347 protein-coding genes, 16 tRNA genes, 5 rRNA genes, 2 other RNA genes and 8 pseudogenes (2 of these 378 cut by a window edge) are annotated in these 461,373 nt (G+C 28.7%); 235 read left to right on the forward strand and 143 right to left on the reverse strand.

All coding sequences use genetic code 4. The features are described 5' to 3' along the window. Positions 1-984, reverse strand: partial view of a BMP family ABC transporter substrate-binding protein gene (locus EXC51_RS01985; RefSeq protein ID WP_129620277.1) — the 5' portion only. It extends 306 nt beyond the left edge of the window; 984 of the gene's 1,290 nt are visible here — the first part of the coding sequence; it begins with the start codon at positions 982-984; the stop codon falls past the left edge of the window. Between the two features lie 415 nt (positions 985-1,399). Here EXC51_RS01985 and EXC51_RS01990 point away from each other — a divergent pair, with 415 nt between their 5' ends. Together EXC51_RS01990 and EXC51_RS01995 are read left to right on the forward strand one after the other, a co-directional pair. Next, a complete protein-coding gene (locus EXC51_RS01990) occupies positions 1,400-13,288 on the forward strand; it encodes a lipoprotein 17-related variable surface protein (RefSeq protein ID WP_129620278.1) in 11,889 nt (3,962 codons plus the stop codon). A gap of 99 nt (positions 13,289-13,387) precedes the next feature. Further along, positions 13,388-13,894: pseudogene (locus EXC51_RS01995) on the forward strand (IS1634 family transposase); the annotation flags it as partial. Between the two features lie 175 nt (positions 13,895-14,069). Here EXC51_RS01995 and EXC51_RS02000 read toward each other — a convergent pair. From EXC51_RS02000 to plsY, 6 genes are read right to left on the reverse strand one after another with little or no spacing between them, the layout of a single operon-like run. Then, on the reverse strand, positions 14,070-15,005 hold the full coding sequence (locus EXC51_RS02000; RefSeq protein WP_129620280.1) for an NAD(P)/FAD-dependent oxidoreductase: 936 nt from the start codon (positions 15,003-15,005) through the stop codon (positions 14,070-14,072). A 41-nt stretch (positions 15,006-15,046) separates the two neighbouring features. Further along, positions 15,047-16,030: a prolipoprotein diacylglyceryl transferase gene (gene lgt / locus EXC51_RS02005; RefSeq protein ID WP_129620281.1), complete on the reverse strand. Its 984-nt coding sequence runs from the start codon at positions 16,028-16,030 to the stop codon at positions 15,047-15,049. Beyond that, positions 16,030-16,959, reverse strand: coding sequence for an HPr(Ser) kinase/phosphatase (gene hprK, locus EXC51_RS02010; protein WP_129620282.1), 930 nt, complete (start codon positions 16,957-16,959; stop codon positions 16,030-16,032). Before hprK ends, lgt begins: the two co-directional genes overlap by 1 nt. A gap of 39 nt (positions 16,960-16,998) precedes the next feature. Continuing rightward, positions 16,999-19,842: an excinuclease ABC subunit UvrA gene (gene uvrA, locus EXC51_RS02015; protein WP_129620283.1), complete on the reverse strand. Its 2,844-nt coding sequence runs from the start codon at positions 19,840-19,842 to the stop codon at positions 16,999-17,001. Positions 19,843-19,890: 48 nt separating this feature from the next. Beyond that, positions 19,891-20,379, reverse strand: coding sequence for a hypothetical protein (locus EXC51_RS02020; protein WP_129620284.1), 489 nt, complete (start codon positions 20,377-20,379; stop codon positions 19,891-19,893). Then, complete coding sequence (plsY, locus tag EXC51_RS02025) at positions 20,379-21,050, reverse strand: glycerol-3-phosphate 1-O-acyltransferase PlsY (RefSeq protein ID WP_129620285.1); 672 nt, start codon at positions 21,048-21,050, stop codon at positions 20,379-20,381. The genes EXC51_RS02020 and plsY overlap by 1 nt, the downstream gene beginning before the upstream one ends. A 64-nt stretch (positions 21,051-21,114) precedes the next feature. On the opposite strand from plsY, the gene def reads away from it, so the two are divergent. The 4 genes from def to EXC51_RS02045 are packed head-to-tail and all read left to right on the forward strand — an operon-like array spanning position 21,115 to position 24,516. After that, positions 21,115-21,678 carry a peptide deformylase gene (gene def / locus EXC51_RS02030; RefSeq protein WP_129620286.1) on the forward strand — a complete coding sequence of 188 codons (564 nt, stop codon included), beginning with the start codon at positions 21,115-21,117 and terminating at the stop codon, positions 21,676-21,678. A gap of 23 nt (positions 21,679-21,701) precedes the next feature. Beyond that, positions 21,702-23,090 (forward strand): hypothetical protein, encoded by a 1,389-nt coding sequence (locus tag EXC51_RS02035; protein ID WP_129620287.1) that lies wholly within the window; start codon positions 21,702-21,704, stop codon positions 23,088-23,090. Positions 23,091-23,093: 3 nt separating this feature from the next. Next, positions 23,094-23,960: an MSC_0882 family membrane protein gene (locus EXC51_RS02040; RefSeq protein WP_129620288.1), complete on the forward strand. Its 867-nt coding sequence runs from the start codon at positions 23,094-23,096 to the stop codon at positions 23,958-23,960. A 1-nt stretch (position 23,961) separates the two neighbouring features. Continuing rightward, the gene (locus EXC51_RS02045) at positions 23,962-24,516 is read left to right on the forward strand and encodes a DJ-1/PfpI family protein (RefSeq protein WP_129620289.1); all 555 of its coding nucleotides are present in this window, start codon (positions 23,962-23,964) and stop codon (positions 24,514-24,516) included. A gap of 192 nt (positions 24,517-24,708) precedes the next feature. Here the strand turns inward: EXC51_RS02045 and EXC51_RS02050 are convergent, their stop codons facing one another. Both EXC51_RS02050 and EXC51_RS02055 read right to left on the reverse strand, forming a co-directional pair. After that, positions 24,709-29,076, reverse strand: a complete 4,368-nt coding sequence (locus EXC51_RS02050) for a PolC-type DNA polymerase III (RefSeq protein WP_129620290.1) — start codon at positions 29,074-29,076, stop codon at positions 24,709-24,711. A 9-nt stretch (positions 29,077-29,085) separates the two neighbouring features. After that, on the reverse strand, positions 29,086-30,117 hold the full coding sequence (locus tag EXC51_RS02055; protein WP_129620662.1) for a phosphatidate cytidylyltransferase: 1,032 nt from the start codon (positions 30,115-30,117) through the stop codon (positions 29,086-29,088). A gap of 155 nt (positions 30,118-30,272) precedes the next feature. Here EXC51_RS02055 and EXC51_RS02060 point away from each other — a divergent pair, with 155 nt between their 5' ends. The 24 genes from EXC51_RS02060 to EXC51_RS02170 all read left to right on the forward strand — a co-directional run bounded on the left by EXC51_RS02060 (position 30,273) and on the right by EXC51_RS02170 (position 63,281). Next, on the forward strand, positions 30,273-31,469 hold the full coding sequence (locus EXC51_RS02060) for a hypothetical protein (protein ID WP_129620291.1): 1,197 nt from the start codon (positions 30,273-30,275) through the stop codon (positions 31,467-31,469). A gap of 229 nt (positions 31,470-31,698) precedes the next feature. Continuing rightward, on the forward strand, positions 31,699-33,063 hold the full coding sequence (ffh, locus tag EXC51_RS02065; protein WP_129620292.1) for a signal recognition particle protein: 1,365 nt from the start codon (positions 31,699-31,701) through the stop codon (positions 33,061-33,063). 333 nt (positions 33,064-33,396) lie between these two features. After that, complete coding sequence (locus EXC51_RS02070; protein ID WP_223211650.1) at positions 33,397-35,229, forward strand: alpha-amylase family glycosyl hydrolase; 1,833 nt, start codon at positions 33,397-33,399, stop codon at positions 35,227-35,229. 108 nt (positions 35,230-35,337) lie between these two features. Then, positions 35,338-35,763, forward strand: coding sequence for a hypothetical protein (locus tag EXC51_RS02075; RefSeq protein ID WP_129620293.1), 426 nt, complete (start codon positions 35,338-35,340; stop codon positions 35,761-35,763). 35 nt (positions 35,764-35,798) lie between these two features. Next, positions 35,799-38,261, forward strand: a complete 2,463-nt coding sequence (locus tag EXC51_RS02080) for a hypothetical protein (RefSeq protein WP_129620294.1) — start codon at positions 35,799-35,801, stop codon at positions 38,259-38,261. Between the two features lie 5 nt (positions 38,262-38,266). Further along, positions 38,267-38,782, forward strand: coding sequence for a hypothetical protein (locus tag EXC51_RS02085; RefSeq protein ID WP_129620295.1), 516 nt, complete (start codon positions 38,267-38,269; stop codon positions 38,780-38,782). Further along, on the forward strand, positions 38,782-41,814 hold the full coding sequence (locus tag EXC51_RS02090) for an ABC transporter permease subunit (RefSeq protein WP_129620296.1): 3,033 nt from the start codon (positions 38,782-38,784) through the stop codon (positions 41,812-41,814). The genes EXC51_RS02085 and EXC51_RS02090 overlap by 1 nt, the downstream gene beginning before the upstream one ends. Then, positions 41,814-42,770 (forward strand): sugar ABC transporter permease, encoded by a 957-nt coding sequence (locus EXC51_RS02095; RefSeq protein ID WP_129620297.1) that lies wholly within the window; start codon positions 41,814-41,816, stop codon positions 42,768-42,770. Before EXC51_RS02090 ends, EXC51_RS02095 begins: the two co-directional genes overlap by 1 nt. Positions 42,771-42,773: 3 nt before the next feature. Next, positions 42,774-43,982, forward strand: a complete 1,209-nt coding sequence (locus EXC51_RS02100) for an ABC transporter ATP-binding protein (protein ID WP_129620298.1) — start codon at positions 42,774-42,776, stop codon at positions 43,980-43,982. Next, positions 43,972-44,667, forward strand: coding sequence for a hypothetical protein (locus EXC51_RS02105; protein WP_129620299.1), 696 nt, complete (start codon positions 43,972-43,974; stop codon positions 44,665-44,667). The genes EXC51_RS02100 and EXC51_RS02105 overlap by 11 nt, the downstream gene beginning before the upstream one ends. A 115-nt stretch (positions 44,668-44,782) precedes the next feature. Continuing rightward, complete coding sequence (locus EXC51_RS02110; protein ID WP_129620300.1) at positions 44,783-46,525, forward strand: alpha-amylase family glycosyl hydrolase; 1,743 nt, start codon at positions 44,783-44,785, stop codon at positions 46,523-46,525. A 1-nt stretch (position 46,526) separates the two neighbouring features. Then, complete coding sequence (locus tag EXC51_RS02115) at positions 46,527-47,405, forward strand: ROK family protein (protein ID WP_129620301.1); 879 nt, start codon at positions 46,527-46,529, stop codon at positions 47,403-47,405. Between the two features lie 37 nt (positions 47,406-47,442). After that, positions 47,443-48,138 (forward strand): winged helix-turn-helix domain-containing protein, encoded by a 696-nt coding sequence (locus EXC51_RS02120; protein ID WP_129620302.1) that lies wholly within the window; start codon positions 47,443-47,445, stop codon positions 48,136-48,138. A 195-nt stretch (positions 48,139-48,333) separates the two neighbouring features. After that, on the forward strand, positions 48,334-50,433 hold the full coding sequence (locus EXC51_RS02125) for an alpha-amylase family glycosyl hydrolase (RefSeq protein ID WP_129620303.1): 2,100 nt from the start codon (positions 48,334-48,336) through the stop codon (positions 50,431-50,433). A 13-nt stretch (positions 50,434-50,446) separates the two neighbouring features. Further along, positions 50,447-52,096 carry an alpha-amylase family glycosyl hydrolase gene (locus tag EXC51_RS02130; protein WP_129620304.1) on the forward strand — a complete coding sequence of 550 codons (1,650 nt, stop codon included), beginning with the start codon at positions 50,447-50,449 and terminating at the stop codon, positions 52,094-52,096. Continuing rightward, the gene (locus EXC51_RS02135; RefSeq protein WP_129620305.1) at positions 52,096-54,465 is read left to right on the forward strand and encodes a glycosyl hydrolase family 65 protein; all 2,370 of its coding nucleotides are present in this window, start codon (positions 52,096-52,098) and stop codon (positions 54,463-54,465) included. The genes EXC51_RS02130 and EXC51_RS02135 overlap by 1 nt, the downstream gene beginning before the upstream one ends. Beyond that, entirely contained in the window at positions 54,458-55,138 is a 681-nt protein-coding gene (pgmB, locus tag EXC51_RS02140) for a beta-phosphoglucomutase (protein ID WP_129620306.1), read from the forward strand. Before EXC51_RS02135 ends, pgmB begins: the two co-directional genes overlap by 8 nt. Before the next feature lie 200 nt (positions 55,139-55,338). Then, positions 55,339-55,461 (forward strand): hypothetical protein, encoded by a 123-nt coding sequence (locus EXC51_RS04275; protein WP_268896787.1) that lies wholly within the window; start codon positions 55,339-55,341, stop codon positions 55,459-55,461. Positions 55,462-55,967: 506 nt separating this feature from the next. Continuing rightward, positions 55,968-57,602, forward strand: coding sequence for an IS1634 family transposase (locus EXC51_RS02145; protein WP_129619974.1), 1,635 nt, complete (start codon positions 55,968-55,970; stop codon positions 57,600-57,602). A gap of 643 nt (positions 57,603-58,245) precedes the next feature. Continuing rightward, entirely contained in the window at positions 58,246-59,874 is a 1,629-nt protein-coding gene (locus EXC51_RS02150) for an ABC transporter permease (protein ID WP_129620307.1), read from the forward strand. Next, on the forward strand, positions 59,874-60,575 hold the full coding sequence (locus EXC51_RS02155) for an ABC transporter ATP-binding protein (RefSeq protein ID WP_129620308.1): 702 nt from the start codon (positions 59,874-59,876) through the stop codon (positions 60,573-60,575). Before EXC51_RS02150 ends, EXC51_RS02155 begins: the two co-directional genes overlap by 1 nt. Continuing rightward, positions 60,553-61,509: an aromatic motif membrane protein gene (locus EXC51_RS02160; protein ID WP_129620309.1), complete on the forward strand. Its 957-nt coding sequence runs from the start codon at positions 60,553-60,555 to the stop codon at positions 61,507-61,509. The genes EXC51_RS02155 and EXC51_RS02160 overlap by 23 nt, the downstream gene beginning before the upstream one ends. After that, the gene (locus EXC51_RS02165) at positions 61,496-62,413 is read left to right on the forward strand and encodes an aromatic motif membrane protein (RefSeq protein WP_129620310.1); all 918 of its coding nucleotides are present in this window, start codon (positions 61,496-61,498) and stop codon (positions 62,411-62,413) included. The genes EXC51_RS02160 and EXC51_RS02165 overlap by 14 nt, the downstream gene beginning before the upstream one ends. After that, positions 62,403-63,281, forward strand: coding sequence for an aromatic motif membrane protein (locus EXC51_RS02170; protein WP_129620311.1), 879 nt, complete (start codon positions 62,403-62,405; stop codon positions 63,279-63,281). Before EXC51_RS02165 ends, EXC51_RS02170 begins: the two co-directional genes overlap by 11 nt. A gap of 37 nt (positions 63,282-63,318) precedes the next feature. Here the strand turns inward: EXC51_RS02170 and EXC51_RS02175 are convergent, their stop codons facing one another. Together EXC51_RS02175 and rrf (EXC51_RS02180) are read right to left on the reverse strand one after the other, a co-directional pair. Then, positions 63,319-63,882: an ECF transporter S component gene (locus tag EXC51_RS02175; RefSeq protein ID WP_129620312.1), complete on the reverse strand. Its 564-nt coding sequence runs from the start codon at positions 63,880-63,882 to the stop codon at positions 63,319-63,321. A 74-nt stretch (positions 63,883-63,956) separates the two neighbouring features. Continuing rightward, a 5S ribosomal RNA gene (gene rrf, locus EXC51_RS02180) occupies positions 63,957-64,062 on the reverse strand. 176 nt (positions 64,063-64,238) lie between these two features. Between rrf (EXC51_RS02180) and coaBC the strand changes: the two genes are divergently transcribed. The 4 genes from coaBC to EXC51_RS02200 all read left to right on the forward strand — a co-directional run bounded on the left by coaBC (position 64,239) and on the right by EXC51_RS02200 (position 68,852). Continuing rightward, positions 64,239-65,396 (forward strand): bifunctional phosphopantothenoylcysteine decarboxylase/phosphopantothenate--cysteine ligase CoaBC, encoded by a 1,158-nt coding sequence (gene coaBC, locus EXC51_RS02185; protein WP_129620313.1) that lies wholly within the window; start codon positions 64,239-64,241, stop codon positions 65,394-65,396. Next, the gene (locus EXC51_RS02190) at positions 65,378-66,124 is read left to right on the forward strand and encodes a type III pantothenate kinase (protein ID WP_129620314.1); all 747 of its coding nucleotides are present in this window, start codon (positions 65,378-65,380) and stop codon (positions 66,122-66,124) included. Before coaBC ends, EXC51_RS02190 begins: the two co-directional genes overlap by 19 nt. A gap of 48 nt (positions 66,125-66,172) precedes the next feature. Further along, entirely contained in the window at positions 66,173-67,009 is an 837-nt protein-coding gene (locus EXC51_RS02195; RefSeq protein WP_129620315.1) for an HAD family hydrolase, read from the forward strand. Positions 67,010-67,223: 214 nt separating this feature from the next. Then, on the forward strand, positions 67,224-68,852 hold the full coding sequence (locus EXC51_RS02200; protein WP_129620316.1) for an IS1634 family transposase: 1,629 nt from the start codon (positions 67,224-67,226) through the stop codon (positions 68,850-68,852). Between the two features lie 165 nt (positions 68,853-69,017). On the opposite strand, the gene EXC51_RS02205 is transcribed toward EXC51_RS02200, so the two are convergent. Continuing rightward, complete coding sequence (locus EXC51_RS02205) at positions 69,018-70,112, reverse strand: IS30 family transposase (protein WP_223211651.1); 1,095 nt, start codon at positions 70,110-70,112, stop codon at positions 69,018-69,020. Positions 70,113-70,228: 116 nt separating this feature from the next. On the opposite strand from EXC51_RS02205, the gene EXC51_RS02210 reads away from it, so the two are divergent. Then, positions 70,229-77,182, forward strand: coding sequence for a hypothetical protein (locus EXC51_RS02210; RefSeq protein ID WP_129620317.1), 6,954 nt, complete (start codon positions 70,229-70,231; stop codon positions 77,180-77,182). Positions 77,183-77,227: 45 nt separating this feature from the next. On the opposite strand, the gene tyrS is transcribed toward EXC51_RS02210, so the two are convergent. Both tyrS and tapR read right to left on the reverse strand, forming a co-directional pair. Beyond that, entirely contained in the window at positions 77,228-78,463 is a 1,236-nt protein-coding gene (gene tyrS, locus EXC51_RS02215; RefSeq protein WP_129620318.1) for a tyrosine--tRNA ligase, read from the reverse strand. Further along, entirely contained in the window at positions 78,463-79,041 is a 579-nt protein-coding gene (gene tapR / locus EXC51_RS02220; RefSeq protein WP_223211652.1) for a TyrS-associated PheT N-terminal domain-related protein TapR, read from the reverse strand. Before tapR ends, tyrS begins: the two co-directional genes overlap by 1 nt. 37 nt (positions 79,042-79,078) lie before the next feature. On the opposite strand from tapR, the gene EXC51_RS02225 reads away from it, so the two are divergent. The 4 genes from EXC51_RS02225 to tsaD are packed head-to-tail and all read left to right on the forward strand — an operon-like array spanning position 79,079 to position 81,838. Further along, positions 79,079-79,939, forward strand: a complete 861-nt coding sequence (locus EXC51_RS02225) for a DegV family protein (RefSeq protein ID WP_129620319.1) — start codon at positions 79,079-79,081, stop codon at positions 79,937-79,939. Continuing rightward, entirely contained in the window at positions 79,939-80,340 is a 402-nt protein-coding gene (gene tsaE, locus EXC51_RS02230; RefSeq protein ID WP_129620320.1) for a tRNA (adenosine(37)-N6)-threonylcarbamoyltransferase complex ATPase subunit type 1 TsaE, read from the forward strand. Before EXC51_RS02225 ends, tsaE begins: the two co-directional genes overlap by 1 nt. After that, the gene (gene tsaB, locus EXC51_RS02235; RefSeq protein ID WP_129620321.1) at positions 80,340-80,900 is read left to right on the forward strand and encodes a tRNA (adenosine(37)-N6)-threonylcarbamoyltransferase complex dimerization subunit type 1 TsaB; all 561 of its coding nucleotides are present in this window, start codon (positions 80,340-80,342) and stop codon (positions 80,898-80,900) included. Before tsaE ends, tsaB begins: the two co-directional genes overlap by 1 nt. Then, complete coding sequence (tsaD, locus tag EXC51_RS02240; protein ID WP_129620322.1) at positions 80,900-81,838, forward strand: tRNA (adenosine(37)-N6)-threonylcarbamoyltransferase complex transferase subunit TsaD; 939 nt, start codon at positions 80,900-80,902, stop codon at positions 81,836-81,838. Before tsaB ends, tsaD begins: the two co-directional genes overlap by 1 nt. Before the next feature lie 231 nt (positions 81,839-82,069). Here the strand turns inward: tsaD and EXC51_RS02245 are convergent, their stop codons facing one another. The 7 genes from EXC51_RS02245 to mnmE form a co-directional block, all read right to left on the reverse strand. Beyond that, positions 82,070-83,098 carry an ABC transporter ATP-binding protein gene (locus EXC51_RS02245; RefSeq protein WP_129620323.1) on the reverse strand — a complete coding sequence of 343 codons (1,029 nt, stop codon included), beginning with the start codon at positions 83,096-83,098 and terminating at the stop codon, positions 82,070-82,072. A 61-nt stretch (positions 83,099-83,159) separates the two neighbouring features. Further along, the gene (gene frr, locus EXC51_RS02250) at positions 83,160-83,711 is read right to left on the reverse strand and encodes a ribosome recycling factor (RefSeq protein ID WP_129620324.1); all 552 of its coding nucleotides are present in this window, start codon (positions 83,709-83,711) and stop codon (positions 83,160-83,162) included. 1 nt (position 83,712) lies between these two features. Then, positions 83,713-84,432 carry a UMP kinase gene (pyrH, locus tag EXC51_RS02255; RefSeq protein WP_129620325.1) on the reverse strand — a complete coding sequence of 240 codons (720 nt, stop codon included), beginning with the start codon at positions 84,430-84,432 and terminating at the stop codon, positions 83,713-83,715. A 161-nt stretch (positions 84,433-84,593) separates the two neighbouring features. Continuing rightward, positions 84,594-85,781, reverse strand: coding sequence for an elongation factor Tu (gene tuf / locus EXC51_RS02260; protein ID WP_129620326.1), 1,188 nt, complete (start codon positions 85,779-85,781; stop codon positions 84,594-84,596). A 242-nt stretch (positions 85,782-86,023) separates the two neighbouring features. Then, entirely contained in the window at positions 86,024-86,797 is a 774-nt protein-coding gene (gene rsmA, locus EXC51_RS02265; RefSeq protein ID WP_129620327.1) for a 16S rRNA (adenine(1518)-N(6)/adenine(1519)-N(6))-dimethyltransferase RsmA, read from the reverse strand. Next, on the reverse strand, positions 86,797-87,591 hold the full coding sequence (locus tag EXC51_RS02270) for a TatD family hydrolase (RefSeq protein WP_129620328.1): 795 nt from the start codon (positions 87,589-87,591) through the stop codon (positions 86,797-86,799). The genes rsmA and EXC51_RS02270 overlap by 1 nt, the downstream gene beginning before the upstream one ends. A 1-nt stretch (position 87,592) precedes the next feature. Continuing rightward, a complete protein-coding gene (mnmE, locus tag EXC51_RS02275; protein ID WP_129620329.1) occupies positions 87,593-88,951 on the reverse strand; it encodes a tRNA uridine-5-carboxymethylaminomethyl(34) synthesis GTPase MnmE in 1,359 nt (452 codons plus the stop codon). 48 nt (positions 88,952-88,999) lie between these two features. Here mnmE and EXC51_RS02280 point away from each other — a divergent pair, with 48 nt between their 5' ends. Next, positions 89,000-89,695 (forward strand): PQ-loop domain-containing transporter, encoded by a 696-nt coding sequence (locus EXC51_RS02280; RefSeq protein ID WP_129620330.1) that lies wholly within the window; start codon positions 89,000-89,002, stop codon positions 89,693-89,695. A gap of 68 nt (positions 89,696-89,763) precedes the next feature. Here EXC51_RS02280 and EXC51_RS02285 read toward each other — a convergent pair whose 3' ends face one another. The 3 genes from EXC51_RS02285 to EXC51_RS02295 form a co-directional block, all read right to left on the reverse strand. Beyond that, positions 89,764-89,976 (reverse strand): RNA-binding S4 domain-containing protein, encoded by a 213-nt coding sequence (locus EXC51_RS02285; protein WP_129620331.1) that lies wholly within the window; start codon positions 89,974-89,976, stop codon positions 89,764-89,766. A 5-nt stretch (positions 89,977-89,981) separates the two neighbouring features. Then, on the reverse strand, positions 89,982-91,100 hold the full coding sequence (gene dnaN, locus EXC51_RS02290; protein ID WP_129620332.1) for a DNA polymerase III subunit beta: 1,119 nt from the start codon (positions 91,098-91,100) through the stop codon (positions 89,982-89,984). A gap of 147 nt (positions 91,101-91,247) precedes the next feature. Next, positions 91,248-92,603: a DnaA ATPase domain-containing protein gene (locus tag EXC51_RS02295; RefSeq protein WP_129620333.1), complete on the reverse strand. Its 1,356-nt coding sequence runs from the start codon at positions 92,601-92,603 to the stop codon at positions 91,248-91,250. Positions 92,604-92,836: 233 nt separating this feature from the next. On the opposite strand from EXC51_RS02295, the gene EXC51_RS02300 reads away from it, so the two are divergent. The 9 genes from EXC51_RS02300 (at position 92,837) to EXC51_RS04225 (ending at position 109,645) form a co-directional block, all read left to right on the forward strand. Continuing rightward, positions 92,837-95,041, forward strand: a complete 2,205-nt coding sequence (locus EXC51_RS02300; protein ID WP_129620334.1) for an ATP-dependent DNA helicase — start codon at positions 92,837-92,839, stop codon at positions 95,039-95,041. Beyond that, positions 95,032-95,586, forward strand: coding sequence for an aminoacyl-tRNA hydrolase (gene pth / locus EXC51_RS02305; protein ID WP_129620335.1), 555 nt, complete (start codon positions 95,032-95,034; stop codon positions 95,584-95,586). The genes EXC51_RS02300 and pth overlap by 10 nt, the downstream gene beginning before the upstream one ends. Then, a complete protein-coding gene (tilS, locus tag EXC51_RS02310; RefSeq protein ID WP_129620336.1) occupies positions 95,573-96,451 on the forward strand; it encodes a tRNA lysidine(34) synthetase TilS in 879 nt (292 codons plus the stop codon). Before pth ends, tilS begins: the two co-directional genes overlap by 14 nt. 30 nt (positions 96,452-96,481) lie before the next feature. Beyond that, positions 96,482-98,548, forward strand: a complete 2,067-nt coding sequence (gene ftsH / locus EXC51_RS02315) for an ATP-dependent zinc metalloprotease FtsH (RefSeq protein WP_129620337.1) — start codon at positions 96,482-96,484, stop codon at positions 98,546-98,548. A gap of 164 nt (positions 98,549-98,712) precedes the next feature. Next, positions 98,713-106,782, forward strand: coding sequence for an ABC transporter permease (locus tag EXC51_RS02320; RefSeq protein WP_129620338.1), 8,070 nt, complete (start codon positions 98,713-98,715; stop codon positions 106,780-106,782). Next, entirely contained in the window at positions 106,782-107,744 is a 963-nt protein-coding gene (locus tag EXC51_RS02325) for an ABC transporter ATP-binding protein (protein WP_129620339.1), read from the forward strand. Before EXC51_RS02320 ends, EXC51_RS02325 begins: the two co-directional genes overlap by 1 nt. Before the next feature lie 211 nt (positions 107,745-107,955). Further along, entirely contained in the window at positions 107,956-108,207 is a 252-nt protein-coding gene (locus EXC51_RS04170) for a hypothetical protein (protein ID WP_165001816.1), read from the forward strand. A gap of 482 nt (positions 108,208-108,689) precedes the next feature. Next, on the forward strand, positions 108,690-109,112 hold the full coding sequence (locus EXC51_RS04220) for a hypothetical protein (RefSeq protein WP_223211653.1): 423 nt from the start codon (positions 108,690-108,692) through the stop codon (positions 109,110-109,112). Further along, the gene (locus tag EXC51_RS04225; protein ID WP_223211654.1) at positions 109,085-109,645 is read left to right on the forward strand and encodes an ATP-binding protein; all 561 of its coding nucleotides are present in this window, start codon (positions 109,085-109,087) and stop codon (positions 109,643-109,645) included. The genes EXC51_RS04220 and EXC51_RS04225 overlap by 28 nt, the downstream gene beginning before the upstream one ends. Before the next feature lie 98 nt (positions 109,646-109,743). Here EXC51_RS04225 and hinT read toward each other — a convergent pair whose 3' ends face one another. Genes hinT through EXC51_RS02350 form a run of 3 tightly spaced genes read right to left on the reverse strand, consistent with a single transcriptional unit; the run spans position 109,744 to position 113,400 of the window. Further along, complete coding sequence (gene hinT, locus EXC51_RS02340) at positions 109,744-110,061, reverse strand: histidine triad protein HinT (protein WP_129620340.1); 318 nt, start codon at positions 110,059-110,061, stop codon at positions 109,744-109,746. Positions 110,062-110,071: 10 nt separating this feature from the next. After that, positions 110,072-111,277, reverse strand: a complete 1,206-nt coding sequence (locus tag EXC51_RS02345; protein ID WP_129620341.1) for a HinT-interacting membrane complex lipoprotein P60 — start codon at positions 111,275-111,277, stop codon at positions 110,072-110,074. After that, on the reverse strand, positions 111,277-113,400 hold the full coding sequence (locus EXC51_RS02350; protein WP_129620342.1) for a HinT-interacting membrane complex protein P80: 2,124 nt from the start codon (positions 113,398-113,400) through the stop codon (positions 111,277-111,279). Before EXC51_RS02350 ends, EXC51_RS02345 begins: the two co-directional genes overlap by 1 nt. A gap of 105 nt (positions 113,401-113,505) precedes the next feature. Between EXC51_RS02350 and EXC51_RS02355 the strand changes: the two genes are divergently transcribed. Next, entirely contained in the window at positions 113,506-114,048 is a 543-nt protein-coding gene (locus tag EXC51_RS02355) for a hypothetical protein (RefSeq protein ID WP_129620343.1), read from the forward strand. Between the two features lies 1 nt (position 114,049). Here the strand turns inward: EXC51_RS02355 and rrf (EXC51_RS02360) are convergent. Together rrf (EXC51_RS02360) and rrf (EXC51_RS02365) are read right to left on the reverse strand one after the other, a co-directional pair. After that, positions 114,050-114,155: ribosomal RNA gene (rrf, locus tag EXC51_RS02360) — 5S ribosomal RNA — on the reverse strand. A 222-nt stretch (positions 114,156-114,377) separates the two neighbouring features. Beyond that, positions 114,378-114,483: ribosomal RNA gene (rrf, locus tag EXC51_RS02365) — 5S ribosomal RNA — on the reverse strand. Positions 114,484-114,540: 57 nt separating this feature from the next. Between rrf (EXC51_RS02365) and rsmG the strand changes: the two genes are divergently transcribed. From rsmG to EXC51_RS02380, 3 genes are read left to right on the forward strand one after another with little or no spacing between them, the layout of a single operon-like run. Continuing rightward, a complete protein-coding gene (gene rsmG, locus EXC51_RS02370) occupies positions 114,541-115,236 on the forward strand; it encodes a 16S rRNA (guanine(527)-N(7))-methyltransferase RsmG (RefSeq protein ID WP_129620344.1) in 696 nt (231 codons plus the stop codon). Between the two features lie 2 nt (positions 115,237-115,238). Continuing rightward, positions 115,239-116,165, forward strand: coding sequence for an RluA family pseudouridine synthase (locus EXC51_RS02375; RefSeq protein WP_129620345.1), 927 nt, complete (start codon positions 115,239-115,241; stop codon positions 116,163-116,165). 32 nt (positions 116,166-116,197) lie between these two features. Then, entirely contained in the window at positions 116,198-117,082 is an 885-nt protein-coding gene (locus tag EXC51_RS02380) for a hypothetical protein (protein ID WP_129620346.1), read from the forward strand. A gap of 321 nt (positions 117,083-117,403) precedes the next feature. Here EXC51_RS02380 and EXC51_RS02385 read toward each other — a convergent pair whose 3' ends face one another. Further along, on the reverse strand, positions 117,404-118,780 hold the full coding sequence (locus tag EXC51_RS02385; RefSeq protein ID WP_129620347.1) for a leucyl aminopeptidase family protein: 1,377 nt from the start codon (positions 118,778-118,780) through the stop codon (positions 117,404-117,406). Between the two features lie 111 nt (positions 118,781-118,891). Then, entirely contained in the window at positions 118,892-120,400 is a 1,509-nt protein-coding gene (gene lysS, locus EXC51_RS02390) for a lysine--tRNA ligase (RefSeq protein WP_223211655.1), read from the reverse strand. 232 nt (positions 120,401-120,632) lie between these two features. Between lysS and EXC51_RS02395 the strand changes: the two genes are divergently transcribed. Beyond that, complete coding sequence (locus EXC51_RS02395; RefSeq protein ID WP_129620348.1) at positions 120,633-121,733, forward strand: UvrD family DEAD/DEAH box helicase; 1,101 nt, start codon at positions 120,633-120,635, stop codon at positions 121,731-121,733. Further along, entirely contained in the window at positions 121,633-123,462 is a 1,830-nt protein-coding gene (locus EXC51_RS02400; protein WP_129620349.1) for an exonuclease domain-containing protein, read from the forward strand. Before EXC51_RS02395 ends, EXC51_RS02400 begins: the two co-directional genes overlap by 101 nt. Before the next feature lie 18 nt (positions 123,463-123,480). Here EXC51_RS02400 and EXC51_RS02405 read toward each other — a convergent pair whose 3' ends face one another. After that, positions 123,481-123,714 (reverse strand): hypothetical protein, encoded by a 234-nt coding sequence (locus EXC51_RS02405; RefSeq protein ID WP_129620350.1) that lies wholly within the window; start codon positions 123,712-123,714, stop codon positions 123,481-123,483. 94 nt (positions 123,715-123,808) lie between these two features. Between EXC51_RS02405 and EXC51_RS02410 the strand changes: the two genes are divergently transcribed. The 5 genes from EXC51_RS02410 to parE all read left to right on the forward strand — a co-directional run bounded on the left by EXC51_RS02410 (position 123,809) and on the right by parE (position 129,969). Next, positions 123,809-124,789: a lipoate--protein ligase gene (locus tag EXC51_RS02410; RefSeq protein ID WP_129620351.1), complete on the forward strand. Its 981-nt coding sequence runs from the start codon at positions 123,809-123,811 to the stop codon at positions 124,787-124,789. Between the two features lie 2 nt (positions 124,790-124,791). After that, positions 124,792-125,580 (forward strand): alpha/beta fold hydrolase, encoded by a 789-nt coding sequence (locus tag EXC51_RS02415; RefSeq protein WP_129620352.1) that lies wholly within the window; start codon positions 124,792-124,794, stop codon positions 125,578-125,580. A gap of 316 nt (positions 125,581-125,896) precedes the next feature. Then, the gene (locus EXC51_RS02420; RefSeq protein WP_129620353.1) at positions 125,897-126,970 is read left to right on the forward strand and encodes a YwaF family protein; all 1,074 of its coding nucleotides are present in this window, start codon (positions 125,897-125,899) and stop codon (positions 126,968-126,970) included. A 90-nt stretch (positions 126,971-127,060) separates the two neighbouring features. Continuing rightward, a complete protein-coding gene (locus tag EXC51_RS02425) occupies positions 127,061-127,987 on the forward strand; it encodes an SPFH domain-containing protein (RefSeq protein ID WP_129620354.1) in 927 nt (308 codons plus the stop codon). Positions 127,988-128,034: 47 nt separating this feature from the next. Continuing rightward, entirely contained in the window at positions 128,035-129,969 is a 1,935-nt protein-coding gene (parE, locus tag EXC51_RS02430) for a DNA topoisomerase IV subunit B (protein WP_129620355.1), read from the forward strand. Between the two features lie 105 nt (positions 129,970-130,074). Here the strand turns inward: parE and der are convergent, their stop codons facing one another. From der to EXC51_RS02445, 3 genes are read right to left on the reverse strand one after another with little or no spacing between them, the layout of a single operon-like run. Continuing rightward, positions 130,075-131,382, reverse strand: coding sequence for a ribosome biogenesis GTPase Der (gene der, locus EXC51_RS02435; RefSeq protein ID WP_129620356.1), 1,308 nt, complete (start codon positions 131,380-131,382; stop codon positions 130,075-130,077). Beyond that, positions 131,375-132,049, reverse strand: a complete 675-nt coding sequence (gene cmk, locus EXC51_RS02440) for a (d)CMP kinase (RefSeq protein ID WP_129620357.1) — start codon at positions 132,047-132,049, stop codon at positions 131,375-131,377. Before cmk ends, der begins: the two co-directional genes overlap by 8 nt. 42 nt (positions 132,050-132,091) lie before the next feature. Beyond that, positions 132,092-132,514: a hypothetical protein gene (locus EXC51_RS02445; RefSeq protein ID WP_129620358.1), complete on the reverse strand. Its 423-nt coding sequence runs from the start codon at positions 132,512-132,514 to the stop codon at positions 132,092-132,094. Positions 132,515-132,685: 171 nt separating this feature from the next. Here EXC51_RS02445 and EXC51_RS02450 point away from each other — a divergent pair, with 171 nt between their 5' ends. Next, positions 132,686-135,619, forward strand: a complete 2,934-nt coding sequence (locus EXC51_RS02450; RefSeq protein ID WP_129620359.1) for a hypothetical protein — start codon at positions 132,686-132,688, stop codon at positions 135,617-135,619. A gap of 295 nt (positions 135,620-135,914) precedes the next feature. Here EXC51_RS02450 and EXC51_RS02455 read toward each other — a convergent pair whose 3' ends face one another. Together EXC51_RS02455 and EXC51_RS02460 are read right to left on the reverse strand one after the other, a co-directional pair. Next, entirely contained in the window at positions 135,915-136,682 is a 768-nt protein-coding gene (locus tag EXC51_RS02455; protein ID WP_318024514.1) for a M13 family metallopeptidase, read from the reverse strand. After that, positions 136,680-137,822 (reverse strand): annotated as a pseudogene (locus tag EXC51_RS02460) (hypothetical protein); the annotation flags it as partial. The gene EXC51_RS02455 and the pseudogene EXC51_RS02460, both read right to left, overlap by 3 nt. Positions 137,823-137,968: 146 nt before the next feature. Here EXC51_RS02460 and ftsY point away from each other — a divergent pair. The 5 genes from ftsY to EXC51_RS02485 all read left to right on the forward strand — a co-directional run bounded on the left by ftsY (position 137,969) and on the right by EXC51_RS02485 (position 141,182). Next, positions 137,969-139,018 (forward strand): signal recognition particle-docking protein FtsY, encoded by a 1,050-nt coding sequence (gene ftsY, locus EXC51_RS02465; protein WP_129620362.1) that lies wholly within the window; start codon positions 137,969-137,971, stop codon positions 139,016-139,018. Further along, positions 139,008-139,238, forward strand: a complete 231-nt coding sequence (locus EXC51_RS02470; protein WP_129620363.1) for a sigma factor-like helix-turn-helix DNA-binding protein — start codon at positions 139,008-139,010, stop codon at positions 139,236-139,238. Before ftsY ends, EXC51_RS02470 begins: the two co-directional genes overlap by 11 nt. Positions 139,239-139,270: 32 nt before the next feature. After that, entirely contained in the window at positions 139,271-139,852 is a 582-nt protein-coding gene (locus tag EXC51_RS02475; protein ID WP_129620364.1) for a hypothetical protein, read from the forward strand. A gap of 156 nt (positions 139,853-140,008) precedes the next feature. Continuing rightward, a complete protein-coding gene (locus EXC51_RS02480; protein ID WP_129620365.1) occupies positions 140,009-140,599 on the forward strand; it encodes a hypothetical protein in 591 nt (196 codons plus the stop codon). 103 nt (positions 140,600-140,702) lie between these two features. Continuing rightward, on the forward strand, positions 140,703-141,182 hold the full coding sequence (locus EXC51_RS02485) for a hypothetical protein (RefSeq protein ID WP_129620366.1): 480 nt from the start codon (positions 140,703-140,705) through the stop codon (positions 141,180-141,182). Positions 141,183-141,236: 54 nt separating this feature from the next. Here the strand turns inward: EXC51_RS02485 and EXC51_RS02490 are convergent, their stop codons facing one another. Together EXC51_RS02490 and EXC51_RS02495 are read right to left on the reverse strand one after the other, a co-directional pair. Then, positions 141,237-141,806 (reverse strand): NUDIX hydrolase, encoded by a 570-nt coding sequence (locus tag EXC51_RS02490; protein WP_129620367.1) that lies wholly within the window; start codon positions 141,804-141,806, stop codon positions 141,237-141,239. A gap of 31 nt (positions 141,807-141,837) precedes the next feature. Then, the gene (locus EXC51_RS02495; RefSeq protein ID WP_129620368.1) at positions 141,838-142,812 is read right to left on the reverse strand and encodes a ribose-phosphate pyrophosphokinase; all 975 of its coding nucleotides are present in this window, start codon (positions 142,810-142,812) and stop codon (positions 141,838-141,840) included. Positions 142,813-143,051: 239 nt separating this feature from the next. On the opposite strand from EXC51_RS02495, the pseudogene EXC51_RS04335 reads away from it, so the two are divergent. Next, positions 143,052-145,435, forward strand: a pseudogene (locus EXC51_RS04335) (phosphoketolase family protein). 174 nt (positions 145,436-145,609) lie between these two features. Here the strand turns inward: EXC51_RS04335 and EXC51_RS02505 are convergent. The 3 genes from EXC51_RS02505 to EXC51_RS02515 all read right to left on the reverse strand — a co-directional run bounded on the left by EXC51_RS02505 (position 145,610) and on the right by EXC51_RS02515 (position 147,394). After that, positions 145,610-145,933, reverse strand: coding sequence for a TM2 domain-containing protein (locus EXC51_RS02505; protein ID WP_129620369.1), 324 nt, complete (start codon positions 145,931-145,933; stop codon positions 145,610-145,612). A gap of 91 nt (positions 145,934-146,024) precedes the next feature. Then, entirely contained in the window at positions 146,025-146,852 is an 828-nt protein-coding gene (locus tag EXC51_RS02510) for a Cof-type HAD-IIB family hydrolase (RefSeq protein WP_129620370.1), read from the reverse strand. A gap of 68 nt (positions 146,853-146,920) precedes the next feature. Further along, positions 146,921-147,394, reverse strand: a complete 474-nt coding sequence (locus tag EXC51_RS02515; RefSeq protein WP_129620371.1) for a hypothetical protein — start codon at positions 147,392-147,394, stop codon at positions 146,921-146,923. Between the two features lie 97 nt (positions 147,395-147,491). Between EXC51_RS02515 and EXC51_RS02520 the strand changes: the two genes are divergently transcribed. The 4 genes from EXC51_RS02520 to EXC51_RS02535 are packed head-to-tail and all read left to right on the forward strand — an operon-like array spanning position 147,492 to position 150,901. After that, positions 147,492-148,106: a ribonuclease HII gene (locus EXC51_RS02520; RefSeq protein ID WP_129620372.1), complete on the forward strand. Its 615-nt coding sequence runs from the start codon at positions 147,492-147,494 to the stop codon at positions 148,104-148,106. A gap of 46 nt (positions 148,107-148,152) precedes the next feature. Continuing rightward, positions 148,153-148,953, forward strand: a complete 801-nt coding sequence (locus EXC51_RS02525; RefSeq protein ID WP_129620373.1) for an energy-coupling factor transporter ATPase — start codon at positions 148,153-148,155, stop codon at positions 148,951-148,953. After that, on the forward strand, positions 148,944-149,930 hold the full coding sequence (locus tag EXC51_RS02530; RefSeq protein WP_129620374.1) for an energy-coupling factor transporter ATPase: 987 nt from the start codon (positions 148,944-148,946) through the stop codon (positions 149,928-149,930). The genes EXC51_RS02525 and EXC51_RS02530 overlap by 10 nt, the downstream gene beginning before the upstream one ends. Then, positions 149,930-150,901 (forward strand): energy-coupling factor transporter transmembrane component T family protein, encoded by a 972-nt coding sequence (locus EXC51_RS02535; protein WP_129620375.1) that lies wholly within the window; start codon positions 149,930-149,932, stop codon positions 150,899-150,901. Before EXC51_RS02530 ends, EXC51_RS02535 begins: the two co-directional genes overlap by 1 nt. Before the next feature lie 27 nt (positions 150,902-150,928). Here EXC51_RS02535 and EXC51_RS02540 read toward each other — a convergent pair whose 3' ends face one another. Genes EXC51_RS02540 through EXC51_RS02560 form a run of 5 tightly spaced genes read right to left on the reverse strand, consistent with a single transcriptional unit; the run spans position 150,929 to position 157,493 of the window. Continuing rightward, the gene (locus EXC51_RS02540) at positions 150,929-153,856 is read right to left on the reverse strand and encodes an AAA family ATPase (RefSeq protein WP_129620376.1); all 2,928 of its coding nucleotides are present in this window, start codon (positions 153,854-153,856) and stop codon (positions 150,929-150,931) included. Positions 153,857-153,868: 12 nt separating this feature from the next. Next, complete coding sequence (gene rnc, locus EXC51_RS02545; protein WP_129620377.1) at positions 153,869-154,564, reverse strand: ribonuclease III; 696 nt, start codon at positions 154,562-154,564, stop codon at positions 153,869-153,871. After that, positions 154,557-155,543: a phosphate acyltransferase PlsX gene (plsX, locus tag EXC51_RS02550; RefSeq protein ID WP_129620378.1), complete on the reverse strand. Its 987-nt coding sequence runs from the start codon at positions 155,541-155,543 to the stop codon at positions 154,557-154,559. Before plsX ends, rnc begins: the two co-directional genes overlap by 8 nt. Then, positions 155,543-157,171, reverse strand: coding sequence for a DAK2 domain-containing protein (locus EXC51_RS02555; protein ID WP_129620379.1), 1,629 nt, complete (start codon positions 157,169-157,171; stop codon positions 155,543-155,545). Before EXC51_RS02555 ends, plsX begins: the two co-directional genes overlap by 1 nt. Then, positions 157,164-157,493: a hypothetical protein gene (locus EXC51_RS02560; protein WP_129620380.1), complete on the reverse strand. Its 330-nt coding sequence runs from the start codon at positions 157,491-157,493 to the stop codon at positions 157,164-157,166. The genes EXC51_RS02555 and EXC51_RS02560 overlap by 8 nt, the downstream gene beginning before the upstream one ends. Before the next feature lie 107 nt (positions 157,494-157,600). On the opposite strand from EXC51_RS02560, the gene recO reads away from it, so the two are divergent. The 3 genes from recO (at position 157,601) to EXC51_RS02575 (ending at position 163,105) form a co-directional block, all read left to right on the forward strand. Next, positions 157,601-158,272: a DNA repair protein RecO gene (gene recO, locus EXC51_RS02565; RefSeq protein ID WP_129620381.1), complete on the forward strand. Its 672-nt coding sequence runs from the start codon at positions 157,601-157,603 to the stop codon at positions 158,270-158,272. A 151-nt stretch (positions 158,273-158,423) separates the two neighbouring features. Continuing rightward, a 16S ribosomal RNA gene (locus EXC51_RS02570) occupies positions 158,424-159,933 on the forward strand. A 286-nt stretch (positions 159,934-160,219) separates the two neighbouring features. After that, positions 160,220-163,105 (forward strand): 23S ribosomal RNA (locus EXC51_RS02575). Positions 163,106-163,302: 197 nt separating this feature from the next. Here EXC51_RS02575 and EXC51_RS02580 read toward each other — a convergent pair. Beyond that, positions 163,303-163,620 (reverse strand): hypothetical protein, encoded by a 318-nt coding sequence (locus EXC51_RS02580; RefSeq protein ID WP_129620382.1) that lies wholly within the window; start codon positions 163,618-163,620, stop codon positions 163,303-163,305. 80 nt (positions 163,621-163,700) lie between these two features. Between EXC51_RS02580 and EXC51_RS02585 the strand changes: the two genes are divergently transcribed. Continuing rightward, the gene (locus EXC51_RS02585) at positions 163,701-164,459 is read left to right on the forward strand and encodes a MurR/RpiR family transcriptional regulator (protein ID WP_129620383.1); all 759 of its coding nucleotides are present in this window, start codon (positions 163,701-163,703) and stop codon (positions 164,457-164,459) included. A 173-nt stretch (positions 164,460-164,632) separates the two neighbouring features. Here EXC51_RS02585 and EXC51_RS02590 read toward each other — a convergent pair. From EXC51_RS02590 to EXC51_RS02600, 3 genes are all read right to left on the reverse strand, one after another. Beyond that, positions 164,633-164,709, reverse strand: a tRNA-Arg gene (locus EXC51_RS02590). Between the two features lie 6 nt (positions 164,710-164,715). Further along, positions 164,716-164,790: transfer RNA gene (locus EXC51_RS02595), tRNA-Cys, on the reverse strand. A 439-nt stretch (positions 164,791-165,229) separates the two neighbouring features. Next, the gene (locus tag EXC51_RS02600) at positions 165,230-166,861 is read right to left on the reverse strand and encodes a hypothetical protein (protein WP_129620239.1); all 1,632 of its coding nucleotides are present in this window, start codon (positions 166,859-166,861) and stop codon (positions 165,230-165,232) included. A gap of 103 nt (positions 166,862-166,964) precedes the next feature. Here EXC51_RS02600 and EXC51_RS02605 point away from each other — a divergent pair, with 103 nt between their 5' ends. Beyond that, entirely contained in the window at positions 166,965-168,902 is a 1,938-nt protein-coding gene (locus EXC51_RS02605) for a hypothetical protein (RefSeq protein WP_129620384.1), read from the forward strand. A 92-nt stretch (positions 168,903-168,994) separates the two neighbouring features. Here the strand turns inward: EXC51_RS02605 and ptsP are convergent, their stop codons facing one another. The 3 genes from ptsP to nagA form a co-directional block, all read right to left on the reverse strand. Then, positions 168,995-170,692, reverse strand: a complete 1,698-nt coding sequence (gene ptsP, locus EXC51_RS02610) for a phosphoenolpyruvate--protein phosphotransferase (RefSeq protein ID WP_129620385.1) — start codon at positions 170,690-170,692, stop codon at positions 168,995-168,997. Positions 170,693-170,816: 124 nt separating this feature from the next. Then, a complete protein-coding gene (gene nagB / locus EXC51_RS02615; protein ID WP_223211656.1) occupies positions 170,817-171,551 on the reverse strand; it encodes a glucosamine-6-phosphate deaminase in 735 nt (244 codons plus the stop codon). 9 nt (positions 171,552-171,560) lie between these two features. Next, on the reverse strand, positions 171,561-172,661 hold the full coding sequence (gene nagA, locus EXC51_RS02620; protein ID WP_318024500.1) for an N-acetylglucosamine-6-phosphate deacetylase: 1,101 nt from the start codon (positions 172,659-172,661) through the stop codon (positions 171,561-171,563). Between the two features lie 265 nt (positions 172,662-172,926). On the opposite strand from nagA, the gene EXC51_RS02625 reads away from it, so the two are divergent. From EXC51_RS02625 to EXC51_RS02700, 16 genes are all read left to right on the forward strand, one after another. Beyond that, positions 172,927-173,001: transfer RNA gene (locus EXC51_RS02625), tRNA-Asn, on the forward strand. 6 nt (positions 173,002-173,007) lie between these two features. Then, a tRNA-Glu gene (locus tag EXC51_RS02630) sits at positions 173,008-173,083 on the forward strand. A gap of 5 nt (positions 173,084-173,088) precedes the next feature. Next, positions 173,089-173,164: transfer RNA gene (locus tag EXC51_RS02635), tRNA-Val, on the forward strand. Between the two features lies 1 nt (position 173,165). After that, a tRNA-Thr gene (locus tag EXC51_RS02640) sits at positions 173,166-173,241 on the forward strand. Between the two features lie 34 nt (positions 173,242-173,275). Continuing rightward, positions 173,276-173,359 (forward strand) — tRNA-Leu (locus tag EXC51_RS02645). Between the two features lie 313 nt (positions 173,360-173,672). Continuing rightward, positions 173,673-174,758, forward strand: coding sequence for a ribonuclease III domain-containing protein (locus EXC51_RS02650; protein ID WP_129620387.1), 1,086 nt, complete (start codon positions 173,673-173,675; stop codon positions 174,756-174,758). A gap of 232 nt (positions 174,759-174,990) precedes the next feature. Then, positions 174,991-176,544, forward strand: coding sequence for an MAG3240 family lipoprotein (locus tag EXC51_RS02655; protein WP_129620388.1), 1,554 nt, complete (start codon positions 174,991-174,993; stop codon positions 176,542-176,544). A gap of 81 nt (positions 176,545-176,625) precedes the next feature. Then, complete coding sequence (locus EXC51_RS02660) at positions 176,626-176,934, forward strand: holo-ACP synthase (protein WP_129620389.1); 309 nt, start codon at positions 176,626-176,628, stop codon at positions 176,932-176,934. Between the two features lie 15 nt (positions 176,935-176,949). Then, positions 176,950-177,711 carry a lysophospholipid acyltransferase family protein gene (locus EXC51_RS02665; RefSeq protein WP_129620390.1) on the forward strand — a complete coding sequence of 254 codons (762 nt, stop codon included), beginning with the start codon at positions 176,950-176,952 and terminating at the stop codon, positions 177,709-177,711. Further along, entirely contained in the window at positions 177,704-178,471 is a 768-nt protein-coding gene (locus EXC51_RS02670) for a segregation/condensation protein A (protein WP_129620391.1), read from the forward strand. The genes EXC51_RS02665 and EXC51_RS02670 overlap by 8 nt, the downstream gene beginning before the upstream one ends. Beyond that, positions 178,461-179,033: an SMC-Scp complex subunit ScpB gene (scpB, locus tag EXC51_RS02675; RefSeq protein WP_129620392.1), complete on the forward strand. Its 573-nt coding sequence runs from the start codon at positions 178,461-178,463 to the stop codon at positions 179,031-179,033. Before EXC51_RS02670 ends, scpB begins: the two co-directional genes overlap by 11 nt. Before the next feature lie 45 nt (positions 179,034-179,078). Continuing rightward, positions 179,079-179,927: a pseudouridine synthase family protein gene (locus EXC51_RS02680; protein ID WP_318024501.1), complete on the forward strand. Its 849-nt coding sequence runs from the start codon at positions 179,079-179,081 to the stop codon at positions 179,925-179,927. 11 nt (positions 179,928-179,938) lie between these two features. Next, positions 179,939-180,241, forward strand: a complete 303-nt coding sequence (locus EXC51_RS02685; RefSeq protein WP_129620393.1) for an Asp-tRNA(Asn)/Glu-tRNA(Gln) amidotransferase subunit GatC — start codon at positions 179,939-179,941, stop codon at positions 180,239-180,241. 2 nt (positions 180,242-180,243) lie between these two features. Beyond that, the gene (locus EXC51_RS02690; protein WP_129620394.1) at positions 180,244-181,563 is read left to right on the forward strand and encodes an amidase family protein; all 1,320 of its coding nucleotides are present in this window, start codon (positions 180,244-180,246) and stop codon (positions 181,561-181,563) included. Beyond that, positions 181,563-182,987 carry an Asp-tRNA(Asn)/Glu-tRNA(Gln) amidotransferase subunit GatB gene (gene gatB / locus EXC51_RS02695; RefSeq protein ID WP_129620395.1) on the forward strand — a complete coding sequence of 475 codons (1,425 nt, stop codon included), beginning with the start codon at positions 181,563-181,565 and terminating at the stop codon, positions 182,985-182,987. The genes EXC51_RS02690 and gatB overlap by 1 nt, the downstream gene beginning before the upstream one ends. A gap of 5 nt (positions 182,988-182,992) precedes the next feature. Further along, positions 182,993-184,093: a YihY/virulence factor BrkB family protein gene (locus EXC51_RS02700; protein ID WP_129620396.1), complete on the forward strand. Its 1,101-nt coding sequence runs from the start codon at positions 182,993-182,995 to the stop codon at positions 184,091-184,093. Between the two features lie 148 nt (positions 184,094-184,241). On the opposite strand, the gene EXC51_RS02705 is transcribed toward EXC51_RS02700, so the two are convergent. Continuing rightward, a complete protein-coding gene (locus tag EXC51_RS02705) occupies positions 184,242-185,906 on the reverse strand; it encodes a DUF2130 domain-containing protein (protein ID WP_129620397.1) in 1,665 nt (554 codons plus the stop codon). A 474-nt stretch (positions 185,907-186,380) separates the two neighbouring features. Here EXC51_RS02705 and rpmB point away from each other — a divergent pair, with 474 nt between their 5' ends. Next, the gene (rpmB, locus tag EXC51_RS02710) at positions 186,381-186,572 is read left to right on the forward strand and encodes a 50S ribosomal protein L28 (RefSeq protein ID WP_129620398.1); all 192 of its coding nucleotides are present in this window, start codon (positions 186,381-186,383) and stop codon (positions 186,570-186,572) included. Between the two features lie 593 nt (positions 186,573-187,165). Here the strand turns inward: rpmB and tig are convergent. The 11 genes from tig to EXC51_RS02765 form a co-directional block, all read right to left on the reverse strand. Then, positions 187,166-188,488 carry a trigger factor gene (gene tig, locus EXC51_RS02715; protein WP_129620399.1) on the reverse strand — a complete coding sequence of 441 codons (1,323 nt, stop codon included), beginning with the start codon at positions 188,486-188,488 and terminating at the stop codon, positions 187,166-187,168. A gap of 63 nt (positions 188,489-188,551) precedes the next feature. Then, a complete protein-coding gene (locus EXC51_RS02720) occupies positions 188,552-189,541 on the reverse strand; it encodes an NAD(P)H-dependent glycerol-3-phosphate dehydrogenase (protein WP_129620400.1) in 990 nt (329 codons plus the stop codon). A gap of 43 nt (positions 189,542-189,584) precedes the next feature. Beyond that, positions 189,585-189,659: transfer RNA gene (locus tag EXC51_RS02725), tRNA-Trp, on the reverse strand. A gap of 18 nt (positions 189,660-189,677) precedes the next feature. Next, positions 189,678-189,896 carry a phosphopantetheine-binding protein gene (locus EXC51_RS02730; protein ID WP_129620401.1) on the reverse strand — a complete coding sequence of 73 codons (219 nt, stop codon included), beginning with the start codon at positions 189,894-189,896 and terminating at the stop codon, positions 189,678-189,680. Positions 189,897-189,918: 22 nt separating this feature from the next. After that, entirely contained in the window at positions 189,919-190,308 is a 390-nt protein-coding gene (locus EXC51_RS02735; RefSeq protein WP_129620402.1) for an MHO_1590 family protein, read from the reverse strand. Further along, positions 190,301-191,431 carry a hypothetical protein gene (locus tag EXC51_RS02740; protein WP_129620403.1) on the reverse strand — a complete coding sequence of 377 codons (1,131 nt, stop codon included), beginning with the start codon at positions 191,429-191,431 and terminating at the stop codon, positions 190,301-190,303. Before EXC51_RS02740 ends, EXC51_RS02735 begins: the two co-directional genes overlap by 8 nt. Before the next feature lie 2 nt (positions 191,432-191,433). Beyond that, entirely contained in the window at positions 191,434-191,820 is a 387-nt protein-coding gene (locus EXC51_RS02745) for an MG284/MPN403 family protein (RefSeq protein ID WP_129620404.1), read from the reverse strand. A gap of 158 nt (positions 191,821-191,978) precedes the next feature. Then, positions 191,979-193,418: a proline--tRNA ligase gene (gene proS, locus EXC51_RS02750; protein ID WP_129620405.1), complete on the reverse strand. Its 1,440-nt coding sequence runs from the start codon at positions 193,416-193,418 to the stop codon at positions 191,979-191,981. Between the two features lie 606 nt (positions 193,419-194,024). Beyond that, a complete protein-coding gene (locus EXC51_RS02755) occupies positions 194,025-195,203 on the reverse strand; it encodes an IS30 family transposase (protein WP_129620037.1) in 1,179 nt (392 codons plus the stop codon). A gap of 123 nt (positions 195,204-195,326) precedes the next feature. Then, positions 195,327-195,401, reverse strand: a tRNA-Gln gene (locus EXC51_RS02760). A gap of 3 nt (positions 195,402-195,404) precedes the next feature. Continuing rightward, positions 195,405-195,488: transfer RNA gene (locus EXC51_RS02765), tRNA-Tyr, on the reverse strand. A 217-nt stretch (positions 195,489-195,705) separates the two neighbouring features. Here EXC51_RS02765 and ffs point away from each other — a divergent pair. The 3 genes from ffs to EXC51_RS02780 all read left to right on the forward strand — a co-directional run bounded on the left by ffs (position 195,706) and on the right by EXC51_RS02780 (position 196,297). Next, positions 195,706-195,802, forward strand: an RNA gene (ffs, locus tag EXC51_RS02770) — signal recognition particle sRNA small type. 68 nt (positions 195,803-195,870) lie between these two features. Beyond that, positions 195,871-195,947, forward strand: a tRNA-Arg gene (locus tag EXC51_RS02775). A 44-nt stretch (positions 195,948-195,991) separates the two neighbouring features. Continuing rightward, positions 195,992-196,297 (forward strand): hypothetical protein, encoded by a 306-nt coding sequence (locus EXC51_RS02780; protein WP_129620406.1) that lies wholly within the window; start codon positions 195,992-195,994, stop codon positions 196,295-196,297. Between the two features lie 74 nt (positions 196,298-196,371). On the opposite strand, the gene EXC51_RS02785 is transcribed toward EXC51_RS02780, so the two are convergent. Further along, the gene (locus EXC51_RS02785; protein ID WP_129620407.1) at positions 196,372-197,796 is read right to left on the reverse strand and encodes a hypothetical protein; all 1,425 of its coding nucleotides are present in this window, start codon (positions 197,794-197,796) and stop codon (positions 196,372-196,374) included. A gap of 53 nt (positions 197,797-197,849) precedes the next feature. Continuing rightward, complete coding sequence (tpiA, locus tag EXC51_RS02790) at positions 197,850-198,584, reverse strand: triose-phosphate isomerase (protein ID WP_129620408.1); 735 nt, start codon at positions 198,582-198,584, stop codon at positions 197,850-197,852. A 303-nt stretch (positions 198,585-198,887) separates the two neighbouring features. On the opposite strand from tpiA, the gene recU reads away from it, so the two are divergent. After that, entirely contained in the window at positions 198,888-199,367 is a 480-nt protein-coding gene (gene recU, locus EXC51_RS02795; RefSeq protein WP_129620409.1) for a Holliday junction resolvase RecU, read from the forward strand. 64 nt (positions 199,368-199,431) lie between these two features. Here the strand turns inward: recU and EXC51_RS02800 are convergent. Further along, a pseudogene (locus tag EXC51_RS02800) lies at positions 199,432-199,725 on the reverse strand (HU family DNA-binding protein); the annotation flags it as partial. Between the two features lie 196 nt (positions 199,726-199,921). Here EXC51_RS02800 and EXC51_RS02805 point away from each other — a divergent pair. The 23 genes from EXC51_RS02805 to rplO all read left to right on the forward strand — a co-directional run bounded on the left by EXC51_RS02805 (position 199,922) and on the right by rplO (position 212,467). Beyond that, positions 199,922-201,574 carry a ribonuclease J gene (locus EXC51_RS02805; RefSeq protein ID WP_129620411.1) on the forward strand — a complete coding sequence of 551 codons (1,653 nt, stop codon included), beginning with the start codon at positions 199,922-199,924 and terminating at the stop codon, positions 201,572-201,574. A gap of 2 nt (positions 201,575-201,576) precedes the next feature. Then, complete coding sequence (locus tag EXC51_RS02810; protein WP_129620412.1) at positions 201,577-202,638, forward strand: hypothetical protein; 1,062 nt, start codon at positions 201,577-201,579, stop codon at positions 202,636-202,638. A gap of 2 nt (positions 202,639-202,640) precedes the next feature. Further along, on the forward strand, positions 202,641-202,979 hold the full coding sequence (locus EXC51_RS02815) for a thioredoxin family protein (RefSeq protein WP_129620413.1): 339 nt from the start codon (positions 202,641-202,643) through the stop codon (positions 202,977-202,979). Between the two features lie 198 nt (positions 202,980-203,177). Next, positions 203,178-203,489: a 30S ribosomal protein S10 gene (gene rpsJ / locus EXC51_RS02820; RefSeq protein WP_129620414.1), complete on the forward strand. Its 312-nt coding sequence runs from the start codon at positions 203,178-203,180 to the stop codon at positions 203,487-203,489. 49 nt (positions 203,490-203,538) lie between these two features. Next, positions 203,539-204,333 carry a 50S ribosomal protein L3 gene (gene rplC, locus EXC51_RS02825; protein ID WP_129620415.1) on the forward strand — a complete coding sequence of 265 codons (795 nt, stop codon included), beginning with the start codon at positions 203,539-203,541 and terminating at the stop codon, positions 204,331-204,333. A gap of 2 nt (positions 204,334-204,335) precedes the next feature. After that, complete coding sequence (gene rplD / locus EXC51_RS02830) at positions 204,336-205,052, forward strand: 50S ribosomal protein L4 (RefSeq protein WP_129620416.1); 717 nt, start codon at positions 204,336-204,338, stop codon at positions 205,050-205,052. Further along, on the forward strand, positions 205,052-205,510 hold the full coding sequence (gene rplW, locus EXC51_RS02835; protein ID WP_129620417.1) for a 50S ribosomal protein L23: 459 nt from the start codon (positions 205,052-205,054) through the stop codon (positions 205,508-205,510). Before rplD ends, rplW begins: the two co-directional genes overlap by 1 nt. Positions 205,511-205,617: 107 nt before the next feature. After that, positions 205,618-206,463 (forward strand): 50S ribosomal protein L2, encoded by an 846-nt coding sequence (gene rplB / locus EXC51_RS02840; RefSeq protein ID WP_129620418.1) that lies wholly within the window; start codon positions 205,618-205,620, stop codon positions 206,461-206,463. Beyond that, entirely contained in the window at positions 206,463-206,741 is a 279-nt protein-coding gene (gene rpsS / locus EXC51_RS02845; protein WP_129620419.1) for a 30S ribosomal protein S19, read from the forward strand. The genes rplB and rpsS overlap by 1 nt, the downstream gene beginning before the upstream one ends. Further along, positions 206,741-207,082 carry a 50S ribosomal protein L22 gene (gene rplV / locus EXC51_RS02850; RefSeq protein WP_318024502.1) on the forward strand — a complete coding sequence of 114 codons (342 nt, stop codon included), beginning with the start codon at positions 206,741-206,743 and terminating at the stop codon, positions 207,080-207,082. The genes rpsS and rplV overlap by 1 nt, the downstream gene beginning before the upstream one ends. Position 207,083: 1 nt before the next feature. Next, positions 207,084-207,758, forward strand: a complete 675-nt coding sequence (gene rpsC, locus EXC51_RS02855) for a 30S ribosomal protein S3 (protein ID WP_129620421.1) — start codon at positions 207,084-207,086, stop codon at positions 207,756-207,758. Next, positions 207,736-208,161, forward strand: a complete 426-nt coding sequence (gene rplP / locus EXC51_RS02860) for a 50S ribosomal protein L16 (RefSeq protein WP_129620422.1) — start codon at positions 207,736-207,738, stop codon at positions 208,159-208,161. Before rpsC ends, rplP begins: the two co-directional genes overlap by 23 nt. Next, positions 208,161-208,352 (forward strand): 50S ribosomal protein L29, encoded by a 192-nt coding sequence (rpmC, locus tag EXC51_RS02865; protein WP_129620423.1) that lies wholly within the window; start codon positions 208,161-208,163, stop codon positions 208,350-208,352. Before rplP ends, rpmC begins: the two co-directional genes overlap by 1 nt. 2 nt (positions 208,353-208,354) lie before the next feature. After that, positions 208,355-208,621 carry a 30S ribosomal protein S17 gene (gene rpsQ, locus EXC51_RS02870; RefSeq protein WP_129620424.1) on the forward strand — a complete coding sequence of 89 codons (267 nt, stop codon included), beginning with the start codon at positions 208,355-208,357 and terminating at the stop codon, positions 208,619-208,621. A 2-nt stretch (positions 208,622-208,623) separates the two neighbouring features. Beyond that, the gene (rplN, locus tag EXC51_RS02875) at positions 208,624-208,989 is read left to right on the forward strand and encodes a 50S ribosomal protein L14 (RefSeq protein ID WP_129620425.1); all 366 of its coding nucleotides are present in this window, start codon (positions 208,624-208,626) and stop codon (positions 208,987-208,989) included. Between the two features lie 13 nt (positions 208,990-209,002). Next, on the forward strand, positions 209,003-209,332 hold the full coding sequence (gene rplX / locus EXC51_RS02880) for a 50S ribosomal protein L24 (RefSeq protein ID WP_187468999.1): 330 nt from the start codon (positions 209,003-209,005) through the stop codon (positions 209,330-209,332). 2 nt (positions 209,333-209,334) lie between these two features. Then, entirely contained in the window at positions 209,335-209,880 is a 546-nt protein-coding gene (gene rplE, locus EXC51_RS02885; RefSeq protein ID WP_129620427.1) for a 50S ribosomal protein L5, read from the forward strand. Continuing rightward, entirely contained in the window at positions 209,880-210,065 is a 186-nt protein-coding gene (locus EXC51_RS02890; RefSeq protein ID WP_129620428.1) for a type Z 30S ribosomal protein S14, read from the forward strand. Before rplE ends, EXC51_RS02890 begins: the two co-directional genes overlap by 1 nt. Before the next feature lie 2 nt (positions 210,066-210,067). Then, positions 210,068-210,463: a 30S ribosomal protein S8 gene (rpsH, locus tag EXC51_RS02895; protein ID WP_129620429.1), complete on the forward strand. Its 396-nt coding sequence runs from the start codon at positions 210,068-210,070 to the stop codon at positions 210,461-210,463. An 8-nt stretch (positions 210,464-210,471) separates the two neighbouring features. Further along, complete coding sequence (gene rplF / locus EXC51_RS02900) at positions 210,472-211,011, forward strand: 50S ribosomal protein L6 (protein WP_129620430.1); 540 nt, start codon at positions 210,472-210,474, stop codon at positions 211,009-211,011. Positions 211,012-211,032: 21 nt separating this feature from the next. Beyond that, positions 211,033-211,383: a 50S ribosomal protein L18 gene (gene rplR / locus EXC51_RS02905; RefSeq protein WP_129620431.1), complete on the forward strand. Its 351-nt coding sequence runs from the start codon at positions 211,033-211,035 to the stop codon at positions 211,381-211,383. Next, positions 211,383-212,024 (forward strand): 30S ribosomal protein S5, encoded by a 642-nt coding sequence (gene rpsE / locus EXC51_RS02910; RefSeq protein WP_129620432.1) that lies wholly within the window; start codon positions 211,383-211,385, stop codon positions 212,022-212,024. Before rplR ends, rpsE begins: the two co-directional genes overlap by 1 nt. Positions 212,025-212,026: 2 nt before the next feature. After that, positions 212,027-212,467, forward strand: coding sequence for a 50S ribosomal protein L15 (gene rplO, locus EXC51_RS02915; protein WP_220096534.1), 441 nt, complete (start codon positions 212,027-212,029; stop codon positions 212,465-212,467). A gap of 41 nt (positions 212,468-212,508) precedes the next feature. Here rplO and pip read toward each other — a convergent pair whose 3' ends face one another. The 4 genes from pip to EXC51_RS02935 all read right to left on the reverse strand — a co-directional run bounded on the left by pip (position 212,509) and on the right by EXC51_RS02935 (position 215,849). Continuing rightward, positions 212,509-213,453 carry a prolyl aminopeptidase gene (pip, locus tag EXC51_RS02920; protein ID WP_129620433.1) on the reverse strand — a complete coding sequence of 315 codons (945 nt, stop codon included), beginning with the start codon at positions 213,451-213,453 and terminating at the stop codon, positions 212,509-212,511. Beyond that, positions 213,446-214,492 carry an aminopeptidase P family protein gene (locus EXC51_RS02925; protein ID WP_129620434.1) on the reverse strand — a complete coding sequence of 349 codons (1,047 nt, stop codon included), beginning with the start codon at positions 214,490-214,492 and terminating at the stop codon, positions 213,446-213,448. Before EXC51_RS02925 ends, pip begins: the two co-directional genes overlap by 8 nt. A gap of 116 nt (positions 214,493-214,608) precedes the next feature. Then, positions 214,609-214,929 (reverse strand): hypothetical protein, encoded by a 321-nt coding sequence (locus tag EXC51_RS02930; protein ID WP_129620435.1) that lies wholly within the window; start codon positions 214,927-214,929, stop codon positions 214,609-214,611. 113 nt (positions 214,930-215,042) lie between these two features. Next, complete coding sequence (locus EXC51_RS02935) at positions 215,043-215,849, reverse strand: hypothetical protein (protein ID WP_129620436.1); 807 nt, start codon at positions 215,847-215,849, stop codon at positions 215,043-215,045. 444 nt (positions 215,850-216,293) lie between these two features. On the opposite strand from EXC51_RS02935, the gene EXC51_RS02940 reads away from it, so the two are divergent. From EXC51_RS02940 to EXC51_RS02950, 3 genes are all read left to right on the forward strand, one after another. Next, complete coding sequence (locus EXC51_RS02940; protein WP_129620437.1) at positions 216,294-217,238, forward strand: LacI family DNA-binding transcriptional regulator; 945 nt, start codon at positions 216,294-216,296, stop codon at positions 217,236-217,238. A gap of 62 nt (positions 217,239-217,300) precedes the next feature. Beyond that, positions 217,301-218,377: a potassium channel family protein gene (locus EXC51_RS02945; RefSeq protein WP_129620438.1), complete on the forward strand. Its 1,077-nt coding sequence runs from the start codon at positions 217,301-217,303 to the stop codon at positions 218,375-218,377. Further along, complete coding sequence (locus EXC51_RS02950; protein ID WP_129620439.1) at positions 218,370-219,197, forward strand: deoxyribonuclease IV; 828 nt, start codon at positions 218,370-218,372, stop codon at positions 219,195-219,197. Before EXC51_RS02945 ends, EXC51_RS02950 begins: the two co-directional genes overlap by 8 nt. Positions 219,198-219,489: 292 nt before the next feature. Here EXC51_RS02950 and EXC51_RS02955 read toward each other — a convergent pair whose 3' ends face one another. After that, entirely contained in the window at positions 219,490-221,121 is a 1,632-nt protein-coding gene (locus tag EXC51_RS02955) for a hypothetical protein (RefSeq protein WP_129620239.1), read from the reverse strand. A 125-nt stretch (positions 221,122-221,246) separates the two neighbouring features. Between EXC51_RS02955 and rpmG (EXC51_RS02960) the strand changes: the two genes are divergently transcribed. Then, positions 221,247-221,399 carry a 50S ribosomal protein L33 gene (gene rpmG / locus EXC51_RS02960; RefSeq protein ID WP_129620440.1) on the forward strand — a complete coding sequence of 51 codons (153 nt, stop codon included), beginning with the start codon at positions 221,247-221,249 and terminating at the stop codon, positions 221,397-221,399. Between the two features lie 69 nt (positions 221,400-221,468). Here rpmG (EXC51_RS02960) and EXC51_RS02965 read toward each other — a convergent pair whose 3' ends face one another. Continuing rightward, positions 221,469-221,885 (reverse strand): COG3415 family protein, encoded by a 417-nt coding sequence (locus EXC51_RS02965; protein ID WP_129620441.1) that lies wholly within the window; start codon positions 221,883-221,885, stop codon positions 221,469-221,471. Between the two features lie 454 nt (positions 221,886-222,339). Between EXC51_RS02965 and EXC51_RS02970 the strand changes: the two genes are divergently transcribed. Continuing rightward, positions 222,340-222,413, forward strand: a tRNA-Gly gene (locus tag EXC51_RS02970). 96 nt (positions 222,414-222,509) lie between these two features. Here EXC51_RS02970 and rbfA read toward each other — a convergent pair. Continuing rightward, on the reverse strand, positions 222,510-222,848 hold the full coding sequence (rbfA, locus tag EXC51_RS02975) for a 30S ribosome-binding factor RbfA (RefSeq protein ID WP_129620442.1): 339 nt from the start codon (positions 222,846-222,848) through the stop codon (positions 222,510-222,512). A gap of 62 nt (positions 222,849-222,910) precedes the next feature. Continuing rightward, a complete protein-coding gene (locus tag EXC51_RS02980; RefSeq protein ID WP_129620443.1) occupies positions 222,911-224,098 on the reverse strand; it encodes a phosphopentomutase in 1,188 nt (395 codons plus the stop codon). 148 nt (positions 224,099-224,246) lie between these two features. On the opposite strand from EXC51_RS02980, the gene EXC51_RS02985 reads away from it, so the two are divergent. Next, a complete protein-coding gene (locus EXC51_RS02985; RefSeq protein WP_129620444.1) occupies positions 224,247-224,843 on the forward strand; it encodes an FMN-dependent NADH-azoreductase in 597 nt (198 codons plus the stop codon). Between the two features lie 2 nt (positions 224,844-224,845). Further along, positions 224,846-225,442, forward strand: coding sequence for an NAD(P)H-dependent oxidoreductase (locus EXC51_RS02990; RefSeq protein WP_129620445.1), 597 nt, complete (start codon positions 224,846-224,848; stop codon positions 225,440-225,442). A 120-nt stretch (positions 225,443-225,562) separates the two neighbouring features. Here EXC51_RS02990 and EXC51_RS02995 read toward each other — a convergent pair whose 3' ends face one another. The 7 genes from EXC51_RS02995 to EXC51_RS03025 form a co-directional block, all read right to left on the reverse strand. Next, positions 225,563-226,714, reverse strand: coding sequence for a low temperature requirement protein A (locus tag EXC51_RS02995; RefSeq protein WP_129620446.1), 1,152 nt, complete (start codon positions 226,712-226,714; stop codon positions 225,563-225,565). Positions 226,715-226,901: 187 nt separating this feature from the next. Then, complete coding sequence (obgE, locus tag EXC51_RS03000; RefSeq protein ID WP_129620447.1) at positions 226,902-228,167, reverse strand: GTPase ObgE; 1,266 nt, start codon at positions 228,165-228,167, stop codon at positions 226,902-226,904. Between the two features lie 79 nt (positions 228,168-228,246). Next, complete coding sequence (gene secDF, locus EXC51_RS03005; RefSeq protein WP_129620448.1) at positions 228,247-230,850, reverse strand: protein translocase subunit SecDF; 2,604 nt, start codon at positions 230,848-230,850, stop codon at positions 228,247-228,249. Positions 230,851-230,912: 62 nt separating this feature from the next. Further along, positions 230,913-231,866 (reverse strand): Holliday junction branch migration DNA helicase RuvB, encoded by a 954-nt coding sequence (ruvB, locus tag EXC51_RS03010; protein WP_129620449.1) that lies wholly within the window; start codon positions 231,864-231,866, stop codon positions 230,913-230,915. Continuing rightward, positions 231,841-232,443 carry a Holliday junction branch migration protein RuvA gene (gene ruvA / locus EXC51_RS03015; protein WP_129620450.1) on the reverse strand — a complete coding sequence of 201 codons (603 nt, stop codon included), beginning with the start codon at positions 232,441-232,443 and terminating at the stop codon, positions 231,841-231,843. Before ruvA ends, ruvB begins: the two co-directional genes overlap by 26 nt. 104 nt (positions 232,444-232,547) lie before the next feature. Continuing rightward, complete coding sequence (gene rpmF, locus EXC51_RS03020) at positions 232,548-232,751, reverse strand: 50S ribosomal protein L32 (protein ID WP_129620451.1); 204 nt, start codon at positions 232,749-232,751, stop codon at positions 232,548-232,550. Between the two features lie 129 nt (positions 232,752-232,880). After that, positions 232,881-234,083 carry an MnuA family membrane nuclease gene (locus tag EXC51_RS03025; RefSeq protein WP_129620452.1) on the reverse strand — a complete coding sequence of 401 codons (1,203 nt, stop codon included), beginning with the start codon at positions 234,081-234,083 and terminating at the stop codon, positions 232,881-232,883. A 53-nt stretch (positions 234,084-234,136) separates the two neighbouring features. Between EXC51_RS03025 and EXC51_RS03030 the strand changes: the two genes are divergently transcribed. The 3 genes from EXC51_RS03030 (at position 234,137) to EXC51_RS03040 (ending at position 238,883) form a co-directional block, all read left to right on the forward strand. Then, positions 234,137-235,060 carry a nucleotidyltransferase gene (locus tag EXC51_RS03030; RefSeq protein ID WP_129620453.1) on the forward strand — a complete coding sequence of 308 codons (924 nt, stop codon included), beginning with the start codon at positions 234,137-234,139 and terminating at the stop codon, positions 235,058-235,060. A gap of 150 nt (positions 235,061-235,210) precedes the next feature. Further along, a complete protein-coding gene (locus EXC51_RS03035; protein ID WP_129620454.1) occupies positions 235,211-236,983 on the forward strand; it encodes an ABC transporter ATP-binding protein in 1,773 nt (590 codons plus the stop codon). Continuing rightward, positions 236,976-238,883, forward strand: coding sequence for an ABC transporter ATP-binding protein (locus tag EXC51_RS03040; RefSeq protein WP_129620455.1), 1,908 nt, complete (start codon positions 236,976-236,978; stop codon positions 238,881-238,883). The genes EXC51_RS03035 and EXC51_RS03040 overlap by 8 nt, the downstream gene beginning before the upstream one ends. 101 nt (positions 238,884-238,984) lie before the next feature. On the opposite strand, the gene EXC51_RS03045 is transcribed toward EXC51_RS03040, so the two are convergent. Then, positions 238,985-240,613: an IS1634 family transposase gene (locus tag EXC51_RS03045; protein ID WP_129619975.1), complete on the reverse strand. Its 1,629-nt coding sequence runs from the start codon at positions 240,611-240,613 to the stop codon at positions 238,985-238,987. 188 nt (positions 240,614-240,801) lie between these two features. After that, positions 240,802-241,410, reverse strand: a complete 609-nt coding sequence (gene trmB / locus EXC51_RS03050; RefSeq protein WP_129620456.1) for a tRNA (guanosine(46)-N7)-methyltransferase TrmB — start codon at positions 241,408-241,410, stop codon at positions 240,802-240,804. A gap of 74 nt (positions 241,411-241,484) precedes the next feature. Between trmB and rsmD the strand changes: the two genes are divergently transcribed. The 3 genes from rsmD (at position 241,485) to EXC51_RS03065 (ending at position 244,513) form a co-directional block, all read left to right on the forward strand. Then, positions 241,485-242,027: a 16S rRNA (guanine(966)-N(2))-methyltransferase RsmD gene (gene rsmD / locus EXC51_RS03055; protein ID WP_129620457.1), complete on the forward strand. Its 543-nt coding sequence runs from the start codon at positions 241,485-241,487 to the stop codon at positions 242,025-242,027. Next, positions 242,020-243,336 (forward strand): class I SAM-dependent RNA methyltransferase, encoded by a 1,317-nt coding sequence (locus tag EXC51_RS03060; protein ID WP_129620458.1) that lies wholly within the window; start codon positions 242,020-242,022, stop codon positions 243,334-243,336. The genes rsmD and EXC51_RS03060 overlap by 8 nt, the downstream gene beginning before the upstream one ends. A gap of 130 nt (positions 243,337-243,466) precedes the next feature. Then, positions 243,467-244,513 carry a Fic family protein gene (locus EXC51_RS03065; RefSeq protein WP_129620459.1) on the forward strand — a complete coding sequence of 349 codons (1,047 nt, stop codon included), beginning with the start codon at positions 243,467-243,469 and terminating at the stop codon, positions 244,511-244,513. A gap of 276 nt (positions 244,514-244,789) precedes the next feature. Here EXC51_RS03065 and EXC51_RS04175 read toward each other — a convergent pair whose 3' ends face one another. Beyond that, a complete protein-coding gene (locus EXC51_RS04175; protein ID WP_165001817.1) occupies positions 244,790-244,945 on the reverse strand; it encodes a hypothetical protein in 156 nt (51 codons plus the stop codon). A gap of 309 nt (positions 244,946-245,254) precedes the next feature. Between EXC51_RS04175 and EXC51_RS03070 the strand changes: the two genes are divergently transcribed. Continuing rightward, entirely contained in the window at positions 245,255-247,213 is a 1,959-nt protein-coding gene (locus EXC51_RS03070) for an MFS transporter (RefSeq protein ID WP_129620460.1), read from the forward strand. A 115-nt stretch (positions 247,214-247,328) separates the two neighbouring features. On the opposite strand, the gene EXC51_RS03075 is transcribed toward EXC51_RS03070, so the two are convergent. Together EXC51_RS03075 and EXC51_RS03080 are read right to left on the reverse strand one after the other, a co-directional pair. After that, entirely contained in the window at positions 247,329-249,233 is a 1,905-nt protein-coding gene (locus tag EXC51_RS03075; RefSeq protein WP_129620461.1) for a M13 family metallopeptidase, read from the reverse strand. Positions 249,234-249,346: 113 nt separating this feature from the next. Next, a complete protein-coding gene (locus tag EXC51_RS03080; RefSeq protein ID WP_129620462.1) occupies positions 249,347-251,455 on the reverse strand; it encodes an ATP-dependent Clp protease ATP-binding subunit in 2,109 nt (702 codons plus the stop codon). A 591-nt stretch (positions 251,456-252,046) separates the two neighbouring features. Between EXC51_RS03080 and EXC51_RS03085 the strand changes: the two genes are divergently transcribed. From EXC51_RS03085 to EXC51_RS03100, 5 genes are all read left to right on the forward strand, one after another. Continuing rightward, a tRNA-Leu gene (locus tag EXC51_RS03085) sits at positions 252,047-252,133 on the forward strand. Positions 252,134-252,139: 6 nt separating this feature from the next. Continuing rightward, positions 252,140-252,215: transfer RNA gene (locus tag EXC51_RS03090), tRNA-Lys, on the forward strand. Between the two features lie 171 nt (positions 252,216-252,386). Beyond that, positions 252,387-253,094 (forward strand): AEC family transporter, encoded by a 708-nt coding sequence (locus EXC51_RS04230; RefSeq protein WP_223211657.1) that lies wholly within the window; start codon positions 252,387-252,389, stop codon positions 253,092-253,094. 74 nt (positions 253,095-253,168) lie between these two features. Continuing rightward, a complete protein-coding gene (locus EXC51_RS04235) occupies positions 253,169-253,489 on the forward strand; it encodes an AEC family transporter (protein WP_223211658.1) in 321 nt (106 codons plus the stop codon). 14 nt (positions 253,490-253,503) lie between these two features. After that, positions 253,504-254,490 (forward strand): 2-hydroxyacid dehydrogenase, encoded by a 987-nt coding sequence (locus tag EXC51_RS03100; protein WP_129620463.1) that lies wholly within the window; start codon positions 253,504-253,506, stop codon positions 254,488-254,490. Positions 254,491-254,785: 295 nt separating this feature from the next. Here EXC51_RS03100 and lepA read toward each other — a convergent pair whose 3' ends face one another. The 3 genes from lepA to EXC51_RS03115 form a co-directional block, all read right to left on the reverse strand. Next, positions 254,786-256,591 carry a translation elongation factor 4 gene (lepA, locus tag EXC51_RS03105; RefSeq protein WP_129620464.1) on the reverse strand — a complete coding sequence of 602 codons (1,806 nt, stop codon included), beginning with the start codon at positions 256,589-256,591 and terminating at the stop codon, positions 254,786-254,788. A gap of 112 nt (positions 256,592-256,703) precedes the next feature. Then, a complete protein-coding gene (locus EXC51_RS03110; protein WP_129620465.1) occupies positions 256,704-257,474 on the reverse strand; it encodes an MAG0110 family membrane protein in 771 nt (256 codons plus the stop codon). A gap of 36 nt (positions 257,475-257,510) precedes the next feature. Next, positions 257,511-258,062 carry a thymidine kinase gene (locus tag EXC51_RS03115; protein WP_129620466.1) on the reverse strand — a complete coding sequence of 184 codons (552 nt, stop codon included), beginning with the start codon at positions 258,060-258,062 and terminating at the stop codon, positions 257,511-257,513. 60 nt (positions 258,063-258,122) lie between these two features. On the opposite strand from EXC51_RS03115, the gene whiA reads away from it, so the two are divergent. The 5 genes from whiA to EXC51_RS03140 all read left to right on the forward strand — a co-directional run bounded on the left by whiA (position 258,123) and on the right by EXC51_RS03140 (position 261,072). Next, a complete protein-coding gene (gene whiA / locus EXC51_RS03120) occupies positions 258,123-259,013 on the forward strand; it encodes a DNA-binding protein WhiA (protein ID WP_129620467.1) in 891 nt (296 codons plus the stop codon). Positions 259,014-259,349: 336 nt separating this feature from the next. Continuing rightward, positions 259,350-259,886, forward strand: a complete 537-nt coding sequence (infC, locus tag EXC51_RS03125; RefSeq protein WP_235666051.1) for a translation initiation factor IF-3 — start codon at positions 259,350-259,352, stop codon at positions 259,884-259,886. Next, the gene (gene rpmI, locus EXC51_RS03130) at positions 259,886-260,074 is read left to right on the forward strand and encodes a 50S ribosomal protein L35 (RefSeq protein WP_129620469.1); all 189 of its coding nucleotides are present in this window, start codon (positions 259,886-259,888) and stop codon (positions 260,072-260,074) included. Before infC ends, rpmI begins: the two co-directional genes overlap by 1 nt. 72 nt (positions 260,075-260,146) lie before the next feature. Further along, on the forward strand, positions 260,147-260,497 hold the full coding sequence (gene rplT, locus EXC51_RS03135) for a 50S ribosomal protein L20 (RefSeq protein ID WP_129620470.1): 351 nt from the start codon (positions 260,147-260,149) through the stop codon (positions 260,495-260,497). 125 nt (positions 260,498-260,622) lie between these two features. Further along, entirely contained in the window at positions 260,623-261,072 is a 450-nt protein-coding gene (locus EXC51_RS03140) for a GAF domain-containing protein (protein ID WP_129620471.1), read from the forward strand. A 74-nt stretch (positions 261,073-261,146) separates the two neighbouring features. On the opposite strand, the gene EXC51_RS03145 is transcribed toward EXC51_RS03140, so the two are convergent. The 3 genes from EXC51_RS03145 to EXC51_RS03155 all read right to left on the reverse strand — a co-directional run bounded on the left by EXC51_RS03145 (position 261,147) and on the right by EXC51_RS03155 (position 263,439). Next, positions 261,147-261,791, reverse strand: a complete 645-nt coding sequence (locus tag EXC51_RS03145) for a YgjP-like metallopeptidase domain-containing protein (RefSeq protein WP_129620472.1) — start codon at positions 261,789-261,791, stop codon at positions 261,147-261,149. A 544-nt stretch (positions 261,792-262,335) separates the two neighbouring features. Beyond that, positions 262,336-263,151: a MurR/RpiR family transcriptional regulator gene (locus tag EXC51_RS03150; RefSeq protein ID WP_129620473.1), complete on the reverse strand. Its 816-nt coding sequence runs from the start codon at positions 263,149-263,151 to the stop codon at positions 262,336-262,338. A gap of 15 nt (positions 263,152-263,166) precedes the next feature. Continuing rightward, the gene (locus tag EXC51_RS03155) at positions 263,167-263,439 is read right to left on the reverse strand and encodes an MAG4270 family putative restriction endonuclease (protein WP_408634094.1); all 273 of its coding nucleotides are present in this window, start codon (positions 263,437-263,439) and stop codon (positions 263,167-263,169) included. Positions 263,440-263,465: 26 nt separating this feature from the next. Between EXC51_RS03155 and secA the strand changes: the two genes are divergently transcribed. The 10 genes from secA to EXC51_RS03205 all read left to right on the forward strand — a co-directional run bounded on the left by secA (position 263,466) and on the right by EXC51_RS03205 (position 278,098). Next, positions 263,466-266,024: a preprotein translocase subunit SecA gene (secA, locus tag EXC51_RS03160; protein ID WP_129620475.1), complete on the forward strand. Its 2,559-nt coding sequence runs from the start codon at positions 263,466-263,468 to the stop codon at positions 266,022-266,024. Positions 266,025-266,234: 210 nt separating this feature from the next. Then, positions 266,235-267,272, forward strand: coding sequence for an alcohol dehydrogenase AdhP (gene adhP / locus EXC51_RS03165; RefSeq protein WP_129620670.1), 1,038 nt, complete (start codon positions 266,235-266,237; stop codon positions 267,270-267,272). Between the two features lie 197 nt (positions 267,273-267,469). Continuing rightward, on the forward strand, positions 267,470-269,086 hold the full coding sequence (locus EXC51_RS03170) for an ABC-F family ATP-binding cassette domain-containing protein (protein WP_129620476.1): 1,617 nt from the start codon (positions 267,470-267,472) through the stop codon (positions 269,084-269,086). Beyond that, positions 269,086-269,769, forward strand: coding sequence for a 16S rRNA (uracil(1498)-N(3))-methyltransferase (locus EXC51_RS03175; RefSeq protein WP_129620477.1), 684 nt, complete (start codon positions 269,086-269,088; stop codon positions 269,767-269,769). The genes EXC51_RS03170 and EXC51_RS03175 overlap by 1 nt, the downstream gene beginning before the upstream one ends. Positions 269,770-269,950: 181 nt before the next feature. Beyond that, positions 269,951-270,385 carry a 50S ribosomal protein L13 gene (gene rplM, locus EXC51_RS03180; protein WP_129620478.1) on the forward strand — a complete coding sequence of 145 codons (435 nt, stop codon included), beginning with the start codon at positions 269,951-269,953 and terminating at the stop codon, positions 270,383-270,385. A 2-nt stretch (positions 270,386-270,387) separates the two neighbouring features. Next, positions 270,388-270,783: a 30S ribosomal protein S9 gene (gene rpsI, locus EXC51_RS03185; RefSeq protein ID WP_129620479.1), complete on the forward strand. Its 396-nt coding sequence runs from the start codon at positions 270,388-270,390 to the stop codon at positions 270,781-270,783. Between the two features lie 56 nt (positions 270,784-270,839). Then, positions 270,840-270,916 (forward strand) — tRNA-Ile (locus EXC51_RS03190). A 79-nt stretch (positions 270,917-270,995) separates the two neighbouring features. Further along, positions 270,996-271,397 carry a hypothetical protein gene (locus EXC51_RS03195; RefSeq protein ID WP_129620480.1) on the forward strand — a complete coding sequence of 134 codons (402 nt, stop codon included), beginning with the start codon at positions 270,996-270,998 and terminating at the stop codon, positions 271,395-271,397. A gap of 112 nt (positions 271,398-271,509) precedes the next feature. Further along, on the forward strand, positions 271,510-276,102 hold the full coding sequence (locus tag EXC51_RS03200; RefSeq protein ID WP_129620481.1) for a DUF4011 domain-containing protein: 4,593 nt from the start codon (positions 271,510-271,512) through the stop codon (positions 276,100-276,102). Between the two features lie 367 nt (positions 276,103-276,469). Then, positions 276,470-278,098 carry an IS1634 family transposase gene (locus EXC51_RS03205; RefSeq protein ID WP_129619975.1) on the forward strand — a complete coding sequence of 543 codons (1,629 nt, stop codon included), beginning with the start codon at positions 276,470-276,472 and terminating at the stop codon, positions 278,096-278,098. 41 nt (positions 278,099-278,139) lie between these two features. Here EXC51_RS03205 and EXC51_RS03210 read toward each other — a convergent pair whose 3' ends face one another. Together EXC51_RS03210 and EXC51_RS03215 are read right to left on the reverse strand one after the other, a co-directional pair. After that, complete coding sequence (locus EXC51_RS03210) at positions 278,140-278,673, reverse strand: chromate transporter (protein WP_129620482.1); 534 nt, start codon at positions 278,671-278,673, stop codon at positions 278,140-278,142. Then, a complete protein-coding gene (locus EXC51_RS03215; protein ID WP_129620483.1) occupies positions 278,673-279,254 on the reverse strand; it encodes a chromate transporter in 582 nt (193 codons plus the stop codon). The genes EXC51_RS03210 and EXC51_RS03215 overlap by 1 nt, the downstream gene beginning before the upstream one ends. Positions 279,255-279,322: 68 nt before the next feature. Here EXC51_RS03215 and EXC51_RS03220 point away from each other — a divergent pair. From EXC51_RS03220 to EXC51_RS03290, 15 genes are all read left to right on the forward strand, one after another. Further along, positions 279,323-279,398: transfer RNA gene (locus EXC51_RS03220), tRNA-His, on the forward strand. 147 nt (positions 279,399-279,545) lie between these two features. Next, entirely contained in the window at positions 279,546-280,130 is a 585-nt protein-coding gene (gene rplK / locus EXC51_RS03225) for a 50S ribosomal protein L11 (protein WP_129620484.1), read from the forward strand. A 2-nt stretch (positions 280,131-280,132) separates the two neighbouring features. Continuing rightward, positions 280,133-280,828 carry a 50S ribosomal protein L1 gene (gene rplA / locus EXC51_RS03230; protein ID WP_129620485.1) on the forward strand — a complete coding sequence of 232 codons (696 nt, stop codon included), beginning with the start codon at positions 280,133-280,135 and terminating at the stop codon, positions 280,826-280,828. A 108-nt stretch (positions 280,829-280,936) separates the two neighbouring features. After that, positions 280,937-283,675, forward strand: a complete 2,739-nt coding sequence (locus EXC51_RS03235) for a cation-translocating P-type ATPase (RefSeq protein WP_129620486.1) — start codon at positions 280,937-280,939, stop codon at positions 283,673-283,675. Between the two features lie 94 nt (positions 283,676-283,769). Continuing rightward, complete coding sequence (locus EXC51_RS03240; RefSeq protein ID WP_129620487.1) at positions 283,770-285,716, forward strand: transketolase-like TK C-terminal-containing protein; 1,947 nt, start codon at positions 283,770-283,772, stop codon at positions 285,714-285,716. 101 nt (positions 285,717-285,817) lie between these two features. Beyond that, complete coding sequence (gene gpmI, locus EXC51_RS03245) at positions 285,818-287,335, forward strand: 2,3-bisphosphoglycerate-independent phosphoglycerate mutase (protein ID WP_129620488.1); 1,518 nt, start codon at positions 285,818-285,820, stop codon at positions 287,333-287,335. Positions 287,336-287,518: 183 nt separating this feature from the next. Next, a complete protein-coding gene (locus EXC51_RS03250; RefSeq protein ID WP_129620489.1) occupies positions 287,519-288,700 on the forward strand; it encodes a hypothetical protein in 1,182 nt (393 codons plus the stop codon). Positions 288,701-288,840: 140 nt separating this feature from the next. Next, complete coding sequence (locus EXC51_RS03255) at positions 288,841-290,481, forward strand: hypothetical protein (protein ID WP_129620490.1); 1,641 nt, start codon at positions 288,841-288,843, stop codon at positions 290,479-290,481. A gap of 210 nt (positions 290,482-290,691) precedes the next feature. Further along, the gene (locus EXC51_RS03260; protein WP_129620491.1) at positions 290,692-292,902 is read left to right on the forward strand and encodes a P68 family surface lipoprotein; all 2,211 of its coding nucleotides are present in this window, start codon (positions 290,692-290,694) and stop codon (positions 292,900-292,902) included. Between the two features lie 73 nt (positions 292,903-292,975). Beyond that, positions 292,976-294,247, forward strand: a complete 1,272-nt coding sequence (locus tag EXC51_RS03265; protein WP_129620492.1) for a thermonuclease family protein — start codon at positions 292,976-292,978, stop codon at positions 294,245-294,247. Positions 294,248-294,259: 12 nt separating this feature from the next. Continuing rightward, a complete protein-coding gene (locus tag EXC51_RS03270) occupies positions 294,260-296,323 on the forward strand; it encodes an ATP-binding cassette domain-containing protein (RefSeq protein ID WP_129620493.1) in 2,064 nt (687 codons plus the stop codon). Further along, positions 296,313-297,350: a carbohydrate ABC transporter permease gene (locus EXC51_RS03275; RefSeq protein ID WP_129620494.1), complete on the forward strand. Its 1,038-nt coding sequence runs from the start codon at positions 296,313-296,315 to the stop codon at positions 297,348-297,350. Before EXC51_RS03270 ends, EXC51_RS03275 begins: the two co-directional genes overlap by 11 nt. Next, positions 297,310-298,332 (forward strand): carbohydrate ABC transporter permease, encoded by a 1,023-nt coding sequence (locus EXC51_RS03280; protein WP_129620495.1) that lies wholly within the window; start codon positions 297,310-297,312, stop codon positions 298,330-298,332. The genes EXC51_RS03275 and EXC51_RS03280 overlap by 41 nt, the downstream gene beginning before the upstream one ends. An 8-nt stretch (positions 298,333-298,340) precedes the next feature. Next, complete coding sequence (locus tag EXC51_RS03285; protein ID WP_223211659.1) at positions 298,341-298,619, forward strand: hypothetical protein; 279 nt, start codon at positions 298,341-298,343, stop codon at positions 298,617-298,619. A gap of 1 nt (position 298,620) precedes the next feature. Then, the gene (locus EXC51_RS03290; RefSeq protein WP_129620496.1) at positions 298,621-300,201 is read left to right on the forward strand and encodes a hypothetical protein; all 1,581 of its coding nucleotides are present in this window, start codon (positions 298,621-298,623) and stop codon (positions 300,199-300,201) included. A gap of 46 nt (positions 300,202-300,247) precedes the next feature. Here the strand turns inward: EXC51_RS03290 and EXC51_RS03295 are convergent, their stop codons facing one another. The 4 genes from EXC51_RS03295 to rnpB form a co-directional block, all read right to left on the reverse strand. After that, complete coding sequence (locus tag EXC51_RS03295; protein WP_129620497.1) at positions 300,248-300,577, reverse strand: ArsR/SmtB family transcription factor; 330 nt, start codon at positions 300,575-300,577, stop codon at positions 300,248-300,250. Between the two features lie 12 nt (positions 300,578-300,589). After that, positions 300,590-303,739, reverse strand: a complete 3,150-nt coding sequence (locus tag EXC51_RS03300) for a DEAD/DEAH box helicase (protein ID WP_129620498.1) — start codon at positions 303,737-303,739, stop codon at positions 300,590-300,592. A 1-nt stretch (position 303,740) separates the two neighbouring features. Continuing rightward, positions 303,741-304,091 carry a PTS sugar transporter subunit IIABC gene (locus EXC51_RS03305; protein ID WP_129620499.1) on the reverse strand — a complete coding sequence of 117 codons (351 nt, stop codon included), beginning with the start codon at positions 304,089-304,091 and terminating at the stop codon, positions 303,741-303,743. Positions 304,092-304,155: 64 nt separating this feature from the next. Beyond that, positions 304,156-304,430: RNase P RNA component class B (rnpB, locus tag EXC51_RS03310), an RNA gene on the reverse strand. A gap of 224 nt (positions 304,431-304,654) precedes the next feature. Here rnpB and rpsB point away from each other — a divergent pair. The 4 genes from rpsB (at position 304,655) to EXC51_RS03330 (ending at position 309,383) form a co-directional block, all read left to right on the forward strand. Further along, a complete protein-coding gene (rpsB, locus tag EXC51_RS03315; protein WP_129620500.1) occupies positions 304,655-305,476 on the forward strand; it encodes a 30S ribosomal protein S2 in 822 nt (273 codons plus the stop codon). 24 nt (positions 305,477-305,500) lie between these two features. Continuing rightward, a complete protein-coding gene (tsf, locus tag EXC51_RS03320) occupies positions 305,501-306,406 on the forward strand; it encodes a translation elongation factor Ts (RefSeq protein WP_129620501.1) in 906 nt (301 codons plus the stop codon). Positions 306,407-306,493: 87 nt separating this feature from the next. After that, a complete protein-coding gene (locus EXC51_RS03325) occupies positions 306,494-307,432 on the forward strand; it encodes a hypothetical protein (RefSeq protein WP_129620502.1) in 939 nt (312 codons plus the stop codon). Further along, positions 307,380-309,383, forward strand: a complete 2,004-nt coding sequence (locus tag EXC51_RS03330) for a hypothetical protein (RefSeq protein WP_129620503.1) — start codon at positions 307,380-307,382, stop codon at positions 309,381-309,383. Before EXC51_RS03325 ends, EXC51_RS03330 begins: the two co-directional genes overlap by 53 nt. A gap of 16 nt (positions 309,384-309,399) precedes the next feature. Here the strand turns inward: EXC51_RS03330 and EXC51_RS03335 are convergent, their stop codons facing one another. Beyond that, the gene (locus tag EXC51_RS03335) at positions 309,400-311,715 is read right to left on the reverse strand and encodes a hypothetical protein (protein ID WP_129620504.1); all 2,316 of its coding nucleotides are present in this window, start codon (positions 311,713-311,715) and stop codon (positions 309,400-309,402) included. 174 nt (positions 311,716-311,889) lie between these two features. Here EXC51_RS03335 and EXC51_RS03340 point away from each other — a divergent pair, with 174 nt between their 5' ends. The 7 genes from EXC51_RS03340 to EXC51_RS03370 are packed head-to-tail and all read left to right on the forward strand — an operon-like array spanning position 311,890 to position 326,970. After that, positions 311,890-317,610, forward strand: coding sequence for a PDxFFG protein (locus tag EXC51_RS03340; RefSeq protein ID WP_129620505.1), 5,721 nt, complete (start codon positions 311,890-311,892; stop codon positions 317,608-317,610). Between the two features lie 9 nt (positions 317,611-317,619). Next, positions 317,620-320,730: an ABC transporter substrate-binding protein gene (locus EXC51_RS03345; RefSeq protein WP_187468997.1), complete on the forward strand. Its 3,111-nt coding sequence runs from the start codon at positions 317,620-317,622 to the stop codon at positions 320,728-320,730. Between the two features lie 3 nt (positions 320,731-320,733). Beyond that, complete coding sequence (locus tag EXC51_RS03350) at positions 320,734-321,789, forward strand: ABC transporter permease (RefSeq protein ID WP_129620506.1); 1,056 nt, start codon at positions 320,734-320,736, stop codon at positions 321,787-321,789. Continuing rightward, positions 321,789-322,850 carry an ABC transporter permease gene (locus tag EXC51_RS03355; protein WP_129620507.1) on the forward strand — a complete coding sequence of 354 codons (1,062 nt, stop codon included), beginning with the start codon at positions 321,789-321,791 and terminating at the stop codon, positions 322,848-322,850. The genes EXC51_RS03350 and EXC51_RS03355 overlap by 1 nt, the downstream gene beginning before the upstream one ends. An 11-nt stretch (positions 322,851-322,861) precedes the next feature. Beyond that, positions 322,862-324,169 carry an ABC transporter ATP-binding protein gene (locus EXC51_RS03360; RefSeq protein ID WP_129620508.1) on the forward strand — a complete coding sequence of 436 codons (1,308 nt, stop codon included), beginning with the start codon at positions 322,862-322,864 and terminating at the stop codon, positions 324,167-324,169. Continuing rightward, a complete protein-coding gene (locus EXC51_RS03365; protein WP_129620509.1) occupies positions 324,144-325,505 on the forward strand; it encodes an ABC transporter ATP-binding protein in 1,362 nt (453 codons plus the stop codon). The genes EXC51_RS03360 and EXC51_RS03365 overlap by 26 nt, the downstream gene beginning before the upstream one ends. A 1-nt stretch (position 325,506) precedes the next feature. Next, positions 325,507-326,970 (forward strand): ICP22 family protein, encoded by a 1,464-nt coding sequence (locus EXC51_RS03370; protein WP_129620510.1) that lies wholly within the window; start codon positions 325,507-325,509, stop codon positions 326,968-326,970. Between the two features lie 126 nt (positions 326,971-327,096). Here the strand turns inward: EXC51_RS03370 and nusG are convergent, their stop codons facing one another. Genes nusG through EXC51_RS03400 form a run of 6 tightly spaced genes read right to left on the reverse strand, consistent with a single transcriptional unit; the run spans position 327,097 to position 330,678 of the window. Further along, a complete protein-coding gene (gene nusG / locus EXC51_RS03375; RefSeq protein ID WP_129620511.1) occupies positions 327,097-327,696 on the reverse strand; it encodes a transcription termination/antitermination protein NusG in 600 nt (199 codons plus the stop codon). A gap of 13 nt (positions 327,697-327,709) precedes the next feature. Next, the gene (secE, locus tag EXC51_RS03380) at positions 327,710-327,931 is read right to left on the reverse strand and encodes a preprotein translocase subunit SecE (protein WP_129620512.1); all 222 of its coding nucleotides are present in this window, start codon (positions 327,929-327,931) and stop codon (positions 327,710-327,712) included. Next, a complete protein-coding gene (gene rpmG / locus EXC51_RS03385) occupies positions 327,931-328,083 on the reverse strand; it encodes a 50S ribosomal protein L33 (RefSeq protein WP_129620513.1) in 153 nt (50 codons plus the stop codon). The genes secE and rpmG (EXC51_RS03385) overlap by 1 nt, the downstream gene beginning before the upstream one ends. A 53-nt stretch (positions 328,084-328,136) precedes the next feature. Next, positions 328,137-328,730 (reverse strand): hypothetical protein, encoded by a 594-nt coding sequence (locus EXC51_RS03390; RefSeq protein ID WP_129620514.1) that lies wholly within the window; start codon positions 328,728-328,730, stop codon positions 328,137-328,139. After that, a complete protein-coding gene (gene rlmB, locus EXC51_RS03395; RefSeq protein WP_129620515.1) occupies positions 328,720-329,424 on the reverse strand; it encodes a 23S rRNA (guanosine(2251)-2'-O)-methyltransferase RlmB in 705 nt (234 codons plus the stop codon). Before rlmB ends, EXC51_RS03390 begins: the two co-directional genes overlap by 11 nt. Positions 329,425-329,460: 36 nt before the next feature. Next, a complete protein-coding gene (locus EXC51_RS03400; RefSeq protein WP_129620516.1) occupies positions 329,461-330,678 on the reverse strand; it encodes a class I tRNA ligase family protein in 1,218 nt (405 codons plus the stop codon). A gap of 141 nt (positions 330,679-330,819) precedes the next feature. Here EXC51_RS03400 and argS point away from each other — a divergent pair, with 141 nt between their 5' ends. The 3 genes from argS to fba all read left to right on the forward strand — a co-directional run bounded on the left by argS (position 330,820) and on the right by fba (position 333,701). Next, positions 330,820-332,478, forward strand: a complete 1,659-nt coding sequence (argS, locus tag EXC51_RS03405) for an arginine--tRNA ligase (protein WP_129620517.1) — start codon at positions 330,820-330,822, stop codon at positions 332,476-332,478. Between the two features lie 68 nt (positions 332,479-332,546). Then, positions 332,547-332,798 (forward strand): DNA-directed RNA polymerase subunit delta, encoded by a 252-nt coding sequence (gene rpoE, locus EXC51_RS03410; RefSeq protein WP_129620518.1) that lies wholly within the window; start codon positions 332,547-332,549, stop codon positions 332,796-332,798. Between the two features lie 36 nt (positions 332,799-332,834). Further along, positions 332,835-333,701, forward strand: a complete 867-nt coding sequence (gene fba / locus EXC51_RS03415; RefSeq protein WP_129620519.1) for a class II fructose-1,6-bisphosphate aldolase — start codon at positions 332,835-332,837, stop codon at positions 333,699-333,701. 126 nt (positions 333,702-333,827) lie between these two features. Here the strand turns inward: fba and EXC51_RS03420 are convergent, their stop codons facing one another. From EXC51_RS03420 to EXC51_RS03455, 8 genes are all read right to left on the reverse strand, one after another. Continuing rightward, positions 333,828-334,451 carry a restriction endonuclease subunit S gene (locus EXC51_RS03420; protein ID WP_197722255.1) on the reverse strand — a complete coding sequence of 208 codons (624 nt, stop codon included), beginning with the start codon at positions 334,449-334,451 and terminating at the stop codon, positions 333,828-333,830. Then, positions 334,420-336,438, reverse strand: coding sequence for a restriction endonuclease subunit S (locus EXC51_RS03425; RefSeq protein ID WP_129620520.1), 2,019 nt, complete (start codon positions 336,436-336,438; stop codon positions 334,420-334,422). The genes EXC51_RS03420 and EXC51_RS03425 overlap by 32 nt, the downstream gene beginning before the upstream one ends. 30 nt (positions 336,439-336,468) lie before the next feature. Then, positions 336,469-337,071, reverse strand: coding sequence for a restriction endonuclease subunit S (locus EXC51_RS03430; RefSeq protein WP_220096535.1), 603 nt, complete (start codon positions 337,069-337,071; stop codon positions 336,469-336,471). After that, complete coding sequence (locus EXC51_RS03435; protein ID WP_129620522.1) at positions 337,040-337,633, reverse strand: restriction endonuclease subunit S; 594 nt, start codon at positions 337,631-337,633, stop codon at positions 337,040-337,042. The genes EXC51_RS03430 and EXC51_RS03435 overlap by 32 nt, the downstream gene beginning before the upstream one ends. 74 nt (positions 337,634-337,707) lie before the next feature. Further along, on the reverse strand, positions 337,708-338,889 hold the full coding sequence (locus EXC51_RS03440) for a restriction endonuclease subunit S (protein WP_129620523.1): 1,182 nt from the start codon (positions 338,887-338,889) through the stop codon (positions 337,708-337,710). Next, a complete protein-coding gene (locus EXC51_RS03445) occupies positions 338,889-340,451 on the reverse strand; it encodes a type I restriction-modification system subunit M (RefSeq protein ID WP_165001818.1) in 1,563 nt (520 codons plus the stop codon). The genes EXC51_RS03440 and EXC51_RS03445 overlap by 1 nt, the downstream gene beginning before the upstream one ends. Positions 340,452-340,975: 524 nt before the next feature. Further along, on the reverse strand, positions 340,976-342,034 hold the full coding sequence (locus tag EXC51_RS03450) for an LLM class flavin-dependent oxidoreductase (protein WP_129620524.1): 1,059 nt from the start codon (positions 342,032-342,034) through the stop codon (positions 340,976-340,978). A gap of 3 nt (positions 342,035-342,037) precedes the next feature. Continuing rightward, positions 342,038-342,640: an FMN-dependent NADH-azoreductase gene (locus EXC51_RS03455; protein WP_129620525.1), complete on the reverse strand. Its 603-nt coding sequence runs from the start codon at positions 342,638-342,640 to the stop codon at positions 342,038-342,040. Between the two features lie 444 nt (positions 342,641-343,084). Here EXC51_RS03455 and EXC51_RS03460 point away from each other — a divergent pair, with 444 nt between their 5' ends. The 22 genes and pseudogenes from EXC51_RS03460 to glyA all read left to right on the forward strand — a co-directional run bounded on the left by EXC51_RS03460 (position 343,085) and on the right by glyA (position 375,927). After that, complete coding sequence (locus EXC51_RS03460) at positions 343,085-346,198, forward strand: putative immunoglobulin-blocking virulence protein (protein ID WP_129620526.1); 3,114 nt, start codon at positions 343,085-343,087, stop codon at positions 346,196-346,198. Continuing rightward, positions 346,191-347,672 carry an MSC_0624 family F1-like ATPase-associated membrane protein gene (locus EXC51_RS03465; protein WP_129620527.1) on the forward strand — a complete coding sequence of 494 codons (1,482 nt, stop codon included), beginning with the start codon at positions 346,191-346,193 and terminating at the stop codon, positions 347,670-347,672. Before EXC51_RS03460 ends, EXC51_RS03465 begins: the two co-directional genes overlap by 8 nt. Before the next feature lie 11 nt (positions 347,673-347,683). After that, positions 347,684-348,205 carry an MSC_0623 family F1-like ATPase-associated protein gene (locus EXC51_RS03470; protein ID WP_129620528.1) on the forward strand — a complete coding sequence of 174 codons (522 nt, stop codon included), beginning with the start codon at positions 347,684-347,686 and terminating at the stop codon, positions 348,203-348,205. Continuing rightward, positions 348,186-349,100, forward strand: a complete 915-nt coding sequence (locus EXC51_RS03475; RefSeq protein WP_129620529.1) for an MSC_0622 family F1-like ATPase gamma subunit — start codon at positions 348,186-348,188, stop codon at positions 349,098-349,100. Before EXC51_RS03470 ends, EXC51_RS03475 begins: the two co-directional genes overlap by 20 nt. Then, a complete protein-coding gene (locus EXC51_RS03480; RefSeq protein WP_129620530.1) occupies positions 349,093-349,566 on the forward strand; it encodes an MSC_0621 family F1-like ATPase epsilon subunit in 474 nt (157 codons plus the stop codon). Before EXC51_RS03475 ends, EXC51_RS03480 begins: the two co-directional genes overlap by 8 nt. After that, positions 349,566-351,773 carry an MSC_0620 family F1-like ATPase-associated subunit gene (locus EXC51_RS03485; protein ID WP_129620531.1) on the forward strand — a complete coding sequence of 736 codons (2,208 nt, stop codon included), beginning with the start codon at positions 349,566-349,568 and terminating at the stop codon, positions 351,771-351,773. The genes EXC51_RS03480 and EXC51_RS03485 overlap by 1 nt, the downstream gene beginning before the upstream one ends. Beyond that, positions 351,773-353,302 (forward strand): MSC_0619 family F1-like ATPase alpha subunit, encoded by a 1,530-nt coding sequence (locus EXC51_RS03490; protein ID WP_129620532.1) that lies wholly within the window; start codon positions 351,773-351,775, stop codon positions 353,300-353,302. Before EXC51_RS03485 ends, EXC51_RS03490 begins: the two co-directional genes overlap by 1 nt. After that, entirely contained in the window at positions 353,302-354,669 is a 1,368-nt protein-coding gene (locus EXC51_RS03495) for an MSC_0618 family F1-like ATPase beta subunit (protein ID WP_129620533.1), read from the forward strand. Before EXC51_RS03490 ends, EXC51_RS03495 begins: the two co-directional genes overlap by 1 nt. Before the next feature lie 3 nt (positions 354,670-354,672). After that, positions 354,673-356,982: an Ig-specific serine endopeptidase MIP gene (gene mip / locus EXC51_RS03500; RefSeq protein ID WP_129620534.1), complete on the forward strand. Its 2,310-nt coding sequence runs from the start codon at positions 354,673-354,675 to the stop codon at positions 356,980-356,982. Between the two features lie 7 nt (positions 356,983-356,989). Then, a complete protein-coding gene (locus EXC51_RS03505) occupies positions 356,990-359,359 on the forward strand; it encodes an MIP family Ig-specific serine endopeptidase (protein ID WP_129620535.1) in 2,370 nt (789 codons plus the stop codon). A gap of 258 nt (positions 359,360-359,617) precedes the next feature. Next, positions 359,618-360,862, forward strand: a complete 1,245-nt coding sequence (locus EXC51_RS03510; protein WP_129620536.1) for an ATP-binding protein — start codon at positions 359,618-359,620, stop codon at positions 360,860-360,862. Positions 360,863-361,098: 236 nt separating this feature from the next. Continuing rightward, a complete protein-coding gene (locus tag EXC51_RS03515) occupies positions 361,099-362,166 on the forward strand; it encodes an NAD(P)-dependent alcohol dehydrogenase (RefSeq protein WP_129620537.1) in 1,068 nt (355 codons plus the stop codon). 87 nt (positions 362,167-362,253) lie between these two features. Further along, entirely contained in the window at positions 362,254-363,993 is a 1,740-nt protein-coding gene (gene uvrC, locus EXC51_RS03520; protein ID WP_129620538.1) for an excinuclease ABC subunit UvrC, read from the forward strand. A gap of 182 nt (positions 363,994-364,175) precedes the next feature. Further along, positions 364,176-365,320 (forward strand): annotated as a pseudogene (gene pdhA, locus EXC51_RS04340) (pyruvate dehydrogenase (acetyl-transferring) E1 component subunit alpha). Between the two features lie 12 nt (positions 365,321-365,332). Then, positions 365,333-366,334, forward strand: coding sequence for an alpha-ketoacid dehydrogenase subunit beta (locus EXC51_RS03530; protein ID WP_129620539.1), 1,002 nt, complete (start codon positions 365,333-365,335; stop codon positions 366,332-366,334). Positions 366,335-366,345: 11 nt separating this feature from the next. After that, positions 366,346-367,254, forward strand: a complete 909-nt coding sequence (locus tag EXC51_RS03535) for a 2-oxo acid dehydrogenase subunit E2 (RefSeq protein WP_129620540.1) — start codon at positions 366,346-366,348, stop codon at positions 367,252-367,254. A 3-nt stretch (positions 367,255-367,257) separates the two neighbouring features. Then, entirely contained in the window at positions 367,258-369,432 is a 2,175-nt protein-coding gene (gene lpdA, locus EXC51_RS03540; RefSeq protein WP_129620541.1) for a dihydrolipoyl dehydrogenase, read from the forward strand. Between the two features lie 237 nt (positions 369,433-369,669). After that, positions 369,670-370,875, forward strand: coding sequence for a replication-associated recombination protein A (locus tag EXC51_RS03545; RefSeq protein WP_129620542.1), 1,206 nt, complete (start codon positions 369,670-369,672; stop codon positions 370,873-370,875). A gap of 10 nt (positions 370,876-370,885) precedes the next feature. Next, complete coding sequence (gene pheS / locus EXC51_RS03550) at positions 370,886-371,839, forward strand: phenylalanine--tRNA ligase subunit alpha (protein WP_129620543.1); 954 nt, start codon at positions 370,886-370,888, stop codon at positions 371,837-371,839. After that, complete coding sequence (locus tag EXC51_RS03555) at positions 371,829-372,497, forward strand: uracil-DNA glycosylase (protein ID WP_129620544.1); 669 nt, start codon at positions 371,829-371,831, stop codon at positions 372,495-372,497. The genes pheS and EXC51_RS03555 overlap by 11 nt, the downstream gene beginning before the upstream one ends. Further along, complete coding sequence (locus tag EXC51_RS03560) at positions 372,497-374,650, forward strand: phenylalanine--tRNA ligase subunit beta (protein WP_129620545.1); 2,154 nt, start codon at positions 372,497-372,499, stop codon at positions 374,648-374,650. The genes EXC51_RS03555 and EXC51_RS03560 overlap by 1 nt, the downstream gene beginning before the upstream one ends. 8 nt (positions 374,651-374,658) lie before the next feature. Continuing rightward, a complete protein-coding gene (glyA, locus tag EXC51_RS03565; RefSeq protein ID WP_129620546.1) occupies positions 374,659-375,927 on the forward strand; it encodes a serine hydroxymethyltransferase in 1,269 nt (422 codons plus the stop codon). Between the two features lie 12 nt (positions 375,928-375,939). On the opposite strand, the gene EXC51_RS03570 is transcribed toward glyA, so the two are convergent. The 5 genes and pseudogenes from EXC51_RS03570 to EXC51_RS03595 all read right to left on the reverse strand — a co-directional run bounded on the left by EXC51_RS03570 (position 375,940) and on the right by EXC51_RS03595 (position 380,917). Further along, complete coding sequence (locus EXC51_RS03570; RefSeq protein WP_165001819.1) at positions 375,940-377,280, reverse strand: NYN domain-containing protein; 1,341 nt, start codon at positions 377,278-377,280, stop codon at positions 375,940-375,942. Positions 377,281-377,488: 208 nt separating this feature from the next. After that, positions 377,489-378,423 (reverse strand): annotated as a pseudogene (locus EXC51_RS04345) (DpnII family type II restriction endonuclease). Positions 378,424-378,485: 62 nt separating this feature from the next. Beyond that, complete coding sequence (locus tag EXC51_RS03585; protein ID WP_197722256.1) at positions 378,486-379,313, reverse strand: DNA adenine methylase; 828 nt, start codon at positions 379,311-379,313, stop codon at positions 378,486-378,488. Positions 379,314-379,442: 129 nt separating this feature from the next. Further along, positions 379,443-380,270 (reverse strand): MAGa7180 family putative nuclease, encoded by an 828-nt coding sequence (locus EXC51_RS03590; RefSeq protein WP_129620551.1) that lies wholly within the window; start codon positions 380,268-380,270, stop codon positions 379,443-379,445. Then, positions 380,270-380,917: a hypothetical protein gene (locus EXC51_RS03595; protein ID WP_129620552.1), complete on the reverse strand. Its 648-nt coding sequence runs from the start codon at positions 380,915-380,917 to the stop codon at positions 380,270-380,272. The genes EXC51_RS03590 and EXC51_RS03595 overlap by 1 nt, the downstream gene beginning before the upstream one ends. A gap of 351 nt (positions 380,918-381,268) precedes the next feature. On the opposite strand from EXC51_RS03595, the gene dnaE reads away from it, so the two are divergent. The 7 genes from dnaE (at position 381,269) to gap (ending at position 389,683) form a co-directional block, all read left to right on the forward strand. Continuing rightward, positions 381,269-384,208 (forward strand): DNA polymerase III subunit alpha, encoded by a 2,940-nt coding sequence (gene dnaE / locus EXC51_RS03600; RefSeq protein ID WP_129620553.1) that lies wholly within the window; start codon positions 381,269-381,271, stop codon positions 384,206-384,208. Then, entirely contained in the window at positions 384,198-385,094 is an 897-nt protein-coding gene (locus EXC51_RS03605; protein ID WP_129620554.1) for a 5'-3' exonuclease, read from the forward strand. Before dnaE ends, EXC51_RS03605 begins: the two co-directional genes overlap by 11 nt. Beyond that, positions 385,070-385,651 (forward strand): dephospho-CoA kinase, encoded by a 582-nt coding sequence (locus EXC51_RS03610; protein ID WP_129620555.1) that lies wholly within the window; start codon positions 385,070-385,072, stop codon positions 385,649-385,651. The genes EXC51_RS03605 and EXC51_RS03610 overlap by 25 nt, the downstream gene beginning before the upstream one ends. Before the next feature lie 37 nt (positions 385,652-385,688). Further along, positions 385,689-386,729: a replication initiation and membrane attachment family protein gene (locus tag EXC51_RS03615; protein WP_129620556.1), complete on the forward strand. Its 1,041-nt coding sequence runs from the start codon at positions 385,689-385,691 to the stop codon at positions 386,727-386,729. A 31-nt stretch (positions 386,730-386,760) separates the two neighbouring features. Next, positions 386,761-387,699: a hypothetical protein gene (locus EXC51_RS03620; RefSeq protein ID WP_129620557.1), complete on the forward strand. Its 939-nt coding sequence runs from the start codon at positions 386,761-386,763 to the stop codon at positions 387,697-387,699. Continuing rightward, positions 387,699-388,532 carry a methionyl-tRNA formyltransferase gene (gene fmt, locus EXC51_RS03625; RefSeq protein WP_129620558.1) on the forward strand — a complete coding sequence of 278 codons (834 nt, stop codon included), beginning with the start codon at positions 387,699-387,701 and terminating at the stop codon, positions 388,530-388,532. The genes EXC51_RS03620 and fmt overlap by 1 nt, the downstream gene beginning before the upstream one ends. A gap of 146 nt (positions 388,533-388,678) precedes the next feature. After that, positions 388,679-389,683 (forward strand): type I glyceraldehyde-3-phosphate dehydrogenase, encoded by a 1,005-nt coding sequence (gap, locus tag EXC51_RS03630; RefSeq protein WP_129620559.1) that lies wholly within the window; start codon positions 388,679-388,681, stop codon positions 389,681-389,683. 159 nt (positions 389,684-389,842) lie between these two features. Here the strand turns inward: gap and EXC51_RS03635 are convergent, their stop codons facing one another. From EXC51_RS03635 to EXC51_RS03645, 3 genes are read right to left on the reverse strand one after another with little or no spacing between them, the layout of a single operon-like run. Then, a complete protein-coding gene (locus EXC51_RS03635; RefSeq protein WP_129620560.1) occupies positions 389,843-390,337 on the reverse strand; it encodes a redoxin domain-containing protein in 495 nt (164 codons plus the stop codon). Further along, complete coding sequence (locus EXC51_RS03640; protein WP_129620561.1) at positions 390,337-390,867, reverse strand: hypothetical protein; 531 nt, start codon at positions 390,865-390,867, stop codon at positions 390,337-390,339. Before EXC51_RS03640 ends, EXC51_RS03635 begins: the two co-directional genes overlap by 1 nt. 2 nt (positions 390,868-390,869) lie before the next feature. After that, positions 390,870-391,706, reverse strand: coding sequence for a GNAT family N-acetyltransferase (locus EXC51_RS03645; RefSeq protein WP_129620562.1), 837 nt, complete (start codon positions 391,704-391,706; stop codon positions 390,870-390,872). Between the two features lie 1,028 nt (positions 391,707-392,734). On the opposite strand from EXC51_RS03645, the gene EXC51_RS03650 reads away from it, so the two are divergent. Then, on the forward strand, positions 392,735-394,270 hold the full coding sequence (locus EXC51_RS03650) for an MATE family efflux transporter (protein ID WP_129620563.1): 1,536 nt from the start codon (positions 392,735-392,737) through the stop codon (positions 394,268-394,270). Between the two features lie 47 nt (positions 394,271-394,317). Here EXC51_RS03650 and EXC51_RS03655 read toward each other — a convergent pair whose 3' ends face one another. The 9 genes from EXC51_RS03655 to nadE form a co-directional block, all read right to left on the reverse strand. Further along, a complete protein-coding gene (locus tag EXC51_RS03655) occupies positions 394,318-397,152 on the reverse strand; it encodes an MGA_1079 family surface serine endopeptidase (RefSeq protein WP_129620564.1) in 2,835 nt (944 codons plus the stop codon). Then, positions 397,092-401,675 (reverse strand): lipoprotein 17-related variable surface protein, encoded by a 4,584-nt coding sequence (locus EXC51_RS03660; RefSeq protein WP_129620565.1) that lies wholly within the window; start codon positions 401,673-401,675, stop codon positions 397,092-397,094. The genes EXC51_RS03655 and EXC51_RS03660 overlap by 61 nt, the downstream gene beginning before the upstream one ends. A 79-nt stretch (positions 401,676-401,754) precedes the next feature. After that, positions 401,755-402,408 (reverse strand): LemA family protein, encoded by a 654-nt coding sequence (locus EXC51_RS03665; RefSeq protein ID WP_129620566.1) that lies wholly within the window; start codon positions 402,406-402,408, stop codon positions 401,755-401,757. A 58-nt stretch (positions 402,409-402,466) separates the two neighbouring features. Further along, positions 402,467-403,543 carry a hypothetical protein gene (locus EXC51_RS03670; protein ID WP_129620567.1) on the reverse strand — a complete coding sequence of 359 codons (1,077 nt, stop codon included), beginning with the start codon at positions 403,541-403,543 and terminating at the stop codon, positions 402,467-402,469. Positions 403,544-403,554: 11 nt separating this feature from the next. Further along, on the reverse strand, positions 403,555-404,865 hold the full coding sequence (locus tag EXC51_RS03675) for an aldehyde dehydrogenase family protein (protein WP_129620568.1): 1,311 nt from the start codon (positions 404,863-404,865) through the stop codon (positions 403,555-403,557). A 311-nt stretch (positions 404,866-405,176) separates the two neighbouring features. Beyond that, positions 405,177-406,487 (reverse strand): RNA-binding domain-containing protein, encoded by a 1,311-nt coding sequence (locus EXC51_RS03680; RefSeq protein ID WP_129620569.1) that lies wholly within the window; start codon positions 406,485-406,487, stop codon positions 405,177-405,179. 606 nt (positions 406,488-407,093) lie between these two features. Next, on the reverse strand, positions 407,094-408,107 hold the full coding sequence (locus tag EXC51_RS03685; RefSeq protein WP_165001821.1) for a ZIP family metal transporter: 1,014 nt from the start codon (positions 408,105-408,107) through the stop codon (positions 407,094-407,096). A gap of 9 nt (positions 408,108-408,116) precedes the next feature. Next, the gene (locus EXC51_RS03690) at positions 408,117-408,863 is read right to left on the reverse strand and encodes a YebC/PmpR family DNA-binding transcriptional regulator (protein WP_129620570.1); all 747 of its coding nucleotides are present in this window, start codon (positions 408,861-408,863) and stop codon (positions 408,117-408,119) included. A gap of 23 nt (positions 408,864-408,886) precedes the next feature. Then, positions 408,887-409,681, reverse strand: a complete 795-nt coding sequence (gene nadE, locus EXC51_RS03695) for an NAD(+) synthase (protein ID WP_129620571.1) — start codon at positions 409,679-409,681, stop codon at positions 408,887-408,889. Between the two features lie 137 nt (positions 409,682-409,818). On the opposite strand from nadE, the gene efp reads away from it, so the two are divergent. From efp to EXC51_RS03720, 5 genes are all read left to right on the forward strand, one after another. Next, on the forward strand, positions 409,819-410,382 hold the full coding sequence (gene efp / locus EXC51_RS03700) for an elongation factor P (RefSeq protein ID WP_129620572.1): 564 nt from the start codon (positions 409,819-409,821) through the stop codon (positions 410,380-410,382). Next, the gene (locus EXC51_RS03705; protein WP_129620573.1) at positions 410,382-410,693 is read left to right on the forward strand and encodes an MMB_0454 family protein; all 312 of its coding nucleotides are present in this window, start codon (positions 410,382-410,384) and stop codon (positions 410,691-410,693) included. The genes efp and EXC51_RS03705 overlap by 1 nt, the downstream gene beginning before the upstream one ends. 41 nt (positions 410,694-410,734) lie before the next feature. Next, positions 410,735-411,082 carry a hypothetical protein gene (locus EXC51_RS03710; RefSeq protein ID WP_129620574.1) on the forward strand — a complete coding sequence of 116 codons (348 nt, stop codon included), beginning with the start codon at positions 410,735-410,737 and terminating at the stop codon, positions 411,080-411,082. A 90-nt stretch (positions 411,083-411,172) separates the two neighbouring features. After that, positions 411,173-412,231, forward strand: a complete 1,059-nt coding sequence (locus tag EXC51_RS03715) for a nicotinate phosphoribosyltransferase (protein WP_223211669.1) — start codon at positions 411,173-411,175, stop codon at positions 412,229-412,231. Next, positions 412,232-412,945, forward strand: coding sequence for a pseudouridine synthase (locus EXC51_RS03720; RefSeq protein ID WP_129620576.1), 714 nt, complete (start codon positions 412,232-412,234; stop codon positions 412,943-412,945). 62 nt (positions 412,946-413,007) lie between these two features. On the opposite strand, the gene EXC51_RS03725 is transcribed toward EXC51_RS03720, so the two are convergent. The 3 genes from EXC51_RS03725 to EXC51_RS03735 are packed head-to-tail and all read right to left on the reverse strand — an operon-like array spanning position 413,008 to position 416,979. Beyond that, positions 413,008-413,613, reverse strand: coding sequence for a restriction endonuclease subunit S (locus tag EXC51_RS03725; protein ID WP_165001822.1), 606 nt, complete (start codon positions 413,611-413,613; stop codon positions 413,008-413,010). Beyond that, the gene (locus tag EXC51_RS03730) at positions 413,582-415,417 is read right to left on the reverse strand and encodes a restriction endonuclease subunit S (protein WP_129620578.1); all 1,836 of its coding nucleotides are present in this window, start codon (positions 415,415-415,417) and stop codon (positions 413,582-413,584) included. Before EXC51_RS03730 ends, EXC51_RS03725 begins: the two co-directional genes overlap by 32 nt. Beyond that, positions 415,417-416,979: a type I restriction-modification system subunit M gene (locus EXC51_RS03735; protein WP_165001823.1), complete on the reverse strand. Its 1,563-nt coding sequence runs from the start codon at positions 416,977-416,979 to the stop codon at positions 415,417-415,419. Before EXC51_RS03735 ends, EXC51_RS03730 begins: the two co-directional genes overlap by 1 nt. Positions 416,980-417,256: 277 nt before the next feature. Between EXC51_RS03735 and EXC51_RS03740 the strand changes: the two genes are divergently transcribed. The 5 genes from EXC51_RS03740 to dnaK all read left to right on the forward strand — a co-directional run bounded on the left by EXC51_RS03740 (position 417,257) and on the right by dnaK (position 423,226). Next, a complete protein-coding gene (locus tag EXC51_RS03740) occupies positions 417,257-418,228 on the forward strand; it encodes a DHH family phosphoesterase (RefSeq protein ID WP_129620580.1) in 972 nt (323 codons plus the stop codon). Next, entirely contained in the window at positions 418,228-419,199 is a 972-nt protein-coding gene (locus EXC51_RS03745; RefSeq protein ID WP_129620581.1) for a DHH family phosphoesterase, read from the forward strand. Before EXC51_RS03740 ends, EXC51_RS03745 begins: the two co-directional genes overlap by 1 nt. Positions 419,200-419,382: 183 nt before the next feature. Next, positions 419,383-420,465, forward strand: a complete 1,083-nt coding sequence (locus EXC51_RS03750; protein WP_129620582.1) for a heat-inducible transcriptional repressor HrcA — start codon at positions 419,383-419,385, stop codon at positions 420,463-420,465. Between the two features lie 14 nt (positions 420,466-420,479). After that, complete coding sequence (grpE, locus tag EXC51_RS03755) at positions 420,480-421,340, forward strand: nucleotide exchange factor GrpE (RefSeq protein WP_129620583.1); 861 nt, start codon at positions 420,480-420,482, stop codon at positions 421,338-421,340. A gap of 92 nt (positions 421,341-421,432) precedes the next feature. After that, complete coding sequence (gene dnaK, locus EXC51_RS03760; RefSeq protein ID WP_129620584.1) at positions 421,433-423,226, forward strand: molecular chaperone DnaK; 1,794 nt, start codon at positions 421,433-421,435, stop codon at positions 423,224-423,226. 45 nt (positions 423,227-423,271) lie between these two features. Here the strand turns inward: dnaK and EXC51_RS03765 are convergent, their stop codons facing one another. Together EXC51_RS03765 and EXC51_RS03770 are read right to left on the reverse strand one after the other, a co-directional pair. After that, the gene (locus tag EXC51_RS03765) at positions 423,272-424,135 is read right to left on the reverse strand and encodes a hypothetical protein (RefSeq protein ID WP_129620585.1); all 864 of its coding nucleotides are present in this window, start codon (positions 424,133-424,135) and stop codon (positions 423,272-423,274) included. A gap of 143 nt (positions 424,136-424,278) precedes the next feature. Continuing rightward, complete coding sequence (locus EXC51_RS03770) at positions 424,279-425,463, reverse strand: phosphoglycerate kinase (protein ID WP_129620586.1); 1,185 nt, start codon at positions 425,461-425,463, stop codon at positions 424,279-424,281. Positions 425,464-425,652: 189 nt separating this feature from the next. Here EXC51_RS03770 and pfkA point away from each other — a divergent pair, with 189 nt between their 5' ends. The 8 genes from pfkA (at position 425,653) to EXC51_RS03810 (ending at position 442,674) form a co-directional block, all read left to right on the forward strand. Beyond that, positions 425,653-426,627, forward strand: coding sequence for a 6-phosphofructokinase (gene pfkA, locus EXC51_RS03775; RefSeq protein ID WP_129620587.1), 975 nt, complete (start codon positions 425,653-425,655; stop codon positions 426,625-426,627). 129 nt (positions 426,628-426,756) lie between these two features. Then, positions 426,757-426,990 carry a preprotein translocase subunit SecG gene (gene secG / locus EXC51_RS03780; protein ID WP_129620588.1) on the forward strand — a complete coding sequence of 78 codons (234 nt, stop codon included), beginning with the start codon at positions 426,757-426,759 and terminating at the stop codon, positions 426,988-426,990. 1 nt (position 426,991) lies between these two features. Then, positions 426,992-429,226, forward strand: coding sequence for a ribonuclease R (gene rnr / locus EXC51_RS03785; RefSeq protein WP_129620589.1), 2,235 nt, complete (start codon positions 426,992-426,994; stop codon positions 429,224-429,226). Further along, positions 429,201-429,974: a tRNA1(Val) (adenine(37)-N6)-methyltransferase gene (locus tag EXC51_RS03790; RefSeq protein ID WP_223211660.1), complete on the forward strand. Its 774-nt coding sequence runs from the start codon at positions 429,201-429,203 to the stop codon at positions 429,972-429,974. The genes rnr and EXC51_RS03790 overlap by 26 nt, the downstream gene beginning before the upstream one ends. Before the next feature lie 10 nt (positions 429,975-429,984). Then, positions 429,985-431,535 carry a methionine--tRNA ligase gene (gene metG / locus EXC51_RS03795; RefSeq protein ID WP_129620590.1) on the forward strand — a complete coding sequence of 517 codons (1,551 nt, stop codon included), beginning with the start codon at positions 429,985-429,987 and terminating at the stop codon, positions 431,533-431,535. Positions 431,536-431,543: 8 nt separating this feature from the next. After that, the gene (locus EXC51_RS03800; RefSeq protein ID WP_129620591.1) at positions 431,544-431,828 is read left to right on the forward strand and encodes an antibiotic biosynthesis monooxygenase; all 285 of its coding nucleotides are present in this window, start codon (positions 431,544-431,546) and stop codon (positions 431,826-431,828) included. Between the two features lie 414 nt (positions 431,829-432,242). After that, the gene (locus EXC51_RS03805) at positions 432,243-436,652 is read left to right on the forward strand and encodes a GA module-containing protein (protein ID WP_129620592.1); all 4,410 of its coding nucleotides are present in this window, start codon (positions 432,243-432,245) and stop codon (positions 436,650-436,652) included. Between the two features lie 433 nt (positions 436,653-437,085). Further along, positions 437,086-442,674 carry a lipoprotein 17-related variable surface protein gene (locus EXC51_RS03810; protein ID WP_129620593.1) on the forward strand — a complete coding sequence of 1,863 codons (5,589 nt, stop codon included), beginning with the start codon at positions 437,086-437,088 and terminating at the stop codon, positions 442,672-442,674. Positions 442,675-442,676: 2 nt separating this feature from the next. Here EXC51_RS03810 and EXC51_RS03815 read toward each other — a convergent pair whose 3' ends face one another. Then, positions 442,677-442,862, reverse strand: a complete 186-nt coding sequence (locus tag EXC51_RS03815; RefSeq protein WP_129620594.1) for a hypothetical protein — start codon at positions 442,860-442,862, stop codon at positions 442,677-442,679. 67 nt (positions 442,863-442,929) lie between these two features. Between EXC51_RS03815 and EXC51_RS03820 the strand changes: the two genes are divergently transcribed. Then, a complete protein-coding gene (locus EXC51_RS03820; protein ID WP_129620595.1) occupies positions 442,930-447,801 on the forward strand; it encodes a GA module-containing protein in 4,872 nt (1,623 codons plus the stop codon). A gap of 64 nt (positions 447,802-447,865) precedes the next feature. Here EXC51_RS03820 and EXC51_RS03825 read toward each other — a convergent pair whose 3' ends face one another. After that, on the reverse strand, positions 447,866-449,095 hold the full coding sequence (locus tag EXC51_RS03825; RefSeq protein WP_165001809.1) for an IS3 family transposase: 1,230 nt from the start codon (positions 449,093-449,095) through the stop codon (positions 447,866-447,868). Between the two features lie 669 nt (positions 449,096-449,764). Continuing rightward, positions 449,765-451,396 carry a hypothetical protein gene (locus EXC51_RS03830; RefSeq protein ID WP_129620239.1) on the reverse strand — a complete coding sequence of 544 codons (1,632 nt, stop codon included), beginning with the start codon at positions 451,394-451,396 and terminating at the stop codon, positions 449,765-449,767. A 114-nt stretch (positions 451,397-451,510) separates the two neighbouring features. Here EXC51_RS03830 and EXC51_RS03835 point away from each other — a divergent pair, with 114 nt between their 5' ends. Beyond that, a complete protein-coding gene (locus tag EXC51_RS03835) occupies positions 451,511-454,132 on the forward strand; it encodes a GA module-containing protein (protein ID WP_165001824.1) in 2,622 nt (873 codons plus the stop codon). Positions 454,133-454,258: 126 nt separating this feature from the next. Further along, positions 454,259-458,890 (forward strand): lipoprotein 17-related variable surface protein, encoded by a 4,632-nt coding sequence (locus EXC51_RS03840; RefSeq protein ID WP_129620598.1) that lies wholly within the window; start codon positions 454,259-454,261, stop codon positions 458,888-458,890. Positions 458,891-459,023: 133 nt separating this feature from the next. Here EXC51_RS03840 and EXC51_RS04365 read toward each other — a convergent pair. Both EXC51_RS04365 and EXC51_RS04370 read right to left on the reverse strand, forming a co-directional pair. Next, a pseudogene (locus tag EXC51_RS04365) lies at positions 459,024-459,290 on the reverse strand (IS1634 family transposase); the annotation flags it as partial. A 637-nt stretch (positions 459,291-459,927) separates the two neighbouring features. Then, positions 459,928-460,194, reverse strand: a pseudogene (locus EXC51_RS04370) (IS1634 family transposase); the annotation flags it as partial. A gap of 357 nt (positions 460,195-460,551) precedes the next feature. Between EXC51_RS04370 and EXC51_RS03850 the strand changes: the two are divergent. Further along, positions 460,552-461,373 carry the 5' end (the start) of a GA module-containing protein gene (locus EXC51_RS03850; RefSeq protein WP_129620600.1) on the forward strand. It continues 7,272 nt past the right edge of the window, so the window shows 822 of its 8,094 coding nt (coding positions 1-822); it begins with the start codon at positions 460,552-460,554; its stop codon lies off the right edge, out of view.

The raw sequence follows: 461,373 nt of genomic DNA on the forward strand, positions 1-461,373 counted from the left end.
AATAACATCATATACAGCTTGTCCTATTCCTTTAGTAATAGAAGTTAAGAATCTTCCTGCATTTTCTGGTGATGATACAGCTTGATCAACATCTACACCAATGATGCTCATTGTTTTGTTGTTTTTAATAACTTCAAATGTTCCTGGTCCTGCTACAGGTAAAATAACTTCCGCATTTGTAGAGATATGTTTTGTAACAACTGTTGCCATTGCATCATCAAGTGTAAATCCTGAATTTAAACTAAGTTCATCTGTATGTATTACTTTTTTGCTTGGGTTTTCTTTAGCAAAAGATAAAAGACCTTTTAAGAATCCTTCATTAAATGTAGTAACTCCTGGGAATTCTCCACCACCAAATGATGTAACAAGTCTTTTCGCTGCATCAGTAGGGTATTTATCTGCTAAAAATTTAGCTGTTGCATAACCAACTATTCAAGCTGATTCTTTAATTTTAAAGTTAAGTCCATAAAATTCGCTGAAACCATTTAATTGTGAAGGATCAAGTGAAAAATCTACTCCAATAATCTTTACACCTTCTTTTTGTAATGCATCTTTATTTTGTACAATGTATTTTTGTATTGGACTTTGGTGTTTAAATCCTGAAAGAATTCAAATTTTGTTATGCGGAGCAAGTGCAGCATTATATGCATTTTGATAATTTGAAGGTTTAACGAAACTTACTGGAATTTTTGTTTTGTCATATACAATTAAAAGTGCTTCTCATGAAGATTGGTTAAATGATTTATCATCAATATTTCCTTCATCTGTAATTAAAACTGGTTTTAATTTTTTAATAGCATCTGTTACATCAGAGTTACTAAAGTTCTCACCTGAAGTAGAAATACTTGTTACACGATCTTTTTGAGCAATATATTGTGTTATGTCATCTTGTGTATCATCATTACATGAAATAACTGATACCATTGGTAAAATACTTACCAATGGTAACCCTCCTAAAAGTAAAGTTTTTTTAAATTTAGCCATTGTTAATCTCCTAATAATAAATTTTTATTTATATAAAAATCTTATTATCATTTAAGATTTTTTATTTATGTTTAAGTTTCTTTGGCAAATATTATTTTTATTTTCATGTTTTTATAAGTTTTTATTTCACAAAATGGACGAAAAATTAAAAATTTGTTATTATGATATGAACACACAAAATAAATGTGAAAAATTTCCAAATTATCTTTATAAATTAGAAAAATCACGCGCAAGTTTTAAACGCGTGATTTTTCTAATTTATATTTATTTTTAAAACTCTAGGGTGTGACATTTCGTTTGATATTTAATTCAAATTTTAATTGAACTTTTTTACAAAAAAGTTCTCGTATATATATATATATATATATAATAAGGTAAAGTTTAATTATAAATTTTTCAATTTGGAGATATAAATATGAGAAAAAATAAAAAATTGATTTTGCTTTTATCATCTTCATTATCTGTTTCAAGTTTAATTTTGACTCTTTCAGCAAATTATTCAAAACAAGATGTGAATATTGCAATTAATGATGTTGATTATGTGTTTGATAAAGTTAACTCTAATATTTCAGATGATATTTGAACAGGTTATAATAATTATAGCGATGGCACACTTCATAGGTGATACAACTCTTTAGATTCAAAAGGAGTAACTAATTTAAGTCAAACTGGAAATAATAAGCTTAAATGAAGTGCAACTGGTGATGCATGATATAGATTATTCGATGCTTCAACCCCAGGTTTACCAGCAAATATTAATCAAACCAATTGAAATGGTGGTGGTTTTGCTAATGAAATTGGTCATATGTATTCTTGAGAAAGAGATGGTGCCTCATCTTCATTACCTGATGGTACCGGTTCTTGATGAAATGGAAATGGATTTAATCCATTAACTAATAGTAAAAAAATTAAAGTTGGTATTAACTTAACTAATGCCGATACAAATAATGACTTTTTTACTGCTGGAATTTACTTTTCGGACGATATTAGATTAGTTGGTAATATCAAAATTCACTTATTTGTTAAACAAGATAGTAGCAGTGTTAATATTGATCAAACTGAAGGTAAATTAACTACATATACTATAAATATCAATGATGATCCAAAAGCTAATATTGGCACAATGGAAATAAGCCCATGAATAGGTAAAACGCAACAAGTAACTAGCACAGGGAAATCAGTTAGTACAACTATAAACGGTAAGTCAAAAATGGCTTACATTAGTGACTATGCCTATTTACCATACTACGATCATATTCCTGATGAATACGAAAATAATATGTCAGATACAAATAGAAATCAAAGAAACTGATGACAAAACACTAGACAACAAGGAAGTAATGAACTTTATGATGTTTTAATTAGAGGTTATACTCCACAATCAGTAAGAAATTCTAATTTTTCTTTCACAACCAATAAATATAATCAAGTTGCTTTTGGTTTATTTCAACACTCAATAATTAGAAATAGTACTCCTATTATTACTAAAAATAATATAACTCAAAATCAAGGGGGATTATTTGTTTTTAGAGTTAATACAAGTACATCACATAATGAAATTGTTGCAGGGGCTGTAGTTGAATTAGAAATGAAACCATTTAATAATTCAACTGAACCTTTTAATCAATTATATGCTGGTAATACTGGTTCTACCACTGGAAGTAAAACATATTTTGGAGTTTCAGAATATAGAAATTTAAATAGTAGAGATGATTACAAGGTTATTGGTGGATTTATGAAAATGGCTGATCGGAAACAGTCATATTTAAAGAAATTTAATACTGAAGAAAAAGTACAAGATAATCTTGAATTTTACAATCAAGCAACTGATGGAATTCCACAAGCTAATTTATCTATTTCTGAAATCGGAAATAGTTCTTTTGCATACAATATAGACAAAAATGGTGTTTCTAATGACAACAAAAATGTAATTAGAACAAGAAATATTTATCAAGATTATAAAAGTTATAATAACTTATCTAATTTACGTTTAAACGCTTCTTTTGCTAATGGTGTTGATAGACAAAAATGAAGAATGATTACTAAATCTACGACAGTTTCTGCTTCAACCACTTTTGGAAGAGAATATCTTGATTTTGCACCAATTGAATACACCTTTACAGATTTAGAATATCTTAAAAGATATATTCAATCTAAAAAATGATTAACTAAAGGTGAAAAAGACGCTTTAACTAGATATGTTGAAGCCGATACTTCTTTTAATATAGGTAATGAATTTACAGATGCTACAGCTAAAAATAGTTGAAAAACCAAAATTGATACAATCGATGATTTACAAAAATCAATAGAAGAAAAATATAAAGACATTCGTGAATTCGCACTTGGTGCTGAAATTTATGATAAAAATTGAAATCCGATTGCCACAAATAAAATGATTTATGCTTTAGCCGATCTTTCAGTTAAAAATAGTTTAAAAGATTTTACCAATACGAATTCTGACATTATTAAACTTAAATCTAGTGAATATAATGACGATACCAATGCTCAAGATAGAAGCACTTCAACTAAATATGACACTGCAGAATCTTTCGATTATTTAACTAAAATTCTTCAAACAATTAAAAAAGTTTTAACTGATAAATTTGATGCAATTAAAACTTCGGGTAAAAATAATTTGGATTCGATTTATGCTAAATTAAATGATTTTTCAATCACGCAAGCCAATTCACAAACTTATCCAAATAACAATTCAAAAGCAGCTAATTTACTAACTAATAATTTGATTCAAAATGTAATTAATCCTTTAACAAATTATGAACAAGTTCAGGCTTTTGATTCAGCAAATTCAGAATCTTATAAATCTAAGATTAAAAATGTTCTAGATAGCATTAAAAATTTAAATGATTTGGAAGCAGAAAAAGATAATTTAAAAACCCAAATTATTAAAGAACAAAAAGCACAAAACGATTTTAATCATTATGGCGTATTTACTAGATCAACCAACAGTATTAATTTAAATTCTTTTGATACTTTTGATGCTAATCTTAAGGATGCGGCCAATAAAACTATTGATAATATTTTTGATTCAACTCAAACTTTAAACACTTTTTATACTAATGGCAATAACACTTTACAACAAAATTGAATCAACAAATTAACTGGTGATGAAATTAATGGAGCCTTACAAGAATTCAAAAAAGAAATTAATAATTTTAGTTTTTTAAATGGCGATGAGACTAGTGGGGAAAAATTTAATATTATTAATAATTTAGAAGTTCAATTGGGTTGAAATGGACCTTTTACATATAACACTAAAACCAAAACTTTAGCCATTAATACAAGCTATTATTCAACCATTGATCAAGCAATGCAATCAGCTTTTAGTACTGCTAAAAATAATGCTAAAACTAAAATTAACAATCTTTCATTTTTAAGCCAAGCAGAAAAAAATAATGTTAATCAATTAATTGATCAAGCACAACTATATAAAGACACTTATGTACCAAACGAGGACTATTCAAATAAAGTATTAATAGGTTCAGATAAAAACATTAAAACCATTGCTGATAAATGAACTGATATTAATACAGAACGTGAAAAAATTAAAGACTACACTGCTACTTTTGACTATCCAGATAAAAGTATTAATCCAACCACAGCAGATCAAAATTTAATTACTACTCAAAGCGTTAGACCAAATGACCAAGGTGTTGAAACGAAGATTATTAACATTCAAGGTAATGATGATGCTGGTACTTTAGTAGTTACATACAAAATCCTTAAGTCTAGCGATAAAGATAATATTTATACAGAAAATAAAACCTACACAATTACAGGTTTTAGTGACGAACAAACTAGAATTGCTGATTTAAGTGCAACTCCTGAATATAAGGATAAAGCTCAAAAAGTTAATATTCAAGCTTCAACAGTTGTCAAAGCAAATAATTCAAGTGTTGACATTGTATGGGAATTACCAACTAATACTAAAATTTATGCAAATAGTGTTAGATATCTTGGTTATAACGATATAACTGGCAAAATTAAAATTACTTATAAATTACAATCAACTAAAAATACAAATGCTATTTCTGATGAAAAGACTGCAGAAATAACTGGCTTTCAAAATGAAATAACTAGATTAAATAATTTAGTAAATCAAGATTCTAATACAAATAAAATTACTAATATTACAATCGTTTCTAATCCAATTAAACGTGCTTCGGATTCAATATTAAATACTGATTATAATGTTAATTTAATTGATTCAAATTTTGCTAATACTAATCAAATTAGTTTAACAAATGTCAATCAAACTGCAACTGATGATGTTTCTGGTTCAGTGACTTATACATATAAATTTAAAACTACAAGATCAGCAAGTGATCTTGTAACAATTGAAGGACAAACTGTAAATAATAACAATATTTATAGTAATGTAACTAATCCTCAAACTAGAACTGGTTTCTTAACTCAAGCGCAATATGAACAAAATCAAAGAGATGCGGCAAAAAAAGCAATTGATAATTATCAATATTTAAATAATGCACAAAAAAATGCTATTAAAGAAGCAATCCAAAATGCTCCAATTGATCAATTAGACCAAAAAGTTGCTGATGCAAATGATTTAAATAATGCAATGAAAGCTTACATTGAGTCAACTAATAACATTGATACAATTAAACAAGGAATTGATTATACTCAAGCAGATAATCAAAGTGCTTTAGATAATGCTGTAAATCAACAAAAAACTGATGTTAATAAAACACAAGGATCTAATTTATCATTAACAGAAGTAAAACAAAGAACTAAAACAATTCAAGATGCAATTACTAATTTAAATGGTGAAGAAAGATTACAAAAAGCTAAAGATGATGCCATAGCTAAAATTAATTCAGATTATTCATCACTAACTGAAAAACAAAAGGCAAAAGCAATTGAATTAATTAAGTCACAAAATACTATTGCTGGTGTTAATACTCAAGATGCTAATAACAGTGCTTTAAATGCATCAATGAAAACTTTGCGTGACTTTATAACAAATCAAAATAATATTGTTACAGGAAATAATTACCTTTATACAACAGATGCTTTAAGATCTGCTTATGACGGCAATCCTGCTAAAAATAATAACCAAAAAGGTGGGGTAATTAAGGAAGCAGAAGATTTATTAACTAATTTAAATACTGATAACAATAATGATTTAATGAATAAAACTAATGTTGATTCATTAAATACTAAAATTCAAAATGCAATTAATAACTTAAATGGTCAACAACGTTATGATGCTGAATTAGCTAGATTAAATTCATTGCAAAGTGCTAGTGCAAAAGTCAAGGATAGTGCACAAAGCTCAAAAACTGCAAGTGAGATTGTTAAAGATGATATTGAATTTAATACCTCTACAATTCCTGCAGATGTAAAACCAGTTAATTTAGATATTTCAAATCAAAATGAAGTAACAGGTAAATTAGACTTAAGCTATAAATATCAATCAACTAAAGAGAATATGGAAACTCTTCAATCTAATACTACTTATACATTAAGTGGAAATAATGCTTTAAGCACTTTAACAGAAGAAGCAAGATTAAATCAATTAATAGATGATAATAATATTGCAAAAACTATTAATTTTAACGGAACTAAAAATCAAAATGCTATTGAAGACTTAGCTAAAACACAATTCAATGGTACATTAGCTAATAGTGAAAACAATAAAGCTCAAATTGTAATTGATTCTATTGCACCTGATCCAACTGATGAGCATGCTGTAATTGTAACTTACAAATTGCAATCAACTAAAGATAATTTAAATAATCAAACTATTGTTTCAAAAACTGCTCAAACTAAAATAACTGGGTTTATGAGCGATAAAGAAAAAGAACAAAATACCATTAATAGCTATAATGATGCTAATTTTGTAGGTACACCAAATAGCACAAAATTAGCTTCATCATTTGTCGCATTACCGAAAAATGTAAATATTACTTTTGCAACAAATGATAATGCAAATCATGCAAATGAAACTATTGAAATTCAATCAGTTAAATCATGAGATGATGTTAATGGTACATTAACTGCTGTTTTTGTAGTTAAAAGCAACAAACATGGTGAAGAATTAACTTCTACAGAAAAAGAAATTACTATTACTGGTTATTTCACAGAAGAACAAAGATTAAATAATTTAATTGACAATAAAGACAAAGAATTTAACTTTAGTGGCACAAAAGCTAAAGATAAAACTACTGTTGATGAAGTTACTAAAGATAATCTTTCAGGTTATTTAGCAGAACAATTAAATGGTCAATTAACTAATATTAATAATCAAAATAATGTTGAATTAGTAATTGATTCTATTTCAGAAACAAACCCTGATGGTAGCGTTAAATTTACTTATCACTTAAAATCAACTAGAACTGATATTGCCAATAATACTGTAGTTTCTAAAACTTTAAGTACTACAATGTCTGGATTCCAAAGCAATATAAGTCGTGAAAAAGCTAATTTAGATGCCAAAACTGATGCTGATTTAGATGTAGTTATTGATAAAACTCAAATGGCTTCAAGTTTCAAACCAAATCAAATTCAATTAAATCCTAAAGATAATACTATTAGTGTTGTTAATAAAACAATTACAGGTTACAATGATGTAATTGGAGCAATTAAACTTACTTATAAACTAAAAAGTAATAAAAATGGTCAAGATGTTTATTCTGAACCAAAAGAAATTATTATTACTGGACTTAAAACTGAAGCACAAAGATTAAATGAAATTTTAAATAACTTAGTTGAAGGTGATATTACTTTCAGCGGAACTAAAAATAATCAATTACCTTCAGTTAATCCAGCTAATGACAAAGCTAACTATTCATATGATGCAACTAAACAAAAGACAAATAAAGCTAGTGCATTTATTAATTCAATTACACCAGATGATTCAACTGGTCAAAATACATTAAACTTAAAATTAGTAACAAGTAAAACTCAAAATGAATTAATTTCAAATTGAAATGTAACTAATTATGAAGCACCAGAAAGTCAAAACAAAGACTTAGTAATTACTGGTTTTAGAACACAAGCTCAACAAAACAAAATTGATCAAGATGCTGAAAAAGCAAGATTAACCAATTTAGTTGCTAATACAGAAATTACTTATCCAAATAGTAAACAAATTTTAGCTTCAAGTTCAGCAGTTAGTGGAATACATAAAGTTATCAATTCAACCGATAATAACGCAGAAATTATTATTCAAAATATTACTGATAAAAATGATTTAGATGGTGCAATTACAGTAGCTTATGTAATTCATAGTACTAAAGGTGGAATTTACAAAAATGTAAACACTAATGTACAAACTGTTGTTTTAAATAACTTTAAAACTGAACAACAAAGATTGGATGCTTTATTTACCAATAATCAAGCGGATGCTTCATTAACCGGAATTGCTAGCGCTGATTATTCTAAATATTTACCACAAGAAGCATTAGATCATTTAACTTTAACTTTGAATAACTTAGAAAATGCCAGAGTAGAAATTGTTTCCAAAGTAGCTAATAATCAAACTAATAGCATTGATTATAAATATCGTTTAGTTTCAACTAGAGGAGTGGTTAGTGGCCATGATCTAAATACTGTTACATCCACAGAAACTAAATCAGGATCATTAAAAGGTTTCAAAACTTTAGTACAAGCTGAAAAAGAAAGATTAGATAATATCAATCCTGATGATAAAAATGATGGTTATACTCATACAATAAATTATTCTAATAGGGATCAAATTTTATCTTCAAAAGTTAAGATTAGTGACTCTAATTGAACTTGAGAAATTTCTCCCACTAGTGACCATACTTTTAGTGATCAAAAAATCATTGCTTATGATGATATCACTGGTAAATTAAGAGTAAGATACAAATTACAATCAACTAAAGAAGGTTTAACAGATGTTAAATCAGACTATAAATATGTAACTTTAACAGGTTTTAAAACTGAATTAGATAGATTAAATGATTTAGTAGTTCAACAAAATCAACCCGTTTCAATTGCTGCTAAAGAAGATAGAAAAAATGAAGGAGCTAATGAGAAAAAAGCTTCACAATTAACTTCAGATGACTTTAATGTTGAATTAACTCAATATGGTCAGGGGCAAAATGTACAAATAGAAACTATTTTAGATACACAAAATGCTAATGATGAAACCGGAACAATTGACTTAGGATATAAATTAATTTCAACTCGTCCATTAGAAGGACAAAATGGTTTAATTGCTGGTGATTGAACAGATGCTCCATCTACAGCACCTGTAATTAAATCGAACACTTCAAATCCATTATTAAGTTTTACAGGTTATGTAACTAATGATGAGGAAGAAGAAAATAGAATTGAAAGATTAATTCCAGACTTGGTAATCGACTATCCAAACAAACAAAATTATTTACCTGACTTTAATATAACCGATGTTGTATCAAACAATGTTCAAGTCAAATTAAGTGATAACCGTGAATTGAATGAAGCGCAAATAGCACTTAAAACTGGTTCAATGCAAATTCTTAGTCGTGATGATAGAAAAGGTGAAATTACTGTTAGCTATACTTTAGTATCTCAATCAAGAAACAATGTTGAAATTGTAATTAATCAAACCAGAAGTAAAAATGCTAATACTATTAAAGGCTTTAAAACTGAATTACAAAGATTACAAACTTTAAATTATGATTGAGCCAATACAATTGCAAATAAAGCTAATATTAGTCCTTCTGATGTTATTTTAAATAACATCACACCTTATGCAACTGATAACGATCAAGCAAAAGATATAACAATTACTGGTTTTGATGATAGAAATGGTACATTGGATATTCAATATAATATTTATTCAAAACGTACTGATTTAACTGATATTTATGTAGTTAATAAAACTGCGCAAATTACTGGTTTACAAACTGAATTACAAAGATTAAATGCTTTAGTTGATAATGATCAAGTATCTAAAACAATTAATTATGTAGCAAATGATAAAGCACAAATCAAAGCAAGTTCATTAGTTAATAAAAAAGCTGAAGTACTTGCAAACAATGATAATTCATACTTTACAACCTTAATTCAAGATCCAGCTACTTCAAAAGCGAAAATTATTATTAAAGATATTACTGCTGATGATGAAACAGGTCAATTAACTGTTAAATATGTATTGCAGTCAACCAAAGATAATTTAACCGATATTAATTCAGATACTGAAAATACAGTTACAATTTCTGGATTCTTAACTAATTTACAAGAAGCTAAAAATAATTTAAAAGCTGAAATTGATGAATTAGTACAAAATAATAAATTAACTAGCGAACAAGCACAAGCACTTAAAGATAAAATTAATAGTACCGATACTGATTCTATTGATAAAGTTAACAAAATCAAATTAGAAGTAGATAAGCAAGTTTTAGTTAATGAAGTAGAAAAAGATTTTGTTCACTTAAACAAAGCACAATTAACTGATGTAATTAATAAAATTAAAACTGCTGAAAACTTAGATAAGGCAAATGAAGCTAAAAATGATGGTCAAACATTAGATGATAAAATGGCTAAATTAGATGAAATAGTTAAAAACTATGAAGCTAAAAAACCATTAGATAAATATACCCATGCTTCAGAAACACCTAAAAATACTTTTGACAAAGTAATTGAAGATGCTAAAAAATTATTAGATAAAACTAATACTACCGATTTAGGTACAGATAATTTAGATAATTGAATTGGTAATGAGGAAACTAACACTAAAGGTGAAATTCAAACCAAATATGAAGCTTTAGATGGTGATATTCAAAAAACTATTCAAGAAGTAACTAATAATGAATACTTATCTCCAAAACAAAAAGAAGATTTAATTAATAAACTTAATTCATTAGATCCTAATACTTTAGAAAAAGCTAATGATGATGGTACTAAATTAACTTTAAATGATATTAAAGATGAAATTGCTCAAATTGAAGCTCTTAAAAAAGAAGCAATTAATCGAATTAAAGCATATGAAAACTTGAATCAACAACAAAAAGATGCATATATTAATCAAATTAAATCAAGCGATAACGATCAATTAGAAACCATTGAAAATAATGCAACTGCTTTAGATAACAAAATGCTTGAGTTAAAACAAGCAATTGAAAATGTTAAAGATGTACCTAATTCAAGTGCATATCAAAACGCAGATCAAAATAATAAAGATGCTTTTGATAATGCATTAAATGTTGCAAACAAAATTAAAAACGGTAAAGAAAACACTTATCCAAGTGATACATTTAATTACAATGCAAATTTAGATGCAGTACAAAAAGCAATTGATGGTCTTAAATTAGCTAATACCAATATTAATCGTGATGAAGCTCTTAAATATGTTGATAATGCACCATATTTAAGTGCAGACGAGAAAGCAACATTTAAAGAACAACTTAACCAAAATCCAATCACAGATGAAACTATCGCGAAATTAAAAGAGCAAGCACAAATTATTAATAATGCTAAAAAAGTTTATGTAGATCAAATTAAAGCAATTGATAATAATGATTTAGATCAAAATAATAAAGATGAATATATTAATCAAATCATTAATAAAGAAATGACATTGGATGAAAATAATGTAATTACTAATCCAGAGGAATTTAGCAAAATTGTTTTTGATGCACAAAAAGAAGCTTTAATTAATAAATTAGAAAATAATGTAAATCAGCCTGATTTACCAAATATTCTTAATCCAAAACAATTAACTGAAGCTAAAGAAGCAATTAATAATGCAACTGATTTAGCAGAAGCACAAAAAGCTTATGAAGATGCAATTAATTTAAGTAAAAAAATGGCAGCTTTAGATGAATTAGTAAAAAACTATGAAAAATCAATTGCTGATCCAAATAACACAAAATACAATAAAGCTGATAATAAAGAACAATTTGATAATAAATTAACTGAAGCTAAAAAATTATTAACATCAGATTCAGATAATGGAGTTGATAATAAGTTATTGGAAGATTTATTATCAAATAATGACAAATCATTACAGCACTCATATGAAGAGTTAAATGGTTTAGAAAATGATTTAATTGAACAAATTAATAATTCAGAAGTTTTATCACCAAATGAAAAAACTGATTTAATAACCCAAGTAAATAACATTGATAAACATAATGATGAAGCAGGCCAAGTAGAAACATTGCAAGATAAACTTAATAAATTAATTGCTGATAAAAACAATAATATTAAAGCTATTCAAAACCTTGAAAATCTTAATCAAAGTCAAAAAGATGATTTAATTAACAGAATTAAAAATAATGACTTGGCTGATAACCCATCAATTTTAGACGAAGCTCAAAATCTTGATAATAAGATGAAAGAGTTAAAAGATGAAATTGCAAAAGAAAACATAATTAAAGGTTTAAGCCACTATAACAAAGCATCTGAAGAAAAACGTAATAACTACGAAAATGCTTTAAATAATGCTAAAAAATTAGTTAATAATGAAACTCCAAATGGTTATAATAGTGCAAATACTTCAATTGCTGAAACTCAAGAAATTTTAGATAAACTTAAACAAGCTTTCAAAGCAATTGATGATGAAGCTAAGAAAATTAATGATTTATATGATAAGTTAAATGCCAAAATTATTGAATATCAAAAAGATGTTGATAATAAAGAATTGCCAAAAGAAATTCAAGACATTTTAGATGAATTGGTTAATTATGGCGAAGATGTTAATGGCATTAATAAATTGATCGAATTAATTAAGCAAGGTAAATTGCTTAAATCATTACACGAACAATGAAATAATTCAGATTTTAAAAATCCTGATACTGAAAAAGCAATTCAAGACTTAAATGATAAAATCAATTCAATTACTGAATTAATTAATTCAGTTGAATCAAGCAATTTAAATAGTAAATTAGATACAAGCAAAGATTTTGTTCTAAATCACAATCAATATAATCTAAACTTTGCAGAAGCTGAAATAAGTTATTTTGATGCTCTTAAAAATGTTGATAAAACTAAATTTATTGATGCAACTAATAAGTTAGAACAATTAGAACAAGCTAAGTTTGTTGAATTTGCTAATAGCATTTTAAATACTTCATATTTTGATACTTATAAACCAGAAAGTAATTTAAATAAAAAATTAATTAAAGAATTATTAAAACTTAATTATGATCCATTAAATAAAATTGAAAAATCATTATTCGAAACACTATTAAAAGAAAAAGCAGGTGTTGAAGAAAAATTAAGTTGACTTTGATATTTAGCTTTAGGTTTAAGCACAACTCTTGCAGCTATAATGATTGGCGTTTTAGTTAAAAAAGTAAAAAATAATTCTTAATTTTAAATTAAAAAATATGGAATTTGTGTTCCATATTTTTATTTATTTTAAAAATGTTTAAAATCTTGAGTTTCGAAGTCGAGAGCAATTTTGCAATAAACTTTAGATAAAGTAAAAAGAAAAAACCTTATAGATAGAATTAATAAAAAATCAATTGGTAGAACAATATACTTAAGCTATTTAGTTCCAGAATACAAAAGGAAATATATCGATGTAGATGTTGTCACATTTGGAAGATTAAACTATGACAAAATAAAGAAAATAGCTGATCAAGATGTATTTTATATGATAGAAACAAATATCCTTGATTTATCAGCAGAAAAAGCAAATGAAATTTATAGACAACAAAGAAAAATAGAAGAGGGTTTTCGTGTTTTAAAATCATCACTTGAAATTGGACCTATTTTCGTTCATAAAGAAGAACATATTCTAACGCATGTATTTTTATGTTTCTTATCTCTTGTTGTTCTAAAATATTCAATCTTTAAACTGAAAAAATTATATGAAACAAATGGAGAAATTCAGAAAATTTCAATTAACAAATTTATAGATGGTTTAAAACTTATAACTGTTACTCAAAAAATAGTAAATGATGAAGTAGTATCGTAAATTACAAATAATTTAGATCCATCACACAAAGAGTTAAACAAAATATATAGTGATTTTTACAACATACTAGAGAAATAGCTCTAGTAATTTTTAAGACAAAAAACGAATACAACTATATGGTAGATGTATTCGTTTTTTATAAAGTTCTAACTTGGAAACTCAGGAATAAATATTAATTATCCATTGAATTGATTAAATCTGAAATTTTCTTTGCCGCAATGGCACCATCATTTGCAGCTGTTACAATTTGACGAATTTCTTTGACTCTTATATCGCCAGCTGCAAAAATACCTTCTATTTTAGTTTGCATCTCTTCATCAGTAATTATAAATCCTTTTTCGTTTGTAATGCCAAGGTCTTTAATAAAATCAGCATTAGGGATCATTCCAATGTAACTAAAGAATGAAGCAATGTCAATAGTGTGCTCATTACCATCTTTATCAACAATAATCGCTTTTTCTAATTGCTCTGCACCTTGTAATTCTTTTACTGTTGATTCATAATATACTTTAACATTTGGTAATTTTAATAAATCATTTACAAGTCTTTTTTCAGCTGTAAATTCAGGTTCTTTAGTTACAATATGTACTTCTGATGCTATTTTAGAAAGGTAGATAGATTCTTCAACTGCTGAATTTCCACCTCCTAAAACAAGAGTTGGATTGTGTCCAAAAAGTGGTCCATCACAAATAGCGCAAAAACTCACACCCTTTGATAAGTAATTATTAAAGTTGTTAATAAAGCTTGGCACTCTATTTTGCATTCCTGAAGCAATAATGACTGTTTTTGCTTCTACAACTTCACCGTTTTGTAAAATTACTTGTTTGTGAAATTTGCTAAGGTTTTTAAGTTCTACTACATTTCCATATTTGTATTCTGCACCATATTTTTTAGAATGTTCAAAAAAGTTTAAAGCAAGTTGTCAACCTTCGATTGTTTCAGTTCCAATTCAGTTATCTACTTTGCTTGTTGAAGAAAGTTTCCCACCAGGAGCTCCTTTTTCAATAAAAACTACATTCAAATTAGCTCTTGATGCATATAAAGCGGCATTTAACCCTGCAGGTCCACCACCAATTATTGCTATATCATATAATTTACTCATTTTTATTCTCCTTAATTTTAATAAAAAGAAATTAACAAATTTAAATGTTAATTTCTTTTGAATTTTGCAAAAACTGAACTAAATACATTGCTGATTTGAGTTTTATTGACTCATTTTTCATATTTAGCTGGATTTTGATATTCATAGTGGAAGTAGTATTTTGTTCAAGTTTTAATGTAATTTACTCTTGAGAAGAACTCAAAGTAAACAATAATTAAAAGACCTAAGATAATAAATCCAATTGCCACATTTGAATAAAGTGAATATGATTCTTGACGAAGCGGTTCCATTGCTAAACGTAAAAGACCATATCATGTAAAGTACATCCCTGAAGTAGTTCCAGGTCTAAAAATTCCAAATAAATTAAACACTCACACTATTATTAAGTAAGCAACTAAGTTTCCAAGTCCTTCATATAAGAAAAGAGGGTATCTATAAGCCCCTTCAAGTCCTAATGAAGTTGTATATGAATCGGAAATATACATATTTGAGGCAAATGATTGACCAAAGACTAAAACACTATTTCCGCTTCAATCAATTTTTCCATAAACCTCGTGGTTAGCATAGTTTCCTCAACGACCTACAAATTGTCCAATTAAAATTGTTGGGATAATAAACGAAATAACTTTTCTAAAATCAATTTCATTTCTTTGAGAATAAGCATACATAATATCAAAGAAAGCAGCTACTAAAACTCCTCCTTGGATACTAAGTCCACCTTCTCAAATTTTTCATCAAGCTGAGCCAGCGAAAGGATTATCGCTATAAATTAATTCCTCGACAACATATCCCAAACGAGCACCAATAATTGAGGTAGGGATAGTAATGATTATAAAAGTCATCAAGATTTCATTTTTATACTTTTCACGATTTCAAAAGAAAACAATCGATAAAATTGAACATAAAATCCCAAGCATAATCATTAATGAATATAGTTGAAATGAGAATGAACCAATAGTAAAAAGTGGTTTCGCTTGACCAGCATTAAAAGCAACTTCTGGCACTCACGAAGGTACTGCTTGTGTGTTCATTAATTATCTCCTTCCATTCTTCTACGTTCCATTTCTTCAAGCACATTAAGTCCATCATGTCTTGATAAGTAGGTACTTACAGCCGCTTCAATTAATGAAGCAACTGATCCACCTTCTTTGATTGGAACCATAATTTTTTTAATACTACGATTAAGCACAGGATATTTTAAAATCTCAATGCCAAGACGATCTAGATCATTTTGACGATCTTTTTTAACAAGTTCAACTACTAAGTTAATTTGACATGATGAAGCAACCGATCTAATTCCGTAGGTATATTTAACATCAATAATTCCAATCCCTCTAACTTCAAGCATATTACGAGTAATTTTTGGAGATCTACCAATAAACATATTTCCCACGTTTTTAATGATAACTGAATCATCACTGATTAAAATATGACCTTTTTGGACAAGCTCAAGAGCTGCTTCACTTTTTCCAACTCCACTATCACCAACAATCATAACTCCAACCCCACCAACAAGAACAAGGCAACCATGCACTTGTGCTTCTTCTGAGAAGAAATTATTTAAAAATAAACTAAAATCAACCGAAATTTGAGATGTTGACGAATTCATATGTGCTACTGGTACTTTATACATATCAGCTACTTCAATAATTCATTCAAGCACCTCTTCATCCACTCCTTTTGATAAAAGTAAAAGTGGTGGTTGGTGTTGAAGTACGTGATGAATTGAAGCTTGAGCTTGTGTTTTACCTAAATTTTTAAATCAGTAGTTTTCACTAGTTCCTCAAACAATAACGTTCATGTTGATTCTACCATTTGAGATTTTTTCAGCAAGCTCAAGACCTGCCCGTTTAATAGTAGGAACCAAAATGTCATTATAATTAAGTTCTTTAGTAGTGTTGACTAATTTGAGTTCAAAGAAATTAATAACTTCTTTTACATTAACTTTTGTTTTAATCATTCTAACCTCTATATTTTCTTTTATCAATTATAAACTTTTTTAAGCCATAATTTTTTTAAGAAACATACCTGTGTAACTACCTTCAATATTAGATACTTGCTCTGGTGTTCCGCTAGCTACAATTAACCCACCATTAACACCACCATCAGGTCCTAGATCAATTAAATAATCACAAGATTTAATCACATCTAAATTATGCTCAATTACTAAAACAGTATCTCCATTATCAACAATCCGGTTAAGAATTTTTAAAAGTTTCTTAACATCGTGAGTATGAAGTCCAGTGGTTGGCTCATCAAGCACATAAATTATTTTACCAGTAGGTTTTTTCTGTAAGAAAGTGGCAAGCTTAATTCTTTGTGCTTCTCCACCACTAAGTGTTGTAGACATTTGACCTAATTTAATATATCCAAGTCCTACATCTGCAAGGATTTGTAATTTTTCAATAATTTTTACTCTGTTTTGGAAAAACTCTAAAGCTTCATCAACTGTCATTTCTAAAACATCTGAAATATTTTTACCATGATACTTAATTTCAAGTGTTTCACGATTATATCTTGCTCCATCACATTGGTCGCAAGCTACAAAAACATCTGGCAGGAAGTGCATTTCGATTTTTATAAACCCATCACCACTACATTTTTCACATCTACCACCAGGGACATTAAAGCTAAATCTACTTTTGGTATATCCACGCACTCTAGATTCTTCAACTGCCGAGAAAATATCTCTAATATCATCAAATACACCTGTATAAGTAGCTGGATTACTTCTTGGGGTTCTTCCAATTGGAGATTGGCTTACCGGAACAACCTTATCAATTGCTTCAAGCCCTTGAATCGAATCAAAAGCAGCTCTTTTACTATTAAGCCCATCAGCGAGTCCAAGCATTTGTTGAATTCCTTTAACTAAAATTTCATTGACAAGTGTACTTTTACCACTTCCTGAAACTCCAGTTACCCCGACAAATTTACCAAGCGGGATTTTTGCGTCAATTCCTTTAAGGTTGTTTTCTTTAGCATTTTTAATTGTAATTACTTTGCCATTTCCACTTCTACGAGTTTGTGGAACCGGGATAGTTCATTCATGAGATAAGTATTTTCCAGTAATTGAGTTTTCGTTTTTTACAATTTCTTCTAAGCTTCCGCTAGCAACTACTTGTCCACCATCAACTCCAGCTTTAGGACCAATATCAACGATTCAATCAGCTTCATACATTGTATCTTCATCATGTTCAACAACAATTAAAGTATTTCCTAAATCAACCATTTTTCTAAGGGTATGAATTAGTTTTAAGTTATCTTTTTGATGAAGACCAATTGAAGGTTCGTCAAGCACATATAAAACACCAGTTAAATTTGAACCAATTTGAGTTGCAAGTCTAATTCTTTGTGCTTCTCCACCACTAAGAGTTTCAGCGTTTCTTTCTAAAGTTAAATAATCAAGACCTACATTTTTTAAAAATGTTAGCCGATCAGTTAATTCTTTAGTAATTAAAGATGAAATTTGTTTTTCTTGCTCGCTAAAGTTATTGAAAATTGTTTCAAAATTAATAAGAAGATCATTAACAGATAATTTAGTGAATTCATGAATATTTTTGTGATCAATTTTTACTGCAAGTGCATTTTGATTAAGTCTTGCACCCTTGCAAATATGACAAGTGAATGAACCCATATATTTTTTGATTCAGTCCCTAATTCTTTCAGAAGAAGTTTCATAATACATACGTTCAATTTTGGTTAAAATCCCCTCAATTGGTTTGTAACGACGAATAACATTTCCGCTTGAACTAGTCATTTCGTATTCGATATCATCTTTAGAACCGTATTTAATGATTTCAAGCTCATTTTTAGTCATTTCATCAATTGGAGTATGAATTGAAATATTGTAGTGATTTAAAAGAGCTTGGAATTCTTGTCATTCAAGGTTTTGAGTATTAACTGTATTTTCAAAATACTTAATAGCACCTTGTTCAATTGTTCTTCATTTATCTTGGACAACTGCATCAAAATCGGCTTTAAATTCTACACCAAGACCCTTACAGTTTTCACACATTCCAAATGGAGCATTGAAGCTAAAAAGTCTAGTTTCAATTTTTGGAATTGTGAAATCTTTATAAATACATGCATGAGTTTTTGAATAAATTTCAGTTTTTTGCTCATCTAAATTTTCTACTTTTACAAGCCCATTTGCTTTATCAGAAGCAATATCAATAGCTTCAGCAATCCGGTTGTAATTTTCTTCATTTAAAACAACACGGTCAATAACTAAATCAATTGTGTGCTTAATATTTTTTTCAAGGCGAATTGGTTCATCTAAAAGCATAATCTCGCCATCAATTTTGACTCTCAAGTAACCTTCGCTTTTGATTTTATCTAAGAGTTTTTGGTGAGTTCCTTTTTCACCTTCAACAATTGGTGAATAAATAATTAACTTTGAACCTTCTTTAGCTTTGTAAATGCTATTTAAAATATCTTTTGAAGTTTGTGAAGTAATTTCGATGTTGTGATTTGGACAATAAGCTTTCCCAATCCGTGCAAAAAGCAAACGTAAATAATCATAAATTTCAGTTACAGTACCAACTGTTGAACGCGGGTTATTATGCACTGTTTTTTGCTCAATTGAAATAGCTGGTGAAAGTCCTTCAATTGAATCAACATCAGGTTTTTTAGTCCCACCTAAAAACATACGTGCATAACTCGAAAGAGAATCAACATATCTTCTTCTTCCTTCTTCATAAATGGTGTTAAAAGCTAGGGAGCTTTTACCACTTCCGCTTAATCCAGTAAAGACAATTAACTTGTTTTTAGGCAAAGTTAAAGATACATTTTTAAGATTATTTTCTCTTGCCCCTTTAATAATAAGTAAATCTTCTTTTTTCATAAATTCCCTTTATTGTAATTTCAATTAAATAAATTTTAAAATTATACACTATAAAGATAATTCGCATCCATTAAAAGATTCAAGTTTAAAGTCAATATTTTCTAAAAAACTTCATTTTTGGACTAAATTAAAGTCATAAATTAAACTTTTGATATCTTTAGCGGTCCCATCAAGTTTTAAAAAGCTAAAAATTTTGCATCCGTTTTGATAAATAATTTCTTTGTTTGCTTCTTGATTTTTAGCTAACTCTAATTTAATCGCTTCAAATGATGCTTTGTGCTCTTTATTATCAGTTTCTAGTTTTCCATTTTCATTTAAAAATTGAAAAAGCGGAATGCTAAACTCTTTAAGAACCAAATCAAAATTATTGTAAGTTTCAAATTTTGAAACAAGAAGCTTGCTATCAATTTCTAAATTCGTTTTTGAGCTAATTTGCTTAAAAACTTTGATGAAACTTTCATAAATAGAAGCTGGGTTAATAGTTAAAAACAAAATTAAATCTTTGTTTTCTTGAATTTCTGCTGCTGTATAAAACATTAGATACTTGTTTTGCTTTCCTTTCCGTTAATTAATCTTTGTATGTTGGTTCTATGCATAAACACAATTAAAAACGCAACTACTAAGTAAATAAGTAATGAGCTATATCAAGGTGAATATCAATTTGTAAATTGAGTTCCAAAATCAGTTAAAAGATAAGCAAAAGCTCCTACATATAAAATCATAAAAATCCCGCTTACAATACTTGCAAGTGAAACATACTTAGTTTTAAAGTAAATTCCTAAGAAAATAAGTGCTCCAATTGGAAGCAGTAAAATATCAATTGCGATAATAAAACCAATGGTGCAAGCTACCCCCTTGCCCCCTTTGAATTTGAAAAATACTGGTCAAATGTGACCTAAAATGCAACCTAAACCTGCAAGAAGCGGAAGAAAAGTGTAAGTATTTTTTCAAGGAATTAATGCTGAAATTAAAAAGCATAAATAAACTGATGAAAAGGTCTTAGCAACATCAATTAAAAGCACGATTAGAGCAAATTTTTTCCCAAAAACCCTAAGTGAATTAGTTGCTCCACCATTTTGCGAAAAATGGTCTCTAACATCGTTTTTCTTTCAGTATTTTGACAAAATAACTGATGTATTTGCAGAGCCAAATAGGTATCCAAAAAGAAGAAAACTCAGGTTGATTAGAACTACGTAAAAAATTATCATATTTCACCTTTCTTTTACGCTTTTGTGATTAGCATAATATATATTATTTTATATAATTAATTATATGAAAAAAGAATTTAATATTAGATTGGTTGAGCTACCAGATACAGTTTTAAGAAAGAAATCATTGCCAGTAGGATGACCTCTTTCCGAAGAAGATGTTGATCTTGCTGAAAAGATGATTTATCACATTGATGATTCACAAAAGGAGGATACTAAATTTAGACCTGGGGTTGGAGTTGCAGCTGTGCAATATGGAACTTTAAAAAGAGCATTTTACATTTATCTTCAAGACGAAAATGGAAATGAATATTTTAAAGATGTTCTATTTAATCCAATTGTTGTATCAAAAAGTGATCGTTTAGTTGCTCTTAGTGAAGGAGAAGGTTGTTTAAGTGTAAGTGAAGAATGACCAGATCAAGAAGGGCTTGTACCTAGAAGTCAAAGAATTATTGTTGAGGCTTTTAGCTACACAACTAAAAAATGATCAAGATACGATGTTCAAGATTACCTTGCTATTGTATTCCAACATGAACTAGATCACTTAGATGGTAAATTGTTTATTGATCGGATTAACAAAAAAGACCCTTGATATAAGCACAAGAAAAGAAAAATTAAGTTAATCTAATGGAAAATTAAGAAAGGAAAGTTATGCAACGAGATTCACAAATCATTGAAACTGTCAGCAAATGACAAAGTACTGCTGTAACTATTGCGGTAGTGTTATTCTTTGCTACTTTAATTTTAACTGTACTTATTTCTTTATGGTTAAAAACAAAATTCGTAATTACTAAAGCTATTGCTTGAATAATTGCTGGAATTGTCTCTGTTCTTATTTATAAACTTGCACCCGGAATTTTAAATGAAGTATTTAAAAGATATGTAGAGGATCAGCAATTAGTAATTGATAAAGATACGCAAGCAATGGTGATCGCGTATGGAATAGTTCCTGTTGCTCTTGTTATAGAGATTATTATCTCTATAATCGGGTTCTTTGTGTGCCTTATTATCCACGCAGTTACTTCTTCAACAAGAAGAATGAAAGGTAGAGGTGCTAGAGTAAGATCAACAGTTATTTCACTTATTCTTAGTCCAGTTGTGGCACTTCCTGCATCACTTGCGTGAGTATCATTTGCACCAGCAAAACCTGGATCATCATTATCAAAATTTAACAATATAACTCCTAAATTATTAACTTTCTTCTCAGGTAAAGCGTCAGGGGCTACAGCTGCAGCAATGCTTCCAATTTCAGAATTTATTCCTAAAAAAGATGAATATAAAACAATTTTCAACAAACCTGAAGATCAAAGAAGCAAAGAAGAGCAAAACAAAATTAGCGAACTTGCTAACTCATTATCATTTATCGTTAACGATGATTTAATTAGAAAAGCTGCTCTTAATAACTCAAAAAGATTTGTTGACTTAGAAAAAATAAAAACATACAGCAAGCAAGCATTAAAAGGTGCTGAAGCTACAATTAGACTTAAATACCCTGACTTTGATACATATGAACCTGAAAAACAAAAAGAAGTTATGGCACAGTTCATGGCTGTTAATGCACATGTAATCTTAAGAAACAAAACAGATGAAAATAGAGAAAAAGAATTCAAAGTTTACTTTGATTTAGCTAGAGTTGTTGTGCCTTCATTTAGCACAAAAGCAGTTGATGATATTTCAAATTGAGTAGCATCAATTCTTAACGAAAGTGAAGAATTTAAAGAAAAAGTAAATGCAAAAGTATTTGGTGAACAACTTCTTGAGTTAGCTAAATTAACTGATGAACAAGTTGAAGAACAAGCATTTAAATTAGAACCTACTGATTTTAAAAATGCAGTTCAAAACCTTTCAAATGTACAAGTAAATAAAATTATTTCAAAAGCAAGTGAATTCTTATCACCTGCTCAACAAACACAAGTAAGAAACATTTATAACAGAATTAAAAACGGTGAAATTACAGATGCTCAAATTGAGGAACAAATTAACAAATATAAAGATCAAATTAATTCAGAGTTATTAAGTAACTTTAACTTTCAAGGATAAATTATGAGTGAATTTAACTTTAAATTAGATACCGAAACCCAAAAGCCTCAAAACTCTGAAGCCAACACAACTGTTTATAAAGATCCAAAAGGCCAACTTTCTCCTGCTGCTTTTGCAGTAATTAAAAAAGAATCAAGAATTAGAATTTACTCAATTATTTTTTGAGCAATTCTTTTCTTAGGAGCTGCAGTTGGTCTTCTCCTTAATTACCTTCTTAATACTAGAAAAGATCCTAATTCAGGAATCTTATTGTATGTAGCATTTGCTGCTCTTGGTTTCTTTACTTTTTGATTCTTTGTAAAAAACATCATTAAATTAAAAAGCTGAAAAAACGTTGAACGTAACTATCGTGAAAGTTACAACATTGGAGATTCTTCATCTTCAACAACATTTGCAGAAGCATACAGAACATTAAATCTTAAAAGTTTAAGACTTAAATGATTCTATGGTTTCTATGTGACATATATGGGTCTTTTCATCTTAATTGTTGCTCTTTTAAAAAATCAAGTATGACAAATTGATCCACAATATTCTTGATTAACAATTAAAGGTGAACTTAACTTCCCAAAGCTTTTCGAAATTTGATTCGGAAATACAAATGCTTTACTTATTATTTTAGGTATTGTATCAGCTGCAATTACTGCTTTATTTGTACTTGCATTGTTATATGACAAAAAAAGAATTGTTGAAATCCAAAGCTTTTTAGGTGATAAATCAATTGATGTAGTTAATGCAGTTAATAACGATTTAAAAAGTGAAAATAAAGCTTGAAGAAGACTTTACATTATTGTATTTATCTTATTAGTTCTTCTTCCGCTTGCGATTATTATTTACTTAATTTATAGAAAAGTTCTTTCAAGAAGAAAATAAAATGAAACTTTTAGTTTTTATCGAAAACCAATTTAATGACATTGAATTAACTACTCCATTAAGCTATTTAAAAAGAGCAGATAAAAACTTAGAAATTACCTATTATCACCCTCATTTATCTAGTGCACATGGACAATACAATATCTCTTATATCCAAAACATTTCAAATCAAGTTGATGATTTAGATTTATATGATGCTTTCTTTATTCCTGGCGGTAAAGGAGCACAAACACTTAGACAAAACGAAAATTCACTAAAAATCATTAGCTCACTTATTGCTCAAAATAAGCTAGTTTTTGCAATTTGTGACGCACCAAATGTTTTACTTGAAAACAATTTAATTCCTGAAAAATACGCTTATTCTTCATTCCCTAGCGATTGAAGCACTGCTTACCAAAATAGTTTCAGAAGCGAAGGTATGGTCTCTAGAGCTAACAATTTAATTACAGGTAGATGTGCTTTTGCAAGCAATGAATTAGGGCTTACAATGGTTGAAATTCTCTATGGAAAAGAAACTGCTAACCTTGTTTCTTTTGGAATGACAGGAAATAAATAATCAAAAATGAGTATCCTTTTATTCAAGGATACTCATTTTTTACTAAGTTTTGTGCTCTAGAAATTCGCAATGATGAATAGCTCTATATTATAGTGTTATTCATCATTTTAATTTCAAAAGTGTCATCCTTAATAAACTATTTCCTTATGCGTAGGAAACAATTTTATTAATGATAGCATTAAAGAGAAATAACTAAAACAATGTCATTTGGTCTGTATCTTGCAGTTCGTCTAAAACTCCCATTTCTTTTACAATTCCAAATAAAGTAGAGTTAATTCCAGATCTTTTTGCAAAGTCTTCTTTAGTTCGATATGGTTTTTCTTCTCTGGCTATAATAATTTTTTCAGCCATAGCTCCACCTAAACCTTTAATTGCTGAAAATGGAGGAATTAAAGCTTTGTTTTGATAATCTATAACTCACTCTTTATCAAGTGACTTAGTTAATTGGATGTTTGTAATCGTAAACCCTCTAGCATAAAGTTCTCTAGCACATTCAAGCGAAACAATAAGTTCTTCATCTTTAACTTTCTTAGCACTAAGAGAGCTAAGTTCTTTTAATTTAGCATTAATTTTCTTAGCACCTGGGTCATTTGCCATTACAGTTACGCCAAATTCTTCTACCCTAGTAGTTAAAAATGTTGCATAGTAAGCAAGTGGGTGATAAAGCTTGAATCACGCAATTCTTCAAGCCATTAAAACATACGCAGTAGCATGGGCTTTAGGGAACATATAAGCGATTTTCTTCATACTTTCAATGTATCAATCAGGTACATTATGTTTTTTAAGTTCTACTTCTTGTTCACTTGAGATACCTTTTCCTTTACGCACTTGCTCCATCACTTTAAATGAATAAAGTGGATCTACACCTTTATTAATTAAATAAACCATAATATCATCACGACAAGAAATAACATCTTTAATGGTCATATTTTTTTCTTTAATAAGGGTTTGTGCATTGTTAGTTCACACATCAGTTCCATGTGAAAGCCCTGAAAGCGAAATTAAATCAGCAAAGCTAGTTGGAGCAGCTTCATTAAGCATTCTTCGTACGAAGTTAGTACCAAATTCAGGAATTCCAAGCGCACCTGTTTTCTCATCACCAATTTGACTTGGCGATATTCCAAGTTCTTTTGTAGAGCTAAATAACGACATAACTCTTGGATCTTTTTTCGGTATATCTTTTTTAACATCAATGCCAGTTAATCTTTCAAGCATTCTAATTGCAGTTGGATCTAAGTGACCTAAAATATCTAATTTTAAGACATTATCATGAATTGCATGGAAATCAAAGTGAGTAGTTTTTCAATCTAAAGCAATATCATCAGCTGGGTAATTTGATGGGGTAAAATCTTCAACATCATATTCTTTTGGAATAATGATAATTCCCCCTGGGTGTTGCCCTGTTGTTCTTTTAACCCCTTCAATTTTAGTTGAAAGAAAATCAATGTAAGCTGTAGAATAAGGCAATCCATATTCTTCAACAGCTTTTTTAATATAGCCATAAGCAGTCTTGTTTTTAATTGTTGAAATTGTACCAGCTCTAAAAGTATGTGATTCACCAAAAAGTCTTTTAATTTCGTTGTGAATTTCACCTTGGTATTCTCCTGAGAAGTTTAAATCGATATCAGGCACCTTATCCGCATTAAACCCAAGGAAGGTCTCGAATGGAATAGTGTGGCCATCTTTATCCATTTTGGTTCCACATTTATCACAATCTTTATCATCTAAGTCAAAACCACTAGTTACAGTTGTATTTTCCACAAGTTCGAAATTCTTACAGTTGCTACAAATGTAATGCGGTGGAAGTGGATTAACTTCAGTAATCCCTGATAAAGTAGCTACAAGTGATGAACCAACACTACCACGACTACCTACTAAATAACCATTATCAAGACTCTTTTTAACTAAAATGTGTGAAATTCAGTAAATAACGTCAAAACCATATTTTAAAATTGGTTCAATTTCTTTTTTGATTCTTTCTTCTACAATTTTAGGTAATTTTTCACCATATTTTTCGTGCGCTGTTTTGTAAACTAAATCAGGTAATTTAGACTTAGAATTATCAAAAATAGGTGTATACAAATCTTTTTTGATAACTTCAATGTTATCATCAATCATCTGATTAATTTTATGAGTGTTTTCAATAACAACTTCATTTATATCATCCACATTACCTAAGAAAGTAAAAGCTTGCTTCATTTCTTTAGTAGTTAAAAAATGAAGTTGTGGAATTTTTAAAGCTCCTTCTGCAGCCTTTTGGTAATTAAATAAAAAGTGTGGTACATTACCAATTCCTTTAGCATACACAAGTGGTTTAAAAAATTCTCTATGTTCTTTTCTTTCATATCTTGCATCACTAATAGCTACAGGGATTTTACCAAGCGATTTAGCCTTTTTGTATAGTTTTTTTAGGCTTATTTCAATTTGCTCACGACTAAATCCATCATCAGTAATTAAATGTTCCAAGCTATTTGGTTGTGGGATTTCAACATAATCAAACTTGCTAATAATGCGATCCACATTATCTTCGCTTGAATATAAAATTGCATCAATTAATGGGCTTCTAATTCCTCCTGAACCAATTAAAATACCTTCAACACCGATTAAATCTTGATAGAAAAGTTTAGGCCCTTTGAAATATCTTTGAGTCAGTGACAAAGTAACTAATTTGAATAAGTTTTTCAGTCCAATTTGATTTTTTACAAGCACGGTAATTTGATCTGGTCTTGTTTTTTCATAAACTGCTTTAGCTTTGTAATTGTAGAGCTGATCTAAATCATTAATGTCCATTTCTTTGAATTTATTAATAGACTTAATTCATGCTTGAGCAAGAACGTCCGCGTCATAATCAGCACGGTGAGCTACATTTGAATCATATAAAACACCTAAGTTAGAACAAAAATCACCAAGTGAGTGTTTTGATTTTTCTTGGAATAAAATCCTACTTACCATAAGCGAGTCAATATAGACTGTATTTGGATAAGGAATATTATTTTGCTTAAACTTTTCTAAAATGAAGTTCATATCGAATTTAGCATTGTGGGCAATTGCGATCCGATTATTTAAAATTTCATAAATTTTTTGTAAACCTTCTTGAAGTTCAAGCCCTTCTTTTTCAAGCATTTGGTCAGTAATTTTAGTAAGTCCAATAGTAAAAGCAGAAAGTTTCTCGCTTGCTTTAATGAAAAATTGGAATTTTTCAGCTACCATTCCATTTCTTACAATTGAACCCCCGAATTCAATAATTTCACCAAAAGTTGCTGAAAGATTAGTGGTTTCAATATCGAAAGCGATATATTCATTAGCTTCTAAAAGAGAATTTTGATATTCATTTAAAATAGCTCTATGGTTCTCGTCAATGACACTAAAACTTACCCCGTAAATAGGTTTGATTCCTTCTTTTTTAGCACTTGCAAAGAATTTAGGGAAAGATTGCACACTGTTTGAATCCACAATTGCTACTGATTTATGTCCGTATTTTTTAGCAAGCTCAACAATTTCATTAGCTTCCATAATTCCGTCCATAACATTCATTTTACTTTTAGTATTTAATTCAATTCTTTTTACTTCTTCTTCATCATCACCAATTTCTGAAATGATATCATCATAAGGTTTTAAGAAGCTAACTTTAATGGTTTTTACACTTGTATCATAGCTCCGATTATCAACCATTCCGTAAACATCAACACTTTGGCCTACTTTAAAAGTTTCCTCATCTTTGAGTGGTTCATTTCTAAAATAAGTTAAAGAAATAGCATCTTTATAATCGGTGACGCTATATTTGTAGATAAAAAAGGTTCCTCGATCAATGAGCTCATATTTATAAATTAACCCTTGAAAATTTACATAATAATTGTCAGGAATATCTTCAAGTTTATTAATCTCACTAATTGCAACAGGGATATAGTTTTGATTTTTAAGCCTTGCATTGTAGTTTGAAAATCTTTTGGTTCTTGCAACTTTAGATTCAAAAGAATCTTCTTCAAATTTATTGTTTTGCTCCATTTCTTTAATTAATGAAGAAAGGTTTTTATGTTCAAGTTCTCTAGCTGGAGTTTCAAAATAAACAATTTCTAAATCGAATTTGTTTATTCCATAAAAATACATTTTGTCTTTAATTAACTCTTCAATATCGTGTAGAAAAAGCGGGTCATTAATAAAACTTTGTTTAATTACTCATTTTTGAGCTCCTGATTTAAATTCTCAAGAATTAAGGTTAATAATGCTCTTTGTAAAATCTTTAAAACAATTAGTTTCACGAATAATTTCTTTTAAATAATTCTTAATTTCAGGCTCTTCAATTGAATAATTAAGAATTTCAAAATGAGGCTGCATTAAAAACCCTCTTGTTTCGCCATAGTAGCTCATTTTAGCTAATAAAATCGAAAAATCATTGATTTTTGGTAAATATGGCATTGTAAAAGTGATGTCCATTTTTTTATCTTTTTCATAAAGAATAACATCTTTAATTCTTGTTTCTTTAAGTGACTCAAGTGTATTTAAACTAATTTCTTGAGCAAAGCTAGAGAAATTTTTATGTGTATAAAAAGCTTTGTACATAAATCCCTCCTAAATAGTTGTAAAAATCATAATTAAACTTCAAAAACAAAACACAGTAGCTATGCTATCTAATCGATCAAGCAATCCTCCATGCCCTTTTAATATAGAAGAAAAGTCCTTAATTTCACATCATCTTTTAACAATTGAGAAATATAAATCACCAAAAAGCGCAATCAAAGGCGCAAACACTAAAAATGAATTAAAGGTAATTACATATTTAGTTCCTGAAGTAAAGAATAATGAATATGGGTTTTCTTCACCTTTGAAAATTTCTTTTGTTGCAAAAATAAGCACAAGTGCACCTACAAAAGAAAGTACATATCCGACAATAGCTCCTTCTCAAGTTTTTTTAGGGCTAACTGCAGGTGCTAATTTTTTCTCAAAGAATTTGTGTCCAAGGAGCAATCCTCCAAAAAATCCACCCATGTCATAAAATGTAGAAATAAGAATAAAAAGAATAATAAAAATCATTCCTGTTTTAGTGCTTAAAAGAGCAAATAATGTTTTAATAAAGGCAAATAAAATAAATAATGAAAGCATAAATGAAATCGATTTATTTAATAAATTTCCTAAAATTGCTTGTTTTCTAAGCATTGCATATCTAATTATAGAAAATGATAATCCACCTAAAAGAGGAATTAAAAAGATGGTAAAGTCTTTGTTAATAATCTCTGTAAAAATAGATGTAATTTGATGTTTTTCAAGTCCAATAAGAATATCTTTAGTCCTACCAAATCATAGTTTGTTTGTGTAATCTGGACTAACAAAAAGTAGCCCTAGTAAAATTACTGCAAAAATAATGCTCACATATAGATTTTCAAGGTATGCTCTTGTGAGTTCAAAAAAGATTCATCCAATTAAAATTGATGAAATAATAATTGCAGGAATTCTTAATGCTAAAAATCCGTTTCCTACTAAATCATAGTGATAAAAGGAAATTCTTAAGAAGGTAAATAAACCAATAAAAACAGCTACCATTACAATTGAAGGAATAAGTCTACCCATTAAAAATTCTTTATTTTTTAACTTGCTAAAATTCATATAATGATTATATGATATTTGAATAAAAAAGTTTGAAATTAGCTCATTTGCTATTGTTTTGCTTTTTAAATGTTAATTTATAACTATTCGATAATATAAAAGTGCAAATTATATATAATTTGAGTAGTTAAAAATTAAGATAAAGAGGGGGTGAAATGAGAAAAAAGATAAGCGAAAAAGGTAAAGCTTTTAAAAAGTTAGTTAAAAATGTTTTTAAACCTGTTGCTACAGCAATTCCTGTTATTGTTATTATTGCAATTATAGGTTTTATTGTATGAGGCGCATATAATGCTGATTGAAACTTTTCAAAAGTCAATTATGTACCAATAGTTGCTGGTTGATTAGGTGGAGGATTAATCGGAGGTTATGTTCTTCTTGCTACCGCTTATTTCGGATTAAGATACACAGTGTATAAAGGTAACTTCATTATAGAAGTAGAAAAATCAGTAAATCAATTTGTTTTAGAGCCTTTAACTGAATTCTTTGATAGTAGAGAAAGCAAATTTAGAGAATTCTGTGTCAAAGATGAAAAAGTAAGGGTAAGCAATAAATTAACTGAAGAAAAAATTCACACTGCTTCTAATACTGTCAAAAACTCGCAAGAAACAGTTGCAGCACAAGGAAAAGGGGATTTTAATAGGCTAAGACTTGGTTTTGCTCAAGAAAATCCTATTGGGGTCGAAGATGCAAATAACAGCCTTATTGTTCAAAAAGACGCTAATTCTACTATTGCTGCAAAAGAAAAATCTAGTGGTGCAGCTTCAGGCGCAAGCAATACAGTTGTAAAAAATAATGACTTTGACCAAAAAAATGAAGTAAAAAATACTGAGAAAATTGAATATGAATTAGTAGAAATGAATCTTGAGCTAGAAGATGTAAGAGATAAATTGATTCAAGTTGTATTCAATAAAATTAAAGATCGTTATAGTGAGTCAGCACTTATTAAACATTATGAAGGTTTCTTAGTTCTTAAAGATAAATATTTTAATGTAAAAGATGAGGAAAATGATAATCCTAACTTTAAAAATAAAAATATCATGAGGTTTCCAAAAAGAAATATTCAACCTGTAAAAGTAGAAGGTCTTGTTTCTGTTTATTCTTCAGATCTAGAACCTATTGTAAGAAACAAAGATAAAGAGCAAGATGAAAAAACAATGGATAAAGCTTTAATTAATTTATTAAGCAAGTATATTGTTTCATTAATGAAAAATCTATATACTCTTAATGATGTTTTAGGCAATAAAGGAAATAAAAATTATAAAAACGAAAACGATCAAGGTAGAATTACTCCAGCTGATTGACAAACACTTCAAAATGTATCTAGAGCTTTATTAGATATTCACGATAAATAGCAAATTATTGACTTTATAATCCATTTCTTTATGAAATGGGTTTTTATTACAAGCTCGAATGTTTTAAAACTTAAAAATACAAAAATAACTATTCATGTTTTTAATACACTAATTGATATATTCCGTCTTATTAAAAATTTCACATTTTTGCTATTCTTTTCAAATAAAAAACAAAATATTAGTTTATAAAATATGCTTTATTTAATTTTTATTATTTATAATTTTAAATATGATTAATTTTTTAGAAAAAAGAATGCAAAAAGCCTTAGCAAAAATGGCTAAAAAAACTGTCCTTAAAGAGGAAGATATAATTGAAATTACAAGAGAAGTAAGAATGGCTCTTTTAGAAGCTGACGTTAACTTGAAAGTTGTTAAAGAATTTATTGCTAACGTTAAAGAAAAAGCTCTTTCTACTGAAATTATTGGTAAATTAAACCCTTCACAACAAATGATTAAAATTTTCCATGAAGAACTTGTAAGAATTCTTGGTGGAGAAGTTAAAGAAATTAAAATTGACAAAAAACCTTATATTATTATGATGTGTGGGCTTCAAGGGTCAGGAAAAACTACAACAGTAGCAAAATTAGCTTACTACCTTAAAAAGAAAAAACAAGTAGAAAAGCCCCTTTTAGTTGCTGGTGATATTTATCGTCCAGCTGCTGTAGATCAGCTTGTTACTTTGGCTAAAAGCATCCAAATGGATTATTTTGAAAAAGGAACTAGCGTTCCTGTGGATCAAATTATCCAAGAAGCTTTAAAATATGCTAAAGAAAATGGAAATGACTTGATTTTAATTGATACTGCAGGGCGTTTGTCAATTGATGAAAAACTTATGCAAGAGTTAAAAGATGCTAAGAAAGTAGCTCATCCAGATGAAATTTTCTTTGTTGCCGACTCTCTTTCAGGTCAAGATATCATCAATGTTGCTTCAACTTTCAACGAAAATCTTAAATTAACAGGGACAATTATTATAAAACTTGATTCAGATGCTCGTGGTGGAGCTGCATTCAGTTTAAGAAGTGTTTTAAACTTGCCAATTCGTTTCATCGGGACTGGAGAAAAAGTCTCTAACTTAGATCTTTTCTACCCAGATAGAATGGCAGATAGAATTTTAGGTATGGGCGATGTAATGGGTCTTATTGAAAAAGCTCAAGACGTTATTGATGCTTCAAAAGCTGAAAAAATGATGATGAAAATGTTCAGTGGAGAATTTACTCTAGATGATTTAATGGAACAAATTTCTCAAATTAAAAACTTAGGTAAATTTTCTAAGATCTTAAAAATGCTTCCAGGAAATCTTAGTTCAAAAATATCTGAATCACAAATGGAAAAAGCTGAAGAAAAATTTGCTCTTTATCAAATTTTAATTTCTTCAATGACTAAAAAAGAAAGACAAAATCCTAAATTATTGAAACAAGCTTCTCGTAAAGAAAGAATCTTAAAAGGAAGCGGAAGAACTGCTCAAGAATACAATAAATTATTAAATGATTTTGATGCTATGTCAAAGAGAATGCAAGATATGGCTAAAAACATTAAAAACGGTAATTTTGGCGGATTCGGTGGTTTAGGTGGCTTAGGCGGTGGAATGTTTTAGTACCTGCTAAGCTCTCAAATTTGTATAAAAAACTTCCTTTGGGAGGTTTTTATTTTGCAAATTTGGAGGACTTGGCTTAAGGATGCTCCATAAATTCTTTTTTAGTTTGACACTTTTAAGAACTATAAATATGAAGCTCGATTGTAATTTGCATTGCAACGCCGGGGTTAAAAAACACAAGAAAAAAGCATGGTTATATAAACTAGGATGCGAAATATTGACACAACCATATTTCGCGTCCTAGTTTACCTAGTTTAATTAGAAGATTTTTTTGCTACCTTGATGTATCAAATATGAACATCCTTTTAATGCATTAAAATTTATAATATTAATATGAAAATAAAATTATTTTTGAATGCATTTGCTTTATCCATGCCACTTATTAGTGTAATAAGTTGCAAACCGCAAGAAAATAAACAATTAAAACTTTGAGGTGATGATAAATTTAATGCCAAAATCAATTTAAATAAATTAAGTTATGTTTCAGATTTGGAAAATGTTAATTTTATCGCACCTTTTAACCATCAAATCGAAAAATCAAATACTATGTACCAATTAACAGTGTATAGTTTTGCAGATGGTAATAATGATGGAATTGGTGATTTTATAGGACTTGCGAATAATTTAGATTATTTTGTAAATTTAGGAATTGACACTCTTTATTTATCACCAATACATCCAGCTAGTTCTTATCATGGATATGACGTTATTGATTATTGTGATGTAGCACCTGAACTTGGTGGAATGGAAGCTTTTGATAATTTCTTAATAAAAGCACATCAAAAAGGTATAAGAGTTGTTTTAGACATGGTTATCAATCACACATCTTATGAGCATCCTTGATTTCAAAAAGCCTTATCAGGTGATGCTAAATACCAAAAATATTATCGCTTTTATGAAAAAGGAACTCAGCCTAATGATGATAAAAAATATGGAATCGATGATTCTTGACTTAGAAATTTATTTTTTAACGTAGATAAAAACATTCCTGCTACTGATAAAACATATGTTGCAACATTTTGAGCTGGAATGCCTGATTTAAATTTAGATAATCCTGATTTATATCAAGAAATTATGAATATACATCAATTTTGAATCAAAAAAGGTGTGGATGGATTTAGATATGATGCTTTTTATCATATTTGAGATGGTGAAAACCCAAATGAACCATCCGATTCTAATGGGCAAAAAACTGCAAAATTATTTGCTGATATAAGAGATTCTATTACACCTATTTACTTAGAAAATAATTTAGGTTTTTCATCACCACTTTTATTTGGTGAGTGATGAGAAGAACCAGAAAAAGCATCTAAATATTTTAAACATAACAACAAAGATGCATTAAGTACAGTTATAGATGGAGCAAGATTTAAAAACTCTAGAACAATTTCATTCAAGTCAGCAGATGAAATTGATTTAAAAAACTTTTTAAATAATATTGATGAAAATTATGAAGTTTCTTCAAGATACTGAATTCCGTTTTTAGATAACCATGATGTCAATAGATGAATTTTAAATGGAGCTAGCGATATTGAATATAAAATTGATCCAAATAATCCTAAAATTTCAAAAGATTTGATTAATTATCAAAAGTATGGATTAATTGCTTTATTATCAAGAGGAGGACTGCCAACTCTTTATAATGGAAACGAATTAGGTATGTTTGGTGGCCCAAAAAGTAAAGGTGATAACTATGTTAGAGAAGCATTTCCGTGAAATGATTCTAAAAAACAAGTTAATTTTTATGAAAGACGAAGTGGAAAAGATTCATCAATTATAAAAGTTGGTAACTCAAAAGGGATTGAATCAATTGAGGCACAAATAAACAACCCTCATTCAATTTATAATTTCACAGCTAATATACTCAAAATAAGAAAAGAATATGATTCAATTAAAAAACAGGATACTAAATATATTGCACCTTTTGCTGAGGTAATTAACGCAAATTATATTGTTAATAACTTAAATAACATCACGCTAAGAAAAAATGAAAATGGTAGTTATATTTTATTTGCTTACAACCCTAAAAGACAATTTAAATTTGCAATAAAAGAGAATTTTAAAATTAAAAAAATCTTGCTAAACGAAAACATAGAAATAGAGGGTAATTTAATAAATGGAAAACAAGAAGGTGCTTTTGGAATTTTTGAAATAAGCGAAAAGTAAACTTGTATATACAAGTGCTTTTTAATACTGTAAGTATAAGAAAAAATTCTTGTATAAATAAATATCGATAGAAAAGAATAAAATTATAGATATGGAAACATTACTATTATGATAAAAAGAGAAAAACTAAACTGAAAAACGCGATTTAGATACTTTTGATTAGGAAAAAGACCAAGAGAAAGAAAGTCTTTACCTAAAATAGTTGAATATTTATATATGATTTTTGCAAATATCATCTTACTTATCTTTACAATTTTAGTAATTTGAGAAATTTTTGCTTTTAAATCATCTGAAAATGAAAGTTTAGCTGAAAATTTTAATTTATATGGTTGAAGAATTCTAATAAGCTTAGCTTCTTTTGGATATATAACTATAATTTTGTGTTCAATTCATATTTTCTATATTTTAAGCAAAACTGAATTTTATAAATGAAGTGGAATTTTAGGCGTTGTTTTTTCTTTACTAGGACTTTCTCCTATTGCATTATTTTTCTTAATGGTATCTTATTCCAAAAATGAAATTGCTTTTTATTAAATTGTAAAGTAATAAAGTAATGAAGGGATATAAATATGAGTAAAAAAACTAAATTTATGAAACTTGCAGCAAGTGCAGCAGCAATCGGAATGCCTTTATTTGGTTTTGCTGTTTCTTGTGGGAATAAAGCAAGTGAAACTAATAAAGAAATAGTTATTGCGGTTGACGGGGTGCAAAAGGATTTTTATAATGAAGTTAAAGCTATTTTTGATAAATCTCAATCAGCAGCAAAAGGATTTAAAATCAGATTTATCGAAAAAGACGTTTTTGGTGCTTTAGATTTTGATGTTGCAGGTGCAACAGATACTAAAGTTGTTTCTGACATTTTCTGCGCTCCACAAGATAGAGTTACAACTCTTGTACAAAAAGGTTCTGTTGTTCCATTAGACGAATTTGATTCAGAGCTTTTTACTGAAGTTGCTAAACAACTTGGAGCAACTCCTCAAGAAGTAAAACAAATGAGATCATTCGGTCAAATTGATGGAATTAAAAAAGTTAAGAATATGATTACTCCAATTACCAAACTTTATGCTATTAGACATAATACAGAGGGAATTGTTCTTGCTTCTAATAAAACAGAATCAGAAACAAGAGCTGAACTTAAAAATCCAAATACCAATACTCTTGCTGAACTTGTAAAAGAAGGAAAAGCTATTTTTAGAATCCAAGACTTCTGATATGGAAATGGTGTTTTAGCTGGTGCTTTTAAACAAATTCAAGAAAAATACGCTAGCGAACTTACAGATGATTCAACAAACACTCCAGTTGATTTAATGAAGAAAATTCTTTATAACTCAGATGAACTTGCTAAAGCTTCATCAGGATTTATTCAAGCTTCGACAGCTGAAGGAGCACAAATTCCTGCAGATAAATATAATAAATATTTTAAAGAAGCACTTGGAATTGTATCTAAAATTTATTACCCATTATGAGAGGCTGCTTACAAATTAAATGAAGCACAATTTGCTGAATCAGTTTGAGCTAAAAAAGGAATTTCTCAAGGTGATCTTAAAGCGGTATTAAGTAATGATATGGGTTCAGTTCAAAATAAAATATTTGAACTTATGAAAAATAACAAAATTAATTACGCTATTGTTGGTACTTGAGATATTCAAAACGCTCAACAAAGTGGTAATGCTCAATCATTTTTCAATGTTATAAATGTAACTGAAGAAAGTTCATATTTACAAGCAGCAGGTTCATGATCATACCTTATTAACATTAGAAATGCTAATGCATCAAAAGATAGAAGACAAGCTTTTAAAGAACTTATTAAAGCTATTTTCACTGTAGATGCGTATAAAAAATACTTCAAAAAAGATTCAAAAGTTCCATTTGTTAGAAACATTCAAGCAGAACTTAAAAAATCTATTTTAAGAGACAATGCTGAATTAGATAATGAAATACAATCATTAATGACAGAACTTGGATACACAAATATTGATGAATATAGAGTTGCTTTTGAAAAAGAACTTAAAACAGCACAGCAATATTCAAATATTTCTCTTTCTGATTGATCAACAGAAAATGATCACAATGATCCTCTTGCTGAAAGCAATCTTAAAAAAGCATCTTCAATTACTGAAACAATTACAGCATCAGGAATCATTACTCAAGATAATGTTAATGAAATATCAGCAAAAATTAAAGATCAAGTCGCTTTAAGAAACGCAGAAGCTGCTATTTTAGGTCTTAGTGACGTTGATAGGCTTACTGGTGATGGTCAAACATGACAACTTGGTAAAGAAATTGTTAAATTAGAATATATGAAATCACACCCAGAACTTGTACAAAATAGTAATGAAGACACAATGACACTTCACGTAAGAAAAGTAGAAAAAGCAATTTTTGGAGCCAATGGTGATAATTCTGATGAAAAAGATGCTTTATATGACAAAATCGCACAAGCAAACTTAGATGGTACACTTAATAATTTAATTCAAGAAGTTCAAAATAAAGCACTTGAATTTGCTAAACAAGCATCAACTAATTCAAACGTAGATGAAGAAAAAGTGAAAAAAGCAGCTGAGTTATATTTCAATTCATATGTAAATACTGCTTTAATTAGACAATGATCAAAATCTCTTATTGAAAATAATATGGCTCTTAAAAAGGACCAAACACCTTCAAATATTAAAGTTTCACAAGTTATTGAAAAAATCGCTAAATATGATAAATCATTATCAGTTAATGTTGTTTTAAATGTTCTTACATCAACAAAATCTCTTCAAGACAACGGTATCGGAATTTTAGAATCTCAAAGTGGTCGTATTGATGGGTCAAATCCACAATATGGTGTTGTTTGAGGAAACTGAAACGATCAAACATTTGGAAACAAAGTATGATTAGAATCACTTGCAAACCTTAACGGGGATAAAGAAATTAATTCAATTGATAAATTCACAGATGCAGTTGCTTCAAAATTAAGTGATTTATTCTCTCAATCAGCAAATGCAATTAATGAATCTAATTCATCAACAAATGTTGTCATTAATTAATTTAAATGCCTAAATTTAAAACTAAAATAAAAAAACCAGAGTTTTATACTTTATTATTCTTAATATTTTTATTTGTATTGTTGCTTTTAATATGGGTTTTAATTCCTTTTACAATTGGTTATAAAAAACCAGAATACGTCCCTTCTAAAACAGATTTATCAGAAGAAGAATTTTATTCAAAGTTAGGAAGCGAAATTGCTACTATTAAATTGCTTACATATATAGGAAACTCACTTATTCTAATCTTTTTTGTTGTGTACATTATTTTAGCAAGACACAAAATAAAATTAGGATATGGTTTTTTTATAACTTGAATAATAATTTTTATTATTTTATCAACAATGCCTTTTATCAGAGGTATTTCGCAAATGCATGTTATTGAACTTTGAGTTGGTTCATTAATTACTGTTGTTAACATTTTATTAATTATTACTTTAAGTTATTTAACTTTTAAATTACATGTTGATCGTAAAATTCATAATTATCAATGATATAAAATACATAAAGGAAAGGGAACATAATGGATAAACTGAAGTTATACAATTGATATGGCGAAGAATTTGATTTGATTGTTCCTGAAAATGGAGAAACTCTCAAAGCATATAAACATCAAGTTAATAATCTTTTTGATAGGCTTATAGATAATGTTAAAAATCGTGAAAAAATTGATAAAGACTTGTTTTTAAGAGCCAAAGCAAAAATTAACGATAATTTAAAGCGTGAATTAAATAGTCATAAAATTGCATATCAAAACAAAATTAAAGTTTTAAAAGACTCAATAAGCAATTTAAACTTTGCTAAGAGCATGACCAAAATGCTTAAGAAAGAATTATCTAAGCTTAGAAAAAGTAAAAATCAGTTACTTAAATATGCTAAAGATTTTGAATATTCACTTACTAAAACAACTGATGAACTCGAAATCAAAAAAGATAAAATAAAAAACTTAATTAATAAAACTGCTCTTGATGAACATGAGTTATTTAAAAAATATGCTATTTTTTCAATTATTTTAATTTATATTCAAAAAAATGAAGATCGAGAATTCAAAATCGATAAAATCAAACAATATTTAGTTGATGCTGAAGTTAACTTTATAAATAAATTAAATAATCCGGATCAATTTTTCAAAGATATTTATTTACAATTGGAACAAAAAAGATCTTATTTCTTAGAAAATCAATCACTTTTAAAAGAAAAATATTTAAAAAGTTACAAATTGCAAAAACAACTTTACGAAAACGAAAAATACAACATAAAACTTTCAGCAAGACAGAAAATTTTAGAACTTGAATTTGAGTATAATGAAAAATTCGCTTCAAGCAGAAAAAAAGTCTATGAATATAGAGATGCAGCAAAAGAAAAAATTGCGAAGCATAAACAAGAAATTTTAAATGTTGAAAATAAAAATATTTCTCATCTAAAACAACTTAAAAGCAATGGAAAAGCCAATATAAAAACTCTTAAAATTGCTTATAAAAACAATTTGAAAAATATAAGTGCTAAAGCAATTGAACATATACAAAATAATTTTGCAGAATTTTTAAATAATAAATTCGAAGGTGAAAATTATGCTTCTTTATTTTTGGAAAATAAGAATCTTAACCTGGTTCAAAAATCCGCTTCAAGTGAAGATTTAATTTTAATTAATATTGCTTATAAATATTATTTCAGCAAAACCAACTTATATGCTGTTAAAAAAGAGTATAAAAATCTTTTTAAAGCTAAATTTCTACAAAAACAGTCTGCAATACTTTCTAAATATACTTATGAAGGAAAATTCAAAAAAGAAGTTTCTGTCGCTTTAAATGAATATGTAATTGATAGTGATTCAACTAGATTAAAATTTTTAAACGAAAAAATTGAAGCTATATATGAGCTTGAAAAACTCAAAATTACTAATGCATTTGAAACTGAAAAACAAAATTATAAAAATAAAAAACAGATTCTTAAAAAAGAATATAAAAATCAATTAAAAGAATTAATAACCAAAAAGAAAAATAAAGAAATTTCTGAGCAAGCTGTTAAAAACAAAAAAACAGAATATAAAATTTTATATAAAGAAGCTCTTTATTCTTTAAAACTTGAATCAAATGTTTCTAAAAATAAAGAAATTTTAAAAACAAGTTTTTGAAGAAAACTTGCTGAAAATAAGGTTAATCGAAAAATAAAAGAAAGTAAAATTAACGAAGCTCAAAAATCTATCCCAACAGAATGTATTAAAACAATTAAGTTTTGAGCCTTTATTTTAGGATTTATTTTACCTGGGCTTCCTGAAATTATCTTCTTTAAGCAATATTTAAAAGGTGCTATTTTACTTATTGTTTCTACTTTAATTTATTCACTAATAATTCCATTTACATTTGGTGCTTATTGAGACAAAATGGGTGGAATTCCTGGTCTTAGCGACCTTGGTGCTAGTGTGCACCATTTAACAAAAAATAACTATAATTTTGCCGATGCTCGTTATTATCTTTTTGGTGGTGTTATTTCAGTTATTTTATTTGTAATGAGTTTTATTTACTTACTAGTCAGTGCAATTAGTGCTTATAGAGTTGCTAAATATATGCAACAAGGTTCAAGACCAAGTTTATGAAGTCATACTAAATATTGATTAAATACTAGTGGTTTTCCTTGAATGATTTCTCTTGTTGGGTGAATTTTAATGATTTTTATCGTCGCAACTCCCGTTATCACTTCTGTTCTTATTTCATTTACAAATTACGGATTTAATCATGAAGCTCCTACAAAAATTGTGGAATGAGTTGGACTTAAACAATGAGGAAGTTGATGAACTTATCGTAAACTTGATTTAATTACATCTATTTCTCACGTAATTACATGAACATTAATTTGAACATTGTTTTCAACTCTTATTCCAATTGGACTAGGAATTATAATTGCTATTTTAAATAATAATAGTCGAATCAAAGGTAAAAAAATATTTAGATTAATCTTCATTTTACCATGAGCTATACCAGCTTTCGTTACTCTTACATTTTTAAGAAACTCTTTCCAAGCTGGTGATACAAGTTATATTAACTTAATTCTTCTAAAATTAGGAATTATTAGTAAATCAGTTGACTGACTAAATAAAATCACTACAGCAAGAATTTTGGTTATTTTAGTTCAAACATGAATTGGTTATGCTTGAATATTTATGTTAGTAACTGGTAATTTACAATCAATTTCTAAAGATATTTACGAAGCAGGTTCAGTTGATGGTGGAAAAAATAGACAATTATTCTGATATTTAACTCTTCCATCTCTTTTAGCTTCTATTGCCCCAATGTTGATAGGTCAATTTGTTGGTGCATTTAACAACTTCACCACAATTTCTCTTTTCACAGGTGGTGGACCACTTTACGAAAATTCAACTTTCTTTAAAGAAGGTGCTACTGATATTATTATTTCATGAGTATATAAATTCACAACTGGTGCAATCCAACTTGATGGAAACCAAGCTTTTGCAGCAGCGCTTGTAACACTTGCATCATTATTTAGCATTGCTCTTGCTGCTCGTGGATTTATTAAATCAATGTCAAGGAGGGATTAATGTTTAATTTATTTAGAAATTCTTTTTATAAAAGCAACACAAACAAAATTAGAATTAATGAACGAAAATTAGCGCCTAAAAGAATTAATTTTAATGAATCAGACTATAAACCTCCTACAACAATGGAAATAATTTGATTATTTTTCAATTATTTAATTTTAATTTTTTGAGCTTTAATTATTTTATTCCCTATTATTTCACTTGTTATTGCTGCCTTCAATACCAATAATCCAAGGTATATTGCAATTACACCTTTTAAATTTGGTTTTGATAATTTCCGTTATCTTTTTAATTCTGAACGTAGTTTATTTTTAAGATGATATGGAAATACTTTATATATCTCGGTTCTTACAATGCTTATTTCTACATCTGTAGTTGCACTTAATGCTTATGCATATTCTAGATTTAAATTTGCTGGTTCTAAGCACTCTCTTACAATCATTATGTTCTTACAAATGATTCCCGCAACTTCATCATTAATTACTTTGTTTATGCTTGTAAAATTAGGAGATTCAGTTGGCATCTCTCCTGTTTCTATGTTAGTTATTATTTATTCTGGTGGTGCAATTTCAGCTAATACATTTATGCTTAAAAGTTACCTTGATACAGTAAGTAAAGAACTTGATGATTCAGGAAAAATCGATGGATGTAATAACTGAGGATTGTTTTTCAGAATTTTACTCCCAGTTATTAGACCTGCTCTTATAATGGTGGCTCTTTGATCATTTTTAACACCATTTACAGATGTTATCTTGCCTAAATTTGTTCTTATTGAAAACTCAGATAAAACACTACCTATTGGTTTAGATACATTTCTTAATGCTGAACCAAAACATATTAATGCAGGTGCTTATGCAGCAGGTTCTCTTCTTGCATCACTCCCAGCGTTTTGCTTATTTATGTATCTTCAAAAATATATTGTTGGTGGTCTTAGTGATGGAGCCGTGAAAGGATAAAAAATGTGATTTAAAAAACAAAATAAAAATGTTGATTCTAATTTAGACCTTGATATTTCTAGTGGTTTTGAAACAATAGATTTAGACAAATTAGTTAGTGAAGTAGGACAAGTTTATAAAGAAAGTAATGGTGCTCATATTAATTTAGTAAATATTTCTAAAAAATATGAAGGTAATGAAAAATACACACTTGAAAATATTAATTTAGAAATCAAACCAGGTACATTTTGTATCTTTTTAGGTCCATCTGGTTGTGGAAAAACAACACTTCTTAGAATGATTGCAGGTCTTAATTCAATTACCAAAGGAGATCTTCTTTTTAACAACAAAAGATACAACAATTTAGCTCCTAGTGAAAGAAATATAGCAATGGTTTTCCAATCTTATGCTCTTTATCCACATATGAATGTATATAACAACATTTCATTTGGATTAAAAATGGCAAAAGAAAGAAAAGATATTATTGATCGAAGAGTTAAAGATGTTGCTAAAATTTTAAAAATTGAAGATTATCTTTATCGTAAACCAAAAGATCTTAGTGGTGGACAACGTCAAAGGGTAGCAATTGGTAGAGCTATTGCTCGTAAACCTCTTGTGTTCTTAATGGATGAGCCACTTTCAAATCTTGATGCAAAACTACGTGAAAGTATGCGTAGAGAAATAGTTAATATTCATAGAATGCTTAATACAACAAGTATTTATGTTACACACGATCAACTTGAAGCAATGACTATGGGGGATCAAATAGTTGTGTTTAATGATGGAAAAATTCAACAAAGTGGATCAGGAAGAGACTTATATTTCAAACCTGCTAACCTATTTGTTGCCAAATTCATCGGTTCTCCAACAATGAATACTTTTGATGCAATTTATGAAGATGGACTTATTAAATACAAAAATTTATTTGCTTTTAATGTTGATAAAGAAGTTGCTGATAAATTAAATGAAAATCAAAAATTAGAGATTGGTTTTAGAAGTGAAGACATTAAAATTTCTAACCAATTCTCTGAAAATAGTATTAAAGGAAAAATTAACAATATTGAACTTATTGGTAAAGATCAACTTATTGCCGTAACTATTGATTCAGATACTGAATTTATAATTAATGCGCCAAATGATGTTTTCTTTAATTTATATCAAGAAGTTTATATTGAGTTTGTAAATTCGAGAATTCATATCTTTGACAAAGAAAGTGAAAATCGTGTTAACTAAACATTTAAATAAAACTCGTGATTTCTTTTTAAATAATTCATATTTAAAAAGAAAAATATTGTTGTTATTAGTAAGTATTTTTTCTTTAATATCTCTTATCTTATTATCTATTTTATATATTAAATTTAAACAAAGAATTGATGAAGAATTCGCTTTTTTGTCTGGTTCATTTTTTAGTGAAGCTGAGAAAAAATCTTATGAATCAAATCCAGAAAAGTTTCTTTTATTTAAGGAAAATAACTCACGAAGTTTTCAACTTCTTAAAATTTTTTCAGGCTTGAATTTTTCACTTATAACATTATTTAGTTTAAATGTTATTATTACTGCAATAATGATTGTTTATTTATTGAAAAATAAAGACAATGGAGATTATTTATTTAAATATATTATTTTAATTTCTTCATTAACTTTTATTTTAACTTTCTTCTTAATTTCTCTTCAACCAAGCGAAACATCAAGGATAGAACAAATTGTAGTAGGTAATAATAAAATGAGAATAACCGTAACTATGCAAACAATGAGTTATATGCTTGCTTGAATTACTTTGTTGCTCTCTTTCTGTTGCCTTACATTTTCAATTATGGCAAAACGTAGATATGGATTCTTAACAAAAGATATAACATTAAATAAAAAAGAAATAGAAACTCAGCAATTAAAAGAACAAATTAATGAAATTTTAAATTAAACAATTTTAATAACAGCAAGAAGTTTCTTGTTGTTATTTTTAATATATAAAATTTTTATTTATCATATCAAGAATTTTAATTATGACTTATTTATAAGTTATAAAATTTCAAATTATGAAATTCCTTAATTTAGTAAAACAATTTTTATGAGAATGACAATATAAGAAAATAGTTAAAAAACAAAAGCGAAATTTTTTCGCAAATTGAGATAATCCGAAATATTTCGATAAAAAATGAAATTTAGATTATAAAAATATCGATATTAAAGATAGAACCATTCAAAATAATGTTAAAACAATAGGTAGTAATGTTGTTTATCAGGTTTTAGTCTATAATTTTGCAGACGGAAACAATGATGGAATTGGTGATTTTATCGGTTTAAAAAACAAAATTCCTTATTTTGTTAATTTAAAAGTTGATCAACTTTGATTAAGTCCGATCCATCCTTCAACTAGTTATCACGGTTATTCTGTTATTGATTTTTGTGATGTTGCCGAGCAATTAGGTGGAATGAATGCTTTCTTAGACTTTTTAGATGAAGCGCATAAAAACGGAATCAAAGTTTATTTAGATATGGTTTTTAATCACACTTCATATGAACATCCTTGATTTCAAAAAGCATTGTTAGGTGATAAAAAATACGAAAATTTTTATCGCTTTACAGAAAATCTTTACGATGAAGACATAAAAATAGACACAAATACACATCGTAAAAGATATCCAAATTTAAATCAAAATATTTTTGGAACTAACAAAAAATTTCTTGGTCGCTTTTGAGCAGGTATGCCTGATTTAAATTTAGATAATCCTGACGTTATTGATCAACTTATTGCAATTCAAAAATTCTGAGTTTCACTTGGTGTAGATGGCTTTAGATATGATGCATATGCTGAGTATTTTTCAAGTGAGATAGAGACAAAAAATAATTTTAATGAAAGTAAAATTTTTGCACTTTTAAGAAAAGAAAGTGAAAAAATAAATCCAAATATTTTTATGTTTGGAGAATGACTTGAAGATGGAACAAAAGCATTAGAATATTCAAAATTTAATGATGAAAAAGCTCTTGATACAAGTTATGATGGAATGCATTGAAAAGAAAAAATAGATGTAAGAATAAACTATGAAAATTTATTAAACTTAGTTAATAAATATAGTCAAAATAGTAGCGATTGAATGCCTTTTTTATCAAATCACGATGTTATGAGATGACTTGATAATTACCGACAAAAATTTTTAAAAATTAAAGAGAATAAGTTATTAAAGAAAAAACCAAGCGCTAATGAAATTGATGCATTAAAAATAGCAATTTTTGTTCTCTTAGCAATGCCAGCAAGACCTATTTTGTATTACGGAGATGAACTGGGTTATTTTGGAACAAGAGCATATGGCGATCCGGCATTAAGAGAGCCAATGATTTGAGATAATAAAAATGAAATTTGTCAAATACAAGAAACAAAAATAGATTCATTGAAATCAAAAGTTCTTGCTACAAGCGCTCTAACTTTACCTTGCGTTGAGGAAAATATTTCTAAAAATGATTCTATTTATGAATTAATTAAATTTTTGAATGAATTAAGAATAAAATATCCATTTTTATCTCTTACTGATCCTACAACAATTGATGATCCAAAAGAATATGTAGATTGTGAAGACTATTCAAGCGTAATTATTAGAAAACATAAAAATACAATTTTGATGTTTGTTTATAAAAATGATTTTTCAGAAAATCATATTGTTAGAAAAATTTCTAGAAAATATAATTTCAAGTTAATTTATAGTTACAAATGTATAAACAGAACTTGAGGAATTGAGATGAATAAAAATAGTATGGCTATTTTTGAATTAAAAAGGAAGTAAAATGAAAAAAGCAACAATTGATATAGGTGGAACAAATACTCGTTTTGCTATTTTTGAAGATAACAAAATTATCTTTAAAGAAAAATTTTTAACCAATAAAAACAATTACAAAGAAACATTAGATAAACTTATTGAATTAATAAATTTTCATAACATAGAAAATTTAGCACTTTGTATCCCTGGGCCTGCTAATTATAAAGATGGTGTTGTTTATGAAACACCAAATTTACCAAGTTGAACCAATTTAGACGTTAAAAATTACCTTCTTTCGAAGGCAAAAATTAATAAAATAATTTTTCAAAACGATGCAAATGCAATGGCTTATGCAGCTCATAAAAAATATAACGATGCAGTAAATGGGTACACTCAATTTTTTACTATAAGCACAGGATTTGGTGCTGGTTTAGTTATTGAAGATAAAATAATTAATGGTTTTAATTTTCAAGCTCAAGAAATAGCTAAAATGCCTACAGGAAATAAGTTGGATAATTATTATCATCTTTCTCCTTATGCTGCTGAATTATATGTATCTGGTACAGGTTTTGAACTGCAAGCAAAATCACAAGGACTGCAAAAAAAAGCGAAAGAAGTACTTGATGATTATCATTTAGGTATAAACTATGCTGTGAAAATAATTGAAAACGCAATTGAAACATTAGCAAAAACAATGGCTTGTAGTTGTGCATTAATTAATCCAAATTTAATTGTAATTGGTGGAACTGTTGCTCAAAATGCACCTTTTATAATTCAAAAAGCTTTTGTTAAATTGAAAGAATATGTGTGAAAAACACAATATGACAATTTAAAATTAATTATTGATGATAGCGGTGATGATTTAGCTTTAATTGGTCTTGATTTATTATTAGAAAATTATTTGTAGCTCGTAAAACGTATAAAATTTATTATAATACATAATTATGAGTGATATTAAAGAAGAAAATAAAACAAAAGTTAATAAAACGGATATAGTTGCTGGGTATTTAATTGATTTAATTCAAAGCGGGAAAGTACCTGTTAATAAAATAATGCCATCAGAACATCAACTCATGTATCGTTTCGGATGCTCTAGAAGTGTTGTTATTGCTGCATATTCAAAATTACAAACCTTGGGAGCTGTTTATTCAATTTCAAAAAGAGGTTATTTTGTTGCTGAAAATTTCCATAATTTAGTTAAACCTCTAAGTTATTTGATAGGTTCAGATAAATGTAAAGGGAAGGAAGTTGTTGAAGGAAAAAAACTTCCTGAATGAATCTTTGACAAAAGAATTATTTTTGTGGAAGATTTTAGAGAATTTGATAAAAAATATTTTAAAAATAACAATTTAATTGGTGTTTCTAAATATTACATTTCAACAAAAAATTTAAAAGAAAATGAAGTTATCGATCTAGAAAACTCGCTAATTGATTTGCTAATCGATCGTAATGCAATAAGTAATATTATTTATGATTTAAAATATGAAGATGATCCTTACTTTGGGTTTAAAAAAATTGTTGTTGTTTATTTTTTCGGATATGATGATGACTCAATTAGTTTATCTGGAAAATTTTGAATCCACCCCGATCATTTTAAATTTAATCATCAGGAATTTTCTTTAAAAAAAATAGTTAAATAAGACTTTTTAAAAGTCTTATTTTTATTTGCCCGTTTTTTAGGAATAAAAGTTTTGGAAATAGTTTAAAAATTGCATTATAAATTAAGACATTTTTGTAAAAATTCATGTAATTATATTAATTTTTACATCTTGATATATTAAGAAAATAGCTCTATTTTACTGATAAAAAAATAATAGTTTTAAAATTTAATTAATATGAATAATCAAAAAGAACAAATCCAAAAATTAGAAGAAAAATTGAAATTAAATATAAACAATATTACAAATCTTGGTGCATATTTTGAAAGTAATTGCATAAGAGTAAGAGCATTAAATTTACATTCTTACTTATTTGAACTCATTATTTATGATAAAAAAGATACAGAAAAAATTGTCAAAGAAATTGCTATGAGTCAAATCAATGAATTTGTTTCTGAAGCAATAATTTCAAATAAATATGAAGGGCATCCATATCAATTTAGAGTTACTTTTTTAGAAAAAAATGGTGATTCTGTTCAAAAATTAGCACTAGATCCATATGCAAAATCGATGGTTCCGTTCAATTGAGATGGTAAAGAAGAAAAAGTTGGTAAAGGTGTTTTTGTAAATTTAAAAAGCCCTGAAAGTGGCTATGAATTAATAGAAAAAAATTATAAAGCAGACAATTTTATACCTAAAGGATACCCAAGTTCTTCTGTATATGAATTACACATTAGAGACTTTACTTCAAATATAAAAAATGATTCATTAGAAGAAAAAGAAATTGGAACTTTTAAAGGTGCAATAAAATCAAATATTTTTAACTATTTAGATGATTTAAAGTTTAATGTAATTCAATTGCTTCCAATTCAAGCAACCTATACAGTAAATGATAATGATAAGAAAATTCTAGAAAAAGGACAAGGGAAAGGGTGAACAACTAATTATAACTGAGGATACGATCCACATAATTATTTTTCCATAAATGGTGTTTATTCTACAAACCCTAATGATCCATATGCAAGAATCAGAGAATTCAGAGAATTTGTTCAAAAAGCTCATGAAAAAGGAATAGCTGTTATTTTAGATGTAGTTTTTAACCATACTATGATTAATGAAATTTTTAATAATTTAGATCCAATTACAAATTATTATTATAGAAATGAAGCAGAAACTAAACCAGTTAATTTACCACCACTTGCATCTAATAGAATTTTGGTAAGAAAGTTTATTATAGACTGTCTTGAATATTGAGTTAATGAATTCCAAGTTGATGGTTTCAGATTTGATTTATCAAGCTTTTTAGATGAAACAACTTTAATTCAAGCAAAAGAAATTTTTACTAAAAATTCTTATAAGGCTCATAATGGGATTTTACACGGAGAGGCTTGAAATTTTACCGATTTAACAGCAGAAACATCCTGAATAAAGGGGGAAAGTGATAATGAATATCAATTTGGATATTTTAATGATTCTATAAGAAACGCAATCAAAGGAAGCGATCATTCAAATGATAAAGGTCTTGTTATTAAAAATGATCTAGATAAGTTTAAATCATATGTTTCACAAGTTGTAGGTGGAATTAAAAATTATGAATTTAATAACACAATTTTTAGCAACGATCCATATGATTTATTTACTGATTACCCAAAAGTATCACTTAGTTACAACGCTTGTCATGATGGTGCTACTTTATGAGATAAAATAAATAGCTCTTCTAATAATTTAAGTTTTTTAGAGAGAGTCAATAGATATTTACAAGCATTAATATTAACTTATTCAGTTCAAGGAAATGTTTTAAATTTAGCAGGAACTGAATTATTGCAATCTAAACCCAACGATAATTCGGGGATGGACGCAGAAAGATCAAATAAAAGTAATTATCCAGATGAACTTGATGATAATCCTGATGATAATAGTTATGCAACCAATAGCTACAAAACAACAGATTTTGTAAATTGCATAAAATGACATCATGTTAATAAATTAAAAACAATAGATAAAAAATATAACATTGCAGACATTTTAAATAGTTTTATTAAAACATTAAATTATTTAAAAATCGAAAAGGCAAACTTTTTCAATAAAGAAAATGTTTTAGATATTAAACAAAACATTAAATTCATTATTTCAGATTTTGAAAAAGGGATTTTGATTTATGAATTTAAATCTAATGGAACTAATGGAAAATATTTAATTATGCATAATTTCGGTGAAAATGATTTTGCATTTAAACACGATGATTATGAACTAATATTAAATTCTAAAATAGACACACAAAACAATTTGGAAATTTTGGAAGCACATAGTTCTAAAATATTATTTAAAAACAACTAATTTAGGAGAAAATATGAAAAATTTAAAATTGTTAAATGATAAAATCATATACCAAATTTTTCCTCGTTCTTTCAAAGATTCGAATAATGACGGAGATGGAGATATCCAAGGGATTGTTTCGAAATTAGATTATCTTCAAAACTTGGGAATTGATGCTATTTGACTTTGTCCTGTTTATGATACAAATTTTGTTGACGCTGGTTATGATGTTCTTGATTATAAATCAATTTGAAAACAATTTGGAACATTAGATGATTTTAAAAAATTAGTTGACGAAGCTAGAAAAAGAAATATTGATATCATTATGGACATTGTTTTAAATCACGTTTCAAATGAACATGAATGATTTAAAAAAGCATGTGAATCAAGAGAAAATAAAGAGCACAATTACTTTATCTGAAGAGATGAACTTAGTGAGCAAGAAAAAGAAGCAATGAGCATTTTCGGCGGAAGCGCTTGAGAATATGTACCAAGTGTTAATAGATATTATTTTCATTTATTCGCAAAAGAGCAAGTTGATTTAAATTGAGAGCACCCTGATACCTTAAAAGCTATGGCTTCCGTAATTGATTTTTGATATCGAATCGGGGTTAGAGGATTTAGATTAGATGCAATTAAACATATTTCAAAAAATTTTGAAGAAACAAAAAACAACCCTGCTTTTGCTTGATGTAAAGGAGCAGTTGAATATCTTAAAAAATTTAATGAAATTGCTTTTAAAGGAAAAGAAGATGCTTATACATTTGGCGAATCTAGCGGGATAAGCGCAAGTGAACTTATAAAATATGGTAGCGGAAATGATAAAGTAGCTGACAATTATTACAATTTTGCCTGATGATGAATTGGTTGAGGTAAAACAACTGGTAGAAATGGTTATGATGCTAATTGAGACTATAAAAATTTTGTTTATATGCAAAAACCATTTCAAGAAAATGAAAATATAAAACCTTATATGTTCACTAATTTTTTATCAAATCACGATACTTCTAGAAGCATTTCTCGTTGAGGAAGCGAAAATTTCTTCTGAAAAGAAAGTGCAAAAACACATGCTTTATTTTTAATGACTTTAAAAGGTGTTCCTTGTGTTTATTACGGTGAAGAAATTGGGCTTTTAAATAACAATTTTAATAAAAGAGAAGATTTTAAAGATGTAGATATTTATAACGCTTTTTCTAACCTTGTGGATAAAGAAAAAGTTTATTCAGAATCTGAATTACTTAAATATTGCAACATAAACTCTAGAGATAGCGGTAGAGCAATTATGCAATGAGATAATTCTGTTAATTATGGTTTTAACACAGGAAAACAAACTTGAATTAAAACAAATGACAATGGAACTTCAATTAATGTTGCAAGTCAAGAAAATGATGATAAATCAATTCTAAGTTTTTATAAGGAAATTATAAAGCTTAGAAAATTTGATTTAAAAAATGTTCTTGTTGAAGGAAATTCAAAAATTGATATTCTTGAAAGCGGTTTAATACAACTAGAAAGAGAATTAAACAAAGAAAAAATTATTGTTTTAATCAATATGACTGATAAAGAAATTACTAATGAAATTCCAAATAAATACAAGCAAATTATTTCTACATACGATGATCAAAAACAAGTCAAAAATATCTTTAGACCATATGAGTCAATTTTGCTTAGAAAGGAAGATTAATGAAATATTTAAAATACGATCTTGAAAACAAGACAATTTCACAAATTAAATTTGATAAAAATGTAGTTGCTAAAACAGAAAGTATTTTTGCTTTAGGAAATGGATATTTAGGAATAAGAAGTGCTGATGAAGAAATTACTGCATATAACAAAGAAGATTTTTTTGTTAATGGTATTTTTAATAAAGATGCACCAGATGAAGTTCCTGAACTAGCTAACTTAGCAGATTTAATGAGCACTAACATTTATTTTAATGGAGAAATTTTTGAAGTTTCTAATAATGATAAATATTTAAAAACATTGCATATTAAAGATGCTTTTTTATCAAGAGAAGTAGAAGTTTCTAGAGGAGAAAATAAATTTTTACTTAAATTTGAAAGATTTGTATCTCAAGATAACTTAAACGTTTATGCCCAAAAAATAAGTGTAAAAGTGTTAAAGGCTGCTTCAGATGTTTCTTTTACTATCGAACCTCAAATCAACGGCCAAGTAACAAACACAGGAACCCAACATTTTAAAGAAGGGATTAAAAAACGTCCTACTCTTGAATCGCTTACAATGCATCAAGAAACCACTCTTAGCAAAAAATATGTAGTTCATAATTTAATAACAAAAGCGTTTTTAAATGGGACACAAATTCAGGGTGGAAATGATGATTATGTAATTGACATTAAAAGAAGATTGATTAAATTTAAAATCAAGCAAAAATTAAAAGAAGGTGATGAATTCACACTTGAAAAACTTATGTCTGTTCATACAAGTGTAGATGATAAAAAGTCTATTCTTAAAAAAGAAAAAGTAATCCAAAATGCAGAATTAATGCATAATGAACTTTTAAATGAAAGATACGATAATTTAAAAAACAAATCTATTTTAGCAGCTAAAGATAAAATTTGAAATCAATTTGACGTTCAAATTAATGGTGATAATGAAGCTAAATATGATCAACTTGCATTAGAATTTGGTATTTTTCACTTAAATTCTTTTGTCCCTAAACATTCGACTAATTTAAATGTAGGTGCAAAAGGTCTTTCAGGGGAAGGATACCAAGGACATACATATTGAGATACTGAATTTTTCATTAATCCTAACTATCTTTTCACTAATCCTAAAGTTGTTAAAAACTTATTAACATATAGATATAAAGGGATTAAAGGTGCTCGTGCAAAAGCGAAAGAGATAAAGGAAAGAAAAGAAGAAAGTAATCTTGAAGGAGCACAATTTCCATGAGAAATGGCTTGACCAACTGATGGTGAAGTATGTCCATATTGAGGACAAGCAGATGTAACAACAGGAATTCAAGTTCCAATTGCATCTAGAAGACAAGAAATTCATGTTTCAGCAGATGTAGCATATGCTATCGATCAGTATTTCAATATAACTGGTGATTTAAAATTTATGGAATCTATGGGTTATGAAATGATAATTGATACCGCTTGATTCTACACAAATAGAGCCGAAAAACAAATTGATGGAACTTATCAAATTAAAGATGTAATGGGGCCTAATGAGTATAAGGGGAACATAGATAATAATGCATACATAAATAGAATGGCTAAATATAACATTGATTTAGCTATTCATTATATTAGAGATTTAAAACAGAACAATTCGAATTTATGAAAAAAAATAATTTCAAAAATCCCTTATAAAATTAATGTTTTAAAAATGCAAACTGTTTCTAAAGGATTGGTTCAACAAGATCCTAATGAAAATTTAGTAATTGCAGAAAATGATCAATTTTTAAAATTACCAAAAGTGGATGTTTCTCCATTTCAGATGCTTGGTGATGCTGGGAAAAAACTTTTCAGCACAAAAGAAGGACACAAAAGACTTTGTTCACAACTTGTTAAACAAGCTGATGTTGTTCTTTTAACAATGCTTCTTCCACAATTTTATTCTAAAGAAATTAGAAAAGCAAATTTTGATTATTATGAACCATTAACAACTCACGATTCATCACTTAGTGCTGCAACATACGCAATTGAAGCAGCTAGACTTAAAATGATTCAAAAATCATATGAATTATTCAAATATGGAATTAATATTGATCTTGGAACCAATATGCATTCATCTGATGCTGGAATTCATGCAGGATCACTTGCAGCAATTTGACAAATGATAGTTTTTGGTTTTGGTGGAATTGATTGACATGATGGAAAATTATTCATTGATCCTTTATTGCCAAAAAATTATGAATCTTTAAGTTTTAAAATTCAATTTAAAAAAGTTTGATTAAATATTAATGTTTATCAAGATCATTTTACAATTAACACAATTAAACCTAAAACAATGGTAGAGGTTTATATAAATAACAATAGAGAAAGAATTACAAATACAACAAAGAAATTCGGAGTTAATCGTGATTAAAGGATTTATTTTTGATTTAGATGGCGTTATTACTGATACTGCTATTTTACATTTTCTAGCTTGACAAAAAGTATTAAAAGATAATGGTATTGAATATACAGAAAGTGAAAACGAACAATTTAGAGGTTTACCTAGACTTGATACTTTGGAAGCTATTTTAAAATACAAGAACAAAGAAAATGATTTTAACTATGAGCAAAAACAAAAAATTTGTGATTTAAAAAATGATTATTATTTGTCTCTTTTATCAACTCAAGTAAATGAAAACTCAATTCTCCCAGGTATTAAAGAGTTTTTAACAGAAGCCAAAAAAGAAAAAATTAAGTTAGCAATTGCTTCAAGTAGTTATAATGCACCTTTAATTTTGGAGAAATTAGGGATTATTAATTATTTTGATTTTATAGTTAACCCTGCAACTATAAAAAATGGGAAACCAGCACCTGATATTTTTATTTCTGCTGCTAATGGACTGAATTTAAAAACAAATGAATGTATCGGATTTGAAGATGCTTCTGTTGGTGTTCAAGGTATTAAAAAAGCAAATATTTTAGCTGTTGCAATTACTGCTGAAAACGAAAAATTATTTGCAAATGCAGATTTAATTTTAAATTCAACTAAAGAATTATCATTGCAATTAATCAAAAGCACTTTTAAAAAAGAATTTTCGGAGTAATAAAACAAAACTTTTTTAATAAAAATGATTAATCTTTACATAAAAAACCTTCCGCTGGAAGGTTTTTTAATTTAAAAAGTGCTTGTGCAAAAAATATTATTTTAGGCCCAAAAAATGCACATTATTTTTGTATCTGGTAAAACAAATACACAAAATTATATAATTATTATGGGTAATAAAATTACCATTTAGGGGGGAATATGAAACATAAACTTGGATTTAAATCACTTATTTTAGGCGCATTTGCAACTTCATTACTTGCTTTAAATAGTTTTAATATAAGTTCTCAATCTAACTTAGAATATAAAAAGGGGAACTTTTAGTTTCGAAAATCAGGTAATTTCTTATGATGAATTTAAGTCAAAATACTAATAAAAGATTAATTATCCATTCTTGTGCTTTACAGTCAATAATTTTTCTTTTATTAACATATGGTCTATCAATCCGTCTCTTTGATTGAATGATAGTATATGATAGTTATTATAGTGGGTGATTCTGATTTTTTATCGAAATTGAAATTTGTTTATATGTTTTCGTTGTTTTAACAATGATTATTTCTAAAATACCGCTAATAAACTCTTTTAATTCTTGAAAAACTAAATTATTATATCTTTTCACGTTCGGTATCTTCTTGTTAAAAGTAAAAGATGAAAATATTGCTAATTTTAAACTGCTAAGAAAAACGAATTTAATTATCCTGAGTTTCCAAGTTAAGAGCAACTTTGCAATCAGGAAAAATTTATACTCATATACTAAAGTATATGAGTATTTTTTAATAAAAAATATCTTTTTTACTAAAACTACTCAAACTATATGATATAATTTAATTATGAGTAATTACATTTTATGCAAAACAAAAAAGTCAAAAGGAACTTATCTTGGTTTAGCAGTTTCTAATGGTTATGGTAAAGGTATTAGTCAAATGGTTGGTGTAGGATACTGAGAAGAAATTAAAGAAAAATATTCTCTTTCTAGTTTGGAAGATATAAAACCACTAGCCAAACTTATAGAAGTGAGTTCAGATAAAAAAGCTGTAAAATCTAAATTTTTTGAACTATTGGAACCAATGTCAGTACGAACCAATGTTAAAAACATTGGTATCGATTTAATTTATAAAGTTATAAAAGAATTAGAATTGTTTAGTTTTTTACCAAATTCAAAACACAAATCTCTTCAAGAAGTGCTCGAATTTATAATAGGAACAAGAATAATTTTCCCTAGAAGTTATATTTGTCAATACAAAAATAAAAATGACTTTATCCAAGGTTTAAACATTAAAAAGTCATCTATTTATAATTACTTAGATATTTTTTTAGAAAACAAAAACACTATACTATTAAATCTTTATGATAAATTGAAAAAGTTAACTGATAGAAATGAAAAAGTTATACATTTTGATAATACAACAGTTTATTTTGAGAGCTTTTCAAGAAGCGGAATAAGAAATAAAGGTTTTTCAAAAGATGGAAAACACAATGAAGATCAAATCGTAATAGCAATGGCCACAGATAACAATGGAATTCCCTTTCACTACAAAGTTTTTCCAGGAAACACAGCTGATTCGCAAACTTTAATAACATTTTTAGTTGAAATGAAGAAAATTTATAACATAAAAGATGTTGTTGTAATTGCTGATAGAGGGTTAAGTCAAAGTGCAAACATTAGATTTTTAGAACAAAAAGGTTATAAATTTATATTTCAAAAACGAATTGATAATTTAAATGCTGAATCAAGAAACTTTATAGTTCAAGATAAAGATTATATGTGCATAAATAATATATTTTCTAAAGAAAGAATTATTGAATCTTCTTGAAATAAGAAAAGATTTAATGGTAATTACAGAAAACAAATTGTTTATTTTAGTCCTTCAAAAGAAACATTAGATAAAGTAAAAAGAAAAAACCTTATAGATAGAATTAATAAAAAATCAATTGGCGGAACAATATGCTTAAGCGATTTGGTTCCAGAATACAAAAGAAAATATATGGATGTAGATGGTGTCACAGTTGGAAGATTAAACTATGACAAAATAAAGAAAATAGCTGATCAAGATGGATTTTATATGATAGAAACAAATATCCTTGATTTATCAGCAGAAAAAGCAAATGAAATTTATAGACAACAATGAAAAATAGAAGAAGGTTTTCGTATTTTAAAATCATCACTTGAAATTAGACCTATTTTTGTTCATAAAGAAGAGCATATTCTAGCGCATGTATTTTTATGTTTCTTATCTCTTGTTGTTCTAAAATATTCAATCTTTAAACTGAAAAAATTCTATGAAACAAATGGAGAAATTCAGAAAATTACAATTAACAAATTTATAGATGCTTTAAAACTTATAACTATAACTCAAAAAATAGTAAATGATGAAGTAGTATCGGAAATTACAAATAATTTAGATCCATCACACAAAGAGTTAAACAAAATATATAGTGATTTTTACAACATACTAGATAAATAGTTCTAGTAATTTTTAAGACAAAAAAACGAATACGTCTATATAGTAGATGTATTCGTTTTTTTACAGGTTGTAACTTGGAAACTCAGGAAAATATTGCTAATTTTAAACTGCTAAGAAAAACGAATTTAATTATGATTTTTGTGTGAAGTTTTATATTCTTAGGTTTTTTGCTTTTTTTCATTATTGGTTCTTTAGTAACAAATAATGCTATATCTCCAGGGATATGAGGTATTATATTTTATGAATCTATTATTGTTTTACCGCCTTTAATACCATTAGTTTTTAATTTATTTTTATATAAAAAATCTTTATCCTTAGCTAAATAATAACTTAATAATGAAACACAAATACAGAGTAAAAAGTTTATAACTCTTGATTTGTGTTTTTTATATTCTTTTATTGATAACTTAATATTATTGTTATATAATAATCATATTACTAAATAGTAATATAGAAAGGAAACTATGAGTTTTAAACTTTTTCAATATATAAAATTCCTATCACAAATAATTTTGAAGAAAAAGACCACTATAATTTTGCCTATTATTTTTTAGCGCTGGCGATTGCGTCGTCAATAACAATTGCTTCATTGAACCTTCAGCAAAATTATTATTTAATTTCAAAATATTTTTATGGGTTTTTAATGTTGATTTTTACAGTGCTTTTTGGTTCTTTAAAAGCACTAAATATTTATAAAGACCTTGAAAACGAAGGGATTGATTTAATAACTTTATCAAAACCAATCTCGAGAAAGTCAATTTTTTTAGGTAAATTAATTACTTTTTACTTATTTAATTTACTTTGATCACTTTTAATTTTTGTTTGTTCTGCTATCTTTTTAGCTAGCTTGAATAAAAGTGATTTTGATATAACTTATTTATTTTTATCATTTTTAATCTCTTTCTTTTCATTTGCAATTTTTGGTTTAATCACTTCCTTGATTGCTTTTAAATTCAATTCAAAAATTGCAATGACAGCACCATTGGCTATCATTGCCCCACTAACCTTATCAGGTAGCTTTATTTCATCTAATTCAACACCAAGCAACAACAATATTGCTTATTATCTCAATTCAAAATACCAATATCACAAATCAGGTAATGAAAGTGATACTGAGAAATTTTATTTAAAAAATGGAAAGGATGCTTTCTTTATAATTCCAAACGGTTATCAAAATGCCGGATTTAGCAATAATCAAAAAAGTTATATTGAAAAAAGCGTTGCGTTATCTAAAAACTCAGCTAAAGAATGACAAATATTCTCTTGATTATCACTTCCTTATCAACTAGTAGATATTTTGAATACTGAAAATAAAGATGTTTTTGGTTCATTAAATACGCTTAAAGAATCAAATTTAGATCAGTACATTAATTACTCAAATTTAGAAAGTAATATCTATTCTTATAAATTAAATAAAAAACCTGAAATTATTAAATTAGAAACACTTGCAGTATTAAAAGGTGCAAAAGAGCAAAGTTATATTGTGCCAGGAATGTTAAAAAATGAGAGTCAAATTGAGAATTTAGTAAATACAGATATCATTTTCGCTAGAGAAAATGCTGATAATTTTGACATTTCTTTCCCAGAAGATGAATTTGTTTATGCTTCACCAAATGATTTAGTTGGTTCATTAAAATGAACATTTATGAAGGAAATTCTAAATGATGCAGTTTTTGTTTCTGAAGCAACAAAATTAATTGAAAAAACAGTTAAGGAGACTCACTCAATAACTGATGAGCTTCAAATCAAATCTAAATTTATTACAAATATTCAAAACTACATAAATAATGAAAACTCACTTTTAAATTTATACGAAAATAAAGAGATTGCTATCTTTGATCCATTTGCTTTAAAAGAAAGAAAAATTAGTAGTTTAACTGAAAAGAAAGTTTATCTTGCAAGTGCATTTTTATACTACTTATATTTTTCTAATAATGATTCTAAATTGCTAAGAGCAACACTTAAAAATGAAAGAATAAGAGATGCTTATGAACCATCAATTTTCAAAATTCAAATTGGTGAATTTAACTATCAAATAGGTGGATATGCATCATATGAGAAAATTCAAAAAGTTCAAGATCAAAAAGTTGTTATCAGATATAACTTAAAACCAAGCAATAATTTCTTATTTCAAAAAGTTAAAGAGGTTTATTCAATCCAAAGAGATACTAAAGTTGTAAATAAAAATCTTTATGTGCTTTTATGAATTACGCTTGCCCTTATTTTAACAATCACTAACACTTACATTTACACAAGAAAGGACTATAAATAATGAATAACATTTTGGAAATTAAAAATTTATCAAAGATTTATAAAGGTTCTTCACGCGGTGTAAATGATATTTCATTTAATGTAAAAGAAGGTGATTTTCACGCTTTTATTGGACAAAACGGAGCGGGGAAAACTACAACAATTAAGTCAATCATTGGTTCATACCTGAATTATAAAGGAGAAATTCTTATTAATGGAATTTCTTCTAAAGAACCTCAAAGTAAAGCTTTTCTTGGGTATGTGCCTGAAAATGCTATTTTCCCACCAGAACTCACTACCGAAAAATACTTGTTATATTTAGCTTCTCTTTCAGGAGTTTCAAATCAAAAAGCAAAAGAAAGGATTCTCGCCTTTCTTGAAAAATTTAAGATTGCAGATTTAAAAAATGAAAAACCAATAAACTTTTCATCTGGACAAAAGAAAAAGGTTTTATTAATTCAAGCACTCTTACACGATCCTAAAATTATTATTTTAGACGAACCTGCTGCTAATTTAGACCCATTAGCTAGATACGAATTATTTAGCACACTTTTAGAGCTTAAAAAAGAGGGTAAAACTATTTTTATTAGCTCACACGTATTAAGCGAGATTGATAAATTTGCAGATTCACTAACATTAATTGATTCTGGAAAGATCTTATATTCAGGTATAAAAGAAAAATCGCTCGAGGATATATTTTATGAAAAAGTGATTGCTAAATAGTCTTGGTACTTCAATCGTTTTACCTGCTTTTCTTGCTTTTTCTTGCCAAAAAAATGTAACAAATACTAAAAAATCAATAACTCTTAAAAAAGTAGATACATTCCAAAATAACAAATCAATTAATTTTTTATTAAACAAATTTTTCTCTAATAATGAAAAAGAAATTTCTACCTTCTTAAATAATCAAAATAATATTAATAACTCTAAATTTGATGAATTAAAATACGCTTTATTATGGTTTGAACCTTTTAGATCTATTTCTAATGAGAAAGCCGGTGGCTTTGCTTCCTTAGTGGATGAATCCAGAAAAATACTTGTTAATAACTTAGATAAAAATTGGTTTTGATTTTTAAAAAACATCAAAAACTCTTCCTTTATTTTTAACCCTTATGGTAGTTATTACTCAGCTTTTTCTAATGAACAAAATGATTTTGAATATATTCAAGAAAAATTCCCCTCACTTTCACTTAATCTTGAATCTAATGAGATCATAGATCATTTAGTGGTTGACATTCCGGAAAGCGCATATGACGTTTATGACCAAAAACAAGCCATATACTTAATTTACTCAAGCAATTTTGCAATTAAATTTTATAACTGAAATAATACTGAAAAATTATTAATTCCTGATGTATATTATCTTCCTGATGCTCAAAACATTGAAGAAACTAAAGAAATTTTAACCACTTTTGAAAATCGAATTTGATCTGAATATAACCAATGAATAATAGATGAAATTGAATATCAAAAGGGTTATAATGACCCAAGCTATGATCCTGAAAATACAAAGCAAAAATTTAATGACAAACATTTATTAACTCAGTTTAATCGAGTTGCTTATTCATATATGAGCAAAATTGCTATAAATAATTTAAACGCTAATCAAAAACAAATTTATAAATTTACTTGAAAGGATATTAATGAAAATTCATAAATTATTACCTTTAGTTTCATTTTTAGCACCTTTAAGTTTATTTTCTTGTGGAAATTATCAAAAAAGCACAGAGCTATCTAATTTAATTGATAGTTCTTCAAATGTACTTCAAAACGACCAAAGCGAAAAAGAGAAAATGACTAAATTTGTTTTAGATTCAATTTTAAATAAACAATTTAAAAATAGCCAAGTTAATAGAGTTGCTTTTATAAATTCACAAAATAATGAAGCTAACATAACTGCCTTTTTAGAAAAATCACAGCAATATAGTCAAATAATTTTAAATTCAAACGAGAGCGATCAAATAGAGGAAGCTAAAATAAACTTAAAAAACTTATATAACAAAAATTGATTAATTTTGTTAAATCACCTTAATAAACTTCACATTCATTTTGATAATTGATACTACTTTCAAGACTATAATTCAGATTTAAAAAATTCAGCTCACTCACAAGAATTCAAAGATAAAATTGAGCACTCTCTTAACTTCCCTAGACCTTGAACTGAAGAATATAAAACCGAGCTTTTCCTAAATCCTGATGCTAAACCTAAATTTGAAGTTTTTTATGATACAAAAATTAAAAACCTCTTTTTAGACGAAATTATCGAAGGTGAAGAGTCAGCTGAAATGCCTAATACTACTATTTTTTATGTTTTAAAAGATAAATTGCTCTTTAGAATAAAAGTAAATAATGAAAATGTGGAAATTCAAAATATCATCTACTTTGACAAAAGTAAAAGCAAGATTTCATTAAATCTTATTTCAAATATTGTTCATAGCGGATTTGTGCATAATGATCAAGAAGGATATGATCGTTTAGAAGAAGATATTGTGAATAAATATCGTTATAATATGCCTTCAGAAGTTTTATTAGTTAATAAAGGAGAGAAAAATGAAAATTAAAAAGTTAATTCCGTTTTTTCTAATTGCTCCTGTTTCTTTATTTTCTACCTCTCCAATTAATGTACAAAATTCAAATAATATCTCTACTAAAAATGAATCAATAACTGAAGATAAATGAAACATCTTTATTGAACAAAAATACGTTCAATCAATCCTAAATAGAATTTATAAAAGTGATGACACAAAGAAAAATGAATATATTCAATCTCAAAAAGATTTAGGACAAGAATATAGCAAAGAAATTAAAAAATGACTATATTTTGGAAACAATGTTGCTAAAACTTTTGATTATGATGGAAAAAGTTTTTGAAACTCTAATACCATGCCTTACGCACTAAAACAAGCTCAGAATAAACTCAATGAACTTTACAAAAAGAATTGGTTATGATTTTTATTTAACTTAGAAAACTTAGAATTTGCTTATTATCCACAATTTGACCAGTTCCAAGGTTCATCTGCAAATATTGGGTTAGAAACTCAAGAAAATGCATTGAAACTTAGTTCATTTTATACACCAAAAAGTAATCAAATTTTAGACTATGCTGTTCAAATCCAAGATTATCACGAGTCTCAAAATATCAACTACTTTCTTTTAACTAATGAAGGTTTTATTATTGATATCGAAATTAACGATTACAATGATCCTGAATATGATGATGATATTACAATTTCCGCTTATCTATCAATTTATAGCGCTGTAATAAACAAGAAAAATATCAAAGATATCTTTAATATAAACAAATATGTTTTAGACTCTAAAGATTTTTATGAAGTCGAATCTGATAAAAGCCGAGAAATATTATTTAAAGAACATTATGGTGGTTCTATTCTAAGGTTCACACTTTATGATATTAAAATTGATAATTAAAAAACAAATATCTCTTAAAAATAGAGATATTTGTTTTTTAATACATTAAATGATTCTTGCTTATAAATGGTTTTTGACTATATAAATAAACCAAAAATGGATGAAGCAATAAAGTCGCAATGGTAATAAAAATAAACTCAGCAGTTGCATTAATTCAAATCAAAGTTAGTCAACCTTTAACAGTAAGTCCAATGTTTAAATCTGAAATTTCATTATGAATAAGGATAAACGCACTCACTAAAAGAGTATTTAATAAAGGTGTTGCCATTCCTATTATTGCTGTTTTTCAAAGCTTTGGCTTACCTAAAAATTTAATAATTAGGTAGACAATTATTCCCAATAATAAACGTGGAATGATTGAAATATCAGGAAAGACAAATAAAATTCTCCCAAACACTAGAGCAGCTATAAATGAACCTAGTCCAATCATAAAACCGATAGAAGAACCTAGTTTTTCTAAGTGATAAGACCCAATAATGATGATTATTGGTACAAAAGTAATTGAAATATCACCAAGACTAATATAGCCTAGGTTAGGAACTAATGACAAAAGCAACACTATTGCAAAATAAATACTTAAATAAGTAATTTTTCTTACCATTTTAAATCTCCAAGTTTCTATAATTATATAAAAAAGCTTGTTTTTATCTAAAAAACAAGCTTAAAGGAAATAAAAAAAAGCAGCTCCCTATTTTCACCTTTCGGCTATCGTCGGCACTAAGAGGCTTAACTACTGAGTTCGGAATGGTATCAGGTGATCCCTCTTGCTATCGCTACTAGTGAAAATATTATAGCACCATTTTTTTAAAAAGCAAAATATTTTTTTAAAAATTTTTCTGGTTTTTTTGAAAACCACTTATTTTTCTAATTAAACTCCTGAAATTAAGTGGTAAAAATCTTTTGTTTATTTTAATCAACAAAAATTATTTTTTACCATAATTTATTAAAATTGTATATATGAAAATATTAATAATTGCTTCTTCTAGTGTTGCTATCAAAAAATTAGAATCTCTTATAAGCAATTTAGAAGAACTTGATTGAGAAATTAAAATTCTTTTTACTAATAAAGCTGGTGAAATTTTTACTTTTTCAACAGAAAGATATAATGATTATATTTTGAACCAAAATAAAGATATGGAAGATTTTGTGCATAATCCTTCATTTCACGTTGAACTAGCTAAAGAATTTAATCACATCATTATTTATCCAGCTACATTTAACACAATTAATAAATATGCTAATGGAATTGCTGATAGCCTTGCTACCACTATTTTAGCTATGGGATTTCATAATAAAACAATCATTGCTCCTGCAATGAATTTCAATATGTATCAAAACCCAATCTTGCAGGCAAGCATTGAAAAACTTAAAAAACTAGGAGTAACTTTTATTGGCCCAAATTACGGAATTCTGCAATGTGGAGATATTGGAATCGGAAGAGTTATTGAACCTTATGAAGTTATAAATTTTTTAACTAACAAAAACAAACCTAAACTTTTAATTTCAATTGGTTATACCAATGTTTATTTAGATGATGTTAGAACTGTGAGTGTTAAATCAAGCGGACAAATGGGTATCTTTTTAGCTAAAGAACTATCTAAATACTTTGATTTAACGATTATTAATGCCAATATTTCACAACTTAATAATTATTTCGATTCACGCACTAAAATCATTAATGTAGATTCTGTTTTTGAGTACCAAGAAGCAGTATTTAAGTACATCAAAAAAAATGATGTCTTTGTCTCAGTTGCTGCTGTAAGTGACTTTATTTTTGAAAAACATGAAGCTAAAATTAAAAAATCAGACAATGTAAGTTTTAATTACAAAATCGGAATAGATGTTTTAAAAGAAGTTTCTATTCTTTATCCGGATAAAATTAAAATTGGTTTTGCTCTTGAGAGTCAAAACCTTCTAGAAAACGGGACTAAAAAGCTTAAAACTAAAAACTTAGACTTAATTGTGGTTAATAATAAAAACACATTAAAAAGTCAATTTTCAACTGGTTTTTTAATTGAAAAAGATGGATTTAATGAATTTACTGAAATTTCAAAACATAACTTAGCTCAATTAATTAGCGAAAAGGTTTATCGAATATGAAAAGAAAAACAATAGTTTATGATGTAGGTAACACCTATGTAAAATGCGGGCTTTTTGAAAATAAAAAACTTGTCAAAGTTGAGCAAATTCGCACTGAAGCTTTTAACGATGATTCAGTTGCATATTTAAATTCCGTTTTTGAAATTATGCCTAAAGATAATATTGTTTATGGAAGCGTTGTAAAAAGAGTTACTAAAATTTTGAAGGATTTTTATAGCCTAAATTTCAAGAATTTATTTGAAATTAATTCATCTTTAAAATTTAATTTTTCATTTGGTAAAATAGATAAGCAAAAGGTAGGGGCCGACATCCTTGGAGCTTCATATTATTCTTGCAAAGAACAAAAAGATAGTATGATTTTTCTTTTTGGTACAGCTGCCGTTGCTATAAAAATTAAAGATTACAAAATAAAGGGAGTTTCAATTGCTCCTGGTATTGGTTTTGCTTTTAATAAACTGCTTGAGCAAGCAGATGGTTTAAAACACTTGCAATTTAGCTACACTAAGCAAATAGCGATGGGGACAAATACCATTGATGCGCTAAAAATGGGGTTTAATATGCTCCGTAGAGGTTTTATTCAAGCACACTTAGATATTTTAAAAACCAGTGAAAAAGAAAGCTATGCAAGGCCATATGTTAGTGGTGGTGATATTAAAAACATTTGCAAAACTAAACACAAAGTAGTAGATAATATTGTTTTAAAAGGTTATTATCAAATTTTTGAAGATAACTTTAATCTTTAATTTTTAATTTTTACAAATTATAATTCAAACTTAGAAAGTGGGTTTATCATGAAATATGTATTTGCTTATGATTTAGATGGAACATTATTAAGAAAAGATAATTCAGTGCATCCTTTTACATTAGAAGCGCTTAAAAAAGTAGAAAAAAATGGGCACATTAATGTTATAGCTACTGGTAGAGGTGTTTTAAAAGTAATTCCGCTTATCAAAAATAAAATTCTTGAAGGGATTGATTACATTGTTTGTTCAAATGGTTCATTAATTTATGATGTGCTCAATGACAAAATTACAGTTCTTGCTTCACTTCATCCTTCAGCTTTTGAAGTTGTTAAAAGATATGCAATTGAAAAGGAGCTTATTTTAACAATTGATACTGATAAATACAATGGTTCATTTATTTCTCAAAATGATCAATTCCCAAGTTGATTAAGTCAAAAGCAAATTATGGATTTAAATTTACTTCATAGAGCAACTCTTGAAGAAATGGAAAAAGTTGTTTATGATCCAAATTCAAAAATTACTCAAATGGCGCTTAGAAACCCAATTGAAACAGCCTTGGAGACCACAAAACAAGTTGAATCTGAATTAGATCCTGATCTTTATGAAGTATATTTAACTAATGAAGTTTACACTGATGTTAATCCACGAGGAGTTTCAAAAATTACTGGTTTATACAAACTTTTAGAAAACTTAAACTTATCAAAAGACTCTCTTGTAACTTTTGGTGATTCAGGAAATGATGTTCATATGCTTGAAGGAGCAGCTATTGGTGTTTCAATGGGAAATGAAACTGATGAAGCTAAAGCGGCTGCAAATATAGTTATTGGTGATCACGAAAGCGGAACAATTGGTGAGTACATTTTGTCATTAACAAATTTAAACTAAATTAACCAATAAATTGGTTAATGCTTGAGTGTAATCTCCAGTGCAACAAAAACACCACCCCAACGCAACATAAGGGATGGTGTTTTTTTCCTGAGTTTCCAAGTTGAGCCTATTTTTTAGGCTCATTTTTTTATACATATATCAAAGATATATGAGCTAAAGAAAAAAATATTTTTTTACTTACATTACATACATAAAATGATATAATAAGAGCATGAGTTACAGTTTATGCAAGAAAAAACAAAATGGAAAATATTATTTAGTTTTAGCTATTTCTAAAGGTTTTAAAAAAGGTTATGGAAATCAGATTGGTCTAGGATACTGAGAAGATATCAAAGAAAAGTATGGATTATCTTCAATTGAAGATATGAAAGAAATAGCAAAAAAAGTAGATACATCTTTAGATAAAGCTGTTGCAAAAGAAGAATTTTTTAAATTATTAAAACCCACTTCTGTAAAAACAAGTATCCAAAATATTGGAGTTGATTTAATTTATAAAGTTATTAAAGAATTAAATTTATTTTCAGCATTACCAAAAAGTAAACATAAATCGTTAGAAGAGGTTTTGGAATTTTTCATAGCAACTAGAATTATCCTTCCAAGAAGCTATATGTCACAATATAAAAATAAAAGTGATTTTATAAATGATATTAATGTTAAAAAATCATCAATATATAACTATCTTGATGTTATTTTCGAAAATAAGAATTCTGTTTTAGTCAATTTATTTCAAAAAATAAATGAATTTACAAATCGTAACAATAAAGTTTTTCACTTCGATAACACAACAGTTTATTTTGAAAGCTTTACAAGAGAAGGAATAAGAAAAAACGGTTTTTCAAAAGACGGAAAACACAATGAAGATCAAGTAGTCATAGCAATGGCTGTAGATGAAAACGGAATACCAATACACTATAAAGTTTTTCCAGGTAACACAGCTGATGGTAAAACAATGTTATCCTTCGTTTTAGAACTTCAATCAATCTATAAAATAAAGGATATTACAATAGTTGCAGATCGTGGAATAAATAACAACGCAAACTTACGTTTCCTAGAACAAAAAGGAATTAAATATATATTTCAAAAAAGATTAGATACATTAAGTATTGGGATGAAAAAATTCATTCTTGAAGACAAATATTATGTTTTTAGAGATGAAATGTTTTGAAAAGAACAAATTGTTGAATCTATTTGAAATAAAAATAGATTTAACGGTAAATACAGAAAATGATGTGTGTTTTTCAGTCCTGGAAAAAATACTTTAGATAAATTAAGAAGAAATAATTTTATTGATAAATTGAATAAGAAAACTGTAAATGGAGAACTACCACTTAGTTCTTTAGTTCCAGAATATAAAAAGAAATACATGGACATTGATGGCAAAACAGTGGGTAAATTAAATTGAGAGAAAATTAAGAAAAAAGAATCTGAAGATGGTTTTTACATTATTGAAACCAATATTCTAGATTTAACACCAGAAAAAGCTAATGAAATTTACAGAAAACAATGAAAAGTAGAAGAAAATTTCAGAACATTAAAATCTTCTTTACAAGTTAGACCTGTTTTTGTTCATAATGAACAGCATATACTTGCGCATCTTTTGTTATGTTTCATTGCTCTTGTTGTTTTAAAATACTGTCTTTACAAATTAAAGAAATATTATGAAATCAATGGAGAAGTACAAAAAGTGACGTTAGATTTATTTGTGGATTCATTAAGAATGATGACTATAACAAAAAAAGAAGTAAATGGAAAAGTGGTACAAGAAATAATTAATGATTTGGATGAAAACCATAAAGAAAATATAAAAATTTATAAAGATTTTATCGCATGTATGAGTTAATTCTATGTGTGTAATTTTAAATATAAAAAACGAATACACCTTATTTATAGATGTATTCGTTTTTTATAGTGTATCAACTTGGAAACTCAGGGTGCAACAAAAACACCACCCCAACGCAACATAAGGGATGGTGTTTTTTTGTGGTGTTTCTTTAAATCTTATGAATTATTTTTTATATCATTTGAAGAATTTGTTTCTTTCGGTATTTGACTTTCTTTTTCTAAAAGGACGATCATATAATTGGATTTCTTGTATTTTTGAATCTCAAGGTTTTTTATGATAATTCAGATCGAAAAACAACTCATCAGCTGAAAAATAATCAAGAATTTCTCTTGGCATATTGTTTATTTGTTTTTCTGTTTCCATAATTTCTTCATCCGATATTTTGATAAAATTAGTTTTCTTTGGATATTTTCTTCTTATTAAACCATTAAAGTTTTCAATTGATCCTTTTTGAAAAGAAGCGTATGAATCAGCTTTATAAATTTTAATTTGCAACCTATAACCAATCATGAAAAACGACTTAAATTCCAGTCCGTTATCAATAGTTATAGATTTAACATTTAGTCTTTTTTCTTTAATTAATTCAAACAACACTTTTGCTACATTTCATGGATTTTTATCTGGTACTTTTCTTATCAATCCGTAACGAGTTTGTCTTTCTTCAAAGGTTAGTAAATGTGCAGTAGTTTTTCCTTTTTTACCGACAATTAAATCAGCTTCTCAGTGTCCAAATTCAGATCTATCATTAACATTTTTAGGTCTAAAAGTTATTGGTATAACATATCTATTACCTACAAGTCTTGTTATTGTATCACCAGTTCTTTTTCCACCTTTTTTATAACGTGGACGTAGCTTGTTTTTTATTGTCAATGCTCATAAGCCACTATTCATTCAATTGTAAATTGTTTTGATTGTAGGTATTGGAAAATCATAATGATTCTTGATTTTGAATCAGGTAATTTTTACCCCTGAATAAGTATTGTCAAAGTTTTCTAAAAATACTTTTGTGAAGTCTTTGAAATAATAAAAATCAGATTCCAATTTAAATTGATATTTTCATTTTTCTCTTATTTTAGATTTGTTTTCAGCTTCTTCAGCTATATACCCATTTTCGGTCGAATTATTTTTTATTTCTCTTCATATTGTAGATTTTGAAAAACCAAGAATTTTTGCAATTCTTCCTAAAGAAATCGAATAATCTTTTAAAAAAAGTTCTAGTTGTACCCTATTTTTGAAACAAATTCTTTTATAATTCATTTATGTGGATCCTTTGCAAAAACACCACAAAAAAATTTTAATAAATTTAAAAGAAACAAAAACACAAGAAAAAAAGAATAAAATAAAAAAATAAATAGAAAAAGAGGAAAATTATTATGAAATGAAAAAATAAAATCAATTTTATATCCACAGCTGCAGTTGCAACTACACTTTTTTCACTTTCCTCTTACCGAATGTCAAATCAAAACTATGACAAAAATCAAATTAGTTCAGTTGATATAGCTCAGACAAGATTAAACTTCAATGATTGAATGAAATATGTGGACGGTAGAAAACCGCTTAGTCACCTTTCTATTCCTGGAACACACGATTCAGCTATGTTTAGTGGAAGTGGTTTTAAGTGATTTTTTGGACAAGCTTGAGCAAAAACTCAAAGTCGTGACTTTACACAACAACTTAAAGAAGGGATAAGGTTTTTTGACATTAGAATTTCTTCTGATATGTGAATAAATCATGGTGGAGCCTATTCAACTTCAACTTTTGAACAATATATCAGTCAAATGGCTAGTTTTTTATCTAACTATCCATCAGAAACTATAATCATTAGAGTTAAAGATGAAAATGAAAATATATCTAGAATGTCTGAAAAGAATCGAAAAGAATGAGCAAATAAAATAGAAAATGTTTGAAATAGATTTAATAGATTTTTATTTAAAAACGAAACAGGAAACCCCTCAATAAACCCTACACTAGATCAACTGCGTGGAAAAATGTTTATTATAAACAATATGCATCACTTAGTTGTTGATAAAGATAAGCGTTATGGTACATATTGAAGAGCTCCAAATATGATTATTCAAGATGAATATGACACTGAAGAAAATATCAAACTTAATCTTATTAATATAGTTATGGACGAAAGTAATGGTGGGGATTATAAAAATTGATTGCACATTAACTTTACAAGTCGTTCTAAAAACGCCAGCAAACCTTACTTAACAGCTCCACCTATTAATCAAAAAGTTTATGAAAAATTAAATAGAGAAACCAATTTATTAAGAACTGGTATTTCCGTTTTTGATCATGCAGGTGATGCTCTTATTGAAAAAATTATTAAGACTAATTACACCTACACTCAAGCTGAGCTGGAAAACACTGAATGATTCCCTGTTAGAACTCTTTCGTTTTTAAATAACATAAACGAAGGTGAAGAATTCCTTATTTACAATGGTGATTCTAATGGTTTTCAAGGTGAGGCTACAGTTATAACTGAAGGTTCTAACCAAGAAACTAAATACAATTTAGTTTTTGATCATACAAATCATAAAGTGTCTTTAGATGGTTATGTATTCCGCAAAAATGATCAAATTACTTTAAATTACTATATGAAAACTGAAGATAATATTTACTACAAAGGTCTTCAATATAATAAAGGATCATTTAGTTTTAGAGTAAGAGAAAATGAAGCATTTACAAGACTCGTTAAAGCAACCGAAAGCGGAACAGATGAATTAATTTCTAAATTAAGAGAAAAAGGTTTTGGAGATTCTTCAGTTGAAATTAAATTTTTAAAAACTAAATTTTTAGATTCAATTAATTCAATAAAAGCCGACAGATTGCCAATTAGAGAAAATGCTTTAAAACTCAAATCTCTTTCTGATTTTATAGTAAATAATAAAGATAAATGATTAGAAATAATTGACAAGAAAAAAGATGCAAAAACTAAACTTGATCAAACTAGTTCTTTATTAATTTCTGGCGATTATTTAGATTCAAATCCTGTTCAAACTTTATCAGATCAAATTTCAAGATTTGAAAATGAATATAATGAAATTTTTGGAAACAGTGTTTATAACAACAATTTCTTTGATTCAATTTATGATGCAGTAAATCTTTTAACTAAAAAAGTAGAAGCTTACAACGAAGTTGTATTTGATAATCTTTCAACTACAAAAACAGAAATAGAATCTTCTTGAAATTCACAAAGTCAATATCAATGAGGAAAAGAACAATATTTAAAATTTGTTAATGATAAAAAAACTTTAATTAAAGAGCAAATCAGTAACATTATTAATAATATTTCTTTAAGCTCGATTGATCCATACAAAGAAAGCGCGATTTCGTTTAATAATGAAATTAAGGCATATCGCGAATTTTGAAAAGCAGACAGAAGGTTAATTGAACAAAAATTAAATGAGGCAACCAATTTAGCTCAAACTCAGAAAAATAAACTTGAAAACCAATATATTTCCGCTTTAAATTCAATGGATCAATTTTTAGTCGATAATTTAATTAATGAAATTGACCAACTTAACATCTATACTAAAAAAGCTCAAGATTTAATTTCTCAAAATAATGCTTTTATTAATTCTGACAATTTTAGGCGCTCACAAGAAAGTAAACGAAATAGATATAATGAATTAATATCAATATTAGTTAATAATTTTAGTTCTCAAAATGCACAATATTTAGATTTAAACATCACAAATTTAATTAGTACAGTTAATGAAATAGAATCAATTAAAACCGACATTAATACTCACTGAGCAAATATTCAAGAGTATAAAAATCACCAAAAAACTTACATCCTTAACAACTTACCTAATTTGCCTAAATTTAAGTTAAATAGTTATGCATCTCAAATAGAAAACAGTTGCGATAACTCTTCAATTGATCAAATCGTAAATAATGCAAAAACTGAAAACAATCTTAATGCAATTGAAACTTTACTCAACTCTAAACAATATTTAAATAGTGCTCAAAAAGAAAGTTACAAAGCTTTATTACTTGCGTCTGAATCTCAAGAAAGTTACAACACTACTTCGCTTGAACTTGAACAACTTGAATCATTAATGAATCAGGCTTCATCTTTATGAGAACAAAACATTAACTACAAACAAAATCCTAATTACACAGAAGCAAGTTCATCACTTCAATCTAATTTTTCACTTGTTTATAATGCTTTAAAAAATATTTTTGTGGATAACAAAAATGCTAATCATATAGCAAAAAGCATTTCAGGAGTTATTGAGAACTTTGAAAAAGCAAAAAGAGAATTAAATGGACAAGAAGTTTTAAATAATAAAAAAGCGGAAGTGTCTAGTTTCCTAGAAAGATCAATTTTATTTAACGAAACTAAAGCTTTATTTAAACAATTTATAAATTCTTCCAATAGTGTTAATAGTTTAAATAATATTGATAATCAAATTAACGAATTCTTGTTAAGTTATCAAAAACTTCAAAACATTTCTTCTTCAAATTCACACATATACAATGTTCTTACAAGCTCATTTAAAAATTTAAATGCTGATAACTTTGATAAATATAAAGTGTTGTTCAAAAACATAAATGACACTTCTGATTTTATAAATAAATTTAAAGAAATTTTAGTTTCGCTTAAAAAAGCTCAAAACAATTTCTCACAAATTTCAAATCATAGTGAGTTAAAAAATGAATTCTTTAATTTTGTAAATCAAATCGATTCACTTCTTGCATCTTCGCATAAAATTGACCAAGATTTAATTAATTCAACGACACAGCAAATTAGTACTTTTGTGACTAATTTAGAGATCAAAGAAGCTAGAATGAATTTTGTAACTAAGTTAAATTCACTTAATGAATTTAAAAATCAATTAATTAATTCTAAAGGTGACTCAGATCCAGTTGTTATTAAAATCAATAATAAAATAAGTGAATTTAATAACTCTGTTGCTTCAAATACAAAAGAAGCTTATGAAAACCAGACACCAATGATTGAAAACTTTTTAACTCAAATGCAGCTTGAAAATAGTTTAAATGAGCTTAATAAAACAATAACTAAAGCTCAAGAATTTATTGATAACAACCAAAACGAAACAAACGAATCAATTGACAATTTAAAGGCTTTAATTGCTGAAATTCAGTCTCAAAAATCTTCATATAACTCTTTTAAAGTAGTTGAACAAAAAAATGAATACCTAAAAAGTGGCATTGAGCAAACAAGAAGAAATGTTGCTCTTACAAAGTATCAAAATTTAAAAGCAAAAGTTGATGTTTCACTTTTAAATTTTAAAGAGAAATATGCTAATAATTCTGAAGCAACTTTTGTCACTGAACTAGAACAATTTTTAGTTGATACAGACTCAAAAATTCAAAACAACCATTCAATTGAGCAAATTGTTTCTAATACCAATTTACTTAGCCAAAAGTATAATTGAGCATTAGAACAAAACATTTTGCTTACTAAAAAAGGCGATGAAAAAAACAAAAACTTATCGATTTTAAATCTTTTAATTAGCAAAAGCGAAGAGCTTCTTGCTCAAATGAAAACCTTTAATAACTTAAGTTCAAATTCTTCTACATACGAATCAAACATTAATAATATTAAAAACAATTTATCTAGTGCATCTAACCAAGATCTTAAGCAATACATAAATGATTTAAATGCTCAGTATACTTCAAATGAAGTATTAATTTTAGTTCAAAGGATTGACCAATTAATCCAAAAATTAAATGATAAAAAAATAAGCATTACTTCTAAATTCACAAAAGAAGATGCTATTGTTAAAAAAATAAGTTCAAAAATTACTAACTTAAATAATTTAAAAGCAAATTCAAATAAAGAAGAACTTTCAAACGCTTTAGAAGATCTTCCAGCATTTGAGACTGAAATTAATAATTTGGAAAACGATAAAGATCAAGCTTTAAGCAACTTTAATCAAGAACTTTTAGTAATTGAAAAACTAGCAGAACAAATTACTCCAAATAACAATTTTATCAGCGAGCAATTAGTTTCTCTTCATGGAAAATTCACTGATCTTAAAAATAAAACAAAAGTTAAAGATGAATTGGAAATTACAAGAGAAATTTCTAATTTACAAAACTTAAAAGCTAATGTATCGCTTCTTATAAAACAATCTAACTTACAGAAAACTATAAACAAAGTAAATGAAAAATTACACTTAATTTTGTCGCAATACACAAATATTGAAATGTTTGTCTCTGAAATTAGAGAAAAATTAGAACAAATTGCATCTATTTCATTTGTTATCAATGTAAAAGAAAACTTAATTGATGAGAATAATTTAAAAGCAGTAAATTTAATTAATGAAATTGAAAACAAAAGATTGCATCTTGAAGTTCAAAGAATTAAAAATGAAGCTTTAAATAGATTTCAAGTTGAGCAAGAAAAAACTCTTGAACTTCTTGAACAATATAGAGTTAAATTCCCTTATTTTAATAATTACCAAAATCAACTTTCAGAGTTTCTTTCACAAATTAATGCAGAGCTTCCTGGATATTCAGGTGAAGCGCTTCTTGCAAAAGTGCAAGAATTAAAAAATGAAAATGATAAACACAATGAAATTCAAATTAAAGAAGCTTTTAAAATTCAAAAAGAAAGAGCTAATGTAATTTTAGACAAACTTAAAACAGTTTCATATAATGCTTCTGATTTAAAAGATATTTATAACCAAAGCGTAAATACTCCTAATTTATCATTAACTAAAACTAAAGAATTAATTAATTCACTCGATAATTTAAGCACTAAATATGAATCTTTTTATAAAGAATTAATTGCGAATAACGCTAAAAAACAAAGACAATTAAAAGTTGATGAAATTAAGCAAAAGATGCAAGAATTAGATCAAGTTATCTCAAGTAATGAGATATATAACTCACTTGTAAATGATGCTCGATCACAAAATACTCAACTTCAAAATTGAAATTATGAATCTTTAAATGATTCAACTTTTGAAGAAGAATATAGAAATTGGCAAAGCGCTTTTGAACAATTAGAAAACAATAAATCTCAAATAGATGCTGAGCACCAAAAACAAGTTCAAAAAGCAAAAGAAAGATTAAATGCTGTTTTAAATGATTTTCAAGATATATTTACTTCTCACAACACAAGTGTTGAAGATGAAATTAAAAAACCTTTTATTGTTTACTTTAAACAAGTAAATCTAATTAAAGATCAAATGTCTCTAAATAAATTAGAAACAGAAATTGAGACTGCAAAAGAAAAATTAAATGAACTTAAAGATAAAATCGAATCTAGAAAAGTTTTAGAAAAAGAAGTTTCTGCATTAATTAATAAAATTAATCAACAATGATTTAGTAACAATAACTTTGTTGATTTAGATCAATATAAACAAAATTTCCGTGGTTTTGCAACTCTAAATTACCAAAATATGCAAAAAGAAAAACTTCAAGAAATCAAAACTGCTTTAATTTCATTTGAAAATTCTAATAGCAATAAAATAAATTCAATTATTACGTTTAGAAAAAAAATCGATGCTGATTTTAAATTGAATTTAAGTGAAGTAGATACTCTTTTAGAACATCTTTTAGGGTTTGAAAACTCACCATTAATTGATAGTTTTAAAAAGTATTCAAATGATTTAAAAACAATTGATGTATCTAAATTAACAAACCAACAATTTAATGAATTAAATGTAATGGTTAAAAAAGAAATTGACAAAATTTACAATAACTTTGTTGATAATAACGAATCTGATAAACTGAAATTAATTAGCTCAAATAAAGAGTTAATTAAAAATGATAATTTATCTGAGTTTCAAAAAGAAAAATTCTCAGAAATTAACTCACCACAAAATGAGTTTATAAATATCCAAAAATTAAACAGTGATATAAATGCTGTAAATCAAGCGATTAGCAACTTACAAACTGGTTCGTTAAATGATAAACAAATTGAATCCGAGAAAGAAAAAGCATCTCAAATTATTGATGCTGAAAAAGCTCAACAATTTACCCAAGAAAACAAGGATTTAAATAATTCAATGAAACAATTAAGAGAAGAATTAATACTTCTTGATCAAAAAGTCCAAAATGGTAATTTAAATTCAACTGATCTTAAAAAATACCAATCCCTTAAAGATGAAATCAACCTTGAGCAAAATATGGATAACGATCAAGACCAAGAAAAAATTAAAAAAATTAACCTATTTAAAGAGCAATTAGGAATTGTTTCTCAAAATAGCTCTTCTAGTTCAAAAAGTAATGCACTAGCAATAACATTGGCTGTTGTTTTCAGTTTATTTATTCCTTTTACTGGAGTTGGCCTTTTCTTCCTTAATAAAAAATTCGGATGAATTAAATTTAAAAAATAGTAATTAAAAAACGAATACACTTGAAAATAAGTGATATTCGTTTTTTTAATTCCCTTTAATAAGATAAAAGTTCTTTTTCCCCACATTTAAAAATGCATATTTATTTTGGTATTCTGGAGAGTTTAAAATAAATTCTTCATTAATTGCTTCTCCGTTGATTTTAATAGCTTTATTTTGGAGAAACTCTCTAGCTTCTCTTTTTGAGGACACAATTTTTTCAGCAACTAATTGCTCAAATAAACTTTGCCCAAAGTGCAAATTAACTACTTTTAAATTATCTTCAAGCTCACTTAATTGATCAAGTGAAAGCGATTTTAAATCAATGTTTTTATTAAATAACACCTCACTTGTTAATTGAGCTTTTTGAGCTTCTTTTTCACCATGTAAATCTTTAATAATTTCAAATGCCAATACTTTTTGAGCACTTCTTTGTGCTGGATTTTCTTTATGTTTTGTAATAACTTCTTCAATTTCTTCAATTGAAAGAAATGTTAATCATTTGAGTAATTTATCAACTTCTGAATCAGGTTGATTTAATAAAAATTGGTACATATCATATGGTTTTGTAGCTTGTTTATCAATTCACAAGTTTCCACCACCAGTTGATTTTCCAAATTTAACACCATTTGAGTCAGTTAATAAATTAATTGTAAGTCCTACAGCTTGATGTTCATCGCTAGTTTGTTTTGAAATAATTTCAAGTCCTGTTGTAATATTACCTCATTGATCTGAGCCACCAAATTGAACTTTAACATTGTTATTTTTGTAAAGTTGGTAAAAGTCTCATCCTTGGATTAATTGGTAAGTAAATTCAGTAAAGCTAAGTCCATTTTCAATTCTAGAAGCTACTGAATCTTTGTTAATCATATAGCTAATATTTACAAGTTTTCCTATATCTCTTAAAAAGCGCAGAATGTTCATTTCTTTGTAAAATTCATAATTATCAACTACAGTAAGGCCAAATCTCTCAAGTTGCTCACGGATTTTGTTTTTGTTTCTTTGAAGTGTTTCTTCATCTAAAAGTGAACGTTCTGAGTTTCTAAACGAAGGATCTCCAATCATTCCAGTTGCTCCACCGAGAACAGCTACTGCATTTCAACCAAGTTTTTTAAAACGTAATAAGTTGGCAATTTGAATGTAATTTCCAAGGTGAAGGCTTTCTGCTGTTGGATCAAATCCGCAGTAAACTCCGTCATTTTCTTTTAAATTTTTAAATTTGTCTTCATTAGAGATTTGTTTTAAAATACCTCTATTTCTTAATTCATTTAAAATTTCTTGCATTAGATTACAAAATCCTTTCCAATTTGTTCATTAGTCCCGAAAATGAGCCCTTCCTCTTCAAGACCTAATGTTTTATAACCTGTAAGCATTCCTTCACTTTCAACATCCATAAGTTTACCGAGCACAACTGAATCACCTTTAAAAGTAAATGAACCAGGTTTTGCCATTACTAAAACTTTACCTTCAGTTGACTCTAAGGTGTTAGTTACAATTTGAATATCTCTAACTCCATCAAAAACTGTAAGAACAAAAAGTTTTTCACTTTTTGGATGAACTTCTCTTTTTTTGATTTGAACATATACAAACTTTGGATCATTACTAATTTTTAATCCATTTTCAGTTGCGCATTGTTGTAAAAAACTTACTTCTTCATCATTTAAAGAGAAAAGGAAATGATTTTTTGGATTAGCAAAATGTTTGTTAAAAACATTGATTGAATTAACATTATTTTCTTCATCAACAAAGAAAACCATATTGTTTTTTTGATCGATATTTTTTTTAGTATTTTTCACTCTAGAATCAACAAAAACAACGCTATATTCTTGTGAATTTATCATTAAATTATTGGCTATTAACATAGTTTAATTTTATCAAATTTCAAATATAATAAGAGATATGAAAAATACTATAATAATTCTTGATTCATCATCTGGGTTTGATGCTCAAAAAGCTAAAGAAATTGGATTTGAATTCTTACCATTACAAATAGATATTGATGGTACAACGTATAAAGATGGTATAGATATTAAATCTGATAATCTTTTTGATATTTTTACACTTGATTCAAAGGTTGCAAAAACTAGCTCAACACCACTAGGATACATTCAAAGCTTATTTGAAAAACTTAGCAACGAGTATGAAAATGTAGTTTATTTCCCAATTTCTACACATCTTTCTAGCCAATATAAAATTGCTAAGAATTTAGAAAGCGGAATTAAAAACTTGCACGTTATTGAATCTCAAGACATTGCTCATTTAATTATAATTAAAGCGTTTCGTTTAAAAATGCTTCTTGAGCAAGGGATAAGCATAGAGCAAGCTATTGCGGAAGTTCAAAAATGAGATGAAAACTTTGATGTTACTTTAATCCCTAAATATAACGATTATTTAGTTAAAGGCGGGAGATTACACCCAGCTGCTGCTGCTCTTGCTAAGCTTTTTAAAATTGTTCCACTTATCAAGTTCGAAAAAGGACAGCTTCTTAAAGAGGGTAAGGGAAGAGTATTTTTAAAAGCAGTTTTCAATTCAATTGATGATAAAGCTTCAAAAGTAAATAATCTTAAAGATTATGATTTTATTTTACTTCATTCAAATAACCCAGAAATAAGTAAAGTAAAACAGTACATTCAAGAAAAATATAATTTAAATGTTTATACAGGAAATATCCCTTCTGTTGTTTCAATCCACACTGGCCCAGAAGCTATCGTTGTAATTTTAACTAAAAAGATTGCTCCTGAAGTTAAAGCAGTTTTATAATGAAATTCGAAAAAACTTACACAATTAACAGAATTGAACAATGAGAAGGAATTTTAAACGAAATTTTTCCTTTGATTCAGAAAACTCAAACTATTTTATTAGATGGTAATTTAGGAGCTGGAAAAACAACTTTTGTAAAAATGCTTGGTAAAAAAATCGGCATTAAACAAAACATTACTTCTCCTTCATTTTCATATATGAAAGATTATCCAGGATTAATCCATATTGATTTATATAACTACAAAGGTGATCTAGAAGAATTTGAGGATTACTTTGAAGGAAATATTGTTGCAATTGAATGGGCTTCTTTAAAAAAGATTGATAGCTACTTTGATAGCTATATTCAAATACTTATAAATAATGATAATAATGTTCGTCAAGTAATAGTTAAGGAGAAATAATGAATCTTTTTTTAGATACAGCAACTGAAGATTTTTGCTTGATTTTATTTGATGATAATTTCAATGTAATTGATAATGTTTTTATAGCTGCTCAAAAGAAAAAAGTGGACTTAATTATTTCTTCAACTGAACAAATATTAGCTAAAAACAGTCTCAAAATTCAGGATATAAAGGGTTTATATACAAATATTGGCCCTGGTTTTTTTACTGGAATTAGAAGTTCATTTATTTACTTTAGAACTGTTGCTTTAATGCTTAAAACTCACTTTTTTGTTACAAACTCATTTGCTTTGTTACAGAAACAATTTTCTCATGCTTCAGAGTTATATTTAGATGCTCAAGGTAAAAAAATGTACTTTTTAACACCAAGCAAAAACATTAATTCTATAGATGTTTTTGACTCAATTAAGGTATTGGATTTAGATTTAAGCAAGCTTCAAAAAATTGATTTTGGAAAACTTACTCAAAACTTTGCTTCTTACAAAGATTGCTTTAAAGAAGCTGATCCAATGTCAGTAGAACCTCAATATGTTAAAAAACCTCAAATAGGAGGTAATTAATGAGAATTATCGCTATCGAAACTTCACACGATGATACTTCAATTGCAATTTTAGAAGATGGTCAAATCATCGATATGTGAAGCATTTCACAAATTGATATTTTTAAAGAATTTGGTGGAACTATTCCGGAAATTTCTTCAAGAGAGCATGTTAAAAATATCTCACTTATTCAGCAAGCTATTTTAACTAAATACCCCAATTTACAAATAGATTATGTTGCTTACACTAAAGAACCAGGATTAATTGGTACCCTTCAAATTGGTAAATTATTTGCTTCTGCATTAGCGCTTTGTTTAAATGTTCCTTTATTACCCATAAACCACTTACATGGACATTTATTATCAGGTTCAATTAACCAAGAAATCACTTTCCCTGCTCTTTGCCTTCTTGTCTCTGGCGGGCATACTCAACTTATTTGAGCTAATGATGTAGACAATTTCAAAATCATCGGAGAAACTTTAGATGATGCTGTTGGTGAAGCTTTTGATAAAGTAGCTGTTAAATGCGGTTTAGGTTTTCCTGGTGGTCCAATTATTGATCAAATATCCGCTAATTATAGTGGTGAATATATTAATTTCACAAAACCTAAGACAGATAATCAATTTGACTTTTCATTTAGTGGATTAAAGGCGCAAGTTCTTCAATATATTAATACTCACAATATGAAAAATATTAATATTGATCCAATTCAAATTGCTGCTAGCTTCCAAAAAACTGCAGTAGATTATTTAATTGAAAAAACAACTTTAGCTATTGAAAATCTTAAGCCTGCTTCCATTATTTTAGGTGGTGGAGTAAGCGCTAACAAAGAATTAAGAAAAAGGTTTTTAGAGCTTCATCCAAAAGCAATCATTCCAGAAATGAAATATGCAACTGATAATGGAGCTATGATTGCACAAGCTGCATACTTACAATTAAAAAGAAGTAAAAACGACTAAAAAGTAGCTGATATCGCTTCCAATTTCGGTCTTGCTTTTATGTTATTTCTGGATTTTTTACACAAATTTAATTGTCTTTTTTATAATTTTTAAACTAATTTTAAATAGATAATTATGAATTTGCTATATAGGAATAGTAATGCAAAAAAACAACTAATAGATCTAAAATATAGATTTATTAGTTGTTTTTCATTTTTAAAAGTGTCAAAGTAAATAGTAAAATTTTACTAATTATTTTTGGTTAAATATTATCTCATTTAGATTTATATTTATTTTTTGAAGTTCATAAATATGAATTTTGTTTTCTAATAGGAAATCATTAAATACTGCCTCTTGATATTCATTTAGTTTATAAAAAACAAAATTATCTTTTAAACGAAACGTAACGTTATTTAAAGTAAGAAAATCGACAATTAATGAGTTGTTATTTGTGTTTATTTTTCTATCATAAGAAAGGTTATTGATTTTCTCTTCTATTGAAGTAGTTTCAACAATTTTCCCACCTTTTATAAAAGTGTAACTATCAATATGAAGTTGAAGTTCTGAAATAATGTGGCTTGAAATCAAAATAGTTTTACCTTCTTTATTTAATTGTTCCAAAATAGAAAAGAATTCATTTCTAGCACTAGGATCTAAATTAGCAGCTGGTTCATCTAAAATAAGCAGTTCTGGATCATGAATAAGTGCTTGAATAAGCATTATTTTCTTTTTTTGACCAGAAGACATATAGTATGGGCTTTTATCTAATTCTTTAAGATCAAATTCAAGTTTATTACAAATGTTTGTAATTCTTGCTTTCATATCTTTTTTAGGCAATTTCTTATTTGAAATTTGTCCCATTGAGGTAAGAAAATCTCATGAATTAATGTTTTTAGGGAAAATTGCAACTTCCGGAATATACCCAATAAACTTTTTAGATTCTTTATTTTTTGAGTCGATTCCGTTGATAGTGATTTTTCCACCATATGAATTATAAAAACCTAAAATTGAACGAAATGTAGTGGTTTTTCCTGCACCATTATCACCTATAAAACCGTGAAATTGACCTTTTTTGAGTTTGAAATTAATTTTATCTAATACTTTTTTATATTCACCTTGTGAATTAATAAAAAACTTAGTTAAATTATTAATCGAAAGAACTATATCTTGATTATCATTAATAATTGTTTCTTCATTAATTTTTTTGATTTCTTTGCGAATAAAGATTAATGATTGAACGTGTTTAAAAAGTTTGAATTTATTGAAAATTTTTGATTTCATGATTAAGTTTATTATACTAAAAAGATAAGTAAAATCACAACCGTAAAGGTTGTGAAGTTAATTAATTATTCATTAAGTCTTGTTCTTTAGCTTTTGCAATTTCGTTAATTTTATCAATGTATTTGTCAACTTCAGCTTGAACTTTATCTAAGTATGTTTTTTGAACATCTTCAGATAATTCTTCATCAGCTTTGATTGCTTTATTAACGTTTTGACGAGCATTTCTAACGCCCACTTTTGCAGCTTCAGTAAATTTAGAAATACTTTTTGCAAGTTCTCTTCTTCTTTCTGTTGTTAAAGTAGGGAAAGTCATTCTAACTTGGTTCCCTTCATCAACAGGATTAATACCTAAATTTGCATTTAAAAGAGCTTTTGCTATATCTTTAACAGAAGAAATGTCATATGGTTTAATTAACAATTGTTGTGGTTCTGGGACACTAATATTAGCCAACTCTTCAAGAGATGTCATAATTCCATAATAATCAACTTTAATACCTTTAACAATTTGAGGGTTAGCTCTACCAGTTGAGATTTTAGAAAGTTCAAATTTGTAGTGACTAATTGCTTTATCACTGTGTTCATCAAGTTCTAATAAATAAAGATCTAATTCCATGTTATTTTGTTACCTCCGTATGCTCAATTTCACCTTTTAAAGCTCTTACAATTGATTCATCTTCTAAGATGTTAAAAACAATTAAGTTAATGTTATTTTCGCTAGCCATACTTGTGGCTGTAAGATCCATAACTTGTAATTTACGCTCTAAAATTTGATCATATGTAATTGTGTCAAATTTGGTTGCATTAGGGTTTGTTTTAGGATCTGAATCATAAATGCCATCGATGTTATTTTTACCCATTAAAATTACTTCTGCACCAATTTCAGCTGCATATAAAGTAGCTGCAGTGTCAGTTGTAAAGTATGGTCTACCTGTTCCACCACCGAAAATAACGATTTCACCATCACCAAGATATTTCATTGCTTTTTCTTTAACATAATATTCAGCAACACGCGGATCAATGTCAAATGAACTTAAAACTCTAGCTTTCAAGCCCATATTTTCAAAACCACTTCTAAGAGCTATTGCATTCATCATTGTAGCCATCATACCAATGTAATCGGCTCTGCTTCTAGGTATTCCATTTTTAGCAGCTGATGCACCTCTTCAGAAGTTACCACCACCAATAACGATTGAAACTTGAACACCTAAATCTATGATTTGTTTTAGTTGTAATGCTATATTGTTAACTAAATCATAATCAATTGCAAGGTGTTTTGATTTATTTGCAAATCCTTCACCTGACAATTTTATTAATATCTTTTTGTATTTAAGCATTTTACCTCTTTTATATTACTTTAAAATAGTATTTAAATTATAAAACAAAAATTACAGATAAATAATGATTTTTTAAAATAAAAAATAACTTTTAGACCTAAAAAACAAGCTTAAAAATATAAAAAAGAGGTTTATAGAAAACCTCTTTTTGTTTTTGGTTATTATTTAAGGATTTTTGTAACTGATCCAGCACCAACTGTACGTCCACCTTCACGGATAGAGAATTTTGTTCCCTCTTCAACAGCGATAGGTGCGATAAGTTTAACTTTAAGGTTAACGTTTTCACCTGGCATAACCATTTCACGTCCAGCTTCGAATTCAACTCCACCTGTTACGTCTGTTGTACGGAAGTAGAATTGAGGTTTGTAGTTTTTGAAGAATGGTGTGTGACGTCCACCTTCTTCTTTTTTAAGTACATAGATAGCAGCTTCGAATTCTGTGTGAGGAACGATTGAACCTGGTTTAGCTAAAACTTGTCCACGTTCGATGTCTTCACGGTTTACTCCACGAAGTAATAATCCAGCATTATCTCCAGCTTGTGCTTCTTTAAGGTTTTTACGGAACATTTCGATTCCTGTAACAACTGTTTTTTTAGTAGGTTTTAATCCAACGATTTCAACTTCATCGTTTAATTTTAATGTTCCACGTTCTACACGACCTGTAGCAACTGTTCCACGTCCTGTAATTGTGAATACGTCTTCAACAGCCATTAAGAATGGTTTGTCAAATTCTTTAACTGGAGTTTCAATGTATGAATCAACAGCGTTCATAAGTTCCATAACTGCTTCTTCATATTTAGGGTTTCCAGCAAGAGCTTCTGTTGCAGATCCACGGATAATTGGAGCGTTATCTCCGTCAAATCCATATTCTGAAAGAAGTGAACGAACTTCCATTTCAACAAGTTCAATCATTTCTTCTTCACCTTCTAACATATCACATTTGTTTAAGAAAACAACGATACGAGGCACACCAACTTGTTTTGAAAGAAGGATGTGTTCACGTGTTTGAGGCATAGGTCCATCTGTTGCAGCAACAACTAAGATAGCTCCATCCATTTGAGCAGCCCCTGTAATCATGTTTTTAACGTAGTCAGCGTGACCTGGACAGTCTACGTGAGCGTAGTGACGAGCTTCTGTTTGGTATTCGATGTGAGCTGTGTTAATTGTAATTCCACGTGCTCTTTCTTCTGGTGCATTATCGATAGAAGCGTAATCACGAGCTTCTGATAATCCTTTTTTAGATAAAACTGTAGCAATAGCAGCTGTTAAAGTTGTTTTACCGTGGTCAACGTGACCGATTGTACCAACGTTAACGTGTTCTTTACTACGATCAAAATCTAATTTTGCCATTTTGAATCCTTTCTAGTAAAAATATTATTTTTATTATTTTAATTTTTGAATGTTTTAGCGCTAAAACCACCTAAGTCTAGTCTTTCAGCTAGAACCTGTCCGTAAACATTAATAGATTTAGCAAATATATTTTACCATAAAAAATAATTTATATAATCAAGCATTAAAATTGTTAACCTAATTTTTAATATTTATTTATAAATATTAAATTTATATTTTTTAATTAATGAAGTAATTTATATTTACTTTTTAAGTAAATCATAGAGCTGTATAATTTGTTCTACGGTGAGTTCTTGAATTCTCAAGTTATCGTTTTTACCTATTTTTTCGAACGATTCATTTATAAGTGAACTATTAAAAACCGTTTTTAATGAATAAGACAATTTTTTTCTACGATTTTGGAAACATAATTTGAAAAATTCAAGTTTATCTTTAATGTTTTCTTCTTTTAAATCTTTAAATTTAAAAGAAATAATTGCAGAATCAACTTTTGGGGCTGGTGAAAAACAACTAGCAGGAACCACAAATTCTAATTTAGTTTCAGCTAAAAACTGTGATGTGACTGATAATTTAGAATAATTTTTAGTTCTTTCTTTTGCTACTATTCTTTCTGCAACTTCTTTTTGAACCATTAAAACAACACCTTTAAAGTTTCTAAATTGCTCAAAAATTTTAAAAAGAATATCAGTTGTAATATAGTAGGGGATATTTGCAACAATGTAATAATCTTTGTAATTTGAAATATCGATCTTTAAAAAATCTTCATTAACTAAAACAAAGTTGTTTTTTTGATCAAATTCTTTATTAAGAACTTCAATCATATCTTTATCAATTTCAAAAGCGATAACACTTTTTGCAACTTCTAAAAGTTCTCTAGTTAAAGCTCCTCTACCAGGTCCAATTTCAATTATATTTTGTTTGTTTAAATCAAAAACTTTTACTATTTTTTTAATAATGTTTTTATCTTGTAAAAAGTTTTGACCAAACTGTTTTTTTGCATATATTTCTTTTTTCATTATTTTAAATTAAACAACTTTCTTAAATTTGAATTTATTTTTGTTACAAATTTTTCAACCCCTACTTTTTTAAGACCTGCAGCATAATAAGTTGTAAAAAGAACTTGGTTAGGTTCATTTAAAATATTTTTAAATGGATGTGGTCTTAAGTAAGGTGCATCAGTTTCAATTAATAGATTATCTAGCGGGATAAATTCTAAAACTTTTCTTGTTTTATCGCTAGAACCAAATGTAATAACGCCGCTAAATGAAAAATAACATCCTAGCTCTAAAAATAATTTTGCTCATTCAATGTTACCCGCATATGTGTGTAACATAATTTTTAAATTCTTATACTTTTTAAGAATTTCATAAGCATCTTTATAAGCTAGATCTTGTTCTTCTTTATCTCTTATATGAATAACAACAGGTAATTTAAGTTCAGAAGCTAATTTAACTTGGTTTTCAAAACTTTTAATTTGGTTTTCTCTGCTTGGAGCAGCTTCATAATAATAATCTAAACCTATTTCGCCAATTGCCACAACATCTTCATTAATTAAATGTTTATAAAGCAGTACATCATTTTCACCTTCACCATCTTCAGGGTGAATCCCAATTGCGGGTTTGATAATTGGATATTTTTTTGCAAGTTCTAAAACTTCGATATTTTCACTTCTATGCCCACCGTTTACAATCATAAATTCAATATCGTTTTCAATTGCTTTGTCCATTATTTTTTTAATTTGCTCTTCAGAATAAAACTTAGTAGTTATATGATTGTGAGCATCAATAAAATTACTTCTTTTTTTACCCATATTATTTTCCTAAACAAAAGTTTGCAAACATAACATCTAATAAATCTTCACGATTTACATTACCTTTAATATTTTGAAGATTATCTCAAGCTGCATATAAATCAATAATAATAACATCAAATGTTTGGTAATTTTCTAAACTGTTTTTAGCATCTAAAAGGTTTTCGCAAGCTTTTTTAATTAATGATAATTGTCTGGTATTAGATAATATTTTTTCATCAAAAATATCAATATGTTGGAATAATTCAACCATTTTATTTTCAAGTTCTTCAATATCTTTATTTAGAGCTGAAACATATATCAAATCTTTTTGTTTTTCAGTGTTTAAGAGATCTGATTTATTAACAACTTTCACATACATTTTTTGTTCTTTTAATGCTTGTTCTTCAATATATTTATCAAATTCATTATCATTTTTAGTTGGTTCAACAACATGGATAATTAAATCTGATTTTTCGATTTGTTCTAAAGATTTTTGAATTCCAATTGATTCAATTTTTTCATCTGTTTTTCTAATACCTGCTGTATCAACAAGTTTAAAAAGCATTCCGTTAATTTGATAACTTGCTTCAACTAAATCTCTTGTAGTTCCTGCAATATCTGTAACAATTGCTTTATCTTCAGAAAGAAGAGAGTTTAAAATACTGCTTTTACCAACATTCGGTTTTCCTAAAATAGCAACATTTACTCCTTCGAAGATGTATTTAGCATCTTCAGAAACTTTAATAACATTATTTAATTCATCAATTAATTTGTTTACTTTTGCAAGCATTTTAGTTGTATCAAGTTGTTCGATATCGTCATATTCAGGGTAGTCAATATTAACTTCGGCCATCCCGATTAAAAGTGAAATTTCTTTTAAAAAGTTATCAATTAATTCACTAGTTTTTCCATGAAATTTATTTACTGATGCAAGTGATTGCATACTTGTTTTCGACATTATTAAATCATGAATAGCTTCTGCTTTAACTAAGTCCATTTTTCCATTTAAAAAAGCTCTTCTTGTAAATTCACCAGGTTCAGCTAATCTAGCACCATTTTTAAGTAAAAGTTCTAAAACTTTGTTTGTAACTACAATCCCTCCGTGACAATTAATTTCAATAATAGGTTCTCCTACGTAGTTATTAAAAATCAAGTTTCCATTACTGTCTTTTTTACCTAAAAATCACATAATTAAAACTTCGTCGATTAATTGATCATTATCATAAATGTGACCATAAGTAATTTCATGATCATTTCCGAGTTTACCTTTAAATATTTTTTTAATTATTTCTAACGTATCTGGTCCTGCTAATCTAACAATTGAAATTGGTTGGTTAGTTCTTAAACCAGAAGAAATTGCAGCTATATTGTCATACATGTAAATTATTTTACTTTATATTTGATATTTGTATAAAATTTATTATATATGCAATTACAAACACTTGATACAGTACTAGGTTGAATTTGTTCTATTTTAGTTATTTCACTTAGTATTCCACAATTATTAAAATTGTTAAAAGATAAAAAAACAGGTAATATAAGTTTTACATCATTTTGAGTATTTCACATCGGTATTTTACTTTGAGTAATGTACGGAGCACTTCACCCAAGTAATTTATGAACTGTTGTTCTAGCTGATGGGATTTCACTTTTTGTTAATGGTTTAATGACTATTTTACTTTATCATTACAAAACAGAATTTTCTAAAAAACAAAAAATGTATGGTTATTTAGGAGTTATAGTAACATTTGTAATCGGAATTATTTTTATTGTTATTTGTTTAGCAGCTAAAAATGTTAGAATTCCTGATTCAGGTGCAAGCATCTTTTCAGCAATAGCACCTGGTCTTACAACTCTTGCTTTTACACCTCAATTATGAATGTCATTAAAAACAAATAATTGAAAAGGAATTTCAATTTACATGTTTTTACTTTACGTAATCAACAATATATTCTGAATTGTTTTATGAATTGTAAAAATTAAAATCGATCTATTTGAATCAAAATCAATTGTAAATTTAATTATTTCACTTACTTGACAATCAATATCACTCACACTATTTTCTATTCAGTTCGGATTTACTCTTAATGATAAACTTAAATCTAAAAAACAAAGTATATAAGTACCTTCTTCAGGTACTTTTTTTAATTAAAAAATCTACAACTAACGTTGTAGAAATTCATATTAATATTATTCTTCTGATTCAACTTTAATTAAAGTATCATTAACTCAAATTATATCACCAGGCTTAATTTTACTACTTCTACCTTTTGGTGCTTCTCCATTAATTTTCATAGTGTTATTATCAAAAAAAGATTTTGATTGACCACCAGTGGAAATTTCACCAATTTTTTTAAGGAACTGACTAACTTTAATTGAATCACCTTTGATTTTTACTATCATAAATTTTAATACCTTCTCATAGGAGTTATCAATTGTTTGTTTTTATCATTTTCAAGGGAAGTAAATAACAATTGATCTTCTTTATCTGAAATTTGTATTTTAATTTTACCATTATCTAAAATTGAAACAGCATCTTCTATGAAATTATAATTTACGTCAATATCAAATTCTTCACCTTTATATTCAAAGTTTGTTGTTTCTGCGTCAGCATAACCAATTTCTGGAACTTCATATGATGTTTTAATTTTTTCTTTTGATATGTTAAATGATAATCTTTTTATTTTATCTGAAACATAAAAGATTGTTTTATTAATTAAATTTAATAATTCTTGCTTATCAATAATGATTTCTTTTGAATAATTTCTTTCAAAAACATTACTAATATCTAGATATTTTAAATCAACTAAGTTAGCTTGAATAATTGTATTTTCGTATGAGATACCTAATTTGTAGTCTTTGAAGAATAAATTGACTTTTTTAGGTGCATCTTTAGTAACTAATTTTTTAAGGATTTTTGAATCAACATTAATATCTATTTCAACTTGTGAATCAATTTCTATTTCTGCTTTAGAAAGCCTAAATCCATCTGTTGAAACCATAGTTAATAATTTGTCGTTGTTTGATTTAATATTAATAACTTTATAAATTAAGTTATTAATTTTATCTACACTTGAATTTGTTGAAACTAAAGCTTCATTAATAACATTTTCTAATTTCTTAGACGAAATTTCAATTTTATTTGAAGGTTCATTAAAATCAACTAATTGCATTTGGTTTTCGTTATCTAATTTGGCAATTGTAAATTTTGTTTTACCTTCGTATATATCAATAATATTGTTATTTACATTAATAGTTACTTCGTTTTCAAATTTCTTGATTATATTTCTAAAAATATTTGCATTAATAAATACTTTTCCTGACGAATCAAGTTTTAAATTTGACTCATCAACAAAGATTGTTTTCTTAGCAGATACAGCAGGGTTATTAGAAGAAATATTTAAAGCTTCAGAGTTTATTTCAAAAAATAAACACCTATTTAAAACAGAAGCATCATTTGAATCAACATAGTTGTTTAAAAAGTCAACAGTGTTTTCAATAATATTTTTTTTAATTGTGAATTTCATAAATTCTCCTAAATTTTAAAAATGATAAATATGAGCTGTTAATATGTTAATAAGTTTTAAAAAGTGTATTTTTAATATAATTTTGGACCTAAAAAATAACTTTTTGGGTTTATTAACATATTAATAAAACATTAAAAATTGTTTATTTTAGTTGTATAACTTTGCGATAATTAAATCTTTAACTTGTTTAATTGAAGAGTTATTAACATCTGTTTTTCCTAAGACATTAACAATTGTTGAATGGTCACGATTAAAGATTTTTCCTATTTCAGTTGTCGATAGTTGCAAGTAACTTCTTATAACAATAATTGCCATTTGCCTAGCAACCACAATTTCCTTACGCCTTGACTTACCTAGCAAATCTTTTCGATTAAGTTTGTAGTAATTACATACAACATTAATTATTTCTTCTGGTTTTACTTCTTTTCTATTTTTTATAGTATCTTCAAAAATTTCTTTAATGTATTCAAGTGTATCATCAACAGTAAGAATTTTATCTTTATAAAACTGCATCCTTTTTACAGAACCGATTAAATTTCTAATTGAACCGCTTGAATTATAAATAATAAAATCTCTTGATTGTTTATCTAATAATAAACTATCGAAAACTTCTTTTTTCATAAAGTAATCAAAGAGTTTTTCTAAATCTTCATAGCTTGGTTTTTTAATACTTGTGGTAAATCCTGAAGTTAAACGAGTAATGATTCTTGTGTCGAATTTTGATTTAATTTCATCAATACTGCATTCAGAAGAAATTACGGTTTTCTTTTTAGCTGACATTCTTCCGTCTATAATTTGGAATAAAAAGTTTTTTGTTGACTTTTTCTCACCTTCAGAATAGATCTGAAAATCATCTAATAATAAAACATCTACATTTGTAAAGTGTTTTAAAACAGCAGAGATTTTTGATTGATCATTTTCTTGTAATAAAGCTGCTATATCTCTAGTGAAATTAGTAGGATTAATATAACTTGCAGTTTTATTATTACTTAAATAAGTATTTGCAATTGCATATAAAAGGTGTGTTTTGCCAAATCCTGATTTACTATGAATATAAACGGTTAAAAAATCTTTGTTTAATAAATTTTTACAAATATTAACTGCTTCTTTGTTGAAATTACCAACAATGTAATTACTAAAAGTTAAATTTGGATCAACACTAGAATCGTAACCAAACTTTTTAAATTCTTCATATTGAATTTCATTATTTTTTTCAATTTCTTTAATTTGTTCTTGATCGTAATTAACTATTTTATAAACAATATTTGGTCCAAAAATTTCTTTTACAGTTTTTTGTATATTTTTTTGGTAATAAGTTTTAATAATATTAATTATTGAATCAGTAAATTGCGGAAACGAAAAAACTACTTCATTTCTTTCATAAGAAAGTACATTAATGCTTCTAAAAAAGTTTTGATAAACCATATTATCAAACTCATTTTTTAAGTAATCTCGAACTTGAGAAGTATAAACTTTAAGCGCTGTTTTATCTGCTGAAATCATATAAACCTTTCTGGTTTTTAAGTTGTGAATAACTGTTGTTTATAAACTAAATTACAAAACACTTATTCACAACTTTTAATACTATTTTTTAGCTACTTAAGTAAATTATACACAATTTTAAAAATCTCGTTATTAACAACCTAAAAAAGATTGTGAATAACTGTAGTTATCAACATCAAAAAAACTCTAATATTTGTAAGGTAAATTAATATAATCTATATAATTAAAATAATATGGTTCAAAAAGTTATAGGTAGTTTTTTTAAAATAATAAAAAGTGGAAATAATTGAGCACTTTTTAATTTTGTTTCACAAGATAAAAAGTTCAAAGCAGTTGTTTTCGCAGGAACTAACATTCCGTCTCTTTATCAAGAATATGAAGTAGAGTTAACTGAAAATGAAGGTTATAGAACTTATAAACTTCTTTCTTTTGTTCCAAGTATCAAAGAAAAAGAAATTGATTGAGTTGACTATATTTCTAAAAACGTTAAAGGTATTGGACTAGTAACAGCAAAAAAAATAGTCCAAGCTCAAGGTGAAAAAATTTGACAAAACATTTCAAACTTTATCAAAGATGAAAAACCTAACGAACTTCATCTTTTTTTAACTGATGCTCAAATTGAACATTTAAAACAACATTATATTGATAAGCAAAGTGAAATTGAATCACTTTTATCAATTAGTGAAGAAGAAAAAAGTAACATTAAATTTTTCTATCTTAATAACTTGCAAAAACTTTATGAATTTCTTAAAGAAAAACATAAAGGCAATAATATAAATTACGAAGAATACTACAAACAAAACAATGTATATGATTTATATATGAAAGATTTTATTCCTTTTGAACTAGTTGATAAATTCGCTTTATTAATTGGTTATCAAGAAACTTGTCTTTTCCGTTTTGAAGCTTTTGTTTTTAACGTTATTTCAGAAGAAGAAATGAACAATTCAACTTTAATTCCTTATGATTTAGTTGAAAAAAATGTACGTTCTAAACTAAATATTTCACATGATTTTTTCACAGATTCATGTAACTTACTACTAAATCATGACAATATTATTGTTCAAAAAGTTAATGACAAATTTTACTTTTCTAAAAAAGTTACTCTCGAAAAAGAGTTTTATATTTTAAAACGTTTACATCAAATTAATAATGCTAAAAAACTTGACTACACTACAAGTTCAAAAATTGAAGGTTCATCAATGTCAGATGAGCAAAAAAATGCATATTTTGGATCCTTAGAAAATAATGTTTCAATAATAAGTGGTGGACCTGGAGTTGGAAAAAGCTACATTATTAAATACCTAAATTTAACCCTTAAAGAAAATGGTTTAAAAAATGAAAAGGATTATTACATTTTAACCCCTACCGGTAGAGCTTCAACAAACGTTTCATTAAAAATTGATGATAAAGTTAGAACGATTCACAGCTTATTAAAAATTAAAGATGAAAATGAAGAAGTTGATATTTCAAGTGATGAATATGACAAAATTAAAGTTTTAATTATTGATGAGTTTTCAATGGTTAATATCAATGTTTTTGAAAAGTTACTTAAGGCTTGTTCAAATTTAGAGCACTTAATTATACTTGGTGATGTAAATCAATTACCAGCTATTGGGCCAGGAAATTTACTTGAACAAATGATTCAAATAAGTTTTGTTAAAACATATTATTTAACTAAGTTTTTCAGAAGTGATTCAATTGACATTTTTAATTTCTTTGAGAGTGTTAAAAAGAGCCAGTTACCTAAGTTTAAAAAAGGAATTGTTAATTTATACGAATGAGACAAAAGTGTTTTAGTTCAAAACATTACAAAATTATTCAAAAAGTTAATTCAAGAAGACGGGATAGAAAATACGATTGTTTTAGCTCCAACTTATCGTGGTGATTATGGGCTTATTGAACTTAATAACCAAATCCAAAATGCTATAAATAAAGAGTCACAAGAAGTTCTTAAAACACAAAAACAAGGTAAAGAAATAATTTTTAAACTCAAAGATAGAGTTATTCAATTAGAAAATAGAACTCAAGATAATGTTTATAACGGTGATATAGGGGAAATTGTTGATTTTACAAAAAACAAAAACACCACTGAAACAATAACTGTTAAATTTTCAAACAATGGCACAGATCGTTTTTTAGAATACACCGCTTCAGAATTTAGAAATGAAGTTAGTTTAGCTTATGGAATTACAGTTCATAAATTTCAAGGTAGCGAAATTGATCATGTTATTTTCTTAGTTCTTGACTCGCATAGTTTTATGCTTAATAAAAAACTTATTTATACAGGTGCTTCGCGTGCTAAAAAAACCTTAAATATCGTTACATCAATAAATGTACCAATAGAAGAAACTTTATACACAAGTTATCTAAAGAAAAATGAAATTTTAACTAATTTCCAATTACTCATTTTAGAAAAGGAGAAAGAATGAAATTAATTGTTGGTCTTGGTAACCCTGGTTCTCAATACAAATTCACTAGACATAATGCTGGTTTTTTAGCAGTAGACGAAATTGCTAAAAAATTAAATGTTAACTTTAAATCATCAAAATTTAATGGTGAAATAGCTAAAAGCGATGACATTATTTTAGGTAAGCCTTCGACATTTATGAATAAATCAGGACTTTTTGTTTCTCAAGTGGCTAACTTTTACAAAATTCATCCTGATGATATTATGATTATTCACGACGAAAAAGACCTAGATTTAGGTAAAAGTGTCATTAAAGTTGGTGGAAGTGGTGGAAGCCACAATGGTGTAATTGATGTAATTACTCAACTTGGTTCAAGAGATTTTAAAAGATTAAAAATCGGAATCAATTCACCTGAAAGAAAAGGTGAATTAAAAAACTTTGTTTTAGGAAACTTTACTGCAACTGAATTTACAATTCTTCAAGAAGTAATTCAAAAAGCAGCCGAGGCTTCAGTTTTATTCGGATTTACTGATATTCTCACAATAATGAATAAATATAATGTTAAAAAATAAAAAATATTTACTTGCAGTTAGTGGTGGTCCTGATAGTATTTTTCTTCTTTATAAATATCGAAACAAAGATGTTGTTGTAGCTCATGTAAATTATCACCAAAGAGAAGATAGTAATAACGATGAAGTAATTGTTAAAAGGTATTGCACTTTGTGAAAAATACCTTTTTACTCATTACAATTAAGTAAAAACGACCACGTCAAAAATAACTTTCAAAACTGAGCAAGAATTAAACGTTATGAATTTTTTAAAACTATTTGCAAGCAACAAAAGTGCGATTTAGTTTTAACAGGACATCATAAAGATGATTTTATAGAAACTGCTCAGATGCAACTAGATAAAAAAACATTCCGTTTTTTTTATGGAATTAAAAAAGAAAGCAAGGCTTTTGATTCAAACATCAATAGACCTTTTTTATTTAAATATTGAAAAAGGTCTATTGAAGCAAAAGTTAAAAAATTAGGACTAGATTACGCAATTGATTATTCAAATGCTTTAAACAAATATACAAGGAATGCAATAAGACTTAAAAATAAAAGTATTTGAAGTAAAACCTTATTTTATTTAAAGATTAAACTACTTAATTTTTGAAATAGTTTTAAAGAAAGAAAGATTGCTAAAGCATTTGAAAAATGACAAAAAAGCAACTTTAATCAAGATGTTTTTGCTTCATTGAAACATAAAAATCACCTTATTTATGATTTTGTAAATTCACAAACACAAAACATTAATTTATCAAACGGAAAAATACAAAGCATTAAAGATTTCATACTTTCTAAAAAAAGGACAAACAGCTATAAATTATCAAAAAGCACTTTTTTGGTGAAAAATAAAGGATTTTGCTTTTTTTTAGTAAAAAGTTTATAATATTTTATATTTAAAATAGAAAGGAAAAGAATGAAATTTAAATTAAATTGAATTAGGGTGTTAATGATCATTCTTATTCTAACTTTCGTTGGAATAATGATTTATATGATTGTTAACAAACTGTTCACAACTACACCAGAAAAAATTAGTATTTCAGCTTTAGTAGAATACATTACTAACGCTGCAAAACAACCAAACGACAGTATGTATTTTGAAAAAATAGAAGTAGATCCATTTACTAATAAGTTTACCGGTGTGTTTGTTGATGGCCAAAAAACCATTAATTTTCTAGCATATGGTAACTATAGAGATTTAGGTGTTGCTGGATATGAAAGTATACCTTCAGCTGCTTTTTCATACTTAAAAAATAATGAAGTAATTCAATCAGCAGGACTTTCATCAGTTGGTGTTACCGAAGAAAACTGATTTGTTTCTTTCTTTGTAAGAGGTTTATTACCACAAATTATTGTTTTATTATTATTCTACTTTATCATAAGATGATCATTAAGAGGGATGAGTGGTGGAGCTTCTGGATTTGGCGGACAAGACAAACCACCTGCACAATTAATTAAATCAGATAAAAAATTCAGTGATATTGCAGGTAATAAAGAACCAATTGAAGAAATTAGAGAAATAGTAGATTACTTAAAAAATCCTAAAAAATATGAAGCTAGTGGTGCGAGAATGCCTAGAGGTATCCTTTTAGGTGGTCCTCCAGGAACTGGTAAAACACTTCTTGCAAAAGCTACAGCTGGTGAAGCAAATGTACCATTTTTCTTCGTGTCAGCTTCTAACTTCGTTGAGCTTTTTGTTGGTATGGGAGCCAAAAGAGTTAGACAAGTAATTGCTGAAGCTAGAAAAAACGCTCCTGCTATTGTTTTCATCGATGAGCTTGATGCTATTGGTAGAACAAGAGGTGGTGGAATTGGTGGTGGAAACGACGAACGTGAACAAACACTTAACCAACTTCTTGTTGAAATGGACGGAATTAAAGAAAACTCAGGATTATTATTTATTGCCGCAACAAACAGAACAGACGTTTTAGATCCTGCTTTAATTAGACCCGGACGTTTCGATAGAACAATTACCGTTGGACTTCCTGATGTTAAAGAACGTGAAGAGATCTTAAAATTACACGCAAAAGGAAAAAGATTTGAAAGCGATGTTCACTTTAATAATGTTGCTAGAAGAACTCCTGGATTCTCAGGTGCTCAACTTGAAAATGTTATTAATGAAGCTGTACTTCTTTCTATTAGAGAAAAAACCAACTTAATTAGTCTTGCACAAATTGACGAAGCTATTGATAGAGTTATGTCTGGACCTGCTAAAAAATCTAGAACAATAACTAAAGAAGAATTAACACTTGTTGCTTATCATGAAGCTGGTCATGCTGTTGTTGGAATTAGAACACCAGGTGGAAACAAAGTTCAAAAAATTACAATTATTCCTCGTGGACAAGCAGGTGGATATAACTTAATGATGCCTGAAAATGAAAAATACAACTACACCAAACAAGAACTTTTAGCTTCTATAGCAAGTTTTATGGGTGGTAGAGCAGCTGAAGAAATCATTTATGGTGAAAAACACATCACAACAGGTGCTTCAGATGATATTAAAAAAGCTACAAATATAGCAAGAAGAATGGTTACTGAATTTGGTATGAGTGATCTTGGGCCAATTAAATATATGGAAGAAGAAGGTAGTCCATTCCTTGGTAAAACATTAGCTCAAAACTCAGGTATTTCAAACCAAATTACCCACGAAATAGATATGGAAGTAAGAAAAATTATTTTCCAAGCTAAAGAAATTGCAACCAAAACAATTAATGAAAATAGAGAACTTTTAGAATTAATCAAAACTCTTTTACTAGAACAAGAAACAATTATTGCTGAAGAAATTGATTACATTGCTAAAAACCTTAAATTACCACCTAAAAAAGAAGAGCAAATTAAAGTAGCTGAAGAACCATTTGATTTAGACGATTTATTAAATGAAAATAATTCTGAATCTAAAGAATTTCAAAACGCAGATGTTGCTGAGCAATTAAGCGAAGCAAATGAAGAACTTGCTCAAGAAGAAAAAAGTGAATCTAATTAGTCAAAAAACAAATATGTCTTAGCGGCATATTTGTTTTTTTCAAAATCGAACTAAGGAAACAAAATTAAATACAATTAGAGAGATTTTATGACTTTTTACATCTTCTAAAAATACTATATAATTAATAAATTAATTATAAAAACACTTAAACTTAGGAGTGTAATATGTGAAGATTATTCAAAGAAGTTTTCAAATCGCTTATAAAGAATAAAGCAACAGTTGCAGGGCTTACTATTTTAGTTTTCCTTTCATCTGCTATTTTTACTCTTTTACACGATATGTCCAAATCAATGAAACAACAATACAAAAAGTATGATGAAATTTCAAATGGACACGAATTCACAGTAGATTTAAACTTACCATTTAGTGGAAACATCTATAACAATGGATATTTCGTTAACGGTCTTACTCAAATTGAAGGAGGACCATTTTTTGGTAAAGGTTTAAATTATGTTGAGCCAAATTATCGTAAGATTTATGACTCAATCGATATAGAAGCGATTGAAACTCCATATGTTAAGATGGATAATTTCTTTCAAAATGACAACTTCTTAAAAGATAAATATATTAAAAAATCAACTTTAACAGAACTTGTTGAAAAAAATAATGTTGATCAATTTGTTATTTACAATTTTGAAAACCCAGAAAAAACCTTTAGATTAACTAAAGATTTTGAAACAGACCTTTTTGTTAAAAATGGTGAAGAATTTGTAAAATACGAAAAAAGATACACTTTAAAAAGAAGTGATGTTTTCCATCTTGATAAAGCATATAAATTACAGGATATTGCATCTATTAGTTCTGAAAATGAAAGAACACCAATTCTTTCTCAAATGTCAACGCTTTTTATTAACGTTAAAACCAAACAAGCTACATTTGATTATAACGTTGGTAAAAAATGAGATATAGAAGATAATGCTGTTAAAGTCAGTCCAGTTGATTATGTTGAAAAATTAGGTTTTTCAAAATATAATGACTCCAACTTCATTTTCAAGTTAGACAATACAAAATCACCTATTCTTATTTCGATAAATGGAAATGAAAGCATTTCTAATTTTTATGAAAAAGAAATTAAACTTAATATCCCTTATTCAGATATTTTCAAAGAATCTTCAGTTGATCATGACTCAATTGAAAAATATACACTTAGAAAAAATATCGACTTTTCACTTCCTGTTCAATGAGCAGTTAAAAAAGAAAACTTAGTGTATTGACAAAGAAAACACTATACAACAACTTATGATACACCTGAAAATAAGCGTAGATGAAATGGAACTTACGCTACTTTTATGGAAGGAATTGAAAAAGAAAATAATGGAAGCTTACCACTATATTTTTCTGATTTTTCATATTGAAGCAAACGAACACTTTCATATAACATCAAATTCCATGATGATGGAACTGTAAACAATCAGAAAATTTTAAAATCAGAAAATAATAATATTATTTCCTTTGAGGAAACTCAAAAAAATAAATTAACATTAGCTGATATGTCTGAGCAACCTCTTAATCCAAATATAGCTGAATTTAACTATAATTCATACATTTTAAGTGAGTCTAAAACAATAGCAGAAATTGACAATCTTAGTGCAAGGGCTCAAGATTCAAATTTCAACATTAATAATTGATATAAAGATATTATTAATGTACAAAATGTAGATGAAAGAGTGAAGATCATTAAAGATGGTGCATTAAACATCACTAAAAAGAGTATTTATGATTATTTAGTTCAGAAAGTAAGTGAAGCAAATATTGGTAAACGTAAAACAATAACAGTTGATTCTGTAAATAACTTAGGGGAAAAATCTGTTTTCCACTTTATTAACACTGGAGATAAAGATAATAAAGTTGATGGAATTAAATTAAATGTTGATAAATTAATCAATGAAGCAACCAATAAAACAGATCTTAATGAAATTTCTGTTGCATTAGATAATTACTTTATGACAAAAGAATTACCACCTTTTATTGCTAAAGAAATTATCAGTAACACTAGAGACAACGTTAACCCAGTTAATGAATACATCCTAGCTGACTTTGATTTTTATGATGTTAAAATCATTGACCCTTCAAATAATGAAGTTTCTATTTTGCACAATGCTAAAGTGTATAAATTAGCAAATTATATTGGCAAAAATGGATTACCAGAAGAAACATACAACCAATTTAATGGTTACGGAGTTGCGTGAACCTCATATGATACTTTATTCTTATTAAGAGCAATTTATAATCCTAATAATCCAGATCAAATTGATCATTGAGAAAATGTAAATATTCCTAAAAAACAAATTAGTTCATTTACAAGTGAGGAACTTTATAGATATTTTGTTGATCATAATTTCACTTTAAGACACAAATATTTAAATATGCAAGGATGAGTTGAAAAATTACCAGAATATCCAAATACTGTTTACATTCCTTTTGCATTTAGAGGTCCATTAATCGAAATTATTAATGAAGCTTTAAACCAAAACACATTAAGAAGTGGACTTGTAAATATTCAAAAATACTTATTTGAATCAGATTTAGTTAAAAAAGGTTTCTTAAGCAAAGAAGAAGTTTATACATTAATTGAGTCAATTTCGGTAGTTATTGATAAAAACAACTTTGCTAAGATTTTTAGTACTGGAAATATCAACTTAATTGTTATCCCTAAAATGGCGCTTGATTTAGTTTATGAACTATCTCATTCTCCAAATGGTGATTATTTAACTAAAATTCTCACATCAATTTTAAATAGAGTAAAACAACTTATTCTTGAACAAGGAAGTTTAGAAAATCAAAGAAATTACTTAATTGGTCAAATTGAAAATCTTTATAAATTTATTGAAAAAATAAGTGGACAAAACGCTTCAGTTTTTATCCCGCCTACTAAATTAGCTTATTTAGTTAAAGATCCAATTAAATTAATTGATAGTGTAATTGCAATTATCAATTCATTTAACTTTGAGGAATATGGATCTAAATTAAAGAACTTCTTTGATAACGAATATGATAAAGAACACCTTTTTAATGGAAAATCATACAAGAGAAAATTAAGTAGTGTTGAAATTATTTTATGAGCTATCGAAAGTTTTGATCAAAATGAACTTAAGAAAGCGATTAACTCAATTTTAAATAACATTAACATTAATGTGATTTTAAATGCAGATGATCCAAATAGTTTACTTGCAAACTTTTTAACTAATTTACCTACTTCAATCAAGGAAATTATTAAAAAAGCAAATGCTTATGAAAACGACCCTACAAAAGCGTTCTCTAATGTTATTGAACAACTTAAACTTTTAATTGACACAATTGATTTAAATATTGTTTCATCAAATCTTAGAGAAAAATTAACTGTCTCTCCATATGATGTTGAAAATATACAAATTAATAACCTTACTAAAACAAAAGAAAAAACAATTAAATACTATGCTTTAGGTTCGATTAATAACATTGATATTTATTCAACAATCATTAAATCAATTTTCAGTATGCCTGGGTCAGATAAGTATATCAAAACACGTATTATTGATATGTTTAACTTATCATCTAAAGGTGATAGTATTAGAATTGATGATAATACATATATTTCATTCCCGGTTGAAGACCCAGATAAATTAGACTTTATTGATTTAGTTTCTGCTTTTATAAGTCCTGCAAGCAAACCTGCGCAAAATGCAGAATCTAATCCTTCTGAAACACCTGCTGCTAGCGCGCAAGCTAGCCCATCAACAAATAATACTTTAGAAAAAGTTAATTACTTTATTAATAAGTTTAAAAATGTATCTTCAATTGAATACAACAACCTTTCATCTAAAGATAGAGCTATTGCGCAACAGTTTTTTAACCTTACAAAAAATCACACCTTAAGTGGTGATGCTAAAAACAAAGCATTTAACGATTGACAAGCATTTGTTGATGCGTTTGCATTTATTGATGATTTAAAAGAAATTCATAGTGATATGTCAATTGGTAATTTAATGAATTATTATGCTAACTTCTCTAATTATTTTGAAGTTAACTTCACCTGATCAATTCTTAATAAATTACTTAAAAAACTTACTAACAATTCATATACACCTGGATTTTCTCCAATTAAAGATAGTCGTTTAATTCTTAAAAACTGAAGCAGTATTTTTATTAAAAATAAAGATATTAGTTACGAAAGAAGAACTGCTTTTGCTAATAGATTATTAGCACTTGCTAATAAACAAGGTGTTTTAGATTCGTTTAATAGCTTTAATCTTTTTGAAGGATCTGACCAAAATATTGCCAAGTACCAAAGTACAGGTTTTGGAGTTTCTCGTTCAATTGCAACTCCACTTAAAATGCGTGATGAATTTTTTGCTAAAGATGCAAGTGGAAGATATGTAAATGCTGATTTAAAAGAATTAGTTAGAGATTTTCCTGAATTCGAAAAATGAATTAAAGAAAATGAATTAAACATAACTAATGATTTTGCTTACATTGGTGTTTCACAAATGTATCAAAACTTTGGTGAAACTACAAAAATTGATAAATATGCTTTAAAATACAACAATATTTTATCTGTAATTATTGACAACTTCCTTAATGGGGTAATGCAAAGAAGAGTAATTAAACAAAAATTAGATACAATTGATTACATTTACAACAATGATTACTACACTGTATCAATTGAACACTTAGGACTTAATAATCTTTTATTTAACTCATTATTGCTTAATAATACTCTGCAATTTATTGTTTGATTGTTAACTAATACAAACAACGTTGGAAATCAATCAATTTCGAATTTAGCTTTTCTTTTACTTCACAAAATCGTGAATTTTGAAGATTTAGTAAATAAAGGAGATGAAAAAATCTCTGAGTTTATTAATAGCTTTGTACAACCTTCAGTAATTACACCTGTGGTGGAAAATGATTTTACCTTTGCAATTGCAATTGATAATGATTATTTTGTAAACTTAACTGAACTACCTGAATATAAAGAAGACAAAATGTCTGTTTTTGGAATTAACTTAGTTGATATTATGCTTAATGCAATGAACTCAATTACAGGTCTTCAAAGAGTTAATAACTTACTTGTATTTACCCAAGCAAGTGCTTATGTTGCAAAAGTAAATTATGCTTGACTTAAACAAAACAACAAAGAAATTTATGGTGGATATTTACCTAAAGATCCGGTTGGAATGGCACAGTTAATTGAAAATGTGGATAAAAAATACTTACTTGAAGTTGATGGAACTAAATTCTTAATTCTTGGTGATGATATTACTTACGATTATGTTTATCCAGTAATTGATGAAAATAACTTGCAAGTAAGTACTAAGAACCAAGCTATTGTTTACTTAAATGATAAAGGGTTTAATAGAATTAGACAAAACTACCGTGGAAATGTTGTTAAAGAGTATTTAGTAGCTAAAACTAAACCAAATCAAGATGTTGATACAGTGATTAAAGAAACAAGAGAATATGTAAATCAAGCTGTTAATGATCCTGCGAAACTTGAAAGGGTATTTAGAAAAGATCAATTAGATCCAATTAACCCAGAAAGAAGCTTAAGAATTACAGTTGTAACCGGAATTATTTCATCAGTTACATATACTTCGAATATTTTAATTGGTATCTTAATCGCACTTGTTGGAATCTCAATTATCTTTATTATTAAACGTTATATTTCTAACAAAAATAAGGTTATTGGTATTTTAGTGGCTCAAGGTTATACACCACTTCAAATTTCAATTTCTATGACTGCCTTTGCCGTCTTTTCAGTGCTTATTGGTGGTGTAATTGGTTACTTAACTGGATTTATGTTCCAAGCTTCAGCAATTAATATTTTAAGTAGCTATTGAACAGTTCCAATTACCACACTGAATTTCTCAATTGTTTCATTTAGTGTCTCAATTATTGTTCCGCTGATTGGAATGTCACTTCTTATTATTGCAATTTCACTTTACTCACTTAGATATAAATCAATTGATTTAATGAGTGGAATTGTTGATTTAAATATTGGTGAACTTCAAAACCAATACAAAAAATTATGAACCAAATCAAATATTAAAACTAAATTTGGTGCATCACTTGTATTTAATAGTTTCTGAAAACTTGCTTCATTTGCAATTAGTATTATTTTAGCAAGCATTACAACTATCTTTGGTTTTGCAACCTTTGGAGTGTTTGAAAAATCAATTGAAAAAACCTACAAAAACCGTAGTTATAACTACAAATTTGATTTAGAAACACCAACTAAAGAAGGGGGATTATTTAACCCTTACTACGTTCAACATTTAGATAATTCTTTATATACAACAATTGGTGATGTTAGCGAACTTAACTGATACCAAAGTGATTACTTTGCACCTGGATATTCAACCGCAGTTAATGCAAATGGTAAAAATGGGAATCCAACTATTTTTGATCCACATGTTATTTCGCAATTCTCAGTTAATGTTAAAATTGATTCTTCAGTAAGTGTCGACCCATGAAAATTAGTTTATAACTCACTTCCAGATACTCAAAAATCTAAGATTCTTAAAATTAGAAACTTAGTTGGACACGCACTTGAGAAAACTCAAGATTGAGTTGTTTATGAAAAAGATAATCCAAATAAATATGACGTTGCAAAAACAAAACTTACTAAGAGAGATTTCTTCTACTATTTAGAAAATGAAAACAACCCATTAGAAAGTCAGTTCTTATACTTAAGATATGACCCAACAGAAGGTGATTATATTCACGATATTATCTCTACTTCAAGTCATAGAGATCAATACCGTCAATTCCTTGTGGACGGATATAGAAAACTTTCGCAACAAAACCAACAAAAAGAAAATAGTGGGGCTAGAGTTTCGGATCTTATAACTGATTTCTTTGTTGCATTTAACGGAATTTACTTTAATCCACTTAAAGATGAAACTTACTCATATGTAGCATCTAAATATAAAAAACAAAATATTAAGTTATATGGATATAAACAAAATTCATCACAAATTAAATTAATTGATGATAATGACAATAACTTACTCGATCTTGTTTATAAACAATGATATGAGCTTGAAAAAACAATCCCTTCTTCATTAACTAATGCTCAAAAAGCTGAATTACTTATGGAAAAAGAATTACCAATAGTAATTAATAAAGTTTCTGCTGACAAATTTGGACTTAAAGTTGGTTCTAAATTAAAACTTCCAGTTCTTAACAATGTTGAAAGATACACTGAAAAACTTAACGCAGAAATTTACAACCTAGTGGAAGAAAAAGTTATCACTGATGAAAATGTTGAAGAGGAAGTAGTAGAAGAAATTAAAGGATACAAATTTAAAGTTATAGGTATTAACCCAACATTTATTAATACTGAATTTATTATCCCTAAACCAATTGCAGATATAATTACTGGACTTGCTTCACTTACAAAAACTCAAAACAACATTACATCTGAGCCATTTAACGGTATCTTATCAAAAGATCAATTGCCTCAACAATTACTTTGAACAACTGCACTTTACTCAATTTCAGGATACTCACCAGCTGCTGATACTTTAGATACTAACGGTATTTCATCAAATGTTATTTCTGATCTTTTTGACGGATTATTTGCAACTCATTCAACAGTTGATAACTTACGTTCTGAAGGGCAAATGGCAAAACTTGGTTATACAGATGTAGAGATTGCTAAATTCTTAAATAAAGACTTTGATCCCGAAACTCAATCAGTTAAAGAAAACTACTTAGAGATGAAAAAATCAGCAGGAACTGCAATTAATAAGTTTGCTAAGATTTTCGAAGATAAATTATATGTAGCAACTGCTTCTTCGATTGATTCAAAAGAAATGGAAATTGGATTTACATTAACAATTGCTAAAACAGTGCAAATTATTGTTACATTAATTACAATTATCAGTTTCGTTGTTTCAATTGTTATTCTTATTATTATTTCAACAATCTTAATCAATGAAAACGAAAAGAACATAGCTATTTGATCTATCTTAGGATACAATAACAAAGAGAAAATATTTATGTTCTTTGGAATTTACATTCCATTTATTATCGGAGCTGTTCTTTTAGCTATGCCTATAGCAGTTGGACTTATGGGTATATTCTCACAATTCTTAACTGTAGCAGCTTCTATCACAATACCTTTAACATTAACAATAGGAAACGTTGCATTAACGATAGCAACAGTATTTGGTGTGTTCTTAGTAACATCAATTATTTCTTGATTAAATATAAACAAAATTAAAGCTATTGATTTATTGAAAGGAAAATAATGTTTTTAGACAAAATATTAAAAATTTTCAAAAAGAAAGAAAAGACTTCTGAAAAAAATACTGATGAAGTTATTATTTCCAAAAAAGATATTAAGGAAAAAATTACAAAGAAAAATGTATTTAATTTTCTTGATTCCTCAGAAGGAACAAATAAAATAAGTGTTGACAGATCGATAGCTAAAAAACTAAGAAAAGCAGCTAATCAAAAAAGACCAAAAGATGATCACATTGATTTAAAAAACAACGAAGAAAACATTATTGAAGTTAGAGATGTAAGTAAATATTATCTTTCAGGTAATACAGTTACTAGGGTTTTAAAAAATGTTTCTATGGAGATTAAAAAAGGTGAATTCATTTTAATCTTCGGTAAATCTGGTGGTGGTAAAAGTACGCTTTTAAACCTTATTTCTGGGCTTGATAGACCAAGTAAAGGAGATGTTATTGTTTGTGATACTAATCTCCCTTATTTATCAGATGTGAAATTAACCTTATTTAGAAGAGAAAACGTAAGTTTCATCTTCCAAAACTATAACTTACTTCAAAACCTTACAGGTTATGATAACGTTGAAACTGGTGCTTATTTACAAAAAAATAAGGACAAAAAACTTAATTTAGACGATTTATTTAAAGAATTTGAAATGGAAGAAGTTAAAGATAAATATCCTTCTCAAATGTCAGGGGGTCAACAACAACGTATTTCGATCCTTAGAGCTTTAGCTAAAAATGCATCAATTATTTTCGCCGATGAACCTACTGGAGCTCTTGACTCAAATACTTCTAAAATCGTTTTATCTTACTTATTTGACATCAACAAAAAATACGGAACCACAATTGTTATGGTTACCCACGATCCTTCAATTGAACCAATTGCTGATAAAGTTGTTCACGTAAAAGATGGAAAAATCACTGATATTAAAGTGAACAAAAAACCAACACACCCTAAAGATATTGTGTGAGACTAATTTAACCTTTAATTATTAATTAATAAACGAATATACCTGAAATATTGGTGTATTCGTTTTTATTTCGATTCTGAAAAGAGTGCCAATAAATGAAACATATAAATAGAAATTAATGATATTCTGTACTACTGCGTTAATTTAGACATATGAAAATAAAATAAAAATTTCATTATTTTTTGAAATTCGTTAACCTTAAATAAAAATGTAAGATATGGCACTCAATATGGCCGCACAAATGGCCGCACAAATGGCCGCACAAATGGCCGCACAAATGGCCGCACAAATGGCCGCACAAATGGCCGCACAAATGGCCGCACAAATGGCCGCACAAATGGCCGCACAAATGGCCGCACAAATGGCCGCACAAATGGCCGCACAAATGGCCGCACAAATGGCCGCACAAATGGATGTCAAAAATCGTTTTATCAATCGCGCAACCTTAAGTTATTTTTTAAGAAATTAACTAAACACTAATAATCTATAAATAAAAATATATGTTTTATTTTAGAATATAAATATAGAGAATGTTATTTTAGATGTTTTGTATATACAAGGAGTTAAAATGGAAAATAAAAATATTGAATTCAAAATAGATATACCTGAGAAACAAAGTAATTTAAAAAAGAAATAGTATCTTTTTTAAATAGTAATGATGGAGAAATATACTTAGGTGTTGATGATAATGGTGTTCCGAATTTAAATTTAATTAAAGAGAAAAGCAAATTTTGAGAAGAAACTATTTCAAATTGAATCACCAATGCATTTAATGAAAATGTTAAAGATTTTGTTGAGATTATTTCTGATGACTCCTCATTTAAGATAAAAATTTTAGAAGGAAACAACAAACCCTATTATTATAAAGAAGGCGAAGGGTTTAATTCTAAAGGTATCTATATTAGAGTAGGAAGCACTAAAAGAAGAGCAGAATTAGAAGAAGTTAAAAAAATGCTTTTTAATCGTAAACCTAATAACTTTGAGTCTACTTTGATTAATAATGACAAGCTTACTTTTAAATATCTTGAAAACAAATTTGAAGAAAAAGGACTTAAATTTAATCCTATAGCATTATCTTTAATTAATAAAGACAACAAATATAATAACGCCGCTTTACTATTGAGTGATCAAAACCCAACAATTAGTAAATTTGCTGTATTTGCAGACACAAAAGTTTCTGTTTTTTTAGATAAAAAAGAATTTACAGGGTCAATAGTGAAACAATTAGATGACATGATTTATTTTTCTAATTTATTAAATAGAAAGAAAATAACTATTAATGGAAGTCCGGAAAGAAATGAATATTTAGATATACCTGAAGTGGCCTTGAGAGAAGCTATAGTAAATTGTTTTGTCATAGAGATTATTCATTAACTGGTGATATTAAAATTGAATTCTTTGATGATAAAGTGAAAATTTTTTCTCCTGGTGGACTACCAGATAATCTTACTTTAGAAGATATAAAAGAAGGTTTTACAGCTAAAAGAAACAAAATGATTGTAAATGTGTTAGACAAAATCGGTCTTATTGAAAACTACGCAACAGGTGTAAGAAAGATATTTGAAGGTTATGAAGGTTTTGAGAAACAACCCACTTATTATATATCTGAAAATGGTATATCAGTTACCTTGTTTAATCGCAACTATGACGAGAGCCAAAAACAACCTAACAATATTAACGATTTAGAAGAACTAAAAAAACTTGAACGCTCAGAAAAAATAATCTTCATGATGAAAGAAAACCCTAGAATTACCATAGATGAAATGGCTGAAATTCTAGGGGTATCTCCAAGAACAATAAGAAGAGAAATATATATATTAAGATTAAAGGATAAAATTGAATATATAAGAAGTGGGAAAACCGGATACTGAGTAATTAACGAGAACATAGTGGAAAAAGAAGAATAATATTAATTAAAAAGTGAATATCCTTATTTCAAGGTATATTCACTTTTTAATTAATCTGAGTTATAAAAATTCTCCTACTATAAGTAGGAGAATCTAAATTATTTGTAAGGAATAACGTGAATGTGAGTGTGAAACACTGTTTGATCAGCGCTAGCACCTGTGTTGATTAAGATTTTAAATCCTGTTTTACCTTTTTCTAATACTTCTTTTTTAGCAAGTTCTCTCGCTTTTAAAATAGCATAAACAAAATCATCATCTGAAGTTTCTAAAAGGTTAGGTTTTTCAATTTTAGGAACTACTAAAAAGTGACCTTCAGTTGATGGGAAAGCATCTAAAAATGCTATTACACGATCATCTTCGTAAATAATATTAGCAGGAATTTCACGGTTAATTATTTTAGTAAATACTGAAGCCATAACTTTTTCCTTATTTAATGAAAGATAAGTTACCTAATGTTTCTTTAATTGTGTCGTTTTTGATTTCTAAAACATTACCTAATTTAACAAAAGCTTCTTGAGCAACTCCGTAAAGAGTACTATCACTTAAAGCAAGTAATAGCTCAAGTTTTGTAAGGTCAGAAGCATATACTGTGTTATCAAATGAAAGAATTGAAGTTGTTTTATCACCTTCGGTTACATCTTTTTTAACTGGCACAATTTGGTTTAAGTACACTACATTAATTGTGCTTCCGTCATTTGAAGCAGCAATTGGAGTAGCAAGTGTTTCGTTTTGATCAACTGTAACAATTTTGTTATTGCTAAAATCATAAAAACCACTTGTATTAATTGTTGATTGTTTTAAATCACTTACTGTGTAGTTAAGAACCGCATTCACTTTTGAAGAATCAACAAGCCCTAAATATCCACCTAATTTTAATTCAAAGCTATTTTGTGAGTTAAATAATAAATCGGCAGAAGCTTTGTTTTGGTTAACTGAAGAATTTAAAGTAAGGTTTAAGTAATCTGAAACGTTTGAAATAGTTCTAGCGTTATTTGCGAAAATATCATCTGAAGAAGAACTTTTGTAATTTCAAACTTGCGCAACCTTTTTGTTTAATACGTATGAAATAAGGTTAAATTGGTCATGTTGGAAATTATCTTTATTTGTTTCAAAACTTGTATTAACTTTTTTAAGCTGTTCATCTGAGCTGATTTGGAAGTATTTTAAAACTAAAATTAATTTGTTTACTTGTTGCTCAATGTTTGTTGAATTGTTGTTAAAAATAATTTCAAATTGCTCTTTGTTAACATTTGAATTTGATAATCTAAGGGAATTTAAAGCTTCATTTTCTGCAGCTGTAAAAATTCCATTGGCATTTCAACTATTAATTTGTTCGTATAAATAATATGGGTTAGAGATGTTGTTAAAAGAAACTGTAGCTTTGTAAGCTAAAAAAGCGTCATTAAGGTATTGGTCATTTTTTGTTAAATCATCGCTTGTGTTGTAAATTGATTGAAGTGTTGATTTAAGTCAAAAGTTTTCCATTACCGTTTTAATTGATTCGTTTTTGAATTTTGCGTCTTGTTCAACTTTTGCTGTAGTATCTTCAGTTCTTCCACAAGAAGCAAGAGCTACTGCAGGAACTAGCGCTAAAGCAAGCGGAGTAAGTTTATTTCTGAATGAAAATGCCATTAATTACCTACTTTCATTTTTGATTTAATAACGCTTGAAATTGTGTCAATTGCTGATAATTCACTGTAATTTGAATCAGTTAAGTTATAAGCAATTTTGATAATTCCATCTTTAACCACAAAGTTATAACTGCTTTGGTTAGCAAGTGAAGTTGAGATGAATTTTGAAGTTTCTACTAAGGAGTTAATGAAGTTTTTGTTTTTATCAACAAGAAGAATTGAATTGTTTTTGTTTTGAAGTTCATCGATATCATCTTGGGTGTAATTTGCATTTGAAGTTGAAGAATATGGGTTTTTCTCTTTTTTAAGTCTTTCAATGAAATCTGCTTCCTTAAGAGTCGCTGCAATAATTTGGTTTTTGCTTTGAGTACTTGTAAGTTTAGAAACTATGTCAAAGTATGATTTATTTCCATTAGCAATGTTTTTTAAATCTTCATGTACGTAGTATTTAAGATTATCTAATGAATCAATGGTTGTGGTTCTAACAAGCTTAATTCCTTTATCTGTAAGCACCAATTTAGCATCAGCAAATTCATCTACGCTATAAACAAATGATTGGAAGTTTTGTGCATTTAACTCAATATTGAAAGTTTTGTTAAATGTACTTAAAATGTATTGATTTCATTGTGCAGCAGATAAGTTTTTGATGTAGCTTTCAATTTCTCTGTTAATTAACTCAATTTTACTTGCAGCTTGATTTTTATCAGTGATAGTTTTAGCTTCCTCGATTAATTTAGCAATTTTTTGGTTAATTTCCTCGTTAACAGTTGGAAGTTTGTAAAGGTTAGCAAGTGAAACTGAAGGTAATTTGTTTGTATCTTTTTCAAAAACTTGATCAGAAATCATAGCTAAAGCTGTTTTCACATCTGAAGAAATAATGCTTGAGTAAGATTGAATTCCATTTGTGCCAAGATTATCTTTTGAGGAAAGAGTTAAAGCTTTAAGGAATGTTTCGTATTGAGTTTTAGCTTTTTTACCTGCTTCTGAACTATTTGCAAGGTATTGCTCAGCTTTTTTGAAACCTTTAAGCACGTCTAAGTTATTTACAATTTCAAAACCATTTGCATTATCACTTGAATCAATGATTGCAACTTTGTTTAAGTTAATTAATTGAGTTTTAGCTTCATCACTAAATGTTCATGGAAGTTCTAAGTTAGAATTATAAACCCCAGGTAATAAAACTTCAGTGTTAATTACAAGTGTGTTGTTATTGAAAAATTCTTCTAAGTATGCATCAGCAGATGTTCTTGATTCAATAAATGATTTAGTTAAGAAAGTAGTTACCTTGCCATTTTCACCAACGAAGTAGTTTGTGTTTTCTTTAAGTCATGGGAAAGGGTTGTCACCTTTTTGCACAAGAACTTTAGCTTGTCCATTAGCATCTTTAATTTGATTTCCTGAAACATCCTTTGCATAAACTGTTTTATTAGCAATTCTTTGCACTTCTGATTTATCAAGTGTAGTTACTGCAACTTTAAAACTGTTTTTAGCAATATCTTCAATTTCTTTAAAAGTTAAATATTCAACTGCTTCAGCTTCTGTGTTGCTTTTTCCATAGTTGTCAGTTTGGATAGTTTTGATAAATTGACTATTTCAATTTTCATATCCATAAACTTTTTTGAAGTTGCTAATTAAATCACTAATGATTTTTTGTTTTGTGTTTCTAATTTCGCTAATGCTTTTAAGAGCAATCCCTGTGTTAGCACTTTTTCCACTTGGAAGAGAAGCGTTATAAAGTTCTTGATATTGGACTGAAGCTGCTGCTTCTTTTTCATATCAGTAATAAATTGCTTGCTTGTAAAGATTTTCAAGTTCTTCTGCAGTTGTAACCTTTTTATCATTTAAAAGTGTCATTGTTTGATCGACTGTTAAATTTGCTGTTTTATTACCATTGAAAGTTGCTACTGATGTATTTCCAGCAAGAGCTTGATTGTAAGTTACGCTAGTTACATTAACAGCAAGCGGAACAACAATAGCTGTTACCACACCCACACCTAAAACTGAAAGAGCAGCAATTGTGCCCTTGTTTCTTCTTTTTTGAGATGTGCTAATTTGTTTTTTTGAGTCGTGGTTAGAATTTTTTTCAGCTAATCTTTCAAAAAAAGATTTTTGTCTTTTTGCCATATTACTCCTTATCTTTTAATATTTATAAATATTAAATAGTTAATTTAAATTATACTAAAAATGTAATTTTTTGTATTTGTGTAATATTAAAATATAATTTAAGCTATGAAAGAAAATAATGGAATTAAAGCTTTATTAAAATTTGACCAAATTGCAAGAAGCTTGCAATTTACTTACTCACTTTTAGGTCATACTAAAAGTGATTTAAAGTCTAAAAACATCAACTTAAATAAGCTTGATGTTGCTATTGTATTTAATGATTTTATTAAGCTTAAAATGCACTACAAGGACCAAATTTTGCTTGATCAAGAAAGTAGCGTAACTTCTCCATTTTATTACTTTTACTACCTAAATGTAAGGATTTACCTTAACTTACTTATCCCTTCAAATGAGTTAATTTTTGAAAGTAAAAAAATAGAGTCTTTAAAAAACTCTTTTAACAAAAAATTTAACAAAATGAATATTTCAAATTTATATGACGCAATTTATAGTGATGAGCCAGATGTTTGAATTTTTATTTATTTGGACAACGAAACTTCGAAGTTAGAAATGGCTAAATTTTCAAACATTAACCCAAGTTATTATAGTATTTTTGAATATAGTCCAGGAATTAACTTTCCTTACTTTAAAAAGCTTGAAAAGTTATAAAAAAAAGCAGCTCCCTATTTTCACCTTTCGGCTATCGTCGGCACTAAGAGGCTTAACTACTGAGTTCGGAATGGTATCAGGTGATCCCTCTTGCTATTGCTACTAGTGAAATTATTATAACACCATTTTTTAAAACGCAAAACAATTTTTCAAAAAATTTTTCTATTTTTTAATGTAATAAAAATGTGCCCTTTCTTTATTAGCATTATTATTTTATACAACGGACACAAAAAATTACGCGTTTAAACTTTGTGCGTGATTTTTTATTTTTAGAAATTACTTGGAAACTTAAAAAGCAATAGCAAGAAAATATAACTAAAAGTTATAAAAAAAAGCAGCTCCCTATTTTCACCTTTCGGCTATCGTCGGCACTAAGAGGCTTAACTACTGAGTTCGGAATGGTATCAGGTGATCCCTCTTGCTATTGCTACTAGTGAAATTATTATAACACCATTTTTAAAAAACAAAAATATTTTTCTTTATAATTTTAATATGTTTAAAAATAAAGTACAAGAATTGTGTTTACAAAATAATTGAGATTTTAATCTTTTCGAAAAATATGTAAGCTTAATTGAAGAAAAAAATAAGGTAATGAATCTTACTGGTTTTTCCGGTGATAGATTGTGGCAAGAAGGGATTTATGAATCTTTAATTTTTATGAATGCTATAACTGAGCACACTTGTAATGGAGTTATTTTAGATATTGGAGCTGGTGCAGGGTTTCCATCTATTCCTTATGTTTTAACCAAACCTAATAATAAAATAGTAATTTATGAACCTCTTAAAAAAAGGGTGGATTTTTTAAATTTAGTAATCCAGGAACTAAATTTAGATAACTGAGTAAGTATACAAATTAAAAGGGTTGAAGAAGAAGAGCAAAAAAATATTTTTGACATCGTAACTGCAAGAGCAGTTAGCGATGTGCGTTCATTACTTATGGCTGCTTTTCATACAGTTAAACTTGAGGGTAAAATGAGCTTAATAAAAGGTAAAAATTTAGCTAAAGAAGTTGAACAAGCACAAGATATTTTAAAAATGCTTAAATATGAAATGAATATTTTCGACCTTAAAATGGATGGAGTGGATAAAGAAAATAAAGTTATTGAGATAACTAAAAAAAGATCGACACCGAAGCAATTCCCTTTTAAATGAAAAGATATAGTAAAAAACAAAAATAATAAAGGATAAAAATGATTGAACTTGAAGTTAAGTATAAAGAAAGAATTGATAAATACATTGCAAATAACACTGATTTATCAAGAAGTGATATTAAACAGCTAATCGAGCAAAGAGCAGTTTATATCAATGAAACAAATGTAATTAAACCTAAATATATTGTTAGAGAAGGTCAAATTATTAAAATTGTGAAATTGCTTGATAAAGAAATTAAAATTGAACCCCAAGAAATGGAGCTAAACATTGTTTATCAAGATGATCATTTAATTGTGCTTAATAAACCTTCTGGATTAATTGTGCACCCAGCTCCAGGTCATTATGAAAAGACGTTAGTAAATGGTCTTTTATACCATTTTAAAAATAATTTATCTAATGAAAATGGACTTTTACGCCCTGGAATTGTGCATAGAATTGATAAAGACACTAGTGGTCTTTTACTTGTTGCAAAAACAAATGAAGCACACAAAAAACTTGCTGAAAAATTTGTAACTCACGATATTAAAAGAAGCTATGTTGCAATTGTAGATGGTGTGTTAACAGATAAAAAACTTAAGTTAAACTTACCAATTGGTAGAGATGTAAAAGATCGTCAAAAAATGACAATCACACATCAAAATTCAAAAGAAGCAATAACACATGTAGAGCTTCTAAAAACCTTTTACATTGATAAAATGCCTAAATCATTAGTGAAATGTGAATTAGAAACTGGTAGAACTCACCAAATTAGAGTTCATATGGCTTATGTAAAAAACCCGGTTTATGGAGATGAAGTATATGGGAAAAAAGTTGATGATTTTGGTCAAAGACTTCATGCATATAAATTAGATTTTATGCACCCATTCACAGGTGAACAAATGACTTTTTATGCAATGCCGCCAGCAGAATTTAATGTTTCAGGATTCGATTTTTCCGAACTTGTAAAAGTAAAGAACTCTATATAATATAGATATCCTAAATTAAAAAGGAGAAAAGAATGATTAATTCTAAAGATTTAATAAGTAAATTTCAAAAAGTATCTCATCTTTGAGATGCTAAAACCAAAAAAGTCTTTCGTTACTTTATTTTTGGATTTATTTTTGTTTTATTTGCATGATTTGCATTACAACTTTCTTTAACAATCTTAATATTTGTAGAGCAAGATGTATTATTTCAACAATTAAAAACATCTAATACTAATTTTTCAGATTCAGATATAAGAACAATTGTTAATTCACAAAAAGCACATACATTGATTAAAGCAATTTTAAACTTAGCTTTATGCTCTTATTTTGTATTTAGAACAATTACTTGTTATAAAGAAAAAAGTTTTGCTAATTTATCTACTTTTGTTGTTCTTTTTGTATTTATTTCATCAATTTACTCAATATCAACATTCTTTTATACATTATTAAAAGGTGGATATGATGGTGTTGGGGCATCAGGTGTCAATAGAGCTATTTTAGCTATTTACATCTTAGAACTTATTCTTTCAATCGGATCAGTTTATTTAGCGTTAAATATTATGAGAATTATTAATGTTTTCAGATACGTAAGATTCCAAGAAGCTGCACAAGAACTTACAAAAATCTTTAATGCAAGTGCCGGAAATACAATTTTTGATAATTCACACGCAACAACAAATCCATTTACAGGGTTTAACAACGAAAATACAGCAACCAACAATTTTAGTGCTGAAAAAACAAATGAAGAACAAACCAAAAAAGATGAAATTATTAAAAAATTATTTGATTTACCTAATGATAAACTTTATGAAATTGCAGAAAAAATGCATATTTTCGGATATAAAGATATGGATAAAGAAACATTAGTAAATACAATTTATAATTATTCAAAACAAAGTCAAAAAGAAGAAAAATAATAGAGCTTAACGCTCTATTATTTTTTTATGTGTTTTAACCTTAACTAAGTATTTCCAAGTTGTAAGGATGTTAATAACGAATATCCCTATTATATAGATGTATTTGTCATTATTGCCTTAAAAATTACTATAACCAGAGTTCGGGCATAAAACAGCAATTATGTAAGAATTTAGTTTCCAAGTTAATCTCTCATAAAAACGAATATACCTACAATTAATGTGTATTCGTTTTTGAATACTTTCGATTACATAGATAGGTACTAAGGGTTATAAAAAATACCATATTCTAAAACTAGAGCATGGTATTTCGCAAATAATAAATTATTTTGAAGCGTTTAAAGCAAGTTGAACAAGTGTTTTAACCGTTACACCTGTAGGTCTTCCGCCAATATCTGCTGTTCCAGCGACGTCAAGGTGAATGTACTCTACACCTTCTGTAAATTCTTTTAAGAACATAGCAGCTGATGAGCTTCCTCCACCAATTCCTGATAAGTCTGTGTTTTTAAGATCAGCAACGATTGAGTTTTTGATTTCTTTTCCAAAAGCTTCATCTAAAGGCATTCTTCAAACAAGTTCTTTTTGTGTATCTGCTGCACCTTTAAGATCTTCTCAAGCTTTTTCTGTTGTAGCTCAAACTCCTGTGTATGTGTGACCTAAAGCAACTAAAATAGCACCTGTAAGTGTTGCGACATCAACTAAACGTGTAGCTTTAAGGTTTCTTACAGCATATGTAAGACCATCGGCCATAACAAGTCTTCCTTCAGCATCTGTGTTGTTAATTTCAACAGTCTTTCCATTCATTGATGTTCAAACTGAATCAGGTAATGAAGCATCACCATTTACACGGTTATCTGTGATACACATAACTGCAGCAACATTTGTTTTTGGTTTAAGTTGCGCAATAGCTTTTAAAGCACTAGCAACAAAAGCTGAACCAGACATGTCAAATTTCATTCCTAACATGCTTCTTGATGGTTTAAGGCTGTATCCACCTGAATCAAATGTAATTCCTTTTCCGACATAAACAGTTTTTTCCTCTGATTCAGGATTTCCGTTATATTCAATAACAACTACTCTTGGTTCATACATACTTCCACGGTTTACTGAAAGTAATAATCCCATTTTTAATTCTTCAATAGCTTTTTTATCTAAAACAGTAACTTTTAAGTTGTCATATTGCTCAAGATCTTTTCTAACTTGTTCTGCAAGTCATTCTGAATTACAAATGTTTGGAGGTGTTACTTGTAAGTTTCTTGCGAAATTTACTGATTCTGAAAGAACTGTAGCTTCTTTGAAAGCTTCTGCAAATTTTTCTTCTGGTTGAGATGACAGAAGTGAAACTGAGTGTTTTTCTTCTTTTTTGTTTGTTTTAGCTGAGTAAATATCAGCATTTACATAGTTGTAAGCGTGTGTCATAGCTTTAACAACACAAGGAATACATACTTTACCTTTAACAAATGAATCAAGATCAACTTGAACATCTCTTACAAGAGAAGAGAAAAATGATTTAGCAAAATTAAATACTGATTTATATTCATATTTATCTTCTTCACCCATGTATACTAAAATTTCATTTTGAGCAAAATATTCTGTAGCTGCTCCGTTTTTTTCAAGTAATGTTTTAGGGTATTCATCACCTTTGAAAACAGCTTTTACAAGCATAGATTCGTTACGTTGCGAATCGATTTTTTTAATCATTTTCTAAATATCCTTTCAATTTTTATTTTTATAAATTTATTTTACTATTTTTGTTAAATAATGCTTATTTTTTTATAAAAAAAGAAGCAAGTAACGCTTCTTAAAATTAACTTATTTTCTTTTCATTGTTGGGAAAAGTAAAACGTCTCTAATTGATTCTTTCTCAGTTAAAAGCATTGTTAAACGGTCAATTCCAATTCCACATCCACCTGTTGGAGGCATTCCGTATTCAAGAGCTTCAACGAAGTCTCAGTCAATATCACTTGCTTCATCATTTCCATTGTTCTTCTCTTCTAATTGAGCTTCAAAACGCTCAAGTTGATCAATTGGATCTGAAAGCTCTGTATACATATTTGCATATTCTTTAGTGTTGATAAATAATTCAGCTCTTTCTGTGAATCTTGGATCTTGTCCTTTAGCTGTAAGTGGTGAAATTTCAATTGGATGTCCATAAACAAATGTAGGTTGAATTAATGTTTCTTCAATTAAAACTTCAAAAAGTTCATTAATGATGTGTCCTAATTGGTGGAATTTTTGAATTTTGACACCGTGTTTTTTAGCAACTTCAACAGCTTCTTCTAAAGAAATTTCTCTAAAATTTTTACCTGTTGCATTTGAAACTGCATCAACCATATCAATACGGTTAAATGGTTTGGTTAAATCAATTTCTACACCTTTGTTAAGAACTTTTTCTTTTCCTAATTTTTTAGCAAGTCTTTTGAAAAGTTCTTCAGTTCTTTGCATCATACCTTCTAAATTTGAGTATGCTTCATAAAACTCGATTGAAGTAAATTCAGGATTGTGAGTTGTGTCAATTCCTTCATTTCTAAAAATTCTTCCAATTTCATAAACGCGATCAATCCCACCTACAAGTAATTTTTTAAGAGGAATTTCAGTTGCAATTCTAAGTACAAATTCTTGGTCTAAAGCATTGTGGTGTGTTTTGAATGGTCTAGCACTAGCTCCTGAAAGATAATCATGTAAGAAAGGAGTTTCAACTTCCATGTATTCAAGTTCATCAAAATATCTTCTAATTTCACTAATGATTTTAGTTCTTGTTCAGAAAACATTTTTTGATTCTTCATTAACGATTAAATCAACATATCTGTGACGGTATCTTTCTTCGATATCTGTAAGTCCATGGAATTTATCTGGAAGAGGTTTTAAAGCTTTAGTTAATAATTTGATATTACTTGCTTTTACAGTCACTTCACCTGTGTGTGTTTTCATCCCTGTTCCTTCAACATAAACAATGTCTCCAAGGTCAAATGAATCAACAATTTTAGCTAATTCTGGGTGTGCTTTTTTGTTAAAGTAAACTTGGATTTTTCCATGATAATCTTGAAGTAAAATGAAAGGTCCACGCATTGTTAAGATACGACCTGTAAGGTTTACTTTGTGTTGTTTTTCTTCTAATTCTTCTTTCGAAAAACTTTCGAATTTGCTTTTAATTTCATCTGAGTATGAAAGTGGCTTTAAATTATCAGCTTTAGCAAAAGCTTCTACATTATTTTCTTTGTAAAAATTGAGTTTATTACGTCTTACTAACTCTTGTTCACTAAATTTTTGTTGTGACATTTTAGTACCTCTATTTAATTCTAAAATTTTCTTTTTTATCATATAAAATGTAAATTCTTTTTTTAATTATATTTTATTTCTCTAATAATATTCAAAATTCAAAAAAGAAATTATTTTATTATAACTACTAATATTTATCACTAATAATTAGTTAGTTTAAATCTCATAATTAAGTTATATTTTTATCAAAATTTTTATTAAAAAACACCTAATAGCGCTGTTTTTATATGCTAAAAGGAAATTTGTTATATCATTATTAATAACAAAGGATTTTATGAATTTATCAAAAGAACAAGTTAGCATTATAGAAAAACTGAAACAAGGTTTGAACTTAAAAATTAATGCGGTAGCAGGAAGCGGAAAAACTACAACTATATTAAGAATTGCAGATAATTTTAAAGACAAAAAAATCTTGTTTTTTACTTATAACCGTAGATTAATGGAAGAAACTCAAGAAAGAGCAAATCTTCAGGGCCTTTATAATTTAGATATTTTTACAATTCACTCATTTTGTAATCAAAAATATGGCGAAAGAGCAAATACTGACGATGGTCTTATTTCGGTGATTAAAAAAGATAAACAACCACTACGTCATAGTGATATAAATTATGATTTTATTGTTGTAGATGAAGCCCAAGATCTTAATTTTATTTACTTTTTCTTTATCAAAAAAGTAATGGCAGAAAATCAAAATAAAGATTATCAAATTGTTATTCTTGGTGACGATAAGCAATGTATTTATGGATTTTTAGGTGCTGATCCTAGGTATTTAACTCTTGCTGATAGGGTTTTTCAAAATAAACACCCTTGAGATGAAGCTGAACTTAGTAAAAGCTTTAGATTAAATAAAAACTTTACTGACTTTATTAATGTTTTCTTTTACAAAAATGAAAACATAATTGAAGGTGTAGCTAAAAATGAAAATAATGAAAAAATCAGATATTACTTTGCTAATTATGAAAAAGAAGTACGCCAGCTTAGCAATATTATCATTAATAAAATTCTAGAATATGGGGCTGAAAACGTTTTAATCCTATCTCCTAGTGTCGAAAAGAGTTCTAAGATCCAAAATATCACCAATACAATCTCGGAGATTGTTCGTCAAGAAGGTTTAGATGAAATTCATTTTCACTTAACAAAAAATGAAGATGATTTAAACAAAGGTGATGAGTTTTTGAAAAATAAAGTTTTAGTTTCAACTTATAACCAAGCTAAAGGAATTGAAAGAGATGTAGTTTTTGTCTTTGGTTTTGATAGAAGTTACTACAAATATTATGCTAAAAATGAAAGGCAAGATACGCCTCAAAATATTCTTTACGTTGCTTGTACAAGGGCAAAAAAAGGAAACTTGATTAGTTCATGATGTGCAAAATAAGTTTTTTAAATGAATTGATTCAAATAAAGTTATAAATAGACAAGATTTAGTAGAGCTTCAGAATGCAAAAGAGCTTTTTGAAGTTATTAAATTAGAATCATATGAAGAAGAAATAGAAGAAGATACTACTAATTTTGGAGCAGTTGATCTTGTAAAGTTTTTAGATTACAAGCTTGAAAACTTTATTAAAAGTAAAATTGTGATTCAAAAATACGAAAGCTTAGCTAAAGAAATTAACACTGATTTTTTCAAGAACATCACAAGCCAAATTACAGTTTCTAGAAACAAAGTTTATACAGAAGATGTATCTTCAATTAATGGTGCTTTAGTAACTGTTAATGCTATGATTAAAAAGAACAAAGAAGAGTTTTTTAATAGAATCGCAAAAAGTATTAAAACTGTTGTTTCAGCTACTAATCCAAGAGATAAGGTGAATTTTAGCAAGGAAGAAATTAAGCAAATTTATGAATGTTGCCAAAAAATCAGTATTAATAAAGACTTGAATCCGCAATGACTTTTATATGTAACAAATGCCTTAATGACAGTTCAATCGAAAAATGTAGCAATTTTTAGACAAATTGCATATAGTGATTGTACATGAATGGAAAGTAGGAGTCTTGTTTACTTAGATAAATTATTTAATAGAATTTTCAATAATAATCTTGCAAATATTGAATTTGAGGTTGAAAAGAGAGCTAAAGTATTTAAAAATGGGCTTGATCGAAACATCATTGGGTTTATTGATGCTATTGATGATAAAAATAAAATTGTTTATGAATTTAAATTTGTCAATGATGTTCAAAACGATCACTTTAAACAACTTGCAGTCTATAAATATTTATTATTAAAAACTGATTATGAAAAGTATAAAGATTATAAATTTGTGCTTTATAACATTAAAAACAACTTTGCTTATGAATTATTAACAAGTGAAGAAGATATTGATTTAATTGTTGATTTAATGCTTGAAAATAAGATTAAAGAAAATAGAAGCGATGAAATTAATGATGCTGCATTTATTGAAAAAGCAAACTCTACAGAAAGCATAGACTTATTGCTTAATGATTTAAATAAAAATATTAGCATGATCAATATGCATTTAAAAAATCTTCAAACTGAATCTTTGGTATTTTTAGGAAATGAAGAATTTGAACAAAAAACTAATGAATCAATATCGCTTGAAGAAACAGATAAAAAACAATATGTGATTTTTGATTTTGAGACTTGATCACGCCAAACACCTGTCCAAATTGGAATTTTAGTCACTGATGGAAAGCAGGTTTTAAAGCATGAAAGTCACTACATTAATAGCGATGGAGGGCAAATTAATCCTGCCGCGAAAAAAGCAGCAAATGTTGAATATTTAAAAGTATATTTAGCAGATCCTTTCCCTAAAGTTTGAGAAAAAATCAAGCATTATTTTAATGGAGATTATATCTGCATAGCTCACAATGCAAGTTATGATGTAGATGTACTAAAAAAAGTTTTTGAAAGATATGAAATTATAGGTGATCCATTTTTATATGTAGATAGTCTAGCTTATGCAAAACATCACTTAAAACTTACTTCTTATAAACAAGAAGTTTTAGCAAGGCATTTTGGGATTCAATACAACGCTCACAATGCAAATGATGATGTAGCTTGCCTTTTTCAGATTCTACAAAAACTTGATTTTTTCAAAAACACTCAAAAGCACATAATTAAACAATTTAATCAAAAAAGCAAATAGATTTATTTCTATTTGCTTTTAATTTGCATTACTTTGATCTTTTTCAAAAAGTTTAATACCTTTAAGTTGTGCTTTATAGTAAATATTTTGCAATGAAATCACTAAAACTAAAATAACAATTATTGGTATTAAAGCAGCTTCTAAAACCCATGAAACAAACCCTCATATTGACACACCAATTAATGCTAAAGAAATTAAAAGTAGTGAAAATAAGAAGAATTTAAGCAATTTTTTTGTTTTTTCTATATCCATTCTCTCCCCTTTTAGATATGAAAATTTTATGCAAAATACTGTTTTGAAATCATTATTCCTTTTTTTAATTATAAATGTTTTATATACTATTATTATGAAAATTTTTAAAACAGAAGCAACTTCACCTTATGTAACATTAAGTATTGAAGAATTATTAGTTAATGACCCAGAAATGACTGGTGATATTTTATATTTATATCAACACGATAACGCTGTTATTATCGGAAGAAATCAAAATGCTTATGAAGAAATTAAACGTGATTATGTAGAAGCAAATAAAATTGAATTAGCCCGTAGATTAAGTGGAGGGGGAGCTGTTTACCAAGATATGGGTAATATTTGCTTTTCTTTTATTACGGATTATGATAAAAAAGGTGGTTATGAAAGATTTTTAACCCCAATTATTGGCTATTTAAATTCACTTGGTTTAAATGCTGAATTTAAAGGAAGAAATGATTTATTGTGCAATGGTTACAAAATTAGTGGTAACTCACAATTTATCCGTGGAAATCGGATTGTATCACATGGAACCTTACTTTTTGATGTTGATTTAACCAAGCTTGCTAATGCACTGAATCCTTCTAAATTAAAAATTCAATCTAAAGGGATTCAATCAGTGCGTCAAAGAGTAACAAATATAGCTAAAGAACTTAATTATTCACTTACTGAAAAAGAATTTATTGATAATTTAATTGAATTTTTTGTGAAAAATTATGGTGCAAAATATGAAGAGTTACCAATGAGCAAATATCAAGATGAGCTTGATAAACTTGCTGAATATAGAGCATCTGAAGAATGAATTTACAACAAAAACATACCTTTTGAAGCGACTAATGAAGCTAAATTTACTAATGGAATTTTAAAAGTAAAATTCAATGTCAAAGATGGACTTTTAGATGAAGTGAAATTCGAAGGTGACTTCTTGGCCAAAAAAGACATTGATGATATTATGGATAAATTCAAAGGAATTTCATTTAAAAAAGAAGAACTTGATAAAGTTCTTTCATCAATTGATTTAGAAATGTATTTTGGTGGAATTAGCAAGGAAGAAATTTTAAGCTTATTTTTAGGATAATAATGAACGGATCCTTAGAATATTTAGGTATAAAGGTGGAATTTTATTATGAAAAAGAAGAAGCAAATAAGCCAATTCTTCTTTTTATTCATGGTTTTGGAGATTCTATGAAAACCTTCCTTTTTCCTTATAAAAATATTGAGCGTAAATTCAGAATTGCAGCAATTAATTTACCAAATGAAAATCACTCTGATATATCTTTAAAATTAGAAGATTATGAGCAAATAGTGAAAGCATTTTACAATGAGCACTTTTCAAATGAACCGGCAGTATATATAGCTTCGCATTCTTTAGGTTCGTATTGCGCTCTTATGCTTAATCAAAAAGAAAATGTTAAAAAAACTTTTTTATTTAGCCCATTTAACCCTTTCCTACTTGAAAATAGAGATGTAAGTGTTTTTAGAACTTGATTAGAACCGCAAAATTTAGAGCAACTTAGACAGTCTTATATCCACTTTTTTTATGACAAAAACAATCCGTTAATTGTAAAAACAATTAGCCTATTAAAAGATAGAGATTGAAGTAAAAGAACAAAAGTCCTTGGAAAAATGATTAATGAGCAAATTTTAAATGAAAATTTCCTTAAAAACAATGTATTTAACTTATTTAAAACAGCAAAAGATATTTTTATTATTAGCGGAAACAAAGATGAGTATACAAAAAAAGAAGGTATTATCAATATTTCTAATGAATTAAAGATACCTTTAATCCTTTTTGAAAACAAAGGGCACGCTATCTTTTTTGAAGCTAAAAATGAGTGTTTAAACTTTATTAATGAACATATTAAGTAATATTTATTTTCACAAATTTTCTTTTTTAATGTAAAATAGTATTTATATTTAAAAGGTGATAATTTAATTTATCCGAATATATTTTTTAAGTTAAAAATAATTAATCAAATAATTCAAACAAAAGGACAAAATATGCGTAAAGTAGTTAGATTAAAAAATAAATTACGTGCTGAAAAACGTAAACACAAATTACAAAAAGAACAAGCAAGAGACCAAAGAAGAGCTGAAAGAGCAGCTGCTTAAGAATGTTCTTAAACAATATAAGCTTTAAGCTTATATTTTTATTTATCAGTTAATTTTTTAATAGGAGGTATAAATGACAGCCATTGAAGAAAAGCTCCCCTTTCTTAAACCTGGTTTTTTCTCATGAACTGGAACAACACCAAATAGTGCGCCAGAATATCATCAAATTTCAAAACTAAGCAATGTGATTTTTCTTATAGGTGTAATTTTAGTATTTATCACATGTCTTTTGTTATGGATTTTTAAAAGACAAATTTATGCAAGTTACCAAAATAACAAGCTTTCCCCGCTTACAAAAAATATTTTAATTAGAACTGCAGGGCTTTTTACAATCTTCTTTATTTGTGTAAGATCAGGGCTTTTACTTTCTTCTAACTTCCAAAGAATGTGAGAAGCAATTCCGTTCCATTATTGTAGATTAATGTGCTTGGCAATTGGCTTTTTACTTCTATTTAATAGGATTGAATATATTAAATACTTTGGATTTTTCTCAATTATTGGTGGAATTGTAGCTCTTTCTCTTCCTGATTTAAAATACATTTACACAATAACTAATGATGATTTAAAACAAATGGGAGTAGAAAATTTCATTCAAGTTGATCCAAACAACCACAGAGAATTCTTTATGGCTTATGGCCAAAAAGTATGAATTGGAGATAACTTCTTTAAAGTTAACTTTAATAACTTATTCTTCTGAGATTTCTATCTTATTCACGCTTTTGTAATTCTTTCTCCAATTGTAATTATGATTATTTTCCCAATGAAATATAGTCTTAGAACTTCAGTAATTTCATTTGTTATCATTTTTACAGCCTTTTTATTTATGTATTGCTTAAATTGAATTTTAGATATTACAGCTCCAATTCAATGACAAAGCAACTACTTTTATGCAGGACTTGATACCGTTAATAAGATTTACTCAAAAAAACTTGGAGTGTTTACAAAACACCCTTGACATTTCTTCACTTATATTTTCTTTGGTGCTTTATTTTTAGCAATTTCAAACATTTTTTACCTTTATCAAGATAATGTTTTATTTGAGTTTTCAAAAGGAAAAATGAAAGTAAAAATCATTAAAGGTGAAAATCTTAAATATTTCAAAGAACATCTTTCATGAAGTGAGTTCAATATTTTCAAAAATCACTAATTTATCTAAGTTTATAACTTAGATATTTTTTTAATTTCTTATAGATAAAGATATAATTTAATTATTAATCATAAATAAAGGAGATTTAAAATGAGCGCAGTAGCAATAGCAGTTTTAGTTATTATTTTAGTTGCGATTTTTTCATTAGCAGTAATTATCCTTGTTTCAACAATCAAAATTGTTTCAGAAACAAACTTTTATGTTGTTGAAAGATTCGGAAGATATCACAAAATTTTATTTAAAGGACTTCATTTCCTTGTTCCGTTTATTGAAAGAGTAGTGGTTAAAGACAGCATTAAAGAAAAAGTTTTTGACTTCCCTGCTCAAAGCGTTATTACTAAAGATAATGCAACAATTAAAATTGATACAGTTGTGTATTTAAAAATTGAAGATCCAAAACTTTTTGCATATGGAGCTGAAAATCCAATTAGAGCTATTGAAGCATTAGTTTCTACCACACTTAGAAACTTAATTGGAGAATTGGAACTTGATGAATCATTAACATCAAGAGAAATTATTAACTCAAAATTAACAAGTATTTTAGATAAAGCTAGTGATTCTTGAGGGATTAAAGTGAATCGTGTGGAATTACAAAACATTATTCCACCACACGAAGTTCAAGAAGCTATGGTGCGTCAAATGCAAGCTGAAAGAGATAAAAGAGCCCAAATTTTAGAAGCTGAAGGGATTAGACAAAGTGAAATCTTAAAAGCTCAAGGATACAAAGAAAGTAAGATTTTAAATGCCGAAGCTAACAAACGTGCTTTAATCTTAGAGGCTGAAGCTCAAAAAGAAAAAAGCATTCTTGAAGCTCAAGGTAAAAAACAAGCTATTGAACTTCTTAATGCAAGTGAAATTTCAGCACAAGTGCTTAATTACAAAGCGATTGAAGAGCTTGGAAACTTAGCTAACGGAAGAGCTACAAAAATCATTATTCCGCCTAATTTAGGGGATGTAGCTTCATCTATGGCAGTTGCTAAAGCTGTATTAGAAGAAAAAGAAAGCAAAGAAAAATAATTTAAAATTAGCCAATTGGCTAATTTTTTAATTTATAATTAAACAATATGAAGCAAAATAATAACTATAATGCTGAAAGCATAACTCAACTAAAAGGTCTTGAAGCCGTTAGAAAACGTCCAGGAATGTATATTGGTGGAACTGATGTACATGGGCTTCATCACCTTGTTTGAGAAATTGTAGATAATGCAATTGATGAAGCTCTTGCAGGATATGCTAATAAAATTGATGTTATTTTAAAAAATGATGGATCAGTTATTGTAGCAGATAATGGTCGGGGAATACCGGTTGATAAAGCTAAAGGTGAAAATAGAACTGCTGTAGAAATTGTCTTTACAGAACTTCATGCTGGAGGTAAATTTAACGCTGGAGCATATAAATCTAGTGGTGGACTTCATGGGGTTGGATCTAGCGTTGTAAATGCATTATCAAGCAAATTAATTGTTACTGTAGCAAGGGATAAAAAGTTATATCAAACAGTTTTTGTCCAAGATAAAATTGTAGAAAGAACTCATGAAATTGGGACTTCAAAAACTACAGGAACTACAGTTCAATTTTGACCTGACTATTCATTTTTTAAGAAAGCTAAATTGAACATTAGCACCATTAGTGAGAGATTGAAAGAAAGTTCGTTCTTAATTTCAGGACTTAAAATCACATTAATTGATGAAAGTAGTGACTTTAAAGAGGTTTATGAATATCAAAATGGACTTCAAGCTTTCTTAAGTTTCCTTAATGATTCAAAAGATAAACTTACCGAAGCTGTTTCGTTCCATGAAATAAAAAAAGAAATTGAAGTTGATTTTGCTTTCCAATGAACTGATTCATATAATTACATTGGACTTAGCTTTGTAAATAATGTTAAAACTCGTGATGGTGGAACCCACGAAACAGGGATGAAAAATGCTTTCACTAAAGTGTTTAACGATTTTGCTATTCGTGAAGGTGTGCTTAAAAATAAAAATGTTTTTGATGGCGATGATATTCGTGAAGGACTTAGTGTTATTTTATCTTTAAAAATCCCTGAACACTTACTTGAATTTGTAGGGCAAACTAAAGATAAATTAGGAACTCCTGATGCTAAAAATGTTGTTGAAGAAGTTGTTTCTAAGTATTTAGAAATTTGAATTGCAGAAAATAAAAATGTAGCGAAAAAAGTGCTTGATAAGCTTAAAAAAGCTTATGAAATTCGCCAAGAAGAACGTAAACGGAGAGCTGAAGCTAGAAAATCTAAAAATGTGCTTAAAGACAAAGTTGTTCTTAGTGATAAATTAACTCCAGCCACATCCAAAAAAGCAGAAGAAAAAGAACTTTTCTTAGTTGAGGGGGATTCTGCTGGTGGTAGCGCTAAAAGCGGTAGAGATCGAAGATATCAAGCCATTTTACCACTTAGAGGAAAAGTCATCAACTCCGAAAAATCTAAGCTTTTAGACATTATTAAAAATCAAGAAATTGGGACAATCATTAATACAATTGGTGCTGGATATGGGAAAGATTTTGATATTTCCAAATCTCAATATGGAAAAATTGTAATTATGACTGACGCGGACACCGATGGTGCTCATATTCAGATTTTATTATTAACTTTCTTTTATCGTTTTATGAAACCTTTAATTGAGCAAGGAAAAATTTATATTGCGTTAGCTCCACTTTATAAAGTAACTACTAAAGCTAATAAGAAAATTCAGTATGCTTGAGATGATGAAGAACTTAAAGAAATCTTAGATTCAATCAAGGGGGCATACGAACTTCAACGCTATAAAGGGCTTGGTGAAATGAATGCTGACCAGCTTTGAGAAACTACAATGAACCCTGAAACTAGAACTCTTGTAAAAGCAACTATTGAAGATGCTTCACTTGCTGAAAGAAGAGTAAGTGTGCTTATGGGTGATAATGTTTCAAATAGAAGAGAGTGAATTGACCGTAATGTGGACTTTTCAAATGAAGATGATTTCATTGAGAAAATTAAAACCAATAATTAACAAATTGCACGTGCTTAGCATGTGCTTTTTAAATACTTTTGCTCTTATAAGGTGCCCTTAAAAGGACAAAATAAAACCCAAAGCAAGTTTGCTTTGGGTGACAAATTATTCAAGACCATTTTTGTTTTTAAGGTTAATTTTGATTGGGCAACCTCTAAAATCAAATGTTTCTCTAAGTTGATTTTCAAGGAAACGAAGGTATGAAAAGTGAGCATATTTTTTGTTATTAACAAAGAAAGTAAAAGTAGGAATTTTTGAAAGTTCTTTTCTAGCGTAGTAAATGTTTAATCTACCACCATTGAAAGGAACTGCAGGTTGAATTAGTTGTGTTTCTAACACAAAGTTTGAAAGAAGTGAAGGTTTAATATCTCTTTCAAGATTGGTACGCACCATTTTAATTGTTTCAATCAATTTACCAATTCTTTGATTGTATTTAGCTGAAATAAAGACAAATGGAACTCAAGGAACAAAGTGGAATTTTCTTCTCATTTTTTCTTCATATTGAGCCATTGTATTGGTTTCTTTTTCAATTAAGTCTCATTTGTTTACTACTATAATTACAGGTTTTTCGTTATCAAGGGCATAACCAATAATTCTTGAGTCAAAATGACTAATCTCATCTTGAGTAGCATCAATAACAATTAAAGATAAATCAGCTTCAGCAAGAGAGTTCATAGCACGCATTAAAGCGTAATGGTCAACACTTTCAATTAATTTAGATTTTTTAGTAATACCAGCTGTATCAACAACTTTGTATTTGTCACCATCAATGGTAATGGTAGATTTAACACTATCACGAGTAGTACCTGCTATTTCGGATACAATTGATCTATTTTCCTTAGCTAAATTGTTTAAAAGAGAGCTTTTTCCAGCGTTAGGCTTACCAATAATTGCAAGGTTGAACAATTCTTCTTCTTGTGTTTCTGTGAAGTCGAGTTTTTCAACGCAAGTATCTAAAACTTCACCAATTCCTTCACCATGAAGAGCAGAAATGGCGAAAATATCATCAACTCCTAGTTTATATCATGAGTAATCAAACATTTGGTTATTTTCAAGCTTATTAGCGACTGCAATAATTGGTTTATTGCTTTTTCTAAGAATGTTCATAATGAATAAATCATCATTTGTAATTTCGCTATTTCCGTCAAAAAGAAAGATAATTGCATCAGCTTCTTCGATAGCGATTTTAGCTTGAATTTGAATTTGCTCTTGGAAAGGTTTATTTTCAATTTCGATTCCACCAGTGTCGATAATTTTAATTTTATGACCTGTTCATTCAATTGTTTCGTATAAACGGTCACGAGTAACTCCAGGTTGGTCATAAACGATAGAAACTTTTTTACCTACTAATCTGTTGAAGAAAGTACTTTTACCAACATTTGGTTTTCCAATAATTGCAACTGTATTACGCATTTTGCTCCTTAATTTTTGAGTTTACAATGTCTACAATTTTATCAATTACTTCTTCACGCGTCATTTGAGTACAATCAATTAAAATAGAGTCTTCAGTTTTGTGGAGTGGATCAACTTCGCGGTGCATATCTTGAGCATCTCTTTTTTTAACGTCATACAAAACTTCTTCAAAGTTAGTTTCATAACCTAACTGTTTGTTTTGTTGTCATCTACGTTTAGCTCTTTCTTCGGGATTAGCTCAAAGGAAGATTTTCACTTCAGCATGTGGCATAATTCTAAATGTTGTGTCTCTACCGTCGATAATGAAACCTTTGCTTTTCTTGGTCATATGTTGAATAAAATCAACCACAAAATTTCTAACTTCTTGGATTTTAGCTACAGTAGCTGCTGATTGAGAAATGTATTCTGCACGAATTTTGAGTGAAACATCTTCGCCTTTTAAAAAGACAGTGTCATTTTCTTTTAATTTAACCATTCCAAGCTCTAAAGTAGACACTACTTGATCATGATCTTTTAAATCCACTCCTGAGTTAATTGCATTTAATGCGACAGCACGATAAATGCTGCCTGAATTGATAAACGTGTAATTTAATTTTTCAGCTAATTGTTTTGAAACTGTTGACTTACCTGCTCCTGATGGTCCATCAATAGCTATATTTACCTTCATTTTTGCTCCTTATTTAAAATATATTAAAAAACACCCTTGAGTTTAAATGTCCATTTTTTTGACAATTATTCTGGTGGTGTTTTTCATATCTATTATGCCGTTAGCACTAGAATTTTTAATTGTAAAATTTTGATTTATTTCTAAAAGTAAATCATCTAATTCGTTTGATTGGAAATTGTAAGTGTCCATAAAAGAACCCCTATCATTTTGGAGTTTTTCATTTAACTTGATAAAACTTTTTTCCAATTCAAATAAATTTTGATTTTCGATTTTATTTGAATTTGTGTTAATAACAAGCTCTTCAAATTCTTTTGTATTTGGCAATTGCAAGTTGTTATTAAAGGTTTGGTTAATTCAATCAATTTCATTTAAAAGAGATTGATTTTCATTAAGAGATAGCAACTTTAATTTCCGAAAATCATATTTTTGCGTAATTGGAACATCCTCTTGTTTATTACGCATCATATATTGTTATATTTTACTTTAAAATATAAATAATAGTAATTTAAAATAGAAATTTTTAATTCTAGCATGCCTTAAAATAAATTTAAAACATAAATTTGATTTTATACAGAAATTGTTTTATCATTATTTATACAACATTGACATAACATAAAAATCTTTTTAGGAACTATTATGAAAAAAACAAAAATAATTTTACTTTGTATTTCAAGCATATTGGTCATTGGATCAATAGCAACAGGGATTGCTTTTGGAGTAAAAACTGCTAAAAATAATGATCAAAAAACAGGTGAAACAGGAAAAGAAAATCAACCAGAAAAACAAGTTGATGGTGACAAAAAAACTTCAGAAACTAATGGAGAAAATGCCCAGCCAAGTGAGCCTTCTAAAGATGCTCAAGAACCGGCAGATGAGATTGTCAAACCAGAAAACCCTAATATTGAAGTTGTGGAAGTTACAAAAAACGTGACTTTCAAATTCTTCATCGGAAATAAATACTTAACTGGAAAAGATTTTTCTATTGATGCAAGAGTGGCAAATAACAAAATCAAATTAAATGAAATTAACTTTCCTTTCCGGTTTATCACTTCAGTAAATGAAGTTGATTTTGCAGATGTTGTTAATTTAACAATAACACCAATTTATAGTGTTATAAGTGTAAAACTTATTCATAATAGTTCAGAAGTTTATATTCAAACATTTAACCTATTTTCAAACGAAAATAGCATTTTAAGCTCAAATATTGAATTGCCAAATGGATATAAATTTGCTCAAGCTCAACCCGAAAGAATAAATTTCAGTAGTACTCAAAAAGAGATCAGAATTGATGTAGCAAAAATTGTAAATGTAAAACAAATGCTTCTTCATTTTGTAGATAAGGTAAATCCATTAAACAATCAAGATGTAACAATTACAAACATTCGCGCTGAAGATAATTCAGTAAATATTCAAAAATATCTTCCAGAAAACTTTGCTTTTGATAACCCAACTGATGAAAATGTTACTTATAAAAAAGAACTAACATTATATATTCATAAAATGAAAAAAGCTTTTATTGTTAAGTTTTTAAGCGAAAACAACGTAATTTCGCAATATCTCAGTGAAATTTATGTAGACGAAACAATTGTAAATCTTGACAAAACAAAAATACCAAATAATTATGAATTAATAAGTGATCAATCTTCATATGAATATGCTCAAGAAATAGATATAAACGTAAGAAAAAAACAAAAATCAGTAACTATAATTTACAGATTTAATAATGCAGAAGTTTTTCAAAGAGTAGAACAAATTGATTTAGATACTGCAACAATTTCTATTAATAAATGAATTCCGGAAGGTTACTTATTAGCAAGTGGGGAAACTGAAAATAAAGCAGTTAGCGACAAAATTATTGTTAATGTCATCAAAGAAAATAATGAAGATGAAAAGCAATCATTAATTTCTAAAATTAATGAAAATAAAGAAATGTTCTTCAAAATTGAAGCTCATAAAGATTTATTCACTAATAGCGAATTAAAAAACATATTAGCCCAAAAAACAATTCTATTTGAAAATCTTGAGAGCTATTCAGTTCAAGAATTGAACCAAAAACTTGATGAAATTAATAAAGCTTTTAATTTATCATATTCAAATAGCAAAGAACTTTTTGATGCACAAAAATCATTGAATTTACCGAAATTACAAGAACTCAAAGCAAATAATTATTACTCAAATGATTTTGAGAAATATATAAATGATATTGTTTCTAGCTATGATTCTAGACAAGATGAAAATCAAAAATTAGATTTATTTATTGAAGAGTATTCAAAATTCAAAATTCAAGCATCTGAGATGGATGTATTTAAAGAAGAAACAGATAAATTTCTCACTAATAAACCAGAGAGACTTGGGTATAAAGCTTACTTAAAAGCAGACGCTAAAAAAAATAAAGACTATGATGGAAATGATTATTATAAAGTGCCAACTAACAGTAAATTCGATTTAAAAATTAAAATCCTTAACCCTGATAAGTCACAAAACGAATTTTGATACCTTAAACATCTTTACAAACATCTTAAAACAAAATTTTTAAACTTAAAATTAATAATAAAAGGTAGAAGACCTAATCTTTCTAAAATTCAAAAAGAGATTCATATAAGTGATATAGATTTTGATAACAACTCAATTAGTGAAGTATATTCATTTAATGATAATGAGGAAAGATGAATTGAAATCAAAATTTATCACCCAGATACAAGAGAAGTTCATTATATAGAAAACTCATTAATGGATGCTAATGATTATTCAAATGAATACATAAATAAACCATGAATTAGAACGGGTGTAGATATTGATAACACACCAGATAAGTCTGAAATTGTGGCTAATTCAGTAGATGATTTTTGATTATTTCCTAATGGGTATTCAATTGATTTTAAAGGTAAAATGGATTCAGATTCAAATTATTTAAGCAATAAAGTTAGAACTGAATGAAACAATCCTTGAAATTCAAAAATCAGTGATGGTCAATGATTCACATATGGAAATGCATTATGAGTGACTTTCTTAAAATTTTTCACAGAACTTAATTTCAAAAATTCAAACTTTAATTTTGAGAAAGAAAAATTAATTCTCACTCAACCTTTCACAAATTCCGGAAGTTTCACTTATCAAATTGAAGCAACTGCAAATAAAGACTTTAACACCGAAAATTTCAACGGAATTGGTGGAGCATTCTTTGATTTTGGATTTACTAATTTTGTAAATCATTTCCAAATTCAAAGCGGCCAAAAAGTAAAGGTAGAAATTTCTCTAAACAATGATGAAACTTCTTGAAAACCAGGCGAAGACCCAAAACGACCACTTGAAATTATTAAAAACAATAATGGTGATTTAAGTGGTCTTAAAAAGCTTGGTTATCCTTTAGCTAATTACCCTTTTATAGCTACATTTTACGGTAAATTGACTTTCAAATTATATGTAAATGATGTATTAAAATGAAACTTTAATTCACACCAAAGTTCACAATCACATTCAATTCCAATTTTCCCACTTGCTAAAAGCGAAACCGACAATCCTAAAAAAGTTGTTATTTATTCAACTTATACAAAGGCTGCAATTGGGTAAAATAAACAAACTTTTATTTATATTTAATTAATAAATACAAATTTCGTTTGTATATTTTTAAGGAGCAGGAAACGGAAAAGAAAATAAAATTAGGTGAATTTGTCACCAAAGAGAGCTCTTGATTAAAACCCCATGTAAAAGAATAAAAGAAATTACTTCATGAATAAAGAAGAGTTGAGAACTTTATAAATGATTTAATTTCAGAAAAATAATGTAATTTGATAATGCAAAAACCCATTTCTATAAAACAAAGAAATGGGTTTTTGTGTATTAAACTTAGGCTAATGAATGTAAATTATCAAATTTCAAAAATTTCACTTTCATCAGCATACATTTTGTCATTTTTGTCTATTTTGTAGTGATTTTGGAAATCTTTGGAAATACGTAATTGTAAGTTAACTCTTTCTTTTGCTGGTGAGTGCGGATCTGTTAAAAGTCTTTGGATAGCAGATTCTTTTCTTGTGATTGCTCTTTCGCAGTAAGCGTAATTTTCAAAGAATTTCTCAATGTCAAAATCTTTTTCTGTTTTAGCAGCTTCAAGCGCAGAGATAATTCCACCTTGATCAGCAATGTTTTCAGAAACTGTTAATTCACCGTTAATTTTTCCAAATGGAGTTTCAAATCCGTCAAAAAGATCGATCATAAGTTTGGTTTTTTCTTTAAAAGCAGCATAGTCTTGTTCTGTTCATCAGTTTTCAAAACTTCCGTTTTCATCAAATTGAGCACCATTATTATCAAAAGCGTGCGAAATTTCGTGACCAATTGTCATTCCAAGCCCACCATAGTTTGCGCTTGAATTTTGATTATAGTCATAAAATGGAGCTTTTAAATATCCAGCAGGGAAGACGATAACATTTGAAAGTGGATTAAAGTATGCATTAACTTCAAATGAAGTCATTCCTCAGATATTAGGATCAACTTCTTTTTTGTATAAACTTAATTGGTGTTCTTCGATGATATCAGCAAATTTACTGATATTTGAAACAAGTGTTCCACCTTCTTTGTAGGTTTGAACCACAAATTTATCAAAATATGAATAAATATAATCTGGATATCCAACCATTGGTCTTAATTTGTTAAGTTTTGTAATTGCTTTTTGAGCAGTTTCTTTAGTAAGTCAAGTGTTTCTTGATAATCTATCTTGATAAACTTTTACAATTTTATCAATCATTCTAAGTACATCTTGTCTTGATTCTTCTGTGAAATTAGCTTTTCCGTAATATAAACTAAATGGTTCACTAAAGAATCTAAGTGTAAATGAATAAGCTCATTTCGAAAGTGATCTAGGCTTTTCTGCACCACTTAATACTTTAGCAATTTAAAAAACAGTTAAACGTGTTTCAGGATTTAAAAATCTTGCAAAAGCAAGGACACTTCTTAAGTACATTAAGTCTCTAACTTGCTCAAAAGTTACTTTATTTGTGTAAAAATCGTCAATGTTTTCTAAGTATTTAAGGTTAGGAACAACAATTTGATCAATTTTTTGTTTTAAAAGTTTTTCAGCATTTTCAGCAATTGGGAAAAAGCTAACTTTTTCACTAATTTCTTTTAATTCGAGTGGGTTATAAACAACTTCAACTTTGTGAAGTTCAGTGCTAGAAAGTTTTAAATCAACAAGCTTTTTATCTGCTTCAAAAGCATTTTTAACAATTTTTAAAGCTTCTGCTTTTGTTTTACCAAGCGATCTAAAAAGTTTAACAGATACTTCTTTAACTGTTGAAAGAATTTTTTGAGCTTCTTCTTTACGTGAATAATATTCTTTTGAAGGTAAAAGTAAGTCAGGCTCACTAAATCACAAAGTATAAACTTTGTTATTTACAAAATCTTCAGCTACTTCAAAATCATAAGGAAGAAAAGAAGAGATTTTTCTTATTTTAAAGTAGTTATTATTAAAATCTTCTCAGCTATTAAGTGACTCAATAAAATTCAAATCTTCTAAAGCTGGTTTCCAACCTAATTTAGTTTGCATTTTAGTGTTTTTGAGCATTTTGTAAAATTTCACCATCTCATGAATTTGATGGTTATTTGGAAGTTCTTTTTTACCAAGTGATCAATCGTTTACTAACTTTCTAAGTTCTTTTTCAATTTCTAAATGAAGCTCTGAATATGAGCTTAAACTTGAAAGATCTTTAGGGATTTTTCTTTTTTTAATCCAGTTTTTATTTACATAGTTATAAAAATCGTTTTTTAATTCGTTTTTCATATATTTTCCTTCGGTATTAATCTATATTTATTAATTTTACATTGATTGTTTTTAGATGTACAAAATGGTTTAATAATTTTCAAACAAATCTAGCATATAGCACTTTTTTATTAAAAAACTGCATAAAAATGTAAAATTTAAGTGCTATGGGATTTTTTAAGAATTTAATTAATAAAGTATTTAATAAAAACAAAGAACAAGACGCTCAAGAATTAGAGAAAAAACTAGAAGAAAAAAAGCGTGAAGAAATCGTTAATAGCAGCAAATTTCAAAAGTATGAAACCGGGTTAAACAATAGTTCCAACTTTGGAAAAAAACTTTTAGAGCTGCAAAACAGACACACAAAAATTGATGAGGAATTCTTTGAAGAACTCGAAGAACTCCTTATTATGTCAGACATTAACTCTTCACTTGTTTATACAATAGTTGAAAAAATTAAAAGAGAAGTAAAGACTAATCAAATTGATGATCCAAAATTAATTGGTGAAATTGTTGCTGATCAAATGTTTGTTATTTATACCAATAACTCAGTAGTTGATACAACTTTAAATTATGAAGATGGAAGATTGAATGTCTTTGTAGTTGTAGGGGTTAATGGTTCAGGAAAAACAACTTCGATTGCTAAATTAGCCTATAGATATGCTCAGCAAGGTAAAAAAGTCTTAATTGCTGCCGCTGATACATTTAGAGCTGGAGCTGTAAATCAACTTAATGAATGAGCAAACAGAATTGGTGTTGATATTGTACGTCCAGATAAAGAAGGTGCTGATCCTTCTTCTGTAGTTTATAAAGCTATGGATAAAGCAACAAGCGAAAATTATGACCTTTTAATTGTTGATACTGCAGGTAGATTGCAAAATAAAGTGAATTTAATGAATGAGCTGCAAAAAATGATTTCAGTTATGAACAAATTTGTTGAAAATGCTCCACATGAATCGATTTTAGTTTTAGATGGAACTACAGGTCAAAATGGTCTTTCACAAGCTGCAGCATTTAAAGAAGTTGCTAATTTGACAGGAATTATTTTGACAAAAATGGACGGTACATCAAAGGGTGGAATTGTCCTTTCAATTAAAGATGAATACAATTTGGATGTTAAATTTTTAGGTCTAGGTGAGAAATTAGATGATTTACAAGAATTTGATTTAGAGCTATTTATTTACCAAATGACTAAGGATTTAATTGATGCAAAATAAAAAATCATTAGAAAATTTGCATAGATATTCAGTGTTATTTGAAAAATACAAAAACTTTCTTACTCAAAACCAAAGGCAAGTTTTTGAACTCTATTTTTACAACGATTTATCTTACGCTGAAGTGGCTGAAATCTTAGCAACAACAAGAACAAATGCTTATGATACAGTCAAAAAAGCTATTGCTAAATTAGAAAAATTAGACGAAAAAATGGCAAATTAGCATTGTGAAAAACTTTTATATTGGAGGCAAAAATGCACAACATTTTATCTTTTAAAACTAAATTAAAAAAACTTTGGACAAGCTCATTTGCTGTTTGACTTGCTGGTCAAATTTTAGGAACAATAATTGCAATTATAATTCTTGCACTTATAATTGCAGGTGTTTATAATTCATCTAAGGATGGAGGAACATTTCAATCAGATTCTACAAATGGTTTTTGATATTTACTATTTGCTAAATTTTTAGCATTAGGTATTTTTACTGTTGTAGTACTTTTACCTATTGCTATTGCATCTGTAGTATTAACAATTTTATATATTATTTCATTAATGAAATTCTCAAACCCAGAACCAAATGATATGGGTAATTTCATGATAGCAGAATTAAGAAAAAAAGCAAAAACTACAGCAATATTATTTATCGTAAGTTTATCTATTTGAGCTTTTAATCTTGTTGTGATGTTTATACCATTTGTAAATGGTATCATCGGATTTTCAGGTATTGCAATTTTTGCGCTTCATATTGTAGGGTTTGTTTTTGGATACAGCATTAATAAAAAATTAAGAGATATGGATCAATATCAAATGTTTAATCAACAAACAACAACAAACTAATTTTTAAACTTAAAATATGTTGAAAAACTTCCCTATTAACAAGGGAGGTTTTTCTTAATTGGAAAAGTTTTTTGTATGCTAATTTTCACTATATTAGTATAATTAACCTATTATTATTATTATTATTTATTATCTAATATAATAGAAAGAAGAAAAATGGAACAAATTTTATCTTTACAACAAAAACTGAAGAAGAGATGATTAGGTTCATTTATTTCTTGACTTTGAACTCAAATCATTGTCCCAATAGCCATAATATTTATTATTTATTGAATTTATGACTCAATTACATCTCAAACATCTGATAGTTTAAATAGCATTATTTCAGGTTCAAACCAAAATGAAAGCGACTTGCAGGCATCTGATGTTTTTAAATTAGTTATAGCTATTTTGCTATCTTTATTAGCTTTTGCAAGCATAATTTGTTATATTGTTTTAACTATTTTATACATTGTTCCATTGTTTAAATTTAGTTTTTCTAAAGTGAATTTACACCAAAATCCTTTATTAATCGATATAAAAAAGAGAGCTAAACATACTGCAATATTATTGATTATCAGCATGTCACTTATTATCTTTACTGTTATTATTTATTGAATTCCTTTTATTAATTACAATTCAGCAGCAATGGGAATGCCTATGCTTGTGCTTAATGTTACAGCGTATAGATTAGGGAGCAAAATTAACAATGAATTAATACAACTAGATAGCTCCCAAACAATGAATTTAAACCCACAAAGCTTTTAATTTTCTAAACTTATAATCTAATTTAAATATTAAATTTACAGCCACAATTCACTTACAAACGATTTTAGTATAATTAAAATATTAATTCAAAAAAGGGGATAAAATGCAAGAAAGTATTCACGAATTCCAACCTAACTTGAAGAAAGCATACAAAAAAGCTTTAATCTTTTGAATTATTAGCATTTCACTTGGTTTTTCAACTCACATAATGATAGGAATTTTTGCAGCGTTAGTAGAAAAACCAGAAGAATATTGATATTTAATATTAATTGGCGCTCTTTTCTTTATGGTAAGAATAGGTTTTTGAGTAGTATTTTTAACTTTCGGAATCATTTATGCCGTTAAATTAGGAAAATTTGGTTTTCAAAATATGCCCTATATTGATAATCCACAAATTCAAAACGACGCAAAAGTGGCCACAATTTTGTTAGGTATTGGTATGTGTAAAAACATCTTAAATATAATACCTTTTGTTGGAATTTTCACATCAATAATCTCACTAGTTCTTATGATAGTAGGGTTTTACTTTGGTAATAAAGTTAATGAAGCTCTTGATAAAGCGGTAAATCCTCGAAGATATTAGAAATTAAAAAATCAGCAAGATAATAATTAAAACTTGCTGATTTTTAATTCAGAATTATTTATGCATAACGTTATCTATAAACAATAAATAAGCATTATATAGTGATGAATGACATAAAGCGTTTTGGAAAATATCTTTCAATTCTTGCAAGGATACTCACTCGTTTTTACTAATTTGTTCAAAGTACGAACCATCGTTTTGGGGTTCAGTTTCAACAACTTCGCTTGTTTTTTCAAAAACAAAAGTATAAACTACTTCATTGCTTTGTGTAGTTGCAATATATTTTCCGCTTGCTCTAAGATGTGAGTTTTCTAAATATATTCCACCTTCTTCAAAAGTTTCTCTAAGAGCAGTTTCTAAAGGTGTATCACCTTCTTCAATTGTACCGGTGATACATGAAGGATATAATAAGTCTTGAGGTTTTTCTTCTAAGACTAAATTCGGAAGAAGTTGCTTTCTAATCAGAAAGTAAAAATCATTATTTTCTTTTTTAAACACTAATGAAGCAATACTATTAATCCCTTTGCGCTCTGCGTACACAAATCCTTTGGAAGTTTGGTGTAAAGAAAGTCACTCATTTTGGTGAAGTACTTTATATTCTTGAATGTGTTTAGCTTTTTTCATAAATTAAAAAAAGAATTTGTATTAACAAATTCTAGATTGATTGTAATTCTTTTTTAAGTTCTTTATAAACGTCTGAAATGCTTTCACCATTAATTGATTGTTTGATAACTCTACCTAAGAAATCACCTAAGCTTACCACTTGAAGTTTTGAGTATTTTTTTACAAGTACTGTGTTATCAATACTATCTGTGATGATGACTTTATCAACATTTGGGTTGTTTTCAAAAACATCAAATCCTTTGGTGAAAATTCCGTGGGTTGCACAAATAATGATTTTTTTAGCACCTTCTTTTTTAAGTGTATCAGCAGCTTTTAAAATTGTTCCACCAGTGTCAATAATGTCATCAATAATAACTGCATTTTGGTCTTTAATATCACCAATAAGTCCCATAACTTCAGTTTGGTTAACACCAGTTCTACGTTTGTCAATGATACAAATTTTAACTGTATCTGCAATTAATTCAGCCAATTTTCTAGCTCTAACAGTTCCGCCATGATCTGGAGAAACTACTGTGAAAGTTTCGTGTGTTTCTTTTAATACTTTAGCAAGTGGGTATTGACCTTTTAAATCATCAACTGGGATGTTGAAGAAACCTTGAATTGAAGGGTTGTGTAAGTCAACGCAAATAACTTTTGTAGCACCTGCTGTTTGGAGAATATCGGCAACTAATTTAGCTCCAATCGGTTGTCTTCCGCTTGCTTTACGATCTTGACGAGCATATCCATAGTAACTTAAACATACTGTGATGCTTCTTGCGCTTGCTCTTTTAAGCGAATCAATGAAAAGCAATAATTCCACAATGTTGTCATTTACTGGTCTAGATGTACTTGCTACAACGAAAACATCATGATCCCTAACAGTTTTATCAGCAACAAGCATAAACTCACCATCTGCATAAACTGTTTTTTCAACTTTTGAAAGAGGTATTCCAACAATTTCAGAAACTTTTTCTGCAAGTTTTTCAGTGTTGTTCACACCAAATAAAATTGTATTTGATTTGTTCATTATGATCCTTTGAAAATTTTTTACATCTATATTTTATATGTTATTTTTAAAATATAAATACTAAAAATTAAAAAGTGAAAAAATATTTTATAAAAAATAGTGGAATTAATTACATATTTTATATTTTTTTAACCTTTTTAGTTAAAAAATAGAACTAAAAAGTTAAATAATTTAAATATAAAGAAAGAATTCAAGTTCTTTCAAATTTTTAATAAATACAAACAATAAATAGAGGTTTTATGAAAGATAAAAAATTTTTCGATTCTAAAGAATATTTAAACAAGATTCATGCCTGATGACGTGCTGCAAACTATTTATCAGCTGGACAAATTTACTTAAGAAATAACCCACTTTTACATGAAGAATTAAAAGCGGACGATATTAAAATTTATCCAATTGGACACTGAGGAACAATTCCTGGTCAAAACTTAATTTATGCACACTTAAACCGTGTTATTAATAAATATGACTTAGAAATGTTCTACATTGAAGGTCCTGGACATGGTGGGCAAGTTATGATTTCTAACTCATATCTTGACGGAAGTTATACAGAGCTTTTCCCTGAAATTACTCAAGATGTTGAAGGAATGACAAGAATGTTCAAAAGATTCTCATTCCCAGGCGGAACAGCTTCACATGCTGCACCTGAAACACCAGGAAGTATCCATGAAGGTGGAGAACTTGGATATGACTTTCACACGCAACAGGAGCTATTTTAGATAACCCACAAATTATTGCTGCAACAGTAATTGGTGATGGTGAAGCTGAAACAGGTCCATTAGCAGCTGGATGATTCTCAAATTCATTTATTAACCCAGTAACAGATGGTGCTGTTTTACCAATTTTACACATTAATGGTGGTAAAATTTCTAACCCTACACTTTTAGCTCGTAAAACTGATGAAGAAATCAAAAATATGCTTAATGGTTTCGGGTGAGATGCTATTTTCGTTGAAGGTGATGTATTTAACCCTAAAGGGATTCATGAACCAATGGCTAAAGCGTTCGATGAAGCTATTGAGAAAATTTTAAAAATTCAAGCTGAAGCTCGTCAAAAAAGTGCTGATGAAGCTAAAAGAGGATTTTGACCTGTTCTTGTTGTTAGAACTCCAAAAGGATGATCTGCTCCTCACTCATTTAAAGGAGAAGTGATTGAAGGAAGTTTCAGAGCTCACCAAGTTCCACTTCCAGTTAGTGCAGAAAACTTAACATACAAAGATGATCTTGAAAAATGACTTAGATCATACAAACCAGAAGAGTTATTTAATAAAGATGGAAGCTTTAAAACAGAATATGCTGAAATTGCTCCTAAAGGAAACAAAAGAATGGGAATGCACCCAATTACAAATGGTGGTGTAGATCCTAAAGTTCTTGAATTATCACCATGAGAAAAATTTGCTTTAAAATTTGACAAACCAGGTGAAATTAAAGATCAAGATATGGTTAATGCTGGAAAATACTTTGCTGATATGATTGTGAAAAACCCACACAATTTCCGTGCATTTGGACCAGATGAAACTAAATCAAATCGTATGTTTGAAGTTTTAAAAGTTACAAAAAGACAATGACTTGAAAGAGTTGATGCTGAATTAGATGAAGCAATTGGGCCAAGTGGTAGATTAATTGATTCACAATTATCAGAACACCAAGCAGAAGGGTTCTTAGAAGGGTATGTATTAACAGGAAGACATGGGTACTTTGCTTCATATGAATCATTCTTAAGAGTTGTTGATTCAATGCTTACACAACACATGAAATGAGTTGCTAAAGCACAAAAAGTTAACTGAAGAAATGATTATCCATCACTTAACGTAATTGCTACATCAACAGCATTCCAACAAGACCACAACGGTTATACACACCAAGATCCAGGTATTTTAGGACACCTTGCTGATAAAAAACCTGAACTTATTCGTGAATACCTTCCAGCTGATTCAAACACTCTTTTAGCTGTTTTAGAAAAAGCATTTAAAGAAAGAAATGTAATTAACTTAATCGTTGCTTCAAAACAACCTAGAGAACAATTCTACAATGTTGAAGAAGCTAAAGAATTAGTTGAAAAAGGACTTAAAGTTATCGACTGAGCATCAACAGTCAAAGATGGTGAAGAACCAGATGTTGTACTTGTAGCAAGTGGTACAGAACCAAACCTTGAAATGCTTGCAGCAATTTCATACCTTAACAAAGAATATCCATCACTTAAAATTAGATTTGTAAACGTTGTTGATTTATTAAAACTTCGTCACCCAAGCATTGACCCACGTGGACTTAGTGATGAAGAATTTGATGCAATTTTCACAAAAGATAAACCAGTTGTATTTGCATTCCACGGATACGAAGGGTTAATTAGAGATATCTTCTTTAACAGACATAACCACAACTTAAAAGTTCATGGATATCGTGAAAAAGGAGATATTACAACTTCATTTGACATTCGTTTAATGAGTGATATGGACAGATTCCACATCTCAGAAACTGTAGCTAAAGCTGTTTATAAAGATAATGATTCTGAATTTGTAAAACAAATGCAAGATAAAGTTAAAGAACACAAAGCTTACATCAAACAATATGGTATCGATATGGATGAAGTTAGATACTGAAAATGAGAAGGTGTTAAAAAATAATATTTAATTTCAAAACCCTGCCTTATTAAGCAGGGTTTTTCTTTTGTTTCCTTTCCAAGCTAGGGCAATCAAAAAACACTAATATCCATAAAATTAAGTGATATTAGTGTTTTAATCCTTCAAAATTACACACATAAAAAACGCAAATCTATAAAAGATTTGCGCCATTTTAAATTATCATTGTGAAATTGGTAATCCGTATTCGTCTCTTTGAGCACCACAAATTGCTAAAATAAAATCGATAAACGCTCAAATTCCAAATGTAGGAACAAGTAAAAGTAATTTACAAATTCCTAAACCAATTCTTCCAGCGTAAAATCTATCTATTCCTAAACCACCTAAGAAGAAGCTTAAAAGTACTAAAGTAGTTCTGCTTTTTCTACTTACTTGTGGGAATCCACCAAATCCCATATTCATATTGTTATTCATGTTATTGTTCATGTTGAAATTTCCGTTTCCAAAATTGTTTCCATTTCCGAAGTTATCTCCGTTATTCATATTCTCTCCTTTTTGTTTTTTTATTAATTGCTAGTATTATATATTATTTTTATAATTCTTAAATTTAGGGTTATTAAGCAATTTTTTGTGGTTATTTACTTCTTTCTAATTTATCAAGCAATTTATTGATGTATAAGCCAACTGCAGCATCTTTGTAATGATGTTCAAAAATTTCATCAGCAATTTCTTTGTATCTTTTTACTGAGTTTCCTAAAGCAACAGCTTTACCAATTTTTCCTTGTGTTGTAGCATCATTTCCTGAATCACCAATGTGAATTGCGTTTTGTGGATTAATTCCTAAAAAGTTGCAATAGAACACTTCTGCATCACCTTTTGTAGCTTCTGGCGCTGTGATTTCTAAAGCGTGGTCTTTATGTCCACTAAGAGCAACATTAAGCTTCCCTTCAAATTTCTTGCTTAATTCTTTTCATAAACGATGCACTTTTTTTCTTGACGGCGATCACACAAGCACTTTAAAAACATCTAAATCATTTTTAAAGTCACTTAATGGTTTACCTGTAAATTTAGTGAAAATCATAATTGCCTTCATAAAAATATTTCTTACATAAGCATGATTTACAGGGTCTGAATTTAAAATAAAACTTGCTTTAGCTTTATCTAATTCATTAAAAAGATCTTGCATAACTGATTTTTCAATCGCAAAGTTTTTAATTAATTTATTGTGGTGAATAATTTGAGCTCCATTTCAAGCAATATAATTTAAATCACCAACTTTTGAAACGATGTATTCAGTTTCGTGATTAATTCCTCTACCTGTAGATACAACTACTTTTATACCTGCTTTTTTAGCTCTTTCAATTGCTTCTAAGTTTTCTTTACTTGGAACTTTTGTGTAATTGTCTTTTGAATCAAGTAAAGTCGCATCTAAGTCGACAAAAATTATTTCTGGTTTCTTCATAACCTTAATTATATAGAGAATTTGGATAATAAAAAATGCAAAAGGTCGTTTATAGACCTTCTGCAAGATTAAGCTTCTTCGTTTCGAATAACCACAGCATTGAATTGTAATGATCTAGGACAAATAAATGCTTTTAAGGTTTCATTGTATTGAAGATATAGTACGTTTCTAGAATATTCTCTAATGTAAGGTTTTTCGTTTAGAAACTCTAATTTCAAAATTGGGATGTTAGCCACTTCTCTTTTTGATTCTTCCAAATCGCTATTAACAACTGGTGTGATTTCAACTTGGTGACTAAGTAAAATATTTTTTGTAAGAAGCTCTTTTTCACGCGGATTAAAAAAGCCATTAACAAATTTATATACAACATCTAATTGTGTCTGGATTTCGCTTTCAGAAACTCCATCAAAGACCTTATTTTCCTTAATGAAACTAACAAAATCATTATCAAAATTTTCTCTTTGAAAGAAATTTTTTTGCTTAGTTTTTCATATTCTTAAAAACTGATCAATGATGAATATTTCGCCTACTAAACCAATCATATAAATATGCTCATCATTGCAATAATTACATAATGTATAAACTCTTGTTCCCATATGTATGTATTATATATTGTTTTATGAATTATAATTTAGACATATGCAAAGATATGAACAAGAGTATTGAGATAAAAATTTAAGCATTATTGGTCTTGACGAAGTGGGTCGGGGGTGTGTTGCTGGCCCAATGGTAGTAGCTGGAGTGATTTTCCCAATTAACTACGAAAATAACAAAATTAAAGATTCGAAAAAACTTACTGCAAAACAAAGAGAAGAACTTTTTGAAATAATTAAAAAAGATGCACTTGAAGTAGTTTATGTTTTTATGAGTGAAGAAGAAATTTTTAATTTAAACCCTAAAAAAGCATCAAAAACAGGAATGGAGAGATGCTTGGATCTTATTAAAAGTGATGTTGACTTAGTTATGACTGATTTTGAGAAAATTGACACTGAAAAAGAGCAAATTAACTTAGTTAAAGGTGACCAAAAATCAATTAGCATTGCTGCATCAAGCATTATAGCTAAAGTTGTTCGTGATCAATATATGGACAATCTTAGTTCAAAGCACCCTGAATTTGGTTGAGATAGAAACAAAGGATATCTAACTAAGGAACATTTAAATGCTATTTTTGCATATGGAATCACTGATTTTCATAGAAAGAATTTTGAACCCATAAAAAGCATTTTAACCACAAAAAACAATAGTATAAATTAATTTTTAACTAATTTTAGTGATTATTATATGTGGTAAAATTAGTATTATGATAAAAGTCAATAACTTAACATTTAGATACCGTCCAGATGATTTAAAACCTGCACTTAATAACGTTAGTTTCGAGATCAAAAGAGGCGAATATGTAGCAATTTTAGGGCATAATGGATCAGGGAAAAGTACCTTATCTAAAATACTTGTAGCATTACTTAAACCACAAAAAGGAACCATCGAAATTGATGGTATTTTATACTCTAAAGAAAACCTTAGAAAAATCAGACAAAAAATTGGAATTATCTTTCAAAATCCTGATAACCAATTTGCGGGCTCAAGTGTTGAAGATGATATTGCTTTTGGACTTGAAAATAAGAATATGCCACAAAACGAGATGAAAAAGCGAGTGTTAGAGTATGCTAAAAGAGTTGATATGCAAAAACACTTAGAAAAAGAGCCTGAAAATCTTAGTGGTGGGCAAAAACAAAGAGTTGCTATCGCTTCTGTGCTTGCTTTAGACCCTGAAGTTGTTATCTTTGATGAAGTTACTTCCATGCTTGATCCTAAAGGTAAAAGCAGAATTATTGAAATTATCAAAGAAATTCAAGCTGATGAAAATAAGACTTTAATTTCAATTACACATGATATGGATGAAGCAATTTTAGCTGATAAATGTTTAGTTTTTGCTGGTGGAGAGCTTGTTGCGGCTGGATCCCCAAAAGAAATTCTTAATAATAAAGAAATCATTGATATTGCTAAAATAGACTCGCCTTTTTACTACAGAATTAGTGAAAAATTAAATGGTATTGAACCTACATATAACGAGGAGGAGTTGATTAACGAATTATGCAAATAAAAATTAAAAATATTAGTCATATTTTCTCTCGTAAAACACCATGAGAATTTCAAGCTCTAAATAATGTAAATTTTGAAGTTAAGCAAGGTGAATATGTTGGAGTTATTGGACAAACAGGAAGTGGTAAAACCACTTTTATTGAACATTTAAATGGTCTTTTATTACCTACAAAAGGTGAAATTACCTGAATTTACGATACAGACATTTATAATAAAAAAAATAAGCAAAATGAAGTTAATACTTTAGAAGTTTATTGCTCAAATCCTAAAATGAAAAACTCAGTTCGCTTTAGATACAACCAATATGATGAAAACAAAAAACTTATTCGTGAGAATAAACGTTTTAGAAAAATTAAAACGCTCCGTAAAAATGTAGGAATTGTTTTCCAATTTGCTGAATATCAACTTTTTAAAGCAACAATTGAAGAAGATATCATCTTTGGGCCTGTTTCATTAGGAGTTCCTATAGAAGAAGCTAAAAAAAGAGCTGAAAAATACATCCAACTTGTAGGGCTTCCTACCAGTTATTTAAAAAGAAGTCCATTTGACCTTAGTGGTGGGCAAAAAAGAAGGGTTGCTCTTGCTGGGATTTTAGCAATGGAACCTAATTGTTTAGTAGTTGATGAACCTACAGCTGGACTTGATCCTGTTGGAGTTAAAGAAATTTTGGATATCATTGCTGATTTAAATGAAAACAACAACGTTACCATTATTAATGTAACACATGATCTTGATAATATTTTAGCTAGAAGCAAGAGAGTTATTATTTTTAAAGATGGACAAATTGTGCGTGATGGTAAACCTTATGAAATTCTTAATGATGTGGAGTTTCTTAAAGAAAATAACTTACAGCCCCCAAAATTGCTTGAATTTGTAAATAAACTAAGAAATAAAGGAATTAATGTTCCAAAAGTAACAACAGAAGAAGAATTAATTGCTTTCCTTAATGATTATTTAAAAAGTAAAGGAGTTAACTAATGAAAAGTGTATTTGGTAGATACATCCCTGGTGATAACTCTTTTATGTATCGTCTTGATCCAAGGATTAAAATTTTAATTGCTATTTTCTATATCGTTTTTGTTTTTATTTCACAATATTTTATTGATATGGTGATTTTATTAGCACCATTAATTATTGTTTATTTATTTACAATTAAGAAAGTTAGACCACTTATTTCAATGCTAAAATTTCCGATTTTTGTATCGCTAGTGATCCTTTTAGTTAACATTTATTCACTTACTAATTATCAAGTTGGAATTAAAGGATATTATCCAACTTCATTTATTAAGTTCTTCCAAGGTTCTGAGCAAAAAATCAATATTGATAGTGCAACATTTATAATTAACGGAGCCTTAACCACTTTAAAACGTGGTAGTACGTATCGTGTTGAATACGGAATTTCAATGCTTACTTTAAATAAAACATTATCTCTTTTCTTAAGAGTTTACACAATGATTTTATCAACTACAATTTTAACTAATACAACAAGACCAATTTTACTTACTAAAGCACTTGAAGATTTAATGTGACCACTTAAATTCTTATTTGTCCCAGTACACATTATTGCAATGATTATTTCAATTGCACTTCGTTTTATTCCAACACTTTTAGATGAGGCTCAAAGAATTATGAAAGCTCAATCATCTCGTGGAGTTGATTTCAAAAATGGTAATATTAAAGAAAAAGTAGTAGCTTTTACCACCTTAATTATCCCGCTTTTTATTTCATCATTTGCTAAAGCAGAAGATTTATCAAATGCAATGGAAACTAGAGGGTATGATCCATACGAAAAAAGAACTAAATATAGACAATTAAAACTTAAATGACTTGATCTTTTTGTAGTCTTATTTATCCTTTCATTAATGGCCTTTTTAATTGTGAATATTGTAAATCCGGGGATAAATGGTGGATACCTTCCTTCTTGATACACCCTTTTAAAAGTTGTGTAAAAAAAACTCGCAAGCGCGAGTTTTTTATTAAGCTTCTGGAGCTTCATCAATAAGCTTTTTAGCATCCTCAATTTTAACTGTGAAAAATGAAGTAACTCCACGTTTTTGCATTGTAGCACCAAAAAGGTGATCTACACGTGTCATTGTTCCATGACGGTGAGTAATAACGATAAATTGTGTTTGATGTTTAAGTTGTTGTAAGTATTCAGCAAATCTCACAACATTTGATTCATCAAGTGCAGCTTCAACTTCGTCTAAGATACAAAGCGGAAGAGGTCTTGCTTTAAGAATTGCAAATAAAAGAGAAATTGCAATAAGTGATTTTTCACCACCAGAGAATAATTTTAAGTTCTTAATACTTTTACCTGGAGGTTGAGCGAAAATTGAAATTCCAGATTCAAGCACATTTTTAGGATCCACAAATTCAACTTTAGCACTTCCACCACCAAACATTGAGCTAAAGACATTGTTAAATTCTAAGTTAATATCATGCACAACATTTGTTAAGCGAGTAATAATGATTTTGTCAAGTTCTGCAATAGCTTCAATAACTGCATTTTTAGCTTCAACAAGTTCATCACGATCAGATGTAAGTTTATTGTATCTTGATTCTACTTCTTCAAGCTGTTCGATAGATTCAAGGTTTACATTTCCAAGTTCAGCAATTTCACTTCTAATATCAGCAATAATTTCACCAGCAGCTTCCACTGAAATTTGAAGTGGGAAGTTTTCTCTTGCAAATTCTAAAGTTAATTTATAGAACTCAGAAAGACGTTCTTTGTGCACTGTAAGTGTTGAAGATGCTCTGTTAGCTTCTTCAATTTTGCTACGGTATGAATTGTTTAATGCTTTTAAATTTTTGTATAAATCATTTCTACTTCTATCAAGAGCATTAATTTCATCATCTAAAGTAGCTTTAGTGTTTCTTTTAGCTGAAAGATCAAATTGAGTTACTGAAAGATTTCTTTTAGCTTTATTTAAATCTTCAAGTGCATCATTTACTTTAGCTTCTTTTCCTACATTTTGCACACTTTCACCAAGAGATGAAGCTTGCACTTTAGCTTCTTCAAGCGCAGCATTAGCATTTTCTAAAAGCACATTATTAGCACTAATTTTACTGCTATATTCTCTAAAATAATGTTCTTTTTGATTTCTTTCGGTAGCAAGGTTTTCAATTTCGGCTTGAATAGCACTCATTTGAGAGTTAATTCCAGGAAGTTCATTTTCCATTTCTTGGATTTTTCTATCTAAACCAAGAAGTTCTTCACTTTCTTGTTGAACTCCTCCAACCATAACTCCACCAGGACGAACAATGTCACCTTCCATGCTGACAACCATGTATTTTCTTTCTAATAAAACAGAGATTTTATCAGCAAGATCAACTTTATCAACAACAATAACGTTTCCAAGTAAGAATTGCGCTAATTTAGCAAATTCAGGTTTAGTTTTAACTAAATCACTTGCAATTCCAACAAATCCTGGTTGGCTTCTAAGTACAAGTAAATAATCGTCTCTAATTCCTTTTTCTTTGATTGAAGTAAGAGGGATAAATGTGGCTCTACCACCATTATTTGCTTTTAAAAAGTTAATTGCTTTAACAGCTGTATCTGAATTATCAACTACAATGTGTTGCAATGCGTTAGATAAAATAGTTTCAATAGCTACTGAATATTTACTTTCAACTTCAATTAAATCAGCAACAATCCCTTTAAACCCTCTAAAGTTAGATTTGTTTTCTAAAATAGTTCTAGTCCCTTTAAAAAGGTTAGTTCTTTTGCTTTGTTTTTCTTTTAAGAGTCTTAATTGAGTTTCATAAGAAATTTTACGTTTATTAAGAGATTCAAATTTAGCTCTTCTTTCATTTAATAAAGCATTTTTTTGACTAATAAATGTTTTTGATTCTTCTAATTTACTTTCAAGATCATTTTTAATATCTTTGTAGTAGTTAATTTGGTGTGTAAGTTGTTCAATTTGATTAAATATAGCTTTCTTTCTTTGTTCTGGGTCAACATTTAACTCACCACGAGCAATCATTTGAAGTCTTTGGTTTTCTAAATCAAATGAACGTTCTAAGTTATTAATGGTTTGATTAAGAGCCATTTCCACACCAGCAAGCTTATTAATTTCATTATTAAGCTCATTTGATTCAATTTTCTTACGATCAATTTTTTTAGTAATTTCTTCAATATCGTTTTCGTATGATTCTTTAGTTTCTTGAACACCTTCTAAGTTTGCATTAAGTTCTTCGCTTAGCGCTGATAATCTTTCAATTTCGTGTGCTAAATAACCAATTTCAATTTCTTTAAGTTCTCTGGATTTATCACGATATTTAATAGCTTTTTCAGCTTGTTTTCTTAATGGTTCAAGTTGTCTTTCAAGTTCATTAATACTTGTGTTGATGTTTCTTAATGAACCTTCACTTTTTTCTAATTTTTTAATTGCTTCTTCTTTTCTGATTTTGTATTTAGACACGCCAGCAGCTTCTTCGAAAATTCCTCTTCTTTGTTCGTCACTAGATTGGGCAATCTCACTAACTGTTCCTTGAGAAATAATTGCAAGTGAGCTTTTTCCAATTCCTGATTGCATTGCAAGAGCTTTAATTTGACTATGAAGAGCAGGTTTATTGTTCATGAAATATTGGTTTAAACCTTTTCCTCTTTGAATCACCCTTTCGATTGTTACAACACCTTCTTGTGGGTCTTCAAACGTTAATTTTACGCTTGCTTTATTCATTGCAGGCACAATTTTTGATCCTGAGAAAATAACATCTTGCATGTTATCCCCACGAAGTTCTTTTGAGCTTTGTTCCCCTAAAACTCATTTGATCGCATCGTTGATGTTACTTTTACCTGAACCATTAGGTCCTACAACCCCAACAACACCCCCGTCAAAACGAAGTGTAACTGGATCGGCAAAACTTTTAAATCCATGTGTTTCAACTTTAATTAATTTCATTTTTTACCTTCTTTAATTGTCGCTTTTTAACTTAGTTAAAGCGTCAGTAGCTGCTTGTGTTTCAGCTTCTTTTTTTGTATTCCCTATTCCGCTACCATAAATTATTTTATCATGGATAGCTTTTGCCTTGAATTTTCCATCACTGAGTTGTTCAACTTGATAATGGATATTTTCCTTGCTTACGCTTTGGAAGTATTCTTGAAGTTCAGTTTTTGAATCTTTGTTATGCCCATCATGAATATCATCAATAATGTCAAAAAGATATTTACCAATGAATTTAGCAGCAAAACGAAATCCTTTGTCTAAATAAACTGCAGCAACTATTGCTTCAAAAACATCAGCCCTTACTTTTTGAGAAAACTTCACATCAGTTTCCATTTGTCCACTTCCAGTACGGATAAGCTCCACTAAACCAAGTGATTCAGTAATGCTTGCAAGAGTTTCGGTTCGCACCACATTAGCTCTAAGTCGAGTTTGATATCCAGGCTCCAACTTATTATATTTACGGAAAATGTAATCTGAAGAAACCAGCTGCAAAATTGCATCTCCTAAAAATTCTAGCTTTTCATAACTGTGAGCTGATCGATGATTTACCAAATATGATAAGTGAGTGATGGCTTCTTGATATAGTTTAATATTTGAAGTTTCAATTTCGTTTAGAAACAAAAAATGCTCAAGTGAATTTGCTTTAGTGATTACTTTATTCATTAGCAACCTCTTTTAATTTGTTTAAAAGATCATTTTCAAAGGATGCTTTAAGTTTTTCAAGTGTTGTTTCGTAGCTTTTTTGATCGCTAGACCCGTGATTTTTAATAGCTAGCACATTAACACCTAAAACTCAACCAGAAGCTGCATTTCGATAATCTAAAACTTCCATTGTATCTTTGAAAGCACCTTTTAAAAGAAGTGCAGCAAGCTTGTATTTAAGCTTTTTCATAATTGATTCTTTTAAAAGATCTCTAAATGTGAAAATTGCACCTTCATAACTTTTTAGAATTAAATTTCCAGCATATCCATCACAAATAGCAATGTCGTAATCGCCTTTAAGCAAGTTTCTTGGTTCGCTAAAACCGATAAAATTAATGCTTGAATCTTCCTTGATTAACTTAGCAGATTCTTGAAGGAGCTCTGGCCCTTTATATTCTTCTGTTCCAATATTTAAAATAGTAAGTTTTGGATCATTTTTACCGTGCATTTGCTTATAAAAAGCATTAGTTAGCTTGGCTCATTCGTATAAATATTCAGGTTTAACTACAATATTAGCCCCAATATCTAAAAAGAGTGTTTTTTCTCTTTTTACTGTATTAATTTCAGCCATAAATGCAGGGCGGCTAATTCCGTTAATACGCTTAGCTTTAAGAGTTAAAAGAGAAATGTAAGCCCCACTATCACCACTAGAAATAATTGCATCAGCTTCTTTATTTAAAACTAAATCAATAGCTTGATTCATTGAAAAATCTTCTTTGATAATAGCGCGGATATTTTTAATATCACTTGGTTTATTTTTGTTTAAAATGAGTTTGATATTGCTTGGAATTTCTTGATCGTACTTAATTTCATCAGTGTTTCCGACTAAAATAATTTCAATTTCAGGATTATTTTTAGCAAATTTGAGTGAAGCAAAAAAAGCGGCCATTGGACCGTTATCATTTCCATTAATATCGAAAGCAATTCTATACTTAATCATTATTCTACTCCAATGTAAAAGTGATAATTTGGTTGATTTCCCTCGATAATTTCGACTTCAATATCATATTTACTATTAATATAATTAAGTAATTCTTCTGCTTCAGTTAAGCTAGATTCATCTCCATAATAAATTGACACGATTTCATTTTTTGGTTTAATCATGCGATCCACTAATTTTCTACCAGCTGTAAAGAGATCTTTTTCAGAAGCAACAATTTTGTTATCTAAGATACATAAAAAGTCTTCTTCTTTAATTTTAATATTATTAATTTTGGTATTACGCACAGCTTGTGTAATTTCACCAGTTGATACGCCCGCAATTGCTTCTTGCATTTGTTCTAAGTTATCTTCTGAAGAAATTTCGCTATTGAAATTCATCATTGCTGTAATTCCTTGAATTTGAGTTTTAGTTGGGACAATAATTACGTTTTTATCAGTAACAACTTGGGCAGCTTGTTGAGCCAATAAAATCACGTTTGAATTATTAGGAAGCACAAACACAGTTTCAGCATTAACTTGTTCAATTGCGTTAATTAAATCTTGAGCTGAAGGGTTTTGAGTTTGTCCGCTTTCAACAATGTAATCACAATTAAGTTCTTTCATTGTTCGAATAATTCCATTTCCTAAATTACATGAAACTACACCACAAAGAGCTCTAGGAGAATTTTTATCTGCAAGCTCCATAGTTGTAGCTTTAGAATCATTAGCTTGCAGTGTCATATTCTCAGATTTAATTTTGATAAATTCACCGTATTTTTGACCAAAGTTAAGCATATCACCAGGTTTTAAAGTGTGTCCATGCACTTTTAAAAGGTTATCATCATTAACAATAACTAATGAGTTAGCAATTTTTTCAAGTTCAGCGTTAAATTTGTTTTTGTCAAAGTCTTTTCAATTTGGCATATCAATTAAAAACTCAGTGCAGTATCCAAATTCACCATCATAAACCTCGCTATCGCTAATAAAGACTGTGATTTCCTCTTGTTCTTCTTTTAAGCTAACTGGATTTCCGTGAAGAAATTCATTCATTCCTCATAAGATTTGGTATAAACCTTCACCACCACTATCAGTAACTCCAACTTCACGAAGAGTTTTTAATTTATTTGGAGTTTCATCACAACTTTTACGAGCGTAAGCAACAATTTCATCAAAAAGATCTTCTATTTCAAGGTCTTTTTGATCAAAGTGATTTTTACGTAAGTTTTCTGAAATTTCACGAATAACAGTTAAGATAGTTCCTTCGATTGGTTTAAACACTGATTTGTAAGCTCTCTGAGTAGCTGATTCAAAAGCAATAATTAAATCATTAGTAGAAAGTTTCTTTCTCTTATCAACACCAAGAGCAAAACCTTTTCAAATTTGGCTTAAAATAACCCCTGAGTTTCCTCTAGCTTCATAAATGGTATCATGAGCAACTGACGCAGCTACTTTAGATACATCTGGATTGTTTAGTTTTTTAAGGTTTTTAACAGTAGCTAAAAATGTTGAAGACATATTAGTTCCAGTATCACCATCAGGAACTGGAAAAACATTTAATGAATCGATTCTATTTTTGTTATTTGCTAATGCATGAGCACCAGAAATTATAGCTTTGGATAATTTTTCTCCATCTAAAAATTTAGACATTAATTACTCCTTTAATGAAAATAGTTAAATTATCTAATTTCATTTTTTTCTTTTTAAGTTCATATTGTAATCTTTGTAAGATCTCTTTTGAAATAATATTTACTGATATATCGTTTTGAATTTGTAAGTTGACTTTAAAAACTCAACCTTGATTTGATTGGAAAACATGTAATCGATTAAAAATTTGTTTCTCGTCTAATGGCCAATCAAGTTCTTCTTGTTCTTGTTCAGAGCCTGAATTATTTAAGGGTAAAATTGAAACAATTCCTGGTTGAGCAATAATTACCCTGTAGAAAATTTCTTGTGCAGCTTCAATACTCATGCGCAAATACCTCTTACTTATTTAAATAGGAAATTTAAATATATAATATTAATATTATTTTATAAAGTAATTAATTGTTATTATATACAAAAAAAGGAAAATTGAAAATGTCTCATAGCGAAATGATAGGGATTGTACTTGATATTTACCCTTATGAAGAAAATGCTCATATAGTTTCATTTTATACCAATAGTGGAATTTTGAATTTATATGCACTTGGACTATCTAAACCAAAGAGTAAAAATAGAGCAAATTTACAAATTGGACTTCCTGTAAGAATTGAATATTATAAGCCGCGTTTTGAAGGAAAAATCGGGAAGCTCAAAAAAGCTCATATTGTTGAGAATTTTCAATTTTATGATGAGACAGTTAGCCAATTTAAATTAAAAATTACTAAGGTTTTAAAACAATGTGAATTTCGCAGTTTATTTGTGAGCAAATACCTTAAAATTCTTCCTAAAATTAACCCCTATAATATAAATTATATATATACGCATTTTTTAACCCAGTTTATAACTATGTTTGGGATAGCTCCCAACTTCAGTAGTTGTAGAATTTGCAACAGTTATAAAGCAATCGTTTATTTTGATTTAGAAGAAGGTGGTTTTATTTGCAATATTCATGAAGAACAAAAATGAATGGATGTCAATTTACTTAATTTAATTTGATCTTCTTATAATGATGTCTATACATATATAAATAATGTTGATGAACTCTTTAATAATGATTTTCAAAAAAAGTTAAAAAAAGTTTTGGTCAAAAATGGTGTTGGTGTATAATAATATCACGCAAATTAAAAACGAAGCTTTTCAAAAAAATATTTAAAAAAAGTTTTTGATTTTTAAAAATGGTGTTATAATAATTTAGCAACATTTGCGAATTAAAAAGTTCTTTGAAAACTAGATATATACAATGTACATGACAGTCAATTTTTTCGAGAGTTTGATCCTGGCTCAGGATGAACGCTGGCTGTGTGCCTAATACATGCATGTCGAGCGGAGTTCTTCGGAACTTAGCGGCGAATGGGTGAGTAACACGTACTTAACGTGCCCCCTTAATTGGGATAACGCTGAGAAATTAGCGCTAATACCGGATACTTAAATATCTCGCATGAGGTATTTATAAAAGGAGCCTTTAAAGCTTCACAAGGGGATCGGGGTGCGTAACATTAGCTAGTTGGTGAGGTAATGGCTCACCAAGGCGATGATGTTTAGCGGGGTTGAGAGACTGATCCGCCACACTGGGACTGAGATACGGCCCAGACTCCTACGGGAGGCAGCAGTAGGGAATTTTCCACAATGGGCGAAAGCCTGATGGAGCGACACAGCGTGCAGGATGAAGGCCTTCGGGTTGTAAACTGCTGTTATAAGGGAAGAAAAAGTCGAGGAGGAAATGCCTTGACCTTGACGGTACTTTATCAGAAAGCAACGGCTAACTATGTGCCAGCAGCCGCGGTAATACATAGGTTGCAAGCGTTATCCGGAATTATTGGGCGTAAAGCGTCTGTAGGTTGTTTGTTAAGTCTGGTGTGAAAACTTGGGGCTCAACCCCAAATTGCATTGGATACTGGCAAACTAGAATTGTGTAGAGGTTAGCGGAATTCCTTGTGAAGCGGTGGAATGCGTAGATATAAGGAAGAACATCAACATGGCGAAGGCAGCTAACTGGACATATATTGACACTGAGAGACGAAAGCGTGGGGAGCAAACAGGATTAGATACCCTGGTAGTCCACGCCGTAAACGATGATGATTAGCTGATGGGGAACTCATCGGCGCAGCTAACGCATTAAATCATCCGCCTGAGTAGTATGCTCGCAAGAGTGAAACTTAAAGGAATTGACGGGGATCCGCACAAGCGGTGGAGCATGTGGTTTAATTTGAAGATACGCGTAGAACCTTACCCACTCTTGACATCTTCTGCAAAGCTATAGAGATATAGTGGAGGTTAACAGAATGACAGATGGTGCATGGTTGTCGTCAGCTCGTGTCGTGAGATGTTCGGTTAAGTCCTGCAACGAGCGCAACCCTTGTCCTTAGTTAAACGTTCTAGGGAGACTGCCCGGGTAACCGGGAGGAAGGTGGGGACGACGTCAAATCATCATGCCTCTTACGAGTGGGGCAACACACGTGCTACAATGGATGGTACAAAGAGACGCAATACGGCGACGTGGAGCAAATCTCAAAAAACCATTCTCAGTTCGGATTGTAGTCTGCAACTCGACTACATGAAGTCGGAATCGCTAGTAATCGTAGATCAGCTACGCTACGGTGAATACGTTCTCGGGTCTTGTACACACCGCCCGTCACACCATGGGAGCTGGTAATGCCCGAAGTCGGTTTTGTTAACTACGGAGACAACTGCCTAAGGCAGGACTGGTGACTGGGGTGAAGTCGTAACAAGGTATCCCTACGAGAACGTGGGGATGGATTACCTCCTTTCTACGGAGTACACCTTTCAGTTTAGTGCTGAAAAACACAACAAAAATTATTAAATATTAACGACAAATAATAGGTCATGTCATATATCTAGTTTTGAGAGAACTTTCTCTCTTTGTTCTTTGAAAACTGAATAGTAAAGTAAAGATATTAAATTAATATAACAACGACATCAAAAAATAAATTAGTCAATTTGTTTTGTGATACCGAGTTAATTATTATTCTAAAAATAATAATTTATTGAAATGTCTTTGAATACATCAAACAAATAGGTAAATATTGTTACAACTTTTAAATAAGTAAGAGTTTGTGGTGGATGCCTTGGGTCTGGAAGTCGATGAAGGACGTGATTACCTGCGATAAGCCTCGTGGAGCTGGATATGAGCTACGATACGGGGATTTCCGAATGGGGAAACCTAGCTAGAGTAATTTCTAGTTGCTGTATAATGAATCAAATAGTTATACAGACGAGACACGTTGTGAACTGAAACATCTTAGTAGCAACAGGAAGAGAAAATAAATAATGATTCCATTAGTAGCGGCGAGCGAACGTGGAAGAGCCCAAACCGACATTAGTCGGGGTTGTAGGACTATCTACATGAAGTTACAAATCTTTATCATAGCAGAATAGCGTGGGAAAGCTAAGCAAAGAGGGTGATACTCCCGTAAGCGAAATGGTAAAGACTTCTGATAGTATCCTGAGTAGGGCGGGGCACGTGAAACCCTGTCTGAATCTGCCGGGACCATCCGGTAAGGCTAAATACTAACCAGACACCGATAGTGAACTAGTACCGTGAGGGAAAGGTGAAAAGAACCCCGGGAGGGGAGTGAAATAGATTCTGAAACCACTTACTTACAATTAGTCAGAGCCCATTAAAGGGTGATGGCGTACATCTTGCAGTATGGACCGGCGAGTTATGATAACATGCGAGGTTAAGTGGATAAAAGCGGAGCCGCAGAGAAATCGAGTCTTAATAGGGCGTTTAGTATGTTGTCATATACCCGAAACCATGTGATCTATTCATGAGCAGGCTGAAGCTTGGCTAACCCCAAGTGGAGGGCCGAACCGTAGTACGCTGAAAAGTGCCCGGATGACTTGTGAATAGTGGAGAAATTCCAATCGAACTTGGAGATAGCTGGTTCTCCTCGAAATAGCTTTAGGGCTAGCGTGTGATGTTAAACTTTGGTGGTAGAGCACTGAATATGGAATGGCCGCGCCTAGCGGTACTGACTATAATCAAACTCCGAATACCATTGTGTATTGTCATGCAGTCGGAACCGGGGTGCTAACGTCCCGGCTCGCGAGGGCAACAACCCAGATCGTCGGCTAAGGTCCCAAAATTGTGTTAAGTCAGAAAGGTTGTGAGATTTCATAAACAACTAGGAGGTTGGCTTAGAAGCAGCCATCCTTTAAAGAGTGCGTAATAGCTCACTAGTCAAGAGATCTTGCGCCAATAATGTAACGGGAGTAAAACACAATACCGAAGCCACGGGTACGAAAGTACGTTAGAGGAGCGTTCTTAGGGCGGTGAAGTCAGACCGTGAGGACTGGTGGAGCGCTAAGAAGTGAGAATGCCGGTATGAGTAACGATTTGAGGTGAGAATCCTCAACGCCTATTGGGAAAGGTTTCCTGGGGAAGGTTCGTCCACCCAGGGTTAGTCAGGACCTAAGGAGAGGCCGAAAGGCGTATTCGATGGATAACAGGTTAATATTCCTGTACTGGCTGTTATTAGTGATGGAGTGACGGAGAAGGATAACATTACCCATTATTGGATTTGGGGGTAAATGCAAACTGGTGAGTGTAGTTAAATGCGCACTCTATAACCGGGATGTATGATGCATAGCTCATTTGAGCGAATTATGTGATTTCATGCTTCCAAGAAAAGCTTCTAAACGTTTAAAATAACGGTCACCTGTACCGAGAACGGACACACGTTCCCAAGATGAGTATTCTAAGGCGAGCGAGAAAACTAGTGTTAAGGAACTCTGCAAAATGACCCCGTAAGTTCGCGAGAAGGGGTGCCAACTTTGAGTTGGCCACAGTAAATTGTGAGGGGCAACTGTTTATCAAAAACACAGCTCTCTGCTAAACCGTAAGGTGATGTATAGGGGGTGAAGCCTGCCCAGTGCCCGAAGGTTAAGTGGATGCGTTAGCTTATGCGAAGCGTTGAAATGAAGCCCGGGTGAACGGCGGCCGTAACTATAACGGTCCTAAGGTAGCGAAATTCCTTGTCGGCTAAATACTGACCTGCACGAAAGGCGCAATGATCTCTCAACTGTCTCAACACTAGACTCGGTGAAATTATGGTCCCAGTGAAAACGCTGGGTACCCGCATCAAGACGAAAAGACCCCATGGAGCTTTACTACAACTTCGTATTGGAACTTGGCCTAACATGTGTAGGATAGGTGGGAGACGTTGATCTTAAGGCGCTAGCCTTAAGGGAGTCGCCGTTGAAATACCACCCTTGGTATGTTGAGTTTCTAACCTGCCGCCGTTATCCGGTGGGGGGACAGTGCGTGGTGGGTAGTTTGACTGGGGCGGTCGCCTCCTAAAAGGTAACGGAGGCGTTCAAAGGTACACTCAATATGGTCAGAAACCATATGTAGAGCGCAAAGGTAGAAGTGTGCTTGACTGCGAGACCTACAAGTCGAGCAGGTGCGAAAGCAGGACTTAGTGATCCGGCTGTACGTCATGGAACGGCAGTCGCTCAACGGATAAAAGTTACCCTGGGGATAACAGGCTTATCTTGCCCAAGAGATCACATCGACGGCAAGGTTTGGCACCTCGATGTCGGCTCATCGCATCCTGGAGCTGGAGTCGGTTCCAAGGGTTTGGCTGTTCGCCAATTAAAGCGGTACGCGAGCTGGGTTCAGAACGTCGTGAGACAGTTCGGTCCCTATCTGATGTGGGCGTTGGAATATTGATGAGAGCTGCTCTTAGTACGAGAGGACCGGAGTGGACGTACCGCTGGTGTTCCAGTTGTTCCGCCAGGAGCATAGCTGGGTAGCTAAGTACGGAAGGGATAACCGCTGAAAGCATCTAAGTGGGAAGCCTCCTCAGAGATGAGTATTCCCTTGAAATTCCTTGTAGACTACGAGGTTGATAGGATGGAAGTGTAAGTGTAGTAATACATTCAGCTGACCATTACTAATAAATTGATAGGTTTAAAAGTTAAGATGTTATTCAAGACATTTTAATGAATTATTATAAAAAATTTACTATTCAGTTTTCAGAGGACAAATAACTCCCTAGTGGAGTTTTTTTATTACCTTTCTCACTTAGTAGCATAAAAATATGTATATTTAGAACATACATTTTATCTTTTAATTCAAAAAAATAGATATAAAAAATAATGACCTTCGCCATTATCTATTTAAATGTAATATCAAAGTTTGTGATATTTGAAACCAAAAAGTCTTTTAAACTTTGTAAGTGTTCTTTGCTTAACTTTAATGATTCAAGGTTTTCTAAAAGAACAATTTGAACGTCTCAACGAAGTTGATATCTATTTTTTTCAAGGAAATAAATTAAATCCTCAATAAATCACTCATTAAAACTTGGACTATATTGAATGTCTCTAAGCATTCCATTAACAGCAATTACAAAATTTCTATTTTCAAAACTTTTGATTTTAAAATCAAATGATAATTCTAACTCTTTGGCGTCTTTTATTTGTAATTTTTCCATAACAAAATTTTAACACTATTAAAAATAAAAATTTTTAATTTATAAGATTAAATTTTTAATTATTTTATAATTATAAAGTTATGGGAAAAACAGAAACTTTTGAAATATCTGCTGATCAATATTTAGCTAAATTGATTAAAATCAAGAAAGAAAAAAGCAATATTAACGGTTATATTGCAGAACAACTTCTTCATAAGTTAAAAATGAAACAACGCATCGAAAGAGGTGTCGAATTTTGTGAAGAAATCGGGGTTAGTCCTTCAGCGCTTAGTATTTTTGTCAAGGTGTTTGAAGTTAATAATGCCAAAGAAATTTTCTTTTTACATAATAGCTCAATTAATGCTAAATATGAAATTGAGAATAATGAAGATCAAAAAATAGTTCAAGCAGCTGAATTAATCAATAAAGCGCACCGGAACTTCTTTATTGGGGTATCTGGAGCTTTAGGTAATAATATGGATTTTCAAATTAAGCTTCTTAGAATGAATAAAACGGCTATTATTGTTTGAAATAAATATGAGCAAATTGGAATTTCAAGACTTCTTAACAAAGATGATGTTATCATTGTAAATTCAGTATCACTTCAGCACTCTTGAATGATTGATTTAATCAAATATACTGAAGCTAAAATTATTCTTCTTTCTTCATGAATGCCAGATGAAATCAAAGACAAAGTCACTATCTTTTTCCAAATTTTATCCAAAGAACAAAATGACGGAATGCGTCTTTATGCAATGGAAGGAAGAATGTTTGTCTCTGAAATTTATTACCGTATTTTTAAAGTTATGCAACAAGATCCTAAGAACTTTAAAAACCTTCAAATTACATCGTTTAATTAACGTTTTTAAGCCTTATTTTACTCAAAACATAAAGCAATATGAATTTTAATTTATATTGCTTTTTTTATTCAAATTTGGGCATTTATTAAGCTTATTTTGAGTTATTTGATTGTTAATTTAAAAATAAAAAAATCTCACATTTAATGTGAGATTTGGTAGTAATAAATACTATATGGCGCGCCCGGCAGGAGTCGAACCCGCAACCTTTAGGGCCGTAACCTAACACTCTGTCCAATTGAGCTACGGGCGCATAAATTGGAGGCACCAACGGGATTCGAACCCGTAATCAAAGTTTTGCAGACTCATGCCTTGGCCATTTGGCTATGGTGCCAAGATTGGCATCACAATATTTATGTGCTAATTTATTATACAATAAATTTATTTTTTTCATAACATAAAAATGCAATAATAAAGATTTTTTCATAAGTAAATCAAACTTTTCAATAAAACGTGAAAAAAAACTAACTTTTCTAAATTTTTATGCGTGTTTTGTTTGTAAATTATTAAACGAATTGTCACTCTTGTTTGTTTCTTTTAATATAATTATATTGAATTCTTAAGAATTCAACACAAGCAGTTTTGATATTAATTATTGAAATAAAATTCAAGTATTGAATTAACAAAATCAATTAATTGTGTATGTTAGTTTTTGGTTTTACAAATTCAATATTTGTGCTGCCGCACGGGCCTTCTTTTCTTTCGCAGAAAAGAAGCAAAAGAACTTCAAAATTCATAAAGAAATTGTTGATTATAAAATATGTTTTGTGATATTAGTTGTCAATAAATGCAACTTTATCTTTTCACTCTATATCTTTTTCAAGTAAGTTATAAAGTTTTAACAAAATTTCTTCACTTCTTTCAAGTATTTTGATTATCTTTTGTGCATTTTCATTTTTGAGAATTTCGTCGGGAAAATGTCTTAATTGTGACTGTGCTAAAGTGAATTTTCTAGAATTTACAATTGCCTTTGCAATCACATGTACTTGTGGGATAGAAATATCTAACCCTTTAGCTAAAGCATAAATTTCGGTTTCATTCAATTCAGATTCTTCAACTACTTTTGCAATATATTTCTTATTATTGATTTCGAAATATAAGTTTTGGTTTACATCTAAACATAAATTAATATCTTTTCCGCTTTGTGAAAAAAACATTAATCTTTTATTATGTTCGTCGTAAGGGGCGAGCATTTTATTTTTATACATAACGACTCCATTATTTACTCTTCTTCTAATTCTTAAAGAAAAATCGTAAATATTTGAACTAGGATCGTTTTTGATAAATTTGCTTTCTTTATTACCTTCTGTTTTTTGAAAATGTCTATTATATTCATCAATAATTTCTTCGCTTCTTTTATTTAACTTTTCAATAGAATCAATACCTTTATTTTTAAATAAATAAGGGTAATAATTTTGAGCACTAGCAAAAGATCTTTCCACATTTGGCTTATCTTTAGGGTTAGACGACACAAATAAAGTAATTCCTCTATCGATTAAAGCCTCTTCAAACATTGTGTATGTTTTTTCCGAACCTCAAAAAGTTCTTCTACGATCTGTTGTTATATTTGAAGGAAATCCATATTTTTTAAAGAGTTTATCAATTAGCTTTTGGTATCCCACATTTGTTTCTTGCTCTTCACATTGAAGTTCAAGTAATTTACCTGTAGCTGAATCAATTGCGTGGTAAATGAAAACTTTTTTATCCCCGAAAAATATTTCTTGACAAGCATCTAATTCAACATTTTCACCAAATTTTAAATGTATATTTTTAGCTTGATAAACGCTTTTTCTTTTCTTCTCACGTTCATCTATTTCTAAAGAACCAATTCTTGTGAAAAGTGAAGTTTTTTCACCAATTTCTTGTTCAAGCAATCTTCTAATTTTTCTAGATTCTCTTTTACCTTTTCTTGTCATTTGGATGTTAATGAAACCTTGCTTTTTAACTCTTCTAAAAGCTTGTGAATAACTAATATTAAAACTTTGTTTTACTTTTTCATAATAATAAAGTCAAAAAGGAGCGGTGTTAATAGTTGCTTTTTTAGGAAAAAATTCTTCAGAAAAATCGTAATAATCACACATAATTTTATTTATAGTTTCATCATTATATTTGAGTGCATTTTCATTTTTTCTACCTTTGTGAGCAACGTTAAAAGTACCATTTTCTATAAATGGTTTTATTTCTTGTTTGTATCTAATTATTGTTCTGACGCTGACGTGATACATCCTAGCAAGTTCTTTGTTTGTTCTTTTGTTTCAAAACCTTATAATACCTGCTATTATTTGAGCCTTTCTTTCTTCGTAATAGCTCATTTTTTTATGTGTTGTTATTTTAAACACACCCATAGTCACTCCTTTATCAATTAAAATTTTATCTAAGATGTAGATTTTTAATTTAAAACTCAAGGGTGTGACATTTCGTTTGCTATTTAATAAAACTAACTTTTCTAAATTTTTATGCGTGTTTTGTTTAAAATTTTTGTATAAAATACAAAATTTTAGGAGTTTTATGAAATTGAAATGAAATTTATTATTATCGAGTGCTACAATCTTGACAGCAGTCTCAACATTTTCAGTAGTTTCATGTAATGATACAAAAAAAGTTGAAAACAAAGATTCTAAAAATAAAGGTGAGACAACTACAGGTACAACAACACCTGCTAAACCAGTTGAAGAACCTAAAACTTCAACTAAGACAGTTGTTACACAAGAAATGCTTAACAGTATTTTAGAAAATAACCTAGTGATTAGCTTAAACCCTGAAGCTGCTTCAAAAACACCATTTGGAGCTAAAGCTACAGACTTAGTTATTTCACTTCAAATTAAAGATTCAAATCCATCTGTAAAACAAGAACACTTAGATTTAGTGTCAGTTAATGTTACTACTTCAGTTCTTGGAGATGAATTACTTAAATTAGAACAAGATCTTACAAGATTAGATCAATATAGAGAATTAGAAACATTATACAAAGATGGTAAAAAACAATTTAATATAGAAATAAGTACACCAAACGAAAGTGGTGATGCAAACTTAGTTGCAAGTAAAAAAATTGAACAAAGCGGATACTTAAACGAAACACAAGTGGATGAAATTCTTACTGAATCACTTGCTAATTCATATATTTCAATTTTCAATGAAAGTAAAGTAAAATTAGTTGTTCCAAGATCAGGAAAAATCTTTGATAAAATTAACAACGCTTTCTATGACACAACTAACGCCTTTACATTAACAGAAAAACCAGGAATGAGAGGAAAAGTTCACGTTAATGTTGAAAGTAAACCATTAGAAGGAAAACTTACATATACAAAAATGGCATTTATCGAGCCAGAATCTGTTCTTTTCTATAACAAAAAAGCAGATAAAAGTATTGAAGTTGGAGGATTCCAAAAATTAGTCTTAACAGGATTTGTTCTTGGCTCTAAATTCGATTCAGCTTCACATCCAAAATTAGATAAAGTTCCACTTACAGAATCAATCGAAGTTAACCTTGCTAGTGCATTTGAACAAAGAGAAAAATCAGAAATTTCTCCAGAAGAATTTACACCAGAAATTCTTAAACAAATTACTGTATTACCAAGCTCAATCACAGTAAGAGGTGTAGAAATTCCTTTAGGTGCACACTTTGTTGAAAGATACCAAGTTGCATTTGAAGTATTAAATGCTGATAAAAAAGCAGGTGTAGTGTCATACAAAATGTTATTAAACAAACCAACAGATGAAAATGCACTTTACCTTAATTCATTAGGAGAAACAACCACAGAATACCCAGAAGATCCTAAAGCCAAAGGATTTAACGGTTATGTAGTGGTAGTTGTTAAAGGATTGAAAAAAGAAGTTGCGCCAGTTGTTGCACCAGAACAACCAGATCCAACCGAAGAAGGAACAAACACAACAAGTACACCAGAAGATTCAGGTTCTAGCGCAGATAATAATGTTGAACCAGAAACCAATGAACCTGAAGAAACCGTTGAAACAACACCATTTACAGGAAAAATTACATTAGTAGAAGGGTTAACAGTTGAAAAAGTTCTTGCTATTAATGATCAAATAAAAAACAATAAAAATAAATTTAAACAAGCCCAAGCAAATGTTTTAACTTTTGAATTCCAACTTTACAAACCAAATTGAACTTTAGCACCAAAAGGTTCAGGTAAAATTGCAGGAAAAGATATGTTAAAATTAGAAGCAGAAGTGGTAGAATTAATCGCATTCTCAAATGATAAATATCTTAAAGGCATTTCTTTCAATAAGCAATCAGGTGTTCTTTCATTTGTAATCGAAGGAAAAGATGGACAACAATATCCACAATCATTCACAATTCCTCATGAAAATGCAGCGGTAGAATCTGATGATTCATCAGATGAAGAAGTTGCAACAGATAGAGAACAACCAGTATCAGATTCTGAATCACCTAATCCATCAACCGATTCTCAACCAACAGCTTAATTTGGTTATTAAATAGTTAAAAGTAAAACGGCATCTATTTGATGTCGTTTTTTTGCATAAAAAAGAACCCTTAAAGGGCTCTTTAATGCTTATTAAAAGCTTTTGGCTAATAATTCTTGAACTTCTTTATCTGTATCGAGTTCTAAAGCTTTTTCAGCGATTTTTTTGCATTCTTCATATGAAAGATTGTTAATAAGTTCTCTAGCTGGAAGCACGCTTCTTGCGCTCATTGAGAATTCATCAAGACCAAGTCCTAATAAGATAGGCAATGCTTTTTGATCACCAGCCATTTCTCCACACATACCAGCTCATTTACCATGTTTGTGTGCTCCATCAATAACATATTTAATTAATTTAAGAATAGATGGGTTTAATGGTTGATAAAGATATGAAATGTTTTCATTCATTCTATCTGCAGCCATTGAGTATTGAATTAAGTCGTTTGTACCAATTGACACAAAATCTGCATATTTACAGAATTTGTCTGAAAGCACAGCAGCTGCTGGCGTTTCCATCATAAGTCCAACTTCAATATCTTCTTTTTTAGCAATGTTTGGATATTTAGCAAGCATTTTGTCATAACATCTGTTAAACACTTCTTTTGCATCGATAAATTCTTGAACATTTGTGATCATTGGGAACATAATTGCTACTTTTCCGAATTCACTAGCACGAATTAAAGCATTTAATTGTGTTTCGAAAATGTCTAAATTTGAAAGACAGAATCTAATAGCTCTATATCCTAAGAATGGGTTTAATTCATCAGGGAACTTAAAGTATTTTAAAGTTTTGTCTCCACCAATATCTAAAGTACGGATAACAACTCTTTTTCCGTTCATTCCTTCAACTGCTGATTTATATGCTTGGAATTGTTCTTCTTCTGTTGGTCAATTTTCATTATCCATATATAAGAACTCTGATCTGAAAAGTCCTACAGCTTCACCGTCATTTTCTAAAACAGCTTCAATTTCTTTTGGTGAACCAATGTTTACTGCAAGTTCAACATGTTTACCATCTTTTGTAACTGATGCTTTACCTTTTAATAATTTAAGTTTTTCTAAGTAATTTGCATATTCTTCTTGAGCTTTTTTGTATCTTACAAGTTCTTCTTCTGAAGGGTTAACTACAACTTCACCTTTACTTCCATCAAGTGCAATTACATCGCCCATTTTTGAGTGTTCCATAATTGAGTTTGTTCCAACAACACTAGGGATTCCAAGTGAACGAGCCATAATAGCTGTATGTGATGTAGGCCCACCAATGTTTGTAACAAAACCTTTAACAAAATTACGGTTCAATTGAACTGTTTGACTTGGAGAAAGATCTTCAGCAACAATAATAACTTCTTTATCAATTGCTAAAAGATCTGGTTCTTCAATTCCGTTAAGAGCAAATAATAATTTTTTAGCCACGTCTTTAATATCGGCTGCTCTTTCACGCATATATTCATCATCCATAGATTCAAAAATAGCTGCAAATTGGTCATAGAATGTTTTAACTGCATATTCTGCAGATGAACCATTTTTAATTTCAGCATTTACACCATCAATAGCAGCTGGATCAAGCACGAAACTAATGTGAGCATCAAAAATTGCTGCATGCTCAGGGTTTGAAGCAAGTTCTCTTGTTTTTTCTAATTTAACTAAAACTTTTTCACGCGCTTCTTCGTATAATTTTAATTCTTTGTCTGGATCTGAAGATGTTTTTGTAATGTCCATAGGTAATTCTTCAATTTTGAATACCTCTGCAATTGCAACACCTTTAGATGCTCCGATACCTTTGATAACCATAATAACTCCTTATTATCAATGTTAATAGTTTTTAAATTTTACAAAATTTACCACAGTAATTTAGGTAGCGCAAAAAAGGGCAAAAATAAAATGTGTAATCATTTACACATTTTAGATTTTGTTTTTATAACAATTTAGCTGCTTCTTTGTCGATTAAGAATGTTACATCATTGTGTAATTGTAAGAAACTAGCTGGACAATCTGAAGAAACAGGACCTTTAACAGCATCATAAATAGCTTGAGATTTTGATGATCCTGAAGCTACTAAAATAATTTTTTTAGCACTTAAAATATTACCAATCCCTAAAGAAATAGCGGTTTTTGGAATATCATTAGGGTTATCAAAGTAAATTTTATTTGATTCAATTGTGCTTTGTGTAAGTTGTACTTCTCTTGTTAATTGATCTTTTTGTGACCCAGGTTCATTAAAGGCGATGTGCCCATTTGTACCAATTCCTAAAATCATAAAATCAATTCCACCAAGAGCATCAATTCTTTTGTTAAATTCATCTGCATTTTCTGCAATATTTCCATTTCCGTTAGGGAAGTTGATGTTTTGTTTTTGAATATCAATGTGATTGAATAAGTTTTCATTCATAAAGTAGTGGTATGAACATTTGTTTGTTTCTTCAATACCAACATATTCGTCTAAATTAAAGCTTACAACATCTTTAAAGCTTACTTTTTTATCTTGGTAAGCTTTAATTAAGTTTTTATAAGTTTCAATTGGGCTTAATCCTGTAGCAAAGCAAATTCTACTATCTGCTTTGCTATTAATTTGGTCAATAAACATTTGTGCAGCTTTTTCTGAAAGCTGGTTATAAGTAGGGAAAATTTGTACCTTAATTTCGTTTTTCATTATTTCTCCTTAGATTTTGTTTCCGTTTACATAAACACCTAAAATATCTAAATTCTTTTTATCTAAAATAACAAGGTCAGCTATTTTATTTTCTTTAATAGCACCAAGATCTAAATTCATCATTGTAGCAACATTTGTTGATGTAAGAGCAACTGCATTTTCAAGCGAATATCCAAGCTTAATGATGTTTTTAAAGCTATCATAAAGGGTAATTCCACTTCCTGCGATAGTTCCGTTTTCTTTAATTGTAATTAGTAAATCTTGCTTAACCACAGCAACTCCACCTGAGATGCTATCACCATTTGGACCATATGCTGGTTTAATTGCATCAGAAACGCAATACACTTTATCAACGCCTTTGTTTTGGATAGTGAATTTTACTGTCTGAGCACTTACGTGATTTAAATCAACAATTAATTCAGTATATACATTAGGATTCATTAAAGCAGCTTGCGCCATTCCTGGTTTTCTTGAATCAACCCCACTCATTGCATTTCATAAATGACACACCGAAGCACAACCATTTGCAAAGTATTCTTGGGAAATATCAAATGAAGCATCTGAATGCCCAATTGAAGGAATGATGTTAAGATCAAACATTTTTTTAAGCACATTAAGATCGACCATTTTAGGGTCAAATGAAATTTTTCTTAACATTTTATTAGAAGCTTGATACATTTGATTTAAATTTGCATCACTAGCTTTTAATAATCATTCAGATTTATGAGCACCTTTTTTATTTTCACCAATATATGGACCTTCAATGTGAAGTCCTAAGTTTTTGCTTACTCATTTTTGGTTCAAGCTAATTTCATTTAAAGAAGCAAGAATTTTTTCTCATGAATTAGTCATTGCAGTAGGCATGAAAGAAGTAACTCCGTATTTGGCTAAATTCTCAGAAATAATTTCTGTAGCTTTAGTGCCTTCCATTACATCATAACCTACAAAACCATGAATGTGTGTATCAATAAATCCTGGGATAGCGAGCTTATCTGATTTTTGTCCTTCTTTAGCAATGATTTTAGATATTTTGTCATTTTCGATATAAATGTCTGCACATTCAATTGTGCTATCAGCGTTTACAACTGTAACATTTTCAATAATTTTCATTAATGTAAACCTCTTCTTGAAGATTTTGATAATTAAATAATAATTATTAGATTAATACTTTTGTATATAATTTTATTACTTTTTATAATCCATTTAATAATATGCATAAAAATTGAAAAAATATAAAAAAAGCTTTTGTTTTATATTTTTAATGTATGATAAATAACGAACACACCGCAAGTGATGTTCGATTAGCAAAAAATTAAAAAATATTTTGTTAATAAAAATTTTTATGCTATAATAATTTAGCAAACAAACACAAGATGCCGATTTAGCTCAGCGGTAGAGCAGCTGGCTGTTAACCAGTTGGTCGTTGGTTCAATCCCAATAATCGGCGCCATTATATGGTCTGTTGGTGAAGCGGTTAACACACATGGTTTTCATCCATGCATGCACGGGTTCGATCCCCGTACAGACTGCCATTTATGGAAGATTAGCTCAGCTGGGAGAGCGTCGCCCTTACAAGGCGAATGTCATGGGTTCGAGTCCCTTATCTTCCACCACGCCGTCTTAGCTCAGTTGGTAGAGCAACTGACTTGTAATCAGTAGGTCGTAGGTTCGAGTCCTATAGACGGCACCATATGCATAAGCATATTTTTTTATAACTTTTTTAAGCGCGAGTGGTGAAATTGGCAGACACGCTAGATTTAGGCTCTAGTGCCTCCGGCATAAGGGTTCGAGTCCCTTCTTGCGCACCATGTTTTAGTGTCTAACGATGTATAGTCGTTAGTTTTTTTATGCAATTTTTGTCAATTTGCTTAAAAATTTCATAATTTTTTATTACAATTTTAGTGTCAAAAGATGAATAAAGAGTGTAAATCTCTCAAATTAAGTTATGGAATTCTCTTTGTTGAATTTGCCTTATTAACAGTGGGGAAAATTCAACAAAAGTGGTTTATAAAGAAATTTTGGAAATTTATATTCTATAAAATATTTTGTCTTTTTTCAAATGCAATTATTTTGTAGAATTTTTATTTACCTTCTAATGCATTAATGTTTTAGGAGGTTTTTATGAGAAATTTAAATGATTATATTGAAGTTGTCGAAAGCCAAATTGGTTACGAATTTCAAAATAAAGAATTACTATATCAAGCATTCACAAGAAGAAGTTTTTCTATTGAAGAGGGCGGAGAAAATAACGAAGTTTTAGAATTTATCGGTGATACAGTCCTAAATTTATATGTCACTAAAATTTTGATGGATAAATACGGATTTCAAAATGATTGAGATGAATTTGCTACTCGCAAATACAAAACAGAAGGTAGTTTAACCAATTTAAAGAAAAGACTTGTCAATAAACGCACACTTGCAAACAGAATTGAAGAAATGGATCTAGAAGATCTTCTTTATATGGGCAAAGGCGACATTAAGCAAAAACGCCACGAAGAAGCATCTGTTAAAGAAGATTTATTTGAAGCTATTTTAGGAGCAATTGCCATTGATTCAAATTGAGATCCAAAATCTTTAGAAGAATCTGTAGAAATGATGTTAAACATCGAAAATCTTCTAGATAAAAATTTCAAAGAAGAAGATTATGTAACATTTATTCAAGAGTGAAACCAAAAAGAACATGGCGAAATTCCAGTTTATGAATTTATTGATTGTTACTCAAAGAAAAGAGATCCGTTTGATTTCGGTTTTACTACAATTTATATACGAAATTATGAAAATAAAAAATATCTTGTGAAATTGAGTCTTAGTACACCAAGAGGCCAAAAATTATATCAAGTATTTTCAGATAGCAAATCAGAAGGAAGAAGATTAGTTGCTAAAGAAGCATATGATGATTTATGAAAACATGATGAATTATGGACAATTAATGATGAATGTCCAGAAGATTTAACTCTACGAAATTCAATTTCTACACTTCACAATTTAGCTCAAAAAGGTTATATTTCAATGCCAGAATATGACATACCAGAAGAAGAGTTATACGATGAAGACGGAGATCCTTTTTGAGAAGTGACTTGTGAAGTAAAAAGCGAAGATATATCTTGAACTGCAAGTTGAGATTCTAAAAAACAAGCAAAGAGATATGCTGCATATTTATGTCTTTGTGAAATTTTTGGTTTAGAAGATGAGTATGAAAATAAATAATTAATACATTACAATTCCTTTTATGTGAACTATGTTTTTATAAAAACAGTTCTACAAAAGGAATTTTTTTATATCTTGTAATTTTAAATACACTCATATTCACTCTTTTTAATTCAAATTTTATCCAAGATGTATAAAATCAAGGGTGTGACATTTCGTTTGCTATTTAATAAAATCCGAGTTATTCTGGATTTTTTTGTATATAAAAATAATGATTCAATATAATTTAGATATGAAAAAAAATAAAAAGATTTTTTTACTTTCATTATCAACATTTGCTCTCCCAAGTGTTTTCATTAGTTGTAATGATGCGCAAAAAATTACGATTGAAAAAGAACTGAATAATCAAATTTACAACAAAGATCAATTTCTTTTCTTAAAGCAATTAAGTAATTTTTATAACAAAGGAGAAACAGTAATAACAACTGAAAATAACTATCAAGAGAAATACCTAGAAAATATTTCGAATTTTGATGTACTTTTCACTAATGAATATGATCTGGATTCGCTTGTGCTTCAATTAAACAAAAATAGAATCAGTTCAATCAAAAAAGACTTCTTTGATGGTAATTTGTATGTTAAAAACATTCAATTAGCTCTTTTGGATATAACTTCCAACCTGGACAAATATTATTCAATTTTTCCAAATCTGATCAAAACAAGTAATATGAGAATGATTGGCTTTGTAAATAATCAGGAACAAATTGAGTATTTAGAAAAACTTTTGACTTTTTACTTTAAAGCCTATAAATTTAATGGAAAAAGTTTAAAAAGAGTAAAAATACATCCACTTAATTATTCTTTAGATAAACTTTATTTACAAATAACTTTTTATGATCAAGAGGATAAAGAGATATTTAAAAATTCATCTGCTTTTCTTTTTGATTTCTTTAATTACAATCGCACACCTAGCTTTCCAACTTCATTTAAATTAGAAATTCGAGATGAAGTTGCTTTATTTAATGAGCAAGTTCGAAACTTTAATATCGCACTTGAAAATAATCTATTAGGAATTAGAGATTCTGAAGATATTTTAGAAAACGGTATTTTAGATTATAAAATGACAGCCAAAGGATTTTTAGCATTTATTAAGCAAGCAAACGATTATTTAAAAATAAATATTCCTGATTACCTTAGAGACAAATATGTCTATAAAATAGATATAGAAAATTCAAGTAGCACTAATTTACTTAATAATTCACATTCAATTGATAAAATCTACTTAAATAAATATGACAAAGAAGATAATTTATTAGATATAACTTATCTTTATTCAATTGATTTTTCATCTCATAAACACCTTTTTACAGGGTATAAAACAAACCTGGATAATGATGATCTTTTTGACTTATATCATTATAATTCATATGAAAAAGATGAGCAAGGTAACATGATTGCAACAAGTCAAATTCACTACAATGAATTTAAAGATATTTTTATTAAAAACCTAGATTTATCTATTGAAAAACTGAGCTCAAAATCTTTGTTTTGAGGTAAAAAGCAAAGTGAAATTGATCCATATGAGTTTTATTATTCTGGCCAAAACCAACTTCTGTTTTTAAATTGAGTAGCTACAACTTTTATTAACGGATACTTAATTAATTTTGATACACAAACAGATCTTTTTGAGCCTTTAGTAGTTGAATTTAGTGATGCAAAAATAAATCAAAACAAGCCCGGAATAATTGATGTAAATGTCAAAATTAAAGGTTTAACTAATAACTTTACATACGATGAATTTGAATATTCAATCAAAGGATTTAAGGGATTTTCTAAAGCAAAATAATAAATCGAAAAGGCTTTTTAGGCCTATTTTTTGCATAAATTTATTATTTTTATTTAATTAATAAATTATAATATTTTTAATATGAAAAATATTGGGGTAGATTTAACTAAAATATCTCGCTTTGCTAATAAAGATATTAATTTTGCAAAGCGAATTTTATCTATTTCAGAATTAGCAATTTATAAAAAAGTACCAAAAGAAAGAAAGCCTCTTTTTTTAGCTCGTGCTTGAGCAATTAAAGAAGCGATTTTTAAAGCAAATAATGATTATGCTAAATTTACAGAAATTGATCTTTCTAAAGAAGATAAAAAGTGAGTGTTTAAAAACTTTAGCATTTCAATTTCGCATGATGATGACTTCATTATTGCTTTTGTGGTTGAAAATGATTAATTTTAGGGAGGGGAAATGAAGTTAACAATAAAACCAATTTTCAAGAAAATTTTATTTGTATTTCCATGATTAAATAGACTTAGAAGGATTTTTTCTTTATCTAGAAAATATCGTAAAACACCTGAGAATGTGCCTGCACAATTAAGAAATGATTTTTTAAGCAAGCTTTCTCGTAAAATCTTAGACATTTACAATGTTGATTTAGAAGTATTTGGTGCTGATAATCTTCCTAGTTCAGGTAATGTAATGCTTGTGCCTAATCATAAATCAAATGCAGATTCATTAGCGATTATGGCTGCATTATGAAAAGTACAAGATGATCCAAATAAAGAAAGAAAAGTGCCAACTTTCTTAGCTAAAAAAGAACTCTTAGATTCAAGAATTCTTAGAAATGCACTTTCTTTAAACGATGCTTTTGCTATTGATCGTAATAACTTTAGAGAAAGTTTAGAAGTTCTTAAGGAGTTTTCAGCTTTTGTTAAGGAAAATAAAACTTATGGTGTTATCTTCCCAGAAGGGACAAGAGTTAAAGGTAAAGAACTTGGTGAATTTAAATCTGGAGCTTTCAAGGTAGCAAAAAATGATTATTACACAATTGTGCCAGTTGCAATTAGTGGTAGCGAAACTGTATTTAATAAAGATAGAAAAGGTCGCTTAAAAGTAGTAGTATCATTTTTAAATCCGTTAAAACCAACTGCTTATATGACTCAAGAACCTAAAGCTGTTGCTGAAAGAGTAAGAAAATTAATTCAAGAGGAAATAGACAAAAATGAATAATACAGAAAATACACTTCAATTCGAAAAGCTAGAAGAGTATAAATTTAAAATTGGTAAATTTGATGGTCCATTAGATTTATTACTTTCACTTGTAAAAGATAAAAAAATCAACATTATGGACGTGGATATTGCTGAAATAGCAACCCAATATTTACAAATTATTAAACACCTTCAAGATAGTGAAATCAATTTAGCTGGTGATTATCTTTTAATGGCTGCTACTTTGATTCAATTAAAAGCTAAAATGATTCTTGAAGAACCAGAAGAAGTGGCTGAAGTTGAAGAAGAAAAACAAAACCTTATTCAACAACTTATTGAGTATCAACAATTTAAAGAAATTAAGGAAGCTTTAAAAACTTTTCAAGATGCTCGTCAGGATATTTTTATTAAAAAACCGAGTAACATTGATGAATTTGTAGTAGATTCAAATGATGCTAGACTTGATGGAAAATCAAACATTGTTAAACTTGTAAGCACACTTAGAAAAATGTTTGAAAGAGTGTATGCTCAAAAATTAAGAATGACTAAGCTAGAAACATTCAAGCTTACACCAGCAGATCAATTTGATTTTATTATGAACTTACTTAAACAGAAAGAAACTCTTTCTTTTGAAGAAGTTTTCACTTTGCCTAGCTTAAATCACTTTGTGGTTACATTAATTGCTGTGCTTGATCTTTCAAGAAGACAAAAATTAATTATTGAGCAAGAAGAACAATTTGGGGAAATTGTTATCAAAAGGGGACCTGAATATGAAAAATAAGATTTTAGAAGCTCTTTTATACATTCAAGGGGATGAAGGGTTAACGTTAGAGCAAGTAAAAGAAATTTTTAACTTAAATACATTAAGCGAAGCTAAAAAAGTTTTAGTAGATTTTCATAAAGATTTTAACGAGCAAGATCGGGGGCTTAAAGTAGTCGCTTTTAATGAAGTTTATAAATTAGCAACTAGAGAAACAGTTAAAGATTTTGTTAGCAAAATGGTAAATGTTACAAAAAAACAAAGACTTTCAAATGCTGCTATTGAGGTAGCAGGGATTGTTGCTTACAAGCAACCAATTACTAGAGGTCAAATTGCAAAAATTAGAGGTGCAGCTTCTGATCAAGTTGTTAACACACTTTTAGTTAAAGGTGTCATTGAAGAAGTTGGGGTTTCGCCAACACAAGGAAATCCGGTGCTCTATGGAGTCACTCCTAAATTTTATGATCACTTTAAATTAACAAATATGACTGATTTACCTAAAATGAGAGACTTCAACTATGTTGATGGAGTTGAAAACGAAGATCAAGACTTCAATTTATTTACAAGTCAAAGACAAGATTAAATTTCCTATTTTTTAATAGGATTTTTTATTATTTAAAGGAAATTTATGCAATTAGAAAAAATTACAGCGACTAAAAATGACCAAGGAAGAAGTTTATATAAACTTCTAGGTAAATATTTTGACAATGTTCCTAAAAGCAAATTAGAGCAGCTTTTTAGAAAAAAAGATATCAAAGTTAATGGTAAAAGAAATCTTCCTAAAGACTACATTGTTTCAGAAGGCGATCAAATTTGAGTTTATGGAATTAGTGATGTTTCTAAAGATCAAGAAATTATCAAAGTAAATCACAATTTCACTATTTTGCACGAAGATGCAAACATTTTAGTTATTGATAAAAAAGAAGGCATTAGCATCCATGATGGAGATAACTGCTTAGATAATCAGGTTCTTAGCTATTTAAAATACAAAAAAACTGATAGCTTTAAACCAAGTCACATTGGAAGATTAGATAAAGAAACTAGCGGAATTATTGTTTATGGAAAAACTTATGAAGCTGTAGTGCAATTTAACAAAGCAACTAACAACTTCATTAAAAAATATCTTTTTATAAGCGATTTTAATTATGATAAAAAAGATGTGGTGCTTTATCAATACATTGATAAAGAAACTCAGAAGTTAAAATTTAGTCCTAAAGAAAGAGAAAATTCCAAAATGGCTCGCACTATTTTAACTTTTGATGGAAAAAGAAAAGAGGCAGAAATTCTTACTGGCAGAAAACACCAAATTAGAATTGCTCTAAAATTTCTAGGCTATCCAATTTACGGGGATAAAAAATACGGTGGTAAAAAAGCTAAGCGCTTAATGCTACATTCATATTATTTAAAATTAAATGGTCTTGAAGGTGCTTTAAAATATTTAAATGGTTTAGAGTTTATCTCGCACCCTAAATGATAAAAGGAGCTACAATGAAACACATTAGTAAAGAAAAACTTTATGAAATAGTTAACTCATTAATGCTTGAACCAAGCAAAGAAGTTATTGAAGGTATCTTAGAAAAATGAGAAACAATTCAAAATGATCTTGAAGATATTAAAGCTTGAGATTTAGAAAATGTCAAGCCAATGACACATATAAATGAACAGTTACACATTGATTTTTTAAGAGAAGATGAACCAGCGAGCTTACCAAGCATTAATAAAGAACAAATCTTAGCAAATGCAACTGAAAAAGATGATTCATTTGTAATTACAACAAAGGTGGTAGATTAAAAATGGAATTATTAAAACAAAAAGGAAACTTAGAAAAAGCACTTATTGAGCTTAAAAATGATGATAATAATGCTGTTGCTTTTGTATATGAAAATGGTTATAAAGAAGTAAATGAAGGTATCTTAAATGATAGTGTAATTACTGTTAAAGATGTATTTGCTACTAAAAATGCACCAACAAGATCTTCAAGTAAAATTTTAGAAAACTTTAATCCTTTTTACAATGCAACTGCAGTCCAAAAACTTTTAAATGCAGGCGCTATTGTTGCTGCTAAAGTAAATAATGATGAGCTTGCTTTAGGTGGAACCGGAACTTATAGTGCTTTTGGGATTGTTAAAAATAAACTTGATCCAAGGAGATTTTCAGGTGGAAGTTCTTCAGGATCAGTTGTTACTCTTACTGAAAATGTATCAATTGCTTTAGGAAGTGATACTGGTGATAGTGTGCGTCTTCCAGCTTCTTTTCAAGGGGTTGTAGGTTTTAAGCCAAGCTATGGAGCAATTAGTAGATACGGAATGTTCGCTTATGCTTCTTCACTTGATACAGTAGCTTACTTTGCTCACAATGTAAATGATATTTTCGCAGCATCCAAAGCGATGTTTGGTAAAGATAACAAAGATATGACAAGTGTAGATATGCAACTTAATGAACTTAAAACAAGCAAACCAAAAAAAGTTGTAGCCCTAGATTTTAGTGCCTTTTGCAATTCTTATGTTAATGAAACTTTTGATAACTTACTTAAAAAGCTTGAAAAAGATCAAGTTGAAGTTATTAAAATTAAGCCTGATTATGACATTTTAAAAGCTATTAAAATCGTTTATCAAGTGGTGAGTTTTTCTGAAGCTTCTTCAAATTTATCAAACCTTACTGGAATTAGTTTTGGATCAAGAGTTAACGGAAACACTTGAGAAGAAATTATGAAAAACACCCGTTCACAAAAATTTGGAAAAATGGTGCAAGAAAGATTAACTTTGGGAAGCTACTTTTTATATAGCGAAAACCAAGAAGAAATCTTTATTAGAGCACAAAAAGCAAGAAGAGTGATTAAAGATTATATCGACTCTCTTCAAAAGCAAGGTGATGTGGTTATTTATCCAGCTTACCGTGGAATTGCTCCATTATTTGATGAAATTCAAGAACCGAATTTAATGGATTATATACTTACAGGTGCTAATTTAGCAGGTATTCCTTCAATTACAATTCCATTTGGAAACTTTGAAAAGATGCCATTTAACCTTTGTTTAGAAAAACAAATTTACCAAGATAATGAGTTATTAAACTATGCTAATTACTTCGAAGAGTTAATTAAAGGAGGTAACTAATGAATAATTTTGAAACAGTTATTGGGATTGAAATTCACGTTGAACTTAAAACTCGAACTAAAATGTTTTCTCCTTCATTAATTGACTTTGAAGCTGATCCAAATACTTGTGCTAACCAAATTGATTTAGGTTATCCAGGTACTCTTCCACTTGTTAATAAACAAGCGGTTAAATATGCTGTGGCATTAGCTAAGGCTTTAAAAATGGAAATTGATGATGAACTTCACTTTGACCGTAAGAATTATTTTTATCCAGATTTACCTAAAGGATTCCAAATAACCCAGTATTATAGACCTATTGGTAAAAACGGAATTTTAAATATCGAAACTCCAAATGGACTTAAAGAAATTCAAATTGAAAGAATTCATCTTGAAGAAGATACAGCGAGACAGCACCATGATGAAAACGGGACAAAACTAGATTATAATCGTGCTGGAATTCCTCTTATTGAAATTGTGTCTTATCCAACAATTAAAAATGCAGATGAAGCAGCTGCATACGTCGATATGATTAAAAAAACAGTTCTTGCTTTAGAAATTTCTGAAGGAAAATTAGAGCAAGGTTCATTAAGAGCTGACATTAACATTTCACTTAGACCTTTTGGTACCAAAGAATTTGGGACAAAAGTCGAAATTAAAAACATGAACTCGCTTTCAAATATCAAAAAAGCAATTGAGTATGAAATTTCGCTTCAAAGAGAAAAAATTCTTACTCACCAAGAAATTCTTCAACAAACAAAGCGTTTTGATGACCAAAAAAATATCAACGTTGTTATGCGTACTAAAACAGGAACTACTGATTATAAATATTTCCCAGAACCAAATATTCCATTTATTAAGCTTTCGAAAGAATTTATTGATTCAGTAATTCTTAAAGAACTCCCTTTAGAGAAGAAGAATAGATATTTAGAAGCTAACATTCAAAACATTTATGTTCAAAGCTTAATTGACAATATTGAACTTTCAAAATATTTTGACTCAGTTTCTTATCCGGATAAAGATAAACTTTCAAAAGTCTTTTTTGCTGAAGTTGTTTCACTTGCTAATGCGAAAGGGATTCATCCAGTGGAGCTTAAAATCAAACCCGAATTTATTCAAAAGTCCCTAGAATTGCTTGAAGAAGGTATTATTTCAGGTAAATCACTTAAAAAACTTATTCCACTTTTAGCAGGTTTTGCAGGTGATATTAATGAACTTTTAGAAAAAGAAAACCTTAAACAAATTTCAGATCCTAAATTAATTAACAATCTTATTTCAGAAATTATCAATGGAAATGAAGAATTAATTAATGAATACCCAAATCGCCCTGAAAAAGTTATTAAATTTATTTTAGGTGCAATGATGAAAAAAACTGGTGGACAAATTAACCCACAACTTGCAAATGATTCAACAGTTGAATTTTTAAAAAATAAATTCAACAACTAATTGCTATGTTTTGAAAAAGAAAAAAAACTTTAAACTATAAACAACTTGTGAAAATCAATAAAAAACGAAAAGTTTTCAAAGATTTTCACCTTAACTTAATTTGACCAGAAAAATTTGACGTTATTGAGAAGTTTTATGAAAAAATAATTAAGTTTTTCATCAAGATAGTTTCGACTATTTTCATTAGAGTTAGAGATGAAAACGAAGGTGAGAAAAAGAAAAACGTTATCAATACTGTTTATAAAGATTTTTCATCAAGACAATACAATTTTATTTGACTTTCAACTGCTTTTTATTTGTTAATTTCATTTGTACCAGTTATTTACGTTGTGTTTCTTTTAAACAACTTAACTGTGTCAATTACGCCATTTATTGGTCTTTCATCAAGTAAGTTTCAAGAATCATTTGGAACTGTTATTCTAGGTCGTTTTATGCCTGGATCAGTTAAATACCTGATTGGAATTCAAGACTTCCAAGAAAATACCAACGTAGCTTCTTATGCTACTTTAATCCCTAAATTATTGCTTCTTGGTTCAGCTCTTTATATTTCCAGTGAAGGGTATGCTAAATTGATTTCTTCGTGCAACTTTATTTATGATCATAAAAAAATTGGAACATTTATCGGAAATAAACTTAAAGGATTTTTCTTAGTTCTTTTTGTATCTGTGCTCCTTTGATTTTTCTCTACTTTTCATATTTTAATTGATGCTTTAATGGCTAAAAAGATTTTTGATAAAAACTCTTCAGTATTTTCGGTTGTAAGAGAAACTCACTTTATCATAATGTCATTTGTTTTCTTTGTAATACTATTTATAGGTCTTTTCCAATTAGCTCCTTCATTTAAGCAAAAAATGACTTCAGTGTATCGTGGAGCTATTATTTCAGCCCTTCCAATTACAATTTTAGCTATCATTTTCTCATCAATTAACAAACTATTTAGTTATGATAAGTTTGGTGGAGCAGTAGGGTTTTTCCTTACCATCGCTTTCTTCATCAACTTATTTACTCACTTTATGTTCCTTGGAATTACATTTAATAAAGCTTATTATTCTAACTTCATTAGTGGTAGAACCATTTCCAAAAAAAGTTTCTTCTACTACTTTTAATAATTATCGAAACAGCAATGTTTCGATTTTTTATTACTTTAAAATGCCTTAGGTTATATGTTGTGTAATTAGAGCATGAAAAAAACCGAATATACCTAATTTATAGACATATTCGGTGTTTTTATATTTCTAGCTTGGAAATGATTGACTATTCTTCATCTTCCTCATTATATTCAGAGAATTCTTCCGGATTTACTTCAATTACATATTGAAGTTGTTTTGGATCAGAAGATTCAAATGCTCCTAATTTTTCCAATTTTTTCACTTGTGTTTCAATTTTGAATCCGTTAACTTTATTATTCATTAAACGGAATTCTTTATCTTGAATTTTGTCAGCATTATCTTTAATTTTTTGAGCTGATTTTTGAATTGCTTCTGCACTTGCACGCATATCATTTAAGCTCTTGTTAATAACTTCCATATGTTTTGCAAGATATTCTCTTAAGTCTTCAAACTTGCTTAGAATTTTTACTTTTTCTTCGATTCTAGTTTCGCTTGCTTTAATTGAGTGAGTTTTTTGTGAAATATTAATTAAAAGTCCTACAACTGGAACGATTAAGTCTAAACTACAGATGTAAATGTTTTTGTAATCACGAGGGTTATTAATATAGAAGTTTCCTTCTTTAAAATCCAGTTCAGAAACTAAAATAGCATAATCTGATTTTGATTTTTGTCTATCTTTTTCTAATTTATTAAGGTGATCTTCATTTTTTATATTACTTGTTGAATTTTCTTGTTTGGTTTTAGCTTCTACAGCAATTTTCGCAATAGGTTCTTTTGAATCTGCATTTTCATAAATTTCAATAGAAAAGTCTGCTGCTGTTTTTTTACCTTCTTCGTCAGCAATCATTTTAGCTTTTTCAATTTTAATTGTTTGTGAATATCCGAAAGAATCTCTAAGAGTTTGATAAACAGCGTCTTCAAAGCTATTTCCAAGCTGTTTTGTACTTAAGTATGTTTTTCTTGTTAATAATTCTTCATTAACATTTTTTAAAACAGCAATTTCTCTATCTTTTTCTGAGATTTTTTCTTCATAAGTATTTTTAGTTTTTTCTAATTCTTTTTGAACTTCTGTTTCGTATTTTAATTTAAGAGTTTCTTGCTCAGATTTTAATTGAGTTACTTTTTGTTTTTCGTCGGCAAGAAGGTTTAAGTATTTTTTCTCTACTTGTAATTCGGCATTTTCTTGATTTTTTTGAAGTTCTGTAATTTGAACTTTTAATGCTCCTAGCTCTTTTTCTTTTTCTTTTTCTAAATTGCTAATTTTTTCTTTTTCTTTTTCAATACTTTGTAAGTATTTATCTTGGATTTGTTTTTCTTTTTCACTTACTTTATTTTGAATTTGTAATTCTAGATTTTCTTTTGTGTTTTGAAGTTCGGCTTTCAATAACTCAGCTTCAGATCTTAATTGGTTAATTGTTTGCTCATAACTTTCTTTTAAGTTTGTAGTTTTTGCACTAACTTCATTTTGATGGTTTGATTTAAGTAATTCTTCATTCTTTTTACTATCACTTTTGATTTGTTCAATTTGTTGTTGCAACAATTCATTTCTTTTTTCAAATTGTGAAAGCAAATCTTTAACTTGCTTAAATTTAGGATTTAATTCAATTTGAGATTCTCAGTTTTGTTTCTCATTTTGAACTAATCTTTTATATTCATCATTTTTTCCTTCTTCAATTGCTTTGATTAATTCTGAATAATCAACATCAAATGCCTCTTTAATGTTAAAATAATCACCTTTTTGAGCATCTTCTTCAATTTGGAAGATTAACTCTTTACTATCAATTAATTTAATTTTTATTTCTTTTGCCATAATTAGACCTCCGCATTTCTAATTTAATTATATATACCTTTACTCTCAGAAGCTAAGAAATAACAGAATTTTTACAGAGAAAATTAAAAATGACTATTTATATATTTTGTTAATTTTGATTCAAAATAGGGCTATTTTTGGAGCAATCAAAAATATATTGAAAACCATTATTAAATAAATATTATTACTAAGTTAACTATTATTTATTTAATAATGAGCCAAGCATATTTCACTTTAAAGTTGTGGCGAAAATATTAGCTCAAAATTTTCTTAATAAAACCTTTGTAAAATTTTTTTACAATTAGTAAATTTTTAAATGGAAAGAAAAGAAGTGATATTTCGTTTGCTATTTAATAAAAAACCTTGCTTAATTTTATTTTTCACAAATTAACTTTTTTGCTATAATTTAAAGGCAGGTCTTGAGATATGAATAAACAAGACTAATTATTAGCTAATAAATAGAAAGGATTCAATATGGCAAGAAGAGACGTTCTTTCAGGTAAAGGACCTTTATCAGGTAACACACGTTCACACGCTATGAACGCATCAAAACGTAAATTCAATGTTAACCTTCAAAAAGTTAAAGTTACAATTGATGGTACACCTCAAACATTAAGAGTTAGTGCTAAAACATTAAAAACTCTTAAATTAAAAGGATTAATTTAATCATTGAAAAATCGCCTTGATCAAGCGATTTTTTATTTATTTTTTGGCTTAAAATAAGCAATTATTTTAAGAAATATCAAAAAAGTAAAAGTTGGAAAATAATGAATTTCGAATCCTAAATTTAGAACTTTTTATTTTGTTTTGTATTATAATTAATACCGGGGTAAAAATACCCCCGTTTATCGTATTTTAAAGTTAAAAATTTGATATTTCTCAACTTACATAAAAGTAAATTCTTTTATGTTCTCTCACTCAAATATTTTTTATTCGTTGATTGTTTAAAATGTTATTAAACAAAGGCTTAAAATACTGTTAAAAACATTCTTGAATTTTGTATTTTTACAGGCTGTAATATTGGTATTCCCCCTTTTTTATTTTTTTATTCCCTTTCTTTCCCTCCAGTCTTCCTGCTTGTGTATTTCAGGATTTTAGCCTAGTATTTTATTTATTTTGTAAACGCGAAAATATCCTAAATTTTTAATTTTTTATTTTTTACTTATTTCTTATATTTTTTTATCTAACGAAGACATTGATAATTTGTCTTCGTTTTTTATAAAAAATCACCACTAGAAGTGATGATTATTTTTTAAATTCTATTTAAATACTGATTTTGTTGCTTTTTCAAATGCTTCTAAACCTTTTTTATCAACTACAGAAAGAATAAATTTCATTAATTTGTATCTTGGAACAATTGGATTAAGGTCAACTTTACCCATTTTTTCTTTATTACCAATCTGTTCTTCGAATTCTTTAACATCTTCTTCACTAGCTTGTGGAGAAAGTGAGAATAATCAATTAAACACAACACTTTCTTTTGTTTCATTAAGAGCTTGTTCTTCTAATTGTTTATTTAAATCTTCTTCTGTTGTTTTTGTTACACGTAAGTATTCGTGTTTTTTAACACCAAATTGTTTTAAAGAATCTGTGAAGTTTTTGCTTAATTCTGCAACTCTTTTTTGGTAAAGAGCTTTATTAATTACTAAGCTTGATTCTTTTGTTAATTGATCAACAATACTTTTAAGAAGAACATCTTGTGATTGATTTCAATTATGAATTGATAAGTTGCTTTTAATTAATTCTTTAAGTTCTTCAATAGTTTTAACATTTAAGTGAGGTAAGAGTTCTTTTAAAGCTTTTTCATCAAGTTTTGATGATTCTCTTCTTTTTGCTTTTAAGATTTCTACTTTAAATACAGCTGGTTTGCTTTGGTATTCTTTAACGTAGTAATCAGCTGGGAAAGTAACTGTAACATCGCCTTTGTATCCTTTTGCTTTATCAAGAAGTTGATCTTCAAAACCAGGAATGAATGCTTTTGAACCAAGTTCAAGGTCATATTCTGAAGCTTCTCCACCTTCGAAAGCTTCATCGTTAATGAATCCTTTGAAATTAATTGTAACAATGTCACCTAATTGTGTTTTTTCACCTTTTTTAAGCTCTCTTGTCGATCCAAGTGATTGTTCAATTTTTTCAACTTCAGCATCAACAACTTCTTTTGTAACTTTATCTAAGTGATACTTAACTTTTACTTTTTCTAATGATAATTCTGATGTATCAGGAAGAGCTGGGAACACAAATTTAAGAATTACGTTTCCTTCCTTATCTGTGTCATTGTCTAAAACAGGTTGACCGAAAGCAACTTTAGCAAATTCTTCATTTTCTTTCTCGCTAAATGATTTTAAAACTTCTTGGAATCTTTTTGAAGCAAACTCTTCAATTGTTTTAGAGACAGCTTTTGTTGAATCTACTCTTGCTAAAAGTTCTTCACGAGGCGCTTTACCTGCTCTGTAACCTTTAACAACTACTTTTTTAGCAGCAGCATCAATGTTTTTTTCTAATGCTTTTGTAAATTCATCTTTATTAACAACTGAAGTAGCAACAACTTCAGCATTTTTTTTATCTAATGTAAACTTAATCATTTTTCTCCTTAATGATTCTTAATGATTTATATTTTTTATATTTTACCATATTCAAGGTTTAAATTATCAATTTAGAAAGTCTAAGATTTGATTTGGATCTTTGCTATTAAAAAGAACATCTACTATGTTTTTTAATAATGGTACATAAACTTTATGACTTTCTAAAATGTTTTTAAGAATTTTAGCTGTATCATAACCTTCGATGGTCATTTTTTCTTGTTTTAAACTTTGATCTACACCAATTTGTGCGATTTTTTGTCCAAAACTAAAGTTTCTACTCTTAGTTGATGAACAAGTAAGGAACACATCCCCAATTCCCGAAAGTTCATATCCAACCATATCATTATTATCATTGCTCATTACATGATAAACCTTGAGAATTTCTCTAACTCCAAGTGAAATCATTGCTGAGTGAGTGTTTTTACCAGGATTATTGTAAGCAATTATCCCAATTCCAATAGCTAAAACATTTTTAAGAGCTGCAAAAATTTGAGCACCCATTTCATTTGAAATTCATTCCAATTTAAAGTAATGATTATCAAAAATTTCGCATAAAAAGTTAGCATAAATTTCATTTTTAGTAGCTACATTAATCATTGTAAGTTTTTTCTCAAAAACTTCAATTGCATATGAAGGACCGATAAAAGTTGCAAGATTAATCATTGAATCACCAAGATTAGCTTCAATAATATCTGATAAGAATTTTCCGGTTGTATTATCAAAACCTTTAGCTACGTTTATTACATTAATTTTGGCACCATTAAGCTGTGCTTTAATGTTTTTTGTCACTGAATCTAAAGCAACTGAAGGAACTGCAAGCACGATATTATTTGAAAATTGGAGCACTTCATCTAAATTATTTGTAGCGGAAAGCAAGTGCGAATTTGTAAGGATTGTTTCACCAAAGAATTTAGTGTTTCTTCCTTTGTTAATATCACTAATTTCTTGTTTATTAATTCCGTACATTTTAACTTGTACATTATTATCGATTAAAACATTTGCAATGGCGGTTGCTCAAGCACCTGTACCAATAATTGAAAATTTATTATTCATAACTTTAATTATATTAATTTAGTAAAAAAAAGTATAAAAAAAATGGCAGGAGTAGCAGGATTCGAACCCACAACACACGGGGTTGAAGCCCGTTGTTCTACCGTTGAACTATACTCCTAAGCCTTTATATTATACACTAATTAGAATTTTCAATTAGTAAAATTACATCTTTTACAGTTTTAACATCGTTTAATTTATTATCATCAATGCTGATTTCAAAAGCTTGTTCAGCTTCAATGATTAATTCAGCTAAATCTAATGAATCAATTTTAAGATCTTCCAACAAAGAATCTTCATTGAATTTAACTTTAGTTAAATTTTGTAATTTTTTAATAATAATTTCTCTTGTGTTCATAGATTTATTATATACCAATTAATTAAATGTGGATGTTATAACTTTGAGTAAGTTTTTGACCATTTTGGTGCGCAAATAAGAAGTGAATCAGAATTTGTTGCTTGCTCACTATCTCATAATCAAAGTATAAATGGCCATCGTAAGTGCTCACTCTTCGAGAAATATCTTCAACTAATTTATCAATAATTTCTGTGTTAATATAAAAGCTTCCATCGCCATCTTCTAGCAAATAATCTTGGAAATATTTTGCATCAACAAGCGGAAAAATTCGCAAAAATTCTTCACTTGGTTTTAATTCTTTATTTTTAGTTTCATTGTTAGTAGTATTTGATTTTATAACGAAATAGCAACCAAAGGAAATTGCACAAACCGAAAGCATTAATGCTAAATAAATTAAGATTTTCTTAATCATCTTTTTGCTTATCTTCTTTATTTTCTAGAATAAAAGGTTGCTCAAGGATTCAATCATCTTTAATAAACACATAACCTTCTTTGCGTTTGTCAGTTAGTTTGTCAAAGTCAATTTTGTATCTGAAGCTAGTTACTTTTTGGTTAATTGCATCAATTCGAATTTTTGGTTTCTTTGGAATTTGGTATTGCGTATTTTCGCTAAGTAAATAATTGTAAGTTACTAACATTTCAATATCAGGACAATCTAGTCAAAATTGCATTTCTACTTGGCCCTTGTATTTAAAAGGAGCCTTGATTGATTTTTTAGAGCCAAATGAGTTGCTTTTAACAATTTTTCCTGTATTTTCATCAGTTATGTAAAAAGAGTCAATTAATAATTCAAATTCACGCGCACGGATGTTGTATTCTTTTTTACTTATTTCTTTCACTCTTACTTCAAAGTTATTTTTATATAAACCTGGAACCAGGAATTTTTTTAAAGTTAGAGAATTTAAATTTTTAAATGGCTTTTCTTTATCCGAGAGAGGATATCATTTTGGGTTGCTTCCGATAGTTAAATGAGCCACTTTATTTAAATAATTTTGATTATCTAATTTGTTGATGTCTAAAATATATGAAGCAAAGTATTTATTAACATAAATTGTTTTAGCGTTACGATAATTTAGTTCAATGCTTCTTGGAATTTTCGCGATAAATTTAGGTGTATTGATCACTTCTTCAACTCTTGCTTTTTCAAATTCTGAAAATAAGGTTGCATAAGTTAAAACTTTTTGGTTTTCATAATAAATTTCATAAGTAACTTCTTTAATTTGGTTGTATTTTAGGTTTAAAACAGATTCATCAATGTGAACATTTTCTTTGCTAACTGAAGTTTTATTAATTATCTTTTTACCATTAATATAAACTACATAACTAGATCGACTTTGGTAATAACTTGGGAAACTGGTAGAAATTTTAGAATCAATGTCAAAAAATCCGCTTTCCAAGTTTTTATTAATTCTGATAAATGCTTCATTAACAAAACCTGATAAATAAGGATGGTGCTTTAAGATTTTGTGGCTGTAGTTAAAATTGTCTACTTCAAAGATTTTATGTTCGTTATAAACATGGTCTCAGGCTATCATAATTAGTTACTAAAATAAAGATCAACAAATTCTTTAATTGCCTCACGTTTTCTTTTGTAAAAAGTTGTTTTAGAAAAATAATCTAAGTATCATTCACTATTGTAATTATTACTTAAATAGGTTTTTTCTATTATTCATGCATTTTTTGGAGACATATTTGATAATACAATTTGTATCAAACTATCATTTTGTTGAAGTTTTTCTTCAAGTAATTGTCTCTTTGCGGCAAATTCAGGATTAGTTTTTTCAAATCTTTCCTTAAACTTAAGACAAGATATTTGTTTTTTAATGTTGTCTAAATAAAGCAGGTGCATTTTGCAAATTTCTTTAGTAAGCCTACATTGTTGATTGTAAAATGTTTTTTCTTCCTTTGTTAGAATTGCATTCATTATTATTCTCCTTTCATTTTTAAATGTACAAAAATTGAACTTTCTTTGCAAAAAATATCTGATTTTGGATTATTTTTGTTCCACATTTTCAATGATTCGTCTTTTTTAAAAAGAAAAAATAAAAAAGCTAAAACTATTTAAAGTTTTAGCTGAAAAAATTAATATGCTTTTGCAAAAACAACGTATCTAGCCGTTTTTGTGTCGCAAGATTCGAAAATACATTCCACATCTTTACCTGGTTTATCCATATTTTTTGGAATACATCTTGTCGATGCACCGGTTTCTTCTTTAATTCTCTCTTCTGCTTCTGAACCACAGCAAAATGGAGCAATAACAAAGTAGTTTTGAGCAATTTTTTCTTTGAATTCATCATAATTTTTAACAAGCACAGTTCTAGAATCTAATCTTTCTTTAGCTGCACTATATAAATTGTCGTGAATGTTATTAAGAAGCATAGTAACTGTTTTTTTAACATCATTAATATCAATAGCGATTTTTTCAAGTGTATCTCTTCTAACTAATGTTACTTGATTATTAGCTAAATCTCTTGGTCCAACTTCAATTCTTAATGGAACACCTTGAATTTCGCTATTAGAAGCTTTAAAACCAACTGTTTTATCACTTGCATCCACTCTTACTCTGAATTTCTTGCTTAATTGATCATAAATTTGTTTTGATACCTCTTTAACTTTCGGTTCTTTATTTGCAAAAAGCTCTAAAATATCAACTTGTACTGGAGCAACTCTAGGCGGAATGATAATCCCTCTATTATCCCCGTGAGTCATAATGATTGCACCAAGTAGTCTTGTAGTAACACCTCATGAAGTTTGGTACACGTTTTCAAGTTGATTGTTTTTATTTTTGAATGTAATTTGGTATGGTTTTGAAAAGTTTTGAGCCAAGTAGTGACTTGTACCAGCTTGTAAAGCTTTACCATCTTTCATCATTGCTTCAATTGTGTAAGTTGAGCAAGCACCTGCGAATTTTTCATGTGGGGTTTTTTTACCAACAATTGTAGGAATAGCTAAATATTTTTGTAAGAATTTAGCATATGTTGAAATCATTGTTCTTGTGAACTTACGAGCTTCCATTGGGTCTGAATGACAGGTGTGACCTTCTTGTCATAAGAATTCACGAGTTCTTAAGAAAGGATTAGTTGTTTTTTCTCATCTCATAACACTGCATCATTGGTTATAAATAAGTGGCAAATCATTATAAGATTCAATTGAATTTTTAAATAAATCAGCAAATAAAACCTCTGAAGTAGGTCTAATAAAAAGCTTTTCATTAAGATCTCTATCTCCTACTTTAGTAACTGTGGCTAATTCAGGGTTAAATCCTTCAATGTGCTCTTTTTCTAAGTTAAATAATCTTTCTGGAATAAGAAGAGGAAGATAAACGTTTTGAACACCTTTTTGCCTAAAAATTTTATTCAATTCTTGTTGAATAATTTCCCAAATCCCATATGAATTAGGTTTAAAAACGATTGTTCCCTTTGTTGGCCCATAAGCCATTAAATTCCCATTTTTTACTACATCTGTATATCATTTGGCAAAGTCCACTTCAAGTGGAGTAATTTTTTCTAATTCTTTTTTCATATTAAATTAATTTTAAACAAAAAGTTGTTTTTTATTTTAAAAAGGTATAAAAAAATCACCTTTAAAAATTGGAAAAGTGACGCGCAAGTTAAGTGGTAAAAAATAACAATGCTTTTTTAATGTTTAAATTATAAAAAAATTAGTGCAAAAAATGAAGAAATAGTGACAAAAGCAAAATCAAAAGCGCAAGCCCTTGTGGCTTGTTTTCTTATAAATTTTGAAGTTCTTTTGCTTCTTTTCTGCGAAAGAAAAGGAGGCCCGTGCGGCAGCACAATCATTGAATCTGTGTCTAAAGATAGACATAGCACAACACCGCAAAAAAATAGCATTTCACATTAAATGGGCTTCAGTCACTAAAATCTAGTTTAGGTCTCAAAGACCAAAGTTTCCCTTTTACCCATATTAATTTTGAAGTTCTTTTGCTTCTTTTCTGCGAAAGAAAAGAAAAGAAGGCCGCGTGCCAACGCAATTAATGTATTTGTAACAAAAGACTGTCATTACAAGACTATTCTTATTTAAACTGACATTTACAGAAAAAATAGGTTTTATTCACATAAATTTAGTTTAGGTCGTCAATCTTGAACTTAGCATTTATCGATATTAATTTTAATTTTCTATCGCTAATATTCTTTTGTATTCATCGATTTGTTCTTTGAGTCAAAACACATATTCTTGTGTGAGTGAATTGAAACTTTTACCCTTCGGAATAAATCTTCTAATGTATCTATGAGCATTTTCAATTGAACCTTTTTGATATGAAGCATAAGGTTTACATTTAAATAATTTTTTCTTACCTACCACTTTATGAAGAAGTGTGTTTTCGCTACCATTATCTACTGTCAAAGTCTTTATTTCAAGATTGTATTTTCTTATTAACATTTTTAATGCTTTGTTAATTGATTTTGCATCTCTTTTGGTTAAAGCGATATATAACTCTCTAGTTTTACGGTCTAAAAGTGTAAAAAGAACAAACTTATCTTCTCTTTTACCTATTACTGTATCAGCTTCAAAATGCCCTTTTTCTAGCCTTAAATCCGCTTCTTCAGGTCTATATTTTAGGTCTCTAGCGTGTATCAAGGATTTTTTACCTTGCTTTAATGTAGTTTTTGTATAGCCACCTCTTGATAAATATAAAAGCGGGTCAAGAGGAAGCTTTATTCTTTGTTGCTTTAGAGCTTTGTAAATTGTGCTAAATGTAGGACAAAAAGTATCTGGATTTGTTTGTTTGAACGAGTTGACCATAAATTTCACAGACATTTTACATTTAATGTTTTTAGAGTTTTTGCTTGCTTTTTTTCTTAATTCTTTAGTTACATCGTTTCAATATTTCTTGAAGTAACTTCACTTATTTTTTTGTGATTCTGACACTATCATTAACCTTTTAGTTTTATAACTGAGTAAATGATTTGCTAATTTTCTAAAGGAGAGAAATTTAGTTATAAAAATTTTGTCTCCACAATTTTTGCAAATAAATTTATTTTTTAAGCTTTTATGATAGTCATTTTTTTCAATCATTATTGCCATTTTTTGTTTAATTGTTCTAGATTGATAACCAAAATATTTCGCTGCTTTTGATATTGAATTCAACACTAGAACTTTTAAAATAATTTCTCACATTAATAGTATAGATATTTGTTTATCTCTAAGCAATCTTTTAGAAGAAACATTTGAGTGAAGACGTTTTATCTCATCATCTGTTTCTTTTATGATAAAGTGACGTGAGTTTTCAGCATTATTTTTTACACAAATAATATTTAGTTTAGATAAATCTATCAATTTTTTCATATAATAAAAATGTGTCCTTTCTTTGCAAGCATTATTATTTTACACAATGGACACAAAAAAGTCACATGCATTAAATTTGCGTGTGACTTTTCTAATTTATAAAAAAATCACCTTCCGGTGATATGGCTGCCCCAGTTAGATTCGAACTAACGCATGGCGGAACCAAAACCCGCTGCCTTACCGCTTGGCTATGGGGCAAAATGGTGGGGGGAGAGGGATTCGAACCCCCGAATCCTAAGAAAGTGGGTTACAGCCACCCGCATTTGGCCGCTTTGCTATCCCCCCATTTTGTTTGGTTGCTAAATTATTATACATAAAAAACAAAAAACAAAAAATATTTTTTATCAATTTTGTTATAAAAATCTTTTTGTTCCGGTGTGCAAATAATATAGCAAAACAATTATACAAAATAAACTTAACTAATGTGACATTTCGTTTGCTATTTAATAAAAATTTGCGAGTGATTTTTCAAATTTATAAATTTCATTTTTATGTGCTATAATTTTATAGCCATTAGAACAATAACCCACTAACTTGGTCAGGACAGAAATGTAGCAGCCACATGAGGAAGTGTTGTGTCTAGTGGTCTTTTTTATTAGTAAATTGACAATTTTAATTCAATAAAATGTTTTTGATTTTTTGATTTTGTTGTAAAATAATATTACGTGGTCGCGTAGCTCAGCTGGATAGAGCACGAGCCTTCTAAGCTTGTGGTCGGAGGTTCGAATCCTCTCGTGATCGCCATTTTTTTATACCTTTTTTTTCAAATTTAGTATACTATTAATTCTATGCTTAGATTAAATTTAAAATTTTTTGGAATTCCAACACTTATCTTCAGTTTATTAGAAGTGATTTTTGGAGTTATATTCCTTACTCAATTACCTAACCCTAATCCATTATTTTTATTACTTGCAATAATGGCGTTTATTTTTAAAATTATCATTTTATTTATTTTAATTTTTACTTTTTATCAACGGAACATTCAAAACTTTACATTATTCCTTTTATCTTTAATTGTAGTTCCGATCCTTGGAAGTATTTATGGAATGTTTTTTATTCCGTATTTACTTTATATTTCAAGAAATGATAAGTAGAGCCTGGCTCTATTTTTTATTACTTTTTTTCTAGATATTCCTAAATTTTAGTGATAAAAAATACTTAAATACCTTTAATTGGTTGAGATATTTAAGTATTTTTTAAATAAATTAAAGACAACTTTTTCTTCTTCTTTATTAAGCGATTCAATTTTTAATTTATTTTCATCACGCGTGTTTTTAGTAAATTCAATGAAATCATTTTTAAGGGAAACAAAATCGTTTTGGTAATTATTTTCTTGAATAAATTCAAGCACAGAGCCAATTGTAAGCATCATATTTTTTACTTCTAAGACTGTATTTAGCTTGAAGTTGTTTTTTAAGTAGGTTTCAAATTGATTAAAGGCATCAATTCTTTTATTTAAAATATCAGTTATTTTGAAAAAGTTTGGATTAGTATTCTTGATTTCAAGCGAAATCACATTTTTTAGAATCTCAATTTCAATTGGTTTAAGTTGCGATTCGTCAATTTGTTCTAAAAGAACATCGTCACCAATGTTTTTGACCTTTTCTAAGAAAGTTACAAGGCCTTGTGAAATAATTTGAAGATTTGAGCCTAAGTAGTTTTGTTTGAAACTCAAGAGAAATTCGACATTTAATTTAAATGTATCAAAGACGGATTGAATTTTTTTCACCAAATTACTTGGGTCTAAGTTTTTAAGCTTATCTAAATATGCCTTATGAAACTTTTTAAAGTTTTCAAGACGAGCTTGTTTTGCAATGTCTAAAATAACTTTATTAAATTTCTTTCTTTGAAGTTTAATTGGGCCTACAAGCTCATCTTGTTCATCAATTAATTCAGTTCACTTTTGCTTGTTTTGTTCATAAAAATCAAGCTTTAAAACATCGCCTAAGTTATATTTAATAAGCTCTTGACGCACTTTTTGGAATTCTAAATTATCACCAGTTTTTCGGAGTTTCTTGAAAATATATGAAGAGTGAATTGTTGAACCAAGCAAAATTGATCCTAAAAATGCAGCTATATTACCAGATTTATCGATTTGCAATTTATGAATTCCCATTTGACTTAAAAACGGTTTAGTATATGAAAAATAGTCTGTATTTTGTTTCTTAAGAAATAAATTTTTTGGAATTACTTTATCTAAAGCTATCGGTGTTTTGTGAGCGATAACATTAAAAACTGAGTTATTAAATTCGCAATATTCAATAAGAATTTTCTTTTCAAGACCAGGATTTCAACCAGCAAAATCAATTTGCTTTTCTAATTCTTGTGCTGTTCAATTTTCATGAATTAAAGTATTAATTGAATTAATAATGTGCTCTTTGATGTAGGCTCAGTTAGCTTTGTTTTGATCGTTCACTTTTTTCACAAGCTTATCAAACTTAAAAAAAGATGTTTTAGTTATAAACTTATTATTTTTGTTGTAATGTCCGATGGTGTACATAAAAGGTAAATCATGAATTTTTTTAATCCCTAAAGGGCTGAGATAATTTTCTGTAATAGCTTCAAAATCAATATAAATTATTTTTTTCTTCATTTGTTATAAAAAAATACCAATTGCTATTAAAAATAATAACAATTCAGTATCTTTTATTTTCCTAATGTTAAAAGTTGTACAAAGCTATCAGCTTCTAATGAAGCTCCACCTACAAGAAAACCATCGATATTTGGCATTGAGTGAAGTTCAGCAACATTTTTAGGTGAAACAGATCCACCATATTGAATAATTGCATGATCAGCTGTAATTGAACGAATGTATTTACATACATCTTCAGCAACTTCAGGAGTAGCAACTTTACCGGTTCCGATTGCTCAAATTGGTTCATAAGCAATCACTAATTTAGATAAATCTAAACCTTTTAATGATTTTTCTACTTGTTCTTTAACAACTTCTTTTGTTTTACCTTGTTCATATTGTTCAAGTGTTTCACCAACACAAACAATAGGTGTTAAACCTTTTTCAATAGCTTTAGCAGCTTTTGCATTAACAACTTCATCAGTTTCAAAGTGGTATGCTCTTCTTTCTGAGTGACCTAAAACTACATATTTAACATTTAAATCTAAAAGCATATCTGCAGATGTATCACCTGTGTAAGCACCTTTGTCAAATTGTGACATATCTTGTGCCGCAAGTTTTAAACCTTCAACTTTTGATTCTTTAAATGCAGCTAAATTTGGAAAAGGTGCTGCAATACCAAAGTCAAGGTTATCAATTATTTTGTTTTTATTTTGTTCAAAAACATTTTCTAATTGCCCTAAAAAAGCTTTAGTATCAGAAAAATTTTTGTTCATTTTTCAGTTACCAACAATAACTGTTTTACGCATTTTGACTCCTTAAAATATTTTCATTTGTTATTAAATTATTATACAAATATAACGAAATTTTTTAAGCAATTTTTATGAAAATAAGGCTTAAAAAATTGATACTTTAGCTAAAGAAAATTTTCAAATTTTATTTAGCTTGATTTTTTCTATTTAAAATGCATATACCACATAATTTCAAACAAGAATTGTTTTTCTAATTATCTTTGTTGCTTTATTAATTATTTCTTTTTTTAGGAAACATTTTTTAATTCAAATTTTCCTACAAAATGTGCGCAAAGATAAAAAAATTATATTAATAGTGTTATGAAAAATAAAGGAATGTTACTTGAGAAAATAATCAACAAAACAATCGATTTTTATTGAAAGAATAAAATCGCTTATATTGAGAAAAAACAAATACCAATAAAATTTGTTGACATAACTAAAAATGGAGAAAAGAAAAATGTTTCAAAAGCCTATTTATCAGGAAAAAGCACCGTTGATTATATAGGGTGCTATAAAGGTATTTTTGTCTGTTTTGAAGCTAAGACCTGCAATGAAGATAATTTCTATTTAGCAAACATTCAAAAGCACCAATTAGAATATTTAAGGATTATTAAACAAAGCGGTGGAGAATCTTTTATAGTTTTGTTTTTCTCACACAATAATACTTTTTGAAAGGTAGGTCTAGAGTTTATTGAGAAGGCAATCAAAGAAGGTAAAAAACATATTAGTTATAATGATGTAAAAAGCAATTGTTTATATTTAGAACTAGAATTTCCAGGTTTATTGTCATTTTTGTAAAAAAAGCAGCAAAACGCTACTTTTATAATTTTTGGAAAAAAAACTAAATTTTTACAAATTAATATTAGTCGTTTCTAATATCAACTGTTTCACGTAAATATTTAGAAGGTTTATATTTAATCACACGTTTTTGTGGAACAACTTGTTCTGCACCTGTAAATCTATTTGTAATTGTACGTTCTTGTTTAATTACTGTTGAGAAGATTCCAAGATGTGATAATTGAACTTTTTCTTCAGCGATTAATTGTTCTTTAAGCACAAAAACCATTGAGTCAAAAACTTTCTCTACTTCCTTTGGTGTGAATAGAGCTCTTTCTGCTACTTGAGCAATAAATTCTTTTTTTGTCATTTTTTCTCTCCTAAATGAATTTTATTGTACAAATTATACTATATTTTAGGCCTTTAAAGAAAAAAATGAAAATTTTGAAAGAGTAAAAAAGCATTTCTAAAATTTAAAAATTCACATTATTTTTTCATTTGTTATAATTAAATTAATTATTTAATAAATTAAATATTTTCTCAATTCACATAAATAATTTTTTTAAAGGAGAAAAATGAATCATGTAAATATTTTTGCCCTAGGTGGGCAAGATGAAAATGGTAAAAATTCATACGTGTTTGAATACAATGATGAAATTTTTGTAATCAATGCGGGTGTGAAAATTCCGATTAATTCTCAAAATGGTGTTGATACATTAATTCCAGATTTTGGTTACTTAGAATCAAAAAGAAAGAAAATCAAGGGAATTTTTATCTCTGATGTTAAAAACGAAACTTTTAGCGCACTTCCTTGACTTGTGCTTAAAATTCCTAATTTAACTATCTATACATCAGCATTTAATAAATGAATGATTATTGATCGTTTAAATAAATACAAAATCAATCCAAAAGATTACAAAATTGTTATTTTAAATGCTAGAACTAAAATTGGTTCTTTAGAAGTTATGCCAATTCCGCTTACCGGAAGCATGCCAGGAAATAATGCTTTTGATTTCATAACACCAAATGGAGATTACCTTTTTATGTTTAACTATGTTGAAGGGAATCTTGGGATTTATGGAAGAACAAGTTTTTCTTTCCTTAAAAAGCTTTTAAATAATCGTAAAATAGTTGCTTTAATTTCTGATGCTGGTAAAAGTAATTTTTCAGGAAAAGCAATTGATAAACTGCAGCTTCCTTCTGAAGTTTTAGACATTTTCGAAAAAACAAATAAAGAAAGCAGAATTATTGTTGGTGCTTATGATGAAGAAATGGTTGTTTTACAGCAAATATTAGATCTTGCTAAAAAATACAATCGTCCTGTAGCTCCTTATGGAAAAACTTATGGTCAATTGCTTGATTTGCTTAAAAAAGCAAATCCAGAACTTGAAATGCCTGAATTTATTGATTATAAGAAAGTTTCAAAGCACAAAAATGCTGTTATTTTAGTTACTGGCTCAATTGAGCGTTTATATTTGCGTTTCATGAGAATTACATATGAAAAAGATGTTTATTTAAAAATCTTACCAACCGATACAGTATTAATGCTTGCTCCACCAGTAAATGGTCTTGAGTCAACAGCAGCTGTTGTGCTTGATAATATTGCAAAGAATTTTCCAATTTTATACGATATTCCGGATAATGAATATTACAGAAATAGACCTACAAAAGAAGATATTTCTAACTTAGTTAATATGCTGGAGCCTGAACACTTTATTCCAACTCAAGGTCTTTATAGATATTTAGCAGACGCAATAATGTATGTTGAAAATAATCTTAAAAAGAATCAAAAAATTAACTCTATTTCTTTATCAAATGGAAGAATCTCTCACTTTGTAGATGGCAAATTATTTAGTACAAATGGTAAAGTAAAACCAGTTGGTGATTTAATTATTGACGGATTTGGAGTAGGAGATATTTCAAGTGAAGTTATCTCTGAAAGAGAAGCTTTAGGTAGAGAAGGGGTGGTGATTATTAACTCTATTTATTCTCCTAAAACAAAGAAAATCATTAGTAATTTACACATTAATTACATTGGTGTAATTGATGAATCTGATAAAGATAAAATTGACACTTTAGTTAAAGAAACAATAATTAAAGTATTCCAAGAAAATGACTTCACTTCATTAAAAGAAGTAACTGAAAAACTTAGAAAAAGCATAAGAAAGAGAATTTTTAAATTAACTGATAAAGACCCAATGGTTGCAGTTACATTTACAACTATTTAATTATGAAATTAAAAGATATAAATAAAGAAATTCAAAATCTTAAAATTGAAGATGAACCTAAAGATTATCGAACTTTCGTAGAAAAGAACAAAAGATGAAAAATTGCTCTTATTTTTTCACTTACAACTTTTCTTTTGTTTTTTAACATCACTGCACTTGCTTTAAATGCTTCTTTTGGTGCTTCATATTGATTTGTGAAGTTTTACATTTACACCATTGATTTAATTTTTGGTAACTTAGTTTTACCTTTAATTTTATGTGGCTATGCTACTTGTAGTGTGCTTATTATAAGTAATGCTTATAATGGTAAATGTGTAGCGTGATTTGGAAAATATCGAAAAGTTTCTATTTTCCACGCCCAAAGAGAAATTCTTATTTTCATTTGAAACATCTTTATTTTTTGAAGCTTTTTTGATCATATGATTTTAAATTACGCATATAACAAGGATTTTCAATTTAAAATCATTTTAACTGAGAATATCTTTAAAACAGGATTTTGAGAGCAATATGTAGTTCAAGAAAACTTCTTCTGAAACCATATTGGTTTTCTTTTTGATACTATTTTTAACATTTTATATTACTTACCACTTGCGTTTGTTTTTTCAATTATTCTCTTAATTTTATTTTTAGGTTTTATTATTGTAAAACTTAGATTCATTTTTCCATTTAAAATGTTTAAGCAAAAACTCTACAAAATTACAGCTACTGAATATTATTCAAAACTTAAAAATAGAAAACTTCCTTTTGTGTTAACTGAAAAAACAGTGGAATGATTTGATGTATTTTTTAAAAATGCAAAATATGCAAAGTTACAATACAACTCAATTAGTTTTTTAAAGCTTATTCAAGAGCTTATTAAATTTAATGAAGTAGAACGTAACTTATCAAAAGAAGAAATGGATTCTTTATCTGAAGCAGAAAAAGCAACTACTAGTTATTTAATAACTAACAAAACTGATGAAACTTTAGAACAAAACTTAGAACAAAAAAATGAAGATAAAAAAGTCCTAAATGTTTTTGAGATATTAGAAAAACATTCACCAATTATTAATAACGAGGAATAATTATGTTTGAAAAAATGTTATGAAAAGATGCAGAAAAGTTTCTTGCATCAAATAAAAATAAATTGATCTTTTTAGAATTCACTACAGAATGATGTGGTGATTGCAAAATGATGAAGCCAGTTGTAGATTCAGTTGCAAGCGAATATAAAGATAACAACAACATTTCATTTATTAATGTAGACGCTGAAGAAGCAAAACTTTTTAGAAACCCAGATACTAAATGAAAAGTTTTAAAAGTCCCTACAATTTTATTGATTAAAAACGAAGAAATCTTAGAAAAAGGGTATGAATATATTCCTGCGCCTGTGTTAAAAAGTTGAATTGAGAAAAGTTTACATTAATTTTTGCATTCAATACACCAAGAGGAGTTGTTCAAATAAAAAAAGCGGAATTTTCATTTCCGTTTTTTATTTTTTACCTTATAATTAATTAGCAATATAGCGAGGACCTATAAGGTTGTCAATACACCAAAAAAAGTTGTTGAGGGTTTATTGAGTTTTTATAGTGAGCTATGTTCAAAAAAGAACAAAGGAGACAACATGAATAAATTAAATGTTAAAGTACAAGGTTTCGACCACGCATTAGTGGATGCAGCTGCTAAAAAAATTGTTTTATTAGCAGAAGAAACAAAAGCTAAGGTAAGTGGACCAGTTCCTCTTCCTACAAAAAGAGAAGAAATTACAATCTTAAGATCTGTTCACATTAACAAACCATCTCGTGAACAATTCGAAAGCAGAACACATCAAAGATTAATCGTAATTTCAGAATTTGCAAACGAAAAAGAAACTCTTGCAAAACTTAAAAGAATTGAATTACCAGCTGGTGTTCAAATTCAAGTTAAAGTTAAATAATCACACTTTGTGATTTTAAAATCTATTTATAAAAAATAAGGAGACTAGAATGAAAGGAATCTTAGGACGTAAAGTTGGGATGACTCAAATTTTCAGCGAAACTGGTTCAAGAATACCAGTTACTGTTATAGAAGTTCAACCAAATGTTGTTACTAAAGTTTTAACTGACGAAGTTAATGGTTACGTTGCAACTCAATTATCAGTTTTTGATAAAAAAGCTTCACGTACAAACAAACCAGATGCTGGTCAGTTTGCTAAAGCGCAAACAACACCTAAGCGCTTCGTAAAAGAAGTTCGTAATATGTCTGGATACGAACTTGGTGCTACAGTTACAGCTGATTTATTTGCTGCAGGAGAACTTGTTGATGTAACAGGTATCTCAAAAGGTAAAGGATTTGCTGGAACAATCAAAAGACACAATCAACACATTGGACCTAAATCTCACGGTGGAGGTGGAGGTAGTCAACCAGTTAGACAAACAGGATCACTTGGAGATATTTCAGGTAACCGTGTTTACAAAGGTATGACAATGCCTGGACACCTTGGACATGTTAAAACAACAGTTCAAAACTTAGAGATTGTAAAGGTTGATGTAGAAAACAATTACATTCTTGTTAAAGGATCAATTCCAGGTCCTAAAAAATCATTTGTTATGGTTAAAGAAGCTGTTAAAGGGCTTCCAAACCGTGAAGCAGTTAAACTTGTTGATGTACAAGAAGTTATTTTAATGAACGAACTTGTTGAAAAAGCTAAAAAATACAACATTGAAGTTACAGTTGGAATGCACTCAAGTGAACTTAAACAATTAATCGAAGAAGCAGAAGCAAAAGAAGGGGACAAATAATCATGGCTGAAACTAAAAAAACAACAACAAAAGCTAAACCAGCTGCAAAAGCTAAAAGCGCATCAGCTGCTAAAAAACCTTCAAAACCTGCTGCAGTTAAAGTTCAAAAAACAGCTAAAGTTGCAAAACCATCAGTAGAAGTTCAATTACCAAAAAACCTTTTCAACAGTGAAAAAATTTACGAACAAGCAATTTTTGACACAATTATGTCAGAAAGAGCTAGTGTAAGACAAGGAACACACCAAGTTAAAAACCGTGCTGAAGTAAGCGGTAGTGGTAAAAAACCTTGAAGACAAAAAGGAACAGGACGTGCACGTCACAGCTCAATGCGTTCACCTATTTGAGTTGGTGGAGGTAGAGCATTTGGTCCTCAATCAGTTAAAAACTATTCATTAAAAGTTAACAAAAAAGTTAGATACGCTGCATTTGTTTCAGGATTAACACTTCTTGCAAACGATAAAGCTGTTATTGTAAACGACCTTACACTTGAATCAATTTCTACAAAAGCTTTAGTAAAACACCTTGAAGATTTACAAGTAGCAAACTTAAAACATGTTTTAGTTGTTACAGAAGATAGAAATGTATTCTACTCATCAAGAAACCTTCAAAATGTTAAAACAACAAAAGCTAACTCAATTAGCGTTGAAGAACTTATTTGAGCAGATGTTATGATCATCTCAAACGAATCATTAAAAATTTTAGAAGGGAAGGCTAAATAATGGAACTTACAAAAGTTATTAGTGCACCTCTTTTAACAGAAAAAACAAACTCACAAATGAGTAATGGTGTTTATACTTTTATTGCTGATTACCATGCAAACAAACACCAAATTAAACAAGCAGTAGAAACAATTTTCCAAGTGAAAGTAGTTAGTGTAAATACAATCAAAGTTGAAAAACAACCAAAAAACATTGGTCGTTTCCACGGATTTACAAACAGATACAAAAAAGCAATCGTTAAAGTAGCTGAAGGACAAGTAATTAACTTATTCCCAGGTGAAGAACAACAAGTAGAAGAAGTTAAAGCAAAAGCTTCATCAAAAGAAACAAAAGCAAAAGTTGCTGAAAAAGAAAGCAAATTAGCTGCTAAATTTAATAAAAAAGCAACAGCAACTAAAACAAACAAAACATCATCAGTTAAAAAATCAACTTCATCAAGAAAAGTTGGTGGAGAATAATAAATAATCTAATTTTAAATCAAGATTTAAAATTGCGATAAATGCGGAATTATGCATGCTTAAAAGAAGATCCGCAACTATTTTTAAGCAAAGGAGAGACAAATAATATGGCTATTAAGCACTATAAACCTACGACAAATGGTCGTAGAAACATGTCTACTCTTGATTTTAAACAGAACTTATCAGGTCACGCTCCTGAAAAATCACTTCTTGTGAATTTAAAAAACAATGCAGGGCGTAACAACCAAGGTAAAATTACTGTAAGACATCATGGAGGACGTGTTAAACGTTTCTACAGACTTGTAGATTTCAAACGTAATAAAGATAACATTCCTGCTACAGTAAAAACAATTGAATATGATCCAAACAGATCAGCAAACATTTGTTTATTAGCTTATGCAGATGGAGAAAAAAGATACATTTTAGCTCCTAAAGGTATCAAATTAGGACAAGTTGTTGTTTCAGGTCCTGAATCAGATATCGTTGTTGGTAACTCATTACCACTTGCAAACATCCCAGAAGGAACATTTGTACACAACATTGAAATGCAACCAGGAGGTGGAGGTATTATTGCACGTAGTGCTGGAACTTCTGCTCAAATTCTTGGTAAAGATGAAGATGGAAAATACGTTGTTTTAAGATTAAAATCAGGTGAAACACGTCGTATTTTAGCTCGTTGCCGTGCAACAATTGGAGTTGTTGGGAACGAAGAACACTTACTTGTAAACGTTGGTAAAGCTGGAATTAACAGACACAAAGGAATCAGACCTACAGTTCGTGGATCAGTTATGAACCCTGTAGACCACCCACATGGAGGGGGAGAAGGAAAACAACCTGTTGGACGTAAAGCTCCTCTTACACCATGAGGTAAAAAAGCTCTTGGAGTTAAGACAAGAAAAACTAAGAAATCTTCAAACAAATTAATTTTAAGAAGAAGAAAGGATGCTAAATAATGGCACGTAGTCTTAAAAAAGGTCCATTCGCTGATGAGCACTTACTTAAAAAAGTAGATGCTATTATATCAGGTAAAGCACCTAAAAAACCAATTAAAACATGATCAAGACGTTCAACAATCTTCCCAGATTTCGTTGGACTTACATTTGCAGTGCACAATGGAAAAGTATTTAACGAAGTATACGTAACAGATGATATGGTAGGACACAAACTTGGTGAATTCTCACCAACAAGAACCTTCTCAGGTCATGGTGCAGATAAAGGTAAGAAAAAATAATGGCACAACAAGCAAAAGCACACGTTAAATTCCAAAGAGTTAGCGTTTCAAAAGCAGCTTTAGTTGCTAACTTATTTAGAGGACTTGATGTTGTTAAAGCATTAGGAATCCTTAAAAACACAAACAAAAAATCTGCTCCAATTTTCGTTAAATTATTAAACTCAGCAATTGCAAATGCTACAAACAATCATGGTATGGATGCTTCAAAATTATTTGTTAAAGAAGTTTATGTTAATGAAGGTCCAACTCTTAAAAGATTCCAACCTAGAAGTCAAGGTAGAGCTTACTCAATTTTAAAACGTACATCAAATTTATCAATAACATTAGAGGAGAGAAATTAATATGGGACAAAAGGTTAATCCAAATGGTTTTCGTTACGGAGTAACTAAAGCACATAACTCAACTTGATTTGTTGGTAAAGAGCAATTCGGAAACTACTTAGTTGAAGATGCTAAAATTTACAAATTCTTTGATAAATTAGTACGTCAATACCAAATCGGAAAAGTACAAGTAAAAAGAACACAAGATAACAAAGTAACAGTGTATATTCACACAGTTAAACCTGCTGCCGTTTTAGGTCAAGAAGGTAAAAACATTCAAGAATTAACTTTAAAATTAAAGAAATTCTTAAAAAACAGAAACTTAAATGTTAATTTACAAGTTGTAGAACTTGCAAACCCAGATCTTAATGCAAAATTACTTGCAGAAATGATCGCAACTAAATTAGAAAACCGTGAAAGCTTCCGTTCAGCTCAAAAAATCGCTATCCGTAGCGCACTTAGAGCTGGAGCAAAAGGAATCAAAACAGCCGTTAGTGGTCGTTTAAACGGTGTTGATATGGCTCGTACAGAAGGATATTCTGAAGGAGAAATGAAACTTCACACACTTAGACAAAATGTTGACTATGCAACAGCAACAGCTAGAACAACATATGGTGCAATTGGAATTAAAGTTTGAGTATCATTAGGAGAAATTTTGGAAGGAGAAAGAAAACATGCTTCAACCAAAAAGAACTAAATATCGTAAACCATTTTTAGTAAACCCAAACAAACGTAAAGCTCATAAAGGAAACACAGTATCATACGGTGAATTCGGACTTCAAGCCGCAACACCTTCACTTATTACATCAAGACAAATCGAATCAGCTCGTATTGCTGCTACACGTAGTCTTGGACGTGAAGGACAAGTTATTATCCGTATCTTCCCACACTTTGCTAAAACATCAAAACCTATTGGTGTTCGTATGGGATCAGGTAAAGGTGCTCCAGAATTATGATATGCATCTGTAAAAGAAAATACAGTTATGTTTGAAATTGGTGGTGTTTCAGAAGAAAGAGCTAGAGAAGCTCTTAGACTTGCAGGTCACAAACTTCCAGTTAAATGAAAAATTATTACAAAGAATCAAGAAGGAGATAAATAATGTTATACAAAGACATTAAAGCTAAATCAAGAGAAGAGTTATTAAAACTTGTTAATGATTTAAAAGCAGAACTTTGAACTTTAAGATTCAAAAACTCAACAGGTAGTTTAGACCAAACACACAAAATTTCAAGTATCAGAAAAGACATAGCAAAAGTTCTTACAGCATTAAATGAAAAAGGAGCTAAATAATTATGGAAAGAAATACAAGAAAAACCTTAGTTGGTACAGTTGTTTCAGCAAACAAAACACCTAAAACAATTATTGTTGCAGTAGATACATACAAAAAACACCCACTTTACTCAAAACGTTATAAATCAACAAAACGTTTCGCAGTTCATGATGAAAACCATGTAGCAAAATTAAATGATATTGTTGTTATTATGGAAACAAGACCTTTATCAAGAACAAAACGTTTTAGATTAGTAGAAGTAAAACAATCAGCACAAGGAGATAATTAATAATGTTATTAGAATTATCAAAAGCAAACGTTGCAGATAACTCAGGTGCTAAAGAAATTGGTGTTATTCGTATCTTAGGTGGATCAAAGAAAAAAGTTGCAAAAATTGGTGATGTTGTTGTTTGTTCAGTTAAAAAAGCTATTCCTAATGGAAACGTTAAACAAGGTCAAGTTGTAAAAGCTGTTGTGGTGCGTTCAAAATACGGTATTGCTCGTGAAAACGGGTCATACATTCGTTTCGATGAAAATGCTGTTGTATTACTTAAAGAAGATGGAACACCACGTGGAACACGTGTGTTTGGACCTGTTGCACGTGAAATTCGTGAAAAATACCCTAAAATCGTTTCATTAGCACCAGAAGTGCTTTAATTAAGGAGTTATGATGAAAGTTAAATTTAAGAAAAATGACGAAGTTATCGTAATTGCTGGAAAAGAAAAAGGGAAAACAGGAAGAATTGAAAAAGTATTACACAAAGCAAACAAAGTTATTATTAAAGACTTAAACATCGTTACAAAACACAACAAACCTTCACAACAAAACCAAGATGGTTCAATCTCAAACATCGAAGCTCCAATTCACGCATCAAATGTTGCTATTTTAGTTAAAAAAGCTAGCAAAGATAAACCTGCTCAATATTCAAAAATTGGTTACTCATTAAACAAAGATGGCAAAAAAGTTAGAATTGCTAAAAAAACTAAGAAGGAAATTTAATTATGTTAAAACAAGTTTATTTAGAAAAAGCAGTTCCTGCTCTTAAAGAAAAATACAATTATTCTTCATCAATGCAAGTGCCAAGAATTGAAAAAGTAGTAATCAACATGACAGCTGGTAAAGAAGTTTCAAACTCAAAAGCTATTGAAGAAGTTCTTAACGAACTTACATTAATCTCAGGACAAAAACCATATCAAACAGTTGCTAAAAAATCAAACGCTTCATGAAAACTTCGTGAAGGAATGCCAATGGGTGGAAAAGTTACACTTAGAAGAGAAAGAATGTGAGAATTCTTAGACAAATTAATTAATGTTGCTATGCCTAGTATTCGTGACTTCCGTGGAGCAAACCCTAAAGCATTTGACGGAAGAGGAAATTACTCATTAGGAATTAAAGAGCAAATTATCTTCCCAGAAATTGAATTTGATAAAATTCGTCGTATCAAAGGACTTGATGTTATCATCGTAACAACAGCAAAATCAAATGATGAAGCAAAAACACTTCTTGAAAACATAGGAATTCCATTTGAAGGAAAGGGAGTTAAATAATGGCTAGAAAAGCATTAATTGAAAAAGCTAAACGTCACCCTAAATTCTCTACACGTGCATATACACGTTGTGAATTGTGTGGACGTCCACATGCAGTTTTAAGAAAATATAAAGTATGCCGTATTTGTTTTAGAAACCTTGCACATGAAGGTAAAATTCCAGGCATTAAGAAAGCGAGCTGATAATTATGTTTATTACAGACCCTATTTCAGATTTAATCGTTCGTATTAAAAACGCGAACATGAGAAAACACAAAACTGTAGAAATTCCTTACTCAGGAAAAAAAGAAGCTATTGTTAAACTTATTCAAGAAGAAGGATACATTTCATCATACGAAGTTACAGGTGAAAAAACAGAGAAAAAACTTGTTGTGTCATTAAAATTCAAAGGTAACCAAGCTGCTATTAAAGATTTCAAAAGAGTTTCAAAACCAGGAATTAGAGTTTACTACAAATCAACAGAAATTCCTTCAGTACTTTCAGGATACGGTACAGTAATTATGTCTACATCAAAAGGTCTTATGACAGGAAAACAAGCTAAGAAAGAAAATGTTGGTGGTGAAGCTATCACCATCATTTGATAGGTAATAGTATGTCACGTGTTGGAAATCGTGTTTTAACAATTCCTGCGGGAACAACTGTTACAGTAGATGGACAAAAAGTTACAGTATCAGGAAAATTAGGAACTCTTGAAAGAATTTTTAGCGATAAAATTACAGTTAATGTAGAAAACGGACAAGTTACAACTACTCGTGCAAACGAAGAAAAACACACAAAACAATTACATGGAACAACAAATGCTCATATTGCGAATATGATCAAAGGTGTTTCAGAAGGTTTCAAAATTGAACTTGACATTAAAGGGGTTGGGTACAAAGCAACTCTTGCAGGTAATGTTTTAGAAATTGCTGCTGGATACTCACATACAGTAAAATTACAAGTACCAAGTGATGTTACAGTTAAAGTTGCAAAACCAACAGAAGTATCTGTAGAAGGTATTGACAAACAAAGTGTTGGACAATTTGCATCAATCGTTCGTGCTGTAAGAAAACCTAATGTTTACTCAGGTAAAGGTATTTCTTATAGAGGAGAAAAAATTAGACGTAAAGAAGGGAAAACAGCTTCTAAATAATTTAGAGCTTAGGTATTACATATGGCAAACTTATCAAGAAACGCTGCTAGAAAAGTTAAACACGTTCGTTTACGTCAAAACATTTTTGGTACAGCAACAAAACCTCGTTTAAGTGTGTTTAAATCACACCAAAACTTCTATGCTCAACTTATCGATGATACAAAAGGTGTTACACTTGCTAGTGTATCAACATTAAAAGATTCAAAATACAGCGGAAACATCGCTGCTGCTAAAGAACTTGGACTTGCTATGGGTGACAAAATTGTTGCTCTTGGAGTTAAAGAAATTGTATTTGACCGTTCAGGTTACTTATACCACGGTAGAGTTAAAGCATTTGCAGATTCAGTAAGAGAAAAAGGAGTTAAGTTCTAATGGAAAACCAAAAAGAAACAAAAGTTGCTGCTGGAACACAAGAAGTTACAGCTAAAAAACAACCAAGAAATTCTTTTGCTAAAGATTCAAACAAAGAAACAAAACCTCGTTCAAATCGTTCAGAATTTTCAAGAAAACCTCGTAAGTCAAGAGCAGAACAAGCAGTTTCAGAATACTCTGAAAAAGTTATCGATATTGCTCGTGTTACAAAAGTTGTTAAAGGTGGAAGAAGGTTTAGTTTCTCAGCATTTGTTGTTGTTGGAAACAAAAAAGGTAGCGTTGGATATGGACATGGTAAGGCAAATGAAGTTCCAGATGCAATTAAAAAAGCTATCAAAGATGCACAAAACAACTTAGTAGAAGTTCCAGTTTTAAATGGAACAGTACCACACGAAACAAGAGCAAAATTCTTATCATCAAAAGTTATGCTTAAACCTGCACCTAAAGGGAAAGGGCTTATTGCTTCTGGAACAGTGCGTGCAGTTGTAGAACTTGCAGGATACTCAGATATCGTTACAAAAACATACGGTTCACGTTCAAAAGCTAATACAGTTAAGGCTGCTGTTAAAGCTTTACAAGAACTTAGAACACCTGAACAAATTGCTTTTATTAGAGATAAAGATGTAAAGGACTTAATATAATTATGGCTATTAAATTACATTCACTTAAATTCACAGAAGGTTCAAGACCAGAAAAACACCGTAAAGGTCGTGGACACGCTGCTGGAAAAGGAAAACAAGCTGGTAAAGGACAATCAGGGCAAAACAAACGTAAAGGACACAGACTTGGATTCGAAGGGGGTCAAACACCATGATTCCGTCGTATTGGTAAACGTGGATTCACAAACGTAAATCACGTTGAATATCAAGTAGTTAACCTTTCAGATATTCAAGAAAGATTTAATGATAATGATGTTGTTTCAGTTGAAACATTAAAAGCAAAAAACTTAGCAAAAAGAAACTTACCTGTTAAATTACTTGCAAATGGAGAGTTAACTAAAAAAGTTACAGTTTCACTTCACAAAGTAAGTGCAGCCGCAAAAGAAGCAGTAGAAAAAGCTGGTGGATCAGTTAACGAATTATAATTATCCAAATTCAAATCAAACCAATTAAAAAACAAAGCTAACTAACTAGCTTTGTTTTTTAATTGCTCTAAAATATCTTTAAGGGCGAACAAGTTAGATGAATCTAAAAGCGAATGCCCTGCCATGTGGTTGTAATAAGTTTTAACATTATCGAGCTTTTGCTCTAATAAATAAGCTCCAATTAAACGAGTATCAATGTCAAAATGCCCATGAATAATATAGGTTGGTATATGTTTAAATTTATGTGCATTTTCTAAGATATAGTTATCGCTTGATAAGAATGATTTATTATAAAAATAATGGCTTTCTAAAAGAGCTAGATCATAAGCTTCCTGCTCATATTCTTTTTTAAAATCACGTTTTCTAACACTAACAAGAGAAAATTCTCATTTATAAAAATCAAGAGCTAGTTTTTTTCTATATTCAAGATCAAGCTTTTTATTCGTTAAAGCTTTATAATACTTAGCAATATTTGTTCTTCCTTTTAAATTAGCTACTGCATTTTGAAATGCTTCATATTCTTTAGGGAAGAATCAATTAGCACCTTTTCCTTCATAAAGAAAATCCACATCTTCTTGACGCGCTAAAAACACACCTCTAAGTATCATTGTAGCAACATTTTGTGGGTATTTAATGGCATACATTAAAGTTAATGTTGTTCCCCAGCTACCACCAAAAATTGTTAATTTATCAAGCTTTAAATGCTTTCTTAAAGCTTCCATATCTTCAACTAATTGGTGTGTATTATTGTTTTTTAACTCTAAATGTGGAGTGCTTTTTCCGCATCCTCTTTGATCAAAAAATATGTATCTAAAGAATTTAACATCTAAAAAATCTGTTATTGCAGTTGGAGATCCGCTACCTGGGCCACCATGGACTACTAAAATAGGAAAACCTTTTGGATTACCATATGTGGCATACCACATTTTGGTTTTTGAATCAAGCTCCAAATAGTTTTCCTTAAACTTTACGTTTTTATTATTCATTTGGACGAGTTAATACTCTGTGTCCATTTTCAGTAACAAGAACATCATCTTCAATTCTTGCACCACCAAGTCCTTCGATGTAAATACCAGGTTCAACAGTAATAACCATTCCAGGTTCTAAAACAAAATTAGAAGTTGCACCAACATTTGGATATTCGTGCACATCAATTCCTAATCCATGACCTGTTGAGTGAACAAAGTATTTCCCATACCCTTTTTCTGCAATGTAATCACGGCAAATTTTGTCAATTTCACTTGTTTTAATACCAGGACGAACTGCTTTTCTACCAGCTGCAGCCGCCTCTTTTACAATATTAAGAATTTCGACCATTTTAGGATCTTTAGCATTTTCTTCTCCGCCTAAAATAATTGTTCTTGTAATATCAGCTGTATATCCGTTATATTCACCACCAAAGTCTACTTTTAATAAAGTGTTGTTTTCAATAACTTTATCAGTTGGATGATGGTGTGGTTCAGCACTATTTGCACCTGTTGCAATAATTTCTGTGAACCCTTCTTTTTGACATCCATTAAGTTTTAATTGGTAATTTAAATAAGCTGCTGCTTCTTTTTCAGTTACACCAGGTTTTAATCACTCCATAAGTTTGTCATAAGCTTTTAATGAGATATTAATAGCTTTTTGAAGTGTTTCAATTTCTTTTTCATCTTTCACAATTCTAAGTTCTTGTGCATCTACTCAGTGAATTTGTACATCTTTACCTGTGTAGTATAAAATACGATCTTGCACTTGTTTTACTAAATAGTTATTGTCAAGAGCAATTTTCTTAAATCCTTTTTTAGCAAATCATTCCTTTGTAGAATTACCTTGCATTAACACAATATCAACGTTTTTAGCGTGATTTTGTGCGTATTCAATATACCTTCCATCTACGAATAATGTAGCTTTATCTTTTTCTATAACAATTAAACCATCTGAGGTTTGAACACCAGCAAATCATAATCTAGTTTGTGGAGCTTCAGAAATATAAGCATCTACGCTATGCTCTGTAAAAAGCTTGTCTAATCTTGAACGATTCATTTTTCCTCTTTTCTAATATCATTAATTTAATAATATTATACATAATATTATTAAAAGCATTTTTAAGGGCAAGAAAAAACGTAAGACTAAATAGTCTTACGCAAACTAACTAAGTTTTATTTTTCTTCTTTTTTCTTATTTAAGAATTTAGCAAGTAATAAAATTAGCATTAATAATGTACCTGCTAAGCAAGCTGAAAGAATAGCAACTAAAATATTTCTATTTCTGTGTTCTGCAGCTAACTGTTCTTTTAATGTATCTTTTTCTTTTGAAAGTGATGCATTTTTAGATTCTAAAGTAGCTAATTTTCCTTTTGATTCTTGAGCTCCAGTAAGATCGTTTTTAAGGCTTTCTATTTCTTGTTTTTGAAGGTGTAAAATTCTTCTAATTCCGTCTTTGGTGTCTTCATTATCAGCGATTCTTTCTTTTGAACCCATACCTTCTAAGATTTTGTTAATTTCAGCTTTTAAATCAGTTCCTTTTGTTTCCAGTGCAAGAACTTTATCTGTAGATGCTTTAAGATCGTTTATTAATTTTTGTTTTTCAGCATCTAATTCTTGAGCTTTAGTGTTAACTTTTCTTTAGTCTCTTTTAATTCATCATTTGCATCTACTCATTTACTTGAGAAGTCAACAGAAAGATTTTCTAAGTAAGCTGATGTAAAAGTGTAGTTACCTGGTTCATCTTCACTTTCTGCAAATAAGTCAAAAATTTCTGAATCAGTTCAACCTAATTTTTTTCTTTCAGTTTTTATTTCTTCGACATATTGCTCTTTTTTAGCTCTTTCTTCTTTTTGTTGAGTTTCTGTTTGTTTTAAAGATTCAAGTAATTTTTCGTATATTTCTTGTGTCTTACGTCTTTCTAACTGTTGTTCTTCTGTTAAATTTTCACCTTCTGTTGGTACAACTTTATATTTATCAACAACAGATGCTAAAGCTTTTGCTTTATCTAACTCTTTTTGTGCATCTGAATAAATACTAGTTGCAAAGCTAAAAGTCTGAACAAGTCTTTCTACTACACCTGCTTTTATAAATGCTGGAGCATCAGATAAATCTTTATATTCTTTTGCAGCTTCATCAAAAGATGTTTTCGCATATTCCATTTTCTGTTTTTGAAATTCGATGTATTTTGAATTTAATTCCACAATGTGATCAGATTGGAATTTTGTAAAAACTGGAGTTAATTGTGATTCAACAAGTCTATCAAAACTTGTTTTAGCTTGATCTATTTTCCCTCTCATTTCTGCAATCATTGCGTCTTCTTCAGTTGCTGGTGCAGCTGCTGAAATGGCCATTGCAGCAACCGGTGCTAACCCTGTAACTGACAATGCGCCTAAAAATAATTTTCTTTTTAACATTTTTCCTTCTCTCATACTTTTTTTATGTTTTACGATAAAAAATTTGTATTTATTAAATTTAAAATATGGTTACCTTTTTCAAAAATAAAGTGTTTTTATTGTATCCATATAATTAAATTATAGAACTATACAAATAATCTTGAAGTTTTTGCAATTTATATGAAAAAATATATTAATTTCACATAATAAATTTTAAATTTTTTGTTTTTAACTCTAAAAAAACAGTTTAACCTTTTGCGTCTATATTTCAGTACTAAAAATGTTATTTCTAAAAATAAAAAAAGATTTTGATTTTTTATAGTTTAATTTTATAAATTTGTAAAAAATAACAAAAGTTGATTTTAATTTCTAATTGAGCTCAAATATCGATAAAAAGGTGAATTTTTTAAAAAATAATGAAACTTAAAATATGGAAATTTTCCATAATTTGTTAAAATTCATTTTATGAAAAAACAAATTTCTTATAAAGATATATCAGAGATGGCGGGTGTATCAATATCAACTATTAGTAGATGTTACAATAATGGATATGTATCAAAGAAAACAAAAGAAAAAATTGAATCAGTAGTAAAACAACATAGATATTACCCAAATCATGGTGCTAGAATGATTAGAGGTAAAGATCACTCTGTTTTTGTTATTATGCCTGAATGAGAACAAAATGTCTCATTAGCAATTACTAGCGGTATTGTGCAAGCATGTAAGAAAAATGGAAGAAGAGTAAATACAACTTATACAGGTATTTCAACAGAAGAATATATTGAAACAATTAGATATATTCTTTCATGAAGACCTACTTCTATTGTTCTTTTTGTGGCTAATTATGATATTAAATTATTTGATTTTTTAAAGGACATTGATGATGTTTCAATTGTCGTATTTGGACACGAAGTGCCAGGGCTTAATTGAATCAAAGTAGATGAGAAAAAAGGTTTTGAAGAAGTTACTCTCAAATTCATTAGAGAAGTGCAAGATAAATCAAAAATCTTATTCCTTGCTGATAAGAAAATCAATTCACAGCAAATGCAAGAACGTTATGAAGGGTTTGTACAAAGCTGTGAAGCTTCAAATGTTGAATACATTAGAAAAGAAGTTAATACAAAAGATGGAAATGATCTTAACTCAATTATTCGTTTCATTAGAGCTGAGGGCATATCTAATGTAGTGTGTTCAAGTCATGAAATTTACATTGTGCTTGCAAACTTAGCTGGAAATAGCTTAAGATTAACTGACATTGGTTATAAATCAATTTACGATTACATCAAGCATTACAAAGCTAAAGTGTTTATTGATTACCCACTTATTGGCGTAGAAATTGAAAAGATGATTCTTTTAAACAATGTTGATGGAATTACACAAGAAAAGAAAATCAAAGCTAGAATAATTTAAAAAATGCTAATTAATAGCATTTTTATTATTTATATTATTAAAATTATGTAAGAAAGTAAAAAATGAAATTAACAAATTTTTTAAAAAAATATTTTAATTTGGAAATTCTATCTGACATTGTTTGATCTAATCCAGAAATTAACGAAAAATATGACAAAATCAAAAACGAAATTAAATTTGCTAAATTAAGTTATGCTTGTTTAATTGTTTTTGTATGTTCGATTTCGTTTGCGTCTTTATTTAACTTAAATAGTTTAGGATCATTTGGAAAAAGTTTAGTGTTTATTGGACAAATCTTATCATTTTTCGTCTTTTGCTTTGATTATTGTGCACACTTAATTACGTATCGTTTTAAAGTTACTAGCCCATTAAAAATTAAGTACTCGCTTTTATTTTTCCCAATTAGTTTTATTGGAATCTTGCTTCTGCTTTGTGTGTTCAGTTCAGTGCACGCTCTATCCTTAATTGGTGTTAATATGGATGGAAAAGGATTCTTTGGAGTCCTAAAAGGACTTAACATTTTAAAGATTTTTAGAATCTTTTTAGTGTTTAAGCTTATTGCTCCATTTAGAATCATTATTAATGTATTTGAAAAACAAAGAAAACTTCTTACTTACATTTTCCTTTTTATTATTATTTTAATTATCCTTTTTGGACTTATTATTTGAAATAATGAACTTGAGTATGTAAATCAATTACGTGAGAATTTCTTAGATGATAATGTAAAATCACAAAATAACACAATCTTTATTTTTGCAAATAAAGAATTTGCTAATAAAGAAGCTGCAATTGAAGCGGCTAAAAACTCTGCTGATTATCAAGCAATTGGAGCTGGATATATTGATAATTTTATAGATGCTATTTACTTTTCAACAATTACTTTAACAACTATTGGTTATGGAGATTTTTCACCACATGCACCAATTTCAAAAGCATTAGTAAGTGTTATGGCTCTTTTAGGGCTAGCTATTATTGCAATTCCTTCCGGGATCATCGCTGGTTCTTTCTTAACAGATATTCAAAGTCATTTACAAAACAAAAAACCAAGCAAGCTTTTTGGTAGAAAAAATAAAGAAGAGCCCAAAGAAGAAAATAAAGAAATTCAAATAAAAGAAAAGGAAGAACAAAAAAATGATTAAATTAGGAAGCCACGTTTCATTTAAAAAACCTGATTATCTTCACGGTGCAGCTGCTGAAAGTTATTCAAATAAAGCTAATACAATGATGATTTATTTAGGGGCTCCACAAACATCAAAAAGAGTGGATACTTCAGAATATCAGTTAGATAAATATGAAGAACTTTTTGAAAAGTATATTGCAAAAGAAGATATTATTGTGCATGCACCTTATATTGTTAATCCAGCTAACCCTGAAAAAACTACCTTTGCATGTAATTTCTTAATTGAAGAAATTCAAAGAATGAACTATATTGGTGCTAAATATTTAGTATTACACCCAGGAGCATATACAGTATTTTCACCTCAAGAAGGTCTTGATACTCTAATTGAAAACCTTCAATATATTTTAGAAAATACCAAAGATGTTGTTATTTGCATCGAAACAATGAGCGGTAAAGGAACTGAAATTGGTATTGACTTTGAGCAAATGAGATATGTTTTAGACTGAATTAATAATGATAGAGTTCAAATTTGTTTAGATACTTGTCATGTTTGAGATGCTGGATATGACATTAAAAATTACGAGAAATTTAAACAAGAATTAATTGAATGAGATTTACTTAAACACATCAAAGTTATCCATTTAAATGATTCAAAAAATGACAAAGGATCTCAAAAAGATCGCCACGAAAATATTGGTAAAGGAAAAATCGGACTTGAGACATTAAAAGCAATTGTGCATGATAAAGATTTTGACAATATCCCAATTATTTTAGAAACACCATGAAGCGATTTTGGACCAATTTACAAAGAAGAAATCGAATTATTACTTAAAAAATAGTGTTTATACAAAAAGTTGTAAATTATTAAACGAATTGTCACTCTTGTTTGTTTCTTTTAATATAATTATATTGAATTCTTAAGAATTCAACACAAGCAGTTTTGATATTAATTATTGAAATAAAATTCAAGTATTGAATTAACAAAATCAATTAATTGTGTATGTTAGTTTTTGGTTTTACAAATTCAATATTTGTGCTGCCGCACGGGCCTTCTTTTCTTTCGCAGAAAAGAAGCAAAAGAACTTCAAAATTCATAAAGAAATTGTTGATTATAAAATATGTTTTGTGATATTAGTTGTCAATAAATGCAACTTTATCTTTTCACTCTATATCTTTTTCAAGTAAGTTATAAAGTTTTAACAAAATTTCTTCACTTCTTTCAAGTATTTTGATTATCTTTTGTGCATTTTCATTTTTGAGAATTTCGTCGGGAAAATGTCTTAATTGTGACTGTGCTAAAGTGAATTTTCTAGAATTTACAATTGCCTTTGCAATCACATGTACTTGTGGGATAGAAATATCTAACCCTTTAGCTAAAGCATAAATTTCGGTTTCATTCAATTCAGATTCTTCAACTACTTTTGCAATATATTTCTTATTATTGATTTCGAAATATAAGTTTTGGTTTACATCTAAACATAAATTAATATCTTTTCCGCTTTGTGAAAAAAACATTAATCTTTTATTATGTTCGTCGTAAGGGGCGAGCATTTTATTTTTATACATAACGACTCCATTATTTACTCTTCTTCTAATTCTTAAAGAAAAATCGTAAATATTTGAACTAGGATCGTTTTTGATAAATTTGCTTTCTTTATTACCTTCTGTTTTTTGAAAATGTCTATTATATTCATCAATAATTTCTTCGCTTCTTTTATTTAACTTTTCAATAGAATCAATACCTTTATTTTTAAATAAATAAGGGTAATAATTTTGAGCACTAGCAAAAGATCTTTCCACATTTGGCTTATCTTTAGGGTTAGACGACACAAATAAAGTAATTCCTCTATCGATTAAAGCCTCTTCAAACATTGTGTATGTTTTTTCCGAACCTCAAAAAGTTCTTCTACGATCTGTTGTTATATTTGAAGGAAATCCATATTTTTTAAAGAGTTTATCAATTAGCTTTTGGTATCCCACATTTGTTTCTTGCTCTTCACATTGAAGTTCAAGTAATTTACCTGTAGCTGAATCAATTGCGTGGTAAATGAAAACTTTTTTATCCCCGAAAAATATTTCTTGACAAGCATCTAATTCAACATTTTCACCAAATTTTAAATGTATATTTTTAGCTTGATAAACGCTTTTTCTTTTCTTCTCACGTTCATCTATTTCTAAAGAACCAATTCTTGTGAAAAGTGAAGTTTTTTCACCAATTTCTTGTTCAAGCAATCTTCTAATTTTTCTAGATTCTCTTTTACCTTTTCTTGTCATTTGGATGTTAATGAAACCTTGCTTTTTAACTCTTCTAAAAGCTTGTGAATAACTAATATTAAAACTTTGTTTTACTTTTTCATAATAATAAAGTCAAAAAGGAGCGGTGTTAATAGTTGCTTTTTTAGGAAAAAATTCTTCAGAAAAATCGTAATAATCACACATAATTTTATTTATAGTTTCATCATTATATTTGAGTGCATTTTCATTTTTTCTACCTTTGTGAGCAACGTTAAAAGTACCATTTTCTATAAATGGTTTTATTTCTTGTTTGTATCTAATTATTGTTCTGACGCTGACGTGATACATCCTAGCAAGTTCTTTGTTTGTTCTTTTGTTTCAAAACCTTATAATACCTGCTATTATTTGAGCCTTTCTTTCTTCGTAATAGCTCATTTTTTTATGTGTTGTTATTTTAAACACACCCATAGTCACTCCTTTATCAATTAAAATTTTATCTAAGATGTAGATTTTTAATTTAAAACTCAAGGGTGTGACATTTCGTTTGCTATTTAATAAATTATTACTTAAAAAATAGTGTTTATACAAAAAGTAGTTTTATAGTATAATATACATACAATTTATAACGTTATAAAATACATAAAGGAGCAATTATGGCTAGAGAAGGATTCACATTAGCATGTACAGAATGCAAAATGGAAAATTACATTTCTAAAAAGAACAAAAAAAATCACCCAGAAAAATTAGAAACTAAAAAATATTGTTCAAAATGTAATGCTCACCAACTTCACAAAGAGAAAAAATAATAAATTTACATAGCGTTTGCTATGTTTTTTATACAAAAAAATCGGACGCTTCCGATTTTTTTCTTATCCCTATTTTTGTTTTTTGCTATTGCAAAAACTAGATAGCCCTAGTGCTTTAAATCTTCTGAAAAGTTGAACATAACTAATGTCAATTTTATCTTGAAGATAATCACGATAATATTGTTTTAATGGCACACATTTAAAATTATTTTGTGTGTTGCAAAAGTTTTGATACTCCATAAATATTTGATTTAATTCTTCTGATGAATATTTAGAAGCATTTGCATTCTTTCTATTTTTATGAAGAACTAAAATCTCTTCCCCTTTTTCAATTTTAATTCTTCATTTGCGTACAGACTCAGGTGATACACCTAGCTTTTTAGCAATTTTCACATTTGATCAATCTTTGTGTTCTTCTAAAAATCTAAGCCTTTTCGTGAGTTTACGCTCATATTCTGTACTTTTACGTTTTAATAATTTGATCATAAACTTATTTCCTTTTTTATTTTTTTATAATTATAACTGTAAAAAAGACATTATAGAACATTTTAAATTGAATTATTGAAAATTTCCACACAAAAAAGTTAGAAAATAATTTTATTTATGCAATTTTTAGAAAATTTTAACCCCATTTACTGGTTATAGGCTTCAAAAGTATAAATTTTCTTGCTATTTTCCCCACAAAATTATGAAAATATTATAAAAATCAGATTTTTTATAACTTTTATTTTTTAAATTTTATTTATTATGTCAATTCTGGCATATTTCACGGATTAATTATTGTAAAAATCAATTTTAAATGTAATATTTTTTATTGCTATTCTCTACCTTTGTGCTATAATAATATAGCTTGTTAAGCAAGATATATAAAAAATTAAAATTTTCAAAAAAATGTTTTGAGATTTTAAAATAATATGCTATAATAATTAAGCAAATAAATGCGAGTATAGTTTAATGGCAGAACTTCAGCCTTCCAAGCTGACTATGAGGGTTCGATTCCCTTTACTCGCTCCATTTCATTTTTATGACCGAAAAAGAACCTAATGGTTCTTTTTTTTTTTTTTTATTTTCTCAAATAAAAATGATATAAAAAATACCTTTAATAAGGCATTAGTTTTCTGAGTTAATTTTTCTTAAAATTTCATCAATTTTAAATCCATTAGCACTAACATCATCAATTTTGAAGACAATTTGAGGCACTTTTCTCCAATCTAATCTTTTGGCAAGAATGCTTCTTACATAACCAGCTGCGTTATTTAATGCTTCGATTCCTTTGTTTTGATTACCAGAAAGGTTAACAAAAACTTTAAGGTGTGAAAGATCTGATGAAAGAACTACATCCATTACAATAGGATCCACAACGTTTGCGTTTTTGATTCCATTTGCTAAAATATCAGCTACAATTTGATGAGCTTGTGATTCTTTTCTTTTTAAGTTAATTTCATTCATATATTAATTATAACAATATAAAAGAAAACTCTCTAAGTTTTTTAACTTAGAGAGAATGAAAACTAAACTAATTTATCGAAAATATCATCACCAGTTTCAGTTACAATTTCTGCACCAAAGTTTCTAGCAACAATATTACCAAGAGTTCCTAAACCATTGAAGTTTTCAAGTGTTTTAGGTTTTTTAAATGATTTAGAATAAATTGTAGCTGGTAAGAATTCACGTGTATGGTTAAATCCAGGATAAGCAGGATCATTTCCGTGGTCACTTGTCATAATTAATAAATCATCTTCTCTTAATACATTAATTAATTTAGCTAATTTGATGTCTAAATCAGCAATGTTTTGAGCAAAACCATGTACATTTCTTCTGTGTCCATAGTGCGAATCAAATTGCACTAAGTTTGTAAAGATAAATTTGTTTTCTGTATCTTCTTGAGCAAGTTCGATTGTGATATCCATTCCTTTAGCATCACTACCACTTGGAATGTGTCTTGAAATCCCTTGTCCTACGAAAATATCATTGATTTTACCTACCGAAATAACTTCAACACCTTGTTTTTGAAGTTCATTTAAAATCATTTCTTTTGGTTTATTTGCATAATCATGACGGTTGAATGTTCTAGTATAATTTCCTTCTTCACCTATGTATGGACGAGCAATAATTCTACCTACGTTTCATTCGGGTCTACTTGAACAAATTTCTCTTGCCGCTTTAGCATATTTATATAAATTATCTAAACCTGTTCATTCCTCATGAGCACAAATTTGTAAAACAGAGTCCATTGAAGTATAAACAATAATTGAACCATTGTTTTTTTCTTCATGAGCAAGTTCATTAATAATATCTGTACCAGAAGCTGCTTTATTACCTACAATTTTCCGTCCATCAAATGCTTTTTCTAATTCAGCAATTAATTCTTTTGGGAACCCATCTTCAAAGAAAGTAGGAAAAGGAACAAGGGTTTTAATCCCCATCATTTCTCAGTGTCCTGCAAGTGTGTCTTTAGCGTTTGACACCTCTTGAACTTTAGCCATGTAAGCTAATTGATTTTTTGTATGATAATTACCATTTAAATTTGTGATGTTACCAATACCTAATTTTTTTCAAGTATCAATTTTGAATTCATCTGCAAATGAAGCAGATCTAATTGTATTAGCACCAGCATCACCAAATGCTTTTTGATCGCGATCAGGTCCAATTCCTAAACCATCTGTAACAATCATAAAAACACGTTTAAATTTAGCCATTTTGACTCCTTAAATATATTGAATATATAAAACTTATATATATTATTAATTTTAAACTTTTTTATTTCAATTAATTTAAATATTTTTGACTTTATTTGTGTAAAATGTAATATAAATATTGCAAAAAGATTAAAAAAGGAGCTAAAAAATGGCAAAAATTTTATTTTTTGATGGAAACTTAATTAATAACGAAAATTCATTTTCTAAAAACGTAACAAACTTTGTTTATGACGAATATGTAAAAAATAATTCTAATGATGAAGTATTACGTTTTGATTTGAACGAAACACACTCAAAAGTATTTTTAAACAAAAATAATATGGCTACTTATTGACAAGAAGTCGAATCTGATAAGTGAATCGATTTATTAAAAAGCGCAGATAAAGTAGTAATTTCTTGTTCAATGACAAACTTTGGGCCAACTGTAGTTGTGAAAAACTTTATTGATTCAATCGCTGTTGCAAATAAAACTTTTAGTTATAAATATTCTAAAAAAGGTGAAGCAATTGGTTTTTTAAATAACTTAAAAGTACTTATCATCGCTTCACAAGGAGCGCCAAGAGATTGATATACTTGAGGTAGTCATATCGAATGATTAAAAGGAACTTGAAATTTCCTTGGAGCGAATAAAGTTGAAACAATCGAAATAGCAGGCACAAAAGTTGAGCCAATTTCAAAAATGACACCTGCAGAATACTTAAAATCAAGAGAAGCAGAATTACAAGAATTAGTTAAAAACTTTTAATAATGAGTAAAAAATTATTATTTATTGATGGTTCTTTTTTCAAAGATGAAAAAAGATCTTTTTCAAAAGCTTTATTAAATCGCTTAGCAAATCACTTTGAAAGACATAGTGATTTTCAGGTTTCAAAAGTAGATTTAAATGAAATTGAGCACTATAAAAGTGTGTTACACGAAAACAACTTAGATTCTTATTATAATGATCCAGATGTTCAAAACTTTTTAAATCAAATTAACAATCATGATCAAATAATTATATCTTCAGCCATTATAAATTGTAGTTTAAGCCCAATTTTAAGGAACTTTCTAGATTCCGTTGCTATTCCAGGGAAAACTTTTACATACAAAAAAGACCAAAAGCCAGAATATGATTTTTCGCAAAAGAAAGTGCATTTAATCATTGAATCAGGTGGAGAAAATGATCCGCGTGATCTAACTAGTCCACTTTATTACTTTAGAAATGTGATGATTTTATTGGGATTCCAAAATTTTGCTTGCACAATAATTGAAAATACAGATGTAGATCCAGAGATTAAAAAAATGGGTTCAATTGCTTATAGTGAAAAAATTTTAGATGAGGTAGTTGCTGAAATTTCGAAATAAGTTATAAAGTAATTGATATTCAAAACATTCATAAAACGAAAGTAATCTTAGTATTACAAAACACCGCTTCCTAATTATTGGGGAAACGGTGTTTTTGTATATCGTAATTTGTTTATTTTATTAATGCTCTTGATTAATTTGTTTTTGAGTATCTTTTTTGGAATAAATGAAAGCATAAAGTTGAATTACCATTATTACAGCCAAAGAACTAGTTAAACAGAAATGGTAAAATAGGTAGCCAATATTGATAAATCCTATTCCGAAAATAAAACCAAGAATTCAAAGTGTGCTTCCGATGTAAATTAAATTAAAACGATATTGCGGCTTTCCAAAAAGATAAAGAATGACAAATAAGCAAAGCACATAAATAATTAAAGCTATATAACAAATAACTCAAATTAAAGTTAATGAAAGTTGATTATGAATGCTAAATTCAAAATCTAAACTTAAAAGACTAAGAGCTATAAATATTAAATAGTGAATAAAGAATAACCAATAAACTCTTTTATTGCCTTTGTGATGATCAATCATATTGTCAAAAAACAATGTGTAATATAAAAATAAAGAACCACAAAATAAAATAGCCAAAATCCCTTTTCAATCTAGGTGTTCAAAATAGTGAGATAAAACAATAAGCATTTCACCAAAGAAAATGATTGTAAGCAGATTTAATCTTTCAATTGCATGTGGTAAATTAATTGGTTTTTCCTTTACAATAAAACGAATGAAGTGAGGAACAAGTCAAGTAATAATCAAAATCACAATTGCAGGATAAATACCTACTGAGTAGCTTAGTTGTGAAATTGAAGCTATTGCAATCCCAATTACAGAGAAAAATGAAATGTGAATATAAAATGCTTTACGATATTCGCAAGCTTCTTTGTTTGCAAATAAAAAGTAAATAAACTGCGCTACAAAACTAAAGACTATAAAACTAAATGCTAAATTAAACCTGGTAAAACTTTCTTCTCAATTATTATTAATTGAATAAGAAATATACATAATAATAGCCATATCGATTAGCATAAATAGTTTTTCAACAAAGGTATCCCTGCCATACCGATTGATAAAAATGGTTTTAGTAACCCAAACGTTGATTAAACTGATAAGCACTAAGCCAAACTTTAAAAAATCTTGAAAAACTATTTTACTATGGTCATCATGTTCAAAAATATTCACAAACCGTGAAATAGCTAAAACAAAAATTAAATCATAAAATAATTCAGCAAGCGAAACTTTTTTAACAAAATTTACTACTGCTTGTTTCATCATAATTTATTCCTTTCACCTAATATTTTTATTTTTAAATTTTATATTTTTTCACTTATCTAAAAAGCTATTTACAAGCATTTTAATATATAGGAATATTATTACAAAAAATGACGAATTACTCTATGTATTAGGGTTATTCGTCATTTTGAATTATTTAAGTGTAAACTAATAAACTATTTGCCTAAAATTATTGTTCATCTTCTCACTCGAATTGGAATCCATAAATTGAAATGGTATCACCTTTAGTTACTCCTTGACGTACAAGTTCTTCTCATACACCAATTTTCTTTAAAATGTTGTTAAAACGAACAAGGTTATCATATGTGTTAATTGGGATTTTGTGATAAAGCTCTTCAACTTTTTTACCACTAACTTCGAAGTAACCTTTGTAAGGATTTTTTACCACATAATCAGGTTCGAAAGTAATTTCTTTTACTTCATTTTCACTATTGTCAATTGGATCATAATCTGTGTGAAGAATCATTTCTCATAAACCTTTTTTCACAAGGTTAAGGTTTTCTTTGTTAATTGCTGAAATAGGGATTACAACAAGATCTGGGTATTTTTCTTTGAATGCTTGCATGTGAGCTTCAAAAGAAGGAAGATCTGATTTATTTGCAACAATTAATTGTTTTTTATTTTCCAGTTTTAAATTATAGCTGTGTAGTTCTTGGTTAATTGTTTCATAATCTTCAATTGGATTTTTGTCTTCTGAACCAAAATCAATAATATGAGCAATAACACGACAACGTTCAATATGTTTTAAGAATTGAATACCAAGCCCTTTACCTAAAGCAGCTCCTTTGATAAGACCTGGTAAGTCAGCAACTGTAAATGAATTTTCATATCATTGGACCATTCCGAGTTGAGGTACTAAAGTGGTAAATTCATATTCAGCTACTTTTGCTTTAGCATTAGAAATAGCATTTAAAAAGGTACTTTTACCTGCACTTGGTTTACCAACAAGACCAACATCTGAAAGAATTTTAAGCACAATTTCTGCTTCATATTTTTCACCAGGCATTCCATTTTCGGTAGTTCTAGGCGCAGTATTTTTAGCGGTTTTGAATTTAGTGTTTCCTCTACCACCTTTTCCACCTTTAGCTAATAAATACGGCTTATCAGGTTCGATAACATCAGCAACAAGTTGTTTACCTTTGTATACTAAAGTTCCAATTGGTACTTTAACATATGTGTGTTTTCCATTAGCCCCATATAAGTTTTTTGGACCACCTTTTACACCATCTTCAGCTACTATGTGTTTATTTTTGTAAAAGCTTAAAAGGGTATTTTTACCAAGGTCACCAACGAAGTAAATATTACCTCCGTTACCACCATCTCCACCGTCAGGACCACCTTTATCAACGTGAGCTTCACGACGGAATGACATCATTCCATCACCACCCTTTCCAGCTTGTAAAACGATCTTAATTTCATCTATAAAACGCGCCATATTACTCCTTTTTTAAAATGTAATTTAAATTATACAAAATTCCCATGAAAGCAAAGAAAAAAGCTAGCTTGGCACTAGCTTAATATTTGAAATCATTAATTCCTTTAAATGTTTGTTCTTCAGGTTTGTTGATATTTCAGTATCCAGTTTGAATTCTCTTTTGAATTCTTCTTTGTCTGAATAATTCTAATTTGCTTCATACTCATGAGCAAATGAAAATTGATGAATAAACCCCAATTAAAATACCAAAAAGCATAACGATGTTAAAGGTAAAGTTAGTTGCATTTTTAAATGCAAGTAAGGTAGCTACTGCAAAAAGAGTTGTTCCTGATGTAAATAAACTTCTTTTTAAAGTATCTGCAATACTTGAATTAATTATGTCTTTAATATCTTTTTTATCTAAAATTTTGTTTGCATATTTGTTTTGGATTTTTTCTCTAATTCTATCAAATGTCACAACTGTATCGTTGATACTTAAACCAAGAATTGACAGCACAGCAGCAACAATAATTGTTGATACTTGTAATCTTGTAATAACAACGAAAGCAATTACCATTAAAAAGTCGTGTAATAAACCAATAATTGCAGCAATTGAGTAAGTTCAATTCATTCTCACAAGAATGTAAATAACAATACCGATAAAGCTAATTCCTGTAGCGATAAAGGCGTTAAGCACTAACTTATTAGCTTCAGCAGCAGATACAAGGTAGTTAGTTACGATTAAATCAGAATTATAATCATTAATTAAGTTTTTGATTTTATCGGCACTATTTGTAAGATCTTGTGATGTCTTAATTGATAAAACATAATTTAATGAATTTGAATCAGCGCTTTGGATTGAAATAACTTTTTCTGGGTTTAGTAAATTTAAATCGCTTGCATTTTTAACAAGTAAAGCTTTTAATTCATTTGCTTGATCAAGTGTAAATTCTTGACCTTTAGCAACATCAGCATTTACTAAGAAGTTAATTCCGCCACTAAATTCGATTGAACGGTTAATTCCAGCACTGAATTCTTGTCCTTGGACTGCAAAAATAGTAAAGACAATTGAACCAGCAATAATAAATATTAATGAAAGAAGAGCGAATCACTTAGCGTTTTTAAGATAATCAGCTTTATTGACTAAAATGCCTAATTTTGAAGTGTGTTTAATATATCTTTTTCTAATTCCTAAAAGGTATAAACGATCATTGAATGCACCGGTTCCGACAAGCATAGTAGCTAGGAAACGGGTAAAGACAAGCATAACTAATAATGTAAATAAGATAGATAAAATAAGAGTTATACTAAATCCTCTAACATCTTTTGTCCCTAAGAAGAACAAGATAAACCCAACAATGATTGTTGTGATGTTTGCATCCATAATTGATGAAATAGACATTTTGTTTGAATTTTTAAAGGCTTTATTTATCGTATCACCACTATAAACTTCTTTCTTAAGTCTTTCAAATGTTATGACATTTGCATCAACACTAATTCCAATTCCGATAATTAAAGCGGCAATTGTAGCTGGTGAATATTCACCTCTAAGTACTGTAAACATTAAAAGTGTTAAGAAAATGTATAAAGCTATACTGATTGTGCTTAACGCGCCTAAAAGACCGTAGTTCACAATCATAAAAAGAGAAATTACAGAGAAAATAACAATACCAGCAATAATTGCATAATCAAACGCTGTGTTATTTAAGTTTGCATTTACATACACACTTGATAATAACTCTAAATCATAACTACTTAAACCAAAGTTGATTTTATTAGCTAATTTTTGAGCTTGAGCAGCTGTGAAATTACCATTAATAATAACTTCTTTTGAGTTAATTGGTGAATTTACAGAAGCTGAACTAATTAAGAAAAGTTCATTAACAGCAATAACATTTTCTTTTATAGCATTAGCTCTATATTGTTTTGTCCCATCAATTTCATATTCTTCATATGGTTTTTCATTAACGTGAATAAAGTTTCATAAGTTGTGATTTGCATTGTTTCATTCAACTGGAAACTCTGTTTTAGCAATATTTATAAGTTTCTCAATATCAAGTCACATTAACACTAAGTTTTGACCTGTCAATTGCTTATCTTGTTGTGATAAGTATTGGGTGGCTCTTGTTCATTCAGCCACTGCATCATTATCGCTTAATGTAATTTGAACTGATTCTTTACCATTTTGATTTGTGTACTTAGCACCATTTTGTTGAAATGGAGGAACTCAATTAATTGGTTCACCATTTTCTAATGAACCCTCTTCGGTGAATTTACCATTGTAAAAAAGAGGTTTCATATTAATGTCAGTAATGGTTAAAAGTGGTTTTTCAACAATTTCAGATTCGAATTCTTTTCTTTCTGCATCTGAAATTTCACCACTTTTTGTAATTCTAATTTTTCCATCACCTTCAGTTGAAACAGATATACCATTTAAACCTGTACCACCTGTAAGACGATTAAATAATGAAGTATTAACTTGTTCAGTTAAAGTTTTATCAGCATTTTGATTGGTTTTACTATCTTTAATTTGAACACGAACTTCAATACCACCACCATAATCTATCGACTTATTAACATTTTTGCTAACAAAAAAAACACTACCAAAAGTGATAGCTAAAAAAGTAGAAATAATAGTGATTGCACTAATTAATCATCTTTTTCAATTTGTAAGTGCAAAGAATTTTTTTATTCTTTCTATCATATTAATAAATATTACCATATTTTGAGCTTTTAATTAGTATTAAATATTACTCAAAAGAAGAGTTATTTATGCAATTTTTGTCTAATTAAATAGTCAATACCTTTGCTTGTAATTCTTCTTCCTCTAGAATTTTTTTCAATTAGCTTTAAATAAAGCAAAATAGGTTCAATTTCATTTATTATGTTCTCTTTTGAGTTCAGTAAAAGTCCGCAAAGTGTATCTAATGATACACATTTTTCTTCAAATCCATCTTTTAAAATGCTCATATATTCAATGTGATCTTTTGTGAGTCCAAATTCATATAAATCCAAATTCTTAAAGGTTTTCATGATAATTCTTTTGTCAATTTCTTTTTGCTCTTGTGAAATTGAAAAATCATTGATTCTTTTTAATAAATGATTAGCAAGTCTAGGTGTAGATCTTGAATATTCAGCAATTAAGCGGATAAGGTTTTCTTGAATTTCGATTTTGAGTGCATTTGAAGATTTTTGAATAATCTCTATCATATTTTCAAGTGTATATGATGAAAGTCTACATAAATAACCAAAGCGATCTTTAAAAGGCTGTACAATTTCATTTAATTTAGTTGTAGCACCAATTAATGTGAATGGTTTAAGCTTCATTCTCATTGCTTTACTATTGCCTTCTGCACCTATAATTAAGTCAAAAACGAAATCCTCCATTGCTGAATATAGGAATTCAACAACTCCTTTATTGATACTATGAATCTCATCAATAAAAACAATATCATTTTCTTTAAGTATTGATAAAATACTGATTAAATCAGACTTTTTCTCTATGTTTGACCCTTGCACATAGTGAATGTTATTATCCGATTCATTAGCGATAATAGTAGCAAGAGTAGTTTTTCCCATCCCAGGCATTCCATAAAAAAGAATATGATCAATTGGCTTATTTTGAACCTTAGCGCTTTTAATCATTACTTGTAGTGTTTTTTTAATTTTTTCTTGACCAATAAATTCTTTAAAATTAAGCGGCCTTAGATCCAAGTTCATTTTGACCCTTAGTTGCTATTATTTTAATGCTATCTTCAACCATTTGGTCAATATTAGTTTTTGTTTTTAAGTTTTCTAAAGCATATTCAATTTGTTTTTTCTTAAATCCTAATGTTTCAAGCGTTTTTGAAACTTCAGAGATGTTATTTAAATCTTCCTTAGTTTTTTTAGAAATATTAGAAGTAATTTTTGCTCATTTTCTTTGTAATTCATTGCAAATATTTTTTGCAACTTTTTCTGAAACGAAGTTAATGGTAGCAAGATCGCTTCATTTATCTTCAGCAATTCATGAAGCAACTAATTCTCATCCTTTATCAAGAATTGCCATAGCTATTTTTGGACCGACTTTGTCAATCGCGATTAAATCAACAAAAAGAAGTCTTTCCTTAAAATCTTTAAATCCATATGTGTTACATAAATAATCAGTTCTGTAATCATATAAATATAATTTGATTTTTTGTCCTACATTATAGCGAGATTCATTTGCTACATTAACAATGTGTCCTTCACCTTTATTTTCTAATATTAAGTTGTTAAAGTTTTTATATACAATTTCTCCAATTTTATAAAGTATCATTTTCTGCCTCCATCTTTAACATATAAAAATTGGAGAATTTGCTTAAAAAAGTACAAAAAATGAACAAAACCGTCGTTTTGTTCACATTAATGCATTTTATATTATTATTTAGCAATACGGTCTTGGTTTGCAACAAAACCAGCAACTTTTTGTCCTTTATAGAATCCACATTCTCTACATACAACGTGTTGTTCTTTCATCATTGTACAGTTTGGGCAAGCTACAAGGTTAGGCATTGTTAATGCACTGTGAGAATTTCTTTTGTGTTTACGTTGTTTAGAAGTCTTACGTTTAGGAACAATAGCCATTTTCACCTCCTTTAAAAATTTTCATGAAAATTTGTTTTCTCTATTATACTCAATATTTTTTAAACACTAAGTTTTTTAGTTAATAAAGATTGCTTTTTAATTTTATCAAATATAAAAAATAACAAAAATTTATTTTTTATACACAACAGTCATAGTTATAGGAGCATGATCGCTTATTTTTCTAACTATATTAAAATCTGAGTCAGAAGCAGTAGAATTTTCTTTTTTAAATAACTGACGGTATTTTAAGCGATCATATTTTTCCGAATATTTATTAAACATATTAACAATGTCATATTTAAAAAGTTCTTTGTACTGTTGTGAAGGATTTTCGTTTGCATCGATTACATCAAGTTTTTTACCTTCTATAAAAAGAAACTTGTCATATGGGTTTGCATAAGGGTTTGAACTACTTGATCCTAAACTAGTTTCATAAATTTCTAAATCAACTGAATTGTAGTAAGTTTGGTATTTATTAATATCTTCAAAGTGTTGAAAAATAGCATTATTATTAGGTTTAATATTTGTATCCCCGCCAAAAATAATAGTGGTTTCAGGATCGACATATTTTTTCACAAACTCAAATACTTGTGCAAGTCCAAAAGCTTCTGATACTTCTTGACTTCCTTGTCCTGATTTACTAATATTTACTCCTTGATAATTATCTGGCAGTTTTACATCACTTTCACCATTTTTAGAATTACTATCTGGTGAATCAAAGTGCGCAAAAATAGTAGCAACTTTAGCACCATTTACTTTGTTTTCAAAGTAGTTTATCATTGGAAATCTTGTATAAGTTGTATTTTTATCCGCACCAACAAATTTTATAGGTTGCTTAAATGACATTTGATTTTGAGTTAAACCATTAAAATTAATAGGTTTAAAAACATTTTGGTCATAAAGAACAGCAATTTGCTCTCTTGAGTTTTCAAAATCCGGATTAACTGCATCATTTTCATTTTGAATAATTGAAGCGTAATTATGCTTACTTTGAAGTTTGTTTAACCTTTCAACAATGTTTGCAACTTTATCTCCTGCTCCGTGATTAATTTCAGTTAAGCCAATAATTGAAGAATCTAAATTAGCAAGAATTTCAGTGATTCCTGTTACTTTTAATGAACCTTTATTTGAATTTTTACCACCATAATTAAGGATGTTTCAATGAGTTATGTTAAATCCTTCTTTATTCAATGAAATATTTTTATTTGTGGTGGTTTGCTCTGTTTTGAAAAATTTATCATAAACAAAATAACCACCAATTGCAATAGCAGCAATTGCTACTGAAGCAACTGAAGAAATTATTGGTGCTTTTTTCATTCTTTTCTTTTTCATTATTCCCCTTTTCTTTGTTTTCTAATAATACTAAATTTAGTATTATTTAATATATGTTTTTAAGAGAAAAAAGGCCACATGTAGGTATAGTTGTAGAATATAATCCCTTTCATAATGGGCACATTTATCAAATTGAACAAATTAAAAAAATGTTTCCAAATTGCAAAATAACTGTTGCAATGAGCTATAAATACTCTCAAAGAGGTGAAATAATCATAGCTCCTTGAAGAGTAAGAAAAAAATATGCTAAAAAATATGGTGTAGATAAATTTGTGAAGCTTCATACTGATATTTCAGCTCAAGCTGCTCATATTTTTGCATCTGAAGCTGTCTTAAAATTAGCTAAAAAAAGTATCAATTACTTAGTTTTTGGATCTGAAACCAACGATGTGGATTTATTTTTAAAAATTGCTAATTTAATTAAAAATAACTCAGATCAATACAACCTTCTTATTAAAAAATATTTAAAACAAAAAGGTAATTCTTTTCCTAGAGCAACTAATTTAGCTTTAAGCGAGCTTTCAGGAAGCAATATCACAATGCCTAATGACATTTTAGGTCTTGAATATGTCAAGACCATCGTTAATCACAATTTGGATATTACTCCAATTTCAATTTTAAGAACGATTGATTTTCATTCCGAAGAGACAAATAATCAATTTGCTTCAGCTTCAAAAATTCGTTCAATGCTTGTAAACGGTGAAGATATTTCTCCTTTTACCCCTATACCTAGGTATAAAATGACTTCTAAAAATATTAGTGATACTTACAAAAAGTTCCAAAAAATTGTTATCAATACTCAAAAAGAAAAGCTCGCAAAAATGAAGATGATCACTGAGGGAATGGAAAATTTATTTAAGAAAAACATTCATTTAGAAACTTATGAAGAGTTTGTAGAAGCCTGCGTTTCTAAGCGTTATACCCGCAGTAGAATTAAGCGAGCTTATCTTTTTGTTTTGCTTAAAAAATATAAATAATTGCATAAAAACCGAAAACTCAAGTTTTCGGTTTTTTAGTGTGGAATATATTACATATGCACAAGTTAAAATAAATTGAAAATACTTTTTTAAAAAATAAAAAGCATAAAATAATTTATAAATTATAAAAAAATAAAAAAGGAAGGAAAAATGCAAAAAAATAGTAAAAAAGTATATTTATACCCTTTTACAACAGGGTATAGACTTGTTTCTTTTTTATCAGGTTTCTTTGTTATTTTAGAAGTTGTAGCACAAGTTCTTATTCCATTTTTCATTAGTGAATTAATGGATAAAGGACTAAAAGTCGGAACGGCAATAACCGATATGCATGCTATTGTGAAATATGGACTTATTATTTTAGGTCTTTCATTTATTTCTCTTATTTTTGGTATTCTAAGTGGTGTCTGTGCTTCTAAAGCTGCAGCTGGACTTGGTAAAAATATTCGTAAAGCTATTTACGAAAATATTGTCTCACTTTCATTTAAGAATTTAGACAAATATTCAAGTGGAAGCTTAATTACTAGAATGACTAATGACATTATTAACGTGCAAAATGCATATTTGGTGATTGTTAGAACTTTAGTTAGAGCACCAATTATGATTGTTTTTGCAATCATAATGGCTTTTGTAAATGCAGCAATGCTTGCTTCAGTATTGATTGGAGTTGTATTTGTACTTGCAATTATTGTCTTTACAATTATGTTTTTAGTATTTAAAAGATACGGATTAATGCTTAGTTCTTATGATAAATTAAATAATAAAATCTCTGAGAATTTAATTGCAATGAGAACAATTAAAGCATTTGCAAAAGAAGAAAAAGAATTTAAAGAATTTGAAAAGCAAACCAAGGATGTGAAAAGAATTTCAATTTATACTGAAAAATTAATGTCGCTTTCACAACCTATTTTCTCGGGAGCTATTTATTTATGTGTTTTTGCGTTTATTTTAATTGCAACAAACCATATGGTCCTTACTCCATTTAATGAATGAACCATTACTCCAGGGGTTTTAGTTTCATTTTTTGGATATATGTTCCAAGTGCTTATTTCGTTTGTGCTTGTTGCTATGAGTGTTGCAACAATTACAATTGCTAAAGCTAGTGTTGGTAGAATTAAAGAAATTTTAGGTGAAAAAAGTTACATTCAAAACCCAGAAAACCCAATTACAGAAGTTAAAAAGGGTTCAATTGAATTTGTTGATGTTTATTTAAAATATAACACACATGCTCAATTAGAAAACTTAAGCAATATTAATTTAAAAATTAATGCAGGTGAAACAATTGGAATTATTGGTGAAACAGGTAGTTCAAAAAGTTCATTAGTTTCACTTTTACCTCGTTTATATGATGTTACCAGCGGAAAGGTTTTAATTGATGGCCACAACGTTAAAGATTATGATGTAGCAACATTAAGAGATGCAGTTTCAATGGTACTTCAAAAAAATACACTCTTTAGCGGAACTATTCGTGAAAACATGCTTTGAGGAAACGAAAATGCAACTGATAGTGAAATTATTGAGGCTTTAAAACAAGCTTCAGCATATGAATTTGTATTCGAAAAAGAAAATGGTTTAGACTCAAAAGTTGAAGAGGGTGGAAACAATTTTTCAGGTGGGCAAAAACAACGTTTATGTATCGCAAGAGCACTTCTTAAAAAGTCAAAAATTATTGTACTTGATGACTCAACAAGTGCTGTTGATAATAATACAGATCGTAAAATTAGGGAAGAATTTTCTAATAATCTTAAAGATGTAACTAAATTAATCATTGCTCAAAGAATTACATCAATTGAAAATGCAGATCGCATTATTGTTCTTGATGATGGAAAAGTATCTGGATATGATACACATGAAAATTTATTAAAAAATAATGAATTTTACGCAAACCTTTGAAAAGACCAATTAGCAGGAGGTGTAAATGAATAGAAAAAAATCTAAATTCGATTCACAAACCTTCAAAAAATTAATGAAATTCATGTGAGAAACTAATAAAGTTTACTTTTCATTAATTGTATTTGGGATGATTGTAACAGCTGCTACATTTTCACTTAGTCAATCATTTTTAGGTATCGTTCTTTTTAATAAATTTTTAGTCCCATATTTCATTAGTGGTGCTAAAAAATTCGATTGATATGGATTTACAATAGCGATTATGCTTTTAGGACTGATGTATTTAATTGGTGTAACTTGCCAATTTGTTGCTTCAAGATTGTCAATTTCACTTGCTCATTCCACAATTCAAAAATTAAGAGTCAGTTTATATTCAAAAATGCAAAAGCTACCAATTAAATACTTTGACACTAATCTAAATGGAAACTTAATTTCAATTTATACAAATGATATTGATACATTAAGAGAAATGATTTCTCAAAGTTTCCCGCAAATTATTAACTCAATTGCAACAATTTTCATTTTATTATTCTTAATGTTTTACTACAGCTGATTTATGACACTTATAGTGCTTTTACTTGTGTTTGTACTTATGTTTTTCTCAAGTAAATTTGCTATTTATTCAGGAAAATACTTTGTGCAAAGACAAAAGAGTTTAGGTAAATTAAATGGATTTATAAGTGAAATGATTAATGGGGTTAAAGTTATTAAAGTCTTTAACCATGAACAAAAATCAGTATCTGATTTAACAGTAAAAAATGATGAATTTTACAAAAGCGACTTTAAATCTAAAGCTATAATGAACATTTTATTCCCGCTTTTTATGAATATGGGGAATATTAATTATGCAATAGTTGCTCTTATTGGTGGAGTTATTTTAGCTAATAACGGACATGTTGGATCCTTAAATATAGGTTTAAACATCGGGGTATTAGTTTCGTTCCTTCAATATACAAGAAGTTTCTCAAACCCAATTGCAACAATTAGTCAACAGTTCAACACAATTTCAGTAGCTATTGCTGGAGCTCAAAGAGTATTTGCTGTTTTTGAAGAAAAAGAAGAACAAGATCTTGGGACTATTGAAATAGTTCGTGAAAGAGATTTAAATGAAGCTGAAAAAGAGGTTTTATCTGCGTTAAACCTTGAAAAATCTAATTTCTACTACAAAATGCCTGTAGATGGCAAAGTAACATTTAAAGAAGCTAAAGGACAGGTAGTATTTAAAAATGTTTACTTTGGATATACAGACCAAAAAATGATTCTTAAAGATATTAATTTAGAAGTAATGCCTGGTCAAAAAATTGCTTTTGTTGGAGCAACTGGAGCTGGAAAAACTACAATTACCAACTTAATTAACCGTTTCTATGATGTAAATCAAGGTGAAATTTTACTTGACGGAATCAATCTTGAAGAAATTAAAAAATCTTCATTAAGAAAATCACTTGGTTTTGTACTTCAAGATACTTCTCTTTTCAGTAAAAGTGTTAAAGAAAACATCTCTTATGGAGTTGAAAATGCTCTGAAAGAAGATGTTGAATACGCAGCTAGCGTTGCGAATGCAGATCGTTTTATTGGTTTAATGGAAAATGGATTTGAAACTGAGCTCGAAAATGCTGGTGAAAACATTTCTCAAGGTCAAAAACAACTGCTTTCAATTGCTAGAACAAGTATGCTTCAACCAATGATTTTAGTCCTTGACGAAGCTACAAGTACAATTGATACTGAAACTGAAAAACACGTTCAAGAAGCTATGTATAATTTAATGAATAACAGAACTTCATTTATTATCGCTCACCGTCTTAGCACAATCAAAAACGTCGATAAAATTGTGGTTTTAGATAAAGGTGAAATTGCTGAGCAAGGAAGTCATAAAGAACTTCTTGCTCAAAAAGGTATGTATTACAAACTTTATACAGGTGCTATTGAACTTGATTAAAACAAAAGACCTGAGTTTCCAAGTTGAGACACTATAAAAAACGAATACAGCTATAAATAAGGTGTATTCGTTTTTTTACATTTAAAATTACACACATAGAATTAACTCATACATGCGATGAAATCTTTATAAATTTTTATATTTTCTTTGTGGTTTTCATCCAAATCATTAATTATTTCTTGTACCACTTTTCCATTTACTTCTTTTTTTGTTATAGTCATCATTCTTAATGAATCCACAAATAAATCTAACGTCACTTTTTGTATTTCTCCATTGATTTCATAATATTTCTTTAATTTATAAAGACAGTATTTTAAAACAACAAGAGCAATGAAACATAATAAAAGATGTGCAAGTATATGCTGTTCATTATGAACAAAAACAGGTCTAACTTGTAAAGAAGATTTTAATGTTCTGAAATTTTCTTCTACTTTTCATTGTTTTCTGTAAATTTCATTAGCTTTTTCTGGTGTTAAATCTAGAATATTGGTTTCAATAATGTAAAAACCATCTTCAGATTCTTTTTTCTTAATTTTCTCTCAATTTAATTTACCCACTGTTTTGCCATCAATGTCCATATATTTCTTTTTATATTCTGGAACTAAAGAACTAAGTGGCAGTTCTCCATTTACAGTTTTCTTATTCAATTTATCAATAAAATTATTTCTTTTTAATTTATCTAAAGTCTTTTTCCCAGGACTGAAAAACACACATCATTTTCTGTATTTACCATTAAATCTATTTTTATTTCAAACAGATTCAACAATTTGTTCTTTTCAAAACATTTCATCTCTAAAAACATAATGTTTGTCTTCAAGAATGAATTTTTTCATCCCAATACTTAATGTATCTAATCTTTTTTGGAATATATATTTAATTCCTTTTTGTTCTAGGAAACGTAAGTTTGCGTTGTTATTTATTCCACGATCTGCAACTATTGTAATATCCTTTATTTTATAGATTGATTGAAGTTCTAAAACGAAGGATAACATTGTTTTACCATCAGCCGTGTTACCTGGGAAAACTTTATAGTGTATTGGTATTCCGTTTTCGTCTACAGCCATTGCTATGACTACTTGATCTTCATTGTGTTTTCCGTCTTTTGAAAAACCGTTTTTTCTCATCCCTTCTCTTGTAAAGCTTTCAAAATAAACTGTTGTGTTATCGAAGTGAATAACTTTATTATTGCGATTTGTAAATTCATTTATTTTTTGAAATAAATTGACTAAAACAGAGTTCTTATTTTCAAAAATAACATCAAGATAGTTATATATTGATGATTTTTTAACATTAATATCATTTATAAAATCGCTTTTATTTTTATATTGTGACATATAGCTTCTTGGAAGGATAATTCTAGTTGCTATGAAAAATTCCAAAACCTCTTCTAACGATTTATGTTTACTTTTTGGCAATACTGAAAATAAATCTAATTCTTTAATAACTTTATAAATTAAATCAACTCCAATATTTTGGATACTTGTTTTTACAGAAGTGGGTTTTAATAATTTAAAAAATTCTTCTTTTGCAATAGCTTTATCTAAAGATGTATCTACTTTTTTTGCTATTTCTTTCATATCTTCAATTGAAGATAATCCATACTTTTCTTTGATATCTTCTCAGTATCCTAGACCAACCTGATTTCCATAACCTTTTTTAAAACCTTTAGAAATAGCTAAAACTAAATAATATTTTCCATTTTGTTTTTTCTTGCATAAACTGTAACTCATGCTCTTATTATATCATTTTATGTGTGTAATGTAAGTAAAAAAACATTTTTTTCTTTAGGTCATATATCTTTGATATATGTATAAAAAATAAGCCTAAAAAATAGGCTCAACTTGGAAACTCAGGTTTATACAGGTGCTATTGAACTTGATTAAAACAAAAGACAAGCTAGATAAGCTTGTCTTTTTGATTAATTTGGCTTAGCAATTAAAAAGTTAATGTTTTTCCCAAGTGCTGATCATTTTTGTTCATAACCAGTTTGATAATTATCTGCATTATACTTACTTTTATGCAAATCAGTAGTTAGGTCAATTATTGTTCAATTATTTTCTTTAAAAGATTCTACAGAATAGTTGAATAACTTATCATTATCGGTTTTGAATTTTAAAACGCTATTTGGATTCATTATCTTTCTGTATTTTTCTAAGAAAGTTTTGTAAGTTAAACGACGTTTTTCATGTGCATTTTTAGGTCATGGATCACTAAAAGTAAGTCAAATTTGGTTCATTGTTCCGTCAAAAAGTTCATCAATTTTTGTAGCATCTTCAGTGATAATAAAAAGGTTTTCTAAATTAAGTTCATTAATTTTTTTAAGGATTTTATTGGCAACTGTTGGATACTTTTCTAACGCATAATAAGTGATATTTGGGTTATTTAGAGCTAATTGAGTGATCATTTCACCTTTTCCAGCACCAATTTCTAAAATATCATTTTCATTAACTTTAAGTGGGAAATTTTTAATTAAAAATTTGGATTGAGCTAATTTATCAGCTGCAGTTTTGTCATGTCTTAATCTCATATTTAACTATTATAATATAAAAAAGTATTTATAATTTATAAACATATATTTAGTAAAAATAAGGAGAAGTTATTATGCTAAGAATTATTTCAGGAAAATATCGCAATCGTAAAATTGAGCAACCACCACTTGAAACTTCTAGACCTACAATGGATAAGGTAAAAGAATCAATTTTCTCAAGCATTCAGTTTAAAATTGTTGATAAAACGTTTCTAGATCTTTTTTCAGGAAGTGGTTCAATGGCAATTGAAGCAGTATCAAGAGGAGCTTCAAGTGTAACTTTGCTTGAACTTAACAATGTAGCTTTTAACATTATTAAGAAAAATATTTCGAGTTTGAAAATTGATAATATTAATGCAATCAAAAAAGATTCACTTTTATTCTTACAAAATACTAATGAAACCTTTGACTTTGTTTTTATTGATGCTCCATATGCTAACTATGCTCTTTTAAATGATTCTTTAAAGTTAATTGCCAAGCGAAATATTCTTAATGAAGATGGCGAAATTATTGTTGAAACTAATAAAGTGTCAGAAGTGATTATCCCTGAAGGTTTAAGAGTATTTAAAAGTAAAAGATATGGAAAAGTAGATATTTTATATATAACTCATGAATAATTTAAATAATCAAGTTTTAACACTTAAAATTGAAAAAATCACTTATGAAGGTCTAGGTCAAGCTACCCTAGAAAACGGGCATAAAATATTTGTTTATAACGCTTTTACAAACGAAGTTGTAAAAGCTAAAATTATTAAAAGCAACTCAAAATTTTCTTTTGCACTTGTAGAAGAATTTATTGAGCAAAATAAATCTATTAGAAATGAAAAATCTTACAATTGCGTCTCTTCCAACCCTTTAATTAACCTTAGATATGAATATCAAATTGAGCTTAAACAACACTACTTACAAACCTTATTTTTAAGAAATTTAAATTTAGATCCAAACGTTTTACACTCATTTTATGGGGCTAAAAACATTTATAACTACCGCAATAAAGCAACTTATCCACTTTTTGTAGACCAAAATAAACTTCGTTATGGAGAATATAGAGCAAAATCTAACATTTTGATTAATACAGATAATTTAGTTCTTAATCAGAAATCAATTAACCAAGTTTTATTAAAAATAGTTAACTTAATCAACTTGGAATTTGATCATTCTCATTTAGATAATTTCAAAGAAATAATCCTTAAAACAAACAATAATAACGAAACAATTGTTTGTTTAAAAGTTATAGGGCAAATTGATTTTAGCGACCACTTCCTTTCTAAAACCAAGGAGATTCGTAATTTAATTCAATTTAAAATTGTTAATTTAGATACTTCTAAAGAAGCTTTAACTTGAACTAAAAAGTCATTTATTATCTCTCTTTTGAATAAGAAATTTTCAGTTTTAGACAAATCATTTTTTCAAATCAACAATGAAATAGCATCTATAATGTTTTCAAAAATTAAAGAAAAAATTTCATCTTTAAATCAAAAGGTAATTGTTGATCTTTTTTGTGGAGTAGGGACAATTGGTCAACTTGTTTCTGAAGAATCTATGAGCATTTTTGGTGTTGATATAGAAGAGCAATCAATCTTTTTAGCCAATAAAAATGCGCTTAAAAATAATTTTACTAAAGCTTTTTATGAAGCTGAAGATGTGTTTAAATCTAAAGAATTAGAAAAACATTTAAATAGTGATGATAGTTTTGTTATTTTAGACCCGCCAAGAAGCGGACTTAATGACGCATTAATTGATCTTATCGCTAAAAAAGGTGTGAAAAATATAGCTTATATGTCCTGTGATCCAAGGACTTTGGTTAGAGATTTGAAAAGATTTACTGAAGTTTATAACTACAAAATTGACTTTGTACAAGGTTTTGATATGTTCCCTAATACGTATCACATTGAAACGATTGTGTTTATGCATAAGAATGATTAATAAATAAAAATGAAAATCTTTCTCAAAAAAGCTTGAGAAAGATTTTTTTATATAAATGCCCATTAAAAAATCATTTTTCCCTTAAAATGTGCTATATTTTAATGGAAAGAAATATCTTTAAGGGGAAATCATGAGAATTTTTAACTATTCCAAATTAAAAGAAAAGAAGTGGGATTTAGATGTTTTAAGTTTAGTTGCAGGTATTTACAGATATCAAGGTAAGCAAGAATTTTATCTAAAAGAAAAAAATGAGGAGTTAAACAAATTAATTGAAATTGCTAAAATACAAAGTACTGAATCGTCAAATGAAATTGAAGGAATTGTAACAACTAAAAGCAGATTAAAACAAATAATGGAAGAAAAAACAACACCAAAAAACAGAGATGAAAAAGAAATTGCGGGATACAGAGACGCTTTAAATATAATTCATAACAATTTTGACATAATACCTATTTCTAAAAACTATATTTTACAATTACATAAAATTTTGTTTAGTCATTTAGAAAATGGTTCTGGTGGAAAAATAAAAAGTTCTAATAATGTTATTGTAGCTAATTATCCTGATGGTCGTTCTGAAGTGCTATTTACTCCACTATCTGCTTTTGAGACCCCTGAAGCTTTAGAAAGAATTTGTTTTGAATATAACAAAGTAATTGGTAATGCAGAAGTAAACCCATTAATTGCTATTCCTGTTTTTATTCATGATTTTTTATGTATTCACCCATTTAATTATGGAAATGGAAGAATTAGCAGACTTCTTACTACTCTTTTGTTATACCAAAATGGTTTTTATGTTGGTAAATACATATCATTAGAAGCGATAATAGCTAAAGATAAAGATTATTACTATAATTCACTTAATAAATCAGGTGCAAATTGACATGAAGGCAATGAAGATCCAACGCCTTTTATCAAATATCTTTTAGGCATTATTTTATCTGCGTATAAAAGTTTTGAGGATCGATTTACTATTATTGAAGATAAAATACCGGCTGTGGAAATGGTGAGAAAAGCTGTTATGCAAAAAATAGGAAGATTTAAAAAGCAAGATATAAGAGAGCTTTGTCCTTCGTTAAGTATTAGTTCAATTGAAGGTTCACTTAGAAAGTTAGTAGACCAAGGTGATATTAAAAGAGAAGGTGTTGGTAAATCCATAACTTATTTTAGATTAAAGTAGAGTTGAAAGTAGATTTTTTTCAATGTTAAAAAAGCTTGCTATCATTGTAAAAATTGAAATTCAATTACTAATATGACTAATTTATAGACTTATTAGTAATTTTAGATTATATAAATTGGAAACAAAATGAAGTTTATTTTTTTATGCTACTAAGTGGTAAACTAAGGGCTATCAACCTTTCCCACTTAGTAGCATAACTTTTTATACTAGCAAGTGGGAAAGTAAACAAAAAAGCCAACAATGCCGGCTTGAGTATGTTTGTTATCTAATTTTAAATTAGAAGTTTGTGCAGGCTGTTAAAGCGAAAATAATTATCCCCGCACCGATAACAAATGAAATGATAGATCATAAAATGTTTAAAAGACGTTTAATAACTCCTCAAAGAGCTGCTAAAAGGATTAACCCTCCAATAATATATAATATGTATTCCATTTTTCCCTCCATACTCTATTAATTAAATTATATAAAATTGTGAAAGAGCTTTAATAAATAAGAAAAATCAATATTTTTTTACTGGAAAACATAAAAGTAAAGGAGATTAAAGTGGGTCATTCATCCGGAATGAATACCGCTTTATTTAAGGGTGAAAAGACTTTTTTGTTAATGAAATATTTCCAATTATGAAAATATGAATAAATTTATTACTGATTTCTCAATAAATAAAATAGTGAAGATATAATTTAATCATAAGGAAATATTTTCAACCCCTTTATTTCTAAAACATTATTTCGAAAGCCTAAAATGAAAACTACTTGAAAAACGAATCTAATTAAATATATATCAGCAATTTCTGTGTCTTCAATAGGTTCAGAAGCTTTTAAATTAGGTTCATCTTTGTATATATACAAAATTACTGGTGATTTTTGATTTGTGACAATGATGTATTTACTCATTCAATTACCATCTGTTATTGTTTATCTATTATCTTCTAAGATTATTAATTTATTCAAAGATAAAACAATCTTATTTGTATCTGACATCATTAGTTCATTGGTTCTTTTTATTTTGTTAATTGTTCAGTTCTTTTTGTCTGAAAAATTAAATTCAAATGAATTTTCTATAATTTTAATAATTGTTAGTTGTCTTTTAGGGTTTATCCATTCTTATAGATTTATTCACTTAAAAAACATTTTGTATTATGTGGCTCCGGATGAAAAAGCGCTATCAAAATTTAATTTAGGTAACTCACTTTCTCTTTCTATTTCTTTTGTGTTGTCACCAATTTTTTCATTGTTTATATATAAGAGTCTGCCTTTTTATTGTTTAGTGATATTTAATATTTTTACTTATATAGCATCATCTATGTTTTATTTAAGTATCAAAACAAGTAAATTGGCTTATATTTTTGATAAAGATTTTAACGATAATATAAATGTTGAAAAAAGTAAAAAGATAAAGTTTTATTCATGGATGTTCATTTTATTATTTTCCGTTGTAATAGGAATTATTTTATATCCTAAACAAAGTGGATTGATTCAATTTTTTAAATATACAGAGAAATATGAATATAACGAATGAAGTTTCTTTTTAACTATCTGTATGTCGTTTTTTGGAATGGTAGGAGTTATCATTGGTTTTATAATTAGCCATTTTTCAAAAAGCAAAAATTATTTAAATCCGGCAACAATAATTTTATCTATTGCCACACTCAATATAGTTTGAATATTTATATCATTATCTCGTAATATGCTTGTTACACTGGTTGTTTATATTGTTATAAATTCCTTCCAACAATTGTTATTTAGTTTGGCATTACCTATTTTTTATAATATTTCATATCAAATATTTGATAAAAAGAAATTCCATATGCAAAACGGAATTTCACTAACAATAAGAATTGTCGTAAGCTCTCTTTTTATAATATTATTCACTTGAATAAACAATTTATTAAGTTATTTCTGAGCATTCTTGACTTATTCATTGATACTTTTAGTTATTTCATTATTAATTTATGTATTTTATTTCATGCTTTTTGCCAATAAAGATAAATATTATAGTAATAAAAACATCTACGATAGATATTTAGAATATAGTAAATATGGTTTGTGAAATTCAGAAAAAAATATAGTGTCTAATTATTTTCCTGATAGAGAAAAAGATTTTAAAATTTTAGATATTGGTTGTGGAATGGGTAGAACAACATTTGCGCTTAAAAAGCTATATCCGAATTCTCAAATTGATGCTATTGACATTTCTGAAGAGTTTATTCAATATTGCAATTCTTTAAAAGAAAATAACAGGATTAAATTTTATCATCAAAGCATAACATCGAGTTTTAAAGGTAGTCGAAAATACGATTTAATAATATTTCCATTTAATGGTTTCACTAATATTATTAAAGAAAAAGAAATCCACAAAACCTTTCAAAATATTTATAAATTGTTAAAAAATGATGGTGTTTTTATTTTGACAACACATTATTTATACTCAAAACCAGAATATGAAAATTATTGAAAAAATATTGTAAAAATAGATGAATTAGAGCTATTTGATGATAAAAAAGTGTTAACAACAACAGAATTTGGCGTCTCAATTTCTAATAGGTTTTATTCTGTGAAAAACATTATAAATTTAGCAAATACACACAATTTTGTTGTAGATAAAATGTTCAATAGGAATGAAGAAGAAGAACCGGATTGAGTAAAAACTATTTCTACACCTGTTACTTTTTATTGTTTAAAAAAGAAAGGTGTCAAATAAGCTAAAGAAGATATTTCTAAACACTTTGCGCTTTGAAATTAAAACAAAAACACCACCCTTCTAAATGTTGGATGGTGTTTTTGTGTAATATAAATAATAAATTTAAGGAAATTTATTATCAAATTTTTACCATTTTTTCAGGCGCTAAATACATTTTATCACCTTCAGAAATTTCATACTCTTTTTGGAAATCAAGGTTGTTTTTAAGTTGAATATTTGTTCTTAATTTAACCGGTGCATGAACATCTGTTTGAAGTAATAATTTAGCTGTTTTTTCTGTGTATTTTAATTTTCAAATTTCAGCATAATTTTCAAAGAATTTTCTTGGGTTATAATCTTTTTCTCTTTTTGCAGCTTCTAATGCGCAAGCAAATCCACCAGCATCAGCGATGTTTTCTGAAACAGTTAATTTACCATTGCATTTTCCAACTTCAATTTCTTCTCCATCAAAAAGATCAATCATTGCCTGAGTTTTTTCTTTAAATTTAGCAAAATCTTCTTCGGTTCATCAGTTTTTCATATTTCCTTTTTCATCAAAAAGGGCACCATTGTTATCAAATCCGTGTGAAATTTCGTGAGCAATAACAGTTCCGATTCCACCAAAGTTAGCACTGCTACTTTGTTCGAGTGAGTAAAAAGGTTTTTGTAAGATTCCGGCTGGGAAAACAATTGAGTTTGTAGTTGGACTATAGTAAGCATTAACCATAGCAGGTGTCATTGATCAAATTTTCTTATTAACTTTTTCACCACATTTTGCTAGGTTATATTCATGAGAAATTGCACTAAAACTTAAAATGTTATCAATGATGCTTCCATTTTCCTCAAATGTTTTTGTTTTGTACTTGTCATAGTAGCTTTCAATTTCATCTGGATAACCAATCATTACATTAAGTGAATTTAATTTTAAAATAGCTTTTTTAATTGTTTCAGGGCTTAAGAAAGTATTTTTTTCTAAACGTTCTTGGTAAACTTGGATCATATTTTGGATCATTTTTTCAACATCAGCTTTAGCTTTAGGTCCAAAATATGTAAGTCCATAGTAAAGCCCAATAGGCATTTTGAAAAATGACATAGCTGTTAAGTAAGCAGCTTTTTCTTTAGGTTTAGCTTCCTTAACACCTGAGATAAATCTTGAATATTCACCAGCAAGCACTCTTGTGTCTTCATCTAAATATTGAGCATTTGCGAAGATATTATCTACAATTAAGTAGTCTCTGTAAATTTCAAAGTTTTGCTCATTAAAGATTTTTGGGAATTGTTCAAAAATATATGGGTTTCCTAAAATAACTTTTTGTAAATCTTTTTTAGTTAAATGCTTAGAAATTTTAGCTACGCTAAATCCAAATTGCTCTGTAACTTGGTCTAATGTGTAAGGGTTGTAGTAGTTTTTAACAATAGCTCTTTCTTCACTTGAGAGCTGAGCTTCTACTAATAAAGCATCAAATTTAAGGGCATTTTCAACGATTTTACTTGCTTCTGATGCGCTTTTTCCATATTTAACTAATAATTTAGTAGCAACTTCTTGATATTTACCTAAAAGTTCTTCTTTTTTCTTTTCATTAGCATAATCTTTTTTATCTGGAAGGATAATTCCTGGAATCCCTAATCATAAAACATTTACTGAGCTATCTTCAAAATCTGAATAGCTGTAAATTTCATAAGGCATTGATCTAAGTTTTTTAGCAAGTTCGATGTAATTTTGGTCAACTTCAGCAAATGATTTTAAAGATTCGATAGTTTCAATAATTGGTTTAAGAGGATTCATTCCAAGAGCTTCTCTTTTTTCTCAATCTGTAAGCATTCTATAAAATTTCACGTATTCGTGAATTCTTTGATCATTTGGGAGATCTGCTTTACCTGTAGCTCAATCATTAGATAAATTCTTTAATAATTTTTCTAATTCAATATCCAAAATGATAAATGAACCATATGCAGAACGATCTGAAGGAATTTCTGTTTTATCTAATCATTCTTTATTTACTGCATCAAAAAAGTCATTTTTAATTAGTTTTGAATTCATTTTTACTCCTTTTATTTTTATTTACAATAAATAATATTTTAATTATATTTTATTTGCACTATTAGCTAGCAAATAAATTTTAAAAATAAAAGGTAGCATTTGCTACCTAAATATTAAATTTCAAATTCATTATCTTTTACATTCAATTCAACTTTGGTATCGTGCAAGTCTTTTTCAATAATTCTAAGAGCAATAACACTTTCAATTCTTTTTTGAATGTATCTTTTAATTGGACGAGCACCGTATTCAGGGTCAAAAGCATCATCTAAAACTTTATTAATAACTTTATCTGTATAAGTTAAATCAATGTTTTTGGCTTCTTTAATTCTTTTTACTAATTTATCAAGTTCAATTTTAATGATAGCTTTTACATTATCTTTAGATAATGGGTTAAAGCAAATGATTTCATCAATTCTATTGATAAATTCTGGTCTTAAGAACTGAGTGAGAATTACTTTAACTTCTTTATCTGAAAGAGGTCCTTTGTTTTCGATAATTTCTTTAGCCCCTAAATTTGAAGTCATAATAACAATTAAATTACGACAGTTGATAATTTTACCTTTTGAATCACGAATCATCCCATTATCTAAAAGTTGTAAGAACACATTTAACACATCTGGATGAGCTTTTTCAATTTCATCAAGAAGTAAAATTGTATAAGGATTTTTTCTAATTCTTTCAGCTAAATGCCCTCCTTCGTCAAAACCGACATAACCTGGAGGAGCTCCAATTATTTTAGCTACGCTGTGTTTTTCCATATATTCAGACATATCAAGACGAATCATTTGTTTTTCGCTATCAAATAATTGAAGTGCTAATTTTCTTGCAAGTTCAGTTTTACCAACTCCTGTTGGTCCTAAGAATAAGAAACTAGCAAGTGGTTTATTTGGGTCATTAATATTAGCTTTAGTTCTTAAAATAGCCCGAGAAACTAAATCAATAGCTTGTTTTTGACCCATAATTTCATTATTTAATTCTTTTTCTAAGTTAATTAATTTATTTTTTTCAGTTTCAATTAATTTTTTAATTGGAATTTTAGTTCATTTAGAAATAATTTTGGCAATATCTTCTTCTAAAACAATGTCTTTTAATAATGCATTAGCACTATTTTTAGCAAATTCAATTTCCTCAATTTGTTTTTCGATTTTAGGAATGTCGCTATATTTAATTTTTGAAGCTAATTCAAAATTCCCTTCATTTTGAGCATTTTGGAAACTAAATTTTAAATCTGAAAGTCTTTTTTGAAGTTGTGAAAGCTCATTCACTTTTTCTTTCTCAGTTTTTCATTGTTTTTCTAATTGAGCAATTTTTTCATCACCTATTTTAATTAAGTTAGTTAACTCTTGAACTCTTGCGGCTTGATTTTTACTATCTCTAAGCGCAATTTTTTCCATTTCAAGTTTTATTTTTTCTTGTTTAAGTTTTTCAAGAACTTCAGGTTCAAAGTTCATTTCAGTTTTAATTGTTGCAGCTGCTTCATCGACTAAATCGATTGCTTTATCAGGTAAAAATCTATCTGTAATATATCTATTAGATAATTTAGCAGCAGCAATAAGAGCATCATCAGAGATTTTAACTTTATGGTAGTGTTCTAATCTTTCTTTAATCCCTCTTAAAATAGTAATTGTACTTTCAACATTTGGTTCTTCGACATCTATTTTTTGCATTCTTCTTTCTAAAGCTGCATCACTTTCTATGTATTTACGATATTCATCAAAAGTTGTTGCACCTACTAAATGAAGCATCCCTCTAGCCATTAAAGGTTTAATGATGTTAGCAGCATCCATTCCTGAATTTGAACCAGTTTTACCTGTACCAATTAACATATGAATTTCATCAATAAATAAAATAAGTTCATCTTTACTTTCTTCAACTTCTTTTAATAATTGTTTCAATCTTTTTTCAAATTCACCTTGGTAAGATGCACCAGCAATTAATGCAGGAAGATCAATTTCAATAACTTCAGCATTTTTTAAGTTTTCAGGAACTTGACCTTCAATTATTTTATGAGCAAGTCCTTCAACAATAGCTGTTTTACCAACCCCAGGTTCTCCAACTAAAACAGGGTTATTTTTAGTTTTCCTACTTAAAATCCGAATCATTCTACGAATTTCATCATCTCTACCAATAACTGGATCAAGTTTGTTTGCTTCAGCAAGTTTAGTTAAGTTTTTACCATATTTAACTAATGCTTTTTCTTCTTTTTCATAACTCATATTCATATTCTTTCCTCCTTGATTCCATCTTTATATATAATATTTTATCATAAATTTAGCAAACAAGTAATTCAATTGCTAAATTTATTTCGGAGAAAAAATTGAGACTCTTTCCTTATATTTATACAATAAGTAATTCAAACTCCTTAAATAAAGTTTTCTTTAAAGGAAAAAGTTAAATAAAAAGGCTGGCCATAAGCCAACCCCGGTGTTTCTAAACGAGAAGAAACACCTTACCATATGAATTATAAAAGATTTGTTTCTAAACAGAGTTTCAACAATCCTACCCTTTTTAATATCTCCAGTTAAAAAAAGAGGATCTAAATTGCGAAAACGAATTTTAGCAATTATGTGCCTAATTATCCTCTGTTAAAAAATAAATAGGCACATAATTATTATATATAAAAATATAGATATTAAAAAATTGAGCTAAGACGATCAAGAAAATAAAAATAAAAATTTTGCTTGCTCTAATTTTTTAGTGTATAATAAATTTCGCACATATTAAATAAGCGAGAATTTATAAAAATAAAAAATTTATAAAAAAATATTTGTTTGATTTTATTTATGTGCTATAATAATTTAGCAAACAAAAAAGCCCAGGTGGCGGAATAGGTAGACGCAAGGGACTTAAAATCCCTCGGTCGCAAGACTGTGCTGGTTCAAGTCCAGTCCTGGGCACCAAGATGAGCGCCCTTAGCTCAGCAGGTAGAGCAAATGGCTTTTAACCATTGGGTCAGAGGTTCGAATCCTCTAGGGCGTACCATTTCAAGAAATTGTCCAAAAACACCTTGTAAAAGGTGTTTTTTTCCACACTTTTTTAAAAAACTACAGCAATTAAGATGCATAATTTTTTTAAAAAATTTTAAATAATGTAAAATTTTTAATGCTTATTTTATAAATAAGCATTCATAACAAAAAAAGGATGTATTTTAATATGTTAGAAACATTAAAAGCTGTTATGTCCAATTCGCAATTATGGGGAGCAATCTTATCAACAATTTTAATTGTTGCTTTAGGATTTACTCTTGTTAAAATCAAAGTATTTAAAGCTGAATGAAAAGGTGTTTTAAATGCGATTGTTTTAAAAGTAGCTCTTCCTGCACTTGCTATTTCAGGATTTATGAAAACAGCTACAATTAAAGAGCTTCAAGAGCAAGGAGTTGTTCTTGGTATCTCTGTTGCATTTTATGCAATTCTTTGTTTAATAGCTTTTGTTTGAGTAAATTACTCAAACAAAAAAGTATCTTCAAAAATTACAGATAACTCAATTGTGCAAACAATTGGTGGTGAAAATGTATCTCAAGGAAAAGCCCTTGTTATTTGAATGATGCTTATCTTTGGAAGCACAACATTCTTTGGACTTCCAATTATTAAATCAGTATATAACTCTGGAGTACCAGCAGCTAATATCTGATCAATTCCATATAGAGTATTTTTATACTCATACTGCTTTATGCTTATGGCAGGGTTAAAATTTGACCGTGCAAATATTACAAAATCATTAAAAACTGCTCTTTTAAATCCTATTGTTATTGGAACATTTGTAGGGCTTATTTGTTATTTAAGTGGTTTAATTCCTGCAAAAATTTTCCAAAGTGCAAATGAAAAGGAAAAATTGTTGCTTGATTTGACCTTTCAGTAACTGCACCATGATTACACAAACCATTTACATATTTAAGTGGTCTTGCTAGTCCATTAGTATGATTATCAATTGGTATGACTTTAGCAACTTCAAACCTTGCTTCAGCTGCTAAAAATAAATGAGTATGAATTTTTGCTGTTTTAAAATTAGTAGCTCTTCCAGCTATGGTATTCGGAGTGTTCTGAGCCTTAAATGCAGGTGCATTAGTGACAAAAGCAGTTGCAGCTTCAATGGTTATTTTTGCTGCAGTTCCACCTGCTACAGTTGTTATTGCTTACGCAATGCAATATAAAAACAATGAACAATTTGCAGCTGAGTGCTCTGCTTTAACAACACTTCTTGCAATTGTTGCAATCCCATTCTGAATCTTCATTTGTGAAGTAGCTTTTAGATAAAAAGGAGTAAATAAATGAAAGTAATTTGTTTTGGTGTTAGGGATGTTGAAAAACCTATCTTCGAAAAATATAATAAAAACTATAACTATGATTTAGAACTCCGTGGCGAATCTTTAAGTGCAGATAATGTTGATTGTGTTAAAGGTTTTGATGCAATTATTGCTCGTGCTAGCGACAAAATCAACTGTGATGTACTTGAAAAAGTTAAAGAATTCGGAATTAAATATGTTTTAACAAGAACTGTTGGTTTTGACCACATGGACGTATCTAAAGGTAGAGAATTAGGTATTTTAATGGCTCGTGTGCCAAGTTATTCTCCAACAGCTATTTCTGAGGTTGCTGTATCAATGGCGCAATCGCTTTCAAGAAAAACAGCTCACTTTGCTTACAATGCTTCAAAACACAATTTCCAAATCGATCCATTTGGATTTGCTAAAGAAATGAAAAACAGTGTTGTAGCAATTATTGGAACTGGAAAAATTGGTTATGAATCAGCTAAAATGTTTAAAGGGCTTGGGGCTAAAGTTCTTGGATACGATCCATATCCAAATGAAAAAGCTAAAGAAGTTCTTGAATATGGTTCATTAGATGAAGTACTTGCTCAAGCTGACATTGTTTCATTCCATATGCCTTATATTAAAGGCGTAAATGACAAAATGATTAATAAAGACTTACTTTCAAAAATGAAAGATGGTTCAATTTTAATCAATAGTGCTAGAGGTCAAATCCAAGATGAAAGCGCAATTTTAGAAGCTTTAGAATCAGGAAAACTTAGTGGAGCTGGACTTGATGTTTTATACGAAGAAAAGCTTTACTTTGGTAAAAATCAACCTGAAATTAAAGATGAAGTGATCTTAAAACTTTTAAGTATGTATCCAAGAGTATTAGTGTCACCTCACATTGGAAGCTACACAGATGAAGCAGTTGCTAATATGGTTGAAATTTCATATGAAAACCTTAAAAACTTTGTAGAATCTGGTGATTGTCCAAACAAACTTTAATTAAAACAAAAAATCGAAAGGCTCATTAGCTTTTCGATTTTTTGCATAAAAAATGTAAGCATGCTCGCTTACACTGATATTATTTTGCGAATGGCGGGTCACTATACGCAAGCAGCGATTTGATCTAAGCAAATCTCACCCTTTCGTTATTAACGAAAGCATTAAATTTATTATAAACTAATTTGCTAAGCAGTCAATTCTTTTGTTTGGTATTTTTGTTCCCTAAAAATAGGCATCTATGGAATTATTAAGCAAGTTAGCTAAACAAAAATTCACGCTAAATGCGTGAATTTCATTATTTTTTGTTATAAATATTGGTTTTTAAAATTGATAAGAATGCTTCTTGTGGCACTTCAATTGAACCAAGACGTTTCATTCTCTTTTTACCTTCTTTTTGTTTTTTAAGAAGTTTTTGCCTACGAGTAACGTCTCCTCCATAAAGCTTAGCTGTAACATCTTTACGGTAAGCTTTAATTGTTTCACGAGCAATAATTTTACCACCAATTGTAGCTTGAATTGGGATTTCAAAGTTTTCTCTCGGAATAGCTTCTTTTAATTTTTTACATAACTCCCTTGATGATTCGTAAGCTTTTTCACGGTGTGAAATAATTGAGAAAGCGTCAATTTTATCACCATTTAAAAGAATATCAACTTTAACAAGGTCGCTTTCACGATAGCCAATTCATTCATATTCAAATGAAGCATAACCTTTAGTTCCTGATTTTAATAAATCAAAGAAATCAAAGATAGTTTCAGCAAGCGGAAGTTCATAAACTACCTTAGATCTTCTTGAATCAATAGCTTCAAGAGATTTATAAATTCCACGTTTGTTTTGGCACAATTCCATTACATTTCCAATATATTCATTTGGAATAAAGATACTTGCTTCAATGTAAGGTTCTTCAATATAGTCAATAAAAGTACGATCTGGAAATAAAGAAGGGTTTGAAATCATTTCAAAATTACCTTTAGTCATATGTACTTTGTATTCAACTGAAGGGCTAGTTGCAATGATTCCAACTTTGTATTCTCTATCTAATCTTTCTTGAAGAATTTCCATGTGAAGCATTCCTAAGAATCCAACACGGAAACCAAAACCAAGAGCTTTTGAGGTTTCTTGTTCTCAAGAAATTGATGAATCACTTAATGAAATTTTCTCTAAACTCTCTTTTAAAATTGAATAATCACGAGTGTCAATTGGGTAAAACCCAGTAAAGACAACAGGTTTCATTTTTTTATAACCTGGAAGGGCTTCTTTTGTAGGATTATCTATTAAAGTAATGGTATCTCCAACATGAACTTCTTTAGCATCCCTAATAGCTGCAGAAACTCATCCAACTTCACCAGCTTCAAGGAAGTCTTTTTTAGTTTCATATGGGTTTTTAACCCCTAAGTCAATTACGTGATATTCTTTTTCATTTTTATCTGACATGAATTTAAATCTATCACCGGTTGCTAACTTACCTTCAAAAATTCTAACAAGCATAATAACACCACGATATGGGTCAAAGTAGCTATCAAAAATTAAAGCTTTTAAAGGTTTTGAATCATCAGCGTTTTTCGGTGAAGGAATATATTCAACAATAGCTTCAAGCAGTTTATCTACCCCAAGCCCTGTTTTAGCAGAAACTAAAACAGCATTTTGAGTATCAATTCCAATAACTTCTTCAATTTCTCTTTTAACAGCTTCAACATCAGCACTTGGAAGGTCAATTTTGTTAATAACCGGAATGATTTCAAGGTTATTTTCTAATGCTAAATACACGTTTGCTAAAGTTTGAGCTTCGATCCCTTGAGTAGCATCAACAAGTAAAAGAGCTCCCTCACTAGCAGCTAATGAACGCGAAACTTCATAAGTAAAGTCAACGTGACCTGGTGTGTCAATTAAGTGAAAAATATAGTCTTTATATTTTAATTGAACAGCGTTTAATTTGATAGTAATTCCTCTTTCTTGTTCAAGCTCCATTGAATCAAGAAATTGAGATTTTAATTCTCTTTGAGACACTGTGTGTGTAAGTTCTAAAATACGGTCAGCAAGTGTGCTTTTACCGTGATCAATATGTGCAATTATGGAAAAGTTTTTAATCTTATTTTTATTCATGTATTAAATTTTATATTAAAAATATAAAACTCATGCAAAATTCGAATGCTCATAGGCAAAAACCTTAAAAAAACAAGCAAGCTAATTTAGCTTGCTTGAGTAAAAATAATAATTATCTTCTATCACCCATATTTGTGAAGATTCTAAGTAAGAAAATAACTATTTGTCAGTAATTGAAGTAAAGAACAATTCCATAATAAAGACCTTTGGTATAAATTTCTTTATTACTTTCAAATTGAATCATGTCAGCTTCTTTTCTAATGGTAAATCATGTAACGGCAGTAATACCTGAAATTACAATTGTTCCAACGATTCCGATAATTATTTCAAGAGTTGAATTAAGAACAAAAAATGAAACGATCATTGAAATAATAAGACCTACCGATAAAACCCCTACAAGGATTGAAAGCTTACGGATATCAAAAAGATTAAAGTAACCAATAAGTCCAAAAATAAAGATTAAAATAGCGGGTGCAAATAAAATTAAAAGAATATTAATTACACCTTTATTAATTGAATATACACCATTTTCACCTTCAGAAAGTCCATAAAGAGCAACAGCTCCTGCAGCAATAACTGCAGCAGAAAGAATAGCAAATGGATAGTAAATTGTAAGTGCTATAGCTCCAAATTTTTTCAATCACATTCCGGCTATATTTACAATAACAAAAACAAAAAGTGATATGTAGAAAATCATTTGGAACGATCTACCAAAACTTGCTGCGTTGTTAGCAAGTAATTGGAAAAAGAGTAATGATAAAGATAAAATAGCAACAATTCCAAGTCCAAATGAAACTAAAATAGTTGAATAGAAAAGTTGTTTACTTTTTGCTTGTTCTTTAGTCAAAGTTTCGACTGTATAATTATTTGTATTTATTTCCATAATAAAAAATTATATATATTTTTGGTTATTCCAAATTTATTTATTTTTATGACAAAAGCGACATCTAGCTTCATAAATATCATCACCAATAACGGTGCGTAATTTTGAATCAATTTTTCTAAATGACATACCTGCAGGTGCATAACAAACCATGCAGACAGCTTTTAATTTATCGACTTTATCAGCAATTGCCATTAGCTTTGCAACATTTTCAAAAGGGTTTCCTTCAAAGTCCATATCTAAACCAGAAATGATAATGTGAATACCTTTGTTAGCTAATTTCTCAATGATTGTGATAATTTTCTTGTCAAAAAATTGGATTTCGTCAAAAGCAATCACTTCGGTTTTTTCGTCAATATGACTTAAAACTTCTTTAGGTTCATTAATCGAAATAGCTGGAAAAGTTGAACCAGTTCTACTTACAATTTTAGAATCGGAAAAGCGAGTATCTAAAGCTGGTTTGAAAATAATTGGCTCAAATTTAGCTATTTTATATAAAGTTAAACGCTTAATTAATTCGGAACTTTTTCCTGCAAACATAGGTCCTGTGATTATTTCGATTGTTCCATTTTCTACATTTTTTCTCATAGTGTCTCTCTTTGTTTTTTCATTTATTTTAAATAATAAGTTTATTATAATTAATTTGCAATGAATTCTAAAAATAAAACATTTTCTCATGATATAAAATATGAAATTTTATCAAGCATCAAAAACGAAAAGGAAACTAAAGCTTTTTCGTTTGGTTTTTTATTAAGTAGTTACAAGTTAATTGACAACCAAATGGTGCTCAAAATTAATGATGATTTTATTTTAGATAAAGTAAGCAAGTTTTTCAAAAAAAGCAATATTAGCTATGACAAATGAAAAAATTCTAAGACTATGATTAGCGTAAATAATTCATTTTTAAGCAATATTTATAATCAACAAAACGTCTATAATCCAGAATTTATAAACGAATTTCAAAACTACTTTACAAGTTTTTTTGCAGGTGTATTTGTAGCTTCAGGAAATGTTTCAGGACTTCATACAACTTCATATCACCTTGATATTTCAACTAAAAACGCAGATTTTGCAAGTCACATCCAAGATAAACTTAACCAATATCAATTTGGTTTTAAGATTCTACAAAGAAAAGATAAATACTTTTTATATATTAAGAAATTAGACAATATTTTAGAGTTTTTAGCAGCTATTGGAGCTCAAAAAGCTTGATTAAAAATGCAAGATATGAAAATTCAAAGAGACCTTGAAAACGTAGTTAATAGGATCAATAATATTGATATGAGCAACTTACAAAAAATTGCAAAAAGTTCACTTAAGCATATTCAAAAGATCAACTACGTTTTTGAAAACAACCTTGAAGCTAATTTTACTGAAAATGAACTTGTATTTTTTAGATTAAAGCTAGAAAATCAGGGTTTTTCGCTTTCTGATTTATCTAAAATTTTAGAAGTTGAGCATAATATTTTTATTACTAAAGGTGGCCTTGGACACTGACTAAAAAAGCTAGAAAAAATAGTCAAAGAGCATCAAAAATAGCAAAAAATTACAATCAAAAATTATTTTTAAGCATTCTAATAGAAAAAACAAAATTTATAGCAAAAATAGAGTTTTGATTCTTCATTTTTTGTGTTAAAATAATAAAGCAATATATATTTATTATTTAATTGCAGAAAGTAGAATCACTTCTCACCTGATGACCATAGTCTTGGGTTTTGCTACAATTAAATGTATCTATTTTTTGGGTACTTTTTTGGTAGAGAAGTGGGGAACCACTTTTTTTAAATTTTTATTATTAAGGAGTTTATTATTCAACCAAAAGGAAAAAAACCAGTAGCTGAACATTACGTTAATGAAGCAATACCTTTTAAACAAGTGTTCTTATTAGATTCACAAGGACAAAAAGTAGGTGTTGTTAGAACAGCTGAAGCCATTGAAAAGGCTAAAAATGAAAAAATGGATTTAGTGCTAATTCAAGCAAATCCTAAACCAATTGCTCGTATTTTAGATTATGGAAAATTTAAATACGACCGTAAGAAAAAAGAGAAAGAAATTAAAGAAAAACAAACTAACATCCAAAACCGTGAAGTTAGACTTACACCGATGATTGGTGATAATGACCTTATGACTAAAAGTCGTAAAGCTCGTGAATTTCTTCTTAAAGGTGATCGTATTAAAGTTTCTCTTAAACTTAGAGGACGTGAAATTGGGAGAAAAGATTTAGGATTAGCAACATTAGACAAGTTCTATAAAACATTAGAAGATATTGCTGAAATTACAACTGAGGCAAAACTTGTTAATGAGCGTTTCCTTGACATGAATCTCCAACCTAATAAACAAAAAATTCAAAAATATTTAAAAGAAAAAGAACTTGAGAAAGAAGCTCAAGTTACCAAAGAAGGAGAAAAATAATGCCAAAAATGAAAACTAAAAGTGCGTTAAAAAAACGTATTAAAGTTACAGGAACTGGTAAAGTTATGAGAGAACAAGCTTACCGTTCACATTTAGCACAAAATAAAACAACAAAACAAAAACGTCAAGCCCGTAAATCTGTATTAATGTCAAAAAGCGACCTTAAAAGATTTAAAGCAATGTTCTAATTTGCTTGTTAATTTATTTTTTTAAAAATTATTAATTCTCACATATTAATTTAATTAAGAAAGGAAATAATTATGGCAAGAGTTAAAGGTGGAACAGTTACAAGAGCAAGACGTAAAAAATGATTAAAATTAGCTAAAGGATACTTCGGTCACAAATCAATCGGTTACAAAGTTGCAAAACAAGCAGTTGTTAAATCATGAACATACGCTTTTAGAGACCGTAAACAAGTTAAAAGAAACTTCCGTAAATTATGAATCGCTCGTATCAACGCAGCTACAAGAGCTGAAGGAATGAGCTATTCAAGATTTATCTCAGGACTTAAAAATGCTAACGTTGTTGTAAACCGTAAAATGCTTTCAGAATTAGCTATCAATGAACCTAAAACATTCAAAGTTTTAGTTGACTTAGCTAAACAAGCTTAATTTAATAATTAATGCAAACCTTAGGTTTGCATTTTTATTTTCTTAAAGTTGCCTGAAAATGTAAAAAAGTGCAAAAAAGCTATTTTTTTAAAGTTAAAAATGCATTTTTTGCTTATAATAATGCAATGAAAAAACAAGAATATATTAGTTTATTAAACGAAGAAATTAATGTAAATTCATTACTTGCAAATTCAACTGCTTATATTAATGATACTGTTGAAAACCTTAATTGAGTTGGTTATTATTTAGCTGAAAATGACACTTTATACTTGCATACTTTTCAAGGTAAAGTAGCTTGCTCAATTATTCCGTTTAACAAAGGAGTTTGCGGTCACGCAGCTACTACTAAAGAAGTTGTGGTTGTTCCAGATGTACATCAATTCCCTGGACACATTTCATGTGATGCAAATAGTAAATCGGAGATAGTAATCCCAATCATTGTTGATGAAAAGTTATATGGAGTTTTAGATATTGATTCCCCAATTAAAGATCGTTTTGATGCCGAAATTACTGATGAACTTACAGAATTTGCAAAGTGAATTGAAACAAAAATTAAAAGTTTAATAAATAAATAATTAACAAATAAAGCCGAATGTGCCTGAAAATAGCGCACATTCGGCTTTTTATTTTTATACTACTAAGTGGGAAACTAGAATTTTTTGTTATGATGATTAGGTCTGAAATAAAATTTATGTAACAATTTAAAATCTTTAATAAATTTTTCACCATCTTTATAAAATCCAGCACTGTGTCCTTTATCTTTATGAATATGGTGCAAAAGTTCATGTAAGATTGTAAGCTGAATTAAATCCGGATGCTCACAAATCATAGAAATTGTGTATTGTATTAAGTTTTTTGTATATCAAGCACAAGCAATAGTAGTGCTTTTAGAATTTGGTAAAAGCTCATAAATATCAAAATCTACAGGTTTTAATGATAATTTTTCTTCATATTTTGGTTGAATTTGCCTGATAATTTCACCAAGTTGGTCTTTTAAGAAATTCATTAAAACTGCTCTTCTTTTAATTACTCTTTTATCAAGGACTTTAGATACAAAAAGAATAATTTCACCATCTGATATTTTAGATTTATATTCTATAGGACTGGTGATTTGATCTGTAAATTCTCATTTTAAAATATGTTTTTTACCTAAAAAACATATTTGTCCAGGGTTTAAAACTCATTCATTTTTTATTTCTATAACACCTAAATTATATTTAATGTGATAATCTAGATACTTATCTAGTTGAGTTTTAAAATATCAATTTTCAATTTTAGCTGCTTTTTGTAGCATTAGATATTCTGATAGACTTAATTTTATATTTACACCTTTTGAGTGCATATTATGTGTGTTTCAAAATTCATTCTTTGGGAAAATTTCAATTTTACATTGCTGCGCTGATATTAATGGATATATTACAAAATCTATCCCTTTATATTGATAAACAATTTCCTTCATATTAAATTATTATACTATAACGTACTTTGTAAAGATTGCATAGAAAATAAGCATATTAAAAACCCAGAAGCTAAATTCTGGGTTGTATTGAAATAAAAAAGGTTAAATTTTAACATTCAACGGAAGGAATTATTTTAAGCATAAAAAAATGAAAATATTTTGCAATAAATTAAATTTAAATTTTAAAGAAATGGAATTTATATATTAAATTGACAATGAATAAATGAGTTTTTAATTACAAGTTGAATGTTTGTAGGGTTACCTACTAATAAAAATAATAATATAAAAAAATTGCGTTTTTTCAATAAAAATACAATTTATAAAAAATACTTATCATTGTAAAAAATTTTCAACAATGATAAGTATAAAATATATTTTTTTACTTTTTGTTTCAATCATCAATCATCTTGATTCATTGAAGAGACATATCGTTGTAAGATGAACCTTTGAATTCTCTTACCCGATACATAATGATGTCACAAATATATTGTTGCACAATTTTACTTGTTAAAGCATCATATCGTTTGTTTTGTTCTAAGTTTTCATGAACTAAAACATTTTTATATTTAGCTGTAATACTTCTATTACTTGTGATTACTAAATAAGGCATATTGTATTGATCTACCTTATTAAGTAAGAATTGGAATTCATTTGTCAGTGCTGTTTTAGAAATCATAATTATGCAAGCACTATTAGGACGTTTGGTCATTGTGGTTGCAATTGAAATTAAAAATAGGTGGAAATCATCACAAATAATAACTTCGATTTCTAATTTTTGTAAATTATATCCAAGCTCCCTAGCGGCAATTGCGCTTGAACCAACACCAAATAAGTAAACTTTTTTGGTAGTTAAAATCTGATTAACAATGTAATCAATTTTTTTCATATCTAAGTTTTTAGAAGTGAGGTTGATTGCTGTCATATAGTGATAAGCGATAATTTCGCTAATTGAAGATTTTTCTGAAATTGAAACAGAATTTAAATATTTATACTTAACAAAGAATTGAATCTCTTTAAAAGACTTAAAACCTAGTTTTTTATACATCCTAGTAAGCACACCAGTTGAAATGTGGATTCTACTAGCGACTTCTTCGATAGATTTTTCATAAAAAAACTTTGTTTCACTATTCAAAAAATCCACAACTTTTCGTTCTGACTCAGTTAAACTCTCAAATTCATTGATAAATAGTTTCATATTGTTTAAATTATACTAATTTATGCGCAAATCTTGCTTTTTCTTCTTATAAAAATCATTTCGTTTCTCAATAAATTTGATAATCTCTTTATTTAGTTTGTTTCTTGGTATTTTTAAGTAGTTTTTTTCAATGAAATCATTAACTTCACTATTGTATATTACTATTTCACCATCATTATCATATGTAAATTCTGGTTTATCAAAACTTGAATGAGTTGTAGGATCCATATCAAATAGATTATCAATTGAATTTATACAAATTAGTATATTAAGATATATATTAATTATTTTCTATTAGTTTATAATTTAAAAATATGAATAAATTTACTAAATTTTTTGAAATAAAATCAACTGAAATGCGGATTGCTGAAAGAGCTTTAAAAAAGATCAATCAGCTGGAAAAACACGTAGTTGATATGAGTGACGAAGAACTTAAAAGTCAAACAGCATTTTTTAAGGATTTATTAGCTAAAGGCCACACTTTAGAAGAAATCAGAAATGATGTTTTTGCTGTTGCGCGTGAAGCAACCAAACGTGTTTTGGGAAAAAGACCTTATGATGTGCAAATACTTGGAGGTCTTCTTTTAGATCAAGGTTCAGTAGCAGAAATGAAAACAGGGGAAGGTAAAACTATTACTTCGATAGCTCCTGTTTATTTAAATGCTTTAGAAGGAAAAGGTGCAATTGTTTCAACAGTTAACGAATACCTTACTGAACGTGATGCTATGGAAATGGGACAAGTGTTTAACTTCCTTGGATTAACAGTAGGAATTAACAAAGCACAAATGGATCCAAATTCTAAAAGACAAGCTTATGCAGCGGACATTACATATTCAGTACACTCAGAATTAGGTTTTGATTACCTTCGCGATAATATGGTTCAAAACATTAAAGAAAAAGTACAAAGAGGACTTAATTTTTGTCTTATTGACGAGGTGGACTCAATTTTAATTGACGAAGCCAAAACACCTCTTATTATCTCTGGAGGTGATTCTGAAGATATTTCAATGTATTTTTCAGCTGACCAATTTGTACGTACTTTAAAAAATGAGGATTACTTAATTGATGAAGAATCAAAAGCAATTACTTTAACTCACTCAGGGATTGAAAAAGCTAATAATTTTTATCGTGTTGATAATATTTACCACATTGAAAACTCAGAAACTGTGCACCTTATTCAAAATGCTTTAAGAGCACATAAAGTTATGAAAATCGATGTTGAATACATTGTTAGAGAAGGGAAAATTGAACTTGTTGATGCTTTTACCGGAAGAATTATGGATGGTAGAAGTTATTCAGATGGACTTCAACAAGCACTTCAAGCAAAAGAAATGGTTGAAATTGAGCCAGAAACTAAAACAATGGCAACTATTACTTACCAAAACTTCTTTAGGATGTTTAAAAAGCTTTGTGGTATGACCGGAACTGGAAAAACTGAAAAGCAAGAATTTATCGACATTTATAACATCCGTGTTAATGTTGTGCCAACTAATAAACCAATTGCTCGGATTGATGAACCAGATTCAATTTTCTTTAGTTATGAAGATAAATGAAAAGCTGTTGTTGAAAAAATTAAGGAGCTATACGAAAAAGGTCAACCAGTTTTAGTAGGTACTGCTCAAATTGAAGATTCAGAAATTCTTCACAAAATGCTTTTTGATGCAAATATCCCACATACTGTGCTTAATGCAAAACAAAATGCTTCTGAAGCTGAAATTATTTCACACGCTGGTGAAGTAAAATCAGTTACAATTGCTACTAACATGGCTGGTCGTGGAACTGACATTAAGCCTACTCCTGAAGCTATTAAATTAGGTGGACTTTATGTTCTTGGAACTGATAAAGCTGAATCGAGAAGAATTGACAACCAGCTTCGTGGTCGTAGCGGTCGTCAAGGGGATGTTGGAACAAGTAAATTCTTTATTTCGCTTGATGATTCATTAATGCAAAGATTCTCAAATTATGAAAGTTTTAAAGAAGCTTATTCAGATGAAGCTGGTAAAGAAATCACTAATAAAACTTTAAAAATGACATTCAATCAAGCGCAAAAGAAAATTGAAGGATTCAACTATGATTCACGTAAATCTGTGCTTAACTACGATGATGTTATCCGCCAACAACGTGATTTAATTTATTCACAAAGAGACCTTATTTTAACAAGTGATGATGTGGATTTTATCATTAGAAGAATGATTCTATCTTCGGCTAAAGTTTTTGTTAATAGACCTGAATTTTATACTGAATATGGAAACTTTAAATATGATGAACTTGTTAAATATTTAAACGAAAGAATTGGTAGAGTTTTAAATCATACTTTCTATGAAGAAGAACTTCATAAATATCATGATAAAGAACTTCCTGAATATATTTCACAAGTTATGCTCACTATTTTTGATCAATGAAAAGCAAACGCTTTAGAAAAATTATCAAATGAAGAAGTGGAATCGATTTTAAGAAACACCATTTTAAGAATCTTAGATTCAAAATGACAAGTACATATTAACAGAATGGATAAACTTCGTTCTAATGTAAATTTAGTTCAATACTCACAAAAAAATCCATACCAAATTTATACTGATGAAGGAACTAAGATTTTTGAAGCAATGATTGAGTCAATTGCTTATCGAACAATCCTTGCGGTATTTGCTAACGAAATTGGTAGAAAATCATTAATTACAAAGGAAATGAGACTTGATCCAATTTTCCAACAAATTAATTCTTCAATGCCTTTTGATCCAACTAAAACAGTTGAAGAATTTGAAACTGAATTAATCGACTTATACAATTCAATTAAACGTAGAATGACTGAAATTGAAGAAGAAACTAAAAACAAAGAGCAAAATGCTTCTGAAAATGAACAAAAACCTGAATAATCAAGCTGAAGCTTGGTTATTTTTTACAAAAACACAAAATTTTTTAATTTCATTGCACATTTTCATAAATTTTTTCTAAAAATATAACGGCACTTCAAAAGTAATAAAATTATTATGTAGAAAAAATAAATTAACTAATTTAAAAAAGATTTTTCTATATTTTTTTAATATTTTTACTTTTTAGGAGATTTTTTAAACATGTCTAAAACAATGAAAGCTTTTGTGGTGCGTTCACCAAAAAATTGAAGCGTTGAGGAAGTTGCAATTCCTGAACCAAAAGAAAAAGAAGTTTTAATTAGAATGGAAACAAGTGGAATTTGTCATACAGATTTACATGCTTCAAATTTTGATTGATTAGTGGAGCCTAAATACCCATTAATTCCAGGGCACGAAGGAATTGGTATTGTTGAAAAATTAGGCCCAGGATGTACACACTTAAAAGTAGGAGATCGTGTTTGTTTAGCTTGATTACATGATGCTTGTGGTCACTGTGAATTCTGTCTTAGTGGAAAAGAAACACTTTGTCCAAACCAAAATATGTCAGCTTATACAAAAGATGGTTCATTTGCTGAATATGCAATTGGTCACGAAGATTATGTAGGGGTTGTTCCTCAAAACTTAGATTTAATTAAAGGAGCACCAGTTGTTTGTGCTGGAGTTACAACTTACAAAGCTGTTAAACAAGCTAAATTACACCCTGGTGATTTTGTAGCTGTAATTGGAGTTGGAGGACTTGGTCAACTTGCAATTCAATATGCTAAAGCTATGGGTTACCGTCCAATTGGTATTGATTTAACTGATGAAAAAGTTGAATTAGCTCTTAAATCAGGTGCAGAATTTGCTTTCAACTCTAAAAAAGTTGATGCAGTTGCAGAGGTTATTAGAGTTACAGAAGTTGGAGCACACGGTGTTGTAAATACATCAGTTGCTACAGCAGCAGCTGTTCAAGGAATGGAAATGCTTCGTCGTGGAGGAAGACAAGTTCTTGTAGGGCTTCCTGCAAAAGATAAACTTGGAAAAGATGAATTCCCAGTTTCTGTATTCTGAACAGTTCTTACAGAAAGAGAACTTGCTGGATCAATTGTTGGTACAAGAAAAGACTTAAAAGAAGCTCTTGATTATGCTGCTAGAGGACTTGTTGAATCAGAAGTAACACGTGTTGTTAAATTAGAAGAAGTTGCAGATATTTTTGAAAAATTAGAAAAAGGTGAATTTATCGGTAGAGCAGTTATCGATTTCCGTAAATAAGTAATAACACTAAACCAAGGGCTTTTCTCCCTTGGTTTTTTCTTTGCTAAAAGTGAAAATTATGCTATGATTATTTCGAGCCGACATTGAGGTAAAATGCTTTAATGTTAACAGCCTTGAAAAAGGCTATTTTTTTATTTTTATTTTTAAATTTATTATAATTTATTAACTTTATAAGTTAAATTTACGGAGGATATATGTTAGAAGTACAAAATTTAAGCAAAATTTTTAGTGATAAAAAGTTATTTGAAGGTGTTAATTTAAAATTTACTGAAGGTAATACTTACGGAATTATTGGTGCTAATGGTGCAGGGAAAAGTACCTTTTTAAAGATTTTGTCAGGTCAAATTGAACCAACAAGTGGCCAAATTATTCGTGAAAAAAATAAGAGAATTTCAGTATTAAGCCAGGATCATAATGCTTACGATGAAATGATTGTAACTGAAGTTGTTATTATGGGTAATACTGATTTATATGCTGTTAAAGAAGAAAAAGATGCAATTTATGCTAACCCTGAAGCAACAATGGAAGATTATGAAAGAGCTGCTGAACTTGAAGATAAATTCGGTGAATTAGGTGGATGAACTGCAGAAAATGATGCTCAAGAACTTCTTAGCAACTTATCAATTCCTAAAGAAAAATGAAGTATGCAAATGAAAGATCTTACAGCTAACCAAAAAATTAAAGTTCTTCTTGCTAAAGCTCTTTTTGGAAACCCTGATATTTTAATTATGGATGAGCCAACTAACCACCTTGATTTAAGAAGTATTAAATGACTTGAAAACTTCTTAATTGAATACCCAAATGTTGTTATTGTTGTTAGCCACGATAGTGACTTTTTAGACTCAATTTGTACACACATTGTTGATATTGACTACTCTGAAGCTAAAATTTACACAGGAAATTACTCATTCTGAAAACAATCGTCTGAATTAGCTCGTGAAATGATGAAACAAAGCAACCTTAAAAAGGAAGCTCAAATTGAGAAATTAAAAGATTTCATTGCTCGTTTTAGTGCCAATGCTTCTAAATCAAAACAAGCTACATCAAGAAAGAAATCACTTGAAAAAATCCAACTTGATGAAATTAAACCTTCAAACCGTAAATATCCATTTATCCGTTGAGAAATGAATCGTGATCATGGAAAACAAATTTTAACAGTAGAAAACTTAACTTATAAAAATGAATTAGGGCAAACTTTATTTGAAAATGTTTCATTTACCTTAAGACCAGGTGAAAAAATGGTTATTGTAGGAGATGATGATATTGCTAAAACAAAACTTTTAGAAATTTTAGCAGGTGAAATACAACCAACAAGTGGAACTGTTGAATGAGGCCAAACAATCAAAACCACTTTCTTCCCAAATGAAAACAGTAAGTTCTTTAAAAATGATGAAACTATTTTAGAATGAATTTCTAAATGACCACTTGAAAACACTGTTGAAGAAAACAGAGATGTTTCAGATTCAAGAATGCGTGGTTTTTTAGGAAGAATGCTTTTTAGCAATGATTCTGTATTTAAAAAAGTTGCAGTAACCAGCGGAGGTGAAAAAGCTCGTTTAATGTTCTCTAGAATGATGCTTTTAGAAAGTAACTTCATTATTTTAGATCAACCACTTGATCACCTTGATACTGAAAGTATTGACTCTGTAATTGAAGGGGTACAAGCATATAAAGGTGGAGCAATTTTTACAACATATAACCGCGCTTTTGTTAACCAATGTGCTGATGTTATTTTAGAACTTCAATCACCAACTAAGAGTTTTCTTTTCAGAGGTACTCTTGAAGAATATGAAGAGGTTATGGAGTATTAATGAATCGCTTTTTTGTGGAACAAAAAATTGATAATAAGTATTTTGAGCTCTCAAAAGAAAATTTAGATCATTTAAAAGTGTTAAGAATTGGCGATAAACCATTTATTTGTGTTTATCAAGCCAAATTCTTTATTTGCAAACAAGAAGGCGCTAAGGCATATATCCTTGAAGAGTTTGAAGAAAATCATGAACATTCTTTTCAAGTTGTGCTCTATATGCCACTTATCAAATTAGAAAGATTTGAATGAGCACTTCAAAAAGCTACTGAACTTGGAGTTACAAAAATTGTTCCAGTTCAAACAAATTTCACTGACGGGATGTTAGTGAAAAAAGTTAAATCAAAATGAGATAAATTTTCTCAAAGATGAAACCAAATTTTAAAAAATGCAGCTGAGCAAAGTTTTCGAAACATTATCCCAACTCTTAGTGAAATTGAGAAATTTTCTAAAGCATTATTTGATAAAGAATTTATTAATATAATTGCACACGAAAAGCAAAAACTTACAAATGAAAGTATTTTTAATAGCGAAAAAAATGTTGCTTTATTTGTAGGTCCTGAAGGGGGATTTAGTGAAAGTGAAATTACTTTAGCGATTGAAAATGGAGCTGAATGCATCTCTTTAGGTAAGCGAATTTTAAGAGCAGAAACAGCTGCAATTGCTTTACTTGCGAAATTAATTTAGCAATTTTCGTTGCTAATTATCAGCTATAAAAAATGTCTTATTTTTTGAATATACTAAAATAATTTTTTGTGTTATAATAAATAAGCAATTTATTTAATGACCGAAGATAAATTTCAATTTTGATAAATATTAAACACTCAACAAGTATTAAAAATAAATAAATTAAACGTAGGAGGCAGTCATGAGACAAACAACAATGCAACATGCACACCAAGCTGACAAAAAATGATATGTTATTGACGCTGAAGGTCAAGTTTTAGGGCGTTTAGCATCATTTGTTGCTAGCGTACTTAGAGGAAAACACAAACCAACTTTTACACCAAATGCTGACATGGGAGACAACATTATTATTGTTAATGCAGATAAAGTTGTTCTTACAGGAAACAAAGAAGAAGACAAAATCTACTACTCACACTCAGGATACCCAGGTGGTCTTAAAAGCATTACAGCAGCAAAACTTAGAGTTAAAAAACCTATTGCACTTTTAGAAAAAGCAATTTTCGGAATGTTACCACACACAAAATTAGGAAACAAACAACGTCGTAACTTATTTGTTTACGCAGGTCCAGAACACCAACATGCTTCTCAAAAACCAGAAAGATTAGAGGTTAAATAATTATGGCTAAAGAATTAGTATACCGTGGATTAGGAAGAAGAAAATCTTCAGTTGCTCGTGTAAGACTTACAGAAGGAAAAGGAAACTTTGTAATCAACAAACGTGATGCAAGAGAATACTTAACTTCAGATATTTACCTTAAAGATGCAAACCAACCTTTCGTTTTAACAGAAACAGTGGGACAATTCGATGTTAGTGTAAATGTTGCTGGTGGTGGATTAAGTGGTCAAGCAGGTGCTATTAGATTAGGTATTGCTCGTGCTTTACTTGAAGTTAGTGCAGATTACCGTGCAGCATTAAAAGCAGCAGGAATGCTTACAAGAGATGCTCGTGCTAAAGAACGTAAAAAACCAGGTTTACGTGCAGCTCGTCGTGCAAGACAATTCTCAAAACGTTAATTTATTTAATAATTTTTCTTATCTATTTTACATTTTAGTGTATAATAGATATACATGCGAGCGTAGCTCAGCTGGTTAGAGCACACGACTGATAATCGTGAGGTCGATGGTTCAAGTCCATTCGTTCGCACCATTTCATTTATGACCTAAAAGCAAGCACATTTGCTTGCTTTTTTTCTTTTTTAAATTAGAATTAGGAGTATCATTTAACTATGAATTCAAATGTTTTAAATTCGAAAAAAAGTTTTATAGCTGGACTTGTTTTATCAGCTTTATTTTCACTTTTTGCGATTGGAATTATCATTTTATTAGCATTAGTTGCAAGCGAACAAATTCAAATTAAAACAGTTACTAAGAAAAACTTAGGACTTGCAGTAATGGGGATTATTGCATTTAGTTTTATTGTAATTACTTTTTTCTTAATCACGCGAATAATTGGTAAAAGATCAAATCTATTTGTGGTATTTAAAATATTACAAAATAGAGAAGAAAACAAATCAGATAAAACTTGAATTAAAGTTCTTAAAATAACTAATTTACTTAATGGTAAAACATCAAATCGCATTATCGAAGAATATAAAGATATTGTAGTTAAAAAAAGTTTTAAAATATAGCAATTTTGCTGTATTTTTTTATGTGATTTTCCCAAATATTGGAGCATTTGCACATAGATAATATATAATTTAAATAATAAAAAATAAGATAAAAGTAAAAAAGGAAACAACTATGAAGGTTGATATAATTGAAACATTAACCAATAAATTGTTAAAAATTGGTTTAGACAATCAAAACATTAATTTCAGGGAAACAAAAACTTCTACAGTTAAAATTAATTATGATTTGAATGCTTTTTTAGATAGTGTTGAAAAGAAAAAAAGCATTTATTTTGAGGCTTCTAAAAATGATATAAAACCTATTTTAAATGAAAGTCCTAAACATATTATTCTTCCTGCAGTTGGTAGCAAAGAAGAGCAAAGCAGAATCTTAAAAAACCTTTCTCGTAAGCATGCTACTTTTATAGAAGAAAATAATATTAACATTCTTTATTTAGCTGTAGGATTTGTTAGGTGAACTGAAGAAGATAAGTTCCAAACTGAGCACTACGCTCCGCTTTTATTCTTGCCAGTAAAGCTTATTCAAAAAAGTATTAAATCTCAATTTGAATTGCTTATTGAAGAATCTAACTTTATTGAAAACTTAGCTTTTATTAAGAAAATTAAAAAAGAATCTTCTTTTGATTTTTCATTAATTGATAAGCATCATTTAGAAAATTTATCACTTGCAAAATACTATGAAGAATATGCAAAGCTTTTCAAAAAGCATTTACCGAATCAAAAATGAACAATTGTAAATGATTGTTATCTTTCAATTTTCACTGACCAAAACCTTTACATTATTAACGATATTGAACAAAATCAAGAAAAGTTTTTAAACAATGATTTTGTTAAGTTAATTTTTGGTGAAAGCGCAAATTTAGAAAAATTTGATTTTAAAGACCTTTCAGATAAACAAGTGGATTTAAAATTAGATCCAAATAAATACTGACACTTTTTACCTGCTGATATTTCGCAAGAAAAAGCAATTCAATATGCTATTGATGGGAAAAGTTATGTGCTTCAAGGGCCACCAGGAACTGGAAAGAGTCAAACTATTATCAACATCATCACTGAGCTTATTGCTAGAAATAAAAAGGTTCTTTTTGTTTCTGAAAAGCAAGCTGCCTTAGATGTTGTTTATAACAAACTTCACTCAAATGGACTTAGTGATTTTGTACTTGCGATCCACAAAATTAGTGATAGAAATAAAAAAGATATTATTAATGATTTGCATAACAGCCTTGAAAACTCAAGAATTATCTCTGAAGTTAAACAAGATTTCACTGAAACAGTTAAAAATAGTTATACATCTGCTAAAGAAAAACTTATTAACTATGGTGAACTTCTTTTAGAAATTTATCAACCATTAAAAGTTAACTTATATCAATTAATTGGTAGATATTTTAACCTTAAGAAAGCCCAAGAGTTAATCTTTAAAATCCACAATATTTCAGCTATTGATGATAACCTTTTAAACAAAATTGTTTTAGGGATTAAAAAATACGAATTTAGCTTAAAAGAAATTGACTATAATTCAAAAAACAACCCTTGATATGGATTTAAAAACACAACAATTACTAATAACCAAACCAATACCCTTGGAAATCATTTTGAAACAGTAATTCAAAACTTTGATCCAGTCATGGAAGAAGAATTTATTAAAGAGCTTCATGAGTTTGAAAAATTCATTTACCTTATTAACTTAGATTGAAAATCACACACTTTAAATATTGAAGAAGATTTAAGACTTTTAGATTACAAAAACATTAAACAACACGAAAATGAAGAGCTTAAAAAAGAACTTCTTAAAATCTTTAAAACCACAGTGTTTAATTTAGATTTTTCTAAATATAGAGATTTTGAAATCAAGTTCCGTTCATCATTAAAAAGAATTGTATCTTCAGAATATAGCAAACTTAAAAATGATCTTTATGACAACAGGCTAGATGGTAATGCTAAATTTAGTCATGAAAGATTAGTTGAACTTGCTAAGATGATTGAACAAATTGTTTTAAATGAAGAAAAAATTAGAGAGTGCATTGATAAATTATCATTTGTAGTTCCATCTAAATTTGATTATGAATACACCTTGCAATCACTTAGATGAGTCTTTTTCCACAAGAATTTCCCACATATAAAAAACACCATTTTATATAAGAAATCTCTTCCAGAAAGCAAATTTGAAACCTTTATTAATAATTCAAATGATTTGCTTGCTTCACTTAAAGAAATTCAAAGTAACTTTGACCTTTCATTAATTAACTTCTATGAATTACCTAAAGATCAAGTTAAAAAACAATTTAAATCACTTTTAGTACAAGTATATAAAAACACACTTCCAATTTACATTAACTTCTTAAAATCTAAGAAAGAACTTCTTGATTTAAAACTTAATGATTTTATTGAAAAAACCGATTCAAAAAGAATTTACAAAAACCTTGAAGATATCTTCCTTCGTCAATTCTACAAGCTTTTAATTACTGATTTAAACACTAAAGTGAACCACACATTAGGTGTTAAAAATGATTTAGTTAAACTTTATAAAGAAGAAGAAAGTAAACTTGAAGAAATTGCGATCTTCAAAATTAAAAACAATATTAAAAATAGCATCATTAAAACCGATGCTAACTATGAAGTTTCAATTCTTAAAAAAGAAGCTAATAAGAAAAATAAATTTATGCCTTTAAGAATGCTTTTCAGCAGAATTGGAAATTTAATTACAGACATTAAACCATGTCTTATGATGTCTCCTTTATCAGTAAGTAGCTACCTTAAAGATACTCCTGTGCAATTTGATGCAGTTATTTTTGATGAGGCCTCACAGGTTAAACCAGAATTTGCTTTAGCTTCAATTGTTAGAGAGAAACAAATTATTATTTGTGGTGATAAAGAGCAACTTCCTCCTACAAGTTTCTTTGAAAGAATCGGGGAAGATGATACTGAATATAATGAAAATTATGAAGTTACAAACCTTAATGATTATGATAGTATTTTAGATGTTGCTTCCTCATTTTTAAAAACAATTTCGCTTCAAAACCACTACCGTTCTCTTAATGAAAACTTAATTTACGCTTCTAATAAGGAAATTTACAAAAACCTTATTTCATTCCCAAGTAATGATTTAGCCCAAGCTAAAGAAGCGCTTGTATATCACAAAGTAAATGGTATTTATAAAAACTCAACTAACCAAATTGAAAGTGATGTGGTTGTAAATTTAGTTATTTCATTATTTAAAAAATATAAAGATACCAAAAGAATTGGTGTTATTACATGTAATATTTCACAGCAACTTCTTATTGAGAAAAAACTTTACCAACAAGCAGCTAACCAAATTGGAATCGAAAGATACATCAATAATAAAGATTTATTCTTTATTAAAAACATCGAAACAGTGCAAGGTGATGAATGTGACATTGCTATTTTAAATACCATTTATGGACCTGGTCCTGATGGAATTATGAGAATGAGCTTTGGACCAATTAACCAAGCAAACGGATATAGACGGCTAAATGTTGCTATCACCAGAGCAAGGGAACAAATGCATATTGTTACCTCAATTCATGGAAGTGACATTATTGTTGATGATTCAACAAGCAGAGGGGTTAAATTATTACGTAACTACTTAAATTTAGCTGAGCACGGAATTGATTCAAAATATGATTCACTTATGAATAATTCATTATTTAATGAAGATTTTGAAACTGAAGTGTACAATGAGCTTGTGAAAAAAGGATATTCAGTTCAAAGAAAAATTGGAAATTCTGACTTTAGAATTGATTTAGCTGTCTTTGATAAAGAAAATCCAGATCGCTTTATTTGTGGTATTGAATGTGATGGTTCAAAATACCTTTCTTCACTTTCAACTCGTGAACGTGATAGAGTTAGAGAAATGATCTTAAATTCTCGTGGTTGAAAATTATACAGAGTATGATCAGCTGACTGATTTAATAACAAAGATAGCGAGCTTAAAAAGTTAGTTCGGTTCATTGAAAAAGCTCAAAATGGCCAAATTGCTAACGAAACTCAAGAAATTAATAAAGCTAAAAGTTCAATTATGCAAAACCTTGATGAAACTGTAATTGAACAAGATTTAATTAATTCAATTTTTGAAGAATTTCCAAGATATTGAAACATTAAATCTGATGCATTTTACACTTTCTACAAAGAAATGTATGATCCACAAAATGACAGCTTACCATTTGATGATAAAGACATTAGAATGTCAATTTTAGTGGATATTATTAACAAATATGCACCACTGCACGTAAGAACTTTAAAACAAATTCTTGCTTCACTTCCTAAGAAAGACTTCATTGAGCAACCTTTAAAAATTAATAAATGACTTAAAGATGTGCTTTTAGATATTCCAAATGAAGATGATTTCAAATTAGGAATTAATAATCAAAATAACATCTACTTAAAAGAGAATTTCTTCTATGTAGATAATAAGGAAATTAAATTTAGAAAAAATAACATTGAGTACTTAGAAACAAGAAAAAGTAATGAATTTGCTCCTGAAGAAATTCAAGACTTTGTTTACCAAACAATTATCAAATCTAAAGTAATTTCACTTCTTGGACTTCAAGAACTCTTTATCGAACTTGTTGGAATTAAAACTGTTTCACCAGCTATTAAAAAACAAATTGATTTAGCGGTAGAAAACCTTAAAGTTGCTGGTTTAATTATCGAAAATGATGAAGGTGTTTTCTCAAGTTCAATTTAGCAAAAGCAAAACCCACATTAATATCAATGTGGGTTTTTTCATTGTTTTTATACCTATAATCAAGGTTGAAAAAGTAAAAAAGCTAAAACTATATTAATTAAAATAGCGTATAAACTTGAATATTTTTTATAAAGAATAAATGATGTAGTTGTAAAAGCAACTGCTATAAAAATAAATAAAGTAATTAATCTTCATGAACTAAAGAAAACTTTCTTAGCTGAATCAGAGTTAAAACTAAGATAACCTGAGTTTCCAAGTTGAGCCTATTTTTTAGGCTTATTTTTTATACATATATCAAAGATATATGACCTAAAGAAAAAAATGTTTTTTTACTTACATTACACACATAAAATGATATAATAAGAGCATGAGTTACAGTTTATGCAAGAAAAAACAAAATGGAAAATATTATTTAGTTTTAGCTATTTCTAAAGGTTTTAAAAAAGGTTATGGAAATCAGGTTGGTCTAGGATACTGAGAAGATATCAAAGAAAAGTATGGATTATCTTCAATTGAAGATATGAAAGAAATAGCAAAAAAAGTAGATACATCTTTAGATAAAGCTATTGCAAAAGAAGAATTTTTTAAATTATTAAAACCCACTTCTGTAAAAACAAGTATCCAAAATATTGGAGTTGATTTAATTTATAAAGTTATTAAAGAATTAGATTTATTTTCAGTATTGCCAAAAAGTAAACATAAATCGTTAGAAGAGGTTTTGGAATTTTTCATAGCAACTAGAATTATCCTTCCAAGAAGCTATATGTCACAATATAAAAATAAAAGCGATTTTATAAATGATATTAATGTTAAAAAATCATCAATATATAACTATCTTGATGTTATTTTTGAAAATAAGAACTCTGTTTTAGTCAATTTATTTCAAAAAATAAATGAATTTACAAATCGCAATAATAAAGTTATTCACTTCGATAACACAACAGTTTATTTTGAAAGCTTTACAAGAGAAGGGATGAGAAAAAACGGTTTTTCAAAAGACGGAAAACACAATGAAGATCAAGTAGTCATAGCAATGGCTGTAGACGAAAACGGAATACCAATACACTATAAAGTTTTCCCAGGTAACACGGCTGATGGTAAAACAATGTTATCCTTCGTTTTAGAACTTCAATCAATCTATAAAATAAAGGATATTACAATAGTTGCAGATCGTGGAATAAATAACAACGCAAACTTACGTTTCCTAGAACAAAAAGGAATTAAATATATATTCCAAAAAAGATTAGATACATTAAGTATTGGGATGAAAAAATTCATTCTTGAAGACAAACATTATGTTTTTAGAGATGAAATGTTTTGAAAAGAACAAATTGTTGAATCTGTTTGAAATAAAAATAGATTTAATGGTAAATACAGAAAATGATGTGTGTTTTTCAGTCCTGGGAAAAAGACTTTAGATAAATTAAAAAGAAATAATTTTATTGATAAATTGAATAAGAAAACTGTAAATGGAGAACTGCCACTTAGTTCTTTAGTTCCAGAATATAAAAAGAAATATATGGACATTGATGGCAAAACAGTGGGTAAATTAAATTGAGAGAAAATTAAGAAAAAAGAATCTGAAGATGGTTTTTACATTATTGAAACCAATATTCTAGATTTAACACCAGAAAAAGCTAATGAAATTTACAGAAAACAATGAAAAGTAGAAGAAAATTTCAGAACATTAAAATCTTCTTTACAAGTTAGACCTGTTTTTGTTCATAATGAACAGCATATACTTGCACATCTTTTATTATGTTTCATTGCTCTTGTTGTTTTAAAATACTGTCTTTATAAATTAAAGAAATATTATGAAATCAATGGAGAAATACAAAAAGTGACGTTAGATTTATTTGTGGATTCATTAAGAATGATGACTATAACAAAAAAAGAAGTAAATGGAAAAGTGGTACAAGAAATAATTAATGATTTGGATGAAAACCACAAAGAAAATATAAAAATTTATAAAGATTTCATCGCATGTATGAGTTAATTCTATGTGTGTAATTTTAAATGTAAAAAAACGAATACACCTTATTTATAGCTGTATTCGTTTTTTATAGTGTCTCAACTTGGAAACTCAGGAAAACTAAGATAACTTTCAGGAGTATTAAAAGTAAATCCAGGGGCTACAATTGGGATTAAAAGTTGAATAGCAAGTGCTACTAATATTCCTGCAATTACAGGCTTAACAACTATTAAAAAGTTTTTTAAGAACCTATTTTGCTCAAATTTTTTAAGGTATTTCATCGCAAGAAGCATAATGAAAATAGCGGGCAAAATAAAGATTATATATGTAAGGATCATTATTAAATATCCTCATCAATTGCCTTCAGAAATTAAATAACCAGTAAAAAGAGCAAATTTAATTGAAACAATTCCTGGTGAAGAATTTGTAGCTGCAATAACATTATCAATTGTTTCTTGAGCCATTTGCGAATTAAACACATTTGCAATTGTTTTTCACAGTCAGACAAAAATAGGGATAAAAACTTGCCCACCACCAAAAACACTAAGACATACGAAGATTAATAAAGCTATTGTTAAAAGTAAGATTAAAATAAACATTATTTATCTCCTTTTTTAACTCTTAAACTTACAAAATAGTAACAAATGTAAATTAATAGCACACTTAAAATAGCTAAAACTGGCAAGTTAAATGGAGCAGGAATAAAAAGGTTAAATAGAATTGAAAAAAGTAAGATTCCAATTCATAAATAAAGATTCATTTGCTTAATATTTCGCTTAATGTAATGAAAGGCAAAATTACAAATAATAAAAATGATTGTAACAATAACTGAAGTAGCAAAAGTGATTAAATACTTTTGAGGAAGTAAATTAATTACAAAAAACATTCCAAAAGCAAATAAAACATGTGGGAGCATTGCGAAAATAGTGAGAAATATTCCTTTTCAAAACCCAAATCATTTAATGCACATATATGAAATGCTTTGAATAATTGAAGGTCCAGGAAGTGAGTTGGTGATAATTAAAATCTTTTCAAATTCTTCTTCAGTGATTCATTTTTTGCTTTCAACTGCTTCTTTTTTAATCATTGGCATTAAGGCATTTCCGCCACCAAAAGCAAAGAAAGTGAGTTTTAAAATGAATAATAAAGCTTTAAAAATAGTTGGTTTAATCTGTGTCATAGTAAATAAAATTATAAAAAATATTTTTAGTTTCTTTAATTTATTGTATAATAAGTTTACACGTTATGGCGAATGTGGTGAAGTGGCTAACACAGCGGGTTGTGGTCCCGTCATTCGCGGGTTCGAATCCCGTCGTTCGCCCCATTTGAAGAAAGCATCTTAAAATGATGCTTTTTTGTTTTCAATTTTTAATAAAACTTGTATAATTAACAAGCAATATTTATTATTGCCTAGTGGAAGATTTTATTTATAAAAATCGCTAGACCACAATATCGAAAGGATACATACAACATGGCAAAAGAAATTCAACGTATAGCTAAGTTGCAATTCCCTGCCGGGAAAGCTAAACCAGGTCCAGCTCTTGCTGGAGTTGGTGTTAACATGCCAGAATTCACAAAGGCATTTAACGATGCAACAAGAGATAGAGGTGATGAACCAGTTCCTGTACAAATTACAGTTTACAAAGACAAAACATTCGAATTTAAATTATTCACAGCTCCTGCTTCATACAAAATTAAAGAAGCTGCAAAAATCCAAAGTGGTGCTGCAAACTCTAAAACAACAATCGTTGCTACAATTTCAGTAGACCAACTTAGAGCAATTGCTGAATACAAACTTCCAGATCTTAACACAGATGATGTTGAAGCTGCAATGGCTACAATCGCTGGAACAGCAAAACAAATGGGTGTTTTAGTTGAAGGATATGACGATATCTTCAAAGCTAAGGCAGAAGCTAAAGCTGCTGCAAAAGCTGCTTCAGCTGCTAAAGCTAAAGAAGCTGCACTTGCTGCTGCTGAAGAAGAATTAGTTGAAACAAAAGGTCAAGCAATCGAAGTTAATGTAATTAAAGAAAAATCAGAAGAAGGAGAAGAGTAATTATGGCTAAAAGAATTTCTAAAAAATTAGAAGCTGCTCGTGCTAAATTCGATAGAACAGTTGCTTATGATTTAGAAGAAGCAATTAAACTTGCTAAAGAAACTTCATATGCTAATTTTGACGCTTCAATCGATCTTGCATTCAACTTAAACCTTGACGTTCGTAAAGCTGACCAACAACTTCGTGGAGCTGTTTTACTTCCATTTGGAACAGGAAAATCAATTAGAGTATTAGTTGCTACAAACAACCCAGAATCAGCTAAATCAGCTAAAGAAGCTGGAGCTGACATTGTTGTTGATGGACCTGCTCTTGAACAAAAAATTAAAGAAGATGATTTTGACTTTGACGTAATGGTTGCAGATCCTGCTATGATGCCATTACTTGGAAAATACGGGAAAAAACTTGGACCTAAAGGTCTTATGCCTAACCCAAAAACAGGTACAGTTACACCTACACCTGCTAAAACTGTAGAAGAACTTAAAAAAGGTAAAGCAAACTACCGTACAGATAAAGCAGGGATTGTTCACTCTCTTATCGGTAAATCAAGTATGCCAACAGAACACTTAGTTGAAAACGCTAAAACATTAATTAGCTTAATTAGAAAACTTAAACCAGCTGCTGTTAAAGGAACATACATGCTTAACTTAACAGTTTCAGCATCAATGGGACCAAGCGTTAAAATTAAACTTGAAAAATAATCACTAAAAGTATAGGTTTACCTATACTTTTTTATATTTTAATACCTTATAAAATACACATTTATTGTGTATTTTGGTATAATGAAGTAATACTTAAAGGAGGGAAAAATGTTAGATTCGAATTTGCTTGAAACTGACTTAAAAAAAGGTTTATCAGTAATAGAAGCAAAAAAAAGATTAGAAAATCTTGGTCCCAACACAATTAGAAGTGAAGAGAAAAAAAGCGTTTTCAAGATCTTCTTAAATCAATTTAAAGATTTTATGATTATCTTGCTTTTAATTGCTGCTGCTATTTCATTTTCAGTTGCAATTTATGAAGCAATTAAAAATGCTAACACTGGATATAAATACAACACTGAAGTAATTGTTGGGTTTATTGAACCTATTATCATCTTAATTGTTATCGCACTTAATAGTATGCTGGGTACTTACCAGGAAATTAAAAGCGATCAAGCTGTTAAGGCTTTAGAAAAAAACAACGAATTAAATGCTAAAGTAATTCGTGATGGAAAACTTATGCTAATTCCGGCTACCGAATTAGTTGTAGGGGATTTAATAGTAGCAGAAGCTGGAGATGCCATTAGTGCTGATGGAATTTTAGTAGAAGCTTCTCATTTAATGGTTGTAGAATCAGCTTTAACAGGTGAATCTACAAGTGTAAGTAAGAGAGTAGGTGAATGTGATGAAAATAAGCCTCTTGCTGAGCAATTTAACCGCGTTTTTTCTGGTACAAACGTTGTAAATGGAAGATTGGTAGCTCTTGTTACAAAAACAGGAAAAGATACAGAAATTGGAAAAATTAATAAATTACTTTCAGAACAAAAAGTAAACTTAACTCCACTTCAAATTAAATTAAACAAATTAAGTAGAATCTTAGGGATTGCCGGAGTTGTATTATTAGTAATTACAGTTATTTTACAAGTGGTAATTACTAATGCACCTTCAGGAAGATGAAATAATGCAACAAGTTATTCTGATGCATTAACAATTGGAATTTCACTTGCTGTTGCAGCTATTCCAGAAGGGCTTATCACTTTCACTACTGTTTTATTAGCAATTGGTGTTTCCAAACTTACTAAAGAGCATGCGATTATTAAATCATTTGCTTCAGTAGAAACACTTGGTTCTGTAAGTATTATTTGTAGTGATAAAACCGGTACTTTAACCGAAAACAAAATGACAGTTGTTGATTTATATGACGCAAGCGCCAAGGGAGAAAAAGGGGAAAAATCAAGAGCTCTTGCAGCTTTAGTAGCTTGCTGTGATGCTTCAGTAACTGTTGAAAATAATGAATATGTTGAAGTTGGTGATCCAACCGAAACAGGAATTTTAAGATACGGAATTGAAAATAATAATTCAGCTCAAAGATTCTGAAGCGGATATGATAAATTATCTTCAATCCCATTTGACAGCGACAGAAAATTAATGTCTGTTCTTGCTCAAAATAAAAAAGATCCAAAAATTAAAGTAATGTTTACTAAAGGTGCTCCAGATGTGCTTTTAAGTAAATGTAAAAATGTTTCTGAAGAAGATTACAATCTTCTTGAACAATGATCTGCAAAAGCTTATAGAGTTATTGCAGTTGCTTACAAAAACATTAAAGATGAACAAAAAATTGAATTAGTGCATGAAGATGAAAATGATTTAACATTTTTAGGTCTTGTAGCTATGATTGACCCTCCAAGAAGTAGTGTTAAATCAAGTATCGAAGAAAGTATTAATGCAGGTATTAAGCCAGTTATGATCACAGGTGATCACGTTACTACCGCTGTAGCAATTGCAAAAAGTCTCAATATCTTTAAAGAAGGTGATTTAGCAATTACTGGTGAAGAGCTTCAAAATATGTCAGATGAAGAGCTTAAAGCTAAAGTTAGCTTAATTAGTGTATATGCTAGAGTTAACCCAAGTGATAAGCTTAGAATTGTTAAAGCTTGACAATCACACAATCAAGTTGTTGCTATGACTGGTGATGGAGTTAATGATGCTCCAGCCCTTAAAGCTAGTGATATTGGTTGCGCAATGGGAATTACAGGAACTGACGTTTCTAAACAAGCTGCTGATGTTATTTTAACTGATGATAACTTTAACACCATTGTTAAATCAGTTAGAACCGGTAGAGAAACTTTTGATAAAATCAAAACAGTGATTATGAACCTTCTTGTTTCTTCACTTACCGAAATTATTGTAATGATGATTGGTCTTTTTGCTTTTAGATTTATTTTTAAAGGATCTATTGAGAATGTTGCAAAAGGTGAAGAAATTCAATTCTGAGTTCTTTCAGCTTCACAACTTCTTTGAATCAATTTATTAACTCATGGACTACCAGCAATTGCTCTCGGAATGGTCGATTCTGGTATTGATGTTATGAAACGTAAACCGTTTAACAAAAATGATTCAATTTTTGCGCACGGAATGGGAAAAAGATTAGTTATTCACAGTGCAATTATTGGTGGAGCTTCAATTTTATCTTACCTTTTTGTAGGACTTATTGCCCAAGAACAAGGTGTGCATGGAATTGATTTTGTTAGAATAACTTCAAGTGCATGTTTTATTACTCTTGGGATTGGAGCTAGCTTAAATGCTCTTAACTTAATGAGTGATGAAAACATTTATAAATGTTCATTTAATAGATATAAATTAGTTTATCTTGCATCACTTTTCTCATTTGTATCTGTTATTTTAGCTGCATTTGTGCCTGGACTTAGTACAGTATTTAAAATGGCTGACCCAAGCATTTTCAGCAATTACAATCCAGGATATGCAATCTTACCAATTCTTCTTGGTTTTGTCTTAATTGTTTATGAAGAAATTTTAAAAGCTGTAAGACACTACAAAAAAAGTAAATAAATCTTAGAAAATATGTCCAAACCTTACAATTTGTAAGGTTTGTTTTTTAAAATTTAATATAATATAACTAATTATTAAATTAGGATGGTACATAATGAAAAATTTAGAAAATAAATTAATAGCATCAATGCGTTCAATTGCTTTAGATTCAATTAATAAAGCAGGTGGTGGGCACATTGGAATGGGTATTGGTGCTGCAAGCATTACCTGCTCAATTTGAGCTAAAATGCTTAAAATTAATGAACAAGATCCAAAATGAATTAACCGTGATCGTTTTGTGCTTTCAGCAGGTCATGGATCAATGAGTATTTATTCAATTATGCATTTTCTAGGGCTTCTTTCTAAAGAAGATATGATGCAACATAAGAAATTGCATTCTAAAACTCCTTCTCACCCAGAAATTGATACAAATGATTATGTTGATGCTACAACAGGACCGCTTGGTCAAGGAATTGCGATGGCTGTTGGAATGGCTCTTAGTCAAAAATATTTACAAAATAGATACAACAAACCTGGTTATGATGTTTTTAACCACGATGTTTATGTACTTCATGGGGATGGTTGCCTTCAAGAAGGAGTGGCTTTAGAAGCAATTCAACTTGCAGGTACTCTTGGACTTGATAAACTTATTTTAATTCACGATTATAATGGTATTCAAATTGATTCAAAAAGTTCTGAAGTTAACAACATTGATTTTGTAAAGTACTTCCAATCTCAAAACTTTGATACATTTGTAGTTGAAAACGATGATCCAGAACTTATTCAAAAGGCTTTAGAAGCAGCTAAAAAATCAAGCAAACCTTCATATGTTCAAATTAATACAACCATTGCACGTTATACACCTTTTGCAGGTACAAGCAAAGGGCACAATGGAACTTTAGATGCTGAAAATACACTCAAATTTAAACAAATCCAAGGACTTACAAACACAGTTCCTTTTGATTATGATTTAGAAGTTTATGAATATGCTCAAAGCTTTTGAGAAGATAAAAATTCTTATTATGAAGCTTGAAGCAATATGTTTGCAGCTTATTCAAAACAGTATCCAGAATTAGCAAGCGAGCTTTCAAAGGTAGTTTCTAAATCATACGAGTATGATCTATCTACCATTGAATTTAAAGAAAGTAATGTAGCTACTAGAAATTACATTTCACCAATTGTTAATTTCTTAGAGAAGAACTACCCAAGTGTTATTGGTGGTTCAGCTGATCTTTTTGCAGCTACTAAAGTAGGTTTTGGCCCAAGCGTTGCTGATGGTGGAAAAACCATTAGATATGGAATTAGAGAATTTGCTATGGCTGCAATTAACAACGGAATTTACTTAGATTCAGGGATTAAAACTATTGATAGTACCTTTTTAGCTTTTGCAGATTATATGAAACCTGCCATTCGTCTTGGGGCTTTAATGGAAATTCCTTCAATCCACGTTTATACACACGATAGCTACCAAGTTGGAGGTGATGGACCAACACACCAACCTTTTGACCAAATTCCAATGCTTAGAGCAATGAGTAATGTTAAAGTTGTGCGTCCTTGTGATGAAAGTGAAATGCTAGGAGCATTTCAATATGCTTTAAATAGTCAAAAAGATCAAGTAGCTATTATTGGATGTAGACAAAATATTCCTTCATTTAACAAATTAACAAGTGGTAAATTTGCACCTGCATATGTAATTCATTCACAACCTGAAGGGTATGACTTATCAATTCTTGCTTCAGGAAGTGAAGTGAATTTAGCTATCAAAGTAGCTGAGAAATTAGAAAAAGAAAGCTCAATTAAAGCTCAAGTTATTTCAGTTCCAATTCTTCAAGATTTAGTAGCAAATGAGAATTTAATTGCTGCTTTAGGACTTAATGAAAAACCAATGTATGCAATTGAAGCAACTAGTGATTCAATGTGATTTAGACTTGGAAAATATAACAAAATTGATGCTCATTTAGCTAGCGGATATGGATATAGTGAAGATGGTGAAAAAGTCTACCAAATCAAAGGATTTGAAGTAGATTCATTAGCAAGCAAAATCAAAGAGTTTTTAAATTAATTTCACTTAATAAATTGATTTTCAAATAAAAAGAACTTTAATAAAAATTAAAGTGATAAAATAAACATACAGTTATTTTAGCGCTCAAAAAAGGAGAAAAAATGAAAAAGACAATTTTAATTGTTATTGATGGTCTTGGGCTTAGAAAAGAAGTTCAAGGAAATGGTTTTGCGCAAGCAAACACACCAACATTTGACAAATTATTTAAAGAATATCCAAATAGCATTATCCAAGCTTCTGGAGAATTTTTAGGTCTTCCAGCGGGACAAATGGGGAATTCAGAAGTTGGACATTTAAACATTGGTGCAGGAACAGTAGTTTATACAGGTCTTTCACTTATTTCAAAAGCACTTAGAGATGGAAGTTTTTACAAAAATGATGCATTCTTAAATGCATTTGAAGATGTAAAGAAAAATGGATCAACATTGCACTTAATGGGACTTTTATCACCAGGTGGTGTGCACTCACTTGAAAATCACTTATTTGAAATTTTAAAAGCAGCACATGATTACGGAGTTAAAAACGTTTCAGTGCATGCTTTTGGGGATGGAAGAGATGTTGCTCCTCAATCAATTAAACAATCATTTGAAAAATTAGAGCAAATTACAAAAGAATATGGATACAACATTGCTTCTATTTCAGGTAGATTTTATGCAATGGATCGTGATAAAATGTTTGACCGTGTTGAAAAAGCTTATGATGCAACACTTGGTTTAACTGATGCAACTTTTAATGACTCACTTTCATATGTAGATAGTCAATATGCACAAGGAATTACAGATGAATTCTTTATGCCAGCTAAAAATGCTAACTTATCACAGGAAGCGTTTGTTAAAAATGGAGATAGCATTATTTTCTTTAACTTTAGACCAGACCGTGCAAGACAACTTACACACTTATTTATTGGTTCGCCACTTTATGAAGAAAAACCAGCTCATCCAGTAAAAATTAATCAATTTGTTTCAATGATGAAATACGAAGGAATTGAAACAATTATTGCTTTTGATGAAATGGAAATTTCAATGCCAATTGGTAGAGTTTTAGAACTTGCAGGTAAAAGCCAACTTAGAGTTGCTGAAACTCAAAAATATGCACACGTAACATACTTTATGGACGGTGGAAATGACATTGAATTTAAAAATTCAAAAAGAATTATGGTTGATTCATTAAAAGTTGAATCATACGCAGATGCTCCACATATGTCAGCTGAAGGAATTACAGATGAACTTCTTAAAAATGCTTTAAATTATGATGTTACAATTATGAACTTTGCTAACCCAGATATGGTTGGTCACACAGGTAATTTAAAATCAACAATTGAAGCTGTAAGTTTCTTAGATACACAAATTAAAAGAATTATTGATTTTGCAGAAGCAAATGATGTAACTGTATTTATTACAGCTGACCATGGAAATGCTGAAATTACAGAAGATGCAAACGGAAAACCTGCAACTAAACATACATCAAGTCCAGTAATGCTTATTTGTTCAGATAAAAACGTTAAATTAAAAGATGGTAAATTAGCCAACATTGCACCAACTGTTCTTGATTACATCAGAGTCGCAAAGCCAACCGAAATGGATGAAGAATCTCTTTTAGTTAAATGCGATTGCAACTAATTAATCTTAAAATATTGCATTTATAATTTGCAATTATCTAAACACACTAAAAATATCGGGCGTTCGTTATTTTTAGTGTTTTTTTCTTTTTTAGCTCCTTATAGATACTAAAATGCAAATTTATTTACAAAGTTGCAAAGCAAGTTTTTTACTTTAGCATAAATTTAGTAAAATTATAATTATATGTATAAGTATTTTGTTATTACAAAACTAATCCCTAACGGAGAAATGGTTTATGTTGTTCAAGAGAACTTAGAAAATGGGGAAATTCAAGAAATTGAAATTGAAAAAAGGGAAGTTTTAGAAAAAATCAATTCGCATGCAATTGAAATTATTAAGCGAATTGATTTTTGTCCTATTATCTTAAGGGATAAAGAAGCTATTTTAAAACTTATTTTCTCTAAAGTAAAATATACCAATTTTGAAATTGAAGTAGTCAATCCAAATTTAGAATTAATGAATCGTTTTTTAAACATTATCAACATTTTCCCTGAAGAATATTCTGAGGAACTTTCAAATTTAACTACGTCATTAATGGCTGAATATGTGTATAAAAAAGTTAATAATAATGCTTTAGATTACATTGGATTTAAATACGAAAAATTCCAAAAGCTTATTCCAGTTCTTAAAGAAAATAAACACAAAATACTTTATAAGTTCAATAACTATGTCTTTTCAAGACTTGGTAATCTTTGTGATAATCAAAAAATTTATTTAGATTTTGCTGAAGGGTATGTTGATTCAGAAGTTTTAAATTCTAAGAAAAGATTTACCTATGTTGTGCCAATTTTTTACGTGCATCAAAACTTTCCGCTTTGAGTTGATTTTCTTCCAGGACTTGATTATAAATATCAAGGAGTAATTCCTTCAATTGAAAAATTCTTAGAAAATTATCCTGATTATCGTCATTTTTCAATTCCAAAAAACTTATGAATAAATCGAACCCAAGAACACCTTAAAGAACAAAATGTTAAATTAGAATCACATTTTATCTTCGATCCATTTAGTGAAGATTTTAGATATACCAAAGTAATTATTAATGAACTTTTAACCAAAAAAGTATCAATTGAAGAATTAGATCTACTTATGGTTTTAATTTATATTAACTTTATAATTACTAAATTAGTTTATAATGCTTTTGATGTAATTTCAGATATGCAAGATTTTGAAATTAAAAACTTTGAAAAAGATGTTCCTAAGATTGTAGCTGCGTTTCACTATGAATACAAAAAAATTGACGGAACTTTAATTGAAAATCAAATTATCAAAAACAATAAAACTAAAACCGATTTATTTCCAGAAAAGTTATTTGAAACTGTTATGGATTTAATTATCGAAAATCAAATTCGCAATAAGGAGCAATAATGTTATCTTTTTTAAAATTGCAACTCAAGATTTATTTTAGGCAATTTTCTACTTATATTGTTCCCTTAGTTTTAGCTTTGATTATTTTTTTCTACAGACTTGTGTTTTATTGATCGGGTAAAACTCCAGAAGATAGCAAAGTGTTACTAAGCTTAATTTCAATTTCTTTTTATTATGGACTTTTAGTCTTTTTAGCAGTATTTATTAGTGTTGCTTTTAGTGGCACTACTTTCTTTTATAAGTATAAAAATGAGGGAATTGGGACTATTTTATATTCAAAACCAATTAGCAAACATCAAATTTTTTGAACCAATTGATTATGTATTTTAATTGGATCGGTCTTTTGTTTAGTTTTCATTAATATAGCTAATTTATTAAGTTTATTTGCAGTAAACCTTTATACAGTTAAAGAAGTATTTTCAATTTTTGCTTCAGTTTTATTAGCTAGCTTTTTATTCTCGCTTTTAGCTATTGGATTTGCAAGCTTTGTTCATAATTTTGTGCAGCTAAAAACTTTCCAAATCATTGTTGGAATTGTGCCTTTTATCCTTATTTTCATTTTCTCAGCAATGAAGCTTAATGTAGTTAAATCCGAAATTAACTTCATTCCTAAACTTAAAAATAAAGCGACCATTATCCTTAGAGATAACTCCGCAAATAAAAAAGATTACTTTAAAGATATTCAAAATAACTTTGGTTCGAACAATGAAGTTTTAGCTTTTGATAAAAACACTGAAGATCTTTTTGGTAATTATAATTACCAAAATGGTAATTTTAAATTAGAAGATATAAAAGCTAAAGACATTTCACTACTTGATGATTTTTTAAATAACTATAATGATGATTCTAATTTATACAATAAATTAGAATACCTTAACTTTGGTGAATACTTTTATCAAATTATTTCTAGCTTTAATCGCGAAATTTTTCCACCTGAAACTAAATGAGAATATAGTAAAAATGTTAGCTTGGAAAAAGTGACTAATGCTAATAGCGACTCGCCAACTATCATTATGCCTTTTTATGATGTAAAAAGTGGTAAGCTCATCGAAATTGCTTTAAATTGAGATTTAAGTTTAGTTAGATCTTTTATGAATTTAAATAGCGAGCCAGTTTCAACTGCAACATATTATTCAAATTTACTTAATTTTGACTTTTTCAACAACTTTAATTACCTAAATTTATTTAATAACGAAATGTTTAATTTAGTGACTTCTTGACGTAAAAAAGTTAATTTAAATGAAAATGAAACACTAGTTTCTTCTGAAGTTTCTAATCTAGAAAATAAGCATTTTGTGAATGTAGAAAATATACCTAATTTTGCTAACTTACTTTTAAGTGATGAAACAATATCAAAAAGAATTGAGCAAGTAGTTTCATTAATCAAACAAGATAAGTCAAAAAATCCATTCAAAAATTACTATGGAAATTTTTCAAGTTCTAATTCTAGCTTAGTTTCACATGATTTTTATGTCGATTTATTTAGAAAACTATTAAAAAACACTTTAGTTACTCTTGCTGTTTCACTAGAAATGAAAAATGAAAACTTAGTTTTTGATTTAGAAAAAACTAACCAAATGATTCTTGAAAGTGATAATCTTGATTTTGTTCAGTTTTATAAACTTAATTCATTAAAACCATTTGTAATTAAAGATAATCTCATTGCATTTAAAAGAGTTGCAAAAAACAATGTTTACATCGCTTTTTTAGTGCCTTTTTCAATTTTTACTCTCTTTACTTTGGTTGGGTGAATTAGTTTTGTTAAAAAAGAATATAACTAAAAAATGATCGCAAGTCTAGCTTGCGATTTTCTTTCTTTTATGAAATGAGATTTTTATGGAAAAATATGAAATTTTTAGCCAATTTATGTAAAAAATAAGCAAAAACTTTATATAAATATATAAAATTGTAATTAAGTGCAAAGAAATTATTTTCTTTTAACTTAAAAGCAATATTAAAAAATAAACTTTATTATTTGGGAGAACTTTAATATGACTAAATCATTGAAAAGAAACTTTTTAGCATTTGCTACAGTTGCTTCAGCTTCAACTCTTGCAATTGCTGCATCTTGTGGAAATTCTACAAAAGGAACCTCTTCAGGATCAGTTGTTTCAGTTAAATCTAAACAATTTGATCAAGAACTATCAGAAAAAATTAGAGTTGGTGTAACTTGATCAAACACAGGAGCACAATACAAAGGGTTACAAGAAATCGTTGATGTTTATAATGCAAACATTAATACAATTTATCCAGATGGTGGTGCAAAACAAGTTGAGCTGAAGGGACTTGGTTCAGGATATGGAGAAGGTGCCGAAAAAGTAAAATTATCTCTTGAATCACAAGACAAAAATCAATTTTTCCATTTAACATTTAACTATTCTGTAGTTGCAGCTAATTTAGCTGAATACGATATGTTATTAGATTTTGATGACGAAGATTCATCATCTAGATTAGATATTAATACTTTTGAAAGTCAATTTACTTCAGAAAATACAAATACTGAATATATTTCAGTAGATGGTACATATGTTTTACCAGTAGCAAAATCTACAGCAGTTTTATCATTTAACACTCCAGTGTTTAGCTACTTAGTAGATAAAATGAAAGAAGCCGGTGCTACAACAGATGCAGAATTTGAGACATGATATGCAAGTGTCAAAGAAAAAGGACAAGCAGATAGAGATGCTGTAGCAAAAATTTGAGGAGAAAGAAACAAAAAATCTCTTGAAGGTTATACAATCAAAAAATCAATGTTTGATTCATACGAAGATTTATTTGATTTTGCAATCAAAGCTCAGTCATTATTTGATAAAGCCACTTCATGAAATGAAGGTGAAAAATTACACGTATTTGGAATTGATGACCCAGCTGGTTTCTTTGAAACAGTAGTTACAGCAGATTTAAATGCCAATGAATCTGAATCTATCGCTAGAAGAATTAAAGTTAATGGTGTAAACACAATTAGTTTTGATGCATTAAGAACAAACCAATCACCTGCTTATTTAAGTGGTCAAAAAATTTATAACAAAACAAAAGAAGCAGTTAAATCAGGTGCTCTTAAATTACAAGGTAGTGGTGAATACTCATCAACAACACAAATTTATCACAAGATGGCATTTTCAATTGGTTCAACAGCAGGATATAGCAAAAACTATGTATCAGGAAGTTCAGTTAACAGATTTGACTCAAAACTTGATCAAAACTTCTCATTTGATGAAAAATATGATGATAACAGTAAAAACATTATGACAATTGTAAATTCAAATGACAAATATGCAGAAATTCAAGATCAAGTTCTTTTCTATGTTGGTAAATACAAAAACCCAGTATTTAAAGCAGGTGTAAAAGACAACCCAGCATACGCTAAACATCTTTCAAAATATGATTTTTATGCTAAAGATGAAGCTCAAGTAGAAAAAATTAAAGCAGCTTTAATGAGAAAAACAGCTAACACAAGATTTGTTTACTTATTTAAAGATGAATCAACAAAACCAAATGCTCAATTAATGGAAAAAATTAATGCCATTGGTTCAGAAGTTAATTCAAACAATGTTTACTTAGGTGAATTTGAAGATAACAAATATGGTTTCCTTGTTCTTGAAGGAACATTAGATAAAGTTAAAGAATTAGCAGCATCTTTAGGTATGGAATTTAAAGTTCTTTCAAGTACAGACATCTTAAATCAAAATGAATTAGTAGCGGAAAAAAACCCAGAAAAATGAGAACAATCAGATGCTAAAAAAGTTGTTTACGTACAAGGGCCAAGCTTAATGGGTATTCATTCAAACACAGTGGATAATGAGGCTACAAGAAAATTTGTTAAATGATTAGTTACTTCAGATGCTGTATACACATTTGGTAAAGGGGAATATGCAGTAGAAGAAACACCTATTAAACACTTCCAAAGAGCATTAAGTTATATTGCTCCAATTGATTTTGCACATTACGATGAATCAGTATTTGGTGAAGGGAAAAAAGCAAATGAATATTTAAAAGTTGCTTTAAAATCATTTAAAGAAGCTCAAGAAGATCCAAATGCGTATGCAACATATTCAACACCAGGTGCAATTAAAGCAAACTTATTTAGAGATGCTCTTACAACATCATTTAAAGCTTTACAAGATGAAGCGAAAACTAAAAAAGGTAATATTGATCTTGAATATTCAAAACTTGTTGATACTTTAAATGAAAGTTTAAAATAATCGCAAAATAAAATAAGATAAATAATAAATTCCTCAGTGGAATTTATTATTTATATATAAAAAGGCTTGTATAATGAAATTAAAAACAAAAATTTTATGTTTAGCTGTAGGTATTTCGCCAATTGCGATGCCTTTAGCATTTGTTTCATGTAATAACGAAAAAACACAATCAACAAAACAAAATGTTTTAACAATTAATATTCAAGAAAAAAATACAGATTCAGAAAATTTTCATGAATTTGACTTAGAACTAAGAACATTAAAAAACAAACAACAAAGATATAGATTAAAACCAATAAATGGAGATTTTGATATTGCTTGGTATTCTAAAGCTCAATCATATGTTCAACAAAAAATGGTTGAGAAAGTTACAGAAGCACTAAATCCGTTAATTGAGATTGATGAAAGAAATAAGTTCTTAAATTTAGTCACTGACTTTAAAAATGTTCCAGAAGAAATCAATTTAAATTACAATGGTATAACATTTAATGTTTCACTTATCCCTGAAGAAACTAGACTTTCAGCTGATATTATTAACAGAGAAACAATTGATTTAGAAACAAACAAAATTACAGTAAAATACCAAATTTCTTACAAATTAACCTACAAAGGTTTAGATGTGCAAGATTTTAGTAATAGTATTTATTGAACAAAAAAAATAGAAAAAGATATCAATCCAACACTTTTACAAACAATGAATATAATTTCATCGGATTGAGAAAATGTTAAATCTAGATTTATTCCTATAAATGCGGATTGAAGCAAAATTGCTTATAGAGATGGTGAAATTATTTCTCAAGCTGATGGTGATACTTTCACAGTAAGATATTCTGATGGCAAAGAACCGGTTCAACAAATTATTCGTTTAAATGCAATTGACACACCAGAAAAAGCAATAAAAACAACACAAGCTTCATCATTTGAAAAATCATTTGCACTTTTAGCAACTAAATTCGGTGAAATGGCATTGCCACGTGGAACACAAGTAAGAATAGGGTTTAACTTACAAGATACCGATACTTATGGAAGATTAACAAGTGATATTTTCTTTGGAGAAAACTTCCAATACTCATACAATGTTGAAATTACAAGAGCAGGATTCACACTTCCAGCATCTAAAACTGGTTGAAACAGTAGAATAAAAGAACCAAATACATATGAAAATGTTGTTTATAGACATATGGCAGATGCTTTTGATCAAGCTATTGAAAACTCTTGAGGTGCTTTTACATACTGAAATACACCAATTGAATTCCAAAAAAATGTATATCTTTTAAAACCTAACTCAGCTTGACAAGCTTTTTACAGTAAAAGTGCTGATTTAAAAGTAAAAGATATCAAATAGAAGAAGGAGCTTATGAAGTACTTTAATTATTTAATTAAACTAATTAAAAAACAAATAGTTCAAGTTGATGATGAAAGTCTTAAAAAAATTCGTCATTATTATGAAGAATTTAAGGCCATTAATGAAAGAGAAATTCCATCAATTGAACTTAAAAACTTAAACATCGATTTTGGAGAAACATTAGCTGTTGATAATGTAAGTTTCAAAATTCCTGAAGGTAAATTAGTAACATTGCTTGGGCCTAGTGGTAGCGGTAAAACAACTACATTAAATGCTATTGCTGGGTTATTAACACCTACAAGTGGAAAAATTCTTTTTAGAGGAAAAGATGTTACTGAATTTTCACCTCAAAGAAGAAAATTAGGGTTCGTGTTCCAAAACTATGCACTTTACCCACATTTAAGCGTTTATGCTAATATTGCTTTCCCATTAAAAAATGATGCTAACTGACAAAACAAAGTAATGATGAAAAAGATAAAAGCACAAAATAAAATTAATGCTATTTATCTTAAAAAACTTGGTGCATCACAAAGTGAAATTAACTCAATACTTGAAGCTTTTGAACAATGAGAAGCAATTAAAGATGATTTAATTCACAAAAGTAATAAAGAATTTGCAAGAATCAATGCTGCTTTTGAAAAAGCAAGCACTGAATATAGAGTTGCAGAAATTCACAAAACAAGTCAACTTGCTCTTTTAAGTAAAAGTGTGCTTAAAAACGTAAGCTTAACTCACAAAGATTCATTAGAAAAAATTAGAGTAGCTAAAGAAAAATTCCATTTAGCTGAAAGTCAAGGAACTTTACCTAATGTATTTGGAGAATCTATAGTTCTTCAAAGCATTGATCCAGATTTATTTAGATTTAGAACTTTCAAAAATGAAGAAGAAACTGAAGCAAGAGTTCAAGCATTACAAGATGCAGTTGCTACTCTTACACAAGAAAACTTCGATAATCTTAGTTTAAAAGACCGTATTAAAATCATTAAAGTTGAAGAGAAATTATTCAAATTAATTGTTAAATACAAATATAGAATTAACGTTAACAAAGTAAATGAAAAATATAATGCTTTAATTAAAGAAAAAGCTGAAGTTTACAAACTTGCAAAAGTTGAATTCAAAAATGCTAAAAAAACAGATTCAGCTTATTTAGAAGTGTTAAATGACAGTAAAGTTCTCCCAATCGTTGCTGAAAAACATTTCTTTACATTATCTAAAGAATTACTTAGAAAATATAATGTTAACAAGAAAACACTTACAGAATTAGAATTATCAGAAGAAGAAAAAGCAGAAATAAAAGAATTATCTAAAGATTTAGTTTCGCTTAGAAAAGCAATTCACAACGAAGTTATGGAAGTTGCTAAACGTGTTGAAATTGTTCCGATTTTACAGAAAAAACCTACTAGATTATCTGGTGGACAACAACAACGTGTATCAATTGCGCGTGCTATTGTTAAAAAACCTGAAATTCTTTTAATGGATGAACCATTATCAAACCTTGATGCTAAATTACGTATCTCAACTCGTCAATGAATTAGAGATATTCAACAATCACTTGGAATTACAACAGTGTTTGTTACTCACGACCAAGAAGAAGCTATGTCAATTTCAGATATTATCATCTGTATGTCAATGGCTAAGGTGCAACAAATGGGTTCACCTATGGAACTTTATAACAAACCAAGAAACCAATTCGTTGCTCGTTTCTTAGGAATGCCTGAAATGGGATTATTTACTTCTAAATATGAAAATGGTGTTCTTAAAGTTGCAGGAGTTGAAATTGAAGGAATTAAAATCCCTTCAAAAGATTTAGCCGATCTTAATGTTGGTGTTCGTTCTGAAGACTTTATTATTACAGAAAGTGATAAAGCAAAATTCAAAGGAAAAGTTGTGGTAGTAGAAAACTTCGGTAAAGAAAGTAAACTTTTAGTTCACATTGAAGGCTCAGGAAATGTTAACTTCCTTATCGACAACTCTTACGATTTTAAAGTTAATGACTTTATTTACTTCAATTTACCAAAACACAAATTACACATTTTTGATTCAGTAACTGAAGAAAGATTGGAATATGAATTTTAATAAAACTTCATTACTTTTAAAATTAGAAAAAGCTTTTCCGTTTTTACAAAATTTCTTCGCTAAGAAATTAGCAAAAAGAAAAGGAACTTTATCAACATCTGTTTTAGATAAAAGAACACCAGTTTATGTTCCTTTCATCCTTCTTTTACCAGCGGTTATTTTAATTGCAATTTTCACAATTGCTCCAATGGTGTTAAACATTATTAACTCACTTACTACAAGAGATAGTAATGCACTTACACTTGAGAACTATTCAGCAATTCTTGAGGATGCTAGATTTGCTGTTGGGGTGAGAAACTCATTTATTTATGGAATTTTTGTTCTTCCTTTTGTTATGGCAATTTCTCTTGTTGTTTCATCAGTTATTGCTAAGTTACATAGAAGATGATCAAAAGGTTTATGACAATCAGTGTTTTTCATGCCTTACATCACTAACGCCGTTGCTATCTCACTTACATTCATTCAAGTATTTAGCCAAAATGGTTTATTTAACCAAATCTTTGGAACTAATACAGATTGATTAAAAGTGCCAGATAGATATGGTTTTAGCCCACTTTTACCAATGCTTGTTAATGGTATTTGAAGCCATCTTGCATTTAACATCTTAATTTTCACAACAGCTATGATGGGAGTTGATAAAAACTTATACCGTTCAGCTTCAATTGATGGTTGTGGTGAAGTTAAACAATTTTTCAAAGTTACATTACCTTCAATTAAGGGAACAATTAACTTCTTAATTACTTTAGGTATTATTGGTGGAATTAAGGTATTCCCGCTTGCTCTTTTCGAGAATAAACCTCTTGATGCTATGGAAAGAGGAGCCTCAACATTGATGCTTTATGTTTACCTTGTTACAAAATCAGGTGAATTTGCTCGTTCAGGTGCAGCAAGTATTCTTTTATTCATTATTGGTGTTACTTTTTCAACAATGATTCGTGGAGGATTCTTTATGATCCAAACAACACTTAACAACTTAGGAGAAAGAAATGTTTTCGTTAAAGTTAATAATACAAAACTGATGAAATAGATTTTTATTAAGAAGAAATAGCGAAAAAGTAAGCGCCCAAGTCCACGAAACAAGTGTAACATCAGTTGTTATATCAACATTTTCTAAATTATTCGTTCTTTGTCTTTTTGGGGTAGTAATTTTATTCCCATTCTTTATGATGATTTCAATTTCATTAATGACAGATAATGAAGCTGAAATTTTAAAAAATAACTTCTTATTCTTTACTAAATTCGAAAAAGGGAACACTGTTATTGATGGTACCCAACACAACGTAGAATGAAAAGAAGTTGTTGAAAACACATTCCATAGAGCATTTAGTTATGGATATTGAAGTTCAATTCTCTTTACATCATTAAACGTGCTTATCTCAGTTGTATTAAAAGTATTTATTACTATTTTTATGGGTTATGCATTTTCACTTAGAAATTGAAGAGGAAAAAACTTAGTTTGATTTATTGCTCTTTCACTACTTGTCCTACCCGAAGTTGTTCTTCTTTCCGGGCAAGTTAGAGTTGTAAAACAACTTAATTTAAACAGCACATATGTAGGATTCTTATTTGCAGTGGCTGTTCCATTTGTTGCTTCTGTATTTAACGCAACAATGTATAAAAACGCATTTGAATCAATTCCAGGAAGAATTAAAGAAGTTGCTCTTATTGATGGAGCTGTAGGTGCTAAATACTTATTTAAAATAGCAATTCCTATGGTTGTGCCAACAACATTCACTATCGTTATTTTAACAGCACTTGCGTCATGAAATGCTTACTTATGACCAATTACCATTGCAACAGATACAAATGATGTCCAAGTTATTTCGGTATGATTATTTAGAGCCGGAATTGACCCTAACGTCACTGGTGAATCAGGAAACATTGTTTACCAAAATGTTAAAATGGCAGCTGCTATTATTGCAATTCTTCCTATGTTTATTGTTTACTTATTATTTAGAAAAAGCATTATGAGAGCAATTAGTAGACAAGGTTCTACAATTAAAGGTTAGGTATTTTTATGATGAAAGGTTACAAAAGAAAAATTATTTTCTGAGCTATTTTAACAGTAGTATCATTAATTGCGATAATTCTTTTATCTGTTCTTTTATCTACTGTTCAACCTACATTAGATCTTGCTGATGAAGTTGAATTAGACTCAAAAATTAAAAACTTATACAACTCTGTTAAGGCTTATTCAATAGGAGGTGTGGCATTCTTTAGTATCTTATTCCTTATGGGTTCAGTTATTACTTACTCAGGAATTAAATCTTGAAGATATTCAGAAATGTTAATGTAATATGAAAAGAAAAAGTTTTTTACTATTAGGTACAGCAATTGCTAGTGCTGCAACACCTTTAATGGCTGTCTCATGTTTATATGAAAACGAACCTTCTGTAGTTTATGCTAAAGAGTATGTTAAACATAATGCTTTTACAGAAAAATCTAAAATTACAAATGCTCAAAGTCCTGCTCAATTAAGAGAGTTTGAAAATAAACTATTTTCAATTAAAAAATTACTTTATACATTCAGCGATTTTCATTATTCATTCGTTTTAGAATTTAGCTTCTCAAATAATAAAGAAGGGATGGTTGTTGATAATCCTGAATATGTATCAAAAGAAGCGATTGAAAAAGTAGTAGATAATTTCCTTGAAGATACTCCTTTTTATGCTTTATATCTAAGTGAAAAAGATAGAATTTTAAGAACAACAAATACTGTTGTTGGTAAAGAAGAATATCAATTTAGTTTCAGCGACCAAAGTCCTTACAACACAATTCCAAGTTATGTATTTAACGCAGTAAATAAAGAATATAAAAATGATAGCTCTGTTTTACCTGTTACTACTAAATTATTAAAAGCTCTAAACAAAACTTTAGGTCAAACTTATTCTGTTTTCTTAAACGATCAAGAATATATTAGAACAAATACATATGGTATTAAATATGGTTTTGGACCAATTAACCTTTTTGATGCTGTTAACTTAAGTGGTAAATCTGAAGATTACTTTAAAGTATTTAATTCAACAGAATTTACAGATGAAGAAAAAGAACATTTCTTTAATCACGTTGAAGAATTCTTTGCAAATAAACCTTACTACTTATATTTAGAATCTACAAGAGATAGAGAAGTAGAAATTGATAAAAAACAAAAAGAATATAGCAAGTTATCAGCAGCACAACAAAGCGGTTCAAAAGGCCAAAAAATTCTAAGAAAAATTGAAGAATTACTTGCTACAAGCAAAGCTCTTTCAGTAATTATTGAGGAATTTAAACCATTGTTTACAAATTATGAAGGAAACTTAACAGCATTTGAAAAAGCTGTAAAAAATGATAGTTTATTTACTAATTTAAATAATTGAATTCAAAAAGTAAATGAACAATTATCATCTAAAGTTGCAGATTCAGAACTTGAACAACTTAAAACAGAATTAACATCTGCTGTAACTGAAGCTGTAAACTTAGAAGGTGAAGCTAAAAAAGTTAAATTAGAAGAATTATTTACTAAATATAAACAATTTACTTCTAAAATTTACTTTAAATTATTCGAGCAAGATTACCAAAGAGCTCTTACAACAATTGAAAAAGAAAAAAGCTCAATGAAATCTTCTACCAAATATTTAGCTGAGCTTTACGCAAAAATCTTATTTGCAAATGGTGTATTTAAAACACAAATATTGGAAGCACACAAAGGTGATGATAAAGTATTCTTAGTTCAATATTATGATCAAACATCTAAAAAATGAAAACTTTTTGATGTTAATTTAGCATATGAAGGTGCAAAACAAGAAGAGTTTAATATCGAAAGCATTCTCTCAGAAACACTTCCGGATGGATATGTTATTGATGAAAGTTTTGCTAGCGCATTTCACACTAATTAATTAACGATAAAGAAAACCCACGCTAACATTAGCCTGGGTTTTTAATTTACTTTTTAAAGCAGCTACAGCTATATTTAGTAACTTCAGGGTGATTATAAATCGATTTAAGAATTTCATTAAAGCTATCAAGAAATTCTTTATTTAAATAATAGTAATTATATAAACCTTCTTTTTTAGAATCAACCACACCTTTACGCTTAAGTTCACTTAAGTGCTTTGAGATATTAGCCTGTTTTTCATTGAAAAGTTGAACAAGAGTTTGAACATCACATTCATTTTCGACACAAGAATAAAAATGAATGATTAATTTGAATTTAACTGGACTTGCAAGGAGAGCAAATAAATCAGTCATATCCATATGTGAGTGTGAATGCATATAGAACTCCTTTTATTTTTTATGTTCGAATTTATCTAAATTTTCATAATAAAAGTCTTTATCGATTTGATTTTGAACTCAAATTCAATTAATTGGGTTAATAACAATTGGACTATATTTTTTAGATTCTAAAAATGAAACAAAGTCTTTTTTAAGAACATAATTTTCAACATTGTTTTTATAATCTAAATTATCAACAAGAATATATTTATAAGGTTTGTTTTTAAACTTAATAACAAAATCAATTTCAATAGTTCCCAATTTAACATCTTTAGAGATTGTTAAATTCTTATTAATCTTAATTTTAGAAGTTAGTTTTTCATAAATAAACTCTTTAAATTGATTGGTTTTAAGTTCATTGGATATAGCTTGTTTTAATGAGTTATTTTCTTTTAAGATAAGGTTTTTAGCTTCTTGATTCATTTCAATATAACCTAATCATTTTTTGAAGATTCTTAAATCATCAGTCGATTTATCGTTTATAAGAATTTCAGAGCTTTTTAATGTCTTAATAACAATCATTTTTTCTTTAGCTCTACTGATAGCAACATTCAGCGCGTTTTTTCCGCCTTCACGAGCTACATAAGAAAATTGTAAACGAGTGTTTTTATCATAAGCAACGGTAGCGATAATTAAATCAGCTTCATCACCTTGGATATTTTCAATGTTTCTGATGAGAATTTTCTTATTAGTCACAGCTTCTTCAAGTTCAGGAAATTTAGTGTAAATCACATTTTTTAAGTATTCACTTTGCTTAGCATTAAAAGCAAGGAGAATGATTTTGTTATATTTATGTAAGTTGGCAATTAAAAGCTCAATACATTTTTTAGCTTCAGCAATATTACGGTTATCTTTTCAAATCCCATCTACTTGAATTAATTCAATTGCATCATCAGAGTTTTTAAAAGCCACGTCAAGTACATCTAGTGAAGAATTATAGAAGTATTTACTTGAAAAAGACATAAGCGAAGCGTGGTTAGAACGATAGTTTTTATCAAGCAGAATTTGGTAAGTTCCAATGCTTAGTGCATAATCAAGCAGTGATTCAACTTTTCCAAAAATTGAATCATCAATGGTTCTAGTTCCAAATCAGTTGCTTGGACGCATTTGTTTAGTATCACCAGCAAGAATTTTTTTCTTTGCTAAATATAAAATAGGCAAACCGTTTTCAATGAAAATTTGGCTTGATTCATCTAAAATAGCATAATCAAATTCATGTTTACTTCACCCGCTCAAATCAGTGTTGGGAGTGGCGATAACAATTGGGAAAATCTTTTTGATAATGTTTGTGAATTTTTTCACAAATCGATATGGTTCAAGGTTCATAATTCTTACACTTGAAGCAAATTCAAAATATTCTTTCTTTTCTTCTTCGTTAAGATTATTAACTCTTTGGAAAATCCTTTGAGCAATGATATCTTGAATCATCTTTTCATCACTAATTATGTTTTTGCGTTTAATTTGATCTTGCAATTCGTTTGAAACTTCAATTTTTTGCTTTAGCTTAATAAATTCACTTTCTGGATTTTCAAAATCAAAAAACTTAAAGCTATCTCTTAGTTCAAATAAATCACCATTAAAGGTTTTAAGGTTTTGATCTATTTTATTAGCTCAGCTAGCTATTTCTTGGTATTTAGGTAAAAATGGCATAAATCTTAATTTACTTTTTCTAAGAAGTTTCTTTTTAGTATTTTCACCATTAAAAGTGCCATCAGGTAAATTTAAATAACTAGGAATAGTTGCAATGAAATTGACATCTTTTTGCAATTGAAAATCAGGTTTATGTGCACTAAAATAATAATAAGATTCAAGCAGGTGTGGTGTATTTTTATTGCTTGTAAGTTCTGAAGAAACTTGGACAAAATTTTGTTCTTCATTTGTTAAAGTTTCTTGAAATTTAAACTTAGAATTAGGTGCAAAGTTCTCAAGAAAGTCTAAGTATTCTTGAATTGGTTTATAGAAAGATTGTTTATTCATTTCTTTTGAATTAAGCACAAATAAACAGAACTTAGATAAAAGCCCCATTCTTTCTTTGATAACTTCTAATGCAGCTTTCTTTTGTGAAGCTACAATAGCAGTTTTATCATAAACTAAAATATTAGCAATTAAGTTAACAATAGTTTGGCTTTTCCCAGTCCCTGGAGGTCCTCAAATAACTGTGTTTTGGTTAAGTGATGAAAGAATAGCTTTATCTTGTGAATAGTTAGTTGGGGTGATTTTAAAAAGCGAAATATTAGGGTTAAAAATAGTTTTATCAACCCTTTCTTTATAAACATTTTTATTGAACTCAACTTTAAGAATTTGATCCATTTCGTTATTTTGGATAATTTCTTTCATTCTAGTTCTTGAATAACCACCTCATGGTTCAAAAAGACCTAAAACAGCACCTGAATGAAAAATTAAGCTTTTGTTATTAATTTCTGATAATTCTAATTCTTTAAATGGATAAATGATGTTTTCAGGAACTTCGTAAATTCCTTTTCAATCTTTTTTAATTTTTGAAATTAATGATTCGATTTTTAATTCTTTAAAATCTGAATCAATTTGTAAGTTAAATTCATTATTATTAAGGAAGAAAAGTAATTTCTCATTAACTTTAATATGTCCTGAACTGGAAAGAATTGGTGTTCCATTTCTAAAAGTAAGCATTACTTCTTTAAAGAAAAGTGGAGCATAAACGAATTTATCATCAATTCTAACTGACACAAATAAAAAACCAATGTGTAGCGGTCAAATGTTATTTTGATCCAAAATATGAGCAGCTGCATCATTAAGTAATTTTCATTTAACAACTCATTTTTGAAGCTGAGATTCTAAATTTTCAATTATTTCTTTTTTACTTTTTTCAAACTCTTTAAAAAGTTTATTTTCACTATATTTAATTTCTAAGTGTTTCACTTTATTTAAAGTATTTATAAAATCTGAAGGAATATTACTTTTTTTAAGTGAGTCAATAAGCGAGTTAGAAATGTAATCAAAAACATTAATGCTAAATGTTTCTTGATTGCAAATTTCTCTAAACATTTCAGGACCAAGTAATGAATAAAGATCAAAGCACTTTTTGTTATTGTTAATTTTTGTAAAAATAGAAGAATCGCTTTGATTAATTTCTAATAGGTTATCCAAAATGACTTTATATTTTGTTTCTTTTTCGTTTATCATCTTATTTTCCTTCAAGAAGTCTTGCAGTTATTGCTGAAAATTCTCCTAAAATGATTGATACTGAATCACTTTTAGCAAAAATACCTGTTACTCCTTTTAATTTACGTATTTTATCTAGATCAACAATTTTTGCATTTTTAAGAAAAACTGTAATCCGAGATGGTTTGGTTTCAACTTTTTCAATGTTGCCTTCCCCTAGAGCAACTTTTAACAAGTTAATATCAAAAGGCAAATTATTACTTTGATAGATTGTATTTTTTGTATGTTTTAACTGTTTTTTTCATTTAATTCAAATCAAACCAAATGTAATAATGGTGTAAAAAATCATTTTAAATTTATTCTTTTTAAACATATTTTTATTATAAATGTTTTATCTAAAAATAAATAAAAAAGCAACATTTGAAAAATGTTGCTACATCTATAAGCCGTGTTCTGTTCTGCAAAAGCAGTGTCAGTAATTTATCTAATGTTCGCAAGGAACATTCCTAAGTATTGTTCATTTCCTAACTTAGGTTCCCCTACCATAATTTGGGTTTCTAACTCATGGAGTTTACCGCGTTTCACAATTCTCGTCTCTGTGGCACTAGTCGTCTAAGCCCAGGCTTATTAGTCCTGGCATGAACACTACCACCATCGCAGGTGGTGTTAGCACGGACTTTCCTCTACATTGCTGCAGCTACTGACCGATGTAATAAAATCATACTAAAAAATCTTTGGAAAATCTTTTTTTATTGTTAAAATTAATAAAGTAAATTGAATTATGTTTATTTAAATTCGAATTTTTACAAATTCAGATTAATTTAAATTGGATAATCACTTACCTTTATGGATTCGCATGGGTGTGCTTTTTCTCAAAGTGCTAGGCGTTAGAAGTAAAAGGTTAAAACTAACAAACTAAAAAATGAGGTAGAAAATATGACACAACAAAAAGAAAAAGAAACAAAACAACCTATTGTTTCTAAAGAGAAATTATTAGAAGCTGGTGCTTACTTTGGACATAAAGCTTCAAACTGAAATCCAAAAATGAAAGATTTCATTGTTCCTCACAAAAAAAATAGAGGATCACACATTATCGATATTACAAAAACACAAAAATACTTAGAATTTGCTTATTCACTTGTTAATAAATTAGCATCAAGAAATGCACAATTTATTTTCGTTGGAACAAAAAAACAAGCCCGTGCTGCTGTTAAAGAAGCTGCTGAAAGAACAAATTCATTATACGTTACAGAAAGATGACTTGGTGGAACACTTACAAACAACTCAACAATTATGTCACGTGTAAAGAAAATGGAAGAGCTTGAAGCTAAAGCTAAAGGTGAATTCAAAGGATACACCAAAAAAGAAGCTCTTGACAAAATGAGAGAACTTGAAAAATTACACAAAAACCTTGATGGTATTAGAAACATGAAACGTTTACCACAAGTTATGATTGTAGCAGACCCTAATGAAGATGCTATCGCTGTTAAAGAAGCAAAAAGAAAGAAAATCAAAGTTATTGGTATTTTAGATACAAACTCAGATCCAGATTCATTAGACTTTGGAATTCCTGCTAACGATGATTCAGCAAAATCAATTACACTTATTATGACAGTTTTAGCTGATGCTATTGCTAAAGCTCAAGGAAAACCACAACTTTTCGCTTACCAAGATGAAGAAAAAGTTGTATTACCAGATTTTGGTAAAAAAGCAAACGCTGAAGTTGAAAACAACCAACCAGCTAACGAAAGCAAATAATATAAAAATATAGGAGAATAAATCATGGCTGACAACAAAATGGAACTTATTAAAGAATTAAGACAAAGAACTAATTCTGCTCTTGTTGACTGTAAAAAAGCTTTAGAAGCTACAGCATACGACATTGAAGCTGCTATCAAATGACTTAAAGACAATGGAATTGTAAAAGCTGCTAAAAAAGCAGGTAGAGTTGCTGCAGAAGGTGCTGTAACAGCTGTTGGAAACGATAAGTCTGCTTTACTTGTAGAAATTAACTCAGAAACAGACTTCGTTGCTAAAAACGATAAGTTTATTATGCTTCTTGACAAAGTTGCAAATGCTATTTATAATGCAAATGTTGAAACGACAGAAGAAGCATTAACTGTGAAATTAGACGATAACCAAACTGTTGAACAAGCTCTTGTTGATGCAACAGCAGTTATTGGAGAAAAAATTAGTCTTCGTCGTATTAAACGTGTAAATGCTATGGATAACCAAGTATTAGGAATTTATGTTCATGCTAATGGTCAAGTAGCATCAGTTGTTGTTGTAAACGGTTCAAATGCTAATGTAGCAAGAGACGTTGCAATGCATGTTGCTGCTATGAATCCAGAATTTGACCTTGTAAACGAAATACCATCAGAAAGAATGGAAGAAATCAAAAAAGGATTTGTAGAACCAAATGGTTTTGCTAATAAACCAGAAAACATTCGTGAAAAAATTGTTTCAGGATGACTTGATAAACAATTATCAGAGTTTGTTCTTGCTAAACAACCTTTTGTTATGGATGATGGTGTTACAGTCGAAAAATATCTTGCAAACAGTGGTTGTGAGTTAGTTAAATCTTATAGATTCGAAGTAGGTGAAGGTATTGAAAAAGTTCAATCAAACTTTGCTGAAGAAGTATCAAGTCAAGTATGGTTAATGGATAATATTAAACATTTCGCATAAACATAAACTACCCCTAGTGGGTAGATGTTTATGCATTTTTTTATTTTTTGAGAATATAAAAATCATTTTTAGAAAGAAGGAAAGAAAATGAAAAAAATGAAGAAATTATTGCCTTTCGCTCTTGCCGGGTCGTCGCTTCCTCTTTTAACTTTACTTTCATGTAATAATGAAGAAGAAGCGCAAAAACCAGTTACAATAGAGAAAAAAGAAGAAAGATTTACTGAAAAAGAAGATTTTGAAGCCCTTTTAAATAAACTTAATTCTAAAGGATATGATTCAGAGACAGTTTCTGAATTTCAAGAAATTGCACTTCAGTTAAGACGTGAGTATTTAGCAAATGGAATTACAAATGAGCTTAGAAACAAATATTTAAGAGAATACGAAAGATTAAGAAACAAAGCTCTTGAAATTGTTTCTAGGGAAATTGAATTGTTAGAAAATGCACCAGCACCTGAACCTAAATACTCTGATGAAGAAGTTGAGTCATTAAAAGCAGAACTTTTAGAACTTAAAGATGAACTTCAAAGTAAAAATAATAAAACATCTGAATTAGAAAAAATGATTGCTAAATTACAAGAACAAGTAGCAAAATTAAATCAAAATAATTTAGCAAGAAATAAAAGTGCTAAAGAAATCTTACTTTTCGTTTTAAGATATTTAGAAAAATATGCCAATGCATTAAAAGCTTCATTTGAATCTGGAGAAAACCCATTAATTACAAATTTTGAGGAATTTAAGACAACTTTATTAGATAAAATCCCAGTGTGAATTTCAAATGCTGAAGAATCAGAAGATACATTTGATAATTTAGAAGATTTCAAAGAAAACATTTTACTTCAATTACACAGAATTGTTTTAGAACAAGGGCTTTATGATAGATTTGAAGTAACGCCAGCACAAGGTGATACACCAGCAACATACGGATATCGTTATGCACCTGAAGAAGAACCACAAGAATTTATGGAAGAACTTTTTGATTGAAGAATCAAAATCTTTGATAGCATCAAAAAAAGAATTAGAAGTTAATGCTGAACAAAATGATAAACTTATTGAAATTGTTGAAGCAATTTCTAATGCATACGCAGATAATAAAGGTGCATCTTCGTTCTTTGAACAAATTAGAAGATTTGATACTTTAGAAGTAAGTTATTGAAATCGATATTTCCAACACCCTAATTATTCAAACTTATTAAATACTAGATTATGAAAAGTTTCTGCAACATACAAAATTCCACAATTTCCATTTGATTCTAAAATTACAGATCCTAGATTTGAGGAAATTTTACAAAAAGCAAGTGAAGTTTCAAATACAATTGTTACATTCTATAGGGATTCAGTAAACTATAACAACCTAAGTTCTGTGTATAATAGAGTTTTATACCAAACAATTCTTGATATTCTTAGATTCATTTCAAATTTAAGATACAACAATACTGCTCAAACAATTAATGACTTTAAAGTTCTTCTTTTTGAAAAACAAGCATTATTTAATGAAAAATTTGGTGAAGATTACAAAAAGAAAATGGAATCAGCACTTAATCTTATGAAATTGTATGTATCATGAGCTAGAAAAGAAGATAGAACTGGTTCATTAGATAAATTGCAAGCAACCATTAATTCTAAGAAAATAAACCCAGAAACAGAAGAAAATGATATTTTTTACTATCCACTTAACAGACAATTCCTTAGAGATTTAAGTAGTGCAGAGATTTTTACAGAAGATCTTAAAAACTATTTTGATCAATACGTTGCTTATACAAAACTTGAAAAAAGAACAAAGACAAATATAGATTTACGTAATTTCTGAAAAACTTTAGGAATTGAGCCAATAAATGAAGAATATGAGTCATTTATTAATAACAAGAAATTCTTAGTAAAATTACAAAAGCAAATTAATGATGGAGAAAAACGTATAGCCAGATACAAAAACAACAAAACTTTATTTGATTCTCTTTCAGGTGAAGGTGAACTTGTTTTTGATGAAAATGGCGAAAAAACACAAAGAAATGAACAACTTCAAGCTATTAAAACAACACTTGAAAATTGAGCTACAAAAATTGGAACATCTTTAGATAATACTGATGAATACGAAGTGGATGAGTGAACATATTCAAAAAAAACCATTGATGGAGAAACAATCACTTTTGATGCTTATCAAAATCTTCCTGCTTACCTTACTAAGAAAGCAACTAAATTACAAGAATTTATTGACAATCAAGATTCAGTAGCAACTGAAGAAAAAACTCTTGTTGATGAACTTAACGCAAAACTTCAACAATTTAAACAATTATTATCTCAATGATCTACAGATACAAATGACTTTATTGAAGATTCTGAAAACACAGTTACAAATCTTAAAAGCAGACCTTCAAGATCATATTTTGAAATTTACTATATTGTTCCAGCACAAGAAATTTATGCGCTTATTAGATATTTTGAACATGCAAAGAAAGCTGAATTAACACAAAACACCATTGATGAAATTTATAAAAGAAATGACTCTAAAGTTTATGATTTATTAGTTACAAAAGCAAAAGACATTTTAAATGGGGCAACTTACAAAAATATTACAGACTTAGATGTTACTCACGTTGAGTATGTTGGAGATGACGAAAGTCTTGCTGCTTCATACCCTGTAGAATGAAAAGAAAAATTCTTAAGAGTTGAAAGAGAATATGCTGAACTTCTTTTAGATACATTAAAAGTGATGAAAAGTAGTAGTTCTACTGATGAACAAAAAGCTGCAAAACGTGAAGAATTCATTAACAAAATGAAAGAATACTATGGAATTTTAAATGACCCTAATGTTTCAATATTGAAAGAGTCTAAATATAGATTCCAAGAATCACACTATGAAAAAAATGACAATGATGATTGAGTATTTGGTCCATATCAATTAGCAGATCTTTACTCACATCTTGACTCAGTTTATTCAACAAATAAATTGATGAACGATTACGTTATTCCTAAAAAATAATTCATAAAATTTATTATTAAGTTGTATTGATTGAATACACAAAACTTTTTTCCTGAATTTTACGGATTCAATCATCAATCATTTTATTTAACTCATTAACAATAGCTGCGTTTCTAGTGTAAGTAACTTTATAATCAGGAACAAACATAGGGCTTGTGTTATAACCACTTGGTCCTACCCTAGAACTTACAGTAGCTACTGAACGCATTCTTTCAATTAATTTTTTTGCAACATTTAATCAATTATTAAGTTCAGTCATTAATTTAGTTTTATCTTGGTTTTGATTAAATTGAAGAACAACTTTATTCCGCATACGTTCTAATATTGATCAATTAGCATTATTAAAATCAGAATCATTTAAAATGCTTCCTTCTTTATATTTAGCATTGTTTTGCTCGAAATTAAGCAGCATAAACTCACCTAAAATAGGCTCTTTATTAATTAATAAACCTTTATCAATTAAAACTTGTTCACTTTCTTTCATTTTTTGAATTAGCTTAATTTTTTCGTTATTTAAGATTTTTACTTTTTCATTGTTATTTGCAGAATTTTCAACTAAAAAATGACTAACTTTCAAAACAATAGCTTTAAATTCTTCAATAATATCAAGCATTTGAGATGCAGCAGTTTTGATTTCTAAATCTTTTCCAATTTCTAAAATTAAATTTAAGTATTCACAAAAAAGAACAAAGTTAAAATCGCTTGTTTGTTCTTGGTTTGAATGGATTAGCACACCTATTTTATTAATAAATTTCTTTTTATCTTTGAAGTTATTAATAATTCTTTTAGATTCAGCATTTTGAATTGTGATAATTTCTTTTAGTTTAGTTTTGAACTTAGTTATGTTCTCATTATCAGCCATATTAGGATTTTCAACAGTTGCAATTTCATTTATTTCTTCTTCATTAATATTTGATGACATAAAATTCAAATTCTTTTTAAATAAATTATCAAGATTAACTTTTGGATTTTGTTCTATAAGTATCCTTAGTGATTCAATTATTTGATTTATGTTATTAACTTTATTATTTTGATAGGTGTTTATAGGTTCTATTCAAGTATTTAAATTTAGCTCTTCAAAGGTGTAAAATCCTTGAATTAAAGAAAAAGTTTTTAATGAAAAATTTCTAATTCATTGTTCAAAAACATTATTAAATTTATAAATATAAGTAATACTAGTAGCTCGATTATTTTCTCCATTATGCAATGAATTTATTAACGAGTTAATTTGTTTTGATAAATCACTATTTTGATGTGGAATTTTTTGAGAGCTATGATAAATTCATTTTAATGATTCAAAGCGATTTGAAAGCACTTTAATTAAGTTTAATTGCATTAATATTTTGTCTTTAATGTCAAGATTATCACTTTGAGTATAATTAACTAAATCTAAAAGACATTTTCAGTTATTTAAAAGTATTAAAAATTGATTATTAGCATTTATTTTGAGTTTTTCAAATGCTATTAATTTTTCTATTAAAAATTCTCTGTAATAAATCATTTTTTCCTGATTTAAATTAGCTTCAATTTGAATTTGATTTTCCAATTTCAAAATCCAATAAATAAAATTCAATCTATTTCAAATCAATTTACTTTTTAAATTCACAGAATTAACAATTTCCAAAATTTCATTTAAATTATCAGAATTTCACTCTAGAAGATCTTCATTTTCAAAAGTTTTATAAAACATATTTTCAACCGCTATTTCAAGATTAGAAACCAAAAGGTCTTTAGTTTCTTGCTTGATAGTTAAAGCATTAATTTCATTGATTAAATTTTCCTTACTTTCTTTAAGTTCCCTATAACTACTTTTTGCTAATTTCAAAAGAGTAATTGACTCTTTTTGCAAGGTGTTATTAGTAGCTAAATATGAATAATTTGACGAACTATTAAAAGAATAATCACTCGGAAACATTGTTTTTCAGTATTGCAAGAAAGCATAGTTTTGAAAATTCATTTTTTCTAAATTATCAATAATAATCCCAATTTTTAAAAGTAAAGGTTCGATCCTTGTTTCATTGCTGTGCTCAAAAGTTTCCTTGCTAAGTAAATCAAGTTTTTCTTTAGTTAAATTTAATTGCTTTTGATTTTCTCTATAAAAAGTAATGTGCTTTTGTAAAAAGTCATACTTAAACTTACTTGCAGATTCAGAACCGCTTTCAATTTCATTAGCATTTGAGCTGCTTGTTAATAATTGCTTATCTTTAGGAGCTTGCTCTTTATTGAAAATTTTTTTAAGGGAATCTTGTGGGATGAAAAAAGCCCCTATCCCAACTGCGCAAATGGATAATAGAGCCACTACACTTAAAATTATTTTGATAATCTTTTTCATTTTGACCTCCAATTTTCATATAAATTTTGAAGGACAAAAAACTAATAAAAAACAAAAACGCTTTTTGACCACTTTAAAAGCACTTTATTAACTCTTTACTGTTAAATTAGCGGTAATTTGTTAAAATTAATCATTATATATTTATTTTTAAATATAAAACAAAAAGGAGTAAATATGAGAAAACTTTCTCTTAAAGCGAAAGTCCTTATTTCATTAGGAATTATAGCCGCTGGTACAAGTGCTACTTTTGCCGGAATGTTTGCTTTTGCTAATAATTCTGATGAAGTCAAGGGAAGCAAATGATCTAATGACAAAACAAGACTTGTAAACCGTTTTGATGTTATTTATGATGCACAAGGTGAGCTAAAACCTGAAATTAACATTGTAAGTCCTTCAAAAAAAGATATTGTTGGTTCAATGTCTGCTGATGGTACACAGTTTTGATGAAATGAGTCTAAAGATCAAAAAATGAGCTTCGATGATTTTTACGAAAATTATTTCAAGTTTTACAATGATGGATTTATCTTAGAAGTTAAATATGGTTCATTTAGTTTTTACAATGAGTATGTTTTAGCAGTTCGTCCAAAACAATTCATTGATTTTACTAAATGATTTATGAGCGAAGTTTCATGAGGGCCAGATATTTTAACCTTAGATAGCTTTAGAATTGTGCCCGGAGTTGAACAAAATGGTAACTCAATTACTCTTGGATCTCACTCTACATTACACAAAGAAGAAAGTGAAATTAAATTCTTCCCAGATGCATTTTTTGGATCACTCCCAATTTATAATTCAAACTCAGGAGCTGGAAATGCAACTGATGCTTTAGCATATAAATTATTTGAAGATCTTCAAGATAAGAGCACAATTGACTCAATTTTAAAAAATATCCCTCTTTCTACATCTATTAAAAATGATTCGCATGTTTATCAAAATGGACAAAAAACTTCAAAACTTAGTTCATTTAGATCAATTCTTACACCTGGTAAACTTACTGGCAAAGAATTTCTTGTTGCTACAATGCGTAATGAACTTAAAGGAAGAGATGAATCAATTCTTCTTCCGCTTGGAACAACAGAAGAACAATTTAATGCTTATAAAACAGAATTTGAAAAAGATTTACCTAATTTAACTTTCGATCAATTTGTACAAAGAAAAATTGCAGATGTAGAATTAAATGGAGCCGGTTCTTCAACAAGCACAGGTACATTAGTATTAAAACTTGAAAAAGTGCAAGATAGCGCTTCACTTAAAAATGAAGTTACTATCCATAGCGGATTTAACACAACTCATGCTACATATTTTAATGAGAAAATTTTAAGAGAAGCAATTGAGAAAGATTTAGTACACTTTTTAGATTTTTATGACATGAATTCATACTTAAATCAAGAAGTATTTATCTATGATAATAACGGAGCAAGTCCAACTCGCTACTTTGATTCGAAAATTAGAGCTTTAAATGAAATTAAAAACTTTGATGTTGCAAATGAAAAACAAATCAAATCTTATACATTAACTAAAGTAAGTGTGGATAATAAAATTCTTCACATTGTTTTAACTAATGCTCAAGGAAGAGAATACCACGATTATTTTGACGCTCAAAACTTAAGTGATTCAGAATTTAGACGTTTTGAAGAATTTAAAGATGCTCTTGCTTATGGTGGTGCTATTTCTCCAATTACTCTTTCATATAGTCCTGAAGATATTTCAATTGTTGATGAAAACGGAACTCCAATTAGAGGTCTTTCATCAAGAAAATATCAACTTTATAATGAAACATATGCAGGTTTAATTGATAGGGTTACTCAAAAATATCCTTACTTATTAAAAGAACAATTTGGTCCATACATTGAAAAAAAACTTAACGATAAAGGATACTATGAATATGCTTTAAAAGAAGGAAGACACCTTGCTTTAAGTGATAAAGATAGAATCGGACTTCCTTTAGTGCTTTCAGTTTCAATTGATAATTTTGAAGGTATTTCTACAGATTTCCTTAAATATGTTGCTGCCCATGAATATGGCCACCACTTTACACTTGAAAAAGGTCAAGCTCTTGATAGAGAAAATAACGGGGTTGTTGTTGGTGGAATTAGAACTAGAGGTGGAGTTTCTGAATCATCATATTACTCAAATTTTGCCCTTAAAAACTATTTAGATGCAAGAACTAATCTTGAATATAGAAGAGTTAACGTTAAAGGTGAACCAAATGATAGAGGATCATTTATTCAATTTAGATACATCAAAAATGATGGAACTAAGAGTGAATGAGAATCATATAGCGATATTTGAGGAGCTGCAACTAACCCAGCTGATGTTTTAGATGTTGTAAGAAACAAACAGAGAAGATTCTTACAAGATTTCAAAGGAATGCAAGAAGCAGCTAAATTACGTGATGTAAAATTAGGTGATTTATTCATTGCTAACTCATTTGATGAAAACTCTGGAACATTAAACCCATATATCGTAGGTACTCCTAAAGCATGACTTAAAGAAAATGAAGATTCAGAAGTTAAATACACTGAAATTAATGCAGAAAAAATCTTTAACGAAATTCGTGATGGAGAAGGAAACCCTTTATCTTACACTAAAAATGAAAATGGAACAATTCAATTTAGCTTCTTTGAATATGCTCAAGAACCTGATTATGCAAATGATCAAAAAGCAATTATTTCAAAAGTTAAACTTGTTAAAAAAGATGGAACTCCATTTATCAATGTACCATTAAATGTAGAGCTTGAAGAAGCTGAATGAAATTACATTTCAGATCAAGTTCACCTTGTGGAAGCTGCACTTGAAAGCCTTGTTAACCACAATTTCTATGATAGTGGATGAAATACAGGTTCAACTTTCATTGGTGGTGAGTTAAACTCACAATTTACCAACCTTTTTGGTGGAAGTGATATGAATTGATATTTTGAAGCTGCTAAAGCTAGAAAAAACGCAAACGAAAAAAATCCTGCTACTAACTTAATTACTCATGAAGGTGATGATGCTAGAAAAGCATTCCAATACTTTGCTGTAAATAAAGATGCTTCAATAGATCAATTTATGGTTGCAGTTGTAAACTCATTTTTAACAAGTTTTCGGGAAACAGATGTTACTGCTCAAAATAACACACTACTTGCAAGAAATATTTATTTTGGTGCTGGATATAATCCAATTCTTTCATTTGTGGATCAAGAAAATAATTTTGTTTCAAAATACTCAATTCCAACTGGAGCAAATTCTACTTTCTTAGCAAATAACAAAAAAATAGATGGATTGATTCTTAGTGGATTTAACTTACCATATATGAGAAGTAGATTCACAAGTCTTGCCAAAGGTGAAAGCTTCTTAAAAGAGAATTTAAATACAGACTTAAACTTCTCACTTTCACCAGCTAACCAAATTTATGCTGCAATTGGTCTTCTTTCTTTCGTTGATGATACATGACATAATCAAGATCAAGCTGCAGAATATGTATATGGAAATGCAAACAAAACAACATTTGCTTTATTTAACGAAAACAATGAAGTAGTACTTCCTAGAGACATTTTCACAGTTCAGAGAATGAATACTTTTAAAGGTGGACTTGTAAAAAAACTTGGTTACAATGCATATTATGCAAGTACTCAAAAAGCATTTAATTCAATTCACAATGCTGTTTTAGATGATTTTAAAGTAACTTATACATTAAATGATCAAGAGTATACAACAGCTGCATTTAGCTCAGTTCCTGCTTTATTTGAATTCGGTTCACTTGATTATTCACAAGCTACTCCAGTAAGAAAAGTTCTTGTAAATGATCAAGGTGCAGAGCAAGTTATTTATGAATTTAACTGAAATGTAGATTATGTAAAAACTAAATTTAACTTAGAAAGATTCAAAGAAGGTCTTTTAACAGAAGCAACAGATGAAACTAGAGAAAACATTAATCAAATTGCAAATGATGAACAATTACTTGCAAATGAATTAATCAAACGTTTCAGAAATTCTGATTTATTCTTAATGGTTAAAGATTTTAACCCTGCAACTGATTTAGTTGCTAACCAAGCAATTTTCTCAAATGAATATGGAATTAGCCAATTAAACCCAGTATTTGCTGAAAACTTTGTGTTTGAAAATCTAGAAAACAAAATAGGAAAATTCACACCTAGTGATTTACAAGAATACTTCCACAAAATGTTTGAGAAAAAAGAAGAAGGCCTTTCAGCATATGCAGATACATATGATTTATACACATTTATGGGTAACCATCTTGCATGAGATAATCGTGGTATTTATACAACTGAAGGATATCAACTTGACCCACTTGAATATGGATTTTTAAGAATTTTCTACAGTGAATTTTCAAATGGTGTTCCTTCAAGTGATGTTTCAGATTACAATTTCACAAGAACTGAACCACTTTTAAATGACAAATTTACTGACTATATTTACTCTATTTCAGAAACATTAACTCGTGATTTTGTCCAAACAACATTTATCCCTGCTTCAACTGACTTTAATAACTTACCAAGTTACTTTAGTAATGTAAATGAAGCTAACACAGGATTTGACTACATTATCGATGCTTCAAAACTTCAATATTGAAATGAACGCAAAAACACAAACACAGATATTTCTGAAGGAATTAGAGCAGCTGAAGAAGCTCTTATTTGAAAAGATAACATTAGCTACCTTATTTCTGAATTTGTTGATAATGCTTATAAAACATCACTTCTTGGAAATCAAAATAGAAAAATTATCAAAGAAAGACAAGGTGTTGAAGCTGATTTAGAGCTTCTTAATGCGTCTGATTGACAAGACAAACTTCAACAAAAAATTGATTCAATTAATTCACAAATTGAAACAATTAATCAAAACGAAGAATTATCACAAGAACAAAAAGATGCTCAAATTCAACCGCTTCAAGAACAATTAAACAAATATACAGAATTTAAAGCATTAGATGTTGAAGATAAAACAGCTAAAGTTGAAGAACTTAAGACAAAAATCAAAACTCTTAATGACCAAACAAATGAAAATGCTAAAGCAATTAATCAAATTCTTAAACCAAGAAGCGAAAAATTCATTAAATTCAAAGATGAAAAATTCAAGCCATGATTAAATAGCAACATTTTCTTTGATGATGGAAGCAGAACATCATCATACTTTGGAAAATTCATCACAAAAAGTAATGGATTCTTCAAAGATGAATTCGAAAAAGCAACTATTGGAATGCAACTTTATAACGAAAATAGAGAAGCAATTGTAGATGAAACAATTAGACTTAAAGACTTTGATGGAAATGCAATTACTTCAAGACCTAAAGCATTCTTTGTGTCACAAATGATGAACTATGGAGTTGGAAACCGTACTGTTGCAGGAATTTTCAGAAATAAAAAACTTGATGCAATTGCTATGTATGGATACATGCCAACAAAACAACTTCAAAACGTTACACAAATTAAATTCACAGATGTTAAAACTGGAGAAGTTAAATATGCTCCAATTAACAAAGATAAAACAAATAATGTATTCTACTATGAAAAACAAGGTGATCCATCTTCAAAAGTAACAATTGAAGATCTTGGATACTCATCATGAATTTCAGATTACGCTATTATGGCTAAATATCGTGATACATTACTTGTACCACTTCACAAATACTATGTTGATTTTGCTAACGATAAAGGTGAAACTGCATATGTAAATGAAAATGGTGAAGTTGTCTTTGGTGAAGCTAATAAAAATTTAGCGCGCTTATTTACAATTGGTGATTTAAGCCAAATTTCAGAAAATGGTAAAGATCCTGCTCAATCACCTTCTGTTCTTGCAGCTGAAAAAACAGAGCCAAATGATGATGCAGAGCCAACAAAAACAGGTAGATCAATTCTTTCAATTGATTTCCAATTTAACATAACAGGATAGGAGGAAAAGGTGAATAGTTATTTCAAAAAATCTAGAAAATATCTTTTAGGTTTCACACTTGCAGCTAGTTCATTTTCAGTGCTAAGTGTGGTTGCTTGTGCTCCAGGTAGCACTTCTCAAAATGCTAAAGGATATGATTTTGGATTAACAAGTGAACCGTTAAATAATCTTAACTACATTAAATTCAAATCTGTAGATAAGATTCTCCCATCACTTGTTGACTCATTTATGAAAAGTGGACCATCAGATTCACTTAAATCAATTTTAAAAACCAATAAATTCACAATGACAATGACTAATGTTGGTACAGACCGTACAACTTCAAACTTTGATGAATTCTTTAAAAAGAATCTGGAAAACTTTAGAAGCAAAGACGGAAAAGGAAACATTACAAATAGTTACTATACTTTAGATGATTTTGGATTTATTGGTGGAACTGGAGCGCCAGTTCTTAGTGATATTTCAAATTCATCAACTATTTATGCATTCAGAAACCCTAAAAACAGTAACAACTACATGGCTTTTAGTGGTTACATGAACAAAGGTAAAAACATTTGAAGCAATGGGGATGTAATTACAGCTCAAGATCTTCGTGATTACTTTGAATATATCTTAGATTTAAATACAGGTAGCCAAAAACTTGAAACAATCAAAAAATACTCAATTAGAGGTGCAGAGCAATTTATTACAGCTCAAAAAGAATATGCTTTAAAACACAATGAAAGTTACAAAAACCCATGAGGTAGAAGAAGCTACATCCAAGATCCTTGAGGAAAATCATACATCCAAGATCCAAATCAAGAAGTATGAACTTCTCAAGTTCCAGGTGATGAAGCTGAAGTGCAAGCAATTAAAGAGGCAGCTTTAAGTTTTGGATTTTACACAGGACAATACTTTTTAGATTACACTAACGAAGAAATTGTAGAAAGCAACAACCTTCCTGAAAACTTCGATAGATCAATTGATTTAAATGCTGAGACTCAAAAATGAGCTATTAAACGTAATAATGTAGTTAAAGAAGTTACTTTAGTTAAAAATCCTTACCTTAATCCATACCAAGAATATGCACTTGAAGAAGCTACTTCTGAAGAATGAGAAGCTTTTAACGAATATTACAAAGAAAAACAAGCAACTGATCCTGAAACTCCAGCACTTAGCGAAGAGCAAAAAGATCAAATGAAGCTTTCACACTCTAAAATCGTTGGAAAACTTAAAACTCTTAGTTTAGATTCATATAGCTTTACAATGATTTTTGACGAAAACAAAACACCTGATTTAAACTTCTTAGTTGGACAAATTATCGAAAACATTTATCCTGCTAACCGTAAGTACATTGAAACTGAAGGTGGTGGAATTCAAAACTATGGATCAGATCCTAAGAAAGTGTTAACAAGTGGTCCATTTGTGATTGAACCAGGTGATATTGTGCTTGGTCCTCAAGGATACATTGTATTAACTAAAAACAAAGATTACTTTGAAGCAGCCAATACAGTATCAAACAAAATTAAAATATTCTTCTCAACAGATAGAAACATTAATGCAACTCTTTTTGAAGATGGATATATTTCACAAACATATATTCCAGCTAACAAAATTAATAGTTACTGATCAAATCCTGCTTACAAAGATTACCTTAATAAAAACTCGGGGTATGGAACAATTGCTTATGCATTTAACTTAGATCAAGAAACTAAAGGAACAAGTTGACTTCAAGATGAAGATTTAAGAAATGCCATTTATTATGCAATTGACCGTGAAAAAGTGCTTAAATCAGTAGGATGAGATTTCTCATTCCCAGTTACAACATGAACAGCTTATGGACAATACCGTTTATTTGATGGTAGAAACTTAGAATACTACTTTGAAGGTGAAGATATTAAAACCAAAAATGGAGTTACAGTTCCAATTCAAAATTATGACTTCTTGGTGCACCTTTCAAAAAGCTTTAACTTCGAAAAAACATACCGTAAGGATGATTCATATTTACCTAAAACAGCTCAAGATTACCTTGCTCGTTTCAAAGCAAAACATCCAGAACTTGATAAGGTGACAATCCAATTTCTTAATAACTCAACTGATGAGCAGAAAAAAGCTGGTTCATACCTTCGTGAAGCTTTAAGACAAGCTTTTGGTTCATATGTGCAATTAGAAATTAAGAGCTTACCAGAAAATACCTTTGTTGCTTACCTTGATGAAGGGGAATGAGACATTGTTTACCAAAACTTTGACCGTCTTGGTGGTAATGGTGCTCAAGATTACGTTTATGTATTCTTTAAAGAAGACGAAATTGATACCTTTACTCAAAAAAGCACTGGATTTAAAACTAACCCAAGTGGTGGATACACATATGCAAATTACTTAAGCGAACTTATTTTAAATGCATATAAAGCAAATGGGCAAGAATCTTCAAAATACAACATTGTTCAGCCATACTTTAGTTTTATTGAAACACAAGTTAAAGAATATGCTAAAGCAAATAACATCGATTTTGATGCAATAGCTAACTCGAATGATTACTTTAATAAAACAAAATTTATTAGCGAAAACATTGATGCAATTATGGAAATTATTAACCAAAATAAAGCACAAGAATCTAGTTTAAACGAAAAAGCTCTTTCAAAACGTTTTGTTGCTAATGCGATTGAATACCTTTTAAGTAAAAACTTATTTGGAATTCAACTTTCAAGAATTCAAAAAGCAATTAATCTTTACTTTGCTTCAACATTAACAAGTGAGCAAATCCAAGAATTAACAAACGCTACAAAAGATAGACTTTTAATTAAAGATGCACGTCTTTGAAATAAATTCATTGAGCTTGCATATCAAAAATCAGATGAGAGCTTAACTGATTATTCTGCAAGATTAGATAGCTTCTTTACTGGAAACTTTACAGATAAAGAAGTTGAGGAAAAATGAGATACACAGCTTATCTTCTCATTTATTGCAACTCTTGAAAAAATCATTCGTGATGGTGCCTTTGTAGTTCCTTTAATGGAAGTTGATACAAACTGAGAAATTACAAGAGTAGGTGGAGTAAATTCATTATTTACATTCTCACTTCAATATGCATATGATTACACTAATCCTCCTAGACCAGGATTACCAAGAAAGAAAGGATAATACATGGAACACAAATACGTTAATTATCAAAATGAAAAATATCGTTTAAATGATAATAAAGTAATTTTTACTTCAAAACGTAACAAAGAAATGTCATTTATGCAAAAGCTTTTAGCTGTGGATTCACCATTTTTAAAAGCGCTTTGAAAAATTGCCAAAATTATCTTAGAATTCTTTGTTATTGGTTTTATTGTTATTTCAATTACTTTCTTCCTTATTAATGCAGTTCCTGGTTCAAACTCTTTAACATCAGGGCTTGATGCTGGAGCTAAAAAAGCAATTGAAGCTCAGTACGGATTAGATTTACCTTTATTTAAGCGTTATTTAAATTACATGCAGAATTTATTTAGAGGGGATTTCGGAATTTCACTTTCACTTTTCCCAGCCCAAGAAATCAATAGTTTTATTTGAGAAAGATTTTACAAATCATTCCTTGTTGGTATTTTCTCTGTTTTCTTAACAGTTGTAATTGGGATACCAGTAGGTATTTGAGTTGGTAAAAACCCAGGTGGTTTCTTAGATAATTTCTCTACTATTTTAGTTTCTATTTTCTCATCAGTGCCATCAATTATTTTCGCCTTAGTGCTTGTGTTTATTGGTAGAATCGTTGGTCTTCCATTTATGTTTGACCACAAAAACTTTATTACATATATTCTTCCGGGACTTGCACTTTCACTTGGAAGCATCATTGTTTATATTAAATACATTAGAACTGAGCTTAATAGAGAGCTTAACTCAGTTCATGCTAAATTTGCTTACTTAAAAGGACTTACCAAAAGTCGTTTCGTTTGAAAACATGCGCTTAAACCTTCACTTTTCCCAATTGCAACATTCTTCCCTGCAGTTATTTTCGGATCATTCTTAGGTAGTGTGTTCATTGAACAAATCTTCTTTATCCCAGGTTCTGGAGCAACTCTTTTACAAGCAATTCAAACAAAAGACTATAACGTTATTTTATTCTTAATTATTATGTTTGCTTTACTTACAATACTATCATATGCAACACGTGACCTTCTTTACGAAGCAATCGATCCACGTGTTAGAAGGAGAGGAAAATAATGAATAAATTTCAAAAATTTCTAAATTCTTCTAAGCAATACATAGTAAATAAGACAGCTAAAGTTGCTAACAAAATTAGAAAAAATGAAGAGCTTGGAAAAACAAATTCATTAGAAGATAATATTGCACCAAATCAATTTATGCAACCATTTAACTATGCTAAATGAAAAATGGTTGGTGAAATTATGGACTTCCAAGAATCAAAACACCTTGGAGCAGAAGTTAAACCGTTTAAAGAATTCGTTTATCGTTTTTCGCAAAACATTGGTGGAGTTTTTGGGTTCTTAGTTTTAGCTTTATTAATCATTTTCGCTTTAATTATTCCTTTTACAACTCTTGATCCAAATACTCAAGATGTTAATAACAGAATCTTGCATTTTAATCAAACTGATAGTAATGGTATTTACCACATTTTAGGTACAGATGATTTAGGTAGAGATTTATGAGCAAGACTTTGACATGGGCTTAGATATTCACTTGCTCTTGCGCTTGTAACAACTGCAATTGAAGTTATTGTTGGTCTTTCAATTGGAATTATGATGGGTCAATTTGATCCTTTTGATAGAGTGCTTACTTTCGTCATTAAAATTATTTCAGTTGTACCTACAATCTTAATTCTTATCTTGATGACCATTGTTGTTTCACCTAGTTTCTGAGTTATTGTGTTTTCACTTTCACTTACTGGATGAACTGGAATGGCTAACCAAATTCGTGCTCAAGTTAAACGTGCAAAACACTTTGAATGAGTTGCAGCTTCAAGAGTACTTGGAACTCCAACTTGAAAAATTCTTAAAAACTATGTACCTGTAATTATTCCTATTTTAATTACACAACTTGTATTTACCATTCCTGGTGTTATCTTAAGTGAAACATCACTTGCATTCATCGGACTTGCAATTGATGATGTTCCAACACTTGGGAACTTAATTTCAGAAGGACAAAAACTTTTCCCAGGAAAATTAAGATACGTTTTTGTTCCTTCAACAATTCTTATTTTAATTACAACTAGTGTTCAACTTATTGGAGCTAGCGTGCAAGATTCACTTAGAAGACAAAGATAGGAGGCAAAAAAATGAAATTTAAAAATTTATTAAATAAGTTTGCCTTCTTTAAAAAAGGCGAAAGAAATTTTGATTGAGACAAGTTTTACGAAAATGTTCAATATCAAGAATTTAAAGATGGAACCAAATTAAAAATTGCTGCTCAAATTGATGATATTTACCTTTCATTTACCAACCCTGCTCGCCCAGGTGAGAAAAACAAAGTTTTAAGAGGACCTTCTCTTAAAGTTTATGAAGGTAAAGTTCATGCTATTATCGGTGAATCTGGATCAGGAAAGAGTGTTATTACTTCTCTTTTATATGGACTTACTGGTGATAATGCTGTTATTGATTCTGGTGAAGTTAAACTTTACAACAACAATGTTGAAAAATTTAGCTTACGTGATTGAGAAAGATCACGCTATCGTGGAAGAGTAGTTTCTGCTGTTTTCCAAAACCCAATGTCAACTTTAAACCCAACCATGAAAGTTGGAGAACAAATTATGGAAGGGATGTTAATTAACAAAGTTGTTAAAAACCGTAAGGAAGCTTATGCAAGAGCTGTTGAGTTTTTAAAATTAACTAAAATTAACGACCCTGAAGCTGTTATGAAGCTTTATCCACATGAAATGTCAGGAGGGATGATTCAACGGGTAGTTATTGCCGCAATTGTTTCCCTTGAACCTAAAGTGCTTGTAATGGACGAACCTACTACTGCACTTGATCCTACTGTTCAAGCTTTAGTGCTTGATGTTATTAAAGAACTTCAAGAAAAACTACATCTTTCAATTGTCTTTATTACTCACGACCTTGGGGTTGTAGCTTCAATTAGTGACTACATTTCAATTATGTATGCAGGTCAAATTATTGAAGAAGGTACTGCTAGAGAAATTTTAAAATATCCACAACACCCTTATACTTGAGGGCTTATCTCAAGTATGCCTGATGTTAATAAAGGAAGCAGACTTTCAACTATTAGAGGAAGCGTTCCTTCAAGTTTAAATAACATTATTGGTGATGCTTTTGCAGTTAGAAATGATTATGCTTTAGATGTTGATTTTATTAAAGAACCTGATTTTTATTGAGTATCTGAAACTCACCGTGTAAAAAGTGCTCTTTTAGATAAAAGAGCTCCTAAATACACACCACCAAAAATTATTGAGAATTTATGAAAGGAGTATCTTGCAGCTCATCCGGAACAAAAGGATTTTGAAGTTATTAAACAAAACCCTAATGAGGATGAATCAATGCTTTACCATTTTGATGTAAATGATTGAGCTAAAGCAAAAGATAACAGTGCAAGTGTAGAAGAAAATGAAGTTAAAATCATCAAATTATAATGAAGTTTTAGATAATAACTACACTCCATACATTGAAACTACTCGTGGTCTTTTTGGTGTTAAAAAAGAACTTAGAAAAGAAATTAAAGGAACTAAAGAAATGCTTGAAAATCATTCAGGCAAAGAAGTTCTTGCTTCCCTTAGACACGTTGATATTGTTTACGGAAGAGGTTCAAAAGAATTTAAAGCTGTTTCAGATTTAAACTTAAATATTTACCGTGGAGAAGTTCTTGGACTTGTTGGTGAATCTGGTTCAGGAAAAAGTACAACAGGAAAAGCACTTGTGGGTCTTATTCCTTACCGTTTTGGTGAAATTAAACTCCTTAATCAAGTTTTACCTAAAAAACTTAAGCGTGGATTAAAATTCGGAAAAGCACTTCAAGATTACAAAAAAATTGAAAACTTTATGGTTAATAAAGTCCAAATGATTTTCCAAGATCCAGCTAACTCACTAAACCCTCACGTTAACGTTGAAACAATCGTATCTGAAGGGTTAAACAACATTAAAGCTTCAAAAGAAATTTATTTATATAATTATGACCAAGAAGTTCAAAAAGAAGTTTTTGAAGTTATTAATGAAGTAGATTCAAGTTTCTTAACTAAAGAATATGTTGAGCTTCTTGATAGCAAAATTGCTGATAATTCAGCACTTGCTTTTGAAGCTTTATATGTAGATCTTTTAAGTAAACTTAGCGAGAATTCTCTTTTTGAAAAAGCTAGAGAAAAACTTCTTCTAGCTAAAGAAGAACGTGAAAGATTAAACACTCTTTCAGAGAATCAATGTAAAAAAATTCTTGTAAGAGAAATTTTAAAAAGTGTTGGACTTGATGAATCAGTGCTTCGTCGTTATCCACTTGAATTCTCAGGAGGTCAACAACAACGTATTGGTATTTCAAGAGCTGTGGTTTTACGCCCACAATTACTTGTAGCTGATGAACCTATTTCAGCTCTTGACGTTTCAATTCAAGCCCAAGTTGTAAATATTTTTAATGATTTAAAAGATAAATATAATTTAACTATATTATTTATTGCTCACGACTTACGTATGGTTGAATATATCTCAGATAGAATTGCAGTTATGAACAAAGGAACCTTACTTGAAATTGGTTCAACTGAAGAAATTGTTCATAATCCACTTCACCCATATACACGTAGCTTACTTGATGCTGTTCCATCAATTGATTCAGATAAAGGAAGCTTAATTAAAGGTATATATGATCCAAGTATTCATGGATATGATGAAAACCACCAACCTGAGTGAGTAAAAATTAATGATAATCACTTCGTTTTAGGGACACCTGAAGAAGTGGAAAAATGAAAAGAAGGAAATAAGTAAAATGAAATTAAAAGGAAAATTTAAATTTTTAACGATTCTTTCTGGTGTAACAGTAGTTTCACTTCCTTTTGCTATGATTTCTTGTGAAGAAATTCAAAAATCAGAAAAAAAAGAAACTCAACCAACAGAAAGTAAACCAAAAGAAGATACAACAGAACAACCTAAAGAAGGTGGAGCAACTGATTCTGAAACTGTAAACCCACCTGCTGAAGAAGGTGGAACACCAACTACTCCAACAAACCCTGAAACTCCTGGAAATGAAGGGGTAAACCCACCGGCAGAAGAAAATCCAGGAAATCAAGAAGGAGAACAACCTGATCCTGAAAATCCTGAAACCCCAGGAAATGAAGAAAGGGATGGAGATAACCAAGGAACATCTGAAGGTAACCCTTCAGAAGAAACACCAACTCCTGGAGAAAATGAAGCCCAAAAAGCAGCAGAAGCTGAAAGAGCTAAAAATGAAGCTGTGGTTGCTAAATTCCAAGGTGATGAAGGTATTGCTAGATTTGCTTTCACAACTGAATATGATGATGAAAGAAATAAATCTAATTTAGATTTCTTCTATAGAGATATCACATATAATGATGGTACATTCAAAGATGTTACTTTCACATTTATTCCTGATACTGCTAAAATCCAAAGTGAAATTAAACGTTTAGTACCGGATACTGAATCAACCCAAGCAAATGCAACAAAAATAGTTACAGAAACAGGTTCTAGATTTAATTCATTTATTGATGTTTTAGGTGAAGAATACATTTTAGTTAATGTTGAACAAACAAAAGAAGAAGGGCAAGAATTTACACCTAATTATAGTTTAAATGGTAAATACACCTTTGGTGAAGGATTTACTCTTACATATAAAATTGCTAAAAGAGATGGATCATTTATTTCCGAATCTATTTCAACTACAATACCAGAAAATAAAGCTCCAATTCCTGCTACACCTTCATCATTTGGGTTTAGAAGTGGTGAATATTCACTCTCAAGATTTGATAGTTATTTAAATAGAGATAAAAAGAAAGTTCTCCACTTATTAAATAAAAATAGTTCTGTTGAAATTATGTATGAGACTCCAAAATCATACAAAAATTATGATTACACACCTGAACAACAAAATATCATTAATAAAGCGATTATTCTTAGACAAAGAATAATTTCAGAGTTCTTTAATGAAACAACAGGATTTGATGGAAGAAAAGTTTATGTTTTTGCACCTCCATTTGCTGAATTAGAACATAAAGCAAGACAAAGATCACTTTCAAACTTAATTTTTACATTAGATAAAATGATTATATATGGATACGCTTTCCAAGAATACTATGATCTTGTTTATGGTAAACCAACAGATGGTGAAGACTTAAGTCTAGTAACTAATACATATAGCGCATTAGTTAACATGAAAAAGAGATCATCTTCAAGTAGTTCATCAGGTGGTAGATCTTCAACATCACCATACGTATAGAAACAAAATGAAATACGCCAATAAGGCGTATTTTTATACAATTTTTGCAGCTATTAGAATCTACATTCATCCCCATAAATACCGCGCAAAAAAAAGAAAGGGCATATCCCTTTCTTTAATTAATTATTAAATAGAACTTAAGTTAAGAAAATCTAAATCAATCTCAACGTTATTTTTCTTACCAAATGTCTCGATAGAAATTACTGCAACATTTTTAGCTTGATCGATTTTAACAATTGGTCCAACTTCACCTTGGTATGGTCCATCAATAACTTCAACAATATCATCAATTTTGAATTCAAAAACATTTTTACCTGAATTGAAGTTTTCAAGAGCTTCTCTTTCTTTTTCTAAACATTTTCTAATTTCTCTATTTGTAACTGGTGTAGGTTTTGCTCCCTTACCTGATGAACCAATAAGTCCTGTAACATATTGAGTGTTACGGATAACAAATCAAGCTTCATCACTCATTTCAAGCTTAGCAAAAATGTAACCTGGATACATATTGATTCATTTGATTTTATATGGAAGTTCTGCTCTTTTTTTCTCAGCTTCTCTTGCTGTTAAAACAGGACGTTTAAACATTTTGAATGGACCTTCTGGTGTAGCTTCTAAGTCAAAATTATGCGAAACTTCTTCAGCTACAATACGGTTGCTAAGAGCTTCAAGAACGTGCTCTTCTTTACCTCTAATTGTTGAAATCATGTATCAATTTTTTGTGTTCATAAATTATTCCTTTCTAATTTACTCCAAGTGCTGTTCAAATACTTGTAAAAAGAAGTACAATTGCAAAAACAAATAAGGTGAAAATAGCAGTAAAAATTAAGATTTTAACAAAGTTAGAACGATTGGTTTTTCAATCTGGTCATCTAACTCTTTTGATTTCCTTAACTATCTTTCTGATAAAATAATGTTTTTTACGATTTTGCCATTTGTTTTTTAAATTACTTAAAAATACCATTATACCTCTTCTTTATGTAAAGTAGATCTTTCGCAATTTTTGCAATATTTCATTTTTTCGATACGTTTAACAGTACCTGCACTTTTGTTTGTTGAGTAATTTTTACGTTTGCATTCAAAGCAAGCTAATGAGATTGTGTTATTTTTTTTCATAGTTTATTAATTATAAAGAATTTTACCACATTCACTACCATTTTTATTCTCTGTTAATTATCGATTTGATTATATTTTTGACGGATTGATTTTAAAATGGTATTGACCTTATTTTTGCTAAATTTGCAAGCATCATTTTTGTTGCAAATTTGTTCTAAACATTCTTTTTCTTTTGGGTTTAATAACTTTTGCAGCTGCTTCATTTTCTCTTCAAAAGCAACTATTTTTTCACTTCCATCTAGAGTTCTTTGGATCTTATTAAATAAGTTGGATAAATTTAAATTGTTATTTGAAACTTTGGTTTCAAATTGATATTGTCTATTCTTAATTTTATTAAAGTGATTTAAACTTTTATACCTTAAATTCAATCATCATAATTTCTCAAATGGACGATGTTGGAAATTATGATGATACAGTTTAATTTCCCTAGTTAAAATTGACAAAATATAGTTATAAATTTCCTCTTTTTCAAAATTACCACTAAGTTCATATCATCAAATTTTATTTACCAAAAAACCAAGTTCTTTATGATGTTTGTTAATGAAGTTATTTATGAGTAAATTTGATGAAATGTGTGAATATTTATTAATATCGAAAAAATCTTTAACTTCGATATTTCAATTACTAATGTCAATTTTATGACGCATTTTTATTTACTAAATCAAAAAGTACAATTCCTGTAGCTACTGAAACATTTAATGATTGGACAGTACCAAATTGTTCAATATAAATTGTTTGGTCAACAACAGATAAAACACTTTTTGATACCCCTTTCCCTTCATTTCCAACCACAATTGCACAAGGGCTATTGTAGTTAGCTTTTGTGTGTGGAAGAGCTTTTTTATCAAGTGCTGTTGCATACACTCAGTAATTATTTTCTTTCATTTTAGTAATAGTTGCGCTAATGCTACTTACTTTATAAAAGTTCATATTAACAAATCCACCAGAAGAAGTTTTTAAAGCTGTTGGTGTTAAATCTGCACTTTTATCCTTAGATAAAATAATATCTTTAATTCCTGCAGCATTAGCTGTTCGGATGATTGCTCCTAAGTTCCTTGGATCTTCAATATGATCTAAGATAAGCACTTTAGAAGGTTGATTTTTAATAAGGTAATTTATATCTAAAATTTTAATATTGCTTATTAATGCAACAAAACCTTGGTGGTTTTCGCCTTCACTTAATTTATCTAAGAAAGCATTATCTTTAATAATAATTTTCCCTTTGAAATTAGTAAAAAGATTTTTATTGCTTTCTTTAGATAAATAAATGGTGTCGATTTTGACTCCATTTTGATAGCTTTCAACAACTGAATTTCTCCCACACATAATAAATTGTTGCATACATTTTACCTTCCTTTTTCCTATAAATTGTGCCTTTTAAATTAATTGATTTTCCATTAAGATGTTCCGAAGCTTATCGCTTTGCTCATAATTTTTATTTGCAAGCTCCTCTTTTCATTGGTGATATATATTTATATATTTTGCATAATCAAAACTAGCAAGATCAAATTTTAAAACTGTAAAGATTTCGATAAGAGTTTTTTGTGAAATTAAATTACCTGTGTTAGCTTCTTTGATAAGGCTATTAACTTCAAAAAGAAAGTCAGAGAATTTACTCGCAAAAAGCTTTTCGAAGATAAGCTGAGTTTTTGCTTTGTCAAAGCTTGCATCATTATTTTCTACTAAAGCTCTAAAGAAAATTTTCTTAAGCTTATTAATTGTTTTAAGTGAATTATTAATAAGGTTATCATCAATATTAATAATTCCAGTAATTGAATTTGAAAGAAAAATCATTTTTAAAACATCAGGTGAATGTTTTAAAAGAAAATCCTTAGTTAAAATAACATTTTGAAGCGATTTAGACATTTTCTCATTATTTAAATTAATTTGCCCAGTTCTAAGTCAGTTTTTAGCAATTTTATTACCAGTAACACTTAAATACTGAATGTTTTCATTTTCATGGTGCGGAAATGTAAGATCCATTCCTCCACCATGAATATCAACTCCCTGGTTATTAAAATGCTTATAAATTAAAGCTGCACATTCAGTGTGTCAACCAGGACGACCTTTACCAAAATGGGAATCAAAAGTTACTCCAACTTGGGTTTTCTTTCAAAGGGCAAAATCATTTGAATTTTGTTTTTCAAAATCTGAATTATTTTTTAATAAAGCTTCATATTTTTGGTTTGAGACACTTCCATAATTATCTTTGTTTTTAGCCACATCAAATCAAACATTATTTTCTTTATCTGTATATGCATCATCTTTTGTTACCATTTTTGAAATAAAATCATTAATTAAATCTAGATTTTCAGTAACATATTCAACTTGCGAAATGGTATCTACACCGAAAGTGTTAAGTAAGTCCAAATACGCATTAGCATATTTGGAAGATAATTCTTTTTCAGTGATATTGCTTAAGCTAGCTTGTTTGATTATTTTATCATCAATATCAGTGATATTGTGGATAAAAGTAAAAGGTTTATTTAAGTAGCGAGCTCCTTTAAGCATTAAATCAATTGTTAATATTGGTCTCATATTACCAATATGAACATCATTATAAACAGTAGGACCACAAACATAAATTTTTAGCATATTTGAATTATATATTAATTATAAAAGTGGAAGCTATTTTTAGCAGCTTGAGCAGCGATATTTTTGAAAAAATTACTTAAAAATTAAGTAGCTTTTTATATAATTGTAAAACATAAAATATTCTATATTTTAAGGAGATGTATGTCAATTAATTTAGTTGTTAAAAAAGAGCTTATTAAGGCAGTTGAGTCACTTCAAGAGCAAGGTTTTTTTGAGCAAGATTTTAATGCAAATGAGCTTGTCTTTGATCTTAGTGAATCAAATGTACCTGAGCAAAGTAATCCAGATAAAATTGAATTCAATTTGTCAAGCAACATTGCCTTTATTGTTAAAAAATATGTGAAAAATGCGCCAGTAAATATTGCTAATGCAATTAAAGAATGCCTTAAAGATTCAAAGGTAATTACTTATGTTAGCGTTACTATGCCTGGGTTCTTAAACTTTGTTATTAACGATGAGCTTTTTATTGAAAGAACTTTTGAAATTAATGATTTAAAAGATAGCTACGGTGGAAACTTCATTAACAAAGAAAAAGTTAATATTGAATTTGTCTCAGCTAATCCAACTGGATTTTTACATGTAGGACATGCTCGTGGTGCAGCTGTTGGTGATTCACTTGTTAGAATGTATCGTCATGCTGGTTATGATGTAGAAGCTGAATATTATGTTAATGATGCTGGGAATCAAATTGATACACTAGCTGCTTCAGTGCATGTAAGATACTTAGCTCTTTTTGGAACTGAAAAACCAATGCCTGAAGAATGCTACAGAGGAAATGATATTATTTGATGTGCTAACAAAATTAAAGACCTTAAAGGTGATTATTTTAATGACTATGAGCTTAGTGAAGCTAAATACCAAGAACTTAAATTGATAGCAACTGAAATTATGCTTGCTCAAATTATGGAGCATCTAAAAGAATTTAGAGTTTCTTTTGATACAGTTTCAAGTGAAAGAGCAGTTAGAGCTTCAGGCGCAATTGAACAGGTTTTAAATAAACTAAAAGATAATACATACACTCAAGATGGAGCTTTATTTTTAAACACAACTCAGTATGGCGATGATAAAGATAGAGTTTTAATTAAAAATGATGGCTCATTTACCTACTTACTTCCAGATATTGCTTATCATGCAAATAAATTTGCTCAAAATCCAAGCTTAATTAATGTTTGAGGTGCTGACCATTCAGGGTATGTGCTTAGAATGAAAATAGCAATGCAACTCCTTGGATTTAACAAAGAAAATTTAGATATTTTAACTATCCAATTAGTGCGTTTAATTAAAGATGGACAAGAATTTAAAATGTCTAAACGTGCTGGAACTAGCGTTACACTTGCTGATTTAATGGATAATTCAAGCGTGGATGCTATTCGTTATACTATGCTTACGCGTGAAGTTAATAGCAAATTTGATTTTGATATTGATGAAGCTAATTCAGATGAATCAAATTCTTCAGTGTTCATTGTCCAATATGCACACTCAAGAGCTTGCTCACTGCTTAGCAAGATGCAAGCAGCAAGTAAGCAAAATAATGCTAAGCTTACTTTAAAAGCTAAAAAAGTTATTCGTGCTTTAGATGATTTTGAAGAGTTAATTAAAACCATTGTAAGTACCAAGAAAGTTAACTTGATGACTCAATATCTTTCAGAACTTGCAAAGTTATTCAATAGTTTTTATGCTGAAACTAAACTTATAAATCACGAATTTGAATCAACATATGCATCTTTAGTGCTTGCAGTAAAAAATGTTTTAAGTCTTGGACTTGAACTTATTGGTGTTTCTGCGCCAACTGAAATGTAATCTTTATCTTTTAAAAATAAATATTAATGTATTATAATAATAAAGCATTCGAAAGGATTTATTAAATTATGAAAACAATGTTAGAGCACGCAATTGATTTTATTCATCGTGAAAACAATCATGAATTTTCTTTTTATGAAATTTTTGATTATGTCCAAGAAAAAATGCAAGATCAATGAAATGAAAAATTCGTTTCAGATAGTAACTCATTTGAGTCTGTTAGAGAATTAAAAATGGGTGAATTATATAGAATAATGACAGTAGATCGTAGATTTGCAAGAACCGCTGATGGTAATTGAATTTCTAATGAAGCTAACTAAAAAATAAAATAAAAAAAGGTTAAAAAAGGAGTAATTATGGCATTAGTAAATGCAAAAGAAATGCTTAAAAAAGCTAAAGAAGGTAAATACGCAGTTCCTCACATTAACATTAACAACTTAGAATGAGCAAAAGCTGTGCTTCTTACAGCTGAAGCTGAAAAATCACCTGTTATTGTTGCGACAAGTGAAGGTGCTGTAAAATATATGGGTGGCTTTGATGTAGTAGCAGGAATGGTTTCAGGTCTTATGAAAGACTTAAACATTACAGTTCCAGTTGCTCTTCACTTAGACCATGGTTCATATGATGGTGTTTTAAAAGCTATTAAAACAGGTGTTTATACATCAGTTATGTTTGATGGATCACACTTCCCATTTGAAGAAAACTATGCAAAAACAAAAGAATTAGTAGAACTTGCTAAAGCTAACAACATGTCATTTGAAGCCGAAGTTGGAACAATCGGTGGTGAAGAAGATGGTATTGTTGGAGATGGTGAATTCGCAGATCCAAAAGAAGCTAAAATGATGGCTGATTTAGGAATTGATGTTCTTGCAGCTGGAATCGGAAACATCCACGGTCCATACCCTGCATCATGAAAATCACTTAGCTTTGAAACTCTTTCAGAAATTTCAGCAGCTGCTGGAATCGGAATCGTGCTTCACGGTGGAAGTGGAATTCCTACAGATCAAATTAAAAAAGCTATTAGCTTAGGAATTACAAAAATTAACGTTAACACAGAACTTCAACAAGCAAACCACAAAGCTTTAAGAGAATACATTCTTAGCGGTAAAGACCTTGAAGGTAAAAACTTTGACCCAAGAAAACTTTACAAACCAGGATATGATGCAATGTGTGAAACAGTTAAAGCTAAAATTCACGAATTTGGTTCAAACAACAAAGCTTAATAATTTCAAAGTTAACTAGAACTAATGGTTCTAGTTTTTATTTTGCTTTTTGCGTACGCTTCTAATTAGGAGCTAAGACAGCAAAATAAAACCACTACTTAATAGTAGCGGTTTTTACTTATAAATCTATTTTATAGTGTTATTTGAACTATCTTCTAAGTGTTTAAATATTGCATCCCGATAATACTCGTATTGCTTTTGTCTTTTTGCTTCCTCAGCAGGTAGGCCAATGTTTAAGTCTTTGCAAATAGCTTCAAAGTTATCAAGAACTTTAACTATTTTTTCTTGAACTTTTAAAGATGGTATTTCTATTTTGATATTTTCGGCTACATTGCTCATTAATTTAGCATTAGATAAATCTCTTTTTACATATTTTTGAGCATTTATGGATAATCAGTAGTAAAGGTATTTTGGCTTTAAAATATTTATGTCAGGAATTATCAATCCACAAACATTAGTGATGCTAAATTTACCATTTCTATAAAAGACTGTGCCAGCTTTTGCTCCATCAGTTGTTCAGGTTACAAATTCTCCATCAAAGTCAAATGCATCTATTTTACCAAGCTGTCCATCATTTTCAGTTTGAGATGAATACACTGGATATATTCCTTTATTTTGCTCTATTTCGTTTTTACTAATAACTCTTCCTCTTTTTAATTGACATACTTTTCCGATAGTGGTAGATAAATAAAAATTATCAAAAATAAATGAAAGGATTTTAATTAATCCGCTCTCTCTCTCTCTCTCCAATACCTTTATTATCTATAATTCCAGTTTCAAGGTATTTGAAAATTGCATCGCGATAATACTCGTATTGCTGTTGCCTTTTAACTTCTTCAGCAGGTAGGCTAATGTTTAAGTCTTTGCAAATAGCTTCAAAGTTATCAAGAACTTTAACTATTTTTTCTTGAACTTTTAAAGAAGGTAGGTTTATTTTGATTTTAAAAATATCTTTTGTATTTATATTCGGTTGTGCTGAGCCTATTTTATTTACTTCTATTCAATTAGGAAGTGTGTAATTTAAGTAAAAATAAATAAACTTAGGAATTGAAAATTGTTCAATTACTTCGATTTTACCAACCCTTTGATTTATAAATAAATTACTTATATCTTGGTTGAAAAAACTTATTTTTCCTAAGGTGGCACCTGACATTGCTAATAAAATGTTATTTTTATTTATTTTATAAGGTCTTAAATCTTGTTTATATTCATTAAAATTGAATTTTGAAACATTTTCTCAATCTAAATTTCCATCCTTTTGTATGTTTCCGATTTTAATGATTTTGCCATCGTAATTATTCGAATTGTAATTATCTGGTGAAACAAATGAAAAACCGTTATAAAAGTTAATTACAGTCTCTAAATTTGTTTTGATTTCTTCAAAAATAAATCAAAGGATTCTAATTAATCCGCTCTCTCTCTCTCCAATACCTTTATTATCTATAATTCCAGTTTCAAGGTATTTGAAAATCGCATCGCGATAATACTCGTATTGCTTTTGTCTTTTAGCTTCTTCCATAGGAAGTCCAATTTTTAAGTCTTTACAAATAGCTTCAAAGTTATCAAGAACTTTGATTATTTTTTCTTGAATTTTTAAAGAAGGAATTTTAATCTTCAATTTTAAAATATCTGGCATATATGGGTGTTTTATCCCACTTCCTCTATAAAAACTAAAAAGAGTGTCTTTTATTGAGTTTAAATAGTAATAAAGATATTTTGTGCTTAATATTTTAGTATCAAATGATTTACAAATTCTATTGTCGCTTGTTATGAATTTACCATTATGATATTGAATGTGAATAGTTGAAGAACCGCCGGGAATTGCTATAACTTCTTCATTATATATTTTCTTATTATATTTATTAGTAGAAGTGTAGAGAGTAGATGGGTATGTTGTCAAAATTTTTATATCACCATTTTCATCTTTTAATTCTTCTATTTCAGAAGCTAATAAATAATCATATTTCACATCATTTTTCAATTGATTTTCTTTTGGTAAACCTGCAAATACTTTATCCCAAATAGTTACTTCGTAAAGTTTCTTTTCAATGATGCTTGCATCATTGGACAAATTGTTATTTGATAACAATTTGTCTCTATAAAATTTATATTGCTCGTCCCTCGCCTTCAGCTCCGCCTTCAGCTCCGCCTTCAGCTCCGCCTTCAGCTCCGCTGAATACTCGGTAAATTTGTCAAGAATTTCAACTATTTTGTTTTGAATTGATAAAGGTGGAATAGGGATTTCTAGATTTAAAATACCAAGCATATATGGGTGTTGAATCCCACTTCCTCTATAGAAACTGAAAAGAACATCTTTTATTGAGTGGAAAAAATAATAAATAAATTTTGTATTTAAAACATTACTGTCAAATGATTGGCAAATTCTATTATCACTTGTTATGAATTTCCCTTTGAAATATTGAATATGCATAGTTGAAGAACCGCCAGGAATTGCCACTATCTCTTGATCATAAATTTGGTTTTTATATTTTTCAGAAGAAGTAAAAAAGTTAGATGGAAATGTTGTAAGAATTTTTATATCGCCGTTTTCATCTTTTAAATTTTCGATATCTTTAGCAAATAAATATTCATATTTAACATTATTTTTTATTTGTTTCTCTTTAGATAAACCTGTGAATGTTTTGTCTCAAATAGTCACTTCATACAATTTCTTTTTAATAACTTTAGAATTGTTAAAAGCTAGCTCTTTTTCCATTAACTCTTGAAATAATTTCATAATTACTCTCCTTCTTTTTAATAGATTCTATTATTTATCTAGATACTGAAAAATAGCGTCTTGATAATATTCATATTGCTGTTGTCTTTTAGTTTCTTCCGCTGGAATACCTATTTTTAAATCTTTACAAATAGCTTCAAAATTATCAAGAACTTTAACTATTTTTTCTTGAATTTGTAAAGAAGGTATTTCTATTTTGATATTTTCTACTACATTACTCATTAATTTAGCATTAGCTAAATCTCTTTTTACATATTTTTTAGCATTTATGGATAATCAGTAGTAAAGATATTTTGGCTTTAAAATATTTATATCAGGAATTATCAATCCACAAACATTAGTAATACTAAATTTACCATTTCTATAAAAGACTGTGCCAGCTTTTGCTCCATCAGTTGTTCAGGTTACAAATTCTCCATCAAAGTCAAATGTATCTATTTTACCAAGCTGTCCATCATTTTCAGTTTGAGATGAATACACTGGATATATTCCTTTATTTTGCTCTATTTCGTTTTTGCTGATAACTCTTCCTCTTTTTAATTGACATACTTTTCCGATAGTGATAGATAAGTAAAAATTATCAAAAATAAATGAAAGAATTTTAATTAATCTGCTCTCTCTCTCTCTCTCCAATACCTTTATTATCTATAATTCCAGTTTCGAGGTAATTGAAAATTGCATCGCGATAATATTGGTATTGCTCTTGTCTTTTTACTTCTTCAGCAGGAAGACCAATGTTTAAATCTTTACAAATAGCTTCAAAATTATCAAGAACTTTAACTATTTTTTCTTGAGTTTCTAAAGATGGAATATCGAAATTTAAATCTAAAATATTAGATTTTCTTAAATATCCTTGATTTGAATTTTGTTGAGAATTTCTTAACTTATTTTGTGTTGAAGATGAAATAAATAAGTGTCTAAAGAATTCGTCTAAAACTATTTTATTGTCAATTCTAACTAAAAATAAATTTTGTCCATAAAAATCTTTTTGCTCTTTTACAATGGCCAATTCACCAATTGTGCCTATCATTGTTATTAATATATCTTTTTTGGTAATCTTTCTATTTTTAGAAATCTCAAGATAATCATTTTCTGAAATATATGAAACATTGTCAAGGTCAATACGTCCATCTTTTATATTTTTGGATGTTATAAAAGGAATTCCGCTTTCTACAAAATTTGGAGTAGAAGGCATAATTCAAAATGAATCTTGGATAATTGAGTTTATGTTAAGGTGAATTTTATCAAAAATAAGCCAAAGAATTTTAATTAATCCGCTCTCTCTCTCTCTCTCTCTCCAATACCTTTATTATCTATAATTCCAGTCTCAAGGTATTTGAAAATTGCATCGCGATAATACTCGTATTGCTGTTGCCTTTTAGCTTCTTCAGCAGGAAGACCGATATTTAAATCTTTAAGAATAGATTCGAAATTATCAAGAACTTTAACTATTTTGTTTTGAACTGAAAGAACAGGTAATGTAAATAATTTTTCTGCAAACACTGATATTCAATGTCTTTTGTGTTCTTTTGATGATTCTTCTGTATTGTGGATGAAATTTAATCAATAATAAAAGTATTTAATATTAATATTGCTGTTTTTAGGTGTCAATATCTTTATAGCAGAAGATTTAATTTTAAAATCAAAATCTACTCATTTTAAATCTGTTGTAAAATCGTCGAAAATTATTACAGGATTTTCTTTGCTTGAATGAAAAATATTTTGTTTTTCATCTGTATATCCTAAAATGAATTTTTGATTAGCAGTTAAAACGGGAGTTTTAAATTCAGGATTGTATTTATCACTTTTTACAATAAATTTTGTTGGCTGAATATAATCAATGTAATCCTTTACTTTTGCTATATTTGATTTTATTCCACTGATGCTTGCATCATTGGACAAATTGTTGTCTGACAACAATTTGTCTCTATAAAATTTATATTGCTCGTCCCTCGCCTTCAGCTCCGCCTTCAGCTCCGCTGAATACTCGGTAAATTTATTTAAAATATTTATTATTTCGATTTGTGTTTCTAAATCAACTATAGGAATTAATAAATTATTTAGAAATGTTATATTAATTTTTTCAGGAGTAGCTTTTATATTGCTTTTAAATATATCCTTTTGTTTCGATAGTAGAAAGTAATAAATATATTTATTTAGTATTTCAGGACTGCTTTCAATTGTTAAACATACATCATTTGCTCAAAAATTATTTTCTTGTCATTGAACAAGCCCTGCAGTGCCATATTGAGCTATGGTCAATTGCTCGCCCTTTCTATTATATGAATGATAATATCCTAAAACTCCAATACCACCACTTTTTACAGGGAACCCATTAATTGCTAAATCTTTTTTTGTTATTCTATTCCCTCTTACTATTTTCGCAATTTCACTTAGTTTTTTAAAAGTTATGACTTTATTATTTTTTAATAACTCTTCAAATAACTTCATTATTCTTCACCTTCAAGTTCAGCAATGATTTTATCAATTTCGTTACGTAAAACAGATTGACGAGCAACAATTTCTTTAAGTTCTGCATTAAGTTTTTTGATATCAATAACTTCTTTTGTATCTTCTTTTTCAACATATGAATTTACAGAAAGGTTGTAATCATTATCTCTAATTTGGTCATATGAAGTGATTTTAACAAAGTTTTGTAAGTCTTTTCTTTTGTTGTATAAATCTAAAATATGTGCGATATTTTCCTCTGTAAGTTTGTTTTTCTTAGATTTTTTAACAAAGAAACTTGATGCATCAATAAATGTGACATCAGTATCTTTTCTATTCTTTTTAAGCACTAAAATGCAAGTTGCAATTCCTGTTCCGAAGAATAAATTATCAGGAAGTTGGATAATTGAATCAACAAAGTTATTATCAATTAAATATTTACGAATTTTTTGCTCAGCTCCACCACGATACATAATTCCAGGGAAGCAAACAATAGAAGCCACTCCTTCTGAAGATAAGTTATTTAAAGCGTGAAGCACAAAAGCTCAGTCAGCTTTTGATCTAGGAGCAAGCACACCAGGACCAGTAAAACGTGGATCATTAATTAATGTTTTATCATTTTTGTCATTTCAGCTAATTGAATATGGAGGGTTAGAAACAATTACATCAAAGAATGTATTTCATTCTTTTGGATGTGTTAATGTATCATCGCAGTAAATGTGAAACTTGTCAAAATCCATATCATGAAGGAACATATTCATTCTACAAAGGTTGAATGTTGTAACATTAATTTCTTGTCCATAAACACCACTAGTGATGTTTTTAGCACCTAAAATCTTAACCGCTTGTAAAAGTAGTGATCCTGAACCAGCACACATGTCATAAACATTTTTAACTTGTTTTTTATCACCAATTGCTAATTTAACAAGCAAGTTACTTACTTCTTGAGGTGTAAAGTATTCACCACCACTTTTACCAGCGTTTGATGCATACATACCCATTAAATACTCGTAAGCATCACCGAAAACATCAATTGAATTATCTTTTAAGTTTCCAAGGTTCATGCTTTGAATTCCTTTTAAAAGCTTTACAAGGATGTTATTTCTTTTAGGAACTGTATCACCTAATTTGTTATTATTTACATCAAAATCTTGGAAAAGACCCTTAAAATCATCTTCGCTATCTTTCCCTCTTGAAGAGCGTTCAATCGAATCAAAAATTCTTTTTAAAGTTTCATTTAAGTTTTCATCATATTCTGCATTTTTAACAACATTAACAAAAAGATCTTTGCTTTCAATGAAAAACCCTATTTCTCTTGCTATTTCATTTTTAGCTTCTTCAGGAATTACTCCTTCATATTTTTCATAATCAAAATCTGTATCACCAGCTTCAGCTTGTCTGTTGTTAAATTCTCTGACCATTTTTTCAGAAAGAAAACGATAAAACATTGCGCCAAGGACATAGTTTTTAAAGTCTCATCCATCAACACTTCCTCTAAGTTCATCGGCTATTTTTCAAATACTTGTATGTAATTCATTTCTTTCTAATTCTTTTTTGTTATCCATAATTTTCACCTCCTAAGATACTAAAATATTTAATATAAATATTCTACCTTATTTAAGACCCTTTGGTTTGCTTAAGTTGTTCTTTTCAGTATTTAGAATAGAAGCTATTTTCTTTATCTTTTTAAAATATGAAGATATAAATTTCAAATACACGTATAATCAAGTGTTATTTAAAAGTCAAACAGTAAATTGAATAACAAAAAATGTTTTCTGCTTGCTAGTATAGAATTTATGCTAGTAACTGAGAAATAAATAAGTTTGCACCTTTCCCACTTAGTAGCATAAAATGATTTAGCTTAATTTTTATGCTACTAAGTGGGAAAGTCATTCAAAAATAGACTTTATTTTTGTTATTTTACAATTAGCAATATTTAAATTATTTCTAATTACTTACTACCCTTTCTGCCTGCTAGCATAAATTTATTTAGGTATTACTTTTACAAGTTAAGGTAACAAAAAATTCAAATATATCTAAAAAATAGACATATTTGAATTTTGAATATTTTAAGTTACAATGATGGAAGTTATTTTGCATCTTTTTTCTGAAAGTATTTTTTTACAATTGGAGCTACTTTTTCTCCATAAAGCTCAATTGCTTTTAAAGTATCTTGATGTGGCATAGATCCAACTGGAAGATGAAGCATAAAGCGATCAAGTTCAAGACCTTCCATAATTCTGATGATTTTTTCAGCTACTTTTTCAGGGTTACCAGCAAAAATTGCTCCTTGTAAACTTGTTTCATTATCATATTGTTCTCTAGTTAATTCTCTTCAATGATCACGATCTTTTGCAATTGAATCTACTAATTCTTTGGTTGGGATAAAATAATTATCTTTGGCTTTTTGATCATCTTCTTCAATTCATCCTCAAGAATGAGCGGCTATTTTCATATCTTTTGGATCATGTCCAAAAGATATTCAAGCTCTTTTGTAAATATCGACTAACGATTTAAATCTAAGTGGGTCTCCACCAATTGTAGCAAAGACAATTGGAAGACCTCTTTTAGCAATATTTACTACTGAAACAGGATTTCCACCGGTAGCTACTCAAATTGGTAATTTTTCTTGAGTAGCTCTAGGATAAACACCTTTGCCATATACTGAATGAGTAAGATTTCCATGTCATACTAACTTTTCATTATTATTAATTTCAGTAAGCATATCAAGTTTTTCTTCAAAAAGAGCATCGTAATCTTTAAGACTATAACCAAAAAGTGGGAATGATTCAGTAAAAGAACCTCTTCCAACCATAATTTCGCTTCTACCATTACTTAAAGCATCTATTGTTGAAAAATTTTGATAAATCCGAATTGGATCTGAAGATGAAAGAACAGTAACCGCACTTGTAAGGCGAATGTTTTTGGTTTTTACAGCACCAGCTGCAAGAACAATTTCAGGAACTGAAACAGCAAAATCTTCTCTGTGGTGCTCTCCGATTCCGTAAATATCTAAACCTACTTTATCAGCAAGTTCAATTTCCTGTACTAAGTTCTGAATTCTTTCTGTATGTGAAATAGCTTTATTTGTATTTTGCAACTTGGTAGTTTCACCAAAAGTTGAAATTCCTAATTCAATTTTTTTCATAATCTACCTCTTAAATTTATTTATTATTTTGTCAATTTTCTTTTGATATTTATTAATAAGTTCCTTATCTGAAAGCTTCTTATTTTTCTCTAAATTTAACCCATTAATTTCTAGAGTTAAAACCTTTTTAACTCTTAAAAATTTTCATATTTGTTTAATTCAATTTCGTGCTGAAGATCATTTGTATCAAGCTTTTTTAGAACCTCTGGTAGTTATAATTAAAACATCTAAATGAGTTAAATTTCCCTTATTTTGTGAGTTAGGAAAATCACTATAATTAAATGTTTCTTTAGCAACTAAAATTGAATCTAGAAAGTTTTTTACCACTGGAGATGGACTAAAATTAATTTCTGGAGTAAAAATGATTAATTTATCAGTTTCTCTAAGAATGTTTATTCACTTTAATGAATCAACTAAATTGTAGTAATTGTGAGCGTTATTTGAGTTTAAAATTGTACCAACATGAGTGCCATTTAAATCAATTTCTGTAATTTGAGATTTTCCACTTTTTCTCAAATATTCTTTTTTAATGTAATTCATAAATTGATTTGAAATTGAAGTTTTATTTTTACTAATTAGCCCATTTAAAAATAGTATCTTTTGCACAAAAAACTCCTTTTTGTTATTTTTTTTGAATTAAAAACGCATTTTTTCATTTCTGCAAATAATTATAAGACTAAAAAAATAAAAGTCAAATATTTTTTAGCAATCAAAGTGTTTAACTGATAAAAATAACATTTGTGGAACAAATTTTTCCATACTTTTCCACAAAATGACAGAATTTTTTATTCTGGCGCACTATATTTGTAAATTTCTCTTTATTTCAGGTGTCATTTTGTGCAAAAAGAAGAAAAAAGGCCATTTTTTCAATCAAAAAATACATTTTCTTTTTAATGTGGATATTTTCCCCGCAAATATCCGTTCTAAAAAAAAAAAAAAAACTTAAAGTAATATAATTTAAACATAAATATATAAAAGTAAATTTTTCCCCTATAAAAATACAAAAAAACACATTTTTAAAAAATTTTATATATTTAAAAGAGGTACATAATGATTAGAGCAAAAAGAAACAAACTTTTAAAAGGTCTTTTGGTTTTTAGTGTTTCGCTTGTTACTGCTGCTATAACTACCTCGTCAATTTATTTAACGAGACAAAAAAGCGATGTAGATAAACAAAAAGGAATAGAAGATGAAATTGTAACACCTACACTAGTTGATGGTGTTTTAATTTTAATTAAACCTGAAAATAGATCACTTGGAGATCAAAACATTGAACAAATTCAAAAAACAACAATTAACTTAGTTACATTACTTCCTAATGAAGAAAAGAAAGTTCTTGTAAGTTTTGAAATTGAAACAACTAAAAATGAAGAAATAACAATGGATATTTCAGATAGAATTCCTGAAAATTATGAAATTGATCCTGAATTAAACAAAAATTTTGAAGGATCAAAAATTGTTGTTAAGATCGGTCAAGTAAATGAAATTTATCTTAAAGAAATTAAATCTATTCCTACAACTGTTTTTGAATTCTATAACGGAGAGAATAAAATTGGTTCTTCTGTTTCGTTTACAATTGGAGAGAAAGAAGAGTTAATTAGACAATATAAAACACAAATTCCTGAAGGGTATAAACTTCAAACTAATGCAGATGGTGAAACTGTAGAACCTGAAATTAATTTAGGAGAGCTTAATAAAATTCAAATTGAGCCAATTCATAAAGAATATAGAACTACAATCATCTATAAAGATAAACAAAATAATGTTATTCATACACAAAAAGATATTATTACTTTAGATGATGCTAAAGTTAACCCTAGAAATTATTTACCACAAGGTTATGAGTTTCTTGAAGATGCTCAGCAACAACAAAGTGTTGCTGAACTTCCTGCTGGTAAAACATATACTTTCTTGATTAAAAAGACTGTAAAAGTACACACTACAGTTGTAAGTTATCAACTTGATGGTGTTCAAAAAGCAACGCACACTTTCACAACTTATGGTGATAATAGTTCTATAACACTTGAACAACTTAAAAAATTCAAGCCAAATAATTTAGAAATTAAAAAAGATTATAGCACTTCTTCAATTGTTATTGGGAGTTCAAATAACATTGTTCCACTTGAAAAACCTAGATTAAAAAACACTACTAGATTAATTTTTAAAGAAAAAGAGCCATTGAAAGTTGTGCAAGATATAAGTATTACTGAATTTGAAGATGTACAAATTTCGCTTAGTTCATATATTCCAAGCGGTTATAAATTAGCAGATGGTGCTTCATCTGATATTCGAAGAGGACAAGACAATACCTATTTTGTAGAACTTATTGAAAAACCTAAACCTAAACCAGAACCAAAACCTGAGCCTACTCCGGTTGTTCCTAAAGAAGAAAAAACTCCAGAAATTACAGAGATTATTTCTGAAGGTGGGACACTTATTAATCCTGAAAATGAACGTTACGAAAAACCAACTACAATGCCTAACGTTGAAAGAGGTGCAATTTCAGGAGAGCTTCTAAAAAGCCAAAAAGCTAAAATACAAAGTATTAAAAATATTCTTTCTAAATTATCTTCTGATCCAAATTACAAATTTAACGCAGAGGATTTAAGACCTATTTACGATACTTCTCATCTTTCATCAGATGATGCTAATTTATTCTTTGAGAGATTATCTAAGCTTCTTAATGGTGCAACTTTAAAAGAATTAGGAACAGCTACCGCATTCCCATATCCAGATTTAACAGCTGAACAGCAAAAAATTAGTTTTCAAAATCAAATGAATGCATATTTAAAAAACGCTGATGAATACTTGGCTAAAGGACAAATTTTAGTGTTTGGAACAGATTTTACCAACCCATACCCAAGATGAGGTTTTGCTTCAGATGATGATAACCCAGCTTATGTAAGACAAAAAGAACTTGCTAAAAAACGTGGTTTTGCTCACAGTGGTACAAATGCAAAATATGGAAGAAATGGTGATCAACTTTCTAAAGGTGATTATCCAGGATGAAGTAAAAAACAATCAACTGATAGAAAATACTATTCAAATGGAAAACCACCTGCTTGAAAAACTGATTCAAGTGGAAGACAATGAATTGGTGATGGCGGAATTTCTGTTTGAGAATATACACCAAATGATGATAACTTCGAAGGACTTAAACAAGGTAAACAAAAAATGGCATTTATGGACGCTTCTAACCCTAATGCTGTTAGAGATATCATTTCCTTTTTAAAGAAAAACCCAGAAATCACTGGTTTATTTATCAAAAACATTGGTACAAAAAATCCAGATCAAGATATTACAGATATTTTAAGAAATATTCCAAGTCAAATCAAAAACTTATCATTAGGATTTGATACTCAAAAAATTCTAGGACTTGGAGAACTTAGAAACAAAACATTTACTCAAGTTGAACTTCTTACAAGCCTTAGAAATGCAGATGATAACATTGGTGATGCATCATTACCTAGATATAACTATGGATGAGGAATTGATCCAATTGCGTTCCAAAATGTTTCTTATGTAGCTCATGATTGAACAGCTACTAAAGGATGAGATAATCAAGGATCATCATCTGTTTATTATGGACCAATTCAATTTAATGTTATTCGTCCAGGTAAAGATACAAGCTGAGAGGATGTGAAAAAAGGATTTGACTTAGTGCTTGATACCAAAAAAGATTGAAGAGTATTTAATGGTCAATTTGGTGATCAAGGTTACCCAATTAAAATCGATCTTTCAGAAACCCAATTTACTTCACTTAAAGAAATTAATCTTAGAAAACACAAATTTAGAGTTATTAAATTGCCTTCAAGTGGTTCAAAATTCACTTTAAATATTGCAGATTTAGGTAAAGCTCAATACAGCACAATCTTAGCTGCTTGAGGACCAACAGAAAAACCTAAAATTCTTTTCGGAGATGAAAGAACAAATCAAGTTTATTTAAAAGGAACTCTTTCAGATCTTAGATCTGGAGGTAAATGAGTGCCTGAATTACAAGCTCTTTTAATTGGTATGAAAAACATTGGAACTGTCAAAACAATTATTGTAGATAGTCAAGATGTTCTAAATGTAATTAAAAACTCAGGAGCATGAGATTCTTCATTCACAATTAAATTAGCTTCAGAAAGCAATTCAAACCAAGGAGGTTTTGATTTTGACTAATACTAACACAATTCCCCAACGTAAGATTTTTAGTCAACAAATGGTTAAGAACATTTACAAAAACTTAATTTTATTAATTCTTTTTGTAGGTATTTTATTTACATTATTTACATTTTCGAACTATGTAGGTAATGACATTGTCAATGCAAAGTCAAACGATGTCTTTGTAGGCTATGAAAATCTTTTCAATTTATCAAACCCAGTTTTTAAAAGCAGAAACTTTGCAATTATTTTTAATTTCACCATATTAATAACTGCATTTATTTATGGTGTCTATAGTGGTTATCGAGTTTGAAGATACTCTTTAAAAAATACCTATAGTTATGCTTTTTCAGTAGTTTTTGTAATTGTTGCTATTGCTTCAATTATTCTCTTAGCTATTGATCCAATTAATTATGAAACTGATCCACAAAACTTAATTATCAAATCTGTACCAATTATTGTTTTACTACTTATTAGTTGTGTATTTGAGTTTCTGTTATTTAATAATAAAAGAAAAATCTCACCTTCAACAATGCTGCTTAATGTTTCATTTTTTGCATCAGCACTTTTAAAATTATTTTTAACTATTATCGGTTTTGTTCTTCTTTATTTATTTGTTTCTGATGTTAAAGTTAGTGCAAATGAAAAAGCAATTGATTATCTTTTCTTTTCAGGTAAAAATGAAATGTTTAAAAAGATCGATTATGCTTTAAATACTAATGCAGGTGGATTAAGTTTCTTATATCACTTTGTGCTAATTACCATTGCACTTGCAGCGATTTTCTTATCAATTTATCCATATTTCTTTGGTTCATATCTATTAAATAGAAGAAAAAATATTTATAAAGATTTAACTAAAATTGCTTTAGTTTCTTCATTTGCAGTTCTTATTTTCGCTTTAGCAAATGTAACTAAAAGTGTTGAGCAATCAAGTTTTGTTGTTAAAAATAGCATTTCTCACATTGGTTATTTATCATTTAGTGCAGTAGCTGTTATTATTATTGGAAGCTACATTGCAATTACAAAGTTTTTCAAAAATCAATTAAATCATTACAACATTGATAGTTTCTTACTTGCTTTAGCTTTACTGACCCCATTTAGCATTGCAATTATTTTAAGAACCATTAATTTTGACAAATTTAACAATTACATTATTTTAGTTTTACTTTCATTATTTGTTTTAGTTTTATTTGTGTACCAAAACTTTAACAAAACAACATTAAATAAAAATAATCACACTATTTTTGCAATATCTTTATTACTACTTAGTTTAGGAATATTCTTTGAAGTAGTAGATGCATTTATGATTGAAAAAGGAAATCACTTACTTTCATCAATTTTCATCTTAATTCATCTTTCAGATATTTTATTGATAACTAATTTAGTTTTCATTTTTGGACTTGTAATTACAAGACTTTATGGATTATTCAAACTATTTTATTTCATCAAAAAAGTAGCATCAAAAAAATTAAAATTAAAAAATGTTAACTAAGGAGGTTTTCAATGCCAATTTTCAAAAGAAAAACTAAAACACTTGCACCTGAAGTCCAAGCATATCATGACATGATATTCAAAAATTATCATAATGCTAAAGCTGATAAATTCATTTCCAATGAAGCTTTTATCAATCAAGTTCTTATTATTGCTAACTTGAATAAAAAAGATGAGCTTTGAAAAAAATACTACCACCAAGGATATGAGCAATTTATAAACAAAAACGAAATTCGCTTTAAAAATTTCGTTTTAACCTACGAAAGAGACTTGCGTTTTGATTTGAATAATTTAGTGCCAACTATTAAGAACGTAACAAATCCAAAGGTTATTACCTTTAACTTTGCAAATTCAGATCTTGAAGCTGAAGCTGCATTATTAGAATGCTTCAATAAAGTTCTTGTATCGTTTTTAGAACAAGGGTACAATGTTGAAATATTCCCTGATGTGATTTTAACTTTTGATAAAAATTTAGATAAACTTACTGTTTTATTTAGTGAGAATTTTGTAACAGATGCACATCAAGAAAATTAAATCGAAACTTGTTAGTTTATCCAAATTAATGAAAATCGTTGAATCAAAGAAAAACATTACTTTGATTGACATTTTAAAATTATCAAAAAGAATCAGTATTTATTATGAAAGAGCAATTCAATCAAAAGACATTGTGCAAACACTTTTAGAAGATCACAATGTTGATTCCCCACTTTTAGATTTTAGTGCCCTTGTGTCGAAAAAAAGCTTTTTTAACAAGTTTAAAAAAGTTGCAGCTAAAAAAACTATTTGAGTTTATATAACTGAAGAAGAAAAATATTCAACTAACTCATACTTTAAACACGAAAAATCACTTCAAGAATTTTTCAAAGAAGGTGATTTAATGATTGCTATTGGAGCTAGAGCAATTAATTTTGCTACCCAAAACGGTTATCCAATTCTTTTTAAATCAGACACTAATGATTTAGATCGCCTTGCTAACACTCTTCCAGCCTTAATTGAAAGTTACTATCAAAATTATGGATTCCATAACCTTAGATTTGTGCTTAACTCATCAAAAGTTAAAAATTCATATTTAGATGTGCTTCCAATGGAGTCGTTGAATTTTAACTTAAATGTTAAAAATCTTGATTTAGAAGCAACTATTGATATTAAGAAAATGAATATCTACCCAGATATTAAAGAATTTATTGAAACTGAAATGATTGCTTATCTTACTTACATTTTCTATACTTTGCTTAATGAATCAGCTTTAATTTACTTAAAATACAAACTTGTTGCTCAAAACCAAAAAATTAACGATCTTGAGAAAAGATTCAAACAAACTAAGCTTTATATGCTTAGAGGAAAACGTGAATTAGAAATTGAAGAACTTTCTCTTTTAAGTAAGAAAAAAGACTTGCTACATGAAAAAGGAGAAACAGTTAATGAATAAAATTACACTAAAATTTGTCTCTGAATCTTATGAAGTTTCAAAAATGCAAATTACCAAATTAGAAATTAACAACGATCTAAAAGATTACTGAGTTACATTTAAACCGAATTCAGTAGCAAGTTTAAGAAAAGGATTTTTAAAAATTACCTTTAAAGATGAATCTAATTCAAAAGAAAAAGTTCGCTATTTAATTTTAAATAATCCATTTTTGATTTATTTAGACAATCAAATCGAACTTAGATACAAAGGTAAATTACAATTTTACATCCACCAAAGTTTTGACAAAGCAAGCTTAAAAACAATGATTAAACAGCTCAAAGAGAAAAATAATCAACTTAATTTAATTAAGGCTTACCAAGAAAATAATATCCATTTTTATGACAGCTTTGAAGCTTCTAAATTAAATGATGAAATTTTCTATCAAAGCGCACTTCTTAACTTTGAACTTATCAAGGAGGAAAAATAATGAAGCACAAAAAAACTAAATTATTTTTAGGTTCATTAGCTCCAGTTGTTATTTTTCCTACTATTTTAAGTCTTTCAGCTACTGGAGAAGCTGCAGCTAATGGTAATAATCCTTCAGATCCAAATGCCCCAAGCAAACCAACTTTAGACCCAAAATTTGATACTTTCGGTGATGAAGTTAATAAAATTACTAAAAGCAAACTTTCAACATTAATTGATGATAAGATTTTAGAATTTAGAAGAAAAGCTCAAGATCTTGTTAAAACTTCAGCTGCTTCTTCAAATGATATTATCAAAGGAATTTACCTTCAAAAAGTTGCTGATTATTTAGAAAATAATCGTGACAAAATTTTAGAAAACCCAACAGAATATGGTTTAAATATTGTTTATCCAAAAATCATTTCATTAAATAAAGATCTTTACACAACTACTGTCATTTATGAGGGAAATGAATATACCAACATTAAATTTGGACTTACAGCTTCATATCCTTCAGATGAAATTATCCCAAGTGCAACTGAAGATAAAAGTCTTAATACAACAGATTTAAGCACTCTTAGAGAGAAAACTTATACCTATTATGATAATTTAACTTCAGAATTTGAAGATGTTTTTGCTAATGCTAAAGACATTCCGACACTTGCATCTAAAGAAAGTGGAAACGATAATAACAGAGATATTACAAAAATTTGTTATGATTCTGATCATAATGGAATTAACATTTCACTTCCAGAAGGATACAAATCGTGAGATGAATATATCCGTTCAAAAGTTGTTAAACGTTTTACAGCTTTTGACTTACTTCAAAACTCTAGTGACGAAGAAGAAGAGCAAGATGACCCATACCCACCTATTACTGATGAAGAAAAGCCAAATGATCCGCTTGAAGAATCAGAGCTTAGATTCGTGCCTCAACTTTCCCCAATTCTTAAATATGAATTTTTTGATTTATATAAAGACAAAATTCAAAACGAATCTAAATATCAAGAACTAGTATCTGAAAGTTCAAAAGATATCAATCGTTTTAATAACAGTTTTTACTTTGATAATCCAATTTTCACAAGATATGAATACAAAATCGAATCATTAGCAATTGAAAATATTACAGAAAATTCTGTTTCTAAATCTGTTTTAGTAGCTAATGTAAAAATTATTGATTCATTAAATGTTGGTAATACACGTATATATAAAACTAATTTTGAAATATCAGCAGATAAAGAAACATCTTTAAGTAGAGAAGCTGCAAGAAACTTAATTACTGCCACATACAAAAGATTTTATGATGCCCTTGGAATTGGTGAAAGAATTCAAATTAAAAGACTTGGAAACAAAAGTTTAGTTACAACCGTTTACAATATGATTGTTGCTTCAAATAATTTAATTAAACCATCAGAAGCAAATGATAAATTTGAAACTAAATATTTTGACTTAATTAAAAAGTACAAGTATCTTCAATACAATCTTGTAGGAGAAAATCGCAAGAATATTCTTCCTGAAGGAGAATATCGGACAGAACTTCTTAACCTATTTTTAGGTTCTCTAGATCGTTTAACATTTAGTGTTAATAAATCAGAATTAAACAATAACCAAAGTGCAACCGGATATGGATACTTTGAATATTTAGTAGTAACATACAAAAAACTTGCTTTAAAACTTAAAGAAATTATGGACGAAACAAGAATGAGCATTGTTAAGTCAAACTTTAAAGCATTTAATTTAGATTTAAATGTTTTAGAACAAGGGTTTAAAACACTTAATGATGATTTAGATCTTATCAGTGGAGTTGTAAATTCAAGCAGCTTTAGCATTGAGAAAAAATTTGATCATTACGTAAATATTTTGGATCAGCTCCAAAAAACACTTGTAAATCTTAGTATTTTAACCACTAAAGAATCACTTGATCCAGAACAAACGAAAAGTGATGGAGATAACCCAAGCAAAAAATTTGTGAAAGCTTACAATGAGTTAAATGAGACTAAAGCAATTGCTAAAGAAACTAAAAAAACAGTTACATCTCAAGTTATTGGTGGTATTTTCAGTTTCATTGGTCTTATCTCTTTAATTAGCTGAGCTATCTTAAAATTATCAAAAAACAAAAAAATCAAATTAAGTAGAAAAAACAGCATTATCTTATTTAGTGTATCTACTTTAACTTTCATATTAGGAATTACTTTAATTATCCTAAGTTTAATCGGAGGAATTTTATAATGAAAAAACCAATTATTACAGCGATATTTGATTATGTCGTAGAGTTAAGTGGAAAATTTAATTATGCACAAAATCAAATTTTCCAGCTTAAAAATGAAAAGCAAAATACACAAATGATGCTTATTTCTGCTACTGAAAATCGTGCTTTTTGTCTTGCTAACCAAGGTCTTAGTGAAGTTGTTATTGGATCTGAAGTTGAACCAATTCCTTTTAGTGATGTAGTTAAGACTCCAAGCGATATTTATGGAAAAATCATCAACATCAACGGTGATATTCTTTATCCTGCATCAGCAAAATACTCAGGAACATATTTAGAAGCAAGCCACAACATTTTTAATAGCAATAACACCCTTTTAGATTATGAGCCACTTAAAGAGCAACTTTACACAGGATACATTAACATCGATTTACTTATTCCAATTGGTAAAGGTCAAAGAGAACTTATCATCGGAGATCGTAAAACTGGAAAAACCCAAATTGCTTTAAATACTATTATTAACCAAAAAGACCGTAATATCAAGTGTGTTTATGTCGCAATTGGTCAACAACAATCACAAATTTCTGCTGTGTATAAAATCTTAAAAGAACATGGAGCAATGGATTATACCGTTATCATTGATGCTTCTTCATCAAATCCGTATGAACAATTTTTAGCTCCATATGTTGGAATGGCACACGCTGAAAATATTTCAATGAATGATGATGTGTTAATTATTTTTGATAATTTAACTAACCACGCTAATGTTGTGCGTGAAGTTGCTTTATTAATTAACAAACCAGTTGGGAAAGAAGCTTTCCCTGGTGATATGTTTTACAACCACTCAAAATTACTTGAAAGAAGTGGGAAATTTAGAAACAGAAAATCAATTACAGCACTTCCAATTATTCAAACAGTTGAAAATGACATTACTTCATTAATTGCTTCAAACGTTATTTCAATTACTGACGGTCAAATCGTTACAAATAGTGAACTTTTTGCTCTTGGTAAAATCCCTGCTGTTGATATTGATTTATCAGTTAGCCGGATTGGTGGAAATGTCCAAAAATCATACATTGCTCGTGTAGCTTCTGAAATTGGAAAATTATACAAATCATACAAAAGACAAATTAAACTCGCATCATTAAAATACGATTTAAATGATGATATTAGCCAACTTATTTCAAATGGTACTTTAGCTGAAACAATGTTTATCCAAAAAGGAATTTCAAGCTATTCTGAAAAAACAATGTTTTTAACTTCTAAATTAATTACTTGAGGAACTTTAATTGGAGTTAAAGACATTCAACTTGCTTTAAAATTTGTTAACTTATTCATTGAAAAAGATAGCCTTGCTAAAGAAATTTTTAACAACCTTATTAACAATAAACAAAGAAGTGATTCACTTGCTAAAAACTTCTTTAAATTTGCTTTAAATGAATTTTCAAAATTTAACAATTTAAATTGAAACATTCAAGTTAGTGAAAGTTTTGCACCACTTGATAAACAAATTCTTGTTTCAATTTCAAATGAAATTAAGGAGAGTAAATAATGAGTGCAAAAATTACTAAAATCTGATCTGATGTTGTTGAAGTAACTTTTAAAGATGAAGTGCTTCCAAAAATTAATCATGTTTTAACTACAGCTGATAATTCATCATCGCTTCTTGTTAAAAAGATTATTAACGATTCACAACTTTTAGCTATTATTGTTGAAAGTAATGAAAATTTAGTTATTAACCAAGAAATTATTTCAACTGGAAAATCATTTATGGTACCAGTTGGTGCAAAATCAAAAGGGCAAATTTTCAATATTTTAGGAAAGTCGCTAACAAGTGATAAGAAAGATTTCACTTTTGTTGAAATGGATTCTACTATTGTTACTAATTCAGATTATTCATTTGAACCGGTTATTTTAGAAACTGGAATTAAAGCTATTGACTTTTTCATTCCGATTTTAAAAGGAGCTAAAGTTGGTATTTTTGGTGGAGCTGGAGTTGGTAAAACAGTTTTAATGAAAGAGATGATTTTTAACCTTTCAAAAAACCAAGAACGAACTTCATCAATTTTTATTGGTGCTGGTGAGCGTTCAAGAGAAGGGGTTGAACTTTACAATGATCTTAAAGAATCTAACTTAATGAATAGCTCAAGTATGTATATTGCTCAAATGAATGAACGTGCTGGAACAAGAATGACAATTGTACCAATTGGAATTACAGCTGCTGAATACTTAAGAGATAAAAATAAAGAAAATGTTCTTTTATTTATCGACAACATTTTCCGTTTCTTACAAGCTGGAAGTGAAACCTCAGTTTCTCTTGATAAAAAAACCTCAATTGGTGGATATCAAGCGACTTTAAATACTGATATTTCACAAGTTGAAAATAGACTTTTCAGCAATGAAAATGGAGCTATTACTAGCTTCCAAACTGTCTTTTTACCAATGGATGACCTTTCAGATCCTTCTGCTGTTGCTGTTTTTAGCCACCTTAATGGTTCACTTGTGCTTTCTCGTGATGTAGCTTCTAAAAACATTTATCCGGCTTTTGATCCACTTGAATCAACTTCAAGTAGCGTAGATCCAACCATTATAGGCCAAAGACATTATGATGCTATTATGGCAACTAAAAAAATCTTACAAAGATATAAAGAGCTTGAAGATGTTATCTTAATTTTAGGGATTGACGAGCTTGATGATGAATCAAAAATCATTGTTAAGAAAACCTTACAACTTCAAAATTTCTTCTCGCAATACTTCTTCATGACTGAGCATTTCACTCATGAAAGTGGTGTTTATGTGCCACTTGAAGAAACTATTTCTTCAGTTGAAAGAATTTTAAGTGGTGAATTTTTAGATGTACCAGCTGAAAAATTCTTATACATTAAATCTGTAGATGACATTTCAAATATTAAGGAGTAATTTATGAAAAAACCAATTTCATCAAAACTTCTTTTATCGCTTTCAGGGATGTCTTTAGTAGCTTTATCAGGCGCTTGTTGTGGTAGCTGTACTGAGCAACAAAGCGCAAAACCCAAACCTAAACCGCAAAATCCAGGTGGAGAATTTGTTGATCCTTCAAATGGCGGAAATTCTGAATCAGATGGAAAAGCTATTGTATATGAAGATCATGGCAACATGGCTGGACCTGGTCTTTCAAATCAAACTAATCCACAAACTGGTAAATTAGAAATTCCAAATCCTACTATTTTACCTAAATATGAAAATGCTTTTGGTTTTAATGATGATACGCTTGAGTATCCAAACCCTGATCAAATTGGTCTTACTAATTACAATAAATATGAAAATATTTATTTAAAAGAGCTTATAAATCACTTAAATATCGATAGCTATATGCCTGAATATGAAAAGTATGATTCAACCTTTATTTCTAATTTTAATAGCAAATCTAAAGAAACTTATCAACCATTTTTTAGAGACGCTTTCTTGAAAAACTTTTCAGTTCCAGATCCAACTAATTCATTCTTGATTTTAAACCCATTACGTCACGATCTTAAACGTGCATATTATGATTCATATGCTAATGACCGTGGAAAACCAAGGTATTTAGCTAATGAGCATTATAAAAATGCTGCTTTAGAAACTTTTGAGATTAAGTTTAATAACGTCAACACAGTAATTGAAAATGGTAGAAACGGAGACTTTAGAGGTCAATCAGCAGGTAGATTATTTAACGGAACTGGTTGAATTTTAGATTATGTACCAACTGAAGACGGTACATATCCAACAAAATGATACATCGCAACAAACTTGCACGTTGTTATGCCTTTTAGAAAAGCAAACGAAAGTGGTGAGCCATATAGCAACCCTGCAAAAAACGCAGAGGAAGCTGAAAATTTAAGAAGATGAAATGTTCGTTATAATCAGATGCAAGAAGAATATGAAGCAGCTGAATTAAAAATGAAAGAAATTAAGCTTAAAATAGGTGAAAGTAGTAAAGAATACCAAGCTTTACTCAATAAATATACCATTCCTGAAAATGCAACTCCTTCAGAATGAATTATTGAATATAACGAAGTTATTAAAGCTAAAAAAGCTGCTGAAGCCGAAGTGTATGGAGAAACAATTTCAATTACTTTAAACAAATTTAGAACCGATGTTCCTTTAAGAAAAGAACTTTCTCCTAATGATTGAGATCCTAGAATTGATTCACTCACCATTTTCCCAAATCAAGTAAAAATTGTTTATGCAGCAACTGACTTTTTAAATCAAAGTCCAAAAGATTATTTATCTTCAAATGATCCAAATTATAATTATGAAGAAATGGTTGATTTTGCTATTTTAGAAATTGATTTTGCAAAACAACCAATTGATGAATGAGAAAAAGCGCTTGGATATAATCAAGTTGTAGCTGATGGAACAAAAACTTTCTTTAAAGTAGAAAGTGTCCAAAAATTAGCTGAAGATATGACTAATGATTATGCTGGTTCAAGAAGTACGCTTAATTCAAAAATGGCTAACTACGATGTTTTAACTGATTATGACAGACTTGCTAGCGAAAAAGTTATGGTTCGTGATGGTGATGAAGAAAAAGAGGTAAGTAAAATCAACGTTAACTTTGTTGCTGTTGGATTCCCAAGAAGTGATACCGATTATGATTTAAATACTTCTTCTCTTGAACCAGATCAAAACCCACTTTACACAGCAAGTTTATGAACAAATAAACCTAGATCAAATGATAAGGGTGTAGTGGAGTATGGACATTCACTTTCTAAAAACTTTGCTTTTAGAAACTTTGTTAATAAACCAGGGGTTACTGATTTAACTATTACTTTACCTATTTTTAACCGTCAAAAAAATGAACCATTTAGCGTTGAAGTTTTCAGAGATCCAAAATCAAGCTACCAAAAAGATAAATATATTACTTATGGACTTGGTTATATCCTTACCAATTGACAACCTATGGGTGGATCAAGTGGTAGCGCAATCAGAGATATTGATGGTAATATTTTAGCTGTTAACTTTGCTAGTGGTGATTCATTTGGTAATACCTTAATTAATCTTTCGCAAGCACTTAGAAGCAATGGTTATGATTATCAAGGTCAATATGGAAGATATAACCTTGAACAATATGACCTTATTTATGGTGGTGGTAAAAACCAAAAAACTTCATACCGTCAAGCTCTTGAAAAACTTTACGGTTCTAACTTTAAAACCAACTTATTCCCGCAAGGAACAAGTGTAATTCCAGATAAATACAAATTCATAAAATAGGAGGGATATGAAATTTTTAAAACTGTCAAAAAAAATTGCATCATCAATTTTAGTTGTCGCTCCTATGCCACTTATTTTAACTTCTTGTTATTCAACTGTTAATGAAGATAATTTAGATCATTCTGAAGATGCTTCAGTTTCATCAGCAATTGAAGTGCAAGTCAATAAGTTAAAAGAGCAAATTGTAGAAATTAGAACTCAAATTAACGAAGAAATTCAAAACTATAAATCTATCAATGATTCGTGAGATTCAAAAGAAAAAGAACGTCAAAATATCTTAAGTCAAATTAGCGATGTTGAATCTCAATTAAGGCTTTCAAAAAGTAAATATGAAACACTTCAAAGTCATCTTAAAAGAGAAATAGATAAGTTAGAAAAAGATAGCTCATTTAAAGCAAATTCTGCAGCAAAAGAACTGTTAAAAATAATTAAAGCAAATGTTGATTTAACTGAAGAGGATTATGCAACAATTAATAATGCTAGCTTAGTTGAGAAAGTAAAAAGTGTTTATGAACTTAGTGCTCAGGTAAGAGATTCTCGTAGAAATATTGCACTCAAAGAAGGTGAACTTCAAACACTAAAAGAAGGATATAACAAAACAGAAGATTCAATTGTTTTAGATTATTACAACCTTAGCAATATTTGGATTAACACAGTTAAAAATATTAATGAAATTCGAAGAAAAGAGCTAACCTTAAAAACTTTAAATAACCAAAGTGTTCTTAGTGAAAAAGACTCAAATGCTTTTGTTTTACAATTAAGAAATCTTGATCCTTTACCTACATTGCCAGGGGATATTTCGCCAAACCAGCCAATTGAAGTTCCTGAAATTCCTCCAATTGTTAATGCAATTGACCCGGGCAGTGAGCCTGAAGATGGAAGACCAATTGAAGTTCCTGAAGTACCTGAAATTCCAATTAATTTCCCTTGATTACAGGATTGATCAAAATTTAACAAGTATCCTTCTGAAGAGTTTATGGCTAAATTTGAGCCTTTAAAATCTCAATCAAGAAAAGAATGAATGTATGAAGAAATTTGAAAAAGAACTTTTTCATTTAAATATAAATTTCAAGAAAAAGAAGGTTCAATGCCACTTGAACCCGTAACAGGGACATCTTGAATTATCGATTACCACAAATATACAAATGCTCCAAATAAATATAAAATATTTATGGCAACAAACTTACACGTTTTAGAATTTTTTGGAAATGCTGGTGAAAGAGCCGCTGATTTAAATTATCAAGATCCTGCTGGTTTTAAAGTGGTAGATTTTGCTCTTGGAAGAACTGAGAGACAACCTGAATGGAATGATATTCCAAATAATTCATGAAGAGATAATTTATCTAAAAAAGGTTCAAACGTTATTTTTAGATATGGAAGTTCTAGTGGAATTTCAGCTCCTAAATTAGTTTATGCAGCTATTGACTTTATTAATGATCCACAAGCTTATAACGGTTTAAATCTAGCAGAACAAAAAAATCAGTTCTATGCACAAATCGAAGGATTAAAAACCGAAGTTGGAATAGATGCTTATAACAATGCTCGTTCATATGCTCAAAAATTAACAAAAATTCCTTACTATTCAGATTTTGGTATTTTTGAATTTGATGTAGATTTAAATGCTTCAAATATGGATCAAACACTAAAAAGTTGACTTACTGATGCTATTTTTGCATTAGAAGAATATGACGGAAGAAAAACATTGACATCTCCAAATAGAAAATATAATGACATTCCTTTTTTAGTTGTTGATTATATGAGTACATGAAAGAATCAATTATCTCAAGGGTATAGTAAATATACAGATGTTGCACTTTCAAATGCTAAAGATGTTTATATTGCCGGGTACCCAGTTAACAGAGTTCCTTACTGAATGCAAAATAATCCTACCGAAAGAAATAATGAAAATATAGATTACTTTAAATCACCAAAAAACAAGGATGCATTTGCTTTTTCAAGCAATGATTATAGTTCAAAAATGGAAAGTGGCAATCCATCAGTAAAACGTTTCTGAAACCGTCCTTTCTTAGATTTTTATGGACTTATTTACAACATCAAATTCTCATCACTTTACTATGGTTCTTCAGGTTCTGTAGTATACAATGAATTTGGTGAAGTAGTTGGTATTTATAGTGGTGTAAGTCAAAATACTAGTTTTGGTGATTTAATGAAACCAAGTAGTTTTACTCCATTAATTCAAGCTACAAATATTGAATTATCAAATGGAAAAATTTCTTATGCATATAATTTAATTGATGGAAGTGATAAAACTAAATATCCTAAACAAACAAATTCTTATCGAGAAAACCTAAGAAAACTTTATCCAAATGGATTTAGTGATGGTTCTAAAAGAACTAAAATTTTCGATGAATTTTAATAATTTAAACACCTTATTTAATAGGGTGTTTTTATATATCTTTGTTATATAGATGCATCTAGATAGTTACGATGAGGCAAACTCGCTATGTAGTTAATTTTCAAAAAAGGGCAATATTTTAAAAAACTACTACATAAATGTAATAAAATTTAAATATAAGTAGATTTTTTTAAAAACTACTACATAAATGTAGTAAAAATCAAAAAAACACGATTTTTTTAAAATTGACTACACGAAAAACAAGAGTAAGGAGAATAAATGAAAGAACATATTTTTAAAAGAGAAAAATATTTAAATAAATTAGTGTCAAAAATAGACAATCGTTTAATAAAGATAATAACCGGTATTAGAAGATGTGGAAAATCATATCTTGTTTTTAAATTGTTCAAAAACTATTTATTGTCACATAATTGAAACGAAGAACAAATAATTGAAATTAAATTAGATTTTTTTAGTAATATTAAATACCAAGATCCTAATGAATTTTTAAATTATGTATACTCAAATACTAAAAAAGATTCAAAATATATTCTCCTTGTTGATGAAATTCAATTATTAGGTAATTTTGTTGCTGTTTTAAATGAATTATCTGATAATGAAAAATATGATATTTACATAACTGGTAGTAATTCAAGATTTTTATCCAAAGATATAGAAACCGAATTTAGAGGAAGAGGGGATGTTATTAATTTATTTCCGCTTTCATTTAAAGAAGTTTGAGAAGTTCAAAAAGATAACAAAAGCATTGAAAAAATATGAGAAGAATATTTTTTATTTGGCGGAATACCCCTTGTCAATAAAATGGAAGATGATTATGATAAAGCTGAATATTTAAGAAGATTGTTTAATGAAACTTATATTAAAGATATTATTGAAAGAAATAACTTAACTAAGGCTTTAGTGATTAATCAACTTACTGATGTTATTGCTTCAAATATTGGTTCTCTCACTAATTTAAGTAAAATATGCAATACTTTTAATAGTGTCAATAAAACAAATGTAACTGCTCATACTTTAAGTAAGTATATTGAATATTTAAAGGACTCTTTTTTAATTGAAGAAGTAAATAGGTTTGATATAAAAGGTAGAAAGTATATTAAAAATATTTTTAAATTTTATTTTGTAGATCCAGGTCTAAGAAACACAAGATTGAATTTTAGACAAAATGAAGAAAATCATATTATGGAAAACATTATTTTTAACGAACTTAAAAATAGAGGGTACAATGTAGATGTTGGTCTTGTGATAAGTAGAAATGCTCAAGAATATAAACAATATGAAGTTGATTTTGTTGCTCAAAAACATAATCAAAAAATTTATGTTCAATCTGCGTTGAATTTAGATGATCCTTCAAAGTTGGCACAAGAAACCAATTCTCTTTTAAGTTTAAATGATTTTTTCAAAAAAATAGTCGTGGTAAAAAATTATTCAAAGACCAGAATTGACCAAAATGGAATTATATATATGGGGTTATTTGATTTTTTATTAAGTGAAGAATTGTAGGATAATGACTCAAAATGTGATTAACATTTTGAGTTTTATTGTAAGGAAGTTTGATTTTTTTGGTTCAACAAAACCATATTTTTATAAAAATTGTATATTTTAGAGTGCTTTTTTGTCAAATTTATTACAAATAGCACTCTAAACTAGACCTAATGATACGAAAGAGTATAATAAAAGTAAGGACATAAAGTTTTTTATGGCTATATTTCCTATATTTTTAAAACTTTGGAGGTCTTATGAAAGGTTTTGCAATGAAAAAAATTGGACAAGTAGGTTGAATTGAAAAAGATAAACCTAAATGTGGTCCAAATGATGCATTAATTAAACCGTTAGCTGTTGCTCCTTGTACTTCAGATATTCACACTGTTTATGAAGGCGGAATTGGAGAAAGAACCGATATGATTTTAGGTCATGAATTTTGTGGTGAAGTAGCTGAAGTTGGTAGCGAAGTTAAAGATTTTAAAGTAGGAGATAAAGTTCTTATAGCTGCTATTACACCTAATTGAAATAGCAAAGAAGCTCAATCAGGTTATCCTATGCATTCAGGTGGAATGCTTGCTGGATGAAAATTCTCTAATGTTAAAGACGGAGTTTTTGCTGAATATGTGCATGTTAATGATGCAGATGCAAATTTAGCACATATGCCCGAGGGTATGGATTATGGTGTAGCTTGCATGCTAAGTGATATGCTGCCAACTGGCTTTCACGCCGCTGAACTTGCAGATATTCAATTTGGTGATGTAGTTGCTGTATTTGGACTTGGTCCTGTTGGACTTATGGCAACGGCAGCTGTAAATTTAAAAGGTGCTGGAAGAATTGTTGTAGTAGATACAAAAGAATTAGCTTTTAAAGTGGCTAAAGAATATGGAGCTACTGATTTTGTAGATTTTAAAAAAGAAGATGTTGTGGCAAAAATTATGGAGCTTACAAATGGTGAAGGGGTTGATAAAGTAGTTATTGCTGGCGGAAATCAAAGTGTGCTTAAAACAGCTATTACTATCTTAAAACCTGGTGGTAAAATTGGTAATGTAAATTACTTTGGTGAAGGTGAATATCTTGAAATCCCTAGAGCAGAATGAGGTGTAGGAATGAGTCATAAACAAATTTTAGGTGGACTTATGCCTGGTGGTCGTTTAAGATTAGAAAAACTAGCTAGATTAATTACTTATGGCAAAATTGATCCATCAAAAATGATTACTCACCGCCTTGAAGGTTTTGAAGCAATTGAAACTGCTTTAGAGCTTATGAAAAATAAACCTGAAGGTTTAATTAAGCCAGTTGTAATTATTGGTAAAGATAAATAAGAACTAGCTAAAAACATAGGCAATTTGCTTATGTTTTTTCAATTCCATTCAAGCTGTTAATTTGCCATATTTGATAAAATAAGAACTATGAATTCAAATGAACAAATTCTTAATCTCCTTGCTAAAGTTCCTAAAAAACCAGGAGTTTATCTTTGAAAAAATGCCCAAGGAGAAGTAATTTACATTGGTAAAGCAGTTAATTTATATAATCGTATGCATCAGTATTTTAAAGAAGCAATTAACTCTTATAAAACTCATGCAATGGTAAGTAATATTGCAAGTTTCGATTTTATTGTTACCGAAAATAATAAATCAGCTTTTGTACTTGAAAAAAACTACATTGAGCAGTATAAACCTAAATATAATGTCCAACTTCTTGATGACAAAAGATATCCATATCTTAAAATCAAGCTCACAGATAAATTAGAAATTTCATCAACTTTTAGGATTGGAAAAGCTGATAAAAACAATTATTACTATGGCCCATTTCCACCTGGTGAAAATCTTCGCGGCTTAATTAAAGTGCTTCAAAGAATTTTTTTATATGAAAATGGACTTCCTATTATTAATAAAAGTAGATCGTACTGAGAAGAAAAATTTCATGAGCTAATTTTACTTTTAAAACTCAAGGATAATTCATTTTTAGATTCGCTTTATTCAAAAATGCAAAAAGTTTCTGATAGTATGAATTTTGAATTAGCCCTTGAATATAAAAAAGCTTATTTAGTGCTTAAAAATATGAAAGATATTCAAATTTCAGAAATTTCTGTGTTTAAAAATATTGATGTTATTTCAATTATAGAACAAGATGATTATTTGCTTTTTTATGTAATTATGTACCGTTATGGAGTTCAAATAAATCACTTTTTCCATGTATCAGAAGCAATTGGAGTTAAAGAACAAATTATTGAAAATTTTATTTTTTCACTATACCATTCTAAAAACGAAATTCCTGATAAATTGGTGCTAGATGAAAAATATAATGACATTTTCCTTGATGAAAATCTCGCTTCTAAAGTAGTTTTCCCTAAAATTGGAATCTTGCATAAACTACTTGAACGAGCCTTAATTAACAATAAAGAAATGGCTAATGTTCATTTAGAAAATCTTAAGAGTAAAAAAGAGCAAAAAGATTTATTATGAAGCGAAGTTATTGAATTTTTAGGCTCAAAAGTTGAAAGCAACCCTACTATTTATCTTTTTGATAACTCCAATTTAAATAATAATTTTCCAGTCGGAGTAACTGTTGCTTTCCAAAATGGAGAGCCAAATAAAATGCTTTATCGTAAATTTAACCATGAAAAAACAGTTACTAAAGATTCAAGAAAAAGTGATGTAGAGTATATGTATCAAACAATTTATAAATACTTTGAATCAAATTGAAAATTCCTTAAAGATGATGATATTTTTATTGTTGATGGTGCAATTATGCAAATTAACGAAGCTTTAAGAGCTATCAAAAATTTAGGGATTAATCGAAAAATTAAACTTTATTCACTTGTGAAAAATGATTATCATAAAACAAGCAAATTGCTTGATTCAAGTGGTGATGAAATTGCAATCAAAAATAGGAACATTTTTAACTTTTTAGCAAGAATGCAAGTTGAAGTTGACCGCTTCGCAAAAACATACCTTAGAAAAAAACATATCAACAGCACCTTCGAATCTAAGCTAACTCAAATTAAAGGAATTGGCAAAAAAACTGAGCAAATTCTTTTAAAAACCTTTCAAAATTATTCTAATATTGCTAACGCAAGTTTTGAAGAAATTGAAAAGGTGACAAATAAAAAAATTGCTAAAATAATTAAAGAAAATTACAAGTTGTAAAAAATTTTACAATATATAAATAACTTTAAAAATATGAAAAAAGTATTAAAAAACTAAAAAATATAACACTTTAAACACTAAAAAGAGTAAAATTATGAATATAAATTTATATGTATTTTGAAGAAATCATATTTCTTATAAAATTTTTTACAAAACAACAAATTTAATTCAGAAAGGAATATATGGCTGAAGCACAAAAAAAATATAAATATGCCTTAAATTCAGATGGAAGTCTTAATGTTATGAATAACCCAGATGAAATGGTTAGATTCTTAGACATTGACGGAAATTTAGATACTAAAGGTAAATGAGTAAAAAAAGGATACAAACCATCTCTTTCAAATGAACAGTTACTTGAAGCATACAAATGAATGGTTCTTTCTAGACAACAAGATGTTTATATGTTGCAATTACAAAGACAAGGAAGAATGCTTACATTTGCTCCGAACTTAGGAGAAGAAGCTCTTCAAGTTGCTACTGCATTTGCAATGAACAAAGAAAAAGATTGATTCTTACCTGCTTTTAGATCAAATGCTGCAATGCTTGCTTTAGGTGTTCCAATGGTAAACCAAATGAAATACTGAAATGGTAACGAATGAGGATCACACATGCCTGATGGTGTAAATGTAGTTCCAATTAACATTGTTATTGCATCTCAAATTTCAAATACAGCTGGAGTTGCTTACGCTTTAAAACATAAAAAAACTGGTGAGTTGCTGTTACATTTATCGGTAATGGTGGAACAACTGAAGGGGAATTTTCAGAAGCTATTAACTTTGCTGCTGTGCAAGAATGACCTGCTGTTTTCTGTGTAAATAACAACCAATGAGCAATTTCAACACCTAACCACTTTGAATCAATTGCTGCTACAATTTCAGGAAAAGCCCAAGCTTATGGATGTGCCGGAGTTCGTGTAGATGGAAACGACTTTTTAGCAAGTTATGAAGTAATTAAAGATGCTATTGAATACACAAGAAATGAATCAAAACCAATTATCGTTGAGTTTGTAACATGACGTCAAGGACCTCATACTACTTCAGATAACCCAAGAATTTACCGTACAGAAGCACAAGAAAAAGAAGAAGAAAAATGAGAACCAATGCACCGTTTTGAAAAATATTTAATGGACAATGGAATTCTTACTGAAGAATCTAAAAACCAAATTTGAGAAGATTCGCTTAATGTTGCAAAAGAAACCTTTGTTGAAAGCTTAAAAGATATTGATACAAAAATTGAAGATATTTTTGACTACACATATGCAGAATTACCAAAAGAACTTCTAGAACAAAAAGAAGAAGCAATTAAATTTTGAAAAGACCACAAATAAGAAGGAGTAATAATGGCTGAAGATAAAAAAATATTAAATAATATCGGTGCTGTTACAGATGCAATTGATATTGCTATGGAACGTGATTCAAATGTTGTGTTATTTGGACAAGACGCTGGTTTTGAAGGTGGAGTTTTCAGATCAACTGAAGGACTTCAAGCAAAATATGGAGTAGAAAGAGTTTTCGATACACCTATTGCTGAAGCTGGTATTGCCGGGGTAGCAATTGGTGCTGCTATGGCTGGTCTTAAACCAATTGGTGAAATTCAATTCCAAGGTTTCTCATACCCAGCTATGCAACAACTTTTCACACAAGGTGCTCGTTTAAGAAACCGTTCAAGAGGTAAATTATCAGTTCCTATGGTACTTAGAATGCCTATGGGTGGAGGAATTAGAGCTTTAGAACACCACTCAGAAGCGCTAGAAGCAATTTATTCACACGTGCCAGGGGTTAAAGTGGTTATGCCTGCTTTCCCATATGATACAAAAGGGTTATTACTTGCTGCAATTAACGATCCAGATCCTGTTGTATTCTTAGAACCAAAAAGAATTTATAGAGCTGGAAAACAAGAAGTTCCTGCTGGATACTACACAGTTGAAATTGGTAAAGCAAACAAAATTCTTGAAGGAAATGACCTTACAATCGTTACTTACGGAGCTCAAGTGCATGATGTACTTGCTGCAATTAAAAAACTTAAAGCATCAGGAAGCAATTTAACATTTGATTTAATTGACTTAAGAACAATTAAACCAATGGATACAGACACAATTATTGAATCTGTTAAAAAGACAGGAAGATTACTTGTGGTTCATGAAGCTGTTAAGAGCTTTTCAGTTAGTGCTGAAATTATGGCTAGAGTTAATGAAAAAGCTTTTGAATACCTTAAAGCCCCAATGACAAGACTTACAGGGTATGACATTACAGTTCCACTTGCAAAAGGTGAAAGATTACACGCAATTACAGATGATAAAGTAATTGAAAAAATTAAAGAAGTTGTAAGCTTTGAATTTTAGAAAGGAAAATAATGAGTATTAAATCAACACCACTTGTTAGAGCGTTTGCAAAAAAAGAAAACGTTAATCTTGAACTTGTTAAAGGTTCAGGAATGGGCGGAAGAATTAAGCTTCAAGATGTTAAAGATTTCCTTGCAAATCAAGCAGCAGCACCTGCTGCTTCAAGCGCAATCAAAGAAGCTCCAGCACAAGTTGCTCAAGCAAAACCAGTAGCAACAGGAGTTCCATATAGTGAACCAGTTACACCTATTAGAAAAGCAATTGCTCGTGCTATGACTAATTCATGAGACAATGTAGCTTATGTAAACTTAGTTCATGAAATTGATATGAGTGCTTTATGAGACTTACGTAGTTCAATTAAAGATTTAGTTCTTAAAAGCGAAAATGTTAAATTAACATTCCTTCCATATATTCTTAAAGCTGTTTCAATTGCTTTAAAAGAATTCCCTAAATTTACAGCTAAATACAATGAAGCTAAGAGCACTTTAGATTACCCAGGAATTGTTAATTTAGGATTTGCAGTTGATACTGAAGCTGGACTTATGGTTCCAGTTATTAATGATGCTTCAAATTTAAGCATTCTTGAATTAGCTAAAGAAGTTGGGCGTTTAGCCAAAGCAGCTAGAGAAAAAACAATCAAACCAAACGAAATGAAAGGTGCAGGATTCACTATTACAAACTATGGATCAGTTGGTTCATTATGAGGAGTTCCAGTTATTAACTACCCTGAAGTTGCTATTGCAGGAGTTGGTGCTATCGTTGATAAACCAGTTGTAAAAAATGGTGCTATTGTGCCAGGAAAAGTTATGTATCTTACAGTAGCTGCTGACCACCGTTGAATCGATGGAGCAGAAATTGGAAGATTTGCATCTAGAGTTAAAGAACTTTTAGAAAAACCAGAAGTTTTAGGAGTGTACTAGATAATGTATAAATTTAAATTTGCAGATATTGGTGAAGGTCTCCATGAAGGGGTTGTTGCTGAAATTTACAAAAAAGTAGGTGACGTAGTTAAAGAAGGTGATTCTCTTTTCTCAGTTGAAACAGATAAAGTTACTTCAGATATCCCTTCTCCAGTTGATGGAAAAATTGTTCAAGTTTTAATGAACCAAGGTGACACAATTCACGTAGGTCAAGAAATTTACGTAATTGACGATGGTAGTGGTGATGATGCTGAAGCTGCAGCACCAGCGCAAGAATCTCAAGCTGAAAGTGCACCAGCTAGCGAGGGAGCTCACGAATTTTATTCATTTAAATTTGCAGATATTGGTGAAGGACTTCATGAAGGAGTTGTAGCTGAAATTTACAAAAAAGAAGGTGATACAGTTAAAGAAGGAGATTCTCTTTTCTCAGTTGAAACAGATAAAGTTACTTCAGATATCCCTTCTCCAGTTGATGGAAAAATTGTTAAAGTGTTAATGAACCAAGGGGACACAATTCACGTAGGTCAAGAAATTTACGTAATTGACGATGGTAAAAAACACTCAAATGCTGCAGCACCAGCTGCTGCTAAAGCTTCAGGTGGCGGAGCTAGCGTTGTTGGAGTTATGGAAGTTAATGATGATCTTTTAGACTTTTCATCTCTTTCAGCTTCATCTTCAAGTACTAAAGCAGAAGTTAGTGCTCCAAAACAAGAAGCTGCACTAGCAAGCAGTGATGCTTCATTTGATGAAGGAAAAGCTTACACAGGAGCAATTGAAGAAGAATTTGATGTTATTGTTGTAGGTTCAGGTCCTGGTGGATACTTAGCAGCTGAAGAAGCTGGAAAATCAGGTCTTAAAACAATGATTGTTGAGAAAAAATATTGAGGTGGTGTGTGTCTTAACACAGGATGTATTCCAACTAAATCACTTCTTAAATCAACAGAAATTATTTCAGATATTAAACACGCTGAAAAATATGGTGTAGTTGCAACTAGCTCAATTGATAATGAAGCAACTTGAAAATCAATGCATGAACGTAAAACTGGAGTTGTTTCAAAAATTTCTAAATCAGTTGAAATGCTAATGAAATCATCAAAAGTTAAATCACTTTTTGGTGAAGCTAAATTTGTTGGTGCTAGAGAAATTGAAGTTAACTCAAAAGTGTACCGTGCAAAAAACATCATTTTAGCAACTGGATCAACAGCTAACCAATTAGCAATGCTTCCTGGATTTAAAGAAGGATATGAAAACTTAGAAATCATTACTTCTGAAGAAGCAATTAACTGAGATAAATCATTACCTAAAAAAGTTACAATCATTGGTGGTGGTGTAATTGGGCTTGAATTTGCTACTGTTTTTGCAACAGCAGGAGCTGAAGTTACAATCTTACAAAATACAGATAAACTTTTACCAATGAATGAACCTGAAGTTGCTCAAGAATCGGCTAAAATGCTTGATAAAATGGGTGTTAAAGTTCTTTACAATGCTCAAAGTCAAAAATACGAAGGTAAAAAATTATATGTTCTTGTTGATGGAAAAGAAACAGTTCTTGAACAAGATATTATCCTTACAGCAACAGGTAGAAGCGCAAATTCAAAAGGGCTTGCAGAAGTTGGTGTAAAACTTGGACAAAGAGGTGAAGTTATCGTTGATAAACACCAAAGAACAAACGTTAGAAACGTATATGCAATTGGGGACGTAACTGGACAAAATATGTTAGCTCACGTTGCTTATGCACATGCTCTTGTAGCTGTTTCACACATTCTTGGTGATGAGGAAAAAGGAACATACAAGCCAAAAGGAATTCCAGGATGTATTTATACAACACCAGAAATTGCTTTTGTTGGTCTTACAGAGGCTGAAGCTAAAAAACAAGGAAGAAATGTATTTGCTTCAAAATACTTATTTGAATACTTAGGAAAAGCTATAGCAGCTTCACATACAGAAGGATTTATCAAATTAATCGTTGATAAAGAATTTGGTGAAATTTTAGGTGCTACAATTGTTGGAGCAAATGCTACAGATTACATTACAGAAGTTCTTTTAGCTATGGAACAAGAAGTAACTGTACACGAAATTGCTCACACAATTCACCCACACCCAACATACAATGAAATTATTTGAGAAGCAGCACGTAGTGCAAGCTTAAAATTAGATCTTGAAAAACACAAAAAATAATTCAAAATCATAATTAAAATACTGCTAAAAGGCAGTGTTTTTTGTTCATTCATCCTGAATTTCCAAATTGAGCTTATTTTTTACATACATTACAAACAAAAAATGATTATTAAAAAACCTGGAATTTTTAAGGAATTTTCCATTAATTATTGCACAAAATATTATTTAAATTAAGGTGAATTTCATAAAATTTGATGCATAAAAAGAAAGCAAAAATATTATAATTTAATAATTATTATGAAAAATTTAGCTAATGAAATTCGACCGATGCAAATTGACCAATTAGTGGGTCAAAACAATATTAAAAAATTACTAAAAGAAGTTGTTAAAAATAATCTTACAACTAGTTTTTTATTTTTCGGTGAAAGCGGAATTGGTAAAACAAGTGCGGCTTTTGCATTAGCTAATGAAATGGGAAAAAAATTTGGGTACTTTAATGCCACAGTTCAAAGTAAAAAGGAATTAGTAGAATTATTAGATAGCTGTGAAATTATCATAATCGATGAAATTCACCGGCTAAATAAAGATAAGCAAGATATTTTGCTTTCTTATTTAGAATTTGACAAAATCATTGTTTATGCGACCACAACGGAAAACCCTTATTTTAAGGTAAATCCGGCAGTAAGAAGCAGGATGCAAGTGATTCAATTTAGTAAGCTAAGCGAAGAAGATATTGTCTTTGGACTTAGAAACATAATTGATAGCAAATATTCAGAGATGCAAATTAGTGATAATTTACTGCTTTCACTAGCTAGGCAATCTTCGGGTGATTTTAGAATGAGCATTAATAACTTGCAAATGCTTTACTTTATGAAAAAGGATTCTACTATTACTGAAAATGATTTAAAAATCATTATTCCTAACATTAATTTCTATAGTGATATGAATTCAAGTTCTCACTATAACAATTTATCTGCTTTTCATAAATCACTTCGTGGAAGCGATCCTCATGCTGCTTTATATTATGGGATGCTCATTTTAAAAAGCGGTGATATTGATGGACTTTTTAGAAGGATGCTGTGCGTAGCTTATGAAGATATTGGACTTGCTAATCCGAATATAACTTTAAGAGTAAAAACTGCTATTGAAGCTTTTGAAAGATTAGGTCTGCCTGAAGGGAAACTTCCAATTGCATTTGCAATTATTGACCTATGTTTAAGTGTTAAAAGTAATTCTGTCATCGTTGCTATTGATAATGTAGAAAAGCAAATTGAAACTGGTGGCATTTACGAAATACCTAAACATCTTAGAGATGCACATTATGCTTCAGCGGCTAAATTAGGTGATGGAATTGGCTATAAATATCCTCATAATTATGTTAATAATTGAGTAGATCAAGAATATCTACCTAAAAAAATTCATCATTTAAAATTCTATATTCCACAAAATAATGATATGGAACTTAAATACCAAAACTACTGAAAGAAAGTGAAAAACAAATAAAGGAGAAGTTATGACTTTTGATAAAAATAAATTTAATTCTTTTGAAGATCTTAAGCAATTTAAAGCTAAAGTTTATTCAAGCGAAGGTGAAATTGCAGCTTTACAGTTAAAACTTAGAACAGCTCCAAATGAAGAGAAAAAAGAAATTGGAAAGCAAATTAATGTTTTAAAAACTCAGTATGAAGCTCTTTTTGAAGAAATTGGTGCATATTTAAAAGAAAAACAAATTAAGGAAAAAGTAGCTAGTGAATTTATCGATGTAACAATTCCTGCTGCCAAAAACCCTTCATTAAACCCAATTTCTTTAGTGGAAAATAAACTTAGAGAGTGATTCTTTGAAAATGGATATTATGAGCAACAAGCTGGTGAAATTGTTTCTGATTTATATAACTTTGAGCGTTTAAATATTCCTAAAAATCACCCAGCTAGAGCAATGCATGATTCACTTTATCTTAATGCAAGCACTCTTTTAAGAACTCATAATACAGGAATTACAGCAACTGTTTTAGAAGAATGTGCTAACTCTGAAGTTTCAACTTTTGCAATTGGAAAAGTGTACCGTAATGATGAAGATGATGCAACTCACTCTCACCAATTTACTCAACTTGATTTTGTAAGTGTTGGAAAAGTGAGCTTTCCAAATTTAATTTGAACCTTAAAATCAATGCTTAGCTACGTTTTAGAAGAAGAAGTTGAAGTTAGACTTAGACCAAGTTATTTCCCATTTACAGAACCAAGTGTTGAAGTTGATGTGTTTTACAAAAATAGATGAATTGAGATTCTTGGAGCCGGAATGCTTCATCCAAATGTTTTAAAAATGGCTGGATATACAAATGATATTAACGGATTTGCTGCTGGACTTGGAATTGAAAGAATCACAATGATTAAATATGGATTTTCAGATATTAGAGACTTATACAGAAATGATTTAAGGGCACTTGAACAATTTAACAATGAAAAATAGTTTTTTAGAAATCCTTCAAAGCGAAGGGAAAAAAGATTATTTCCAAAACATCCTTGTAAGTTTAAAAGAATCTGAAAAAAACGGTCCAATTTACCCTCACCAAATTAATATTTTCCATCCATTTGAATTTTTCCAAGTTAATGAAACCAAAGTTGTTATTTTAGGTCAAGATCCATATCATGGTTATGATCAAGCTGATGGACTTGCTTTTTCAAGTAAAAATTTAAAAACACCACCATCACTTAGAAATATTTTTAAAGAGCTTAAAAAAGAATATCCAAAAACAAAAATTGAAACAAACGATCTTAGTGCATGAGCAAAGCAAGGAGTATTACTTCTTAATACAATCTTAACTGTGAATTACAACATGCCACTTTCACATAAGCATTTTGGATGAGAAACATTTACTAAAGAAGTTCTTAAACAAGTTGCACTTCAAGCACCTAAAGCAATTTTTGTGCTTTTAGGGAAACATGCACAAAAATTTGCTCAGGATTTAAATTTAGATCCAAGTAGAGTTATTGCTACAAGCCACCCAAGTCCATATAGCTATAAAAAAGGATTTGAAAATTCTGGAATTTTCAAATTAATTAACAAAAAACTTAAACAAAACGGACTTGAGCCAATTAAATGAGATTTAAAAAAGGAGAGTAAATAATGGTTTTTTCATTAAATTATTTAAATAAGTTTTTACCAAATAAAAAGCTTGATGCAAGTGTTGAAATCGCACTTAATGAACTTGGATTTGAAGTTGAAGAAATTAAGCCTTTTTCTGATGTTAAAGGTGTTATTTTTGCTAAAGTTATTTCAAAAGAACTTAATCCGAATACTCCTAAATTAGATGTTGTGCTTGTTGAGACTAAATTAGGTAACCTTACCATTCAAACCAATAATCAAATTCTTAATCCTGGTGATTTAACTGTTATTTTCCCAATTGGTTCATCTAAAGCTGATCATGTTTTTGGTGAAGCAACCATTAAAGGTGTAAATTCACAAGGAATGTTTGGGGCTTTTAGTGAACTTGGGTATGATTGAGAACTTTTAGAAAAAGAAAATCAAGTATTAAAACTTCCAAGTTATTTTGCTTCATTAGAAGATGATCCGATGCAAATTTTAGGCCTTGATGATTTAATGGTTGAAGTTTCTACTACAGCCAATAGAAATGATGCTAATTCATATTATGTACTTGCTAGAGAGCTTGCAGCATATTATAAAACTGATTTTGTTTTTGATTTTAAAAAGCCAAGCAAAACTTTTGCATCACAAATTAAGGTGCAAAGAGGTGATGCTGATGAACTTAACTTCCTTGAAACAAAAGGAAAGGTAGTGCTTAATTTTGAAGATAAACTTTTACTTGCTAAAAGCGGAATTGACACCAAGCACCCAGATGCTGTTAACTTAACTAATTTAACTTTATTAATTACAGGAGCTCCAACTCACGTATATAATAAAGATTTAATTGGTGATAATTTAACTGCTAAAATGTTTTCAGGAAGCTTAACAATTTTTGGTAATAAAGAAGTTGATGTTAAAGATATTCTTGCTATTTATGATGAAAATGGACCTATTTCAATTGCTAGCGTAATGGGTCTTGAAGTGTTTAAAGTTGAACAAGAAGCAACTAATTTATGTTTTGAAATTGGTATTTTCAAAAATGAATTAGTAAGACATGCAGCTAAAGAAATTAAGCTTTTAAGTAATTCTGCATCTCAAGGTTCAAGAGTTATTTCTAAAGAAGCAACTCTTTTAGGAATTAAATTTATTCAAAGCTATTTGTCAAACTTAGAGCAATCAAATTTAATTACTACTATTGATAAGGTAGAGCAAAAGCAAATTCAAATTGACAATAACAAATTAAAAACTTATGCTCAAGTAGAAGAATTAAGCATTTTTAGTCCTGCTATTGAGCAATTAAAAATGCTTGGATACATTTTTGATGAAAAAGTTGTAACAGTTCCAAATTATAGATATGATGTTGTGCTTTTTGAAGATATCATTGAAGAGATTTTTAGATTTTATTCATACGCTAATTTCAAGCCAATTACAATTAAAAACAAACCAATCAAAGTTAAACCAATTAACAAAGATAAAGCCTTTTTACTTGCTCAAGGATACAATGAAGCAAGAACTTTCACTTTAGTTTCTAAAGAAAGAAACACTCTTAATCCTTTTAATTTTGAATCAAGCATTGATTTATTAACCTTTGTTTCTAAAGAAAGAGAAACAGTACGTAATTCAATTATCACTTCACTTAGTGAAATTGTTTTATATAACCAAAAAAGAAAAATGAGTGAAATTAACTTCTTTGAAAAAGGGATGATCAATTATAATGTTCAAGTTTATGGTCTTGCTTCAACAACCAAAGGATTCTTCGAAATCAAACGTGATATTGTTAATTTGTTAAAAGATGATGCACTTACATTTGTTCCTTGAAAAGATTGTGAGTTTATTCACCCAAATGTTTCAGCTAAAATTTATAAAGGTGACAAATTAATTGGATGAATTGGAAAAATTCATCCTCGTTATGATGAAACTGGTGCTTTTTATGCTGAGATTCTTGATTTAGAGCATAAAGCAAGCAACAAATTTGAAGCTTTTGATCAAAATCCTTTAAAAACCTTAGATTTAACTTTCCAAATCGGGCTTCATCATTATATTGGTGATAAAGTTGCAGAAATTAAAGCACTTGCCAATGTTTTTGATATCAAACAAATTGATAATTACTTAAAAGAAGATTCAAGAAGCGTTACTTTAAGAATTTTTGCTAATGAAGAAGCAATTACCTTGCTTGATAGTCACTATAATAAATAGGAGGGTATATGTACTCAAAAATTAAATTGCACGATAAAGTAGTTAGTGATGCTATTAATAATGAATTAGTGCGTCAAGAAGATTTTATCCAGCTTATTGCTAGTGAAAATTTTGTCTCTGAAGATGTTTTAATTGCTCAAGGTAGTGTCCTTACTAATAAATATGGAGAAGGATATCCGGGTAGAAGATACTATGGTGGATGTGAAAATGTTGATGTAGTAGAAACTGCTGCTATTGAACGTTTAAAGGCTATTTTTGGGGTTAAATATGCTAATGTGCAACCATATTCAGGAAGCGTAGCTAATGCTGCTGCCATTGCTAGCGTAGTGCCTCATGGCGGTAAAATCATGGGACTTTCATTAAGCAGTGGTGGGCATTTAACACACGGATATAAAATTAGTTTTAGTGGAATTTTCTATAATGCAGTTTCTTACGATTTAGGTAAAGATGAAAAGCTTGATTATGATGCAATTGAAGCTTTTGCAATGCAAGAAAAACCAGATTTAATTATTTGTGGTTATTCAGCGTATTCACAAATTATTGACTTTAAACGTTTTAAAGAAATTGCAAATAAATGTGGTGCTAAATTATTAGCAGATATTGCGCATATTGCAGGTCTTATTGCTGGGGGAGTGCACCCTTCACCAGTTGGATATGCTGATATTATTACAAGTACAACTCATAAAACTCTGCGTTCAGGTCGTGGCGGAATTATTATGACCAACGATGAAGAAATTGCTAAAAAAATGGATCGTTGAGTATTTCCTGGGTATCAAGGAGGCCCATTATTCCATGCTATTGCCGGTAAAGCAGTTGGTTTATATGAAGTTATGCAACCAATGTTTAAAGAATATGCTGAGAATATAGTTAAAAACACTAAAACATTATGTGAATTTTTCAAAAGCAAAGGAGCAAGAATTATTAGTGGTGGAACGGAAAATCACTTATTTTTAATGGATGTAAATCAAACTTACTCAATTACAGGCAAGGAAGCTGAAGCTCTTTTAGATAAAGTAAATATTACAATTAACAAAAATAGCATTCCTTTTGACACTCTTTCACCAATGGTAACAAGCGGACTTAGATTTGGTACAGCGGCTATGACAAGTAGAGGATTTACTAAATGAATTGAACTTGGTGAAATTATTCACCACTGCCTTTCAAATCATGCTAAATTAAGCTCTGATACCCCTGAAGCGAAAGCAGAACTTGCTCAAATTAAAAGCAAAGTTTTAGCTTTAACTAAGGAATTTCCAATCAAAAAATCTTATCTTTAATTAATGATTAAATTAAAACGCGAATCACAAGGTCCGCGTTTTAAAACAAAACAAGGAGATAAATGTCTCCTTGTTTTGTAAAATAGAAACTAATTTCTGACTTTTACAAATACTGTACTGCCAGTTTTTTTTAATTTCGAAAAATTTATTTAATGACTCTTTTGCTAAATTTTTAGCATTAAATTTAATACTCAATCCAAATTTAGCTAAATTGATTTTTTGACGTGCAAGTTCTGTTCCAATGTGTGATAATAACACGTATTCATTTGAATCTTTTGGAGATTGTTCAAAAATTTTCAATATTATTTTAAGTCATTCTTGCTTATTGTTATTATCTGGTTGCTTATTTTCTTGTTTTTTAAATCCAACACTTAAGAAAGATGGGCCTGTAATAAAATTAAGAGTATCAGAGAAAAGATTGACAAAGATTTTTTGAACTGACTTTCCGTGTTGAGCGAATTTTTGTTTAAGTTTATTTGCTTTATATTCCGGAAATTGTTTAGCAAGTTCTCCATAAAATGAGCTAAAAGAAATTGATTCTTCGTTTTTGTGTAATTCACCTAAATTACTTAATACTTTTAGCGTTGATTCTAAGAGCGAATCTTTTGGAGATGATGGTTTTTGGATGAGGTTATGAGTTTCTTCTTTTATTTCATTAATCGTTCTGATATAGTAAACACCTTTGTCTTGGATTAATTCAAAGTATTTTTTTAAATCATCAGATTCGAAAAATAATTGAGCTCTACCATTTTGTGCTCCATAATTTTTTGGTGAAAAATCACGCATTTCTACTTTCAAGTTCTGGATAACTTGAGAAAAGTCTGCAAAACCATCCTTGATTTTTCTTTGTTCAATCAATTTATTAACTAATACAATTAATTTTTTAAATTCTTCGGAAGTTTCTTTAGGTTGAATTGGTTTAGAAAGTTTTGAAACATTGACAAAGTTGTCAAAAATATTGATATATGAATGTTTTAAACGATCGTCACCTGAACCAATTATATGTTTGCCATAGCCTTTTAAAGTCTGTGCTAAATAGGAGAAATCATTATCACTAGAAGCTATACAAAACCCATCGAAATGGTTATTATTTACTAACTTCATCACATCAACAGTTAAATTTATATCTGTTGAATTCTTACCTGTTATTTTTGTGATAACAAGAACTGGATGAATGTTTAAATTTATAAACATATCAATTTGTTTTTCATTTGGTTGTTTTGAAAAATAAGCAGCAGAATAAAGTAAGTCATATTCAATTTTTAATTCTTCGATTAATTTTTGAATATTTTCTTTTTCATTAAAGTTGTCGAAATCAATAAAAAGGGCAATTCTTTTTTTATTTATTGCCATAAAGCCTTTCTTATTGAAATTTAATCTTTTGTATTTCATTTATATCCTTGGCAAAAAAACGAAGATAAATTAGCCTCAGATATTTTTTATATTGGAGCTAATATTAGCTCCTATATAATTTTATAACATTAATACAGGGCCGGCTAAAAAATGAAAAAATACTACCTTAAAATAGTATTTTTATTCCATATTTTATAAAGACATATTTTTAATTACTATCTTGTATATTAAATATTTCTTTTATTTTCTTTCTTAATTCACCAGACTTAGCTGTTTTGTAATTCATTATTGATATATTATCAAAAGCTTTCTCCACATTTTCTTCGTGAGTCTTTTGTCAAAAAGGTCCATCAGATATCAATATGAAATCAACATTAATATTTCGCAAATCATTTTTTCTATTTATGTAACTTTCTATTATTTCAAGTGGTTTAGAACCTGCTGAATTATAGAAATTCACTTCGATATTCAAAAATTTATTGTCTTTTACTAAAGTAAAATCTGGTTTTTTATGATAAAGTTCTTTGTTAATTTTTATGTCAAACTTCTCTTCTAAGTTCTTAAATCCGTTTTGAGTTATTACTTCTATTCCATAATCTTTACAAATAGGTTCTATTATTTCTAAGCACATTTTTTCAAAAAATGAACCACTTCTATTTTTTCTAGCATTACTATCTAAACCAACCAAAACACCTACTATATAGTCATAAACACTTTTTCTATGATTTCTTCAAACAATCTCTTCAATCCAATTTTTTCAAAAAATATGTAATATTTTTCTTTTTGTTGTAGATTGAAACCTCTTTTTGCAATTTTTTCAGAAAAATCAAACTTTTCTATTTGTTCTTCTTCATCTAAAATCTCTAATTTCTCTTTTTGTTCAAATAATTTCTCTCTAGTATCTTTTGAAGTTGCAATTAGCAAAGGAAAAACAGTTATTACAGTAGGTACTTTGTCAAGCAATTCCATAAACTTCAACTTAAAATCGCTGGATTTTATTAATGAATTCAAAGCATTAAGCTCAATGCTATTTTCGTAACGTTTTTTAATTTGCTCAATCACACTTTTTCAATTAACAAAATAATCATATTTTTTATTTTTTGTTAATAGACTATTAATAAAGAATTTGTAATTTTTTTCCATTTAGTACCACCTATTTTTATTTAATTCATCCATATTTTAAATAAAAAAATTCAGATTGAGGACTAATATTGATAATTTGTGATTATAAGTTCAACACCTTTTCTATTTTTACCATCACTATTAACGTTTCTTTTGACATTTACAACATCTATATTGTATTCAGAATATAAATCTCTAATTAATTCTGTATCATGATTTGTCAGCATCAAAAAACAACCTTTTTTGTCAAGTTCTTTAAAAACTTTTGATAACCTAATGTGGTTTTTTTCACCAAAACCTTCTTTTGTATAAGCATCAAATGAATTTGGATTTAAAGGAGCATAAGGGCTATCAATAAAAATAAAATCTCCCTTTTTAGCGCTTTTTAAACTCTCTTCAAAATCTAAGTTAGATATTTCTACATTTTGGAGATATTTATTGATATTTAAAATATTTTGTTCATCATAAGAATTTCCAGTGGTTTTATTATTAAAAGGAACGTTAAAAAGGCCTTTAGAATTTACCCTATATAAACCATTAAAACATTTTTTGTTTAAAAAGATAAATAAAGCAGCCATTTCTTCGTCAAATTCCTGTTGAGTTAACTTGTTATTAAACTGCTCTCTTTTTTGATAAAAGAATTCTTTTGTGCATTCTACTTGATCTAAACTTTTTAAAATTTTTATTAATTCACTTGGTCGATTTTTTATAACGTTGAATGCATTTATAAGAACTTTATTGATGTCATTTACATATGCTTTTTTAGGTTGCAAACTAAGCAAAACCGCTCCACCGCCTAAAAAAGGTTCATAATAATCTTTAATTTTTTGTGGAAGTCGTCTTTTGATTTCTGGAATTAATTGCGTTTTACCGCCCACTCATTTTACAAAAGGTTTTAAGTTATTATCCATTATAATAGTCCTTTATTTATTTTATTAATTAGTTTATATTTTAATAATTTTTTTATTTCACAAAAATTAAAAAATACATCATAAATTTTGTTTATTGTTATGATGTATTTTTATTATTTAATTTTTTAACTAGGGTTTTGTGTCAGGATCAGCTTTTCCTTGCTCTTTTCATTTATTTAGAAGTGCTTCTCACTGAGTTTCGTTTTCACATTTTAAGTATTCTAATTGATCTGCATCGGTACTTGGGTTAAATACTGGTGAAACACCAGTTGTTGTGTAATGTTTAAATCAATCTTTAATTTTTGTAATATCATCTAAAACTTCATTTTGATTAATTGTAAAGTCATAAGCACGGATTTTACGTTTTGCAATATCTACGCTAGCAGGATCTAAGTAATCGTCTTCTTTTAAAAATAAAGCAATAATTTTATATGAAGAAGAATTACTTAAATATGAATAAAGCTGTGCTTGTTTACGGTATGAAATATCAACACCTTCTTTTTCTCAAAGCTCTAATTTTTTCTCACCTGCTGTTTTGATTTCTAAAATACATTTTTGTTTTGGAAGATAACCATCTGGAACCCCCCCAATAACAGTATCTACATCTTTAAAAAAGTCATAATCAACTTTTTCGGCTTCATAGTTTACAATTTCTAATTTTGGATATCTACTTCTTAAAAAGTCAAAGATTTTAGGTTCTAAAATAACCCCAGCATTTACATATTTTTTAGTAAGAACTGGTAATTTAATTCTTGAAATGTGACAAAAAGCAGAAAATTCAGATTTAAATGCACCTTTAATTAAAACATCACCAACTGTACTACCACCGATTTTTTTGAACTTACTTCATTTATCATTTGAAAGCAATTTTTCGTGAAATTGTGGTTTTAAAATCACTACGTTGTTTTCAAAATCAATGTCGTAATCTTGCTTGTTATAAAACTTTCTAGTTGCCATTATTTTTTAAGGTAGTTTCTAATAACTGTATCAGCAATAGTTTCAACATTGTTGAAGTTTGGTTGTCAATTTCTATCAATTAAAGTATCCATTGGAACGATAAAGTCAAAAACTAAATTAATTAATTTATCAAATGATGTTTCAGTTGAGTTATCATCAACTCCAACTACAAATTTTTCTGCATCCATGAATTTTTCAATTCTAATTGAAACAATTTTAACTTTATCTTCTTTTTTAACTTTTTGTTTAATTTGATCTACGCTTTTAACAAAGTAATCAAGCTCATTAGGGAATCTTAAATCATCAATTAAAAATAATGAATTTTCATTTTTAGCTGAATTTTCTGCTGAAATTTTAACAATTTTGTCAAAAACTTTAGCACATCAAAGGTTGCTATCAATATTACGTCCAACTTCACCCATAGCAATTCATAATGGACGAACAACTTCTTTGTCTTTTCCATCTCAATTAATTGCTTCTAAAATTGGTTTAGTAATTTGTTTGATAGGCTCTGCAAATGATAAAACTTGGATATTTCCGTTAAATTCATCATAGCATTTTTCTTTAATTTTATTGCTTAATAAACCTTTACCACTACGTCTTTTACCATTAATTAATAAAATAATATGTTTATTTCCTTTGCTCATTTGACTCTCCTGATTTAATTTCTAATAATATAGTTTTAAATTAATTATATACATAAGTCAAATGAAAAAATTACACTTTTTAATAATTATGAGCCAATTTATGAAAAAATAAAAAATGTTAATTACAAAAAATGTTTTCCAAGGAGTCTTTTTAGTGTGTTTATCCCTAAAAAATGTGGGAATAAAAAACTAAACAAAAACTTAGAAAAAAATATCAAATATAGAAAAACATTTTCAATATTTTTCCACATTATTTAAGTTTTAAAAAACGCTCTGGAAAAAGAAATTTTTACCCCTTCTAAAATGCTGATATTTTAAGGAATTGCGATTTTTTACTTTAAAATATAAGTTATGAAAAAACCAATTTACTTCCATACAAATACCGAATTTTCATTTTTACAATCAACAATAAAAATGAACTCTCTTTTTGAAGAAGTTCTTAAAAATGAGATTGATCATATTGCTTTAACTGATGTAGAAAACCTTTATGGATTACCTCAGGTTTGAGAATTTGCTAAGAAAAATGGTAAAAAGGCAATTATTGGAATTGAGCTTAATTTGGAAAGAGCTACCATTATTGTTATTGCTAAAAATTTTGCTGGATATCAAAAAATTAATAAGATTATTTTTGACCGTAGTAAGGGTGAAAATATCGAACTAGCAAGCTTAGAAGATCCAAATTTAATCATAATTGACCATGCTCAAAAAGGGTTTTATGCTCAAAATTTAATGCCGCAAAAAATGCTTTCAAACTTTTATTGAAACGGTAAAAATCCTATTTTAAATAGCCAAACGCTTTATGTTCCGACTAAAAAAGTAATTACCCTTGATGATAACCAAATCTTGCATTATATGCGTAAAATTGGAAACCACGAAAATGATAATCATACTTACTTAGATTTTTATGATGCTCAAGATTTTCAAGATGTTTCTGATTCTGTTTATGCCCAAATGCTAGATGTATATGGTCAAATTGAAGCTTTTGAAATTTCTTCTGAAATCAAAATGGCAATTTATGATGAAAACCCACGAAAAGAGCTTGAAAAGTTAATTTATAACGATCGTTATGAAGCTTTATTAAAAAGATATTCTAAAGAAGAAGTTGATCAAAGAATTGCCTATGAAATTTCAGTTATTTCATCTTTAAAATTTGAAAATTATTTCTTAATTATCCAAGATGTTTTAAATTTTGCGCGTCAGCAAAACATTTATGTAGGTCCTGGCCGTGGAAGTGCTTCTGGTTCACTTATTTCTTACCTTTTAAAAATTACAAGTGTTAATCCACTTGAATATGATCTTCTTTTTGAACGTTTTTTAAATGTAGATAGAATTTCACTTCCTGATATTGATATTGATATTCAAGATGATCGCAGGGATGAACTGCTTGAATATATCAAAAACAAATATGGAAGTGATAAATGTGGTTTAATTACTACTTTTCAAACTTTAGCTTTAAAAGGTTCGCTTCGTGATGTTGGTCGTGTTATGAACGTGCCAATTCCTGAAATTGATTTGCTTTCAAATTCAATTTCTAAGTTCGATACTTCACTTGAAGAAGCTTATTTAAAGAACAAAAAATACAAAATTTTAATTGATAAATTAGAACAAAGATTCCCTAATTTTCACTACATAGCTTCCAAAATTGAAGGGTTTCCGCGTCAAAAAGGAATTCACGCTGCAGGTGTGATTATTTGCAATAAACCTTTATATGATGTAGTTCCTTATGAAACAAGTGATAATACCTTAAACCAAGTGCAATTTAGCATGGATTATCTTGAACGTTATGGACTAATTAAAATTGACTTTTTAGGGCTTAAAAATCTTTCATTAATTGAACAAATTGAAAAACTTATTCCTGAAAAAGAACACTTTGATAACTTAATTAATCAATCATATTCACTTTTTAATGACCAAAGAACTTTTTCAATGCTTAATAACCTTAAAACCTTAGGGATTTTCCAACTTGAATCTGAGGGTATGACTAAAGCAATTAAAGATGTTGGAATTGATTCATTTGAAGATATTTATGCTATTATTTCTCTTTTTAGACCAGGTCCAATGCAGTATATTCCAGAATATGCAAAAAACAAACAAGATCCAAGTTTAATTAACAAAATTCACCCGCTTTATGATGAAATTGTATTGCCAACTTATGGAATTATTGTATATCAAGAGCAAATTATGCAAATTGCTCAAAAGGTAGCTGGAATGTCATTTGCACAAGCAGATTTACTGCGTAGAGCTATTAGTAAAAAAGATGAAACTAAACTTCATAGCTACAAACAAATTTTCTTTGAAGGTGGACTTAAAAACAATATTAATGAAGCTGATTTAGAAAATATTTATGCTAACATTGAAAAATTTGCTCAGTATGGATTTAACAAATCCCACGCGGTTGCTTATGCTTTTATTTCTTATAAATTAGCCTACTATAAAGCAAGGTTCCCAAAGCAATTTTATAAAGTGCTTTTAACTAATGCTTCAAGCGATTTACAAAGCATTCGTAAGTATGTAAACGAAGCAAATTCACAAGGGATTAAGGTGTTTTCGCCTCTTATTAATTACTCGAGCAGAATTTGTGAAATTAATGAAAACGGTGTCTTTTTACCGCTGATTATGATTAAGGGAATTGGTGAAGTAGCTTGCAGAAAAATTATTCTTGAAATAGCACGTGGCGGCATTTACCAGAACTTTTTTGATGCTTATTTAAGAATGCGCCTTGTAGGTATTGGTGAAAGCAATATTGAAACTTTAATTAAAGCAAGTGCTTTTAGACAATTTAATAACACCGAAACACTTCTTAAAAATATGCCAATGCTCCAAAGTATTTATGAAATGCTTGAAAGCGAAATTAAACTTAAAAAAGCAAGTGATAAATTTGCTGAATATGACTCATTTATAGAGAAAAATAAAATTTTTGAGATTCAAATGACACATTATGAAGATGATCTTAATGAAATTATTAAATATGAATCAACACTACTTGGTTCACCTTATAATGCTTCAATTACAGGTAGATATGAAAAAGATGTTAAGCTTGCAAACTTAAAAGAAAACCAATATGAATTTTTATACGTTTATTTATCAAAAGTAACTAAAAATTCCAAAGACAATATGATTGCAACTATAAGCGATTCCTCAAAAACTGTTGTAGCTTACGGATTTAGTGATAATGTTAAAGATTTAGTTAATTTTAATAAACCAAGGGTAATTGTAGTGGGAATAAGCAAAAGTTCAAAAGGATATTACATTATTAAATCATGAGAGGAACTAAAAGAAGATGAAAAATAAACTAAGTTTAGTTATTGATGGAAACTATTTAATGTTTCAATCTTTTTATGCAACCTATCGAGGTGATGTCGATAAAATTATGCGTTCTAGCAAAGGAGTTCCTACTAATGCTTTATCACTATTTTTATTTCAGTTATTAAAGCTGCTCAATTACTTTGAACCAACTCATCTTTTTGTAGCTTTTGATTCATACTCAAAAACCAAAAGACATGAGCTATATGAAGAATACAAAAGCGGAAGAACTAAAGCTCCAAATGAACTTTGAGAACAATTTAAACTAATTAAAGAAATTCTTAGTAAGCTAAAAGTTAATTATTTAGAAAATCCAGGTGATGAAGCAGATGATTTAATTGCAACTTATTGCTCTAAAATTCAGGGAGAAAAGGTTATTTTCTCACGTGATAAAGACTTACTTCAGCTTGTAAATAGTGACACATCCGTAATTGAAAAAGGTGATTGAGATTATGATTTAATTGACGTGGATAATTTTGTAGATAATTACGGAATTACTCCAAATCAAATTCCAGATTATAAAGGTCTTAGGGGTGATTCAAGCGATAATTTAAAAGGAGTTAAAGGAATTGGTGATAAAACTGCGATTAAACTTTTAAATGAGTTTCATACCCTTGAAAACCTTTATGATAACCTTGAATCTAAGTCAATTACTAATTCTGTCAAAAACAAGCTTATTTTAGATAAAGACAGCGCTTTTTTCTGTAAACAATTAGCTATTTTAAACAAAGAAGTTGATGTGCTTAATTTAGATATAAATGCCTATGATATAAACCTTTTAGATCCTTTTGAAGCTCAAGAAATGCTTGATGATCTTGAACTTAGAAAAGTTAGTGAGTACCTTGAAGAATGATACGATTCATCGCAATTGTAGGTAAAATTTGTTCTGGAAAAACTACTTTTTTAAATGTAGCTAAAAAGCTAGGTTATAAAGTATTTATTGCAGATCAATTTATTAATGATTTATATATTCATAGTCCAAATTTTCTTAGAATCATTAAAGAAAAATTTGGAGATTTTGTTATTGAAAATAATGCAGTTTCAAAAGACAAAATTAAGCAATTAATTAGCTTAGATAAAAGCGTGCTTACCTTTTTAGAAAGTGTAATTAATGATTTTATTAAGGAAGAATTTGAAAAAAATGATTATGATTTTGCTGAGCTTCCAATTTTAAAAAATGATGTTTATGATTTTACAAAATACGTTTCACAAATATGAAATATGGAAATTAACTTAGCAGAAAGAATTGCTTTTTGCAACAAGCGAAATGTATCAACCCAAATAATGGAACAATTTGATAAACGCAACAATTTCAATTGAGAAACAATGGAATTTTTTGAAAATATTAAAGTGGTAAATATTCCGCTAAATATGAGAAATAATTCCAAAAAAATTGAAATTTTTATAAAAAAATGGATTAAAACCATTTAAAATTAATATTACTTAACTATCAAAATAGGAGATTAAAATGAGCAATAATTCATTAAGGTACAAATACTTCAGATTATCAGTAAACGGAAGAATTGAAGCTTCTGATTTTCGTAATTTAAGAACACTTTACGCTCCTATTTTGAAAAACGAGTCTATTTTATTATACGAGTATCTTAACGACTATCTTGATGGTGCAGTTTCAAAAAATAGTGAAATTGATTTTGAAACTTTCATTATCTATTTAAATATGTCAAGAGAGAAAATTAATGAAGCTAGAAAAGAATTAGAAGCATATGGGCTTTTAAATACTTATTATGATGATCAAGCTTCATTAACTGTTTTTGTGCTCCAACCTCCACTTAATGGACATAGCATTGAAAAAAATGCTTTTGTTAAGAAGTTCTTAATTGAAAGAATTGGAGAAACTAATTACAAACACTTGATTAATAAACTTAACAAACAAAATAATCTGAATTTAAATGAACTTCAAGATGTTTCTTCAAGTATTTTTGAAATTGTTGATATTAAAAAACTTGAAATTTCACACCCAAGTCCAAGACTTTTTGATTCTAAGCCAGTTTATGAAAGCCCTTCAGTTTCATACACCCTTACAACTGAGAAATTTATGACTCTTGGAGCTACCAAAAACAATGATGGTGAAATCAAACGTTTTGTTAAAGAAGTTAATACACCAATGAAGCTTGAAATTGGTAATACTCACTATTCAAATGAATATGAAGCACTCTTAAAACTTTCATGTCAAGACTTTGCACAGCAATTATTAAATCGTAATTTAACAAGTTCTGAAAACATCACTATTGATATTTGAAAATCACACTTTGGAGATGTGAAAATTGTTAATTTATTCATCTATTTTGCAATCAAATCACACCCAAATGCTAAACTTACTTGAACTAAATATGCTCGTGCATATTATGATGAAGTTAAATCAACTAAACTTTCAAGTTTCGAAGAGATTGAAAACTACCTTGATGGTAAATTTAAAACCACCAATTCACTTATTGAAGTTTATAAATCTAAAGAAATTATGAAAAATGTTTATTTAAAAGAAAACTAAAATACCTTATAATTTTTTTGAAGGTATTATTATGAATCAACAAGAATATGAAATTTTCAAAAATAAACAATTAATGATTCTTAAAAGAAGCAATGCCATTATTTCTCGCATTGCTTCTTTAAATATTACAGATGATGAGCTTTGAAATAGTTTTGCTGAATTTGCTAAAATCGCCGTTGAAAGCCAAATGGATAAAAGTACACTCATTTCAATGCTTGAAGTAAAGCGTGACGAACAAGGAAAAATCACTTTTTATAATAAGTTTTTAGATAATCAGGTTGCTAAAAAGTTTTTAATTGATAATAACTTAGAACTTTCATTTGTTTCGGAAATTGATACTACCGACCTTTTTAGCGAAGAAAAACTTTCTGAAAGTGGTGATGAATTTGAAACAACCACTGATTTTTCTTTATATAGCTACCAAATTACTTTCAAACGCTTCTTACAAACAAATAAGAAAATTAGACTTAGATTCAGACAAAAAGGGCTTTATTTATATGGTAATTTTTATAGCAAAAGAGAGCAATATTTAAAAGAAATTGCTAATGATTTTGCTTATGCAAATTTTCAAACTTGCTACATTAACATTTTTGATTTATATAACTTTATTATTTCTGGATTTAAAAGTGATACTAAAAATAATTCATATAGCCCAGATTTTCTTATCAAAAAAATGTCTGAAGCTGAAGTTTTAGTTCTTGATGGTTTTGGAACGCAAAAAATCAATTCTTGATTTTTAGAAAACGTTATTTTAAAAGTTTTAATTCAAAGAATGCGCCATCAAAATGAAAAAATTACTTTTGTAGGTGGAACATCTAATTTAGAGCACCTTAAAAAATCAACTATTAAGCAGTATGAAAATGATTCAAGAAACAAAAACCACATTGAAGAAAATATGTCTATTTTCGTTCAATTAGTGCAAAAAATCACTAAAGATAGTTTTTGAATTGGATCTGACTTGGAGGATTAATGAAAATATTACTTGCTGGAACTCCATCTTTTTCGGTTCCGATTTTTGAAGAAGTTATTAAAAATTTTGAAGTTGTTGCAGTTGTTTCACAGCCAGATAAACCTGCTAATCGTGGGTATAAATTAGAACCTACCCCGGTTAAATTATTAGCTGAAAAATATAACTTAAAAGTATTTCAACCTAATAAAATTTCAGAAATTTATGATGAGCTGGAAAAGCTTGATTTTGATGTTTTTCTTAGCTGCGCTTTTGGTCAATTTGTTCCTGATAAAGTTTTAAAATTAGCTAAAAAAGCAGCCTTAAATGTACATGGATCACTATTACCTAAATACCGCGGGGCAGCTCCGATTCAATACTCACTTTTAAATGGAGATAAGCAAACAGGAATTACCATTATTTATATGGTAAATAAAATGGATGCTGGTGATATGATCTTTAAAAAATCAATTGATATTGAAGATACTGACACAAGTGATTCACTTTTTGAAAAGCTTTCTATTTTAGGCACCGAAAATATTGTTAGCTGATTAAAAGATTTTGAAAAAGGTAATTTTACTGCTGAAGTGCAAGATGAAAACCAGGTGGTTTTAAGTCCAAAACTTCTTAAAGAAGATGCGCTTTTAGAACCAACATTAACTACTGAAGAAGCTTTCAATAAAATTCGTGCTTTTTCATCAAATCCAGGAGCTTATTTATTTGTCAATGGAAAACGTTTAAAGGTATATTATGCAAGTAAAAAGTTAATCAAGAATGCTCCAATTTTGGAATTTAGTGATGGAAAATTATATGCTCAAGATTACCAATTTGAATCTAAAAAAAGAGTCAAACTTTAAATGGTAGCAATACCACATTAAAATTTAACATTTTATGCATTTATCATTTAAAATGTTTATAATATAGATAACAAATTAGAATAATATTTTGTATAGAAAGTTATTAAGTTTGTTTAAAAATATTTAAAAATAAGAAAGGCTTAAATATGAAAAAAATCGCTATTAACGGTTTCGGAAGAATCGGTAGATTAGTATTCCGTCGTCTTTTAGAAACAAAAAACTCAGATTTAGAAGTTGTTGCAGTTAACGACTTAACAGATGCTAAAACATTAGCACACTTATTAAAATACGATACAGCTTTTGGACCTTTAGCTGCTGAAGTTTCTGCTACAGAAAACTCAATCGTTGTTGATGGAAAAGAAATTAAAGTATTTGCAGAAAGAGACCCAAAAAACTTACCATGAGGTCAATTAGACATTGATCTTGTTATTGAATCAACAGGTTTCTTTGTTAAAAAAGATCTTGCTTCATTACACTTAGAAGCAGGTGCTAAAAAAGTTGTTGTTTCAGCTCCAGCTGGAAGCGATGTTAAAACAATCGTTTACAACGTAAACCACGAAACATTAAACGCAGATGACAAAGTTATTTCAGGTGCTTCATGTACAACAAACTGTTTAGCTCCAGTTGTTAAAGTATTAGTTGACAACTTCGGACTTGAATCAGGATTTATGACAACAATCCACTCATACACAGGAGACCAAAGATTACAAGATGCGCCTCACCGTGATTTAAGAAGAGCTAGAGCAGCTGCACAAAACATGGTTCCTACATCAACAGGTGCTGCTAAAGCTATCGGATTAGTTATTCCTGAAGCAGCAGGTGTTTTAGACGGTTCAGCAGTTCGTGTTCCTACAATTACAGGATCAATCGTTGACTTAACAGTTACATTATCAAAACAACCTACAGTTGAAGAACTTAACGCTGCATTTGCTAAAGCAGCTAACGAAACAATGAAATATGAAACAGCTCCAATCGTTTCATCAGACATCATTGGTTCATCATACGGATCAATTTTTGACCCAGCTTTAACTTCTGTATTAAAATCAGAAAATGGAAAAAACTTATACAAATTATTCTCATGATACGACAATGAAATGTCATACGTTTCACAACTTGTTAGAACAGTATCATACTTTGCAAAATTAAAATAATAATTCAAATTAAACTACATCAAGGGAACTTGATGTAGTTTTTCTTTACTCCTTATTTGCAGACATTAGTGCTAAAAGGGTAAAGAAAAACTGACACTAATTTTGTGTCAGTTTCACTATTTAAGCTCCTAAAAGGTATTAAAAATAGGTTTATTTGGTTTAAATAGCGCTATCAAGGAATTTCTCAAGAGCATCAAAATCTACTTGCTCATGAGTGTTTTCATTAACTTGTTTGTAGATGATTTTGTTATCTTTATCAAGCACGAAAATTGAACGAGCACATAATTGGTATTCATTTATTAATACTCCTAAAAACTCAGCTAATTTTCGAGTTTTATAATCTGAATAAAGCTTCATTTTCTCAATTGGGTGATTGTTGTTATAAACATCAATTGCACTTGGAAGATCCATTGATACACCAATAAAACGTACATTTTGTCTTTCAAGAGACATTGAAGCAAGTCTAATGATTTGTAAATCACAAACTCTTGTATCTACTGATGGGTAAGTAGCAAGTACTGTAAGTCCATCAAAACTATCTAACTTTACATTTTCAAAAGTTCCACTTTGAACTAATTCTAAATTAACTTGATCATTAATTTGAGCACCATCTGGAAGGTGGTATAACTGATCTTTAAAATATACTTTTCTCATTATAATACACTTTCTTTAAATACTTTATATACAGTTGAAAAACTTAATTTAAAGACAAATAAAAGGTAAAAGTTCATTTTTGAAATTAATGATTTTACATTTAAGTCTTTGTTATTATTTAGTTTTTGAGAATAATCATTAATTTTATTGCTTAATTTTTTAAGATAAATTAAAGCATTCTCATCTTTTTTATTATTAAGTTCTTTATCATCAATTTTACTTACAAATTCTTGGAAGTAATTAATAATTAAATTTACTGCGATATTTACTCGGTTAATTATTAAAAGTTCTCTGTAGTTTGAATATTTAGGGTCATTAATAACACTAGAATCAATTAAATGATCAACAACGCCTAAAATAGTTTTTTGTGAAGCGTATGATTTAGCTAAATCTTTAAGAGATGGCATTTCTTTAATAAATTCTTTAATTGTAACTTGAGATATATCAATTGAAATATTTGAAGCAATATAGTTTAATGGTCTGTTTTCTTCTAATTCTGAAATTATTGTATTTTTAATATTATTATTCATAATTACTTTTCTCCTCTTTCAACGTGAATTACCGTAAGTATACCACTGACTTTAAAACCAAGTTTTTGATAAACTTCACCAGCAATTGGATTTTCATAAAATAGTACTGGTATTTTACCTCTTTGCTTAATAATATAGTCACAAAGTTTTACCATACATTTGGTAGCTAATTTTTGATTTCTATATTCTGATAAGGTAAATACTCCGCCAATCATTACGGTTTTATCTGTGTAAGCACTAATTGAAGCATGTGAAACTATTTTATTATCTTTCTCAATAACAAACCCTCAGTAAGCATCTTTGTCAAAAGCGCCTTCTAAGAAGTTTTTATCTAAGTTTTGACTTGCAAAACCTTCAAATTCTTTAATCTGCTTTCTAGATTCAATAATTGAAGGAATATCTTCTTTGGTGAAAATTCTTGCTGAATTATCATCTAAACTAATCTTTTCGTAGAAATAATCCACGTCTAATGAAGCAATGTTTTCTTGAAAAAGTTTTGTTCCTCTTTTGAATTTGTGAATGATGCTTGTGAAAAACTCAACATCACTAGAAGCTGTTATTATGTTCTTTATTTGGTATTTTTCTAAAATTCGGAAAAATGACTCTGGATCAATGTTGTTGTTTTTGTGAAAAATAACTAAATTGGTATGGTAAACATAAAAAACGTTTTCAAATTTATCATCATTTTTAGTTACATATGTTGCAAAGCCTTCTTCATTTAAACCAAAAGTCTGAATATCAAAGATAATGAACATATTTTTTACTGGATCATTTTGATATAAATAATCTAATAAGGACTGTTTTTCTTCATCATTTACTCTTTTTAATTTGTTAAACATAAATTAATTATAAATTAATTTATGGTAAATTTTATTCTCAAAGATAATAAAAATCATAAATATGACAAGTTTTAATATTAATTTTTAAAAAGCAAAAAGCTTAGAATAATTCTTTTTAAATTAGTCAAAATATAACTTTTTAATATTTTTTCACTTTTATAGATTTTAATAACTTTAAAGAAAATGTTTTAATCACTATTTATTTCCTTAGAATAATTAGTTTTGAAAAAACTTATTATTTATATGAACTAAGTATGGCAAAAAAAGGTATAAGAAAACACTGGAACGTCCAGTGTTTAAAAAATTATCCTAAAATATTTATCAATTATATTTTTTATTTAACGAAGGTTTTCATAATGAAAATTTTACTAATATTAATATTTACTAAAGAGAATTAGAATTCACCTTTAGGTTACTTGATTAATCCCTAATTAATAAATAAACTAACTTCCCCAAACTAGTTTACTTATCATTTACTTTTTTTAAAGAAAAGTTTTTTTCTATTTACAAGTAACATAATAATTATAAATAGAACAAAATTTTTTTCAATTTTGCGAACATTTGAAAAAACGTTCTATTTATCTATATTATAGATATAAAAGTTTTCAATCCTTTAAAAATAACTTCAAAAAAAATATTTTTTATGTTAATATGCTACATTTTGACTTTTTTTACATCTATGTAGTAGAATAATTAGAAAAAATAGAGATAAAAAAACATAAGAATTTTATTTTTATAAATAAAAAAATATTACATTAAAAATATTTTATGGAAATATTGCATATTATTTTAAAGTATTTGCAGAATATTTTATACAAAATCAAAAAAGGACTGCATAAATAATACTTTTAATGCTATAATATAGGTACAAAAGTAAAATATATTTGTTTTTTGAGCTGTGCAGAAACAAGAATGTTGAAATCCTTGATTTGTAAAAATGTTTCCACACAGAAAAAATCCATTTTTTGTGTGATAGCTTAAAAAAAGATGATTTTAAACAAAAGAAATAAATTAAAGGTGTTAATCAAATGAATCAAATTAGAACATTTTTTAAAGTTCATTTCCCTGATTCAAAAACGAAGTGGTGACAATATTTTAAATTTGCAATGCCAGTTGTTTTATCAGGGTTGTGTTTTTCATTAAATAACTTTGTAGATAACTTCATGGTTCTTACCGTTAATGGTGGTGCACAAGCTCTTAGTTATGCAAATTTTTATACCTCGATTATTTTGGCCATCTACACCGGAATTGGCTTCATAGGTTCAGCACTTATAGGTCAATACTTGGGGGCTAATGAAATTGAAAAAGCAAGGCAAGTAATTAGGTTAAGAATTATCCTTAGCATAATTGTTGTTGCAGTGTTTGTTATCTTTGCATTTGCAGCACCCACACAGATGATTGAATTAGTTGCTGGTAAGAAAAATCCACTATCTGCAAAAAGCTACGAAGAAAATGTAAGGCTTGCAAAAGATTATCTTAAATACATTACTATTGCTTGAATTCTTCTTGCTTGAACATTCACCTCTGGTAACTTGTTACGTGAGATTGGACTTGGTAAACAATCACTATACTCTACTATAACAACATTACTTACAAATATTGTTTTTAATTCTATCTTCATGTACGGATTAAATATGGGTGTTGTAGGAGCTGCTTTAGCTAGTATTATTGCAAGGGTGTCGGCGGTAATTGGAAACTTCCTTTGTTTATGATTTAACCGTAGAGAATTGAATGTATTTCCTTGACAATTGTTTCATGTCTCATCAGTTATTTTTATGCAATTTATGAAGCGTTTTCCATCAATCTTACTTTCATCAAGCGCAGTGGCATTTAATACAGTTAGACAAGCATTTTACAATAATGCAGATACATCAAATATTCAAGATATAATGAACGTTTCTGTTCTTGCAATTACAGCAACTTTTACTGGTGTATTCACAGCAAGTTTTAGTTCATTTAGTGCCAATGTTGCAAAATATGTAGGGTACCATTTAGGGCGTAGCGAATTCGATGTTGCTATTGATAATGGTAACCATTTAAAAGGGTTTCATTTTGTTTTACAATTTGGTTTAGCTCTATTTTTTGGCGCTTTTTTATTCGTTTTACCTTATATAAGCATTTTTAATAAATCAGCAATTGACAACTGAAAACTATCCCATCCAGGTGCTAGTGAAGCTATTATTAATGAAGTTAGAGTTGCTTACAATAATTATTTAATAGGAACACTTATAATCATGCTTTCATTTAGTCCGATTTGAACTTGATTTGTTACAAGTGGAAGATTAATTTCAGCTGGTGGAAGAAATAACCTTTTATCATTAGTTGAATTTATTACAAGCTTTTTACAACTTGTTTGACTAGGTCTTTTAGCATTTTTTATTGTCGGAAAAGGGCCTGGAAAATGAGAACTTAATGTGGTGTACTTTTACTTAGTTTTCTTCTTATCAGACCTTGTTAAACTAGCTGTTTTTGAGACTGTATATTACAAAATTGAGTGAGCAAAAAACTTAACTCATGAGAAACACACTATAAGCTTCTTTAAGAGAAATAAAGAGAAAAAATAAGGATTTATAAATAAAAATTACCGTCAAATATTGACAGTAATTTTTATTTATTTTTTGTTAAAATCTTTTGGATTAATTATTCAGAAAGGAATACTAATTGAAGGATCTCAAGCGTTAAGTTTCATTACATTTGAAGCAGCTGAATTAATATTTGGAATTGATAGGATATCTTGATTTGGATTTGGGATTCCAAAGTAATTAAATTCTTGAGTTTTGCCATTGGTATAAATACTTGAATATCCAAATCAAGAAGTTAGTGAGAATCAACCAACAGCTGAATTGATTGTTGAAATGTATGTTCCATTTCCATCAATAACTCCAGTTCCACTTTGACCACCACGGACAAAAACTGGAGTAAAGTTTTTGGTTCGGTCATTTTTTAATCCGAAAATTTCACGGTTATCATTAATTGTATTTCTATTAACAATATAACCACTTAATTTTTTATCTGGATAACCTGCAAATAATCTTCCTGTGTAATATTCTGGATAAGTTTCTCAATTAGACATTTGTTTTATTTTTTGAGATGAATATCAAAGATTATCTTTGTTGTAATTATTGAAATTTAAATTTGGTAAGCTAAGCAATTTCTTATATCAAAGGGCAGTTTGGAAGCGACCTTTTTCAATTAACTTATCAATAATTTCGTTTATGTCCACTAAATAGAAAGTAATATCAACGTATTTATTGTTATCACTTTTATCTTCGCTAATTTGATTTCTACCTGTTCAAAACGGAAATATCTTGATAGGCACTGAATAAAGCTGATTTCTTGGTTCATATCCATTATCGACACTATTTTTATATTTGTTAGTTGCAATTCCTAGATCAACTTGAGGTATTCGAGTATTTTGTGTAGGATCTTGCACAGTTGAATCATTGTTAATAACGTGGTTATTGGTGATAGCAAACATTTTACCATCACTAGAATCTAAGCTAGCTTTACCTACAAAAAGTCCGGTTCCTTGAGCACCTGTTAAATAAATTAATGAAGCTCGATTATAAAGATCTTTAACTCTAGAATCTTGATAATGATAGTGCATATATTCAATATCTAATTTATACCCTTCGTGGAATTTGTAAGGTAAATTTTGGTTTGGATCATACTCAAACATTGCGCCTTTGTTGTAATCTTTATTGTAAATAATTAAAGGCACATTTTCGTTAGTGAAACTCATATTTTTATAATCAAACCAGTTAGTTTTATCTTCTTTAAATACTTCTTGGCTAATATTATTTAAATAATCGATTGTAACTGTAGCTCCGTAAGATAAATTAAAGTAAACTGCTTTAGAATTATCAAAAGGAGCATTTGAGTTGGCTTGCAAGGTTTCTAAAACATTATTTCCGACTATTTTGTAGTCATTATTGCCTATAATTTCATATTTAAAATCGATTCCTTCATCAGTTAAATTAAAGGTTAATTTATAATTAATTACTTTATTATTAACTGTTTCAGTTGTTCCATTTATTTGGATAATTTTTTTGCTTTTAAGCTCGTTTCAATCTAAAGAAACGTTAATTCCTTTATCATGTTTAAATACTCTACTAAATGCATTATTATCTAAATAAGCAATGTTTGTATTAAAATGGAAGTTAATCTTAGCATTTTCTTGGTTTTGTCTTTCTAAAAGCTTTTGATAATATTGCTTTTTGAAAGTTCAAGTAACGATATTATTTTGCTTATCTAAGTTAAAAATTACATCTTTATAATTAAGCTCAATTCTTCTTCTCCGCAAGGTTTTATTATTGGCTAAAAATACCTTTTTCATTCCATATTGCGCACTTATTTGACTTAAAATCTCTGCGTAATTTGGGCTAGAATGTGTATTTGTAGCATCTCTAAAATTGCTTATTTCAAATCAAGCATCAGTTTTAATTATGTCATTTTTATTTGTAAATGAACTTGGAGAGTAAGCAAGCTGCACAAGTACTGAATTAGGAAGTGAGTTTACTTTAATTGGATTAACAAATCTAAAGCTTCCAGTATTACCAAAAATTTCAACAAGATTTTTAGAATTGTAACTTAAATTTTGCACACTTACAAAGTTTTGATCAAGCGAGCTATTTTTAACTTTATTAATAAATTCATCTCTTGTAAGGCTGCTTTTTAATGTTTCGTTAATGCTTAAATTATCAAAGGTTATGCTATTGATAATTGCTTCTTTGTAAGCATAAAGAGCATAATCGTTAACAAGATTTTTTAAGTAAATTCGATTAGGAGTAGCGTATCTAATTTTTGGGTTTGCTTTATTAATAAACCCTAATTTAAAACTTAATGTTCCTTTTTCGCTAGCTGAATAATTGCTTTGCACATCAAAATAATAAATAAAGTAATCATTTTTAAGGTCAGTTTCAATATCTACGCTAGTTTCATTATCATTTGGATTTGAAATTGAAGGATGCACGATTATATTATTTGGATCTACGTTGTTAATTGAATTTGGAGATTTGAATTTAAGTAGATAATTAAGCTTATCAAATGCTTTTTGATCAGTAATTAATTTTGGATCAATTAATCTTTTGCTATCTCTAGTTAAGTTATATTCAAAATCAGTGCTATTAATTTGGTTGATTTTACTTATTATCTCACTAGAAGGAGTTTCATATTCTTGGCTTAAAAAGTCGCTTTGATCAAATCATTCTTTGTGAGTTGGATTAAAATCATCTCTATTTAATAATCTGGAACCTTCAAGAGTATAAACTACTGTTTTATGACCTTTTTGGAACACTCCATTTTTGTATAGCCCAAATTGCAAGTAACTTTTACCAAGCAAGTTATCATATTCTCTAGTTTTATTATCTCTTTCATTTTCAGGAACTAGGTGAATTGCAAATTCGCCAAAACTTGGGAGTGTATAAACCGATTCAAAGATATTCAAGCTTCTGAAGCAAGATAATCGGAATGAGTTTTTTCTGATTTCACTTGAGTGAGTTTAAATAGCTCACTAATTCTATTATTTTCAATAATGTTATATAAAAGAAGTTCATTTGCACTAGTTGGAATCTGATTTGAATCCCAGTGGAATGGGAACATAATTTCTTGGTTATCTTTTTTTAGTTTTAAAATAAATCTAAGTGAAGTTGTTCCTTTTAAAGGATCATTAATATCTGTAAAGATGTAGAATTTATTACCATCTTTTTCAGGAACTAAGTCATAAAAGCCTTCAAAAGTTCATCCATCAAAATTAAAATCAAAATTACGAAGAATTATCTCTTTAAATAACTTGTGTTTTTTAGGATCATTTGCCTGAATTTTATCAAAATCAATCCCTTGGTATTCAGGGATATCACGTGCAATTTCCTTAGCTTGAGCTTTGAAATAATCTAGCAGCATGCTTGAAGATGAGTCGTTAAAAATAGGCTGATTTTGGTAATAAGCAGATGGTTTGTAAGTTATGTTGTAAGCTGCTTTTCCAAAGTAAGTGCTAATGTTTTCTTTGTTTTGTCAATCTCTTTGGTTGCTTTGTTTTGTTGGTGAAAGATTTTTTAAGACCTTAATTTCTTGGTTGTTAAATTTGATTTTAACATCAGCTTTAAGCTTAATTACATATGTAGGCATTTCTTGAATTGCTCTAACATCGTTTTTGTTTATTGGAACTGATTTGTTAACTTGCGTAATTTCATTAGTAAGGGAATTTAGGTCTAATTCATAATCAAAAAATCCACTAATTTTATCTAATTTAGGAGCAAAAACTAAATTTCTAATTTTTTTATTTTCTAGCATTTTAGCGTTAGGTAAGCTTTTTAAAAGTGGATAATTAATATCAAAAAGTTGATCTAAATTTGAGTAATTAATTTTATTTACTACTGATTGAATATCATTTTTAGAAACAAACACTCTTTGATAATCAAAACTTATATTTCCTTTAGTTACTCTCATTGTAACTTTAGCTTGGTTAAGATTATCCTTATCAACTAAAACATCTTTAACTTCTAAAGTAATTCCATTAGGTGCATTTAAATCTAAATAATATTTAGCATTTTCTTTATTTAGACTCATTGCATATACTCTAATATTTGGATTATTTGCTAAATCAGCCTTAAAATTAGGTACAAAAGAAGTATCTAACTGATTTTTAATTGCTTCTTGCTCGGTAGTTAATTCTTTAGGAGCAAATCCAGTGATAATTCCTTTTTTAATCTCTGAAGCAACTAGCTGACTTTTATAACTATATTTTGCAACTCTATATTCAAAGTGAATGGTTCTTTCAATATTATCAAAAGCTGTAATTTTTAAATCTGTAATTACTGCATTATTAGGTAAAAGAGCAAAATTAATTTGACTTGCAATTGCGTTATCAGCACTTATGTTTGCTTTATTTGAATATTCATAAGTTGGATTTAGAGCATTTACTTCATTTTTATCACTCATTTTAATTTCATCAGGAGTTAAACCGTTTTTAAAATTGTAAATTATGAATTCTTTAGTATCACTTACAATGTTGCTATTTGTAAATGAAACTTTAGTTGATCTAAGATTGTAATGAATTTTAGCTCATCCAAGCACATCATTAACCTGAATTACATTTACATTAATTAAAGCTGCTTGAGAGTTATTTGATACTATAAAATAGTTATTTTGGTCACTTTCAGAAGCAAAAACAATATCTTTATTATGATAATCAATTGTTAAATTAAGACTATCAATTCTTGCTTTTTCTTCTTTATTATCACTTTCAGTATTAACTAAAAAACCTGATAAAATAAATGTATTTAAATTGCTTTCTACATCAGTAAGCTTATCTTTAGTGGAAACTAATTGATACACAATTTCAACAGTTCCGTTTTCATCATTTGCATTTTGAACTCTTAAAATTTTTATATTTGCGAATTCATTTGCATCGATGTGCCCTAAAAGATCTTCTTTAACAATCGTTGAAGCTTTAGTGTTTTCTTTTGTTTTATCTTGATTTTGAACAACAAATGTTTTAGCTACATTTAAATTGGTAATTAAAGAATTTAATCGAGCTTTTTCAATCTTTTTTCTTTGCGGTAATGTTTGGAAATTTAAAGAAGCATTTCTAAAATTTTTTTCCACAATGTCTGGGTATTTTGATGATCTAAGCTTATATTCAAAACTTAAAATTCCGTTTTGATCATCGATATTAGTTGCTTGAATATCAGCTAACTGAACTCCAAAATCTTGGTTAAGAGTAACTAACATCAAATTAGCTTCTGAAGGTAAAACATTACTTGAATCTGGGTATAAAAAACTTAAATTATTAATCTGATTAATTCTTTGTAATTCAGTTTTAAAGCCGCTAATTGTGTTAAATAAGTTATCAGAAAAACTTTCATCAATTCTAATTGAAACGTTATTGTAATTTAGTGATTTTAAGATGTAAGAAACTTTAATTTTTCCTAGCGCGTCATTAAAGTCATAAATGTGAATGCTATTAGGAATAACTTGAACTTTTAAATCTAAAAGATTTAAATTATCACTTGTTTTGAATGAAATTTTATTAGGATTTATGCTTTGTGCAATTGGAATAATATTTGCTTTATTTGCATAATCTAAAACAAGTTTATTTTTAATTGCTTCAAGTCTTTGAGTTTCTCTTGCTTCAATTGAGCTTAAATTGTTAAACTGAATGATTTTAAAGTTTGACGAATGAATCTGTGTTAAATTAGTTTCAGTTGAATAAAGATAAACTTTAACTGCAACTAATCCATTATTATCATCAATTTGTTCAATGTTTTCAACTTTAACATTATATTTAAGCGAACTTGAGTTAATTGGCTCAAAATCATTGTTTGTAATTTCAGAAGGAAGCTTATTAACTGAAGAGTTTTTTATATTTAAAAGCTGATCATTTGAAAGTGAATTTAAGAGATTATTCAATCTTTCTTGCTCGGTTAAAAAACCCTCAATTACGTAACTTAAATTAGCAATAACTTGATTAGTTAAATTGTTTTTTACACTATAAGATAGGGTTAAATGTCCATTGACATCATCTTTATTTACAATAGTTTTACTTTCAGGGATAATGCTTCAATTATTACTTGCACTTGTAATTGATCAAGTTAAATTATTAACATCACTCACTAAAGTTGCCTTATTTGCAAGTAAGCTACTTGAAGCAGAAATGGCGACAGTAAATTGATTATTTAAAGCTTCTTTTTCATTGGTTAAAAAGTTGCTTAAAGTAAGTGTGTTAGAATTTTCAGAAATAACTTCTAAGTCTTTATTTGAGATAGTATCTAAGTTGTTTTGAGTTGATTTAATTTTGTAACTTAATTCAAGTGTTCCATTTTCATCATTTGCTTTAATTGTTTTTAAATCTCAAATAGCAGCAAGTTGATTTTGTAAAAATGACTCATTAATAACTAAATCATTTAAGGTAATGCTGCTAGCTTTAGTTTGATTTTTATTAATACTTTCTTTAGTTTTAATTAAAGAAACATTGCTTGCTAAATTAATAATAAGCCCATTTATTCTTTCTTGTTCAGTTTTAAAATGGTTTTCATTATTTCCAACTATTATTGTCTTAATTTCTGAATGAATATCACTATATTTAGGATCTGTAGATACCAGAATGTATTCAAGTTTAATTAAACCTAAATAATTATCATATCCTAAAATGTTTTCAACTTGAATAATTGCACTAGAATCACTTAAATTAAGAGTTAGATAATTTTGATAATTATCTATATCGATTTGACTTGGTCTTATTTTGTTATTAATAATACTTACTTTTGGAGCTAAATTATTTAAGCGAGTTTTTTCGTTTTCTTTATCTTGATCAGATACAAAGTTAGCACTATCAAAACCACTAATTGTGGCTACTTTATTTTCAATTAATAACTCATTTGCAAATCTGGGGTCATTTACAGTGAGTGAATAACTGATAGTTAAAGTGTTGTTTTGAAAATCTTTGTTCTGAATTGTAATATCTTTAACAACTAATTGAGAATCATTTATTTGATACACAATTGCGCTAGTGCTAGCTTGATCTAATTCGGTATTTTCTTTGTTGATATAATCAAAACTGACAGAAGCATTTGCAACTTTTAAGCGCAAACTATCTACATAATTTGGGTTTAAAAATCCACTAATTTCAGCAGTTTGCTTCTTAGAAAGCTCCTTACCAATTGCAACTTGGTAGCTAAGAGTGATAAAATCATCACCAATAGCGCTAATTTCTAAATAAGCTAATTTAGCTTCAAGGGTGTTATTAGAAATTATTGCCATCACTTTTTCTACAAGTGCTTGGCTTGTTAAAGTATTTTCTTTATTGGGGTAATCAAAAGAAATACTTAAATTTTCAAATGGATTATTTTCCGATTTATTTTTAGGAGCTTGTTTTTTATGAAGACCAAAAACTAAACCAGTTGTTAATCCAACTACACCAGTAGTTCCAGCTGCTGTAGATGCAATTAAAATTTTTTTATTTTTGTTCATTGTTACCTTCGTTAAATATTAATAATTAATTAATAATTTGGTAAAAAACACGGCTTAATTAAACCATGTTTTTTAATTATTAAAGATTTGCCATTGAAACGTCTTCTCTTTGTTTTGAGCTTGCTCTATATAAAGGCGCTGTTACAAGCCCCATTGTTGAAGCAACAATAGAAGAAGGAACCATAAAGATTTCTGTGTTGAAGCTGTTAACTTTTCCGTTGTAAAGTCTTCTAGCAGCAGCAAGTTCTCTTTCAATGTATGTTGTTTGATCCATTAATTCTTTGTATAACTTATCAGCTTTAAGTTCTGGGTAGTTTTCATAAACAGCCATTAAACGTCCAAAAATAGAATCGTTCATTTTTTGAATTTCTTCAGCATGTGCTACACCATTACCTGCATTAACTAAATTACGGTATTTAGCAACGTCTTCAAAAACTGAAGCTTCATGCACTTTGTAGCTTCTTACTTGGTCAACAAGTTTTGTTAATGTATCAGCTCTTTTTGCAAGTTGCACATCAATTCCTGAAGAAGCTTCGTTAATTGCATTTTGCATTTTAAAGAAGCTGTTTCTTTTTACAAGGTGAAAAATAAGGGGGAAAATAAGTAAAAATGATAAATATCAAATAACTTTTACTGCTGTACCATATTTTGGACCTTTTGCTCTATTATCTGCAACTGGGTTAAATTCTGTTTCTTGAGGTTCTGGATTTCTTTGATCAAATAAATTTGCCATTATAAATACTCCTTTGCTATATATAAGATATGTATATTATACTTTTTATGTTTTAGATTTATCTAAAATAGTTTGTTTTATTCATTATCGAAATTAACGAATAAATGCTGTAGCAATTGTATAACATTGATTTAATTGCTATTTCTAAAAGCTTCTCATTTTTTAAAGATCAAGTAGGTCTAATACCACCAAAATAAGGAACTTTCATTTCGAAATTAATTGCGAATCTCTGGTGATTTTCAAAGATAGCAAATGGGTTTTTAAAAGTGTGAAACACCCCATTTTTAATTAAGAAAATAATTGCTTCAATAGCTTTATCATCAAATAATGATGAAGCTTTTTCTTTATCATTGCTATAGATGCTAAAAAGTTTATTAAGCGAAAGATCTTGTAATTCAAGCTTATTTTTATGATCAAAAAGTTTTTTGCTAAAAAATTCAATGTAGAATTTTTCATCAAGAAGCTTGTGATTTTGCTTAGTAATAATTTCTAAATGAGCACCTTCTATAGTATCTTTAGTTTTGCTATGTGAATCATGTTTAATCCAAGTGTTGTGTCAAATATAAATAGGGTATCCATTGATTTCTAAAGCCATTTTAGCTTCATTTTGTGCTAAATAATACTTGTTAAAATTCTCAGATTTGTAAAAGTTAATTCTTCTTTTTAGTTCTTTGTTATTTGGATCTTCTTCATTACTTTGATATAACTGATCTGCTTTTTCATTTTTAGCAATTAATTTTAAATTGGGGTCTAAAAATTCAAAAAGCTTATTATATAAATTCTCTGGTGTTGAATTATCAATGATAAATTTTATGTACTTAGTCCTAGCTTTTAAATACCTTTTTATTTGATGATATAGAATTAGAAGCTGCATTACAATTTCTATAATGATTATAACTCTGATAATAATAGATAAATTTATATTGGTAAATGACAATCAAAAAAAGGCAATTGAAAATCCAGTAGCAAATACAAAAAATAAAATACATAAGATAAACTGCTTAAGCGCTTTATTATACAAGTTTCTTTGTTCTTTATTTGCCTTGTTTCTAGCAATAAAAGTGAGCAGATCATCTTTTAATACATTCTTTGTCCTTATAACAAATTGATCATAAGTTAAATCATTTTGATGCATTTTTCCTCCTTTTAAAATTTAAAAAACTTGAGCATTTTTAAATATAAATTTAGAATTTTTTCTTTTTTAACTGTATAAGGTAAATTTTTTAATTTAAAAAGTAAATCAAACCTTATTTGAGTGTATGAACTTTTATGGCTAAATAATTCTAGGGAAGCAAATCCGCGATATCTTCCTTTTCCACTTTGCTTAATTCCGCCAAATGATAATTTATTATTTTCTAGAATTCCCATTGTGTTGTTGATCATATAATTTCCAGCTATAAATGAAGTAAAAAAGTTTTGATCTTTTTTGCTTTTACTAAAAATATACATGCTAAGTGGATTAGGATTTAGTTTGTAAACTTGCTCAAATTCACAGATATGTTCATATTCAAAAATTGGAGCAATTGGAGCAAAAATTTCTTCCTTGTAAGCTGCTGAATCTAAGTTGTTTTCCTTAAAGAACTTAGGCATAACTTTTTTATCATTAAGTTTTTTAGCGCCTAAAGAGTGCTCTAAAACTTCTGCTTTGTTAAGTGGAATTAAGTTAACAAGTTCTTTTAGGCTTGGATCTTTTTCAATTATTTTTTCGAGTAATTTATCTACCTTTTGCATAAAAAGGTTTGAAATAGCTTTATCAATAAAAATATAATCAGGAGCTACACAAGTTTGTCCAAAATTCATCATCTTTGCATAAATAAACATTTTGGCCGCTTTTTTAATATTAGCATCTTTAGTAACAATGAATGGAGATTTACCACCAAGTTCAAAGCAGTAGTCAGTTTTATTTATATCAATGTTTTTTAGAATAATTTGTGAAGTTGCATAGCTGCCAGTGAAAAAGACAAAATCAAAAGTAAAATCTTGCAGAGTTTCTTCGATTGTTGAAAACTTATCAATTTTTATATATCTATTTTCTGAGTCTATTTGTAAAATAATCTTCTCCATTACCTTATTTAATTTATTTAAATAAGGGTGGAATTTCAAAGTATTATAATTCCCTGCAATAATTGAACCCACAAGTGGAATAAATAAAAGTTGAAATGGATAATTTCAAGAATTGATAATTAAAACATTTCCTCTTGGATTGTAGATATATCCATATTTAGAGAAAATTCCACCTACTTTTTTAAACTTAATTCTGCTTTGCTTTTTAGATAAAAAGAAGTTAATTTCAGCGATAGTAGGAATAATTTCAGTTAAGGTTGTTTCGTAATGACTTTTATTCATATCTTCTTTTAAAGCTTGCAAAATTTCATTTTGGTTAGCAAAGATAGCATCTTTAAGCTTTTTAAGTAAATTGATACGAATTTGATAATTTAAGGAAATGTTTTTATTCATAAATTAATTATATATAATAATGCGAAATTCGCTTGAAGGTTCTCTTGGTAATCCTGCTCTTTTCTAGAGATTATCTTTGTTCATTAAGATTATTTAGGCAATTTTTACCTTCTTTTTTAATTAATTTTTGCTAATTTAATGCAGATTAAATTTCGTTCTAAAATAGGTGTGTTTTTGTGCTCTTTACACAAATTTACCAGCAAGGGATTAGGAGGAAAATTTAAGGCATTTTAGAGTTTTTAGTAGTGTTTTAAAGTTAATTAAAGTAAACAAAAATACAACCTAAGTTGCATTTTCGAAATTTAAAATATCTATAAAGAAATCAATACTTCTCAAGTAGTTTTATTATTTACTTCATTTTTTTGAACACAATATTCATCTGTTAATCTTTTCAAGATTCTTTGCACTTGTCTTTGAGATAAATTAATTTGCTCTCCTATTTCTTTAGAAGAAATACTTGGATTAGCTTTAATTAAAAGCAAGATATTTCTTTCGGTTTTGTTTAATTTATATTCATTTTTTCTTAAGAATCTAAATACAAATTCTTCAGTTCTTATATCATAATCTAAATTGATATTTCCCTTTTTACATAAATTGTATGTGGCTGCAAAACCAGATGCTAAACTTTCCATTTTGTTTCAAAGAACTAGGACATTAGAAATAACATGATTTCTAACTTTGCTATTTGAAACAATTTTTGCAAAATCTTCCGGTGTTATATCATGATAGTAACTACCTGGTGTTCATATTTCTACCATTTTTTTCGAAATGTTAATTGTGTGAGAATTTATTTGTAAATAGTCTGCATGAGCAAATGAATTAACAACAATTTCTCTAATTGCTTCAAGTGGAATTTCGTATTCATGTTGTCTTTCTAATCCAACTATTGTGTATTTTGAATTTATATTATTTGTTATAAATTCAACACTATGTTCTATTAAATCAAAGATATTACCACTTTTTATTTGATAATCAGAAACAGTGTTATCATCATTTAATAATTTAAGGTATAAACGAATAGGTTCATTTTTAGAAAATAAAAGGTTTCCAGCGTTGGTTAAGTTCTTATCTTCTTTATCCATTAAATTTAATTTAATAAGAATTTCTTCGTTAGAAAGATTTTGGAATTTATCAGGTTTATTGAACTTCAAAAAATTAACAAAAGATTCAAATCTATCAGGATCTAAATCATTTACAGTAGTTTTAGCAACTGCTAATGTTTCTCAATTTGCATAATTTGTTTTAAAGAACATTTTTTGAATCTCGTTATAATCCATTTTTACATTCTTGTCAGCGACTCTTTTGTAAAAAACTCCTTTATAACAAAATACACCTTTTCCACTGAATTCTATTTTGATATATTGCTTACCATTTTCAGCATCTACTAATTTTATTTCTGGGTAAATCTTTGGTTCAATTTTTTGCTGAATGTGATTATGAATTTCTCTAATTTTTTGACTTGTAAAATCTCCGCCAATTACTTCACCATCATCTCTTACACCAAAATATAATGTACCTTTGTTATGTTTATTTAATATAGCAACAATACCTTTTAAACCATCTTCTAAATTATTTAAACTTTCCTTGAATTCAATTTGTTCATTTTCTTTTCCAATATTCATAATTACCCCTTCAATTTTCTAAATTAAATTATACAAATGTCGCCTCAAATGTCGCCTCAAATGTCGCCTCAAATGTCGCCTCAAATGTCGCCTCAAATGTCGCCTCAAATGTCGCCTCAAATGTCGCCTCAAATGTCGCCTCAAATGTCGCCTCAAATGACATGATAGGCGTGGTGATAAATCATACAATAAAATTATATTCTTTTTATAAATAAAATTAAATATAGTATTAAAAGATTATTAAGTAAATAATAAAATAATTATTCCTAATTCAAAATATTTCTCTGTGCGCAACCACGAATGTCGCCTCAAATGTCGCCTCAAATGTCGCCTCAAATGTCGCCTCAAATGTCGCCTCAAATGTCGCCTCAAATGTCGCCTCAAATGTCGCCTCAAATGTCGCCTCAAATGTCGCCTCAAATGTCGCCTTTTAGGTAGTCTATAATAAATAGTGTTGTAGATAAAATAATAATACAAATTAATATTCATTATATAAATCAGTTTATAAATAAGTATGTTATAAGTGTAAAAGGCTTATTAATGCTTAATTAATCTAAGGGATATAAATGCAAAGTAAACAAAAAATACAACCTAAGTTGTATTTTATTATCCATGGACATGGAAAATTAAAATTAATGCAGAAGTGATTATTCCTAAAAACACAAGTAAAACTGATCTTGATAAACTTTTTTTGTCAATTTTGTTGTGATAAAATTCAGGCACAAATTCAACAATTGATGTAAAGACAAACACTCCAGCAATTGCTGAAAGGAAAATTGCCTTTAAGTATCAAGCGTGATTTAAATACCCACCTATGAAAATCCCAAGCATCATGAATGGTAAAAATAAAGATAATCCTAAAAATGATAATAGAAGTGATTTTCAAGTTGAATATCCTGATTCTCTAAGACGGTAGTAAAAGACAATCTCTTCTGGAATTAAGTGGAAAATTAATGATAAAAAGTAAGTTAAAGTTAAACTAGTATTTTTACCCTCAATTAAAAGTGAAAGGTTATATCCAAGTAAAATACCTTCTGGAATTCTGTGAGTTAAAAGTAAAATTAGAGCAACAATTTTTAATTTAGCACTTACTTTATCAACAATATCGATTTGATCACTATCATTAAAAAGAAACTCAGGATGATCATGAGAATGATGTTCATCATGCGAATGATCATGCACAAAAGCTTTCATTTTTGAGTTTGCAAGCAGTTTTTTGTTGATTTTATATGCAATTACATTTTTGACAGTAAAAGCAAATAAAAGACCAACGATAAATCCGCCAAAAACTACCCCAAAATTCAGTAAGTATTGATAAGATTTAATGTTATTTAAGTTTTTGGTAGCAAGTCAAGTAGCTCCATAAGTAGTTGATACTTCAAGCGATTCACGCATGAATCCAAAAAGTGCCATTACTAAGAAAAATCCAGATGAAAAAGCATATAAATACATTTTGCTTTTTCCTGTGATTTTATTTTTTCGATGTGAAAAAATAAGTGTGATAAACACTGGGATGCAAAGGAGAATTAATAAAACAATAAAGACGATTAAAACCTTTGCTCCAGCCTCGTTAAAATTGCTATCTAGTAAAAATTCATAAAAGTCTTTTAAAAAAGTCATTAAACTTTCCTATTCTTCTGATTCTTCACTAGCAAATTGAATATTGATGTTGTGGTATACGTTTTGCACATCTTCATCATCTTCAATTTTCTTAACAAATTCTAATAATTTAGCTTCTTTTTCAGCGTCATAATCAACATACATATTTGGAATATATGTTACTTCACATTGAATGAAGTTTTCAATTTCGAAGTTAGATTCAATAGCATTTTTAAGCTCTGAAAAATTCTCCGGTAAACAAGTAACTACATATGAATTATCTGTTGTTTCGATGTTATCAGCACCATTTTCAAGTGCAATAAGCATAATTCCATCTTCATCAACAATACTTTTATCAATTTCGATAATTCCTTTTTTATCGAATGCAAAAGGAATTTGTCCTGTTTTCCCCAAAGTAGCATTTTGTTTGTTAAAAAGAGCTTGAATGTTTGATTTAACTCTATTTAAGTTATCACTAAGAGTAACTACGATAAAAGTAGCTCCACCAGAAACTGTTGCGTTAAATACAGTTTCTAAATAAGCATCCCCTTTATCTCCTTTTGCTTTAGCAATAGCTCTTTCAATGTTATCTTTAGGCATGTTTTTTGATTTAGCTTTTGAAATAGCCAATTTTAAAGCTGGGTTCATTTCAGGATCAGGTCCAAGTTTAGCTGCTACGAAAATTTCTTTTGAAAGCTTTTGGAAAATTTTTCCCCTTGCTGCATCTTGAGCCCCTTTACGGTGCGCGATATTGGCTGCGTGTGAGTGTCCTGCCATAATTATTTCTCCTTATTTTCTTATTATTTAACTTTTCTTGGTTTGTAAATTGGATCACGTTTGTGTTGTGATCTAATGTGTGCATTTTGTATTTTTGTAATTGTTTGCTTTGAAAGGTTTTTGTCAATTGCACTTAAATCATCAAGGTGATTTAAGTAAAAATCAAGATCTTGATAAGTAAAACCTAATTCATCTTCATCGGTTTGACCTTCTCATAAACCAGCTGAAGGTTTTTTATTTACAATTGAACTTGGAACTCCTAAAAGTGAAGCAATAAATTTAACTTCCCCTTTAGTTAATCTTGAAATTGGAAGTAAATCAGCACCTCCATCTCCAAATTTAGTAAAGTAACCAATAAAGGTTTCATCTTCATTATCAGTTCCTAAAACAAGTGCATTTTTTTGTTGTGCAATAGCATAAAGAGTAGTCATTCTAAGTCTTGGTTTAATATTAGCAATGGCTAATTTATTATCAAGATTGCTAATTGCTCCTTTAAGAGATTTGAAAGCATCAGTTAAATTGACTCTTTCAAAGGAATCATTAAAAGCTGTCTCTAAGTCATTAATGTGCTCTAAATCACTTTTAGTCATCTCAATAATAGGCATTACAACACCAGTTGTGTTTTCAGGGAATACACTTGAAGCAATCGCATATACAAGTGAAGAATCAATTCCTGAGCTAATTCCGACCACAAAACCTTTAGCATTTGCTTTTTTAGCTCTGTATTTTAAGAAATTCTTGATTGTTTGTACGTATTTTAAAGCAAGTTCTTTGTCATAAATTGCTTTACCATCAACATATTTTGTTATTTTACTCATGAGTAATATATAACCTTTCATTATTATAGTTCATTTTGTTAAAATATTATACTTAAAAAGTTTTAACCTAACTAAAGATTTTGTATAATTAAACTAAATTTATATATACCAAAGCAATTATAAAAACGAGGTACAAAATGATTAACGTAAACGAATTTAAACCAGGAATTACTTTCCAAGATGGTGATGATATTTTTGTTGTTTTAGAAGCACAACACTCAAAACAAGGGCGTGGACAAGCTAACGTTAAAGCTAAAGTAAAAAACTTACGTACAGGTTCAACAACTATTAAATCATATACAGGTGGAGATAAAGTAAAACCAGCTCACATTGATAAAAGAAAAATGAACTACCTTTACAACGATGGTGAAAACATTGTTTTAATGGATAATGAAACATATGAACAAGTTGAAATCCCTGTTAAAAATGTTGAATGAGAACTTAACTTTTTAAAAGATGGAAGAGAAGTGCAAATCCGTAAATATCAAGAAGAAGTTTTAGATATTGAACTTCCAGCTAACGTAGATTTAGTAGTTACAAATGCACCAGATGCTGTTAAAGGAAACACAACAACTAACCCTCAGAAAAAAGTTATTGTAGAAACTGGTTTTGAACTTGAAACTCCTATGTTTATTAAAGAAGGTGATGTGATTTTAGTATCAACAGAAACTGGAAAATACGTAGGAAAAAACAATAAATAATGAATTCAATTACTGTTTCAAATAATAAAATTTTAACTTATGTCGTAGAAGAATCAGCTCTTTTTGATTCGATTAACATTGCAATTAAACAAATTAAATATGTGCGTTTAATTGGTGATCCGCGACTAAGTTTTGATGATTCAAAATCAAATTTACAAATTTATTTAAGCATTAAAATTAACACTAAAAATGAAGGAATCGATTCATTTGATGTCCTTAAAGAAGTTGTTAGTTCAGTTGAAAAAGCTTGCTCATTTTTAATTGATCAAAAACCAATTAATGTGCAAGTGGTAGTGCTTGATAATAATTAAAAAACAAAAACTGACTTTTGAAGTCGGTTTTTTAGATAAATATGAAAAAATATCAAGACCAAATTATTGATTATGGAATTTACCGCAAGCTTTTTATTGATGATGTTAAAGAATACCTTATGCGTGTTAATAAAAAAAGCTTATTTAGCTCTTTAACAAGCAAGCAGAGGTTTGAAATTTCTAGTGAACTAACAAAATTAATTAAAGAGCTTGAAAGTCATAAAATTTCTAACGCTAACTTAGAAGCTAATCGTAATGCTTATTTAAAAAGAAAAAGAGAATATTTTTTTAAACTCAATGGTTATAAAATTATAATAATTGGACTGTTAGGGCTTATTTGCTTTATTTTAATTTTAACTTTAGTATTTTTACAAACAAATTTAGCATAGCAAAGAAAAATCAAAGCATTTTTGATTTTTCTTTGCTATTTTAATGTGCTTTGAATCTATAAAGAGAGCTAAAATCTAAAAAATGTTATAATTTATTTTACAAATAAAAGTCCAAAATTCAAAGGAATAATTATGAAACATGAAAAAACTAAATATATAGCTAGTTATTTTGAAAAAACTAAAACAATTTTAGAAAATGAAATGCCAAATAATGTAATTAAGCTTCAATTTTTCCAAAGAAAAGATGATTCTATGCTTGCAGGTATGGAAGAAGTTTTAAATTTACTTGAAGAAGTAACTGATACAAGCAAATACACTATTAGATACTTAAAAGATGGAACCATTATTAATAATTTAGATATTGTTTTAGAACTTGAAGGACACTATCAAGATTTTGGAATCTGAGAAGGAATGATTGATGGTATTTTAGCTAGAAACACCTCAATTGCAACCAATGCATATCATTGTAAAAAAGCTGCTAATGGCAAAGAAATTATTTTTATGGGCGATCGTGCTGATCATTATATTAACCAAGAAAATGATGGAAAAGCGGTTGCAATTGGTGGACTTAAAACAGTTTCAACTCAGGCGCAAAAAGCTTGAAGCAATCTCTCAGATGATGAATCAATTTTTGGAAGTATGCCCCATGTATTAATTCAAGGTTTTGGTGGTGATGTAGTTAAAGCTACCAAAGCTTTCGCAAAGCATTTTCCTAAACACAAATTAATCGCTTTGGTTGATTATCATAATGATGTTATTACTGAATCATTAAAAGTGTGAAAAGAACTTGGTGATAAGGTATGAGGAATTAGAATTGATACTTCAAAAAACATGGTTGATCATATGTTTGATAACGATGAAGAGAAACATTACGGAGTTAATCCAGAGCAAGTATTTAGACTTAGAAAAGCTCTTGATGAAGCTGGTGCTACAAAATACAAAATTGTAGTTTCTAGTGGGTTTAACCCTGAAAAAATCAAGCTTTTTGAATCCTTAAAAGTTCCAGTGGATTTTTATGGAGTAGGTCAAAGCATTTTCAAATTAAATAATTCATTTTCAGCAGATGCAACAATTCTAAATGGAGAAAAAGAAGCTAAAGAAGGCCGTTTTTATCGTGAGAACCCTAATTTAATTCTTTACAAAAAATAGATGAATAAAATTAGAATTGATAAACTTGTTTCAAGTTGTTTAAACCTTTCAAGAGCGGAAGCTAAAAAGTTAATTAGCAAAAAGAAAATACTTGTAAATAATGTATCTATTGCTCAAAGCAGTTACATTATTGATTTAGATAAAGATGAAGTTTTATATGAAAATCAAAAACTTCTTTATCAAGAATTTTTCTACTTTGTGCTAAATAAACCTTCTGGTTATATTTGTTCTTGAAATAGTGATGAAGGAGCAATTATCTTTGATCTTTTAGATCGAAAAGATCAAGCTATCAAGGATTTAAACACTTTTGGTAGATTAGATAAAGATACTACCGGGATCATTATTTTATCTAATGATGGTAAGCTAAATCACGAGCTTTTTTCAGGTAAAAAGCACGTAGATAAAACTTATTTAGCTACTTTAGATAAAAGTGTAAATATAGATGATCTACTTATCTTAGAAAAAGGTATTGATATTGGTGATGGTGAATTTACTAAGGAGTGTAAAGCAATCAAAATCAATAATAATTTAGTGCAACTTACAATTTCTGAAGGTAAATACCATCAAGTTAAAAGAATGTTTAAAGCAATTGGTTATGAAGTTATTAAGCTTCATCGAAGTGCGATTGGAAATATGAATTTAATTGATTTAAACATCTTAGAAGGAAAGTATATTCAGTTAACTAAAGAGCAAGTTTTATCTCTAATAGGCTAAAAATCATATTCAAAAATACCATTGTAATAGTGCAATGGTATTTTTAATCTTTTAATAAATTGCTATTTAGCTTGATTTTCTAGGTAGCTAAAGATTTTATCACGATAATATTGATATTGAATTTGAGTAAGCTCAATCAATTTAGGAAGCCCTAATTTTAAATCATTAACAAACTCGTGGAAAGCTTTTATTTTGTTTGATATTTCTTTTTGTTTTTGCAAAGGAATTATAGGTATATCTATATTTCTAATATCTATCGTCGATATAGCGGGAATAGCTCCGCCATCCTTGCTAACTAATAAAGAATCTATATTTTTGGTTAAGTAGAAATAGATAAATAAAGGATCATAATCTTTATAAGTTTGAATAGAAACACAAGAGTTTCCTAATCAAAATTTATCATTGATGTAGTTAGTAGCACCTGCGTTAGCGCCTCTTATTGAAATAAGAACATTTTCACCTTCTCTATTATATTCATCATGATAACCAGAATTATTTCTCCCGCCATTGTAAAATGGATAAATAAATTCTTCTGAATAATCTTGCGCTTTAACAAATTGTCCAGAACTTATCTGTGCACAATTTGAAAGTTTGATTGTTAAAGAAATTGTCGTATTGAATATAAATTCAATAATTTTAATTAATCCGCTCTCTCTCTCTCTCTCCAATACCTTTATTATCTATAATTCCAGTTTCAAGGTATTTGAAAATTGCGTCGCGATAATACTCGTATTGCTGTTGCCTTTTAACTTCTTCGGAAGGTAGACCAATGTTTAAGTCCTTACAAATAGCTTCAAAATTATCAAGAACTTTAACTATTTTTTCTTGAATTTTTAAAGAAGGTATTTCTATTTTGATATTATCGACTACATTGCTCATTAATTTAGCATTAGCTAAATCTCTTTTTACATATTTTTGAGCATTTATGGATAATCAGTAGTAAAGGTATTTTGATTTTAATATATTTATATCAGGAATTATCAATCCACAAACATTAGTAATGCTAAATTTACCATTTCTATAAAAGACTGTGCCAGCTTTTGCTCCATCAGTTGTTCAGGTTACAAATTCTCCATCAAAGTCAAATGTATCTATTTTACCAAGCTGTCCATCATTTTCAGTTTGAGATGAATACACTGGATATATTCCTTTATTTTGCTCTATTTCGTTTTTGCTGATAACTCTTCCTCTTTTTAATTGACATACTTTTCCGATAGTGGTAGATAAGTAAAAATTATCAAAAATAAATGAAAGAATTTTAGTTAATCCGCTCTCTCTCTCTCCAATACCTTTATCATCTATAATTCCAGTTTCAAGGTATTTGAAGATTGCATCACGATAAAAATCATATTGCTGTTGTCTTTTAGCTTCTTCAGCAGGAAGACCAATATTTAAGTCTTTACAAATAGCTTCAAAGTTATCAAGAACTTTCACTATTTTTTCTTGAGTTCGAATTGAAGGGATTAAAATTGTTAATGAAGATAAAGATGTCTTTTTGAGCCCCGGTATTCCACTGCCTTGAACCAAATTGAATATTTTATCTTGATTAGATTTTAAATAGAAAAATAAGAATCTATTCAATATCTGTTTAGAAGTGACTTTTAATGAATAACAATGGGATCCTTGGTAAAAATCTTCATACATTCATTGAACATAACCAGCATTTGATCCGCCTTGACTTACAATGATTGTATTTTTAATATTATTAAAGTTTTTAGCGTTAGAACTTCTGTTAATACCACCATTCATATATGGATATAAACCATTTTCTGAAAGATCTTCTTTAGAAGGTTGTTTACCAATATTTATTTCTGTGATTTCGCTTAATTTTTTGCTAAAAAAATTAATGTCGTTTAACAAATTGTTATTTGATAACAATTTGTCTCTATAAAATTTATATTGCTCGTCCCTCGCCTTCAGCTCCGCCTTCAGCTCCGCTGAATACTCGGTAAATTTGTCAAGAATTTCAACTATTTTGTTTTGAACCTCCATATTAGGTACAAAAATAGGTGTTTTTTTAAAATCCTTTATGTCAACTCTTGGGAATGTAGATGTTTGCAAATCTTTTTTTAGTTTTTCAGCCAAATTTTTAAAGTAGAAAAACATAAATTTAATATTTATTAAATTAATTAATTGCTCTTTAACTTGAAAAACATGAAACTGTTGGTTACAAATAAAATCATTTTTAATTAAAGCAATCTCTCCGATTGTTGCTGTTGTGGACATAATTAAAGAATTGGATTTGAACAAAGTTCTAACTCCTTTAATAGACACTTTTTCAATGGAGTTATGTAGAACATCGCCGTTTTCTCTAATATCTTTAAGTGTGAATCAATTAATATCCCCCTCTTTTCAAAACTCTTTATTTGATTTAAGAGGAGTATATCCGTTTTTAATATCAAAAATATCTTCTATTTTATAGAAAGAATTGTTGCCTTTATATTGAAAGAGCAATTTCTCAAAAAAATTCATTACTCTTCTCCTTCAAGTTCAAAAATGATTTTATCGATTTCACTACGTAAAACAGCTTGACGAGCAACAATTTCTTTAAGTTCTGCATTAAGTTTTTTGATATCAATAACTTCTTTTGTATCTTCTTTTTCAACATATGAATTTACAGAAAGGTTGTAATCATTATCTCTAATTTGGTCATATGAAGCCACTTTAACAAAGTTTTGTAAGTCTTTTCTTTTGTTGTATAAATCTAAAATATGTGCGATATTTTCGTCTGTAAGTTTGTTTTTATTAGATTTTTTAACAAAGAAACTTGATGCATCGATAAATGTGACATCAGTATCTTTTCTGTTCTTTTTAAGCACTAAAATGCAAGTTGCAATTTCTGGTCCAAAAAATAAATTCTCTGGGAGTTGAATGATTGAATCAACAAAATTATTATTAATTAAATACTTACGAATTTTTTGCTCAGCCTTGCCACGATACATAATTCCAGGAAAACAAACAATGGCAGCTGTTCCTTCTGGGGATAAGTTGTTTAGAGCATGGAGTATAAAAGCTCAATCAGCTTTTGAACTAGGAGCAAGCACCCCAGGACCAGTGAAACGTGGATCATTAATTAAAGTTTTATCATTTTTTTTATTTCAACTAATTGAATATGGAGGGTTAGAAACAATTACATCAAAGAATGTATTTCATTCTTTTGGATTTGTTAAAGTATCATCGCAGTAAATGTGAAACTTATCAAAATCCATATCATGAAGGAACATGTTCATTCTACAAAGGTTGAATGTTGTAACGTTAATTTCTTGTCCAAAAACACCACTTGTGATATTTTTAGCACCTAAAATCTTAACTGCTTGTAAAAGAAGTGAACCTGAACCAGCACACATATCGTAAACATTTTTAATATGCTTTTTATCTCCAATTGCTAATTTCACAAGCAAGTTACTTACTTCTTGAGGTGTAAAGTATTCACCACCACTTTTACCTGCATTTGATGCATACATACCCATTAAATATTCATAAGCATCACCGAATACATCAATTGAATTATCTTTTAAGTTTCCAAGGTTCATGCTTTGGACACCTTTTAAAAGCTTCACAAGTTTGTTGTTTCTTTTTGGAACTGTATCACCTAATTTGTTACTATTTACATCAAAATCTTGGAAAAGACCCTTAAAATCATCTTCGCTATCTTTTCCTCTTGAAGAGTGTTCAATTGAATCGAAAATTCTTTTTAAAGTTTCATTTAAGTTTTCATCATATTCTGCGTTTTTAACAACATTAACAAAAAGATCTTTGCTTTCAATGAAAAACCCTATTTCTTTTGCTATTTCATTTTTAGTTTCTTCATGAATTACTCCTTGATATTTTTCATAATCAAAATCTGTATCACCAGCTTCAGCTTGTCTGTTGTTAAATTCTCTGACCATTTTTCCAGAAAGAAAACGATAAAACATTGCGCCAAGGACGTAGTTTTTAAAGTCTCACCCATCAACGCTTCCTCTAAGTTCATCAGCTATTTTTCAAATACTTGTATGTAATTCGTTTCTTTCTAATTCTTTTTTGTTATCCATAATACACTCCTAATTTTTCATATTTTTCAGCAATTTTTATTTCTCTATTTAAAATTTTATCTTATTTATTTGATTGATACTTGTAAATGAAATTTTTATTTCAAATTTGTGTTTTAGCAAGTTTTGTAAGATCAAAACAAAATGATTTTGTATTAAATTTCAGCCTTAAAATAAATATTGAAAGGTCAAGAATTTAGTAAAATTTTAATAGATTGATTAACTCTTTAAGTTAATTATTTTTATTATCAAAATTAAAGAATTTAGAAAGGTGTTTTTTATGATAATTGGTAACGCACAAGTTGCTATTGATGCAATTAAAAAATATGACAATATTGTTATTTTCCATCACATCCGTCCTGATGGAGATTGTCTTGGTTCTCAAGCTGGACTTGCTGAACTTATTAAAACCAACTTCCCAGATAAAAAAGTGTTTAAAGTAGGTGATGCACAAGGTTCATTCCCATTTATGAATTTTGAATTTGACAAAATCGAAGATGTTGATTTTACTAATTCGCTTGGAATTGTTGTTGATGCTTCTTCAGGTGATAGAATTGAATGCGCAGAGCTTTTATACGAAAATAAAACAACTGCCAAATTAAGAATTGACCACCATCCAAATGATAGTGATATTAAATATGACTATCTTTGAGTCGATGAATATTATGCTGCTGCAGCTGAAATGATTGCTAAAATTGCTTATGAAGGTAAAATGAAAGTCACTAAAGAAGCTGCTAGCTACATTTACCTCGGAATAAACACAGATAGCGGAAGATTCTTATATCCTGAAACTTCAGCTAGAACTCATGAACTTGTGGCTTTTTTAATGAAAGAAGCTAACTTCCATCCTAAAGAAATTCTTAGAGAAATGTCAAAAAGAACTTCAAAACAAATTAAATTTATCGGAAACATTTTAAGTGGATTTAAAAAAGATGGAAGAGTTTTATATTATGAAATTACTCAAGATGTTTTAGATAAATTTGGATATAACTCATTTGAAGCCGCACAATTTGTTAATGAAATTGGAAACATTGAAGATAATTCTTGTTGAGCTTTATTTGTTCAGCTTGAAGATGGAAATGTTCGTGGTAGATTACGTTCAAATGGACCACTTGTAAATAAAGTAGCTCGTTTATACAATGGTGGTGGACATGACAATGCTGCTGGAATTACACTTTCTAGCTGAGATCAAGTTAGTGATGTTCTTAAAAACTTAAACGAAGAAATTGTAAGATTTGAGGCGGAAAAATAATGCAAATTGGATCATTAAAAGAAGTAACAGAAAAACTTTTAAAATATGATAGCATTGTTATTTTCCACCACATCCGTCCTGATGGAGATTGTCTTGGTTCTCAATTCGGACTTAAAGAACTTCTTGAAACTAACTTTCCAAATAAGAAAGTTTATGCTATTGGTGATGCTAAAAACTCATTTGGATTTTTAAATTTAGTTCATGATGAAATTCCAAGCAAAGAAATTCTTAAAAATTCACTTGGAGTTATTGTTGATGCTAACTTTAAAGATAGAATTGAGTGCCGTGAGGTTCTTGATGCAAATCTTTTCCCAGAAACAATTAGAATTGATCATCATCCAAACGAAGATGATTTAGATAATTGCACTCGTTGGGTAGATAGTTCATATGTAGCAGCTGATGAAATGGTTACTGAAATTGCATACGAAAATAATTGAAGAATCACTCCAAAAGCTGCAAATTTACTTTATCTTGGAATTAACACAGATAGTGGAAGATTTTTATATAACAACACAACAAGTAGAACTTTAAGACTTGCTGCTCATTTATATGAAAATGGACTTGATACTGATTTAATTCACCAAAGCTTGGCTAAAACTAGTTTAAACGATTTACAGTTCCAATCTTGAATTATGAGTACCCTTAAAACTCGTGATTCAGTTGCTTATATTCAAAATGATTTAGCAACTACTTTAAAAATGGGTAAAACACCTCAAACTTCAGTAAGACCTAACTTAATTGCTAACATTGATGGATATCCAATTTGAGTTCAATTCACTGAAGAAGAGGGTGGAAAAATTAGAGTTGAGTTCCGTTCAAATGGACCAATTGTTCGTAATGTTGCGGTTAAATGAGGTGGTGGAGGACATGAAAGAGCCTCTGGATGTATGCTTGATAGCTTTGCTGATGTTGAAGCAGTTATTGATGATTGTGCTAGCGAAGTTAGAAGATACAATGCTGAAAAAAAATAATTAATCTACTTTAAAAACTATGCTAAAACTAGCATGGTTTTTTGTTACTTTTTGCACCTTTAAGATCTTAAATAAATGTTACTTACAAAATTTTTGAACGGCAAAAAAAGCTTCCAACATTTAAAATTTAGCAAATAAAAAATTATTTTGCTAAATTTGCTAGTTAATGCTATAATAATAAATATGAAAATAAGTAATGCAAGTGCTAAAAAAATGTACACCCAAATTAATGATCAATTAAGGCTCACTGAAGAATATGAAAACATCCTTAAAAGAACAGTGGAGATTTTCATTGAAGAAGGTGAAGTTGTAAGTAGCTCATTAATACTTAAAAAAAGTAAAGGTTTAATTAATTCTTCTAGTGCTAAAATTCGCTACCAAATGAGCGATTTAGAGCTTGAAGAGTACTTAGAAAAAAGCCACTCTTCAGCTGGTAGAAAGCCAACAATCAAAGGGATTGATTATTATTCTAAGTTTCTTCTTGATTCAGATAAAAATAAATGAATTAAAAAAATAGAAGAAGAAATTAAGCAAAAGTTTGCTCAAAAAAAAGGAGAAATTGAGCAAACTGTTGATAAAGCAGCTGAAGTGATTTCGGAAATAACCGGAATTACCCTTGTTACTACTAACGTTAACATTAATGAAGAAGAAACAATGAAAGGACTCGAATTAATTCCGCTTTCAGAATCATCAGCTACTATTGTAATGGTGGTGTCAAGTGGAAAAGTGCATTCAAAAATCTTAAATTTTAATTCTAATGAAATTTCAATTTCGGATTTAAAAATAGCGGTAAATATTTTTAAAGAACGTTTAATAGATACTAAAATTTGTGATTTAATTACTAAAACTGACTTGCTTAGAGAACCGCTTTCGCAAGCAGTGCAAAATTATCAAAATGTTTTAGAATCATTTGTCAACCAAGTTTTTAAAGGAATTATCCAAGAAAATACTCAAAATAAAATCTATGGAAAAAACAACATCATTTTAAATCGTGATATTAACCGCCAGGAGCTAGTTAAATTGATTGATTTAATTGAAAATTATTCAGTTTGAGAAGATATTAATGCAAAACATAAAACTAATGAAACTACTAAAATTAATGTTAACGATTCAACAGCACTTATTTCTAAGAAAATTGATTCGCAAAAATATCACATTGCCGAAATTTCAGCAGTAGGTACTAATACTAAAAACTTACCTAAAATGAAAGTAGCAATTGCATTGCTTGAAGATTTTTTAAATACTAGTGAAGATAAAAATAAATAAAGAGGTTAAATTTTATGTTTAATAGAAATAATAAAGAACACTTAAAAATCGGAGATAAACTTAGTGGTTATTTTGAAATGCTTGCAAATGGCGAAGTTATTTCAAAATACAGTGGTGAAAAACAAATTGAACTTGGTAAAGATGAATATTTACCAAAATTCGACAAGTTATTAGTAAATCGTAAGATATATAAAAATATGGAAGTAAAATTTACCTTTCCAAAAAATTATGAAGATGAGCTTGTAGCTGGTAAAAGTGTTATTATCACAATTATTGACTTAAAAGTGTCTCATAAAAAGCACTTTGAAATGAAAATTAATGAAAAAGATGAAAAAGTTGCTGAGCTTGAAAAAGAACTTGCTAAAGTTCAAAGTCAATTAGTGATTAAAGAAAAAGAACTTATGCTTCAAGCAGAAGCATTCAAAAGAAAAGCTGAAGAATTTCAATCACTTGCTAAAGCGCAACTTGATCAAGAAATTGAAAAAAGAGTTGCTAAATATGAAGCAGAAAAAAAAGAAGCAAAAAAATACGCTTTAGTTTCTTTTGTGGAAGATTTAATGGAACCATTTAACAACTTTGTGCTTGCAGCTAAATCTGGTGAAAATAGTGATGATATCACTCTTAGAAACTATTGCATTGGATTTGACATTGTAAAACGTCAATTTGAAAATGTATTTGCTAATAATGATGTTACAGTTATTTATCCTGAAGTTGGGCAAAGTTTTAATGCACATGAACAAGAAGCTATTGACGTGGTAGAAAATAGCAACTTAGCAAATGAAGAAATTGTTAAGGTAGTTCGTTTTGGTGTTAAAGTTGGTGATAGAGTGGTAAAACCAGCTACAGTAATTATTAATAAAAATTTAGCAAATTAATTATGAGATTGCTAAAATTATGATATAATAATTAATATATAAAAAATAAATTTAGATTTTATGCACATTTATTTGTGCTAAAAGGAGTGAAAATGGCTAAAGAAATTATTTTAGGAATTGACCTTGGAACAACAAACTCTGTTGTTTCTGTTATAGAAGACAAAAACCCTGTTGTTTTAGAAAACCCAAATGGAAAAAGAACAACACCTTCTGTAGTAAGTTTTAAAAATGGTGAAATTGTAGTTGGAGAAGTTGCCAAAAGACAAGTTGAAACAAATCCAAATACAATCGTTTCAATTAAAAGATTAATAGGAACAAACCAAACTGTAAAAGCTAACGGAAAAGAATACAAACCAGAAGAAATTTCAGCAATGATTTTATCTTACATGAAAGAATATGCTGAGAAAAAACTTGGACAAAAAGTATCAAAAGCTGTTATTACAGTTCCTGCTTACTTTGATAATGCTCAACGTGAAGCTACAAAAATCGCTGGTAAAATCGCTGGTTTAGATGTTTTACGTATTATTAACGAACCTACAGCTGCTGCTCTTGCTTTCGGACTTGATAAAACAGAAAAATCAATGAAAGTATTAGTATATGACCTTGGGGGAGGAACATTTGACGTTTCTGTGTTAGAACTCGAAGATGGAACATTTGAAGTTCTTTCAACAAGCGGTGATAACCACCTTGGGGGAGATGATTGAGATAATGAAATTGTAAAATGAATGATTAAAGAAATCAAAGAAAAATACAATTTCGATGCTTCAAATGACAAAATGGCTATGGCTCGTTTAAAAGAAACAGCTGAAAAAGCTAAAATCGACCTTTCAAGTCAATCAGTTGCTTCAATTAACTTACCTTTCCTTGCTGTAACAGCAGATGGACCAGTTAACGTTGAACTTGAATTAAAACGTAGCGAATTTGAATCAATGACAGCTTACTTACTTGATAGAACAAGAAAACCTATTGAAGATGCTCTTAAAGAAGCTAACATTACAGCAAATGATCTTCATGAAGTATTACTTGTTGGTGGAAGTACAAGAATGCCAGCTGTTCAAGAAATGGTAAAAAGAACATTAGGAAAAGAACCTAACCGTTCAATTAACCCTGATGAAGTTGTTTCAATTGGTGCTGCAATTCAAGGTGCTGTGCTTGCAGGCGATATTGATGATATCTTACTTTTAGATGTTACACCTTTAACACTTGGAATTGAAACTCTTGGAGGAGTTGCAACACCTCTTATCCCTAGAAACACAACAATTCCTGTAACAAAAAGTCAAGTATTCTCAACAGCTGCTGATAATCAAACTGAAGTAACAATTAGTGTTGTTCAAGGTGAAAGACAAATGGCTGCTGATAACAAAAGACTTGGTAACTTCAACCTTTCAGGAATTGAACCAGCTCCTAGAGGAATTCCTCAAATCGAAGTTAGTTTCTCAATTGATGTTAACGGAATTACAACTGTAACTGCTAAAGACTTAAAAACAAACAAAGAACAAAAAATTACAATTGAAAATTCTTCAAAACTTTCAGAAGAAGAAATTAACAAAATGATTAAAGAAGCTGAAGCTAACAAAGAAGCTGATAGAAAAAGAAAAGAAGAAGTTGAAACAATTGTTAGAGCTGAATCTCTTGTTGATCAAATTGAAAAAGCAAACCGTGAACAAGGTGATAAATTAGATGCTAAAGCTAAAGAAGAATCAGAAAAATTAGTAAATGAACTTAAAGATTTAATTGCTAAAAAAGATATTGAAGCTTTAAAAGCAAAACTTGAACAAGTTGAAAACATCATGAAAAACTTCGCTAACTATGCTGCTCAACAACAACATGGATCATCAAATTCAAATGCTGAAGAAGATGTAGCTGAAGTTGTAGATGAAAAATAATGAAACAAAAAATGCAGAGCAATCTGCATTTTTCTTTTGCCTTTATTAGATAATGCTTGCAATGTGATCTAAAATATAATTGCAACCTTCTAGACAAGTTGTTTTAATATTTCTAGATCCATGAGTAGTTCCACCATCGTCATGATTTTCAGCTATTTTTTGAGCTTCATTGGCAATTTTGCTAAGTTTCTCTTCATCAAATCCACCTCTTTTCATAAAAACTTTTGCTGTATCTTGAAAATTCAAAAATAATTGTGAATAATTAAATCCTGATGAATAACCATCTTTTCCAATAATTGTTTTTTTAATATCTTCAAGGATAGTTCTTTGAAGAAGTTTAATTTTATTTTTTAATTCATCACCATTTGACATTGAATTAATTTCTGCTTTATCAGTGTCGATCATTTTTTGAATTTCTGCATCTGATAGAAGTTCTCTTTCTGGTTCCTCTGAAAAATCATCAATAATAGCATTTCCTTGCTGATCTAATTTAACTTTTGTAACTTTTGGTACTCAAATATTTTTAGCTTGTTTATAAAAATAATCAATTAAATATAACGCGTATGATTTAAGTTCATCTAAGTTATTTACATTCATTCAACCAATATAATCTTTCTCACGTAATAAAACTGCTTCATTACCAGATTGATTATTATCTGATGAAGTTCCTTTGCTAGGATTGTTTTGGTTTAATGAACTTGAATTACTTTCATCATTAGTTTGATTTGATTCGGAAGTATCGCTACTATTTTGACTTCCGCTTTGACTTGTGTTTTGTTTAGGTTCTTCTTGTTTTGGCACCTCATTTGCATTTGTAGTTGCTGTTTTTGGGTCATTACATGCAATCATCATTAAAGGTGCTAAAGGAAAAGTTAAAGCAGCTCCTAAAAGCATTCATTTTTTCTTCATTTGCATCCCTCCATACTTTAATTTTAAAACTTTCATTTTTAAATTATGAATTTATTGAATTTTGACTGCATTTAGGGGCTAAAAGGTGGAAAATTGCAAAAAAACTCACACAAAAAGTGTGAGTAAAACCATAATTTTAGTTTTTATTTATCTGAAACAGCTTCAACACCTGGTAATTTAACACCTTGAAGTAATTCAAGTGATGCTCCACCACCTGTTGAAACGTGTGAGAATTTATCTTCCATTCCTAATTTTTCAACAGCAGCAACACTATCACCACCACCTACAACTGAATAACAGTTTTGAAGTGCAGCGATTGCTTTACATACTGCTAATGTACCGTTTTTGTAATGTTCAAATTCTGTAACACCCATAGGTCCGTTTCACACAACTGTTTTTGCTCCTTCAAGAGTTTTTTCAAATAAAGCAATTGTTTTAGGACCAACATCAAGACCCATAAATCCATCTTGAACTTCACCATCTTGAATTGAAGGTTCAACATCTGCAAAACTTGTTGCACAAGCATGATCAACTGGAAGCACAACTTTATCACCATATTTTGCTAAGAAGTTTTTAGCAAGTTCTAAGTAATCATCTTCAACAAGTGATGTTCCAACATTTTTACCTTGAGCTTTTAAGAATGTGTAAGCCATAGCTCCACCAATGATCATTTTATCAGCGATTTTTACTAAGTTTTCTAATACTTGAATTTTATCTGAAACTTTAGCTCCACCAATGATAGCAACATAAGGGTGCTCTGGGTTTTCAATAGCTTTGCTAAGTGATGATACTTCTTTTTCCATTAAGTATCCAAGTGCGCTTTCAGCAATGTTAGATGAAATTCCAACGTTTGAAGCGTGAGCACGGTGTGCTGTACCAAAAGCGTCATTAATAAATACATCACCTAAACTTGCTCAGTATTTTCCAAGTTCTGGGTTGTTTTTACTTTCTGCTTTACCATTTAAGTCTTCATAACGTGTGTTTTGCACTAATAAAACATCACCATTGTTCATTGAGTTAATTGCGTTTTCAAGAACTTCTCCACGTGTTACTTCAACAAATTTAACTGGCGTACCTAATTGATGTGCAAGTTCAACAGCAACTGGTTTTAAATCTCTTTTTGGTAAATCAGCTTCTTCTTTAACTCTACCAAGGTGTGAGAATAAAATAGCTTTTCCACCATCATTAATAATTTTTTGGATTGTTGGAAGAGCAGCTTTAATTCTTTTTACAGAAGTAATAACACCATCTTTAACTGGCACGTTAAAGTCAACTCTAACTAAAACTTTTTTTCCTTTAAGGATTAAGTCGTTAATTGTTTTTTTCATAAAAACCTTTCATTTGTTTATATCTTAAAAGTTTGTTATTACATAAATGTAATAACTTTATATTTGTAATTATTTTACTATAATTTAAGCAAGTAAAAATCAAAATAATCAATTAAAAAAATTGTTTTTTATCAAAAAATAATAAAATAATATAACTTACAAAAAGTTAAATTTTAGGAAGGAATTTTAATGCGTAAAATTGCTATTTTAACATCTGGTGGTGATGCACCAGGAATGAACCCAGCTCTTAGAGCAATTGCTAAAAGTGCTAAAGCAAATGGGCTAGAGCCATATGTAGTTTTTGAAGGGTACAAAGGTTTATATAATGACCAAATTAAAAAAGCTGATGAGCTTGATCTTGATTACTTTTTATCTCAAGGTGGAACATGCATTTATTCAGCTCGTTTCCCTGAATTTAAAAACCCAGAAGTACGTGCTAAAGCTATTGAAAACTTAAATAAACACGGAATTGAAGCACTTGTAGTTATTGGTGGAGATGGAAGCTACATGGGTGCTCAATTACTTCATGAAGCTGGAGTTAAAACAATTGGACTTCCAGGAACAATTGACAATGATATTAAATCAAGTGATTACACAATTGGATACGATACAGCTTTAAATACAGTTGTTGAAGCTATTGATAGAATTAGAGATACAGCAAGAAGTCACCAAAGAATTATGGTAGTTGAAATTATGGGTAATAACTGTGGTGATTTAGCGCTTTTTTCAGGACTTGCAACAGGAGCTGAGATTATTTCAACAAGTGAAGCTAAATTAAGCGAAGAAGAAATTATTAATGCAGCATATGAACTTAGCAAGCAACCAGGAAGAAGAAGTGTAATTGTTGCTGTTTCAGAGAAGCTTTATGATATTAAAAAGCTTGCTGAAAGAATCCAAGAAAAAACAGGATGAGAAACTCGTTCAAACCCACTTAACCACATTCAAAGAGGTGGTCGTCCAACTGCTCAAGAAAGAATTTGAGCTTCATTAATGGGTATGAAAGCTGTTGAAAAACTTCTTAATGGAGAATCAGGACTTGCAATTGGAATTTCAAAAGGTGATGTAGTAGCTATTCCGATTTTAGAAGCTTTAAAAATGGAATCAGATGCTAAAGAAAAAGTTATCAAAAAAGCTGAAAAATTCAATACTTTAAATAGATTTTAATACTAGTTGTGATGCAATTAATGCATCACAATTTTTTATTAGATTCACCCATTTTGTTGGTGCTCGAAAAGGTCAAATTGTGGTATTATTTATAAGATAAATAAATTTATATAATTAAGGAAGGAAAAAATGGAAGCTTTAACAATTGTTTTAGTAATAATGAGTTTTATTATGATTTTTGTTTCCTTTTTAATGTCGCCAGATTCAAATGGTTTTTCAGGTGCTTTAGTAGGTAGCGGAGATTTAGAATTATTTAAACAATCAAAGGAAAGAGGTAGTAAAAAAGTTTTAAAATGATCAATGTTTACCCTTGGGTTACTTTTACTCATTGGTGCTGTTCTTTTAAGATTTTTAATGAAATAACATGAATATAAAAGAGAAAGTTTTAAAGTATTTAAAAAGTTGCAAAAATAGTTCATTTGTGAAGCTAAGTCGTGATTTAAAAATTCCATTTAGCAAAAACAAAGAACTTAGCGACATTTTAAATGAATTACAAAAAGAATACAAAGTCTTCAGGGACAATAAAGATAATTATTATGCCCCTGAATTAATTGAAACTGTTGTTGGTCTTTTAAATGTTTCAAATAAAGGAACCTTTGGATTTGTTGATTACAATATCAATGAAGAAACGGGTGAAAAAGATAGCGTTTTTGTTAAAAACTTTAATTTCAAAACCGCAATTAATGGAGATTTAGTTCAAGTTAATGTTTATAAAAATCCAAGAGATGAAAATGACCAAAATAATGGAATTGTAACTGAAGTTTTAGAAAGAAATACTCATGAAATTGTTGGGTTTATTAAAAAAACAGAAAAAAGCAACACTGTTTTCTTTCAACCAATTGATGCTAAGTTAAAAAATAATAAATTTATTATCCTCCCTTCCGATGTTTCATTTAAAGTTAATGATTTAGTTGCTGCTAGCGTTGTTGATTATAAAGAACGCTACATTGAAATTAAAGTTGATAAAGTTATTACCAATGATGCTGATCCGATGGTGTTTGTTAAAGCTTTCATTGAGCAAGTCAAAGTTCCTGAAGCTTTCCCTGAAGAATTAAAAAATGAAACTGACAAAATACCACAAAATATTGATTTAGAAGATCAAAGCAACCGGGTAGATTTAACTGACCAAATGATTGTTACAATTGATGGTGATGATACTAAAGATTTTGATGATGCTATCACTGTTAAAAAGCTCCCTAATGGAAATTACTTTTTAGGAGTTTATATTGCCGATGTTTCTTACTATGTGCAAGAGCATACTGAAATTAACAAAGAAGCTCTTAAACGTGGAACTAGCATCTATCTTGTAGATCGGGTAATTCCAATGCTTCCTTTTGAACTTTCTAATGGAATTTGTTCGCTTAATCCAAATGAAAAAAGATTTGTAATGGCTGCTGAAATGGAAATTGATAAATTTGGAAACAATGTTAATTGCAAGATATTCCAAGGAATTATCAAAAGTAAATTTAGACTTACATATAAACAAGTAGATAAGTACTTTAAAGAAAATACTATCTTAGAAGAATATTCAAACCAGCAGGAAGTTTCAGAGCTTAAAAAGATGCTTAATGAAGCTAAAGAACTTAGTTTAATTTTGCATAAATTTAAAGAAAATCAAGGTTATATTGATTTTGAAATTGATGAGCCAAAAATTAAACTCAATCAAGATGGAAGTGTTAAAGAAATTGTGATTCATAAGCGTGGATTTTCAGAAGTTTTAATTGAAGATTTTATGGTTAGAGCTAATGAAACTGTAGCTAAATATCTTTTTGATAATAAACTTCCACTTTTATATAGAATTCATGAAATTCCTGATTTTGAAAAAATTAATGCCTTAGAAAACTCGTTAAAAGCAATTGGACTTACTCTTCCTGATATTGATTTAAGTGATATTAATCCACAACTTTTCTCTAAATTTGCTGAGCAAATCAAAGAGCAAAGAAATGATGATTTTGTTAAATTAAGCTTTTTAAGAACAATGCAAAAAGCAATTTATTCAACTGATAATGTTGGGCACTTTGGGCTTGCTTCAAATTTTTATTGCCATTTTACTAGCCCGATTCGTCGTTATCCAGATTTAATTGTGCATCGCACTATTAGAAAATATTTAATCAACAATCACTCAAGAGATGACATTGATTCATATACAAGTGAAATTGAAAGTTATGGAGTGCTTAATACCAAAAGCGAGCAAAAAGCAGTGCAAATCGAAAGAGATGTAAATGATTTAAAATTTGCTGAGTATCTTAAAGATAAAATTGGACAAACTTTTGATGCCCAAATTCAAAGTATTTTGAATTTTGGATTCTTCATTAGCTTTGAATTTAAAGCAAGCGGACTTGTTCATAAAACTTCATTTTTTGATGGTGAATACGAAGCTAACGAAACACTTACAAGTGCTAAAGTAGGTCAAAATAAATTTAACATTGGAGACTGAGTTAAAGTTGTAGTTGTCGGTGTTGATCTTGTTGAAGGGAAAGTTGATTGTGTATTAGAAAGTCAATATCCAAAATACTTAGAAAACCAATCAAACTTAAAGGAAAATTTAAGATTTAAGCACACTGGAGCTAAAAGTGGAAAAAACAAGAAAACTAGTTAAAAACTACCTTGGTTATGATGGTAAATTATTTATTTACCAAGATAAATCAATGTTTAATTATTCAGTTGATACTATTTTGCTTGGTAATTTCATTTATCTTCATAAAAAGCACAAAAGAGCTTTGGAAATTGGAACTAACAATGGCGCGCTATCAATTTTTGTAGCCGCTCGTAAAAAAGATCTTAAAATTGATGCTGTTGAAATCCAAGAAAAAGCTATTGAAGTTGCTAAAATTAATGTTAGCGAAAACAACCTTGAAGACCAAATTAACTTAATTTGTCAAGATTTCAATGATTTTGTGTCTTGACATACTAAAAATGCACAAAGAAAATATCCGGTTATTTTCTGCAATCCTCCTTTTTATCCGTATGATAAAACTAAGCTTAGAAAAAATGTTTCTGAGGAGATGCTTATTGCTACTCATGAAATTAAACTGAATTTAGATCAGTTAATTTCAGGGTGTGCCAAAATCATTGAGCAAAAAGGTTTTTTAACTTTAGTTTTACCAGTAGAAAGAATGGTTGATGTTTTTGAAAGTATGCGTAAATATAAATTTGAACCAAAAAGGATTCAATTTTTAACCCCAAGAATTGGTGATAAACCAAAACTTGTGCTTATTGAAGCTAGATATCAATCAGGATGAGGTGTGCATTTTTTACCCACAATTTATCTGCATGATTTAGATAAAAATGATCACGAATACACTGAAGAAGTGAAAAAACTTTATAGACCATTAATTGTAGAATAAGAGGTTCCAAATGAAAAAAACATTTTACATTACTACCCCAATTTATTATGCAAGTGGAAATTTACACATCGGGCATTTATATACTACAACTGTAGCTTGAGTAATTGCTAATTACAAAAAAACCTTAGGTTATGATGTAAAAATGCTCACAGGTAGCGATGAGCATGGGCAAAAGATCGCTCAAAAAGCTGCTGAATCAAAGATGGATCCTCAAAGTTTTGTTGATAATTTGGTTGTTAAATATCACCAGTTATGAAAAGATTATCAGATTGATTTTGATATTTTTTCAAGAACAACTAACCCAAAACATAAAGATAGTGTAAGTAAAATTTTTGAATTTTTCAAAGAAAAAGGTTTTATTTACAAAGGTGAATATCAAGGACTTTATTCTGTTAGTGATGAAGAATTTGTTCTTGAGACACAAGCAGTTAAAAAAGATGGCAAGTTTTTTCACCCATTAAGTGGTCATGAACTTGTACTTGTTTCGGAAAATACCTACTTTTTCAAAATGAGTCTTTTTACTGATTGATTAATCAATTACATTAAAGAGCACCCTAATTTCTTAGCTCCACTTAAAACAGTTAATGAAATTGAAAATAACTTCTTAAATAAAGGGGTTGAAGATCTTTCGGTAACAAGAACTAATGTATCTTGAGGAATTCCGGTTTCTTCAGATCCTGAGCACACTTTATATGTATGATTAGATGCTTTATGTAACTATATTACAATGCTTGGTTATGATCCAACTAACCCAAGTGGTAGCGAAGAGTTTAATAAATACTGAGCTAGCGAAAATGCTGAAGTTGTGCATATTTTAGGAAAAGAAATTGCTCGTTTCCATATGATTTATTGACCTATTTTCCTTAAAGGTCTTAATTTAAAGATGCCAACTAGAATTCAAAGCCATGGTTGAATTGTGACGCCAACTGGAAAAATGTCTAAATCAAAAGGAAATGTGATTGATCCATATGAGCTTCTTGAAAGCTTCCATCCTGAAATGGTTAAATATTACCTTGTTGCTCATATGAGCTTAGGTGAAGATGGAATTTTCGATTTAGAACACTTTGTTGATGTAATTAACAGTGAATTAATTAATAATTACGGAAACTTAATTTCAAGGACTATCAAAATGTACCGTAATTCATTTGATAGTCCAATTAAATATAATGTTTCTAATTTAGAAATAGACCAAAAAATTGAAGAATCAATTAAAAATTCAAAAGTTGAATTTATCTCACTTTTTGATGAATACAAAATTGATAAGGCCTTAAAAGTTGCAATTAATTTATCAAGCGAACTTAATAAGTATATTGATGAAACTGCACCTTGAACACTTAAAGAAAATCTTCCAAGACTTGAGCAAGTCTTAATTAGACTTTTAAATGGAATTTACGCAATTTCAAGCTACTTACAAGTGGTTTTAAAATCAAAAACCCAAGAAGTATCAAAAGTTTTAAATATCGATAGTTTCGATATGGATAAAATTGATGATTTTCATAAATTTGATAATGTCTTACCAGAAGATTCATACATTCTTTTTAAAAGAATTGTAAAAAAATAGGAGTTAATATGATTTACGCAAGAGCTACACTTTATAAAGTTGATGAAGAAAAATTAAAAGGTTTTATTGATTATTTATACATTTTTGCTAAGAAAGTTTGTATTCAAAATACTAACTTAAGTTTTGAATATGGACTTGAAAACAAAGGTGATGTTTATGTAATTGAACGTTGATCTACTGAAGAAGAATATAAAAAATTCATTGCTGAAAAGGAATTTAAAACTGAACTAGCAACCCTTTCAAAAATGGCAAAAAATGTACATATTTTATACCAAATGACTACAAAAAGATAATTTTATGAAATTGAACCAGCATTAGGTTCATTTTCTTTTGTCTTATTTGGGTACCTCCCTAAATTAGCGCACTTAAGCGCTCTTTTTTTTTTTTTTTTTGTTAGGAGCTAAATGCCCCTATCTTAAAGAGCTAAAGGGTAATTTGCTTATATATTCAAAATTCCATTTTTACCCCCTTTTAAATATAATTTATTATGCAAATTATAGGGAAAAATGGAATTTGAATAATTAAAGGGAAGTTAGAAAATCAAGTATAATTTTCATATAAATAACAAATTAAATTATCATAAAAATATTTAACGAATTTATAATGGAATTCTACTCACTTTAATTTATATTGAAAAGTCCCTATTTAATGAGCAAAATATTCCCCAAAATTATTTGATCATTATTTATCATGAGAGGATTAATGATATGAAAAGATTTAATAGAATTTGTTTATTAAGCTCAACATTTATTGGGAGCTCAATTTTACCTGCTGTTTTATTATCAGCAAGTTCCAATCCGGTTATTGCTAGCGAAAACACTTCAGGTGAAGTGGCTGCAAATGTAGTAACCGATAATAATATAACTGTTCCAGAATTTTTAGCAGAACCAGATCAAGTTATCAAAGGTAACTCAAATGGTTTATCTTTTGTATTTAGTAATGAGCAATCTTACAAATATAATCTTAAATATGGTCAAGGAACAAGAACTAACTACTACTTTAACCCGGGAGCTCAACCTGAAGTGTATCAGGGCAAGGATAAAACAATTGCTAACCTTAAGATGCTAAATCCAAATGGTTGACAAGATGAAGAGCAAGAATGAGAACTTACTTTAAATAGAAACGCAACTTTCGCTAAGGAAGATATCGGTGGATATTCAAGTTTAGGTGATAGATGAAGTAGAAACCCAAGATTTGGGATTCTTATTTCTAGAGCTTTAGAACTTGTTCCTGATACATTTGAAATCATTACTTACAAAACAACTTGAACTGAAGAAGAGCTTTCTAGAACCAAAGTAGCTAGAATGGATAATAAGCCAGAAAATTTACAATTTTCTCAAGATGTAGTAGTAAATAGCTTCCCGCACCCAGCTTCTGGTTATAGAAGTGGTAAAATTAAAGACCTTTATCGTTGAACAAGCTACTACCACGATGGACAATTAGTTCCTACTTGAAAAGTTATTGATGAATACAAAAAGAGAGCTTATTCTTGAGATCCAGGTTATGGAGTTGGTTCAGATCCAGTTCGTGCATCTTTTTTAAATAATTGACAACTTCCAAGCGCATACAACAATGGTAATTATGGATACCCATTATCAAATGAAAGATATAAAATTTTAAATGATATTGGAACTATTATTGGTATGAAATTTGATACTCCATATGGATTAGGTTTCGGATATGGATACACTGACCAAAACTGATTCAAAATTAAATTTAAAACTAGATTAAATGAACTTCTTTTTACTAAAAGTAGACCAAATCCAGCAGCAGATAATTTAGGAATTAAAAATGCCTATGTTTTAGGTGCATTCACTACTTATGATTGATCATACTTTGTTCAAAGTGTTGATTATAAAATAGCTACAGTTACTAGTCAAGATATTAGAAACTACTCAGTTGATCTAAAAGAATTTAAACAAAATCCAGATATATCTTACCAACTTCCTAATGCAAGCTTTGTTTTAAAATATAATGGAAAAATAGTTGATGGATCATCATTTAATAATAGCAAGGACGAAAATGCAAGCAAATGATGAACTAGAAAATATGGTTCAATTGATATTTCAAAAAGTAGAGAAGTTTATGATAATTTAGATAAATGAGAACTTGAAGTTACTTTTAAAAATACAGATCAAGATTTTTGAATTGTTAAACAAAATAAAGTTTATGATCCAGCTACAAAAAATGTTACTTTCAATTTAGAATACGTTATTGATGAGGTTAAACACGAAAGAAATGAAGCTATAAAAGCTCTTGAATCATTTGAAAACCTTAATCAGGCTCAAAAAAATTTCTATAAAGCTAAAATTAATGAAGCTAATACCATTGATGATTTAAGAAACTTAATTGACGTTAATAATGACAACATTGGTGAAATTAAGAACTTAGATGATAAAATGGTTTCACTCAAACTTAAAAAGCAAGAAGCAAGAGACTTCCTTGATAATCGTGCTAATTTAATTAATCAAACTGAAAGAGCTACTCTTGAGAACTTAATTGGCCAAATTAATGCAGATTTAACTTCAGAAACTAATGCTATTGATAATGAAAAAATCAACTCATACATTAAGCAAGTTGATGATATTATTGCTAAAGTTTTTGATGCTAAATTTAAAAAATACTTAAAAACCTTAAATAATCTTAATGATGCTCAAAAACAACTTCTTATAAGCAAATTTGATGAAGAAGTAGCTGCTGGTAAAAGAAGCAATAATGATATTTACGAAGAATATCAACAAAAAGCTAGCTCTTTAGATAAAGCAATGGAAGCTCTTAACCAAAAAGTTGCAAGCGCTGATGATGTTAAAAATAATTCAAATTACATTAATGCTAGCGAAAATAAAAAAGAAGCTTTAGATAATGCGCTTAATAATGCCGCTTCTAAGTTAAATAATCCACTTGATCTAAATGAAGTTAATAGCTTAACGACAGCTATAGAAACAGCTAAAAATAATTTAGATGGAAATATCAATTTAGCTAAAGCTAAAAATGATATTAATGCCAAAATTGATGCAATTGATAGCTCAGTTCTTTCAGAAGCTGATAAAGCTAAATTAAAAGAAAAAGTTAATGCAGCTACAGTTATTAATAACAATAATTCTTCTGATTCTACAAATTGAAATAGTACAAACAGCATTAACGAATTTGTTGATAAATTAGCAAGTAAGCTTAGCGAATTAAAAGTTAATTTAGATAAAGATGCAAGCGTTAAAGCAAGCAAAAACTACACTAATTCAAACGAAAATAAAAGGCAAGCATATGATAATGCTGCTAGCGAAGCAAAAACTTGAGCAAATAATGTAAATAAAACTGCTAGTCAAAGCTTTGAAGAGATTTTAAATAAAGTAAGCTCTTTAAATAATAATTTAGAAACCGCCTTAGCTAACCTTGATGGTAATGATGAACTTACAAATGCCAAAGCAGAAGCAATTAGTCTTCTTGAATCTAAAAAATACTTAAATAGTGCTCAAAAACAAGCGCTTAAAAAGAAAATTAATGCAACTTCTAATTTAGATGAGCTTAACACCCTTAAAAATAATATTAACTCTTTAGATAATGCAATGCACGAGCTTATTAATGCTGTTGATATGCATTCTGGAAGAGATGCAAATGATGCTAAAGGACTTGAAGCTATTGACAAAGCAAGCTCAAGAGATAAAACAGATAAATTCCTTAAAGCTACAAATAAAGCAGCTTACTTAGCAGCTCTTGATAAATCAAAATCAATTATTGCTAGTTCCCCTGAACTTTCATTAAGTAAATTAAATCAAGCTAAAGATAAAATTAATTTAACTTGTCAAGCACTTAATGGTGATAACGTTAAAGCGCTTAGCGATGCAAAAGAGAAAGCCCTAAACACTATTATTAACTTGCCATATTTAAATAATTATCAAAAAGAAGCCCTTAAAGAAAAAGTGCGTTTTGAAAGTAGCCTTGAGAAAGTTAAAGAAATTGAAAGTGGTGCCTTAAAATTAAATAGTGCAATGAAATCACTTCAAGATTCACTTAAGCTTGATCCAAGTAGAAAAGCTAGCGATAAATATAGATATGCAACAAATGCTAGTGATTATGATCAAGCTTTAGCTAAAGCACAAAAAATTAATCAAGGATCACGTTTGATTAATGAACTTGATCCAGTTAATGTTCTAAAAGCGCAAAGCAACCTTGAAAAAACTTATAGCCTTTTAAATGGACAAACTGTTAAAAACCTTATTGATGCTAAAGAAAATGCAAATGAGTTTTTAGAAAATAATTCAAGCAACCTTAATAACTCACAAAAAGAAGAGCTTAAACACTTAATTGATAATGCAAATTCAGTTGATCAAATTGCTAAAATTAAAGATTTAATTTCTAAATTAAATGATGCAATGGATAAGTTAAACGAATCGCTTAACTTAGATTCAAATAGACAAACTGAAGATAAATTTATTGAAGCAAGCAACCAAAATGATTATTTAGATGCAATTTCTAAAGCAAAAGAAATTAAAGATAGCAACTCATTAAATGCTAGCGCCATTCTTGAAGCAAAAGATAAAATTGAAAATGCTTACAATAATCTTGATGGAAATGTTGCAAAAGAAATTCGTGATGCTAAAGAGAGTGCATCAAATGATATTAATAACTTGCCAGTTATTAATAATGCTCAAAAAGAAGCTTTAAAAGATAAAATTAATTCTGCAACTACTAAAGAAGAAATTGATGCAATCATTGACCTTGCAAATAAAGTAAATGAAGCTACTAAAGATTTAATTAATTCAGTAGATGCGCATTCTGGAAGAGAAGCAAATCCTGAAAAAGGACTTGAAGCAATTTCTGAAGAACAAGCTAGAAAAAATAGTGATAACTTTAAAAATGCTAAAGATCCACAAAGCTACTTAGATGCTCTTAAAGAAGGACAAGAGTTACTTAATTCCAGTGATGTAGATTTAATTTTAAATGTCGATAAAATTAAAGACGTTGCTTCAAAAATCGAAAATGCTTACAAAAAACTTGCACCAGTTAAATTTGATCGAAAATCACTTTGATACATTTGATTAATTTTAGGTCTTGTATTAGTTCCATTCTTTGTTTTAATCTTTATTGCTTGAAAAAGATCAAGAAATAAAAATTCTTAATAACTAACCATCTCTTAACCAGGAGATGGTTTTTGTTTAATTAAGAAAACTAAAGTTTGCTAATTCAGTGTTTAATTTTAACTAAAGTGTGGTAAATTGGAAAAAAACTGTAAATTAGAAAAATTATGCATTCAAAATTTGTGTGCAATTTTTCTAATTTATAACATTAATTTTCCTATAATTTCAGCACCGAAAAAGCATTGTTATTTTTTGACACTTAGGTTGCACGGCACTTTTCCAATTTTTAGTTCACTTTTCTAATTTTTATTTTTAATTTACATAAAAAAGTTGTAATATATATTAAAACATATAAAGAATGATTTTGTATTAATTTCAAAATCATTAATAGTAACTGACGTTGGTTAAATTATTATTACGTTTATCTTATGTGTTTATATTTTATTTACTTGAAAATTATTAGGAGACTTTGTTTATGAACAAAAAAAATATATTTAAGCTTTTAGGTGCTACTCTTTCTTCAACTGCATTTTTAATTCCTTTTTCTGGGTTAGTTCCTATCTATATGGGTAAAGATACTGCTGATACTAAATATGACAGTTTCTTTTATGAAGATACTGATATTTATTCTAATTCAAGATATAGTCCATATGGTTCATGAGATAATAGTGCAGATTATAGATTTGAAGGTTATATTGGAACTCAAAATTTTGTGACTGTAGGTGATCCAACAATAACTGATAATAGAAATCCTAATTTCTTAAATACAAATTATTATGATAGATTTAGCCAAAAAGCTAATTGAGTTGACCCTAAATCATTAGATGGTAGACGGAGAAAATGAAAATTAATTTATCATAAACAACAACCATCTAGTTTTAGAGAAAACAGATATTTAGGTGGTTTCTATTTTTCTGAAGATATGATTTTAGCAGATAATTCAGTTGTTAAATTTTCATTTTATCCAGCTGATATTAATCAAATTGATTATGCAAATGTTTCAACTAGAGAAATTCCAGTTTCATGAAGTCAGTTACCAACCAATAAAAACAATTACACTTTTATTAACCCTCTTTATTCTCAAAATCCTTACTTTGAAGATAAATGACAAAATATTGTTAACTGAGTAAACCCTCAAAATACAAGCACCACTGGTGCAGCTGGTTATAACAATAATAGTGAAATTAGATTAAGAGGATTATGAACCAATTCTGCTTATCCTTGAACTGCAGAAGAATTAGCAGTTGCCGAAAGAAATGGTTTGACCCGTGACAATCGTTCTGTAATAGCTAATAGATTAATCAACGATCCAGTTACTGCCCTTGGAAGGGGAAATCCAGGTTTTTACCACAAATCTACTAAAAAAATTAATAACTTTGATAATGGAAATGTTGCAGCCAGATTAAAACAAGATGGTTTATACGATGAAGAATTATTAAATAATGAAGGTGCTGGTTTTTGAGATTTATTAAATAAAAATGCTGGATATATGTTTACTTTCTTCATTGATGCGCCAAATGCTAGAAATAGAGGATGATCAAATAACGTTGTAGTTGTTGAATTCGAAACTGTTGATAATCCAAACTTTCAATGAAATGGAAAAAATTCGGTTCCAACCTTTTTAGGTGGAGCCTATACTCTTTTTGATGTTGGATTTAACTCTGGATTTGAAGGTGAATCTGGATTTATCATAAGAAGTGAAAGGGCTAAATCATCTCAATACAAATTTAGAATTAAAGAAAGAGTTGAATCTTCTGATGCTAACTTCTATTTACCTAAATCATTTAAAAGAAGAGAAGACAATGAAATTGATAATAAATTGTATGAAGTAGGTGTTTATTACACTAATCAAAGTGGTACAGAAATTAAATTATTTGACTTAGATAGAAATCAGTACAATAAAATAAACAATGCAAGAGAATACTACAGTGAATACAATTTAAATTTAGCTCTTGAAGATATCAATCCAAGTTCATTAAAAATTAAAGCAACAATTAAAGATCCTAATTTTAGAAATCAATGACAAATTGCAGAGGCTCCACTTTCTTCTACAAATAAGGATTCACAAGGTTTCTATGTTTTTAATGATTTAGTATATAAACCACTTGTTACTGATAGATTAAAAATTGAGCAAATGTTACAAACAGAATTTCCTAATTTATCAGGATGAGTTAGTGACTTGGTTCAAAAATTTATTAGTAATGAATTTAAATCAAGAGGAGAAAATAGTAACGAAAGTGATGTTTGATTTAATGATCATAATACCCCAGGTGCTAGAAAATATGTGGACATTTTCATGAATTACTTAAGAACAATGATTCCTATGATTCAATTCGCTTCAGAAGTTGATCAAACTTATTATTCTGATACTAATAAAGCATTATCTAACGATGAAAACAAATTAATTTCTCAATTAAATTTTGCTTATTCTTCAACTCAAAATTTAAAAGATATGGTAGTTGAAATTCATAATTATTTATCTACTGGAAAAAATGCTTTAAAAAATGATCAACCTCTACCACAAGGGCAAAAAAGCGTTACTGAATGAGGTCATAAATTAAATAGTATTTTGGGTGACGAACGTCAAAGGGGTGTCAATCATCAAAAATATGATCAAGAAGTAGCTAAATTAGATGGATATAAAGTTGTTGATAATACAGTAAGTGGAAATATTTACAAAATTGCTACTAGTGAATTTCAAACAAATTATTCAGAGTTGTATGATTCTTTAAGTACAAATGAAAAAGACAATCTTTACAAATTATTTAAAGATAAAGCAATTGAAATAATTAATAATCAATTTAAATTAACTGCAACTAATGGTGGTATTGATAACTTAATTGAAACAGATTCAACTGCAAACTTAACTAAATTAAGAGAATTTCAAGCAACAGTAGCAGATGCGATTCAAAAACGTAAATATTTAAATGATTATGTAACTTGAATTCAAGATAATTTAAAAACAGATGATGGTGAATGAAAAGAAACTGTTTCAAAAAACGCCTTATCAACTCGTCAAGGTGAAGAGGGACAAGAAGAATACAATAAATTTATTGATGCATTTGATAATGCTGAATATCAACAAATTTTCTTAAATGATCCAAGCAAAGAATTTTTATCAAACTATGATAAATTTAATAATTTCAAAACTAAATTAGAAAATGCATTAACTACCTTAACTGAAACTTCACAAGCTTTAGATGGTAACAAAAATCAAGCTAAAAAAGCAGTTGACTCATTTGTTTTTGTTGAAAGCAATGAAACAGAAAGACAAGGATTTGATACTTTTGTAAATGAATTGCCAAGTAACTATCAAGTTAATAACGGTACTATAACAGATACAAATTGAACTTCTAATAATGAAAAATTAGCTAATAAAATTAATACTATTTTTGCTAAAGCTAAAAGTAATTTAACTGATAAATTAAATGAATTAACAAATTTAAAAGACGAAGAAAGAAATAAATATATTCAATTGGTTAATGATGCTCAACTTAACCCAATTAGTGAAGAATTTAGTCAGTTTGGTAGTGATGCTAATTTAAAACCAATTTATGATAAAGCTGTTTTAAATAATCACATTAATTCGTTAACTAATTTAACTGACAAGCAAAAAAAAGCTTTAATTAATCAAATAAATATTACTGATAATAATGATAGTAATTATGTAAGTCCGGAAAATTATGAAACCTTTAAAACTAATGCAACTAATTTAGATACTCAAATGAAAGCATTAAAAGATTATTATGATGGATTGTCTAATTCACTTAAACCAAATGAAAATGGCGAAATTACTGATGAACTTTATGTTTATGAAAGAACTAAAAGTGAAAAAGACGATTACAAAAACTTTATTGAGCAAACCAAAACAGTAATTGATGATTCTGCTGCTACTCCAATTACTAATAGTAAAGAAATTGAAACTTTATTAAGTGATCTTGAAAAAGCTAAATCTAAATTAGATGGTTCTAGTTCATATTTACCAAGACAAAATGAATTAAAACACATGACAGTTGAATTAAAACAACAATTGTTAAAAGAAATTGATAAAACAATTACTAATGATAGTGATAAAGAAGATCAATTTAAGAAAGTTCAAGCCTTAGATCAATACATTGGTTTGGAATTAAATAAAATTGAGGAATGACAAACTAATTATGTTGTTGATACTAATGCTGGTTATAAAAATGCTATTGAGTCACTCAAAACTACTGCTGATAATTTAACTAATAAGTTAATTACCGGGTTTAATTTAAATTTAGAAGATAATAATGAAAATAAAAATAAATTTAATCAAGTAGAACAAACAGATCCAAACAATTACAGCGGACTTTATACTAAAGCTTTAGCTAACTTTAAAGCTTTAAAAGATGAATTAAGCAAGCTTAAATCTAAACTTGATGAAAGTGCTCGTTTATATAACTTAACTATTAATCATACTAATAATAAACCAGAATTATTCGCTACTAATGTGGCTAAAAATTATACTAATGACAAAACTCCTTTTACTGTTGCAATTAATAGTAATGATCCACAAGCAACTATTGAAAATATTCAAGTAATTGCTGCTAATGATGTTGAAGGTAAACTTGAAATTACTTATGAAATAGTTTCAACTAAAACTAATTTAACCGATGTTAAAACTAAAGTGCAAACTTACATTTTTAAAGCAGATACTAAAGATAATTATCAAACTGAAAAACGAAGATTAAATACTATTGCTAATAGCATTAATCAAGGTCAAAGTAAAATTAATCTTAATTTTACAACTTCAAATGAATTAGCCGATTCAACAACTGCTAAAAATAAAGCAAATTATTCATATTCAAATGCAACAAATGACAAATTAACTTTTGATATCACAAACATTAATCCCGAAGCTGATTTTGGTAGAAGCACTTTAAACTTCACTTTAACTTCAACTAAAGCTAAAGAAGAGTTATTCTGAAGAAATGATAACAATTTAGCAGATATTACTTATACTGCTCCAAAATCTGATGCTAATAGTGTAATAATTACTGGATTTAAAAATGGTGAAAAAACTAGATTAGATGGCTTAAGTGCTTATTCAATTGATAGAAATGATAAATCTAAAATTTTAGCTTCTGAAGTTGATTTAAATGATTTAAATAGTGATAAATGAACTTGAAGTCCTGAAAGAGATGGTCAATATACCTTTGTTGACAAAAGGGTTGTTGCTTATAACGATATTACTGGAGAAATTAAATTAGGTTTTAAATTACAATCAGCTAAAGAAAATCTTCAAACTATTAAATCAGAAGAAAAATTTGTAACTATTTCTGGTTTTAAAACTGAATTAGACAGAATTAATGAATTAGTTACAAATACTTCTCCTACTTCTGTAATTAGTCAAAAATCAGGAACAACAAACAAAAAACCTTCTGCTTTAACATCAGCTGATTTTGTTACTAATAATCCAAATCCTCTTGCTAATTCAAATGTTGAAATTGATTCTAATTTAACATTAGTTCCAAACGATGATTCAGGAGAAATTAAGGTAGCTTATACATTAACTTCAACAAGAAATGACTTAGTTTCAGATAATTGAGAACCTGCTGTTACTAATTCAGATCCTATTCAATCTAAACAATCTAAGACTTCAACATTTACAGGTTATTTAACTAATCGTCTTGAAGAAATTAATCGTTTAAATGGATTAGAAGTTTCATATCAAAATAAAAATAAACAACTGATGCCTTCTGAAATTTCTGCTACTAATATTAATAGTGCTTTAGCTGTGATTTTACCTGAAAACAGTGAAGCTGAAGTAGTTGGTTTAACTGTTACTAATAAAGATGATCGAAATGGAAATGTAACTATTTCATATAAATTAAGATCAACTAAAGCAAATTTAACTAACGCAGAAACTGCAGTTAAAACTTATACTTTTAAATCAGCAACTAATGATAAATATAAAACTGAGCAAGAAAGAATTGATGCTCTTAGTTACCAACCTACTTTAAGTGAAAATGCTAAATTAAATAAAACTGCTTCTGAAATAAAACCAAGCGATATCATTTTTGCTACAAGTCAAACAGATTAAGCTTATGAAGTTAAAATTCTTCCAAATTCTATTAATGATAAAACTGGAGCATTTACCGTTCAATACAAGATTAAATCAAAAAGAGCTAATTTAGACGATATTGTTTCTACCAAGGTAAGAACTGCCACTTTTAATACTTTAACTGAAAGTCAAAGATTAGACAAAGTAATTAATGATAATGCAATCACTAAGAAAATTACTTATAATGGACAAAAAGCTCAAAATAAAGTTTTAGCTTCAGAAGTAACTGAAAAAATGTTAAGTCCAAACCAAACATCGTTAATTAATTCAAAAGCTAAAATTGAAATTACTAATGTAAAAGTAGATCCAAAAAATAATCAACAAGTAATTGTTACTTATAATTTAACTTCTACTAAAGATAATTTAGGTGATGTTACTTCAAGTGTAAATAAAGAAATTACTATTAGTGGTTTCCAAAGCCCAATTGATAGAGAAAAAGAAATAATTGATGCTTACAACAGTGATGAATTTGTTGGTTTAGGAGATGCAACTAAATTAGCTTCTGTTTTCGATGATGCTACTAAGTATAATGATATTAACTTAACTTTCAAAACTCCAGATAATCACGCTGATGAAAGAATTAGCATCACTAATGTAATTGGTTATAATGATGTAATTGGTGCTTTAAAAGTTCAATTTAAAGTTATTAGTAACAAAAACAGTCAAGATGTAGTTTCAGAACCAAAAGAAATTATTATTGATAATTATTTAACTGAAAAAGGTAGATTAAATAATTTACGTCAAGAGATGTATAATCAAAATATTAATGTTGATTATCCACAAAAATCATTATCAATACCTTCAAAAGCAACAGATGATAATGATGATTTAAATAATTTCTACTATACTCAAAGCACTGAAAATAAAGCTGAATTAATTAATGTTTCTAAAGAAAGTGTAGATGATGCTGCAGGAATTGTTAATATTGAAGCTGAACTTAGATCAACCAAAACTCAAGCTGAATTAATTTCTAATTGAGAAGTTGATCCTAATACTCCTTTTGTAGATCCTGTTTCAGATAATACTGATTTAGGTTCTATTAGTGTATCTGGTTTTAGAACTAAGGCAGAGCAAGATAAAATTGATCGTGAAGCAGAAAAAGAACGTTTAAATGATTTAACTGTTACATTAGATTATGAAAACAAAAATACAATCTTACCTTCAGAAGCAGTTATTAAAAAAGTAATTGCAACTATAAAAGAAGCTAATCCAGAAGCTAGAGTTGTAATTGATGAAATTAATGCAAGACATGAAATTGAAGGTTATATCGGAGTTACATACCATTTAGTTTCTCAAAAAAGTGATGAAATTTATAAAAATGTAACTTCAAAAAATAAATACGCACAAATTAAAGGCTTTAAAACTGAACAAATGCGTCTTGATGAAATTATTCAAAACTTAGCAATTGAAGCTGGAATTAAAAATGTCGCAAGCGACCAATATAATAAATGAGCTGCATCAAAATTATTAAAAGACTTAATTTTAAATAAATTAGCATCTAATCAAGATGCAAGCTATAACTTAAAAGTAGTAGATAAATCAGCTGATGATAACATAGGCCAAATTAGTTATACTTGACAAATTATTTCTAATAGAGGTGTGGTTAATTCGCAAAACTTAAATACTGTAACTTCAAGTAGCGAACATAATAAATCAGATACTTTAAGCGGCTTTAAAACTTTAACTCAAATTGAGAAAGAAAGATTAGATGCTCTTGATTTTACTGATAAAGTTGAAAATGGTGTTCTTTATAATATTGATTATCCAAATAAAGCAAATGAACAAGCTTCAAGTTTAACAGATGCAACTACTAATTGAACTTGAGATACATTTAATAAAGATAATTATGAGTTTATTAATCAACAAATTATTGGTTACAATGATTTAACTGGTGAAATTCGCTTAAGTTTCCAAATTAGATCAACTAAACCAGAGTTTTCTTCTGTAGTTTCTGATACTAAAGAAATTATTCTTAATGGTTTTGAAACAGAATTACAAAGATTAAATAAATTAGTTGATACTGATCCATATAATATTTCATTAAATAGCACTGTTAATAAAGAAAATCAAAAAGCTTCAACTTTAAATAAAGATAATTTTAGCTCTTCAGTTAAAGAAAATGGTGATAGCACAACTAGCCATATCTCTGATTTACTTTTAACAGATTCTAATGATAATACAGGTGAAATTGGAGTTAAATACAAATTAATTTCAAATAGACAAGTAAATACTGATCAAGATAATTTGAAAAAATTAGTAAGTAATTGAAAAGAAACCTTTAATGAACAAGAGGTAATTTCTAAAGAATCAAATCCTGTTAATTTTGATGGCTTTTTAACTAACACCGAAGAAGAAGAAAGAAGAATCGAAGGTTTATTACCACAAATTGTGCTTGATTTTGAAAATCGAAATCAATACTTGCCACTTTATAATCAAAGTGACGTAATTGCTTCAAAAGTAATTGTTAAATTAAATAACAATGAAACTTTAGAACAAAATCACATGAAAATTAAAGATAATTCATTAACTATTACTGAGCGTGATGATCGTGAAGGATATATTAAAGTAACTTATACCTTGCAATCAACTAAACCAGGTTTAGAAAATGCAGAAATTATTGTTAATGAAACAAGAAGTGCTAATACTAATAAATTAAGTGGCTTTAAAACTGAATTACAAAGATTAAAAGATCTTGCTTTTGATTTTAATAATAATGTTAGTGATAAAAATCAAAAACAAGCTTCAGATACCGCAATTGTTATTGATAATTTAAATCAAAATGATGCTAAAACTGCCAATATTACAATTAATAATAAAACCCGTGATGATAGAAATGGTACTTTAAGTGGTACTTATAGCATTTATTCAACAAGAGAAGGTTTAAATGACATTCATGTTGATGATAAAGCATTCACTGTCAATGGATTTTTAACTGAGCAAGCAAGAATTGATGCTTTATTAGCAGATGATACAATTCAAGCACATGTTGAATATAAATTAGATAATCAAGCTGAAATTTTACCTTCAGAATTATTAGCTAATAAAGAAGAAGTGTTAAATAATCTAAGTAAATATTTTGATACAAACTTAGATAATGAAGCAATTAATCAAGCTAATTTAAAAATTATTGATTTAACTGCTAACGATATTGATGGTTCAATTAGCTTTAAATATAAAATTGCTTCAACTAAGGAAAACTTAACCGATATTGAATCAGCAAGCTCTGAAACTATTACTTTAAATGGCTTCTTAAATCAATTAGACAAATACAAAAAAGAAGCTAAAAAAACAGTTGATGCACTTGATAACTTAAATGAAAACGAAAAAGCTCAATTTAAAGATAATATTGATAAAAGCGTTACTAAAGAGGCAGTTGATAATATCATTGATAAAGCTAAAATTACTGATTTAATCAATCAAATTGATAAAACCTATCCATATTTAAATCCAAAACAAAAAGCAGATTTAAAAGATAGTTTAATTAATGAACCAGATTACAATCAAGCTCTTAAAAACTTTGAAACATATAGTCCAATTAATAAGAAAATGAAGAAATTAAGTGATTTAATTAATCACTATCATCAATTAATTGCTGATCAATCTAATGCTAAATATCATAAAGCAGATGATAAAACTGAGTTTGATCGAATATTAAATAAAGCTAAAGAATTAAGTCAATCTACAACTGATAATGGATTAGATAACAATAATCAATTTAATTTAGATAATTTAATTGATAATCACATTAATAATAATTCATTAGATGGTGCTTACCAAAGATTAAATGGTAAAGAAGTTGCTTTAATTGAAAAAATTAAAGCAAATGATTATTTAACAAATAATGAGAAAAACCAATTAATTACACAAGTTAATAAAGTTGCTGAAGATAATAAAACTAATAATATTGAGCAAGAACAAAAAGCTTTAGATAAAATTCAAAGTCAAATCGATGACATTCAAAAACAAAAACAAGCTTTAATTGATTATGTTAATCAGGATGTAATTAATAATCAAAGTAATTTAATTAATCAAAGTCAAAAAGATCACTTAATTAATCAAATTATAAATAATGACTTAAATGAAGCAAAAACCAATAAAGATGTTGCTAATCAGTTAAATAATTTAATCAATCAAATTAAAGAATTAACAGATAAATATCCTGATGTGGTTAATACTTATGCATATCAACGTGCAGATCAAGCTAAAAAAGATGCTTATGATAAAGCAATTGATAATGGTAAAAAATTAATTAATAACCAAACTCCAAATGGTTATAATAGCCCAAATACTTCAGTTGCTGAAACTCAAGAAATTTTAGATAAAATTAAACAAGCTTTCAAAGCAATTGATGACGAAGCTAAGAAAATTAATGATTTATATGAGAAATTAAATGCCAAAATTATTGAGTATCAAAAAGATGTTGATAATAAAGAATTGCCAAAAGAAATTCAAGACATTTTAGATGAATTAGCTAATTATGGCGAAGATGTTAATGGCATTGATAAATTGATTGAATTAATTGAACAAGGTAAATTGCTTAAATCATTACACGAACAATGAAATAATTCAGATGTTAAAAATCCTGATACTGAAAAAGCAATTCAAGACTTAAATGCTAAAATTAATTCAATTACTGAATTAATTAATTCAGTTGAATCAAGCAATTTAAATAGTAAATTAGATACAAGCAAAGATTTTGTTCTAAATCACAATCAATATAATTTAAACTTTGCAGAAGCTGAAATAAGTTATTTTGATGCTCTTAAAAATGTTGATAAAAATAAATTTATTGATGCAACTAATAAATTAGAACAATTAAATCAAACTAAGTTTGTTGAATTTGCTAATAGTATCTTAAATACTTCATATTTTGATACTTATAAACCAGAAAGTAATTTAAATAAAAAATTAATTAAAGAATTATTAAAACTTAATTATGATCCGTTAAATAAAATTGAAAAATCATTATTCGAAACACTATTAAAAGAAAAAGCAGGTGTTGAAGAAAAATTAAGTTGACTTTGATATTTAGCTTTAGGTTTAAGCACAACTCTTGCAGCTATAATGATTGGTGTTTTAGTTAAAAAAGTAAAAAATAATTCTTAATTTTAAATTAAAAAAATATGGAATTTGTGTTCTAAACTGGGACACGAAAAGTGGACAAAAAAGTTTAATTTGGTAAAACACCTCAACACTCTTGAGGTGTTTTTCAATTTAATACTGATTGAATTCTTTCATTGTTGTATCAAAATACAAAATCATCGATTAGTGATTTTAATTCATTAAAAGTTATTTTTGTAATGTCGATTAATTTTAAACATTCTGATTTTAAAATTGAAAAGAAATATTCTGCTTCTCTATTATCTAAAGAATTTCCAACTCTACCCATTGATACAACACCATTGTTTTTCTGAATTAAATCTACATAAGTTTTTGAAGAATATTGGAAACCATGATCAGAATGAGCTATTCATTTTTTGTCCATTTTGATTTTAGACATATGTTCCATTACTAGTTCTAAATCATTTCTTTTTGAAAGATTATAATTAACAACAAATTTGCTTTTGTGATCAATCGCAACAGATAAAAATACAAAATTGTTTAAGCAATCTTTTGGTGCAGAAATATAAGTAACATCAGTAGCAATTATTTGGTTTGTCTCTCCATGATAATCACGATTAACAAGATCTATAAATTTTACGTTTGTGTTCTTTTGTTCTCTGTCTCTTTTCTTTCTTCTGGTTAAACAAAATAAGTTTAATCTTCTCATTGCTCTACCAATAGTCCTATAATTTAGAGCTATTTGGAATTTTGTTCTAATATAGCTTTCCAATCTTTTTCTGCCAAACAAACCCTTATTTTTCTTAAATGACTCAATTATTAATTCATCATATTTAGTATTTACAGATTTTTTTCTCGCTTGCTGATCTTTATTTTTTAGATTGTGAATTGTTGACTTAGATTTATTAAAGCATAGACCCAATTTTCTTGTAGAAAGTGAAGATTTCTTGATTTTAGAAATATCAACTTCAATATTATTTCTATCAAAAGAGTCTTTATAAATTTCTAAAATCTCAATCAATTGTTCCTTAGGCATTTTTTCTCACTCCTTTTTTACAATTTCGATAGGAGTAATTTTTTGCTTCCTTGGTCTACCTGAACCTTTACCTTTTTTAGGTGATTTACCTGTTTGCGATTCTATATTTATCATTCCTAAATTATATCTGTTATACTTCAATACAAAATATTTTTTAGCATCATTGAATTTTCTATCAAAGAAACTAAAACCTCTAATTGAGTAATATTTAAGTTCAAAATCATTTTTCGATATCAAATTATTTTTGTAATCTTCATAACTACCGAATAGTTCTAATCATTCATGTGCCTTTAATTGTCTCATAATACCTCCTAAATATATAAAAACACGAAATATGGTTGTGTCCATATTTCGTGTCCTAGTTTATTCCATATTTTTTATTTATTTTAAACATATTTAAAATCAATTGACATTACAAAATAACTTTTAATAAATTAAAATTATTCATTAATGATTTTCTGCTTGATACAACAACGAAAGAATTCAATTAATGCGAAATTAAAAACAACTAAAGTGTATTGAAAAACCTTAGTAAATTAAACTTTTGCCAGATTTTTATGTCCCAGCTTACTGTTTTGCTGGGATTTTATTTTTATATTTTTAAAATAAAATTTTAGAAAAAAAGAAAAAGTATTTTAAAAATTGATAAGTGAATATTATATACGAAAATTTCACATTCATATAAAAGAGTTATAATGTAAATTATTAAACGAATTGTCACTCTTGTTTGTTTCTTTTAATATAATTATATTGAATTCTTAAGAATTCAACACAAGCAGTTTTGATATTAATTATTGAAATAAAATTCAAGTATTGAATTAACAAAATCAATTAATTGTGTATGTTAGTTTTTGGTTTTACAAATTCAATATTTGTGCTGCCGCACGGGCCTTCTTTTCTTTCGCAGAAAAGAAGCAAAAGAACTTCAAAATTCATAAAGAAATTGTTGATTATAAAATATGTTTTGTGATATTAGTTGTCAATAAATGCAACTTTATCTTTTCACTCTATATCTTTTTCAAGTAAGTTATAAAGTTTTAACAAAATTTCTTCACTTCTTTCAAGTATTTTGATTATCTTTTGTGCATTTTCATTTTTGAGAATTTCGTCGGGAAAATGTCTTAATTGTGACTGTGCTAAAGTGAATTTTCTAGAATTTACAATTGCCTTTGCAATCACATGTACTTGTGGGATAGAAATATCTAACCCTTTAGCTAAAGCATAAATTTCGGTTTCATTCAATTCAGATTCTTCAACTACTTTTGCAATATATTTCTTATTATTGATTTCGAAATATAAGTTTTGGTTTACATCTAAACATAAATTAATATCTTTTCCGCTTTGTGAAAAAAACATTAATCTTTTATTATGTTCGTCGTAAGGGGCGAGCATTTTATTTTTATACATAACGACTCCATTATTTACTCTTCTTCTAATTCTTAAAGAAAAATCGTAAATATTTGAACTAGGATCGTTTTTGATAAATTTGCTTTCTTTATTACCTTCTGTTTTTTGAAAATGTCTATTATATTCATCAATAATTTCTTCGCTTCTTTTATTTAACTTTTCAATAGAATCAATACCTTTATTTTTAAATAAATAAGGGTAATAATTTTGAGCACTAGCAAAAGATCTTTCCACATTTGGCTTATCTTTAGGGTTAGACGACACAAATAAAGTAATTCCTCTATCGATTAAAGCCTCTTCAAACATTGTGTATGTTTTTTCCGAACCTCAAAAAGTTCTTCTACGATCTGTTGTTATATTTGAAGGAAATCCATATTTTTTAAAGAGTTTATCAATTAGCTTTTGGTATCCCACATTTGTTTCTTGCTCTTCACATTGAAGTTCAAGTAATTTACCTGTAGCTGAATCAATTGCGTGGTAAATGAAAACTTTTTTATCCCCGAAAAATATTTCTTGACAAGCATCTAATTCAACATTTTCACCAAATTTTAAATGTATATTTTTAGCTTGATAAACGCTTTTTCTTTTCTTCTCACGTTCATCTATTTCTAAAGAACCAATTCTTGTGAAAAGTGAAGTTTTTTCACCAATTTCTTGTTCAAGCAATCTTCTAATTTTTCTAGATTCTCTTTTACCTTTTCTTGTCATTTGGATGTTAATGAAACCTTGCTTTTTAACTCTTCTAAAAGCTTGTGAATAACTAATATTAAAACTTTGTTTTACTTTTTCATAATAATAAAGTCAAAAAGGAGCGGTGTTAATAGTTGCTTTTTTAGGAAAAAATTCTTCAGAAAAATCGTAATAATCACACATAATTTTATTTATAGTTTCATCATTATATTTGAGTGCATTTTCATTTTTTCTACCTTTGTGAGCAACGTTAAAAGTACCATTTTCTATAAATGGTTTTATTTCTTGTTTGTATCTAATTATTGTTCTGACGCTGACGTGATACATCCTAGCAAGTTCTTTGTTTGTTCTTTTGTTTCAAAACCTTATAATACCTGCTATTATTTGAGCCTTTCTTTCTTCGTAATAGCTCATTTTTTTATGTGTTGTTATTTTAAACACACCCATAGTCACTCCTTTATCAATTAAAATTTTATCTAAGATGTAGATTTTTAATTTAAAACTCAAGGGTGTGACATTTCGTTTGCTATTTAATATATACGAAAATTTCACATTCATATAAAAGAGTTATAATATATATATATATATATATATATATATAATGGAGGGATGTGTATTAAAATGAAGAAAAGCAGAAAAATTTTTCTTTCTTTTGGGGGAATAATAACATCATCATTAGTTTTAGTTTCAGTTATTAATGTTGCCAATCAGGAAAATTGAAATGATTCTCAAAGAGCAGCAGCTGAAGAGTTGAAAACTTTTATCGAATCACAAAAAAAGGGTCGTACTTCTAGTTCCACTAGAAACAATTTGTATGTTCCAGAAATGTACAAAAAACCAAGAGGAGAGTATAAGGACAAAATAATAGATTTTGGAATTGATCAAAATCAATTGCAATCAGTTTATGATTTTTTTATTCAATTACCAAGTTTTAACCAAATTAATGATGAGAACTCTAAAAATGAGTGAATTAAAGAAATTAAAATGTGATTTTGAGAGAGACCTGATTTATATTTCGCTACTTTCAGAAAACACGAAACTGGTTCAATTGAATGAAGATTTATGCCCAACAAAGCCATTACTGATGAAGATGATGCAGCTGAAAAGACAATTGAAGCATTTGATAAAAAAATAAAAAATTTAATAACTTTTAAAACACTTAGTGAATATCGTGGAAGATTTAACACTTTTGAAGAATTTAAAAGTTATGTTTTAAATGAGCTTCAAGAGGAATTAAAAAAAGAAGTTTATAATGCTCCACGAGCATATTATGATAATTTTGTAACTATTTTAAAAAATGCAACTGTAGATCCAAATGATTCAAATAATTCAAATAGAAATATTCCACAAGATTTAAGCAATACATTATTGAATTGATTAAAATATAGTCAAGACTTAAATCGTGATGAAAAAGCTAGAGGCGGAAATTATGATAAGGCTTTGGAATTATTAGGAGATAACGGACTAATTGGAATAAATAACAAAATTGCTCAAATTAGAGCCAAATTAGCTACTTATCAAGAAAAAAAAGCTTCTTTTGATTATAAATTCGAACCTGAAGAGCCTGAAAAAGCAGATTTTGATAGTGAAAAAGCAAAATTAACAACTCAATTGCAAGAATTACAAAAAAAATTAAATGAATTAAACACAGCTATTGAAGGAAAAATTGAAAGCACTGGTTGAAATAGTAAGAGACAAGAAAAATTAAATTTAACCACCACTAATGAAGAATTAGCAACAGGTTTAAACACTTATATAGTTGCTGAAGAGAAATTAGAAGGTTTATTAAAATATAGAGAAAAAGTTACAGAATTACAAAAAATACTTTCAGATTCTTCTTTATCTGATGAGCAGAAAAAACACTATACTGAAAGAATCGATAGTTTGGGTGAAGATGCAGATAATTATGCTCAGTTGCAAGCTATTGGAGACGAGATCAAAAATTCAATTGAAGCTGATTCAAAGCCAGAAGAAATCATAAATAAATTTAGTTTATGAACTAACGAACAGCAAAAAGATCCTTATCGCGAACAAATTAAAAATGTCTATAAAGATTCAACTTTGGACGATGAAGCTAAAAATGAAAAAATTAAAGAAATTGAACAACAAATTTTTAGCAAAATGAAAGAAAATGCTAATAATTTAATCGATCAAACTTCTTTAGGAAATACAGAAAAAGACACATATAAAAATTTAATTAATTCTGAAAATATGGATGAAAATAATAATCCATACGATTTTCTTCTACTTAAAACAATCACAAAGGCTAAAATAGATAATTTAGATAGTTTAAATCCAGCTCAAAAAGAATCATTAAAAAATAGAATTGACGAACAAAATACTGATGATGCTACAAAAATAAATGCAATTTTCACTGAAGCAGAATTAGTAAATCAAAAAATGAATGATTATAAAAATACATTCAAAGATGAAACTAATAGCGATGAAACCAATGTAGCAACAATTAAGAAAAGCACTGATTATACTGAAGCAGATAATGATAAAAAAACTGCTTTTGATAATGGTTTAAATCAAAGAAACACAGATTTATCAAGCCAAAGTGATAATTTAACAATTGATCAAATTAATCAAAAAATTGCAGCTTTAAAACAAGCAAAAGAAGAATTAAATGGTGATGAAAATCTAGCAGAAGCTAAAAAACAAGCAAAAAATAAATTAAACACTGCTTATACATATTTAAATGATGCGCAAAAAACAGATGCAATTAACAAAATTGACGCATTAACAACTGTAAACGATGTTACTAATCAAGATGCTAAAAATAATAAACTAGACGATGCTATGAAAGTTTATAGCGAAAGTCCAGCTAATATTGAAACAATTAGAACAAGCACTGATTATACTCAAGCAGATAATCAAGAAACTTTAGAAAATTTAATTACTGCCAAAGAAAATGATATTAATAAAACAAGTGGACCTAATTTAACTTTAGACCAAGTAAATCGAAAAACTGCAGCTCTTAATAATGCAGTTACTGCTTTAAATGGTGAAGAGAGGTTAAAAGCCGCTAAGGATGAAGCAATTAGAAAAATTAATTCCGATTATTCATATTTAACATCAAAACAAAAAGAAAAAGCAATTCAGTTAATTAATAGTCAAAATACTATTGAAGATGTTAATAACCAAGATAAAAGCAATAAAGCATTAGATTCTTCAATGAAGACTTTAAAAGACTACATTTCTAATCAAGCAACAGTTGCTGAAGGCAATAATTATACTTAAACCACTAATGCCTTAAGAGCTGCTTATGATGGAAACCCTACTAAAAATAACAATGTAAAAGGTGGGGCAATTAAAGAAGCAGAAGATTTAGTAACCGCTTTAAATAATGAAAATAATCCTGATTTAATGAATAAAGCAACAGTTGATTCTTTAAATGAAAAAATTAAAAATTCAATTGATGCTTTAAATGGACAAGAACGTTATAATGCTGAATTTGCAAGATTAAACGAATTAAGTGCCGCAACTGCTAAAGTTAAAGATAATCCAAAAGCCACTGATACAGCTAGCGAAATTTCAGTTGACGAAATTGAATTTAATAATGATACTATTCCAGAAGATACTAAACCTGTTGATTTAAGCATTACTAATAGAAATGAAGCAACTGGTAAATTAGATTTAAATTACAAATATCAATCAACTAAAGAAAACCTTGAAACTGTCCAATCAAGTAAAACTTACACTTTAAATAACGACAATGCCTTAAGCACTTTAACTGAACAGGAAAGATTAGATCAATTAGTTCAAGATCAAACTGTTACTAAAACCGTTGAGTTTAATGGCGCAGATAAAAAATCTGTTGCTGTTAGTGATTTAAATAAAGATAATTTTACAACTGGTATTAATCCAGCTAATAATGCTAAAGTAATTATTAACACAATTACACCTGATCCAAATGATCCAAGAGGAGCAATTGTAGTTTATAAATTAGAATCAACCAAAGATAATTTAGGTGATCAAAAAGTTGTTTCAAGTAAAAACTTAACTACTAAAATAACTGGCTTTATGACTAGTGAAGAAAAAGAAGAAAAAAGCAATGCTGCAAGCAATTTTGTAGGTACTGCTGATCCTCTTAAACAAGCATCAGAATTTGTAAATAATTTATCAGATGTAAATATTAGTTTTGATCCTAATGATAATCTTGATCACTCAAATGAAACTATTGTCGTTAAGTCAATTGAATCTTGAGATGATAGAACCGGAACATTAGTAGCTAATTTTGTTGTGCAAAGCAATAAAAATGGAGAGGTTGTTACATCAGAACTTAAAACTATAACTATTAATGGTTATATGACTGAAGAACAAAGATTAAATAATTTATTAAATAAAGCCAAAAATTTTGAATTTAATGGTGATAAACCACAAAATAAAACTACTGTAGATGAAGTTAAATTATCAGAATTATCAGGTTATTTAAGAGGAAGAAATGATGAAACAGGTGAATTCATTGATCTTAATTCGGAAAATAAAGTTAAATTAATAATTGATGAAATTACTCAAAGAGATGGTCAATATGGGGCAATTTCTTTCAAATATCATTTCTTATCTACTCGAACAGATATTCCAAATAATGACATTGTTTCTAAAACTAGAACTTATACTTTAAATCTTTTTCAAACTGATGGTGAAAGAGAAAAAGAAGAATCAAATGCTAAAAACATTAATGATTTAGATATAAATGTAACTAAAAATAAATTAGCTTCTGAATATGATGCTAATGAAATTACTTTAAGTGCGAAAGATCCTGACTTTAGTGTAATTGATAAAGAAATTATTGGTTACAATGACATTACTGGTGAAATTAAACTTTCATATAAATTAAAAAATAATCAAACCAATGATGAATCTGAAACTAAAGAAATTATTCTTAGCGGTTTTAAAACTGAAAGTCAAAGATTAAATGAACTTTTAGATTCTTTAAGTAAAGAAGATATTGATTTTAATGGAACTAAAAAAGACCAGTTACCTTCTGTTGCACCGGCTAATAATAAAAATAATTATTCTTATGATGAAACTAAAAAAACTGACAACAAAGCTAATATAAGAATTAATTCAATTACCCCAGATAATCAAGCTGGAGAAAATACTTTAAATCTTAAATTAATTTCAACTAAGAGACAAAGTGAATTAGTTTCAAATTGACAAATTGATAATTTCGTTACTCCTGAAAGTAATAATAAAAACTTAGTAATTGATGAGTTTAGAACTGAAGTTGATCAAGATAAAATTGATCAAGACATCGAAAAACAAAGATTAAATGATCTAAGTGCAACTTTAGATTTTCCAAACAAAGATAAAACTATTGCTTCAGCTGCGCTTAAAGAAAAATTCACTTCTAACCCGAATACTTTTGATAATGCTAAATTAGTTATTGATTCAATAACAGAAATAAACAATGAAGCTGGTACATTAAAAGTTAATTATCACTTTGAATCTACAAAAGACGGAATGAATAAGGTTATTTCTGAAACTCATTCTCAAGAATTTAGTGGATTCAAAATCCCTTCAAAAGAATTAAACAATATTAATAATTTAGATGCATCATTTAATGGTGATAATTCAAAGTTACCTTCATATTTTGATAATTCAACATCAGAGAAAACACTTCCTGGAACAGTAGAACAAGATCCTGATGGAATTTACAATAGAGTTGTAAAAGTTACTGAAGTTGTTAATGCAAACGATAAAGATGGTAATTTAACTATTAAATATGTTATTGTTTCAACAAATAAAAATGATCCTAGCGATACATACGCTTCAAATGAAAAAGAAGTAGAAGTACCAAGATTTAAAACCGAAGCAGAAAGACTTGATGAACTTAGCTCTCAGGTAAGTTATCCAGGTAAAGAAAAAACTTCTCCTTCTGAAATTGATTTAAATAACATTACCTTTACCAATAATTTAGAAGATGCTAATGTTGAGCTTATTCCTGATTCAATTACTAAAAACGATTTAACTAATTCAGTTACAGGTAAATACAAAATTACTTCAACTAAAGAAGGTGCTGAAGATGTATTTGTAGAAAAAGAATTCACTATTAGCAATTTCCAAAGTGAAGTGGAACGTTTAAATAAATTAGTTAACAGCAAAGAGGCAACTAAAACAGTTACTTACAATGATCCTTCACAAGAACAAAGAAGCGTTAAAGCTTCAGAATTTGCTGCTAAAGAAAATCTTTTTGAACTTATTAGCACAAATATTTCAACTCCAGAATTAGTAGTTAATAAATCAAAAATTGAAATTAACCCTGATGATATTGTAATTGATGATGAAGATGGAACTATTACATTTAAATACCACTTAGTTTCTACAAAAGATGAATTTGCAAATGCTGATAAAGCTGTTAAAACTTCTACAACAGAAGGAACTCTTGTTTTAAGTGGATTTTCAGTGGATTTAGAGCCTAGAAAAAATGAATTAATTAACAAAATTAATGAACTTGTTGATAGTAATAATGAAGGTAATCCAGGACTTACTAGAGAGCAAGCTGATGAACTTATTAACTTAATTAATAGCGATGATACTGATAGCGTTGCTAAATTTAATGAACTTAAAAAACAAGCTGATATTACTGTAATCAAAAATGATTTAGCAAAACTTACTCACCTTAATCCAAAACAAAGAAGTGATGCTGATAGTAAAATAAACAATCAAGATTTAACTGCTCAGGAAGCTAAAGAAATTTATAATTCTTATGTTGAAATTGATGCAAAAATGGAAAAACTTGGAGAGTTAGTTGATAAATATAACAAGCTTATTAGTGATTCAAATAATAAAAAATACACAAGCGCTAATGAAGAGACTAAAACTCAGTTTGATAATAATTTAAACTATGCAAAAGAGCTTCTTAAGTCAGATAAATACAATGGAAGCAATGAAGATTTAGCTTTAGAGCAAGTTCCATTTAACCTTTTAGATAAGTTAATTGGTGATGTTAATACTATAAATAGTTTAGATTATGATTATGAGCATTTAAATAATAATTCTAAATTCCCTAAAGAATTAATTGATAATCTCAGCTACCTTAATGATCAAGAAAAACAAAAATATAAAGATGCAATTGAACCTAAAGAAACTTACTCAGAAGGTCAAGCTATTTACAACTATTCAGTAATTGTCAATAACCACAAAAAAGGTGCGATCGATTACATTGATTCACTTAAATATCTAAATGAAGCTGAAAAGCAAGTATTTAAAGATAAAGTAATTGCTGCTAATGGCGAAGATTTTGATCTAGTAGATAAAATCAAAAACGATGCTTACGAAGCTGATTTATCAGTTAAAAAACTTATTGATGCAGCTAAAGGTGATACAAAATTAACTAATGATGAAATTAATCAAATTATTAATAACCTTCACAATTTAGGTGTTAATAATCCAAATTATAATAATTTAGCTAATGAACTTATTAACTACAATGACTTTGCAGATGCATTAGAAAGATACCGTAAAGATAATGTATCTAGCGATACTTTCTTAGAAAATGAAAGATTGTTAAAAGAACAAATTGCTAAATTAGCTGAGAATAATTCATATAATCAAAATAACATCTCAGAAGCTGCGCAAGCGCTTCAAGATCGCTTAGATTTACTTAAAAAAGATTCTCAAAGCGAAATTAACTTAGTGCATTCTCTTTTAGATTTAAGAGAAACAACATTTAAAAATGAAATTGCCCATGATAATTTAGTAAATCAAAATAGATACCAAAACTTTGCTAAAAACGTGGCAAATGCAAAATACTTTAAACTAGCTATTAAAGGCAAAGCAACTAAAGAGGAAATCGAGATTCTTAAAGCCATTGCAAAAAGCGATGCTTCAAATGTAATTTACAGTGCATTAATTAAGAAACTTGATGCAATTAAAGTTTATATTCCAAGAAAAGTAACTTCATTTAAATGATGATTACTTGTGTCTCTTACCCTTCTTACACTTGGTTTTTGAACATTTATGCTTGGAAGAAAGAAAAATAAAGACCTTTAATAACTTCTATTAAGGCGAAACAAAAGCACTAGCAACAGCTCTAGTGCTTTTTTCTAAGTTTGACACTTTTAAAACTTAAAACTATGAATAACTCTACAATATAGAGCTATTCGTAGTTTTTGTAATAAAATTCCTATATAGTAAATTTAATATCTTCATATTTACTAATAGTCTCAATTAGTTTAATTCGAAGAACTTTTAATATAGTTTTGAACTCTTCAGATTCTTCTGTTTTAATGTAATTATTAATTTCTGGGATAATTTATAATTTTTGATTTTTAATTGCATCAATTATTTTGTTTGTGGGCATTGGATAACCACAGCAATCAAGAACAAATTCTAAACATCTTTGGATTGTGAGTGCAAGAAAACAGATTAAAAAATACCCTTTAATTGTCTCATAATGCCTCGTAAATATATAAAAACACGAAATATGGATGTATCCATATTTCGTGTCCCAGTTTATAAACCAACTTTTCTTGTTTTTTAATTTTGCACTTTTTCAACACAAATTAAATTTAACTTATAATGAAACACACATATTTGAAACACAAGTGTTTTAATTTGTGTACAATTCGTAATTTAAGTTGCAGCAAGTTGCAAACAACCTCAGTTAACTACAAAAAAAGCATAACAAGGCATAAAATTTAAGTTGCAGCAAGTTGCAATTTATTTAAAACAAAAGAGAAAAACATCAATTTAAAGCCATTTTACACTACAAACTATCATTTTTAATTTTATTTTAAGTTGCAGCAAGTTGTAATACTTTAATTTACAATGTTAAAATATAAGTGTAATAAAAACAATTAAAGGATTAAAAATTACATTTAGAAGAAAAGAATATTTAGAAAGTTTAATAAAAGAACTCATTTCTTTACCAACTGAAACTGAATGATTAGAATTTAAAGTGAATAATATTGATCCTATAAAAATTGGCACTTATATTTCTTCTATCTTCTAAGTTTGACACTTTTAAAAATTAAAACTACGAATAACCCTACAATATAGAGTTATTCGTATTTTTTATAATACAATTCCTATATAGTAAATTTAATATCTTCATATTTACCAATAGTCTCAATTGGTTTAATTCCAAGAAATTTTAATATAGATTTGAAATCTTCAGATTCTTCTGTTTTAATATAAGTATTAATTTCTGGAATAATTGATAATTTTTGATTTTTAATTGCATCAATTATTTTGTTTTTAGGCAGTAGATAGCCACAGCAATCAAGAACAAATTCTAAACATCTTTGGATTGTGAGTGCAAGAAAACAGATTAAAAAATGCCCTTTAATTGTCTCGTAATACCTCCTAAATATATAAAAACACGAAATATGGATGTGTCAATATTTCGTGCCCAGTTTAATGACTTTATTAGGTGGGTTTTTTTCTTTTTTAAGAAACTTTCAAATACTAAAATTATTTTTAGAAGTTATCTCTAAAAAAAAAAAAAACATTTTTGAACTTTTAGAACTAAAATATAGGCAAATTAGAAATACAAAAATGCTTTAAAAAATTTCAATAATTATTTATTTTTTTAAAAATATTTTAGTAATATAGATTTACAAATACATAAATATTAAAATATGTAATTTTTTTATATACATTCAAAATAAATAAATCAAATAAAATAAACTAAAAAAAGAAATGGAGACTATATGAAAGAAAGAATTAGAAAGATTGCTAAAAAATCTAAAAGATCTATTATCTTTGGATCTTCTAGTTTAATTTTTGCGCCTTTAGCAATTATTTCTACAACGCCATCTGATGCAAATGCTGAAACAAATCAATTTGATCCAAATGATTGAACATACAATAATAGATTTAATATGTTCAGTAATGTTGAAAGATTTGGGTATCAAGGAATGCAAAGCAGAAACCAAAGAACTGAAGGTTGAAAAACTACAAGTATAGATGATACAAATAGATATGTAAAAATGGAAAATACTTTTAGTATTGACACCGATTCAACAGTTAATGATTCTTCTGATAATATTTATAATTTCAGAAGTGATCGTGAAAAAGTAAAAGTAACTTTTGGAGAGACAGATAACATCGTAAATGGTGTTATTGGTTTTGCACTTTCTCCTGATATTGATATTGTTAATGGAACAATGAAATATAAAGTTTCTGTTATCAACACAACCGATGATACTGTTGAAAGCACAGAAGAAATTACTATTGCTAATGATCTTCTTGTTTCTAAAAATCAAGGGACATATTTCAATAGTGCAAATGCAAACCAAAGAAGAAACTTACTTTCAAGTACATCAAATGTTGAGTTGAGCCACTTTTGAGTGAGGAGAAATTATGTTGTTGAAGGAGATGGAGGCGAAAATGCTGGTGGATTTCTTCATAACCGTTTCTTAATTAATAACCACGAAGCAAATGGTGATGCAAATGGTGGTGCAAAGAAATATGGTGTTTTATATCTTAATAGAATGAGACAACAACCAGATTATGGTGAATTTGGTGGTTCA

This window comes from Mycoplasmopsis gallinacea (assembly GCF_900660495.1).
GTDB classification, from domain to species: domain Bacteria; phylum Bacillota_I; class Bacilli_A; order Mycoplasmatales; family Metamycoplasmataceae; genus Mycoplasmopsis; species Mycoplasmopsis gallinacea.